We start from the raw sequence: 461,373 nt of genomic DNA on the forward strand, positions 1-461,373 counted from the left end.
AACGCGCAGAAGTCGTTAAAGCCATCGGGGAAATCAAGGAGAAGCAAGGCGTGCCTAAATTCGATCCGGTGCGTGAAAGAAAAATGCTCGACGAACTAACCGCCCTCAACCCTGGTCCTTTCAGAGATGCTTCGATTAAGCATATTTTCAAGGAAATATTCAAAGCTTCTCTAGATTTACAAGAGGATGATCACAAGCGCCAATTGCTTGTCAGCCGCAAGAAGCAGCCAGAGAATACGGTTATCGATGTGAAAGGAAATCTGATCGGTAGCACAGCTCAAGTGATGATTGCTGGTCCTTGCTCTGTAGAATCTTACGAACAATTAAGAACAGTTGCTGCTGCATTAAAAGAAGCTGGCATCAAAGTAATGCGAGGCGGCGCATTCAAACCAAGAACCTCGCCATATGACTTCCAAGGCTTAGGCGTTGAAGGCCTGAAGATGCTGAATGAGGTTGCCAATGAGTTCGGTCTGGCGACGATCAGCGAAATTGTTCATCCTGCACACATCGAGCTCGCTGAACAATACATCGACGTAATTCAGATCGGTGCCCGCAACATGCAGAACTTTGAACTACTGAAGGCAGCTGGTGAAGCTAAAATCCCGGTTCTGCTCAGAGAGGTATCGCGGCTACGTTGGAAGAGTTCGTACATGCAGCCGAATATATCGTCGTTAAAGGTAACACCCAGGTAATGCTGATCGAACGTGGTATCCGGACTTACGAGAAATGGACTCGCAACACTCTGGACATTTCCGCCGTACCGTTACTTAAACAAGAGACTCATCTGCCGGTACTCGTCGATGTGACTCATTCCACGGGACGCAAGGATATCCTTCTCCCATGTGCCAAAGCTGCGCTGGCGGCCGGTGCAGACGGTATCATGGTCGAGGTTCACCCTGATCCACAGACCGCTCTGTCCGATGCCGCACAGCAGCTTGATATTCCGCAATTCCAGCAGCTGTGGGAAGGAATCCGGAAGTCCGGTTTATTCACAGAGTAGGTGACTATTAAATAAGTGTTCAAAAAGTCCGATTTTCAGCACCGAGCAAGTTTAGATGAAACTAGGGCCTGAGGAGCGCAGCGTACGTACGTGAGTACCTAAAGATATTTCCGTAGGAAACATGACTTCGTAAGCATTTGCTTAGGCCCAGTTGAATTCATTCGATGCCGAGCTAACTTTCAGTGTGACTTCGTGTTAGATATAGAATTTATTCGTTATCAGCAGAGCTGATGAAATTCTATATCGCAAGAAAACCTACCTTTGGATCGAGGTCGCTCAACCTTGAATTGGCTTCGATTAGGTTTTCTTATCTCAAAAGCGGACAGGTTTTACGCAGACAGGCTTGGATACTTCAGCCGAATGTCCGGTGAACGTCAGCTTGCCGCTGCTTCGATCGATTCTGAACAGTACCAGATTGTTGGAATCCCGATTTGCGGCAAGCAAATGCTCACCGTCCGGCGTGATGGCAAAATGACGCGGATGTCCTCCCTCGGAAGAGACGAATTCAACCAGCGATAACTTCCCACTCTCCGGATCAATAGCGAATTGAACGATGCTGTCATGACCGCGATTCGAACCATATAAGAAACGACCATCCTCAGAGATCGCCACCTCAGCCGTCGTATTCTCTCCTTGGAAATCGGCTGGTAAGGTCGATAGTGTCTCGAGTTCAGTTAAGCTTCCACTCTCCGTATCAAAGGTAAATGCCGTGAGGGAGGATCCTACCTCATTAATCGAATAGAGCCACTTCCCATTCGGATGAAACGCCATATGACGCGGTCCGCTTGCCGGCTGCATTACAGCTTCACTTAGGTATACCAGCTTGTCTTCCTCTTGATCAAGCTCATACACTTTAATTCGATCAAGTCCCAGATCAGCAACCATTGCGAAGCGGTTATCCGGACTGAATTGAACGGAATGTGGATGTGGGCGATCCTGCCGATCTGGATCCGCTCCATGACCTGTATGCTGCTGTACATCTGACAATCCAGCCAATGTACCATCAGCTGCTATTTTCACCAGACCCACATTACCACCATGATAGCCTGACACAGCTAAATAGCTGCTGCTATGATCGATTTGAATATGGGAGCTAGAAGGCTGGATCGTAAGAGTACGATTTAGCGCTGTCAGCTTACCTTGCTGCGGATCAATCGAGTAGGAGACAGCTTCCCCTATTCTCTCTTCCTTCTCATTCTTCGTCTCCGAAATCGCGTAGAGCTTCTTCCCATGCTTGTCCACACTAACAAAGGTCGGATTCTTCATTCCGGACGCACTGTCCAAACACTTCATCTCTCCACTGGCTAAATTCAGCTCATACATATATATACCAGGTTCAGTTGACTCGGCATATGAACCAACAAATAACAGCAATCTCTCTGTCATTGGATACACTCCTCCTTCAAGCTACATCTTCACATACGTCTTCTTATTTTTTCTCACTTTGGACAAAAAGTCCAGTCTTATTCCAGCTGTTGAAATTTATTAGGTCTTTGATTTCGGAAGAGCAAAAAAATTCCTGTTCAAAAATTCTAAAATATGATATACTGTAAGCGCTTCCACAACATCTTCTGAAGGGGGTTTTAGATGATGACTGTCGGACTAGAGGAAAGGGATGTATATGAGGACCTTGATCCACATGATACGTATTTCTTCAAAATTGGAGGTCATGGTTTAGTTTGTTTTCATGGCAGAAATTACAGTATAAAAAGAGACTCTCTGCTGAACAAACCTCAACAATGATCTCGGATACTTCGTTTTATCGGATTAGTACGAACTGCTATGTCAACCTGTTCAAGATCTCTGAAATCCGGGACAACATGCTGTTATTCCGGGATGAGATCCATGGAATCAAGACCATCACCGTTCCCCGCAGAAATTTGGAACAGATCCGCCGCTTGCTTCCACAAAGCCTCGAAAGAGACGCCCAGATCGATCAGGTCCATCGGGTCGGATAACAGCCCAGTTCCAAGGGATGCAGCAAAGCGCGAACACAAAAAAACAGTCGGCAGGCGTCACAAGGGCGCTTCGGCTGTTTTTTTGTGTTTGCTATTGTACTACTTAGATGAGAACTTATTTTGCGGCAGCCTTCAAATAGATTCTAGCCGTCTCTTCCCAAATCTCACCTGGAGCAAGACTAAACAGACCGATTTCATCAGCAGGAAGATCCATATTCGGTGCATTTACCAGATTGATCTGCGGCTCAGGACAGAAGAACTTTCCGGAAGCCCCATTGTTCCAGATCATCCATTGTTTATAGGAAGCACCCACATCGTATACCAGAGTAACGCCGAGCTTAGTATCGGTAAGTTCCATCCGGTTTCTCCCATTTGCGGAACAGCCATATAGTGATTGTCCATGGACACAAAATAAGGAGATACACCGCTGCTTTTCATCTTCTGCTCGCCTTCCGATAAAGCCTGATATTGGCAGGTTGGCAATTGACGTTCATTCAGCTCCCAGCGCTCTCCAATCGTCAGCTTAACAAAGCAGTCCTCCTCGCTACTGTCCGGCGCAAATGGCGCGTTCACCGCTGTATGGAAAGCAAACAGACAAGGCATCTCTGTCTCACCATCATTCTTCACGAACAATTGCTGTGACAGCCCTTCTCCACTCAAGGAATATCTCAATTTCACCGTAAATTTGAACGGTAGATATTGATACATCATATGATGCTCATCGATTGTTGCTTTGACAATAACGTAACTCTCCTCGGAGTTCTGCCCAGGTCCACGACTTCCCAAGCACTGGTATGTAAATATCCATGCAGATGGTTGCCTGTTGCGGGCTCATTAATCGGTAGTTGGTACATTTCCCCTCTCCAAGGAAACTTGCCGTCCTCATAACGGTTCGGCGGATAGAGAACAGGAATTCCGTGTACTCCCGGGTTACTCTTGAACGCCTCCATTTCCCCTTCCTCCGGCTCGCGCAAGAAACGGTAACCGCTTTCTAAATCTCTAAAAGCAATTAAGTTGCCGCCAATTTCCGGCAATAAAGCTGCTTCATATTTACCATATTTAAGCCATACTGCTAACTCTCCATGAAATTCCCCTGTAAATGCTTTATTATTCGTCATTCCTATGAATCTCCTCTCCCTGATAACTTGTTTGACTGGTAAGGATTATACAGAATCGTTCAATAAAAGTCACCCTCAATGCGCATAAAAGTCTCTAATAATTACATACTTCAAATGACACAATTTCACTCGCTCCAAGTCGCTCTTCTATAAGTACATGTTTAAAAAGTCAGACTTTCAGCACCGAGAAGGTTGGATGAAGCTAGGGACTGAGGAGCGGAGCGTAGGCAAAACCTACGTGAGCACCGGAAGGCCCGGCAGAATTCAAGATTCAATGTCGAATAGGCTCTCAGTGTTACTTCGTGATCAAAGAGGGACTTTTTAAACAACCTCTAAAACAACACATTCGAAAGAAATGGAGTGTTACTCAGTAATGAATAGACCTTCAGCTCTAAAGACACTACTCTATACAACGATTTTTCTTCTGTTAACTGCTTGTATAGCCTGCTCTAGACAGCCCATAGGACCTAAAGTCTCCTCGATACCGGGCAAAGCTGCAAACGAACATCTGATCCAAGCCGATCTGGTCAAGGATACGAACGGACTTAATTGGATACCGCTGCAACAAGTCACCAAAGAGCTTGGCCTACGCATAAAGGAGACGGATGGGAAAATCAAGCTTGGTTACACTGATGCCATGTATGAGTTGACGCCAGGTCATTCTGGGGCCCTCTCTTACGGCAATGTGGTTACCCTAACCGATGCCCCTATACATCAAAACGGCAAGATCTACATCACAGCAAATTCGCTGTCCAAACTGCTTGGAACTAGAGTACAGACTGATGGAAGAGACGGACGTCACGTCAGGATCGGCGCATTGAGTAGCAGCGCTGTCGGCCCTCGTTCAACAGGCGCAGCAGAGCCGCAAAGAATAAATCGTTACAATACTTTTAGCATTGCCGGGAACGGAGATGAGCTCGTCTCCTATGCTAAAAAATTTATGGGTGTTCCTTATGAATTTGGGGCGAAACCTTATGAACAATCGAAAACATTCGATTGTTCCTCTTTCACTCAACATGTATTCCAGAAGTTCGGTACATCGTTGCCAAGGTTGGCCAGACAGCAGGCCCAGCTTGGCTCTTCCGTCACACGCGGTGACCTACAAAAGGGTGACCTTCTCTTCTTCAGTGTACCCGGACGGTTCGATAATGATAAAATCGTTGGACATGTAGGCATATATATCGGCAATGGTCAAATGATTCACACATGGGGGATCCCGGAGTTCAGATCAGTACCATTGATAGTGGTTACTGGAAAGATCATTTGCTATCGATGCGCAGAATTTCCTAGAACAAATTCACATATATATTGAATGCGCCAGGGGTTGGATGAATTAGTGACCCCTGGCTATTTTATTAATATAGAATTTATAAATGATCTGCATTTCCATTCGCGGACAATTCACAGTATAATAATTAATAGAGTTAATCTCATATTTACATAATAACAGTACAAAATCAGAGGAGATAATCATGAGTGATTTGAAGAAAGCCTATGAATTACTGGGTCTCCCCGAAGACGCCTCGCGGGAAGAAGTGGAGCGGGTCTTTGATATCGAGTTAAGAAAATCGCGAGCCAAATCTTCTGAGCACGATTTCGAAGCGAAATTGAAGGCTTATAAGCTGATTACCGGTTCGGATGACCGTCAGAAGATTGAGGAGAAAAGCCGCAAAAGGTATCAAAAATGGGGTAGATTTGCTGGCACTGCTGAGAAGGTTGAAGATTTCTTCCGACTCTACAGAACCCATGTTATCGTTAGTATTATTGCTATCATTGTTCTTACTGTTGCCACCGTCACATTTGTCAATCACCGTCAAGAGCAAAAGCGCTTGGCAGCGCTGCCTCCGATCGATTTATCGATTATGTATCTTGGCGGCTTTATGAGCGATATGGATAATGGCGGAGATACTGCTTTGGAACAAGCAATGATGGAGCAATTCCCAGAATGGAAGCGTCTCAAGCTTACAATGACTTACTTACCTTCGTCCGATCAAGGTATGGGTGGAGCCGATATGGCTTACCAACAAAAAGCGATGGCCCTTCTTGCGACAGAGAAGCCAGATATCTATATTTTGGATCAAGCCTCTTATGACTGGATCGGCGGCAGCGGGGTTCTCGAAAATCTGGACGAATATGCCAACGGCGTTCTAAAACCGTTATTAAATGAAAATAACAAAATTATAGGCCGTAGTGAGGATGATACCGAGGATCACGTCTACGCAATCGATATTACGAATAGTAAGCTTGCCGAACAACTTCCGCTCGCCAAACAGCAGATGATCGTGGGTCTCCGAATTGGTTCAGAAAATCATGATAAAGCGATTCATTTTATCGAGCGCTATCTGCAGGAAGCCTCAACTAAATAATTAACATGCTAAAATCCCGAAGTCACAAAATTATCCGACTTCGGGATTTTTTGTGACTTATGTAAAAAACGATTGATTTATAGATATTATTCAACTAAAATTACAATATAAACGCGCGTTTATAGAAAGTAGGGATTACTAATGCGCAGCGAAGATATTGCTAAACTAGCCGGGGTTTCCCGTAGTACCGTATCTAGAGTAATCAACAACTATTCCAACGTTCCTGAGACAACCAAAGCGAAGGTGCTAAGAGTAATTGAGCAGTATCAATATGAGCCGAACAGCTTCGCCCGTGCGTTGGCCGGTAAGCGCACTGACACGATTGGGCTGTTTGCGATCAGTATGAACGAAAAAGAGAATGCAACCCGTATTTATCAGAATAGTTATTTTGCTCCTATCGTCGATCTGGTTGTAGATACCGCGAACGCACGTGGTTTCTACGTACTCATTCATACGGTGTATTCTCCCGGGACTTTCAGAAGATTAAGCAGGCATTCTTGCAAAAGCGAATTGACGGCGGGATTCTGGTAGGAACCCAGAAGGACATTGAGCTTGTACGTGAGCTGGTGAGTCAAGATGCTCCACTCGTACTTGTCGACTGATGATGTCTCAGAGATTATAACAGAACGGCTGAACAAGAATCACCTGGCGATTATTAACTCGATGGACTATGAGGGGACTGTTGAAGCGATCGAATACCTCATTGGACTAGGACATCAAGAGATTGGAATCCTCAAAGGAAGGATGAGCACTTACTCGGGACGAGAGCGCTATGCAGCGTTTGAAAGCACGCTGCTTAACCATGGGTTGCCGCTCCGGCAAGATTACGTTCTGGAAGGTGAATTTCTGAAAGAGACGGCATACGTTGAAACAGAGAAGCTCATTAAACGAGGAAAATTACCCACCGCTTTGTTCTGTTCTAATGACGACATGGCTATCGCAGCAATGGAAGCGTTCGCAAATCACGGAATACAAGTCCCAAATGACATCTCGATTATCGGCTTCGACGACACGCAGCTCGCTTCTATGCTTAGTCCGAAGCTGACCTCAGTCCGGCTACCTATCGATGATATGGCCAAAAGTGCCGTGGAAAAGGTCATCGGATTCTGTAACAATGAAGAAGCTATCTTCAGTACTGTTAGCTTTCCGACTAGGCTCGTCATCCGAGAGTCCTGTAAGCCTGCCGCTAAATAAAAGGGTAACCCTATGATTAATCCGGCTCCTTCCTCTTCCCTATTCAAGACAATAGGTATTATTCAGTGAAGAGGAAGATATTTTTGTGCATTGTTAACGCGCGTTCACAAATTGAAGGGAGATCATTGCTATGAAATTTGGACATTTCGACGATACCCGCAAAGAATACGTAATCAATACGCCGCAAACCCCTTATCCATGGATTAACTACTTGGGCAATGAGCAGTTTTTTGGACTTATTTCCAATACGGCTGGAGGCTATACGTTCTATCGCGATGCCCGGCTCCGTAGAATTACGCGCTATCGATATAATAATGTTCCCATCGACGTAGGTGGGCGCTATCACTACTTACGCGACCATGACAATGACGACTTCTGGACACCAGGTTGGATGCCGGTCAAGCGAGAGCTTGACTTCTACGAATGCCGCCACGGACTTGGCTATACCTCGATCACGGGCGAACGCGGCGGCATCTCCGTCAATCAACTTGCTTTTGTACCGCTCGGTTATAACGGCGAGGTGCATCGTCTTACCATAAGTAACACAAGTGATACCAGCAAGACCGTATCTCTCTTCTCTTTTGCTGAATTCTGTCTATGGAATGCACAGGATGATATGACGAACTTCCAGCGCAATTTTAGTACGGGTGAAGTTGAAGTGAAGAATTCCGTCATCTATCACAAGACAGAATATCGTGAACGCCGTGACCATTATGCCTTCTACTCGGTTAACCGTAACATCGACGGCTTTGATACGGACCGCGAATCCTTTGTCGGCCTATACAATGGGCTTCATGAGCCACAAGCCGTTATTGCAGGTAAATCGAACAACTCTGTAGCAAGTGGTTGGTCCCCGTTGGCTCTCACCAAGTCAAACTGACGCTGGCAGCAGGTGAAGAACAAAGTATGATCTTCATTCTTGGCTATGTTGAAGTTCCTGAAGAAGAGAAATGGGAATCTCCGAGCGTTATTAACAAGAAGCCTGCAGAAGCCATGATCGCCCAGTTCTCCACCGATACCGCAGTGGACCAAGCGATGAATGATTTGGCTGCATACTGGGATGGACTACTCAGTAAGTATCAAATCAAGAGTAATGACGATAAGCTGAACCGCATGGTCAACATTTGGAACCCCTATCAGTGTATGGTCACATTCAATATGTCAAGGTCCGCTTCTTACTTTGAATCTGGCATCGGCCGTGGCATGGGGTTCCGTGACTCCAACCAGGATTTACTCGGTTTCGTGCATCAAATCCCGGAGAGAGCAAGAGAACGGATTCTTGATATCGCGGCAACCCAGTTCGAAGATGGGAGTGCCTATCATCAATATCAACCACTGACCAAGAAAGGCAATAACGAGATCGGCAGCGGATTTAACGATGACCCACTCTGGCTTATCTCGGGAACATCCGCCTATATTAAGGAGACCGGCGATTTCAGTATTCTTGATGAACAAGTACCGTTCGATTCCAATCCAGATAATACGGCAACACTGTTCGAGCATTTGAAGCGCTCCTTCTATCATGTCGTGAACAATCTTGGACCTCACAAATTGCCACTAATCGGCCGCGCGGACTGGAATGATTGCCTCAACCTGAACTGTTTTTCCAAGGAACCGGGCGAATCCTTCCAGACTACAGCCAATATTGAGGGCCGTATAGCGGAATCCGTCTTTATCGCCGGACTGTTCGTATTCGTTGGCCCTGATTTTGTGGAATTATGTCTCAGCCGAGGACTGAATGAGGAAGCGACTGAGGCCGTCAAGCACATCGATACGATGCGTGCCTTTACGCTGGAGCATGGATTTGAAGGCGATTGGTTCCTACGTGCCTATGATCATTACGGCGACAAAATTGGTAGCAAAGATAATGAGGAAGGGCAAATCTTCATCGAGCCGCAAGGCATGTGCGTCATGGCTAGAATTGGTGTTGAAGGTGGCCAAGCGGAGAAGGCTCTTCGTTCCGTGGAAGAGCGACTCGACACGAAATACGGGATCGTATTGCAGCAACCTCCTTATTCCAAGTACTACATCAATCTCGGAGAAATCTCGAGCTACCCTCCAGGGTATAAGGAGAACGCCGGTATTTTCTGTCACAACAATCCGTGGATTATGATCGCAGAGACCGTGCTAGGCCATGGGGATCGGGCGTTTGATGTCTATTCGAAGATCGCTCCTGCATACCTTGAAGACATTAGTGACATTCATCGGACTGAGCCTTATGTCTATTCGCAAATGATCGCAGGCAAAGACGCCGTCCGTCACGGGAAGCGAAGAACTCCTGGTTAACTGGTACGGCTGCCTGGAACTATGTGGCGATTACGCAAGCCATTCTCGGAATTCAGGCCGACTTCACTGGCTTGAAGATCGATCCTTGCATCCCTGCCGCCTGGGACACCTTCAAAATCACTCGCGCATTCCGTGGTGACACTTATGAGATCGAAATTCTCAACCCTGAGCATGTATCCAAAGGTTTGAAGAGCATTTCTATAGACGGTCAGTCCATTGAAGGAAATGTCATCCCTCCTGCTGGAGATGGGGCTGTTCATAAAGTAACTGTCGTGATGGGTAGCCTGGCCGAATAACTGATTTTACAGCCATGAATGAGAGAAACCTGCATTTCTGCAGGCTTCTCTCGTTTAAACTTCATTTTTTCAAGTTTATACTTCTGTCTTATCCTGTGTACTCTCCAATAACCGAGCAACCTTTCTCATGATTCTAGATACCCTCATTTGACTGACGTCTTCAATGTCGGCGGTCTGTGTCTGGTTAAAGCCTTGCAGTCTTCGTTCGAGAACGTTTAATTCCTTCTCGCTAAGTTTCCGTTTCACTGATTCAATCACAGCGTCAACGTAAATCTTGTCAATCACACCATCCTCTATCCCTTCTCCACTGTCGATGACATCCAGGAGAGTGATCACTTGGGACTGCTGAACATCGGTGCCGACAGGTTCATCGAGATACTTTACCCCCTTACCTACTTGTAAGGCTTTGGTAATCTTTTCTTCATCCTCGTCAAGCATGATGGCTATGTCCGGGATGGACGGCAGATACCCCACCTCGTATTCGAGTCGGTTGATTTTGTTAATCAATTCATTCGCCGTTCGGGTCGGACGGATGATACTAGCGCTGTCTCTGAGGAAGCATCTTATCTCTCTTACAATGGCAGTTACAGCGAACGAGCTGAATTTCACGCCCCGCCCTGTATCGAAAGCCTTGACCGCCTTAATGAATCCCATCCTGCCTAGCTGAAGAATATCGTCCTTCTCAACACAGTGATTCTTGACAATCACCTCTGGCTTCCCGATATACTTATGTACCGAGTGCCAAATCAGATTCTCGTTGGCCAACAGACATTCTCCAAGGAACCTTTCGTCTGTTTTACATCGCTCTATATTTACTATTACATCCATGGAGTAGTAGTCCTTGGATACAGCTAAATTTGCACTAATATGCTCAGGAAAATTGTCCATCTGCATCCTCCTTGGCGTATTTTGGGTATAAAAATAGCAGGAGTCCGTTGATTACAACAACCCCCGCCACCTGCTTTGAAGGTTTTACTTCTTGCCCTGGATGCGGTCTTTCAGCGGCTTAGTCATCTTAGCAACCACGGTCTTGGTAGCCCGGATAACCATATCCTCACCAGTCTGTGGGTTCTTCGCGTTCTTCTCCTTACGCTTGCGATTGAAGAAGTTGAAGAAGTTAGCCAGTTTGACATCTTTACCAGCTCCAAGCTTATCGATTACCATATCCAGTATGATGTCAATACGCCGTTCCGCTTCCACTTTCGTAATTTCCTCCTTATCAGCCAGCTCAGCTACAAGGTCTTTCTTGTATATAACTTCGTTTGGACTTGCCATGGGGTAAAATCCTCCTCAGAGTGTTGAATAGAATGAAGCCTTTTAACCGTAGGTTATGGCAATATCGTGAAAGCCTAACGGTCTTGTCTAGCTTCCTCAAGCATCCGAGCCATCTTGTCATAGTGCTTTTTCACACTGTTGTAATACCAGGAGCGGGCCTTCCCTTTATCCACGTTGCCCTCGCCTTGATTGTAGGCAATAGTTGCGGTCCGAAGATTGCCATCATACCTGTCTAGCAAATAGCTCAGGTACTTGATGGAAGTCTTGATGTTTGTCTTAGGATCGCTTAATTGACTACGGCTAACACCGAAGTCCTTCGCCGTGCTCGGAAGTATTTGAAGCAGTCCAACTGCACCTGAAGATGATTCTACCGTGTTTTGGAATCGACTCTCCTGCCACATCATAGCCATGATCCAGAGTGTATCTATTTCAACATCTTTGGTAGAGGTGTCAACCCACCCGATGTACTGTAGTATCTTCTTTCTACTAATACGTCTCTCATTATGATCCTCAATGTACTTCTCCATCACGTCAGCAATCAGGTCGTGAGTTATTGAAGGAATTATGTCCGAATCAACAACCTTTTTCTTCCCCTCTTCCGCGTGTTTCACCACCAACTGCCCATCTTTTACTGTCTCAACTAAGCTCGACTGAACCTTGCAAGGAAACAATTCCGCTTGCTTGAATTGATAATCCGACTCGATGACCGTTGTACTTGCCACAGGCTCATTCTCTGTTCCCTTAGGGAGCGTAAGACCTCCGCACACCACTACGGATGCAATTGCCGCCGTAGATACGACTGCGATTCTTTTACGAGCGTCCAAGGTATGCTATCACCTCCTGTGGTTTTATTGTTATATCCCCAACCAGGGGTACTGACACCCATATACTGCGCTTCGATATGTGTTTCGAAGTGTTATGAATCTCGTTAGGGAGTTGCACTACCTAACCCTGCCACTTCGTAGAGTTCCTTCATATATAAGGGAAGGAATACAGCTTGGCAGAGCTTATCACCGTCACGGATGATCGTGGACTCGTTGCTATCGTTCTTGAACTCAGCTGACCACTCATCCTCATCTTTGTGGAACATGGAGTCAATCACACCGACACCATTAGTCAGCTTCACTTTCCATTTGCGATGTGTAGAGTAGCATTGAAACAATAGTCCCACAGCTTCAATCGGAATCTCCGTGGCAACATTCAATGGAATAACTGCCACAGCCCCAGGTTCGAGGTGCACAGGTTCACTTAGTCGTGCAAACAAGTCGTATCCTGCATGATGTGGATTCCCCTTATTGAAACCTTGGCGGCTAGTATCCATACGCATGTAAGGAATGAAACCATGAACCTGTGTCGTTGCCTTTCCTTGCTTACCACAATTCTCACAGCCCATCTTTTTCACCTACCTGATATGCCATCAAGACTACATACACGACCTGCTTGTTCAAGTCATCCCAGTGGCTTGACATCTCCATACTGATGACAAACGAATCAGGGTTTGAGTCCCGCCAATAACCCATCTTCTCATCCAACTCACCTATAGAGGTGGTGGTAAATGTCTTCGTAACGATTTCACAAGCATATCTCTTTAAGTTCATTACTTGTCACCGTCAAGGAGTTCAAGCTCCGGAGCTTCAGGGAGTATCATCTCAGAAGTGTCCTCAGATTCCTTGTGCTCCTCAACCAAGGCTAAGAATTCTTCCTCTGTTACTTCATTGATCTCAAGATCATTCACTGTGGTGAGAATGTAGCCCATTCCATCGGTCAGATGAACGTTGAAGTACGTCTGAGGGGTTTCTAAGAAAGAACCGTCTTCATAGTTGAAGCCAATAACCGCTTTCTCGAAGCCCGCTACCTTACCTGCGAACCATACATTGACCATAGTGGTCGCACCCGTAGGTGTGCTCACCTCATGCATGTTCGTGGGAGTGTGAACAAACTTACCGATTAAGCTTGTTACAATCTCCTCTGTTAGGGCTTGTTCTTTTGCTTTGATTACATGTGGCATCTAGTCATTCCTCCAGATTTGTTTTAGAGCGCTGGCTCTCTCAATTTCTCTATACGACTTGGTTTAGCCTGAGTTAAGAGTACCTGCTCAAATATTTCAGGAAGTCGAGAAACCTTAGACCGTTCGGGACGATGATTGATCTAATTGCGCTTTATAAATGCAGAAAAGCACCCTGAGGGTGCTTTTTTTTAGATGAAGTTTCTTCACTAGCTCTGCTTCGAGAGCTTGTAGCTAGCCATCAAGTGCTCAACCACGAAGTCAAGCTCCGGGAATCTCTGGGATACCATCTCCTCTAGTAACGGTGATAACGCTCGTAACCCTACTGCTATTATTGGTGTTCTATTAATATATGCAGTATGGAGAATGACCACCTCATCTATGGATAGGTTATCATCAGTAGCATTGAAGACTACGACATCTGATTGTGCAATGGCTTGCTCTACCATCAGCATGTACTCTCGATTACTCATTCCAGTAGCTGTAGCAGGGTCATGGTGTGCCCAAGCAATAGAATGGTAAGTCGATAGGGCTTCCAGGGAGAATCCCATAATAACGGCACTAATCATTGGTAACTACCGCCCTTATATTCCTTACCGCAGAATTCACAGACTTAAACATTCACACGCTCCATTCTCTCTATGACCTGTTGTTTGATCGAGCTTTCGACTGCTTCGATGATTTTGCCGCTATTCTCCGAAACAATCTTCTGCGTGACACAGAGGTATATTTTTTGTTTTGCCTTGCTCATCCTGTATTTGAGACAGTATCCCAATGACAATGCGATAGCATTCGCTATCCCCGCCACTACGATACCGTATGCTATTGACTCCATATAACTACCCCCTGATTGTGTTTTGAACGAGTTCTTAGATCAGGTTGTAGAGCTTACTACTGTTCGCCTGAACATCCTGTTCTATGGCTTCCTTTACCTTTACGATACTGTTCCTGTTATCCTCACCGTTTACATCGGCTCAGGAATGGATGACATTTCTTATGCGGCATTGGTTATCGAGATTATAAAACACCAGGAGGATGAGGAAGGTGAGTGTTTATGGCAGTTTCTTCTTAGAAACGGGCTTAGCCCCCGGATGTTGAGAACTCCGTGCGATATTCACGAGCCTTCTCTTTACGCGCTTCATAGACTCTTGCAGGTGGTGAAATTTCCTGAAGCTCTACCAACTTGCGGAACTGACGTGTAATGGTTTCAGCTGGTGTCGCATTGCGTATATCCGACATATCTTTCACGCTATCGTATAGAACCCAATAAGTTGTTACAAGCTCATTGTAATTCTCCTTCACTTCAGGGAAGGTTCTTAACATTTCCACGATGTTCTTTCGAATGTTGAAAGACTGACTCACTTTCGGCCGCTCTTTCATTTCTCATTCCTCCTCGTTGTTCTTTAATCGCCTTACACTTTCTCTATACGATTGAAGATTCTAGCTGTTAAGAGAGCCTACGATACAGAGTTTTGAATCTTAACTCCTGTCTTTTTCACTCATACTCCACTTCTGAGTCGGTACATGTCATATCCTCTTCATCCAAGAACATCGAAAGATCATCCTCTGACATTTTTTGACCCCACTTCTTGCCTACCTCGATGTCGGACCTCAATCCACAATCAAGAGATAGTGCATTACACATGATATCTGCAATTCTCCTTAGATTATCCATACCAATGTTCTCAGGCACATCGAAGATGATCTCGTCATGTACCCACATCACAATCTTCGCATCCAGTTCCTCAAGAAGAGGTTGGAGCTTGATCGAAGCAATCTTAACCATATCTGCCGAAGAGCCTTGGATGACCGCATTAATTCCCATCCGATGACCGCGACCAATGAGCCATTTTTGTCCTGACTGCATCTCCTTGTAGACTCTCCGCTTACGTCCAAGCATTGTCTCGGAAAAATGAACTTCGTTTATCATCTTGCGTTGCTTAGCCATCCACTTCAGAACGCCAGGGTATGCATCGAAGTAACCCTTGATATACTCAATTGCTTCTGCCTCGGTGATCTCCAAGGTTTCTGCCAAGCCTTTCTCTGACATTCCATAGATGATTCCGAAATTGACAACCTTCGCATCTTTACGATACTTCTCGTACCTAATGCCAAGCTCGGTATCTTTGCGTATAGAGTCAGGGTTTTTAGTTCTGATTTTCCCCTCATTAAATAGTTTGTGAATATATTCAGCATCAGAAAGCCTTTCCTCTACGAGGTTACCGTCTGGATCGAGGAATAAGTCCTTTGAACCACGGCAGTACTCGAAATCTTCGTAGGTGACCTGATTGTCCTTTCGATCCCATATCCCTACAGCAGTCATACTGTGAACATCCAATCCATCTCGATAAATCTTCAACAAGGTTTCGTCTTGCGATACATGGGCAAGTACCCGAAGTTCTTGTTGCGAGAAGTCGATTGAAGCAAGTAATCGTCCTTCATCAGATATAAAGGCGTTCCTAATAAGGCCTCCCACCTTCGATGGAATCTGCTGAAGATTCGGAGCGTTACAACTCATGCGTCCCGTTTTGGTCCCTACAGGATTGAATGAAGTATGCACCCGACCATTAGCAAGACTCTTAGGGAGCTTGTCAGCAAACGCTGTGGTTAGCTTTACTTTCTCGCGGAACTCAAGCAGGAGCCCTACAACCTTGTGGGCCTTCTTCAGTTTCTTGAGCGTTTTCTTATCAGTACTCATAGGCTTGTCCCTGTTAATCTTAGGAAGCCCCAATTTGATGTATAAGGCTTCCGAAAGCTGTACAGAGGAATTAAGATTGATCTCTCCTGTGTAAGCCCATATCTTCTGTCTCAGAAGTTCTAGCTCGTTGTGCAAATCCTTGGCTATTTTCTCGACTAGATACTCGCAGTCAAGAAGCACCCCTGCTTGCTCCGCCTTCCATACAATGTCGAGGAACGGCATCTCTATTTTAAAGAAAAGATTGAACAGCTTCTTGAGGTTCCCACGATTCAACGCCCGCCCCTGGAACTCAGCCATCCGATAGGTTAGTTCTGTATCCTTAATGGCGTAATATCCCGCTAAGCATCCCGTTTGAGTGTAAGGGTCGAGCTTGATAGGGATATTGTCGAATGTGATTTTACTGAATAATGTGGAGAACTTATCTGCATCAACTTTCAGGTAGTACGATGCCATATCCTTGAGGGATTTAGACTGATTCTCATCAAGAATCGCTTGCCCGATCATGGTGTCGAACCACGGCATAAGTCGAATCTGCATCCAATTCCATAGAACGTGCATATCGAATTTCGCATTATGAAGTAGGAACTTAATTCTTCTATCCTCGAAGATCGGACGAAGCATATCAGCTACAAATTCCCGCGGCAAACAAGTTTCTTCGGTGTGTTTTAACGGGAGGTAATAACCTCGGTGAGGTGCATAAACACTAATGCCTACGATCTCATCAACGAAAGGATTGACTCCCATAGTCTCTGTATCTACCGCGATAACACTTTGGAAACGTAACCACCTACACATGTCGCCCAGTTCATCAGCTGTCCAAACTATGTGATAGTAGTCAGGTAAGACTGTGTTATTAGCCAAATCTATAATCTGCTGTTCTTTCTTGGTAATCTTCTTAGCGACTGATTTCTCCGTCAAGTCCGCTCTTGTCCGAGTCCTCTTTTGCTCAGTCTGGGCTTCTCGGATCTCAAAAAGGTCTGTAACCTCAATGGCTCCTGTCTCCTCGAGAGCTTTAGTCTTGAGGCGTGTTCTCTTACGCTTAGGGTCTTCCAACACTTCAAGACTCACTTAACGTCACCTCCTGCTTGCTCTATACGAGGTGGTTTAACTAAAGTTAAGGAGAAAACAAAAAAAGCACTCCACTAGGGAGTACTTCTATGCCAATTAGAACGGGAAGTCATCAGTGTTCTTGGAACTACCGCTTTGATTGCCGCTATTAGCTGCGTCACCGCTAGGAGCGTCAGTCACCTTATCCATACCGCTCATCAGATTCATGATACTATTACGAGTCAACGTTTGATACTCAATCAGAGCTTCGATATCCAGACGTTCAACCTTCTCAGTGAACGCCTGAGGGGCACGAGCGAAAAACTGGTATGCAGTATTCATTTTTTCACCTCGACGAGCTATCTTGAAGTCGCGCTTCGTCAGATCACCGTACTCCTCAATCAGACCGAGTAACTGAATACCCATGGTCTTAGATGCTTTGAGGATTTTTACCTTCTTGTCCGTGTAATCAAAAACTTCCAGATAAGACTTGAACGAAGGTTTCAAGCCACTACCTTGTAACGGATCTTCCGATTTAAGAAGTGCTGTAATGGTGTGCCATTGACTATTGATTTCCATAGTGTACTCCCATACAGAAATGATCTCCTCAGCTGGAGTCAAGATACGAACGACAGCCGACTCGTTAGGCTTAATCTTTAGCATAGTAATAGAGTTTTTCGCCGCATCACGAATTGCTCCGAGACCTTTTTGAAATGCCATATTTATTCACCTTATCCTTTTCGATTTGTAGTGGTGGGCTGTTGCCCCTCACTTTCTTTATACGAGTTGATAAGGGGAGAGTTAAGTGAGAGAATCAGTATTATATAACACGAGAATTCCTAAAAAATACAATGTCGAGAGACTACCCTCTCGGAGCTACAATTTTATATAAGATGAGCTTCATATTTCTCACGGATTCCCTTCCACAGTTGAGATACACGAGCTTTTGAAACTCCCAGGATATCTGCGATCTCCACAAATTCGTATCCTGTAGAGCGAAGTTTAAAGATTTTCTTCTCGCGGTCGTTCAGCTCCATGTTCTCCATGATATCGGTTACAAACTCAAAATTCTCGTAAGCATAACCTTCATGACCTAGAGCAATACCTACTCCGTTTCCAGTCTCGTCATCAATATCAAGGTCAGTAGATATAACCTGGATAGCGTTGACTACATTCAAGTTCTTTTCTGTCATGCACTTGCGGTACATATCCTTAATCTTGTTGTCTATCAGGTGATCTACAAACGTGGACATCCTAGCTTTCGTAACATCGTACTGATCAAGAGATCTGTACAATTTAATCAAGACCTCCTGGGTTACGTCCTCTTTTTCCATTCCCGCAAAAGTTTTACCCCTTAACTTTTGACGGCACTTCTCTTCAGCCTTACTCAGAAAGGCATCCACATCACCAATAGCGAACAGTTCATCAAAACCCATAGACATTGTAGTAGACATTTATAATTTCCCCCGAATTATTTTAGTTTTTAGTAGTTTTGATTTCTTCAATGTCTAGGATCCCTGCAATGCGTATCATCGACTCATACTCATGGTAAGGAATGACCTTAATGGAACCTAGCATATTGAGCTTTAGTAGATCGTTTGAGTCTTTGTACTTCTGTTCTTCAATGTCAGTTATACCGTATTGCTGATTGGGGTAAAGTACCACGTTTACCCTTATTGCCGAGTGTGTGGAGATTAGCTCGTAAGCCTTTATCGAACACTCAACCCCCGCCTTATCATTATCGAAGAACAGATTAACAGTCTTTATACCCGCCCGCATCAGCTCTCGAATCTGATCTATGAACAATATCCGTCCAAGTATCGCACCGGCAGGTAACCGTCCTTCGTAACAAGCCATTGTGTCAGTTTCAGATTCATTCAGATATATTTCGGTTATGTGGTTTGGAGCTTGTAGGATATAATATAGACCGTACACAATATCCTTTTTATCGATCCCCTTCTCATTTAAGAAGCCTTTATGTGAGACAAAACGCTTTTTGATGAATCTGACCAGTCCGTTACTTGTACGAACAGGAAAAGTAATTGCCTGGGTTGCTTCATCGTATCCTACTTCATATTTTCTAATGGTGTGCTCAGAGAACCCACGTCCATATATGTATGAGTGCCGTTTCTTAGTGTATCTAAGGACTACTTCCTCAGATAATGAACGAACACGGTCTTTCTTATTCCCACCGTCTAAGATGCTTTCTATATCTATCGGTTTTCTCTCACTTGAGGAGACCACAAGGTAATTCTTGATAATGAACTGCATCCCAAGTAATTCATTAGTAAGTCCAACTGCTATCTTCACCAGGTCTACAAGACTCCCTCCCGCTCCACAACCAAAACAATTCCAACGGTAAGGGTAATTTCTTTCGATTCCGCACGAGGGGTTGTTCTCTTCATGTGAAGGGCAGCAGAACATGATGTTCGCTCCTTTGTTCGTGACCTTAGAAAACGCAGTGATATTGTATCGTGAAATATCTCGTTCAAGCCAGTAAGCTCTAAGATCATCTAGGACTTCTTCAATCTCTAGCTGATAGGAAGATAGTAAAGAGTTTTCCAAATGTTGTTCTCCTTCACTATGCTCTATAAATAGAATACCAATAACGAACGTATGTTCGCAATATTTAGTTATCACCTCTATGCAAATAATTTCAGTCTAAATCGTTAAGACTGCTCTCATTTGCTCTATACGACTAGGAAAAAGCAAAGTTAAGGGCTTATTAAAAAATAATTAAAGCATTATCTATTTGGTTAACGGTAACCGTATTTCTTGACGGGTTTACATACAGTTGAGAAACAAAAAAGACCAACACAGAACTCCCCTGGGTATAAGCCCAGGATGGTAGTAATGTGTCGGTCTTGGTCAGACTTTTCACTTTCATCCCAATTACCGATATGGTCTTCAGTTTCCCAACAGAACGGCTTCTTCAAGATAGGAATTCTATTAGATCGCCGCTATGGAAAAGTATATAGGAAAGATGTGGGATATGTCAATGCCTTTAGTACCATCTACCAATTTTTTCTATAGTTCGTAAGTCATATCTTTGATTATAGAATAGTATGAATGCGCTTCGTAGATAGTTTCGGTGCATTATTGCAAGTGAATCTTCTCGGTTTTTAGCAGTATTTCAATATCCTTGTTCAGCTTGAAAATAGTAACTTGCTCTGAGAAGTCTGAACTGAAAAAGGTAGTTACTATTTCTTCAATCTTTAAACCCATATTCATATTTGCGAACACTGGATTGAAATCCTCAATCATTGCATCACTTAGTTTCTGCTTATATTCATCAAATACGGTACTCAGGTGAGCTTTCATATGTTCAAGCATGAAGAATTCAGAGGTCGAAAACTTTGCAATATACTTGAGAATAACAAAATTGTTCATCACGGAGACCCTAGTATCAACCGGTCCCTTCTCAGTGAAATCTTTCCTAAGTCTCGACGCAATCTTTGCTAACTCTCTCTCAAAATCCTTGCTGTCAATATCCCCCCCTCCCTTCATTAAACCACCTTCCCGACAAGTTTCAATCTAATCTATTTAATCAGAACTGCCACATTGTGGCAAGTTGTAATAAGAAGCATTAAATATCTACTGTACTTTATTTATAATAAAAAGGAGAAAAATACCTTCTAGAATTTGTTTTGCTTCTGAGGGCAAACTTTAAGGATTTGATGAGATTTCTTACCGTTCAACTCCAGCCATGAAGCACATTTACTCTCAAGATACCATTTGCAGTCGCGGCAGATATGTTGAACTACGTTTTGACATCTCATCGGTACGACATCCTGATTCTTAGCGGGGACTTTCCCCTCGCTAAGAATTAGGATTTTGTGACACTTACCGAAATAGTCACACCCGTTACAAGCTACATTAATTTTGTTATCCATTAGGAGCCTCGGTCTTGAGGACACTAAAGGCTACGAGCTTCAGAAGAACTTCTGCATCGTACTCTTGCTCGATAAGATCAAATGCTTCCTCCGTTGCCCCACAATGTCCTTATCAGACACGAATTCAGTCGTTACGATTTCATCCTTCGTCAGGGCGTATGTCAGTCTGTACCGCATTGATACCCTCCTCTTGTGCTGTAAGCTCAACACCTCGAACTTCTGCTAGATCAATAATGTGAGATACGGAATTAACGTCTTCCAACGCGACCGCTTTCCCTTCGTTCTTATGCTTAACAAATAACCTGCTGTACTCTTGTCTAACCTCATCAGCAGTAAGAGGGATTTCACGGACTACCTTGTTTGAGTCCTTCTCCTTTTGCTGAAGTCTCGGGTTTGTTTCGACCCAAGTTACGGTCTTCTTTTTGCCATTTCCCTTAAAGTAGAAATGAGCCGTTAGCTGTACATCCATGGTCTTACCTCCTCAGTTATTAATTGGCCCCCTAACTCCTCTATACGATGAGGCGAGCTAAGAGTTAAGGACTAGAACACCATTTCTTCTTGGGACGTTTCTTCCCAGATGCCTGTATCAAGATCAGCACGCATGAAGACATCCTCCCCTTCTTACCGCCCCGATTCTTCTTCAGCGACAGCTTGAATATATCGTCAATCTTGCGAAGGGTGATAACTCTAGTTGCCTTCTGTGCAGGGTTATCCGATTCTTGAATTTGGTGAAGCTCAGGGACAGCGTTTGGGTCTTTCTTCTGATCTTTTGCAGAATCACGACCTGCTTGAGCCAACATGATTGTAGGCGTCCTGGTGCTAAGGTTCACATCACGAATACTATTCGTCACGTTGATGATGCGGCGTCGTATATCCCGCTCTCCCGTCCCGTCTGAAAGGTCATACAATTGGTCGATTACAATCAAGCCAGGACGCTCAGATTCAATGATTGCTTTAATATCCATTGCCGTGAATGGTTTACCACGGTTGGAATCCTGCGACAGAATGATCATTCGTTGGTCTTTGCTCATCAGCTCAGTGGTGTACTCCCGGTACAACTCGATGTCTGACAAACGCCCCTCGTTCAGAGCACGGTTACTGAAGTGCGCTCTAAAGGTATCCATCCGATAGGCGACCTCAAGCTCTGGCATCTCCGTGCTGAGGTAAATAATAGGGTCATTGATGTTCGCCTTCACAAAAGACTGCCATGCAGCATAAGCGAAAAACTCGCCTACCCACGACTTACCCTCGTTCGTTCGACCTGCAAGAAGAACCAAATCATCATTTTTCCAACCACCAGTAAGGTCGTTCAAACTCTTGATACCTGTGGTTATTCCCGATAAGCCAATTTGACCATGCTTCTCCATGTACTTCTTGTAGCGATCCTCCGCATGTTTCGTCCACTCATACTGCCCGACCTTCCCTGTAAACTTCTTCAATAGAACATCGATATCGTTTCGCATCTTCCACATGGCTTCGAGCGTCTTCCCCTCATTCGTCATATTTGCGGTCTCAATAAGTGCAGGACGGTAATCCATGTATGCTCGCTGTTCACGCAAGACGTTCACACAGTACTCAACTGGGTCTAAGTCCTTCAGAACTCGAAAGTCCTCGAACTCCACAGCCACCGTTTCCAGGGTAGGCAAGTACCCATTCATATCGTTTTGGAAGCCATCAATCCACAGGACTACATCCTGAAGTGCTATGAAGTAGCTGCTGTCAATTCCATGCTTTCGCATCAGGTAGGGTCTTTACTATTCAACCAGTGATTAATGTATGAAAGTTCCTCAAGCACGTTTGATAACCCCCTTAACTGTTACCTTACGTCGGTCTCTTCCTTCGACCTGAACGCCAACACATTCTGACATCAATCGAGATACAGTTCGCTTCCCGATCACTTCCTCGTCTGATAACGTTTGTGAATCGAAGTTGGATGTAAAGATCGTAGCCCGTCCTTCATTGAATCGCTCGTTCACAATTAGGTACATTTGCTCTACCGTAAACTTGGAAGTCGTGCCTGCACCAACATCATCTAATAGAAGAAAGGGAACTTCTTTAATGATGGAAACCTGCTTTTGAACGGCTTCGTCATCCCTGCGGTAGCGCAGATCGTCCATTAGTTCGGAGTAGCTTACGAACAGTGCAAGTGGGTTCTCAAAGTCGAATTTACCAGTCATGCAAGTCTTGTAGATGTAATGATTCAGAAGCATGGCGGCATTGTACGTTTTTCCCGTTCCTGCACCGCTATTCCAAAAGAAGAAGTTGGTTCCGTTTTCTTCCACTTCCTCCACGATATTCTCAACGTACCCGCTAAGCCCTTTATAGATGTAGCGATTGTCATCATCGACCTCGTAATTGTAAAAGTTAGCTTTCAGATACTTCCTTGGAATCTCTGACAGCTTTAGTGCTTTATTTAAACGAAACTTTGGATTGCACCACTCGGGAAATGCAGGTGTATCCGTTTCTCCCGAGTAACGCTTGCAGAACGGTGTAGCAAAACATTTCTCACAATCCTTATATGGGGCATTCATCAAATCTCTCCTTAGCTGAATATGTCATATTCATCTCCACCGCTCTCGGGCTGTGGCTTATCATCCTTCTTATTCATGTACCATGGAAGGCTACCCGTTCGAGAGAACTCATCCAGTACAGCCTGAGTATTTGCAGAGCCGAACAATCTGACAGTCTTAGGAGCGAACTGGTTGATGCTGAAGAACTGGTCTACGGCTTCCTTCAGGGAGATGTTGTCATCTCTAGATACCCTCATCTTGTGCATTGTTTTCTGATCTTCTGCCGTCCAGGAATAAGTATTGTGATACTTCTCCCAGTATTGTTGTATAAAGTAGGTACGGAAGTGATTGGTATTCCAATCCTCTACAGAAGATTCAGAAGGATCCCTGCTTCCCCCTTCTCCCTAGCTTTAACGGTTTGTATAGGATCTCCTACCTTTTCTGCGTCTTCCTCACGGATAATAGGCGACTTACGGCGACCTGTTCGCTTTTTCTGGGGAATGCCTTGTTGCCTCGTCCCTTCGCCAGACTTGGAAGTCTCACCCTGCCATTGTAAGAACCACTGACGAATTAACTCCTTATAAGTAGTTGGGTCAGGAACGTTTAACACTTTCGAGTGAACATCCGATTCCTTGTACTCAATCAAAGCGATAACGAACATTTCTCGGTCATCTATACTGAACAATTCCTTGCGAATCTCGTGGACGATCTCAGAGTGAACGAGGGAGGAAATTGTGTGAAGCTCCTCAAGAATATACATCAGAGGTCTTCCTGGGTTACGGATAGTCTTAATGAAGCCCTTCTGACGTAACTCCTCAACGTACTTGGTCACTGAGTGTTTAGACCACCCGAGTTCAGCTCTCAGAAGGGCTTGGCTCGGGAAGCACTCCTTGCTTCCGTTGTAGGCATACTGGTTCAGGTTATGGTAGAGAGCCTTGGCATCACTCGTTAGGAAGTAACATCTATCTACCTTGCTGTGAACTTGCGTGAAACCAAAGTTAACTCCAAACTGAGTAAGGAACTCCTTCTCAGATGAAGCGAACCGTATTGATAATCTCTCTTCCATGCTTAATTCACACCTCCTACTTGCTCTATACGACCTGGGTAGGCGGCTGTTAAATGGATTCTAAAATATACAACCAGACGGGCAAGAAGTGCACCCGTAGTGCGGTCATTTGACATCCGTTAGACAAAAACAAGGACAGCATTAAGCTGTCCCTTAGTATTTTTTGATGGCTATACGGTTACCTCGGGAGTCATAAATATATCTGTAGCTAGTCTGTATTGGGGTCGCTCCCATCGTAGAGACCACCTTGCGTTCAAGCACCCCCGCCGCATCGTATTGATAAACCACGTCTACCAAGGTCGGGAGCATGATGAAATCCGTACCGTCAAAGAGGTAAATCTCTCCAAGAGAAGTTACCAGGAATGATTCTCCTTGGGAATACCCATTAGCATTATCAGGCATCGTAAGAAGTGGCTCCCTTATGTTCTGCTCTACATAATTGTCGGTGACCACCTGTCTTACTACCCTTCCTGCATCATCAAAAGCGAGGTAAGTGACCACATCCTTATACTCAACCAAATCGCTTATTGCATCCCATGGGTCGACTACATTCAGCTTAGCTCGTTCCGATACAGTCATGCTCACGTTAGTCATACCATCCGTAATCATGTCAGCACTGTGGTTATCAGGGTGAATGTACTTATTGGCTTCAGCTTCGATTGCCTTGAGCTTATCCCTTTCCCCAACAGTCATAGCTACCTTACTGTTACCGTCCATTAGCATGTCAGCACTATGGGTATCAGGGTGTGTATAGACCACCGTCTTGGTACCATTGATTGTTAATGCCCCATTATCTACATGGTTAGCGACACGATCTCCACTCACCTTTACGTAATTCCCGCCACTGTATGTGTAGGTCGTTGGGCTGTTCTGATTACTGGTGTCCTGCCTAACAAGGTATAACCGCCCCACCTCTCCATTGGATGGAAGCTCTGTCTTAAGGCGAACAGACACCACGTTCCCAATGGATACAGCGTCCAACCTACTGTCCAAGGAAGGGTAATTGTCCCTCGCTAGCTTAATCTCCCGCTCGACTTTCGCCGCCTTGCTAAAAGAAACTATATCCAATGTAACACCTCCTACCGTGTTGTCAGACCTGTGACCTCAATCAGGAAGTCAGCAACGTCAGCTCCTAAGTTCTTTACCGACAGATGGAGAGTGGAGGTTCCGTCAACATCCTCGTAAGGAAGGTCGATCATATCATAAATCCCCTCAAGGAAGTTACCAGTGGAGTATTGTGCGTTATTAAAATACAGAACCTCAGGCGTAGCTCCCGCACTGTTCAATATTTTCAGTTCGACATTGGTCTCCCTGGAAGGAGTTACTCTCAAAGTTTTAATCAATAACCTTGGATGCTCCATGGGAATGGCAATCATTGCCTTAGACCCGCCACCTACGTGCTCCACCTTCCAACTACACGATACTGGTAAGAACACTTTCCTCATCTCCTCTATCAATTTCCATGTCCTGTTCATGTGTCCTCCCTCCTTCTAGGAAGATGCGTATCAGGATACTTACGCGGTCTCAAGTGAGTAGTAGTGGAACCACCACTACCGTTATCGGTCCAATCTCCCCACGTCTTTCCAATCAGGTCACCTTGATGCTCCAGAACAAATACTTTGATGACAGAGGTGTTGCCCGCAAAGTTCTCCTTAATCCTTAATCCCCTAAGACCATCTCGGATGAGTCCTGTACCGCTAACACTTCCGACCCATTTATGTTTTAGCACTGTATTAAGCTCAAAGGGTTGTCCGATCTTTGTTCGTATACCATACTGGTATTTGTCGGACACCCAACCGATTAAGTTATTATGGCTGTCCATGACTCGCCACGTTCCCCAGCGGTAAATATCCACTAAATCAGCGTAAGTTGTGAGAGAACCTAACTCGTAAGGAGTCATCTCCCTACCATCTATAGAGATAGGTATAGTATCAACATCATACCCGATACTGTAGATAGTCACTCTCTTGCTCTTAGTGGAAAGGGAACCGTTGGCGGCGGTTCCCTTTATACTTCCGTTATATACTGCCATTGACGCTCACCGCCTTAGTTCATCAGTACAGCAATAGTAGATCCTGTTAGAAAACTTTTACCGCCAATGGAAAGGGAGTATACTTTATAAGTTTTCGTACCTACCTTGATCTCATCTCCGTGTGATACACCCGCCGAAGGGACAGCATAGATATCGATTAGCTCCCCTCGTGCCCCCTCAACGCCGTTACACATAATCAATGGAGCAAGGTGATATAGAGATCCCCAACCGGGGTTTACTGGAAGCATAGCGGAGAAGGCATCGTAGATGTTATTAACCGTCAGCTTGTCCTTATCCCGCAAGGTTCTAATTCCGTTGTCACCGTTATAGCTAAGGCCAATCCCGAGGGAGGATGAATCATTTTCTGTAGCATATCTGTTCAGGATACCGAAGTAACCAAGGTTGGAGATACCTGTGACAGAGTTTACGTCGCCTTGCAAGTAGATAATTATTCGGTTCGGCTGAACAGTTACTTGATAGTCGATCAAGAGGTTAGAGTCAACAGAAGCACTGTGGCAGAGAAAGTCTTTCTTAATCTCCGCTTTTCCTACCGGAATGCTTCCATTATTCAACATAACCTCCTCTGCAACACCCGCAACCAGTTTATTACCTGTTGCATCTTTGGTATTCCCAACTTCAAGACGGAAGAACAGTTTATCTGTCCCTGTTGTACCTACAGACTTCAATACAATCACACTTGCAGTCTCGTAATAAATCGACCAAGGGGAGCCTACAATTGCCTTGAACCCCTGTACTATGTTTGCATAAAGCTCATTCATTTTTACCTTACCTGAGAATGTTGCCATGTCTCAAGAACACCTCCTAGATTTGAAATAGTACTGCTCTCTGCCCGCCGCCAAGCAATCGAGCACCATGGAAGAATTTCGGACGGGAGTACATAACACCACCATTGGAGTGGTTGTAGTAACGACCAGTATCTGAGTTCGGGTAGTCTTGATCTACAACATGGAAAACGTAGAATTTCCCGTCAGTTCCTAAGTCTAGGATAGACCCGTCTGGGTGCTGAATCCCGTTTTTAAACACGATAGACCGCATCCCCTTGAATTCACCGCGAACACCTTCTTGAGGGTGATATATCATGAACGGTGTAACATAGTATCTAGATCCAATCCCTGGTGATGGCAATGACTCAGTACTGAAATTGTACAAAGCATACTCTGATCCATTTCGGGATGTTCTCACGAAACCTCTAGGGGTATCGTACTGATCTGCGTTGTTATTATCGTTAACAGCAAACGGCATGTGTGGGAAAATGCCGTAGAACTTATTTGCAATAGCAGGGTCTTCAGTTTCAAGTGCCTGACATTTCCCCAAGAAAATGCGAACAGGATATCCTACCGTGGTGTTGTTCATGACTTCCCCGTGGATAAATATGATGTCTTCGTTGGTGATGACAGTCCATTTATAGTTGATATTGTATTGGCTGGAATAGCACATGAACGGAGTCTCCGTTTGAAACTTGTCCATCCCACTAGGAGGATTAACCCAAAGATCAGGAACAGCAGTGTCTCCACTATTTTCCATCCCCACCGTACACTAACTCCCTTGGAATGAGCATAGATGCATAAAGTAAACTGCATATTTACGTCCTTCCTGTTAGTTAGGATGGCATTACCCCAATTTGCATACGTTGTAGCTGTCGTGTACAGTGTGTTCCAATATGGATCATTGTCGTTCTTCAAGGCATCCACCAGGTTCTGTGCCAACACACTAAGATTGCTCGTAAACTCATATCTACGAATCATGGCCATACTTTACACCTCCTTCTCGATCTCAAACAGAAGAACCCTCTGTCCGCCGCCTAACAAAAGCGCCGAATCGAAGAAGTAAGGTTGCCCTTGATAGTACGTCCCGTGGGTGCCGTACCATGCTTGGCTTGATGATGGATGTGCTTGATCGAAGGTGTGAAATACATAATACCTCTCGTCACCAAGGTCAAGAATTGAACCATCAGGATATTTACTTGCGTCTTTTAAAACAGCCGTTCTGACTCCGAAGAATTCACCACGTACGCCTTCTGTTCCGTGCCATACGTAGAACGGAGATACGAAGAACCTACCACCAACCCCAGGAGACTGAACCTGAGAGCTTGTTGTGAAGTGATACAATGCGTTTGGAGTTCCATTGCGGAGGACCTAACGTATCCGCGCCCTGTGCGATAACGTAACTCATCATCGGTATCAATGAGTCCTGGTGGATAATGACCAAATATACCAACAAAATCATTCGCCACGATTGGATCTTCTTCCTCAAATGGTTTAAGTCTTCCTAGGTACAGCCTTACAGGATATGCTCTATCAGTAAGTGTTTGCGGCTCTCCGTAGATGAAGATATACTCTTCTGTCGTAAACAGCGTCCATTTATAATACGGGTTAACTTGTTTATTACCCATATTGTATTCCAATGATTGCGGTACCGTATGAACAGGAATCTCAGAAACATCTCCAACATTAGTGTATAAGTCAGGAACTACGGTTGCACCGTTATTCCTTAGACCAGTCCTTAGTACATAGTTTAGGTACCAAGGGCCGTATGACGAGTTGTACCACCATCTAGAAATGTTCAAACAAATAGTGAAGAACATGCTAGGATCTTTAACATTTTTGGCTGTTATTGTCCCTTGGTTCCCTCCTGTTGAACTGGGATAATTCCAGCACTTAGGAATTGCATATTCGTTGTTGTTGTAGTAATTCCACTCCCAGTGAATATCCCCGTATAAATCCTGTGTTACAGTGGCAAAAAGTTCACTCAGAAAATTAGAAATATTAGAATAAAACTCATATCTCCGTAAAGCCCCTAATAGTTGGTTCTCAGCCATATTCTCTTCCCCCTTTAGGCTCCGAATCTAATACGTATATCACGGATTATGCTGTCCTTGAACAAGGTAAGAAGAACCGCCTTAATATTGTCGTTCCGTTCTTGAACAAGGCGTTCATTCTCGCACTGTTTATTAACCAACTCTTCCTCCGTTTCCTCACCTGTCAATTCCAATTCATTAACCTTAGGCACTGCTTTTAGAGGGGCTAGAAATTTTTGCCCCACGGTATCAAATAAGATATTGCTCTCTAGCGCGAATACTAAGCAATCATACTCCTCATCGGTAAAAGGCTCTTGGTTGTACCCCGAGAACTTGTCCATGATCGAGTGAATAGAGAATTTAACATCTTGAACGGTTTTCACCATTTAGATCACGACCTTTCTGATTTTTACTCCTTTGATGTTTCCTGAAGCATCATACTCAAAGGTCTTCTTTACTCCTCGCCCGTCATATACAAGAGTCTCTGTCTCCACAGTTCCGTCTGTATTGTAAGTGAATGAAGTCTTCTTCAATAGCTGAGGTGTTATAACAGACGAAAATACTTCTTCAGACTCAATATCCCCGTTAGAGAAGTAATTGTACACGATGTCGAGATCTGACCCAGCTCCCTCAAGGAACGTTAGCCTTCTCCTAATGTCCGTATCATCGTAAGTATCCCGCCTTGCAAGACATAGTACATGGCCCCATTATTGATCTCGCGCAACAATCTACCTGTAGCGTCCCTTTGGTACTCAATGCTTTTGCTTTGACCATTGCTTTCTATAATCTCCTGACGTTCCACATTTCCTGTAGCATCATAGAAATACTCCACGGTACGATTGATACCGCCTGTAATAGTCTCCGTACGGACCTTCCCATCAGGATAGTATGTGTAGTCGGAAATTGAAGTTGTATTAATGATTGAACCTCTACCGATCACGGTTACCCGCGCTTCCTTTGGCACATCGAATGTGAAACGAATTACGGTGTCGTTGTACTCGATATAATCGTCTCCCACATCCATGCGGATGCCATCTAGGAATACTTCAGCGGAGTTAGATCCAATTACATACTTAGGGATGGTGAAGTCCCTCTGCGGTTTCAGCCTGACATCAGTTGGTGACGTGAAATGAAATACCGACTGGTGTTCCATCGTTCCTCGGCTCTCCGCAAGCTCCAAACGGCTCTGCATGTTATCGAGCCTGTCCTGTAGAGCATCGTACACGACCCCATTCTTATCCTTACGTGATGACTTAATTTCCGCTTCAACTGCTGACAAAGTTTTCCCAAGGTCATCTATTACAGCCTCATGGTCAGTGATCGCAGTTGTATGATCCTCAACCTCTGTTTCTAAGTCGGTCACCCTCTGCTCAAGATCGCCAAGGTCATTCTCTAAAGAGCCTTTGGTCAGGAAATACCTGAGATCCAAGGGTGTCAGCGAAGTCGTAGGAGACAGCCCAATATCAATGCCACCGATAATAATGGCATCCTTCGGTTCCTTCGGATCCACGCTGTACGAATAAGAGCCATCTTCGTGAAGGAAGATGTAGTAAGACGTGTTCGGAGCAATATTCGGGACATCGAATGACTGAGTGAACTTGTCAACAATGACCTTGTTGATGCTTGCCCGTCCTGCCTGAATCGTGACCTTGACACTATTGGAAGTACTTTGATACAAGGGATTAGTAACACTGAGATCAGTAATCGGTTGCTTGGCTACTTCTTCGATATAACCCTCAAGGGTGTGGAATCGGTCTGCTATAGACTTCTCTGCTCCCCGTGCATCCTTAATCTCAGTCTCAGCTAGGCTGAGCCGCTTTTCGTGATCATCTTGATTGTGGCGAACATTGGTCATGTCCTTAGCAATGTCGGTAATATCCCTCTCCGCTAACTCTACATGGTTCTTGTTAGTTTCAACCTGAGTCTCAAGATCGGAAATCCTCTGCTCATGATCATCAACAGAAGCTTTGTTTTCATTCGACGTTGTCTCGATTCTATCAATACGTTCACCAAGACTGAGCTCAGACCCTCGGGCAACTTCTAACTCTGCAAGAGCGTGGTCGATCTCCTCATGCGTTCTGTTTCCGATGTCCGATAACTCTTTATGGCTCTTAGGTGAATCCGTATGGGACTGGTTAATCCTTACTGACATCTGACCACCTCCAATCTTGTCCCTAATTTATCTATACGAAATGGCTTGGATTATTTTAAGTCACAGGTAAGTGGAGTACATCTTCAGCGAGAATTTAACTTGTGAAGTGTATCTATCTTCTGATTCCTCCCGCGCCATCCTTAGCCAGAACTTATATGATTGTCCAGGTTCGATCTTAAACGCTGTGATCGAGTAACTATACACACCTGGAACACCGCCTACATCGGGGGCGAGCTGAACTTTGTCCGTACCTGCGGTCAAAGCAAAGGTTACATTTTTGAAGTCCCCCATCATCATAGGGTTCTTAGCAAACATCTGAACCTCTTGAATGGCTGCACCGCCCGCTGTCAAATAGCCCAAGAATCTATCAGTGTTCGGCATTAAGAGTACATCGAAATAGCTACCTGTATCGGGATTAGACTCTTTGTAGTAAAGATCTGGAGTGACCTCGAAGTACAGGTGGTCTCCTTTGTAAACCTTCATAGTATCCATTGCTTGGTATCTGTTTCCGTCAGTAAGACCTACCCCAAAGTTTCCAAGGAACGGGTATGGGTACTTATCTAAGTTAAAAGAGACCAATGTCTCCTGATTCTTACAAACTCGCGACTCAATAACCATACCGTTACTATCGATTAGATCAACAATCGTCCCCTTGGTAAGGTTATCAACGGTCACATTTGTTCCTTTATTGATTCGGATGTACTCCACAACCATCGGGTGATCTCCGTCACCTCTCAGGTACAGTCCGATCTTAGGTGTCCCGCTAAGCTCTACAGAGCCAATCAAATTCCAGACGGCTCCATCATCAGACCAGTAGGCTGAATAGTAGTTGTAATCCCTCACAAGACGTATCCATGGATACGTCTTCAGCAAAGGTGTAGGAAGTGAAGTATCCAAGAACTCCTCGATCTCCATGTAGTTGTGCTCATCAATAAAAACGACGATTCCACCGTAGCAACCCTCTGTATCAGGGTTATAACTGTTCTTTACGTCCATGACAAAAGCCTTTTCAGCTGTCAGTGGTTTTAAGAACATATAAAGCGTAGGGGCACCATGTTTAAGAACAAGATTACCCCCACTTACTTCATATCGGGTGGAGTCGTCAGGGAGCACTTCCCATTTAGGATCAAGGCTAGGGTTGTTGAAGTCGTCTTCGTAAATCCTCCCTGACTCCTTTAGCCTTGTAACTCCCATACAGACACCCCTTTCTTTATGTGAATAGCCATATGCGCTTACCGATCACGCACATTTTAGGACGAGATTTCCAAATCTCAAGAAGACACTTGATAAGGGCTTCGATGCACTGGTCTCCCCCACCGCCTTCGCAATAAGGGGTAACGTACACGTCATCACATATCCAGTTTGTCAGCTCCATCCAGTCAAGTTGTGCATACTCCCAACTACGCTCACCTACTTCTTGATAAGTAGTGAATACCCACTTGAACTCGTGTTTTCCTTTGGGAACAGGGGAAGCAAAGGTGTAAAAACCCCCTGGTTGGGTGAAAGTCTTGATGAGAACACCATCAATGTAAAAATCGAGCTGAGCATCGTAGGGTTTCGGTATGAACCTGTACCACTCGTAAGCCTTGAAATCGTGTACTCGGAAGATCGTATAATACTCCTTCCCAGTCCAACTGCTAACGGTTCCCTTTTGATCTGTCGTAATGATTACCTTGTACTTAGTATAGGGCGTAGGGAGTAATTGACTAACACCAAAGGCACGGTAGTCATCCCCATAGTACGTCTGGTCAAACACCTTCTGCCCATCCTCTCTAAGTACCTGGACTCGCATGTTGCTACTATCGCATCCACCCATCCAAATAGGCTTGTTATCCCACACTTCAAAGCGAGTTACCTCAGCCCACGACTCAGGCAACGGCTCCTCATCGTGCATATCCATGGAACCTCCCCAAATCATTGCCCCATCCCCAGGGCACCCCTGATCGAACCTAACGACAACCTTATAATCTCGCTTCTCATTGGAATCGTTCTTGACGGGAATCTTTACAAGCTCATCATCGGCCTCTGTTACATACCACCTGTCGATTTGTCTGCCTTCTTCGTATACTTCAATGACAATCCTAGTTCCAGGACAGGGGTCTAGGCGGTTCTCGTACAACCTGATAACGTCAAGCCATGCGTAACTGTTTCCATCATCCAAGTAAATATCAGGCGGCGGGTCTGTCCACCATCCACCAGGAGGGTGTGGGGAATCTCCTTTGCGGTACACATTCCCATTCGCATCAGTACAGTAAGCATCCCAATATTCTTGAAACTTACCGCCACTAAGTGTAAAGCCTCCTGTATCCAGGCCTGAGCTTCTGTCGGTTGCCCCTACACCCTTCCCAAGAGTGTACGAAACGCTATACGCATGTCCTGGGGTTATATACTGATTCAGATCTATCCAATACTCCCCAACGGAACCTTGTACGCCAAAGTATTGTTGCGAGTACACGATCTGACCCGTCGTAATGTCAGTAAGACGAACCCAAACATAGGTCTCGTTATCCTTACTAGGTTTATCAAGGAGTGTGTGAGGTTCATTTACAGAGTTGGGGTCACTGATTTTAATGGATAAGTCCTTAATGGCAATGTACCAAGGGAGTTTAGTTGTGACGTCAATATCACTATCAGGGTAAGTGTCGGTGATTCCGATGCAAACCCAGTACCATCCTGGGTCGAGTGACCTTTTTGTTGACCATAGTTCAGCAGTCGCCCAATCATTATTAGTCAATAAACGGTAGTCCTTCTTGTAGTTAGTCCCCCTGTTTTCCTTGATGTTGTCCAGAATGATTGGATCTTCCCAACCCTTTTTCACACTGACTAACCACACTCGCAATCTTGCACCTTGATATTTATTCCTCAGGTAGCTCATGTACTTGAAGCTCATCTCGAATTTCCCTGAGGTATACACCTTGTCAAAAATCTTACGCGTGTATTTTGCCTCAAGTTCCTTCGCTGGGACTACTTCATCGTCCTTGTCCTTATTATTAAGTGGCGATAAGTTGGTTACTGGGAGACCGTAGTAGTAGGTTTGGAATGTTTGGGTCGAGTAATAGTCCCTCATCATACTCGATGTGTCTACTCTACGAAGGTTATCCACCTTGGGGTTCTTAACAGGGTAAACTTTTAAACGCTCAAGGTAGTTTATCTCGCCAAAGTAAGGGGCATAAAAGTCCCGTGTAATTACCCCGCCGTCAGCTTCAACCCCGTGAGAAACGACAGTGCCGCCATCATAATATTGCTTCCCGCCGTTGATGTCCCATCTCCAAGCGGAGGTTCTGTCGGAGCCAGTCTCGTATTTGGGCTGACCGTAGTCCAGTTTATGAACTTCATCACCCTTCAGATAGCACTGCTCTCCCCATGGGTCATCTCCTGAGCCCCCAGTACCACCACCCGTTCCATTACCACTGCCACCACTTCCACTACCATCTCCTGGGATGTACCGCGTACCATCCCTATAAACCCAACGGAACTCATGACTACCAGGGGGAAGTGGGTACATGCGATCTGTACCTTTTGTGCCGTTTTCCTCATTCCCTGTCCATACGGTTACTCCATCCACCTGAAGCTCTAAAAACTCACCAGGGTCAAACTTTCCACCGTACTGCCAACAGATGTATCCAGGGTTTCTCATTGTAGGAGCAGAGAAATTGGCAACAAAAGTATCTCCATGACCTTTCGCCAACATCACCCCGTCCCCATGACCTGAGCCTTGTCCCGACTCAATTATGTCTATCCACTGCCATTTGGGGCTGAAATTGAGTTCGGGAGCATAAGTTCCTTCGGTGTTGAATAATTCCTCGAATACCATGATGTCGCGGGTTGCGCCTGTTACAGGATCATATCTATCATCCATAGCAGGAAAGATTCTCATATGCTCTGTGATGGTTACACTGGAGTTTGGATTAAGCGACATCTTGTAGGTAATTTCATCCCCGTTTTTGGTGGTCATCGCCCCGCCATCCGTAACATCCCAGTCTCTGGTGATATCTACTGTGCTTCCCATAGGAGACTCGACGGTGAAGGTGCGCCCTGAAGTGGAATGACCATAAGTGAATGGTCGATGGAAGTCATAGGTAAACGGAACCTCTGTCTTCTTGTCCCTGACAGCAAAGCTAATAGTGTTGTAGCCCGCCTTCAGAGGGATTTTAATATCGCTTCCGCTTCTGTCGTCTTTGCTGTAGTGGTACATCTCACCATTCACCATCACCTCAAAGGACTCAGTTGGTCTCAGCTCATGCTCAAAACTAAAAATGAACCAACCATCATCGGGCAGATAAAGAGAGGTAGAAGCTGAACTTAGGCCTTGTTTCGGTTCATTCAAGCTAAGCCAGTCCCCATGATTTTCCCACGAAGGGTTTCCCGACATTGACCATCTGTACTTATCGACCCCTACACCGAAGTTGTAAGGCTCATAGTGATCGATTACTCGTGGCGGGCACATAACTTCTAGCGTTCCAGTGAGGTCAACCTTGCAATCTTTACCCACAACAATGTCATAGGTAATTTGAGCGTTGTCTTCCTTGGTTTTAGATTTCTCCCCATCAAGAACCCATGAGGAATCATGGTGGGATTCAGCATAGCTGCCGTGGATACCAAAGCCAGTTTGTGTCTTGCTCACGAACTGGTCGTCAAAAAATATACCGTAGTCAACATTATCGGTAGGCTGACCGTCAATGCCCGTCTTGTAGGCGAACGAAATCTGACCTTCACACTCGTTCTCCAATTCCATAACCATGGTCTTGGAGCGATAGCTGTTGTCAATTTCTATCCCCTTAAAATGTGCTTCAACAGCGCTCTCGGTTGATCTGACAACCCAATTGGTCAAGGAGAATACTTCCTCACCGTCAAGATCATAGTCCAATGGTGCAGGCGGCTTACGAGTATCCACAATTTCAACTACTTCGATATCCTTAATGTAAATACCGTTCTGTCCCCATTCCTCAGGACGCATCTTTCTGATGAGCCAGTCAAACTTATACATCTGACCAGGCTGTATGGTAAATGCTGCTTCCTGCCACCCCGTATTCTCGCACCACTCCCCACCGACTTGCTGACCATTGATGTAGAACAGCATACCGTTACCGCGCTTTGCACTTGCAAGGTACTTGAACCTGATCTGGCCGTAACGTTTCACCCGCCAGTTGAAGGTGACCTTGGAAGAGTTGCCGATCTGAAGCAATCCCAGATCCAGCTTCAAGATCATCTCTGCCCAGACTGCTCGTTCTTCCCTACGGAGTGAACGGTAATCCACTCCTGATCTTCCGTGGATGAAACATAGCGGAAGAAGTCAGGGAACTTATGGGAGAAAGGAACGTCCTTCTTCATCGAGAATAACGGAATCTCGTACACCCTAGCATCGAAATGGTTGAAGTAGTTCCCACTGAAGTGGTGATAGTAAGGAGCAGGGCATGTAGGTAGAGACACCCCATGATGACTCCCTCCTGGCTCCTGAGCATTCTCAAGAATCTTATGGATACAGTCTTTAATCATCTGCAACACACGCTGATACTGAGTCTTGTCTGGCGACTGTTGTTGCAGTACCCACCACTCAATCCTACGGTACATATTCCACAGTGCTTCGCGGCACCTTACGCTTGCGTACCAAGATTTATCCCTAAGGTATTGCTCGATGATTTGGTCGATGGTGTTTTCCAATGCATCAAGCTGAACTGTCTGCCACCTTCCGATCTGCCCGTATCCAGCGTCACCAAGGATTGGATTGTTCTCCTCTCCGTGGCGTTCTGTATCTCCCCTTGGGGCGTTAGGACTTTGTGGCAGGTGATCGGGATGGTTAAGGTTTCCTGCGTCATAGTCTTCAGCAATCTGTGCTCTCATGTTCGCAAACAGAACACCCTTCTGCGACTTGGTAAATAAACCAAATGTATGACCCATTAAAATCACCTCTCAATCTCTCTATACGAAAAACGGAGCACCAAGTTAATCGGTGCCCGTCAAATCATATTGTAGTTTTGAATCAGTGTAGATTTGGATTCTACCGTCCATGACCGACACTAATAACTTATACCACTTGTCCTTCTCCCACTTGAACGGTTGCATAGGTGAGCCGATAGCTGTCGGCACCCCCGCCTGAACCTTGAATAACTGCATTGGCCTTCTCATGCCAAGGCTGTTATCAGCGTCTCCTCCATGAACCATGAACATCCAGTAGTTGTTCTCGTCGTAGTACTTGAAGACAATTCCTGCTCCATCCCCGTCAACGTCGGAATCCACTTTAAAGTCGATTGAGAACTTGTAGTTCTCAGCAAGGAAGTTATTTCGATACCAGCCACCAATTGCAGGGATGTCACTCTTAGAATAGAACTTACCTAGCAGTCTATCACGCTCCCATTCGCCGCTACCAAACTTAATCCAGTTATCCGACTGGGACAGCTCCAACGCGTCCATATTTTTGGAATAAGGGAAATATACGTTGAATGGATCACTAGGGTCGTAGTCCTCAGGAACTCCGAAGCCACCCTCCCAGTCTTCAGGATTCATGCCTTGCTCTAACAGGTTATCAGTGTAATCATAGATAATACCTTGACCCATTGTGTCCAACATTGGCAGATACCCTTCAGTAGGCTGATCGCGGAAGGCGAGATGTTTGTCTGTGCTGAGGAAGCTGTCTCGCGGCTCTGACTTAGCTGAATGGTAGATTTCCATGAGATGTGCCGTTTGCTCAGGCATGAAGGCAAATAACTGCTCCAAGTACTCTGCCCGAACTTCAGGACGCTCCGCAAAGATGAACCCAGTAATGACCTGGGAGCAACGTTCTTCGAAGGTAGCCACCATCGATTCTGGGTCTTCGATCTCAGACAGCCTGGCGTTGGCAGTTCCCACTGGATGCGAACTCTCCACGAAGGAATCCCTCTCTTCCTTGTGTGCCAAGGTAAAGTCATTCTCTGTGTACCCATCTCTAATCTTAAGATGAGCTAGGGAGTATTCGTCACTTGCTAACCCTGCATCCATCAGCTTTTTGCCCATGGTCTCGCCTTCAGATACCACAAACCCACTATCTAGAGTCTTGGTTCCACTTCCCCTTTGGTCATGATAATAGCTGAGACGTTGAATCGATACCGCGAAAATGTCATCACCGAAGTTGCCATACCTCTCCTGGACAACACTTTCTACACTCTCGTGAAGATGGGCTTCCCGATCTGTAACCTTAGCAAGGAAGGATTCCGCATCAAGATCAGCATGTCTTACCTTGACTACATTGGATTCACCTTCGTGCATATGACCTTCTCTGACTTCTTTACCACCTGCTAGATTATCCTCGATGTACCCTACTGCTCCTCCTCGAGAAGCTAGCAAGCTCTTAATCAAGTCACCCTTTTTGAACTTTATTCCGACAAGCTCACTCTCAAGAAGCGAGTCCCGAAGCCCTTTGCCCCCAAGTAGCAAGTCCTCATCTAGAGCACCGTTTCTTAACTTCAGTACATCATTGATAGCCTCATGTAGATAACCATCCCTAACACCCTTTTCTGCGAATAGATTGTCTTGGATGTATGAATCACGCACTCCCTTGAATGCGAGTATATTACTGTGAAGGGAGGAATCCTTTGCTTCCTTATGGACAAATAGGTTCTCGTGAACGAATGAATCCTTGAAATTCTTGAAACCTACAAGGTTTTCTTCGAAGTGCCCGTACTGTGGCTTATCTGCGAGAAGGTTCTCCTCAAGATTGCCGTATTGCGGTTTATCGGCTGCTAGCACATCCTCGATAGTGCCGTACTTCAGTTTTGTACCATCCTCGATCTCGATTGGGATATCCCCATATTTCAGGCTCGTTCCACCTACGATCTCGATCGGAACGTCACCATACTTAACGGGTGTGCCGCCTACAATTTCCACAGGAATATCCGCATATTTCACCGACGTTCCACCAATAGGTAGCATAGGGTCAAGATAACCATACTGTGGCTTATCTGCCACGAGTTGTTCCTCAAGTTCTCCCAACTTTTCTTTACCACTGTTGATAGTCTCATGCAGGTGTGAATCCTTGAAGTTCTTCAAAGCAAAAAGGTTTTCATAAAGGAGAGAATCCTTCACTTCCTTATAGCCAACAAGATCTTCACTTGTCTCCGAACCCTTCGCACTTTTGGTTGAGAGAATAGTCTCATCTCCGAAGTCAAAGGAATCCTTCTCTCGTTTAAGCGCATAGACCGTTTCTTCACCAAAGCTCATCGTGCCCTTAAGTAGGTTCCTACCTAACAGGCCATCTTCGATCTCTGACAGCTTGGCGCCCTTAACCCCTTCTCTGAACTGCTCGGTTACAAAAGCATCTTTAGTACTCTTCGCCCCGATTCCCCAGTCGTCATCAAGATGGCTCAATCGTAGTTTCACTACGTTATTCTCCACCTCATGGATTTGGGCATCTCTAGACACCTTCATGGCTAGGCTTTCTTCGATTGTTACAGATACGTGACGTGACTTATCCGCCACAATCTCCACATGAATCTCTGACTCCCAAATGCTTTTCTCTGCGGACAGATCGTCATTTAGAGATGATATCCGTGCTTCCGTTACAGCAAATACCGGCGTAACGCCAATAACCAAACCTAATCGACTATCCACCACTGCTTCTAGGGAATCATCACCGAGATAGGATCGCTGAGCATCACGGTTACCAATGGTATGCACATCATCGTTAATGTATAGCTGTCTCATATTGAGTGACCCGAGAGTGTACTCATCATTGGTAATACTATCTCGCGTCCACGCTGTACCTATTGAGTATTCTTCGCTAAGAAATGTCTGTCTGAGCTGAAGCGTTGCAAGGGAGTATCTGATGTCGATAGCCCCTGCTCGTGGCTTCAACCCACCGATGGAGTATTCTTCATTAATGAACAACTCTCTATTCTTTGCAGAGCCAATGGAGTACTCCTTACCGATATGACCCTCCCTAAACTTGTTCGTGCCCATTGAGTACTCATCACTTGTGTACCCTTCCCGTAGCTTCGACGTCCCTATTGAATACTCATCATTCAAGTACATCTCTCGAGCGTTAGGACTACCCCAAATTTGTTCTTCATTAACGTAACCAGATAGATCATGAGGTGCCCCACCCAATGCGAACTCTGTGTGAAGTAACCCGCCGATTTCACTTCTCATACCTAAAGAGTACTCATCTGATGTAAAACCACCGCGATCATACTTACCACCCATAGCGTATTCTTCCGAGGTATGCCCATCGCGTTCCTGCTTGCCGCCCATGGTGTATTCATCCGAAGTATGCCCACCGCGTTCCCCTTTGGCTCCCATGTACTCAGGGTCATCAGGGAACAGACCTCGATCTGTAGGTAGATGCCCCATGTAATCATCTATTTGAATGATTGCTGGTCGAGATTGGTAATCTGCCCCGTAGATAACCTCCTCGATCTCGCCATACTGGTTTTCCTTGATCTTAGTGCCTTCGAAGTAGGCTTCATCCAGAGTTGACCCGCTTTCTTGCTTCTTGGCCGTACTGATCTCCTCATCAATAACGCTGTCCATCGCTATCTTAGAAGCCAGTGAATAATCAATATCCGCGACTCCTTTACGGGCTTCTTTCACCCCTTCCAGGTTCAGGGTAAGGATACCTGACTTGGTACCGTCCTTGAAACCCAGAATACCACTCGCTATAAGGGCATCAATGCGCTCCTTGACCCCGATAAGGAAATCCTCGTTAAGGAAGCCAGGTGCTTCAGGGTTGTACACAGCTTCAATCATCATATCCAAGATTACGGCAGGATTATCTTGAAGCAACTCGCCAACAATAATCTCCTCATCAAGATATCCAGGGTACTCCTTATTTCCGAGCCAGCCGCCGCCAGCCAAGTCGTCCAATAACTTATCCCGGTAAACCATAGGTCTTCCAAGATCTCTAATCGCTCGAAGAATGGTATCTATATGCATATTCTTTGTTGCTTTACGGAACTCAAGCGGCTTGTTAGTTAAATGTAGGAGCTTCTGCGTATCATTCTTACTAAAAGTGTTAGTGGTTTGCAGGTTCGTCGATCTTTCGATCTTCTTCTCTGCTAGATACTCCTCAGGCAACCAAAGGTCGTGCTCGATAATCCTTTCTGCGGAAGACAGCTCATCGGTATGCAGATTATATGAATCTGTTCTGTCGAATCCTTTTTCAACCTCAGGGATAAGCAAACTCTTGGCTTCCGTACCACCTTCGTAGAATCTCTCCTCGATGTAGGCTTCCACCTTATCATCACGTTGCCCGAGCGCGTATTTGTTGATTACGTCTAGGGCCTCCTTGAAGATACGCTTACCTACAGGTCTCTGTCGCTCTACATACCCGGCGAATTTGTTCACCCTTCTCGATTCCTGCAAATCCCTGAACACATACCCGTACTCAGTGCTGTCACGGTACGCCTGCTCCGCTTCCCTGTCTACAATGGCTCGAACCACCGCAATACGGTGGGCTACAGGTCTGCTCTGTTCAACATACATGTTATCGACAAAAATACGCTGTGCCCGGGTCAATGTATCGGTTATGTGCATCTGCTCGACATTATCACGAACTGCCCAGGGGAAAGTACTCTCTAAGTGAACGAGGGCTTCGATGTCCCTATGAGCTACAATGATTCCCGACTCAGTAACCGTTGGATGCTTGTCGATTATCCTGTGAGCCTGGATAGGGTGCCAAAGAATATCGCTGGGGCGATATCGGACGCGGCTTCCTTCCACAAGTTCATCTTGTATGTGGATTTTCCCCTTCCCGATCTCACGAACGGCCCGTATCTCAGTGTGCAGGAGTGTAGGATATTGCCTATCTTTCAGCTTAGCTAGGACATTTTCATGGGTGCTCAGCTCGTTGTCGAATGTCGCGGCGAGCTTGTGCAAGCTCCGAGATAAACATTTGCTCCTCAAAATCTCTTGAGGCTTCCACGATCTTACCTGTGGTAGAGCCGCTAAATGTCTTTTCTCTGACAGCCTTACCGAAAGTCCTCAGCAATACCAACCTTGCGGCATTATCTATCCGTGTTCCTACAGGTCGAGTATGATCAATGTAAAGGTGTTTAATCTCCTTATGACGACGAATATAGGCAGTAGACATGTCAGAAACAATACCCATACCGTGATTGTCGATTACCCTAACCCCTTGAATGATCGCATTCTCTACAGTAGCTTGTCTCTCCACGTCACGAATACCAAGAAGGTCTTGATACAACAACTCAAGATCTCTCCGCGTAACCTTCTCTGCCTGGATGGTCTTACTAAGCTCAGTATCCCTCAGATAATTAAGGACAGCTTCCAGTAGCGGCTCTGTCTCCGTAGAGCGACCTACGATTTTCTCAACTGCCGCATACACACTCGCCAAGTCCAGATCAGGTTGGTCATCCCTCACCGAGTTCACAAGCTGTTTAACCACAAGACCGTACTCGCTTACTTTATCAGCACTATCAGCATAGTCTGCGATCATACCGAAATCATTCACTCTGAAGCTGATTTTGCTTGGGTCGATCTTTCCAAGGTTCTGTATAAATCGTCGGGTGAGTCCAAGGTTACGGACGATCTTCAGCTCCTTGTCATTATCAACCCGCCATCCTTCAGTCATCTCATCATCCAGGGATGCGTCCTTAAGAAAGTTTGGTCTATGAGCTACTGGGTGTTCGTCTGACTCAAGGGCTTCGATCAGTGCGGTGCGCTCAGCTTCAAAGGAGATTTCCATGTACTGCCCTTTTCCGTCCTTTAAGGAATCCCCAGTATTTTGCTCATGCATCATCCCGTTCTTTGATTGCTTACCATCACCCCATACGATGAATCCTTCTTCCGCTTCCATGTCTTTACGGATGGCTTCGACAAGATCATGATTCATGCCGTGGGAAATAGAACGGGCTACGTAGAAATCAAGCATCAGGACACTTGGGTAGCGGCTATATGGCATGTAAATAAACCGGTACTCCTTGGACCTACTGCCTGTGGTTCCAACGGTGAACAGGTAACCGTACTGAGTGGTTGTATAGTCTATTACAGTAAAATCGTACTGGTTTACAGCTTGATTCACGTCACCGCCCCCTTTATATTAAAAAAGGGAACTCCTGAGTGGAGTCTCAGAAAGTTCCCTCTCACTGAATCTATACGACTCAGCTATCATGTAGTTTACTTAAATCGGGTAACGGACTTCCTTCAAGATAGCTACGCCCATCCGTTGATTTGCAGACAGATTCATGAAGTTTTGCTCCGTGTCCGTATCGAAGTAGCGGTATACCTCTTGGTTCCAAGGCTTGCCCTCCACGTCAATGATAAGCTCATCCAAGTGGAGAATGTTGTGCTTAGTAACTGCGATACAGTTGTCGAACTGTCCACGGTAGCCCTCGTAAGGGTGAACAACATAGATCGGAGACAAATGGTATTTGGAAGTCCACTTAGACGCTTGGAAACCTTGAGGTTCCAGTTCCAAACCAGTGTCGCCAAGATCAGGGTCATTGTAAGCCTTACCCTTAGGTGGAGCTTGAGTGATGAACGATGGGTAGTGACGTTGAAACTCAATACCCGACTTCGTTTTTAGCATTTGCAGGGTGTTATTACCTGCGGAAGTGTACTGACCGAAGTAGTATGTCTTATCAGAGGCGATCTTCGAGATGTCAGGTTCCTCAATTACCGCGCCCGCTGTGAGCATTACGTTTCCGTCCACATCGTTCAGGTTGTACTTGAACGGCTTCAGGGCACCAACGTACAGGAAGGACTTCTTGTAATCCAAGAAGTTTACCGCAGGGTCAGCTACAAGAACGACAGCCAATCGGTTATTCATGACGTTGATGTACATATACACAGGTTTCTCTTTGTTGCGGTCCGTTGGCGTGTAGTCTTCCAATGCCCACTGGTACAATACTGGGTGCCCGACCAACCTAAATGTAGGTTTCGTGGTCACTGGGAGTGTAGTAGGCTCCGAACCTTCCAACTCCTCAAGCAACTGAACTGTCAATGTACTGTGCTCCTCATATCCAGGGCTTGGGGCTACGACACGAGGTACAAGAGCGTGATTGATAAATTGTACGTAGAACTTCTTCGTGATAGGTGTCGCTTGAGTACCGATGGTAATCACACCACGAAGGATGAGCTCTTGGACGCGATCACTAGCGTCCTTCTCCTCGTAGAATACTTCCCACAAGTTTTGCTCTTGCACCTCTCCCGCCGTTGTCTCGAACGGGTAAGTATCAAACTCAGTAACCTCGTCACGGAGTTTAGTCAGTAAGTCCTGGGAAGTGGTGATGGTCTCAACATATTTGAAGTTTGCCATTGAGTTGTAACCTCCTTATTTAATCTCTTTCAAGAACGCGATTGTGATAACGTCAGGTGATGGCGAATGTTTGAACAAGTTCAACGGGCTCTTGATGCTGAAGAACTTGTACACTTCAGTCCATGTTCCCAACGAAGGATTTGCTGTGTCCTTCAGAATCTCCGTATCAACGACAAGCTCATCTCGGTTTACAAGGTTATGGTCGTGGATTGCGACAACCCCGTCCATGTAACCACGATAACCTTCAGCTTGGTGAACGAGATAAATTGGACTCGCGTGGTACTTTCCCGTCCATAGGGATTTTTGGAATCCGTCCGCGTCAACAATTAGTTTAGACAGACTTGGAGGAAGTGTACCTACAGATGGATAGTTCGGAAGATGTGTAATGAATGCAGGGTAATATCGTTGGAACAATACGTTACTGCGAGTCCTCAGCATCGACAGTGAATCCATGCCGTTAGAGGTGTACTCACCGTACTTCGCGTACACGTCAGGGTTAAGATCGGTTAAGACGTCGTTCTTCGTATATCCTGTCATATCCGTTCTCAGATCGCCCATTCCCACCGTCACCCCGAAGTTACCCGCATGATCGTACTCGTTGAAAGGTACAATTTTTCCGATGTAACCAAAGCTACGGTAATATCCGTGGATATTAGGAGAAGGGTCTCCTTCAAGTACGATAATTACCCGATCATTATTGACCGACAATGTGAAGGCAACTAAGTAATCAGGTCTACGCTTCTTGTTAGGCAACCATGGGGTTGTTGAATCCCTTCCATGGAAGAAGTGTGCCGCAGGGCTAACAATCTCGGTCTTCCCGTCGAAATCGAGTTGCCACTTAATTACTGGCGGGATGAATGGCTGAACTACATTCGGGTCATTCCATGTCAAGTACATGTAGTGAGCCTTTAACTGGTCGATAACGGTAGGTGCTATACCGATCTTGATTGTATTAGGATCACAGATTCCCTCGTAGGTTATCTTCTGTTCCCCTTGCGCCATCGTGCCCTCAAAACCTTCACCGTGATAAACGTTAATATAGTTCCAGTCATCCTGTGGTTGCTCAAGCATTACGAAGTAATCTCGAACAGGGATTCCTGTTGGTACTGTAGGAGTTGCTTTTAGGGTAGCACGAGCAGGTACATAGTTAAGCGGGTCTGCTTTGTACAGAAGCTCAGAGAACTTGTACAGCTGTTTATTCGGCTCATAAGAGTTGGATGTGATTGTACTCCAAGTTGGATTACCGAGTATGTTCTCACTGATATACCGCGTATAGTTATAGTAAAACTTCCCCCTACTATCGAACGGATAGCATAAGCCCAGTCTGAAGGCATCTCTGTAACAAGCTCGAATTGATTCCATTCGTTGGATGGCTCTGTGGAACCATCTAGTTTAGAGATTACCTGCCTTACCAAGTAAGCTCTGTAACCGTCAGGAGTAGTAGCATCTTCGACTACCGTAATCAGGGAGCCTGGAACGTCTACGAAGATAGTCTCATTTGTCTGTGCGTTCGTGTAAGAGAACTGCTTAATTTGAATCTTTCTGCCTGTCCTATAGTTACCTTTGTTCTTTCCAATGTCTGCTCTTACGGGATCAGGAGCCCCTTCGATCACAGCATCCCAGTAATATTGATGAACCTCCCACAAATAACCATCGTCGTCCATGGCTAAGTCAGTGGTAACTAGCTTTGTACCTGTCCAGTCAGGCAACTGGAATACTTCGTACTTCTTACCGTCAATGTGCTTGTGCATACCGACTACGTTAGGCGTGAGCGACTTGTTGTACGTTACCCACTTAAAGCCATCGGACTCGTACACCTTCTCCCACCTATTCGCGTCAATCCCACTCTCAATCTTTGGGATGTCTGCACTAACGATCTCGTCAGCTAGAGTGTAGATTAGCTTTTGAGCTTCGGTCTCACCGTCAATAAAAGCGGCGACATTAGTTAGTGGTTTTTGCAGTGCCATAGGTATCCCTCCTTATCTCAAGAATTTGATGTTGTACCAAGCTGTCTTCGCTTGACCACTCGCGTTCACGAAATCGAACTTCACAACCGTTCCCGCAGGTACGGGGTATACAATACCGAAGCTGTTACCCATCGATACCGATTCGGGAAGTTCTTTAGTGAAGATCGTTTGACACACTTTCTCTTTTCCTATGGTAAGTTCCCAGTAGTCGCCTACACAGTACTGACTTGCCGCGAAAGCAATAGACAGAAACTCTGTATCGTAAGGAAGTGTGAACGTGTCCGATTTAGTGGTCTGAGCGGCAGGGATGTCCAACATCTGACCCCTAATAAAAGGGATGGTCTTCTTACTAAAGTGTGGGTATGGCAGCTCGCGCACTTTGTCGATAACGCCGCCCGCGATATATGCGATATTGAATGCCATCCGTCCACCCCCCCTAATCTCTATATACGATTTACGCTTGTTCCAGTTAAGCGCCCTTCATCATCATAGTTTAGACCGATATGATAAGTGACTACCGTCTCGCCACCTGGATTGAAAGCTCGTTGTGTGACTTGTGTCAAACGAAAGTGCTTATAATAAGAATAATCAGGATGTGTGAACCCAACTCCCGCAGGAAATCCTGTTCCGTCCTCCGACCCAAAGTGCATCCAAATCGAAATCTTCCACGCAGACTCGTATAGCAAATCAGCACCCGTTACTCGTTCTGCATCCATCGGATGTTCCCTAAAAAGGGTGACAGAAGGCTCCCCTTCAAGAGGGTCACCCTCCATGTTATTGATACTTACGTACTTACGAACTTCGCGGTGGATAAGGTCCAGGACTGGGAAGACTATATTTTCATTTACAATACCCGCCATTAAACCATGACTCCTTTCTGCGCCCACATAAGGTCGATTACTTGAATCATACCTGCGTCTACAGAGAAACTTGTTCGGATACTCTTAATAGTATAGATAGAACGGGTGGTAGTGGTCTTATCTGTAACAAGTACGTTATCCAGTACCTCTAAGGCAGGGTTAGCAGGGATGGATACCTGAAGCGTTCGACATAGACGCTTCATATCGAAGAACGCTTTCTCCGCTATTTCTTTTTTAGCTTCGATAGTCTTCGCCCATTTAACGGGGAGCACAGTGGTCCTGATCTCACCCTTCAGTTCCATTAGAATCTCCTTGTCAACGAAGTTACCTTGGTTACCGCCTTCGTCTTTCACGACAACGTGACTTCTACCACGAGACCAGTCAAGCGATTTATTAATCGAGATGAGATTGTCATTCTCGGTGAACTCTGCAACGATAGGCTTGTTGTAATTTAACCGTTCAAGCCTGTAGGTTCCGTACCTGTCGCAATAGCTTCGGTAAGGGATCTCACTGATGACTTCACCGATGGCTTCAGATACCTTAGCGGTATACTGCTCAAACGTCCTTCCGTACTCCTCGGTGAACGGATTTTCCAACCGTTAGGGGTTAGTACCGTTTCTGCTTCCTTAACCTCGAACTCCCCTTCTTTACCCGGGATAGGGCGGATAACACGCCCTGTCTTCTGATTGACCTCAAAGATGTAGGTCTCATCTACCACATAGTCTGGGTAAGCTAGGTCTTCGCTTGTTGCCCGCCATCCGACAAGCCCCCATGTTTGATGAGGTCAATGACGACAGACGATTTTACCCAGGCAGGTTTCTCCATTTCCATCGGCTGAGCTGCGGCTGGTGCTGACGCTTGGGTGGAGGATGTACGAGCCCAGTCATTCGGTGAGGAGAGCATCTCCTGATAATACTTCCATACTCTATCAACCCAGTTATCACGGTCACCACTCCAAACCATCGGAGCAATGTCACCGCCATCGTGGAAGTACAGAACGTCCGCCTTGGAGGATACCTTCTTCCCTTTTGATGCCAGCGCCTTCGACATTCGCTCCGCTCCGCGCATCATCTGTGCCTGGATTCCTTTGTATTTAGGGTCACAGTAACCTGCACTGTAACAACCGTAACCAAGAATGAAGCTCCCGTTCTCAACTGTGCCCATACCCTTTGTTCCAAGGACTGTCTCGTGTTTACAGATCGCAAGCAGGAATTTATGGTCAGGGATTCCATATGCCTGTGACTGGGTCTGTGCCGCCATAATGATCTGAGTCAGCCTATCCCCACCAGCTGGAGGAACTGGGTCAGGAACATTGTCCACATGAGTTACCTCAGGATACGCCTTCTTCTCAGAGATAACCTTTTCGATCAGCCGCTTGTACATATCCCTAGCAGAGATGTCCAGAGTTGAACCTTCTCCAGTCATATCCACTTTGTCAATCAGACCAGTAAACACTCTCATAAGATGCTGTCCGTACCCCATATAGATTCGGATAGGCGTGTTCTCGCTAAGAACTCCCACATGGAATCCGTTAACAAAATACGACCATGGTGACGTAAGTCCAACAAGTTCAGGGAAGTAAGCGGGATTGTACTCAGGCGAGAAGAAGCCGCGTGGGTTGGAGATTGTGATCCGCGCTTCCATAGCTTCGCTCTCATACTGGTTATCAACTTCAACACTGATGATGTTAGGTAGAACCTGAGTGTCCATGTAAACAAATGAGCCGACTTGTAAGGTATCTACCTTGGTGGGCGAGTTATTTAGAAACTCACCGTACTCGAACTGTTGCAAGTATCCCTTAGTCGGGTCGAGCCCCTCCTCCGATTTATCATCTAGAGGAGGGGAGGGAAGAAGCTCCTGAATACGGATGTAATCGATTGCCATCGTTTTGGCTTCCGTATACCCGTACCCGTATTCTTTTCTCTTACCTCCGTAGATCACACGAATCTTAATCTGCTTGGAGTTTGCAGGAATGTGTAGATTCTTTAACTCGACTAGTTCCGTTCCTTTGAAGTTCTTCACGTTAGCGAAAGCCTTATCGTCGATGATTACTTGGAAGGCATCCCCTTCATCGGAGCTGGTGAAGTTCGTCCCGAAACCAATATTTAGAACGCCTTCAGTAGGCATACTCAACTTGGTCAGATCAATATCAAAATCTACCTTGGCAGATGAAGGTGCAGCGAAAGTATACAGGATCTTACCTCCTGAGTCGTATAATGTCCAACCACTATCAACGGACACGTAATCAGCGAAATTAAGTCCTCTTGAATAAACGTCTTTCTCATACCAATTGCGTTTATCAAAATTCTCGCTAAGTTTGATCTCACCTAAATACCCACTAACGCTTCCACCATCAATCACATTACCTGTCGTGACAGTATCGCCATACATCTTTCTGAGACCCATGAGGTAAGCTTTAGGATTAACCGCTTTCCCTCCATCCCCTATTCGAGAGTCTTGGTTCACACCTTCCCAGATCTCAAAGTGCAAGTGACGACCTTTACCTGCTGCTCGTGCAGCTTCATCAACCAGTTTGCCATTGGAGTATACTTCACCTGTATTCCCTAACTTACCAATCATCTGGCCCTGTGTTACAATGTCATCCAGTGAGCAGTTAATCTCGCTAAGGTGAAAGTATTTGGTCATGATACCACCAGCATGTTTGAGGTTCACTGTAAACCCGCCACCCTTTGTACGGTCACGGGTGATGTTTACTACCTTACCTTCCCATGCCGCTAAGATTGGCGTACCTATGTCCTCCCATAGGTCAATACCTTTGTGGGGCCGTTTCCCTCCATCACGGGGTGCACCAAATTCATCCGTGATTGTGATGGTATCAATCGTTTTTCCTTGTACAGGGAAACAGATGTCCTGGCTATTAGCAGTTGTGGACCCATCAAACACACCATCAGTTGACTCAGCAATCCATACACTTGCCGACTTGGTCACTACTTTTCCATCGTTGATTACATACCTAAACTCCTCAGTCCTACCTGGGATGAAGGCTAGTCTATCCACCTCTACTCTAACTCTCGGTAGAGCTTTCTCTCCTAGCTTCAGACGTTGAGAGATAACTCTCCGTACATCTTCTGAAATTGGAATCATACTTGCCCCCCCTTACTTGAATCTCTCAAGGCACCACTTACGGAATCTATTAAGGAAAGTTACTGCTTCCGCTCTTGTCATTGCTGTGTCCCCCATGAACCAAGTTTCAGTTTCCTGCGTTCCTCCTACAGGCCTCCCCATGTTGGTTACAACGGCAGCTCCATTTAGAGTCTTCTTAATGTCAATCCCTGCGATCAGATGGTCTCCGTTAGCAAATGTTTCGTCTTCCATCTCAGCTACGGACTGCTTCCACCAAATATTAGCCCCATACTCAACCTTCAAGTCCTTACTTTGGTAGTAATACGCAGACGGTCGCCCAATGTCTACGAATCTCTCACTCTCGCCTTTAGTGTACTCCATGTACACCTCATTCCCCTCAGACAATGGGGAGTTGAACACAATAGTGTGGTTGTCGATCTCCTTGTAATCTTTATCCACTTTCTGTATGGAACCGTTCAATTTCACGATCAGCTTCTTCGCCCCCGCCGGGTAGTTACCGTTGATACGAATAACCCTCTGACCTTGGAAGGCGAGAACTACATGTTTGATACCTGTGGTAGGAGCATCCCTGTCAGTGAACCGCGAATAGAATACCTTCCTGAGCTTGTTAATGAGGTGAAAGGCCTCTCCTCGTGTAATGATCGCTTTAGGGAAAAAGCGGTTATTATACGTAGGATTACTTGTAGTGGCCTTAATACTCTCACTCATCTTCTTGTACGCACCGTTCTCCACAATCCAATAGTTAAACTTGCAGGTAACACCATTCAAGTTGAATGGTAGAAACAACGAACCACCTGGACTTACACAATAGACATCCGTTCGGTACCCGATTGCTTTAGTTGCAATATCTGTTACCGCCCCTACATCCCCCTGTGTATCAGCCCATACCTCTTTCGGAATACCTAATCTGCGAAGGGGTTGGCCTCCCGCGTATAGGTACTCCTGATGAGCACGACTATAAGGGTCATAGAAGTACTTATCGTTCTTAGGGATTACCGTTCTGGGCAGATCTCCTAACCAAGACATAGGTGGTCTCTTCCAATCAGAATCTAGCAAAGGAACTCCATTGCTACAAAATGAAACTATCTGACCTCCCTTGCACCCAACATATAACTCCACGTCCGTCTTACCTGAAGCATTTACCGTTGCAGTCTTATATATTGTTTGAACCCCGTCAATAAAAACGTACAGTGGGTTACCATCTGCAGGCTCGATTTTGACAGGTAGATTGAAAGTTTTCTGATTGGTGGTCGCCTTGATCTCATGGTAGATATAAGGCTTACCACTCTCGAACTGGTTGTAGTTAATACCTGCAACAAATGCTTCACCATCTTCAAGGTACATACTTGTGGCTTCCATAACATCGTTATAAAACCAGTCTCCTTCATTCACATCAACCCATTTCCGCATTGAAAGCACCTCCTTACTTTAGAATAGACAGAAAAAAGAGTAGGTCGCCCTACTCCCTGATGATTCTCTCTAGTAGCCTCTTGGTCCTCATAAGAAACGTAACGAATTCTGCTCTCGTAATGAAGTCCTCGGGTCTAAAATAAATGATTGGTGTACCATCAAGCTCCGAAACTACGACAAGCCCCAAATTTGTCATTTCCATAACAGCAGGTTTAGCCCAGTGGTCTTTACCATCAGTGGTCTGCAAATCCTGATATTCCATGACGCCCTTGTTGTCGTAACCGTCCTTTTTAATTAGGGTCATCGTCAGCTCTACCTTGTAACCCTTCTGATCTATGGTAGCGTCACCTTGATGATAGAACACTGAGTCAGCCTTGATTGACTCAACTACCCCGAAGTAGATATTACCCTTCTCGTCATAGAACTTGTGTGTCCACCCCACAAACATAAGGTAATCGTGGTAAGACTGCTTATCCTTGAACAGTACGTTAAGGATCGCTCTATAGGATGAAACGCCCATCTGATGGAAGTGAGATGGTGCATTAATGATCCTAATTTCCTTGACCTGAGGTTGAGGAGATGGAGAGGAGTAAGGTTCGATAATACGAGCCTTTAATTCCATGAACTCCATCCCTGTGTCAACGAACAGCTTTCGCTTATACTTATCGTTGACTAATCCGAATGGGTCGCGCTGGGACATTTAACCATACCTCCTTAGTTTGGATTGTAGCTACTCCCCATGTTCGCCTTTACGTCACTGGCGAACTGGGTCACTAGGTTAGAGTTGTTCTTCTTGAGGGTGCTCTCAAGTGCAGAAGTCATCTTCTCAACGTCCTTGGTATCACCTGTCATGTTGTCGATGTTCACATGGACAGTAACGTTGCCGGCACCGACCATAACACTCTTGTGGGTGTTATTCTGGGTCATATAGTCAAAGTAGTCCATTACCTTGAGACCGTTAGGAACGTTGAAGGTGGACTGTTGTCTGTCCATCTTTTTGTTCATCTCGGCGACGTTCTTAGATTGTTCCATGCCAATGGTTTGCATTTTTTTCCAAATTGTCATCCACTCATCAGAGCCTTGCACGAAGCCCCCTGTATTGAGCAAATCGGTCCATTTAGCATAGTATCCTGCGAGCTTGGAGTTCATGTCCGAGAGCCTGGTCTGATTAAGAGCCACAATCTCAGGAGCATCCTCCGTACCTCCATTCTTCGCTAAGAGATTGTACATCTTCGTGTCGTAATCTATCTGTGTGAGATCAAGATCATCTGACATCTGACGTTCTAGTTCGCTAATCTTACTATTTTTAACCCGATCGAGATCAACTTCAGCCTGAGATTGTAATTGTTTTAGATTATCAAGCTGTGCGCCCACCTCGTCCTTCTCTGGACCATCTGCCAACATATCGTAAGTATTTTGTAGATTCTTAATGGCTTCATTGAAGAACTTGATATTATTCCGCAGATATTGCTCCATAAGGTCCCGCATCTGCTTGGAATCCTCGCGAACTCCACTGATGAGAAGCCGTGCATGATTAACTTGGTAGTCAGTCTCATTCTTGCTCTGTTTCTTATTGAGGTCACTGCTGTATTTCTGCAGTAGTTCGCCTAGGCTTTCGTAGTCTATGGTTTGGTTCGTACCATCGGTTGCGGGATCAAGCAATCCATCCTTGTTTGTATCAAGTGGATGATACTTATCTTTCTCCTTCTGCTTCTCTACAGCTTCTCTATCGCTTTCATTCTTGGCAGCCTTAGCTTCTTGCTCGTAATTGTACTTCTTAGCAAGTTGTTCAGCTACTTGTTCCTTGCTGGCACCCGAGAATGTGGATTTGAATCCTTCCCAATAGTCTCCAAACTTATTGTTGGTCGCACTATTCCCGAACAACGAGCTAATACCTCCAGTGAAGACCGCATCCCAACCAAGACTAATCCCCTTCCAGACCTTTCCAACCCCTGAAGAACCCGTGAAGTCAACGAATTTTTTCGCCAACTCTTCCTTGTTCTCTGCTCGAGCTCCTTTTTCTCAGCATCTGTCATGCCCATAGCCGCAAGAGGGTCAATTAAGCCAGTAGCAATATCTCCCAACATAAGAGCCTGACCCAAGTAAGGAACGCTTTTGAGTGGACTTAGCCATTTACCAAACTTAGAAATTGACTTCAAACCTTTAGTTAAACCTCCGAGTATTCCCTTACCTGCTCTAGCTACCACCCCTGCTTCTCTTGTCCCTGCGACACCAGCTCTCGCCGCACGCTCAACATTGACAGCCCGCTCAGTTATAATCTTGCCCTCCATGTCACGAAGGATTTTTCCGTTAGCCCCACGCATAGGAGTATTCTTGCTGAATAGTGCACCCAGGCTTCGGGTTTGGAACACGTCTTTAACCTTACCGAAGACGCCGCGCTTACTGCGGCCACCGACTAAATCCTTGGCAAGAAGACCCATCATAGCTACGTCCGCAAGACCAGCACCACTTTGGTTGCGGCTTCCTGCACTCGCAACACCACCACCAGGAATACCAAGTGTACCTGTCAGATGGGCGCGTTCAAGCTCCTTCATCTTCGCTACGTATGTCGTTGCGCTTATAGTACCGCTCCTGAAAGAGTTGTTGAGCCTGTCGACTTCTCGCTTCAGGCGGGATACTTTGCCGTCCGACAGCCCTGCTTCTCTACCGATCTTCTTAATTTCAACATCGTAACGAGAAGCATCTAGAGTGCCCGATTTAAACTCATGATTCAAGAAAGTCATATTTTTCTTAAGTTGCGTCGAGTCGATTCCCATATCATCCATAGCTAATGTTAGAGCCTTAGCACGGTTCTGAAGCTTCAACATTGCTCGACCGTTATCATTAAGTTCTGCATTCAAGGATTCAAGACTGCGTCTCGTCTTTCCATCCTGTGCATCCAATAATTTAAGCTCTTTACGAAGCCGTTCAGTTTCCTTGCCCTTAGCTCTGATGATAGTCGCCGCACGGTCTGACTCCACAGAATGGAATGAAGCAGCCGTAGTGTCACCTCTACTTATTGCCTTCTGATATAAAGAAGAATGTTCTTCACGTCTAGCTTGTAGTCCGCGAATTTCACTTTCCTTCTGAACGATCCTGTTGCTCACTTCAGAACGGCGGTAGCTACGGGCATTAGCATTGTTTTGGTGCCTAGTGATCTCTTCTTCGATTCCTATACGTCTAAGGTTCTCCATACGCGCATTATCGTTCAGCGCTTGACCATACCTCTCGATTTTCTTCGTATGTCTTTTCTTATCTGCATTGTCCACCGCATTACTAAGCTTGCCCCATGCGACCTTAACGCCTACGCCTGTCATGATACGTGCGATCAGACCCATGGCATCAGCGATACCTCCTGCATGGTCCCCAATAATACGAAGGAACGCGGTCAGGTAGGTTGCGAGGTGGGAGAACTCTCCCTTCAGTTCGTCCCAAGCTTCGAAGGTAGCGACCTGCCAAGCCGTCTTAAGTTGGTTCTGTTTGAATTCCCAAGTGTCCATCTCACCTGCACGAAAGTACTCTGAGGTAGCTTCATCAGCACCTTTGACCTGAGATACATATGAATCCAGGGCTTCCTTGAGGCTCAGCTTACCATCTTTGTCCTTGTCAGCCCCATCCTTATCTCCTAGTTTCATCACTTTCTCCATTGAAAATTGAAGCTCAGCGGTGAGTGCAGATACGTCAGACGTACTACTCATTTTCCATTGCGGGAATAGTTGTTGCCACATCTTAAGACGGGACGCATCATTCAATTGGGTACTTGTCTCAAGAATGTTGGCGAAGATTTCCGAGAAGTCTTTTAGAGAGCCATCCTTGTTGTTCGGGTTAAGATTACCGAACAACTGAGGATTCATTTCTGCCATCGAAGCAAGTTGTTCCTGCCCCTTTTTGGTGTACCCTTTGTCGAGAATGGATTTCCAGAATACACCTTCCCCTGCACCCGAACGGGCCGCCGCTTGAGTAAATAAAGATGAGTAAGCAATGGAGTTTGCCAGAGCATCCTCTTTAGTCATGTTACCCATAGCGTTACGGAACACCGGACCTACCTTTTTCTGACTTGCTATCGAGCTCTCGAGACTGCTCCCAGAGGCGTTTGAAGCCATAATCATCATATTATTGACTTTTTGGAGGGCGTAACCATTAATGCCCCACTGTGTTGATATACCCTCAAAACCAGTTGCCGCCTTCTCTACATCGACTTTTCCTATAGAGCGAGCTTTGGCGACTTCTCTAGCGAAGGCGGTTGCTTCGTAAGGGTTACTATACCCGCGGGAAGCAATATGATAGGCAAGACCTACATCCTCCTGGTTGATACCATTGAGAAGAGCAATCGTCTGAAGGTCCTTGATAGCACCCGTTTTCAAGTACTCTTTAACCTCTTTTGTCGCAGTATCCACCTCAGTAGCTTTCTGCTCAGGAGTCAATTTGCCGCCATATTTTTCTTCCAGTTGACTCATTATACCTTTGACCAGATCTTCCCCTAGGCGGCTCATATTGGTAGTTATTTTAGGGGAGGCAGTTCCCTGTCCCTCTGTTTCAAGATACTTGACCTCAAAATTCTGTCTCGCTTTTGCCATTTGATAGTCAAATGCTTCTGCAGAGCGAAATGACTCGTTTATCAGTGGGGCCGCATAATCTGAAACCCCCGATGTAAGCTTACTCAGAGTATCGACTACAAAAGTATCGAGCCAACCTTGAGTATTTACACGGTTCCGATTGTCTTGTACTGGATTACTCGTGTAGTTTCCAGAGATGTCAACAGGCTTTCCAATGGTGGATCCAATGGAACTGGAAGCTTTTAGAGTATTTTGAGTGAGTACCTGCAATGCTACATTGTACTTGAACAGTTCACCCGTAGCCTCGTCAATGGAACCCGTAAGGGTACTGAGGTTATGCTCAGCATTCTTCACCTCAACCTTCCAGGTGTTTGTGGGGCTGTTTATGTTGAACCGCTCACTGAATACCGCCTGGTTACCATTCGGAATCGAAGACCCTGCGATCTTCTCACCACGCTTACGTCTGATTTCTACTTGATTCTTCAACTCGCGGTTAATTGCCATAAGCTCAGATTTGAAGGCACGAGCATCGGCAATATCTCGAGAGTCGATAGCACGATCAACAAGTTCAGCTAGGCGACTTAACTGTCCTTCGTCTACGAGGTTGTCTATCCGAAGCGTCTCTAGATCTCTCTTAAGAGCATTCTTCGATACTTTAAGAGACTTCTCACGGCGCTGGTCAGCGTTAAGCTGTCTGCTATTCCGAACAAGATCGACATATTGCTCCTTTGCGCTTTTAAACTGTATTGGATCAGCGTATGAAGCGTTAATGCGATCTCCAAGTTGAGCTATCTTATCGACTGGCAACAGACTTCCTGCCCTCAGACGGTTCATCTTCTCCCTCAGCTTGTCTATTTCAATCACGCTGACGTCACCCGTAGAGTCTGATACTCCACCGTACGTAAATGGCTGTTCAGATACAACGACTGAATCGTTAACAGGAGGTCTATAACCAATACTAGGTATGAATTGAGCCAGGTTCTTGATCTCGTTAAGGGCCCCTTTGTAGAAGGCTCTCAGGTCACTGGTCAGAACTTTAATCATTTGTGACTGAGCATCGTCCATCATCTCACTCACACGTCTCACTAATACGTGAGCGTCTGTCAGGTCAGGTCTAATATCAACCTTACCAAGGGCTTCGGAGTAAGAACTATTCACAGAAGTCGTATTCTTAACTACAACATTTTGGAACTTGTTAAAGACGGCACGGACACCATCCTCCATAATCTGACCTGTAGCCTTCTCCGACAATAACCCTTCATTTTCTACTTTATGAACAGCATCCGAGAGGGTGTCGAACGATTGACCAAGTTCGCCCACCTTACCCGCGAACTCGCCCGTCTTCTCAACGGACTTACCAAAGTCCTTTAAAATCTCGGTTGTTAGAGAGTGCTTTTGTCCTTGAGTTTCAGCCATTACAATCACCGTCCTCATAAATAAATCCCGTTCCACCTTAGTTTAGGCAAAACGGGACAGAACTCACTTATCCTCCAAGGGCTTGTGCTAAGAGACCAATGTCATCCTCAGAGATTTCGGTATAATCTTCGTCATTAAAGGTTCTATTACGTCTGAGCGTACCATCGACACCTTCTGTCTCTCCCCCGCCGCCACCGAACATGCGCAGAGGTGCTGTCATAAGCTCAACCTCGAACTGGACGTACCTATCGGCTGACTTACACAGCTCCGCAACCTGAGGGAGCGTGTACTCCCAAATCTCCCACTTATTCAGTCCACAGTGCTTATGGAGGGTAAAGAAGATTTCTCCCCAGTGAAGTGACTCCTGAGTCTCAGTATCACGGATTTCGGTTCCCTCCATCGGCTCCCCCTCGGTGCGTTCTACTTTTTTAGACCATTCAAACCAATAAGGCTGTCTATGACCTTACGTGCCGTATCTAAGTCGAGGTATTCATCAAGGTAGTCACGATTAACGTTGTATTCCCCTTCCACGCCTTTCGTAACAATGTGAGGGTAGTTCTTGAACGCCATGCCTAAAATGTCGAACAAATCTTGCTGACGTTTCAAATCATTCTCCTCGTCGTCAGTAGGGATGAAGTTCAGGATGATCGCGTCGACGTTTACTGTCTTCAGGAGCTTCATAAGTCTACGGGCATCCTTTAGGTTACACGGAGGGATTCTATATTTACGCCCGTCGCGGAGAGAAATAATCTCGTCATCCTCGAAGAAGGCTCTCTCAGCAGCCTCTGCTTCCGCTTGGCTATAACTCCTGTTATCCGGGTCGTTCTTGAATCTTTCAGCGGCTTCAGCGTTCAGCTTCTCAGCTAATTCGCGTTCTGCTTTTTCCTTTTCTGTCTCCATAATGTAATCCTCCCCTGAGTTTTATTTCTCCCCTAAAAAAATGAAAAACCTGGCAAGGCAAGGGTCTGTGCAGGGGAGGACACAGATTCCGTTCATTACCTTGCCAGGGATATGAGGTTACGGTTTAGATCCTAGAGGTTGCGCTGAAGCGTTTGATGCTTCCCAGCTTACCGTCAGCCCGTTCAGGATCGAGGATTTGTAGGGTGATCTGAGATGCGGACGCGGAAGCACGTTGAGCGTTGATGCTGAACGTACCTTTAGCTCGGCACATGTACAACTCGGTTTCAACACCTGCAAACGTACCGTCTTTTTGCTGGAATGTACCGTGGTGTACCACGGAGATAGGGAACGGTACTTCATCGACAAGAAGGTCAACCATGTCAACGACTTCTTCACGTTTGTAGTTCATTACAATGTCTTTACCCTCGTGTACAACGTTTAGGACAATCACACCGTTGGTATTATCGAAGTAGAACTCATCAGGTCGAATCGTCGCAGGGACAGCGGAACCAGGAAGCTTTTTCAACAGCTTGTTAGCATCCTTCAGCCGAACAGCGAGTTCTCCATCTTTTTCAAAGATTGTGCTAGCGAACTTAGGTGCCACCTCAGCAAAGCCATTGTTGTGCGTGCCCGCAGAAGCCGACTCCAGTTCATTTAGCACCCACACGAAAGAGTCAACCTGTTCTTGAACCGTTGAACCCATCATCAACTGAATAGCATCCAGGTCGAATTTTGCATCCGTAGCGGATACCTCAATGGATTTGGATTTAACAAGTACATCGATTGCGAACAGACCGTCGCCACCGAAGATGTCCTCAAGTTCCACGTTGAGGTCGATTTTTAGATCTTGAAGTGTACCGAGAGTAATTACCTCTACAGCACCCAATGGGTCAGTTGGAAGGCGTTTAGCCATAAATGTACCTACGCCCTTGATAATCATTTTCTTAGCCATTGACTCGTTCACTCCTTTAAGTGAGTAATAGTTACCCCGCATGAGTCATCGAGAACTCGATGACTACTGTGAAGTTAATAAATGTTTGTGGCAAGGTATAGGGAGCCACCATAGGGACATTATCTTCAACCAAACTCTTAGACTTAGAACGCTTCTGAACGCCCAGCCTTAGTAAGGTTGCCGGGATTAGCCCCTTCTCCTTAGTAGTTTAGAACGCCAAGCTCATTCACTAACACCTAACTGATACAGTTGTATTAATCAATAACGTACAGCGGCCGATCAACACCTCTGAATCCTGGAATAATTGATTCAAAAAAGAGCCTACCAAACGCGGAAGACTCCTTAAAGAAAGACCCGAGTAGTGCGAGGGACAATTAACTTGGTTATTCTTAGAATGGGTATTATTCTCTTTATATTATTTCATCCTGTATTACAGGACATGAAATCCTATTTTTCAGGATTTGAAATCCTGATTTGCAGGACACCAAATCCTGTTTTTCAGGATTTTAGCCTATTAAAGGAAATGAGTGATCTCACCAAAGAGATAGACATACCCCCTCTACATAAGAGGGGCTGGTCTATTGGGCAGGTCGTCTATGATTCGAGCAATCTGCTCAGCTCGTTGTTTAATTTCGAATTCCTCGGCAGTGATGACATGGATGTGGGCACAGTATCTTCCATGTTCGTAAATGCGCTCAGGAGTGATTAACACTACGTCTGCTATTGCCTCCATTTTATGCTTGTCCTTCTCAAACCGCTCAGGATCGGTGAGGGAATCGAACACTACTAGATTCGGGTATGCAGTCTCCACCGAGCTTGCCATTCGGCTATCATTCACCCAATATACGACACGATCTTGCATGAGTGATCGGACATTCGTCCCTGCCCGCGCCACCACGAAATTATGGAGCTCGGGGTATGGGTACTCTAGCTCCTCAACCTGATAGTACTCATCACAACAATTGATATACACCACGTTGTACCCGATCTCAGCAAGCTCCTTTAAGAGCCGCTGTGGTCGTCGTCCAAATAGCTCACCGTTGAAATCGAGAGCGGGCAAATACACAATGGTCGTTTTCACCTTCGGGGAGTAACTGTCGAAGTTAAATTCCTCAAAATCCACCTCGAAAGGCTCTTCTGAATAAGTCTGCGGTTCAACCGCGTTGCTACCGAAAAGTCGTTTGAGAAGTTTTCTCATTGACCAGACCACCTCCCATCACCTTGTTTATCATTTTGATAGCATCCAGGGCACGTCTGTCCCAGGAGTTTTCACGGGCTACCGCTGTACGAGCTATAATCTTGGCAGGGCTATTCTCCTTCAATGCCTTATCGATCATTTGCCTACAGTTACGTCTATCTATGAAGTAGGTAACGTCACTGTACTTGTTTACAATCTCCTCCATCCGAGTTGTAAGAACAGGCTTGCCCGCCGATAAATACTCGTAGTATTTGATCGGGTCGCAGCCACGAATCATCTCGGTGAGCTTGAATGGAACCATGCATACATCGAACTGAGCAAGGTATGCAGGAAGGACCTTGTAATCCTTATGTGGCAGACATGTTATGTTCGGGTGGTTGATTTGCTTCTTGTACAGGGAGTTGTTTCCGATCAATACCACGCGGTGACCTAAGTTCGCAATGTCTGTGATAAGCCAGTAGTCAACCCATGATGCCATAGCTCCGTGGAATCCAACCACCTTCTGCCCATCCTCCACATGAGGGAAGTCAGGCGGTTTCGGGAGAGCCATCTGTGCTTTCTTGAAATGCTCGTAGTCGGCACCATTCGGGCACAGGAAGATCGGCTTTCCATCATTCTTATGTTCTTCATACATCACTCTTGCCGTGGTTGCTACAAGATTGGCGCGAGCAAAACACTTCGGAATGTAGTTCTTCCAAATGGCGAACTCATCGGCAGAGTTATCCAGGTAATCAAATACTACAAAGTCGAATTTTCGCCCATCTCTGTAGTTGTACTGCCCTGGGCTGGAGAACCACAGAACCTTCTTCCCTTTGACGAGGTGATCGTAGCTTACGCCCTTTCGCACAAGAAACAGATCATCATTCAATTTCTCAATTGGATGGTATTGCTTCTTGTACGTTTCTTCATTTAAGAAGATCGCTCGAACGCCTGGAATCTTGGAAAAGGAAGTCATTAACTGCTGAGGTCGTTGAAACAGCAGGTTCCAGTCTAAGGCAGGCGGGTACACGATTGTCATTTCAACGCTCTCAAACACTCCGTTTTCCTCCTTTTTTTATTATGTAGCCACTTTAGCAACCAGCTCAGCCCCTTCCGTATATGCATGAATTGGACGGAGCCGCGTATCTACAAACAGCTTGAACCCCAATCTGCGGGCATGTTCGCAGAAAGGCTCGTCTTCCCCAATAGGATGAAGAGCATATCGGACACCTGCTTCAACAACCTCCCTCTTTATAAGGTAAACCGCCCCTGTAAGATCTACAGGAATCAGTCCCTCCTTGAACTCTAGAATATGCCGTCCGCTAATCATGGCATTATGGGCTTTGATCTTCGGATGGTTCCGAATAAGCATGGAACAAACGTCTACTTCGTTATTAATCAGCTTTTGGAGACTGCCATCAGAGATTATTATGTCTGTATCGATTGAGAACAGATAGTCACAGTCCGACTTCAAGAACTCATGAAGCAGAATGTTCCTGAGCAAAGCTAGATTTTGATATGAGTAAGAACCGCGAAGATGACCGTACTTTTTACCCAAGTTATGGGTGATATACGGGATTCCTTGGTCAATGAGTACTTGCTCCGTCTCATCCTCACTGTCGTTCAAGATGTAACAGAACTGCTTATCCACGTCTTGAGCTTTCAATGCTTCTAGGTGCCGCCCGAGTACCCAATCTCTATTCCTTACTGGGGCACCGATAAAAACCTTAGCCATAGATAATTCTCCTCCCCTTTCCTCTTTATATAGTTTAGACCGATAGGCATTAGACATTTGCCGCGTCTGTCAAAAAATAGACCGGTTCAGTGAGCATATTATTAGGAAGGGATGAGAAATCCTCTCTTTTCCTATTCTATTAAATAAAGGAGATGATTCATCGTGTACGACTGTACTGATTGCATGATTATGAAAAATAGTGACGTGGTAATGACAGTCACGGGTGAGGTGATTAAGGATAAATGCTAGGAACATGGGACTTAATTAAAGACTGGCACCGAATGGCGGTAAATGGTGAAGCTCATGCATCCATCCGATTCGGGGATGCGTCTAATACCATCCTTGCCCATGAAACCGTCCTAACTATGGATTTCATCAAATCTCATTACGGTTGGATAAGCGACCCGACCTATTGTGGTATCACACTTCCGAATGCCAATGCACGGGAGATTATTGTACACTGTTTACGCCAAGCTGATTACGTCGGATACCTGACACAAACAGACCACTGGTACTTCAAGCCTCTGTTCGATATGTGCTTGCAGTACTATAAGGTGGAACCTAAAGAGACTTTCTACGCGTTTGAGAACAATTATATTGCTCGGTTCAAACCGTTCTATGACACCTTCAGAACATTACCTATTTTGCTCTGTGGCTCCAAGTCCGTCCAATATAAGGAAGTTCTCGAACGCCGCTACAAGTTCACAGGGATCGTCGGAACCATAGACTGTCCAAACTGGTCAGGGATTAACAAGGCAACGAAGGACATGGAAGCAATCTATAAAGCAACCCCATGGCGGCTTGCCCTCGTATGTGCAGGTGCCCCTGGTAAAGTACTGGCGATCAAGGCGAAGGACCTAGGAACCGTGGGTGTGGACTTCGGTTCAGGTGCAGATGTAGCTATTCAAGCCGATAAAGATGGCTCGTTCGCTTGGGATTACAAAGGCTTCCCTGATTATTGGGCTGGAAGACCAAAAAAATAACCTGTTCTGACCCTGGTCAAGCCCCTATTTTGTAGACATTGAAAAAGCCCTTAGGCCACGAGCTGGCGTCGGTACTGTACTGGCGTCAGCTTGTTTAGTTTTCTTTGTGGTCGATTATGGTTATAAAACTGGATATATGTCTCAATTCTCCTTTGTACCTCATCCAAAGTTCGGATATCATAGGGATAGAGTCCTTCCGTCTTTAGATGTGAGAAGAAGCTCTCCATCGAGGCATTGTCATAACAATTGCCTCTGCGAGACATGCTGATTTGGGCGCCAACCTGTGGCAGCATGTCGTGGTAAGCATAGGACGTGTACTGGAACCCTTGGTCGCTGTGAACGATCAATCCAGACACGTCCTTAGTCTTTTCAAAGGCATTTCTGAATGTCTGTAAGACCAGCTCGTTATCATTTCGCAAACTCATATGGTAGGCTACAATTTCGTTATTAAACAAGTCTTTGATTGCCGAAAGGTAAACCCAGGTGTCCAAAACTCGGAATTGGGTCACATCTGTTACCCATTTTTGATTGGGCTCATCCGCCTTGAAATTACGACTCAAGAGGTTATCTGCAAAGCGTCCACCAACAGAGGAGGAATAGTTATAACGCCGCTTACGACGTATTTTAGCTTGTAATTCCAAGGCTTGCATAAGACGCAATACTTTCTTGTGATTCCACCACACCTGATGGTCTTGGAGCAGAAATAATTGGATCTGCCGGTATCCGTACTTGCCTTCATATCGATCATATACGGCTTGGATCAAGGCTTTGCAAGACTCATCCCGATCTGTTTCTCCTCGCTTCAGATAGGCATAATATCCACTTCTTGAGACTTTCAATAACTTACATAGTGCATAAACATTTGATCCATCGGCTAATTCTTTGATTATAGAAAACTTCTCTTTCGTACCTCCCGCATCCAGATTTTCAAACACTTTTTTAGCATAAGATTCTCCCGTTCTAATTGTTGAACATACCGATTCTGATCCACATATTCTTTGCGTCTTCCTCGTTGATCCAGCAGACCAAACTCCCCTTGCTCACGGTATTTCCTCATCCACCTTTTCACTCTGTCTTTATCTTGAATTTCAAGATGCTCGGTTATCTGTCGATAGGTCCATTTCTCCTCAACATGTAATCGAATCGCTTCTATTTTGGTTTCTTCAGAATATGATTTAAACTTTTTCCCTTTGTTTGACACAAAAATACACCCCCTAGAATTCATCGGTTTACCCAGGGGGTTTTTCCAATGTCTATTCTAAAGGGTGCACGTCACCCCTTTTGGGGTCTTTTTTAGAAATACCTCATTACGATGCAATAATAGTAAGAATTATTGATAAATTCCCCCACTTGTCTTATTATTGTTAGATAAACAAACTCCTTACTATCACTCAATTATCTCCCCCCAAGACAGGTCTTAGATGAATCATTTAACTCAGTTGGAGGTCGTTATTATATGACGTATTCAAAATCCCAAAAAGAAGCTGTGGCTAATCACCTCCGCAACAAATTTATATCGGGAGAAACGGAAGGGCATGAAATAGTCGTAGCTCTCATCAGTATGGTTAAAGCTGAAAGGTTATTATTAGAAGACGTAGCCCCCATATTATTGAAGGTATATTTTGAAAATCCTCAAGGTGTTCTCGTAGCTCTCGAAAAAGCCCACTCTTTAATAGATGATGAGATGGTCGACTCAATCATAAGGGAAGTTAATGAAGATAAAAATTAATATGATTCCTTATATTCGAAATAACGATATCTAAGATACCCTATTATGTTGGTGCTTCGCGTTATTTTTCACCTCGCCCTGGTTAATCTAGTAGTATGCCTAATCGGTAGGCATGAGGAGCGGGAAATACGAAGGGGGCGAAATATATGGAGAAATTAAACAAGGCTGTCCTTTTTTTGGCGATAATTGATACCATGCTTGAAGTTTTGCAAGGTGATGAAGTTGACCAGACAGAGCTTGTGGATTCACTTGCAATGGTAGGATTAGACCCAATTGAAATCATGTATGATACCCATACAATCCTTGCATTTCAGAAAGTTTGTAAAGAGTTCGCTGAGCTTGATATTACTGAAGATGAACTGTCGGCGCTTTCTCAAGAATAGAGCTATATGTACCGGCATTGAAAATGATCTGGAGAAAGCTAGGGATAGGAATAGTTTCCTCCCCATTTTCTCAGTCCATATACATAAAGTTTATTACCAAGTAAAAAAACGTGCTATGAATGTTAGACAAAACCTCAAGTCCATTGGGACTTGAGGTTTTCTTTTTGAGTACGCCTGGGGTATCTGCTAGATCTTAACTGCTCTTATCCAGCCTCGTATAGAGAATGTGTAGAAAGAAGAGCAAATGAACGCACACGCAAAACAAAGGTGTCATTTCAAGCTACCCACTATTGATTGAGCGAGGAGTTGTTAGCAACCATGGCTAAGACAACCATGAGCATTTTGTACAAAGGTACTACGTACCAAGCTGAGGATATTTACCGTAGTTCTCACACAGTCGTCGATTATGAGATCATATCCTTCATGAAGATCAAGGACGAGGACTTCGTTGTTCTCAAGATCAGCAATCATGAGAAGCCATCCATGCACCCTATGGAAGATTTCCAGCTACTGATTGACCTACACCATCTTATCAAGGTAAATCGCCCGCGCTATGCCTTGGGAGACTGCTTCGAGCACCCAATGTCTAGCCGAAAGATACGCGTCCTTGGAGTATCCCCTGATAAATGCAGTGTCGATCATCATTTCACCTACTTCGTAGAGATCATCAAGGGGAACGACAAGCCGTTCTACAACGCGATGAGCGAATCCTTCCTCGACAAGTGCACAAGGAATGACAAGTCATAGTTAGATATTGTCCAAAGTTCTCGGTAAGTATCCGAAGAAAGGGTGAGTCAAGATGATTAAATTGAACGGCACCACCCTCAACTTCAAGGTCTTCCCTAACGGGGAAACCTTGGTTGACGGGTACAAATTTTGGAGCTACTGGCTTCTAGGAACTATGAAGCGGAAATCATCTTTAAGTACGAGAATGACAGCGATTTAATAAAGCTTCTGTTCGTAAAATCATTTTTGGACAGCCATTTCTGCAAAGAATGCCTTCTAACGATAGTGTACATGCCGTACAGCCGTATGGATAGGGTCCAGGATGCATCAGTCTTTGCATTGAAGTACGTTTCCAAGATGATTAACGACATGCACTTTGACTATGTGAAAGTGATTGAGCCTCACTCGGATGTCACAATGGCATTGCTTGATCGTAGTATTGCCAACTCCCCTACCACCTTCTTGCTCCATGAAGTAATGATGGAATTGGACTTCGACATTGAGAATGATTATCTGTTCTTCCCAGATCAAGGTACTCAGAAGCGCTTTGGAAAACACTTCTGAAGTTCAGGCAACTGACAAGCTTCAATAAGCGCAACTCCGATATAGGCGATATGGACAAACCCCAACTAGTAGGATCTGTTGATTGTAAGGGATTTAAGGTGATCATTGTTGATGATTTATGCTCATATGGTGACAACTTCATTGATAATGCTAGCATCCTCCGTGAGGTTGGTGCGGCTGAGGTATATCTTCTAGTGATTCACACTGAGGATTCCATTTTCAAGGGCAACATATTTACCTCCAATGTAATCGACAAGGTATACACCACCAACACGCTGCTCTCTGAGGTTCCTGAGGTATGGGAGAGTAGAATCCATCTAACGGAGTTAATTTAATGAATAAACTACCTAATTAGAGTGCTTATGCGTTTAAAACAAAAGAGGAGAGGTGGCGTAATGGTGCCCCTCTCCTCTTTTGTTTACCTTAGGATTGCTTATTACGTCTGCGCTCATCAATAAGTACCTTCAGTAAGATTAGCTCACCGTAGGTGAGCTTCTTCTTACGTACCTTCTCTACCCAAGACCACTCTGAGATGATCTTGTCATTGTAGGCATCCCCAATGTATTTGTCAAGTTCCTCCCAAGCCCAGGTACCGTACTCCAGTACTTTGTTCACTTCGTCTTCCTCCTCTATAGGTTTTGGAGGGTTCAACTTGTCGTTTACCGCCTTCTTGAACCTCTCAAACTCGCTAGGGTTCTTAACCCACGGCAGTGGGCAATCCTTCCAGCCTACTATGCCTTTGTGAGTCCAAATACTGTTAGGGAACCCTTCCTTCTTAATCAGATATACAACGAGGTCTACAACATTGTTAAACGTGCCCTCGTGGATGCTGCCATCCTTCTCAATGCACATCTCAATCCCTACCGTGCAGTTATTAGGGTAAGAGCTGAGTTGTGTTAATGCTTCCTTCGTATAAGTCGTGCTACCTACGTGGTAAGCCAACTCACTTATAGGGATGCTGTTGTAGATCGAAGTACGGTCCACGGAGAAGTGTGCACCTGCATAGCGATGATTCACATTGTCATTAGGATTCTGCGCCGCAAGCCCTGCAAAGTACTTACTGATGTTCTTGGCAGGTGCTCCTGGTGAAGCGGTGTAATGCATGACAATTCCCTTTTAGCCTTCAGTTTTGCTCCTGTCCGACTAAATTGATTGATCGGCAGAAAGTCTTTTGTGATCGGTAGCATGCTACCCCTCCTTACTTTTAGTCCTTGTCCTCATCCCCGCGAAGTTTTACGAGAGCAGAAGTGATGAACTTAGGAACTGGGAGACCCATCTTACCCATGTTCTCAAAGATACTGATTCCCTCGGTACCAATAATGAACATCAACATTGCGTTCCTCATGAAGTCGTTCGTATTCCCTGAAACAACGTCAAGCTGATGGGCAACAATAACGAAAACTAGGGTTAAGGATTTACGAACCAACCCCCACCACCCAACCCTGCTTGAAAGTTCCTTCTTATACCACGCGGCCAGTACTCCCGTGATGTAGTCCAATCCTACGAAAATGGTCACAGCAATAAACAAGTGATCGATCCCTCCGACCAAGTACACCACCGAGGACACCAACCACCCAAACAGAGCTGTCAGTGCTGTGTCTTTATGTAGCAATACGATCCCTCCCTCCAACAACCTTATTTCTATGTTTTAGGTTAGACGAATCGAGGGGGAACCTCTGAGAAGCAAAAAAAAAAGGCCAGGATTAAACGGATCCCTCTACAGTGCTAAAATCTTTTCCCATCAAATTTTAAATTCCTATTGAAGAGTAATAGTCCTTCTGCTATAATCTGAAATGAAATTTCATTATATAATATATTTTTGACATAATATTTCAGAGTGGAATTTACTTACACAACAATGATTCTCACATATTATCTTCTCTCTTAGTTCAGATTGAACATCTATCACTATAGCAAGGGGGTGATCTCAAGCTTACAGTGCTCGGTTTCAGTCATCTGATCATTCGAAGGAGAGAGTTAATTGATCAATTATTCACGAATGAAAAGTAAGTTAGCCACGGTCATCGTTCTTTTGCTGCTACTGAGTATGTGCACAAATATTTTTGTAAGCGCTTCACAAAATGAGTCGAAATATGCTGCAAGATCGCTAGCCCCCTAGTCTTAACTGAAAGCACACCTTCCGCCCTTGATGAAACCAATCCTACCGATCACAATGGATCAGGTTCCATTCCCCCGGAGTCCGACGTAGATAGTCCTGATCCAGAGACACAAGCACCGGAGTCCCCTCCCCTACTCACGGAAACTAAAGACTCCGAGGATGAGGATGAGAACACACTAGAACAACCACAAACCCTACTAGCCGAAGTGACCAACCTGGAAATCCATTCTCACCAACTCATGATGGAATCTGGAGCCATCCAGCAGTTTGCTGTAAGTTTGTATGATGAAAATGGTCAAGAAGTAACTGTAACTGAAGGATTAGAGTGGACAGCCGATCCGGGCATCGGCCAGATTAACAAGAACGGTTTATTTACGGCGAATAGAATCATAGGTGAAGTCAAATACGGTTACGTAACGGCAAGCTATGGCGAACTGTCTGCAGAAGCCCTCGTCTTGGTTGGGAAGGTCTCTGTCGTTATTGAAGAATTCGAGTCCATGAATCGTAACGGAATTCCTTTACTGTCAACGGGTGTGATTAATAGTAACCCCTCCAAAGTCGAATTATCCAGTCGCCCCGATCCAGTTGTACATGGTGAGCATGCAGCGAAGTTTACATACGACATGTCAGGCACCACGGGACTTCCGCCGCCTACGTCAATCTGCATAATCTGGCTACAGGAGAACTATATCGACCTTTGGAAGGATCTCCGACCAAGCTGGGTGTCTGGGTATATGGGGATCAGAGTGCCCATTGGTTCCGGGCAAGAATTCGTAATGAATCCAATGCATTAGTAGCAACGATTGATTTTACAATGACTTCTAATTTTACTTGGTCGGGTTGGAAATATGTAACCGCAACACTGCCGACGGATCTGACTGGCCCGCTCAAAATCAGTGATCTGTACCTTGTAGAGACGAAAAATGAGAACAAGAATGCAGGGGTACTGTATTTTGACCGACTCAGTGCTTTCTATTCAAATACAGATATCCTCGGCATTGATCTGGAAGGTCTGACTCCGATGAGAGTAAACGAATCAAAGCAGGCCCAGGTCTATGTCACGAGAAATAACGCTACTGCCCCGGAACTAGTTCATAGTGGCGTAACCTTCCTGAGCAGTCATCCGGAAGTAGCCTCTGTTGATAGTAATGGAACTGTTCAGGCCCACCGTGCTGGTCAGACGACGATCATTGCAATGTATAGCACTGGGCAACCTGCTCTATTCGAGCTTACTGTTACGGATGATGAATCTCCGCTAGAATCGATCGAAATATTCGGACCTAAAGTCATCGAGCAAGGACGGACCGATCACGTCAAAGTCTTTGCCAGATATGCCAATTATCCGAACTCGATCGAAGTGACTAATGAGGTGAAGTTCAACAGTTCAGATTCCTCCATTGCCAGCATTGAAGATGGTGGAGAAGTTACAGGACATAACACAGGTACGGTAACAATTACAGCAGATTATAACGATCAACAAGCGCATTATTCCTTAGAGATCAATGAGCCTAAACCCGTGCTCGACAAGATCGTATTGTCCGATCTGCAAGCTATGAAAATTGATGAGCAGCAGCAGGCCAAGGTAACAGCAAAGTTCAACGTACTTGATCAATATCGTGAAGACTTAGACCAAGAGGTAACCACTGGTTCGAGTTATACAAGCAGCAAACCAGGAGTTGCAGTTATTAATGCCCAAGGAGTAGTCACGGCGAAAAGTATAGGAGCGACGATGATTACAGCAACCTATCAAGGAAAATCACATAGTTATGTTCTCGTAGTGAATGGAGAGGCTATGATACCTAAACGGGAACTTAGAGCAGCCTGGATTGCCACCGTGGAAAATATCGACTGGCCAGCCAAAGGAACCTTCAATGCCGAGCAGCAACAAGCCGATTTCATCGCCATTCTCGATGAATTGAAGGCAGATGGGATGAACGCGATTGTCATGCAGGTTAAGCCGACGGCTGACGCTTTCTATCCTTCGAAATTAGCCCCATGGTCCAAATGGCTTACTGGAGAGCAAGGCAAAGATCCAGGTTACGATCCTCTAGCCTTCATGATTGAAGAGGCACATAAGCGAAATCTGGAATTCCATGCTTGGTTTAATCCTTACCGCGCGAGTATGGAACCGGATATTAACAGCTTGATTCCGGAGCACCCGCTGCGTCAACATCCAGACTGGCTGCTCACTTATGGCGGCAGGCTGATTATGGACCCAGGCATTCCTGAGACCCAGCAATATATTATCGACAGCATTATGGAGGTCGTACACAATTATGATATCGACGCTGTACATTTCGACGACTACTTCTACCCTTATCCGGTTGCAGGTGTGAATTTCCCGGATGATACCTCCTATAGCAAATATGGAAACGGGATGAACCGAGAGGATTGGCGCAGGAACAACGTTAATACCTTAATTCAAAATCTGTCTAAAGCCATCAAAGCCGAGAAACCTTATGTTCAATTTGGCATTAGCCCATTTGGTATCTGGAAGAACCTCTCTTCCGATCCGGCCGGTTCGGATACAAGGGGTACCGAGAGTTACAGCGCGATCTATGCGGATACCCGCAAATGGGTGCAGGAAGAATGGATTGACTATATAGCCCCGCAGATTTACTGGTATTTCAATTACGGTCCGGCTGCTTACGAGAATCTGATTGATTGGTGGGCTAAGCAAGTGGATGGCAAGAACGTGCACTTGTACATCGGTCAGGGCGCTTACCGGATCGGATCTGATGATCCGAACTGGCTTGATCCCGATCAGATGCCAAACCAGATTCAGTTCAACCGGAATTTTGACAATGTTAAAGGCAGCATCTTCTTCTCAACCCAGAGTCTTCGCGACAATCCATTAGGCTTCAATGACAGACTGCAACAAGATCTATATGCCCATCCTGCTCTCATACCTGAAATGAACTGGCTTGGGCAGAAACCAGCTGCACCCACTGAAATGTCCGGGGCTGCCGCCGCATCAGGAATTCATCTCGACTGGCAGGAAACACAGGATGAAGTTGCTTATTATGTGGTCTACCGGAGTGTTGGAGATCAGGCTCCAGACACCAGCAATCCGGCAAATATTTATGATCAAGTAAGAAGGGCCTCTGGCAATCATCAACAATTCATCGATCATGACGTAGAGCTAGGCAAAACCTACACCTATACCATTACAGCGCTAAATCGGGCACATCAGGAAAGCGATTCTAGTCAGCATGTTACTGTCGATGCAAAGAAACTGGAACCGATCCAATCCATCGAATTTCAGAAAATACCAACTCTCTACACAGGCAATACCCATCAAATATCAATTAAAGCGAATTATAAGGGTAGTACAGAACAGTTAACGATCAATGATGAAATGGCATTCTCAAGCAGTAATACGAGAATAGCCACGATTGATAATCGTGGATTAGTCAAAGCCATTGCCGCGGGCAAAACAACCCTTACCGTAAAATATCAGTCATTAACTGCTTTATATGAGCTGACGGTTTTAAGCAGTACTACGGGAGGCGGAAACAATCCTGGCGAAGGCTCAGGTGGCAGTTCTGGAGGTTCAGGCAGCACTCCGTCAACTCCACCATCCAAGAACCCACCTACAAATCCGCCAGGTGAGGATACGAACAATAATCAAGATCCAGGCGGTGACAGCTCCCAAGAACCATCTAACGTAACATTGTCCGATATTTCCGGTCATTGGGCGGAGGAATCCATTCTTCAGGCTGTTCAGCAAAAATGGATTAACGGTTATGAGGATGGGACGTTCAGACCGAATCAACCCGTGAACCGCGAACAATTCGCTGTAATGCTTAGCCGGGCACTGAAGCTGGAGGGCACCGAAACGTCCGTTTCATTTGCAGATGCAGACAAAATATCTTCCTGGGCAAGGCCATACATCGCCAAAGTGTTGGAATCTAACATTATCAATGGCTATCAGGATCACACCTTTAGACCAGGTCAACAGATCAACCGGGCAGAAATGGCCGCTATGATCGTAAGGGCATTAGGTATTGAGCCGGATTCGAACGCAGAGCTGCCATTCACTGACGCGAAGTCGATTCCTGCATGGGCCCGTCCGTATGTGGCCGCCGCCTATCAAGCTGGTATCATTCAAGGCAGAGGCAATCAAGCATTAGCTCCAAATGAAAGTGCTACCCGAGCGGAAGCGTTAATTATGATCTTGAGAATGCTGCAATATATGAAGTAACGCTAAAGCTCCTGGAAATAACCCAAAAGTCCCCTGGCTGTTCTAATGACAACCAGGGGACTTTTTTATCTCGTATTTATGCTTTTGCCGGGTTCGCAGTAATCTCCTCAGCACCTTTCCCACCACGATCGATCTTTACTTTTCGGATGAAGAAGGATAGGACAAAGGCAACGGCCGTAATTCCAGTTGCAATGACAAAGGCATAGTCGATACCGTTAATCGTCGCTTCCTTCGTGATATGCGCTAACTGCTGAGCATTGGCTGGGTCCTTCGGATTAATGCCCGCAGCGATAATTTGGGCCGTCACCTGGCTCTTGGTCCGCGTTGTCATTACCGACACGAGCAGTGCTGTGCCGAGCGCCCCGGCAATCGTCCGTAAGGTATTAGACATCGCCGTGCCATGTGCGTTAAGTTTGGCAGGAAGCTGATTCAGACCTGCTGTCTGTATCGGCATCATTAGGAGTGACATCCCAAACATCCGCACAGTATACGTTACCAGAAGATGATCATAGCTAGTGCTGTCCGTCAAATGACTGAATTCCCAAGTCGCTACGATCGTGATCCCGAGACCAACAACCGCCAGCAACCTGGCCCCAATCTTGTCAAAAATCATACCCGTGATCGGCGACATGATCCCCATCAATAGTGCTCCCGGCATTAACAGTAGTCCCGCATGTAGTGGAGTAAAGCCGCGAATGCTCTGCAAATAAATCGGTAGTAAGATCATGGCCGCATATAAAGCCATCGTAACAACTACATTGATAACCGTCGTCAAAGCGAACATGTCGTATTTAAACACTCTAAATTCGAGCATAGGATGTTCACTTCTCAACTGACGTATCAGGAATAGCACCAAAGCAATGACACCTACACCCAGAGTGACCATAACTATACTAGAGCCCCAACCTTTGCTGCCCGCTTCACTGAAGCCATACAATACGCCGCCAAAGCCAATCGTTGATAGAACAACTGACAGCTTATCCAATTTAGGCCGCGCGACCTCCGTCACATTCTTCATAAATATAATACCCAATATAATGGACAATAGCGCGAAAGGCAAAATGATCCAGAACAAGGTATGCCAGGATTGGTGCTGAATCACCCATCCGGACAGTGTCGGACCAAAGGCCGGAGCGAAGTTCATCGCAATCCCCATCGTCCCCATCGCCTGTCCACGCTTCTCAATTGGAAAAATCGTCAGGAACACGACGACCATCATTGGCATTAAAATACCGGCACCCGCAGCCTGAATGAGACGTCCCACCAATACCATGGCAAAACTAGAGCCGATTCCGCACACTAGTGTCCCCAGCGCAAATAAACTCATGGCCGAAATAAATAAGGCACGTGTCGTAAACCGCTCCATGAAATAGGCGCTCACCGGGATCAACACCCCGTTAACCAACATGAAGCCAGTGGTAAGCCATTGAATCGTAGTCGTCGACACATTGAGGTCGAGCATCATTTGTGGCAGAGCCACATTCATCAAGGTTTGATTCAAAATAGCGACAAAAGCCCCAATCATCAAGGCCATAACGATCGGCCATCTTTTAAATGGCAGTTCTGATGTCTTTTCTTTATTGCTCATCGATAGCCCCTTCTCTTATTTTGTCGAAAATTTTAATTATTCATCAATCTGTGTCTAAGATCTGCTTTAATTTATTTTTCACCTATATCTATAATGCCTGAAACAGCCCAAGTATATTTCAGTCCTATAATGATCCATTCATCTCAAAGATTGGAAGAAAACATCAAATTCCTTGTATCCCCTTTCATAACTCGATGATATAATTGTGGTAGGATTATCCTAATTTACAAGGAGGTCAACATCCCTATGTCATGGTTCAACAGACTACCCCTTAATCAGAAGATTACAGCAGCATGTTATCTTGTGGCCGCACTTTTTGCCGTTCCGACACTTATCGCCTTTATACTGGTCGGCAAAACTGTAGTCGGAATCTGTGTAATCGCTGTCTTAGCGGGACTTACCTATCCATTTACTCGCTATCTACAGACAGCACTTACTAGTTCCTTTGACGACATTTCGAATGCTTCGGCAAAAATCGCCAAAGGAGATTTCACCAGTCGAATTATGGAATCAGGGGAATGGTGAACCTAAATCGTTCCTTTAACAGTATGGTGGACAAGCTGCGCAAGATACTCCAGGAAACCTCGGATATCACTCGCAAGGTTATGGACTCCAGTAGGTCCATCTCAGACCGCAACGAGGAACTGGTTGAGGTTATGACCCAGGTCGCTCAATCGTCCAATGAACTCGCCCTCGGTGCGAACGAAATCTCGGATGACGTAGGAAGAATGAAGGACTCTATCGGTGAAATTGAGACTAAGGTGAGCAATTACGCGGAATCGACTCACGTCATGAACAACCGTTCTTCTGACATGCTGAAGCTTGTAGAGAAAGGCCGTGATTCCGTCGCCATGCAGGCCGATGGGATGAAGAAGAACATCAATGCCACCGAGAAGGTTGCTGAGTCCATTGATGCACTGGCCATCAATGCAAAGGGAATAACTAAAATTACTGCAACAATCTCTGAGATCGCAGAACAGACCAACCTGCTCTCACTCAATGCCTCTATCGAAGCAGCTAGAGCCGGTGAACATGGTGCAGGCTTTGCTGTAGTTGCCCAAGAAGTACGCAAACTGGCGGAAGAATCAACAACTTCTACGAAGGAAGTATTCAACCTCGTTAGAAGCATTGAACAAGACGTTCAGCGCGCGAGCCAGAACATCAAGATCAACGAGGAAGTCGTACATCAACAGAGCGAGATGATCCGTGAAGCAGAGCAGATCTTCCAACAGATCGTGCAAAGTGTTCAGTACATTACTGAACAGATCGCTGGATTTACGCAGGAGAGCGAATCGATGTTGGAAAGTGCCCACAATATCTCGGCCTCTATCCAGAACATCTCGGCTATTACTCAGCAATCCGCTGCAGGGACGGAACAAGTATCAGCCTCGATGAACGAACAGATCAATTCCGTTCAGGCGCTCGCAAAGGATATTGAGGAAATGAAAAATTCAGTATTCCAGTTACAAAAGACAATACATATCTTCAAATTTTAATAGAGGTTGTTTTAAAAAGTCCTGACTTTTTAAACTCGCACTAATAGTAAATGTGTATGAATTACTTCTAAAGAAAGGGCCACATTCTCGTGAGAATGTGGCCCTTTCTAAATTAATTCTTATTCGTCTAACAACAACGTAAATGAATGACCATACTTGTAAAATCCCCTTGTAGCGATACCGGCAATCCAGCCGACATCAATCGGTCGCCTCCGTATACCTCTTGACTTCCTTCCAAGCAATAATCCCGTTCAGGATCAAGCCCTTCTAGCTTGATGAAACGAATCGGACCGTTAGGCTCTGCTAATACTTGATAATAGAACAGCAGCGCTTCAGATTGATCTTCACTTACGAATATCCATGCAGTTTCATGGCCTTCGAAGGGGCTTCGCAGCCTGAACATATCACCCTGCTGAACAAGGGGGCGAATACGCTTATAGGTCGCAATCTGCGCCTTGGCGATCTCCTTATCTTCATCCGTAAACTTGCTTAGATCCAGCTCATACCCAAAGTTCCCAGACATGGCTACATCCCCGCGGAAAGCAAGTGATGTGATCCGCCCGACCTGGTGGTTAGGTACAGCCGAGACATGAGCTCCCATCGTGGATACCGGGTATACGATGCTAGTTCCATATTGGATCTTCAGCCGTTCAACGGCATCTGTATCATCGCTAGTCCAGGTCTGTGGCATATAATAGAGCATCCCAGGATCGAAACGTCCCCGCCGCCTGAACAGCTCTCGAACAATACATGCGGGAACTGACTCGTGATTCGCTCTAGTAAGGCATAAAGTCCCAACATATATCGATGGGCGGTCTCTGATTGCCGCTCCGGTAAGAGAGCAGCAGAGCCGATCTCGGTCATATTTCGGTTCATATCCCATTTTACGTAGGAGATCGGTACGCTCGATAATAAGTCGCTGAGCCTTTCATACAGATATTCCTGCACATCCTTCCTGGACATGTCAAGGATAAGCTGCTGTCTTGCCTCGGTACGGCGACGGCCGGGAACATGTAGACACCATTCCGGATGCGCTCGATATAGCTCACTATCGGGCGATACCATCTCAGGCTCGAACCATAAGCCGAATTGCATACCGTTGGCCTTAACGCGTGATGCTAATTCGTCAAGGCCTTGTGGAAGCTTACAGAGATCAGCATACCAATCCCCTAGAGAACTATTATCTGCATCGCGGTGTCCGAACCAGCCATCGTCCAGCACGAATAGCTCAATACCAAGCTCAGCACCCGCCTTGGCAATTTCCTCGATTTTATCAGCGTTAAAATTAAAATAAGTAGCCTCCCAATTATTTACAAGAACAGGCCGCTGTGCATCACGATGCTGTCCTCTACATAGACGAGTGCGGTACAGTTTGTGATATATCCGCGACATTCCGCCTATCCCTTCAGCAGAATAGACCATAATCGCCTCCGGAGTCTGGAAGCTCTCACCTTGCTGCAACCTCCAACCAAAATCAAATGGTTGAATCCCCATGGAGAATCGTGTAGTTCCATACTGGTCAACCTCCGCCTGGGCCAAGAAGCTCCCACTGTAGACAAGACTGAACCCGTATACCTCGCCTTGACGTTCATTCGCATCAGATCGAAGCAAGGCAAAGAAAGGATTCATATTATGTGAGCTTGCCCCTCTACGGCTGCCGATCGCCGTAATTCCCTGAGCAAGCCGCTTCCTCTCGACATGGCGCTCTCGCGCCCAGGAACCATGCAAATACAAGCTATCGAACCCAAAATCCGGGAAATCAAGCGAGATACTCATCGCCTGTTCCAGATCCATCACTCCTTGACCCTGGTTGACAAGCTTAACAGATCTCGCGATCGCATCGATATTCGCAAATACGCTATAGTTTAGAATGACGACAAGACCAGAATAACCATCATAAAGCTCAAGTTCTAGTGTCTCCGCTTCATCTGGCTGCTCCACATAGACGGCGGGCAGTCCGTCCAAGGCCGGCTTACCAGGAATAATCCGGTGTGATCTGTACTGCAACTCTGTAATACGCGTACCATCGGACAAAGTAACCTGATAAGCAGGATAACGGAAATCTCCTGTACCGTATTGAGGGTATTCTTGGGGAGAGCATCCAACGACAACGATGGATCTCCCGGTAGGCTTGGGCTGAAGGACGCCCGTCCCGTATGTACTAGCATTCCGTCCAGATTGCTGTCCTGGCGCAGCCTTTTTCCATAATAGACATGTGCCGCATATCCTTGTACCAATTGAATCAAATAACTCGAATTGACCGTCTGTAAATGAAAGATTCCCTTAGCTTCATCAAAAAAAACAGGCATGTCTTCTCCTCCTAAGTCTTGTTCATTAATACTGTGCGCGCTCCCTTTATTCTACTATGTGTCCGTACAGCCGTAACGATAATTAAGTGATTTGCTATATGGACTTTTGTGTTATTTTACAAAAATAAAGACAGAACCTGGAAAGTTCCGTCTTGGATTTGCAACTTATATGTATATTCAAAAGCTCAATTTGCACTACTCTTCTTCTTGATTACTTGGAGCGGCTCTACTTTGGCTATATCTATGATCTTACTGCTCTTATAAACCGTATAACGATTCTTACCCAACCGCTTAGCCCGATACATTGCAACATCCGCTTCCTTCTGCATACGGCGCTGATCTGCCCGCTGTCCATCAGCCATACTGATACCAATACTACCTGTAATCGCGATATCCTGTCCTTCGATATAGTAAGGTCTACATATTTTACCTAATATCAACCCCGCGAGAATTTCGACTGTATCCGGCTCACAATTCTTAAGAATTATCATGAATTCATCGCCACCGACGCGATAGGCTTGTTGATGCTTATTCGTTACCCTTTTCAAATCTTTGCCGACTGCACGAAGTAGCATGTCCCCCATATGATGGCCGAAAGTATCATTAACTTCTTTGAAATAATCGAGATCAAGGCTCATCACCGCAAGATTACCCTTGCCATTATATTTCTTCCAGAACCGATCTAACCCATTTCGATTATATAACCCGGTTACCGTATCACGATATGCAAGACGCCTCAATCTGGAGCGTTCGCTAAAGGTAACATGTAAGACGAGGCCTATTAGGACTAATACAGTAACATTAACGACGTACGCCCAGCTTGGAATACCAGCAAATATTGTACTCATGTTCATCACCAACCAAATCTATTTTCCAATAAGAACATTTCATTTTGAACAGGAAAACTATTCTTTATAATATACAGGTTTGATAGAATCAACTCAAGCTCTAGATCCTGTGTAGTTATAATAGCATGGTCAATACTCAAAAAGACATAAGACGTCAGTAGGATTAACGTTAATCAATAGAGTACACAATTACCCTCTACAATTTCTCTACGAATAAAAAAAAACGCTTGTTCAGTACCTTGGAATCCTTCTGAGACCGCCTGATCTCGATCAAAGTACCGAAAAAGCGTCCGCTCCGTCCGAGAGTAACTATATATCCGAAAATCTCTCAATTTTATAATTCCTTATTACTCTTATCTCTACTACCAAGCTCTTCACAGACGACTGTCAACTGCTTGCACACTTCTTCAATTTGCTGATTCGTCACCTCATCAAGGTTATCAAGAATCTCATCCGCTCTTCTGAGCGCATCATCAAGGCTCGCTGAATTTTGAGAGTTGTGCTCTATATTAGACATATTCCTCTCCCTATACTCAGCCAAACTGCAAGCTAATGGCGGAGATTTTTTTAATGAATAGAAATCATAGAATTTACGGTTATCTACGGCTCTAACAAGCCAAATAAAAAAATCTTGCCGCTCGTCATCAATCCAAGCTCCGCCCGGCAGGCATTTCTCCCTGGTATACGTAACTTTCATTCTTTGTCGCCGGTCATAGATGAAATGCACGGTGTTGTTAATTGCGTCGGACTCCAAGGTAAATCGAAACGGCCTTTCACATAAAAAGTAAATATCCATATTGTGAAAAAAAGCGGTCCTTTCCCTGTAGCAATGACTCCAAACAGATTACCTTGACAATTGATATAGAATCCTCTGTAGTAATGCATGGTGGTCCTGCTCATGCTTTTGTACAACTTAATCTCTGTCAGAGAGTCTAGATCAAGGCCTAGAGTCTCATCTCTGAAATGTCTGATGATATTCATACGCGGTGGACTCTCCTCCTCAATAAGCAGATATTCGAACTCGCGAGCTCCACTGTCAGAAGTATATAATCTACGACTATACAATTTCTGAACAGTAGCTGGATACAAAAAACAGCAAGGTCACCTTTGATCATAGGAACCTCGCTGTCGTCCAAGCAGTCTGACCCGCCCAGTGCTTCACTATTTGATTGTAACTCTTCCCTGCCAGTCCCTATACCATTCCATTATGTATTTGCTCGGCGCTTCACCAAGTTCTTCCTCCAGCACTGTCTCCAGCATTTGATATTGCCGATGCACCATTGCTGGCTGCTGTACGGAATAGATAACCATCAACTGATAATAAGCTCTCTCCTCTAAAGAGTCCTGAGAGATAATATTCAGGTAGCTGGCTGCTGCCCGATCCAGGATGCCGTTATGATAATACCAATCCGAAATATCATAGCTAAGTTTAAGCCACGCACTCTTATAGCGCTGACGTTCACTTTCTGCCCACCAATAATCGTACTCCTGCAAATAATCTCCAGTATACATCTTGATCAACTCTTGATAAATATCTATCGAATTTGCAGACAACGGAGGAAGTATACTTAATCGACGATCCCATTCACATATGTCCAGAACGATTTGATTCAAATGAAGTACATAACCATCGGTTGTATTCGCAATTTGAAAACAATCTTTATACGGCTCAAGCGCTTTACGTATATGATATACCGTAGTATACAACTGGGAATAAATCTTCTCTGGGTCATGATCCTGCCACAGAAGATCAATCAGCACCGATTTACGGACCAGTTGTTCACGATGCTGTAATAAATAAAGAAATAATTCCTGCGCCTTTGAGGTGCGCCATTGCAGTAGCGACGTATTGCCAGGTGTACCTATGCTAACTTGACGAAACACATTCAGATGAATATCACCGGTAAGCAGCTCATTTACTTCCGATTTGAGATTCAGCCGAAGCCTGATTCTGTCCAGTGTCTTGACCAGTCGCTCTGTTTGGACCGGCTTCACAATATAATCAAGCGCATTCAAATCAAAGGCTTGTACTGCATAATCATTATATGCGGTAACAAATATAATATTTAATCCTGGTCTCTTCTCAAGCAACTGATCAGCCAGTCTAATCCCGTCGAGCTCCGGAAGACTAATATCGAGAAATATGGCATCAACCTCCCGATGTAAAATCTCATCGCGAGCAATTAATGGATCCGTATATTTACCGACGATTTCAACATTACCAACTTTAGATAATTGCCGCTCCAGGAAGTCCAGAGCCAGCTTTTCATCATCCACGAGGATCATTCTCATGAGTAAGTTCGTGCTCCTTACTGGTTGAATTAACGATATTCTAACGAAAGTATAACATAAGTGAGTAGAGCGAAAATATCTACATAGATGAATACTCTCATATTAACGCTAAATGTGTCTGAAAGTTGCACAAAAAACAAAAAACGCCCTAATGGGCGCTTTTTGCAGCAATGATTTCACTTCATGATATCAATTTAGCCTGAACGATAAGCCGATGGGTTGATTTGTTCAGCGGTGTACATGTAATTAGAGTTAATATGCTCTCCTTCCCAGTACTGCTGAGCACAGATACATCGGTAGGCTCGACAACCAAGATATTGTAAACCTCGTATTGGTACGCCTTATCTTCCGTATGAATCGTGATCTTATCTCCTATTTTTAGTTCATCCAAGCGATTAAATAGCCGACCCGTTGTTCTGGCCCGATGAGCTGCGATCGCTGTATTTCCAGGTGAGCCGAGCGAAGCCGTCTCTGATAAATGCACGGCCGAGGACCGCATATTCTCCTTCGTTGCTCCTTCCAGAATGGGCAGCTTCACATCAATCGCTGCAATCTCTATCATTCCGAGCAATCCTTCCTCGTTAGGAAAAGAAAGCAGACTTGCTGCGGCCCCATCGTCCTCCGGAGCCGCTCCTTCCTGTAAATAGTCTGATAAGCGTTCATAGCTGGATGTCAGCTGGGGATTGATCTGAACTTCTTGACGCTCAGCAGCTTGCAACAGCCGCTCCTGTTCACGGTCCGCAAACCACTCCGTAACCCTCGGGGCTACGATTATCAACACACCAAGCAGGATAAACAACCACCATAGCTTACGCATTCTCTTCTACTCCTCTGTCTTATCTGGTGGTAGAAACATAACCTTCTCTATTATAACCTTTTTCATATCATGGACCTATCATGGTCCTATATCTCTATGTTCTGAGAAGCTGCCTAAGCCCCTCTTCGTGCCAAACTGCTCATACGGCATCAACCTTATGATACAAAGGACAGCTATACAAATTCTCAACATAGATAATTTACTTGTTATCTTCGTCTTCACTAGGTTTGGAAATTTGCGTAACAGATGCATCCTTTTCGGTGCTTGACGATTGTTGACTTTCCGGCAAAGACTCATCTGCTTCAGGGTGAAGTGCTTCCTTCTTATCAGAAACTAGAGTCGTTCGGCGAGGGTTATACCTCGCTCTAGTTCTTATCGCTCTTTGTACCAGCCACACCATAACCAGAATAATCCCGCCGATCACAAATACAGGAATCGCTCCTGCAAGAACAACAACCAACCATTCGAACATTGCCGAGATCACTCGAATGCTGCCGTTTAACGATTTTCCCGCTCTTTCCAGTAATGGGGACTTCTCATGGCTAGAGTTCTGCAAAGTTTCTACATCCGGCTGATACAAACGGATTTCAACCGTTGAAAAAGATACATTACTGTCGATATAACGCATCCGCCCTTTGATCTGTTCAATCTCAGTTTGAATCCGCTCAAGCTCATTAACATACTCTACAAGCTGGCTAGTCTTCGTTGCCTCATCTATGAACTTGAGATACCTCGCTTCCATCGCTTGTTTTACCTTGAGCCGAGCTTCCAAATCCACATATTCTTCGGATACATCCTGACCTTGGATGCTGCGCTGCAACGATTGATGCTCAAGCTTATCGATTTGATCCAGGAAGGAGGAGAAACCAGCGGAAGGAACCTTAATCGTAAATGTTCCCCCCTCCTCTTCAAGAGAGCGATTTTCCGAAAAATCAACGATATAACCGCCAGCCAAAGTAACTTGATTTCGGATTTGCGATTGTGCCTTGCTATAATCATCCACCTGCATCACGACGTTCGCCTTGTAAATCAGTTTCTTATTCATGCCCATCAAAACATCCGCAGCTTGAAACCCAGACCCTGCTGAAGTAGAAGAACCTTCCGGAATGGATTCCAGACCGCCGCCAGAGTCCTGTTTAGGTGATTCCATAGCAATATCACTCGTGCTGGTTGTCTCAACCAATGAAGCTTTATTATCTGCACTACTTCCAGCTGAATCGCTTCGTGAATGGCTGGCGCTCCCACAGCCGCTTAATAGCAACATCGAAAGCAGAATCAGTACTACCGCTTTACCTATCCCCCATTTACGCATACTTAGCCCCCAATACTCTTTTGAATGGTCCGATCCAGTTAATTCTATATGTGTACTTCATCGAGACCATACCTTATCAACCCTCACGAAGGGATTATATGGAATGTTGCGCAGATATTTCTTTTGCTGTCAAAAAAGCCCCAATCCAAATAGGACCGGGGCTTAGCAGTTCACTTACATATTTTTTAACTTATAGAATTCACCTTTCATATCTAGCAATTGCTCATAGGTGCCTGATTCGACAATCTTGCCTTTCTTGAGCACAATAATCCGATCGGCGTTCTTGACCGTAGATAGGCGGTGAGCAACGATAAACGTTGTTCTTCCTTGCATCAGCTGCTCCATCGCATTTTGAACATGCCGTTCAGATGCATTATCAAGCGCCGAGGTAGCCTCATCGAGAATAATGATCTTTGGATCACGGACCAGCGCCCGGGCAATAGCAATCCTCTGTCTTTGCCCTCCCGATAGTCTGCCGCCATGTTCCCCAACCTTCGTATCCAGACCTTCCGGCAGACTGTCGATTACATCCTGTAAATTAGCCATCCATACGGCCCGCTGTAATTTCTCTTCGGAAATATGAGGTAGTCCGTAGGTGATGTTCTCCCGAATCGATCCTGAGAATAAGATATTGTTCTGCAGTACGATCGCCAGTGATTGACGATAGCGCGACATGCTGAGCTCGCTCATTGGCATTCCATCAATCAAAATGCTGCCAGATTGCGGTTTGTAGAAGCCGATAATCAAGTTCAGGATGGTAGATTTACCTGAACCTGATTCGCCGACAAAGGCGATCGTCTCCCCAGGCTTCACATCCAGGCTAAAATCATCCAACACATGCCGATCCGAATCCTTATAGCTAAAGCTGACACCTTTGAACTGGTAGCTGCCACTGAATTTCTCAGGTTTAACCTTCCCTTTGTACTCCTCCGTCTCATCAGACAACAGAACCTCGGTTACGGAATGGAGTGACTCGAAGCCCTTAACAAGGTTAGGGTACACATTGAGGATCGATGTCACGGAACCGATCATCATAGCGAAGAAGCTCTGATACATGACGATATCGCCGATCTCCATATAGCCTCGGTAGGAGAGATAAGCAGTAAAGAACAAGCAGCTTACCTGGAACAACTGGAAGATAACCCAGCTGGAGGAGCCAAAATAGGCTTCCAATACGTCTAGTCAATGTCCGCGATCACGGATATTTTCCAGTGCAGCATCCACCTTGCGGATTTCCACTTCTTCCAGACCGTGGGCCCGTGTTACCGGAATCATCTCAACGGTCTCAGATACTTTCCCCGACATTTCCTCGATGTTCTTGCGGACTTCGCGATTACGTTGGGACATTTTGGTGTTGAAGAAGCGTACCAGGAAGATCCCCGTCGGCCCCATAAGTAGGAAGAATAAAGCAACCATCCAACTGTTGTATAGCGTGAGCACGACGACAATCGCCAGGTTAATTGTGGCGGGAATGATCGTCATGAGCATTTGCCGGGACAGGAAATCGACCGCTTCAACGTCTCGTAACACCTTAGACTGCAGTTTCCCTGCGTTCATATCCCCGTGATAGCTTAACGAGAGTTGTTGCATCTTGCGAACGAGCGTACTGCGCAACCCTGCCTCCACATGACGAACCGCTTTACTTACATAACTGACATGAAGCGTATGTGTTGGGATATTCTGCGCGATGACGATGACGATCAGGATCATGTTGATCCAGAACTCATTCATCGAGTGGCGTTCAGGATAACTTACAATGTTAATGATGTTCGCTGTAACGATAGACAGCACCCAGGTTGGTGAATTTTTAATCGTAAAGAATAATGCCGATAAGGCTACTTTCCCCATATGATTACGATATAGACGCGCAAGTAAACTAAACGGTTTGATTTTAGTTCCTTGTTCATTCTCGAACACCTTCGAATAATCCAGAGAAATCTCTGGTCTTGCCATAGGATTCACCTGCTTTTTAGATTATGATAGTTATTGATGGACTCGGATCATTTGAGCCAGGAAGAACATCAGTGACTAGTATAGAACTACTACTACCTGATCTCTATAACATGATCGGTCGCTTTTACAAAGATTGTTTAACCAAATCGGACATCAAGGAGTGAATCTAACATGACCCCTGGTTACCCGGAAGTATACTTCCCCATTACCGTTCGGAAGCCTGCTTATTCTCGCCTCATACGAGAACTGTAAATAATGGCTGGATCTGCGGACGGCATGTTCACCATACAATGCTTGAAATCCTGCTCGTAGTTGAAGGTACTCTGACTACGATTCTCGGCTGTACCGAATTCAACCAGCATGTCGGGGATATCATCATCGTCTCTCCTATGATGGTGCATGATTTCCAGGTACGACTGACAGAGCGGGTATCCTTCTTCACTATGCATATTCATATCGAGGATACAGAAATTCTTCATCTCATCGGATCTAACAATCATGGCTTCTATCCATCAGGCCATCCATTGAACCAACAGATAAAGGCTTCTGTTCAACACATCATTGACACTCTGTTCCAACAGAGCCGGGCCAAGATGTCCCTGATGCGCGAGGTTTATACCATTCTGGACGAGATGGAGCAATATTTCTCAACGCAGCACGAGAAGAGCCCATTGTCCTTCGATGCTGAATTGTCTAATCAGGTTGCGAGGGAAATTCAGACTCTCGTTCTGAGGAATAGCGAGGAAGCTGTAACAGGGTTAATGGCAGATAAGGATGCGAATAGTGACTGGCTTGAAGAGATATCGCGCAAGCTTGGGGTGAGTAGGCGACATTGCCACCGATTGTTCAGGCAAGCCTTTGGAATTCCTCCACGCGAATATTTGATGGTACTAAAGCAGCAGGAAGCGATGCAGATGCTTGTGACTAGTAGCGATTCAATCGAACGTATTGCCCACAGAATCGGATACGAGAATGTACAGAGCTTCAGCCGGCAGTTCACTGCCTGGGCGGGCTGTACCCCTAGTACATTTCGTAAGAATAATCTGAACGAGCGCCATCATCTGATCCCAATCAACTTACAAGAGCAGGTGCATTGAATGAGTACAAACGATTCTAGACCTAATATTCCTGAAATTGACCCTTTGCGCTGTCCGTTATGCGGGCAGCCTAATCATTGTGCCTACGCTGCGGGACAATCACATACAACCTGCTGGTGCAATAACTTATCCGTTCCCAAGCCACTGCTTGAGCAGATTCCCGATCAGTTCCGCCGCAAAGCCTGTGTCTGTGAGAATTGCGTCAGGACATATATTGCGAATCACGGTGTGCTTTAATATGTATTTAGCTTTTGATGGGATTATATAAACTTAATAAAAAATAAAACAGCCTGCAAAATGCAGGCTGTTTATTTACTTACTTCTTATCGTATTATCCTAATTCTCTTCGGCTAATACACTCATAATAATGACATCATGGTAGCTGCCATTTTTGAATATTTTCTGCCGCAATCTACCTTCTTCTTTAAAGCCACAGCTACGGTAACAACGATAGGCCCTCTCGTTATAATCGTATACCTGAAGCTCAAGCCGGTTAAATTCAAGGACTGGAAAACAAATTGCTTGAGCAAATGGATCGCTTCACGTCCAATCCCTTGCCCAAGCAGGTCTTTACGGCCAATAACGATACCGAGTGTGGCTGAGCGATTCTGCCAATCGATTCTGATCAGATCAATCTGCCCGATATAGTCCAACGTATTTTTATCAGCAATAATAAATCCCCGCATGCCATTAGCTTTACCTTCGATCATCATGTTCAGAAATGATTCAGTGTCATATTCCGACTGCGGGAAAGTAAAAACCGTACTCAGCGTCCCTGTGATTTCTGGATCGTTCACCCATTTGCGAATGCTGGGCAGATCCTCCTTCCGATACTCTCTTAATACAATTTGATCTCCAATAAGATGTGGCATAATAACTTCCCCCTCTTCTATCTGACTATCTATATAAACCATCCAATCGAATCTCTCCAACATGATCAATAATTAGATCCGCTTGCGACAAGTCCTGTTCTCCGGAGTTGGGATTCGTAAAGCCTATGCATTTCATCCCTGCCGCTTTGGCCGCCGCTACTCCATGTTTCGCATCTTCCAGAACTACACAGCATTCGGGAGAGACTCTCAATTGCTTAGCTGCCTCCAAATAGACATCTGGAGCTGGCTTGCCTTGAGGAACCTCTTCGCCGCTTACGATACTACCGAACTCACTCAGCAGTTCAAACCGGGACAGAACAGCCTCGATAAACACTCTTGGTGAGGATGAGGCAAGTCCAATCGATATTCCTCGCCGTTTGAGCTCAGCGATGAATGGCCTGATGCCATCCATCGGCTCTATCTCCATATTCCGAATCGCCTGAATTTTCTGTGTTAACTGATAATCGATCAATTCATCTACGGTCTGACCAATTCCGTATTCCCGCTTAATATCCGCCCACATTTCTGGATTGGTCATGCCAACATACTTTTCAAATTGTTCCTTTGTAAGGGGATGTCCAAAATACTCCATCGTCTCGATATCTACTGCAAAATGGAGCGGCTCACTATCAATAATGACGCCGTCCATATCAAATATAAATGCTTGCTTAGACATTGCTCTCCCTCCAATATTCTCTATCAAATCACCTTTACTATCCAAACTATGAGATAAGCCGCCGGAACAATAAATAACTGCGCCAACAATGTGCCAAGAAACCTCGATAACATCAGCATAACATATATTTTGCCAAGCTGATGCTTAGAGCCTTTACCATGGATCGCCCGGTCAGTAATCAGACCAAGCTGCGGATCGATGAATATGGTCAGAATGATCGTCGCCACCCCGTTGATGATACCTGAAGCCTGCGAGGCAGTCGTGCTAAATGCTGGTGAGAGATGAGCCGCATAGAGCGATGATAATACCCCAACTGTATAAATTCCTGTAACGATGGTATTGAGCAGAATGAAGCGCTTCGGAATGCCCAGAATTCGAAAGCTGCGAAGATTGAACCGAGGCTTCTTCAAATATCGCCGTGAATTTTTAATCTGCCCGATCGTTACACTCGCTATTAATTTGGGTAGTGACCCCACAACCTCGAACTTGGCGATAATTCGCTCAAATACGCCCACAAATGTAGGAAATAGAAATAGAGCAATCAGCGTACCTACTGAAGCCGCAAAGAGAATAATCCGAAAACACCACAGTACATCAAATGAAGGATTCACCCTTGCATAATCGATGAATTTGGCAGTAAGCGGCGCTTGAAGCATATTTGCTGTTCTCGATACAAGTACAACCATACCAGGTCAGGGAAAGGGCAACCGCGATTTTGTTCAGCTTCACCCCAGCATAGCGAATCGAATAGGACAACGTCTCCGACGTATGAATAATCATCGTCAACACAAATACAATCGTTAAGTTAATCGCCATGTCGCTTAACCGCCACAATCACAAGATGTTCTGTTGCATCACGATATTGAGCAGCATCACATGTCTCGCTAGCCGCTTGCAACAGATTATCGTAAACCGTTCGATTCTCTTGATATAACCTCGTGACTTCTGTTCTCATCCCAGCCAAAAAGCCTTCAGCTCCGGCATAAGTAACGATCTCGAACCCTCCACGCATAACCTCAGATCTAGCATCCACCGGCGTTGAAAAATAACACTCCGTGAATCCGCGGTTTTCATCCACTTCAATCTCATGCAATAAATCATAGATTTGCTCAATATCCTTATATGACTCACTGAATTCACTGACTCCTGCCTTCAGTACTCCCCAAGCATTAATATATGAAAAAATAGCTACTCCACCCGGCTTCAGAATTCTATAAGTCTCTTGAATGATAGAATGGCGGTCTTCTGAATTGTGGACATGATACAGTGGGCCCAATACAAGCGCGGCATCGTAAATGGATGCTTTCAGTACATGAAGATTTCTGGCGTCCTCGCAAATATAATCCTCCGCTTGCAGACCCTCTTCCTGAATCCTGCTCTTTGCCAGTTCAAGTTCTTTCCCAGAGAGTTCAAACAATGTAGCTTGATAGCCTTGCTTCAGTAGTTCAATCGAATACCTACCTGGGCCAGAACCTATATCGCAAATATGTCCGGATGCTGGCAAATATCGTTTGATTATCTTCAATGTACTTATGAACTCTATTCTGCTGTAGGGGTCATCAAGTCTAAACCACTCCTGCAGTGCGTGTTCATCATAATAATCTCTAACAATCTCGCTCACCAGTCTCAGCCCCTCTAACCTACTATTTTTATTCCACATCCATAGTTGTGAACGAACTAGTATATGTAATCCCTGATGGGAAATATAACCATTATCATAGTTTGATTAGAGAAAAAAGGCAATGCTCAATCAACGTTTATTTCCGATTAATTATTTCCTAAAAGAACGGCTCCGTCCTCGATTCGAGGCGGAGCCGTAATAGTTCTGTTAGAATAAGTGGTTCAAAAAGATCGATTTTCAGCACCGAGAAGGTTGGATGAAGCTAGGGCCTGCGGACTTTTTGAACTACCTCTATAGAGGATTCAATACATGGAAAAATACGTTTGGTGACGCCATTCGGTAATAATAGCTGCACCAGCCGACTCCCATATGGTCGAAGCGATTGTTAAAGCTGTAAATGAGGCGTTCTTGTTCCAGTTCCTCTATCCGCTCAAGACGGCCCTCAACAAAATCGAGTAACCTTTCAGAAGCAGTATCCAGTCGGTTGACCACGCCACCATAGCGAATATCGATCACTTCCCAGCCGAACGGCTTGAAGACACGCATCCATTGGCTTCGATGAGCACGGCGCAGCTCTTGTACGGAAGCGGAGATCGCTGGTAGTACCTGAACCGCGATATGTCTCAGCGTCTCTGTATCCCCTGCATCATACGCATGCTTGAGCTGAACGCCGACCTCGCTCTTCTGCTTCAGGACACCGCTTAATTTCTCTGGTACCTCAAAGATATAATCAAGCTCCGCCATAGGATCACGGACATCACGAATCGCCTGTTCCAAGGCAGCATAGTGCTCGTTAAGCTCCAGTCCTTCGATTTGTTTATCAAACAAGCCAAGTAGTACATCCTGATACAGCAAAAATTTCGATGGGTTGCTCTGTCTCGTGTTATTCGGCTCGGAGCCTGGAACCTCGTCCAGATCCTTGAACTTGAGGAAAGCTTCCGCCTCGATTCCCGTGCAGAATTTTACTCTTTCCGTTACTTGTTCCCACGCCAAATCCCCTTCTGTATATGCGTGCTCTGCATATAACTGCAGACCGAGCAATGCAGCGACTGGGTTACTCTCATTCCCGTCATCACCCCACATTGTGGCGTAAATGTCACGAATACCTTCGCGCTTACATACCTTCAGCGCAGAATCTGTAGCGCGCAGGGATAAGCCGTAATTGACCCGAACGTATTAAACACCCAGACAGCTCCCGCAAATGCCAAGTTACATCCAAGCGGACGATGCTTAGCAATTTGTTTCTCGTAATCCTCCATCTCCGTGTGATAGTAGTCCCAGTACACCATCTCCACATTTTTCGGAATCCGCCGAGCCATTTCTTCCGGAATACCCGTTTCCGAGTTGTAATAATCCCGGCCATCCTCAGAAGCCAACTTCAGGAACATATCACTCCACATCATCGGCTCTAGACCCAGACGGGATGTTACTTTCAAGATTTTCTCCAAATGACCGATCATGATGTCGAACCGCGATTGGTAACCATTCCGGTCCAAATATTTACCGCGTCCAAGTTCCTCGGCTTCATCCATACCGATATGGACTCGCTTGCTTCTAAAAGGCGCACTGACACTCTCAAGCATATTCTCTACTAATCGGTCTACCTTCTCATCGCCAACCAGTAAAGCACCTTTAGTATCTTTGTAAGCAGCTACAGACTCCCACTTCAAGAACTCTTCCAAATGCGCTAACGTCTGAATGCTTGGAAAAGCCTCGATTCCGAACTGATCTGCATAATCATCAATCTCTTTCAATTCTGCCGCATTATAACGACCGCGCATATATCCGAAGTATGGCTCACCAGAAATCTCGTAAGTATCCTCCATATACAACATCACGGTATTCAAGCCCATTAAAGCCATCTTACGTAAAAAATATTTGAAGCTATCCAGGGTAAGCACACCATTACGTGATAGATCGAACATTGGGCCGATCGTGCCAAATTGTTGATTCTCCTTTATATGAAAAGGTCTTCCTGTCTGCCCCTGTTGAATCAATAAACCGAGACCGCGGAAGAATTGATGCTTCTGTCCATAACGTATATATGCATTACCTTCTTCCAATCCGACTTCAAGCACGTTCTCAGATGACGAAGGACCCACTTGGACTTTGCCCCCATCATCAGACAATGTAAATGAGAGCTCCTGAGATAATGCCTTAATCCCCGGCATCAGGTCAGCAATATCCCCTTCAAAATGAAGTTTCACGAATAATTCCTCCCGCTCTAGTATTGATAACGTTCAATTGCATTGCTCTTGCCCTATTCATTATATGTGAATTCAGTTCTAATTCTCAAGATTAATCCCGAATCGCTGCCACTTGACTGTCAGGCTAGCTGGAATGAGCATTTTATTCCTCTTCAGTCATTGCAAATCTAACCGAAGACGGATCATATCACGGCATGGCAGTCCGTCTTCTATGATCTCTTCCTCATAATTTCTGACGAAGAAATCCTGGTCCACCCCCGTAATTCGAAATCCACATCTCTGGTATAATCTCAGCTGAATTAGGCTTGAGTTGCCTGTGCCTATTTCCACAGAGCGAGCACCCAGCCTCCTAGCTTCTTCAATGGCCTGCAGCACCAGCTTCTTACCGAACCCACGTCCATGATATTGCTCTGCAACGGCAATATTCACAATTTCGATGGTTCTCGGATGCGTAGGAATCAGAACAAACTCACCAATAAGCTCACCATCGATATAAGCGAGATAACAATTTCCCCTTGCTAAATAATCATCTATCAACGCTTTGGAAGGGTCAGCGAGCAGAAGCAGCTCATATGGAGTTTCTTGCCCAGCTTGCAAATCCAGCAGTTTATATCCGATTTCCATCTCAATATCCCCTATTCTATAATATCCTGACATCAGAAAAATTCTATGATTCATAGAAAATTAACTTTCAAAAAGTAAGTAAATAACATATACTTATATTACACAGTGAAATGAAGTAACAATATTTCATTCATCATTATTTTACATAAGGAGTGCTATACATGGGTGATTTTGTTTCAATTATTGAGAACCGACGCTCGGCAAATAAATTTATTAAAGGGGTTCAATTGCCAGTCGAAGAATTAGAAGAAATATTCAAGTTGGTGAAATTAGCACCCTCCGCGTTCAATCTGCAGCACGCTCATTATGTTGTTGTTAATGACCGGGACATGATTGAAAAATTGTACGGTGCTGCCAACAAGCAATACAAAGTACTTACTGCTTCCGCCGTTATCCTTGTCCTAGGTAATTTGGAAGCTTACAAGGATGTAGCACGAATCAATGAAGGCTTCTTGAATTTAGGTGTATTTAGTAAGCAGGAATACGACACGGAGGTTGAGTCCGTAACTGGCTTCTATGAGGGCGGTGGGCAGCAATTTATGCGCGATGAGGCGATTCGGAATTCCAGCCTGTCTGCACAGTTATTTATGTATATTGCAAAGGATAGAGGTTGGGATACTTGTCCGATGATTGGTTTTGATCCTAATGCAGTACAAGAACTTCTGAACATTCCTGACAATTATATTCCTACGATGATGATTACGATTGGCAAAGCAGATCCTTCCAGCCAACGTCCACGTGGTTACCGTAAGCCGGTAGGAGAATTTGTAAGCTACAACGAATTTGGCAAACAGTAATTATCGAAGAAAACGGTGTAAGACGGTCAATTGCCGCCTTGCACCGTTTTTTATCCTGGCATGGCTTCAAGTGTAGCTACTCTAAGCCTTTAAGATTTGCTTGATTATTCCCTTCCCGTTCTCTGCCTCAACTTCAGCATAGGCCCCGTTAATCAGCGTAACCTGCGGCGGAACGTGGCCGAAGTCCATATCATAGATAATCGGTAGCTCTAATTCATCTGCCAACTCTTGATAAAGATCCTCTACTGTATAATTATCGATTGGTCGGTTAGCGCTGCTTCGACCGAACATAATTCCGGAGCAGTTGTCGAACCAACCAGCTAACTTCATATGCACCAATGATCTGCGTACATCGGCAGTGTTCAGCTCGCAATTCTCCAAATACCAGAGTATTGGTTCGTTGTGGATATACGATTCCTGAAAATGACGAATGTCTCCGAACGGAGTACCGATAAGATGCCTGATCACATCGATACAGCCGCCAAGCAACCTTCCTTCCAGCCTTACCTTCTGTCCGGATACCGTCTTCCAGCACGTTGGTTCGGTCAAGTGATAGACACAAGGCGAAACAACATCATGCTGCCATTCCTTCTGGTAGTATGGTGAAGAATGCTGCAGGACCTCTTCTCCTACCTTCGTCTTCAGCACAATCTCCCACATCGCTGTTGTCTCATCGGAGTAATCCCCCCGAAAATCAACAATATTCGTCCCATGCGCAGTAGCGATGCCGGTCTTCAAAGTAACCGCCAACAACAGAACACTGATGTCCGAATAGCCCAGGATCCACTTGCTCTGAATCCGCTCGAAATCTATAAGTTCTAGTATTTCGATTAACAGCTCTCCGCCCCAAGGTGGAATAATCAAATCAATTTGCTCATCGCCCATCATCTTGTTGAACTCATCAGCACGTACTCGGGCTGGAGCCGATTTCGCTTTATTCTGCGTCCAAGCCGTATCACCGCAGATCACAGCGTATCCTTTTGCCTCCATCCGATTGCTGGCTTGTTTAAGCAAATCATGTAATTCGGCAGGTACTCCTGATGAAGGGGCCGTTACTCCGATCGTAGCACCCGAATTCAAAGACGGATATTTAATCATACACATTCACCTCATGACTATAACTTCACTTCGATTTATCCATCCATTCTAAATCAATTCATTATCATAGAACAATATAATTATGAATTTATTTCTACTTACCTTCCGCCCCTCGGCGTTCTGCCTGTCAGCTTACGGTACGATTTGAAGAAGCTCGAATAACCGGTGAAGCCTGACATGAAGCAAGCCTGAGTAGCGGTGAATCCTTGCCTCATTAGTTCGTCTGCCTTCAGAATTCTCTTGTGAGTGATATATTGATTGATCGTATACCCCGTCGTTTCTTTAAATATATGACATAAATAATATTTTGTAATAAAAAACTGTTCGGCCAAAAGGTCCAGTGTAAGGGATTCATCAAGGTTATTATTAATATATTCAAGCACCGCTGCGACCTTCGGCTCTCCCCTCTTGCTGCTGCTTGGTGAGTGATTCTGGGCCAAATCATTGATCATGGAGGCAATTTGCACAATGATACATTTAGCAACAATCTCATGCTCAGCGCTGCCCTGATTGAGCGCCCGCTGCAGCTTATTAAACAACTCTAGCAACCCACTCTCCTTCACCGTCTTGGCGCTGAGTTGGTTATCTTGACCTAGCCTGCGGTATTTAATCGTCCAGAACAGGTCGACTCCGCTAGACATGAACGGAGCCATAAAGTTTCCGTCAAGCGTCAACACCGCCCGTTCATAGGGCTGATCCTCTGCTATATTAACGACATGAAGCTCGTTGGAATTCATCATCAAGATCGAATAAGGCTCCAGCTCATATTTACTGCCTTCGATGGTGAAGTTGCCTGAACCGCTGATGAACATAAAAATCTCATAGCCCTTCTCATAATGTGGCTTATAATGTAGCGGATTCGGATGCTCGTCCCGGACATGATGATACCAAAAAGAATGATCCTCCGCAGTGTAATGAAGATTTACCGCCCCGTGCTCTGCCATAACATTCACCTCCATCTCAACATACAGCAAGATTGGCATAGTTTCAAACAATTTTAGCGAGGAACTATGACAATATTAATGTTACATTCAAGAAGATAACAATTTAAAAGAGGTGATCTGCCAATGCCAGCATCTGGATTTACTATTACAGGTTTTGCAGACGAGATTGACGAGAATTTTGTGACACAGTTGAAAGGGCTTAGCAGTCTAGATATTCGATTTATAGAAATTCGAGGGGTAGATGGTAAGAACATTTCCAACCTGACCCCGCCAGAGATCCGTGAGGTTCAGAACAGACTGGAGGCTTACGGGATCCGTGTATCTTCTATCGGCTCTCCTATTGGAAAAATTACGCTTCAAGATGACTTTAACGCCCATTTGGATATTACCAAGCGCATTTTTGAAACCGCTCACACCTTGAACAGTCCGTTTGTACGTATATTCAGCTTCTACATCCCGCAAGGTGGCGATGCAGCCCTTTACCGGAACGAGGTTATCGAACGTATGGGCGCAATTGTAGAAGCCGCCGAAGGCAGCGGATTAACGATCCTGCATGAGAACGAAAAAGAAATCTATGGGGATATTCCGGAACGCTGTCTCGATCTGCTTAATACGTTTGGCTCCCCTCATTTTGCCTGCGCCTATGATCCGGCCAACTTTGTTCAATGCGGTAGTGAAGCATATCCAGCAGCCTATGAGCTACTGAAACCTTACATCAAATATGTGCATATCAAGGATGCCCTGGCAGAAGATGGGCGAAATGTCCCCGCTGGCATGGGGGCCGGACGAATTGAAGAAGCGCTGCAGGATTTGAAGACGAGCGAGTATAACGGCTTCCTGTCTCTGGAGCCTCATCTGGGCAGCTTTACCGGTCTGCATGAACTGGAGAATACATCGTTGCCTGATACGTTAGAAGCCAGTGGATTACACAGCTTTAGGCTAGCCCATTCGTCTCTACTACAAATTTTAAATCGTATTTAAAGATGCAGAAAATCAGTCTTTGAGCATGTACTTAATAAGGAGGTTATCTCAGAATGGAATGCGTTCGCTTAGGAATTATCGGGATCGGCAATATGGGCACAGCTCATAGCTTGCACATTCATGCGGATCATAAAGTGCCAGGAATGGTACTAAGTGCGGTCTGCGATATTAGCGAGGAGCGGCGGGCTTGGGCCAAGGAGCATTTGCTCGGTGTGGCGGTGTTCGAGCAGGCTGTCGATATGTATCGGAGCGGTCTGATTGATGCAGTGCTGATTGCCGTTCCTCACTACGATCATCCCGCGCTCGCTGCCCTTGCGTTTGCCAACGGTCTACATGTGCTTGTCGAGAAACCGGCTGGAGTATATACAAAGCAGGTGCTGGAGATGAATGCCGCAGCGGAGGAATCGGGCAAAGTATTTGGCATTATGTATAATCAGCGCACAAATCCCGTTTACCAGAAGGTAAGAGACCTGGTGCAAAGCGGCGAACTAGGCGCACTCAAACGCGTCGTCTGGATCATCACGAATTGGTACCGACCGCAGGCTTATCATGACTCGGGCTCCTGGCGTTCGACTTGGAAGGGAGAAGGCGGAGGCACACTGATAAACCAGAACCCACATAATCTTGATCTGCTGCAATGGATGCTAGGCATGCCGAGTCGTATCCGTTCCTTCTGTAGCTTCGGAAAATTTTACGATATCGAAGTTGAGGATGATGTGACCGCCTATCTGGAATATCCAAACGGAGCAAGCGGAGTGTATATCACTTCTACCGGAGAAGCCCCTGGGACGAACAGACTGGAGATCTCGGGTGATATGGGCCGGATCGTCGTGGAGAACAACCGGATCAGCTTCGACCGTAACCGCGTCTCGGAACGAGAGCATAACCGCATTAACACCGAACCGTTTAAAACACCTGAGTGCTGGCACGTGGAAATTCCGGTCACTGCAGATGGTGGTGAACAGCATATCGGAATTCTAAAGAACTTCACTAATGCCATATTACATGGGGAGAAGCTGCTTGCTCCTGGCGAAGAAGGTATTCACGGCTTGTTAATCTCGAATGCGATTCATTACTCCACCTGGACCGATAACTGGGCCGTACTGGACAATTTTGATCACGATCATTTCTATGAATTACTACAAGAGAGAATTAATAATTCTACCGTACAGAAGAATGTTAACCAGAAGGTTAGCGATGTTAGAGGTTCACATTAAGAGGAGGCCTTATCCATGTCCAAGATATTAGGCGCACAGCTGTTTACGATCCGAAATTTCGTCGCTACCCCTGAGGAACTTGATCAAGCCCTAGGCAGGATCAGTGCAATGGGCTACCGGACAGTTCAAGTGTCCGCCATGTGGCATCTGTCTGTTGAGGAGATCGCAGCGATTGCCGCCAGTCACGGGCTGCAGATTGTCATCACGCATACTCCGTATGAACGCTTTATCAATGATCTGGATGGTGTGATCCGCGATCATCACAAGCTCGGCTGCGGCTTGGCTGGATTAGGCGGTCTGCCCAAGGAATACCAGAGCAAGGATGGATATTATGCCTTCGCCAAGAAATTCTCGGCGATCGCCGATGAATTGGCGCAGAACGGACTGAAATTTAGTTACCACAACCATCATTTTGAATTTCAGAAATACGACGGGCAGCTCGGCTTGGACATTCTGATGGAACAGACGAATCCTGAAAATTTCCTGTTTACGTTGGATACGTACTGGGTACAGGTAGGCGGCGGTAATCCAAGCAACTGGATCCGCAAGCTGAAGAACCGAATCGAGGCGATTCATCTGAAAGATCTGGCGATAATTGATTCGCAGCAGATTATGGCAGAAGTGATGGACGGAAACCTAGACTGGCCAGATATTCTGCAAGTCTGTGAGGAAGCCGGCGTAAAATGGTATCTGATTGAGCGCGATGACGGCCCGACCGATGCCTTCGAGAGCTTGAAGATCAGCTACGAACATCTGAGAAAGCTGGGGTATGAATAAGATGAGCCAGATGAATGTTGTAATTATCGGCTGTGGAGCCATAGGCCCGATCCATGCAGAAGCGGTGACCAATTCAGACGCGGCACATCTGTATGGCGTATGCGATATCCTTCCTGAACGTGCTGAAGCGCTGGCTCAGCGTTATGGCTGCCAGGCTTTCACTAGCTTCGCACAGGTGCTGGCCGATGAGGACGTGCATAGTATCCACATCTGCACTCCGCATTACTTGCACGCCGAAATGGCTGTGCAAGCTGCCGCGGCTGGCAAGCAGATCGTGCTGAGAAGCCGATCGCGATGAATGTCCTGGAAGCCCGCGCCGTAAGTAGCGCGGTCCGCATTGCTGGAGTGAGCTGCTGCGCGATTTTACAGAATCGCTTAAATCCTTGCATCGAAGCGGCTAAAAGTCTAATTGATGAAGGATCGTATGGCAAGCTGTTAGGAATTAAAGCCTTTCTAACCTGGAAGCGTACGGCAGAATATTACGGCTCAGCCGACTGGCGCGGCAAATGGGCCACCGAAGGAGGAGGGCTGCTAATTAATCAGGCCGTGCATATGCTTGACTTACTGTATTATCTCGGCGGAGAGGTTAAAGCCGTGAAGGGCCACATCGACACAAGGGTTCTTCAGGAGGTTATAGAAGTCGAGGATACGGCAGAAGCGACTTTCTATTATAAGGATGGCAAGCACGGATGGTTTTACGCGACAAACGGCTATTCCGAGGACAGTCCGTTCTTTATCGAGATGCATTTAGAACAGGGTGTGCTGCGTTATATTGATAATAAGCTCATCCTTAAGTGCAATGGTAAGGAACAAATTCTAGCGGATGACATGCAAAGCAGTAAGTCTTCCATCGGTAAAGCCTATTGGGGTAGCGGCCACGCCCGGCTGATCGACCAGTTCTATCAGACTCTGGCCGGCCATCCAGGCAGCTATTCCACCTTGCAAGACGCTGCCAATTCCATGGGCATTCTCGATGCCATATATGCTTCATCCAGAAATGATCGTAGAGAAATGATAGAGTTGTTCTAAAAACCAGTGTGAATATAGGCAGCCGGGTGAAATGTTCTTCCGATCGCTGTTGTTCGTGGATTTCTCTGATTAATAAAATTCAAGAATGGTAGAAATCCACTTACAAAGGCGAACGCTCCGCTTCTCCAGAATCATTTCACCTAGGTTCAATATTCTAAAGTGCTTCTCCTTTAGAATATTGGACCCTTTTGCCTACTGCCAGCTTCTTTTCTTTAGTTCAACTAATATAGATCAAATTCCGATTTCCCGCATCTTGGCGGTAACCTTCTCGACTCTATCATCCATATCAGTACCTTCATACTTTGGAAGCCTCAGCTCACTGGCGATTTTGCCATCACGCATAAACATGATGCGCTCGGTACGCGCCGCAACCTTAGCGTCGTGAGTGACCAGCATTACTGCTGTGCCGTCCGCGTTGATCTCAGCCAAGAGGTCCATAATCTCCTGTGCGGATTTTGAGTTGAGCGCCCCTGTAGGCTCGTCGCCGAAGATGATCCTCGGACGGTTCATCAGGGCACGGCAAATGCCCGCACGCTGGAGTTGACCACCCGAGACCTGTGTAATATCGCGATTTTCTAGCCCTGAAATACCTACCCTAGTCATAAGCGTTCGCGCCTTCTCCGCAGTTTCTGCCGTGTTTTTTCGATTGCCGCGCATGGATGGGAGAATAATGTTATCGAGAATATTCAGATTTTTCAGCATCGTTGGCTGCTGGAAGACAAAGCCCATCGTTGTTCTGCGCAGATCCGAGAGTTCATTCTCTGAGGCTGCTGATAAATCCTTGTTGTCAAACATGACCTTTCCGCTATCAATGCCGTCTGTTCCACTCAGTGCGTACATCAACGTTGATTTCCCTGAACCTGAAGGACCCATCACCGCAACGAACTCACCCTCGTTAATCTCCACGGATACACCGTCAAGAACATGGTGCTTCTCTTCACCCACACCGAAAGATTTCACGATATGATCACCGATTATTATCTTCTTCATCTACCTACTCCTTAATATTCTCGGAAATTTGTATTCGTCCCGTACCCGCTGTTCCGATCATCGTAGCGATCAATACCGTGCCGATCATCAGCAGTGGACTAAATAGATACGCCGACAGCGGATTAATTATAAAATGAAATGTTGCCGCGCCAAAGGAAGAGATCACTGCGCCCGCAAGCATCCCCCAAGCGTATTGGCGAGAAGCGTGCCAAGAATCATTCCGACAATCAGCACGAACCCAGACCTTGAGAGATACTGTGTTCTAATATCTGAGTTCGTGTATCCGAACACTTTCATCACTGCAATGGAGTATCTGTCTTTGGACACAAGCATTTTCATAAACAACAGAGTAACCAGAACCATAATAATCAAAGCAACGAAAATCGAAGCATGGGAAGCCTTCTTGACAGAGCTTACAGTCGATCCGAAGGTCTGAGCCACAAATTCATCAATATCTGAGACCTTGGCATAACTAAACTTGTCTGTATATTTCGACGTTGTTTCGCTAATAAGAGATGGGTCGAATAGCTCCGCACAGATGACGTACCACATCACCTCTGTAGAACCGTCATTGAAACTAGCCTTAGCCGTCTTACCGCCGTTCGTGATATCAGAATAAATTCCACTTATGTTAAAACTCTTCTCTTGTCCTTCGATGACCAGCGTAATCGAATCGCCAACCTTCTTACCCAATTCATCAGCGTTCAAAGCAGAGAGCGCGATTTCACTTTCGGTTGCGGGAGCTCTTCCCTGGGAATATTGTATTGGGAAGTTCGTATGGTCACCGAGCTCGACTTTTATATTTTCCTCAGATCCGTCTTCCATCTTTACTTTGAAGGTCTTGGTTGCTAGCACGGCATACTTTGAAATGGTACTGTCGCTGCGAAGCGAGTCTATAATTTCAGCAGTTCTCTCAGACATATGGTCCGTCTGCTGAACGTCGATACGCATATCGTAGTTTCCAATCCCCATATATTTAATGAAGCTCTTGGAGGAAATCGTGTTGTACAGGTTCTGTGGAACTATCATAATAAATATGGAAATAACCAACACGACAAGCATAGTCGTATATAGTTTTTTCCGGGCAAGAACGTCTTTGATCCCGAGAAAAATATTCGTGTTCAGCAGCCTGTTCTCGCTTAGGCGGAAATTCTTAGCACCAGGCGTCTTTTCCTGGGAAGTCCCCAGGCGGATAGCTTCTGCTGCCGAGATCTTCCGGAAGCGTCTCAGGACTCCATTTACATAAGCGATAACAGCAAGGAACACTAGCAACACACCGAGGATTCCTAGAGCGGCGGCAGCTGAAGAACTTCCGCTTTCCCCCATATATAGCCTAATGTTCTCAAGCAGCATGCCTTTGAAGATAAAGGACAGAGCATAGCCGATGATGCTACCTACCGCTGCTAGTGCTGCATATTTCCCGAGATAGATCTTCTTAATATCCGTAATACGCAGTCCTATGGCCTTCATCACGCCGATTTCACGGTAATCATCTTCAATCTTTGCAAGCAGCGTAAAGCGGATACACATCAATGCGATCGTCACGACCAGTATGCTAACCAGAAGGATAACCCCTATCATCATCCCGTCTGAGAGGGCGTTAATCATTTTAAAAAGCGAGTATGTAATCGTCGGTCCGTTCGCTTCCAACCCTGCGGAGGCATATGCTGTTTCGAATTCACCGAGCCTCGACAAATCCTTTAATCTGAACTCTATCAAATACTCTACACTGCCCTGATCTCTTAGCTGCTCAAAGTCATGCTTACTAATTAGAAATCTCTTGGAAGACGCCAACATGGAATTCATCTGTGAATCCCGAAGAAAACCTGCAATCCGAAATTCCTTCCCACCGATAACGGCCTGGTCGCCTATATGGATCATATCGTCCTTCATGTAACTGACTGGAACATAGAGTTCTCCATCGGATACATCGATGACCTTGCTGTCCAGATCGAGCAGATAATCAAATTTCACACTCTGTACGCTTAATCCATTGTCTTGAACACTACCGGTAAGCGACTGATCTCCGAACCGAAATTGCGAACCATCTAAATTCAGGAATTCAAGCGCTTGATAATCTTCAACATTGTCATTCTGCTTCGCAAATGCCTCCAGTCGTGAAGCATCGATCTCCCCGGAATGCATCTGCATAAAGTGCGGAGTCCTGGCTTGTGTCATCATCGAATCCAGCGCTCCTGACAGATTGACGATCAGAATCGCCGCAAGTGATACAAGCATAGCTGCTGCAATAATAAATATCGTGGTCGTCAGTGTGACGAGCTTGCTCTTCGCAATGTCATTGCGGATTATTCTTGAATACATATGTCCCCCTTGTGTTCTAGCTTTCTAACTGACTTCAAGTTGTACAGAACAATGGAAAGCAGACTTAACACGATCCCGGAAACAATAATGAGGAAGCCTGTTCCTCTGCCACTGCCTGTGCCGATAATCCTCCCCACACTACCGGCAAGCACTCCCCCTTCTACTAATAAAGGAGTGAACAGGTAGTCCGCTATCAGCCCGGCAAGTCCATAAGCAGCTACATAACCAAACTGAGTAATAACACCGATCAGTGCCCACGCCCGTCCTTGCTTAGAATTATCAATATTAGTACGGACAAGATAATCCAGACTTACATTGGCAAAAGGAATCATGGCAAAAAAGAGAAAACCAGCGACACATATCAAGACAATATTTTCACGCAATCCAAACATGGCCATAAATATGCCTACTAGGAACATGGAGAACGATAGTATTTTTACATAATCTTTCTTGATCGGAAGAAATCCAATAACCACACTCGTTACGAGCATGCCCGAAGCTACAATGGTCTCGACCGTTCCTATTACGGAGCTCTTGGAGAATGCCAGAAGCATCGGGATCGAAAGGGTCTCAATGATTCCAAGCAGAAAGGTCAGCAATGATGTCATGAAGATAAGGACAAGCACCCCTCTATTCCCAGATATGGCGCTCCAACCGTCCTTGAAGTCCCGAATGAACGAATTGGCCCGCTCATAGGTCTTGGAAGCCAGACCGCTACGCACTACGAGTGTTGTCGTAACCGTCACAAAAAAAGTGCAAATATCGATGATCAAGAGCAGCTTGATATCCGAAATCACGAGCAAATATCCAGCAATGATCGGTGAGATCAAAAATTTGGACGTGCCCGCGATCTGGACAAGACCACTTGCCTTGGTGTACTGCTCCTTCGTTAGCAAATCAGTAACCGTAGCCTTGTAAGCCGGATCAAGCAGCGATGAGAATACCGAGCTGATCGTCACCCCTACGCAAATCTGCCAGAGCTGTGCTTCACCGCGAAGCATGCAAATCAAGATGAATACAAGGCCTATGGCTGAAAGGCTATCGCCTAAGATCATAAGAAGTCTGCGGTCATAACGATCTGCGAGTACTCCAGCAAAGGCACTTAGAAGAAGCGAGGGCATGAAAGCTAGCAGGGTGACAAGACCCATTGCAGATGCTTTCCCGGTCATCTGGAACACATAAATCCCCAGCCCGAATGAAGTAAGTCCGTTACCGATTGCAGATATAAACTGTCCTGACCATAAAATAAGAAATCTTCCAAAAAGCTTGTTCGAATTATCCATCACTGCCTCCATATTAGCCGCCAAACATCTGCATCACATGTATAAGACTTCCACTCTCAGCGCCTAGCAGCTTCTCAATGTTGTATACTAGCGCCTGCGCCCGCTGAGCGAGCTCCTCGTTCGTCATCGGAACCATATCATCATCAAAAATCGTATTGGCATAAATCATAACCATCTCCATGCACTCATACGGAAACGGTGTGTTAAACAGTCCCTGCGCGATACCTTCGCGGATAATATCCGCCAGAATCGGCGTAACTCCGTTAATCAGCACCTTTTGTATTTTCTGATGCATCAGCGCGTTTTGCGGCTTGTGGATATGCTCCATAATCTCCTGATTGCTTCCGTCGTTCATATTCAGTGCCATGACCACACGGATAATACGTTCAACGACGGGAATGCTCTTGTCCGCGGCAATTTCTTGTGCCGCCCCTATTAGACGAACGCTATATCGCTCAATCAGCGCATCCATAATATCTTCCTTTGATTTGAAATGATAATATAGCGTCCCCGCGCAATCCCGACCTTCTCGAGAATATCGTTCGTACTCGTGCCATCAAAGCCTTTCTGTGTAAACAGCTCTTCCGCCGCATCAAGAATTTCATTCCTGCGTTCTTCAGCATCTTTAACAACTCTCATATTGCACCTCCCTGTTTGAATCAATTTATCGACCGACTGTCTGTCGGTAATATAGTAACATAGATTATGAGTGATGGAAAGAGATATACTTCTCTATGAAAAAAAGAGCACGATCTGGAATCACTCCCTTTTCGCGCTCTCTTTTTCATTATTATTTCACGAACTATAGTAGCTATCAATAATCGTGTCTCTCAACCTCTCTGCATCCCTAATATCTGATACAGCTCCTCAAGCGTACGAATTTCATAGGTTGGAACAATATCCGTATCATTCTCTTGCCCCGTAGGATTGAACCAGCATGTATCCAAACCTGCCAGTTGCCCGCCCTTGATATCGGAGCTTAATGAATCCCCGATAATTAATGCCTGCTGCGGATCAAAATTTGAAATGCGTGCGAACACGTAATCAAAGAATTCTTTCATGGGCTTCTGATAACCCGTATCCTCCGATACGAAAATATTCGTAAACATCGGATGTAGACCTGAATCATGGAGCCGGCGATCCTGTGTCTTAGATACACCATTCGTCACGATATGCAGGTCATACCCGCCCTTCAGAGCCGTAATCACTTCCAGAGCACCATCGATAAGCTGATGTCCCTGTTCTAGATAGCTGCGGTATTGCTGTTCCAGCAGAACTCCATCTACTTCATGCCCATACTCCTTCAATAGCAGAGAAAATCGAGTATTTACGACTTCATCGCGATCGATTTGTCCCTCTTCAAATGCCCTCCATAGTCCCTGATTCACTTGTTTATAATGCGCTTCGATTTCATCCGTTAGCTTCATCTGTTGTTCTTCGAATAATAAGCGCAAAGCCAGCCTTTCAGCTTCCTTAAAGTCTAATAATGTATCATCTACGTCAAATAATAATGTCTTATAATTCTTCATCACTTATCCTCTCCAATCCCAATCTGTCTACATATGTCTTTATATACCCTCTTAAGCTGCTGGCTGGTTTGGTACCGACTTACGCGCATCGCTGCGCTTGCCGCCTGTCTTAAATACGATAATGCCGCCAACAATGACCAATACCCCGACAGCCTGTTTTCCCGTAAAAGGGACCTTATCTAGGCCAAGCAGTCCCAGTGAGTCGAACAAGAGAGCAAATCCGATCTGGGACGCCATCGCGATGGAGATCGCATACGTCGGACCAAGACGCTTCACTCCCTGCACCAACGAAAGAACCACGCCTACCCCAATAATGCCACTGAACCAGTACCACGTCTTCATATTAGACAAATCGAACAGTTGCTTGCCTTCAACTGCTAGGCCAATGGTGAATGAAGCGAAGAATCCCATGGCAAGCACGATTGCCGTAGTCGTCCACGTTCCCACGCCCGCATCCACTTTGTTATTGAATACATTTTGAATACCCACAAGCGAGCCAGCAATGAGTGCCAATACCAAGCCTGTAATCATAAGCGTCTCCTCTCACATTTCATATATATTATGACCTGCCAATGAACGCAATCGCTCCCGATCCTTTACATAAATGAATCCGCGACTGCGTTCAACCAAGTCCTCTTCGCAAAATTTATGAATAACCCGGTTTAGATGTCTGTAGCTAGTACCGAGATAGTTCGCCACGTCCCGCAAGCTGACTGTACTGAGCTGACCGTTAAATCGTGGATCCGATTCGTCATACGAGATGGATAAGAGATAACTCGCCAAGCGTGCCTCCACCGGATACATCAGATTAAAGCTTAATGAGTCGGATTTCGTGCAAAACTTCGTCGTAATGATCCTGAGCAGAAAACGAAGCAATTCCGGGTCACTTGTTCCATAATGATGCAGCCAGCGAGTATGGACAGCAATCAAATGAACGGACGATACAGCCTCGACCGAATTCATAAAGTCGATCCCTTGTACATACTCAATGTCCCCGATCACCTCTAGCGCCGTTTTGAACGATATGATCAACGCCTTGCCTTCCGCAGAGGTATTATGAACCTTCACTTTCCCTTTCACAAGTACGTACAAGTACTCCGCAGGATCCCCCTGCGAACAGATGAGTTCACCCTGCTCATAGCTGTAAAGGACCAAATGCGGCATGATGTTCGCATTGAATGTCGATGCAATCTCATGTATCTCCAAATAGTGAGCCAGTTGTTCACGATCCTTAATTTCTTTCATAGCACGCCTTCACCTCTGCTGCGGAAATTACATCTTCATTATAATCACTCCGGCGATCATCATCCCGATACCGATGAACTGAGCTAGCTTCATCTTCTGCTTCGCTACACCGAACCATCCCCTGCTGTCGATCACAAAGGTTACACCTAGCTGAGCTATCAACACAATGGCTATCGTCAAGGTAATGCCGATGTGATGAATTGCCGTAACATTACTCGAAATGATGATCGCTGCCAGGGCACCCCCGGTAAGATACAACGGCTTCACTTTCCCTACTTTCCTCCACTGCCCGTCACGGACGATAAGCAGAAGGAGAACAGCCAGCACAAATCCAGTGAACTGGGTAATCGTCGCCGCTTGCCAAGTGCCAATATCTTGACTGATTCGGGAGTTCGCTACACCTTGCAGCGTAATAAACGCCCCGCCTAACAATGCAAATAAGATTCCTAACATCTTTCCGCTCCCCTACTACTTGATCGATTTCACTATGCTACTATTTAAAATCAAATCGAAGCATCCGGGGAAGGACATATGTCCCAAGTGTATCAAAAAAGGAAAGCATAGCGACATCCCACTTATTAATGTGTGTTCGAAAAGGCAGGTTTTCAGCACCAAAGCTTATGCTTCCGATGTGCGTTTTTTCAAAACGCTTCAGTTGGATAAAGCTAGGGACTTTTTGAACAACCTCTATTATTGTGCTTGTCCCGAGAAAATCGGCAATAGAACTTCATCGACCAATTGGATCTGATACTCCCTCGTTACAGCTCCACCACGCATGATGTTTTCAACCCGCAGAAAATCAAAGGGCAAGCTCATTTGCATAGTTGTGAATTCATGATGTATCTCCCCTCGTTCTTTGGCAAAACCCTCGATCCTCTTCATGACTTGCATATTGCTGTTACGTGCACTCACTGACCATTCTTTGACACTATCATTCTTCTGACTTAGCACCAACAACGTTGCACTAAGAACCTCTGAACTTATGGTTTCAAAAAATTGCTGATAAATCTCTACAACACTCAATAAATCTAGACGTAAGCTTCCTTTATTTTGGATCAGATCAATCATATCTCCTCCAAGAGCCTGTGTAGATTTATAGTGTACCACTGCATGCAACAGATCAACTTGCGTCTCATAACGGCGATAAATGACTGTACGACTAGTTTCTGCCTGTTTTGCTACATTTTGAAACGTCATATTTTCATAACCTGATTCATGAATAATATCGTATGCTGCCTCGAGAATGGCAACCTCTAGCTCTTCGCCACGTCTTCGCTCATTTACCATGGTATATCCTCCCGCTTCATTACTACTCATTATTTTATCACATTTTAAGATACATGTTGTACTTTATTTGATTTAGGTGTATACTCCTGAAACAAGATACAATTTGCATCTTATTTTGAAGGAGTGGGTTAAAATTATATGATAAATAAAGCAGAAGGAAAGCTACCAAAAGAATTGGTCCATATGGCGTTTATTCTTGTGCTTGGTGCCATTGCACCCATGCTCGATACTACTATGGTCAATATTGCCGTAAATCAATTTGCTTATGACTTTCATACCTCGCTGAATACCATACAATGGGTAATCACCGGTTATGTCTTAGCAACCGCCATTGCCGTTCCCTTTTCTGGATGGCTCATCAACAGGTTTGATGGAAAACATATTTATTTGGCAGCTGAATTGCTATTTTTAATAAGCTCTGTCCTTTCAGGTGCCTCCTGGAGTATCGGAAGTCTAATTGCGTTCCGTTTGATTCAAGGTTTTAGCGCTGGACTTATCATCCCGTTATTAACCACATTATTAGTTAAAGCAGCCGGACAAGAAAACATGGGGAAACTGATGTCTATTGTTGGATTACCTATTATTCTTGGACCTATACTAGGGCCTGTAATAGGTGGGGGATTGTAGAATACTTCTCATGGCGCTGGATTTTCTTCGTAAATATTCCGTTTGGAATTATTGCACTATATTTTATTTATAAGAAGCTACCAAGCTTTCCGCTGCCAATAAACAAGCCAAGCTTGATTGGTTTGGTATCATCATGTTAGGCACTCTTTCAGTCAGTTATATTTATGGAATTACACAAGCAGCATCAGGATCGGGATTCGGTAATGCGAGAACCATTACGTTTATTACTATAGGTGTAATTTTGACGGTAGTATATGTGATTTACGCATTCTCCAAACCGAAGAAAGTCGTAGTTCCTTTAAACCTGTTTAAATACAAAAGCTTCTCTGCATCCATTGTCGCCTTAGTGTTAGCCGGAATTGGAACGAATGGAGCCATGCTGCTATTACCTCTATTCTTTCAAAACATTAGAAATGATTCAGTAGTTCTTACCAGGTCTCTCCCTCATACCACAGGGACTGGGCATGCTAGTCGCGAGGCCCTTAATTGGTAAAATGACAGATAGAATTGGAGCCAAGATCGTAGTGATGATCGCGATCGTCATTACTTTTATGGGAACACTACCTTTCCTATGGTTCTCACAAACAACGAGCTATTGGTTCATGGCCATTATTCTATTTATTCGCGGAATTGGTGTAGGAGGCGTCACGATTCCAATCATGACAGATTCTTATACGGGTCTTTCTAAGGATCAAATACCACAAGCCAGTATTGCAACGCGTATTATTCAGAATATTGGCGGGGCCTTTGGTTCAGCCTTATTAGCAACCATCGTTGCCAATCAAATGAGTAATATGGAACCAAGTCTTGCTCATCTAACATCCGCTTATCATGCTGCCTTTTTGGTTGCCAGTGCCTTGACGTTGGTTATGTTCATACCTTCCCTATTTTTAACAAATAAAGTGACAAGAAAGGCGAAAATGGTCACAATGAACAAGTCGTCTTAGATACACGAATGGGCGGTTTCCTGAAATGGAAATCGCCCTGTCACTTAACGGTCCGCAGTTCAACTTTAAGACTGCCTTCCCACTTTTTATCCCTTCATACCCCCTTGCATGCTGAACCCTTTAGACATAAATCGCTGTGAGAGGATATACAACACAATCGACGGTATCGCGTAAAGCACAGAAAAGGAAGCTAATCGTCCGTAATCTACCATGCCGTATTGGCCAAAAAACTGATACAGCTTCAAGGATGCCGGGAAATTCTCTGGAGTTTGCAGCAAAATGTATGGAACGAAGAAATTGCCCCAGCTACCTGAGAACGTAAAGATGGCTACTGTGCAAATCCCTGGCACCATCAGTGGTGCGATGATCTTTCGTATACTAGTGAACACGGATGCACCGTCTACCCATGCCGCCTCCTCTAAATCTTCAGGAACGGAATCCATGAAATTTTTAGTCATCCAGATTCCGTAAGGCATAGCAGAAGCTACATAAAACAGTACCACCCCAAAAACACTGTCATACAGTTTGAGGCTCAGAAACAGCTGGTACACCGGTACCATCACAGCCGTAATAGGCAGCGAAGTCATAAAGAGGATGGTGAGCATAAATGGCTTCTTAAACTTCAGCTGATAACGAGATAACGGATAAGCCGCCAATAGCGCTAACACAACCACGATACCGGCTTGACCCAAAGACATTAACAGACCAATGGCAAAAGAACGTTGATTCTCAGGACTGGTGAGCACATCAACATAATTCATCATCGTTAACTGCTTGGGCATTTTTAGGGATTGCATCGCATTGAGATCAACGGATGCCACCAGCACCCACAAAAGTGGTAGCAGAAAACAAATCCCTATGAACGATAAAATAGCATACGGAAGGATGCGATATATAAGCTTACGCTGTATCGTATTCATGCGAAGTCCCCTTTACTCTTTTAACGAACGGATATAGAACAGACTAAGCACGATCCCCAGGAGCAGTAGAAGGAGTGAAATCGCCGTGCCATAACCAAGCTGATAGTTCACAAAAGCCTGGTTGTACATAAAAATCGGCAATGTCGTCGTTTTGGTCCCGGGCCGCCTCCAGTCATAGCATAAATGAGTCCAAACACGCCCAGCGTCTGCAGCGTAACAAGCATCATATTAGTAGTGATCGTCTGCTTGATATAAGGAATTGTAATTCGAAATAATATTTGTAGTTTCGATGCGCCGTCTACGACCCCAGCCTCTTCGATCTCGCTTGGCACATTATCAAGCGCTGCCTGAAAGACAATCATGGAAAAAGCAGTTCCATGCCAGATGTTCCCAAGAATAATAGCTAACATTGGAACAGTAAAAAGCCAGGTGACCTGAGGAATAGCAAAAAAGGATAAAATCATATTCAATGTCCCTTCATCCCCAAAAAAGCTATATAAACAAAGGGCGCACACAATTTCAGGTGTAACCCACCCAGCTAACACGACCGTACCCAGGATGCGACGAAACGTCTTATTCTTGTGCTTCATGAGCAACGCGATTAGAAAACCAAGCACCTGCTGACCAATCACCGCAGAGCCGGTCAAGAAAACCAACGTATTCCAAATACTGATCCTGACCGTCGGGTCATGAAACATTCGGGTATAGTTAGCAAGTCCAACAAATTTTAGCTCTTTGGCCGCCTCCCCGGTTAAAGCCAGGTTCGTAAAAGAATAAAAGAACGTCAGTAGGATCGGGTAGATAAAAAACAGTAGCATTATCGCAACGGCTGGCAGTAGGAAATAAAGCCATGTCCAATTTTTTCTTCGTAACGTCCGGGATGAGATCGAGACTACGCTCATGAATGTTTCCCCTTTCTCGGATGAATGAGACACTACATGCCTGCACTTCGCAGATCACGCTTAGGTGCAGGCATGCAGATCTATTTATTTTTCTATGGTATGATCCTGACCGACAATTCGGGTGACGTCTTGCGCATACTTTTGAGCGGCATCTGCTGCGGAAGTACCCGAAGCAACCGATTCTACCATCGTTTGAATTTGCGTTGATACTTCTGGATATTTATCCTGAGCTGGTCTAAATTCTGCATTTTTCAAATAATCCGTTGCGATTTCGTTAAATGGCATATCCGTATATTCAGGATCCTTACCAACATCGGCCCGCACCGTTATATTACCGGACGCTATAACTAACTTTTGTGTGTTCTCCTTATTTAGTGCAAATTGGATAAAGTCCCAAGCTTCATCCTTGTGCTGTGCGTTGGCTGGAATGGACAGTGCCCAACCTCCTGCGAGTGTAATCGAACCTGGAGCTTGCCCTTTGTTCGTAGGCATCGGAGCAAATCCGAGCACATCTTTGTATTCCGGCCACGGAGCAGCCCCACTATCCAAATAGTTTCCTGTAATCCAGGACCCATCCAGCAATATGCCCAGCTTGCCTTTTGGCATGTATTCTCGGGTTGCTGTATTGCCGGCCTGCCCGTTCAATACTTTGGAGAGCGGTGGCCCCAGCTTTTCCTTAACAATCGTCTCAACAAAAGTTAACGCATCGGTGATTCCCGCACTTTTTACAATCCATTTACCGCTTGCGTCATCATATAGTCGTTCCCCTGTTCCATACAGCAGCATTTCGTAGGTCTGCATCGAGGTTGCTTCCCCCGTAGCTTTACCCATGTTCATCCAGAAAGGCACAACATCGCTGCCTGCTTTTTCTTTAATGACTCTGGCGGCAGAAAGAACCTCATCCCATGATTTTGGATTCCAATCTTCAGGAAGTCCCACTGCCTTGAATATATCCTTGTTGTACCAAAGTCCCCTTGAATCCGTATTGTATGGGACGCCATATATTTTTCCATCGCTAGCGGTAACGCCCTTCTTCATCGCTTCGATAAACGAACCGTTACTCCAATCCCCCCAGCCTTTCAATCGCTCATCGAGTGGTTCGAGGAAACCAGCACTAGCATCCGAGTTCAGCATGAACGTATCTTCGGTGACGATATCCGGTGCAGTGTCCTTCGATTTGAGGGCTAAAGCGATTTTGGCAAAATAATCTCCTTCCGATGCCTGAATCGGTGTAGGCTTGATCTCTACATCCTGATTCGGATACCTTGAAGCCACATCTTTAATCCATTTGTACAAGACTCCTTTTTCGCCAATACCGTCGTCACGATAGGTAATCGTAATCGTCTTCTTGGCTGCCGCCGTTGTACCTTTGTCGTTACCTTCCTTAGCCGGAGTCTCTACCTTCCCCTTGTCATTTGACGTTGTACCTGAACCTGGACTCGAGCTTGAACTAGAACAACCAACCGCCATGACCAAAAGAAGCGCCAGCGATAAAAGTCCCCATTTACGATTTGCTTTCTTCATCAGTACCCCTCCTCCATTTAGAAAGCGTTTCCATAAAAGCTTATTCGCTTCTTCCACAAATATTCAGACAAACTGTTTGTGATTCTTTTCCCGATCGGCACTAACGGATTGTATCAAAGACCCCTCCTGACCTTTTCAGATGTTGCTGTTGTATTCTTGCGCTAAGAACATACGTACATGTAATAATCACAAATTCCATCATATGAGCAAAAGAAAAGCACCCATTAAGGTGCTTCAGCCTGTTGGTCAAGCCCCTATTTTGTAGACATTGAAAAAGCCCTTAGGCCACGAGCTGGCGTCGGTACTGTACTGGCGTCAGCTTGTTTAGTTTTCTTTGTGGTCGATTATGGTTATAAAACTGGATATATGTCTCAATTCTCCTTTGTACCTCATCCAAAGTTCGGATATCATAGGGATAGAGTCCTTCCGTCTTTAGATGTGAGAAGAAGCTCTCCATCGAGGCATTGTCATAACAATTGCCTCTGCGAGACATGCTGATTTGGGCGCCAACCTGTGGCAGCATGTCGTGGTAAGCACAGGACGTGTACTGGAACCCTTGGTCGCTGTGAACGATCAATCCAGACACGTCCTTAGTCTTTTCAAAGGCATTTCTGAATGTCTGTAAGACCAGCTCGTTATCATTTCGCAAACTCATATGGTAGGCTACAATTTCGTTATTAAACAAGTCTTTGATTGCCGAAAGGTAAACCCAGGTGTCCAAAACTCGGAATTGGGTCACATCTGTTACCCATTTTTGATTGGGCTCATCCGCCTTGAAATTACGACTCAAGAGGTTATCTGCAAAGCGTCCACCAACAGAGGAGGAATAGTTATAACGCCGCTTACGACGTATTTTAGCTTGTAATTCCAAGGCTTGCATAAGACGCAATACTTTCTTGTGATTCCACCACACCTGATGGTCTTGGAGCAGAAATAATTGGATCTGCCGGTATCCGTACTTGCCTTCATATCGATCATATACGGCTTGGATCAAGGCTTTGCAAGACTCATCCCGATCTGTTTCTCCTCGCTTCAGATAGGCATAATATCCACTTCTTGAGACTTTCAATAACTTACATAGTGCATAAACATTTGATCCATCGGCTAATTCTTTGATTATAGAAAACTTCTCTTTCGTACCTCCCGCATCCAGATTTTCAAACACTTTTTTAGCATAAGATTCTCCCGTTCTAATTGTTGAACATACCGATTCTGATCCACATATTCTTTGCGTCTTCCTCGTTGATCCAGCAGACCAAACTCCCCTTGCTCACGGTATTTCCTCATCCACCTTTTCACTCTGTCTTTATCTTGAATTTCAAGATGCTCGGTTATCTGTCGATAGGTCCATTTCTCCTCAACATGTAATCGAATCGCTTCTATTTTGGTTTCTTCAGAATATGATTTAAACTTTTTCCCTTTGTTTGACACAAAAATACACCCCCTAGAATTCATCGGTTTACCCAGGGGGTTTTTCCAATGTCTATTCTAAAGGGTGCACGTCACTGTAGAAAAAGCTCATGCGAAGTCTTTCAATCTTTAACGAAACTACAGAACGCTATTTCCCCAATAAGAGCATCAAAATAAATCTAACGAAACTACGGAGCGTTATTCAGGAGAAATCGAGGCTTCTAGTCACGAAATTGCTTCAATAACGTGTCTCAGTTTCGTTACAATTTCTAGCAGCTCATTTTGACCTGAATAGCGATTCCCAGTTTCGTTAGAAAACAAAAACCACTACCGGCATGACACCAAAACGCTTTCGGGATAAAAAGACCACTTGGTCTGATATGCTCCCATCAATAGTGGATAGGGAACACTTCAGGCTAAGTGGTCTTATGCTCATTCTGCAGACTGATATCCTCGATGCGGTTAGACTTCCAGGCTGTCAGCCGGTGATACCTTTTTGTGGGGACGGTTGACTAAGATAATGCCTGAGACGATCAAGCCTAGCGCAATCAACACAATGAGATGCAATTCTTCACTTAAAATCAATGCGGACAAAATGACGCCGAAAACGGGAACTAAAAACAAGTACATAGAAATGCTGCCCACCTTGTTGTATTTCATGACATTATTCCAAAGCACGAAGCCTACCGCAGATAGCAGCGCCAAATACAGCAGAATCAGCGCCGATTTCCATGTAAACTCAAATGGCAGCGGTCCTACAAACGCCATGCCCACAGCTAGCAGCGCGCCTCCACCAATCAGCATTTGCCAGCTTGTCATGTACAACACATCTTGTTCTTTAGCTTCGTTCTTGAATAGCACATTGCCGAATGCACCGAAGAACATCGCAATGAGAAGACAGATTTCCCCAACGCCGATATGAAGAGACAATTGCCCTTTGGTCATGTTAACGATAATTACACCGGAGAAACCAAGCATGGTACCGATCCATTTCCTCGCATTCAAGCGATCGTTATTATACATATAATGGGCCAACAGGATTTGAAAAAAAGAAGTTGTCCCTGCAATAATCGAACCTTGGATTCCTGTACTTGCACTCAAGCCATAATAAAAAAGACGTACTGAAGAAGCGTCTGAAATAGACCGATTTTACCAAGCTTCAACAGCGTTCCCCGTTGATATCCGGCTTTTTTGCCGATCATGACCATGAACAATAAGATTAGAAGCGCGGCTAGAACGAACCGATATCCAGCGAATAATAGCTGTTCCGACCAGTCTTCTTTCCCAATCGCCAACATCCCGTAGCTAAGCTTGATAAACGGAAAAGCACTCCCCCACAGCAATGTAGCCAAAGTCGCAGCAAACATGATGCCAATAGGATGTTTAAAAAATTTCTCTGTTGTCATACCTGCAGACACCTCAATGCATGTTAATCTCACTTCAAACTTTAATTAAAGTATAAAAATTATAACAGAATTATAACAGTATAGAGCAATGTTACTTTTTCTCATAGATATGCGCAATAATTCCTCAAATAAGATCTAACAACGATTCCCGGGCAAGATTAGCGAAAAGTAGGAATTGTACCGAATGTGCAGAATGAATAATATATTAAGTCGCAAATATATTGACAGGTACTTCTATATGGTTAAATTTTCTTATTAGTTTGGCTATGTTAAACTTTGTTGTTGATATTTGATAATTACGAACAAGCGTTCTATAATAAGGGCAATATAACTGTTCGGAGATGATTTGCCCATGGATTTAAAGGAACTGAAGAAGCTTGCTGATACGTTGGACGATAATGGTAAGCGAGAACTTATCTACTTTTTGCAGTCCCGAACCAAGGGAGTGGCACTTCCAGTTCGAGCGATTGATGAAATTCAAGAGCAAAAGCATAAAGATGGACTTGTTTGCCCGCATTGCAAAAACCATTCTGTTGTTCGATTTGGAAAGTACGCTGTAAGAACACGCACTGGTGAGGTTAAACGTCAACGTTACCGTTGTAAGTCCTGTCGCCAAACATTCAATGACCTTACGAACACCCCTCTGCAACGAACGAGGCGACCTCATATGTGGGTTCGTTTTATCGAATGCATGATTGAGGGCTTTTCTCTGAGAAAATGTGCAGAGCAGTTAAACGATGAATTCACGAATGTCACCTTGTTTTACTGGCGGCATAAGATTCTTTCCGCTCTGAAGCAGATTCCAACCGAAGCATTTCAAGATATTGTTGAAATGGACGAGACCTACTTTCTTTACTCGGAAAAGGATAAGCGGAATATTGCCGAACGCAAGCCACGTAAACGTGGCGGTAAAGCGAAATATCGTGGTATAAGCCACGATCAAGTGTGCGTGCTGGTTGCCCGTGACCGTCAGAAAATGACTTACTCTGGAGTACTTGGGCGTGGACGTATTCGGATTACAAAATTAGACGAAGCGATTGGTGGTCATCTATCTGACTCAAACGTGTTATGCACTGATTCATGGAGGGCATTTAGCTCCTATGCGAATTCAAAAGGCATGACCCATTACCGATTCAAATCCGACGGAAAACAACGTGTGAAAGGCGTGTACCATATCCAAAACGTAAACAGCTACCACAGCCGCTTGAAGAAATGGATGGATCGCTTCAATGGTGTTGCAACAAAGTATTTGCAGAATTACTTGGCGTGGTTTCGTTACTTAGACAGCAAGGAATATGAGAATACCGCATCGAACAAGAAAAATATGTTGGTCAAATCGTGCCTGTTTACTGTGACCGACACGAACACCAAACTTCGGCTTTCTGCTTATTCTTGTTAAGCTAACGGGCAGTTATGCGTAACTTCCAAGGAATGTAAACATCTAAATAACGTAAGGAACGAGGAGGCAGACAATTCATGGGAGGAACGAATGTATGGGATGCGGAGTGGGAGGTTAACGAAGAGCAGGCGCGGACGCTGATCGGCAGACAATTCCCTCAGCTGTCATCGAAGCAAGTGAAGCGATTGGGCTGGGGCTGGGACAATACCGTTTTTCTCATCGGTGACGAGTACGTGTTTCGGTTTCCAAGAAGAACGATTGCAGTTGGCTCGATTCGTATGGAAGGGAAGCTGCTGCCGAAGCTGGAGTCATATATGACCATCCCCTATCCGAAACCGTTGTTTTATGGCGAAGCAAGTGACGAATACCCGGCACCATTTCTTGGCTATGCCTACGTGCTAGGAGATTTCCCAATCGGTTTGACGGAAGAACGCCGGGCTTTATCGGCAGAGACGCTGGCGAAATTTTTGCGGAGATTGCATGAGTTTCCGGTGCAGGCGGCGCTGAAGTGCGGAGTTCAGCAAGATCATCGAAACTTGACGGACATAGCATCGCGCAAAGTGAAATTGGAGGGCTTTCTATCGAAGGTGGTTGAACACTTGTCACCGGAGGAGTCCGGTGTGATCGAAGCGTATATTAGCAGGCTGCAAAAGGACCGTGTCGAGGCGGTGAATGCACTGCTACATGGCGATCTTCATTTCAAAAATATGCTTGTGAATGAGAACGGGATCGTTTCCGGCATCATTGATTGGGGCGATCTGAGCGTAGGCCATCCGGCTTGCGATTTGAGCGTTGCTTATAGCTTTTTACCACCTTACGCTCGCGGCGTGTTTTTCGAAACGTACGGGGGAGCGGACGAGGAAACGAAGCTGTTGGCGCGGCTGATCGCGGTATACATCCCCGTACTGATCTTAATGCAAGCGGTCGATGACGGGAATGAAGCGATTGCGGCAGAGGCGAAATCCAACATCATGCGGGCACTTTCGGATTAGGCTCATTATTTCGTTGCGGCTATGGGGCTATGGCTATCGGCACCATTTTGTCGTTTAAAGGCCGCGATAAGGTACGATCCGCCTTCTCTGATGCCGCTTTATGTTGAGGAACACGAAATTCAACAGAGTAAGTCGTTGCGCTAACGGGACACGATAGCAATAAACCGCCTTTTCAACGAAGGCGGTTTTCTTATGGTCAAATATCAACATTAGAATTTAACATAGCCTAATAAAAAGAAAACCAGGCCTATTTCTGGGCCTGGTCATCTAATGCTCAACATTCTAACTATCGTTCCCCGTATTGGGCATAACTTTCGTTATTATCATGTAAATCGCTATTGTCGCCTTACTTATCAACCGAAAAAGAAATCAAGAACATTCGAACCAGCCGAAGATTTTTTATTGTAAAATTCGGAATACCCGCAATTTGCGCAGTACACGACTACAAATTGATTGTGCTGAATATCGAGCATTTTGGAAAGTCCTGTGCCGGTCATTGCTACTTCTTTCGTCCTTGCGTCTCTGCTACCACATTTAATGCATCCCTTTTCACTCATACATCTATCACTCCCTATTGTTATGTTTCTTTGTACGTTTCCAATGCTTATAAGGTTTCGCAAAAAACAGAATAGTTTATTTTCAATAGACTCCACCAAATCTTATACCGGTTGACTTCATGTTAATTTAACAAAATAGGAAAGGCGCATTCCTAAGGGAATTGCGCCTTATGTAATATTCCAGGATAGAACAGTATTTCTGACCACTTCAAAGTACTCCTATTTATTATCGAAGGAGATTGGTTTTCGCTAGTTCGATGATTTCGTTGCCTTGCCCGTTCAAAACGGCTTTCAGCATCCACATCGTAAATCCGCGTGCCTGCTCGAAGTTGATCTTCGGCGGCATAGCCAGTTCCTGACGATTGACAACGACGTCTAGCACTACCGGACCGCTGTGTTCGAACGCTCTGCGAACGGCGCTTTCCAAGTCATTCGGATCCTCGACCCGGATTCCTTCGATTCCCATGGCTTGAGCCAGTACCGCAAAGTTTGGATTGTCGAGTTCCGTTCCGAATTCTAAAAGCGGCTGCTTTCATTTCCAATTCCACAAATCCAAGCGCACTATTATTAAAGACAACAATCTTGATCGGGAGCTTATGCTGACGAAGGGTCAATAGATCTCCGAGCAGCATGGTGAGGCCCCCGTCCCCGACAGTGATACGACCTGGCGTCCCGGCTGTGCAACCTGCGCTCCAATCGCCTGAGGCATGGCGTTCGCCATTGTCCCATGGTTAAACGAGCCAATAAGCCTCCTTTTACCATTCATGCTCAAGTATCGGGCAGCCCACACCGTTGGTGTCCCAACATCGCAAGTCAAAACGGCATCCTCATCTGCGAGATCGCTGATTACCTTCATGAGGAATTGCGGATGAATAGGCGCTCGGCCGGGATCGGCAAGTTTGTCCAGTTCCTCGCGGACTTTGGCATAATGTGCGACAAAGTGCTGCAGATGATCAGGGGAGTGAGTTTCCTTTAACAGGGGTAACAGCATTTCGACCGTCGTCTTCACGTCTCCGCACACCCCGTATGCGAGTGTCGTTCGCCGGCCTAGTCGGGAGGAATCCAAATCAACCTGAAGAATGGTCGCTTCTTGCGGATAAAATTGCCGGTATGGAAAATCGGTACCCAGCATGAGTAAGACATCGCATTCCATCATGGCGTGGTAGCCGGAAGAATATCCAATGAGACCGGTTAATCCGACGGAATACGGGTTGTCGTATTCCAGATATTCTTTTCCTCGCAGCGCTATGACCATCGGGGACTGCAGCTTCTCGCACAACTTCATGAGCGAAGCATGAGCTCCCGCACAGCCGGCACCGCATAGCAGGGTGATCCTCTTACCTTTGTTTAAGTAGTCGGCAAGGGTCTCCAATTCGTCTGTAGAAGGGCTAACAATCGGTCGGGTGGAATGGATGACACGTTCCGGAACGGGACTTTCGTCATATTCGAAAGCGGCTACATCACCCGGAAGAACTAAGACAGACACTCCCGACTTTGCCGTCGCGGTTTGCATCGCCATCGTAACCGCTCGAGGCATTTGCTTCGGTCCGGTTACGACTTCACAAAAGAAGCTGCATTCCTGAAACAACATGTCCGGACGGGTCTCTTGAAAAAAGCCGCTGCCGATTTCACTGCTCGGAATATGAGCGGCAATCGCAAGTACTGGCACCCGGTTTCGATGGCAATCGTATAATCCATTAATAAGATGCAAATTACCTGGTCCGCTGCTACCCGCACATACGGCGATTCCTCCACTGAGGGCGGCATCCGCACCCGCCGCGAACGCTGCAACCTCTTCGTGGCGGACATGGATCCATTCTATTTCTCCGGAACGACGGATCGCATCGAGCAAGGCATTGAGCGAATCGCCGATAATGCCATAAATTTGCTTTACACCGGAGTTCAGAAGGGATTCCACAATGGAATCCGCTATCGTTCTTCTCAAGGGTATCTCTCCTTTTTGTTTTTATTATATTGCCATAATATGAGCAGCCTATTCTTGATTTCACAACGATCTAAGCCTGAAGCAGAAGAAAGCCCAACAATCCACATCCGGGTTTGTTGGGCTTCAATCTTCGATTAAGTAGTCAAATTTCGGTCATTTCATTCCTAATTATAAAAATACTCCCGATAGCGCAACGAGGCTCCCGATCCATTGCGGCAGCCTCTATTATTAAATAAATCGACAAAGCTTATGACTTAGTCAAAATTCCTTTAACAAACAATGAGACACTGTGCTTGTAGAACTCTTCCTCGGTGACGAGTTGGGACTGATAATGCCCGTGAATCAGCTCGCTCATCTGAAATCCGTAGCACATCGAGAGAAAAGACATGGCGACAAGACGCTCATCCTGTTTGGGTATAACTTTTTTCTTCTGCAAACGTTCAAAATATTCAACCAGCAAGGAGTGCAGCTTCACCGGCGGATCGGCCAGCACTCTGTCCAATTCGGGAAGCATTCCTTTGTCGCGAATGCCAATCAAAATGATGTCCGCATTTTCATGGAAAAACAAACGGTACTGCTGGCTTACATTCAGCAAATCGACTTCCGGATTATCGGTCGCGTCCTCTCTTAACAACTTCTCAAATTGCGGGATATCCGAATGTCTATCAATGATGGCTTCCAATATGCCTTGCTTGCTTCCAAATTGCCGGAAAATCGTAGATTCATTGACTTTAGCTTCCGTTGCAATGGCTTTGGTGCTTACTCCCCGATAGCCCTTCTTTTTGATGAGCCGTGTCGCGGTTTCAATGATTCTATCTGAAGTTTGCATTGTATTTCTCCTTTTGTATATGTTACACCTATTCTACTACAAGTTTTGCATATTCAGCAGGGTCGCGGTTCATCATTTTCATAAACGTTTATTTAAGACAAATCGCTTCTTCTTCCCAGCGGCTTGGTTCCGTAATCTTGACATGATCAGGTACAAATTGCGTGAGCGTGCCTAATTTATCGAATGTAATCTGAATTCGGTCAGAGGGCAACAACCATTGTTCGGTCTCGATTGCGCAGCAATCCGGTATCGTCCCCATTCCTATAATCGTACCCGGGAGCAGCGTGAAAACTTTGAGAACCTCCTCTATCACTTTTGCAGGGTGTGCAAAATACTCGGATGTGCTTCCCTTCCAGTGCAATCTCTCCCCGATGCGTACATCCACATCTATTGCCAGCGGGTTATCGATTTCATCCGGTGTAACTAGAAATGGTCCTATTCCTTTACTGCGATCAAAATCTTTGCAGCGTGTCGGTCCGGTCAGCGCCTGGAAATCCGGCCATTGCACATCGCGGACGGTACTGTCGTTAAAAATAACATAACCCGCGATGCAGTTCCCCTTCCCTGTAACAAAGGCCAGCTCCGGCTCAATATCCAGGTAGGAAGAGTATGAAGGCCAATGAATCGTATCCCCATCGCCAATTAATGCATGATGGTTACACTTGTAATAACTGAAAGTTACTTTATTCGGATCTTTCTTGAATTTTTCAGAGATTTTTCGTTTAAGCTCTTCTCTTTCTGGCCCTGTATATTCTCTTTGCAGCAGATTTACGCCAGCATTTCTTAAATGTCTTGGCGTCAGCCCAAAATCGATAAGCGCAGCCGGATTCGGAACCGGCGGCAGCAGTTTTACCGCTTCAATCGGGCAGATTTCATTTTCATTGAATTGATGTGACTTTTCGACAGCATATTGCATCAATTCCTTAGCGGAATCATAACTTGCTGGCAGATAATGAAGATAGCTATCCATACTTTCAAGACTGTCAAAGAATGTTCCCTGCATTTTCATGATTGCGGCAAAAGACACAACAAATTTCTCGTTAATTACAAGCCCAAAAGAAGGTTCCTGGAATGTCTTCGTTTGAAAGGTTACTAGCTTCATATTAAAGCGCCTCCATCCATGTAGTGTGATGTTGTTCGAATACAATCATATAGCACAGGATAAATGCATGCAAGTACTTGCTTGCATTTCTGTTTTCCATTCTCTATAATACAGACATAGTCAGTATGCCTTACCTCAAAAACATATACGTAAAGGAGAATTTTCATGAAGTATGGACGTATTATCCAAAAACCTCGCGTTAAATTTTTTGAAGTCGCAGATGGCGTCTTTGCCGGTATTTCGCCGTATCGTGGCATCAGTTGGGCTAATGCCGGGTTCATCAACAAGGGTGAAGGGCTGGTGTATGACACGTTCTTCGATTTGTTCCATGCGCGGGAAATGCGGGAGGCTTTTATGGAAGTAAGCAACGGCAGGTCTCCCGCATATGTGGTGAACTCGCATTATAACAGCGACCATGCCTGGGGAAACAAAGTGTTTGAAGATGCTTGCATTATTATGCATAGGGAAGCGTCCAGAGAGCGTCTCACCGAAAATATTGCTTGGATGGACAGCGTCATCAGAAGAGGAAAGGATTCTCCGGAATCGACTTCAGGCGAGCGGTTTTTTGCAGCGGAATTTGAAGGATTCGACCTAGAAGGCGTAGAATGGGTGCTCCCCAATATTGAGATAAAGGACGATATCAACATCCGTCTTGGCGATACAGAAGTTATGATTTACAACGTAGCTCCGGCCCACTCTGACAGTGACTTGCTGCTGTGGATGCCAAAAGAAAAAGTGCTGTTCGCCGGCGATGTCGTGTTTAACGGTTGTACGGCATACAGCGAAGAGGGAACCCTCAATTGGGTCAAAGTGCTTGATCGCATTATTGATGAAATCAAACCCGAAATCGTTGTTCCAGGACATGGCGCCATCTGCGGCCTGGACTTTGTGAAGGAGCAGAGAGACTACCTCCTGAACCTGATCAGTGAGTTCAATAAGCATTACAATGACGAAATTGATGCCTTGTCCCTGACCAAGCAAATTGATATTTCCCGCTTCCTTCATTGGATTCAGCCAGAACGCTTGTATGTTACAGTGGATATTCTATTGAAAAGCAAACGAGGATTACCACCCCTTCCAATTTGGAACGAGGTGCCCGCTAAGCTGGAAGACATGAAAGCTTTTTTAGCCGGAAAATATGGCAATCAGATCAAGCCATGGGACCCTATGAGTGTTTGGCAAGAATAGCAATTTGAAGCTAACCTACGAAAAAACAAAAATCGGCCCTGTCGCAAACATGCGAACAGCGGCCGTCTTTTGGAGTGTTCCACGGAAATAAAAAGGCGGGAGCTAACAAGACAGCATTGTATAAATATACAAGAACTTTTACTTACGAGCCTCATCCTACTCATGGACTGATACTTAATTTTGCGTTTGGTTTTAAAATGAATGAATAGGCTGTTTTTTTAAAACAATTCTATGAGCATTCCGAAATCGAATTCGGAGGAAGCCTAAAAAACGCTACTGACATACTGTTGTCAGTAGCGTTTTTTTACACTCGGAGTAAGTAACCGTAAAGGAGTAGAGATATATGCGAAGTATTTTTGCCAAAATGAAATAAATATTGGATCATTTATTTTAGGAAGGATGGTATCTCGTGAATTTTGCTTCTGTACGCATCATAACCGACGACGTGGATTCTTTAGTCGAGTTCTATGAGAAAGTCTTGGGTGTTTCAGCGGAACGTCCCGCGCCCGTCTTTGCCGAACTCGTTGTGCCATCGTGCACCCTGGCGATAGGCCACTCCCAGACGGTGCAACTGTTCGGCGCTGGTTCCGCAGTGGCCGCCGACAATCACACTATCATCATCGAATTCCGTGTCCACGATGTCGATGCCGAATACGAGCGCTTGAAGCCGTTTGTCAACGAGTGGGTAAAAGAACCAACCACGATGCCGTGGGGGAACCGTGCTGTGCTGTTTCGTGATCCCGACGGCAACCTGGTTAACCTCTTCACTCCGATAACCGAGGAAGCGATTAAACGGTTCAGCGGTAGGAGTTGACGAACAGTAGAAGTGATGAGACGAATTTCGTCGTGTTAGTAATTTCACTCACCGCGTTCATTAGAAAGAGACCATAGCAACGAGCTATGGTCTCTTCATTTTATCTAGTTTCTTCATTTTGTTGAGAAATGGATCTATTTCAACGACCCTCATTGTCTAAATATAGTTTGTTATCATTAAACTATAAAAAAACAATTGTTTTCCTCCTCTTAGTAAACTTTGACATTAATATTGCTCATATGAATTAAATCAAGGATCCGAAAAATGTAAGTCTAAATAAAAGGTGGGAGCTAAGAAGCCCCACCTGAAATAATATTTATTACATTATCCGCACTTACTATATCCACAGTTGCTGCAAGTCTTGCAACCTTCAATATTGATCAACGTTGCCGAGCCGCAGGATGGGCACAGGTCGCGTGATGCAGCTGGTGCATTATACCGTTGGTCACTACCGTGATCATGATCCTGGGTAAGCTCGTCATGGTGATGATCTACCGTTGCAGCAACCGGTGCCGGATCATGGTCCCGCCGAAATCGCTCTGCACATGAGATTCCAGCGCTTTGGCTACGGCGTCAGCGATCGATTCGACGCGATTCGGACCGAAGCCGATCGCTCCGGAGCCACCGATTCCCTTCAGATGCTTGATCAGTAGTTCCACCTTCTCACCATGATCCCCATAACGGAGGAACAGGGAGCAGACACGACCCAACGCTTCCGCCATGGCGAATACGTCAGAACCCGCCTTGCCGACGTTCAAGAAGATTTCACTCGGAATGCCATTCAGATCATTTATCGTAATGTAAGCCATACCGAATGGCGTGTTGATCTTATACGTAGCGCCGCGAAGTACTTGTGGACGCTTCTTATATTGCTTATCTTCAACCGATTTCCGTCCAACATTGATACTATTGCTATTATCATCTGCCGATTCCTTCGTTGATGCTGCCTCGCTAGCTGCAGGTGCCTTAGCATCCTTGTCTTCCTTCTTCTCGGTCTGCAATACTTGAACATCACGGCTACCGTCGCGATAGATCGTTACCCCTTTACAGCCCAGATCAAAAGCAAGTTCATACAGGCGCTCCGTATCTTCAACCGTGAAATCGGACGGACAGTTCGCTGTCTTAGAGATCGAGCTGTCAACCCAGCGCTGAATTGCCGCCTGCACGCGGATATGATCCTCCGCTGACAAGCTCATCGCTGTTACATAATAATCCGGCAATTCTTCACCTGGATGCGCGTCCATCCATTCCTGAGCAATTGGAACGAATTGCTCGTCGAAGCCTCAGCCGGCTTTGACGATAATATTTGAAGGCAAAGTACGGTTCAATACCTGTTGATGTACCCACCATCGTACCCGTACTTCCCGTCGGAGCCTGTGTAATCAGAGTTACGTTACGTACCCCTTGTTCACGAATCGCTTCGCCAACTTCTGGATATACCTCAGTCATCACCTTCATGAAGCCGCTTTGCAGGTACTTATCTGCTTCAAATGCCGGAAAGGCACCCTTCTCCGCCGCAATCTCTGCAGATGCCAGATAAGATTCCTTGGCAATAAACCCGTACAATTTATCGAGGAATTCCAATGATTCCGGACTACCATAACGGATGTGAAGCTTGATCATGAGCTCAGCCAGCCCCATCGTTCCTAATCCTACACGGCGTTCCTTCTTCTGATTCTGCTCATTTTCTTCAAAATGATACGGTGTCTTGGTAATGACATTATCAAGGAAACGCACGGAATAGCGCGTTGTAACCGCTAGATCAGCCCAATTCACATCATGCTTCTCTTCATCATAGAACTTGGACAAATTAATCGCCGACAGGTTACATACGCCCCAGCCAGGCAAACCTTGCTCTCCGCACGGATTCGTACAGATAATCGGATTAAAGTACCAGCTGTTAGACATTTGATTGTAGTATTCCATGAACACGACCCCAGGCTCAGCCGATTTCCAAGCCGACTCGATGATCGTATGCCAGATTTCCCGTGCCTTCACTGTCCGGTAATGTACAACCTTACCTCCGGCAGCTTTCCATTTATCGAGATCGCCATCCCATACTTCTGTGTAATCGTCATCGGTGGTGTCCGGGAAGACCAATTCCCAATCCAAATCTTCTTTGACAGCCTTCATAAATGCGTTACTTACACATACCGACAGGTTCGCGTTAGTGACTTGTCCCATGGTTTGCTTCACCGTTATGAAATCAAGCACATCCGGATGCCAATCGTTGATCATGAGCATCAAAGCGCCGCGACGGCTACCTCCCTGCTCAATCAGCCCCGTTGTATAACTGAACAGTCCGCCCCACGATACCGCACCGCTCGATGAACCGTTAACGCCTTTGACTACAGCACGACGTGGACGGAGCGAGCTCAGATTGATTCCGACGCCACCGCCGCGGGCCATAATCTCTGTCATTTCACTCAAAGTCTCCATAATACCGCCACGGCTATCCTTTGGAGAAGGAATGACATAGCAGTTGAACAACGTCAACTCATCGCTGGCTCCTGCTCCTGCGGCAATCCGACCACCCGGAACAAGCTTCCAATCTTCCAATATACCGCGGAACTTATCCGTCCATTCGGCTTGCTTCTCAGGCGTTTCTTCCACCGAAGCCATCGCATTTGCCAGACGATCCCACATCTCTTCAGGTGTCTTCTCGATATTCAGCGTCAGCTTCTCGACATCCGTCTCCACCAGCGTACCGCTACGTGTCTTGACGGTAACCAACTGGCCGTCGCGAGCGACTACTTCGCCAACTTCCTTAGTCGGAAATTTGGGATCATCCTTGGTCAAGACGAGAACGACGTCTCCAACCTTAGCATGGCTCGGATCAGGATTCTTCCATGCGTACCGATCCAAGAAGATTTTCTCGCTTAGCCCTTCAAGGCGCTGATTTTGCTTCGTTTCCAAAGAAAACACCCTCCCAATTATTAGAACTGTTCTGTACCTCTTAGCCGATTCTTTCCGAATCAATCTGAATCATAAATAATAACGACTGGTATAGTGTTAGCCATTTTCAACAAAAACACAAAAAAAACAAGCTCAATATAGTAATACCGCTTCACGGAGCTACCGCAGACAAAGATTATCCTGTAATCAAGCAGTAATTACGAGATTGAACCCTATAAAAGTGGTTCCATGTTATGAATACGCACACCTAGAAATGTTACAATTATATGTACAAATCTCAATATGTAGTGTGCACAAACTATTATACTACACTACATATGGTTGTCACAATGAACATTATTTTAATTTGGACTATTAAAGCGAATCCTTCCTGCACATACTTCTGATTGCTTCTAATTTCTATCTATTTCGGGCCAAGTTATATCCTTTTTGTTTTTCGTCCATACTACCTACAGCATCTAGACAATGAAATAGTTAGTCAAAAGGGAGGTTACATCATCATGAGCCCTCATCCCCCAAATTCGGACATGAAGCATGTGATATCCGGTGTTCCCATTGAGTTCGACCGGAATTGGTATGAAGATCTTGAAATGAGATTTAAAAAGGGCGGCCCCTGGGATGATTGGAGTTTGTTCAATCTGGCCAGCCAGGCCGAGGCTTCCACGCTCGTTACCAGTTTCGAAGAAATGCTGTGCCTGGGTCACCTGAATCAGTTCGATCCGCTGCCGCATCAGATTGATACGGCACATAAAGTGATGTTCGGTATGCGCGGTAGGGCTATTCTCGCCGATGAGGTTGGCCTCGGCAAGACGATCGAAGCCGGATTGATTCTGAAAGAATATATCATCCGTGGGCTTGTCAAGAAGGCTCTCATTCTCGTTCCAGCCTCATTGGTTCTGCAATGGGTGAGAGAATTAAATCAGAAGTTTGGCATCTCCGCCATAGCTCAGAAGAAGGAGCATTCCTGGCATAACGATATTGTCGTCGCTTCGATGGATACGGCCAAGCGTGACCCCCATAAGAAAATTCTGACTGATTATGAATATGACATGGTTATCGTTGATGAAGCTCATAAATTAAAGAACAAGAAATCAACCAATTACCAGTTTATGTTGCAATTGCGCAAAAAATATTGTCTTCTTCTAACGGCTACGCCAATCCAGAACGATCTGAGCGAGCTGTTCAATCTGATCACCTTGCTAAAGCCGGGTCAGCTTGGAGGACAGCAAGATTTCGCCTCCAACTTTGTCGTCGACAAGCGTATTGCTAAGAACGAGGAAGTTCTTAAGGATGAGTTGTCAAAAATATTAATTCGAAACCGCCGCGGCGAAGGTCAGTTGGATTTCAAGAAGAGGAACGTCCGCAACGTGCATGTCGAGCTCTCCCTGAAGAGAAGAACTTATACAATGGCGTGACTTCCTTCATCAAGAATCAATATCGGGCGGCAGGCGGGGATCTAGGCAGCATGTTCTCTCTAGTTACCCTGCAAAGGGAAGTATGCAGCAGCCGTGATGCTGTCTTTGTGACACTGGTGAATTTGTCCAAGAAGCTGGCTCTTGACTCTCCGCTTCGCGATGATATCTGGGATCTGGTCGGCATTATCAAGACGATCCAGGCGAACAGTAAGGCCGAGAAGACAATGGAGCTGATTCGTGAGATGAACGAGAAGGTTATCGTCTTTACGGAGTATCGGGCGACTCAAGAATATTTATTGAAATATTTCAGTGACCGCAACCTCTCTTGCGTCCCATACCGCGGAGGCATGAACCGTGGCAAAAAAGACTGGATGATGGATCTGTTCCGCGGCAAGGCACAGGTCATGATCGCCACCGAGGCTGGCGGAGAAGGAATCAACCTACAATTTTGCCACAATATGATCAACTTCGATCTGCCTTGGAATCCGATGCGAGTGGAGCAGCGGATCGGACGGGTACATCGGCTCGGCCAGCAAAACGACGTGAACATATACAATTTGTCGACCCAAGGTACCATTGAAGAGCATATCGTGAATCTTCTGCACGAGAAGATCAATCTCTTCGAATCGGTCATCGGCCAGCTTGATGTGATCCTAGAGCGATTCGAGAAAAATGGTTCGCTAGAGAAGAGCATCTACAAAATTTTATTGGAATCCAGTAGCGATGAGGACATTGCCAAAGGTGTGGATTCCCTCGGTAATTCACTAAATACCATCAAATCCGAATTGAACCTTAAAATTTCAGAACAGGGGCAGAACGGAAATTTTGAACAGCTGCTTGGAGGATAATGACATATGACGATGACACAAGCACAAATACAACAGTATGTCATGACATATCTGGATACTACAGAATGCCAGATTCTTGAAAAATCCCCTACCATGTTACCGTTAAGCTCTCGCCACGAGCGGACCGAGATCTGACGAACCGTCCTTATTATTGGGGATTCATCGATCGAACCGGTGTTGAGCCGGAGACGATGAGCTTCTCATTTGTATTTGATTCCGAAGCTTATGAGGCGCTGCAGGAGCGGAGTAATGGAAATAGCAACACGAAGTCTAGCTCAGATCCTCACTCGCCCCAACCCGCTTCGGGGCAGCCTCCCTCTAGCGGAACTGCGGATGACAGCGTACTGGGACGCTACTTCGGACCGATCCGGCCGCTTCCCATCCTTGGACCAGGACGAATCCAGAAAGAAGTGCTCACGTTTGGGAGCTCACGCCTCAAGCAGATCTTCATGGCAGCCAGACAAGGTGGACGATGCGTATACCTATTTGAAGACCCCGGTCAAAGGCAGCGTATGACCCTGTTTCCAGCGGCCTATGAGCCTTGGCTCGGAGTCTGCTTCAAGCTGGAATTTTGCTGTGATATTAAGCGCGAGGAAATGCACTTCTTGGGCGTCTCTCTGTTAAGCGGGCGAATTGACGAGTTCTTCTCAGCCGGTTGGCGAGTATTCAGCTCGTTCCTCGCTTGCCGGAGAATGTCAGCATCGAGCCATCTGATTTATCTATTGCAGAAGGCAAGGATGTCCTCGAGCAAAGACTGAGGGATAAGATATCTACTTATGATATGGACTGGGCCGAAGCGGCAGCGGAAAGGCTGAGAGATGAGCTTGAGCTGATCGATGCCTATTACCAACCATTGCTGAACGACTCCGATGAAGAACGAAAGCAAGAGATCTTAGGACAATATGAGGCAAGGCGCAGTGAAATTCGTTGGCAGTACGAGCCGAGAATTGTCGTATCTGTCGTCAACTACGGCATCTTTCATCTGCGTTCGCCGCGTTGACTTTCCTACGGGCCAGAAATTGACGCTACTCGCTAAAAGGCCGCAAAAATAGAAGCTTCCCGTCCAATACTCGTTTGACACGTTGCAACACTCTTTTTACGGTGCTTTCTGTACAATTGGACAAGCGATATTAATTTAATGACTGGGGTGACTCGTCTGATGCATGTAAATATCCGTAAATCGGTCTCACTGATGTTGAAAATATTGCTATGTACAGGCATTCTGCTCCCGTCCGGATTTGAAGCTCAGGTGCTCATCGCCCGTACAATGGCTGCACCGACTCAAGTCTCCTGTATTCAAGCGGCAGCTCCTGATGGGCTCAAACACTTTGCCGAAGATACGATCCATCGTCTTGCAGCGACGAAGCCATTCGCACATTGGAAGAATGCCAAAACGGTCATTGAGCCGCTGGGACCAGGAACACATAGCTGGCTCGTTACTGTATGCTCCGATGGGCAAGGCAATTCCGCTGTAGAACACTCAACTTCTGCCGGATACCTGATTATTTCCGTAACGGACCAGGGCGAATATAAGCTGATCGAGTATGGGACAGGCGAGGACTCCATTTTCTCACCATCTGCCCTGAAATCAGGTCTAGACCATATCGGCATCAAACTTGATTCCAATCCCGATCTCATAGTCGTCCCTCTCTATGCTGGACCTACTCTAGTAGAGTGGGGATTGGCAGTCGCAACAAGGAAGACCTCACCCATTACCTAAACGCGCTAAGTGGCGAAAATTTACCGGAAACACCGCAGAGCTTTGCCAAACAAGCCGCTAAATACACACCTCCCGGCTCTGCCGCCGGGAGTTATCCTAATACAGACCTGACGCCAGCCGTTAAGGCCGTGCAAACAGCAGTTCAATTTGACCCATATGATAATATTATGTGGATGACTAGCAAGGCTCTGGACATGAGCCCGGAAACATTTGAACAGATTATTACCGCCAAGAAACGTCTCATATATGTCTCCTCCGGCGGAGACCGCACTTATTCCGTACCATTACCTGTATTCGGTTATCAACTCTGGGAACAGTCCAAAGCCGACACTGCTTCGATCTACGTACAGAGTGGAACTGAATCCTCACCGCGCTGGATTTCTCTAGAATCCATGCTTAACGCAGGTAAATTCGTTATTTACTAACTTAACTCCCCCTCCCCTACCGCCATTAAATACGGCAGGGGAGGGGAAAATAAACAAGCTGCCAAACAACTTGGCAGCTTGTTCTATTTATACATATCAAGAAGAGGTATCTCTTCTTATACCTTTTATGCGAAGCCCCTTAAGCCGCCATTCCTTGGTGCGAAGACGATGGAACGGAATTTGACGAAACCAGAGCGAGATTGAGAATGGGATCATTCCGAACCAGGTCTGTGCCCAGCTTGGTTTGCTGTGGGAACGCTCTCGTCTGACCTCCTTCGGCGTCTCAACATAATCAACCACCCGCTCGGTAATGTATCTTACCAATTCATCGCTTTTGGTAGTCATGGCTTCCACCTTCCTTTTCGAATCTTGAATTGAACACCACTATAAGTGTAGTTTGCTCCATAATCCGATGAAATAAACTTGGAACTGTATTCGAGGGAGATGCATGTTTTCGCCCATTTACGCTCAATATAGATGAAGAGGAAGTTCAAAAAAGTCCGCTTTTGATCACAGACTAGAAGAAAAACGGAAACCTTGAAAGGTGAGATCATGAGAAGAAAACTATCTGTTCTGCTCGCCGCGGCTCTCATGCTCTTCAGTTTATGGGGCGACAGCACCCCAGTCTCGGCAGATGTGAATGACCTAAGATACGCTTTTCCCAACCGGTTATATTAATCGATGTCGGACATGGCGGAATTGATGGAGGTACTTCCTATGGAGATATCCTTGAGAAGGACATCAATCTTGATATCAGCCGCAGATTGTATATGCTTCTAAGAAGTCATGGGTATCGCACAATATTGAATCGAACTGGCGATTACGCCCTGAGTGATGAGAATCGCTGGTTGAATAGTCGTTCACGGCATATCCGGGACCTAGCTCAGCGGAAGGAACTTAGTGAGCAAGTACCCGCTTCAATCGTCGTTAGCATGCATGTGAATTGGGGACGTAACAAATCGCGACGCGGGGCTCTGGTACTTCATCAGAACGACGGCCGAAGTGCTCTTCTTGCTTCCGCCATTCAGGATTCACTTGACACTCTATACAATAGCCATCGCTTACCTGAAGTTGGTGAACCCTTCTATTTGCTAAGACATATCGATTCACCTGCAGTCATCGTAGAGACTGGATTTATCAGTAATGCCGAAGACCGCGTCATGCTTACAAGCAAACGCGGTCAACAGAAAATAGCCGAGGCGATTTACGCCGGAATTGTTCACTATTTTACGGTAATGTAACCCCAAGTCCCGGATTTCCGGGACTTCCTTCTGCTTGGGCAACATCCAGCATTCCAATAAAGTGTATACCCTTCTGCTTCATTTCCGGAATTTGACGCTTCAACGCCTCAGCTGTTGCGAGCCCACCAACCCCAACATGACCGATCGTGACGCAGGGGCTCTGCTGTTGAAGTCGTTCCTGCACTTTCCTAAGCTGCCCTGTCACATGACTAACCGAATGGACATCATCGAGAAAAATGTGATTCTGAAGTCGAGGCATCCCCTTCTCATCACATATTTCGCCTACAATCGAATGATAATTCGTCTTGCTATCAACGAAGAATAGGCCATGTTCCTTGCATACATCCAGAATCACCCCCATAATTCGCTTGTCGCCCGTGATCTTCGAGCCCATATGATTATTGATTCCCACAGCATAAGGTACATTCTTAATGGCAGCCTCCACTTTCTCCCTAACCTCAGCATCGGTCATACTCGATAGAATTGCGCCTGGTCCCAGCCACTCTGGCTTCCCCTGTTTCGGCTCCATCGGCAGATGAATAATTACATCATGTCCTTTCTCATGAGCCTTTCGGGCATCCTGTTCACTTGTCCTAAGGAACGGCATGACCGCAACGGTAAGTTTTACCGGCAGACTGAGAATTTCATCCGTTCCTTTCATATTGTTGCCGAAATCATCGATAATGACCGCCAGCCGTTTCTCTTCCGTAACAGTTGTCATGTATTCCACTAAACCCGCTGTGTTCGCGGACGAATCCTCAAACCCACCAACCGCATAGTTCACTGATGAATCACTTACAAACAGCACTACCAGCGAGAGAATCGCTGCACTACCCCATCTTGTCAATTTCATTGTCCTCTGCCTCCAAATGAAGTGATTTTTAAATCAACTCTTGCTTCCAGGCTTTGCGGCGAATCCAATATGTTAGCAGCATGTCGGCCATGAACAATAACAGCAGAATCGGCCCCGTTATCGCCCATAACCCGGTTATTTCTGCATAAATCCCTTCCGTGAATGGATGAATGTACTGTAGAAAAACATACGACAACACTCCCCAGTATAGGGAAAAGCGTAGACAAACATAGCCGTTTAACTGAATGCGGTTGTCGGAATAATCCCACCATCTTCGACCGAATAGCCTGTGCAGCAGTAAGCCGCTTACATATTCAACAAAGGTCGGAATAAGCAAACATGCTATCCATAAGACTGGTTGGCTCCGAACCACATCGGCTAGCATCAGCAAAATTAACGGAGCAAATCCATACATTGGCTTATACGGACCTTTCAAATACCCTTCCTTCCAGAACACTCCTGTTGTGAACAAGCTGTATACATTCTCAAGCAGAAAACCACATAGAGAATATACAAAGAAATAAAACAACCACTCATTAAGTTCCAAATTAACCAGCCTTTCTAGATGTCTTTATCGGAAATGAACAGCGCAAGGTCTATCCTTCCTATTATGACTGTCCAAGGCTCATTTATGCGCACAGCAAAAAGCCCGGCATTCTTTGCCGGGCTGCATGAAATATTGTCGATTCTATAGTTCAGTCCTTGATTTACATTTCAAGAGCCTGTCGCGCTAATGCCAGGCCTCCGCAAAGACCAGCATTACTGCCGAGTCCTGGTGGAACAATGTAATCGTTGATCTCGGAGTCAAGAGCGTGGTGTTGTACATACCCATTAAGAAGCGTGCCTACCTGCTCGCGGATCAATGGGAATAATTGAGGTTGGCTCATTACACCACCACCCAGTATGATCTTCTTCGGTGAGAGAATAAGGATATAGTTCATCAGCGCTTGCGCAATATAATAGCTCTCAAGATCCCAAGCAGGATGATTATCATCCAACTCATTTCCTTTTCTGTTCCACCGTGCTTCGATCGCCGGACCAGCGGCGAGTCCTTCCAGACAATCCTTATGAAAAGGACAGTGACCTTCATACTGATCTTCAGGATGGCGTCTGACTAGAATATGTCCCATCTCGGGATGCACTAATCCATGGATAAGCCTTCCCTCGGCGACAGCTCCTGCTCCGATTCCGGTGCCAACCGTAATATATAGACAGCTATCTAAGCCTCTGGCCGCTCCCCAGGCCGCTTCTCCCAGCGCCGCAGCGTTCACATCCGTATCGAAGCCGATTGGTACATTCAAACTTCGTTTGATATGATCAACCACTCGGTAGCCGCTCCAATTCGGCTTTGGTGTTTTCATAACTGAGCCATATGTATCACTCTGCTTATCGACATCGACCGGGCCGAAGCTGCCGAACCCAATCGCTTGAACTCCTTTGTTCTTGAAGAATTCCACTGCTCTATCCAGCGTCTCCACCGGCGTTGTGGTTGAAAAGGAAATACGTTCAGCAATTTCACCGTTCTCGTTCCCTACACCGCATACAAACTTTGTTCCTCCGCCTTCAATTGATCCGAATAGCATTGTTTCCCCTCGCGTTCCATAAGATTATCAGTTGTTTCATGTTCATGGTTAAAACTCAAAACTTTGGATTATTGTCAAGTAATATACAAAATTTATTGCTCCACACTGGTCCATTGGATCCCAATATTAAATCCACGTCAAAAAGCGATTTCCCCACAGCGCTTCATGATGCCTTCTAATAACATCAGCCGACAGCAAAACAGAGTCCGTTGTTGTATGGAGACCTTTCTTCATAAAGGAGCGGTAGCCAAGCCCATGTGCCATTCTAACAGTCGTATCTACACAGTATTCCGTCTGTGCGCCGCAAAATTCAATTTTATCCGCATTCAGAGACGTTAGAAGTTCTGTTAAATTTGTTTGGTAAAAAGAGTTGGCGTGAGTTTTAGAAACAAAGTGATCCGTTTCTCTAACATCCAATTCATCCATCAAGTCCCATTCCGGCGAGTGCAGTGGGAGCCCTTCATCATGATGCTGTACAAAAATGACGGGTAGTTCATCCTCCCGATAGACGGCTATACGCTCATTTACTCCTTCCAAAACTTCATTCAAACCGAAAAGTGGTTCTTCTTCCGTATGAAGTCCTTTCTGCAAATCAATGACGACAAGCGCTCGAGCCATCCAATCATTCCTCTCTCTATTGCATATCATTTATTTAATCTAAATTATATGTTAAAACTCCGTTTGTTGAAAAGATTCATAGATCGAATGTTCGCATCTAAATCAAAAAGCCAGGCCACTTAACTACTACAGCAATCAAGGGACCTGGCTATTATCATAATTTTAAATACCGACTTACTTGCTCCAGCTGTAACTTACGATTTCGGCTGGTTTGATCTTCTCAGACACTTTAGCATCAACTGGCTCTTCCAGCAGATTGCAGCGCTGAGGATTAAGCCCGGCGATCGACAGACGAAGCGGCTGCTCAGCTCCGGTCATGTTGAAGCCTCTCGTCACGATCTCATCCGAATGCTCTTTACGTTTAAATGCTGTAAGCGCAAAGGCATCTCCTTCAACCTTCATGTATTGATGATCGGCTGCAAATTGTCCGGCATGCTTGGAAGTCTGATAGCTGCTGAACGGAACCTGGAAGTTGATCGCTTCATGGTAAGTTCTTAGCTTATCCGCTTCATCTCCATGGAAGGCTACAGCGAATTTAACCGTGTTCTCGCCAAGGCATTGCGCTTCAGGCGTTGGGAAGTAGCCCCAGTCACCAAGCTCGCCTACGGAGCGAAGCAGAGTCAACGCAATCGTTCCACGCTCCGACAATACTTCATATTCGTTCAGGCCGAAGTTCGCAACAGTAACACCATGTTGGTTATCATGCACATTGACGAACGAGTGCTGATGCTGTGGATTCGTCGGATTCTCCCAAGCCCGGTCTACCTTGTTAGGACGCTGTACCACTTCGTAGATGCTCTCTGCTTCATGGTATTCCGTCTCGATTCCAGTTGGGAACAGTACGCGCAAGCGGTGATCCTTCATTTGGTTGTTATAAGTGGTCTCGAATTGCAACTGCTTGCTGCCCTTTTGCAGCGTAATCTTAGTTGCAATCTTGAAGATAGCCGTCTCCTTGGAGCGCTGAGCTTTACGATCGCGGAACTCGATCACAGCCTTCATTTCCTCTTCTAGAAGTTCATCGGCGGAAACAGGGATTTCCAGCTCCTGCTCAACCAATACTTCACCTGTAAAGGCATTAGCCGATTGGATCGTAACTGTTGCTTTTTTACCCGCAGAGAGAATGGCTTGGTCTCCTACTGGCTGCTTGAAAATATACTCATTGGCGATATCACCAACATCTTCAAATACCATCAAGCCCGTGTATTCCTTGCCTGTCTCTTTGTTCTGAACATCCAGTGATCCATCCTCTTGAATAGTCACCTTCAGGAATTCATTCTCCAATAAATGTCCTTGCTCCTTAACGATGGCTTCGCCAGCTTGCAAATCTGCGGCAGAACCTTCAACTAATGCGAAGGACTCCCATGCCATAGCAGACATTTGCTCCATGAACATGCGTACCTTAACATACCGTCCCATGAAAGGCTGACGGAATTTATCCTTAGGAAGGTCATAGCCGAAAGTAACACCTTCATCGATGATTTCAGCAGCTACTGTCTCGCCTTGAGCATTCACAACCGCGAGTAGCGGCAGCTTCGTCTCTTTCTGTTCATAATAGAGCTGGGAAGGCGTTCCTTGTGAGAATGGCTTTCTCGACCATTCGATCGTCACTTCAGCTACACCCGTCTTCGCAGAACCAGCAGTATTGAAGATAACGAATGGCTTCGAACCGTCAGGGAAAGCGCTGGTGTCGATCTGAGCCATCAATGCCTCAGCCGCCTCATCAGCTACAAATTTACCAACCTCTTTTGCTTTTTTGAAGCGCGTTACCATTTCCTGATGCACTTCATCGACACTGCAGCCACAAATGCTATCATGCGGGTGGTTCTGCATTAGCGTCTTCCATGCATAACGCAAAGTGTCATGCGGATATTGCTCAGCAGTCGTATAAGCCATAGTAGCAAGTGGCTCTGCGATATTTTCCAGTTGACGCTCTACTTCGGTGTTCATCTGCTTCAAGTAGATACGTGCAGAAGACGTATTAGCTAGTGTGTACCAGCCGTCGGTTTCCTGACTAGTCAACTCTCCGGATACCGTGCTTAATTCCTGCGGCAAATCAGCTCTAAGCGCAGCGATGTAATCCTCAAAGTTGCTATGGATGAACTCAATATCCGGATACAGTTCATTTGCTACGCGTATCGCAGCAGACAGATCCTTCTGTACCGGTTGATGGTCACAACCATTCATCATCAACAAATGCTCTGTAGATGCATATTGCGATGCGTCCGCGAGTTTGCGCTCCCAGAACAATTTGGCTTCTTCCTTATCCACCGGGATCTCGTTACCGTTGCTGTACCAGTTAGCGAACAATAGACCGAGAATTTTCGAACCGTCCGGACCTTCCCACCACATCTCGGAATATTGCGAAGCATATTTCTCATCATTAATAACAACATTGTTGAAGCCCGTCGGCTTCACTCCGCGCCCGAAAGCTGCAACATCCAGTCCGGCTTCACGCATCATTTGTGGTGTCTGCCCCATATTTCCAAACGTATCCGGGAAGTAACCAAGCTTGACTGGTGCGCCCCACTTCTTGCTCTCTTCAAATCCGATCAGCATATTGCGCGTATTTGCTTCACTGCTTATCAAGTAATCATCCTGCAAAATGTAGAACGGACCGATCTTAAGGCGTCCCTCACGGATGTACTTCTCAAGTAAAGGTTTCTTCTCCGGGCGAACCTGTACATAGTCGTCGAGAATAATCGTCTGTCCGTCAAGATGGAAGCTCTTGAATTCTGGATCAGTCTCGAATAGTTCCAACAAGTCATCAACGAGTTGGATCAGACGCATATGATGCTGCTCATAAGGCAAATACCATTCGCGGTCCCAGTGGCTGTGAGATAAAATGTATACTTTTTTCATTCTAATCGTCTCCTTAATTGAACTACCTCTTATTTATCTATCCGGATGTCGAAATAATCCATCACTAGTTCACAGAACATCATATTTGCCCAGGAGAACCATTCTCTCGTATATTTCGTCGGATCATTCACGTCAAAGCCTTCATGCATCAGCTTAGTGCCAGCATCACATTCCACCAGCAGGTTGAGAATCCGTTCCTTCTCCGTTTTGTCCTCAGTCGTCATACCCTCCATCGCCAGCGCGATTGGCCATACATAATTCTCCGGAGTATGCGAACTGCCGATTCCCTTCGCATAAGTTCCTTCATAGAAGAAAGGGTTCTCGGCACTTAGCAATGTCTTACGGGTAGCAAGATACAACGGATCATTGCTGTCGCAGTAGCCCAAGTATGGAGCAGACAACAGGTTCGGTACGTTCGAATCATCCATAATGCTATAATTTCCTAGACCATCAACTTCATAAGCGTATACTTTCGCACCGCTCGTATTTGTTACCTTGGCATGTTGCTGCAGCCCTTGTTCGATATCTTCACGCAGCTTCGTGATCCGCTCGATCAAGGAATCGTCCTTAAGGATATCCTGATAAATCTCACGCAAATAATCGAGAACAACGACAGCGAACATATTAGATGGAACAAGATATCCATAGCGGCAAGCATCATCGCTCGGGCGGAAGCCGGACCAGGTCATGCCTGTAGGCGCTACTGGAGAACCTTTACCGTCTCTGACTAGCGTGTCTTCCAATCGGGTTGTATCACGAACGAAGGTGTATGGCGAACGGTTATGATCCTGCTCAGTCTCCCATACTTCCAAGACGTTCTGTACCGCTTGCCTAAATGTATCATTGAACTGAGCTGTACGTCCGGTAGCCTTCCACAACAAATAACTAAGCTGAAGCGGATAACAAAGAGAGTCGATCTCATATTTGCGCTCCCAGATCCATGGAGTCATCTCCGTATGATCGGTCTGATGTCCAGCATCATTTGCTTCTTCATTAAAAGCATTAGCATAAGGGTCCATATTGATATATTGCAGCTGGCGCTCGACAAGACCGGCAATCATCTCCTCAAGATCGGCATCCTGCTTGGCTAAAACAAGATAGGGTCTTACCTGAGCTGTTGAATCCCGCAGCCACATCGCCGGAATATCCCCGGTCAATAGGAAGGTCGTACCATCTGAATGACGCTTGACCGTCGTTAGCAGTGTATTGGCGAAGCAGGCATTAAAATTCTCCGCCCAACGTGCATGCTCTTGGCCACATAGCTCAGTAATATGATTCATAAAGCTCTTGACCGATGTTGGAATCTCATTGTAACCCAATTTGTTAGCCTCCCTAGTCTCTATCAAATCTTAATCCCATATCCCAAAAACGAAAGTTGATATATCAAATAATCTTCAAAACCTATTTTATGATATACCATATCATTTGTCTAGCGTTTACATTCATTATTTTATAGCTGTTATAATTGGTTATACTAGAGAACTATATACGTGATCGGAGTGATCCGTTGTCTTTCTATCCCTACTCTATTGCTGAAAAGCTTGTTCTATCGTATATTCAACATAACAACCACATTTATTGCTCCATAGATAACATTTACAATTGACATATCAAACAGATAAATGATATACCAAATTTAGCGAGGAGAAAAAAATGGAACAGATTCCACTATATCAACATATCGTAAATACGCTAAAAGCAAGAATCAAATCAGGAGAACTTCAGCCTGGGGACCAGCTCCCCACCGAAGCGGAGCTCTCCAGAGAGTTCAAAGTGAGCCGCATTACATCCAAACGAGCCTTAACAGAGCTGGAAAATGATAACTTGATCTACCGGGTACAGGGCAAGGGCAGCTTCGTAAATGCTGACCTGCCTCCTCTCCGTCCTCTACCCAGGATTGGTAAAGAAATTCTGATCATTCTGCCATTCACCCATAACCCGGGACTTGGCGATTATGAGAAAGGGATTAATGAATATTTAGCGACGACCGATTATACGCTGAATATTCAATCCAACACGGTGATCGGACAGCGCAGGCTACTGGAAGCAGCCTTACATAACAACAATTCCGGCCTGATCATCTATCCGGTGAGCAGCAGAGACGATCTCGGCATTCTGTATCAATACTATCTGTCGAAATTCCCGCTGGTCACGATGGACAAGATCATTGACGGTATTCCGTTTCCATGCGTCGTCTCCGATAATTTTGACGGCGGCTATCAAGCCTGTAAGCATCTGATCGAGAACAATCACAAGAAGATCGCCTTTCTCTCCTCCTCGCAGGTCGAGAAGTCTTCGTCCATTCGGGAACGCTATTTTGGTTATTTGCAAGCGCTGTACGACAACAGTCTGATCGATTATAGTGTGAACGATCTAATAGATCGGTATTTAACCCATGAGGATGATAACGGCAAGGAGTACTACAAGAAGTTCATTCAAGCTGTTATGGAGAACGGAATTACGGGGATTGTTGCTGAGAATGACCTGATTGCAATTGAGATTATTCAGATCGCCAAGAATATTGGTCTATCAATACCGGATGATTTCTCGATTGTAGGCTTCGATAATATTCATCTTTCCAGCTTTATTGAACCAAGGCTCACTACGATTTCTCAGGATTTTGCACAAATGGGTTATATGGCTGCGAAGAACCTGATCGGAATGATTGAGGACCCACTACAGCGTCCGCAAGACAATGTAATCATTCCGGTACAGCTGATCAAGCGTCAGACGGTGAAACAGCTATAAAATGCCTACCATTAAAAATTGAAGGAGAGTCTACATGCTGCATTATATTGATACTAGACAAGGCTCCAACAACAAACACTCTTATTCGAATGGGAATACGCTTCCATATACGGCAGTCCCGTTTGGCATGAATCACTTTGCAGTTCAGACGAATGATGAAGGAAGCTGGTTTTTCAACCCGCTTGATCGCGTCTTCCAAGGGTTCCGTCTCACCCACCAACCAAGTCCGTGGATGGGCGATTTCTCTCATTTTCTGATGACGCCTATTGCAGATGATAAGATTAGAGGCACCGTTTTCACCTGCCAGAGCTCTTATCGTCCAGAAGAAGCTGTGTTCAAGCCGAACTACGTAAAAGTGAAGCAGCAACGCTACAATATTACGAGTGAGCTTGTTCCATCCTGCTACGGTGCTGCGCTGCGCATTAAGTATAATTCCCGCCATCAGGCCGGACTCGTACTCAATGTGAAAAATATCAGTGAATGGCATATCGACGCCGCAAATCGTAAGCTCACTGGCTATGTAAGCAATTTTGCCGGTTGTCATGATGATCAATTCCGTATGTACGTAGCGATGAGCTTCAATAAAGAGCTCGATCTTAGCACTTCCGGATACTACGATGAAGAGGGCAAGCTCTATAGCGAGGCTTCGGTCAGCGGTAAAGACCGCCATTTTGTCATCCGCTTCAAGGACTGTGAGACTGATACCCTTCATGTCAAATTGGCGACCTCTTTTATTAGCGACGATCAAGCTACGCTTAACCTGGAGCGAGAACTGAACCTATCTATCGACGAACTGAAAGAACAGGGTGCACAAGCCTGGAATCGTTATTTGGGCAAAATCCAGGTGTCACACACCAATGAAGAGTATCTGCGCACCTTCTACACTTGCCTGTATCGTATGTTCTTGTTCCCGCAGAAATTTTACGAGCTCGATGCCAATATGGAACCAGTCCATTATGATACGACAGCAAGAGCCGTCAAGAAAGGTGTTCTATATACGAACAACGGCTTCTGGGATACTTACAAGACCGTCTATCCACTCTACTCCATCATCGCACCGAAGGAATATGCTGAGATGCTGGAAGGATATCTGAACTCTTATCGTGAAACCGGATTCCTACCGAAATGGTTATCTCCAGATGAGCGCGGACTGATGCCGGGTACCTTAATCGACGCCGTAATCGCAGACGCCGCAGCTAAGGGAATAGGATTGGAATTGATGCCTGAATTGCTGGAAGCAATGCTGAAGGCAGCAACGACTCAGAGCGAGCAGACCTGCTACGGCCGTCAAGGCACACTGGATTATATTAAATATGGCTATGTTCCAAGCAATTATCATGAGAGCGTTAACCATACGCTGGACTATGCTTACAGTGATTATTGCATCAGTCGTGTCGCTGAACTGCTGGGTAAGACAGATATCGCTGACAAGTACCGCGAGAGCGCGCTGAATTACCGCAACATCTTCGATTCCGAACTCGGCTTTATGCGTGCGAAGGATCAGAACGGACAATTCCGTACAGACTTCAACGATACAAGCTGGGGACGGGACTATGCCGAAGGCAGCGCCTGGCAGAACGGCTTCGCCGTATTCCAGGACTTCCAAGGGTTGATTGATGCCTATGGTTCAAAGGAACTGTTCTTCGATAAGATCACTGAATTATGCAATAAAAAGCCAGACTTCGATGTGCTCGGCTACGGCTTCGAAATTCATGAGATGAGTGAAATGGCCGCTATCGATTTCGGACAAGTTGCTATTTCTAATCAGCCAAGCTTCCATATTCCGTATCTGTTCAATTATGTTGGACAGCCAGCCTCCTCGCAGGTAGTGATCAAGCAGATCGTCACCCATCTGTTCAACAGCGGCTTTGATGGATATCCAGGCGATGAGGACAACGGTAGTATGGCTGGCTGGTATGTATTTAGCTCTATGGGCTTCTACCCGGTATCCCCTGGCAGCAACGAATACGTTCTTGGTATCCCGTTATTCGATCAGGTGACCATTGAGCTGCCTAATGGCAAGCAAATGCAAATCCGTACGGACAATAACAACCCGCAGTCCAACTTCGTATCCAACGTCAAGCTGGCTGGACAGGATTATACCAAGTTATTCATTACTTACGAAGACATTATGGAAGGCAAGACGCTCGACTTCCGCCTCGGTCTTGCTCCGAGCTACCGTGACTACAAGCCGGAAGAGCTTCCTTTCTCGATATCGAAATAACGAAAAACAGGGACAGGCTGAGTTATGCATCAGCTTGCCCCTGTTTTTTAAATTAAGACGGTCAGCGATCGCGAACCGCTCAACGAAGCCCCCAACGCTGTCTTTCCCCAAATCTAACGAAACTGGCAATCGCTATTTGAGCCTAAGAGCGTCTTTTTATTTTCTAACGAAACGTGGTATCGCTATTAGCTTCATATCACGTAGATTGGCCTCGTTTTCGTTCAAATAACGATATGGTGTTTCGTTACATTTTGGGCAGCCTTATTTTCGCCTAAATAGCGTGTCCCAGTTTCGTTAGCGGTCAGCACTCTTTCCCCGCCAACGTCTTTCTATATTTCAACGGTGAGAGACCCGTTGCATCCTTGAATAAATGGTGAAAGGTCTTCACACTCCCGAAGCCTGAAGCTTCAGCGACATCCGCCATCGAGCCCTCCTCGGTCAGCAGCAGCCATTTAGCCTTATTCAATCGGTACTCATTCAGAAATGTAATAAAGTTCTTCCCTGTGTTCTTCTTAAACAGCCTGCTGAAATAGAAAGGATCGAAGCCCATATACTCAGCCACTTCCTTCAGCGTGACCGATTCTTGATAATGTTCCTCGACATAGGAGAAGACCCGCTCCAGCTGCTCCAGCGTCTCACGCGACTGGATATTTCCGTTACTGGCGTACTTAGCCATTTCGTTACAAGGAATGTCTCTGAATATTATAGGCAGCATTTCAAATAACCTGGCCTTAATAATATACATGTAACCTTCCCGTCGCGAGACATTCTCCTCATGAATATCCTCCACCAAAGCACGCATACGCTCCATCACATGCTCGGGCCATTTCCAGCTCGAATGCTCCATTTTCATAAAAGAATCACTGATGGATTTCTTGCGCTCTGCATCGGTGGACGAATCATAGAACAGACTTAGATCAAATTGAATGACGATCCTCTCGCCATCCGGCGCAGCTAGGAAGTAATGGACATCCCCTCCAACAATAAATTGAATCTGGCCTTCATGCATTCGGATTGGGATATCGTTAATCCCCAGCTCCAGACTGCCTTTCGTCACATATATGATCTCAATCTCTTTATGCCAGTGTGGATAGCATAACCCTTCCCCAGAGTTAACAAAACTTCTGAAGGAAAAATCCTTGTCCAATTCCGGAAGTTCCAAATAAATACTCACAGTCATCCCTCGTAGTCATTGGTTGTCTTACACTACTGACTATATTAGACAATATGATTTAGGTTGTAAACCGAGCGCAAAAAGGACGGTACTTGCGTGATTCACGCGAGGCCCGTCCTTCATTTCTTTCAGTACACTTAAAAACTACATTCATTAATTCTTCTTGCTGATCTTCTCCAACGCTTCGGAATGGCCATAGACCGGATAGTCACGCTTCACTGGCTCACACCAGCGCACACCGTTGATGATGACCTTCTGAATGTCTGGATGGTAATACGTCGGATGTGTCTCATGACCCGGCTGAAAGTAGAAAATCTTCCCATTACCGCGACGATAAGTAGAACCGCTTGGGAATACGTTACCTCCCTCGAACCAACCGACAAAGATTAGCTCATCCGGGGCTGGCACATCGAAATGAGCCCCATACATTTCCTCTTGCTCAAGCTCGATATATTCACCTATTCCTTCCGCAATTGGATGGCTCGGATCCATGACCCACAGACGCTCACGCTCATTCGCTTCACGCCATTTCAAGTCGCAGCTTGTACCCATCAGCTTGATGAAGATCTTCGACATATGTGCCGAATGCAATACGACTAGGCCCATCCCGCGGAGTACATGACGGTGCACTCGCTCAACAATTTCATCACTTACTTCGTTGTGGGCAACATGTCCCCACCAGATCAATACATCGGTATCTTTAAGCACTTCCTCAGTCAGACCGTGCTCTGGTTCATCCAGCGTTGCTGTCTTTACTTCCATATCCGCTTCCTTCAAGAAGCTAGCCAATTGCCCATGAATGCCTTCCGGGTATACCTCACGAACTTTAGCGTCCGTCTGTTCATGGCGATATTCATTCCATACCGTTACTCTAGTCATATTCTTACTCCTCCTGCTCATTCAGTCCAGAATGTCTTCTCTATATGCCTGATATGTCTATCATACAAAACGCCCAGTCCGTTTTCTTCCTACCGTTTGTTCTATTATTCCTGAATTTTGTCTTCCAGATTTATGCTGTTCTAGAGGCTAATTCTGATTTCAATATCTCTAGTATGATATGATCACCGCAGCACGCTTAGTTCGGATTCCAACCGATGATATCAAGCAGCAACCAAACTGCCGTTAACCAGACAAAAATTGCAGAGCATTTATTAATAATAACAAGCATCCTTCCCGTTCCATCCAATTGCTTCAATATACGACCTGCAATGGTCAATGCAAGGAACCAGCACCATGAGACCAGGATGCAAGCAGCAGTGAACCATACCTTATCAGCTGCCGTATAACGAAGTGCACTCGTTCCAATCACGCCGACAGTATCAAGAATGGCATGGGGATTTAATAAAGAGACCGAAAGGGCAAAGACAATTTGTTCTTTGATAGACAGTTCTCTGCGATCTTGTCCAAGTCCTGTCCTAGGCTTCGTTCTCCACATGGAATATCCCATATAGATTAGAAAAACAGCCCCTCCGCACATCATAACGATCCGAAGCCATTCCACCTCCCCAACAATAACCGACAGACCAAGGACGGCAAGCAATATGAGTAAGGTATCGCTGATTGACGCGGTGATCGTAGCTGGCAGTGCCCTCCGGAACTTAGGTTGCTCTGCACCTTGAGTAAATACGAAAAGGTTCTGGACGCCAAGTGGCAGAATAAGACCGAAGGCAAGTACCATTCCATGTATGAAAGCCTGCAATTTTGATTTCCTCCACCCTTTTTCTTTCTATTATAAATATGGTATACATAATAGGAACGACCAATTGGATGGTAATTAAACCAACCAATTTAAAGGATGGAGTTGCAACCTATGGAATGGCAACCAAATCGATTCTCACATTTGACCATACAACAGCAAATCATAGATTGGATCAAGCAACGCATTCAGAGCGGTGAATGGCCGATCCATACGAAGCTCCCAACGCAAAGAAAACTGGCCGAAGCTATGGGAGTTAACCGTAGTACAATCGTCATTGCCATTGAAGAACTCGTGGCCGATGGCATATTGTCAACGAGGGTCGGCGATGGAACCTATGTATCGAACAATAGCTGGAATGTGCTTATCAAGAGCAATCACCTTGACTGGGAGAGACATATTTCCTCCAGCATTTATGAACCGAATTTTCAGACAATTCAGCTTATTAATGAATATGAGCAACAGGAGGATATCATCCGCCTAGGAACTGGTGAGTTATCTCCGGAGCTGCTGCCTACGGCTGCTCTACAGCGCTCATTGCAGAACGTACAGATTGCCGCACGGGACATCGGCTACTCCGAACCGAAGGGCAGCAAACAGCTTCGGCATATGCTAAGTCAATATGCCATGAAGAGGGGAATTCATGCCTCACCTGATAGCATCATGATTGTATCTGGCGCTCTACAAGCTCTACAGCTGATTTCACTGGGTTTGCTCGAACCTGGCTCGACTATTTTCCAGGAGGCTCCCTCTTATTTAAACTCGGTTCGCCCCTTCCAATCTGCCGGAATGAGAATCATCTCTCTGGAGAGAGGTAATCGCGATAACAATCTGCTCGATCAAATCACAGCCATGAAGGGCAAGAAGCAGTCTCTGTTCTATACCGTCCCGACATTACACAATCCGACCGGTTCCACGATGAGCCTGGATGAGCGCCAGGAGCTACTGCAAATCTGTGCTTCTCAGCAGATCCCTATTATCGAAGATGATGTGTATCACGAGCTGGCGTTCGATGAGATCCCTCCGTCGCTTAAATCTCTAGATTCCTCTGGCCAAGTGCTCTATATCGGCAGCATGTCCAAGACTTTAAGTCCAGGCCTACGGATCGGCTGGGTTATCGGCCCTGAGCCAGTCATCGACAGGCTGGCCGACATTAAAATGCAGACGGATTACGGGTCAAGTGCATTCTCACAGCAAATTGTGAGGTATTGGCTTGAATCGGGGCTTTATGATGAGCATATCGTTAAACTACGAGCACAGCTTAAGCGGCGAGCCGATTTCGTTGAGGAAATTTTGCGGAGTCGGTTTAATAGCATAGCGACTTGGAATAAGCCGACAGGCGGATTCTACATTTGGCTTCGTCTCCGCGAACCACTCGTGAACAAAGCCCTGTTTCTCAAGCTCATGAAGCAAAATGTACTTATCAATCCGGGGTATATATACGACGCCAAAGATTTTTACCATATCCGGCTCTCTTATGCATACGCTAGCTTCGAGCAGTTGGAGACAGGTTTGAATATTTTATATGAGGCCATTGTGGAAGGAACTTAGTCATTTAGGCGGATCACTTTGCATGCTTTGGGTAATGTCCCTTCTTGAATCCATCTCTCTACTAGATCGTTGAAGAAGTCGGGCATAACCAAGGGAACACCGTGGCCCATTTCTGGGATAATAACACCAGTGCAGTTTGAGTTCGCTTTGACAAGATCCTTTGCGGACTTTTTCATCATCGCTTTTTCTTTGGCGCCAACTGTAACTAAGAGTTTACCACGCGCTTCTCTAAACCCTGCGGGTATTTGAAAAGACATGTTCTCCTCTAACACTCTAACAAGAGTATCGAGCTTCATCTGGCAGCTTTCCTCATAATATCTCTGAAAGTTGGCTTCCTCTATATATAACGTCTTGGCTTGCAGCTTAGAGAAGCGTCTATTTCTGATTAATGGATACGACAATCTAACCGTAGGTCGAATGAATTTGCGCATAAGTTCACTTGGTCTGACAAGAGCGCTATTGATGATGGCAGCCGTAACTAAATTCGGTCTCTGGCTTAATATTTGAATAATGACCTGCGCCCCTAAAGAAAAACCATTCAGAATGACTTTACATCCTGCAGGCTTTCCTGCTGCCTTATCCTCAATAAGCTCAATTAATCCTTGCGCACTGTCCTGTATAGAAAATGGAGTAACCTCATCGCTTCCACCATGTCCAGGCAAGTCTGGAACGATACTATGATAATGGGAGAAGTATGGAATCTGGTTATCCCACATCCAGCCGCTCACTCCGCCGCCATGCAAAAACAACAGCAGGGGAGCATTTTGATCACCGTATTCTTTATATTGCAACGCCAATCACCTCACCTACTTATTTGGATTTTGAAGCGCTATTAAGCCCCAAGATTATACCGATTAGTGTGAAGTGCAGCGCGACCTAATATCATTTGCCAGCTGTTCAGGATCTTCACTCTCTAATACGACTTTATCGAAACTAACCCCTTTGAGGCTGAGAATAACGACTTTTTTGGCATCATGATAGGATAGGAAATAGTTCTCCAAAATGGCTGCCACTTCCCATCCTGAAATACTCACTACTAATTCACGATCACCCAACATCATTTGAACACCCACCTATAGTCTCCTCCTCTTTACACTGGTCCGGAATTCTGTGGAATGAACATGCCAGCGAAAATGCGCGTCTTCCGCTCAGCTGATGGTTGATTATCCAACACTTTCTCCAGACATTGATTAATGGATTGAAAAAGCTCCACAAATTCACCATCGCTCACATGAATCGGTGTTGACCAATAGCCGAACCCTTCTTCTTTGTACTTATCAGGTGGCGTATTCGACAGATATGTGGTAGCGAGCTGCAGTAAATTACTATGAAATACTGAGAAATAACGGATGTGATCCTCAATGGAGGTCGTTTCAATCTCATGTTCAGGAATCTTCAGGTTGTCTTCTCTGGCCAAGAATAGACGTTCTTCCGTCCCTTTGACTTTTTTCGTATCAGCCACTTCGATGAGCTCCGCTTTAAGCAAAAGATTGACATGTCGGTATAAAGTAGCTTGAGGAACGTCACCAAGCGCCTCGGTAAGCTGGGCAATCGTTAATGGAGTACCTAACAGCAAATGTTGTAAAATACGCATACGCACGGGATGAAGTAGTAGATCAGCCTTTTTAGTCATTGTATTGCCCCTCATTATTAATCATTATCATTTTATAAAATGATAATGACATTGTATTTCCGAATCGTAAATAGGCCGGTTTTAGTTCAGTAGAAATTTATGTAATAATGGTTTTAAGTTATTGGCAATGAGGTGAGAGAATTGGTCAGACGGATATAGGTAGCCTCCTAAATAAATTGATCTGTTCATTGTTTTAGGAGGCTATCTTAATTTATAGGAGTTGTATGTATATGAGACAAAATAAATACGATGATGTTAATTTCTTTTCTGCTTATGGTAAAATGCTGCGTTCCGTGGAGGGACTTGAAGGTGCGGGTGAATGGCATGTGTTTAAAGAAATGCTACCTAAATTGCAAAATAAGAGTATTCTTGATTTAGGTTGCGGATTCGGCTGGCATTGCCGTTATGCTCGTGAACAACAAGCAAGCTCTGTAATCGGAGTAGATATATCTGAGAAAATGCTGCAAAAAGCTCGCGAAATGACGGATGACCCCGAGATTTCTTACATGAACATGCCCATTGAGGATATAAACTTCTCTGCTTCGCAATTTGATGTTGTCATAAGCTCTTTGGCTTTTCACTATATTCAGTTTTTTGAAGAGATCTGCAACAAAGTTTATGATTGTCTCAAACCGGGAGGTTCCTTTGTGTTTTCAGTAGAGCATCCCATCTTCACTTCCCGGAACGAGCAAGATTGGTATTACGATGACCAGGGCAATCGTCTTCATTGGGCCGTGGATCATTATCAATCCGAAGGTCTGCGGAACACTACATTTCTTAATGAAGCTGTTATCAAATATCATAGGACGATTTCGACCTATATCAATGACTTGATTCATGCCGGATTTATTATGCGGGAAGTCAAAGAACCTATTCCTTCCGAAGAAATGTTAAGGAATATTCCCGATATGAAAGATGAACTCCGAAGACCCATGTTTCTAATAATTTCAGCTGAGAAATAGGCAGTGTATACACAAAGGGAAGCCCAAGTCGGGGCTTCCCTTCTAGATTTCAGACCCGTTTCTATCGACTAAGCTTACTGCCCACGCTGCTTACGGTTCTCTTATAACCTAGCGCAATTTAAGTCTAGTTACTCCGGATGAATGCTTGCGCTGCCATTCCCTGCTGACCGAGACACCTGTATCTATAGCAAAGTCAATCAGCATGATCCATGCCGCAGCGATAAGAAACCATCCTGGTAAAGAAGTGAGGAGCAGTAGGATGGCTGGATGGATCAACTCTGCCAGCACAAATGCTAAGGCTCCCCAGAGCAGGGAGAATTCTACACAGACATAACCGCCGATGTTCATTTTCTGGCCCTGATAATCCCACCATTTTCGATGAAAAATTTTGTCCAGTACCCAACCCGTAGCATATTCCAGACATGTAACCAGTAGAGCGGACATCAAGAAAATAACCAGTCCGCGCGCCAACGGATCGTCCAACCTTGCTCCTGCCTGTTCAGAAACAGTAGTGATCAAGAGCGCTCCAAAGCCATAAATGGGGCAAAAGGGTCCACATAAAAAGCCCCGATTAACAAAACGTCGCTCTCGGATGCTAGCATAGGATGTCTCCAGAAGCCAGCCGGCGAAAGCGTAAATCGCAAACAGTACCATTTTTTGCGCAAATACGCTGCTCATGAGTTTCACTCCCCCAATCGACATGAATGTAAGAACTACAAAAGACCAAAAAACTCTGTGCCAGGAGCCTAGCACACCCTTGACTGCTCAGATTTAATACATTGCTGGAGTTCCTCGAGGCATTGCTCTGCTGCTACCTCCCCCGCCTTGATACACTCAGCTGATTTAGTAAAATCAAAGGATGCGTAATAACCTACCTCGGGACGGATCACATAGTCCGCTCTTTTAAGACTGACATGCCTTCGCCCTGCGGCCATCAAACCGTAAGAACGGTATACCACCTCCATCATATTTCGTGGCGGTTTCTTCTCATGCTCTCTGGCTACGTCCACAGCAATAATAAAGTCATCTCCCCCGTCCAACGCTTCCTCCACGGGTAGATTGTTAAGGACACCGCCATCAACAAGCATCTTATCGCCATCCATTAGCGGGGCAAACACACCGGGAAATGCAGTCGTCGCCCTCAGGGCGGTTCCCAAGTCACCATGATCCAGAACCACCTGCTGTCCGCACATGAGATCCACAGCAATCGCTTTGAATTCAATTGGGAACTGCTCAATGAGCAACCCCTGTTTACTATGCTTTTCCAGCAGACCGTTAATCGTCTGTTGAACCGCGTTGCCCCCCAACAGACCGCGATGTCGAATGCCCATATCGATCAGACGGTACTTCGGAGTGTTCAGAATCACTTCCTGAATAGCCTCTGCCGGCACCCCAGCCGCATACAAGCCGCCGATAGCACCCCCCATGCTTGTACCTACAATACGATCAACCTTGATCCCATTCCTCTCAAAAGCTTTTAATACACCGATATGCGCCAAGCCCCGTACAGCTCCTCCACCTAATACCAACGCGGTTTTCATTGTGACACACTCCACTATCTGATCTTTTCAAAATATATATAGAGGTCTCTTCGCAAAAAACACAAAAGACCAAAAAACTATCCAAAAGCTAAAGCCTTTAAGCTAAAGCTTCTTGCAACAAATCGGACAGCATTCGCTGTTCATGATTGGACAGTCCGTCCAATGTATCGATAAACTTGGAGATAAGCTCCGTAAGTTCATTTCCCAGTTCATCGTTAATCGTCTGAATGATCGTTCCGAGGACCGTACCCACAAACAGCAATATCCCGCTCTTACTATGAAGTCTCTTGCTGACTAGCAATGAGATAAGATGCTCTGTCTTGCTCCCCAGCTTCTTGATATATACTAATAGCAGGCCGAGAATGTAACCGCAGAACTCTAGATTAGACGCTTTGGATGATATTTCGTTCATGACTTTACGGATAACCTCATTCACATTGGTGTCCTTGACACTTCCTAGTAGCTTCCTGATATGCGCTATCGTATGTTCCCAATCGACCGCATTATAGCTATCCTTCCGGTTTAGCTTAAATAAATCAGTAGCCTGGTCCGTAGGAGAAAACACAACTTGCGATCTGCCGGTTTCCTTGGCATTGACTTCATAACTGCGGCTCACAAATCCTTGCTTCTCCATCTCCTTCATCATGTCATAAGCAGTCCATTTGCTTACACCCAAGGAAAGAGCCAGTGTCTCATAGTGAATCGGCAGGCTTGTACGTTGATATAATTCAACTAATTTATCCAGAAATTGCAGTCGTCTTTTCGTAAGCGACATGGAGTTCACCTCAGTGGTATGACCTTTATTAATCAACAATAACATTTGTTTTTGGGTCTTTTGTGTATATGGTAGCACGACAATATTTAATCGTCAACCTGGACACTTATTATATAAAATGCCTCCGCTTAACCATACGGATGATTTCGACGTTGCTAGAGCAACAAATGTCATGATAGTATATCAACCAATGGATTGGATTGTTATTCAATGCCACAATTCAGATTCTAGAACAATCCATAATACCATCCAGAACACTGGAGGTGAATGAATGCTGAAAGTAAATCGTGATGATAAACGTCCCATCTGGCAGCAGCTTCTGGATCAAGCGATTCACAAAATTGAAACTGGAAAATGGTCACCAGGTGAATTACTGCTCCCATCCCGCGAACTCGCTCAATTGATTGGCGTTTCCCGCTCAACCATACAGATTGTATATGAGGAGTTATTTAGCCGCGGATATACCGTAACCTCTCGACGAGGTGGAACAAGAGTTAGCGAATGGATATATACGACTCGTCCTTCAGAAAATGCTGCTACACAAGGGTCCCTCCCTCCTGAACTACCTCTGTTAAACATCGGAGTCGACCACTTGCACCAATGGTTTGGTAACAAAGATCATCGAAAAACAGAGATTGATTTCACTCCTCATGAGCCTTATTTAGACGAACATTTTCAAAGAAATTGGAGAAAGTCCTTTTTACATGCCTCTACGGAAACAAGCTTGGACAGTTGGGCATATGGCAACGCCTATGGCTACCTGCCGTTGCGAGAGCAGATTCAACGTTACCTGTCGCTTGAACGAGGAGTTCATGTAGATATCGATCAAATTATTTTAACTTCTGGCGCACAGCATAGCATTGATTTAATCGCCCAAGCCCTGTTATATGAAGGAGATATTGTTTCGGTTGAGGATCCTGGCTTCCCTGCTGCTTGGATGGTGATGAAATATCGGCGCATGCAAGTCGCATCCGTTCCGGTCGACGAACACGGACTTTGCGTAGATCGCATTCACCCTAAGTCCAAACTTGTATATGTTACACCATCGCATCAGTGTGCGGCTGGAGTTATTATGTCGGAGCCTCGCAGGCAACAATTGTTACATATGACTGCTGAGCAGCGTTGCTGGATTATTGAGGATGATTACGACAGTGAATTCCGGTATCGTGGTGACCCAATTCCAACCTTGTTCAGTCAGCGGCCTCAGAACACGTTGTATATGATGAGTTTTTCCAAAATGATCGCTCCTGGTATCCGGATATCAGCAATCGTTGGTCCCAAAGAAGCCATTCGTCAGATTGCCCAAGTCCATGAGCTAACCAATCGCCATCTACCGATTATGGAACAATTAACACTTACTCATTTTATCGAACATGGTCATTTTATGCGTCATATGAGACGAGTTCGCAACGTATATCGGCGTAGACACGAAGCTATGACGAAAGTCATTAACACATCAGGTCTTAGTGCACATTTTACTCTAAGTGGCGCAGAAACGGGGCTTCATATGCTACTTGAGGCTGATAAATCGTTTGGAGAAGAAGCAGTGACGAGGTTAGCGCTCGACCAGGGAATCCGTGTATACCCACTGAGTACATATTGTTTGGAAAGTGATCGAAAAGGATGGGTACTGGGTTTTGCTAAGGTAGATGAGGGACTTATTGAGCAAGGAATACTCCGCCTTGCTAAAATGATCTTTTAGAGGTAGTTCAAAAATGATAGTTCAAAATAATGCTGCCGAATCTGTAACGACAGCATTATTTTTTAAGCGATGATTTCGGACTTACACGGTTTTACCCGCTCTGAACATTTTTTCAATTTCCAGCGGATTTTCTTTCGCAGTGATATGATGTGGATTTATTCGATACACCTGAACCGGACCACCAAATACGGCTGACCGGTACCTGTCTACGTGTTGCTGAGGTAATGGACGATTATAGTAACCCGGCACATACTTATGAATCATTTCTTGCAGCATATGTGTAGCTTCATCCAGATCCATGACAGGTTCTGCCTTGCCAAAAATCATGACACTCATATACGCTGTGTCCGTCTTGGCTGGCACCGGATCAGTAATCGTTCCATATTCTTCACAAACCGTAAAACAGACCTCTGGATTAGCATCCATCACCTGATTCCTTCTCCGCCAGGTCGCTCCATGGAAGTAAAGCTTGCCATCTGTCCAGACAAAATTAAGCGGAACTACATAAGGCAGATGACCATCAGCCATTCCAAGATGTCCAACTCGAGCCTGCAATAGAAATGTCTCAATCTTGCCCTTGTCCAACACTTCCCTTGTCTTGTAACGAACTCTATCCATACTATCACCCCTATAATATTGAATTAATATTGGCTAGTGTATCAACTATTGGAGTGATTAGAAATATCCAAAACTATTAATTTAGAGCAATCCAAATTCAACCTTACAGAATAAATAAAGCTCCTGAACCTTGATCCCGTTTCTAACGAAACTGGATATCGCTATTTGCACCAAAAAGAGCTGTTGAGAATTTTAACGAAACTGGGGATCGTTATTCTGCTACTTTCATGGCTTTTTGATCGAATTGATCTCAAATAGCGTTATGGTGTTTCGTTAGAATTTATTTATCACTGTCTTTGCCAAAATAACGATATGGAGTTTCGTTAGAGCCCTAGACCCAAGTGATCACTTCAACCTGCTGCTTACACTACTCAAGAAAAACTTCAGCGTGTTCTCTCTTTGCGGCAAGAGGGCATTCACCTTCTGTTCGGAATGTGCAAGTAGATCAGAGAGCTGCAGCTCCAACAAAGGCAGCACCAGGTCTACACCTATTTTTCCGGTAATATCGTCCATGCTCTCCTGGCTCGGGAACAATTCTGTATCATGGTATTTGACTAGCATACCAACCTTACGCCGAATCGTATCGTCGAAGTCAAGACGCTGAAGAATGAAATCTCCCAGAATGACGCTGATCTCTTCATGCCCCTTGAAACTGTCCACTCCATCCCGTGTAACCTTGGTATACGGCTTACCGATATCATGGAACAATGCCGCTAGCTTCAGAGCGAGATCCTTCCTCACTCCATCCACAACCTCGTAAGTATGAAGAAGTACGGGCAGACGATGCGCCTGGCATATGCTGCTCACAATCTTTGCAGACGATGAGTTCTGGAATGATCGACAGCAACTCTTCCTCCGCCAAGGCGATGTTCTCTTTCGTCAGCAGAATGGTCTCTAACCGTTCTCTTAAGCTACTTTCCAATCTCTCCAACCCCTTTTTCATGCTATAAAAAATCTATAGTTGTCTATTGTTTTCTCTGTACAATGTCCTGCTTCGTATCATTCACGATCAACTGAAAAACATCTGGACGGCTATAATGTCCAACTGGATCGAAGTCAAATCGACTCCGTACGATCTCGGAGAGATCCAGTGTCGCCACTAGAATCCCCTCCTGGTCATAAAGCGGCTCCATGATGTATTCACCTAACGGGCCCACAATCGCGCTTCCCCCTACTGAGAACCTCGGGATCCTGCTCTATATCCGGATAGTAGGCTAGGTCTGCGGGATAGGATTCCTTGGTTGCAAACTGATTGCAGGAGAGGACAAAGCAACGGCCTTCGCAGGCAATATGGCGAATCGTCGACTGCCATGAATCCCGCGCATCTGCCGTCGGGGCTACATAGATATCGATCCCCTGCGCATACATCGCTGTTCGGGCTAGTGGCATATAGTTTTCCCAGCAGATCAGTCCGCCCACCCTGCCAAAGGGAGTGTCAATCACGGTCAACGTGCTGCCGTCGCCTTGCCCCCATAGCAGCCGTTCGGAGCAGGAGGAACCAGCTTGCGGTGCTTGCCCAGCAGTTCCCCGTCAGGACCGATATAGATCATCGTATTAAACAAAGTACCTGTGCTGAAATCCTGATCGCGCTCCACGACACCGATGACAAGATGAACCCCTAACTCCTTGGCCAAATCGCCAATCTGCTTCGTCTCATCTCCCGGGACATCGATGGCGCTGGTCCAATAGCGCTCCCAATCTTTCCGTCCGTCAGCGGTGCGGCTTCCGACACGTGCTCCGAAGCTCAGACCGCGCGGGTATCCCGGCAGGAATACTTCAGGGAAGACGATCAACTCTGCTCCCTGCCCAGCCGCTTCCTTCGTCATCGAGGCGATCTTGTCCATAGCGGACTGCTTATCGAACAAGATCGGAGCGGCTTGTATGACCGCTACTTTCACATGCCGATTTCTCACTTTATCATCCCTCTCTGTTATCCATTCCGACAATGAGCGGAAGAACCGGACCCTGAACACCTATCATAAGAGAGAGTGGATCAAAATAAACCATCCAATAGAGCATAAATTGTAACCATCCACTTTTTGTTTGTGTAGCCATCCATTCATTCATTGCTGCTTGATTAGGTTAAATATCGCATGAAAGCAATAGAGCAGCTGTTCTCCCTTTACAGGAGAACAACTGCTCTATCGTTATTAACCAAGAAAGTATGGATTTCATAATACTATACCAATTTCGTTTGACAGCCGCCTTTAGCTTCAATCACTGCACCGTCGACTTCAAGCCATATCGAAGAATAGGAAGGATTATAGACAAAATCCAGAGAAGCCGAAAATCGAAGGTGCTGATATCCCTTCAAATAATCGACAATTTCTATATTTGAGGCATACCAAATGTCTTCACGCTGGCCAACTGATTTGCAAAAGTTCTCTATCAACTCCCAGTTATTATCCTGATCAAACTCATAGCTATGTCCCCAAACATACATCAGATTGAGATGATGCCTTCTATTCAATTGCTTAAATGTCTCCGCCAGCTCCAGCAGATTCCTATTATGGTGGCAAGTCGGGTTCCACTCCATGAAATCGTCCGGCATGCGAAAGTCGCCATGACTCTCGACTGTTCTGGCATATTCGATGCCAAGATACGGGAGCATATCTTTGATTTGTTGGTTAAATGAACCGTTAGGATAAGAGAATCCTCTTATAGGATAACCCGTGATGCTTTCCAAAGCCTTCCTATCGCCCATGATCTCTTCAACGATTTGCTCCCTGACACATCTTGTCATGGTTGGATGCGTAACCGAATGGGCTGAAATCTCATGACCTAGATAAACCTCCCCGATCTCTTCCAACGCTATCCGATCATTCTGTCCAGCCAGGCCCGAATTAAGGTGGAAAGTCCCTTTAATCCCATACTCGTTAAACACGCTAACCAAGCGTTTATCGGCCGTTCTGCCATCATCATAACTCATAGTTAGAACTTTATTCTTCCCTCCAGGGAACGTCAGCAGAACATTTGCCATACTAATAACCTCCTATATCCGTAAGTACAAGCGAGAGAAAAATAAGAGTCAATCCCTGCCCATATAGCGTCGGGATACACGGAATTTCATCATAATCCGAAACGTTTGGCATAACTGGTGTTCCTCCGGATACACCTTGTACTGTCCCATCAGGTTCGATTTGCGCCATAACACATTCTAATGTTTGATTGACTGCTTCCCGGTATGTAGCATCCAACCACCCCATTCTAATTCCAGCCAACCACCCCGCCGCGATCCCCGCGCTCCCTGACGTTTCCTCATAGAATTCGGGCTGATCCAATACGGTACTCCACATGCCACTTGCTCCTTGATATTGTCGCAGTCCCGCCGCAAGCTGCCGGTATCGCTCGACGATTTCCTCGGCAATCGGAATCAGGGAACCGATCTCCTCGGCAATCCAGGGACACGCCAGCACAACCCATGCATTGGCACGAGTCCAGCGAGCTGAGGACATATGATGCCCTTCTGCACAATTCCAGCCATGGAACAATACACCCGTTTGAGTATCCTGGAGCAATCGTAAATGAATAAGCAATTGGAACTCCGCTTCTTTGGCATACTTACTGTCTCCGGTTAACTTCGCAAGTCTAGCCAAAAAGAGTACGGCCATAAACAGTGTATCCGCCCATACTTGTTCAGAAAAATGGGCATTCTCCGTAACTGTATGCTCAAAAGCGCCTTCTCGCGTGCGTGGTGCTTCTGTCAGCATCCAATCACCGATTTTGATTGCTGTTTCCAAGTACCATCGGTCCCCGCTAACCCGATACAACTCCGGGAAGATCGCATATGGCGCCATAGAATTAATTACGTTCACTTGATCACTCAAATGTTTATTGTCTTCACTCCATTGACGCAAATATTCGATTGCTTCTTGTTTACCAACCAGCTTGGCATAAGCCAGGATTGAGATTACTCCAACTCCCGGTACCCAATCCCAGCTTCCCATGTTCATTCCCCAGTCATTCACAGTCCGATCGATCATTCGATGATAGACACGTTCCGCCAATTCCGTTAGTTCATCATTCCCCTTCATACGCCCACTCCCTAGATTTCCAAATATGACAACATCCTAAGTAATTCCCTTTCAAGATGTGCTATCTTTAATGTACGGATCCGAGTTTGCGAGACTTGGCTTCTTGTTCAGATTTTATGGGGATTTTTCCAAATACTCCTGAAAACTTTGAAATGAACCATGTTAAAATATCATTACTACCCACCATTCCCTTTGGAACAGGAGAACTAATAAAATGGGTTCAGACTACATCTCTCCCGGCTATCAGTTCGATGACATTACGAATCGGTTTCTAGATGATTTCCCCGTCCATTGTCATTTCCGTAACGGTATGATCGGTCAAAGCAAGCTGCATGCTCATCGGGGGTACGAGCTCTATTATTGTTTAGAAGGCCATGGAAAATTACTGGTCGCCGATCGTGTATATTCCTTGTATCCTGGCACCTTTGCCATCATAAAGCCGTACGTCCTGCACTTACCGTCCGTCATCGGAACAAAACCTCTTCACCGTGTCGTGCTATCGATCGACGAACATTATATGCAGATCTCATTCAACAACTTGCCGGAATCAGCAATTGCGTACACACCCTGCTTACTGAGCCGCGCCCCTTCTGGCACTTGTCTGCGGTGAAGATGGATACGATCCGAGAGCTGCTGCTGCGGCTTTCTAAGGAGCTCGCCGACAAGCCCGTTTTTTACGAGGCGGCAATACACCATCTGCTTACCGAAATGTTCGTTATACTAGCGAGGGAGCGGCATTGTCCCCCAAACATCGACAAATCAGAGAACACTGCGTTTGATTTAGCGGAGCGTATATTACAATATTTAACTGTACATTATGCCGACTCGATTGAGGTCAGCCGCTTACATGAACGGTTCAATGTCTCCCGCTCACATATGTACGATCATTTTAAACAAGCAACCGGCCATTCCTTGAACCGCTATTTAACGCTTTATCGGATCAATCAGGCTAAACGGCTGCTCATGGATACTCCACTCTCCGTGACCGAAATCGCCTCCAACGTTGGTTTTGGTGATCTCTCACATTTCTTTCATACGTTCAAAGCGGAAACAGGCCTGACGCCAAGCACGTTCCGCAAACAGGCCGGACACGAAGTACAACCCTATCGATTGTCATAGAAGCCCTTCGCAAACCTATTAAAATCGCCTATCACAACGGCATTAGGGTCAATAAAAAAGCCGATCCGCAGCGAAACACCTTATCGCTGCGGATCGGCTCCGTCTCATTTTTACCAATCGCTTCCCCTGAGAGGCAATGTCAAGCTCATCTGCTCATGATTCCATTCACCACTAATCGAGATCTGATCTTTCGACTTCTGAATCGTCGGCGATAATGCCTGCCCTTCGCTATTCAGCAGCATTGTAAACAGAAAAGCTGCTTGGCGAATTTGGCGGAAATCGATCGTTTTTCGCTCCCCGGAATAGATCACCCAATCAACTCCAAGCACACCGTCCACTTCGTTTATTTCCCATCGCCAGGAGGCATCCTCAGCCTGCCGATCGTCAAAGGCCGCAAACCAGTTGTGCAGCGTGATCGTTATTCCGCTGGCTCCGCCGATACGAATGACCGCTTCCTTCCCTTCAGCTTGACTTTCCATCCGCTCTAGACAGCCGCTAATCTCTAAACGAAGCCGGAAGTCTGTCGCTTCAATCATCCCATCAATTTTATCCAGATTCGGGTGTGTATCTCCGCCATTCGTAATAAAATGCACGCCATACAGCACATGCTCTTCACGCTGTGCACTATTGAAAATTGCTGAACAATAGTCATAACCGTCATGCAAGCAGCGTAAATGCATGTAGGTTGGCTGACCGCCGTTATCCAAATAAGCAAGCAAGGTCCGTGTCTGATTCCACATAATCTCCTTATTAAAGGTGCCGAGAGTATAATTTGGCGTCATATAGGTCGTCGCCCATTTTTCTGACTGATCATGTTCATTGATTGCGAAGCATTTTTGTAGCTCACGTTCCTCAGCAACAAGCATCCGCGCTGCTGTAGCTTCTGGGCAATGTATGCCGCTCTTGTACCATTCCTCATCGTACGGAAAGTCCACCCATTCAAAAAATTGCAAGGTTCCTCCTGTAGCATATTGCAGGAAGGCTTTATGGTTATTGTTTAACAGAGTGTTATAACAGCGGCTATGCGGCCCCGACCACTGGCCTGTCGCAGCATGATAATAGTCCGCCACCGAACTCCAAGCCATATCGAGCAGTTCTCCGCTCAGTTGCTTGGCTCGTTCAAGCTTTGTTTCTGTATGCAGCTTGGATAATTCCAGAATAGCAACCGTTGTATAAGTCGGGCTGTTATATTCCTGAAAGGCCTGTCGCACCTGCGTGAATTGATGCAGCTTCTCCAGACGATTCAGACCATACGTCTCATAACGCTTCTCGCCGAACACCTCACCAGCGACTAAGGTGACAAAGGCGCCCATAATGGCAATATTGGTATAGCCAGGCCCTACATCCCGCTTAATAATCGCATCGCACGCGTTATAGATCGCTTGCTTTACCTCCGCGTACAGCTGCACAGGGAATTTCTCGCCATGACGCGATAATGCCAGCACAAGCTGTTTGCCGCAAAAATCCGCCCAGTTCCAATCCGGCGGTGACATTTGCTCAAGCGGCTCCTCGTAGAACCACGACCAGATCCCGAATGTATTGCGGCTACGATCTGTATCCTGCAAGGAGACAACTTTGGCAAAAATGTCAAAGGCGCGCGCTTCATAGCGCTCCTCTTCTGTGTCAAGCAAACCAAGCGCATAGATGAGTGAATGAAGCGTAGAGTGAATGACATCGGCTTTTTTTATGGTCGTATGATAGCCTGGACTGCTAAATGGCGAGGTGAGCATCTGAATCTCGGGATTATATGCCGACTCTTTAGATTCAATCTTCCGCCGCAGCATTTCCAGTTCCTCTAGTTGCTGAAATTGTTTATTCACGGTATTCCTCTCCTTGTTTCCCGCAGCCTCATCATCTGATGCGGCTGCGGTGCTTTTCTAATCGTTTATTTAGCTGATTGCTCAATCAATCTTACAGCTACAACCGCTGCTTCCGCCCGGGTAACGATGCCGGCTGGCTTGAACAGCCCAGCTCCCGTACCTTCCATCAACCCACTAGCTGCTACTTGCGCTACATACGATTGCGCCCACAAAGGTATTTGCTCCGCATCGCGGAACTGGTTTAGCTCCCCGCTTCCAGCAGCCATGCCAGTTGCTGCACGTGCCAGCACTGCAGCCAGCTCTACGCGAGTAATGCCTTCCTGCGGACGGAAGCTGCCATCGCTATAGCCCGTAATCCAGCCAGCTTGCACCGCTGCTGCTACTGAATCCGTCGCCCAATTCCCGATGTGCGACTGATCCATGAACGGTAGTCTCTGATTTGCACTTGCCGGTTGCAGCGCCCGCACCAGCATCGCTACTAATTCCTGACGGCTCACAGTCTGGTCTGGACGGAAGGTATTATCGCTATAGCCTGTTACGATACCCGCTTGCACCGCTTTTTCAATCCAGGACTCACCCCAGTGACCTGCGATATCTTTCAACTCACTCTTCTGTACCGGCTCCGGCTTATCCGAGGTGCGATTCAGCGCAAATACGGCATAAATGCCCAGTTGCTTGATCTCGGCGGTTATGCTGCCACCTTCTGCTTTGCTGCCGATTTCAATCCACTTCTTCTGCTGCTCATCATAGCGTTGAAGGGACGCATATTGATCGTCTTTGACCTGCTTCGCATCGAATGCCAGACGCAATGAGGCAGATTTTTTCAGTTCTCCCGCCGGCTCTCTTCGCAATTGGAACATCGGACTTAGCAGTTGCAGTTGTGGACCGTCTAGCTTCTCAAGCTCTTCAATTATTATCCGGCTACCGGTATCCGTAGCTCCGGCTGGAATCGTCAGCGTAATCTGCTGGCCGAGACTAACCTCCCCAGCCGCCCCGCCTGGCAGATATAACTGACCGGTATTCGATCGATAAACATCAGGCTTGATCACACCCGTATATACAGGAGGATCAACCGGCGGTTCTACCGGCGCCGTTTCAATTGCAATCGTCACCGTTGCCGTGTTCGAATAGCCGTAACCGTCATGAACCCGGAACGTGAACGCATCTTTTCCCGACGCCGAGGCATTCGGCCTATAGACGAATTCTCCCTTGACGGCATCGGTCAGTTCTACCACGCCCTGCTTGCTCTGCCCGACAATTTCATAAGTCAATGTGGTTCCTTCGGCATGATCGGCTTCCAGCTTTCCTTGCAACCCCGAGCCAATTTTTACGGTATAGGATCCGTCGAAGGCAACCGGAGCAGACTCCGTATGCACCCATTGCATTGTACGAAATAAACTTGCGCGCTTCTCAAGACCGATCCCTGATCCCCATTCCATCCATCCACGTCTTCCGTTACCGTTGTTGTCATTGACAAGCAAAGAGAAGCTCATCACTTCATTACGCAGTGGAAGCACCGGTGTCAGCTCAGACCACGGCAATGCCATTTGATACACAGTGATCTTCTTACTTTCATCTCGCTTCACCACAAGCTTGCCATTCGTAATAGGACCTTTATCGATTCCCGGCGGAGCTGCAAATCGATACATTTGTGGACCTTCTGGCGTATCCGACAGGCCAATTTCATACCAGCTGCTGCTTTCCCCAGGTACTCCGGATGTGATAGCAAATTGAATGCTGTCATTGTTCCAAATTTGGACTCCAACAGCCTTTGCAGAGTGAATCTCATCCTTAATTTGTGCTGTCAGATAGAGATGATCTTGGTCATAATTCAGCCATATATCTCCACGAACATCGATCTTGCCGCTAAAACCTGATAGTAGAACTTCCTTGCCTTTTGACAAATCGATTGTTGGAGCTGAAGCCTCTAGCTCTGGCTCAATTTCTCCACTAATGTTTACAGTACGCTGCAGAATGGGGTTAAAGCCAAAATTCCCTTCGTATCGATACACATCCAAATCGTTAAATTTCACTTGTACAGAAGCCTTGTAATTTTCTCCAAATCCAAATGTAGGTAGTGAAATACGAAATGACTCTGATGCCATTGGAGGAATACTGATATTCCATGCCTGCCGTCCGGACTGATTACCTACACTCCACTCCACTTCTTTTGCTTGTAGTGCATGCAGCTTACTAAAGTTTGTCACCTCAATATATAATGCTTGATCATATTGGCCTTCCGCACCTTCTACTTGTTCTACAACCGGACGCACCTTTACTTCCTTGGCTTTATCAACCTTAAGTTCATATCCGAGTTTACCAACCTTCTGCTCTCCCACCATTAAATAAACCGGAATATACCGATAGCCTTCGCGAGTGTCCTCTATAGAAATTGACTTTTCAATAGATTGACCTGGTTCGATCGTAACCAAATGCGCTTTCCCTTCTACATTCATTGTGAAGGAAAGTTTGGATTTGCTCGTGTTTGTCATAGACACTGTAAATTGACCTGCATCCCCTACTACAGTAGATTGACCATTAATAGTAATGGTAGGTTCCACGGTGATTTGGCCGACATCACCTTTTACATAGTACGGCTCGCCAGAAAGGGACAATATAACTTTTCCGTTAAGCGGCGCGTACAGCTCCGAATTACCCATCATATCGGTAATTTCGATTGGCGTATCTGTGGCAATATTGATGATCGTATCCTCCATCGCCCATATAACACGCAACGGCCTTTGATCCTTAACAAACCGATAACTGCGAATTGGATCCTGAACGGCCTCCACTTCTTCAAACTGCGCATTTGTCAGTTCTCTAGTCATTACTGCGTAGCTCACATAAGCAGGCTTGGCTGTATATGCCCCAATCGAGCTTTTTTCATTTCGGATCATCCCAAAATTATCTTCATTTAAATCCGCTTGAATGCCATCGTCCATCAGGTCATACCAAATCATCTTTTCCACACCGCTGCCTAATGCGATGACATGCCCTTGCAGCAGATAGTCCGCTTGCAGCTTCTCATTAATGCCGCGGGATCCGACAAAGGTTGGCCAGCCGAACTCCGTCAGCCAAATCGGCACCAGGTTTCCGTTATTGTACTTTTTGATTAACGTTTTCAGGCCATCCAGTTTCCCAGCCAGCTCTTCGGGCGCATTAGGATATTCATATTCCTGCACAGCAATGGCGTCAAGATAATCCATCCCGCCGAGCTTGAGCACTTCCTCAATCCAATCCAGCTGGATGCCGGCGGATACAATACCGACAATCGGCAGATCCGGATGCTCTTCTTTTACAACCTCATAGGTTTTTTTCAATAACTTAAAATAATAGTCGGGCTGTGAGTTTGCCGGGCTGTTGCCACGCTTGCCAAATCCGCCGTTAAACTCGTTGTACACATTCATGGCGATAATCTGGTCTTTGTACTGATTCACATATGCTTTGGCATAATTCGCCATGCCTAGTCGCCCTTCATCTGTATAAGGGGTTCCGTTATTGTCGTAAAATGGGTTATTATAAGCAGCAACGTACAGCATCGGAATGCCTTCCTGCTTCAATCTAGCCATATAATTCTCCAGATCAGGAAAATAGGTATAGACTCCTTTTTCTTTCTCGATGTAGGCCCATTCAATTCCATCACGAACAAAGGTGGCTCCCGCATATTTTACAAGCTTCACAAGATCCGCATTCCAGCCGTATGCAATGCGATGCAAATGCGTATTGATTCCAAAAGGTGAATTACCATTTGTCGGAGCTGTGAAAGGTTCAAGAACAGAATATGATGTCTTCAAAGGAATCGGCGAGCTACCGCTCTTTTCAGCCTGTGCTTCAAGGGTAAAATAGCCTAAACCGCTAGCTGTAACTGTGATGGCAGCCTGCCCGTTAACGGTTTGTGCCGTGCCCTCAGCAACCTTCGTGCCATTAAGATCGAAGGCTTTCCAGCTCACATTCGGCCTGACTGTTTCAACGATGAACTGAATAGGTTCATTATTCAAAAAAACATTGCCAAGCACGGTCTGCTTGAACTTCGTATCTGGCAAGGTAACGGTTAGAATAGGTCCATCCTGGCTCCATTCTCCTGCCGCATTCCCTGCTTCTACTTTAAAGGTATAACGTTCACCAATTACAAGACCTTCAACTGCATAACTCGTCGCTTGACCACTAATTGTGTCAATCAACGTACCATTTTGATAGATGCGATATTGGGTCACACCTGCCGGGTCTGCAGCAGCCCCCCATTGTAAACCTACAGCTTCCTCTTCCATGCTTTGCAAATGCAGCGTGCTGCCGGCCGGCCAGCTTGGTGCCGTCTCATTCGCCCGCGAGCCGCTAATCGATAGATAAGGCTGGTTTTCTGCATTTTCCCTGCTATTGATGCTGACCACGAGCCCAACATCTACTAATTGCAGCAAACCAAAGCTAACCTTTTCTTTTCCTTTCCTGATTTGATCCTTCACATAGGATGTAACGTCAACCTGATGCCATTTCCAGGTCATATTCATTGGAACCTTGCTAAGATAATGGACTACCTCTGGTTTTGTAGCCCAAGTCATCTCCGTTTCCTTCCAGGAGTGATCCTCCAATCCGAATACAACCGTATCGATGGCACTACCTCCTCCATCCGCAACTGCTCCATAGAAGTTCAGTGTTGCCGTGCCAATTTCTTCTGTAAGCGCTTCCGTATCGAATTTAATAAAAGATTGGCGGGTCACGTTCGGATCTGCCTTCATATTTTTAACGAGCAATTTGTCACTCGTTCCATAATTCATCTGACTTGCGCCGCCTGCATTAACATAGGTGTCCTCAATTGCAGGAAGCTTAACGAGATCTGGCATGGTTACGACTGCTTCCGGACCGTCCTGTGACCAATTGTTAGACGGATCTCCCGCTTCCACCTTGAAGAAATAATTTTGCTTCGATGCCAATCCCTTTACATGATAATCCCTTTGTGTTGCAGGTACAGTTGCTATCAACATATCATCCTGATAAATCCGATAGGATACAACCATTTGATTGTCTACGGCACATGTCCACTGAAGATCAACAGCATCCTCTGCAGACTGAATAGCTTTTAGCTCGCTGCCACTCGGCCAGCTAGGGGGTATAGAATCCTCAGGAGCCTTATATTTCACTTCCACATAGGGCTGTTGAATCGTGTTCTCCTTGCTGTTTAGAATGACTGCTAAACCTTGCCCTCCTGGCATGTCAGGCTGGACAAAGGCAATACTCATCATCTTATCCGCCGTCAGTTGTTCAATGACTTGTTCAGTTATATCAATCTCGTAGCTCTTTACTGTCTTATCCAACGTAATGGAGGACATAGCTTGGGATTCATAAGATGGTTTCGTGTTCCAGGTGATCGTCTTTTCGGACCAATTATTATCCATCACCTTGTGAAGCTGAATATTGGCTTGATTCCCTTCCCCAACAGCACCATACACAACTAGTGTTACAGACTCCACTTCTGCAGAGAAGCCTGAAAAATCGAATTTCATATAACTTTCTCGAGTTAATTCCGGGCTGCCTTTCTTAATAACCAACGCCTTATCCTCACCAAAATTGATATTAGCAAAAGCATTTGAGCTTCGCACATATGCATCATCTAGTGGTAACAACTGGATTGAGTGAGGACTAACTTCTCCTGCTTGATCTAGAGCATCTTCATTCGCATGGATTGATGAGATATTTATCTGAAACAAAGTGGTGCAAATCATTGTCAGAATGAGAAACTGAGCTAATACTGTTACTGATCTTCTTCCTCTCATGTTCCATCCTCCCAAAAAATATTGGTGAAGCAACGCTGATCAAGTATCCTCTGATTGAGCTCGATTTCTATATTCTGTTGGTGTTAGCCCGGTAATCTTTTTGAAAATCCGCACAAAGCTGTTCACATTGGTGTAACCGACCTGCTCGGCAATGTCACGAATTTTCTCCTCCGATTCCGCAAGCAATTCTTTTGCTTTATTCATTCGTATTTCCATTAGGAAATCGATAAAATTACACTCCTTTTGTTCCTTAAACAGCTTGCTCAAATGCGAGACGCTAATGCGGAACTCACTTGCCAGCAGGTTCAAAGACAAATCGCTGCGCATGTAATACGTTTGAATATAGAGCAGCACTTGGTCGATCACATCATTTTTTTCCCGATTGCTGCGCTTCTCCTTGATCCGTTCAATAAAAATATCAAGTGCATTTACTGTATATTGCTCCAAATGCTCTAGCCGCTCGTATTGGTTCAGCAGTTCAATTCGATATTGTTCGGGGAATATCTCCTCTGTATCGACTCCGATTTCTACAGCGACGGTTGAAGCCTTCATTAAAAACTGAACAATAAGCTGCACAATCATTTCTGGCGGAACGTTATGCTCGGCAAAGGCTTCAAACCATCTGTGCACCTGCTGCCGCAGTTTATCGGCATCCAGCACTTTAATAGAAGCGATCATTCCGTCCGTCATCGCCAGCAGTCGGTGAAATTGCGGTGATTGACCGCTTGTGATATCCTCCTGCGTAATGATCGTATTGCCGCCTATAACAAGCTTATAGCGCAGCGCCTCCAGCGATTGTTTATAGGAATAGCGGATCGCCCCTACTTGATCAACAACATCGCCTATTCCAATTGTAATGGTGCGATTAAAGTATTCCTGCACAAAGCTTTTCATCAAATCCGCTACGGCGACAGCCCGCATCAGATAGCGCTCCTTGTCCTCATCACTAGCATCAAAGCTCATAATGACCGCGCATTTGCCCGTATCCATTTCGGCGGCGATCCCCCGATTTTCCGCATTCATCAGCTCTTCAGCTACGTTGCAAAGCGCGTAAGCGTAGAGCTGCAGATCTCTCGGCGAGGCAATCTCCTGCTTATTGTCAAAATCGACACTCATGACGACAAAACGGTCCGGATGCAGCCGAATGCCGATCCATTCCATATAATGCTCAACAGACTGCAGACTGCTGCGCTGATTGGACAATAGCTCTGACAGCAGGCGCCATTTCAGCAGTGGCTTACTTTCATTAACCTGCATATGCAATTGCTCTCGATCCTGCAAAATATGCTCCACCGTCGATTCGAAGTATTGGAACTCGTCAGTATATTTCTGCTTGGGATGTACTGTCAGCCGTTTACTCATTGTACGGATAACACGGTTGACCGGCTTATATGTCCAGCGTCCGATCATCGCTGCGCTTCCTGTCGCCACTACAAACAGCACAAGCGCCAGCACAATCAGCCCGTTGCGGATAACTGTCAGCGGACGGGTCAATTGATCCTCAGGAACAATTCTTACAATCTTCCAATCTGTATATGCTTCATGTACGTAAAAAACGGAAGAATTGACTTGTTCCACTTCAGACCGAAAATATCCGTCCTCCTGTCCGTTCAAGATGCGGTTAATATAAGGAAACTCGCTAATATCCTTGCCCAGTTTGGTCTTGTCAGCGTGAAGAATGACGACTCCTTCGCTGTCGATGACAAAGGTTTGCCCTTCTTCCATCCCGTCAGTATTGCGAATCAAATTGTAAAGTACATCCTCCTTCAAATTAACCGCGATCGCTCCTTTACGCGAACCGGGCGTATGAAGTAATGGATAAGTACGGACAAGTGTTACCACATTGCGGTAAATCGGATAATTGGAATGGGTCATTTTTACTTTGTGTGTCGGCATCCAGCTTGAGAAGCCTTCAAATTCGACAAACTGATTGATCCAGTTAAAGTCCTGCAGCATATCCTGCTCCGTCAGTATGTTACCGCTTACAAGTCGCTGTTTGCTATAAGAGTAAAAATCTATCGAAAAAATCTGTTCCGTGCTGTTTAGTACGTTATTAATTAAGTTGGAAACACGGAATGAATTGTTCCGGCTCTCCTGCTCATCCAGCTCATGATCAAAAAAGCGATTCACTTCCTCATTTTTCAACAATTGAATCGCAGACTTATCCAGGTTCGATAATGTTAGCTCCAGCTTGCTATCGAGCTGCCGCAGCAATTCCATATTCGTATCTGCCAGCTGCTGCTTCAACTGATCATTGAACACTAAGTACGTAATGAAAATAGAAGAGAAGACAAGGAGAAACAGAATCATCGATAAAATCGCAGCCGCCTTAACCAAACGCCGGTTTTGAAATAGATTCATACCCAGTCCCCCTCTTGTCTTCTCTCTGATCGTTCAACTTCAATTATTGAAAGCTTGCCTTGTTATCCTCATACCATTGTTGAGCAATTTCTGTAGCTTTGTCGCCGCCCAGACGACTCCATTCCTTGCGAATTTCCTCAAGCGCCCATTGGCCTGTATACTTGTCGCCCTGTGTAACAGCCGTCGCTCTTGTCTCACGAATAAAGGTATCGAGTGTAGCACGAATTTCGTTAATTTCGTTAAATGTCGGTTGATATGGCGTGTCGCGACGGAATTCATTTTTCAATGCCAATCTCACCGATTCTACCGAAAGTGCAGCCATGCGTTGTGACATCTCATCATCTGCAGCTTGAATTAGCAAATCTTCCGGCTTCATATTATCCTTTCGCACAACTGCGTATTCGCCTGCGTACAGCACTTCCTTGTTGAATTTATCAATATCTGTCCGCTTTGCCACACCATCAACCAGTTGATAATGCACGCCCTCTTCCCCATTCACAAGCGTAAACCATCCTTTTTCCAACATCCAATCCAAGTATTCAATTGCCGCTTTCGGATTTTTCATGTCCTTATTAAACACGACATATATTAACGGCGAGGATTCTTGATAAGCGCCATAGTGACCGTACTGAGTCGAGACCGTCTCCATCGGCTCTGGCTTGGCAGTCGGTACGTTAGCGATTAGGTCCTTCATCAGAATATCGATATTACCGCCACCCCATTGCCCCATTAAAATACCGGCTTTTCCTGTCGTCCACAGCTGGTTGGCACGCTGATTGTTATTGTCTGTCATATATTCTTTATCGACAAGCCCTTGCTCATAGAGCTCCTTCTCCAATTGAACAACATCTGCAAAACGGTCAAGGACACCGCCATAGGTCATTTTTCCGTCTTCCAAATACCATTGTGAATTCATCGCGCCATATAGAGCGGAATAGATATCAAATGTGGTATAGCCGACAATTGGCGTACTGCCCGCGTAATGCTCTTTGAAGGCTTTGGCTACATTGACCAGTTCCTCCATCGTTTTTGGTCTTTCCAACTTCAGTTCATCAAGCCAGTCCTGTCTGATCCATATCCCATGATTTGCAATATTGGTGACTGGCCGCTTCGTTGTTATCGCATAAATTTCGCCATTAAACGTAATTTGTGCTTTCAATTCAGGATTTTCTTCTAAGTATTTCTTATATGAAGTGCTGTATTTGTCAATATAGTCGCCGATGGGTTGAATAACACCTTGTGTTACCAACTTGCCGATATAACTACGATCATAGTCCCATACAAGATCAGGTGCTTGATTGGATGCAAACAAAATGTTCAGCTTATCTTGTGCTTGATTACGGGCTACAGGTACGATCGTGAGATCGATGCCTGATTGCTCGCGGATCCATTTTACCCAACGATTATCTTCATACGTGCCTTCATCGCTAGATACACTACCACGATCAAACATCGAGATACTTAATTTCTTGGGCAATCCATCGTATGGATCAGTCGCCCCACCTTTATTGGCTTCACTCTCTTTTACCGGGGTATTACCGCTGGCCTCTTCCTTTCCAGTGCTGCCGCTATTACTGGAACAAGCCGTTGCCAGCAAAGCGATGACCATGCACATGATAAAGAACATCTGCCCCCTGTGTTTCATGACTTTAGCCATAATCTACCTCCTAGAGTACAATTTATTATATCAAACTGCTCCTACGATACACAGTTGATATCATGTTTTTGCTTAGCCTTTTATTGAACCAAGCAATACGCCCTTAATAAAATGCTTTTGCAAAAATGGATAAACACAAAGGATCGGAACTATTGCAAACACAACCGCTGCTGCGCGAATCCCTTCTGGTGTAATGCTGGTTCTAGTTACTCCTTCTCCACTCCGCATAAGCTCAGGACTGATCAGATCGATCATTTGATAGAGTTTGACCATTAAAGATAATTTGTCAGTACTGCGAATATAGATCAGAACATTCATATAGGAATTCCACCAGCCTACGGCATAGAACAGCGTCAATGCGGCAATAACCGGCTTCGAAAGCGGCATAATAATTTTCCACAGAATCGTCGCATCACTAGCGCCATCAATGGCAGCAGACTCTTCCAACTCCTCTGGTAAGCCTTCGAAAAAGGATTTCATAACGAACATGTTGTAGGCGCTTATAAGTGCCGGCAGCCATAATGACCAGTACGTGTTGACCAAACCAAGGCTGTTTACTAGCAAGAAGTTCGGTATCATCCCTCCGCTGAACATCATGGTGAATAAGATCGCCATCAGCATAATCCCTCTGCCTTTAAGTCTTGACTTGGACAGCGGATAGGCCGCCATCGTCGTCAACAGCATATTTAGGAACGTCCCAACTACCGTAATGATGACCGTATTTTTCATCGCGACGATCAGCTGTCCGTCCTTAAGCAAGGATTTGTATGCGGTTACATTAAATTCAATTGGCCACATAAACACTTCTGCCGCATTGATTGCCCTACTGCTGCTTAGCGATACGGCAATGATATTAATAAAAGGAAACACAGTTACATAGGCAATTAAAGCCAGCAATATATAGTTGAACCAACGGAAAAATACTGAGGATGCCTTTGAGCTGCGTATTTTCAAATCCTACTCACTCCTTTTCTGCGACGAGCGGCTACCATAGGCCTCGTTCCCCCATTGATTTAATAATTTTATTGACCGATATAATCAATATAAGTGCGATCAATGACTGGAATAGCCCAAGCGCTGTTGTATAGCTGTACTGCAAATTAACGAGACCCCGCGTGTACACATACGTACTAATAACTTCCGCTACGCCCGTCACAGCCGGGTTGCGCAGTGCATATACCTGTTCGAATCCGACATCCATCATGCGACCTACCTGCAAAATAAGCAGAATTGCAATCGTGGAGCGAATGCCTGGCAGGGTGACATGCCATATTTGCCTGAGCTTGTTTGCACCGTCCATTTTCGCCGCTTCATACAACGTCGGATCGATCGAGGCCATTGCCGCCAAATAGAGGATCGTTCCGAACCCGGCCTCCTTCCAAATACCGGATACGATAAAGCTGACCGGCCACCAGAACTTATCGGCCATAAAGTAAATCGGCTCCATGCCGAAGGCTTGCAGCACATAGTTCACAATGCCTGTGGAAGGTGATAAAAGAGCAATAATGATGCTTCCTAGTACAACCCATGAAATAAAATGGGGAATGTACAGTAGATTTTGCAGTGTCCGCTTATACCACTCTACTCTGACCTCGTTAAGCATGAGAGCCAATATAATAGGAGCCGGAAAGGCGAATATAAGATGGTACAGATTAAGCAGGAGCGTATTCTTCAATACAACGTAAAACTCCTTGCTTGAGAACAGCTTTTCAAATTGATCCAAGCCGACCCAAGGACTGCCCCAAATGCCATCAGCGAGACGATAATTTTTGAAAGCAATAATTTCCCCGCCCATCGGCGCATATTTGAAAAGCAATAAATAAATGGCCACCGGCACTAGCAATAAATAGAGAAAACGGTTTTGCGATAGATGCTTCTTCGTTTTGATCCTCCCCTTTCGTATGTTTGTCGTTGTTCGTTCAACCTTTCTTTTTCAACCTAACACGCCCTACCTTGGCTCGAAAATCTCCAGTTTTTATGATGCTATTCCTTATCGCCAAATGCGCTATATTCATTTTTTGTGATGCCACTCCTTTTCAATTCTCCCCCGTGTTTCCGAGCTTTTTGGAGCACAAAAAGAAGCACAGTTGCCTCCATCAGAGGAGGCAACTGTGCTTGTAAAAATCAACACTAACTTCTACTAGACCAACTAAAATGAAGATTGCCGGTCAGCGATGAGCGAAAAAAATGTTATAGTAAGTCATAGATTCACAAACTGAAGGTGATAAAAGCATGTGGAAACCAGACCGTCAGAATAAAAAACCGCTCTATGAACAAATTGCCGATCATCTGGAGAAGAGAATCGCGTATGGTGAGTTCCCTCCAGGTAGCCAGCTCCCGTCCGAACGGAGGCTAGCCGAGCAGCTCGGCGTTAATCGCAGCACCGTGATCCTTGCGTTCGCCGAACTAAGATCGATGGGGATCATTGAGAGCCTTACTGGGAGCGGAACACGTGTAAGCCGCACCAAATGGGGCGCCACACCCAAGCATACACCGAATTGGAATCGGTATGCCGAAGGCGGGAGCTTCCTCCCCAATTTGCCTTTTTTACGCAAAATCAGGGATGCGCTTAGTCAGCACCCATCCCTGATCGATTTCGCGAGCGGTGAATTGGCTGCGGATTTATCTCCGCTTGATGAAATCGCCACCTTGATGCGGGAGCATGATTACACCTCTTATTTGGGCTATGATAACCCGCAGGGATATATACCGCTTAGACAAGCCCTGGTCGATTACTTGCAGAAGTACCGGGGAATTCAGGCGACAGAATCGTCGATCATGATCACCTCGGGCTCTCAGCAGTCCTTATACCTGATCACTCAATGCCTGCTGTCCCCGGGGACGCTGTAGCGATTGAGGATCCGTCCTACTGTTACTCGCTACCGATGTTCCAATCGGCTGGACTCCGTCTGTTCAGGCTTCCGGTCGACCAGCATGGCGTCCATCCTGAAGATATCCGCGAGTTATATAAGAAGCATCGGATCAAAATGGTATTCCTGAATCCAAACTTTCAGAATCCGACAGGCGCGGTTATCAGTAACGAACGCCGCGAGCAATTGTTCTCTGTCGCCAGTGAACTCGGGCTTCCGATCGTTGAGGATGATCCATTTAGCCTGACTGCATTTGAAGGAACTGTACCCGCACCGCTTAAATCGATGGATTCGAACGGTAACATTATCTACATCGGCTCTTTCTCCAAAATCGCTGCCTCCGGTCTGCGAATCGGCTGGATGGTAGCTCCACATTCGATCGTGCAGAGATTGGCTGATGCGAGACAACAGATGGACTTTGGCTTGAGTGTAATCCCACAGCAGGTAGCCGCTCAATTTATTAAATCGGACTATTTCCAGCCCCATTTGGATCGTCTGCAAATCCAGCTCCAATTCAAACGGGACTTGCTCATCGAGTCCCTGCGGCGGGAACTAGGCGATCAGATCTCATTCATTCCTCCGCGAGGCGGTCTGCATTTATGGTGCATGTTAACTCCAATGATACCAGACAGCAAGTTGCTGGATGAAGCGATCCGAAGAGGAGTCGTCTTCGTGCCCGGAAGCGTCTACGGTTCGGATTCCGGCTTTGTCCGTTTCACTTATGCCAGAGCGAAGACCGAGGAGATCAAGAGTGGTATCACCAAATTCGCTGAGGCGCTGCGTAGCTTGACCGACTGAGCCCTTACCTTATTCCTCCATCATCCAGGGTAACGGATTGTTAAATCGGCTCCAATCCTGTTTCATTTCTTCTTCGGTCAGCAGGCAGCGAGCCAGTCTATTCTCAACATCCTCTCGGTTCATGTCAATACCGATGAAGACGAGCTCGGTCATTCGATCACCCCAGGTGGAGTCCCAGCGCTCCTGGGCTTCGGGCTCGCTCTCCAAAACTTCTCGTTGCTGGTCTTCTGGCAGCGATGCCAGCCAATATCCCGCAGGACCAAACTGAATTGAGGTTCCTGCTTGGCTTAATGATGCCGCATAATCACCACGCGCTGCGATCCATACCAGTCCTTTGGCCCGCACGACCTCCTCAGGCCAATGGTTGAAGAAATCACTGAGACGCTGCGGATGAAATGGAATCCTGCTACGGTACACAAATGACCCTATCCCGTACTCCTCAGTTTCCGGAGTATGCTCTTGTTTGGTAAGCTCCGAGATCCATCCCGAAGACATGCTTGTCTTCTCAAAATCGAACAACCCTGTATTCAAAATTTCCTTCAGGTCGACAACACCGTTCACGATGCGAATGATTCTAGCCGATGGCTGAAGCTTTCGTAACACCGCCTCCAGCTTGACTAACTCTTCTTCCTCGACCAGATCGCACTTATTCAGCAGTAGAACGTCACAGGTCTCAATCTGGTCAATTAGAAGATCTACAATATCTCTATAATCAGCTTCCGTAGCCGCCTGATCCCGATCAAGCAAACTCTCCCCGAGGCAAAATCATGCCAGAAACGATTGGCATCTACGACAGTAACCATCGTATCCAACCGGGATAGGGAGGTTAAATCGATATCCAGATCTGGATTGGCATAAGTAAAGGTCTGTGCAACGGGTATTGGCTCGCTGATTCCTGATGATTCAATCAGAATATAATCGAACCGCCCTTCAGCAGCCAGCTTCTCTATCTCGCGTAGCAGATCGTCACGTAATGTACAGCAGATGCAGCCGTTAGACATCTCCACCAGCTTCTCTTCTGTTCTCGATAATGTATTCCCCGATTTCACCAGATTGGCATCCACGTTGACTTCACTCATGTCATTCACAATAACCGCAACCTTTAACCCGTCCTTATTGTGAAGGACATGATTCAGCAGCGTCGTTTTCCCGGCTCCCAGATATCCGCTCAGTACCGTCACCGGAATCCTCTTCTTTGCCTCTTGTTCAATTAACATACATAACCTCCTCTAGTAAATTAACGAGTTTCTCTATGCAGCGTATATCTTCTCAGCCGTGGGCAATATTTGTGCAATTCCATACGTTCGGGATGCGTCTTCTTATTCTTGGTAGTCGTATAGTTACGGTCTCCTGTCTCAGTACATGCCAAAGTAATGACAACTCTCATATTAAGCACCTCTCCTTAATCGTAATGTTTACGATTAAGAATTTTACAGGCTATCACATCGCTTGTCAATCCGTCCATTTTATTTAGATGACTCGAACACAAAAAAAACAGGGTGTTACTCACTTGAGCAAGTGAGTAACACCCTGTTTCTATATGAAGGTTCATACCTATAGAATAAACCTAGAAATTGAAGTCTTCGTCCGTGAGCGGCTCAACGTTCAGAGCACGCACATAGCCGTTGCCTTTTTGGAGAAAAAGTCATGCTGCTTCGTCTCCGTACGGATACCGTTGAGTACAATCGGATTGATCTCTTCGTCCTCAAATGGCGGCTCCAGACCTAGATTCATAAACGCTTTGTTGGCATTGTAGCGCAAGAACGTCTTGACCTCGTTCACCAAGCCGATTTTCGTATAAATGAGCTCTGTGTACTGCTCTTCGTTAGCATGCAGGAATTGCAGCAGCTCCTGCAGTGTCTCAGATACATCCTTCTGTTCCTCTTCGTCCAGCTTCGCGAAAACTTCCTGCGCCAGGACACCGACATACACGCCATGGATACTCTCGTCGCGCAGAATGAGGTCGATGATCTCGCCGCTACAGGTCATCTTACCCTGTCCCGCCAGATAGAGCGGATAGAAAAATCCGCTGTAGAACAAATAACTCTCCAGGAGAACAGACGCCGCCATGGCCAAGTACAGCTCACGCGGAGAATTAATGCTCGTGTAGTACTCACGGATTCTCGCTGCCTTCGTCTGCAGCATCGGGTTCTGCTCCACCCAACGGAAAATCTCATCGATTTCCTCATTAGAAGCCAGCGTAGTGAAAATGCTACTGTACGACTTAGCGTGGATTTGTTCCATCATACCCATAAAGCCAAGCACCGCTTTGCGCTGCAGCCCTTCCACATGCTCCATAATCTGCGGCATGCCGACGCCACCCTGTACGGTATCGAGTAGTGTCAGTCCGCCAAGTACCTTCATATATGCATCTTTCTCATCTTCGTTCAACGTCATCCAGGACATCTTGTCATCGGACAACGGGATTTCATCATCGGTCCAGAACTGCATAATATTCTGATTCCAGAACATCATCGTAAAATCATCATCCGGACGGTTCCAGTTAACTGCTTGTAATGCGCACATCGCTGTTTCTCATCCTTTCTTCTTCTGTTACACCGAGCAGGTCAGGCATTCTTCCACAGACAGCTTCTTCGTCCGCGTATAATACAACGATTTCAGCCCTTTATGTGCAGCGTACAAATAATAGCGCGCTAGCTGACGGGTAGTCACATTACTATTCACATGCAGAACCGTCGAGATCCCTTGATCAATATGCGGTGCAATTTCCGCGATCAGATCGATAACCTTGAACTGATCCATTTGATAAGCCGATTTATAGAAGAACATATTTTCCGCGCTCAAGTACGGCATCGGGTAATAAGTCGTCGAATTCGCATAAGTACGGGTCTCGATTTGTTCCACGACAGGCATCACACTGGATGTCGCATTTTGAATATACGAAATGCTTGCAGTCGGCGCGATGGCCAAACGGTACGCATGATATAGCCCGTTCTTCATCACTAATTGTTGCAACTCAGCCCAATCCTCTGGAGAAGGGATGTACATACCTTCGAATAATCCAGCCACCTTATCGGTGCTTGGACGATAATCCGTATTCACATAACGGTCAAAATACTCACCCGTTGCATACTCGGACTGCTCGAAACCAGCGAAGACTTCGCCTGTCTGTACAGCGATCTCCATACTTTTTTCTAGCGAATAATAATTCATCATTGCAAAGAAAGTGCGGGCAAAATCTCTCGCCACTTCGCTTTCATATGCGATTTTATTTTTGGCCAGGAATCCATGCAAATTCATGACCCCAAGACCAACGGAATGCATTTCCCGGTTCGCCTTGGCAACGCCTGGAGCATTCGCTATGTTCGTCATGTCACTAACAGCCGTCAACGCAACCATGCCTTCATGTACGGATTCGCGGACCATCTTCCGCTCCATCACGTTCACGATATTAAGAGATGCCAGGTTACAGCTGATATCGCGGCGAATGTGATCCTGTTGCCCGTAATTATTGATCTCCAATGTCTCCTGAAGTTGGAAAATTTCCGTACATAGGTTGGACATTTTGACCTGCCCGATATTTTTCAGCGCGTGCTGATTGTTCGCGTTACTCTTATTCATAATATATGGATAGCCGGATTCCAGCTGAACCATGGCGATCTTCGTCAGCATATCCCGGGCGCTCATCAGTTTCTTCTTCTTCACCCGATCATCTGCCAGCAGCTTGTCGTACATCACATCCAGGTCCATATCATCCAGATGTGTTCCGTAAGCTTTGTATACACTATATGGTCCGAATACATGAATCGGCTCGTTCGCTTTAGCCAGTTCGTAGAAGCGATTCGGCACGATCAGACCGATCGATAAAGTTTTCAGACGAATCCGCTCATCGGCGTTGATCTTCTTACTGTCCAGAAACTCCATAACGTCCCAGCCGAAAATGTTGTAATATCCCGCACCCGAGCCTTTACGCTGACCCATTTGGTCGGCATAGGAGAAGGCGTCCTCCATCAGCTTAAGTACCGGCATAATTCCCTTGGCCGCACCTTCTACGCCTTTGATCGCTTCGCCCCGTCCGCGCAGCTTAGATAGATTGACCGCAACACCACCGCCGATCTTGGATAGCTGCATGCACGTATTCAATACATAGTTAATTGAATTCAACGAATCATCCATTTCCAGCAGGAAGCAGGAGACCATCTCACCTCGACGGCTCTTTCCGGCATTCAGAAAGGTCGGAGTGGCCGGCTGCAGCCGCTGCTCCATCATCGATCGCGCCAGCATGCTGGCCGTATCTGCATTCCCACGACCAAGATGGAGTGCCACGATGGCCACCCGGTCGGGATAATGCTCCAAATATTTAGACTTATCGTTCGTCTTCAAGGCATAGTCTGTGTAAAATTTCGAAGCTGCCATATAAGATGGGAATTCAAATTGATAACTATGGGTAATGTCAAATACTTGCTCTACCTCTTCATCTGTATACCGCTCATACACATTTTCATAGTAATCATTTTCGATCATATACTTCACTTTATCGGCCGTAGTGGGGAAAGTCATCGTTCTGCCCGCTACTTCCTTCATAAACTCAGCAACAGCTTCCCGGTCCTTCTCTAACTGAAAGAACCCGTTCGCGTCACGCTGCATCAATAGATTATTTAACTCAATATGCCGCAACCCGGCTCACCTCCTGCTTGAATGTTTCTGCATCCTTCTTCGTCCCTGAGAGCTCAAATTTGGCTACAATCGGTACTTGGTAACGCTCGGAGATCAAATCCGCACTCTTCGCAAATCTCTCTCCCCAATTACGATTACCGCTAGCCGCCACCCCAAGCATCCGTCCATGGTTATGTTCCAGAAATGAAGACACTCTCGGCGGTACCTGACCGAACCCGGTCGTATATGTAATCAGCACAAACGGCTCTTCCAGTTGCATGCCCTCGGCGATTTGCACAGCGGGCAAGTCAAGCTTCTGAATGAACCGTTTAACATTCCCAGTCTTGGAATCATACACAATTAACATTGATACTCCCTCACTTTTCCACTTACAATCTATCTCTTACCTGTATTTCTAATATAAAGGTTAAAAACCTATAAACAAACAACATCTTGTTGTGCTAAATCAATTTACCACCTATATATAGTATTGTCAATCCATACAAACGTCCCAAATCGCTTGGAAAATGTAATAGATTCTGAGGAAAAGCGCTTTAATCCGGCCTGTAGGCAGCCCCTCGTCATATCGCTTTTTTAAATAAATAATTTTGAAGAATGTAGAAGATCAAGCTTGCCGACTTATACTTGATTAAACAGCTTGACAAACATTATGTTTAGAAACTAAACTATACACATGAAAAAAAATCCAACCCAACTAACCGAGCAAGAACAGCAAGGTAGCCGTAATCTTGGCAGACTCATTATGCAGCTGCGCCGTCTTGAGCGTCAGCCTCATACGTTTGGCTCAGCCGGACCACTGACGCCAAGTGAAATCCATACTATTACCGCAATCGGCCACGAAGGCAATGTGCTTATGAGTGAACTTGCCAGTCGTCTGGGCATCACAAAGGGGGCGGTCACCCAGCTTATTACCCGGCTAGAGGCCAAGGAGCTCGTCGTCCGTTCACCGCATCCACACGATGCCAGAGGGATCGTCCTTTCCCTTACAGCTTTGGGACAAGAAGCTAATGAAGCCCACGATAGGGTGCACCTGGATTTTTACAACCAGCTTCGTACTCAAGTAAGCACACAGGAAATAGAGATATTCGAAAAATGCATCGACAAGCTCAACAATTATTTGCAGCAGAACCATTAATTTTTTTTGCCTATTTAGTTTAGTTACTAAACTAAATGACCGAACAATAAACAAGATTCTATACAAGCAGGAGGAACTGATGAATCGTTTTCTTATGATGACAGCAATATGTCTAGGTGCTTTTGTGTCCCATTTTACAGCCGGTGTCATTAATGTATCGCTGCCGCAATTTGTCGACCTGTTTCATAGTGATCTGGCCGTTGTTCAATGGATTACCACCGGTTATTTACTCGTAATCGCCTCCCTCCTCCCTTTGATGGGCAAGCTGGGGGATCGCTATAGCCATCGATCGATTCATAATACCGGGTATGTTGTTTTCGCGCTCAGCTCCATTTTGATTGCCTTCTCGCCTAATATCGCGATTATGCTGATCTTGCGGGCAGTGCAGGCAGTTGGAGCATCGATGTTCCAGGCGACGAATATTGCGATCATAGCCATTTATTTGCCAAAAGAACAACGGGGACGTGCCCTAGGCATCGTCAGCACAGCCGTTGCATTAGGCGCTATGAGCGGGCCAGTCGCCGGCGGATTTATTGCTGAATGGCTGGAGTGGCAGTGGCTTTTCCTGGTCCATGTTCCGGTATCCTTAATTGCTACTCTGCTAGCTTTTCACTATATTCCCTTCCGCAAGAAGGATAGTTTGGCAGGACGGGAATCCGTAACCGGAAAAGTCCCGCTTGACCGCTTTGGTGCAATCCTGTTCATTATTTCGATTGCTGCCATTATTTACGCCATTTCAGCCGCCCAGCTTGTTGGGTTCATCATCGCCCTTACAGGTTTTACTGCTTTTGTGTTGTGGGAGCTACGCCAATCGTCACCGTTCCTGCCGATCAGACTGTTTCGCACTCTCTCGCTCTCTGGCGGATTGTTAATTAGCATGATGTCATTCATGATGGCAAACACCGTTCTCGTTGCCCTGCCCTTTTATTTAACGGGCAAAGCCGGATTTTCACCTTCAATTTCCGGTTATATCATGGCCATCTATCCTATTTTGCTTGGGATTGCTGGTCCCGTTGCCGGAGGATGGTCTGATCGTTATGGGTCCAGTCGGCTAATGCTGCTCGGCATCCTTGGCATGGGTCTCTCTCTTATCGTGCTGGCCCTTGTTCCTGACCAGACGCAGGCCAACGTCCTTATGCTGCTTGGCTCGCTGAGCTTGCTCGGAATCGGGATGGGATTATTGTCCGCGCCAAATAACAGCTTCATCATGCACTATGCCCCCAAAGAACATACAGGTTCAATCGGAGGCATGATCGCTTTGACACGAAATTTAGGGATGGTGATAGGGGCTGCGCTGGGCCTTGGAGCGATGAAAAATGCAACGGCGAGCTCCATTGATCAAGAGCATGTTTCTCTGCTTGCAGCGCTGCGACCCGTGCTCGGAGGTTATATTCTGATTACAGTATGCTTACTGGTCATCCTGGGGTTGAATCTGCTTCAAGTAGCGCGCCGCCAACAGGCAGTCGACCGTCAACTCTAAGCCCACGCTTAGAGCTGACTAGTCTGTGACATATCACCTTTACGCTAATACGCTAAATTCTCGATTGCCTGAAGAACTGAACTATGATTGTGCTCGACCACATCGAATTGGCTGCCTACTTAAGTTTAAAAATTTCGACAATACAAAAAAGCCCATGAATTTTCCTAAAGACAAATTCATGGGCTACTTCATTGAATAATTGGTGGATCGAGTAGACTCGATCCATCTGAGTGCTACTCATCATAAGACCCGGTTTAGAAATCGAAGTTGTCTGGGTCAGGACCCACTCGGCGATCTTCATTAAGACCGTCGATCCGATCCATATCTTCAGGGACAGCTCAAAATCAAACAGCGATGCATTCTCAACGATCCGCTGCTCCTTCGTTGATTTAGGAATCGTTATAACACCATGCTGTAGATCCCAACGAAGAATGACCTGTGCGATGGATTTACCGTATTTATCCGCAATTTCTTTCAGCAAAGGATGGCCCAGCAACCCTCCCTGCATCAAAGGAGACCATGCCTCCAACTGAATGTTGTGTTTCATCGTGAAGTCACGCAGTTCCTTCTGGTTCAACAGTGGATGGAATTCCACCTGATCGACCACAGGGATAATTTCCGCATCTTTCATTAAATCTTCAAGGTGATGAACTTGGAAGTTACTGACGCCGATAGCTTTGACACGGCCATCTTTATACAGCTTCTCCAACGCTCTCCAAGCATCTTTATACTTACCTGCTACTGGCCAGTGGATTAAATAAAGATCCAGATAGTCAAGGTCCAGCTTCTTAAGGCTTGTCTCATAGGCAGCGAGTGTTGACTCATAACCGAGGTCAGCGTTCCACACTTTCGAAGTAACAAAGAGATCTTCCCTTTTCAATCCGGTCTCTGCAAGTGCCTCACGAATCCCCTGACCCACACTAGTCTCATTGGCATATACCGCAGCGGTGTCGATACTCCGGTAGCCATGATTAACAGCAGCTTTCACCGCTTCGACGAGCTCGGCTCCTTCCTCCACTTTAAATACGCCCAGGCCCATCCAAGGCATCTCGATACCGTTATTCAATTTGGTTCTACTTTGTACATTTTGAGTTATTATAAAGACCTCCTAATTTTATATATAATAAATTTAATAGCGAAACCACATCATTCATTCGAATACATCTTATCTGTTCGGTTATCATAACCGAATGTTATCGATGCTATTTGAATTGAATCCGATAGCCAGAATGGGTGATAGGTGAATGGGAATCTAACGAAACACCATCACGCTATTTGGGTAAAAACCCGCCACTTAGCCCCTTATTTCCCACAATAGCGATACCCAGTTTCATTAGAATTTTAATTTGCCCTTTTTGGCGTAAATAGCGATCACCAGTTTCGTTAAAATTTTGGTTCGCCTTTTGACATAAATAACGAACCCAGTTTCATTTAGTTACAATGTAACGATCTGAATAATAAGCAAAATTGTTGTTTTGAACTTAACTTGGCGAGTCTACTTGAGCTGCGGACGCCAAGTCCTTTCGCTCCAAAGATCGGCTCCACAAGGTCAGCAACACGGCAGCCGCAACCATGATCGATCCAATCCAGGCGGTATGAATCAGACCAAGATGCTCAGTGACAAGCCCTCCCAGGTACGCACCAAGCGCTATGCCTGCATTGAAGGCGGCGATGTTGACCGACGAAGCGACGTCAACAGCTTTGGGGGCAAAACGTTCCGCTAACATTACGACATAAACCTGCAATCCTGGCACGTTCATGAAAGCTAGAAGTCCCATGAAGAAGATCGTGATTAACCGGCCACCTTAAATGGTGCCGTGAATGTGAGAAGAAGCAAAATGACCGCCTGAATCAAGAACATATACAGCAAAGCAGTTAATGGCTTGCGGTTGGCCGCTTTGCCTCCGATCACATTGCCGATGGCAATGGCGATGCCATAGAGCAGTAGAATCAAGGCTACAGTAGATTCTTTAAAACCAGTAACGTCATGTAGCAGCGGCGACAGGTAGGTAAAGACCACGAAGGTTCCTCCATACCCGAGCGCAGTAATGAGAAAGGCAAGCAGTAACCTGCCATTGGTAACAATCTTCACTTGGTCTCGGACAGGTGTCCGGACGCCTTTACGAAGATTGCTTGGGACCAGAATCAAATTGGCAATCAAAGCAAAAATACCGACGATCACGATAGTTATAAACGCGGCCCTCCAGCCAAGCTGTTGGCCGATAAATGTCCCCAGCGGTACACCAGTGACGGTCGCTACCGTGAGACCGGAGAACATAATAGATATGGCACTTGCCCTGCTATCCTCAGCAACCAAATCGGCTGCAATCGTAGACCCGATGGACATAAACACGCCATGGGACAAAGCAGATATGATGCGTGCTGTCAGCAGCATGCCGATCCCGGTGGATACTGCCGCCAGGCTGTTGCCAATAATAAATACTAGCATAATGCCGATCAGCAGAATCTTGCGCGGTACCCCGACGTGATAGAAGTCAGGATCGGTGCCCAAAAGTGACACCCAATGCATATAACGTAACGGTTAATCCTGCGAGGGTCACCGAAATGTGCAGGTCATTAGCGATCAGGGGTAGAAGCCCCACACTGATAAATTCAGTGGTACCAATCGCAAACGCGCTGATCGCTAAAGCTAACAAGGCAAAGGTTGCGCGTTTTTTATCTAAAGACATGATTTATTTCCACTCCTATATTTTTCTATAGATTTATTAAACTAGCGATTAAGCTGCAGAATAGTAATCCTGGCCGGTAAGTGTTATTATGTACCCATCGAAGTATTTTGAATAGTACGTACTTTTTAGTACTATAGGCACCAAAAAGTGCCCATGGATTTGAGGAGGCATCATTATGGAAAAAAAGAAATACAACATATCGGTTGAAGCTACGCTAGAGGTGATCGGAGGCAAATGGAAGTGTGTGATCCTTTGTCATTTAACCCATGGCAAGAAGCGGACAAGCGATTTACGGAGGCTAATGCCGTCCATTACCCAAAAGATGCTTACACAGCAACTCAGAGAGCTGGAGGAGGATGGCATTGTAAACCGATTAATATATCATCAGGTCCCGCCCAAAGTGGAATATGAGCTGACTGAGTACGGCTGGAGCCTGAAACCGATTCTTGACTCTCTCTGTATGTGGGGAGAGACTCATATTATTAAAGAATACGGTGATAAGTTTGCCGTATTGGAAGATAACATTCTCAACAACAAAGACATTGGCCTCGCGACCGAGGTGGATCGATCTTCGAATGAAAAGGAACCTTACTTGTCCTAAAAATAAAGAAGGGAATGCAATAGATAGCATTCCTAAATAATGCAAAAAAGCCCTTGAGATGTCTCAAAGACATGTTCAAGGGCTTGTTCATTATTTAAATGGTGCGGTCGAGAGGACTCGAACCTCCACGGGGGTTTGCCCACACGAATCAATCAAAATCACAACACATAACCGAACCCTAAAATCGTGAATCGCTTATCCTCATGCCCCACTTCCATTTCGATCTCCACCGTATGCTTATTCGCGTCCTGTTCATTGTACAAGACTACAGCATTACAGTGCGTCCAATTCGCGATATGCGGATCCCCCTGCCTTACCAGCTTCCCGTCTACCCATATATTTGCCGTACCGAATCCAGGGTCCCCAGAGTCTTTGAAGACCAGGATCAGACGTTTGCTCCGAATCGTCATCTTGAAGCGGTCAAGGCCTGATTCGGTAGTGTGCATCCAGTTATTGGGGAATTGTGGTGTTCCATAAGTATGATCGTCCATGTTGGCTGTGTGCAGATCATTATCTGTCTCCCGGAAACCTCCCGCATCGATCTGAGCGATGCCTTCGCTATTCAGGCGATCCAGCAGTTGAATTCCTTTATAATCATTCCCGATAATCGGCCACTTGTCCGTCGAAATATCCTCCTCATCAGAGATGGCCTGGTCGGTATCTGCGAAGAGCCAGGCTAAGCAATCTGCCATCACCCAATGTCCCGTATTAGTAGGATGATAAATATCGTAGAAAAATTGCTTTTTAGAGATCACCTTGCCCTGATCTGCAGTCCAACGGAACTGCTCTACTACGGCATCCTTCACACTGACCATCGGCAAATCATAATGTCGTCCGACAGGAGCCAGCCGATCCTGAAGATTCCAGTCATTCATAAACACGCTGAACAGCAAAATTACCGCAGGCTGGTTATTAGCGTTAAGCGCCTTGAGTACCAGGCTCTCATAACAATTCCCCTCCGTCTCGTCGTTCGCGTCGTTAACTGCAAACTCCACAATAACAATATCCGGCTGAACGGTTCCTTCCTTCAATACATCCCGATCATAGCGGACAATACCCAGCTCCGACGGCGTGCCTCCCAGCCCGGCCTTGATCAGTTGGATCGAACTGCCATCCTGTGATGCGAACATTTGCTTAAAGAGCTCATAAGAACGATAAGCGTAACAATGGCTATGAATCGGAACTGCACCTGCGCCCTGGGTAATCGAGCCGCCAATGTAAGCGATCGTGACAGGCTCGCCTCTTTCGCCTTCTCAATGGCCGCTTTCAATCTTTTGTTATTGCCCGGTGACATGAGAGATTTCTTAATCATCTCCCGATAGGCCTGCGACTCGAACTCGACCGGTGAATCATTCACAAGCTCTGGAACCTGATAACCATCATTTAAATAGAAAACAACAGTAGTCGTCGCCATAGCACCCACTCGATCGAATTCAAATACGAATTTGGCGAGAACATCATCATCCAGAGATGACTCGTAATCGTCTAAGATCAGGAGCGTTTCTGAGCCATCAGCAGGGCATGACATGCTCATTCGAGATCCTGAGTTGTTAGACCCACGATGCTCAAGCGTAAAATGAACCTGGGTAACCTCTTCTTCATGTGCTTGAACGGAGATTCCAATACTGTGGACCAGTCGGCGAAACCCGCTAGAGCTCTTCAGAAGCTCAAGAATGTCTTCATCTGATACATTGCCCGCCATGCGAGCTTTATCCACAAGCCGACCTTCCAGGTAGATCTCTTGAGAGAACGTCCCATTCGGACGAAGGGTTGCTTCGATCATAGATTCATGCAATATGTATAATTCACTGCGCTTGGCTACCGGATCTCGCGGCGCCATCGGACCTTCCGATCCATTGTTTATGACATCTGACGAAGGGTTGGTCATGGATCATCATCCTCTCCTAATAGTAGATTAAGAAGAGTATAGCGCTTACATAATAATGCAGCAACCTGTTATGTCATGCTTTTCCTTACTTCATTAATTGGTTAAGATAAGGGGCTTATCAAACACAAGATCATATGAATATATTTTTTGCTGCGTATCCATCTCAATATCGAATTCCCCATTTTGGTTCACATCACTATAAAACGTAATTTGTCCAAAGTTATTTGTTGGAGGTTTTATTGATATTTTCGTCTTAAATTCACCATTCTTTTGAAGAACTATTTTTCCGTCTGCTAAAAATCCATGTCCATCCTCGACCAGATAAAAGAAATAATCTTGCTTCAATCCATCTATCTTACCGGAGATTTCAAATTCCAATTGTGAAATATCTGCAGGCTGTTCATCGATAGTCGTATTTAGAACAATTTTTGTGATATAGAAAATACCTCCGGTGTTCTCGGATGACTCTAACTGTGAAACCAAGAATGACACAAAGAAATAGGAGTAAATGATGAACGAGTCTATCCCCCACGATTCTCCCCCCTTCACTATTAAACACTTTTATCCTTCTTTATGTTTCACCTCCGATGAAATAAAAAGGTTCATGCTCGACCAGAAGCCGCGCTACTCATATTTATTCAAAATTTGAAATTCACTTTGGTCGAAGGTTTCCTCTAAATATGTTTCCCCCATTCGCACATCGACTTTAAAAATGGAGCCATCAACATGCCAAGTTTTGTAACCGAATATTCCACTTTAGGCGGGACTTGATTGTATATTTTTCGGCTTACGATTCCGTCTTGTTCAAGTTCTCTTAACTGCTGAATCAGCATTTTTTGTGTAATGCCCTGGATCATCCGCTTTAATTCGCTTGTTCGCAAGGACTTCTGGGTTAGATGATACACAATAAGCGGCTTCCATTTGCCTCCAATGATACTCATTGCAACTTCCAGCGTACAGTAGTATGTTCTCACTCCTTAACTCCTCCTTTGTTCGTACAATAATTACTTTTTGGTGACTATATCACTAAAAAGTACGTACTTCATTATTTAACATTTTTGATTCATAATGACAAATACAAGTTCATGGATGCAGTACGGTCAGGACAAAATTACAAATCAAGAAGGATGGAGATGTGGATGGAATATACAACCGAAATGACTGGAGTGTCTTTAAGCACTCGGCAAAAGCTGCTCGTTTTCTCTTTTGTTTTGCTGACATTCGTTACAGGAACAAGTGAATTCGTTATTGTTGGATTATTATCCCAAATTGCATCTAGTTTGGAAGTCACCATTTCATCTGCAGGGGCGCTGGTATCCGGGTTTGCCTTTGCAGTGGCCGTCGGCACGCCGATTATAGCCGTTCTGGTTAGCCGCTATCCTGCTTATCCGCTTATGTTAGGTTGCATGTTAATTTTTATTGCGGGCAATATTGCCAGCGCCCTTTCTTCCACTTATCTTTGGCTGCTAGGGGCAAGAGTTGTTACTGCAGTTGTATGCGGGTTAATGCAGACAATTGCCATGACCGTTGCGAGCGAGGCAATACCCATTTCGAAAAGAGGCGCGGTCATTTCGCTTGTGTTCGCAGGGTTTACGATTGCTAGTGTATTAGGTGTACCGCTGGGAACCTGGATCGGACAATCAGGCGGTTGGAACATGGCGTTCTGGTTTACAGCCGGTTTAGGTGTTATTTCCTTAGTGATGCTCTCGCTTACCGTTCCGAAAAACCTGAAGGGGCCACCAAGCTCATTAAAAAGCCAAGTCGGTTTACTGACTCATGCCCGAATGATCATGGCTTTCTTCATCCCGGCACTGAGCATTGCCGCCACTTATACCGTGTACACTTACATCATGCCAATATTGGAAAATGAGCTACTTATTCCAGCCAGATATACAAGTCCTATTTTGCTGCTATATGGTGTTGCCTCGATCATTAGCACATTGTTAGCCGGAAAAATAGCTGCTCACGATGGTTTAAGGAAATTACGGTTTATTTTTGTTATGCAAGCTATCATTCTTGCTTCTCTTTATTTTACGGTACATTCTACCGTGCTCGGCTTGATAAATATCTTCTTGACAGGTCTTGCTATTTACTTGTTCAATGTTAGCTTTCAAATGTACCTGATCGATTTAGCTGAGGAATACTCTCCTTCCGCTAAAGTGTTCGCCGCTTCTTTGTTTCCGGTGTCCGTCAATTTAGGCATTGCTGCAGGAGCGGCAATGGGCGGACTGATAGCAACCAATATCGGTCTATCCTACACCGGGTGGATGGGAGCTCTATTGGCATTGACGGCAGCCTTGCTTACTTTTATAAGCGTTCATAAGAGAATAACTACATCCCGATAGGCTGCAAAGAGTGCTCTTAAAACCGCATAAATTATCTCTTTTCATGAAATATTAGGGGTAAACTGCGTAAGACATCAAGCCCATACGAAGGATGATGAATGAATTGAAAAATCAACGGAACCGATCTATGTTTCAACATTTATCCTACGATCAAGGTGAGCCTTTATTTTCTCAGCTAGAGCAAGCTTTTCAGAACGCCGCTGATTATCAATCCGTAGGTGTAGGATATGTAGGCAAGGAGCAAATCTATCTTTGCTACCTTACCTCCTTAGTCGGGTCCGACCACATGATATTCCAATTAGAAGTACCAGAAGATGCGACCAATACAAATCTGGATAGTTATATTGGTACAAAATATACGGTTGGGAGCTATAAGGAATGTGAAAGAGCGATTTGTACTGGAAAGACGATCCTCTGCACTCATAATTCCTCCAACTGCATTATTCTGGATACGGAGAATCCTCAGCAGCGGGGATTGCAGCAGCCACAGACCGAAAACGTCATCCAGGGGCCGATGTATTCCTTTAACGAACACTATTCAACGAACATCGCGCTGGTTCGTCAGCGCATGCAAACGCCCCGCCTGAAAATTTGGGAAACGACCATCGGCGAGATAACGCATACCACAGTAGGGATGATGTACCTAGAGGGAGTCACCGATCCGGGACTTATTCAATATACACGCGATAAAATCAGCAGTATTCAAACGGATAGTGTACAGGAATCAGGGGAACTGCTGCGCTTACTCAATCCAAAGACCGGTTTATTTCCCGTCGCCGTGACCACTGAGCGCCCAGATCGGGTCTCAGCTTCCTTGTTGAATGGAAAAGTCGTGATTTTCCTGGATGGTACTCCTTTTTCCATTATTGCTCCCGGCTCCTATTTTGATTTCTGGGAATCCGCTGAAGATCAATATCTTACACCTTTTATTGCCGTTTTTATAGAGTACTGCGGTTTATGGCTGTCATGCTAAATCTGTTTCTTCCTGCCCTTTATGTTGCGATTACGTCCGTAAATCTTGACGTAACCGGCTGGAGATCAATCTCGGTGCGTCTGCAAGCCGAGAAGGCGTTCCCTACCCAGTATGGATGGAATCACTACTTATGTTGTTTTTATTAGATTGTATCGTCGAGGCGGGCATCCGCCTACCGCGCTCAATTAGCGCCACGGTCACTATGGTTGGGGGCGTCGTGCTTGGACAAGCCATTATCCAAGCCAACATTGTTAGCAACCTGCTAGTGATTGTGGCGGCTACCACGGCATTGACCAATTTCATCGTTGTGGATTATCAAATGGGATTGGTACAGCGCATATTGAAATACTTCTTTTTAGCTGGAGCAAGCCTACTCGGTATACTAGGGATTGTGTTTGCCTTCTCAATCATGGTCATCTGCCTGTCGCGAATCAAATCCTTTGGCATCTCATATTTGAGTCCACTCGGGCCAGATGCAAGAGCACGATCAGGCAGTCTTGGATTACTTGGACACTCCCATCATTTTTCACTTACAAATTGGCTCAACTTTGGGAAGAAGGAATAAACGATGAAGCCACCTACTTTATCAACGACCCAATTCTTTGGATTGCAGATTATGATATTGGGGGCAATTTCCTTTTATTTTTATCCGTATCTCGTGATTAATGCCACTAGCCATGGCTTTTGGATCCCCATCGTGATATGGATGCTGCTAGCCCTGGTCGGAGCTTGGCTCTTCAGCCGAATGATGGCACTGCATCAGGGAAAGGATGCCTTCACGATCGTGAAGAAGGAGCTTGGCTGGCTGGGAATCGTGATATTTGTGCTGCCCCTCATCTGGTTTATGTGGCGATCCATGGTCATTATGATCAGCGCACACACCGAAATCATCGCCATGACGATCCTGCATACAACGCCTGGGTGGGTGCTTAACGGAATCATCTGGATTGCCGTATTTTTGGCATCTGGCGGATTTGGATCGATCGTACGGACGGCTTCGATTTTTTTGATAATCAGCTTTCCGATTACCATTATTTTGTTTTTCTTGGCGATGAGCGACACTCATCTATACTTGGGCAAGCCCTGGCTTCACAGTACGGGGAATTTCTCACAAATCCCCGCTTTTATGCTTCATCCTGTATTTGGACCGGTTATTTGTATTTTGCAGTTTGCGGGCAATTCACCCAAAAGGCTGGCGTGCTGTGGAAATCGTATACTGCAGCGGCCATTTGCTTCATACCGCTAATCCTGGGCTCGGTGTACCTGCCCGTATTGACCTTCGGCGCTGAGATGTCGCGAAATTTAACCTTACCGTACATATCCAAAATGGATTCGATATACCATTTCTGGCTCATTGTCGAAAATTTAACTGCCGTGTTTATTTCATCCTCAATGCTGTACCTGATATTAGCACTAGCGATCATAGTGAACATCATCGTCACAGCTGTGAAGGTTATCTTCCCCAGCTGGAACGATAAACTACTGTATCTGCTGACTGGAGCGGTAACATACGCTTCCACGCTTCTAGTTCCATCCTGGGATTGGATTGAAAAGGCTCTTATCGTGAATTCTCCGTTCCGGTTATATCTCATGTTCTTATTTCCACTGGTCGTAATTATGAAATCGATGATTTCAGAAAGGATGAAATCCCGTCCATGAGCTTCAAATCTCGTCCTCTGTTCCTTCTTGGTCTCCTGCTTCTGCTAGTGCTCCCGCTCTCAGGCTGCTGGGATGTGAGAGATATTGACAATCGGCTGCTTGTCACCACACTTGGGATTGAGGAAGCCCCAAATAATCAAGTGAAGATTTGGGCTAGATTTCCGCTTCCGAGTGTCAAGGGGACTAGTGGGGGGGAACGGATAAGGATTATATAACCGTCAATCAAGTTGGGGAAACCGTAGTAGATGGGATTGATGGCATCCGCCTCAAGCTGACTAAATTTATTGATCTATCACAGATCAGAACAATCTTCTTGGATCAGAATCTAGCAAAAAAAGGATTCCTCCCTTATTTGGAATTCGCCATGCGGGATCGGACGCTCCCCTTGGACGCTCTCGTTACACTGGTGTCCGGCGATATGGAAGCGGTGTTGAATCAGCCTTATCCGACGGGCGAGTTGTCCGGCATTTACTCTAAGCTTTTTTTCGAAAGCTACGCAGGAGGAACAGCACAAAAAAATAAAATGACATTATGGGAGGTCTTCAGCCGTTATTTCAATCCATTAGAAGAAAACATCATTCCCGTATTGAGCAATGATCCGGTCACGTTATTTAGGCTTCAAGGCAACGCCTATTTTCAAGGAGATAAAATGGTGGGGATGCTCAGTCCGGAGGAAACCTTGATTACCAGTATCGTTACAAATAAGATGTTTCCGTTTGAGATCGAAACGGCGCAAAAAATGGACGTTAGAATCATGAATTCTAAATCTTCTATTCATGTTAAAATGATCAACAACAAGCCGTTTATCCGTATACGCGCCAAAACCACCATGACGTTGATGGATTCCGCACGCGGCATACACATAGATCCTTCCGAACTGGAGGCCTCTATTAACAAGTTGATTGAAGAACGGGCCAATAAAGTGTTCAAACGGACTCAAAAGGATCAAGCCGATATATTTCGTCTGGGCAATTATTTCAGAAGCATTCTACCCGAGTCTTCGTATAATCATTGGCCCGAGCTCTATCAGCAAGCTTCCATTGACTTCAAGCTCGAGTCCAAGCTAAAGAACACCGGACTGCAGATCATGAAGAATCCAACGGATTAAGGCTTCATGAGACAACGCAAAAGATTGAACAAGCAGGAATAGGCGTGCTATTGTCTCTTGCTCAATCATATCGAAACGAAGGACGAACATCGCTCTTTCCTTTACTTATAATACGGTTCATCGTGACACCCTAACGGCGAAATCAAAAAGGCACCCATTTAGGGGTGCCTCGAAATGTCTAGTACCTTTCCAGTTCGTAAAACATGAGAACCGTCCGTTTGCTGGAGATGGCCTCCGGCGCTCTGCGCTTGCCATAATACTATTCGAACCTTTTCAGCGCTTCGAATAAGCGCCTTAGGTTATCCAACAAGTCGCTTTTTGCCTCCGGAGTCCAATCAGCCAAAGCCTCGCGCATATTGCGCTCACGGGCGAGGTTAATCGTCGTTCTCACTTCCTCCCCGTACGTCGTCAATTCAGACACGCGAATCCGGGAATCGGAACTTGAAGGATTCGTATGAACCAATCCGGCGGTCTCCAGTTTATCGATTTGCCGGCTAACGCTCGAATAGTTTTTTCCCATCATATCGGCCAAATCACCAACACTAGTCGGCTGGAGATGCCCGATGCCTACGAAGACGCGAAAGGTTGCCGCCTCCATATTTACGCCGGCATTTGCAATCATTTTCTTATCCCGGTCCGGTCGATTCATAATAGAAACTAAATCAATAAGCGCTTTAAAAATTTCATATTCCATAATCTATCTAATGCACCTTAACAACTGGCCGAGGCGCCAGCGGGGCATTCCAAGCCTCCTCGATATTTTCTAAAGTATACTCTTTTATACCGATTTTTAACTTCCCTTCGGCGGCCATGTCAAAAACACCTTTAACGGCCGATAGCATATCCGCTTTAGAAATACTCTTATCTCCGCTACCTACGAGTTCGATTGTTGACGAACGTAAAATAGACGAAGGTAAATAAATATTTTCTTGGCCGGATGAGGTTCCAATGCTTACAAAGCGGGTGGTACGGTCCGTACGTGCCCTAGCAAGAGCTGACATGATAGCAAGAGCGCTATCGCCCCAAAGGTAATCCAAAACGACATCGACACCTTCAGCAATAACCGGTATTAAGGCATCTTCAAACCTATTTTGTCCGTTGTCCACGATCATGTCAAATGCAATAGCCTTATCAGCTTCAAGTGCTTGCAGTTTCGACTCATTGCGTCCCGTGACAATGATTTTCTTGGCCCCCAGTCCCTTAGCGATCTGAACTGCTAAACTACCGGATGCACCAGTAGCGCCATTAATCAATACGGTTTGGCCGGGCATCAAGCCAGCTCGAAAAACCAGTGCCGCCCATGACGACATAGCTGGGTTGGCAATAGCGGCAGCCGTGAGATCATCAACGCCATCCGGTAAGCGGATAACCAGCTTCTCGTTGACCGTCGTTTGCTCAGCCAAACTGCCATGAGGTGTAGTTGGCAGTGCAAAGTAAACACGAGTTCCATCCTTCAAAGTTCCAACGCCGTCAATACCGGCCACGATTGGAAAATGAGCTTCCGATGAGTAGTGCATCCCCATTGAACGAAATTTGCTAACACGACTCAAAGCTGTTGCCGAAACAGTAATGATAACTTCACCATCTGTCGCTACAGGAGAATCAAAATAACCCATTACGGGAATGGCTCCCTTTGCCTTTACGATTGCTGCCCTCATAGATCGTATACCCTCTTCCATTTAAATTATGTGCATATTGCACATAATTTATTATATCGCATTTATGTGCAAAATGCACATTTTATTTCAAACTGGCTGCCGAACCGTTCCAACAACCCCCATTGAGGTTCCGGATTTAATGTATGATCAAGGAAAACCATTCTTTAAGCCTGAATAAGGAAGGGTGCCTATGCGTTCTAAGAGGAAGCCTGAATATCCTTGCAAATAAAAAAGGCTCTGATCTGCATAAAAAAGCAGAACAGAAACCTATTGATGATGGGTATGATGCGGTCGAGAGGACTCGAACCTCCACGGTATTGCTACCACTGGCACCTGAAGCCAGCGCGTCTGCCAATTCCGCCACGACCGCATAATTTCGTTGATGCAATGTTTTGCAGCAACGAAATATAATATACCATGAATTCATAACTGAGTCAACCAAAAATTTCTACTTTTTAAGTGTCTTTGAGATTCAAGAGCACGGTATCGTTGAGCGCAACTTGTAGAATAACCAACGTAATAAACATAAGCAGGTGCCCCTAAGTCTCTCCAGACTTTTGGGGACACCTCCCTCTTCGTTTCAGTGATTTTTTCAGAAAAAATCGCTTGGCACCTTCAAGAGCTCGCTTACTGTTCGACCACCGTCCTATGGGCGATTCGAATCACTGCTTCGCTGACGGCACTGCTCACTCTCTTGTCGAAGGCGTCCGGAACAATGTAATTTTCATTCCGTTCCTCATCCTTTACCAGTTCCGCAATACCTTTCGCCGCAGCAAGCTTCATCTCATCCGTAATATTCCGAACCCTTGCGTCCAAAGCGCCTCTGAAGATGCCCGGGAATACCAGGAGGTTATTGATCTGATTGGGGTAATCAGATCTACCTGTTGCTACTATTCTTGCTCCGCCTTGATAAGCATCCTCCGGCATAATTTCTGGTACCGGGTTGGCAAGAGCAAAGATGATGCAGTCTGAATTCATCGTTTGCACCATCTTCTTCGTCAACACTCCTTCAACCGACACCCCGATGAATACATCCTTGCCTTTAATAATATCTCCAAGAGTTCCTGTCTCGAAGTCTCTATTCGTAACTTTCGCGATTTTTTGCTGGGCCTCGTTCATTCAGCCGGCGCTCTCCGAAATTGCACCGTTAATATCGCATAGCACAATATGCCTCGCTCCCGCCGCAAGCATTAATTTCGCTACAGCAATACCCGATGCGCCCGCGCCGTTGATCACGATGCGTATACTGTCCAAAGATTTATCAACAATCTTCATGGCATTGTACAGACCTGCAAGCACTGCAACGGCTGTTCCGTGCTGGTCGTCATGGTATACGGGAATACTCAGAGTTTCCTTCAGTTTATCCTCGATGTAGAAGCATTCAGGCGCTTTAATATCCTCCAGATGAATACCTCCGAAGCCGGGTGCGATAACTTGAATGGTTCTTACAATTTCATCTGGATCAAGGCTGTCGATACAGATCGGGAACGCGTTCACGTTGCCAAACTCCTTAAGCAATAGCGCCTTGCCTTCTATTACAGGTAATCCTCCTACGGGGCCGATGTTACCAAGCCCCAACACGGCAGTCCCATTCGTTACGATGGCGACGGTGTTGCCTTTGATCGTGTACTCATAGGCCTTTTCCTTGTCTTTGGCAATTTCTTTGCAAGGTTCCGCTACTCCCGGCGTATATGCCAACTCCAGATCGTGTTTGTTATTAAGCGGCATTTTAGTTGCAATTTCGAGCTTACCGTGTCCCACCCTATGTGCCTGTAATGCCTCTTCCTTTATGCTCATTTGTTCCAACCCCCGGCATAAATTGATAGATCTGTTCGGCTCTTATCATTCCTTGTTTGATCTAACGGATAACATGAAGACCGACCCGCCTCTGGTATCTGATAGCGCTTACAAACTTATCCCCTCCACTTCGTTGACTTTAGGTTGCCAACGACCCAGTTTACCAGAACATCTACCGTATACCGGCGTTATGATTGTATTTCTCCAGTGGACATTCATATAATAGCACACGCCGACCTCCATGGGAATTGATATTGGCGGAATAGTGAACTCCCGTGGGAGCAGGCATTGATAAACTTGACTCTTAGTCCACCATGTTCCTATTATACGGACAACACTGTTCAAGATATGCCTTCCGCCAGGGATCTATAACCCATGTTTTTCTTCGCTATGCAAAAAGCTCGTAAATCCCCTAGATGGAAATTTACGAGCTTATTCATTCTTAAGCACGGTGCCGTGCTTGAGATAAATCCTAACTGTAAAGTCAATCTTGCTTAAACACTATTTTTCTGATCGTCTCCACCGACAAACCGTATTCATCCGCAAGGTGTTCGATAGACGTTTTCCCAAATATTTCTGTCTAATTTCCGTGTTACGCTCTTGAAAATAACTTCTCGCTCCGGTTACCTCTCCCCATTTCTTTCGCTCCCTATCTTTAGGAAAGTACAAGGTTTCTCCGGCGGCATACTTCTGTACTTCTTTTAATAAACTCTCAGGAAGAACGTCAGAGGCGTTTTTGTATTTCATTCAAGCCCCTCCCGTGGGTTACCCATTCACCTTCAAAAAATCCTCTACAGTTCTATAATCATCAAGATCAATGTCGCTTTCTTTAATCGCCTGCCTGAATTTAAGTTCAACATATTCAGCCCGTTTACGGAATCCCACAAGGTCGCTTGCCTTGAATGAACTGAGGATATCTATGTCAATGATTTCGAATTTTGCACCCCAATCATCAACTTCGTTTTGCAACATACAAGACCAAATGTAGGCATTGATGGGATCGTTCTTATCACACCAGTGATACACTCTACGCCATGTGTAGCTCAGTTCCTGATACCACGCAGCGAGTTCTGAAAAGTCAGGAACGCCCTTTCTACTAACGTTATTTCCTTGTTCATCGAGAAAATTTTTAGTAACTTTGATTATTTCATAGCAGAGGCGCTTTTGTGTATCTGGTGACTCTTCCATAATAATTTCCTGATATAGCTTGATGAAATTGTCAGGTACTTTCTTCATACCAGATAACTCCTGTAGTTGGCTCGTTTGTCCGTGTACAAAATAGCGACAGTTTACGAAAGCTACTGCGATAGCTAGTAGATCGCAAATGTGTCCAGCATTTTCGCGTACTTTATACAGCCTTTCTTCGAACAGGGTATCCTGATAAATCTCCTTCACGGTATCAAACCATTTTTTGCGCGTTCATACATGTACTGGGGATTTTGCAGATTAGCCCGAAGGCGTGCCTGAAGGCTAACAAATCTTTGCCTATCTTCTTCACTTCTCGCCCAAAGGATAATGGCGTCGGCTAAGCAAGTCGTGTTGTACTCCTTGATATCAGCCATGCGCTCAATACGTTCCCATGACATTGGATATAAATCATAACCGATGCCATCGATGATAAATGTTCTCGCCAGCCCGTTCGCTCTGTTTGTCGCAGGAATATAGAAGCTGAACGTTGTAGCTTCCATATCCTGTTCGAGTTTTAAGGTCTTATGCTCAAGCAGGAGACACACATCATCATGGTATTCAGACTCGACTTTTTTAACCGCCCATTCAGCTAACCGGGTATCGTTCTTATTCATAAAGGAACCACCTTTTTGTTTTGTCAAGCGCTTGCATATTGAGAATAACATTCGCATCAAGCATCAGCAATGCCATCTATTTTTAGAACTATTCTATACCAAATAAAATTCAGATTTTACTTTATTCATGTGTTCCAGAAGACTCCGCCACAAATAAAGCTCGCAAATCCCCTTGGAAGGAGACTTATCAATTTATTGGCACCAACAACCTCTTCCCGTCTCTGAATGCCACAAGCTCTTTGTAACCCAAACGTTCAGCATCCGCTCTGGCTTGATCCAACAGCATCCCGATATCATCTGGAAAATGCGCGTCCGAGGACAAAGTAAGTGGAACCTTATACTCAGCAAGCACAGAAAGAAATAACGGACTCGGGCAGCTCTCTTCTATCGGGTATCGATATGCAAGTCCTGTATTAATCTCGGTAATGACCCCGCTCTGCACCATTTCCTTCGCCAGCATTCGGTAATAAGGAAGCAGTTCCTTCTCGTCAGCCGGCCTGAATCCGAATACCTTAAGGTTGTCGGGATGGGCGATAATATGAAACAGCCCCGACACGCAGGCCTGCCTCAATAGCTCGTAATAGTGCTTATAGGTTTGAATCGGGTCTCTACCCTCAAATTCATTTTTCGTCTCAGGATTGTCAAACCCCCATCCATCCAAAAAATGAACGGACCCAATAACGTAATCCCACTCGGACCCTGCGAGAATTTCCCTCAGTTCCCGTTCTCCACCCGGAAAAAAATCAGCTTCGATTCCCAGGGCAAGATCCGGTCTTGAAGCCTTTGCCTCCGTTACGAAGCGAACGAAATCGGAAATCGACGCCACGCATACCTGATCCAGCCATGCTTGCTGCATTCTCCCGACAGGGCTATCGTCCAGCAGCATATGTCTCTCATAATATGGCCGACATTCCCGGAAACGGTATAAATGATCTACCACGCCGAACTGTCCGATCCCTCTTTTACGCCCCGTATTCAAAAAGCGATCCAGCCATCCCTCATTATAGCAACCCTGTTGCATTCTGTGTGACAGGAGCTTTGCCATTTCCTCCCCATATTGCAGCGTATGATGACCTAATGATGCATCCTGTTCAGGCTCCGTAGAGGCAAGCGCCTGCAGAGTGCGAGATAACCAGCGCAGCGAATAGGGGCCCTCCTCCAGATGAAAATGCATGTCTACCTTCACTATACGTATCCCCCTTAATTTAATCCCATGCCAGCATGGCTTCCGAAGTGTTAATCCCTAAATAATGGCACATTAACGGTGCCAAATACAGCTGTGATATTGCCCATGTCTGATCCGGCATTAAGGAAGGCGAAGGCAACTCTCCGAACACATAGAGCGGAACATTCCGTTCTTCAGGCTCGGTTCCTCCATGATGACCCATCGCATTCATCCCATGATCGGACGTGACAACCACTTGATACCCCTGTGATCTCCACAGAGGAACCAAGGTGGCCAGTATTCCGTCTGTAACACGTACAGAACCGGCATATTCCTTGCTTTCACCCCCGTGCTTATGGCCCATGTCGTCGATATTCATAGAATGAATATATAAAAAATGTGGATCGTACGTCGATCTTAAATGTTCAGCATCTATAAACAGGTGGCTGTCAGGATAGTGATCCTCGAAATAGAACATACCATGCTGGATCGGCCTGCTGTCATCATGCTGATGGCGGTCTACGACAGGGTTAAACGGAGCGCTGTTATAAAGCTCGCTTACCCAATGATACGCAGCAGCAGCAGTCCTTAATCCGGCTTCGCGCGCGAGATGGAACACGCTCTGTTCGTGGCTTAACCGCGCAATATGGTTTGCCGTAATCCCGTTTCTCGCCACATGCGTGCCGGTTAGCAGTACTTCGTACAGCGGACGCGAGAGACTCGGTAACTGGGATTGCACCCGGTAACAGTTCACCTCACCCTGCTCAACAAGATGCTCCATATATCCCAAATACTTGCGGGCGGCATCGTATCTTAATCCATCCAATACAACTACGATAAGTTTGGCTTCTCCTTGCAACATCCTTAATCCCCTCTTTTCTTGGCTTCAATCCAGCGGATACGGCAGCTTCTAAGCCCTTGCAACCATTCCTTAGGCGGGGCAATATCACTAACGACGGTATGAACCCTGTTCATCGGCACAATTTCAATGAATCCTTCTTTATCCAGCTTGGAGCCATCGGCCAATACGATGGTCTGGGAAGCTGCATCTATCATCCTGCGCGACATCCCAGTCTCGTTCGGATCATAGTCGCTGATGCCCCGTTCCAAGGACATGCCTCCAACAGAAATAAATGCCTTATCCACACGGAATTGGGAGAGAACTTGCTCACCAAGCGACCCGGACATGGATTGCTGCTCCGGATTCAATTCGCCTCCGACCACATAAATCTTCCCTGAGAACCTCCCGCTGTTCAAGGATTCCATTAAATGATAAGCAACGGCAAGCGAGTTGGTCAGAATCGTCAAACGCTCACGTCCTTGTATAGCCTTAGCCAGCTCAAGCGTTGTCGTCCCTACATCTACCGCAATGGTATCACCGGATTCAATAAGTTCCGCAGCCATGCGCCCGATCCGCCCCTTCTCTTCCGCATTCACCATTTGGCGCTGCAAATAGGGAGGCTCGAAGCTAGTCATTTTCGTCAGAACCGCTCCCCGTATACCCGCTTGACAAGGCCTTCCTTCTCCAGCAGTACAAGGTCACGTCGAACCGTCTCCTCTGAAACAGTAAAATAGGTCGACAACTCAGGAACCTTTACCTGACCCTGCTGCTTCAATTGCTCGATAATCACTCTCTTACGTTGTTCAGATGAAATGGACAAATATTTTATGCTCCTTCCTTCTCTAGCTGCAACAGTTGAGCATGATCCAGGGCAAGATTCACGGGACTCTGCTCTCGAATTCTCAAGGATCGGCCATCATTGAGTGCGTCTACTATTAACCTTACTCCGGCGGCATCAATGGCATAACGGATAATATTACCGAGAATGGACACCGAATGGATAGTACCCTCCACGATTTGCTTACCTTCACGCGATGCCTCGCTTAATAAGTCCGAACTCACCAATAGCAACGCTTCCGGTCGAATGGCGAAGCTATCTGCGTCACCATTCACCTTTCCGAATAATCGCATTACCTCGGGACGAGTCAACACGTTATAGCTTCCCATAAACTGCGCGACAAACTCTGTGCGTGGAATCGCATACAGCTCTTCCGGAGTCCCCTGCTGAACGATGCTTCCCTTATTCATCAGGCATACCCGATCAGATAAAGTTAACGCCTCCTCTTGGTCATGGGTCACAAAGATCGTCGTTATATTAAATTTCTTCTGAATTTCACGGATCTCCGAGCGCAGGTTTTTTCGAATTCTCGCATCCAAAGCACTAAGTGGCTCATCCAACAGAAGAACCTTAGGCTGAACTGCAAGTGAACGTGCAAGGGCGACGCGCTGCTGTTGACCTCCCGATAACTGTTGAGGATATGCATTCCGTTTTTCTCCAAGATCAATAAGCTCCAGCAATTCAGCGGATCTCTTACGTCTTGCTTCCTTGGAAGCTCCTCTCATTTTCATCCCATACTCTATATTTTCGCTGACCGACAAATTCGGAAACAGGGCATAGGATTGGAATACCATGCCGATCTCGCGGCTCCGGGGCGGCAGGTTCACGATGTCCTTGCTATCGAGTAAAATATGTCCGCCATCCAGGTCCGTCAGGCCGGCAATACAGCGCAGCAGCGTACTTTTTCCGCAACCGGATGGACCAAGCAGCGTAACGAGTTCTCCCTCACGAATATCCAAATTCACATCATTAAGCACCGTGGTATCCCCGAATTGCTTGCGGATACCTTCAAGTTTCAAATATGGTTTCATCCTGATATCCCCTTATTCACTTTTTTGCCCAGCTTCATTAGGATCATAGACAGCACTAGAATAATCAGAAAGTAGGAAATCGCAATGGCGCTAGCCAAATGTCCGCTTTCGTTGACCCTTTGATACAAATAAACCTGGATGGTCTGAATATGCCCACCAACTAATATGTTCGTTAGAACGAATTCACCAAACAATACAGAGAAGGATAACAAGGTAGACGTAATAATCCCTGGCCAAATATTTGGCACAATTACGGTTACGAAAGCTTTCCATCGACTGGCCCCTAACATTTCAGCCGAATTAACCAGTTCAACCGCAGATACAGTTAACAGACTGTTGCGAATCCCTTGGTACATGTAAGGCAATATAATAATGAAATACGCGCCGATCAAAATATACGCTGTACCTGAAATAGGAATTGGTCCCGAGGAATAGGCCCGAATCAGCCCTACTGCTGCAACGACACCGGGTACAGCATAAGGAAGGACAACGATTCCTTTCATGAACTTTTCCAGTTTAGGTAGATAAACAGTAATAATAAACACTGCTGGCAGCATAACGGCGAGGCTCAGCGCTACACTAATGATGCATAGATATAGAGATGTCCATAGGGCTTCTATAAACCTAACGTCCCGAAACATCTCTTTGAACCAGGCCAGCGTCCAGCTCTCCGGGAGGATCGTTGCCTGCCACTCCTTCGCGAATGCATAAATCAACGTGGCAAGCAAAGGAAGAAGCAAATAAACCATCAAGAGAAGCATTAGTGAACGGTGGCCCCAGCCCGCCTTCTTTCTATGGGTCTCCATTACAGTTCCTCCTTCACCGCCGAGGACTTCAGCTTGGGAAATATCCGTAGGCTCCTTGTATTCTTAGAGGTAAAGCCGGTTTGGAGCATCTTTGAACGCTGTGTCATTTTATGATTCAGATATACTGCTAGTAGCGTCGAGAAAGCCAGTATAACTGCGAGTGCATTGCCTAGCTGTGGCTCATTGACCACATCCCCCGCGACCAATGATCCTATCCGAACTGCAAGTAAATTGTAATTCCCTCCAACCAAGGCATAGGCTGTTGCATATGCCCCCATCCCGTTAGCGAACAGAATTCCCAACGTACCGAAAACAGCAGGCGTCAAAATAGGTAGTCCAATCGTTCTCCAAAACTGCCATTTGCTTGCACCTAACAGGGAAGCCGCCTCCTTCCATTGCTCCCGAATCCCGTAAAAGGAAGGATACAATAGCAATAAAGCAAGAGGTATCTGAAAGTACACATAGACCAGAACAAGTCCTGTCCAGCTATATAAATTGAAATCGGCGAACACGCTCCAGCCCCACTGCTTAAAGAGCAACGTAAACACCCCATTGCTGCCAAGCAGAATAATATAAGCGAACGCAAGCGGAACACCAGCAAAATTCAATGTCATATTAGACAGCATCAACAACCGATCCCGTATCTTTGGCGAGAAACGCGTAATCGAATAAGCACAAATCAGTCCGACTGCAATACCAATCACACTTGAGAAAATGGAAATCAGCAAACTATTCTTAATGGCTTTCAAATAAAAATCGCTATGGATAATCCTCGAATAATAATCAAACGTAAGACCCGAACCTTTCCCTTGAATAATACTTCCTGTCACCATCGACAGGATTGGAGCTAACTGAAACAGGACGATCATCACTACAAAAGGAACTAACCCTAGTAAAAACCATCGATTCCTACTCTTCACGCCCTCACTCTCCTTCTTGTAAAGGGGCGCCGTCCGTCTAATGACGAAGACGCTCCACCCTTAGGCTTACTCATTAATTCATATGAACAAGTACACGTTCTTGCCAGAGCTGCGGAAGAGTCTTCGCGGTTTCTTCCCATACTTTGTAATCGTTAACCGGCTTCACGTTGGCATAGGCTTCTGCAGGCAGTAGCTTGGCGGCTACCTCTTCAGGAAGCTGTACGCTGTCACGGATCGGTCTCGCATAACCTTTAGCCAGGTTAATCTGGCCTTCGTCGCTTAAAATATATTCACGGGCAAGCTTGGCGGCATTCGGATGTGGAGCATATTTGTTGATAATCGTTGAATAACCACTTACAACGCTGCCCTCTTTAGGAATAGCTACGCTGAATTTATCCGCACCCAATTGATCCTTATAGTTGAGAGCGTTAAAGTCCCATAACAACGTAACTTGAACCTCGCCCTTCTCTATGTTAGCCAGTGAAGCTTCTGCATTGGACAGACGCCCTTTCTTCGCAAGCTCTTCAAAGTAAGCTATTCCCGGCTCAATGTTCGATTCGTCGCCACCATAAGCTATTGCTGCCGCTAATACAGCCATTTGCGCTTGCGCTGCTTTCGTTACATCGCCAACAATGATTTTATAGTCGCCGTTCTTGAGATCCTCCCAGCTTTGCGGTGCCGATTGAACAAGCTGTGTATTCGTAAAGATTGAGATAGAGCCCTGGTAGCCGACCAGCCAGTGGCCATCGCTATCCTTAGCCCAGTCCGGAATTTCATCCCAATAGGAGGTTTTATAGGGCTGAGTGACCCCCTTATCAACCGCTACCGATCCGAAGGCAATACCTACGTCACCGATGTCGGCAGTAGGCTTGTCCTTCTCCGCCTCAAATTTGGCGATTTCCTCCGCACTCGACATATCTGTATCTGTGTGTGTAAGAGAATATTTGCTCTTAAGATCCTCCCATGTACCCTTCCAGTTCGCCCAAGAGTCTGGCATACCAACGCTTACGACAGAGCCGTCTTCCTTCGCCTTAGCTTCCAGGTCAGTTACTGAAATTTCTTCCGTTGCAGGAGTAGCGCTCGCATTTCCACTTGTAGTTGCTTCTTTGCTGTCTGAACTTCCACAAGCTGCCAGCATCAAAACAAATAAGCTTAGAACAAGACCCATTGCTAATTCTTTCCTTAACCAAAGTTTCATGTTTTTATCGCACTCCCTGTGAATTAGTGTGGGTTCATGATATATTCTCGTTGTTTTCAACCCTCTTAAAGTATAGAAAGTGACTATTTGCGCGGGATTAACTGAAAGGTTCAAATTTATTAATTGCCGGTAAAAGTAGCTGGTTTTGTATTGGTAGCATAAAAGGAGTGTTAAAAGAGGGGCATTAGGTGTTAAAACCACAACATTAAACTAGTCATTTAAGTCAAGTTTGTTGATTAACCACTGAATGGTATAAAAAGAGCCGCCAACCCGGTAATGTTTGTACCTCTACAAACTCAACCGAAAGGTGACGACTCCACTGCCAACATATACGCGCATCTGAACTATAGGCCAAGATTTCATCGTCCCAAGTGATAAGCAAGCCTTAATTTATTGAACATATAAAAAAGGTTTCCAAGCTGTCCGAGTGGACAGATCAGAAACCTGTTATGGTTGATATGATGCGGTCGAGAGGACTCGAACCTCCACGGGGGGTTAGCCCACACGGACCTGAACCGTGCGCGTCTGCCAATTCCGCCACGACCGCGTATTATTATGTCTCGCAGATCATCTTGTGTGTTCCGCAGCGACAAGATATATAATATCACGCCTAAAATATGGAGTCAACAATTTTTTATTGTTTTATGTTTGATCTGCCAAACCCATCTGCTTCGTATTCGTCAAGTATTTATTCGTTATATTATAATAGCTTTTCTCCGTGAAAGACAGTTTTGCACGAACGATCTCTTGAACGCCGGAAAGTCTTCATATCAAGAGACAATCGATCCCCATCTCACTCTAACGGTTGCTATCGAGGTTAAATCGTTGTTTTTGTTATGTTTAAACCTTTAACGGTTACTACGGTTCAACCCCCTAAGTTTGGACACTTTCCACATCATGCTTAGGAAATCACATCATAATGCAATATTCTTTGGGTTAATCAGGCCTGTGGTCACTAAACGCAAATATTCCTTGGGCGACCAATCGTAAAGACTACCGTGGATGCGTTCTGTATTGTAGTAACGAATAAACCGGTCGACCTCTACAAAAGCCTCTTCGTAGGTTTCAAAGCAATTCCGCTGGTAACATTCTTGCTCTACAATACTGTGGTAAGACTCAATAAAAGCATTCTTGTTTGGCGTTTGGTTGGGGATCCTTTCGTGCTCTACGCCTACTTGCTCACAAAAGGCATGGAACGCTTTGCTAATGAATTGCGGCCCATTATCCGTTCGAATCACTAGCTTGTGCTCTTGTTCATGGATTCTACGCTTAAACAGCGCTTTCTGGACTGTACGTAAAATGTCTCCTGTGCTACAAACCTTTCCGCGGTGATGAGCGACAATGCTCCGGTCAAACACGTCAATGATACTGGCCAGGTAAAAATGTCGGCGCTTGCCGGCTACGTAACCATACTTAATGTCCATTTGCCACAGCTGGTTTGGTCCATTCACAATACGGTTATTAGCAAGTTTTCTGGGTACGGGATTCCTCAACTCTCGTTGTGGATGGAGAATCCCCATTTCTTTACAGAGGCGGTAGGTCTTCTTTTTGTTAATAATTAGCCTGTATTTTCGCCGTAACAACGTCGTTAGTTTCCGGTAGCCGAAGGCGGCGTTAGGGCCTTGAATCAAACGTCTGAGGCTCTCCTTAATGCGAGCATCTCCTACTTTCTTTCCATCTTTGTCATAGGAGAAGCCTGGTATAGGTCGACCGCTGCTAATAGGCTGCTGGCGCTCAGGATGCTTTAACCGATAGTAATAACTTGAACGCGGAACTCTACATAGAAGGAGAACCTTTTGAACAGGATACCCTTGCTGAATCCAGTGGATAGCTACTTCCAATCGGGATACTTTTTTTTACCAAGTCCCGCAGAATGCTGTTCTCAAGCTCTTTTTCTCCTAGTAGTTTCATAGCACCGTCGTATTTCTTCTGCAGTTCCTTGTAATTAGCTGCATCCTGTTTCATTTTTTCCGCATCGTTTTGCTTCTTTGTCATAAGATCACCCACCTCATCCTGATACTGGCGAACCCATTGGCTTAACGTTCTAGGAGACATTCCATACTTCCGGGCTACCATCTCCGTTCGATACCCGGAAAGCACCTCTACCACAAGCTCCTTCTTCGTCTCATTGGGGCACCTAAATCGTCTTTTCATGGACTAACTCCTCACTTATTTTAGTGTATCTGAGGTGGATTAGAGTGTCCAATCGGATTAGGGGGCTAAATAGACTACAGAGGTTATTTCGGGATTTCACCGAAAATACTACTGATATTTCTTGAATAACGTGTATGACAACCGTTAGACATATAAAACAATCGTTTTGTTATGATTAGCCGTTATGGCAACCGTTACAATCTAAATTGCGTCATCATTCAGCCGCTGAATTCAAGATTTGATGACGAGTTACTTCTTGATTCACTTCGTGTTAGATATAGAATTTATACGTTATCAGCAGAGCTGATGAAATTCTATATCGCAAGAAAACCTACCGCTGAATTCGCGGTCGCTCATCCGTTAATTAGCCTCGATTGGTTTTCTTATCAAAAGCGGACTGTTGAACAACCTCTAATTGCAACTGCATGTAAATCCCATTGTTATTTCTCATCACCTTGGATATAATAAGAACATAAGTTCGCATTTGAGGAGAAGGTGTTCATATGGCCGTGCCCGGTATACTTGAAGAAGAGCTTGCCTTAATCAAGAGCGCTCTGCTATTAAAGTTCGTGCGCCATGTATTCCAGCGGGACGCAAGGATTCTTGAGCAGAGCGGAGTATTGAAAAGTCCTGAAATCTATGTAGAGATGATCCAGGGCGGAGAACAACGAGCCGCACTAGTATTATCCGAGATACAGACTGAATTCCGCAAACGTAAGATTAAACTGTATCAGATCCGGCAGGACGAGAACGGAATCTGGGCCGATTATACCTGCCGCGGATATCGCGGTGAGATGAGGATCCTATGGTCCGGATTGCGCCATGAGATCAACTCCCGCATGCGGGCCTATCTCGGAGGAGATGCTCTCAAGAGAAACCGCCTGCAACCGAATAGACGCGCTGCCTCTGACTCCTGATTTCACTGCCGTACTCAACACAAATACAACTATCCCAGGATACGGGCCGCTCTAGACACTCATCCAGGATAGTTGTATTATCATCAGCGATCTAGTCGCAGTCATTCAATATAGATTGCCCAATATCCCATCTATTCGTCGAACGAAGGCCGGGGCTCCTTAGCTGATTGAATCAAATAATTGCGATCCAGCTTGACCACATTCCGGTTCGGCCTGCGGACAAGCACATGTGTGTCATCCCAAGCTACAATAATTCCCCTGACATCGTTCTCCCGAATCCCATCTCTCACCACGCGTACCTTCTCCCCGGACAACCGATACTCATTCAACTGCTCATCTGTAATCATCTTATCTATTCACTCCCCTCTTCACTCCAATATACCCCATATAAGCCGAATAAATTATATTTCAGATGAAAGCCATTCGAGTGAACGTTTTGTCCAACTATGAAATACTTCAAAAAAAGACCCCGCATCAGCTTGCGGAGTCCTCTATCCTTATTAACGTTGTGCATGTTCCTTACTGCCATCAAACCAGAAGTCAAGCACTTTCGCGGACATTACTCTTTGCTCCAGATACCCCACCTGCTGCGAGCTGAATTCCTCTTTCCATGGCATGTCAAGTTCTTCGCACAATTCAACAATCGTTAGCAGCTTCGACCATGCCACATAGCGTTTATACCAGAAGAACTGCGGATGCTCAAGCATGTAGGGATAAAGGTCATCAAATTCTGTATGCTTACAATCGAGAGCCCGTTCAAAAGCAACCTTGGCTTCGGATAATTTCGTAATGAAAAACTCTGTAGGAACTACCGAATCTTTTCCCATCTTATAAGCCTCCTCTCCCTAGTAATCCTCATTATAACGAAAAAACAGAAAGCTGGAAAGGAGTCAAGAAGAAATTGGATTAGCTATATTTCATCAGCGAAAATGACCTGACCATTCTCCAGAGACTTGATCTTGGCCAACGTCTCCAGACGGATTCCCTGTTCGCGAAGCGACTGTGCTCCGGATTGGAAGCATTTCTCTACAACGATTCCCGCACCAACAAGCTTCGCACCGGAACGTTCAATAATTTTGATCAAACCCTTAGCCGCGTCGCCATTTGCAATAATATCATCTATGAACAATATCCGATCCTGCTCTGAAATCAGATCTCGGGATATCAAAATATCGGACACGATACCCTTTGTGAAGGAAGGAACCCGTTCCTGAAGCATATCCGCTTCCTCCAGCAGTGTCTTCTTGCGGCGTGCAAATACAAGCGGCACACCCAATGCATACGCCGTTGCGAAAGCGATCGAAATGCCTGAGGATTCCACCGTCACGACGCGGGTTACTCCTTCATCGCGAAAACGCTCAGCGAATTCCCGGCCAAGCTCCATCATAAGCTCCGGGTCAACCTGATGGTTCAGCAGCTTGTCCAGCTTCAGCACTTCCTCCGAGACGATCACGCCATCCTCGATGATCCTTTGTCTTAATTTATCCATCCTATTCTTCCTCCCGAGTTATAGTGTGTGTTCAAAAAGGCCAGTTTTCAGCACCGACCTCTTATAGCAATTAATTTCATTTTTCAGTTTGAGTCATGTCCTCTTGAAAAACAACATACCTTGTACTATATATAGCACACCCAGCAGGAGGAAGGCCATGAAAAATGCCGTCAAAATTTTGCAGATTGCATTCACCTATATTGGTACCGTTGTCGGCGCCGGGTTTGCAACCGGGCAAGAGATACTGCAGTTTTTTACCCGTTACGGCAAATTGGGGATTTTAACGATTCTGTTAGCGACGGTTCTGTTTATATGGCTTGGCACGAAGATGATGCTGCTGGCCAGCAAAATCAAAGCCGTATCCTACGAGGACCTCAATCGCAAGCTGTTCGGCGAGAAATTCGGACAAGCTCTTAGCCTATTCACGCTCATCGTCCTACTCGGAGTCAATAGTGTTATGCTAGCTGGTGCCGGATCCGTATTTAACGAGCATCTGGGCCTCAACTATCAGATTGGCCTCTGGATCACGCTGATCAGCACCTATTTGCTGCTGGGTAGAGGAATTGACGGAATTATGAAGCTCAATTCCATCGTCGTTCCGATGATGATCATTCTTTCTCTGGCTATTATTATCAATACAGCAGGCTCTCCGGGCGCAACCCGATTCTTAACTCTAGATACTGACACCGACATATTCTCCGCTTGGGCTTCTCCACTCATGTACACCGCCTTCAATCTATCAATGGCCCAAGCCGTGCTCGTCCCGATCGGCAGCCATACGAGCGACCGCCGAACCATCATATGGGCGGTGTTCTTGGTGGCTCCGGCGTCGGCTTTATGCTTATGGCAGGCCATTTTGCTTTATCCGCGAATATGCCGGGAATTGCCCAGTTTGAAATCCCGATGGGCAGCATTGCCCAGCAGTTGGGGAGCATCATCCAGCTCATCTATATCCTGCTGATCTTCATGGAGATCTTCAGCACCTTCGTATCCGATATATACGGTGTCACCCTGCAGCTCAGACAACGAATTAATGTGTCTCCGCGGGTGCTCTCCGTCACAATTCTATGTCTGTGCTATGTCACCAGCCAATTCGGCTTTAGTACATTGCTATCCATCCTATATCCAATGTTCGGAATATTCAGCTTGCTGTGGGCGGTGATGCTGGCAACCTACAATTCCAAGCGCAAATCAATCCGAAAATGAACCTGAATGTATATACAGTTAGACACGGTCTTCCCCACTATACTAAAAATCCACCTTGCCCATATAGGGCACAGGTGGATGAGTTTGACTAACTTCTTCTTACTACCGAAATTCTGTTATTGATACTCCAAATATAACTTCTTCAATTCATATACAACCCGATTCATCGAATAATGCTGCTTGGCATGATCTAGCCGGTACGGGCCAATTCATAACGGAAGGCCGGGTCGATGATTACATGTTCTAATGCATCAGCTAACGCCGAGGCATCCTCTACCGGCACCAGAAGACCATTCGAGCCGTTCTCAATCTGCTCAGAGATGCCTCCGACATCGGTTCCCACCAACGCCAGACTGCAAAGCGCTGCTTCAGCGAATACCGAGCCGAATGCTTCCGCACGAGACGGCAATACGAATACGTCAAAGAAAGGCACAAATTCTTCAGGATGCAGAGTATATCCATAGAAGATTGTCTCATTATATATGCCTAGTTCCTTGGCCAAATCCTCAAGCTCCTTACGAATCGGACCGTCACCGATAATATGCAGGACATAGTTCAATCCCCGATCCTTAAGCTCCTTACATGCCCGGAGGAGAATATCCAGTCCCTTAGCCGGGACAAGCCGGCACACAGTAACAAGCTGAGTCACCTCATTCTCATGAGGTACAGGCTTGAAACGCCGCTCATCAAATCCATTCGGAATGACACCGATCTGTTCCGGATGATCCACATAGTCCGCTAGATAGCTCTTGAAGGATTGAGATACGGTAAACAACCGATCTGTACGCGATTCAAGTTCTCCATACAAAGAGGTCAAGAATCGCTGTTCAGGGCCATCCGGATTGATACGTCCGTTCAGCAGCAGTTCCCGCTCATAACTCGAATGTATACTTTGTAGAACTGGCGTCCCCGGAAAGACTTCCTTCATCGCCAGCCCGGCAATCGGATGATGCGCATGAATCAAATTATAAGGCTTATTCAAGCGCAGCTTCGTCCACCATATATAGTCCTGATAGGTTTGTATATATTTTTGCACGATCGGGCTGTCCTCATATTCATGCCAATCAAATGTATGGAACTGGACAGGCTCATGCCCTTTATTTCTGATTCGTTTAGGTAATGAAAATAATTCCATCTCCCAATGGGGAGAATTAAAACGTTCCTGTAAATAAGGTATCATCGATGACACGCCCCCAGGCTGCTCTGGAGGAAAAAACAATGCTTGTAGCAGTTTCATTAGGGTTCTCCTTTTCTCTCTAGCGCATAACCTTATTATGCCATAGGTAGAGCGGAACATCCATTCCCCTTTTTTTATCTAAAACATCAATATCCGGCAATACTCACCACTAAAAGGCTTTTGAACAGATCCATTCGGTGTGGTAAACTGCGAAAGGAATAATATTTGATCGAAAAGGAGTAACAAATATGTCAGACCGATCCCTGCCTGCAGATTACAAGGAACAGGTCATTCACATACTGGGACAAGAAGAGGCCAACGCCTTTCTAGACAGTTATGAACAGCCCCGAACTTATGGACTACGTATAAATCAACTAAAATTGAAATCTGATGAAGCCATAAATGTTATGATTCAAGCCTTCAAGCTAAGCCCCGTACCTTGGTGCAGCACAGGCTATTATTATGAGGAAGATACCCGTCCCGGCAAACATCCCTACCATATGGCAGGACTTTACTACATTCAAGAGCCATCCGCCATGTCTGCCGTAGAACTGCTTGATCCACAGCCGGGAGAGACCATACTGGACCTCGCAGCAGCTCCAGGTGGCAAAACGACGCAAATTGCGGCAAAAATGAACGGGCAGGGCCTGTTGATTAGCAATGAAATCCACCCACAGCGGGCCAAAATATTAGCCGAGAACGTGGAGCGAATGGGCATTCGTGGAGCGATCGTCACCCAGGCCACACCGCCCGAGCTATCGGTGCGATTCCCCCTAGCCTTTGACCGGATTATGCTCGACGCTCCTTGTTCCGGTGAAGGCATGTTCCGAAAAGACCCATCTGCGATCGATGAGTGGTCGCCAGCTTCAGTAGCACTCTGTGCAAGTCGGCAGTGGGACATCCTTCGGGATGCCATCGCCATGCTGAAGCCAGGCGGTGTACTCGCTTACTCCACCTGCACCTTCAATCGATCAGAAAATGAAGAAATGATCGCGCGGGTGCTGAACGAATATCCTTATATGCGCCTTAAAGTCGAAAAAGAGTCTGGCCTCATCTGCAGCAAGGCGAAGGGCATTATGTCGCTGTGCTGGAGCGGGACAAACAGACTGAAGAGCAAACTGGTCTTAATAGTAATAAGGAGACAAGAACCAATAAGAAACGAGGAAAATCGTCACGATCCGGACGTGAAACCAGTAAAGATCTTCTAAACGCCTGGGAAGCCTTCAACAGTTGGGCCAAGCTTGATTTACCAGGCTTCCAAGCAGACGGAGGAATACCTGTCTTATTCGGAGAAGCGCTATATCTTCTACCTCGCAGCGAGGAGCTAACCGTAACTATGGAGCAGTTATCCGGGATTAAGGTTCCCGTGCCAGTCTCCACCTCGGAGACTACCGCAAAGGTCGCTTCGTACCGGCGCACGCATTGGCGATGTCTTCCGGTCTAGATAGCGCAGCTCGAATATGGACTTTGGAGGCTGATTCACTCGAGCTTGCCGCTTACCTACGTGGAGAAACCTTAAATACAGCGGCAGAGCTACGCGGCTGGGTCATCGTGGCTGTCAAATGCGCAACCGATAGCTATCCGCTTGGATGGGGCAAAGCAAGCGATGGTCAGCTGAAGAATCATCTACCCAAAGGCCTCCGTCTTATGCATTAGTTTATCGCTAAAATGGCATCGTCAAGACGATCAGCATTCCCAATGGCAAACCCCTGTTTTAGGTTAATCGTGATAAGAGTCCATACCATCTTAACTCGATAACATAAAATACCGTATCCCGTGATGAACGGGAACAAGTAAAGGCCAAGGGAGGAATCACGATGGGCGAAGTGTATGGCGGTGGTTTGTGGACTTCGACAGGTGTCATTCTTGTACTGTTCATCCTACTCGTTATCATCACACGTGCATTTTTCATCTAATGCGATAACTAAGACAAAGAGCGGAGAACCTTACGGTTCACCGCTCTTTCTTTAATCAGTACGAATTCTACAGGCAGTACTTCTGCAATGCGAGCTTAACGCCTTCCTCATTATTGGAAGCTGTCATAACATCAGCCACATCCTTGACTTCCTGTGGCGAATTATCCATGGCGATACCCAAACCAGCATACTCCAACATGGTCAGGTCATTATAATAATTGCCGATGGCTAGTACATTTTCCGCCGGTATTCCGCGCATCTCCGCTAAATGCTTCAGCGCCGCGCCCTTAGAGGATTCCTTATGCATCAGATCAATGAAATAATCTCCACTGCGCAGTACGTTGAATTCATGTGTCCAAGTACTCCAATCCTCCATAATCTTGTCCATAACCGGAGTAAGACCGGAGAGAGTCATCTTCACAAAAGGATCATCCGCAGGACGCTCCATTAAATCCTTCGGCTCGATCAAAAATTTACGGTACATATCCAGCGCTTCCTGATCAAGCCCTGCTGCTCCTTTTACATATAATTCAAAGGTTGTATTTAGATCATAGTGAATCTGGTTCTGCTCACAATATTTGATGTAGGGATCCAATCCCTCGCTACGCAGCTCGAAATGGTGAATAACTTTACTATCCTTGACGCTGACTGTAGCTGCGCCATTATGTGTAATCGCGTATCCATCCAAACCCATCTGCTCCATATAAGGAATGCAGCTCATTGGAGCACGTCCGGTACAAAGCACTAGCTCCGTCCCTTGCGCAGCAATCTGCTTGATCACTTCAATGGTTCCCGGCGTCAGAACGTGATCATCCGTCAGAAGTGTCCCATCCACATCCAGAGCTATCAATTTATATTTCATCTCTCTCCACTCCCTTTTTTTATATGTAGTTCAAAAAGTCGGTACTCTTTGAACACTTTTTGAACTCTAATCTCATCTATTTCTTAAGATTCGTCAACGCCTCCAGCTCGGCTTCCGTTAATTCACGGAATGAGCCTAACGGGAGAGAAGCATCCAGAGTCAGTGATCCCATCGACAACCTTTTTAAATAGGTCACTTTGGAACCGACTGACTCGAACATTCGTTTTACCTGATGGAACTTCCCCTCAGAGATCGTCAGAGAGATTTGCGATTTCACTGTACCATCGTCGTATTCTCCATATTCCAATATCTCGAGCTGTGCTGGCATCGTTACATAACCATCATCCAGCTCCACTCCTACCTGAAACTGGGCGATCTCCGCTTCACCTATACGTCCGATACAATCGGCCAAATAAATCTTTGGCACATGCTTGCGCGGAGATAGTAGATCATGAGCCAGTCCACCGTCATTCGTCAGTAGCAGAAGGCCTTCCGTATCTTTATCCAATCTTCCAACCGGAAAAGGTGCAAATACTTTATACTCATCCGGCAGCAGGTCGATGACTGTCCGATCCCTTAAATCCTCAGTGGCGGAAATGACGCCCTGCGGTTTGTGCAGCATCAAATATATAAATTTGCGATATACGACACGCTCTCCGTCGACCTCAATTATATCAAGCTCAGGATCAGCCTGCACGCCGCTATCCTTTACGATTGAACCGTTCAATGTAATCCGGCCCTGTTTCACTATTTTCTTCAAATCCGAGCGTGATCCATACCCTAGATTGCCGAGAATTTTATCAATTCTCTGCGTCTTCTTGCCTGTTCCCATAACGTTTACGTCCACCTCCATCCGGCAGGATATTCATTCTTGAGAATTCCGTCGATCCACTTGCCCCAACCTAATGGGAAGCCCTCGGCTATGACTAATACGAACCCCTTCGGGCCTGATTCTTCTCTATAACTAAGGCGGGACTGCGGAATTTCCAGTGTCTCGCCCTTCAAATATCTTACGGCTTCCCCGTCCTGGACCGACAGGTCCAATACCCGAGAAGCTTCACCAGATTTAAGCGCGGTTGCTAGCTGATGTGCAGGCGTGAAGCGCCCATTCTTGACCGAACCGATATACCAGCCCGATCGAACCGTCCTCAGTCCGTTCAGCCTCTCTTTGGGCAACGGAGAAATGTATAGATTTGTCCCGTATAGCATGACCTCACCGGTAGGCTGCAGTCGAAGCTGCTCATCTCTGAAATGCTCCCATCCCGCCAGCAGTTCACTATCATTCGTCGCTGGCTTACTCGGTGTACGAGCCCCTTTGGCGCGACCTTGTGGCCGTATTTTCCCTTTCTTCATAAAAACGGCATGATCCGCAGAATGTGAATCATGACTGTTAGGCACATGCTGAGCCAAATCCAGTGATGGATCGACTGGCCCCTGATGTTGGAGTATAGCCAAAAAATGGCCTTCCCCATCGACCTGATGCGGCCATAATCGTCCGCAATAGCCTGTCTTGGCAGCCGCCTCCGCTGTGAACCCTTGACTTGTGGTCAAGTCTGCCAAACCTTCCGCCTGAACGAGCCAATCGGCTCGTCCAGGCGCAAAGCCCCCATCTCCGGGCAACGGTATAACTTCATAATCTTTATACTCCTGAAGGAATCCTGCGATAATCGCTTCATTCTCCTCCGGCGAGAAGGTGCAGGTTGAATATACGATCCTCCCGCCAGGCGATAGCATTCTGGCAGCGGTATGCAGAATATCATGCTGCATATTCGTATATTGCTCAAGCGAACGCTTCTCCCACTGTCTGGCCATTTCTTCATCCTTACGGAACATTCCTTCGCCAGAGCAAGGCGCATCAATCAGAATGCGGTTGAAAAACTGTGGAAATCGATCCGCAATCCGCTCAGGCGTCTCATTCAAGACGATTGCGTTACGGACACCGTTTAACTCAATATTTTTGGCCAACGCCTTGGTCCGTTCTGCGCTAATATCATTCGTTATCAGAAGACCTTGACCACTCAGCTTGCCAGCAATCTGCGTCGATTTGCCTCCAGGAGCTGCGCATAGATCAAGTACACGATCCCCGGATGAACATCCAGCACCTCAACCGGGGCCATCGCGCTCGGTTCTTGTATATAATATAATCCCGCATGATAATATGGATGCTTGCCTGGTTTCAGACTTTCTTCCACATAGAAACCTGTCTTACACCACGGAATAGGCTTAAGTTCGAACGGAGATATTGCGCGGAAAGATTCTACATCGATTTTAAGCGTATTTATGCGAATACCGGCATAACGCAGCTTCTCATAAGAAGCTAGAAATTCTTCATATTCATCCCCAAGTAGTTGCTGCATTTTTGTCGTAAAAGCGACTGGTAATTGTAACCCCATGCTATACCTTCCATCTATATAGACTTGTGAAATCAAAAAGCAAAACTATTGTACCACAAGCCCTTTGCTTTTCGCGAAAGGAAGTTATAAGCATGAATTACATTCATTTATGTAAAAAACCGCTCTCGCTATTGCAAGAGCGGCTAATCTCTTCATTATAAACCAGATCTATTCATCTGAATCAGGCTTGATCAGGCTTGATCAGCCTTGCTGCCGTTGTTCATGCTTGGATCCCCGCATTGGACGCTGCCTCTGCGGAATATTGGGAGAAATATGAGCAGAAGCCTGCTCCACAGCCTCCCGCAGTTCAGGATCTATGATATCAATCGTCAGATCATAATAGGTGAACGGACTGTGCTCGTAAGCTTCCAGCTTGGCCGCATACAGTGCAGCTTCACTGCGCAGCTTTCCCAGATCAATACCCAGGCAATCCATCGGATAAGACTTGAGACGCTCCTCCGCGGAATGCAGCATTTTTCTAGCTCCAATCACGTTCCCGTAGCGAAAGTGGAATAATCCCACAGCAACCTGAAGCAAGCCTTTATAGAGCGGATCGCTCCCCTGCGCCAGCCACAATTCCTCCATCACTTCATGACACTCGAAATAATCCCTATCACGATTAAAATAGACCAAGAACGCCAAGTACAACGGCTCATTCTTCATTCGCAGATTCCTCGGTTTTCGTCTTGCAACGATGGATCATCGCCTTCACTTCGTCGAGCAACACCTTCATTCCTTCCATATCCCGCGCTTCCCATAGCTCATTAAAGCGCTCTTGAGCCGCAATCGCTTCCGACACCAAATGGAAGAAGTACAAGCGATGAATCGCCGTGAGTACGGAGGAGACGATATTAGCATCATCCTCGAAACTTTTCTGAGCGTCGAGAATCTCTTGACGGATACTGGACATCTCATTATCCAGGATAACCGCCGCCTCAGCCGTCTTTTTCAGCCGGACACGCATCTCTTCGGGCAGCATCTGACGATACTTGTAATTCAATGAATGTTCAATCGTGGCCCAGAAATTCATGGCCAAAGTTCTGATCTGAATTTCGGCCAGCACATTCTTCTGTCCAAGCGAAGTCTGCACCGGATATTCCACGATCATATGGAAGCTACGGTAGCCGCTCTCTTTATAATTTGTAATATAGTCTTTCTCGTAAAGAACCGTCAGGTCTTTACGCTTCCTGATATATTCCGCCACCCGACGGATGTCCTCTACGAACTGGCACATAATCCGGATACCGGCGATATCTTCAATCCCCGTCTCCAGATTGTCCATCGGCACGTTCAGTCGCTTCGCTTTATCGAGAATACTGGAAATCTTCTTAACCCGGCCCGTAACGAATTCAATCGGAGCATACTCTTCGATTTTCTTCAGTTCGGACCGCATTGTCTTGAACTTAACCTTCAACTCTTCAACAGCTTGTTCATATGGAAGCAAAAATGTTCCCCAATCTCTACTATCCATTGTTGTGCCTCCTATCTTCAGTAGCCCTTTAACGGTGATCAGCACCTACCGCTTCGGATATATGGGAGAATCCATCTCTCCGCAGTAGTTCTCTCAAGCCTCGATGCAGCTTGCGGTTGATCTCAGGGCCTTCATAAATCAGCGCCGTATAAATCTCTACCAGGCTCGCGCCTGCGCGAATCTTCTCATAAGCATCTTCCGCAGTAAATATCCCACCCGATCCGATGATCGGCAATTTACCCCGGTTTGGAGGTAAGCACGGGACACCACTTCCGTTGATCTGGCCCGCAGCGGCTTACCGCTTAAGCCCCGGTCTCCTTCGCATTGCCATGCGCCAGGCCGTCTCGGGATATCGTCGTATTGGTTGCAATTAGACCCGATACACCACTATTTTGGATCGTATCGATCATGAATTCCAATTCCTCATCGCTGACATCAGGAGCGATCTTCACCAGAACTGATTTTCTAGTTCCATAACGCTTCGCCTGTACGTCCATCTCATCTGTCACGGCCTTCAATAAGGAAGCTAGTTCGCTCCCATGCTGCAGATTACGCAAGTTTGGCGTATTTGGTGAACTAATATTGACGACAAAGAAGTCCGCCTGCGGATACAATATCGAGATACATTTCTCATAATCCGTGTGTGCTTCTTCATTCGGCGTCAACTTGTTCTTACCGATATTGACTGCCACCGGGATCCGCCGTAATTTGAGCGCGGCAAGTCTCCCGCCATATCCTCTGCACCACGATTATTAAACCCCATACGATTAATCAATGCTTCGTCCGGAGGAAGCCTGAACAATCTCGGCTGTTCATTGCCGGGCTGCCCTTTTGGGGTTACTGTCCCCACTTCCATAAAGCCAAATCCAATCGAGGAAAACCCTTCTACCGCTTCGGCATTCTTATCAAGTCCGGCAGCCAGTCCTATAGGCGAGGGAAAATGAACCCCAAATAAATCAGTAGCAAGCTCCGGAACTTCTGGTACACCGTACATTCCGCGAACAACGGGAATCATTCCTGGTACTTTCGCTGCTTTATGTAAACTACCGATCACCAGATGATGCGCTGCCTCTGGGTCCAGCTTGAAAAATAATGGTTTTCCTAAATTACGGTACAACACGTTTTTGCTTCACTCCGATCATTCGCCCTAGCGCTAACTTTATCTCCTTATCCAGTTTAGCCGTTTCTGCGAGAAAAGAAAAGGTAAGAGTTCCAAGTGAGGGGGACAATAAGCCTGTGGAATTTTAGAGAAAATGCCTATAATTGCGTAACCAATTATAGACTTTTTGAACAACCTCTATAAAATATAGAGTGTATACTCTTTTAAGATGAAAAGAGAGGGGAATTATCAATGTCCAATAAACGCAAACCGCCTACACTGCAGCAGAAAAAGGACGAAGTAAACAAGAAGGCACTCATCTGGGCAGGTTCGGTAACCGGGGTGCTCATCTTGTTCGTAATCATCGTCCTAGTACTAACCAAGCTTTAAAATACCAGTTCAAAAAGTTCGGTTTTATCACTTCTTATCAAAAGCGAACTTTTTGAACAGCCTTATAGCAACCAATGATAAGTACGATGGGGATTCGTCTGGTCTTGACCGCGTTTCAGAACGAATCGCTCCTTAGGCACGCTCTCAAGCTGTGGAAGAATCCCCTTGCCGATCTGCACTTTGGCTCCACGCGGAATCATATCAAACAGTTCCTCAACATCCTTCTTCAACATTCGGATACAGCCATGCGATTCATCCTTGCCTATGCTATCCGGATCATTTGTCCCATGTATCGCATAATTCGTATCCGACAATTGCATGCCACGGCTGCCGAACTCTCCGTTATCCTTGCCGTTCGGATTGATGACCTTGTCGGAGACTTTGTAAGTTCCTTCCGGGGTCTTATTACCGCCAAGTCCGACTTTATAGCTTCTTAATATAATGTTCCCACTTGCCACCGCCAATAGATGTGTATCCTTATCTATGACGATACGTAGCGGTTCCTTGAAGAACAGGGCTTCGCCCTCTTGGCCTCCACTGGTCAGACGATCCCCGCCTCCCGCTGGTTGTTCTGCATCATCATTCTTCTGTGATTTACTGCCAGCCTCCTGTTGAATCACCAGTACGCGCTTAAATTCATGTCTCATCAATGGATTGCTTCCAGCCAGCCAATTATCTGGAAACGATTGAGCTAATTGATCCAGACTCTCCGGCCAGGTACCCTTCTGCTCCTTATAAGTACGAACCGCTGTAGAGAACCGCCAGCGTCTCCTGCCTTTCGATCCATGCCTTGCCTTCCTTCTGTAGCTTGGTCGCATCCGGCGGAGTACACTGACAAGCCTTCGGATCATATGATTGCACCTTCATAACGCCATCTTGCGGGCTTTTGTCCAGTTCATATACAACCGGCATATTCTTGGTCCAGATAAGCCATTTTGCCTTCTGCTTCATTCCGAGTACAACTACCTTTGAAGCCGGCGTCTCCAGCTTATCGCCATACAGATCCTCTAGCGACTTATACGGATTATCGGCATTACTCTGGTAAGCGCTCGCTGTGAACTCCGTCCCCATGCTCTCACCTAGACCGCCAGCGCCCAGCTCTCTCTCGCCCTCTGGCCACATTGCTTCACTTCCCGAATTCGGATCTTGAACAGCAAGTCCCAGATCATATGCGATCAAATCTGAATCATCCTGAGTAGGGAGATCCACAGCAAATTGTCCCGGTGCATAGGCAGACGATAAATTAAGCAGCAGCAAGAACACGAGCACAATGCCAACTTTACGAAATAATCCCTTGCGCTTCTCTTTCTGTCTCGCTTCCTCAAGCAGCTTATCCTGATATTCCTTCCATAGATCCGCTGGAACCTTGGTTGCCTCGAAGGCTTCATAGACGCTACCCGCCTGTATATAGCAATATTGGGCCTTTCCTTCCTGCCCAGAGCTCTCATATTCCTTACCCAGTAAATACCAGGCCATTTTATTATCTGGGTGATTCTTCACATAAGTCTTCAGGTGAGCCGTATTATTCATGGCTATCCTCCGATATATTAGAGGTTGTTCAAACAGACCACTTTTGATCACGATGCAACTAAGGAAGTAATCTCGGCATTGAATCTTGAATTCAGCCGGGTCCTTCGGTGCTGAAAACCGGTCTTTTTGAATTCTACTTTAATTTTCTACTATATATATCGGCATAAGCTTTGATTTTCCTCTATGTATCGAAAGAAAACAGTCTATCGTCCTATTTTTACTGAAGACAGAACTAGATCTATGGGTATACTTACAGGCACCTTTTCTACTAATAAAATAAGCCCAAAAATGCAAACAAGAACCTCCCCTTCCATCAGGAAAGAGAGGTTCTCACTATGAATAGGGATGACTTTGCTCAATCCATCTACTGATTTATGAGCAGATAACCCCTGTCTTATGATGCTATTAATAGCCGTTGTCTACCGCTAATTAACCTTCCATATTAAACGGTGCATCCGCTACTTTGATGGAGTCCGTAGGGCATCCATCACAAGCGTCTTGAAGGTCATCATGCAGGTCTTCCGGAATTTCAGTTACACCACGATTGCCATCACCTTCGTAGATAACTTCGGCCAAGCCTTCATCATCATAATCATAAATATCTGGTGCCGTCGCGCCGCAAGCGCCGCAAGCGATGCAAGTATCCTTCTCAACCCAAGTAAATTTCGCCATTTTTTCTGCCTCCTGAATAAACGGTACATGTCCGGTACTTTGTTATTACCATGACCAATATAATATAAATACCAATCAATTTCAATTCATTTTCCGCATTATTCCATTCGAATACGTGGATCATTTATCATCATTTGCCTCATCATTTGTCAGAAGAAAATCAGTCTGTAGCGAAGTACCGCGAACTTTGTGATTGCGAATCAGCGCCGAAGGATCATCTGACAGCATTCCCGCCGTCAGCACAGCACCCTCGCCAAACTTATCGCGCAGCATATCCATCGTCTTCGTCAGCGATTCCTTCTTCGGCTCCTGTTCATAATCAAACAGATCTAGCTGCAGTGCCGCTTCTTCCTTGGGTAGCAAATTCTGCAAAGTTATACCGAGTAGTCTAACCGGCTTCTCTGCGCTCCAATGCTGTTTATACAGCTTACAGGCTTCCGCATATACTTCCTCCGCCCTCTCCGTCACGGTATCAAGGCTATGCGATCTTGTGATTGTCTTCATATCTGGCGTACGAATCGTAATTTGCACGGTCTGGGCCATCAATTGCTGCCTGCGCAAGCGCCGCGTCACCTGATCTGCCAAATTCAGCAGTACGCGCTGGACATCTTCCATCTCGCTAATATCTCTTGGCAAAGTCGTCGTATGTCCGATTGATTTATTCTTCTCCCGTTCGTCGATAACCGGTGAATCATCATGACCGTTAGCCGCCTGCTTCATCCAGTGTCCGACAACACCGAACCGATCTATTAACAGCCGCTCTTCCGCCGCGGCCAGCTGTCCGATCGTATAGATGCGAATTTTCTTCAGCTTCTCTGCCGTCCGCTTACCAATGCCGAACATCTCATCACACGGCTTATCCCATAGAAGAGACGGCACATCTCGTATCCGCAGTACCGTAATGCCATTCGGCTTCTTCATGTCCGAGGCCATTTTGGCCAACAGCTTGTTAGGTGCAATCCCGATCGAGCAGGGAAGGCCAAGCTCACTGGCAATACGCGATTGGATCGTCTGCGCAATGTCCATTGGCGTACCAAATTGCTTCGAACCAGTAATGTCCAGATAGCATTCATCGATAGATACGGCTTGCAATAGTGGAGTATAGCTATAAGCGATATTCATGAAAGCTCTGGAGTATTTGCGATACAAATGAAAGTTCGGTTGAATCACGATGAGCTCCGGGCACTTCTTCATCCCCTGACTGACCGTCATCCCGGTAGATACACCTCTCCTGCGGGCCGCATAGGAGCAAGTAACGATGACGCCTTTGCGCAGCTCCACACTGCCAGCCACAGCGGTCGGGCGATCTCGGTATTTCTCCGGCTCCTCCGCCTCATGAACCGAACAGTAAAAAGCGTTCATATCGACATGCAGAACAACTCGCCCTCTGGCAGGATAGTATTTATCGACATTATCCAAGCGTTTCCCCTCATTTATATACTAGTAAATTCAGCATACCCTTTTCAGTAAAAAACGGTCAACATAGCGATGAACTTTTAACGAAAATTATATTACATTTAAAATATCAGAATGATATAATTAGAAAATATACCTAAATCGGTACTTCATTCTGAGGACATCCAAAGGGGGATACTTCCATTATGTCAAAAGCTTTAACTATCTTCGACACTACTTTGCGAGACGGTACTCAAGGAGAAGGCATTAGCTTATCCGCAGAGGACAAATTGAAGATTGCCAAGAAGCTGGATCAGTTAGGTGTCCATTACATTGAAGGCGGCATCCCCGGCAGCAATAGTAAGGATATCGAATTTTTCGATCGGGTTAAGGAATTGCATCTGAACGCGAAGATTACTGCATTCGGCAGTACTCGCCGCAAGAATAGCTTGGCTGAGCATGATGCCAATCTGCAGCGGCTCATCGACTCAGGTGCACAAGCGGCATCGCTTGTCGGCAAATCATGGGACTTCCACGTGCATACGGCACTGCAGACTACTCTGGAAGAGAATCTGGCGATGATCTATGATTCTATTGCCTACTTGAAGCAGCACGGGCTAGAGGTCATGTTCGATGCCGAGCACTTCTTCGACGGCTATAAGAATAATCCTGAGTATGCCTTAGCAGTCATGCGCAAAGCCGAAGAAGCCGGCGCAGACTGGCTTGTCATGTGCGATACGAATGGTGGAACCATGCCTCACGAGGTTTCTGATATCGTTACCGTGCTTGGAGGACAGATCGCTGGAACTGCAAGGCTTGGCATTCATACACATAACGACTGCGAACTGGCAGTGGCTAACTCACTCAGCGCAGTTCGCGCCGGTGCTGAAATGATTCAAGGCACCATGAACGGCTATGGCGAGCGTTGTGGCAATGCCAACCTTTGCTCCATAATCCCGAACCTGCAGCTAAAGCTTGGATATCACGTCCTCGAAGAGAAGCAGATAGAGCAGCTAACGAATACGGCCCGCTACGTAAGCGAGATTGCTAATGTCCATATGCCGGTTAACCAGCCTTATGTAGGTACAGCGGCATTTGCACATAAAGGTGGCATCCATGTATCCGCGATCCTACGTGATTCCCGCACCTACGAGCACATCGTGCCTGAGACGGTGGGTAATCACCAACGGGTACTTGTCTCCGAACTGGCCGGACAGAGTAATATTTTGTCCAAAGCTCAGAAGATGGGAATCGAATTCGATCCGGAAAAAGAAAGCACCAAGGAAGTCATTTCGCGGATCAAGGACCTAGAGCATCAAGGCTATCAGTTCGAAGGTGCCGACGCTTCACTGGAACTTATGCTGCGGGAGGCCAATGGTGAGTTGAAGAAGCTATTCACTTTTGAGTCCTTCAAAATGCTAGTCGAAAAATCGGCCGGAAAACCGGTTGTATCGGAGGCATTCGTCAAGCTGAACATCGACGGCAACTCTATGTATACCGCCGCGGAAGGTAATGGTCCAGTGAATGCGCTGGATAACGCGCTACGTAAAGCGCTGATCAGCTACTATCCAGGCCTGAAAGACATTCATTTGTCCGACTATAAGGTCCGTGTCCTCGACGATAAAGAGGCGACCGCCTCGAAGGTTCGCGTCTTGATTGAGTCCTCCAACATGGAGAACTCCTGGAGCACCGTCGGTGTCTCCGGCAACGTCATCGAAGCAAGCTGGGAAGCGCTAGTTGATAGCTTCCAGTATGCTCTGCTGGGCCAAGACAAACGTGAAGACTACGAGGAGATCCAGTCTGTCGAGAGAGGCCTTGTGAATCACTAGGGAACTCAGTACGAACGAATGAGCGATAATCAAATGATCAAATGAACGCTGAAAAACCTGCATTTCTGCAGGTTTTTCTCTGTTAAAAGCTTTGCTACGAATTCGTTAATTTCTTCATTTTGGCTTCTAAATCCTTTGCGGAAAGAGATCCCACGATAACCTCTTGGATCACTCCATCTTTCCCGATCAACACATTCGTCGGAAAGGCTACTCCGTTAAATTTACGGTAAACCTCTTCTTTCTTATCCAGCAGCACCGGGAAGGTATAACCGTAGTCCTGGACAAACTTCTTAACGTTATCAAGCTGATCATATAATGTGACATTCACGGCGTATACATCTATTGAATCACTGTATTTCTTCGCCAAGGCAACTAGATCCGACGCTTCCTCTTTACAAGGATCACACCATGAGGCCCAAAAGTTCAACAGCAGAGCCTTGTCACGTTTACCACCTACTGTATAGACCTGACCATCCAGATCCTCCAAGGAAAATGAAGGTGAAGGTGTCCCGGGCTTAGGCGCTTGCGCAGCCAGCAACTCAGTTAGTGATTGACTTGACTCAGCAGCTGCTTCCTTCTGTTCACCCTTTCCCCATAAAGCCAGTGTGCCTTGACCCAAATTGGAGTACAATACTGCTCCTAATAAGATGATCAATCCTATCAATATCCATTTATGCCTTCTCATGTAATCCATTCCCTTTATAAGGTTGTTCAAATAGTTTTATCTAATCTTATTAGATATTGTACCCTGATTCGGAGAATTGTTACAGCTTGATAAGCGAAAAATAAGCAGGATGCAAAATCAATCAAGTATGGCTGCCTTATAACCAACATCCGCCGGATTAAGTTCTTTGCTAATTTCCTTCGTCCCATCGGCACCTAAGTGATCTGGTTCATCATTCTGCTGCAGATGCATCTCTTCCTGCTCGAACATCGGTACAGATAGCTGGTTGAGAACATTCAACTGTTCCGGATACCCGTAAGTACCGTGTTCACTTATATCCAGGCCCATGATCTCTTCTTCCTCCGTTACGCGAAGCCCCATCAGCAGCTTCATCCCACCGAGCACAAGCAAAGACAGAACAAGTACAAATATAAACGTACCGATCACACCAAGTAGTTGCACACCCAATTGACTCAAGCCACCGCCATAGAATAGGCCAGCAGTTCCTACCCCGGTCGTCTTTGCCAGCTCAGGTGTCGCAAACAATCCGGTAGATATGGCGCCCAGACCCCAGCGATTCCATGAACCGAAAAGGCACAGATCGGATCATCAAGACCGATATGTTCGAACCATCTAGCCGTAAAGAAAGTTATAACTCCCGCAACAGCTCCTATGAGGAGGGCAGCCCAAGCTTCCACAAAAGCGCAGGAGCCAGTAATCGCTACAAGTGCGGCCAACACACCATTCAACATGCTCGGAATATCCGCTTTGCCTAATATAGCCCAGGAAATGAGTAATGCAGCTACAGCTCCTGCAGCCGCAGCGAGATTTGTCGTCATTAGTACGAAGCCAAAAAATCCATTCTCAAGCGGTGTTAACGCACTGCCGGGGTTGAAGCCGAACCATCCGATCCAGAGGATAATCACGCCAAGTACCGTCAGCACTTGGTTATGCCCTGGAATGCTGTTCGGCTTACCAGCCTTATTGTACTTGCCATGGCGCGGCTTCAATAGAATGAGTGCTGCTAAGGCCGCCGTTGCTCCCGTAAGATGAACGACCATTAACCGGCATAATCCTGCATTCCCAGTCGTCCCAACCAGCCACCACCCCATACCCAATGGGCTACAATCGGGTAGATTACAACTGTGAATATGGTGCCGAACACCATATATACGCTCAGCTTCGCTCTCTCCGCCATTCCTCCGCAAGCAATCGCCAACGATACTGCTGCAAAAGCCATCTGAAACAGGAACATTAAATTCAGCGGAACTCCAATCTCGGAGAAAACGCTAAATGATCCGATATCTCCCTCACCGCCGAACGGAAAACCGGATCGTTCCGAGGAAGCCATTGCCATCTCCAAACGCGAAGCCAAATCCGAGTACCCACCAGGCGATCACAGCGATACCTAACGTCAACACCGTTTTACCCGCTACGTGTCCGGCATTCTTCATTCTTAACGAGCCAGCCTCAAGCAGTGCAAATCCCGCTTGCATGAAAAAGACGAGCATCGCCGCGACAAATACGAAGACCGAGTTCAAGCCGACCTGTAATACTTCTCCACGAACTTCCCCCTCTGCCGCATACGCGGAAATCGGGAACGCCATGACGGCGATAATTCCCGATAGACTATAAATCCATTTCCTGCTCATAAATAACCAGCTCCCCAAATGTCATATTCCCTAACACATTGTTAATGATTAAGCTGATTATATGATCTAAAATATGCATAAAACAATGCCGATTTGGTCAGTCTTTATATACTTTTAGGAATACTTAACATTCCTTGTTATTTATATGTACATTATAATCAGAGATCTACTAACATTTCTAAAGTGTAACGTTTGACTGTATAGTTGCATATCGAGTATCATATATCCTATATATAGAGATCACATACTGATATTACTTGGAGAGAGGGTGAATCTATTGGGGATATGAAGTTGTATCGTATTGGGGAACTAGCCAAAGCTGCGGATGTCAGCGAGCGGACAATAGATTATTACACCAAACTGGGCCTGATCTTGCCGGAGAAACGTACCCAGAAAAATTATCGTTTGTACAGTTCTGAAACCTTAAAGAGACTCGAACGTATTAATCAGATGAAGCAGGAAAAGTATACGTTAGAGGAAATTCGCGAGAAGCTAGATCAATGGAGCACGGTCAGCGGAGAAGAACAAGTTAACGAGAAGCTGAGCTCCCTGGAGATACGTATGCAGCAGCTTGAACGGGAGGTCAAGGAGCTTGAGCCGTTGATTTCTAATCTCAAACCAGGCCAAGCCCGGCGGGCATATACTAACCTGATGCCACAAAGTCTTGCTTGTATCGAAGCAATTCAGATTCTAATGAATCACAATCCTTTTAACTAGAACTCGCCGAATCCTTCCTTTGACGCACACTATTTATTCTACAGACTATGGAGGAATGATAAATGTACTCTAACATCATGCTAATTCCTATTCTACTCGCTTTCGGGCTCTCGCTTTGGGCCCAGTTCAGGGTAAAAGGAACGTTTAATAAATATACGCAGGTACCAAACATGTATGGTTTAACAGGACATGATGCCGCAAGACGTATGCTTGACGCGAACGGACTGTATGATATTCCAATCGAACCGGTCCGCGGGCGCTAACTGACCACTATGATCCGATTCATAAGGTTGTACGCCTATCCGAGCCGGTATACTACGAAAGCTCGATCTCAGCTGTATCGGTTGCCTGCCATGAAGTAGGCCATGCTATTCAGCATAAAGAATCTTATCCGATGCTTGTACTACGCCATCGCATGTTCCCATTTGTGAACTTCGCTTCCGGAGTAGCACCGTTCCTGCTTCTGGCAGGTATCATCTTCGGGGCATTCAATTTGATCGGACTTGGTATCATCTTCTTCTCGGCAGCTGTACTGTTCCAGCTGGTTACATTACCCGTTGAGTTCAACGCCAGCAACCGAGCGCGCAAGATAATGGTGGCCCAAGGCCTCGTCACTCACGAAGAAGAACGCGGAGTAGCCAACGTATTGAACGCCGCTGCATTAACTTATGTCGCAGCCGCCCTCATTTCTGTGCTTGAATTACTTCGCTATATTTTGATTTTCACTAGCAATCGCGACTAAAGCCATTAGAAGGATGACAACATCCTTTAGTAGCTGTTCTTCATACCAACAACAAAAAGCACCTCCTACTTCAGGGGTGCTTTTTGTTGATTATATTACTTCTTATAGTTTCTGATGAATTATTGACTCGGCGGAGTATCAATTTGAAGTCCAAAGTACTCGAGCAAGAACGCTCTAAATGATTTCGCAACTAGAGGCAACTTCTCATCTGACCGAGAAATGAGGCCAATCGTCCTTGTCACCTTCGGCTGGGAAATACGTACTCGGCTTGGCTGGAGTTGAAAACTCTGATACAAAGCCATCTCTGGCAGCAGGCTTACTCCCATTCCTGCGGCAACAAGACCGCGAATCGTATCCGTCTCTTCTCCCTCGAACGCGACCTTCGGTGTAAAGCCCGCTTCCAGACAAGCATGCCATACGATAGGACGTAGAGAGTAACCGTTTCCAAATAATATAAAATGATCATCCTTCAGCTGGCTTAGAGTAATACTCTGTTCCCCAGCCAGAGGATGTCCAGGTGGCAGGATCGCCACTAATTCCTCGGTCAATACAATATTACCAACGACCTGATCATGATTCTCCGGAAATGGAGAGATAAAGGCTAGATCAACATCTCCAGAGACCACATCGCGGATTAATGTAGGATAAGTCCCCTGTTTGAAGCGGAATTTAACATTGGGATACAATTTACGAAATTCCGAGACGATGCTAGGTATAAAATGAATTCCAAGACTGTTCGGGAATCCAAGACGGATCTCACCCAGCTCCGGATCGAGAAGCTCATGAACTTCAGTGACCGCCCGCTCTAAATCCTTCAAAATCGTCTCTACCCTGCTGCAGAACAATTGTCCCACTGCCGTGAGATGCAAATTCCTCCCCTTCTGCATGAACAAGTTTACACCTAGTTCCTGCTCCAGCTGGTGAATTTGTCTACTTACTGCCGACTGCGCCACATGCAGCTCCTCTGCCGCTTGTGTGACATGCTCTTTTTTCGCCACTTTTACAAAATACTGCAGTTGTCTTAATTCCACAGAATCTGATCGCTCCATTTCACATCTGTTCAATATCCTTTGAAATCAGGACCATTGGCGTACCGAACTATAGTTCAATGGATGTCAGAGCAAAATGTTAACGCTTAATCTGTTAACAAAGTCACCTATAGATCAGTACTTCTTTAATTTACCATGTACTTTCTATTGGTTCAATGATTCTTTATGAATCTACTCAGAATTGCATATAGAACAAAGCCGCCAAGCAATCCGCCGAAATGGGCAATCCAGTTGATCTGCGGAACGATAAATGAATAGACGACCCCGATCATAAGCAGACTGTACAGTGTCTTACGAGAGTTCTCATCGATTAGGTTACGCTGCAGTAGAGCGATGAACAAGAAAGCCCCGTAGACGCCATACACAGCCCCAGAAGCTCCGACAGCTATATGATAGTCCATCGAACGGTGATATACGACCAAGCTAATGATATTTCCGATCACTCCACTGAAAATAAACAGTACGAAATACTTAATATGCCCCATCAATCGTTCCAGAGGCGGCGCGAAGACCAAAATAGCAAAGCAATTCGATACCAAATGCATTAATCCCGAATGAAGAAACATCGCCGCAAACAATCTCCACAACTCCGTATCAAACGGCGGAACATTGGTTACTGCGCCGAGCCTAAGCAGAGTGTACCCATTTGTCGATCCGCCATAGAACAGCTCGACGACAAACATTACGATATTAGCGACCAGAAGCAGACTTGTAACTGGATAATACCGTAGATAACTTCTCCAATCTTCGTATCGTATAAAGATCATATCGTTTCCTCCTTGTACTCCACTCTTTATTTTTATAAGTTGGACAATCTCTTTTTAAAACGATTATAATTAAAATTAGAAACTTTATCTAACTAATAGGAGGAGAAGACAAATGACGCAAGAACGCACTAACGCTGCTACATTTAAAGGCAACCCCATTACCTTGATTGGACCTGAACTTAAGGTCGGGACAAGGCTCCCGATTTCCGGTTAAACAAAAACCTGCTTGAAGAAGTAACCCTCGCCGACTATGACGGCAAAATCAAACTGATCAGTGTCGTACCCTCCCTGGATACAGGCGTATGTGACGCCCAAACAAGACGCTTCAATCAAGAAGCCGCTGAGCTTGGAGAAGATGTTATCATTCTGACGGTCAGCGCTGACCTTCCATTCGCACAAGCTCGCTGGTGTGGAGCTGCCGGAGTAGATCGCGTGGTTACACTATCCGACTACAAAGATAATTCTTTCGGTAAAGCATACGGCGTCCTGATCAAGGAATTCGCGCTTGACCATCGTGCTGTCTTCGTTCTCGACAAGGACAACACCATCCGCTATGTTCAAGTACTTAACGAAATGGGCGAGCATCCGAACTATGAAGAGCCAATCGCAGCTGTGAAAAGCCTGCTTGGTTAGTTCTCAGGATCCATATATGAAATGACAAGAAAAGCGAGTAAGGAGGAAACTCCCTGCTCGCTTTTTTTTGCCCGATCTAGATTAAGCTAATACTTTGTAGGCAGCCAGCTTCTTATCCAAGATGGCGAACAAATGAAGGATATTACGGTAATTGGCCCCAGATCCCCCATCGAACCCCGAGTCGCAGAATATACATCGACAGCGGTACGGAGAGGACCCGTAGACACGATAGATACAGTTATATCCATAACCCGTCCGAATTTGGTCCGCTTCTCTAACGTAATCTCACCTACGTTAGGAACTTCATGCAATACTTTATATCCGGGAATCTTCTTTAGAGTTGAAATTATTTCTTCCCAGGCCTGTTCCTTGGATAATTGATAATATCTCGTCTTTAATTCAGGTGTCTTCGCACGATCACTTGTACCGTCATAGCTGCGAAAAATACCGACTAATGTTCTTTTTAGCGACAACCTGCTCTTCCTCCTTCATATAGCGGCAAGAAATAGTAAGTATAATTTATATTATAGTGTAACATTGATTGGAGAACAAACAAAGTCGATTCAGGTAAGATGGCAAATAAAAAAGGCACCTCGAGGACTCTTTTTCACAAAAAATCCTTCAAAGTGCCGCATCCATTATGCAAGACCCGCCTATGCCGTCCGATTATCGTGTCTCGAACCTGCCTTAGCAGGTGGGTGACCGCAACGACGCTTTTGAAGTCCCCTAATCCATTGGATAGGGCCTTTCAGCTGCGGCGTAATGTAAGTCTCCCGAGACTTTGTCATTGGTTCAAAACAACAATTAACCGAAACGTACATCGCAGGACATATTCACATTATAGAACTTCTTAAATCAATTGTAAACATGACAATTTTCGCAGATAGCCCTTACGGCTCGTCCGAGAGAACAAGATTAATTCTTCTCTTGGTCCTCTCCTTCAGGCAGTTCAGCAACCTCGTCATCACCGGATTGCTTGTCCTCTTCATCCAACTTACGGAGTCTCTCTACCTTCTCCTGCACCTTCGTGTAGGCGATATTGAAGTTGAAATAAGCCATCCATGCAATCAGTGTAGCGAAGCCAAAAGGAATGAGCCAAGAGAACTTCAAGGTAATAATTCCAATCACCACTGCAGTAAGGAATGTAGACAGTGTGCGGAAAGGTCTGAGAACCGTAAGCAAAATAGCATTTTTAATTAACATACTAGTCTTCATGTGAAAGTGAGCAACTAATGAGAAGAAATTAAACAAAGATAACAAGATGAAAAATAAAAGTACAAGCATAACGATGCCAAGAATCTGCATGTTCTCAAATTGCTTCATGTACACTTCATAATCGACATACATGATAACGATCAGGAGAGTATAGAAGATACCTCCCAGCATACTTTGTTTATAATTATCCTTGTAACTTTTAAAGTATAGCTTAGTAATACCAAGATCAGCCTCACCCATTACCCATTTCCGAGTCACCGAGAACAAAGCTGAAGTCGCAGGAAAAAGTGTAAACGGTGCCAAAATCGCCATAACCCAGTAAGTCATAACTTCAGGTTGCGCAGCCGGATCGGCACTGTAGATAAGCTTAAGGAACACGACAATCATAAATGGGGAAGAACATAGCATCCAATATAAATTGCTGCCAGCGATTCGCATAATCCATTCCGTGATTTTGTATAATCCACCCATCATTCCTTTGGTTTCCAAAAAAAATCTCCCTCCATCAGTAACAGAATCTGTCTATAGTTATAACTATACATGATTCATGGCCGACTATCCAGCGCCTATTTTGTACATACATAGGTAAGAGTCTAGACTGGTTCATTCACCCAGCATAAGATATACCGTACTTCAAAGTTCAACAAAAACATTTTTTGAAAATTTATAAGGAGGTTATTCCATGTCTGGTGTTGTTGGTGGTTTTGGTAGTTGTGGTAGCTGTGGCAGTTGTGGTGGTGGATGGACATTTACAGGTACAATCTTAGTATTGTTCATTCTCCTGGTTATTGTTAGCCGGACCTTTATGTATTAATAAAAACAGCAAAAAGAAGACGAAGATGTCCTTCGTCTTCTTTTGCTATTCCATTACTTATCGGAGAAGCTGCCGCCATTCTTTGGTCTGCGCTCGCCGTTATTGTAATTGGAACGCGGTTTGCGGTCGGATGAGCCTCCGCGATAAGAATCACGTCCGCCTTCCTTATTGTAGCCGCCTTTGTAGCCACCGCGATTTCCACCCTCACGATTTCCGCCTTCGCGACTGTCGCGACGGTTGCCACTACGGTTTCCGTAACCGGAAGGTTTACGCCCATTGGAGCGGATGTCCGGGTTGCGACGTTTCACACGAATCGGCTCTTCCGGAGTCAATTCAACGGAAGCTTTTTCATTCTTCTCGCCGGTAATCAGCTTGAAGGCAGCTGCAAGTAAATTGACAGAGTCGTATTGCTCCAGCAATTGGATAGCAATGCCTTTATATTCTCTAAGCTCTCCCTCTTCAACGATCTCCAGGATTCGCTCAGCTGTAATCCGCTGTTTGCCTTCAATCGCTTCAGCAAGCGTAGGCAATGGCTTACGGGTGATCTTATGACGGGTAATCCGTTCGATAAAATGCAGATGATCGATCTCCCGTGGTGTTACGAAGGACCAAGCTGTACCTTCCTTACCTGCACGGCCAGTCCGGCCAATACGGTGTACATAGCTCTCTGGATCCTGCGGCAAGTCAAAGTTCACGACATGTGTTACGCCAGATACATCGAGTCCACGGGCAGCCACGTCGGTAGCAACGAGGACGTCGATGCTTCCGTCACGGAATTTGCGCATGACATTATCACGTTGATTCTGCGACAGATCACCATGTAGGCCATCAGCAGAGTAACCCCGTTTTTGTAATGCTTCAGACAACTCGTCTACACGACGCTTTGTCCGTCCGAATACGATAGCAAGCTCAGGGGATTCCATATCTAGCAAGCGGGAAAGGGCATCAAATTTCTGACGTTCATTGACCTCAATATAGGCTTGATCAATAAGTGGAGCACTGACCTGTTTAGGAATAACAGATACATGCTCAGGATTTTTCAAAAATCTTTGTGCCAGTTTTTGGATATTCCCAGGCATAGTCGCGGAAAATAACATGGTCTAACGTTCTTCGGGGACAAGCTTCAGGATCGATTGGATATCCTCCATGAAGCCCATATCAAGCATTTCATCAGCTTCATCAAGAACTACGGTCTGTACATCATCAAGCTTAATCGTCTTACGATTGATATGATCCAACAGACGTCCTGGAGTACCGATAATGATCTGTGGCTTCTTCTTCAACGCACGGATCTGCCGTACAATATCCTGACCACCATAAATCGCTAAGGAACGGGTTCCCTTGAAACGAGCAAGCTTGCCGATTTCTTCTGCAACCTGAATGGCCAATTCACGGGTCGGTGTCATAATGAGAGACACGATATGCTCTTCATCTTTGGAGATTTTATTGATAAGCGGCAAACCAAAGGCTGCGGTTTTTCCTGTTCCTGTTTGCGCTTGTCCGATCATATCTCGTCCAGACATCGCAATCGGAATCGATTTGGCTTGAATCGGGGTTGCTTCCTCAAATCCAAGCTCCGTTATAGCTTGTAATACTTTAGGCTCTAGGCCAAATTCTGAAAATGTGTTCAAATTGTCCTCATACTCCTTCTATACAGTGGACATTCCACCTTCTTAACTGTATTCTTAAGTAGCGTTTAATCTGTTTATAGACTGTCCAGTCAGCCCAAAAAATTTACATAAGCTCTGGATCTAAATAAGCATCTGACGACAAATCAACCTAATTCTACTGGCCATTTCACTGAAATATATGGACCATCAAAGTGGAAGAGATCCCTACTCAAGAATATCTCAAACATTATAGCACAAATCATTTCATAAATACCAGCAGAATGCAGGTGGGTATACTACTTATTATTTTAAGGAGGATTTTTAGTGTTTAAGGAAATTAGGAACTATGTCATCATCTTGATCGGGGCGGCATTTATTGCCTCAGGCTTCAATTTGTTCCTCGTTCCCCAACATCTTTTGAGTGGAGGAGTATCCGGATTGGCTATGCTGACAGGGTACTTCACTCCATTTAGTATAAATACGATGTATCTAGCCTACAATGTCCCGTTGTTAATCATTGGACTATTTCTACTTGGAAGACGTTTCATCGGTCTGAGCATTCTGTCCGTTGTCGGGGTCACGATCATGATGGCTTTCATTCCGGAGAGAGCTCTAGCCTCTGATACACTTCTTGCGGCGGTCTTCGGCGGTGTGCTCGTCGGTTTCGGGGCAGGTATTTCCTTTAGAGTCGGCGGGTCATCCGGCGGCTTCGATATTCTCGGCTCGGTAATTACGCGCTACCGGGATTTCCCTGTTGGAAGCATCATTGTTGTTTTGAACGGGGTTGTAATCTTAGCCATGGGTTATTTGAATGGTGACTGGAATTCAGCCCTTGCCTCGATGGTATCCATTTATTTGACCGGCAAAGTAGTAGATATGATTCATGTTAGCCATAATAAAGTTACTCTGTTCATCGTGACTGACAAGACCGAAGAGCTCTTGGAGCAACTTCTGGCTCGTCCGCGAGGGGTGACGAAGATCAAGACCGAAGGTGCTTTTTCCCATAAAGAAAAAGATATGCTTATGACCGTTACGACTATGTATGAGTTAACTGAATTAAAAGAAATCATTAAACAAACTGATCCTGCCGCCTTCGTCAATATCGTGGAAACTACAGGTATTATGGGCTCGTTCCGCAGACGATAAACAGACACTGGTCTACTTAAGGTGCCGTTCCAATTTTGCTGCATTATGCTATAATAATGTCATACGGTTCCTTAGATAATCTAATACATTTTCTTCCGCCTTCGCTTTACCTGATTTCACAAGCTCGTGCTTTTCCGTTTTTGAATGATTCGAACCAGAATGATTCTAGGGGAAAGGGTGATTGAAGTGGAAATGGAAACGGTAAAACTGGCACAGATCGTTAGAAAATGGTTTCCGGATATGCTGCCTTTCTTAGATCAAAAGGAGCTTAACTCTATGATCATCCTCCGTGATGGTCTGACCATTTTGGAACCGGAAGATGCGATGGAGATTATCCAGCACAGCATCTGTGAGCATCAAAACTCGGCATTTCTTCATTAAAAATGTGCGCGTTCAAAGAGCCAAGCTTGTTTGAACAACCTCTAAATGTAGCTGCATCACCAAGCCGTTTCTTTTGCTTGATAGCAGAAGAAACGGTTTTTGCGCTTTTCAGCGACATTAAATCATAGCAAAGCCATCATTAATAACCCACTTAGTCCTTGCTACCATGAAATGGAGTCCTGAGAATGAAGGAAACTTATACTTTCAAGCAAAAATACATGCAGTTCCTGCATATTCTTATCCCGATTCTAGTCACACAAATTACAATGTCATTAATGACTTTCTTCGATACCATTATGTCCGGACATGCCAGCCCGGCCGATCTGGCAGGAACCGCCATTGGCGCAAGTCTCTGGGTTCCAATCCAAACTGGATTGAGCGGTGTATTAATGGGGATCACCCCTATCGTATCCCAGCTTATCGGGGGAGGTAAGCAAGACAAGGTCGGTTATAATGTCATGCAGGCCTTATGGCTTGCCGCTGCGGTCGGAATCATAGTACTCATAGCCGGGGGATTCCTAATTTCCCCTATATTGAATAGAATGGGATTAGAGCCCAAAGTGCATCATGTTGCATTTTATTATCTCGTATCGATATCAACAGGTATCCTGCCCTTATTCGGATACATCGTCATCCGTTCTTTTATCGATGCCTTGGGACAAACCCGGGTATCCATGGTCATTTCCTTGATCTCCCTGCCCTTGAATATCGGTGCTGGATATTTGCTGATTTTCGGACGACTTGGTTTCCCAAGACTTGGTGGGATCGGTTCGGGCATTGCCTCTGCCTTTACATATTGGTGCATCTTCCTAATTGCACTCTGGATCGCACATAAGGCGGAGCCGTTCGCTTCGTACCGTATATTCGGCAAGTTTCACCGCATCTCACTAGACAAGTGGAAGGAACTGATGAAGATCGGTGTACCAATCGGTTTCTCGATGTTCTTCGAGACAGCAGTATTCGCTGCGGTCACGTTATTGATGAGCCAGTTCGATACACTGACGATCGCCGCCCATCAGGCGGCCAACAATTTTGCTTCAACCTTGTATATGCTTCCTCTAAGCATCTGTCTAGCACTTACCATCCTGGTTGGCTTCGAGACAGGAGCAGCTCGGCTCAAGGATGCCAAGCAATATGCTATCATCGGAATCAGCACGGCCATCGGTTTATCGCTTGTTACCGCTGCTCTGCTGATGCTGTTCCGTAATGGAGTTGCAGGACTCTATTCCAGCGACAAGGCCGTTATTACACTAATCACACATTTTTTGGTCTATGCTGTTTTCTTCCAGATTTCCGATGCGATCGCTGCACCTACTCAAGGTGCATTGCGTGGCTATAAGGACGTGAACCCGGCATTCTGGATCAGTCTGCTTGCCTTTTGGATCATCGGCCTTCCTTTTGGAATTGTACTAGCCAAATATACAAATCTCGGCCCGTACGGCTACTGGATCGGGCTCATCTCCGGACTTGCTGTCGCTGGCGTGCTGCTGCTTCATCGCCTCTATGTCGTACAACGAAGAATTGCACAACGAATGATTCAGGAAGATCAATAATAAACTCATGAAGGAGTGTTATTTATGCTGAACCCAGGCGACCAAGCCCCAATCTTCCAGGCAGACAGCACACAAGGTGATATCAACCTTGCAGATTTACTTGGACAGAAACCGATTGTTCTCATTTTCTATCCGATGGACGAAACTCCGGGATGTACGAAGCAGCTCTGTGCTGTGCGCGATGCCGAGTCTGAATATGCTGAGAGAGGGCCATCGTGCTTGGCGTGAATTCCGCCTCTAAGGACAGTCACGAGAAATTTGCTGCCAAACAGGGCTATCGCTTCCCGCTCGTTGTTGACGAAGACGGAATGATTCGCCGTCTCTATGGAGTTGGCAAATCGCTCGGCTTCCTGACTCAGCAGCGGACCGTATTCATCATCGACCTTGAGGGCAGGATCGCCTTCGCTGAGAAGGGCCTGCCCTCCACGGAGGATATTCTGGCCGCTATCGATAAGTTGCACTAATAACGATTATGTTTCGTTAGAAGTGGAAATAAGAAAACACGAGATTCCTTATAAGGAATCTCGTGTTTTTAATGGAGTGCTATAGAAGCCTCTATAATAGTTGAAATAAATCAGAAACTTATTGAGACAAACGGGAAGCCAATTCGTACATTTTCATATCAAACGGCTTCTTGGTAGCTACAACTGTCTCGATATCTGTTAATACCATCTCTCCGCCGATCATGCCGCAAGCCTTGTTCGACTCACCAGCGATCAAGCTACGTACAGCGAAATCACCAAGTCTGCTCGCCAGGTTACGGTCGAACGGAGTAGGGCATCCGCCGCGCTGGATATGTCCAAGTACCGTTGCACGTGGCTCCAACGAAGGTTGACGTTTCTTAATCGCTTCAACCACTTCTTCGCCTTTACCCACACCTTCAGCAACGATAACGATACTATGTCTCTTACCCTTATCAAAGTTCTGTCTCATACGGTCAGCTACTTCATCCAGATCAAACGGTACTTCCGGAACTAGGATCGTCTCCGCTCCGGAAGCCAGACCGGAATAGAGAGCGATGTCACCGGAATGACGGCCCATAACCTCAACTACAGAAGCACGTTCATGGGAAGACATCGTGTCACGCAGTTTATTGACAGCATCTACAACAATCCCTACCGCAGTATCGAAACCGATCGTATAGTCAGTGAATGAAATGTCATTATCGATCGTACCTGGCAACCCCATCGTCTTGATTCCCAGCTTGCTCAGCTTCTCAGCACCTTGATAGGAGCCGTCGCCACCGATAACAACCAGACCGTCGATTCCGCGGTCACGCAAAATTTGCGCACCTTTTTGTTGACCTTCAGGCGTTCTGAATTCCAGACAACGTGCGGATTGAAGAATGGTTCCCCGCGTTGAATAATGTCGCCTACGCTGCGAATATCCATGGAGAAGATATCGTCATTCAAGAGACCTTGATATCCTCTTTGAACTCCGAATACTTCCAAGCCATAAAACAATCCACTACGTACAACGGCACGTACTGCCGCGTTCATGCCCTGGGAATCTCCACCACTGGTAAGGACTGCGATTTTTTTAACTGCTGACATGATGATTTCCTCCTAATAGTTAATAAAGCTTTAATGTAGAAATTATAAAGGTAGTTCAAAAAGTCCGATTTTGATCACGAAGTGAATCAAGAAGTAACTCGGCTTCGAATCTTGAATTCAGGCCGGGTCTAAGCAGATGCTTACGAAGTCATGTTTCCCACGGAAACATCTCAGGTGCTTACGTACAAACTACGTACGCTCCGCTCCTCAGACCCTAGCTTCATCCAACCTTCTCGGTGCTGAAAACCGTTCTTTTTGAACACTCAATTACAGGCGTTTGCGGATCCACTTACTGTTGGCGAAGAAGAATAGCCTCATCAATGGGCTCCTTTTCATCAAACGCTTTGAAACATCATAAATTTCCTGCTGCTGGCTTACCTTAGGGTCTGATAAATACAGTGCCAGCAATCCCTCGATAATCATTCTGTGAAATGACGATGCAGGAAGCTTCTTAATGTCATGGCGGGCGCCTTCTACAATATAGGCAATCCGCTCAAGCATCAGTTCCTTACTATCGTAGTAACTGCAGAAATTCAGATCCCCGCCAATCTCATCTTCTTCCTGATCAATCAAATAATCAAGCATAATATGTAGACCACAGACATGCGGGAAATAAGCATCGCGAATCGTCTCGGCGCTGCCTTGATCTAAATCTTCGTTACTTGCTGCTAGAAAAAGCATAAATACCCCTAATGTCGATCCAGTGGCTGCAGCGAATTCATTCCACTGTAAATGGGGGGTACGTTCTTTGTGTTGATCCCACCACTGGATAAGGGCATCCTCACGAAGACTCGGTTTGATATGCTTATAAACCTGAAGATCAGTATACAACCCAACAAGATCCTGGATATATGGCTTAGCCATATTATAGCCCGGTAATAAAGCGATATTATTCCGGCAAGTCTGGACAAGCTGGTGCAAATAACCTCCATCATCCTTCTCTTCACGCAAGGCATAATAATCTTCAAGCTCTGCCTGCGGATTCACTGCGTCCAGCATGCTTTGATGCAATAAACGAAAATCATCAGCATTCATTGAAGTACTTCGATCACATAAATTATCTAAATAATCGCTGATCGTTTGAAAAGCAACAATCAATGGAATTAAAATATGTCGTTTCGGCAAATTCGCCGCTGCATATACTGCCCCACCCTGACAATGGAACTCCTTTGTCTGAATGCTGGCCAGCGCCTGCTTTCTCAGCTCTGGATCAGGAATCTCCCCTGCGACCTTCCTCCAACCTTCTAATTCCTTACGCACATCCGGAAGTATGAACTTATACACCCGGCTCATCAGCCTTAATGGCTCGCGCGGGAACTGGTTACGGTCCTGCTCAAGTTCAATCAATGGCCTGCCTCCACAACGTTGATAGATCTAACACGGTCCATATGCATACTGAAAACCATACTAATTATAATATGTTCCATCTTATTGTACAAATAAACTAAATCACATACTTAAACTTTTATATAAATTTCGTGCTATACCAAGAAATTAGCAATCACAGACTCGATTCGTATATTCATATGTGTTCAAAAGCCACTACCATACAATGTCACGTAGTTCACTGTGAGCTTGGCGTGGTCTGTTGCTAGTTTTTTTTATTCTAGCTATGATGAACAAAACAGCCCCGTATTTGCTTCGAATCGTAGGTTAAAATGGATACTGTAGAAAACCCATTTCAGAGCTACAAAGCAAAAGGAGGCTGTCATTAATGCAGTTTACCACAAAATACGTCGGTTTAGATGTATCAAAAGAAAAAATTTCCGTTGCCATTGCAGATGAGGGACGAGAATTGCCACGTTACTACGGAACTATAGCGCATACCCCTGCCGCTCTTCGGAAACTTATCAAGGAATTAGGTCCTGCAAATTCCTTAGCATTCTGTTACGAAGCTGGTCCGACTGGATACGAAACACACCGCTGGATCGAATCTATGGGAGCAAGTTGTACCGTGATTGCCCCTTCCCTTATGCCCAAACGGCCTGGCGACCATGTAAAAACGGACCGCCGGGATGCGGAGCAACTCGCTCGTCTTTTCCGAGCAGGTGAGTTGACCGCGGTTCATATACCATCGCGAGATGACGAAGCATTGCGGGATTTAGTTCGTTCCCGTGAAGCAGCCAAGGAAGATGCGCACCGCGCTCGTCAACGGATCCTTAAGTTTCTCCTGCGCCATCAAGTTCATCCACCGGATACCATCAAACGTCGTTGGACAAAGAAATATCGCGCTTGGCTGGCTTCATTGTCATTCGAACATGAAGCGATGCAGGTCGTGTTTACCGAAATGATTCATGCGCTCGAGGAAGTTGAACAACGCATGGGCCGTTTAGAAGATGCGCTTCTTAGGCAAGCCACAACGGGGGCAAAGGCGGTTGTGATTCAGACCCTTCAATCCTTGCGCGGTGTTGCGCGTCTTACGGCGATTACCATTGCTGCGGAGATTGGCACGTTCGCGCGGTTTCGCTCGCCTGCTCAGCTCATGGCCTACTTAGGTCTAGTTCCTCGTGAGCATTCGTCAGGTCAAAGTACACGACGAGGTTCTATGACCAAGGCCGGTAACAGCCATTTGCGTCGAACGTTAGTGGAGTCAGCATGGAGCTACCGTCATCGACCTACTGTAAAAGGTGAACTAGCGAACCGCCTAGAAGGATTGCCTCCAGACGTACAACTTTTGTCTTGGAAGGCACAAGAAAGATTGCATACGAAATATCGACATCTTGTTTTTGGAAAAAGCAAACCTAAAAACGTAGCTATTGGTGCCGTGGCCAGAGAATTAGTCGGGTTTATTTGGGCGGTTGCTCGGATTGCAGAACAACCTCAAAATTCTTATTTGTAAAAAGGGGAAAGGGTATAACCCGGTTCTCTCCACAGAAGTCGTTCATGAGAAAAGAAAAACGGGTATAAGTAACTGCTTTAAACCTATGAAGGATTAACCACCGGAGCATTAGACCCGGGGGCAAACGAAGGTTTAGGAGAGAATTTGCGAGTTTCGTTTGCACTAGGTGACAAACTGAACGTGCGTTTCTAGCTGGCAATCGCTCTCCTTGACGAAGGCATTGAATGTGGTAACCAACCCACGGATAGCAGCGTGCCGACCGTCGCTCGCTTATTTGCTCCCGCGCCTAGTGCTTCGATGGAAATACGATGGTTGACAAAAATGTTCATAGCAACGAAACTACAGATCGTTATTTCCACAAAATAAGCGATAAAATATTTTTAACGAAACACCGTATCGTTATTTCGGGATAATTTCGACTTTCAGCCTTTAATCGGCTCCAATAGCGATACCCAGTTTCGTTAGAATTGGGAACGGCCCTTATTAGCACAAATAGCGATACCTAGTTTCGTTAGAGGTTTTGAACCTTCTCTTAAACTAAAAAATCGGAGGAACCCGACTATAACTAGTCAAGCTCCTCCGCAAATAAACGGAGTTAATACAAAATAACAATTACATTGGAAAAGAGATTTCGGCCAGAGCGGCCACTTGTTGCTACATGGCTTCAGCATGTCTGAAGCCCGAACTCAAATCAATGGCCTTGCTTGGCAGGTAATGAATGCTGCGGATATAGCGGATTGTACGACTCTGCGCCCGCATAATGACCGAATGCGTCTCTGCCTGATCATTGCCGATAAATCGCACCCCGCTCAGAAATTCACGGTACTAACACCGGTTGCCGCGAAGATTACATCCCCAGTACCAACCATGTCCTCCATGTGCAGGACCCGCAACGGATCATCCAGCCCCATCATATGACAGCGCTGCAGCTCGAACGGCCCTTGCGGCAAGAGCCGGCCCTGCATTTCCCCGCCTAGACATTTGAGCGCCGCAGCGGCTAGCACTCCTTCGGGCGCACCTCCAGAGCCCATGTACAGGTCCACTTCATTGTCAGGCAGTGCGGTTGCTATCGCTCCAGCAATATCGCCATGATCGAGCAGCTTCACGCGTACGCCAGCTTGACGCAGACTGTTGATCAATCCTTGATGACGCTCACGGTCGAGCACCATAATTTTAAGCTCGGATAACGCCTTACCCGTAATCTGACTGGCCTTCTGCAAGGTAACATCTACTGGATCTTCAAGACTTAGCTTGCCAGCTAACTGCGGACCACAAGCCAGCTTCTCCATATAAATGTCGGGAGCATGCAGCAGGCTTCCTCTATCCGCAATTGCGATAACAGATTGTGCATTCTCCAGCCCGCGGGCGACAACCTCGGTGCCCTCAGCGGATCAACCGCCACATCTACGGAAGGCCCCTGCTTATTCCCGACTCTCTCACCGATATAGAGCATCGGTGCATCATCCATCTCACCTTCACCGATGACGACTGTCCCATCAATCGATACGGAATCGAACATGGAACGAATAGCTGTGGTAGCAGCCTGATCAGCAGCGTTCTTATCGCCTCGACCGATGAAGCATGCAGAAGATAGAGCCCCCATTTCAGTTACACGTACGATCTCCAAAGCTAATTCCCGTTCCATTTGATTTCCCCCCAGTTAATAACGATCTAATATGATTCCTTCAGTTAATTTCTATCAGTGGTTGTTTAAACACACTATTAATCTTCCAGCGAATCGGGGATATACCCATAATAATTCCCGCCGTCTCTTCAATCGCTTTGTTCGTAATATCAATGACCGGGCAGCCAAGCTTGGCGTACAATGCCATCGCATACTCTGTCTCCTCGCGAATCCGCTCAAGACTAGCATATTGAGAACCCTCAGGCAGCCCTAGCATCCTGAGACGCTCGGAACGAATCTTCAACATATATTCCGGCTTCATAGTTAATCCAATTACCCTGTTGGGCAGCAAACTAAGCAGCTCCTGCGGCGGCCCAACTTCCGGGACAACCGCATAATTAACTACCTTTTACCCCGATGAGCCAGAAAAATACTGAGTGGCGTCTTCGAAGTCCGTGACATTCCAAGCAACACGATATCCGCTTTCAGCATCGCTCCAAGATCACGTCCATCATCGCAGGCGACCGTAAACTCGATCGCCTCCATCCTACGAAAATACTTATCATCAAGCTGATGCAACAGACCCGGCCGCTCCTGCGGAGAATCATCAAAAGTATCGATGAAGGCCTGCATCATCGGCCCCATAATATCGACAATTCTTAGATCCAGCCGGACAGCTTCTTCCCGGATCATCTCTCTCAGCTCGGGTTGAACGAGAGTATAAGCGACGAATCCGTTAAGCGGGGCCGTCTCCTCCATCAGCTTCCGCAGTTCATCCTCGCTTCTTACATTGCCATAACGGCGAATAGTTACGCGCTGATTCTGGAACTGATGTATTACAGCTTGCACGACGGCATCCGCCGTATCCCCGATCGAATCAGAGACAATCGTAACATAATGCGAAGCTTGCTCCATTCTCCTTCTTCCCGGTTTCACCCATTATCCATTGGCTTCTACTTCTAATATAAATTTAATGATCGAGGCTCTGGTCAATCTCCCTACTAAGTCAGGTCCTGTACCTTCCTGCCCCTGCTCACTTTGAACGATAACAGGTAAGCTATCCACTTCATAGAACATCATCTTATGTGCCGCATCGAGCACCGAGTCTTCAGGGGACACAGTGACTACCTTGGACTGTCTGGTCATGACCATACTTACAGGCATTGATGCCGCAGCAGGATTTCCTAACGTTACCTTAAGAAAGTCCTTGCGTGACGCAACTCCAGCTAGCTTGCCATCAGCATCACAGATCATAAGAGTACCTACATCCTGCAAGAACAGAGTCACAACAGCATCTTGAATTGTCGTAGCCTCACGGATAATAATCGGATTACTCTGGATATCCTTGACCTTGGTCTCCTTCAGTAAATACCCTCCTGATAACCGGGCCACAGCCTTCTTACCGGGGAAATACCCTACCTTCGGTTTCGCATCGATATATTCAAGCATGACTAGAATGGAAAGATCACTTCGAATCGTCGGCCTGCTCAAATTCAGACTTTCCGCTATTAGTTCACCGGTGATCGGAGCCCTTTTCTTCACGATATCGATTATTTCTAATTGACGAGATGTCAGTTCAATCACAGGTTCCCTCCATTTCCGAATGCTAACTTTACTTAATATGACACCCTTATTGAAGTATATATATCCTATATAGTAGCTAATCGGATATGTATTTCTAAGAGATGAGTATATAATACACAATATTAATCGAATAATCAATAAATAGTATGTCATATATAAAATATAGGCTTCTAAATTAACAACTTTAGATCAGGTTGAAAAATTACCCGAAAACAAAAAACCACATGAACTTATCCATGTGGTTTCATACAATGTACCTGCCAGTCGATTAATTGCAGGCTGATATAATTATAGACCCTGTATCTGTTCTATAGTCGGCATACCGGCCTGAGCCCCGAAGCGCGTCACAGAGATCGAAGCCGCCTTTACCGCAAAGACAAGTGCTTCATAGAGAGGCATCCCGCTGGCCAGTGAATACCCCAGCGCGGCATTCAGGCAATCTCCGGCCCCCGTTGTATCTACAACCTCGATCTTAGGAGCCGGAACCGTCCTCAACCTTCCGCTCTCCATATAAGAAGCTCCTCTACTGCCACGGGTCAAAATGACCTTGTTGTCGAATCGCTGTTCCCACTCCGCTAGAAGAGAAGACCAGTCCTCATCCGTGAAATCTTCACTCGCCATAGAGCTACCTTTACAGCTTAATTCCAAAAATTCCGTCTCATTAGGCGTTATATAATCGCATAACTCAAGTAGTTCCGCCGTCAGTTGTCGGGCTGGTGCCGGGTTCAGAATCGTACGAACGCCGGAAGACTTCGCTAATGACAACGCGCGATGTACGGATTCAGTCGGAATTTCAAGCTGAACAAGCAGAAGGTCCGCAGTGCGGATCACTTCTTCTTGTCGTTCCACCATTTCCGGCTCCATGAATCCATTCGCTCCGCTGACGATCACAATACAATTATCTTCCCCCGTACGCAGAATCGTTGCGGTTCCGGTTGAAGTCCCCTCTATACGATCAATGGCCTCCGTATTCACTCCGTACTTATCCAGCACCTTCAGAATATCGTCCCCAAAAGGATCTTCGCCCACGGCGCCAACCATATGTGCACTTGCTCCTAGCCTTGCGCAGCCTACCGCTTGGTTCGCCCCTTTGCCACCAGGGATATAATGAATCGAGCTTCCTTCTACCGTCTCACCGATCCGCGGAAGCCTTACTGTAGACACGACCAGATCCATATTCAGGCTGCCTACCACCGCAATTCGCGGATTTTCTGTTTCTTTCATTATCCTTACTCCTTTGATGTTGTTCTCTATATAACGCTATAACCACTCTTATCCGGCAGTATATGCAGCAATTTTGCGGAACAAATCACGGAACACCTCATCACGACGAATATAGTGAACACAGCGGATAAAATGACGGTGCACATTCATGCTCCAACGCATGTCCTCCGACAAATGCGGACTATGTACGATTCCACTCCAGCACCATTCCGGATTGTTGATCCAGGCAATCACCGCAATATCCCAAATCACTCGGGAATAAGCAAAATGATCATCAGTACAGCGTTCATAAGTCTCGTACAGATAATCCCCCAGCTCCCCCTGACCCTTAACATAATCCCGTAGCTCCGAGAGGGAGGTCTGCAGATGAGTAGCTACTCCCAGGCATGGAACAAGCACGAGCGGTACGCCGCAATCCAGAACAAGCCGAGATGCATGCAAATCCTGCTGCAGATTGAATTCACGGGTATCCGGCCAATGTAGCGCGTTCCCGCCAAGCCAGACGACTACGATACGCTCGGCAATCCGCGGTTCCATAGCAAGTGCGGAAGCCACATTTGTGATCGCTCCAATCGCAACCACGTATAGCGGGTCGTTCGGGTCGCTAGCCATCGCACGCGCTATAAGATCATGAGCCGCCTCGCTGTCTACAGGAACATCTAGGCCAGACATATAGGAAGTTGAGCCCCGAAATACCGGTATGTCCTCCCGGCGCATAATGCGCAGGATTTTGAGCAGCTCCTGATAGCTCTTCTCCATCCCATCCGCCTGCCCAGTTGACAATTCATTGAAGAAAGGCGCAGCATAGAATGCTTCTACCTCCATCTTATCTCCCGAGGCAAGCGCATAAGCTACCGCGAATTGGTCATCGATTTCATTATAAGTGTCCGTATCCAGCACCATACGGATTTTACGTCCAGGATGGGCGAGACGCCGAACCATTTCATCTTCTGGTATTACAGGAAAAGTGATCATCCTCTTCAATCCTCCAATTCTGATTCTTTAACCCATTCACTAACATCTACAAAGATCCTTAGTATGCAATTTCATCATACCATGGCAACTCCTTATGCATAGAAGCTCTTCGGCAGAATAAATCCGCCTTATCGAGCACAAACCTGTTCATCAGGCAAAGGGCCAGCGCGCCCGCATAGGCAGCCGCATGCTCATGAGGCAAGAGCCATATTGCCGCCGGAGACTCCGTCTTTTCAACAGCACTGTTCTCAGTCCGAAGCAAGGCAATATCCGCCCATTCACAACAATCGCAGGTCATTTCCTGCATTGAATGCTGAACAAAGACAACCCGTGTTCCCCGCTCCTTAGCATAGCTTACCGCTTTATGCAGCAATGCTTCAGGAACCTGGTCATGCACAAAAAGGATATCGCCCTCGCTAAGGCGGTGATATAGCGATTGCAATCGTCTGATCGTCAGCCCGCCTTGTTCCCAGGCCTCCTGTATGAACACATGATTGTCCTTCAAGCGACGCCGAACAACCTCACCCGCCAGTCCTATGAAGTTCGCATCCGCCTTCATGCGGGCAGCAGCAATCGCTATATCAGCATCATCCAAAATGTAAATTCTCGACATTAATCAGCCCTCCCTGTTCTGCCTGGGACTAGCTGTATCTCCGTGTAGTGAAGGCGGTATGTCCACAAGAAGTTCTGATCTTTCAATTCCGAGACGGTGACGATGATCGGCAGGCAATCCCCATGGCAGTGCCAACCATAGGCATCCTTGATCAATCCAGCATTATGGTTTCTATAAAATCCGGTATCGCGCTCGTCCACGTTATAGATCGTCGCCCAGCCGCCCTCGTTCCGTTCGAAGTCCTGTCTCGAAATGACGGAGACTCCTGTGTAAGGCGCTATAAAATCCGGCATACGTGTATGATCGAAGGGAGTTCCTTCACGGGTCATGTAGTAGAGATCATGCTTGCGGTCCCACACGATCGAAGGGTTGAATACTGGAGCCGTCTTCTCTTTTACAGTCCGGTTCAAGATCCCTCCGGTATGCATCAGCACCGCCTCTCCGATGAGAGGAACATCCGCTTCCGACAAATCCATATCCCGCCAGAATGTTCGGCTCTTTCGAGTTTGCCTGACATAATCATGAACCGTCTGGGTATAGATCATTCTTACCTTGCCTTTCCCATCAAGGGATAGTAAGGAGGCTTGCCCTGCCCCCAATTGAAGATCTCATCTGAGCCTATGATCGGATTCCGATCATACTTGACATAAGGACCCTCGATATTCTTGGCAAAGGCGATGCCGATCTGATTATGATAGCAGTAGTGGATATCACAGCCCAAATAGACCATCACCCAAGAGTAAGTTTCTCCTTGATAACTATACTCTCCCTTGATCACATCCGGATCACACACATGAATACAGTCCCAGCCCAAACGTGACGGCTCCAGTACGCGGAACTTATCGGAGAAAATCCATTGTCCGTCTTGCAGCTTGCCTTTTCTGCCATAGATATCGTCAATTACTAGTCCCGGCCAGGTATTGGCGCAATAGAACACAACCATCGTATCCTCATCAACCCGGACCGGCGATGGGCAATAATTATAAATTCCATCGTCATCTGGGAACAGTTCCTTGGTCATTTCAGCAGATTGCACTTGGTTACCGTTAGTCACTTGACGTCGCCTCCCTCATCCTCTAGTTCGCCACGAAAATGATTCATTATGAAATTACCCTTTCAATGAACCGACCATAAAACCTGTAACGAAATATCGCTGCAAGAACGGATAAACTGCGAGAATCGGGACGGTGCTGATCATAATGGCTGCCATGCGGACCGTCTGTATACTGATCTGACGCTGTACCTGTGGGGAACGTATTGGCTGTTCGAGACCACGTCCGCTTCGCGAATCATTTTCATCAGTAGTAATTGCAGCGGCATGAGTTCCTTCTTGGTCGTAAAGATCATAGCGTCGAAGAAAGAGTTCCAGTGACCTACCGCGTTCCAGAGCGCAATTGTGGCCAGAACCGGCAGGGAGAGAGGAATGAACAATTTGAGAAAGATCAGAAAATCTCCTGCCCGTCCACAGTCGCCGATTCATGAATCTCTTCCGGGATTTCACGAAAGAAAGAATTGAAGATAATCATATTAAACACAGAGAACAATGTCGGAACGATATACACCCAAAATGAATTGATCAGATGTAGGTTCTTCAGTACCAGGAAATATGGGATCAGTCCACCCCCAAAAAACAAGGTGAACAGGTGAATCCAGTAATAGGGATTACGCCCGATCAAGTTGCGCCGTGACATTGCATAAGACACCATAGCCGTAAAGAGGACGCTAGTGACCGTGCCTATTACCGTACGCATTACGCTTACTGCCAGCCCCGTGTAAAGCCGCTCATCCTTAAGAACAACACTGTAATTAGCCAGACTGAATTCTCTCGTAAAAAGGAATACCCCGCCGCGCATATAATCATTGCCATCATTAAACGACCCGATCAGTACAAAGTAGATAGGATATAGTGTAATCAGGCAGAAAAGGGCCAAGAAGGTATAATTGACAATGTTGAACCAATCCAGTTTTTTTGTAACCATTCTGCAAAACGCTCCTTTTCTCTAGAATATGCCTCTTCCCGCCACCTTCTTGCTGACCAGATGCCCGGAGACGAGCAAGATCAGCGCCACAACGGACTTGAACAAGCCGACAGCTGTCGTGTAGGCATAGCGCATTTGCGTGATCCCTATTTTATAGACGAACGTATCGATGACTTCGCTGCGCTCCAAATTAAGCGGAGACTGGAAGATCCAAATCTGATCGAAGGAAGAGTTCAACAGATTGCTGACGGAGAGCAGGAAAAAGACGATGATCGTTCCCATAATGGATGGGATCGTAATATGCCAGATGCGCCGGAATCTTCCTGCTCCGTCCATCGTTGCCGCTTCGTACAGTGTTGGATCAATCGAGGTGATCGCCGCTAGGTAAATAATCGAGCCCCAGCCGAGTCCCTTGATCAGGGAGGTGATAATTATCAGCGGCCAGAATGCCGTCGGCTCACTCAATAGAGATACCGGCTCGCTGATGATTCCAAGCTTCATGAGCAAAGGAACCATTACGCCAGATTCTACCGATAGCATATTGATCACGATCCCACCGAATACAATCCACGAGATAAAGTGTGGGAAATACGTGATCGATTGAACAAACTTCTTGAACCTTTTATGCGAAACTTCGCTAATCAGTATTGCAAACAGGATCGGTGCTGGAAAGTTGATCAGCAGCTGAAGAACATTTAGCCCGACCGTATTGAATAGAACATCTCTGAACTGATAATCATCTATAAATTCTTTAAAGAACTGCAAGCCCACCCAAGAGGAATCCATAATGCTCTTCATCAGATTGACGGAATAATCCGCATCCTTGAAGGCAATCACGACACCAAACATGGGGGCGTAATTAAATATCAGAACAAATACAATGCCGCATAACGCCATCACCTGTATTTGCCATTGGTGAAGCATTCTGTGGATCAAGCCGTGGTGCACGCCGCTCATATCCGCCGGTTGCTGCATGCCATTCTCCTCCTCTGTCGCTTGCGGATGGGTCCACTGCCGCAGTTCAGAAACCTTACTGCGGCATGAGAACCATTCAGTATTACTTTAAATAAAGAGGCCAAGACCGCTCGATCCCCAGTGCTTTTTTTCCGTTCTGGAACAATTCGTTATTGTACTCATCTAGCTGCTTACGACCCATCTCATTCATCTTCTTCAAGGTCTCTTCATAGATACTTCGCGCTTTATCCTCAGATTCCGCCATGATGATGCGCGGCAATTCTCTCCCCCAATACAGGGAAAGTCGATTGCCGGTTTCCAGCATTTTATCGCGTTCAGGGTGATCGGGATTCGGCTTTCCGGTATAAGCGCTAGTATCATAGCTGTACTCGATCAACGGTTTCTTGATATCTTCGAGATAAATATCAACCGGTTTCTCCGGTTTCGGGAACAAATCCTTGACAGAATACCAATCCATCAATAGATTAAACCCCATTCCCCATTTCTTCTCAGAATTATCCCCTTTAGCTAAAGCATCCTCATATTCCTTGGTCCAGGAGATCGTTCCATCGGCATTGTACGTGTACGTCTCCCCTTCCCAACCGAAATGGACCATATGCTGCCCTTCTTTACTGCTGAGAAAAGCAAGCAGCTTGGCGATCCGTTCATGAGCCTTTGAATCCTTGCCCACCATCGTAGCCAACCAACCAAAACCGCGAATATCCGTCAGTACAGGCGCATCTCCTTGATAATTGCGCAGTGCGAAGGCCTCATACTTGGCATTTTCATCATTGTTGTATAGCGTCCGGTAAGAATCCGTGAAATCCTGAGGAGCTGTCAAGTTAGCGAACACGCGCCCGCTGGCTATCTTCTCATTGATCTGATCGCGCTTATCCGTAAAATTATCTTTGGATATCAGCCCTCTACGGTAAGCATCGTTAAGGAATTTAAGCATTTCCCAATACTGTGGAGTGTAAGTACGGTTAACATAATTCCCAGCCTCGTCCTCATAAGGGATAGCAAAATACTCTGTTAGCCAGTTCACCGAGCTATTCCCGTTCGATGTAAATTCATAGAGCTGCAAAGGTATAATAGATTTGCCGTCATAGGTCTTCACTTCATTCTTGACACGTTCCAGTACATTTAGCAATTTGCCGGCACTAGAAATGTCCGGGTTGCCCAGTTGATCATAGATATCGCTGCGCAGCGTAAATCCGCTATTGGGCTCAAGCTTCTCACCCGGCTCCATCGCAAACCGGGAATACGCGAAGTTAGGAAGAATATATGTTTTTCCATCCGATTCGCTATACCAATTGAATATATCTTCATAAGGTTTGAAATCTGGCGTATATTTCTCGATTAATTCATTCATGGAAATGAGGTATCCGCCCTTGGCCAAGGTTGTCTTGTAATCCTGCCAAGCCTCGACCGTGATCAGATCAGGAATTTCCCCTGTTGCGATCATGGCCGACATTTGCTCTGAGCCGTCACCGGCTGGAGTAATGAAGTTGATATTCAATCCGAAGTGATCGCGAATATACTGCGAGAACTTATCCTTGCCGTAATCCCCAGGATACTTCCACCATGACAAATTGACGTACCAGTCCACATTCATAATATCGTTCTGATCGTACAGCTTCTCACCATTTGCTGCGGCGCTATCATTACCGGCGCCGTTATTGTTTCCTTTACCAGATGAAGCTGCGTTATGGTCGCCGCCATTTCCCGAACAAGCGGACAAGATCAGGGTGAGTGCTAACGAAAGAGCCAGCAGCCCGGCAGTCCATTTTCTCCTTGATATCATGTTTTAGCCCCCTATTTCATTCATGTTGTATCGGCTAGGCCTATGCCTTGATTACATTCTATAAGCGGCTCGCAAACTCTGGCTACTGCAATATCATTACCCTTCATCCTGTCTTTCGTTTACCTTCAGCCCGTCGCGGTACTCCTGCGGAGTCATCGCCATTGTTTTTTAAAGAATCTGTAGAAATAATGCTCCGATAAAAATCCAACCTCACGTGAAACATCGCTGATCCGGTAATTAGGCTTAGTCAACAGTTCCTTGGCCCGGGCCAGTCTCATTTCATTAATCGTCTCCGATAACGGTTTCCCCGCCTTTTGCTTATATAGTCTTGATAAATAGGAAGGATTGTGTCCGATCGCTATCGCCAGCGTCTTTAATGACATATCTCCCCCTAGATTATTGCTTAAATAAGCGTGGATACTCTGCACAACGCGGTTCTCTTCCAGTTCCTCTGCCGGAACATACTGATCGAATACAGTCTTTCCCCATTCCATCAGGCGTGAAGCGAGCTCTTCCCAATCCTGTCTCACCCATTCGTTCAGTTCCTCCCGCAGAGAAATCGCATACTCTCGTGCGGATTCCGACGACAATTTCTCTGAGTATCCTATCAGCAGCGAATAAATCGATGTAGCAATTTGAAGTCCCGCAACAGAATGTCCGCCCTGAACGGCATTCGCTCCCGTCTGCAGTAGACTTTCCAGCACCCGGAAGAATTCTTCTCGATCGCGATGCTCCAGACAATAATCCAAATGCTCGTAATGCTTGAAAATATCCGGTTGAAGAGGATAACACCATGCTTCCACCGCTTCACCGTTCTCTCCTTCTTCAAGCAGAAGTTGTTGCTTCTTGACTGCAGAATGCAAACGGCGATTTATCCTCTCGGCACAATCCCCTATTTCCTTCCACTCCACCGGCGCATGGCTGATGACCAATGATAAGGGCAATTGAAGCAAATCACGACATGAGGATTGAATGCATTCGAACGTGCCGTAAGTGAAATGCGCCGTCATTTGCAGCGTTCCAGAACGCTGCAGCTTCTCCATCCATGGCTCTGCCTTGGACTGAATCAGCCAGACGATCTTACTTCGTTCATAAATGAAGGAGAAATGCACGGTGGACAGGGACAGGTATTCATCCGCGATATTTTGCACCGCATATAGAAGCAATGACCGATCGTAGTAGCTGAGCTGTTCATTCCAGTCATCAACCTTGCCGATGACGACGAATAACGGCTTGTCATACTGCAGCGGAATGTCAAGCTCCTTGAACTGCTGCTGCAGGTCAGGAGAAGATCGTCTTCCCCCATGAGCAGGCCTTCAAAAAATTCCCGCTGTAAAGCCGCCATCGCTTTTTTCACTTGGGTACGGGCTTCCGTCAGCGCTTTCTTCTCTTCCTTCTCACTACGAATCTTCTCGATGGCCCCATCCACCGCTGCAATGATTACATCATCATCCTCCGTCTTAAGAATATAATTGACCGACCCTTGTCTGATCGCTTCCTGAGCGTAATTGAAATTATCGTAACCCGACAGGAATATCACCTTGCAGTAAGGCCAACGGGAGGCAATGATTCGCTGCAACTCCAACCCATTGATGCCAGGCATGCGAATATCGGTAATGACAATATCGTAGGAGGTCGTCATCAGGGCATTCATAGCTTCGGCTGCCGAATAAGCGCCTTGTGTCTCCAGATCCGGACGATTCTCGGCATTAAACAGTTCCACAAGCCCATCAACCACGTATTCCTCGTTATCCACAATTAGTAATCTATACATGCTGTCTATTCCTCCTTCTGATTTTCAAGCCATGAGGGCAAGCGCACGATCACATGAAGACCGCCCAGATGGCTTCGCCTTACCGATAACCCGTACTCCGATCCGAATTTCAACTGGATCCGCCGGTGAATATTCAGAATACCCGTCGTCTCCCCCTCCGTAGCTCTCCCTTGGAGACCCGACACCAATTTGTCCAACATGGCATCTGTGAGAGATTCTCCATTGTCCTCAACATGAAGACATAAGCTATCCTTCTGAAGCTCCCAGTAGATCTCCAGAATCCCTTTGTGCGGGTGATCCTCAAGGCCGTATTCGAACGCATTTTCCACTATCGGCTGAAGAATCAGTCTCGGTACCAGCGTGGACTCTGCCCCTACAGAAATCTTTTCCATCTGTACGGACAGCTTGCTTCCGAAGCGGATGCTCTGAATTCCGATATAAGCCTCAATATGAGCCATCTCCTCTTTAAGCTGAACCTCGTCTTCCTTATTGCGAGTAATGAAACGGAAGAATTGACCGAGATACTTGGTCAGCCGTTTGGCATTCTCCATATCTTCCAACTTGATAATACGGTTCAACAAAAAGAAGATGTTATATAGGAAGTGCGGATTAATCTGAGCCTGAAGCTGCTTTAGCTCGGCTCGGTTAAGCCGCATTTCATGCTCATAAGCTTCATTGATCAATTCTTCCAATCGGCTCGACATGCGGTTGAACTGCTGGTACAGATAATGGAATTCATCCTTTCGATCATAAGACAGTAGCGTGTTAAAGCTGCCTTTCTCCAGCTTCCGGAATGCTCCGGTCAGCCTGAGCATTGGCTTGTGGACCAGATTGTACAGCCAGACCGAGAAGATCAATACGACCAATAGTGAAGTACCGGCCAGGAGGATATACAAGCGGGTATACCAACGGATTGGACCTAGAAAGCTGCTCTCTGGAACGTAAGCGACCAGTGTCGCCCCCAATAAAGAAGAAGATTCATAAGCGTAAACATAACTCTGATTATCTATAATAAACCGACCGATGCCGCTCCCGCTTTCAGCTTTGTCGTCAAGGTGAAGAAGCCTGAGAACATGATCGAAAGTCATCTTCTCCTGCGGTAAGGCGCCTACAAGCCACTTCCCCTCATGATCTACGATCAGTGCCTCTCCACCATTATAAGAAGCTACTTCTTTCAGTGATTTCTCCATATTGCTCCGGGACAGCAGGATATTCATCCACAGCTTCGCTGGCTCTCCCTGCTTCATCGCCTTCGGATAACGCTCCATAACGACCAACTGCTCCTTATTGGTCTGTATGGGACTCGTCTGAACATATTGATTCAACAAAGCTTCGCTCTCTTCTTCGGCAGCCCCCGAATCACCCGGTCATTCCAGATCATTACATCCAGCTCTGGAATTAGCAGAGATATCGATTCAACAAACAAGCTGGAATCCTTGAACTGCTGAAGTCTGCGCTCAATTCCCTGAATCGCAGCAACATCGTCACTATCCGAATAAATCATATGGAACAGCCTGAGACTCTGCACTTCATTGTCCAGAATATACTGCTGCTTCATACGGAATATCCGATCCATCTCCAACTCAAACGTACTGAGATAGAAATGGGCGTTAGACTGCAAAGAGCGAGTAATCTCTTCCGAAATCGTTCTCTCTCCGGATCGATTGATTAACGTGCTAACGATCAAAATTGGAATAATCGCAATCAAAAAAACAACTAGCAGTTTTTGAAACAAACTGAAGCCTGCTACAGATAATTTCCTGAAAGGGAGCCATTTCATCATGTAAGAACCTTCTTTCCATTCCGTCAAAATGCTAGATTACATAAAAATTCTTCACAGCGCCCCCTTCTCCCTCTGTCCTCTGTTTACCTAATGCTCAGGTAAATAGTCAACAAAAGACAGTAAAAATTGAATAGTAGAACCAGATTCGGTCCCGTGACTACAATAAAGATGTGTTTCCCCATACTCTACCATTCTGAAAATTCTAGGAGGTTGTTATTGTGATGAAACGAATGAAGATTGCCGCCACGATCCTACTGACATTTATCCTGCTACTGATCTCGTTCGGAACCGTCAACGCTGCCGTAATCTGGGACCCTGGCTCCATGAAGGAGGTATACAATCCTCAGGGTGAACGTTATTCTTATGCTCCCTCTGTCATCCGTGACGGGGATACCGCGCATATATGGACCTGCCATAACGACAAGGACGGTGTCATCAAGGACCATATCTATTACACCCGGATCGTGAACGATACTGTAGCAGAATCCCGATCTGTGCTACAGGCTGGCCCCCAAGGCTCCTGGGACAGCTTCCATGTCTGCGATCCTTCGGTGATTGCTGGTGAATTTCATAGCGATGGCGAGATATACCATTACGCTATGTTCTATCTGGGCAATGATCTGGATGCTAGTCTGCATAATCAGATCGGTGTTGCCTTTGCCAAGGAGCTCTCCGGGGAGTGGGTCAAGCATCCAAAGCCGCTTCTGACTTACCCGAATGACGGATATTGGGGTATCGGGCAGCCCTCGGCCACCAGTATAGACGGTAAAGGAAGGCTACTGCTCTTCTTCACCCAAGGCGACTCTGTCTCCACGGGAGGATATCGGGTTGAGATGGACCTGTTGAAAATGGAGCAGCCCGTTATCGGAGATAAGCTTCCGCTGACGAACGACGGACTTATCAACAATCTGGGAGAATCTGATTTTCTGAACAATTTTGATATCGCTTACAATTCTGCCAATGACCGCTTTATTGCTGTGAGGGAGTTGCACCCTTACCCTAGTGACCAGCCCAACTGGATCAGCAGCAGCCAGCAGATCATCAGCATCGAAGGCAGTTCAATATGGGGCGGCGGCGGGCAATGGAAGATTGAAGGAACAGTAAGTCCCGCTCTTACCAGCTTTGACCGGAATCATAATGCTGGTCTACTGCGCACAGCCCACGGGACACTTCCGGACGGCGAAGTGATAGATCTGTATTTCACGGGTAGCGACAATTCTGCCAACAGCCCCGGATCGCCGCTGTATACCTATAATATCTGGCGGATACGGGGCCAGTTAACAGAGGGAAGCATGATCCTGGAGAAGAATTTAACTGATTTCAATGGCAAGCTGTTCTCGGTTCATTCCATGACCAACAATCTGCATACGAATACGATTGAAATCCAGGGCATGATCAAGAATCATAAGCTGAACGACCAACAGCCGTTATGGGTCGGCTATCGCATTTATGATTCCCGCGGGTATTTACTAGAAGCGGGTACAGCTTACAGGGATATCATTAATAAGGAAAGACAATTCTCGGTTCCCATCATCAAGCCAGAAGGCATCGGATCATCTGCAGTTCGTCTGGAGATTCAACTGCTCTCCGCGAAGGGCAAGCTGCTGGAAGCCAAGGCGAGTACAGTCAATTTTGGCTTCAATCCCTGACTTTAACCAGGATGGATTATACGAGTTAACCTGAGATAATGAAAGTGAAGCCATCCCGAATTCATTCAGGATAGCTTCACTTTTTTATATCTCCTTCAATCCTCTATTTTTATACTCGAAGATTCCTTAACGACCAGCTCTGCATTCAGCGTAAAAAGTCTCTGATCTGCCAACCTGTTGTCATTGACCTGATCGATTAACTTCTCGGCTAACACCGAGCCCATCATATATAGAGGCTGCTCCATCGAGCTGATTCTCGGCACAACGTAGTTCGTTAACCGAATGTTGTCCACACCTACAACCGCCAGCTGTTCAGGAATCGAGATACCCAGTTCGGCACAGGCTTTGTATACACCAAGTGCCATCTCATCATTTGCGGCAAATACAGCGGTAAAGTCTTGGTGCTGACTCCACAGCCGTTTGAATGCCTCATATCCGCCATCCTCCGAGAAGTCTCCGTTCTCTACCAAACATTCTTCAAATGGAATTTCTGCCTCTTCGAGAGCTTGCACAAATCCTTCCAACCGTTTGATACTGTCGGTAGCATCCGAATATCCACTTAGAAATGCGATCCTACAATGTCCTTGTTCAGTCAGATGAAAGATCACATCTCTAGCTAATACGATGTTATCTGTAAAGGAGCAAGGAATCAGCGGATGCTCTACCTCCCGCCCGATCACAGCAAGATGGTAGCCATCATCTGCATAAGAGCCAAGTTCCTCATCTGTGAGACTAGGGGTGACCATAATGAGTGCGTCTACCGTATGATTGATCAGAAATGACAGGAACTCCAGCTCTTTAGCCCTCTGATTCTGCGCATCACAGATCAGCACTCTATAATGGAGAGAATTCGCCATGTTCTCGATGCCTTTAATAATCTCTGCATAGTAAGAAACAAGCACATCCGAGACTACAACTGCTAGTGTCATCGTCTTGCGACTACGCAGTTGTTTGCCCATATTATTGGGGATATACTCCATCTCGCGGATGACCTGCATAACCCGCTGTTCTGTCTTGGCATTCACCAGCTTACTCCCGTTCAATACGCGTGACACAGTGGCCGGCGATACATTAGCCTGCTTCGCTACATCGATAATCTTAATATTCTTCATTGCCTCCGGTTACCACGCTTTCATCGAAAAATACCAAATGTGTTCAACACTAAACTTTTACGCCCAATCTATAATTCCGCCGCGTTATTCTCTATAGTAACAGGGTAACATAAGTTCGAAGAGTTTATCGATAGTTTTCATTACAATAGTCGTGAGACAAGCTGGTGTGCCCTGAATTGGCCATCAGGTAACAAAAAGAGGCTGGCGGACCGCCAGCATGCCTGTAATCAGGATATATCCGCAAAATACGGATCATGCCGTCAATCCTCAGCCTTCTTATGTTATAAGACTAGTATCGAAGTCCGCGATACATCGCATCTAGCAATAAATGCGTGTTATCACAGCTATATTCCCAGAACATTACCCCAGCGAGTCCGTTCTCCTTTACATACTCACATTTATGTCGAATCGACTGCTCATCCTCATAGGATATAAAGCTGGAACCGTTATAAATATACGGCGACCTCGCTTCCTCATCCCAATAGCGGGTGTACCCATTCTTGTTGATGTAATCCTTGACCAATCTCGTATAATCAGGACCGTACCCGCCAGTCGTGCCGGCCATTTGATGTAGACCGTGGTTACGATCCGGTACCTGATTCCACATGCGGGAGTAAAAAGCTGCACCGATCACGATCTTCTCTCTAGGTACGCCAGCACGTTGGAACAGATTCACCGAGGCATCTGTACTGATACGGAATAAATCCCCTGTCGACGTATATAAATTCGCATGATGCCCGGTCAGCACCTGGAAACCGCCGCGCATATCGTAGGTCATTAACTGTATGAAATCAAGGTATTGCTGCACCTGATCCATCTCGGTGCCGTCCACATAATACTGATCAGCCCCAGCTGCGATAGTCAGCAAATAATGGCGACCATCCTGTATTCCTTTGGCATCAATGGCTTCTCGCATTGTCTTAAGAAGTAATGTAAAGTTTGACTTATCTTCCGGACTAGAGGCAATATCTGCTTCACCGTAGCAAGGGTACTCCCAATCCAGATCAATCCCGTCCAACGGATACTCTGTTAAGATACGTACCGCCGATTCAGCCATCTGTAATCTCCCCGCCTCGGTCGCGGCCGCTTCCGAAAATCCGCCAGCACTCCATCCACCAACAGATAACAAAATGTTTAAATGAGGATAATTGCTTTTGATCTCTCGCAGCACACCTAGATTGCGCAAATGGGCGATGGAAATCCGATGATCAATAACCTGGCCGAAGGCCACGTTGAGGTGAGTCAGCTTCGCCAGATCTTGCTTCGTGATGTTGGGGAGGTGGGCATCGACGGCATAACCCGCGACAATATAACTGTGATTCGTCATCTACTCTTCACTCCATTCTTGAACTATTACCATACAGCCGTTAACACTTGAAGTGTTTCCTTGCCGGTACCAATCTTGTACCCCGATGCCGTGTAGCGGATCTGGTCCGCACCATCCAGCACAAACAGATGCGGAAAGCCAGCTTCATATGCCGGTGATTGTGAGACGATATCCGGTAATGCAGCATAGGAAGCATCGCGGAGAAATAGAGTCGCCTGCGGCAACTGCGGATAGTCCGCAGGATCAAAAGATTTAGTCCACTCGGAATCGCCTATGATCAATACAATTGGCGCACCAAGATTCGCGAATGCTGCGGTCAATTCACCAATTTCACGGAACAGATGCTTGGTCGGTTCTCGCTCCGGCTCGATCCAAGCAACAAGCGCTCCGCGGTCGCCGATCAACTCACCAAGCTTGTAGCTTGCACCATCTATCGTCATGAACATTGCTTGCCGATCCAGCGTTCCGAGCACCGGAATTTCATGCTCCACGTGTCGGAATGTTAACACGACATCCGTTTCCTCTCCGGTACGAACCAGGAAATAAGTGAAGCGCACCTGAACCGTTCCATCCTTCAGACGAACGCCCGTGGTCATCCGGTATGAGCCCGGTTCTACTTCAAACAGCTTATCGTACACATCCTTCTGTCCCTCAGAGAAAAGTAGTGTCTTATACATCCCATGCTCTAATCTCGCAAATGTGAAATTCTCGAAGTAGGAAGCATCCGGGGCATCAGTAGAAGCGTGCACATCCTTAAACAGTCTGATCTTGCCCAGGACTTGGCTGCTTCTTCGTGTGGAACCGATGCATTCAGAACAGCATCTATCCAGACACCATCTGCCATATATTGCGGCTTCTGCTCACTTGGATGCAATCGAGACGGAACACCTAAGCTGCGGCAGACCGCAACGAATAAGATATCCAGCGAGACAGGGTCACCAGCCATAAGCTTAAAGGTGCCTATGGGGTTGCCTTGCCCTTCAGGTTCGGCAAGTCTTCGCGACGACTGTAACTTTCGTCAAGCCGACGGGCCAGCACACCTGGATCAGCATTGAACTCCCCTTTTTCGTTGGCGAATACATCCTGGAAGAAGTTCTTATACGGCACGATCATTTCATGCTGCACGCGCGGACATAGTACATACTGGATAAATACGTCCTCTGCAAGATCGCCTCGCACGTTTAAGGAACCATATAAATGATCGCCTAATGTATCCCGGAACGTATCCACCAGATCCTTCTCATTTAGACTCTCAAGCAAGCGCAAGGGCCATTCCCCATGCTCTCTTGATTGCTCGCGCAGGAAATCAGCGATCTCATGACTGTTGCCGCGCGCCTTCCGAAGAACATCCCACACTCGATCTGCAGGGAGTCCTACTTCGGCAGCAAGCTCCGACGCATCCGATTCGGTCAGGAACGTCTCCTCAAATGATGTGCGGATCTTCGTTCCTGCTTCCAGACGGCGGTTATGGTGCTGGATTCGTTCCTCGCTCAATGCTTCTACCGTCTCGCCTTCCCGCTCAGGCGGCGGCACCATATCTAGATCTAACGTTCCATCTTGCTGCTCCGTCTGGTCCAGGACGATATCAAAGCGGTCACTGTCCAAAACCGTAACCTTCCGCTCGCCCCATACACCATTCTTAACGGCACGAATCAATAGATCTCCGAGTCCCGTCTTAAAAACGACTTCTCCCTGTTCATTCGTCGGAATCGTAGCAATCGGGTAAAATTCAGCTGTATTATATAGCTCAAAGTGCACCTGAGCTTCACTGACAGGTCGTCCTTCGCCATCTATAACAAAGACAGTAATCGTACGTGTCGGAGCATAATTTTCAAGCAGATTAATTTCGGTGAACCATTCATCGGCCAGTGTAATATCCTCTGGCCCCGGATAATCGGCATAAATTCGTGTATTGATCAGCATTGCCCTTCGTGCAGGTGGACTGAACCAACCTTGATTCAGACGGGCCTCAGGCTCACAGGCCCCGATATAATACCAGGTACCGTCGGCCCAAGCCTCTACCCAGGCATGATTGCTGTCGCAATGTGCCCAGCGCGGCGTGTATACCTGGCGAGCCGGAATGCCGATACTGCGGAGAGCGGCGACAGCAAGCGTCGATTCCTCGCCGCAGCGTCCGCGTGCATTCCGGATCAGCGACAGCGGTGCAATTGTGCGCAAATCGCTGCCGATATAGGTCGCCTTCTCATGACACCAGTAATTCGTCTCCAGGATGGCATCGGCCATGGACAGCGACTTCGTGCGCTCAGCTAACTCCTGATGCAGAATACCGCGGGAATCCTCAATATTCTCCGTATTCACCCGATAAGGTAATACAAAATGCAGGAATAAATGGTCAGGAACCCGGCTTCCCCAAGGCATATTCCTGCGGATTTCCAGCGACTGCCGCACATAGCTCAGAAATAAGTCGCTAGTATAATCCGCCATATCATTCACAGGCATATAAGCATACAAGTATTTAAGCGCCCACGTCTCTTCTTCCGTCAAGTCCTGTTCGAATACATCGAACAGCTCATGCTCCTTAGCACGGGCCATCTCCCGCTTTACGCTTAACTTGCGCTCAATGAGTTCCATCGTCTTACGATCCAGTGATAATACTGAAGTCTGATTCGTCATCTCTCCGTTACTCCTTCCACAGTTTTCCGTCTTCGCGGATACAGTATATGCCCTTACCATCTGTTGACCGAGCCGTGATCTGGAACAGGCTTCGCGTCGTTTCAATCGTCGGTGCGATACTCCATTCGTCCCCGCCGAGCAGTGCAGGAAGCTCCTTCGCAAATTCACCATGTTGATCGAAATAATTGCGCTGGCGATAATAGAGCTTGCGCAGCTCCCACTTGATACGCTCATCCTGCGGCAACACGAAACTTTCCGTGCTACTAGCATCAGCGAATACGACATACCCCCACAGCTCAGGATAATGCATATTGATAATGCCCATCGGAGACCATACCCAGTTATCCTCTGGGAACGGCTTGCCGGTGTCCGGATTAATCACCTTGCTGTACTCGCCGTCCTTTACTTCAGTCCGCCACTCCACACGGGAAAAATTGACACGCCAGAACTCGCCTGCTACCGGCGAACGCGTCTCCGGTGCGCATTCCTTGAGGATTTTCCACGGAATCGCTACCTCCACGCTCCACTTCCGATTATCAGCCTCTGGGCGATTAAGCTCTCCATCGATGTGAACCGCCGTCTTCAGTCCACTAATATCCCAGCCGTTCACCGGCGGTCCCCCATCGCGGTAAGGCTTGACGAGAAGCAGATCCCATACCGTATTCAAGGCATTGATCTCGAATTCATAATACTGATGCGTATCACCATCCGGATCAATGAATATTTCAAAGTCATTATCGTAAAAGATGACCGAATCACGTTCTGTCAGCGTTGCCCAAATTTGATCTTCGATCAGCTCCGCTCCAAAATAGAAATATTCATCGTCCCATAGCATTTTGACGCGAGTCTGCTTGGCTGGTCTCGGACGAAGTTCACCTTCGATATCTACAAAATCCTCTGTCCATTCCGCCTTCCGCCAGAAAGGCTTGTCGAGCCTTCCATCCAAGGCGAGCGGTCCCTCAGCCCGCTGACATATATAGTGCTTAGGAGCATATTCGATCCTTGGCTCCGGTACTCCACTAAGATCCATGTTGTCCCCTCCCTCAGTTATGTGTCACAACAGCACCAGAACCTCCGTACATCTCGATTTCATCGTCAAATTCGAGCTTGAGCACCGTTACCTGTTCATGAGTATCTTCAGGCGTCAGATGAATCCAGGTCGTTCCCGGAATGTTGAACCAAGGTACACCGCCATGAATGTCGTAAGTTAGCTCTTTGCCAGAATGCAACACTGTAATTTTCTTGATCGGATTGCACAGTCCTTTCAGACACACATTCTCCTTCGGATCATCGTACACATACAGATACAGTGTCTTCTTATCCTTGGACAGCGTGCTTCCTCCCAGGTAATACCGTGTCATAATGCCTTCTTCTGTGCCGTAAATCGCTTCTTCATGCGTATGAATCCATTCACCAAGGCCGAGTAAAATATCTACCTGTCTCTGGTCGATCGTCCCATCTTCTCGCGGACCGATGTCCAGCAGCATATTCCCGCCCATCGAGATACAATCGCAGAACATACGAATGATTTGATGCAACGTTTTATAGTTATCGTCAGTTGGTACATATCCCCAGGAACTGTTGATCGTGGTACAGAACTCCCACGGGCCTTCCGGTCTCGTGATAGGTAGTCCCTGCTCAGGCGTCTTATAATCACCATGGCCTTGAAGCCGTGAATTAATGATCAAATCGGGATTAAAGGATTTCAGATAATGCTTGAACTCGGGTAGGTTCCACTGTTGGGCGCTGCGTTCCCAGTCTCCGTCGAACCAGAGCAGATCCACCTTTCCATAATTCGTTAATATCTCTTTAAGCTGATGATTGTTAAACTCCAGGAACTCCTGCCATTTCTCTTCATCCTGCACCCCATCCAGCGGACTGGAGAATCGATTAACCTTGCTCAGATCGTCCGGAACTTTGCCACCTTCATACACACTCGGATAATCCGGATGCGACCAGTCGATCAGCGAATAGTACATTCCGACCCGCAGCCCCTTCTTATGCATCGCCTCCGCATACTCCTTGATCAAGTCACGACCCGCTGGCGTGCGCTTCACCACATTCAGATCGCTATACTGCGTATTAAACAGTGCTACCCCATCATGGTGCTTCGTCGTCAATACCGCATATTTAGCCCCGGACTTCGCAATCAGATCCACCCATTCTTCGGCGTTGAAGCGAGACGCGGTGAACCCATCCAATTGCTTCATATACTCTTCATACGACATTCTGCCGTTATAGAAAGACCATGACTCCGACACTCCATCCACCGCGTAAATACCGTAATGAATAAAAATGCCCAGTTTAGCATCCTCAAACCATTGCTGCATTCAGATCAACACCTTTCCAATTCATTGCATTATCAGATTTATGAACATCCATCAGCGACTATTAGTACGTGTTCAAAGAGGCCAGTTTTCAGCTCAACCTCTATTATTGAATTCGGAAAACATGGGCGATCGGGGCTTTACCCTCTGTCTCCGCATCCGGAAGACGAACCACAACACCTTGCTCTGTTTGGTGGAACTCAAGCTTGCTATAGCCACCAACCAAGTCGATTCGGTTCACTTCTCTATGCAGCGGCAGTACGATCTCCTGTGGTACACTCGCATCTTCATCCTTGTACAGATAGAAGGCGAACACTTTATCATCCTTTTGCGTAAACTGAAGGTTCCCCATTGAATAAGGCTCGCAGATGCGCGTTCCATAAATCGCTTCACCGTACACCTTCAGCCAAGCCCCTAAGCCTTGAATGCGGGAGATCGCCGTTCGCGATATTCTGCCGTCTGGCTGAGGCCCTACGTTTAAAGCCAGATTGCCGCCCTTGGCCACGATTTCAACCAACAGATGGATCAATTCTCTTACCGACTTATAGTGATCTTCATAACGGAATGAAAACGCCGATCCCATCGTGATACAACTTTCCCAAGGCACATGCAGCGCCCTCTCCGGCAAGGTCTGCTCCGGTGTGATCAGGTTCTCATAAGGACCACCCACCGTACGGTCTGCTGACAATAGCCATGGCTGAATTTGCCGCGCTTTCTCAACAGCTTCGCCCAAGCGGATATTCTGATCGCGATAATCGTTCACCCATCCGGCATCGAGCCATAATACGTCAATTCGTCCGTAGTTCGTCATCAGCTCCATAATCTGCTCATGCGTGAACTGGACAAACTGTTCCCACAGCCAGGGATATTCCTTCGGATCGTAGGTTGGACCACGTGATGTTGTCATTCCCGGACGCATACCAGGCGCCCAGTAGTACGGCGTATGCCAATCCGCTTTAGAAAAATAAGCGGAGATGCCAAGCCCTCTGGCACGGAAGGCATTAAACAGTTGCTTCGTAATATCAGCATATTTATGCGTACGGAACGGACAATCTGGCCCAGTAATGCGATAATCGGTCGTCCGCGTATCCCACATACAGAATCCGTCATGATGCTTGGTTGTAAAATTCAAATATTTGAACCCGTTGTCAGCCGCAAGATTCGCCCATTGTTCAGGCTGAAAGCGTAGCGGATTAAACGTCTTGTTCAAGGCGAAATACTCCCGCTTGAGCTCTTCCGCATCTATATCCCAGTCGATCTCATTGCGCGACCATTCTTCATCCACATCGCTCAGCGCCCAGGATTCAACCAGGCCAAGCTGGGAATAAGGTCCCCAATGCATCATTAGTCCGAGCTTCTGGTCCTTGAACCATTCCAGACGCTCCAGCAGCAGCGAATCTTCGGGCTTGACCCAATGCTCCTCACTGCTGTAATTGTGAACTCCTTGTTCTACAACGGATTCGCTATCATCCACAGGCAATGTAATATTACTCATCGTATCCCTCCGAGTTGAGGTTTTTTTCCCCTTGATATCTATGTCCAAACCATAAATCTACTGCTATCATTAGTAATAGACTTATAGAGGTTGTTCAAAAAGTCCGCTTTTGATCACGAAGAAACACTGAAAGCACATTCGACATCGAATCTTGAATTCAGCCGGGCCTTCCGGTGCTCACGTACACACTATGTACGCTCCGCTCCTCAGCCCCTAGCTTCATCCAACCTTCTCGGTGCTGAAAATCGACCTTTTTGAACACGAACTTATAGAGGGGGCAGAAGATTTGAAACTTAACTATTTTAAATCCAAATTATTCCTGAAGTACATCTGGTCATATCTATTCATACTGCTGATTCCCTTAATATTCATGACTGTATTAATTTATAAAAACGCTGTCACAAACCTTCGTACAGAGATCGAACAATCTCGGCTTGCCCAATTAACTCAGGCTAAAGTTGTGATTGACGGTCGTATGAAGGAACTGGGTGAGATTGCAACCCGGATCTCCTATGACAACAGACTAACGAACTATGAAGTACATAACTCAGTCACGAACCGTGAGTCCATTCAGGCGTTGGATCAATACAAGGCAACTAGCGCTATTATGGACGAGATCTACCTGTATTTTCATGGGGACGATAAAATCTACTCCAGCAAGGGCTTGAACGATTTCGATGTATTCACGAATAATCTGCAATTTAAGACTTGGAACAAGGTCGCCCTGTTCCGTGATCTCAACCACGTCACATATCCAACGATCCGCCCGACGGATACGGTCAGCAACTCTAACGGAGTGCAGAAATCAATGCTGGCCTACTTAATACCTATTACACCGAACAGTTCAAATCCGTATGCCACCGTCATGTATCTCATCAACGAATCCGAGCTATCGAATCTGGTAGATTCGATTCTGGGTAGCTACGAAGGCCAGACGTACATTCTCGATAATGAAGGCCACGTGCTACTCAACAATCGCCAAGGCAATGTGCTATCAAGCGAAGAGACACAATCCATGTTAGGCGACATCAAACCTGGTATTGAAGAACGTGTTATCAGCGGTGTCGATCACTCGATCGTATCTGTCAAATCACAGTCCAATGGTTGGACCTATGTGACGATCATGCCTAACTCACAATTTTTCAGCAGTGTCGTTCATATTCGCAGCTTCATGCTGCTACTCTTCATCATCGTTGTCATCGTCGGGGTTGCGATTGCTCTCCTGCTGGCCAGAATGCAGTATCAGCCGATCTCGAAGCTCGCCCATTTCGCAGCAGGCAAGTCCGACTCAGATCAAGGGAATCGAACTGCCGGCAATGAGCTTGAACGCATTCGCACTGCCTTACAGGAATACAGTTCCAAGGTTGATCTGCAAGAGCCATTCGCTCGTCATCATTTTTTGACGATGCTGCTCAAATTTGGACATGCCCAGAGTCTTACGCCAGAACTGCATGAAGCGTTCAATCTTGAATTCAACCGTTCTCATTATTTTGTGATGGTCATCGGCTGGGATGAAGATGAGCACAGCGACATTCAAGAATATCAGGAAATGATCACCCTACTGACACAGATTGAATTCCCGGAACTGTCCACCCATGGATACGGTGTTGAACTAACTCGGGTGGGCCAGCTTGGTCTGATCATTAACTTTGATCTAGAAGACGAGTCCGCTCAATTCGCTCATATCCTGTTGATTACGGAAGCGGTACGTGCCAATCTGCTTGAAGGTTTCGATATTGTACCGACGATCGGAGTAGGGTCAGCATATACAAGCTTTGATCAGCTGAATCAATCTTATATTGAAGCTTGTTCGGCCTTTGAACTGCGATCGACCGATCGCGGGTCTGTTAATTATTTTGACAAGTTGTCTACGCTGCCTGAGCATACGTACTGGCTTCCTAGTAATCTGCTCATGAAATTGTCACAAAGTCTGAAGCAGGGCAGCTATGATGTCGCGCGCAAATTATTCATTCCGCCTTCGTCAGCCTGCAATCTTCCGGACTCTCGGCTCTATATATTCGCTGTATCTGCTTCGATCTGCTCAATACCATTCTGAAGACTGTAGATGAGCTGGGCAGTTCCCACCTTCTCGTCCAAGAGATCACTACAAATCTGTTGCATAGCAACTCTATGGATGAACTGGAGAACAGCTTACTAGAACTCGCTTCCGATGCCTGTAAGCAGGTCGAGCAGAACGAACATCAGGAAGAGCAATCGATTATTGATCGCATCATCATCTATATTGATGAACACTATATGAATCATACGCTGAGCCTAGATACTGTCGCCTTCGAGTTCGGTATCTCACCGTCCCATGCTAGCCGTACCTTCAAGGAGAAGCTAGGTATCAACTTCGTCCAATATGTATGGCAGAAAAGGATGGAGGAAGTACAGAGTCAGCTCAAGTCGACCAACGATTCTATCAAGAACATTATTACAAACGTCGGATATATGGATGCGCCAAACTTCATCCGAAAGTTTAAAAAGAGACAGGCTACACGCCAGGTCAGTATCGCAAACAGTTCTCATCCTGCGATAATTCAGACGCATCAGATAGCGACTTGGATAGCTAATAATGATGAAAGCCAACATCCGGTCTCGCAACCGGGAGCTGTTGGCTTCATTTTTTTTACAAAGTCAGACTCTATGGAGCCTCTTCTTTATTTCTTAGAGTTGTCGTAAGCAGCTTGGTACAATTCAATATAACGATCTACACCCATCTTCTTAAGTTGATCTGTGTACTTGTTCCAGTTGGACAATGGTTCTTGTCCCGTTACGAACTTAGCTTCCATCTGTTTTACATAGGTATCCAGATCAGATAGCAAAGCGGAAGCTTCAGTCTGCTCATCATTGGTCAGATACACGTTAGGAAATGGACTTCTTCCAATCGGTACAAGCTTCTCTTGATTTTCCTTATCGATCCATTCGTCGAAGTCACTTCTAAGGCCTTTACTCAATTCACTGGAAGCGACTCCAGGAGTCAAAATGCCGTAGTTCGGTGTAATCGTACCGCGATAATCTTCACGATCCTTACCTCCTGGAACTGGCAACCATTCTTTCTCATGAGCGTCTTTATTCGTATATTTCCACAATAGGTTCTCAGGTCCTTGCCCGAACAAGGTTGCTCCATCATAGCTATAGAGATAGTCGATCCAACGCATCGTTGCTTCCGGATTCGGATCCTTGCTTGTAATCGCAAAGGTACCATTACTAGAGATACCTGGATGTTTGCCATATACCGGCGTGCCTGCAATGTCACTGCTTACCGGTGTCATCAATGGATTGTCTTCACTAGGCTCTTCGCCAAGCGTAAAGTATGGATAGTAGTCGCTGAACAATGCAATCTGGTTGTTCTTACCTTTTGCTTTCTTCTGGTCATTGGTTTGCGAGAAGGTCTCATGATCTAGCAGATCCTCATTCCAGAGTTTATTCAGGAAGGTTAAATACTCTTTATAAGCTTCATCTGCTGGTGAATAGTGCACTTTGCCATCGTTATCGACATAGATCGTCTCACTATACATCCCCCAGAACCCAAGGAAATACATCCGCAAATCATCCAGTTTCACCGAAGACAGCGGGATTTCATCTTTCTTGCCGTTACCGTTCGGGTCCTCTTCTTTTACCCGTTTCAAGTAAGTATAGAGTTCATCGGTTGTCTTAGGTTCAGTCATGTTGAGCGCTTTCAAGAATTTTCCGTTATACCACATCGGTCCACGATACCATACAGCGGCAAGGTCAATAAATGGAAGTGCATACATATGTCCGTCCGGTGTCGTGAACGATTGACGAATCTCAGGATGTTCATCAAAAATCTTTTTAAGGTTAGGTGCATAGCCTTCATCGATATATTTCTCCAGAGGAATTAATACACCTTGCGATCCATACGTCACCTGTTCTGCTGGCTTCAAATCAGCTGCAAAAAATACATCTGGCAAATCTCCACTAGCGAATACTAGGTTCTTCTTCGTTGCGAAGCTATCGATTGGGGTCAATTGATATGTGAATTTGATCCCGGTAAGCTTCTCCATCTCCTTCATAACAGGCATGTCATTCCAGTCTGCAAGACCGGCATCCTGCGACATCATCGAGAGGGTAAGAGGTTTATCTACTATCGGGAAGCCTTCCTTCTTCACATCTGAGTTGGCACTGTTGGCTGCTGAACTCTGATTCGAACTGCTATTTGATCCGCAAGCGGATACCAGACTCGCTGATAGAGCAAGGCAAAGAGCGATTGATGATAGCTTATAAATTTTTTTCATTAGCTAAACTCCCCTTTTTTGATAGTTAATGTTATTAACCTTTTACAGAACCAATCATAACACCCTGTACGAAATAACGCTGTAAAAATGGATAGATCACGATAACTGGGATCGTAGCTACAATAATGACCGCATATTTGACCAAAGCCGCAATTTCCGCCTTGCTATTCATAGCTGCAGCCGTTGAAGTATCAATCGCTCCACCGCCTTGTGCAGACATCTCTTGAAGCACTAGAATCTGTCTTAAGACGAGTTGAAGTGGGTATTTCCCAGCATCATTCAAGTAAATCATGGCCGAGAAATAGTTGTTCCAGTGACCAACTCCATAGAACAGAGCCATGACTGCGATAATTGGCATAGAGAGCGGCAGAATAATTTTGATGAACAGCCTCATGTTCGTACATCCGTCCACTTGGGCCGCATCCTGCAGTTCTGGTGGAATGGAACCTTGGAAGAATGTGCGTGATACGATAATATTCCAGATCGACGCTGCAGATGGGATCACAATTGCCCACATCGTATTGATCATGCCAAGCGACTTAATAAGCAAATAGGAAGGTACCAGTCCGCCACTGAAGAACATCGTAACCATGAACATACCCATGAAGAAGTTGCGACCTACAAAGTCCTTACGGCTCAACGCATAAGCTGCAGGCAGTGTAACGACCAGGTTGATTGTTGTACCGATAACCGTGTATAAAATTGTGTTTCCATAACCGACCCAAATACTTGTATTCTCAAATACCCGTTTGTAACCGTCTAACGTAATTCCTTTGGGCCACAACCACATCTCCCCGGAAGCAACATATTTCGGATCACTGATGGAGGCACTGAGCATATAGAGCAATGGATAGAACACAACGATAAAAGCAAGGATTACAAACAAGTAAGTAAAGGCTAGAAAAATTTTGTCCCTTCTCGTCTCTTTAACACCTATTAGCATTCGTGTCCCTCCTTCCTACCACAAACTATTATCGCTCGCCCGCCGTACAATCTGATTTACAGTAACCAGCAGTATGCAGTTAATGACCGAGTTGAACAAGCCGATCGCTGTTGAGAAACTGTACTGTGCATCGACGAGACCGGAGCGGTACACGAAAGTGGAAATGACGTCCGATGAAGTCATATTCAACGGATTTTGCAGCAACAGGATTTTTTCAAATCCAACACCAAGTAAGCTGCCTATATTCAAGATCAGTAAGATAGTCATCGTAGGAATAATGGTAGGCAAATTGATGTTGCGAATACGTTGGAATCGTGATGCCCCATCGATAATTGCTGCCTCATGAAGCCCAGGGTCGACACCAGACAGAGCTGCCAAATAAATGATCGTTCCCCAGCCTGCGCTCTGCCATACTCCTGACAAGACATATACCGTCTTGAACCATCTCGGATCTGTTAAGAAAGCAGGTGCTTGCAAACCCATTCCTTCAATCAGATGAATAATAATCCCTGTAGAAGGGGATAGGAATGAAATGATCATCCCGGCCATAACCACGACTGAAATAAAGTGAGGTGCATACGTCACCGTCTGGGCCAGCTTTTTGAAGGTACCGTTCCTGATTTCATTGAAGGCCAGAGCTAGGATAATCGGAATTGGAAATCCTACGGCCAGTTCATACAAACTGATGCTCAGTGTGTTCCATAGCAAATCCCAAAAATAATAAGAATGGAAGAATCGTTCAAAATGATCGAATCCAACCCATGGACTCCCCGTAATACCTTTAGTCGGGATAAAGTTCTTGAACGCAATCTGAATACCGTACATCGGCCCGTATGAAAAAATAAGAAAGTATAAAAATGCTGGCGCAATGAAGATGTACAATTCCCAGTTTTGTATGATTCTCTTCCACAGGTCCTTACCCGCGCTTTTGGGTTTTAACATGACCTCACCTGAGATAGTAGCTCTGGTGTCGTGCATAGGATCACCCCTTTCAGTTAGATTTCTTAGATGTTCATGTTTCAAATGCTTATATTGCTATTTGCGAATCCTGCAGGATTGCTAGCGCTTACATTCCTAACGATAACGATGATGTTTAGAATCGTAAATATGTGGTTTATGAGCCTCCAGATTCCGCGCCGCACAAGCGATTAGCCATTTTGACAATAATCTGTGACAGTGCGTAATGTGTTTTTTTTGCCTAAAAAGATAGCGTTTTCATTGCTATATCAAATTTGACCAATTCATTGACACAACCATGATAATAATATCTCCCCCTCCCTTTCCGGCGGGTTATGATATACTAGCGTTGATTGTTATTAGTATTTTACTTGTTTGATCAAGCCGACTTATACCACCACCGAAACGAGGTCGTCATCTCTCTATGGAACCGTCTTCATTATCCCGGCCAAATTTATCATCGATGCGAGCCTTTTCCTTTACCATATACGGTACGATGGTGCTGGTAAGCACTTATTTCCCGCTCTTCTACGCCAAACTTGGATTTACAAACGGCCAAATCGGAGTTTTGTACGCGCTCGGACCGATGATTTCTCTGATTGCTAACCTGCTATGGAGTATAGCTAGTGATAAATTTAGAACGATCAAAAAGATCATGTGCATCCTATTAATTGGTCAAATCATCATGTCATACATACTTTCCATTTCAACCACTTTTTCCGTGATCATGCTGATGATTACGATATTCTATTTCTTCTTCTATCCCGTCTTCCCGCTGTCGGATACGATTGCAATTAACGCTGCCAAGCAGCATGGTAAGAGCTTTATTACGGTTCGTATCTTCGGCTCTATCGGCTATGCCTTCTTTGCTCTCGCCATCGGGTACGTACTATCGGTGATCGGTGCATCCAAGACGATGTGGGTAACTATGGCTATAGCGGGAATCGCACTGCTTATCACGATGTTCATCCAGGACCAGAGTAGTCCAGTAGCTAAAATGGACATGTCTGGCATCTGGTCTATCCTGCGCCAGAAGGAACTGCTGTGGTTCTTCGGCTGCGTCTTCTGTCTCGCTATCGCAGTGCGCATGAACGATGCTTTTCTAACGATTACGCTCAAAGATCTGGGGGCTGGAGAAAATGTTATCGGATGGGCTCAACTGGCCTCATCCTGTTCTGAAATTCCGATTTTCTTGATTCTCAGTATTTATGGTGAAAGATTTAAGGAATTACCGCTGCTCATTATTGCTAGTCTTGTATTTGCAACTCGATTTCTGCTCGTCAGTCTAACAGATTCAGCCTATGCAATAATCGCCATCCAAACGATGCATAGCTTTTCTTTCGGTATTTTCTATGTCACATCGATTCGAATGCTCACAAGAATGATCCCCGATCAATTCCGGGCGACGGGGATGGCCTTGTTCACCATTGCATGGTCAAGTGCTTCGGGCCTGCTCAGTGGCACCTTCGGCGGCATTGTATTCGAACAGTTCGGCCGTCAGCGTTACTATCTCATTGCCATGACGTTCGCTCTCATTGCTTGTGTCGGATTTGCGACCCGCTATTTTCATCGAGATCAGGCAATACGCGCTAGAAAATCTGCAAGGTCCTCGAAGAAAGCCTAATCCTATTACTTAAATGAAAAAGCAGCCTGTTTTCCATATGGAGAACAGACTGCTTTTTATCGTTATTAGATCTCGTTTCATGACATGTAATTATCTCCGTCCGGCTTTTCGGTGGAATGACCAGGTGGACCAAATGAGTGAGGCGACTAGAATAAACACGCACCAGCCGAGCGCCCACCAGATATGATCATGAACCGGATCTCCCATGAGTAGCGCACGGATAGTTTCAATAACCGGTGTTATAGGTTGGTTGTTTGCTACACCCTGCAACCAGACTGGCATCGTACTCGTTGGAACAAAAGCACTCGACAAATATGGAACGAACATCAGTATAAATCCATATCCACTCGCAGCGGAAGGCGATTTGGCAACTAGACCTATCGCAGCGTATAACCAAGTGAACGTCAAGATGAACAAAGTAATCATGCCTACCGCCCGAACCAAGCCCCCACACTTGCGGTAGGTCTGAAACCGACAAGAAGAGCAATACCAAACACGATCACTGTCGCCAGCAAATTACGGGCTATACTTGCGACCACATGGCCTGTAATCACGTGGATACTGCGAATCGGCATCGTCTGGAACCGATCAATGATCCCATTGGTCATATCGGTTGTTACATCCACTGCTATACTGGATGAACCAAAGCCTGCACATAACAAAATAATTCCCGGTACAACATAATTCACGTAATCCCCTCCGGGGTCAATAGCTCCGCCGAAAATATAAGTAAAACACAGCATAAGCATAATAGGCAGCATAATGGCCATGATCAAGACTTCGGCATTACGCAGGCTGTGCAGCAGGCTGCGGCTGATAAATACGCCGCTTGTCACCATCTGAGATGGCTTTTTGATTGTTGAAACGTTCTGAATCATAAAGAAGTCTCCTTTTCTGTCTCGGTTAATGCCAGGAATACATCATCCAGACTTGGTCTGCGGATGCTGATCCGTGTCCCTTCCTCGACCGTGTGTACCAGGCCATCCAAAATCTCCTTCAAATCAGCGATGCTCCCACCCGTCGGAATTTCCCAAATGACATCGTCATGAGTATTACGGATCTCAACTACTTCCCCCCGATTCGAGATTTCATCTCTGCTGGGGTTCCATGGGCTACAATACTGCCACCTGCGATGACGGCAATGGTGTCAGCCAATTGATCAGCTTCCTCCAAATATTGCGTCGTCAGGAAGACGGTGACTCCGTTTGCGGACAAATCGAGGATGATATCCCATAATGCGCGCCTACTCCGTGTATCCAGACCCGTCGTCGGCTCATCCAGAAATAAAATCGGCCGTCTGACAACCAGACTGAGCGCCAAATCCAGCCGCCGCCGCATCCCTCCCGAGAAAGTCTTTACCCGCTTGCGTGCTACTTCCGTCAGGTCAAAATATTCTAGTAGTTCACTAGCCCGTACCCTTGCTTCCGTTCGTGAGAGACCAGAGAGTCTACCCATCATCCTCAGGTTTTCCTCGCTCGACAAGGACTCATCCACTGCAGCGAACTGACCCGTCAAACCGATCGATTGCTTCACCTCTTCCTTGCCGTGAACCACATCATATCCCGCTACCTTGGCCGATCCTCCATCAGGGGCTACCAACGTCGAGAGAATGTTGATTAATGTAGTCTTACCAGCGCCGTTTGGCCCTAGCAGTGCAACAATTTTCCCCTCTGGAACATTCAAGTTGATGCCATTAAGGACTGTTTGCTCACCAAATTTTTTCTGAAGACCGTTAATTTCAATAGCGAAAGAGCTCATCCGTACTCCTCCTAATAGTTAAATATTTATTTGTACATGATATAAACAGTTTATTGCATACACAGTTTATTGCATACACAGTATATTGCATATACAATTAGAGTGCAACATAAAAATCAAATTATTTTTATTAATTTTTTGCCTTCAGATAAAATGAATGTGGAAGAGATCAGACAAGCTACTAATCGAACCAATAATTGATAAGTCACGAGGGGATTGTGAAGCAATGGATAAAGATAAATTGGGCAGCCTGCCTCTGGGCGTAGCCCTTAGCTGGGGGTTAGTTGAGCCGCCAAAGCGGGGACCCAAAAGAGAAATGAGCATCGAAAAGATCGTCAAAGCCGCGATTACCATTGCGGATGAGGAAGGTCTCTCCGCTGTGTCTATGAACCGCATCGCCACAACTCTTGGGTTTACAACCATGTCACTGTACCGCTATGTTCCAGGCAAAGACGACTTACTATTACTGATGATGGATGCAGCTTGCGATATTAACATCCCGAGATAGACGAACAGGATATAGATTGGCGTAAAAAATGCGCCTTTTTGTCCGGGCAAATATCAAGGTGATACGCGAACATCCTTGGTATACCGATATTCCAATCTCCGGAGTCCCGATGACACCAAGAAATATGGAAATCGCAGACATCGGACTACGAAGCACCAGAGATCTGCCGCTTAACGATTATGAGAAACTGTCGATCGTACTCCTCTTAAGCAGTTATGCGCGGTCTTGTGGAATTATTATGAATGATTTGGAACGTACCCTTAAGGCTGGAAAAAGTCCAGGCTCCTTCACCGGGTTTGACTACAGCGATGCGCTGAAAAAGCTGGTAACTCCCGATCGTTTTCCGGATTTATATCCGCTTATAATCTCCGGGGTATACACCACGAAGTGGAGGAAACCAATCCTATCGGAGACGACTTCGAATTCGGACTGGAGCGGATTCTGGACGGAATCGAACACTATATTTCGCAAAAATAGGTTATGAATCGGAAATGACTCACTAGTTTCCTATATTTCCGGCCTTGCTTCATGATCAGATAATAAAACCCTCAGCTCTGTTAAATTGAGCTGAGGGTTTTATTTTTCTGCACCTTACCTATATACAAATGACCTTTTATAGTTATTTATGATCTCTCCAAAATTGATAGCTGCCCTTTATAAACTTACCCAAACACCCATACGCTTTCAGCGTAATTAATCGATCAACAGTCAACGAACCGCGCCATTCCTGCTCTCCTGCCGAACTGACTGCCGGGAAGGTAATGTTCCACCCTCCGTCAGCTTGCTGGCCATCCATTAACCAATCAAGGTGCCGCTCGATATCCTCTGACTGAAGGAGCCGACTAGCATAACAGTCTGGCGTTTTCGCGTAATCTAGAACCTTGTGGACGTATCCCTCAGCGTGGACGTTCTTCTCAATACCGTTCGGTCCGGTCAGCCATTCATCCAGAATCCCCATAAGTTTAGCAGCCCGTTCCGTCTCTCCTGGTACCGTCTCCAGGAAGGAGATCCACTGCATCGCATCATGATAATCACCGGGACCTACAGGGGATTCTTCTAGACAGCGCCATATAAAGTCTACATGCCCCTGGAACCAACGTTCAGCTTGAAACTCAGCGCGCTCGGATTGTCCAAGTAAGAGGCCGATAATACTCCCCGTCGGATTTAAGGACGGAACTCCATCCTGCTCTGTTGTCCACCAGGGAGCATGCGGGTAATCATTCACAGCAGTAGTAGCCCGAGGTAACCCGCCTCCAGGGAGGCTTATTCCCTCTAAATAGGACAGGATATCGTCTAGCATAACACTATCAAATCCGCCGACTTCCTTGATGATTAACAGGGCTGTCTCCGTGGTTACAGGTTGACTATGCGGACAGCGCATATCCGGTTCAAGAGCGTTCCCAAAGCCACCATCCTCGTTCTGATAAGCTTGCAGTGCTCGTAACACATCCGCCCTGGAGCCATTCTCGAAATGGTAGGCGAACCGCATCCGATCTAGCAATCTGGCGTTCCTATAGATAAAATCCTTACTGCGTTCCAATACATGCCTACTTTCATTCTTCATCCTACAATCCCCCTCTATTACTTCGTAACTTTCACTAGTTATTTCTCGAATACTTCCGCACCAGCTGCTCTGCCTTCACACGGATCTCTTCCTGCAGTCGTACAGGCTCTAGCACTTCAGCATCAAGCCCGATATAATAGAAAAAATCTACCGCCCAATTCCATTCCGATCCTGGGCAATCAAAGGCAACCTCCCACTCCTCATCTCCCGTTTGCCTGACTAGATGCCCCATATGGGGATCTTGCTCTGCCATCAGCGCCCCGCGATAGGTGAGTTTCGCATAAATATGTACTGACGGCTCATGTACTGTCGCTTCCTTTGGGAAATTCAGCGAACCAAACTCTCGTTCTAACCCAGATTCCGGCATACTGGAAGCCTCCACTTCTGCGAAGCGGTCGACCCGGAAGGTACGCACCTCACCATGCTGAGAAGAGTAAGCTTCACAGTACCAGAACCCGTGGGCTGCATACACTCGTAGCGGACGGATATTCAGTTGGCGACTGTGATTCTGCGAACGGTACAACGTTAATAGCCAATCCCCTTTCGTCGCATACCTCATCAAATCGCTTAAATACGGAGTTTTATAACGACGATCGGGCACCTCCATTTCTATATGTCCCAGTAAAGGAGTAATTTGACCTAAAGTTTGCTCCGGGAGCACAGAACGGATCTTGTCTCTTACTGTCCATCTGGCTTGTTGAAAAGGACTGTCACTATACTTCGTCATCCCGTCTAGTGAGAGCAGAAGCACAAGTGCTTCCTCCGTATCCAATTGCAACGGGGGTAGTCTGTAGCCCTCCATCAAGCGGTATCCGCCGCCAGGACCACTCACCGCATAGATCGGAACGCCTATCTCAGACAGAGCCTGTACATCACGCAGAATTGTCCGCTTTGAAACCTCAAGCTTATCGGCAAGCGATTGCGCCGTTTCCGTCTGATACTGGAGCGCCAGTACAATGGCCATCATTCGATCCATCCGTTTCATCGTTGATCCTGTCCTCCGTTCCAACACAAATATATCAGACTATTGGTGACAACAGTTTGTCGCCAATTTTCAAGGTACTGTATGTATTAAAAAACACTTATCTGACGCATTATCCTATACCAATCTAAAGAATATTCTGCGCCGATATTGAAGACATTCGACTTTCCCCTAATAATTCAATCCGCTTAGCTATTTTCCTGCTTCCTTGAGCAATCTGTCATTCTCTAACGAAACGTGGTATCGCTATTCGCTCCAAAAAGCGCTGCTGGAAATTTTAACGAAACTGGGTATCGTTATTTGAGTTAAAAAACGACCAAAAACCTATTTTTAGAACATATAACGACCTGTAGTTTCGTTACAGACGAAATGCCCGTAATTTTGAGTCAATAACGATCTGTAGTTTCGTTAGAGCAAATGAAATGATAAAGACACAGCACCGCAATGGGGTACAGCTCACTGCTGCAAAAAAGCCGGGTTAAATGAAAAAATCCTCATCAGGCCCCAAACGCAAAAAAACACAGCCCTAATTAGAGCTGTGTCTTTCATTATCGCGCTTGGAACCAAACTTTATAAGTGATCCGTTATTCGGAATAAATCTTATAATTTGATTACGTTAGCAGCTTGAGGACCACGGTTGCCCTCAGTAATTTCGAACTCAACAGCTTGGCCTTCGTCCAAAGTCTTGAATCCGTCGCCTTGGATTGCGGAGAAATGTACGAATACGTCTTCGCCGCCTTCTACTGAAATAAAGCCATAGCCTTTCTCTGCGTTAAACCATTTAACTGTACCTTTCAAATGAACAACCTCCTAAAAATAATCGTCATCATTGACGAATAACCATATTATACTCTATGCCTATGAACAATGCAACGTGTCATTTTTGCTAAAAAAATCTCTACTCCGATTCGCCCAGAGCCTTTTTTATTTGCTTTCCTTCATATACTGCGTTATCATTTTCATTAAAATATTCCAATTCAAGATGATTAAAATCAGAAGATATTCATCGCACAATTGAGGTACAGATCGGAGAGTTATAATGATTAAAAAACACCAAATATACAAACACGACAAATGGAATATGATGACAGTGGAGGTGCAAGGCAAATATATCATTCTGCGTGAAATCTCGGACCAATGGGGCGAGGAAACACATACCTTTCTCAGCCGTCCTGCCCTTATGAAATGGGCCAATGACCGATTCCCGAAGGTAGACTTTGTCGACCGTGAAGAGGAATGGAACGAGATTATGGCCGCCTTTAAGCTCGTTTAAGAGGCCTGTCCCTAATAGCTTTACTTGGATGCAATCGCAGCCCCTAACTGGTGGCTGCGATTCTAAAAATGTAGAAAGCGAGTATTTTCATGGATAGCTCCAGTTACCTTATCTTCATTATTTGCGCATTCTGTCTTGGGCTTGTACTGATCCTTAGCAAAAATTCCGTCCCGCCCAAACTGAAACGCGGACTTGCCACCACCGCTATAGTCATGATTGTGGCAGCCTTTGCTTTAATTGTTTACAGCTTTTGGAACTTAGGTTGATTCAGAAATTCCGGAAGATCACTGCCAGCAAATATAACTCATCAAGTGAGGATATACTAATTCCTATATTTTAATAGTGTATGTTCAAAAAGTACGATTTTCAGCACCGAGAAGGTTGGATAAAGCTAGGGCGTGAGGAGCGGAGCGTACGTAGTTGGTACGTGAGCACCGGAAGGCCCGGCTGAATTCAAGATTCAATGTCGACTACTCTTCCTGAATCACATCGTGATCAAAAGTGAACTTTTTGAACTACCTCTAATAGGAGGGTATATCCGCTTGAACCAACAATCCGTACTTCCTCTCCTGCTATCTAGCTGTCTGCTGTTCTCCGGAATATTTGCTGACATCACCTTTGATCAACCAGCTTCTGCAACTTCATTTCACCCAAAACAGAGGAGGATACCAATGAGCACAGTACCAAAACGATCCGCCGTTGAGCAAGACCACACTTGGGAGCTTAAAGACCTGTTCACAAGCCAACAGGCATGGGACGCATCCTACAATGAATTAAAGGATTTGAAAAAGAAACCATCAGAATACGAGGGCAAGTTGGACACTCCACAAATCATCAAAGAAGTGTTCGTGCTCGAGGATGACATCTCACTCAAACTTGAGCGTCTGTACGTATATGCTCATCTTCATCATGATGAAGATACAACCAACCCTACATATCAGGCACTGCTTCAAAAAGCCAAGAAACTGAGCGTTGAGGTAAGCGAGGCATTATCCTTCATCACTCCTGAAATTCTGTCTCTTCCAGAGACTGAACTCGATGCGCTGATCGATAACCCTGTGCTGGCCGATTATAAATTCACCCTGCAGGAGATAAAACGTGAGAAAGCACATGTCCTCAGTAAGGCTGAAGAAGCGTTGCTCGCTCAAGTAGGCAATTTATCTCAGGCACCACAGAGCATCTTTGGCATGATCAACAACGCCGATATGAAATTCCCGAACATTGAGGATGAGAACGGCAAGGAAGTCCCGCTTACCCATGGCAGTTATATTCAATATCTGGAGAATCCGAACCGGGATGTCCGCCGCCGTGCCTTCAAGGCCGTCTATGAAACTTATGCCAAGCAAAAGAACACGATCGCCGCTACCCTTAGTGCGAATGTGAACAAGAACATGTTCTATTCCCGTGTCCGCAAATATCCTTCTGTCCTGGAAATGTATTTGCAAGGGGATAACATTCCTCAAGAGGTCTATACCAATCTTATCGATACCATTCATGAGAGCCTGCCGCTTCTGCACCGCTATATGAATTTGCGCAAGAAGCTGCTGGGCGTAGACGAACTGCATATGTACGATCTGTTCGCTCCATTAGTTGAGGAATATAAATGGGATATCACTTATGATGAAGCCAAGCAGACCGTGCTTGAAGGATTGAAACCACTGGGTGAGGAATATCTTCAAGTGCTTCGCAAAAGCTTCGAGGACCGCTGGATCGATGTGTACGAGAACGAGGGTAAGCGGACCGGTGCATACAGTTGGGGCGCTTACGGTACGCATCCGTACGTACTGCTCAACCATAAGGACAATCTGAATAGCATGTTCACTCTGGCGCATGAGATGGGCCATGCACTACACTCCTATTTCTCGGATGAAGCTCTGAAATATCGGGATGCGCAGTATACCATCTTCCTGGCCGAAGTTGCATCGACGACAAACGAAGCACTGCTAATGGACTATCTGCTTAAGAAGTCTACTGATCCGAAACAGAAGCTTTATCTACTAACCTATTATGCTGATCAGTTCCGTACGACGATCTTCCGTCAGACGATGTTCGCCGAATTCGAGAAGATTGTACATGAGCGTGCTGAGGCCGGTGAATCACTGACACCGCAAGAGCTGTCGTCCATCTACTATGATCTCAATGTGAAGTACCATGGCAACGAAATGAATGTCGATCAAGACATTGAGATGGAATGGGCACGGATTCCGCATTTCTACACCAGCTTCTATGTGTACAAATATGCGACCGGGTTCTCCGCGGCTACCAGCTTCTCCAAGAAGATCCTTGAGGAAGGTAAGCCGGCAGTAGATAGCTATCTCGGATTTCTGAAGAGCGGAGGCAGCGACTTCTCCATTAACATTCTGAGCAAAGCCGGAGTGGATATGTCGTCTCCGGAGCCGATCCGCGAAGCGATGAGCGTGTTCGAGGATGTCATCAAACAAATGGAAGAGCTGACGAAATAATCGCCAGATAGTCCCTTTACATTCAGCGTCATTAAAAAATCCCTTGCCCCTTGTGGGAGAGGGATTTATACTGTCTATAAGAAGAAGGAGGTGTTACCTCATGAAAATCCAATGGTCTCTTATCCTTGCTCTGATCTTTGCGCTAATTACCGCGGTCTTTGCCGTAATTAACGTGGATACAGTCGATGTGAACTTACTGTTCGGGACGGTCAGCCTGCCAAAGATTCTGCTCATCCTTGGATGTACGCTGCTCGGCGGCATTATTGTCGGTTCTTTCGGTATTTTCCGCGGTTACCGTCTACAGAAGCAAGTCAAAACATTGAATGCCAAGCTTGTACATATTCAAGAAGCTACTGGCTATGTTTTTCCGGAAGCGAAGCCAGAAGAGCAGCAGCCTACTGAAGAACAGCCTTCGACAAATAGCTAATCGGAGCCTTTTCTTAAATTTTTGATTGAGCAATACGAAGAACAAGCGAGCAATACTGTTTCAAAGTGCAGTACCTGATCTAACAATGGAGGATTATAACGATGAACATAGAACCCAATGAAGCTTATATTCTAGATCTTTTAAAAAGATTGCTAGATACACCAAGCCCAACCGGCTATACGCACGAAGCCATCGAACTTGTTCGCGCAGAAGCCGAAGCGCTGGGCATCCCTTTCTCCTTGAACGAGAAAGGCGGCGCCCTGCTCACTTTGAAGGGCAGCGACTCATCCCGTAGAATCGCGATTAGCGCTCATATCGACACGCTCGGAGCGATGGTTCGTTCCATCACTTCGAGCGGAACGCTGAAGCTAACCTCAGTGGGCGGCTTTATGATGAACAGTATCGAGAACGAATACTGTGTGATCCATACTCGTGACGGCAAGAAATATACCGGAACAATTCTATCCCAGCATCCATCCGTACACGTCTACGATGATGCTCGTAGCTACAAGCGCGAGGAAGCGAATATGGAAGTTCGCATCGATGAAATGGTGGAGAACAAAGAGGATGTCCTGAAGCTCGGCATTTCCGTAGGCGACTTTATCTCCTTCGACTCCCGGGCTGTTATTACACCGAGTGGGTATGTAAAATCCCGTCACCTTGATGACAAAGCCAGTGTTGCCGCCCTGTTCGGACTGATCGAATCGAGTAAGCGCGAAGGCTGGACACCGAAGCATGACCTTGTATTCCTCTTCTCCAATTATGAGGAGGTCGGTCATGGAGCAGCCTCACTGCCGGAAGGCATCAACGAGATGATCGCCGTTGATATGGGCGCGATGGGTGATGACCTCAGCTGCAAAGAAACTGATGTATCGATCTGCGCCAAGGACTCCAGCGGCCCTTATGATTATGATATGACCTGGCAAGCTGATCGAGTTAGCCAAGCAGCTTGAAATTCCGTTCGCGGTTGATATTTATCCGTATTACGGCTCAGACGCCTCCGCCGCTCTGCGCGCTGGCAACAACATCCGCGCCGCACTGATCGGCCCGGGTGTTCACGCTTCACATGCGATGGAACGGACGCATACACAAGCGGTGATTAATACAGCTAAGCTCCTTGCCGCATATGTCAAGCAGTAATGGAACACTATCCTTCCAAATGACTGCAAGGGATTAGTAGCTAATACAGGAGAAAGGCGTCTCTTACTTAGGCGCCTTTCTTTCTGCTTCTATCTGATCAACAATTACCGTTCATAATAATTAGTAACTATACATAGAAAAGCAAGCTTTTTATACCTACTAAAACTATAGCAAAAGGAGATCTATAATTGAAAAAAACAGCTAGTTTATTGTTAATTCTTACGATTTTTATCCTTAATAATTTTTTTCCACCACAAAGTATTAAAGCCGCAACCCCTTATTCAATAAGCAATGTTCATTCCAATTATTTGGGCGCATCCTTATTAGATAGTGACGGCTCCATATGGAATTGGGATTCAGAGGAGCTTACGAGAGTACCTGAATTACGTGATATTATTCAAGTAAAGTATGGCTACGGATTAAAAAAAGATGGTACTGTATGGGAAACGAGTCCTCATACCTACCAAATCGTTGGCCTAGAAAATATTATATCTATTGGTAGTAGCATTGCATTAAAAAGTGACGGAACTGTATGGCGATTTTCAAATGATACTTACCCAGAGAAAATAGACGGTCTAAGCGATATCGTACAAATCTCAGGAGGATATGCACTTAAAAGTGATGGTACTGTATGGGACATATACCATGTTACTACAGAGCAATCGATAACTGTACCAGAACAGATTCAAGGGTTTGAAAATATTTCCATGATTTCTGGTGATAACAGTATGGTTGTAGCGCTTAAAAAAGATGGAACCGTTCAAGTGTTAGGAAAAAATTATCGAGGCGAATTGGGTCGTGATCCTGCTGATTTTATAGATTCTGATACTAAATATGAAGAAGCCTACGAACCTGTTAATATCCCTACTCTTTCTAACGTAAAGGCAGTCTACGTGGCTTCACCTAATGTAGGGTATGCACTCTTTGCACTTAAAGAAGACGGATCGCTTTGGTCTTGGGGAAGTCATTATAATGGAGCATTAGGAATTGGGGATATCGGGTCAAGCTATACATACATCCCTACTAAAATAACCGGGATACCTAAAGTAAAACAATTCGATACCATCGGCACGACAAGTTATATTATTGGAGAAGACGGAAGTTTATGGACATGGGACTTAACTCCAGCGGATTAATGGGTAATATAAAATCTATACCCCGGATTCAAAAACCTATGCGTCTATCTATTAAATTAGATTCTAAAAAGAAATTTGCATCTTATACAAAACGTGTACTTATTGATGGAGTAGAGCCTCAATTGAACACTCCTGTAGCAACATTAGATGAAAATAACCGGCTACTTGTTCCCTTTAGCGTTGCAAAAAGTGCTGCTGCAAAGTTAAACAAGACTCCTGAGATTACAAGTGCTTCCCTACAAGGAAGTATGATAAATAAAAATGGAGTTCAATATGTTCTTCTTGATTCATTAAAAGAGATGTTAGGATTATCCATCGAGAATGATCGTTATGGGATGACTATTAATTTGATCACTTCACCTAATCCTGATTCAAAAGTCGACTCAACTAACAGACTAATTCGTACAACTAACTTACCTAAAAATTCAGGTTCTTTCCCATATATATTACAAAACGTACCTAATAGTATGTATGAAATGACCTTTCCAACATCAAAAAATAAAAACAAAAAAAATTCTGCTCAATTATGGAAAAATGACGATTCTCTCTCCGTGTTTGTTACTGATGAAGATGTAAATGAATGGGCTCGAACTGTTAGCACATATTATGATTTAATGCTAAATGTTGATTACAGAACTATCAACTATCAATGGGCAGATGAAGTATTCCCTCTCCTAAGTGGTAATTATAATGAGACTTACATGAAAGGCCAAATTAGAAGTTATGTCGATTGGGTAAAGAAAAATAAAATTGTTATGAGAGGATATGCCAAGCCTGAGCCATCTATAATATATAATCCTGGAGGAAACAACTTATATTACATTAGAACTACATTTTCATATGAAATTCTGCAAGCAAATTCATCTAAATATATTACACCATCGCCGAGTGCAAAAATAATTACAAAACCTAAAAAGGGGATTGTTGGTAAATACGAATTGTACTATGATGTTCCTTTAACTTATCCTTTGTGGTTTAGTCTTAATAACGATAGGAAATCCATTCGTGCAGGTAATACAGAGTTAATGAATATCTATTATCATTCCCAGTTATTCGAAACCCCATGGGAAGAAGTTGCAGGCTAATTCCCACTTTAGCAATGAATTACGCTTTAACCGAAAAAACCACCGGATCAAGGATTCTAATCCTATTCCGGTGGTTTTCCTTATCATTTTCTTGCCAAATTCACTTAACCCATTTGTCTCGTTGAACTCTTTACACTACTTTATTGATTGCGCTGGCTCTCAATCTTCTCAGCAAGCTCGTTCAAGTAGGTCCAGCGCTCGATCAAATGCTCCAACTCTGCTTCGGCAGTCTGTTGCTCCTGCATCAGCTCTTGAAGCCTTACTGCATCACTGGCCGATTGCTCCATCTCCGTACTAATCGCGGTCAATCGCGCTTCTGTCGCTTCGATCTTCCCGTCGATCGCTTCATACTCGCGCTGTTCATTAAAGCTGAACTTCAGCCGCTCCGTACGTGCAGCCCGGCCAGAAGTGCCAGCAGCCTCATCCTGAGCAGCAACTCCACTAGAGCTGCCGTTTCCGTTTGCATTTCCCCCGTTACTGTTGGTTCTCTTAGCTAATCCAATGCGTTCTGAATCTGCATCCTGAGTGCCGCCAATGTCGCCGCGCTGTATTCGCTCCTGATAGTCGCTATAATCACCAACGTGAACAGCTACCTTCCCACCGCCTTCAAAGGCCATAATTTTATCCACGGTGCGGTCGAGGAAGTATCGATCATGGGATACCGTGAATACAGCGCCCGGGAATTCATCCAAATAAGCTTCCAACACAGTCAAAGTCTGAATATCCAAATCATTTGTCGGTTCGTCCAGCAGCAATACGTTCGGAGCGCTCATCAACACGCGCAGCAGATACAAGCGTCTTCTCTCCCCGCCGGATAGCTTCTCGATGGGTGTCCACTGCATTGCGCCTGTGAATAGGAAGCGCTCCAGCATTTGACTGGCGCTAATTCGTGAACCGTCTGCCGTTGTTACAAGCTCGGCTTCGTCCTTAATATAATCTAGGACGCGCATCTTTCCATCCATCTCTTGATGCTCTTGCGTATAATAGCCAAGCTTAACCGTTGTACCAAGCTCAATCTCGCCTGCATCAGGCTGAATTCGCCCCGCAATCATGTTGAGCAGCGTCGATTTACCACTTCCGTTCAGACCGATAATTCCGACGCGATCTCCAGGCACCGCCGTATAATTCAAGCCGGAAATTAACTCACGCTCCCCGAATGATTTGCTCAAATCGCTGATCTCCAGGATCTTCGCCCCAACCGTGTGGAAGCGACCGAAATATCCACTGAATCGCTCTTATAATCAGTCCCTTGCGACTGCAGCTTCTCAAAGCGCTCGATTCGTGCCCTCTGCTTCGTGGAACGTGCTTTGGCACCGCGCCGAATCCAGGCCAGCTCTGTTCGCAGCAGATTTTGCCGCTTCTGCTCCGATGCTGCCTCCCGCTCTTCCCGTTCGCTCTTCAGCTCTAGGAACCGGCTATAATTCGCTTCATACCGGAACAGACGTCCATGATCCAGCTCCAACATAACATTGCAGACTCGATCGAGAAAATAACGATCATGAGTAATCAGCAAAAGAGCGCCACGACGCTTCTGCAGAAATGATTCCAGCCATCCGACCGTATCATTATCGAGATGGTTCGTGGGCTCATCCATGATCAAGAGCTCTGATGGAATGATCAGTGCAGAAGCCAAGGCCACCCGTTTTCGCTGGCCACCTGACAGGCTGCCGACCTTCTGACTGAAATCGGTGATTCCAAGCTTGGATAGAACCGTCTTGGCCTCATTCTCCAAATTCCAAGCTGAGGTCCGATCCATCTCCTGCGTTAATCGAGTTACTCGTTCAGCAAGCGCTTGGTCACCTGGAAGCATCTCCAACAGATCCATCGCTTCCATATATTCTGACACGACCTGCAGCTGTGGATCTTCCCCTGAAATACCGCTCTAAGAACAGTAAGTTCAGCGTCAAATTCCGGATTCTGGGCCAAATAGGAGACACGAATGTCTCTATTTATAGCAACCTTGCCCTCATCGGCCTGATCGAGTCCAGCAATAACACGCAGGAATGTCGATTTCCCCGTCCCATTTACCCCGATCACACCGATTTTATTATTCTCATCCATCCCGAAGGAAGCGTCCTGGAACAGGACCTTCTCGCCATAGGTTTTGGTCAAATGCTCAACTGTCATGATATTCATTGTCATTTCCCTACTTTTCTGTTCGATTAATACGATATCAATGAAAGGTGATGTTCATGCTAGGCTAAAATAACTCCCAGCCCCCAGGCAATGAAACCGGCTGCCGCGGAGCTGATTATATTAACCGCATCATTGCTCATCCAGCTCCAGCCGCGCTCCGGCAAAGTAGCCTGGCCGCAATGCTCACCAACCTCAACGACCTTACCACATTGTTTGCAGCGGTACATCTTCTGCACCGTTGCACCTAGCAGTGAATCCGCCATCGCTCCAGCAAATCCAGACACCGCGCCGATAATAATCCATTTCCATAGCGTAATCGAGATGAAGTCCTGCGCCGCGTTGGTCCATCCCAACAGCAGCCAAGCAGCTCCGCCAATAATTCCAGCGCCAATCAGTGCTGCCATGCTGCCAAGCGATGATATTCCTCCAGAAGTTCCTGGTGGAACAACTCTCCAGTTCAACACGGAACGAGGCGGTCTTTTGCTCAGCCCACCCCATTCTGTAGCCCAAGTATCCGCAGTAACAGCTGCCATAGATCCTATGAAGAAAAATGCCCAAGCCGGATTCGGCCACAGTGCATTCAATATGCAAGCAACCATCCCAAGTCCACCATTTGCGAACACCTGTCCAGCGTCACGCCTGCCGCTCTTGGCATAGGATCTCTCCAGCTCTGCCTTGCGGTCACCGCGAAGCTTGGAAAATATTGATGAGGTCACAAAGAACAGGATCAGAATCCCGAACCAAAATAAATTGCCGGCGGCGTAATACACCGTACCCATAATGACAGCAGCAACAGCTCCCGACAAAGACAATGACCTCTTCCAATAGGCCGCTCCAGCGATAAAAAGGGCGCATAACGCCCCGATAATCCAATCTATCATTATGACTGCCCCGAGGCCGCTGGACCGCTGACAATGTCACAGCTTCCAAGCACCTGGGTACCATAGGAGATCTCCAGTCGCTCCCCCTTGTATACAGGGCCTACTCCCTCCGGAGTGCCTGTGAAAATATGATCTCCTTCGCCCAGTCCATAGCGCTCAGCTATAAAATCGATAATCTGCTGCAGTGGAAAGATCATGTTGGCAATATTACCGCGTTGGACGATCTCGCCGTTCTTGCGCAGAATAAAGTCCTGCTTCGCAGTCTCTTCCGCTCCCGGAAATGCAATGTATGGGGTCATAGGGGCAGAGTTGCGGAATGCCTTAGCTGCCGTCCACGGATGGCCCTTGGCCTTCAGCCCGTTCTGGACATCACGCAGTGTGAAGTCAATCCCAAATGCCATTACGTCTACGAGCTCATCAACTGACATCCCCGGCTTATAATCGCGGGCAACACGCAGAACGAGTTCAGTCTCATAATGAACTTCGCCTTGTACTGCAGGTAACTCAAGCTTAGAATCGGCCATCGGTACAACCGCATGGGACGGTTTCATGAATATCATCGGTTCCTTCGGTACCTCATTGCCTAATTCCTCGGCATGCAGCCGATAGTTACGTCCGACGCAATATACGTTAGCTATTGTTCTATTCACTATTTATATCTCCTTTATTTAAGAGGTAGTTCAAAAAGTTCGCTTTTGATCACGAAGTAAATCAGGAAGTGATGTCAGCATCGAATCTTGAATTCAGCCGGGACTTCCGGTGCTCACGTACCAACTACGTACGCTCCGCTCCTCACTCCCTAGCTTCAACCAACCTTCTCGGTGTTCTTTTTGAACTTTCATTTGTTGAGTAGTTCAATCTATGTAAGTTATATTTACGGCATAAATGCAAAAACAACGGACACTTGCGGCCTGTACCCTGAGAAAATGGTTGTCAGCCCCTTTTCGTACCCGTTGTCAAAATTCGCACGAATATCCACAGCGGAATTCAGCGTACCTATGACGATTGTGACATAGAAACCTACCTTTTTGCAAGTATCTGCGACTCAGTCAACGCTCGGCTTACAGATATAGAAAACCTCTAACGAGGCCTTTTGCCGTTCTAACGGAAATCACAGACACTATTATGATTACTACGACGGATTTGGAATTTTAACATCAGTCCCTCTGTTTACTTATAAATTATATACCCATAAAAAATACCGATCTATTATAGATCGGCGGATAATTGCAGTAAGCACTATAATTTTTCACTCATCAAGACTTTTTCCTCACTTCTCCGGAAGCATCAATCTTAATCCCCGGCGACAAAGCCTCTATTTCCTTCAGCATCTTAGCTCCATCCTTCTCATTCATCGGAACCGGCTGGCCGATTTCCGTGAAATAAGGTGTCAGCTTCAATTGGCAATCCGCGTTCTTGCTGCATTTTACAGAGAAAACCGCAGTCTCCCATGTCTTGGGATCATTCGATTTCGTAAAGATAAAATTCCCCGTGCTGTATGCAATCCATTTACCCTTGTATTGTTCAATTCCTTGCATTACATGGGGATGTCCGCCGATAACCAGGTCAGCGCCAGCATCGATGAAGGCATGGGATAGATTCGTCTGATGCTCTTCCAGCTTGGTTACCCTCTCCTTGCCCCAATGGGTTACGACCAGCACCAGATCTGCCTTCTTACGGGCCTCCTGAATGGCTTTAACTGCGAGAGTGGAGTCATACACTGCTGCCACCCCGGCATTATTCTTGCCAGCCATCCAGCTATTCTGCGGGATTACCCGACTGAAGCCAAACAGCGCGATCTTAATCCCCTTACGTTCGAAGTAGACTGGCGCATAGGCCTCATCGCGATTACTGCCCGCGCCGACATATTGGATCTTATTGTCCTTCAAATGCTGAATTGTATCCAGCAGTCCTTCCACCCCTTGGTCAAGAGTATGGTTGTTTGCTAGATTAACCGCATCAACACCGGCTTTGGCCAACTCGCTGAGCGCCTTTGGAGATGACTTGAACACGAAAGTCTTGTCTTCAGCCGCAGTCCCCCATATGTAACCGGCGTCTCCAGGTTGAGCACGGTAAGGTCGTCACCTTGGAACAGCTCCTTAACATATTGGTAAGGAAAATCATAGCCCTGCTTCTCTAGGACTTTCGCCACGTTTCCCGAGAAGATCGTATCGCCGCCGAAATGAATCAATACCTGGTCTCCAGAGGCTGTCTCTTCCGGGGTCGGATTCACTTCTGTTGCAGGACTGGAACCCTGCTCTGAATCATCCAGTAATCCATCGGTCGATGAATTCGCTTGCCCAGGCGTATTCGAATCCGAATCCGTCTGAGCAGAATCGTCCTCGCTCGCATTTGGCGGCTGATTCTCATGCTGGGAAACATCCGGCATCTCATACAATCCATGGTTTGTCTGCTCTTGCTGTTGATTATTCTTGTTATCCCCCTGGACCGTACGATAATCAAGATAGTAATAAGTCCCTAGCACAATAATAATAAAGATCAGCAAGCCGTTCAGGGCCAGCCAAAAACCGGCTTAGGCGGCGATCCTGCTCCTGTTTTCTTTTTTGATTCTTTTCAGATCTTGGTGGATACATCCATGAGACTCCTTCTTTAAAACATGATTTGATCATGACATGATTGATTTTATTATATCAGGGTAGCACAAATAAATAGAACCCTCCGCCTATTTTACAGGGAAGGGTTCACAATTGTCACGTCGATGGAAGTACTTAAGCAGTATATCTTAGAATCTATTCCCAATCTGCGATTTGCATCAAAACGCATTCAGCCAGCGTCTCCATATAGAGCGGATCGGTTCCTAAGGATTCGATGCGCTCGAGCCGCATATCCAACTCCTTGGCAATCGTCTTCGCTTCAATATCAAGGTCATATAACACTTCCAGATGATCGGATACGAACCCTACCGGAGCGACCAGAACATCTTCTACCTGTTCCTGACTTAAGCTACGGAGCGTATCAAGTATGTCCGGCCCAAGCCAAGGATCTGCTGTCCGGCCGGCGCTCTGCCATGTGAACTGCCAGTTATTCACCCCGGCTTCAGCTGCCACTGCTCCAGCAGTCTCCATCAGCTGATCCTGATACGGATCCCCCATCTGCAGGATACGTTCAGGTAGACTGTGCGCGCTGAATAACACCCTTACCTGATCCCGATTCGCACCGCCCTCTTTGAACTGGTCCAGCTTGGTGCATACCCGGTCCGCAAACGCCTTGATCAGCTTCGGATGCAGATGATAGCTATGTACGAAGCTCATCTCTATGCCCAGTTCAGACGCCTTCTCCTGTGCACGCTTAATATAGCCACCTATGCTCATCACCGAATAATGGGGAGCAAGTACAATTCCGACTGCCTTCTTGATGCCGTCACGAGCCATTTGCTCCACGCCATCCTCGATGAATGGGCGGGCATGCTTCAGCCCCTGATAACAGACAAATTGCTTATCCGTGCCCGGGTTCAGTCTTTCCAGCGTCTCTTGAAGGGCAGTTACCTGTTTATCTGTGTTCGCACGCAGCGGAAATACTCCTCCGACAATCGCCTCATACCGTTCCGTCAATTCCTGAAGCTGTTCCGGAGTGGGAGGATGCCCGCGCCGTATATGTGTATAATAAGCCTCTACTTGATCCATGCTTTCGGGTGTGCCATAGGACATCACCAATACGCCAATTTTTGTGTTCACGCTCTTGTTCACCTCATCCGTTGAATTGATACAGCCAATATTTATTCTTACCGAGCAATTGCCTGGTGTGAGTATTCATGTACATATTCCGTCAATTCCCGCAGCTTATCCAGCGATGCCTCTGGAAATAGCCCATGTCCTAGATTGAACACGAACCCTGGCTGCTGAATGCCCTGGTCAATAATATCCTTGGCATGCTGCTTGATGACAGGCATAGGCGCGGTTAGAACATACGGGTCCAAGTTGCCTTGCACAGCAAAGCTTCCTCCAGTTCTACGTCTTCCCTCTTCGATCGATACGCGCCAATCAAGACCGATCACATCTGTCTTAAGCTCCGTTAAAGCCGGCAGCAATTCCCCTGAACTTACGCCCGGAAAATATATCTTCGGTACATCAAGATCGGACAGCTCTGCAAAAATGCGAGTGATCGTAGGCAGTACATATCGTTCAAAATCATGTCTAGCCAGCGCGCCAACCCAGCTATCAAACAGTTGGAACGCTTTGCCACCATTTTTAATATGGGCTCTCAAATAGGCGATGACCATATCTCCGAGCTTATACATCAGCTTGTCCCATAGCTCGGGCTCGCCATACATCATACTTTTTGTACGTATGTAGCTCTTGGACGGACGCCCCTCGATCAAGTAGCTGGCTATCGTAAATGGAGCTCCAGCAAAAGTAATAAGCGGAACCTCTAGCTCGCGGTCAAGAATACGTATCGTCTCTAATATATGGGATAGATCACGCTCGACATTGATCGGGTCAGACGGTCGATATCCGCCTCCGATCGAATCGGATTGTCGATCACCGGGCCAATATTCTTGACGATATCGAAGTCGATACCGATAGAAGCAACCGGATTCATAATGTCCGAGTATAAAATAGCCGCATCCACGCCAAGCTTGCGTACTGGCATCATCGTTATCTCTGCGGCAAGCTCCGGTTGACGGCAAATTTCGAGCAAGCTGTATTTCTCCTTGATCTTGCGATATTCAGGGTCATACCTGCCTGCTTGCCGCATGTACCAGACGGGTACCGCGTCAATCTCCTGTCGCCGACAAGCGCGAATAAACCGATCATTATATGCCAACCAACTTCTCCTCCTATTATCAAAATCCTATATTATACATTATGACTTCTTTACCTGGATGTAACAACTCTCACATGCGGGAAACTCATGACAATCGTATGACAACTGCTCCGATGATTTTGGGTCATTGTGGTATACTAGAAAAATCAGTCTTTTTTGAACTTTCATTATATACAACCAGAATAAGTCAGAAAGGAAGTGAAGCACACGTGAAAACTTGGAAAGTAAACCTCATTGTGCTTTGGGTTGGATCATTCCTCGTCAATGCTGGAATGACCATGATCACTCCGTTTCTGTCTCTCTACCTGTCCAGAGATTTGAATGTTCACGGAGAGCATGCGATCGGCTTATGGGCCGGAGCATCTTTGCAGCCAACTTTGCAACCTCCTTCATCTTCCAGCCGTTATGGGGCAAGCTGGCCGATAAATATGGAAGGAAGGTCATGCTACTTCGCTCCGGTTTTGGTATGTCCATCGTGATTGCACTCATGGGTTTCGCTACACAGCCATGGCATCTGCTGGCACTACGGCTGCTCAACGGTACCATCTCCGGCTTCAACCCGGCCGCTGTATCGCTCATATCCGGTACAGCTCCGAAAGAAAAAATGGGCTTCGCAATGGGAACGATCCAGTCCGGCACCGTCGCGGGTACGATCCTCGGCCCGCTGATCGGCGGACTTTGGCCGATTGGGTAGGATTCCGACCTATTTTCTATATTACCGGCAGTCTGTTATTCCTTGCCTCTTTGGCCTGCCTGCTGTTCGTTCGCGAGAACTTCAATAGAGAAGAAGCTGCCAAGGTACCGCAGATCTCCGTGCTTGCAGGTCTACGCGAATTAACGAAGACTCAGCAACTAACAGCTCTATTCGCCGTGACATTTCTGCTACAATTCGCCATGATCAGCCCGATGACCCTGCTGCCGCTATATGTAGAGAGACTGCATGGAACCGCCGTGGATGCCTCGTTCTGGGCAGGTTTCGTCAGCGCGGTTACAGGGATGTCCAATATGATCACCTCGCCAATACTTGGCCGGGTCAGCGATAAGATCGGAGCACATCGTATATTGACATTCTGCCTGATCGGAGCAGCAGCGATGCTGATACCACAAGCATTTGTGCAGAGCGTCTGGCAGCTAATCATTGTCCGTTTCCTGATGGGCATCTTTATGGGAGGACTTCTGCCGAGCGTAAATGCATTGATTCGGTACTATACCCCTGACGGAATGGAGAGCCGGGCCTTCGGCTTTAACAGCAGCACACTGGCCCTAGGCAATATGTTCGGAGCCTTAATCGGAGGTACGTTAGCAGGCTTCATCGGCATTGAAGGATTATTCATTATGTCCGGTATTTTACTGCTGTTAAATACGATCTGGGTGAGAACCAAGCTATATTCCAAGCCAAAAGCACACGCATAGAATATGCTTACTTCACCAGCGCCAGGGCTAGGCCATCATAGGCCGGCAACATCGTGCTGAGTAAGCGCTCATCCGTTGCGATCATTTCATTGAATTTCCGCATGGCCATCACCGCAGGTCCGTTCTTGTCGGAATTCAGCGTTCTGCCTCTGAGCAGGGTGTTGTCTCCGGCAATGAGCGCTCCCGGTGCCGCCAGTGATATCGCATATTCCAGATAAGCCGGGTAATTTCCTTTATCCGCATCGATCAGGAAGAAATCGAACTTCTCTCCGCGCTGCTTCAGAACCTCTAGACTATCCAGAGCAGGTCCAACCATATATTCCGCCATTTGACCATATCCGGCCATTTCCATATTACTTCCGGCCAGCTTGGCATTGTCCTCGCTAATCTCCAGTGAAACGAGAATGTCCATCTGCTCCCAGTCCCCTAGCTAGACATATTCCGCTGTAACCACCAAGGGCACCGATCTCAAGCGCACGCTTCGCATCACCCAATCTCACTAGTAAGGTTAGTAGTCTTCCGTAGCCTGGAGCAATCGAGACATCCTGTATACCGTGCTCCTCAATCGAACGCGTTACTCTGCTTAACACCTCATCTTCCGCATACAATTCATCGCCATACTGTTCAGGCGTTATCATATATCCGCACTCCCCTTTCAAACACTCTAGATTAAATTGCCGTCATCAGACAACAATAGTTTGTAACTTGATAGACATTGTCCTATACTGAATTGTATGGTTTTTGCACATTTCCTACAAGAAATAGTTCAGGAATTACAAGCTATATACGGAGTTGATTAACGAGAATGTCGAGACAATTGGAACTAATCGCGACTGCACCGATGGGTCTAGAAGCCGTCGTGGCACGCGAATTAAAAGACTTAGGCTACACCGATACGAAGGTAGAGAACGGACGTGTCACCTTTACAGGAGACCTTATCGATATATGCCGCTGCAACCTGTGGCTGCGTACCTCGGATCGTGTACTCATCAAGATGGGAGAATTCACAGCCCGTACTTTTGACGAATTGTTCGAAGGCACTAAGGCTTTGCCTTGGCAAGACTGGATTCCCGTGCACGGAGAATTTCCGGTTGAAGGAAGGTCCCATAAGTCGCAACTCAGCAGTGTACCTGCTAGCCAAGGCATCGTCAAGAAAGCGATTGTCGAGAAGTTGAAAGAATCCTACCACACGGAATGGTTCCAGGAGAATGGACCACGCTATGTGATCGAGGTCATTCTTCTGAATGATGTCGCCCTGCTGACACTAGACACAACGGGACCTGCGCTGCATAAACGCGGTTACCGCAAACTGATTACAGAAGCTCCCCTCAAGGAGACGATGGCGGCAGCTCTTATTCTGCTCAGCCGCTGGAATCAGAATCCGGCCCGCCCCTTCTATGATCCTTGCTGCGGATCGGGAACGTTGCCGATTGAAGCTGCGATGATCGGCTGGAATATCGCTCCTGGACTTCGACGCTCGTTCAATTCAGAGAATTGGCAGGCTATTCCAAAGGAATTGTGGCAGGACGCTCGGGATGAAGCGATCGACTCGGTACGTGATGACATTCCGCTGAATATCGGGGGCAGTGATATTGATCCGAAGGCAATTGAAGTAGCTCAAGCAGCGGCCAAGAGTGCCGGACTTGCTAAAGAGCTCACTTTCCAGACGCTTCCCGCTGCGAGAATCCAACTTCAAGGCGACTATGGATGTATGATCACGAACCCTCCTTACGGTGAACGTATTGGTGAGGAGAAGGAGATTCGCCGCTTGATTTCCCAATTCGGGCGAATTTCAGTGGAATATCCGACATGGTCCTTCTTCGCTATTACCCCGACCAAGCAATTCGAGCATGACTTTGGCCGCAAAGCGGATAAGCGCCGCAAGCTGTTCAACGGTCGAATCGAGTGTCAATACCTGCAATTCCTCGGTCCCCTTCCACCCAGACATTAATCTGGGGGAAGGGTTTTCCTTGTTAAGATATGTACCGGATGACGGTGTTACCGCCGTTTATTCGATTTAGAAAGGAGGCTGGCATTTCATGCTGAGTCAATCACGGGACCGGGGTCTGCTAGCCTTATTCACACGTTTGTATCGTGCCCGTTTTTTTGCATATATCGTCTTTTTATTTCTGATCTTCTATAAACTAGTTATTCTTCATAACAACCTGCACGCCAGATATATCGATATGAACCTGCTGGACGATGTGATCGCCATCGGTTCAATTATGCTGATCTCGTTCTGGGTGTTCTGGCTGCCGTGGCGCGGACGCTTAGCCACCCTCTGGATCCTTGATCTTGTCCTCACCTTCCTCATCTTTGCCGATCTGGTCTATTATCGTTATTTCGGTGATTTCATTACGATCCCTGTGCTACTGCAGGCTGGTCAAGTCGGTGAGCTCGGGGATAGTATCCGCTCACTGATCCACGTGTCGGATCTTTGGCTATTTGCCGATCTGCTGTTAGGGCTGATCATCGGACTATTTCTTGGTGTACGCCGATGGCGACTTCGGAATACGCAGCGCAGTCATTTCGGCTCCCTCTATCCACAGACCTATTCGTATTCTGATAGAGAATCTTGGAGACTTGTGGCGATTCGGCGCTTTGCCAGCGGGCTGATGATCTTCATCATTGGCTTCGCAATGACACTCGGTCCGATCAGGCATTATACCAAGACATGGGCCGCTGGTTTATTCGAGGGAGGCTGGTGGAATATTTCCCTCTATAATGTTACCGGTCTGCTAGGGTTCCATTATTATGATGTCTACCGTTATACCAAAGAGCATCTTGGCGGGAAGCCTGAGCTTAGCGCCGAAGAGAAGCAGGAAATACAGCAATGGTTCGAACAGGCCAAATCCAGACGGGTTGTTCAGAATGACACCTTTGGTGCTTATCGCGGCAGCAATATTATCGTCGTTCAGGCCGAAGCCTTTATGAATTTTATGATCGGCAAAGAAATCGGAGGTCAGGAGATTACCCCGAATTTCAACCGCCTTATGAAGGAGAGTTTATATTACTCCAATTACTATCATCAGACCGGACAAGGTAGAACCTCGGACGCCGATTTCTCATCACAGAGCTCTCTTCATCCATTGCCTACCGGTTCCGTCTTTGTCCGCTTTCCAGACCATGAATATGATTTGCTACCGAGCATTCTGAAGGATAACGGCTACGAGACCGGAGCCTTCCACGCTTACGAGAGCAGCTTCTGGAATCGTCTGAATATGTATAAAGCGATGAATTACGACCATTTCTACAGCAAGCCGGATTACAAAATAGATGAGGCCATCGGCTGGTCGCTCGGCGACAAGTCCTTCTTCCGCCAATCGCTGGAGATGATGTCCAAGGAACAGCAGCCCTTCTATTCGTTCCTGATTACTTTATCGAGCCATCATCCTTACACGCTTCCTGCCAGCGTGCAAGAGCTGAATACAGGTGATTTCAAAGGAACTATATTTGGGGACTATCTGCAATCTGTCCATTACGTGGATGCGGCGCTAGGCGAACTGATAGAAGGAATGAAACAGCAAGGGATTTGGAATAATACGATTCTCGTCTTCTACGGTGATCATGACAACTCAATCCAAGACAAGGAGCCTTATGAGCAACTTCTCGGTGAATCCTTATCCAGTCTTGATATGAGCCAAATCATGAACCAGGTTCCCCTACTGATCCATCTGCCTGATGGACAGCATGCCGGGATTTACGACGAGCCTGCGGGTCAGCTTGATATGGCCCCGTCATTACTGCACTTACTTGGGATCTCGACCGAAAATGACTATATGATGGGTAACAATTTATTCTCCAATCAGGAACGATTTGTCGTGCTTCGATCAGGCGCTTTCACAGACGGTAAGCTATATTACATTCCGTCGCCGGATAGCCGGTTCGATAATGGCTCCTGCTATGATCTTACGACACGCAAGCTTACCGATGTAGAGAAGTGCAGGATCCCTTATGAAGAAGCGAATAAGCGCCTATCCATATCTGACCGTGTGATTACGGAGGATTTAATCAAATTGCTGAGAACAGAGGAATAATATAAGTCTAAAAAAGCGGCGGCTTTGAGATTGCTCAAACCCGCCGCTAGCTATTTTACTCATTAATCTTCAAGGATTCAGTCATGTCGATTCGCTTGGTCTTGCGCCTTAGGGTGAAATTGCAGACGACGGTAACTAACAAAGTGATGGCTACAGGCCACAGAATGGAGTCAGCCGTTACATAAACCGGGAATACCATATTGTCTAAAGTAAAGGCCTTCAGGATATGAATATACAGCATTACCCCCACAGGGATTCCTACAAGGATGGAGAACAGTGTAATGATGATATTCTCTTTGAATATTAAGCTATTCATTCGTCTTTGCTGACACCCTAATACCTTTAACGTTGCTAACTCACGGAATCGTTCCTGGATATTGATGACCGATATGTTATAAATAGCTGCTGCAGACAGAACTACCGCACAAACAATAATAACAATGATCATCACGAATAGATTTTGCAGGCCATCTTCCGTCGCTGCTCTGATATCACTCCTGGTCTTAACTTCTTTAACCGAATCCATTGTATTAAAAGTATTGTATAGGTCCTGAACAGACACTCCCTCATGCATGCGGTAAAGTACTGTATTGGCACCAAGATCTATCCCATGATCACGGAGTAAAGTAAATGTTCCATAAATATCCTGATTCAAATACTGTACTGAAATGCCGCCGATTTTCACATCAAAGGTCGCGCCTCGATATTCCGGTGCGATCAGCTTGATCTTAAGCGTATCACCAATATCCAGATTATGCGTCTGGGCATAGCGCTTTGAAATAATTACGGATGTATCATCTAATCTGAGCAGATTGCCTTGTTCATCGTAATTATGGATACAATTGTCGCCGCTGCTTAAAGCGATCAGATTCAAATTACGCTTATCAGAGAGATTAGTCACGACCACCTCTGTTTGCATCATTTTACTGGCAGCCTGAACCCCTTCAGAACTTGGTAGTGTTCCCTGCTCGATCGGCTCCTTAAACATCACCCGTAGGTCATAGTTGTAGACCTCGCTAAATTGCTTCTCAATAAGCTCCGCCCTTGATCCCTTGTAACCAAAGGCCAATATTAGAAAGGACACGCAACAAATAATACCTGCCGCACTGTAGATTGTCCTCTGTTTATTGAAGAAGATATTACGGACAATCAATTTATTACTGTAATCCATCCTGTTCCAAAGGGCAGGTATTCTCTCAATAAGCGAGCGCTTGACTGATTTGGGAGGCTTCGCTCTCATAGCCTGAGCCGCATTCTCTCTTAATATTTTTCTTACCGAAATATAACAAGCTAGAGCCGCAAATAAAACAGATAAAATTAGCGCCTGCAGAATGAATAAATAATGAATTTGAATCACAAAGCCGGGCAGGGAAATTATCGCCATGACTTGTTCCATGAAAATTTTCGGGAAAATATATGACCCGCTCAGTGAACCAATTACTCCGCCCGTTAACCCTACTATTACAGCAAAGCCTAGATAGTGAGTCGTAATTTTACGGCGACTTGCTCCCATTGCCTTCATTACACCAATTTGTGTCCGCTGCGCATCTACGATTCTGCTCATCGTAAGATAAGTAATCATAGCCGCCACTACAAAGAAGACAACCGGCAAGATTTTGGAAAACTCCTTCTGCTGAGCGATCTCATCAGTAAACTGCTTGTAGCTTAAATTCGCCTCGCGATACAGAGTATACAGATAACTGCTGCCATTTTTCTCTGAGATGGCCTCCACTCTCTTCTCAACAAGGTCAAGCGGTACTATTTCATCAACATCCAATAATACCTCATTATATTTTGTAATCCCAAATAAATTCTTACTCGTCATCTCCGAAACATAGGCAATTCCGTATTCCTGATGATTCGGTGGAAAATCCGATGTATCCCGTGACTTGATCGTATATTCTGCATTTTCGATTAAACCAGAAACAGTTAATGGATAATACTCGTTCTTAATGATAAGAGTCACCGTATCCCCTGTATGTATCCCATGCTCGCGAGCGTAATCCCAATCTACGGCAACACTACCATATTCTTCAGGAATCTCTCCCTCCAGAAGAGTGAGTTTGTTAATTTGTCTAGTCAGGGAATGGACCTTGAGAGTAGTTTTTAGATTGTTAATTTCCTGATTGACGTTCAACACGGTGCGGCCTTCCGCTGTCCGAACACCATCTATGTATTCGAGCTCGTTAATATCTTCTTGGGAAACTTCAGAATAGTATAGCCAAAGGTCTGCCAAGTTACTTCTGGTAAAGTAGTCATCCGCATAATCCTCAAGATTTCTGGCAAAGTTAGAGAATCCGGTATAGAAAAAGGTGCCTATAAGGATCACGATCGTGATGGCGATAAATTGTCCCTTAAACTGTCGTATATCACGAAACAGCTTGTTTCTTAAATTCCCCATCACCATTCAATCCCTTCTACGGACTGCGGTTCTTCATTCCGGATCATATATTCAACTCTGCCGCTCTTCATTTTGATGACTCTGTCAGCGACCGGTGCTATCAAGGAATTATGTGTGATCAGCACAATCATCTTGTTCTGTTCGCGATTAATTTTCTGCAATAGCTTTAATATGGATTTCCCCGTTTCATAATCCAGCGCCCCCGTCGGTTCGTCACATAGCAGAAGTTGAGGATTTTTGGCAATCGCACGAGCAATCGCTACTCGCTGCTGTTCTCCTCCAGAAAGTTGGGATGGAAAATGACTTAGCCTGTCATCCAGTCCCACCATAGATAGAACTTCCTTCGCACTATGCGGCTTATCAGTAAATTCGGCAGCAAAGTCTACATTCTCCTCAGCCGTCAGATTAGGAATAAGATTATAGAATTGAAATACAAATCCTACCGCTTTGCCTCTATATTCGGTAAGTTCTCTTTCGTTCATCGTCGTAATATTTCGACCATTCACCATGATCTCGCCTGAGGTTGCTGTATCCATACCGCCTAGAAGGTTCAAGATCGTGCTTTTCCGGCTCCGCTGGCCCCAAGAATAATAACAAGTTCACCCTCCATTATTTCAAAGCTTACTTCCTGAAGAGCATTTACTTCTACTTCTCCAATCTGATAAGTCTTGCAAATATGATCAAATTTGATCATGATCTTTCCTCCTTGTCTGAAGGAAATCAGCTATCGTATCTACGAGTATTTCTAGACTCTGCTCCCGGCTGGCCTCCCCATAATTAGATTTACAGGACGCTACATATTGTAATGCATCCATTAGATATGACAGAACGCCAAAAGCCATCATATCATCTTCTGCTATCCCGAATATTTGCGCGGTTCTCTTAAAGTTATCCTGTGGCTTCTGATCCTTCCATTCCTGTGCCTTGTCAGGCAATTTACGCATAAGGAATTCAAGATCATCTGGCTGAACAAACAGAGCGATGCTGTCTGGAGCAAGGTATATTTCCTTCAAGGCCCTTACTACATTGTCACGAAAATTACCGTCATCATACTGAATAGTCAGAATAGTATCCAACATTTTTTTCTCAGCTTTTTTTACAATCTCGTACAGAAATTCTTCCTTGGACGGATAGAAGCTGTAGAAGGAGCCTTTGGCAATCGAAGCTGCCTTAGTGATGTCGTCTACTGTGACTCGTTTTAAGCCTTTTTCACGAATCAGAAGGATGCCTTTCTGCAGTAGAGCTTCCTGAATCAACCGCTTTTCTTCCTTACTAACCATTTTCGGCATGTACATCACCTCTTTATTTTGACTACATTAAGTATTTATAGTCATTATAAATATATATACTCCTCGCTATTCTTTCTGTCAAGGCTCGAGATCAAGCGGATAGATACAAGCTGACGATACTTATTAGGAAATCATGCAACGCAAAAAAGACGTTCAATATATTGAACGTCTTTTAGAATAAATTGATAATAGCTGCTCTTAATTTTTCGGCTTCTTCACGAAAGGCGCCGCCTTCTCCAGCACTTCATCTTCCGTCGGACCGCTAACATAACGACCGTTAATGTAGACGAATGCCCTTTGCCACATGGCCCACAATAAGACTTACATCCGATCTTGATATCGGCATCTGGCGCCATTTTCTGCAGCTTCGGCACTAGCGTCTTCATACGGATATGATTGCATTTATCGCAAATGCGAATGTCATTCGCCATCTTAGTGATCTCCGTGATTACCTTTGGACGGATTCGTAATCACGAAACCTTCTTCAGGTAAGTACAAATAATCGATCTTCACACCATCGAGCAACGGCTCATTCGCATCAACGAGAACATCGATTTCCTTGTCGGTCGATACCAATGTCAATTTGTCATCAGGCTTGACCAAATCAAGGCCGTAATGAGCATGGTCACCATGAGCATGGGTAATCAATACCTTCAAGACTAAGTCTTTGTTCTCTTCCTTGTCCATTTCTTTCTTTATCACTTTGGCCGCATTGCGGGTAATTTTGACTTTCATGAAACGACATCTCCTGTTCAGCAAATATGTTATATATCTATACTGCCAATATTCCTATTGTAAAGAAACCCTGGCGGAGATGCAAGAGTCCCACATATATATTCTGTAGATTGAGATCCTTATCTGTATGTGAATTTGCCGTTAAATCGATGGATATTTACGCTCTGCTCGCTTTACGAACCAGTTCATTAACAGCATCGTGACCGCCATATCATCAATCGGAATGAACGGCAGGAAATCGGGCAGCACCCAATAGAGCAAAGCCGGAACAATGAGTAAAAGCTTGTCCAGCAATGGAATCTGCGGAGATTGAAGCAACTTGGGTACCCGCTTGAAAATATGCGACCAATAACGCAGTGACCACAATTTCGACCATTTCATCGCGAGCCCTCCTTAGAAGTAGAATACCCTGTTTCCTCTCTTCTACACTAGTTTATTTCCTAGGCAGAGACAAATACAATTCTGTCCAGCTGCAATCCGGGGATCAGACTACCCCGGATGAACTCCAGTAACAATGGTGCTAAGTCTGTATAGATCGAATCGAATTGCTGCGGTGGCAGTGGATTTTTACCCTCACCTGCCTCTACGGTAAATCCTGGACGGTGGAATTTCAGTATGAACCAGTCCTTATAGCCTGCATCACTTCCGCTCAGCTTTACTGCACGATAACCACTCACTTCTGCCATTCTATCTGCCAGCTCCTCCGCCTCAGGCGGTTCCTGATCCCGGTAGTTCCAGTATATTTCCCGGCCTTGTGTATGAAGAGAGAACACGGCTGAAGTCCACCGTTTCCGTCAACTCCGCCAGCGCCTTGGCTTCTGGCTCGCTAAGTGGACAGGAGCCACTGTAATCCTGAGATGCAGGGCCACTAACCTCGCGCCGTTCACACTCGATCTCCCAGAAGGCCGGAAACTGGTCATTCAGATCAATCCGCGTATATTTGCCTTCCAAGTGGTAAAGTTATCCTGTCCGCCATTCCACTCAAGTAAGCAACTTCTCAAGTCATCCCCGGCAATCACAGCTCCGTCCTGGGCTAGATCGACTCCATCCGGATTAACCATTGGCACAATCCAGAGAGTTACTTGCTGCAGCAAATGAGTGATGGTCTCCAACCGTTGCGAACTGCTACATTCCAATAGGTCCTCCATAAAACGCAGCAAGAGTGGAGCTGTAATCCATTCATTCGCATGCACAGCCCCGTTCATATGCAGCTGTTCTGGACCATTTCCGATCATAAAACAGTCAATTGACCGCCCAAGAACACTCCGGCCGATACTACGACAACTTAGATGTGGATATTTCCTCATCAGTTTAGTGCTTTGAGTAAGAAAGTCAGCATAACGATAACCACCGCACACCTCAACAACGGGGTTCTCACCCGATCTGCAAATTGCGATAACTGCATGTTCTCTCCTCCTTTTCAAGCAAAAATTCCGTTTGTTAACCATGCCAGTAGCTGATCGCCGCCAGCACCAGAAGATGAAGCGGGTAATAAGATCGCCATAACCAACGCGGCATTCTAATCAACTCTATCCTGCGCCACAGTACTGGACCTAGCACTATTAACAGTGTTGGTAAAATACTAGCCATTTGCACAACCCATCCATATGCCAGTAAATAAATCACGTTAAGCAGTAAATGCATGAACAGCAGCTGATATTTCTGCGCATATCTGAATATAAGCACAAGAAGCAGTCCATATGCCCCGTAATCAAACGGGATAACCTCCACCAGCAGACTACAGCCAGCGATCAACAAGATCGACAGTATACCTGGTCTAAATTGGTCAAGCAAACGCATCAGCAGGGCAGCCACCAGGAGCGTAGCCACAACATTTAATCCGCTCCGGCCTAGGGCCATCTGATAGGGAAGCTGAGACAGAACCGTAATGATCGTAAGCCGCAGCATATATTTACCGAAGCTACTTGTATGACGGAAGCCTTGAACCAAAGCATAGGCATAGATCGGGAAGGCGATACGGCCGATAATACGCCATATTAATTCTCCGGGAAAGAACGCTGCTCCGATATGATCCAGCAGCATCGTAATGATCGCGATCCATTGCATAGGCTCTCTCCTCAAAATTTAATGGTTCCTTTTTAATATTATTTTGTTACACTTAAACTACTTAAAATATGTAAGTTGACCTATTTTGAATACGCATTCAAAGAGAAAAACCTCTAATAGTTCGTGTTTAAAAAGTCTGACTTTCAGCACCGAGGAGGTTGGATAAAGCTAGGGACTGAGGAGCGGAGCGTACGTAGTTGGTACGTGAGCACCGGAAGGCCCGGCTGAATTCAAGATTCGATGCCGAATAGCTTCATGATTTACTACGTGATCAAAGGTGGACTTTTTAAACAACCTCTAATAGAATGACCAACGTATGGAGGAGCTAACATGTACTTATTTATTGTGAATCAACGTTCAGGCAATGGGGGTGGAAGACGGGTCTGGAGTGAAATTAGGCAGATCCTTGATGATAAAGGAGTAACTTATGAATATCAATTTACCGAGAGTGCTGAGGGAGCCCATGATTATCTCAAGGAACGGTTAGCCGCTCCAGTAGATTGGAAAGCGGTTGGAGTCGTAGGCGGGGACGGGACGATCCACAGTCTCTTACCCGCGCTGCGCGCTACTGGGATCCCCCTGGCTGTCTTCCCGGCTGGCTCCGGCAATGATACCGCTCGGGGATTCGGAATCCCCAAGAAGATACCGGCGGCTGTAGATACGATGTTGCAGGGATTACCAAGAATTACTGATCTTATCTCAACGAAGGGTCGTAGTACGCTAACCGCCCTGGCCGTCGGCTTCGATGCCGAGGTAGCGGACAATGTCAATAAGAGTCGTTATAAGAAGATATGCAACTCACTGGGGGTTGGTAGGTTAGCCTATGTGATTGGCGTATTTCATACCTTACTCACCTTTCGCCCAGCCGAGCTTACCGTAGAATGTGACGGAGTTATTCATAAATATTCTTCGGCCTGGTTGACCGCAGTCAATAATGTGATTAGCTATGGTGGAGGGCTAACGATCTGCCCTGAAGCAAAACCAGATGACGGCTTGTTAGACATTTGCATCGTTCATGATTGCTCCAAGCTTAAACTGCTTTTCTTGTTTCCTACCTTGCTGTTCGGTAAGCATACACGGCTTCCTTTTGTGACGATGATGCGTGGTAAACAAATCTCAGTCCATAGCTCACTTTCACGGCTTGCGCTAGGTGATGGAGAGCAAATCGCTTCTACACCTCTCTCCGTCTCGGCGGATCCGGGTGCTTTAATGGTAATGTGCCCGCTCCCTAAATAGTATGGAGCAAAAAACCTTTGGATGGTTATACCCACCCAAAGGTTTTTTCTAGTTAAGAAGGATTCGCTACCTGCCATACAATCGGTGTTAACTCTATTTGTTCTCCTAACCATTGCAAGGCTATTTTACGGAATATTTCCGGGTCTCCGCTGCAGAAAAACTGGTGAATCGGAATTTCATTTCCTCGCGCCAGACAATTTTTCTGATACAGAATTGTGCTGATCTCCCGCGCCGTCTCATCGGCGGAGCTGATCAGCTTAACGTTCGGCCCCATGACCTGCCTAATCTCCTTCTTGAGGAATGGGTAATGGGTACAACCGAGGATAAGACAATCAAGTGAATAGAATCTGATCTCCGTAAGTGATTCCTGGACAAGCTCCAGAGCCTCCGGAGTCTCATATCGCCCTTGCTCGACCAAAGGCGCTAATGTTGGACACGCCTTACTTACGATTTCCACTCCTGGATTTAATTCCTTGAGAGCCGTTATATAGGCTCCACTTCGAATCGTACCTAAGGTGCCAATAACTCCAATCTGCCCTGTCTTGGTGGCGCTGATCGCCGCACGGGCTCCTGGATGTATTACACCGATTACAGGAACATTCACCTTTCCTTTGATATATTCCAGAGCCGCCGCAGTGGCAGTATTACAGGCGATAACAATCATTTTAGGATCAAATTGACTCAGAAAATCAACGATCTGCTCTGTAAAGGAGCATACCTCTTCAGGTGTACGTGGACCATAAGGAGCACGCGCGGTATCTCCAAAATAAATAATCTTTTCTCTAGGAAGCTGTCTCATGACTTCCTTGACGACGGTAAGTCCTCCGACGCCCGAGTCTAATATTGCGATGGCTTGCTGCACGAAAATACCGCTTCCTTTATTTATTAGTTTTATTTCTCTACTCGTTACTTTATGACTGCCTTATTTAAAGCGTACCTAAATATTAGCGTAATTTCAAGGACGGAACAAGGATGCAAATAACCGCATTAACGCACATTTCTATCTCTTTAAAACAGTTTCCCCTTCGATTAACACGGGTTGATAATACACATGGTCTGGATTATTTTTCTTCCCTTGTAACTTGTTAATAATCCAATCAGCTGCATCACGTCCCATTTGTTCCTGAGGGTGTGTCAATGTAGTTAGTTTGATATTTGCGTTCTTTGCGATATAGGAATTATCTTGACCGATAATCGAATATTCCTCTGGAATCGAGATACCCAGCTGTTTACAAACATTGAGGACTTCCATTCCGACCTCGTCGTTGTAGCAAACAATAGCTGTGAGTACATCTCTATTTTTACTTAAGTAGTCTTGCAAGTTCGTGGAAAGCGCCTGTTTCGTCTCCGTATCAAATGAAAAAACTTGCTCCGGATAAAAGCGCAACTTGGCTTCACCAAGCGCCTTGATATACCCCTTCATACGGTACTTCCCCTGTAAATCATCCATTTTAGCAATCAGTCCAATTTGGCTATGCCCTTTGGAGATCAATTCTTTTGTAGCCAAATAACTGGACTGAACATCATCGAGACAGAGGAAAGGCACCTCAAGTTCTTCATAATAAGCGTTGATCATAATGAATGGAATATCTTGCTCCTTAAATGACAAATAGTACGCGATATTGGGGTTGTAAAGATTACTTTTCGTAGGTTCAATAATTAATCCATCTACGCCATAGGACAGCATCATTTCCAGCGCCTTTTTTTCTTGTTCAACATCGTTATTGGTACTGACCAGTAGTAGTGAATAATTATCCTCATTTAATCTGCTTTCGATCCCCCGGATTATAGAAGGAAATATGTAGTCGGAGATATAGGTAGTGATTACGCCGATGGTCTTCTTATGGGCACTCCCGCCGGATTTTGAACGATATTGATTGCTAACGTAAGTACCTGACCCTTTCTCGCTTCGTAGAAACCCTTCGTTGGATAGCTCTAGAATCGCTTTTCGAACCGTCTGTCTACTCACCTCATACATGGACTGCATAGCAGACTCCGTAGGAATTTGTTCTCCCACACTGTAATCTCCTGATAGGATTTTGCTTTTTATATCATCAATGATTACTTGATATTTTGGTCTCATATAACTCCTTCTCCCTAATAAGCTCGCTGAACAATTCATATAATCTACTGTATTTGTAAGTACAAATTATAACATGATCTATGAAATAAATAAAAAAGTAAGCTATATTTGTATTTACATATTCATTATATTATTGACAAATGTACGTACAGAAAACATACTATAATTGTAAATTGGTAAGGATGTTTTGTAATTTTTAAAAAAGTGCTGTCAAAGAGGTGAGCCATTTGATTTCAAATCGGTTGAGCAGCATCACCCAAGCGATTGCTAAAGGAGAGACTTCGCTTGGTATTGAATTCGGATCCACTCGTATTAAAGCAGTACTGATTGATCATAGCTTTCAGACGATCGCTTCAGGAAGTTACGAATGGGAAAATCAGTTGCAGGATGGCTTTTGGACGTATAGCTTAGAGGATATTATCACAGGTCTGCAAAAGGCATACGCTGATATGCAGCAAGAAGTTGAACACAAATACGGAGTCCCCCTCCAAACCATCGGTTCGATCGGTTTTTCGGCAATGATGCATGGGTATATGGCTTTCGATGACAAGAATGAATTACTCGTTCCCTTCCGTACTTGGCGTAATACAACAACAGGTACGGCAGCCAAACAATTGACTGAACGATTCCAATTCAATATTCCTGAACGTTGGAGCATTGCTCATCTATATCAAGCGATATTAAACGAAGAAGAACATCTACCTCGGATCCGGTTTGTAACGACATTAGCAGGATATATTCATTGGCTCTTAACCGGAAGCAAAGCACTGGGTATTGGAGATGCGTCGGGAATGTTCCCGATTGATGAATCTACAGGCGATTATCATGAATCCATGATCAGGCAGTTTGATGAACTTGTTGCTTGCAAGGGATACCCGTGGAAGATCATAGATCTACTTCCTAAGGTATATACTGCCGGCGAACAGGCGGGTGTCTTATCCGCAGCAGGAGCGAAAATAATTGATATTTCAAATCAGTTACAAGCAGGTATTCCGCTTTGTCCTCCGGAAGGAGATGCCGGAACAGGGATGGTTGCTACGAATAGCGTACGGAAGCGCACCGGAAATGTCTCCGTAGGAACATCTGTTTTTGCAATGATTGTACTTGAGAATGGGCTGTCAAAAGTGTATCCGGAAATCGATATAGTCACTACCCCAAATGGAAATCCAGTTGGCATGGTTCATGCTAATAACTGTTCCAGTGATATTAACGCTTGGCTCGGATTATTCCGCGAGTTCTCTGATGCCATGGGACAAAAGGTAGAAACCGGCCAATTGTACAACGTGATGCTGAATAAAGCACTGGAAGCAGACCCGGATGGCGGCGGGTTGCTCAGCTACGGTTATTTCTCGGGCGAGCATATTACAGGATTGGAGCATGGTCGTCCATTATTTGTCCGCTCGCCTGAGAGCAAATTCAATTTGGCTAATTTTATGCGAACTCATTTGTTCACTTCTTTTGGAGCTTTAAAAATCGGTATGGATATTTTAACAAAGGAAGAGCATGTCGCCATTGACCGCATTTTAGGTCACGGAGGTTTATTTAAGACCCCGGTTGTCGGCCAAAAAATGATGGCAGCCTCTATGAATGTTCCTGTATCTGTCTTGTCTACAGCTGGAGAAGGCGGACCTTGGGGTATGGCTATTCTTGCCTCTTACATGATGAACAAAGCTCATGAAGAGAGCTTAGAAGAATTTCTCGACTACAAGGTATTCAAAAATGTTGAGGGACAAGAAATTCATCCTGATTCAATCGACGTAAAAGGATTCGAAACCTTTATGGACAGATACAAAAAAGGTCTGGTCATTGAACAGACCGCTGTCGACAATTTGGCGTGAAAATGGAGGGAGCGACGTGTTAGAACAACTTAAAGAAGAAGTTTATCAGGCCAATCTTGAATTGCCAAAACAAGGACTTATCAAATATACGTGGGGGAATGTAAGCGGTATCGATCGTTCGCGTGGTTTGTTCGTCATTAAACCGAGCGGTATAAGTTATGAGACGATGAAAGCTAGCGATATGGTAGTTGTTGATTTGGATGGCCATGTGATTGAAGGAGATTTAAATCCTTCATCCGACACACCTACCCACGCTGTACTATATAAGCATTACCCGGAAATCGGAGCGATCGTGCACACCCATTCCACATGGGCAACGATTTGGGCCCAGGCAGGACTCGATATTCCTGTAATGGGAACGACACACGCTGATACGTTTTATGGTACCATCCCCTGTGCCCGTTTTCTAACACAAGAGGAAGTTCAACGTGGTTACGAGGCAGAGACAGGTCGTGTCATCATCGAAACTTTCGAACAACGAGGTATAGATATTTTGGCAGTTCCCGGCATTTTACTTAAGGGGCATGGGCCGTTCACTTGGGGTAAAGATGCAAAATCGGCGGTGATGAACAGCGTGGTGCTGGAAGAAGTTTCAAAAATGAACTTATTTGCCAGAGAGCTGAACCATTATGCTGAGGAATTGCCGAAACGTATTCTAGATAAACATTATTTACGCAAACATGGCCAAAACGCTTACTACGGACAGAAGTAATATATCCCTAAAAGTGCGTGTTCAAAAGGCGGTTTTCAGCACCGAGAAGGTTGAATGAAGCTAGGGACTGAGGAGCGGAGCGTACGTAGTGGGTACGTGAGCACCGGAAGGCCCGGCTGAATTCAAGATTCGATGTCGAATAAGCTCTCAGTGTTGCTTCGTGATCAAAAGCGGACTTTTTGAACTACCTCTAAAAAAGATTAGAAAAGAGGATGAATATGTCAACAGTCGCAGCAAAACAGTTTTGGTTTGTCGTAGGATCGCAGCATCTATATGGAGAAGAAGCTTTATCTGAAGTAAAATCTCATGCTCAAACCATGACAGATGCGTTGAATAATAGCGGAGTGTTACCCTACCCCCTTGTATTACAGGATCTAGCTGTCAGTGCAGATAAAATTACAAGCATCATGAAAGAAGTCAACTATCGTGACGATGTTGCCGGTGTCATCACTTGGATGCATACGTTCTCGCCTGCTAAAATGTGGATTCGCGGTACCAAGCTCTTGCAAAAGCCTATGCTTCATTTAGCAACGCAATATAATGAAAGCATCCCTTGGGCAACGATCGATATGGACTTCATGAATCTAAACCAGGCCGCTCATGGTGATCGTGAATATGGTTTTATCAATGCACGATTGAAGAAGCAGAACAAAATTGTAGTCGGGTATTGGGAACGCCCTGAAGTACAGAAGCAAATTGCAGATTGGATGGACGTAGCGGTAGCCTACAACGAAAGCTTTAACATTAAAGTCGCTCGCTTTGGTGACAACATGCGCCACGTTGGCGTGACCGAAGGGGATAAAGTAGAAGCACAAATTCAATTTGGATGGACCGTTGACTACTACGGTATTGGTGACCTAGTTCAATACGTAAATGATGTTAAAGCAGAAGAAGTTGATGCTTTGTTTGCTGAATATGCAGAGCTTTATGAATTTGATTACGGCACATATAGTAAAGAAGCCTGGGAGGCTAGCGTAAAAGTACAAGCAAGTTATGAAATTGGCATCAAACGCTTCCTAAATCAAGGTGGCTACAATGCCTTCACAACGAATTTCGAAGATTTGCATGGTATGAAGCAGCTTCCTGGACTTGCAGTCCAACGCTTGATGGCGGAGGGGTATGGCTTTGCTGGTGAAGGCGATTGGAAGACTGCAGCGCTCGATCGCTTGCTTAAAGTGATGAGTCATAATAAGTCCACTGGCTTTATGGAAGATTACACTTATGAATTAACGGCGGGTCAAGAATCTATTCTCCAATCACATATGCTTGAAGTAGATCCTACTCTGGCGAGCAACCGGCCAAAAATTATCGTCTCTCCATTAGGTATTGGTGATCGCGAAGATCCAGCGCGTCTGGTGTTTGACGGTAAAAGTGGAGACGGTGTAGTTGTATCCATGGCTGATTTTGGTACTCATTATAAACTATTGATTAACGAAGTTACTGCATTTAAACCGTCAATTCCAGCTCCAAAACTTCCAGTGGCCCGTGTGCTTTGGAACGTTAAGCCAAACTTCCAAGATGGGGTTAAAGCCTGGATTGAGAACGGTGGAGGACATCATACCGTCGTATCCCTTCATTTAACGACAGACCAAATTGTTACTTATGCGAGACTTGTTGATTTAGAATACGTAGTGATTAAGTAAACGGATTAATTACAACGAATAATACAAACTGTATAGAACAAATAAAGAAGAAGACTTCTAACCCGAAATTGGGGTACAGAGGTCTTCTTCTGAGTATAGATATGTCATCGCTCTTCACTTTCAAATCGGCTTACTTAACCAGATCTTAACTGAATTAAGCTTCCTCGATTTCTTCCTTCTCTTCTAGAGCGACCTCACCGTCAGCTTCTTGGGAAGTAGGTTCTACAATCTCTTCAGTAGCTGCCGCTTGTTCTGTATCCTCGGCAACGCCGATTACAGCTGTCTCTAGCAGCAGTGGGTCTTCATTATCAGCTACGGATGACACACGTACTTCAACGATCCCATCAGATTTACTTCCACGCCATTCTTGAAAATCTTCAATCAAATCACCCGTTGTTCTCTTTACCTTGTCAATAATCTGTGCACCTTGCTCAGATACTTTGCCTGCTACCTCTGACGTCTTCTCGCCAACCTGGCGCGCGCCGTCTGCAATATCTTTACGCAGTTCCCGTCCCGCCTTTGGAGCGAACAACAGCGCTGTAACTGAACCTACGACCGTACCGATAGCAGCGCCCCATATCCAGCCTTTGTTTCCTTTACTCATGTTCCATCTCTCCTTATCGCACACCCACACTAACAGCTGTTCAGATCACCGTCCTCCTATGGAAAAACAGCTTCCTTTCAACTATCAGGGCGAATGCCTATATAATTAATGTTATTATAAGCAGATGCAACTTGGCCCGTCACAATTTACCGCCTATTTTTTTACCAGCTTGTCAGGAGTGAATTGCCTCTTGATCCAGGTAACCGCGAACTTTATTTGCAAATGAATTCAATGTCTCATGAAGCTGCTGAACCAGTTCATGCCCGCCAGATCTGTCCCAATCGAAATATTCCTGTACAAGAGGTCTGCGCAGACGTACCAGCTTCGTAAGTGTATCCCCAAGCTCCTTGTCAACGACCTGCTCGTCCATCATAATATCAACGATATCCTCATAGCTGCTCGCATCTCTCATAATGAAGCCGTCGATCAAATAACTGCCAACATCCGTTACGACCTCGATAGCCAGATGAAGCGCCCTCTCCTCCGCATATCGTGCCAGCAAGTGCTCTCCCGGATTGGTATTAGCTAGAGTAAACACTTGTAAAATCTCAGGAATAACATCCAATCTCCGTTCGATTTGCTCCCGGTTCACATAATACATGCGCTAACCTCCATGACTTATCGATTTGTTAGAATTCAAAATCTACAGCTACTTGGCTCTCCCGTACTTCATTCATATGCTCGATGACTTTCTTATGCTCTGGATGAACCTGATAGCCTTGCAAATCTTCCAGCGACTCAAACGTAGCGATCAGAGCAATATCATAGGAACGGGGCGACTTGACAACGTCAACTCCGACTTCCAGCGACCGCAGCTGCTCTACCTTGCCTTCCAGTCCGCGCAACACTCCTTCCGTCACCTGAATGCTCTCCGGTGAAGAGTCCTTCAATTTAAACAAAACAATGTGCTTGATCATCTAAAAACTCTCCTTTGCAAACTACCTTCTTCACAAAATATAACATAACCCCCAGCTACATGAAAGGCACCTTGTCACATCGAGACGAAAAAGACCTTCAGAATCTGCCTGTCATTCTGAAGGTCTTCTATCATTAAAGTCTTTTCTATGACTATCTATTATAGTGCGAGTTTAAAAAGTCAGACTTTCAGCACCGAGAAGGTTGGATGAAGCTAGGGACTGAGGAGCGGAGCGTACGTAGTTGGTACGTGAGCACCGGAAGGCCCGGCTGAATTCAAGATTCGAATGTCGAATAAGCTCTCAGTGTTACTTCGTGATCAAAGGGGGACTTTTTAAACAACCTCTTATATCATCTTAGAAGAAATTCGGTAGATACCTGCGATGCGCCTCGAGCATCTCTTCGAGCAGCACCTTGGCCACGGAGACAGATGGCACTAGCGGATGATGAGCCAGCGCCTGCAAAGCTAGTCCGCGATCCCCACTTACTGCTGCATCAATCGCAAGGCTCTCGTAGGTCTTCACCGCATGCAGCAGTCCTTTAACATGTTCAGGAATATGCTGCGGTACAAGCGGAATTGGCCCCTCCGAGGTTACGACACAGTTCACTTCAATGCTGGCGTCAGCTGGCAAGAAATCAAAAATCCCATTATTCGCCACGTTCAAAGTCTGAATATCATTGCGCCCAGTATAGAGTGATCTCATGAGATGCACCGCAGCCTCCGAGTAGAATGCCCCGCCTCTCTGCTCCAGTTGCTTCGGCTTCTCTTCCAATTCCTCGTTAGCATACAACTCAAACAGCTCTTTCTCTACACGGCTAACAACATCCGCCCGAGTTCCGTTCTTCTCCAGAGATTCCTTCATCTCATCGAACATTTCAGTCATCATGTAATAATACTTGAGATAGTAGGTTGGCACTGCACCCAAGGATTGCAGGAACTCCTGATCCCAACCAAGTGTCGGTACATTCTTGGCTGAGTACTCGCCTTTGCCTGCCAACAATTCCGGCAGCTGTTCCTTGCCATTCACTATTGCCGAGGTCACCCAGTGCAGATGATTAATGCCTACGAATTCGGGTAACACATTGCTCTCGTCCACTTGAAAAGCTTCCGCTAGGAACTTCTTAAAATTGATCGGTGAATTACATAATCCTACGGAGCGTACCCGCGAATATTTCGTAACGGCCTCCGTAATCATACCTGCCGGGTTCGTAAAATTGAGCATCCATGCGTTCGGTGCCAACTCTTCAATATCACGGCAAATATCGAGAATGACCGGAACTGTTCGTAGCGCCTTAAACATCCCTCCAGGACCGGTCGTCTCCTGACCGATCACACCGTGGGAAATCGGAATATGCTCATCAAGCTTCCTCGCTTCAAGCAGACCTACGCGGATCTGTGTTGAGACGAAATCGGCATCCTTAATCGCTTCCGCCGGTCCAGTGTCAAATGTACTTCAATCGGCAGGCCTGATTTCTTAACCATGCGTTTAGCCAAATTGCCAACGATCTCTAATTTATGTTTGCCTTCCTCTATATCGACTAGCCATAGCTCGGCAACGGGCATTTCCTCGTAACTCTTCAGCAATCCCTCGACCAATTCAGGCGTATATGACGAACCTCCGCCAATGACAGCCACCTTAATTCCATGCTTTGTCTTCATCACTGTAACACTCCTTTCAAATCGGAAAAAGAAACCTGACTTAAATTATGTTTCACCTGCGGGCTAATCTCCTGCCCGTCCCGATCCATAGCACTGAGCACAGCGCCAGCTACCGGGTCCATTGTAATCCGCGTGATCGTCGCTCTTGGTGCGGTAAGATTTATTCGCTGCTTGATCGCATCACGCATAATGTCCGTGCGCACTTTAGAGAGGATGCTCCCTCCTAGCACAACATTAAATTCCTCCTGCTCCATCCCTAGCCTATCGATCAGAGCAGCCGCCGCATTGCCCAGTTCCATACCCTGTTCAACGAGGATTGAAGTCGCTACTTCGTCTCCCTGCTCCGCCGCTTCGAAGATAAGCTTGGCAAGCTCTAATGGAGGAGAATACTCTCCATCTAGGACCGCATCCAGCATTTGTGGGACATTAGCATATCCGCTCGCCTGCAGTATTAGATCAGTTAGCAGCGTCCTTTTGCCGCGGCGGTCCCAGGCACGAACAGCTGAGCGAAAAGCAAAATTTGCTAGATCGCGTCCGGAGCCTTGTCCGTCTCCATACAGGAATCCAAACCCGCCATATTGCAACTCTTCTCCGGTGCGATTCCTGGCCGCTGCATTAAAGCCTGTGCCGCTAATAATAACTGCCCCGTAGGGATGCTCACTCCCGGCACGCATGGCAATCATCGTATCGCATGCGATTGAGTAGTTGGGAAAATTCAATTCAGCGATCATCGGACGAAGAATTCGATAATCTGCCTCCCGATCCGCTCCCGCCAATCCAAAAAAAGCATGAGTAATGTCGTGAACAGATAATCCTGCTTCACGCAGCGCCTGGTTGCATGCAGATGCGATGTTAATGCCCGCATTCAGGGGATCGGTCTGATGATTCCCATTCCCGCTTGCTCCTCTGCCAAGGGTCTCCCCCATCGCATTGACGAGCAGGCAATGCGTCTTGCTGCCCCGGCGTCAACGCCCAAGTAGTAGTTCATCTGGCATCTCTCCTTCTACTTAAGCATACTAAAAAGGACTATCGCATTTCTTCTGCAATAGTCCTCATTTCTAATACAATCTTACTAAAACGTTGAGTTCTCCCTATAAGTACTCATTCGACTTCCTCTCCATGAAGTCGCCGCTTCAACACCGATGGCGTAGTTCCGGTCTGTCCCAGGAACAGCCGATTGAAGTTAGAGAGATTGCGGAAGCCGCTAGCTTCAGCAACTTCGAGAATGCTGAGATCATCCTGCTCAAGCAACTCCACGGCATGATCAATCCGTAATTGAACCAGGTATTTCAGAGGCGACGTACCGACGATCTGGCAAAATAATGCACTGAACCGCGATGGGCTTAAATGTGCTTCATCCGCTAATTCCTTCAACGTCCAAGGATAAGCGAGCTTCGCTTCCATGACCTGAACAACATGACGGATCTGCTCCAGATGCTTCACGATCGCTCGAGTCTGTTCTCCATGTCCTATATGAATGGAACGATTTATTTCCGTCAGAAAGAGAAGCAGCCAGCCACGAATAGCCGAAGCATAAGAGCGCCCCTCCCCTTGGTATTCCTGATACATTCTCATCACATATTGTCCAAGCTGTTCCGCAGCAGCATGTTCATGAGATATATGATTAGAGAGAGGACTGCCCATCTGGCGGAAAGGAAGAAGTATATCATGATCGTATTTGTACTCCGAACCGAGAAATGTGGGCTCGAACATGACGATCACCATCTCCAGATCGGTTCCTTCGTAAGCCCGGTGTAAATCATGAGAATCCATCAGGAATAGATCGCCCTGTACAAAAGGATAATCCTGCCCATTAATGACATATGTTCCACTGCCCTTTGTGATCCAGTTTATTTCCAGAGCACGGTGCCAATGCAAACGTTGAAATGATGGAGAGACCCCTAGTGAAGTCGACACAGATATCGGTAGACGTGCAGGCAAGACAATCTCATCCGGTTTAATAGAGAGCGAGGATGTCAGTTTCATCGAATTCGTCTCCTTTTGAACGCGTTAATAGATTTAGTATGTATTCTTCCGGTCAACATATCTCTTTACTTGATTGAATCATATCTATCTACCAAGCACAATAATACCTGAGGATATTCAGCAATTATTTGCTATTCATATACATTTGTTCGAACTCTATCAAACTATGAACATATGATATTTTGTCTCCCGTAAGGAGATATTTCTGAAAATAAGGAGGTGAATATACAATGAGGATTCTACGCTTATTGTTCAATTTACCAGACCGAAAACGTGTTCAGATATTGGAAGCCTCTCTATCTCTTCTGAGCGTTAGAATCGATCACCTGGAACAGGCCCTGGCGTTCGCAACATTTCCGAATCAGGACACAAGAAACCGATTGAACGATGTGATCGGACAGTATTTAACGATCCGTCTTCATGACTTCACTGTACAAGGTACCTTGATTGCCGTCGCCGACGACTCCCTAGAGATCGAAGACGACCAGCAGCAGCGCATCATCGTTCCGACCGCCAAAATCATAAGCATGATGTACGAGAACGGGGGATAATGATTACTCGGGTAAAAACAAACAACAGGACAAGAGCGCTACGTGCTCCTGTCCTGCTTGTTTATTTCCATATGCTTATTCTTCTACTTGGCCTAGTTCTTCAAACTTTGCAGCGGTGCTGGAATTGCCCCCGCGCTTGATGAACTTGAACGGCGAGAAGGTGTTCACTTTCATCACTGGGCAGGTTCCGAACAGTCCGCCGAATTCCAGCTCTTCTCCCTCTTCTTACCGATCGCGGGGATTACCCGTACTGCCGTCGTCTTCGAGTTAACCATCCCGATCGCCGCCTCGTCGGCAATCAGCGCAGCAATGACTTCACTTGGAGTATCGCCAGGTATAACGATCATATCCAATCCTACCGAACATACCGCAGTCATCGCCTCCAGCTTCTCCAGACCGAGCGCCCCCTCGCGTACCGCCGAGATCATCCCCGCATCCTCGGATACCGGGATGAATGCGCCCGACAATCCGCCGACCCGCGAAGAAGCCATGACGCCGCCTTTCTTCACAGCATCGTTCAGCAGCGCTAGTGCCGCAGTGGTTCCATAAGCACCGCAGGATTCAAGGCCGATTTCCTCAAGAATATGAGCTACCGAATCACCAATCGCCGGAGTCGGAGCCAAGGAGAGATCCACGATACCAAAAGGAACGCCGAGTCGTTCACTTGCTACCGTGCCTACAAGCTGTCCCATTCGCGTTATTTTGAACGCGGTCTTCTTAATAATCTCAGCAATTTGTGTCAAATCGTAATCATCAGGTGCACTAGCTATAGCAGCTCGTACAACACCTGGGCCAGACACACCAACGTTGAGTACTACGTCGCCCTCACCCACACCGTGAAATGCACCAGCCATAAATGGATTGTCATCGACCGCGTTGCAGAACACAACCAGCTTGGCAGCCCCGAAACAGTCCTGATCCGCAGTCAATTCCGCGCATTGCCGGACAATATCGCCCATTAGAGCCACGGCATCCATATTAATCCCCGCTTTGGTCGAACCGACATTCACGGACGAGCACACATGCTCAGTCTCTTTCAATGCCCGTGGAATAGATTCGATTAGAGCCCGGTCGCCTGCCGCAAAACCCTTCTGCACCAAGGCCGAATATCCCCCTATAAAGTTGACACCGACTGCCTTCGCCGCATAATCGAGCGTCTTCGCATAGAGCACCGGGTCGCCGCCGCTCGCCGCTACTAACACAGAAATAGGCGTTACCGAGATGCGCTTATTAATAATCGGAATCCCGTATTCCTTCTCAATATCCTCGCCTATCTTGACGAGATCGCGAGCCACCCGCGTTATTTTTGCAAATACCTTGTCACAGCTCTTCTCAATATCCGGGTCGGCACAATCCAGCAGGGAAATACCCATCGTAATCGTGCGGATATCCAGATGCTGATCCTGGATCATATGAATCGTTTCTAGTACTTCTTTCGAATTTATCATCAGGTACATTCCCTTCAGCCTTGATTAGAATATTGCTAAGTTCCAATGTCGAATTACTTCATGAACCACTTCGTGCAAGATTATCAGTGGAACTGATGGAATTCTATATCGCAAGAAAACCTTCCTCTGGATCGCGATTGCTCATCCTTGAATGACTTCGATCGGTTTTCGGTTTTATTATCAAAAGCGGACTTTTTGAACTTCCACTAAATGCGGTGCATTGAGTTGAATAAATCCTCATGCATCACCTGGATAACAAGCCCGTTCTGCTCGCCTTCCGTCCGCATAATATCGACCAGTTCATGGAGCTCACAAGTAATATGATCAATGTCCACCATCATAATCATAGCGAACATATCTTGAAGCACAGTCTGGCTCACTTCAATCACATTCGCATTGTATTTGGCGCACAACGTACTCACACGCGCAAGAATTCCTACCGTATCTTTTCCAGTTACCGTTATTACAGCTCTCATCGTCTTCTATCCTTTCAATAGTAAATTATTATCTATTGTATATTTAATCACTAATGTCTTACAACATGGGGTAGTTACGATATTAAGTTTTTTACATTCCGCTCAAAAATATTTCAAATGGGCAACAGTCACATAAAGTATTCCATTACCTCGGAGAAGCTTAGTTATCAACAAATTGGGACGCAATCAAAACCTTGTCCCAGTCTATTTAATATGATACATTATAGTCAAATTTTTTATGGTGTGAAGCACATACCGCTTTGATACGATGCCCGAATAATCGTATCAAAGCGGTTTTTTACGTTTTGTACCAAGGAGAAGGAGGGTGAGGAATGAAGTTGTCTTTTGATGAGGTATATGAGAATTGGTTAGCCACAATGATCATTGAAGAGAACAATCCAAGGAGGCGTGAATTGCTAAAAAAGGGCTTAAGTCACGGGACAGTTACATTTTTGCGTAAAGTATGGTTCCCTGTGATTGGTAATCTCAATGATTTGTATCCGGAATATGAAGTGCGCGATTTAGATAACAAGTATCGATATCTGGATATAGCCTATATGCCAGGTGGTGCAAAAGGGTGTATAGAGATCCAAGATTATAGTAGTCATGCTCGAGACATTGAGACTAATCGCTTTAAGGATTTATGTATGAAGCAGGCCTTACTGACGCTAGACGACTGGTTGTTCCTCCCGATTGCCTACTTATCTATTCGTGATGACCCAAGCGTTTGTAAGAAATTAGTTCTTTCCTTTGTAGGGAAGTTATTGTCAATCAAAATGAGTGTTGAACTTACTTGGGCCGAAGCTGAGACACTGAGATTTGCCCGCCGACTCATGCGTCCATTTGAACCTCGAGAATTAGCCTCACATCTTCTGCTCTCGGAAAACCGCATCAGAGTCATACTCCGTTCTCTCGTGGCTAAGAACCTGATAATCGTCACCAGTGGAAAGCAGCGTTACCGTACATATCGGCTGAATGATGACACAATCTAGATTGTAACGGTTGCCACAACGGTTAATCATTACAATATGATAGTTTTATAAATCTAACGGTTGCCATACACGTTATTTAAGAAATAATAGTAGAATTTTCGGTAAAATCCCGAAATAGCCTCTGTAGCAACCGTTAAAAGTTTGAACAACGTAAAAACAACGATTTAACCTCTATAGTAACCGTTAGAGTGAAATGGGGATCTTGCTAAGCGCCATTAACAGCGAAACACTATGCCAAGCAAATCAAAAAGCACGGGGAATCCCGGTGCTACAAGGTTGTTGTCTGGTGGATGGAGCCAAGGGCGATCGAACCCCTGAGCGTATCGCTGCCAGCGATGCGCTCTACCGCCATGGCTAGTTTCACTGCCCCTTAATGGTTAATAACTACACCAAGCAAATTTCCTGCGACGAGTATGATTGCAATACCAAAATATAAACCCATCTTCAGTTTTATTTCCCGTTCTCCCTCTGCTGATGGTTTCTGAATTGCCTGCAATTTGTTTATTTCATCGTATTTTCTTTACGGCGTTACCAGCAGCCTCCATGATCACCTCTCCCATGGTGGGATGAGGATGTATCGTCATCGCCAAATCCTGTACGGTTGCTCCCATCTCGATCGCAAGCGCAAGTTCTGAGATGAGGGTTGATGCCTCTGCCCCAACGATTTGCGCGCCCATGACGATGCCTGACGCCGGATCGGCAATCACTTTGACAAACCCTTCCGTCGCTTTCAGGGCCAACGCTCTGCCGTTTATCTTAAATAAAGATTTCCCGACGACTACCGGAAGCGCTTTTGCCTTGCACTCTGTTTCGGTTAACCCGACACTCGCCAGCTCCGGCTCTGAAAAAACGACAAGTGGAATCGCTTTGTAATCAACGGCAGAAGGCTCCCCCGCAATGGCTTCCGCCGCGACCTTGGCTTCATAAGTAGCCTTATGGGCAAGCGCCGGTCCGTTTGTAATATCGCCAATTGCGAAAATATGCGGAATCGCCGTTCTGCATTGCTCGTCTGTTTCTATCAATCCTCTGTTCGTTGTCGGTAATCCAATGCGATCCAGCCCTAAGCTTCCGTCCGTATTCGGTTTTCTTCCAACGGTCACTAACGCATACTCCGCTTGAACAAGATACTGTTCATCATTTTTTACATAATGTAAGGTTAACCCATCCGCATCCTGTTCAGCATTAACGACTTTTGCCCCTGTGATGATGGTTATACCGTCTGCGTTCAACTGCCTAATTACAGGGGCTGTAAGCTCCGACTCAAACCCGGGCAGCACTTGCTCTCCTCCCTCGAGAATCGTCACCTTGGTGCCGAATTTGGCAAACATCTGTCCCAGCTCTACGCCAATATATCCGCCGCCGATAACGACCAGACTGATAGGAAGTTTAGAAAGTGACAATGCTTCTGTGGAAGAAAGAATACGTTCGCCGAATGGCAAAGCCTGTAACTCTATCGGACGAGAACCCGTTGCCAAAATTGCGGATTTAAAAGAAACCAATTGCTCCGTTTCCGATCCTTTAATCGCAACTGTATGCTGGTCAATCAAGCTTGCCTCACCTTCAAGAATCGTTACTCCAGCACTTTTTAACAGGTACTGCACTCCACCGGCCTGCTTGTTTACGACCGCTTGTTTGAACGCCTGAGCCTCATCAAAGGAAGCCGAGGCGACCGTATGATTCCATTGCCTATGCACATTATAGCGGTGCGCTTCCGCTATCAACGATTTAGAAGGAATACAACCTACATTCGTGCACACTCCGCCAATCTGCTCGCGTTCAACAACGATCGTCTCCATTCCAAACTGCGCTGATCGCACCGCCGCCGCATACCCCCCTGGACCTGAGCCAATGACCAAAGTGTCTATCCGTTTAAGCTGACTCATCTCCCATGCACCTCCTCAGTAAAATATGATGTACGTAATATATTATTACCATCATATTTTAAGGCAGTCAACAGTGCCATTGAAATTGACGCATTTAATTATGATGACTATAATATTTTTAGATATCAGTTTATATGTGAAGAGGTGACTGCAATGCCATATCCTGAAGGCCATAAGATCAAGGTTCGGGACATATCATCGAAAGTGCTGCCAAGGCGTTTCGTACGAATGGAATACGTGACATCAGCGTTCCGTTCATTATGAAAGGAGCCGGACTGACGCATGGCGGATTCTATTCACACTTTGACAATAAAGAACAACTTGTTTCGGAAACCTGCCACTATGCCATAAGCGATACGATATCACTTTTGCAGCAAGCGGCCGTGAAGGAGGAGGGAAAACCTACGATCGATGCGGTTATCGATTTTTATTTAAGCCCGTATCATCGTGATCAAACGGAGATGGGGTGCATTCTCCCCGCCATTTCCAGCGAAATATCCCGATCATCCGAAGAGGTACGTCAAATCTTCACTCGCGAGCTGCAACGAATGATTGATTTTATTTCCGATCTGGCGGAAATCAATAAATCCACTGGGAGTGCCGTGCTTAGCATGATGGTTGGAACGCTTGTACTAGCGCGATCAGTTAATGATTACAAGTTTAGCGATAGCCTCCTGGAAGCAGGTAAACAACAGGCTAAAGGGTTGATAAAGTCCAATCAATAAAAGTTGCTGTAACACCAAAAGAAAAAACCACGCCTAATACGGCGTGGTTCAATCTCTCTATTTTGGAGGATCCGTTTTCTAATCCCCACAAAGTGAAGCGATGCTCTTACGCTTATTCCATCTAGTATCTCCTCGTCACCAAATAAACGGAATTAATTTCTTAGTATCCTTTTTATACGCTGTAAATTGTTCTCCATATTTATTTTGTAAATATTTATCAGAATTCGGAATATAACTTGTCATAAATAATAAAAACAAGCCGACAGGAATAAGTAAACTATACAAATTATTTGATATTAAGGCCAAGCCTAATACCCAAAGACAGTCTCCAAAATAATTAATATGAATTGCGTATTTAAATAACCCGCCTGTATACAACTTTCCTTTGTTTAAAGGATTATCTTTAAATGGTTTTCTTAGTAATTCTGAAGCTGTATTTAAAGTACTTCCTACAAGGAAGAACATCCAGCCTGCAGTAAATAGAATCATATTACTATCTTGATTATTCATTACAGTTAAAATAGGAAATCCTAAAAAATATATTGCAAAAGCGGTACTGTTGCCTATCGCTTCCTTCCACCCGATACCTCTCGGTAGCCAAATGAACATCATCGCAGTCAGCCTTAAGGATGTAATGATTAATGCTACAAACAGTCCTATAGATATATAGTTTTTTTCATGAAAAATAAAAAGTAAATAATAGGAAACGATCAAATATACGATCTGTGCAATCAAAATGAAGATTTTTTCTTTTGTTGTTTGTCCGTTTATGCCATACATATTATTTTCTTCCTCTCTTATTTAAGACTTTGATACCATCACATGTTGTTGTTGCTTGTTTTCCCATAATAATCAATGATAAAGAATGAAAGTTATGTACTTTATGTACTGTTTTACTACATGATTATTATAACTATCTAAAATCGAGATTTCAATAGATTTGTACTACATTTATTGATTTACTCTAAAACCTGAGCTACACTACAAGTGAGGTGGAGAAAATGAACGGATTTGAACGACGGAAACAGAACAAAATTGAGCAGATCTACAGCTCCTCATTTGAATTGTTCTCTAAATATGGTTTTCAGAAGATAAGCGTGAATGAGATCGCTCAAAATGCGATGGTTTCTCCCGCTACCATTTATAACTACTTTGGAACAAAAGAACAGCTCTATATCGACATGCTTATGAATTGGATGGACAAACAGTTGGAGCAGTATGAGAAGATTCTGGATTCAACATGTTCCTTTCCTGAAAAGACGCAGGAAATCATGCTACTGGAAGTTAAAAATCTACAGATTTTATCGAATAATTTTCAGAAATCCCCATTCTCTGAGGTGAGTGGGTTGATGCAAAGGCTGGATAGCTATACTAAACAGAAAGTCATGCAATTTTTTATGAAGTTTGTCGCGATTGGAAAGCAAGAGGGTTACATTCATAGAGATCAAACAGAAGAAATAATTATGCTGTACTTCACGATGTTCAAAAATGAACTGGGTCGGTATTGGGAAGCTTCGAATCAAGAACGCGTAACGAGGATAATCGATCAATTGATAGAGTTGTTTTTCTATGGGTTGGTCGGAGATAAGCAAAAGTAGAGCAGAACCGAACGGTTTCAATACAATTTGATTCTGCTCTATACGCGTATTAGGAGATTTTGAATTTATTATACTCTTTCCTATGATAGTTTTCACCACTACCAATACGCTGCAAACTTCACTGTTGACATGTCGATTAGTTATTTTATATACTAAACAAGCACGGTTATCCGTGGGGAATTAGCTCAGCTGGGAGAGCGCTTCGCTGGCAGCGAAGAGGTCAGGGGTTCGAGCCCCCTATTCTCCATTATGAAAAGCCCAACATTACGTTGGGCTTTTTCTTGTATCTAGATACTGCTGAGTGTATTCAACGATAATCTTCGAAATCTGAACTATTTTTTGGTACAATGAAACTTATTTATTATCAATTTTAGATATAAACCGTGATCAAGGAGGTTATAAGTGTGAATTTGACTCCCCTGCAACAAAATGTATTACTCACACTAACTACTGAGTGGCAGACTCCAATACAGATTGCTGCCCAGCTATCAAATGCTAGTGAGGATACATCTTCTGTAAATCAGCCCCTTAAAGATTTAGTACAAAAAGGGTTGGTTCAGGTTAATCCAATTATTATGGGCATGTATCGCTTAACTCCAGATGGCACATCTATTAAGTCCGGTCTACTTGGGGGGTAACTACTCCCTTGGAAATCGCATATAAAATCACTTCACCGCGGATATGAATTCTCCATATCCGCGGTGATTCTCTTTACCAACTAATTATTCCCCACTCCCTACTTCAGCAACGAACTCTTCTGTCGTTCTCAGCTTGCCGATTCTCGGGAAAATATATTTGCAGCTCGATTGATGTTCTTCCTCTGACGCAGCGGCCATCGCATCGGTAATAAAGATCTGATTATACCCGTGTTGATATGCTTCCCTTGCCGTTCCTTCGACACCAATGTTAGTCGATACACCGCACAGAACAATTGTATCTATCCCCCTACGGCGAAGCTGTAGATCCAGGTCCGTTCCAAAGAAAGCTCCCCATTGCCGCTTGGTGACAATATAGTCTTGCCCGGTCACTCTAAATTCAGGAGCAAGCTCTGCCCAATCAGCCGGAATCGATGACATGGCACGAGGTGGCTGGTCGGTCGTTGGCTTAAGGGAATCGCGTCCATCATGCATTGCCACCTTCACAAATGCGATGAAGCCATCCTTTTGGCGGAACAGCTCGACTAATCTTGCCGCTTGATCAACGACCTCTTGGGTACCACCGAACATCTTTGTAATCCCTTTTTGCAAATCGATGATAACCAATGCCGTCTTGCTAAAATCAATGTTTAACGTACTCATACGATCTCTCCTTGTTTATTGGATTTTCTCTTCTTTTGAATTTGGAACAATAGACGGACTAACGGCGGTATGGCGAACATAATGAAGAAGGTTCTGAATAATTGATACCCGGCGACGATCGGCAAATCTGCACCAATCTCATGAGCGATAATCCCCATCTGATCCATTCCTCCCGGGGCCAAGCTCAGAAGAGCCGTTGCCCCTGAGACGGATTGAACATAGACGAGCAGTAAGCTGAGGCCCCAGGCACCAACTACTAGCAAGAGCCCACAGCCAATAGCGATGGATAATGTTCTTACCTTATGCTCCATGCGATCCGGTTTCAGCATCAGACCGACATTCACGCCAATTACTAGCTGTGCTGCGCCAATGATCCATCCGGGTAGAGGCATTCCAGTCAAGCCGAGCAACTGCAAGGCGGCTGTAGCAATGACAGGACCTAGCAATAGAGGAGTTGGCAGGTGAATTCTCTTCCCTAGGAATGCGCCCGCAATACAGACTACAGCGAACAGAAGCATAACAAGTGGACCCCCGCTGCTATGTGCCGCTGTCGCTATCGTAGAAGAATTAGCATTGATCGTATCTGTATGTCCATGATCGAAAAAAGGACTGAATACGAGTAGTGGAATAATGACGATGATCATAATAAGACGAATCACTTGCGTTATCATAACCGCAAGAAGATTAATTCCTTCCGTCTCCTCCGCCAGTGAGATCACTTGTGTGAGTCCCCCGGTATGCTTCCAAGCAGCGCGGAATTGTAATCGATACCTGATAATTTGGAATTAATGAAGGCAATACCTGCGCATAACAGCAGCAAGAGGACGGTCATGAGCAGCATATAAGGAACCTGATGGGACATTTGTCTTAATGCGGTCATCGTCATGGATAGACCAATTGTGTAACCGACGATGATCATACCTACACTTCTGAATTGCTGTGGCCATTCATAGCTCTCCTTGATGAGATTAGATCCGGCTAACACAGCTAACATAGGACCTAACAGCCAAGGGACCGGGAGATGCAGCAGCTTGAACAGAATACCTCCGATTAGCGCTGTAACTAGTGCTACTATAATACGGGCATATCGATTTCGCCCGAGAAGCTTCTTCAAACTCTCACCTCCATATCCAAAGATTGTTCTTTCTATATCAAAAGCATCCAGAGTCCGGTAAAAGAAGAGATTCTATTATATGTGCATTTTTTTGCACAGTTTATCCAAAAAAATTAGTCTAAGAAATCTCCTACCGTATACGTTCCCAGCACCTGGTTTACTTGTGTATTTATATCTGTCATTATTTTTGAGAACGATTCATGCATTTTCTGTCCGAAAAGATGGTTCCCAGTTGTATCCAGCATCCGATCCCACTGCGGCTCCTTCTCATGGAGCGATTTGTATATCTCTGCTAGTGTAATTTGCTCAGGATTACGTGTTAATTGATAGCCCCCGGAACGCCCCTGCCTTGCTTCTACAATACCTTGCTCAGCCAATTGAGCTAATATTTTGCGGAGTACGGTCGGTTCGCATTGAATTTGTTCGGCGATCTCTGTGCTAGAGCATTGTTCTGAATTGTTCGCGGCGAGTACGATCAACGCTTGCAATCCGAAGCCAAACCGTTTTAACTGTGCCATTGTTTCCTCCTGTCTTATGTCTTCTTAATGTGCATATTCTAGCACAGTTTGAAATGCAGAACAATCCCGTCTTTCTATCTGACTTCGTCCTACACCGGAATAAGACCGGGACATTATTGGATATCGCCACAGCACCAATAATGTTCCGAGATTACTCGCTAGCCCGGCGAAGCGCCGCCGGCTTGAAATTGACCAACAAGATACTGATCACGATCATACCTAACCCCGCAACCAGGTTCCATGTCACGCTCTCGCCAAGGAAAATAACACTGCACACAATAGATATAACCGGAATCAGGAACGTGAACGCACCAACCTTTCCAGCTTCGCCAGAGCCGATCAAACTAAAGTATACAAGCCAGCCTAGAGCTATAACAAAGACAGAGATAAAGAGCAGATCGCTAATAAAAGCTACGTTCCAAGTAATATCATTCCATCTCTCCAGATAACTGCCCGTTCCGAGTAGCAATAATCCTCCTATAGTCAGTTGTGAAGCGAGCATCCAGAACATATCCACCCGTTCTGTCGCCTTCTTCATATACACCGTTCCAAAGGCCCAACTTAATGCACTGCCTAATGCAAGCAATATACCGGTTATCGATAGATGCCCAGCGAGTCCGCCGGCACTAATCTCGAACACCCCGAGGAAGCCCAGGAATAGCCCGACCATCTTCAAGCCATACATGGACTCGCCCAGCCATAACCACGAGAAGATGCCAAGCAGTACAGGCTGCAGAAATACGATGGCAGAGAACAATCCAGCCGGCAAATATTGAAGTCCAATCGTCTGCAGTCCATAATACAGTACGATATTCAGTAGTGAGGAGAACAAATACATGGGCCAGTTCCGGCGCAGATTCAGCTTCTTATAGCTTGGTAGAGCAACCACTATAAGGAGAACACCTCCTATCAATGTCCGCAAACCCGCGAATAGCACTGGTGGTGCATACTCAAGTGCAACCTTAGACAAAGGCCAGTTAACTCCCCACACGACTACAAGGAAAATTAAATATAATGCCGCGCGTGAACGCGATAATGACGACATGAAGAACCCCCCTAGATGATAAATTAACCTTTTAGCGAACCCATCGTAAATTCAACTTAAACATCATACAACGGATCTTGAACAATTGAAATATTCAATTTTAGAGTATCATTATACCGCCAACCGCGAAAAGAACCACCTTCCTTATGACTTCAAAGGAAGATGGTTCTTTCCAACTGGACTCTACGAATCTATATAACTAGGATTTCAGCGACCAGAGTGCAGGAACATTGCTAGGCTCCCAGCCTACCAGTGAGGTATGCGCTTGGCGGCATTCATAAACTGAGCCATTATAGCTTACCAAGTCTCCAATCTTGTAGGAGACACCAGCAGCCCACGGCTGAGCAGAAGACGCTGCTGCTGTAGTAGCTTGAACCGAATTGCTAGCCGCGGATACATTACCGGCAGCATCTACTGCATACACCGTGAACGTATAAGATGTATTCGCACTCAGACCAGTCACCGTGTAATCAGTCGTCGAACCAGAAACCGTGGCGACTAGATCAGTCCCTTTGTATATTCGATAACCTGTTACACCCACATTGTCTGTGGACGGGCTCCACATCAGATTCACACTGGATGCAGTAGGTGTCCCCATAACGTGTAAATTTCCTGGAGCAGTAGGCGGCTGATTATCGGGCGCAGCCTGTCCAGTCTTCACAGTAACACTGCTTGCGCTCGACTGATTGCCTGCGGCATCAACCGCCTTCACGTTAAACGTATAAGATGTATCTGGGGTTAGCCCTGTCACTGTATAGCTCAAAGTTGAACCGGAGACCGAGCCCACCAGTGTATTTCCGTTATACACACTATAGCCAGTTACGCCAACATTATCGGTGGATGCCCCCCATGAGAGTGTTACTGTATTGGCGGTAACGTTGCTAGCTGTAAGAGATACTGGAGCGGTAGGCGGTTGGTTGTCGCCAGGATTCGTGCCGCCAAAATTAACGTCGATCACGTTATAGAACGCATTAGGTGTATCAGCGATCTCCCAAACAGCGAGGATCACATGATACCCTGTACGCTGTGGTACATTACAAGTATCAGAATAGCTAAATGGAGGCTGCTTGCCGTTATAATTCACCGTGCAGAATGGAGTCAGATCGAATGAATCGCGTGTCAGTGCAGCATTCGGATTCCAATTCTCCTTTGTGATATAATATTTCCAACTGGTTGTAGCATGAGCTGCAGTTAGTGTCCAATGGAAGGTGTTCGTTCCGGAAGACATATTCACTTTTGTCCAGCGTGTAGCTGATTGCTGGTCCAGTTCAGGGAAGGCGCCATTCGCACTGGCGATCTTCCCATCGGCTGGGCCGGCTGCCGGAAAGCCTTTGGGAGCCTCAAGACTTTGTGGCTCATATTGGATCGCTCCACAATTCGTATTTTGCCCAGTCTTACATAGATACCCACGGCTCGCCGGACCGTCAATATAACCATGAGCAGAAGCTTTGTCAGCAATCAGAAATACGACGATCATCGTGAGCAACATTACCCCGAAAGTTGTAAGCGCCTTCATAGTCATGGAACGAGATAAACAGATTGAACTCATTCTAATACCTCCTTTTAAAATTGAATGAATCATGAACCACTATGACTTCTGACTAGCATGCTAAAAAACCGATCCCCCCTTTTGCGCAGATTAAATACATGTCTGCATACCTGATGTTCACCCTCAATCTCTTCCACAGACACAAAAATCTATATAAACCCGAAATACGGATTTATATAATACACCGTGCTCTACCAAAATCATAAATCGTGAGATAGTTGGAATAAAAAACGTGAATAAACCGAAGAAAAGACACTTAACGAATAAAAATGAGGAAAATTAGAAGACAGTAACGGGTATTAAATGAGAATCTTTTAAATTTAAAAGATAAGTTTATTATATCTGATTTCAGGCAAATTGTGTTATTTTTTTGAAAAATAATATATTTGAACTATATTTATCCATAGGCAATAAAATAACTAGCTCTGTCGGAATAGGTTGAAAGATAGGGTTTTCAATCGAACCCCCTATTAAAAACCTCATACATATATCGGACCATAAGCTATTATAATCACTTAGGTTGGTTAGTTATACTAACGACACCAAATCTATCTATTTAGGAGCCGGTAAGTATGAAATATAAATTTCTTGAATTAGAAAATCCGAATCATTATGATCTCGAAGCCCTTGAGGTTGGGGTAACGTCCAACTGCAATTTCAAGTGCAGCTATTGCTGCGCATATAGCCGGGATGACAATCAAAGCGTTAGTGCCAAGGAAGTTATCTCCATTTTACAGGACGTCCCTACGATCCGCAGAGTGCGTCTTTCCGGTGGCGAAGTGACTCTAAAATATCAGGATTGTCTGGACATTGTCAGCTATTGTTCGGCGCATGGGATCGAGACCCAACTCAACACCAATGCCAGCCTGCTTAACGCCACACGTATCCAGCAATTAGAGGATGCCGGAGTAACGACGATTCATATCTCCTTCAACTTCACATCGGCTGAGGAGTTCTCCCGTTATTACAAACTGCACCCGAGCGTATATACGAAAATAAGAGAAAATATCGCTCTCTGCGCGCAAGCTTCCTTTGATACTGTGCTAGAGACATTGCTGTTTGAAGAGACGACCCACCACCTGACAGAGATTGCGGACCATGTATACGCACTTGGTGTACGTACGCATGAGATTCAAAACAGTATCAGCATGGGTCATAGCGGCTGGTCAGCGATTGCCGCCCGCGAAGATCTGAAGAAGGCCGTACAGGAGCTTATTTCCCACCGCAGAGAGGACAGCACGATTTACTTCACCTGCATGGACCGCTTCGCCCAAGAACTTGGCTTCGAGGATCAGCATGGAGTATACTTCTCTAATTGCATCGAAGGGAAGAAACAGCTGCATTTGCATGGCAACGGCGATCTACTAATTTCGGAGTTATGTTATCCGGTGATCATCGGCAATATTTATCAAGGTACTGTGCTTAAGGATATATATAAGAATATGCCTGACAAACTTGCCGACTTCTTAGAAAGACAGCCTTGCCCAGCACTAGAAGCCATCTTCCCTTCACACAGCTAACCATCTTTCGGTAATCAAAACCCTAAAAAGCAGGCCCTGAATCACAGGGCCTGCTTTACCAGCTTCTAGAGTATTATTAGAAACAAAATGTTTTAGTAATAATGACGAGCAGAATAAACAAAACCAGAATGGCACCTGTTGATCCCCACAAGCCTACACCGCCGATGCCGCCGACTTCTCCACACCCTGACATATCTATACCTCCTTTTTAAGTATAGAACATCTTATGAAAAGGCAGGATCAAACGAAAGGGCTACTATAGTATTAAATGTACATTTTATCGCTTTGTGGGCTTACTCATCATCTGATTGTTAACTGCCTATTCAAACGTTGCTCCTTCTGCATACCATGTAGTAAAACATTTGAAGCAGGTGATAGGCTTGCCAAGAAGGAGGCAAACACAACTTCTTAACCAGATCGGAATGCAGAACATTATTAACGAAGAAGAGGTCTCATCTGATGATTTGGCGATAATCGGGGCTGGGTTTGAAACCTTGGCAAGTCTTTTCGCTCTTCTAGCACTGCTGAAGGCCAAAGAAGAAGGGCCAAATTCGCCCAAGAAAAAATAAGTTCAAGCAAAAGGCGCCGGACAATATGTACATTGTTCAAAAAGATCGATCGAACTTTCTGAACAACCACAATATGTCTGACGCTTTTTAGCTATGTCATACGGATTACTGCATTGGTTTGTTGTCAGGCTTCTTCAGCCACCATTTGCGCCAGCGTACGATCAGAATCGCTAATACAAATACTCCTAAACCAGCGAAAAAGTAACCTAGATAACGCTCCACTAATACGAATATTTTCTGCCACTGTTCTCCAAATATATTGCCAAGGCTAATAAAAACAAGAACCCAAATCAACGCTCCAGGGTAGGCAAACAAAGCAAAGGTGCGGAAAGGAATTCGAATAATGCCTACAAAATAACCAAAAAATTGTCTGACCCCAGGGACGAAAAAACTGATGAACAGCATTTTATTCCCGTATTTCTCGTAGATCCTTTTCGTTCTCTCCAGATGGGTAGGCTTGATCAATATCCATTTTCCAAATCGTTCAATAATCGGTGCTCCAATCTGATAACCGAGTATATAGGTCACTGTAATTCCGATTATAGAACCCGCATAGGCCATTAATATGGCTGGCAGCAACTCCAATACCCCTTTGTAGACTAAATACCCCGTATAAGTCAGAGTCGTCTGACCCGGCGGTAGTGGCAATGCTATAAAATCAATAGGCAAGCCGAGCAATAGCACGAAATATCCGTAATGCTCAAACATTCGTTCTATCCATTCCAATACATTCATGGGAATTCAATCTCCTGCTCGTTCAATAGAGTTAGACCTTAGTATGAACTTAAATACAACTATTCTAAACAGTCCCAGGTCGTAATTATATACTGGACCATAGTCCAATGCATAGGCACCTCCCCAGTCTTTCCTACATATGATGAGCCAGTAGGAAATAAGAAAAAGTGGAGGTTATTAGCTATGGCAGTAGAGCAAAACCAAGTGATTTATCAGGCTCATCCCAGTACCATTCAATCCGTCAAGGACTTTAGAGACCAGATGCATCGCGTCGGCCAACAATATGTCAATCGCAACGTCCAAGTGCAAACCATCGACGGCTTAACGTATGAAGGCCGACTAACCCATCTTGATGGCGGACTATTATTCCTCAGTCTTCCCAGTCCTCCAGGATACGGACAATGGGATGGACATGATCAATGGCATGATCACGGCCTTGGTCATCATGATGGACATCACGACGGACATTATGATGGTCACCCATGGAACTGGGATGGACACGGATCTCATTCTGGATACCCGCAGCAACGCGGGCTCTTTGGATCCAGTGTTATCCTTCCATTAGTCTTGTACGAATTGTTGGTCATATCTCTGCTCTAGCATTTGGAGCCTAATCTCTATTGTACTCTAAGCATTAGATTCAAAAAAGAGGCGCTACCATGCAAAAGAACCTTCACTCCCCCAATCTAAGGGAATGAAGGTTCTTACTTACTAGTGCGTGTTTTTCAAACTACCTCTATGGGTTAGCCGAATCTACCAGATATATAATCATCTGTCCGCTGGTCCGAGGGGTTCGTAAATATCATACTTGTCTCATCAAACTCGACGAGTTCTCCCATTAGGAAGAATGCGGTCTTATCTGATACACGAGCAGCCTGCTGCATATTATGGGTAACGATAATGATGCAGTATTCCTTCTTCAGCTCAGCAATCAGCTCTTCGATCTTCGCCGAAGATACCGGATCTAGCGCAGATGATGGCTCATCCATCAATATGATACTCGGGCTAACAGCAATCGATCTGGCAATACACAGACGCTGCTGCTGACCTCCCGATAAGGATAAAGCGGATTGATGAAGACGATCTTTGGTCTCTTCCCAGAGCGCTGCCTTGGTCAATGATTCCTCCACAATCTGATCCAGCTTCTTACGGTCGCGGATACCATGATAACGTGGTCCAAAAGCGATATTCTCATAGATCGATTTATGGAACGGATTCGGACGCTGCCAGACCATCCCGATCCTCTGCCGCAACAGTACAACGTCGGTCTTCGGATCATTGATATTCTCATTGCCGATCCAGATTTCGCCGGTGATACGCGACCCTTCGATCAGATCATTCATCCGGTTCAAACTGCGCAGGAAAGTTGACTTCCCGCAGCCAGATGGGCCGATTAAAGCCGTAACCTGCTTGGAAGCAAAATCGAGTGAGATATGCTTAACCGCATGTTTCTCTCCATAGAATACATTTAAATCTTTAGTAGACAATTCTATATTATGCATGAAAGCCCTCCTATTTCGCAGCCGTAAATTTCTTCAGCATGAGACGACCAACCCAGCGTGCCAGCAGGTTGAATATTAGTACTGTCAAGATCAACACAGCGGAAGCGCCGGCAGCAATCTGCGGAGCATCCGGGGCAAGTCCCTCCGAATTGATCTTCCAGATGTGGACAGCTAGCGTCTCTGCTGGACGGAAAGGATTCAGCGGCGAAGTTGGACTAAGCGGGTTCCAATTGGTGAAATCCAGTCTTGGACTACTCATTCCCGCCGTGAATAGCAATGCAGCAGCTTCACCGAATACTCGGCCGGCAGCAAGAATTGTCCCGGTGAGTATCACTGGCATCGAAATCGGCATCATAATGGATTTGATCGTCTTCCATTTGGAGATACCGAGCGCTAGGCTGGCTTCTTTCTGTGCTGCAGGTACACCTGACAAGCCTTGCTCCGTAATCCGTACCATCAGCGGCAAATTGAACACGGTTAAGGCAAGCGCACCTGAGAATAGAGAGAATCCAAGTCCAAAGGTATTTACAATGACAAGTAAGCCGAACAAACCGACCACGATGGATGGAAAAGAAGAAAGCACTTCGACAATCAATCGGATCGTATCTGTAATTTTTCCAGGCTTGGCATATTCGCTCATATAAATTCCTGCGCCAAGACCCAACGGAATTGTAATGATCATGGTCAACACAAGTAGGAACAAGGAATTAAACAACTGAGGTCCGATACCCCACCCTCCTTGATCGTCTGCGGCGCAGAGGTCAAGAAGTGGAAGCTGACATGTCCGAGTCCTCTTATGAGAATGAAGCCGAGCAGACCTGCCATGACAAGGACGATAATCCCAGCCAGAGTGACGATTACGGCGGTAGCTATTTTATCTTTTGTTTTTGCACTCATCGCTGTGCTCTCCTTTCAAGCCGGCGGACAATAAAGACGAAGACGAAGGTCATCAGCATCAAAATAAATGCCAAAGTCCAAAGTACATTATTCTGCATCGAGCCCATTACTGTATTACCCATGCTAAGGGTGATGACACTTGTTAATGTTGAAGTCGATTCAAATAGTGAATGAGGGATATGCGGCGCGTTACCGATAACCATCTGAACGGCCAAGGCTTCCCCGAAAGCACGGGCCATCCCAAGCACAATCCCCGTCATCAGCGCAGGCATCGTTGTCGGAATGACGGTACGCGACAGCGTCTGCCACCTCGTCGCACCAAGCGCATAAGAGCCCTCTTCAGTCCGGCCGGAAGAGAAGCGAGCGCATCAGTCGCAATCGACGTAATGGTAGGCAGAATCATAATCGACAGTACCGTCGCTCCCGCAGCAATACCTAGTCCCTGACCTGGGAAAATAGTGCGATAGAACGGCACGATGACACTAAGGCCGACAAAGCCATATACCACCGAAGGAATTCCGGCTAACAATTCAATCACCGGCTGCAAATATTTCCGTCCGATGCCTGGCATAATTTCAACCATAAATAATGCCGCACTGATGCCGAGCGGAGCGGCAATGACCGCAGCTAGCAAGGAAGTACTGAATGAGCCTATGATAAACGGCAAAGCACCGAAAAGAGGAGGCTCCCCATCCGGTTTCCAAGTCGTTCCGAATATATCGCTGACCTTAATTCCATTCTGAAAAAACGCACTCAATCCTTTTGTCGCTACAAAATATATCATTGAGAAAATAATTACAACGAGCAAGACGATACAAAAGGAAGTTAATATTTTTCCGGTCCATTCTTCGATAACATGCTGTTTCACTTTTTGTTTTCTACCGGACTGAGCCATAAACCTCTCCCTTTACAATAGCACTTAAAGAGGCAGGATATCCGCCCCCTTAAGCACTTATATTAATTTTGCCGAATTATTATTTGGTGATGTTTCCTTCGATGTCGCGTTGTACTTGCATTTTACTTGCTGGGATGTATCCAAGCTCGACTACATCTTTGTTTTGCACATCATCAGAGGTAATGTAGTCCAGGAAAGCCTTCACGACTTCATTTGGCTCACCCTTTGTATACATGTGCTCGTATGCCCATACCGGATAAGTACCGTTTGCAACATTATCTTCAGTCGGATCTACGCCTTCATACTTCACGGCTTTGATGGAATCGTCAAGATAGGAGAGTGCAAGGTAGCCGATAGCTCCTGGTGTTTCTTTAACCAACTTCTTAACAGTACCTGACGAATCCTCTTGAATCGCGCCAGCCAAATCCTCAGTCTTTGTGCCTAATGCATATTTCTCGAATGTTGCACGTGTACCGGAGCTGGATGGACGATTAATGATTTGGATCTTTTGATCTGCACCGCCAAGGTCCTTCCAGTTTGTGATTTCACCTTTGAAGATTTTAACCAATTGATCCTTAGTCAGATTATCTACCGTAATTTCCGGGTTAATTACCGTTGCCATACCTACTACTGCAACTTGATGGTCAACCAACTCTGATGCCGGAGCTGCTTCTAACTTCTCAGCGGCGAATACGTCGGAGTTACCAATATCCGCTTGTCCTCCAGATACTTGCGTTAACCCTGTTCCACTGCCTCCGCCTTGTACTTGAATCGATACCTTCGGATTCAGATCCATGAAGCCTTGGCTAGCTTGTTCAACAAGTGGCTGCAATGCCGATGATCCTACTGCAAGGATTGAACCGGAGAGCTCTTTACCGCTGTTCGCGGACGAGTTACCCGAGGAATTCGCTGTTTTATTATTTGAACTGCTTTGACCACAAGCAGCCAGCGTTAAAGTTAAAATAATCGTTAAGACCAACAACATACTCTTTTTCATGATTTGTGTTTCCCCCTTGTTTGTTTGTATATCATGATTATAGAAGTCAATTATCAAAGCCGTGTTTTCGTTTTGTAAACGGAGTGTAAAAAATTATCTTCAAACCTCCTATACATTAAAAAAATAATGCTGCTCATAGACTTCATTATCTGTATTACTTCATTCTTTAACTCCTAGATATTAATCCTATTTTAAAAATAGATTAATTTATGAATAACGGACATGAAGTACATGCCACTTTGATCACACAGCTCAATTGAGCAATGTTGTGTTAGAGGTGGCTTTTTTATTTTCCAAGAAATGAGGAGAAGAAGATGAGCTTATTCGAAGTGGTCTATGAAGAGTGGTTACAGCAGCAAATTCATGATGAGAAAAGCCCGCGAAGGAGAGAATTACTACAAAACGGGCTGGGACATGGAACTGTTGAGTTCTTGCGTTCGATCTGGTTCCCCGTGATCGCAATCTGGATTACCTATATCCTGAATATAAAGTACGTGACTTCAATAACGGATACCGGTATTTAGATCTAGCTTGCTTACTTGTCTATCCGTGACGATACCTGTGTTTGCAAGCAATTGGTGCTCTCTTTCGTAGGCAAGTTTCTTTCCATTGACTCGTCAACTTCTGCGGCCGTTCTCGACTAATGAGCCAGTTACCCCCTACTGAGCTTGATGTCGGCGAGTTGATTAGCAGCATGACTATGCCAATTTTATTTTAGGGAGAACAGTTCTTAGCATTACAAAAAAGAGTGCTGCCAAAACCCAAGGGCAACACTCTTTTCATACTTACACGTATCCAACAATGGTCAGCTCATTTTGCAACTCACGGGCATACTTGTCCTGTGTCGCAATCTCTTCAAACTGCCCAATGTTATATGTTTCGTACGCCGCTTACTCCTCGCTCGCAGGCTTGGAGAGCAGGCTGTTTAACTCTTTCATGAACATGTTAATGTCCTTGAACTGACGATATACCGAGGCGAAGCGGACATAAGCAACCTCATCAACCGGATACAGTTGTTCCATAACCAGCTCACCGATTTCACGGCTCTCCACTTCTGCGTTAGCAGAATGGCGCATCTGGCGTTCTACCGCTGATACGATAGACTCTAATTGCTCGACGGATACCGGCCTTTCTCACAGGCCCGCATCAGTCCACGTAGCAACTTCTCACGATTGAATTCCTCGCGGCTACCATCTTTTTTAATGACGATGAGTGGCATTTCCTCCACCATCTCAAATGTAGTAAAACGTCGGCTGCATTTCTCACATTCACGACGGCGGCGTATCGAGCGATTCTCGTTCAGCCGGTCTCGAATCAAGCACCTTCGTCCCCATATAGTCACAATACGGACATCTCACGCAAAAATGTCTCCCTTCTGCTAACTGATATTCCTGAAAATAAGAATACCAATAAATAACTAAAAAAATCAGTAATGAAGTTTCAAATACCGGAGCATAATACTGTTACCAACCGCAAGGAGGTGAACAACAATGGCGCAAAATTCTTCTAACAACCTGGTAGTAAAACAAGCTACTGGAGCGCTCGAGCAAATGAAATACGAAGTTGCTCAAGAGCTTGGCATTAATTTCCCACAAGATGGATACGCTGGTAACCTGACTTCTTACGAAAACGGTTCGATCGGTGGTTACATTACTAAACGCTTGGTAACAATCGCCGAACAACAATTGGCAGGCCAATTCAAATAACCAAACAACCAGGAAAGCATTGAAAGGCTCCTCTAGCCTTTTAGTGCTTTCCTTCTATTGTAACCGAGGCATTCCTTAAAAATCACCATATATCTCGGAATATTGTTTATAGTAATGAGTTACCCTCTGTACATAATGCCTAGTCTCTCCGAACGGGATATCCTTAACCGTCTCTAAATGCCCATCCCATCTTCCACTCTTGATCCAGTTCTTAACATTAGTCGGTCCGGCATTATAGGCAGCAATCATGGCGATCGAATTGCCGTCAAATTGTTCGGATAATGATCTTAGATACCATGTCCCGATTTGAATATTCGCATCAATCTCATTCTTCACTTTATCGAGTGGTACCTTGTCATACTTTGCTTTCATGATAACCCACTCCGCTGTATCTGGCATAATTTGCATAATTCCAAGGGCGCCCTTCTTCGATTCAGCACCCGGCTTAAAATTGGTCTCTACACGAATAATCGCAGCTACGACCAGTGGATCCACACCATTCTCCTGAGCATGATGCTTAATCTCTTCTTTATAATAGATTGGATAGAAGATCGTAAGCCACGCGGAATTAAAAAATAGAATAGCGACAAATCCAAGAAACAGCAAAAGCAGCACTCTTTTCTTCTGCAGTAATCTCATACGGAAACCTTTTCCCGCCAGAATTTCTCGATTTGACGCTTCGTCTCACCCATACCAAAACGGTTGTCTATCAAAATATCTGCCTTACTTTTCTTCAATTCAATGTCCATCTGCGCTGCCAGCCTCAAACTTGCCTGTTCGAAGGTAAGATTGTCACGCTCCATCAATCGTTCTAGCTGAATTTCTTTTGGAACATATACGACCATAATCTGCTCATAGAGCCCTTCCTGTCCAGACTCATATAACAGAGGAATATCACAAACGACCAAACGATGGGGATCAGCCTCTTCCAATGCTTTCACTCTCCCCGCCATCTCGCTACGGATTGCCGGATGTGTTAAGTCATTGAGCACTTTACGCTGCCCCGGATCCGAGAACACAATGGCCCCAAGCTTCTTTCGATTCAAAGTACCGTCCGAATTCAGAATATCCTGTCCAAAATGCTCTGCGACTCTTGCCAGAACCGGATGACCAGGCTCCATAATTTCTCTGGCGATGACATCGGCATCGATCAAAGCTGCTCCCATTGACACGAGCATGCGGGCAACCGTGCTTTTTCCGGTTGCAATCCCGCCGGTTAATCCGATATTCATCTTTCCACCCCACCGTCGACTTTAGGATTCGAAGAAGCTGTATGACGTTTAGATTTGACTTTATTTACGCTTGTCCGTTTCAAAGGCTGACATATCGTGCAGAAATGCGTTCCGCGGCCACCAACAACCGTCTTCTCAACGGGATGACCACAGACAACACAAGGTTCATCCTTCCGTCCATAAATGCGTAACGATTGCTGGAACATTCCCATCTCCCCTTGTCCGTTCACATAGGACTTGATCGAGGAACCTCCTGCATCAACCGCTTCATTCAGCGTCTCCAAGATCATGGCGTGGAGCTTACGGAGCTGCTCATCGCTCAGCTCACAAGCAGGAGTCTCAGGATGTATCCCGGCACGGAACAACGCCTCATCAACATAAATATTGCCTAGCCCGACCACATATTCCTGGTTCAAGAGCGCTACCTTAATTTTGGTCGTTCGTTTAGCTATAACAGAGCGGAAAGTCTCATACGTAAATGAATCATCCAGCGGCTCAAGTCCAAGCTTCGATAAAGGCTTGTGATTGAACTCATCTCCAGCTGCGAATAAATGCATCGTCCCGAACTGGCGCACATCCTTATATCTGAGCTCCGTTCCATCTGTAAAATGAAAAATAACATGCGTATGTTTTTCAATCGGATCACTGCTCTGATACAGCCCATAGCGACCTTCCATTCTCAAATGAGAAACAAGGACGACTCCATCCATAATAAAACGCAGAAATTTACCTCTGCGGCCCATCTCTAGAATGCGATGCCCAGCAAGATCCAACTCAAACTGCTTAATATCATCGGGCTGCTGAATAATCCGTGGCAACGATACCGTAACGGACTGGATCGTCTTGCCCACAACAAGCTCCGATAATGTTCTTCTAACCGTCTCTACCTCTGGTAATTCCGGCATATTTTATTTCACCTCATCTATTTCAACAGGTTTCCTGGTTACTTTGCTTCATACCAATTCACGCCACTACTAACCTCAGCCTTAAGTGGTACAGACAATTCAAGCGCCCGTTCCATTGTCTCAGGAACAAGCCTTGTCATTAACTCCATCTCCTCAGGCGGAACTTCAAATACTAATTCATCGTGTACCTGAAGCAACATGCGGCTCTTTAACTTGTGTTCCCGCAGCGCATCGTCCATCAAAATCATAGCTAATTTAATAATATCTGCAGCCGTTCCTTGGATTGGCGTATTCATTGCTGTACGCTCCGCGAACGAACGTAGATTGAAATTGGAAGCATTGATCTCTGGCAAATAACGCCGACGCTCGAGCATGGTTTTGACGTAACCGTCGCGCTTCGCTTCCTTTACGATCTCGTCCATATAAGTACGAACTCCCTGGAAGGCATCAAAATACTGATCTATAAATCTTGCCGCTTCCTTACGAGTAATATTCAAGTTCTGGGACAAACCATAATCGCTAATCCCATATACGATTCCGAAATTAACTGCTTTGGCTGAACGGCGCATATTGCTATCTACTTGATCGGCGGCAACACCAAATACATCCATCGCGGTCTTCGTGTGAATATCCATATCATGAAGGAATGCCTCCTGCAAGCCCTTATCTCCTGAAATATGTGCAAGGACGCGCAGCTCGATCTGCGAATAGTCGGCAGACAGCATGAACCAACCTTCTTCCGAAGGAACAAACGCTTTGCGAATCTTCCGTCCTTCCTCCAGACGAATCGGAATGTTCTGCAAATTCGGGAACTGACTGCTTAATCGACCAGTTGCAGCGATCGTCTGCCGATAATAGGTATGCACCTTACCCGTTCTCGGGTGAATTTCCTTAAGCAGTCCTTCAATATAAGTGGACTGAAGCTTGGCAAGCTGACGATATTCCAAAATATACTGCACGATATCGTGATAAGGGCCAGTTTCTCTAGCACCTCTGCATCCGTAGAATATCCGGTCTTCGTCTTCTTGATCACTGGAAGTTGAAGCTTATCGAACAGAACTTCTCCCAGTTGCTTAGGCGAGTTCAAATTGAACTCCAGTCCAGCTCTTTCATAGATTTTGGCGATAAGCGTGCTAATCTGCGCCTCGAACTCCGCTCCTAAATCGATAAGGGTATTGCGATTTACGGCTACGCCCTGCTTCTCCATATCTGCCAGGATCCGTGATAAAGGCATCTCCAGATCATAGAACAATCGGTTCATCTCAACTTGTTCAAGCTCCTGCTTCTGCAATGGCATAATTTGCAGCAAAGCTTCACTCTTACGGGCTAAATGCTGACTGAGCTGTGTCTGGTCAGGAACCTTAAATTTAGCTCCTTTACCATAGACCTCTTCGTCTGTAGCAACGGCTCCAATTCCATATTTCGCAGCTAGGCCACTTACGGTCTGGTCATTATTCGTTGGGTCCAGCAAATAAGCGGCAAGTTGAATATCATACTCGGCCCCACCAAAGGCAACACCCTGCCAATACAAGGTGAGATCAGCTTTATGCAAATCATAGCCCTGCTTAGGAATGCTCGTATCACCAAGCCATTTAATAACAGGCATCATATATTCATCTTGTAATGTTTCCGGATCTAGGTAAAAATGATGATCCTCAGTTGACAGGATAACTCCCATCAAAATCGCATGATGCGGGTTCTCTCCATAGGATTCCACTATCATATTCTGTACCTTCGGCAGTGCTTCAACAAGCTGAGGTATCGTCTCATCATTAATGATCGTAACCTGCACTTCCTTCAGATTCTGGCCTTCGCTTCCGGCATCTTCATCATTACCATGAGCGAAGGATAGTCGCTCTAGCAGCGATTTGAACTCCAGCTTGCGCAGCATTTGTGCCGCCGGTTCTTCCAACACTCCGCTGAAGGCCATATCATCCCAGGAACGCTCGACAGGAACCTCGCGGAATATCGTCGCCAGTCGCTTACTCATCCGGGCATCTTCCGCATGGCTTACCAGATTTTCTTTCATTTTACCCTTCAATTCATCCGTACGAGCCAATACTTCCTCGACGGATCCAAACTGATGGAGCAGCTTCAGTGCAGTCTTCTCACCAATTCCCGGAACGCCTGGTATATTATCGGATGCGTCACCCATAAGGCCTTTCAAGTCGATAATCTGCTCCGGACGCAGTCCGTATTTCTCTTCTATTTCCTGAGTTCCATAAGGCTCTACTTCTGTGATTCCTTTGCGAGTGAGCGCTACCTTCACCCGATCCGAGACAAGCTGGAGCATGTCCTTATCTCCAGTGACGACTAGTACATTATGCCCAGCTTCCTCGGCTTGCTTACTGATCGTGCCGATAATATCGTCGGCCTCATAACCAGACAACTCGAACCAACTAATGCCGAAGCTCTCCAAAAGCTCGCGCATAATCGGAAATTGCTCAGACAATTCTGGCGGAGTCTTCTCACGGCCACCTTTATATTCCTGATAGCCCTCATGGCGGAACGTCTCCTTGCCCGCATCAAAGGCCACCAGAATGTGACTAGGCTGCTCCTCCTGGAGCAGACGTACCAGCATATTCGTGAACCCGTAAACCGCATTCGTATGCACACCACTAGAGCTGGTCAGTGGCGGCATCGCAAAGAAAGCACGATATATAATACTATTCCCATCAATAAGAATCAACTTTTCCATGTGACACCTCGTTCTTATAATGCGTGTTCAAAAAGTCCGGTTTTCAGCACCGAGAAGGTTGGATGAAGCTAGGGACTGAGGAGCGGAGCGTACGTAGTTGGTACGTGAGCACCGGAAGGCCCGGTTGAATTCAAGATTCGAAGCCGAATTACTTCTTGATTCACTTCGTGTTAGATATAGAATTTATTCGTTATCAGCGCAGCTGATGAAATTCTATATCGCAAGAAAACCTACCTTTGGATCGCGGTCGCTCATCCTTGAATGACTTCGATCGGTTTTCTTATAAAAGCGGACTTTTTGAACAACCTCTTATAGATACTACCTCCTTATATTCTAACACATGGCAACCTTATAATAAAAAAGAAACGCCGGGAATTATCCGACGCTTCAACATAAAACGGTATGCAGTTAATGGTTAAGATCAGGACGATGACCTGTTACTAAAAATACAGCACTCTCCCCGATATTCGTAGCATGATCGGCAATTCGCTCGATATAGCGGCCAACAAGGGTCAAGGACATAGCCTGATGCAGTGTTTCAGGATTATCGATAATAATTTTGTACAATTCAGTAATCGTCTGACTGTACAAATGATCGACCTCATCATCATCTTTAGCCATTTTATAAGCCAGGTCCGTATTCTCATCAAGATAGGATTTCAACGATTCTTGGATCATCACTACAACAAGCTCGGCAAGCCTAGGAATGTCCACAAGTGGCTTGATCAATGTCTGGCCCTCAAGACGCACCGTCACCTTGGCAATATCAATCGCCAAATCTCCCATCCGTTCCAGATCACTGGAGATTCGGAAGGCAACTAGAATTCTACGCAAATCTTTAGCTACAGGCTGCTGTGTAACGATAAGACGCGAGCCGATCTCCATTACCTGTTCCTCCATCTGGTTCAGCTCACGGTCGCGATCAATAATTTCCTTGGCCCGCTTAGAATCCAGATTCTTCAAGGCAGTAACGGCCTCGACCAATGCATGCTCCACATGTGCTCCCATTTTCTGCAGCAATTCACGGAGCTCATTCAAATTCTGATCAAACTCTCGTCTTTGTATCATTCATAATCCTCCTAATGTTAACCGAAGCGGCCGGAAATATAATCCTCTGTACGGGAATCCTGCGGTGTCGAGAACAATTTGCTCGTCTCATCGGCTTCAATAATTTCTCCATTTAGAAAAAACACAGTCTTATCCGACACTCTGGCCGCTTGATGCATATTGTGTGTGACCATAACAATCGTGTATTTATCTTTCAGCTGTTGAACGAGCTCCTCAATCTTAAGTGTAGAGATTGGGTCCAGTGCTGCAGTAGCTTCATCCATTAACAGAATGTCAGGATGGACGGCAATCGCCCTAGCGATGCACAAACGCTGCTGCTGTCCACCGGACAGGCTCAAGGCCGATTTCTTCAGGAAGTCCTTCACCTCTTCCCACAGAACCGACTGGCGCAAGCTCTGCTCCACAATTTCATCAAGTTCGGCCTTATTCGTAATTCCGTGGAGACGGGGCCCATAGGCTACATTATCATAAATCGATTTAGGAAAAGGATTTGGCTGCTGAAATACCATACCTACCTGCTTCCTAAGTGTCTCGACTTCAACGTCCTCACCGTAAATATCTTTGCCGCTGATGCGCACAGCTCCTTCAACACGGGTTCCGGGAATCATATCATTCATCCGGTTCAATGTCCGAAGCAACGTCGATTTTCCACAGCCAGATGGTCCAATGAAGGCAGTGATTGCCTTCTCCGGTATATCGAGTGACATATTCTTGAGAGCTTGAAATTGATTATAGAATAAATTTAATTGTTCGATTTGTATAGCCGTTGCCGTTGATATTGCTGTTGTCGTTGCCATCTCATCCACCTTCTTTAAGAGGTTGTTCAAAAAGTCCGCTTGTTGATAAGAAAACCAATCAAGGTCAATTCATATATGAGCGAAAACCTTCACATTGCCTTTATTGTATCTTACTTATGTAAAAGAGAATGGGCGGAATTGTAAACGCAATGTAAAAACTGCAGCAAGACTTTTCATATGTGCAATCAGACGTGGAACTATAATCGACTAACCATATATTTATTAGACGTTCTCTAACGAAACGTGGTAACGCTATTAGGACTAAAACCGGTTTCTGAAATTTTTAACGAAACTGGGCATCTCTATTTAAGTAATTTATGTACAAAAAGCCAAATTTACTCCGAAATAACGATATGGTGTTTCGTTAGATTTCATTTACCGCTGCTTCCGAGGAAATAGCGATCTGTAGTTTCGTTAGAGCTTATGTCGAGTTCGCTCTCATTTTTACTTCGTGATCAAAAGTGGACTTTTAAATTTCCTCACATAAGTGTGGTTAGATTGTGGAGCACATCACCTGTGATCCTAGTCGCCTCAGTCGAGGAATCCGACATCTCTCTGCCTCGGTCCTTCGCGAGGTCGGCCGAATCCGCTAGATCACGGAAGGTCTCATCCGCCTTACCCACCCGATCATTACTTGCACTCATCTCATAGTTAGTTGATGTTACAGCCGATGCTGTCTCCTCAATCAATGAGTGGATGATATCCAGTCCATGCCCAATATCCTCGGAGAATTGCTTGGTCGATTGAGCCAGTTGACGCATCTCATTTGCAACCACAGAGAAGCCTTTACCATATTCACCAGCGCGTGCTGATTCAATTGAAGCATTAATGGCAAGTATTTTGCTGCGTTCCGCAAGCTCCCTGATCGAAGCTGTAAATGAGGAGATTTCATCCGTCTGTTCAAGCAACTGGCTTACTAGTCCTTGCTGCTGCTTCATCATCTCCAGTACATGAGAGAAAGAAGACTTCAATTCTTCGAGCTCGGAACGGCCCGTCTTCGCAAGTTGGCTCATCTTCTGCGACTCGTTCAAGCTTAACTGAGAGATGGAGGATACTTGTTGAACCGAGCTTGCAATTTCCAGTACATGACTCTGGCTTTCCCGGATTACACTGCTGCGAAGCTGATCGGTCATACGTTCTAATTCTCGTGAGATTAACATCAGATCCTGTGTCGTTAAGACCCCGTACAATTTACTCTGCTTCGTTACGATCAAGCAGTCATAGAATTCAGCATCCTGACGTTCAAGTGCAGCATCCAGAAGCGTGCGCGCAGGAGTGGATATCTCGCAAATCAATGGCTCCTTCTCCGCGAACATCATCGCAGGACGATCATAGAACAAATCTGCTGCAAATCTGGTAGCTAGATGCTTATAAAATTTATCGCGCATAATCAATCCAGTGGGTACGTTACTATCATCACAAGGGACGACACACGGGACTCCCGGATTATTTTGAAATATATGCAGAACTTGTTGGCATGATGTACTTTCAGATATAGCTGGAATACTCCTTGTGTACGAAGCGATCTCGACCTGACTCTCTTCAACCGTCACCATCTCAAGCTGGCCGTCTCTCGAATCCTGCGAATCAGCAGGCTTGATATCCAGTGTTTGCGGCTCCATCACCAACGTATAGCTACTCATGCTCAACCACTCCCCAATGGTATGTATTTACATGTTTCTTTACATTTTAATACTCTTAAGTTCGCAGAATGTTAGTGATCCTTAAGAACTATGTAAAATCTAGAACTAGGTTGGAAGGCTCAAAAAAGAGCTTCATGGATACGATGGCCATGCGAGCCCCTCCCTCTGATTCTCCTCTGGATTATAACTCCCCTGCAAGTATAACGTTCGTAAAATAAAGAGGTGCCCCATGGAATGATTACCCATGCAGAGCACCTTTCTTCTTATTTACAACCAGCTTATAACCAACACCCCGAATCGAGTCGATATGCACAGATTCCGGATCAAGCTCTAGCTTCTTCCTTAGTGAGCTGACATGGACGTCCACCGTACGCTGTCCACCGATATAATCGAAGCCCCATACCGAGTTCATCAGATCATCCCTGGTAAGCACAACTCCTGGCTTACGAGCCAGATAGAGTAAAACCTCAAATTCCTTCGGCCTTAGCGTAATCGCTTCACCATTCAGTACAACTTCGTATTTGTCCGGGAAGATCGCCAGCGGACCGAGCGAGATCTTCGTTTCGTTCTGCTCCTGCTGTGGCTCTTTCTCTTCTATTCCCGTTACTCTTCTTAGTACCGCCGCTACCCTGGCAAGCAGTTCAGCCACGCCGAATGGCTTGGTAATGTAGTCATCGGCGCCAGACTTCAAGCCTTGTACTACCTCTTCTTCCGCATTTTTCGCGGTGAGGATAATAATCGGCGTCTTCACACCCATCTGCCTCAGATTGGCGAGTACCTCAAATCCATTCATCCCCGGCAACATCAGATCGAGTAAGATCAGATCAAATTCACCCTGCGCTGCAGTATCAAAGCCAAGTTGTCCATTTTCCGCAACCGTAACCTGATAGCCCTCATTAGTCAGATTGTAGGAGAGCAGCCTCGATAGCGTCGGTTCATCTTCAATTACCAACAGTCTTTGAGTCATATTAACCCCCATATTTCAAAAATTCCTGCCCAAGTCGAATCATGAAATTACTATACAAACTTAACAACATGCGTCTGCATTTACTGAGCAAGCCAGGAGGACTGACTTCATACAATTCCATTCCTCCTGACAAGCTCAGCATAGCACCACAATGTTAACGCAGTGTAAAATAACGATAAAAATTAACGACAGACTCGATTTATGCTAAATTTTGTGTAATCGGCAGTTCGATGATAAAGGATGTTCCCTCGCCAACCCGGCTCTCCACCGTAATGGTTCCATGATGGAGATCGACCAGATGCTTGACAATCGATAGCCCAAGCCCCGTGCCACCTGAACTGCGTGACCTTGCCTTATCCACGCGATAGAATCGTTCGAAGATACGTGGTAAATCCTTCTTCGGAATTCCGATCCCCGTATCGCTCACGGATATCCTCACCCGCTCCTCTTCATGATCCTCGTCTGAGTCGGCAATCTCTGCCTCAACCTTAACTCTGCCACCTTCCAGTGTATAGCTGATCGCATTCGACAACAGATTCATGAATATCTGCCGTAGCCGATCCTCATCTCCTTCAAGGAATAGATGCTCCGGAACATTGTTGCTCATCACAATCGATTTGCGTGCAGCTGTTGGAAGCAGTACTTCGTAAATGCTGTTAATCAAATCCTTGAGCTGAATCGGTGAATAATCAAGCGGAATAAGCTTGGACTCAATCTTCGACAGCTCCAGAATATCCCCGATCAGACGATTCAGTCGATCTCCTTCATCATAAATAATCTGCAGGAAGGATCGCTCTGTCTCCTTATCCTCCACTCCACCGCCCAGTAGTGTCTCGGCAAAACCTTTTACCGCGGCGATAGGTGTCTTCAATTCGTGCGAGACGTTAGCGACAAATTGGCTCCGCATCATCTCCAGCCTCCGAATCTCCGTTACATCCTGTAGCAGGAAGAGCATCCCCGATAGTTGCCATCATCCTCGAACATCGGTACCCGCTCCAAAAGCAGCGTGCGGTGTTCAGGATCATATACATTCCGTTCTTCCTTAAGATACTCCTTCGTATCCATACCTTCGACCATAAACTGTTGGAAATCATGATTCCGTTTCAGCTCCAGATATGATTTGCCGAGGAATTTTTCTTGGTTCACATGCAGGAAGCGCTCTGCTTCCCTGTTCATAAGAGCGACCCGTCCATCCGCTTCGACCATTAGAATACCGCCGACCATATTCGTGAGAACGCTCTGCAGCAAATCTTCGTTATCACGGATCACTTTCATTTGCTCTTGCAGACTGCCAGCCATTCGATTAATCGCTAGCCCCAGCTGCCCAATCTCATCCCGCCGTGACAATTGGACACGAGCATCATAATCCAGTCGTGAGATTCGGTTAGCCACCTGAGTAATATGCTCTAATGGTTTGGTCAATCCTTTTGATATCCGATAGCTGACCAGAGCCGCGGCTAAGAATAACAACATCAGACCACCCACCATCATGAGCCAGCCTTTATTCAGATCCCTTTCCACCGTGCTCAGACTCATCGACAGTCGGATATAACCATCGAAGCTTCCATCTTCGGAGGTGACATGTTTGGCGATATACAACATATTCTCACCAATCGATGCGCTGTAGCGGATCGAACTGCCGATTTCTCCTTTGGCGGCCGAGACAATCTCCTTGCGACTCAGATGATTATCCATTTTGGAGGGGGACACTTCTGAATCTCCAATAACCGTCCCATCTAAAGAGATAAAGGTAACCCTGGAATCAATCAATTTCTCGAGCTTCTTAGACTGCTCCGAGTAAAATTTCTCCGACTGATCAGAGTTAATGGGCTTGAACTGGAACGTGCTCTGAAGCAGGTCAATTTCCCGGGACATATTTTCTTCCAACGCCCGGATATGTGAGTTTTTAAATACCTGGGCCATCGTCAATCCTGCTGCCAGCATTGATATACCGATTAGGCCCATTAACATAATTGTTAATCGTGATCGAAATGTCTTCATCTATTTAAATACGACTTCTTTAAAAGAAGCCAGCTTCTCCTTCGATGCTTGTTCTACGCCTGCATGCAGGCTATCACCATGCGAATCCATTGTCACGATCGCGGCAAATCCTTCAACTTCCAAATGCCACATGGCTTCTGGGATACCAAACTCAAGGAAGTCAACACCGTTTACCTTTTTGAAGCATTCTGCATAGTATTGTGCCGCTCCACCAATAGCATTCAAATATACGCTTCCATGCTCTTGTAGTGCCGCAAGCGTCCTTGGCCCCATTCCGCCTTTACCGATTACCGCACGAATCCCAAACTTCTTAATAATCTCCGCTTGGTAAGGCTCCTCCCGAATGCTCGTCGTCGGTCCGGCCGCTTTCACATGCCAGCCTTCTTCATCCTTTAGCATCACAGGACCGCAGTGATAGATAACTGATCCGTTAAGATCCACCGGCGCATCATGATCGAGTAAATATTTGTGCAGAGCATCCCGACCAGTATGCATCTCACCCTGGATAATGACAACATCGCCAACACGTAAGCTACGGATTTGCTCCTCGGTAATCGGAGTTTGTAGCACGATCTCACGAGCCTGAGAATCCGCGGTCTGGTCAGTTACATGAGCAATGGCTTGTTGTGCAGACTGATCTACCGTTTGTTCTTCTGTTGCACCTTGCTGGTCCTGCTTCACATCGTCCTTCGCTTCCTCATTGCCCCGCTCATAGATCCATTTGGCGATTCCACCTGTAGCCGGATCAATCTCCACACCTTGACGGCGGAAGGCCCAACAATTATAGGCTACCGAGACAAAGAAGCTTGCCGGCAAGCGATTAGCCGCGCCGATCTTACAGCCCAGTAGTGTAACCTCCCCGCCGAATCCCATTGTGCCGATTCCCAGTTCATTTGATTTATCCAAAATGTAATCCTCCAACTGTTGTAGATCGGAATTTGGATTCACATCATCTACAACTCGGAACAATTGCTGCTTGGCCAGTTCGTAACCTGTCGTTCTGTCCCCACCGATGCCAACGCCAATGAAGCCGGCACTACATCCTTGTCCCTGTGCCTGATACACAGCGTGCAGAATGCATTTGCGAATTCCATCCAAATCCCTGCCAGCACGACCAAGTCCTTCTAGTTCTGTCGGCAAAGAGTATTGAATGTTCTTATTCTCACAGCCGCCACCTTTGAGAATCAACCTCATATCTATATAGTCATGCTCCCATTGTTCAAAATGAACGACTGGCGTTCCCGGACCGAGATTATCACCACTATTCTTCCCTGTTAGCGAATCAACGGAATTCGGACGCAGCTTGCCCTCCGCAGTTGCTCTTTGCAGCACAGCCTGGATACTCTTCTTGATCTCAAGCTGGTTAACGCCAACCGGTGTATGAATAATGAAGGTAGGCATTCCTGTATCCTGACAGATCGGAGACACTTGTTCTTCGGCCATAGTTATGTTCTTCGAGATCGTCGACAGTGCCAAACCAGCCCGTGTCGCCTGATTTTCCCGCGCTTTCCCCAATTAATCGCCCGCCGTACATCACCAGGTAAGTTCGTCGAAGTTTCAACAATTAATTCATAAATACTCTCTTGAATTTGCTGCATAGACCATGATCTCCTCTCGATTGTCCGAAATGACACAAAAGCATAAAAATCAATGCATGCTGCCGATAGCTTTAACCTGTTCAATAGTTTTATAATAACATAGTACCAGGTTTCAGGTTACAAAATTATACAGACTTTCCCCGAAAAAGAGAGGTTTATCACTGATGAATTATCATTTTTCTGCTTATATGTATCGCCTGCGCTCAATCAAGCGGTGGAGCCTGATGCGAAGTACCACGGAGGAAAATGTAGCTGAGCACTCCTTCCATGTCGCTCTGCTGGCACATCTGTTATGCGAGATAGGCAACAAGCTGTTCCAGGGTCAGCTTAATGCTGAACGTGCAGCGACGCTGGCACTATTTCATGATGCAACAGAGGTGTTCACTGGTGACATTCCAACCCCGGTCAAGCATCATAATCCGAAGCTGTTAGGTAACTTTAGAGAGATGGAGAGCATTGCAGGGGAACGCCTGCTTTCGATGGTTCCACCGGAGCTACGTTCTAGCTATCAGACCATGCTGTTCCCGAACGGGAAAGATACGAGCCCCTCTGATGTTACGCTATTGAAATATGTCAAAGCGGCCGACAGCCTTGATGCCTATTTAAAATGCTCCTGGGAGCTCTCCTGCGGCAACCGTGAATTCGCAGTGGCGAAAGAGCAGCTCTATGATAAGCTTACGAAGTTGAACCTACCAGAAATCGGCTACTTCCTGGAGCATTTTGCCCCTGGGTTCGAGATGACGCTTGATGAATTGTCCGAGCATCCGAAGTAAAACTAAAAGAATAAAGTATTCTTAAGACGACATAAAGCCCTCCTAACGCAGCTTCTATGATGAAGCAGCATTAGGAGGGCTTTTGACTTTAGTGAGATCTGCACCGAGTTCTACTAGCCGTTGATGATCTCCCCGCCATTAATATGGAGAACTTGTCCGCTCATATAGGAGGAATCGTCGCAGGCTAGATAGACATATGCTGGGCGAGTTCCTCCGGCTGGCCGGGCCGCTGCATCGGCGTGTCCCCACCGAACTTGGACACTTGCTGCGCATCGAAGGTTGAAGGAATAAGCGGCGTCCAGATCGGCCCTGGAGCCACGGCGTTAACGCGTATGCCTTTATTGCCTACGATATTCATGGATAACGCGCGGGTGAAGCTAACAATCGCTCCCTTCGAAGCCGAATAGTCGATCAACATTGGGTTGCCCCGGTAAGCGGTAATCGAGGTCGTATTAATAATTGTACTTCCCTTCTTCATATGCGGCAGTGCAGCCTGGGTCAAATAGAACATACCGAATACGTTGGTTCGGAACGTCTTCTCGAGCTGTTCCGAAGTGATCGCCGAAATGTCCTGCTGCGGGTGCTGTTCTGCAGCATTGTTAACCAGAATGTCTAAACCGCCGAACTGTGCAACTGTCTTCTGAACGGCCTGCTTGGCAAAGGCTTCGTTGCCGATATCTCCAGGGATCAGGAGGCATTTCCTGCCCTCCTGTTCAACCTCTCGCTTCGTCTTCTCTGCATCCACGTGTTCGCTTAAATAGAGGACAGCTATATCCGCGCCTTCCTTGGCATAAGCCACAGCCACTGCTCTCCCAATGCCACTGTCCCCCCCGGTAATCAAAGCTACTTTATTCATTAGCTTACCAGCCGCCTTATAAGGTCCCTCATAGTCCGGGAGCGGGTTCATTTCCTGCTCGAGTCCTGGTTGCTGATTCTGATGCTGCGGGGGCATCGTCGGTTTGCTTTGTCCGCTATTTGCCATTCTACATGTCGCTTCCTTCCTGCCAGATTTATGTCCATCTATATTAAGATGGGCCTGGGCAAAGAAGGTTATGCGGGACCACGCATGACAAAATCAAAAACTCCCGACCAACATCCGATAGATGAGGATCAGGAGCTCTAAAGTTCAAAATAATGCTTCTAAATGATATGTCTGAATACCATAAAGAAAGTGATTAGCAGGACGAGTAGCGCTACGATATAGCTCAAAGTAGTCAGCTTGCTGCTCTCGGCGGATATACTGCGATTCGCACGAATCCCTCCGATGGCTAGGCGCAGCGGTTTACCCATTATACCGCCAACAGCCCCAATGCCGAGGAACAAGACTACTATAATAACCATCCAAGGTATAGAGTACTCTCCCTTACTCATCAAATAGCCACCGGTCAACAATTGAATGACCAGACCGATCTGTGCGAAGGTGTTCAGCGATTTTACGGCGCTCATCGTTCCTTCCTGCGCTGCAGCAGACAATTTATTTACTTTCGCCATTACAAAAGGAAGTACAAGGTAGAACCCTAGCGCTAGAGTTCCAATAATATGCAAAAACAGCATAATTTTATACATCGACAACTTGATCATCCTTCCATAGTAGATTAAATTCATTACAATCTATTATACCTATCATTGGCAGTAAATAAAAGGAGACTCCTGTTAAAGGAGACTCCTTCATCTCGAAGACTTGAAGACTACTAACCAGATTAATGGGCGTTCTTCAGGCCCCCTATTAGATGTTGTTCAAAAAGTCAGCTTTTGATCACGAAGTAGCACGGGGAGCTTAATCGACATCGAATCTTGAATTCAGTCGGGCCTTCCGGTGCTGAAAACCGTCTTTTCGAACACTTATTGTTAAACTACATATTATTAATTACGTGATCGGCGAATTCCGAGCACTTCACTTCTGTTGCGCCTTCCATCAGACGGGCAAAATCATAAGTTACCGTCTTGTTGTTGATCGAAGTCTCCAGACCGTTATAGATCAGGTCAGCCGCTTCCTGCCAGCCCAAGTGCTCAAGTAGCATAACGCCAGACAAAATGACCGAGCCCGGATTTACCACGTCAAGATCCGCATATTTTGGAGCCGTTCCGTGCGTAGCTTCAAAGATCGCGTGTCCTGTTACGTAGTTGATATTCGCTCCTGGAGCAATACCAATCCCGCCTACTTGCGCTGCCAGAGCATCGGACAAGTAGTCGCCGTTCAAGTTCAGCGTTGCGATCACATCAAAATCTGTCGGACGAGTCAACACCTGCTGCAAGGCAATATCAGCGATCGCGTCCTTAATGATGATCTTGCCTGATGCTTGCGCATCTTGTTGTGCCTTGTTGGCTGCATCGGTACCGGATTGCTCCTTGATGCGGTCGTATTCAGCCCATGTGAACACTTTATCGCCAAACTCGGCTTCAGCCACTTCATAGCCCCAATTTTTAAAGGCGCCTTCTGTGAACTTCATAATGTTACCTTTATGAACGAGAGTTACACTCTTGCGATCATGCTTGATAGCATATTCAACTGCTGCGCGAACCAAACGCTTCGAGCCTTCCTCAGAGACAGGCTTGATGCCGATTCCAGAGGTTTCTGGGAAGCGGATCTTGTTAACGCCCATTTCATTTTGCAGGAAGCTGAGCACCTTCTTCACTTCTTCAGAACCTTCCTTGTACTCGATACCTGCATAGATATCCTCTGTATTCTCACGGAAAATGACCATATCTACTAACTCTGGACGCTTCACAGGAGAAGGTACACCGTCAAAATAACGTACAGGACGCAGACATACATACAGGTCAAGCTCTTGACGTAGCGCTACGTTCAAGGAACGGATGCCCCCGCCGATCGGCGTTGTAAGCGGTCCTTTGATCGCTACAATATATTCACGGATGGCATTCAGCGTATCAGCAGGCAGCCACTCTCCGTATGTATTGAAAGCCTTCTCCCCGGCGAAAACTTCGTACCAAGCGATTTTCTTCTCGCCGTTGTACGCTTTCTCCACTGCAGCATCCAATACACGCTTGGACGCTTTCCAAATATCACGGCCCGTTCCATCCCCCTCAATGAATGGAATAACCGGGTAGTTAGGAACTTGCAATTTGCCATTATCAATAACGATTTTTTCTCCTTCTGTTGGAAGGTCAAACTTAGTAAGTTGCAGCATGTTTATATGTTCCTCCTCGTATATATTATATGAACAGGCTAGTATATTCACCTGGTTCTCATTCTAACATAACTGGCGGGAATAATTCCCGCCAGACCACTATCTTAGATCGATTGGTATATATTTCTGATTAATAAGACCTGTGTATTCGGCACGTGGACGAATAATCCGGTTATCGTCGAGCTGCTCGAGAATATGCGCAGACCAACCGGACAAGCGGCTAATCGCGAAGATCGGAGTAAATAAGTCGGATGGAATTCCAAGCAAAGTATAAACCGAAGCAGAATAGAAATCGACATTCGGTTTCAGGCCTTTCTGACCCGTTACCAATTCTTCAATTCTTAATGACATCTCGAATAAGGTTGAATCTCCCTTAAGTACGCCGAGCTGACGGGACATTTTCTGCAAATGTTTAGCACGCGGATCTCCGTTCTTATACACACGGTGTCCGAAGCCCATAATCTTCTCTCTGTTAGCGATCTTATTCAGAATATAAGGCTCTACATTATCAAGGCTACCAATCTCGGACAGCATTTTCATAACCGCCTCATTCGCACCGCCATGAAGTGGCCCCTTCAAAGTTCCGATCGCGGCTGTAACGCCCGAATAAATATCCGAGAGTGTCGCAACGGTTACGCGAGCTGAGAAAGTAGATGCATTCAACTCATGATCGGCATGCAGCACCAGCGCCTGGTCCAGAGCCTTTACTGCCACAATATCCGGTTCTTCTCCGGTCATCATATATAAGAAATTGTGGGCAATCGATACATTCTTAAGTGGAGCGAGCGGCTCCTTACCTTCGCGAATCCGGGCATACGCTGCAATTATCGTAGGAATTTGCGCCTGTAATTTAATCGCCTTGATCTGATTACTTTCTCTGGAGTTGTCATTTACATCCTCATCATATAGAGCTAGTGCCGATACAGCTGTACGCAGAACGGCCATCGTATTGGCATCGGACGGAAATAACTTCAATTGAGCCAGCAACAGCTCAGGAATAACTGCGAAATCGCTTAGCTGCTGCTGCAGGAAAGCAAGCTGGGTCTGAGTTGGTAGCTTTCCATACCAGAGTAAATAAGCAGTCTCTTCGAAACTTGCCCGTTCCGCCAGTTCATCGATATTAATTCCTCGATAAGCCAGCACGCCATCATGTATGGAACTGATTGAGGAAGTCGCAGCAACGATACCCTCAAGTCCTTTGGTAGCTGTCATGTACATCTCTCCTTCAAATACGAAATTGGTAAATAAACCATTGAAAACATTTTCAATTTTGAAGTTTAAAATTTTCGTAATATAGCATCATGGATGAAATATTAGGGAGGATCTGGCACTAAACTCTTTTAAATAATCATACTGGATTTCTAAGAGCATGGGAACTGCTTGAGTCGTCAAAGACACATCAAATTATTTTTTCAGATATATAAAGAAATTTTTGTGATCTCTTCCGAAATGCAACGACAAAAATCACATCATCCAATAATCATTGTTTCTGTAATACTAATTTTGGAAGGGAAATAGAAATAGAATAAGACCTGTCCAGTCCAAGGGGGATGTAAGAATGGATTACGTTGTTATGAAACGAATACTGCGTGGAGCCTGGGTATGTCTAGCGGTGCTAATGATCTGTCTCTCATTCTACTGGGTTCTACCACTCATCTACCCCTTTCTCATCGCATGGATTATCGCCTATGCCATGAATCCATTCGTACGTTGGATGCAGGAGACGTTGAAGCTGCCCCGTTGGGCTTCTGTCACATTAGCCATTCTTATCTATTTCTCGGCCGGGGCCATCGTCATAACCGCAGCTGTTACCCGCATGGTCAAGGAAATGATTCATCTAGCCGATTCCGCTAACGAACATATCGGAGAGTGGCGCGATCAATTTATAACCTGGGGTAGTAATGAGGAATTGCAGAGGCTTTTTAATGAAATAAACTCTTTTATCGTAAGGAATCCAGGCTACAGCGGCACCTTCACCAAAAATATTGATAACGCCGCACTGACTGTTAGCAATGCGATTTCTAGGATCATTACAAGCTTCCTAAACGGAGTCATCAATGTCATTACCTCACTACCCAGCCTGGGGCTTATTCTATTAATCATCCTGCTCTCGGCCTTCTTTATCAGCAATGGTTGGGATAAAAACAAGCGCATGATCCTCGGAATTATGCCCAAGGGGTGGTTCAGAATGGGGGGTAATACGGAGTAATCTGCAAATGGCGCTATTCGGATACCTGCGAGCCCAATTCATTATGATCTCGATTACCGCCTTCGTCGTATGTATCGGACTCCTCATCCTTCGTGTTGATTCTCCAGTTACTTATGCGATTCTGATCGGGTTGGTCGATTTGCTTCCGTACTTAGGTGTTGGCACGATCCTCATTCCTTGGCTCGTTTACGCCTTCATGACCGGCAACTTCGCCCTAGGCATCGGCCTTTCTATTTTATATGGAGTTGTTCTTGTGTCCAGACAACTAATCGAGCCCAAGGTGCTGGCTACCAGCGTCGGGCTCGATCCATTACCTACTATGATCTCTTTGTTCGTCGGCTTGCAGCTATTCGGTGTACTTGGACTTATTATCGGCCCAGTCTCCCTCGTCGTCATTAATGCCGTTATTAAAGCCGGTGTCTTCCATGAGCTGAGGGACTATATCATGAACGGAAAAGCGCAATAATTCCGAGTGGCTTCTCCCTTTATAGCTACATCTCTTCCGGTGCTTGTAGTCCGATCAGACCAAAACCATTTTTAAGTGTGATTTGTACGCATTTGACCAAGGCAAGACGAGCTGCTCTTAACTTCTCATCTTCTACAAGAATAGGGCAATCATGATAGAAGCGGTTGAAGGCCTGAGCCACATCAATCAAATAGCGAGTAACCATCGACGGCTCCAGCTTGGCCGCGGCCTGCTCGGTCCGTTCCGGGAACAAGGCCAATTCTTTCAATAGAGCGATCTCCGTAGGATGCTGTAGCTTGGAGGGATCGAACTGTTCTGCAAGTACCAAGGCATCAACCAGTGCCGTACCAGAAAGCTGGTCACTGGCAGCTTTGCGCAGCACACTGCAGGTTCTCGCATAACAATACTGTGCATATGGTCCTGTCTCACCTTCGAAGCTAAGCGCATCATCCCAAGAGAAGACGATATCCTTAATCCGGTTCGCGCTCAGGTCATTGAAGATAACTGCTCCGACTCCGACCTGACGAGCCACCTCATCCTTATTTTTCAGCTGCGGATTTTTTACTTCGATAATTTCCTTGACCTTCTTAATCGTCTGCTCCAGCACTTCCTCCAGCTTTACAACATTACCTTTACGGGTCGATAAGCTCATACCCTCCAGAGTCACCCGGCCAAAGGGAACATGGATCATCTCATCTTCTGCCCAGTCATAGCCCATCAGCCCTATAACCTTGAATAACTGTGCAAAATGTAGATTCTGTGCATAATCCGTGACATACAGCGCCTTGTCGAATGAATAAGTCTGCTTGCGGTATAACGCCGCCGTCACATCGCGGGTATGGTAAAGGGTGCTACCATCCTTTTTCAGCATCAAAGCCGGAGCCATGTTGTATTGATCCAGACGAACGAGCCAGGCCCCTTCATCCTCCTCCAGAAGCTGCTTATCTTTCAGTTCCTGAATGACTGGCTCCATTTTATCGTTGTAGAAGCTCTCCCCGTAAAATAGTCGAATTCCACACCGAGCAAATCATATATTTTCTGGAATTCAGCCAAGCTAATATCGACAAAATGCTGCCAAAGAGCCAACACTTCTTCATCACCTTGCTCCATCTTCAGGAAGCAGGCTCTCGCCTCATCCTCCAGCCCGGGATCTTGCTCAGCTTCCTTATGGAATTTCACATAGAGAGACAACAGCTCATCAATTGCCCCTTTCTCTAGTCGCTCTTCATCTCCCCATAACCGATAAGCAACAATCAATTTACCAAACTGGGTACCCCAATCGCCGAGGTGGTTAACCCCGATGCACTGGTAGCCTAAAAACGAATGGATCCGATAGAGCGCATTCCCAATGACTGTTGAACGTAAATGGCCGACGTGGAAGGGCTTGGCGATATTAGGCGAGGAGAAATCGATCACGATTGTCTTCCCGGTACCGATGTCTTTAGAACCGTAGCGATCTCCTGCATTAAGAATCGTAAGTACGACATTCCCAGCTAGGTAGCTCTGCTTCAGGAATATATTCAAATATCCGGACACGGCATCGATTCGGTCGATCAATTTATCTCCCGCACTCTGCGACTCTAGTGCTTCTTTCAGTTCAGCGGCAATCTGCATCGGGGACTTCCGTAGCTTCTTACTCAGTTTGAAGCAGGGTAGAGATAGATCCCCTTGCGATTTCTCCTTCGGATATTCTAGCATCGCTAAAATTTCCTGTGCTGGTGTATCATTCAACACTTCTGAGATCCATTGTGCAATCTTTGATTTTGTCATCTCCATTTACTTCAGCTCCTTATCACTATTCACTATTTCCAGAATGACAAATAAAAAAGCCCCTCATCTCTATTAAGAGACGAGAGACTTACGTTCCCGCGGTACCACTCTAAGTGCTGGACCTTCTGGTCCAACCTGCTCAAGACTGATTAACGTTCAGCTGCCGGGTCTTCCTACCCACCTTAGCTTCAGAAGACCATCTCCCGGGTGCGCTTCACCTAGCGCTCTCTGCACCGGCTTGCACCATCCCGGCTCGCTATTTGCAGATTAACGATAAGCTACTCTCCCGATCATAAATTTTATTTATAGAGGTAGTTCAAAAACTCCGCCTTTGATCACGAAGTAGCACTGAGAGCATATTCGACATCGAATCTTGAATTCACTCAGGCCTTCCGGTGCTCACGTACCAACTACGTACGCTGCGCTCCTCACGCCCTAGCTTCATCCAACCTTCTCGGTGCTGAAAGCCTGACTTTTTGAACATACAATTTAGATTATTGTATACATGAAACTATCAATAGTCAACGACGATAAAAGGTGATCGAACCATCTTTCATCTTCTTCTCTATCCATTTCAAGAGTAGCTTCCGGTAGATCAGACGAGTAAGTGGGAACACCATTGTAAATCCAATAATATCCGTAACGAAGCCAGGTATCAGCAACAGAATCCCGCCAAAGAACACACACATACCATCCAGCATCGTGCGTCCAGGAATCTGCCCACCGTTCATTTGCGATTTCGCTTCCGCCATCACCTTGCTACCTTCGAATTGCATCATCAAGCCGCCAATAATCGAAGTCGCAACGGTCAGGAAGATCGTCTTGCCTACGCCCAGCCTTCCTCCAACCTCAACATATCCCCAAAACTCAACTATAGGAAATAAAACAATCAAAACGGCAATCCATTTACGCATAAATAACTCCTTTTCACTAGCAAGTTTCTTCAGCAAGAAATTCCTATGAATCATATTTTACCGTTTTGAGACTCCAGAATCAAAATTGTTCAGTTTTCACTCGCCTTTTCAAACGCGGAATACCATTCCGGGAACACTTTCTTGAACTGTACAGGCTTAAAGTCCTCACGTCTAACTACATAATGAACCGATGTACCTACGACACATAACGTACCCTCACCATTCCATACTTCATAAGCATATTCGGTCTTGACTCCCCCGTTCTGCTTAATCCAGGTGCGAAGCTGCACCTCTTCCCGTACCGAACTCCCCGCTTATACTCTACTTTCATTTCCTAACCGGTGAAATATAACCGGACATTTCCATCTCATAATAGCTTAAGCCAAGGTCCTGAATTAATTTCATTCGGCCGGCCTCGAACCACTCCAAATAATGCGAGTGATATATAATTCCCATCATATCATATTCAAAATACTTAGGCGTGATGCCAAGCTCGCTTATATACATGCTCCTTAATTCCTCCTCATGCACTTAAATATCTCGATCTCTATTGAAAAAAAAGCAATGGCACACCGTCACCGGTTGTCCCATTGCTTCTTATCCCTACGCACTATACCAGTGCATCTTTTGAATTATTTACGAACTTGGCCAACCTTGATCAGGTTCGTTGAACCGGAGCTTCCAAGTGGAATTCCAGCAGTAATAACTACGAGATCTCCTTCGGCAACGACGCCGGACTCAAGTCCGCCCTTCATAGCATTGTCGAACATTTCATCCGTAGATGTAGCTACATGGCCTTTAACTGGAATTACGCCCCAGTTCAGAGCCAAACGACGCAATGTTTGATCTTGAGTCGTAACTGCAACGATCGGTGCTTGCGGGCGATACTTCGATACCATACGTGCTGTATAACCCGTTTCTGTAGAAGTGATGATTGCCTTAGCGTTCAATTCAAGAGCAGAAGTCGTTACAGCTTGGCTGATTGCTTCTGTAACTGTAGTCTCTTGAGCGATTCTTTGCTTCACAAGAATTCCATGATAGTCAAGTGCAGATTCAGCCTTCTCAGCAATGCGGGACATGGTCTGAACAGATTCAACTGGATATTTACCAGCAGCTGTCTCACCGGAAAGCATGATTGCATCTGTACCGTCAAGAATCGCATTCGCTACGTCACTTGCTTCCGCACGAGTAGGTCTTGGGTTACGCTGCATGGAATCAAGCATTTGTGTTGCTGTAATAACCGGCTTACCTACGCGGTTACATTTCTCGATCATCAATTTTTGCACGAGTGGTACATCTTCAGCAGGAATCTCTACGCCAAGGTCACCACGTGCTACCATCAAGCCGTCGGACACTTCAAGGATTTCATCCAGGTTGTCCACACCTTGTTGGTTCTCGATCTTCGAAATAATTTGGATATGTGTTGCATTCATGCTTTCAAGCAGTTTACGAATTTCAAGTACGTCATTAGCTTTACGAACGAAGGAAGCCGCAATGAAATCGATGCCTTGTTCTACCCCAAACTTGATATCGTTAGCATCTTTCTCTGTAATCCCTGGCAAAGAGATGTTCACGCCTGGAACGTTAACACCCTTCTTGCTCTTGATCGTACCGCCGTTTACGATGCGGCATTTGATTTCCGTACCTTGAACTTCTTCAACGGTCAATCCGATCAGACCATCGTCGATCAGAATAGTTGAACCCACTTTCACATCTCCAGGAAGCTCTTTGTAAGTAATGGAGATACGGTTCTTGTCACCGAGGATTTCTTCAGTGGTCAAAGTGATGAACTCGTCTTGAACAAGTTCAATCGGCTCTTCTAACAATTTACCGGTGCGAATTTCAGGACCTTTGGTGTCCAACAGTATGGCGATCGTTTTCCCCAACTCTTTGCTCGCTTGGCGAATCGTTTTGATTCGGTTGCCATGCTCCTCAAAATCACCATGCGAGAAGTTAAGGCGAGCAACGTTCATTCCGGCCATGATTAATTTCTTGGTGTTTTCTAACGATTCACTGGAAGGACCGATAGTACATACGATTTTTGTTTTGCGCATTTTGGGTTTCCTCCGTTTTTAGGTTCTCTCTATATTTTTTTTAATACTTCTTTTCCAACAACTAAATTTACTATAGTTTAATCGATTTGTATAGGGAATTTGTCATATCGATAATATAAAAGCCTATACATTTCCTGAGCCGGAAGATTCTATGACAACTTGTTCTTTCACATCAGCATTTTTTTCTTCCGATTCTTGATGATCCTCTAGAGCAAGTTCAGCAGTCGCTGCTTCATCGGAATTGGAATATCCGATCTCAACGTTTGCCTTTTCGGTAAATTTGCCGATCTTACGGAACTTCCTGTAGCGATCCTCCAGCAGCTCGTCCGAATTCATAATGGACAATTCTTGCAAATGAATGAGCAATTCCTGCTTGATCGCTGCTGCCGTCGTCTCATAATCACGATGAGCACCACCACGAGGTTCAGGGACGATGCCTTCGATGACTTCCATCTCGAGCAGATCCTTAGCAGTAATCCTCATCGCTTCGGCCGCCATATCTGCTTTAGAGGCGTCTTTCCATAGAATCGAAGCCGCTCCATTCGGTGAGATCGCAGAATATATAGCGTTCTCCAGCATGAGGACACGGTTGCCGACACCTAGTGCTAATGCACCACCGCTACCACCTTCACCAATCACGACGCAGATCAGAGGTACGCGAAGCGCAGCCATCTCCATCAAATTACGGGCGATCGCCTCGGATTGTCCTCTCTCCTCCGCCGTGCTTCCTGGATAAGCGCCTTTGGTATCGATAAAGGTAATGACAGGTCTGCCGAACTTCTCCGCTTGATGCATAAGTCTCAGTGCCTTACGGAATCCTTCCGGATGCGGGCTGCCGAAGAATCGGGCGATATTGTCCTTCGTATCCTTACCGCGCTGCTGACCGACGACCGTAACCGCGGTTCCGTCTAGCTTAGCCAGACCGCCCACGATAGCCAGATCGTCCCCAATAGACGGTCCCCATGCAGCTCGATGAAATCTTCAAAGATCAGGTTAATCAAATCGAGTGAGGTCGGACGCTGATGATGTCTAGCTAGATGCATCTTCTGCGATGGCGTTATGTAGCTGTATATTTCTTCCTCCAGCTGTTTGTAACGTTCCTCCAGTCGTGCAACTTCTTCGCTGAAATCGATTCCCTTCTCCTGGCCAAACTGCTTCAGCTCATTAATTTTCTCGCGCAGTTTCACAAGAGGTGTCTCAAAAGGCAATTCTCCAGCCATTTATGCTCCTCCCTTCACGCTGTGCAAGTCGATCAATTTAGTCAGCATCGCCTTAAGCTCTTTGCGATGAATCACAAGATCCAACTGACCATGCTGCAAATTAAATTCTGCAGTTTGGAAATCATCCGGCAGCTTCTGACGAATCGTCTGCTCAATGACAATTCTGCCGGCGAAGCCGAAGACTGCTCCTGGCTCAGCGATGATAATATCGCCAAGCATAGCAAAGCTGGCCGATACGCCCCCTGTAGTCGGGTCCGTAATGACCGAAATATAGAATCCGCCCTGCTCATTATGGCGGGCTAAGGCTGCACTCGTCTTCGCCATCTGCATCAGACTAAGGATACTCTCTTGCATACGGGCCCCGCCCAATGTCGAGAAGATAATAATTGGTAGACGTTTGGCTGTAGCCGCTTCAATGGCTCGTGTTATTTTCTCACCAACAGCTGAGCCCATGCTTCCAGTAAAGAAATCAAAACTCATGACAGCAGTAACTACTGGAAATCCGCCAATCGTTCCTTCACCGGTAACGACCGCTTCACGCAGTCCCGATTTCATAGCCTGCTGCTCAAGCTTAGTCGCATATCCCGGGAACTCAAGCGGGTCTTCAGATACCAGATCCTGATCATACTCGATGAAGCTACCTTCATCCAACGTAATACGGATCCGTTCCATCGCATTGAGGCGCATATGATAGCCGCAAGAAGGACAAACCTTAAGGTTCTTTTCAAGCTCCTTGCTGTATTGTATGCTGCCGCAGCGGCTGCACTTATTCATCAGACCTTCTGGGATTTCGCGCTTCGGCCGTTCCGCCGGCGTAGATTCGCGTCGCTCCCCAAACGTTCTGAAGGAATGGTCGCGTATTTTCTTTTTTTCTGAAATAAGTCTTTAAACACAACTACACCTCTTCAGCCGTTAATTTATTATTAGTAAGTGTTCAAATAGGCAGGTTTTCAGCACCGAGAAAATTGGTTGAAGCTAGGGCATGAGAAGCAGCGTACGTTATGGGTACGTGAGCATCTGAGATGTTTCAGGAAGAAACATAACTCCGTAACATCCGCTTAGGCCCGTCTGAATTCAAGGTTCGATGCCGTATACACTTTCAGTGCTACTTTGCAAGTCAAAAGCGGACTTTTTGAACTTCCTTTATTACACCCGAAAACAAGGACATAACATGAACTGTTGTCTCCTTGTCATTTATGGATGCAATATAGAATTCAACACTTCTTGAACTTCTTCCAGTTCCCCTGAAGGAACCAATATTTCAAACTGCTGTTTTGATAAATTAACTGGACGTGTTTGGACTAGAAAGCCTTCATCTGTGAGTTTTGACTTGATCATTTCCGCAATCTTAGCGGTAGGAGCAATATACATTACGGTCCACATGCCCTACTCAAAGCCCCCTAACCTCTCAACTTAAGCCCGTATAATAGAGTAATGATAACATAATGTTCAAAAGTCCCGCAACAGAGCAAGGGAGTTAAAAACGTGCCGGAGCCCGCATAAACTCCGGCATATTTCGACTTAACAGACCAAAAAAAATCAATCCTTGGAGTAGTTTGTTGCCTTTTGGCTTTTATGGGCGATGCGCGCCGAAGCAGCGGCTGCAAGTCCTGCGACAAGATCATCTAAATAGACATGAATATGATCTCCCTGATTGTTCAGATTACCGATCAAATCAGGCTTAACCTTGTCCAGATAGCCGAAGCTCGTTAGCCCGATCATCCCAAATACACTAGTAATGCCCAGTGCCATGGTCTCATCCACACCATACAGCGGTTCATCCGCTTCCATAATTGATTGCAAAGGCTCCGGAAGCAGTTTCCGCTCCGCCAATTCATCAAGCGCGATACCCGTAAAAAGCGTATACTGAACCTCGCGTTTTTGCAATACCGCCTTCACGCTATCATAGCATTGTTCTACCGTCAAATCATCATGATAAGGCAATTGAAGCTTATAGACAATCTTAGCGATCTCCTCAAGCTTTACTCCCCGTTTCAACAACTGCGCCTCCGCCAATTCAAATGACATCGTTACCCCTCCTAGGATATTCGTGTTGATCCTATTCTCAATACACTTATTAGTAATCCACATTTGCTTCACCAGATTGCGAACTTCAAATGTTCAACCTCACATATTCACAGGTATTCTCTTTATGCCGAGAAATTTTTGCAGTCTCCTAGTTACCTGTTCGACTTATATCTGATCGGTAACATATGCACTTTTCCGCTTTATATCATCCAATCATTCATGTACCTATGTTCATTTTTTCGCTGTACACGCGTGTTTATCGCCCATCTGAGAACTGGATACTTAAACGATTACCTCCCCTTGATCCTATTCCTGTCCTCTCGTGTTCCTAAGTGTATGCAAGAGTCACATAAAATGTTCATAAAAAAACCTCTCACAACTCAAGGATGAGCGACCACGATTCGCGCAGCTATATTAGTTGAACTAAAACAAAGGACGAGGGCGAAATGATTCTAAAGAAGCTAATAGCTTACTGTAGGAAAATCGCATAGGAAGTAAATCCGCGACGGGTAGTGATCGTAATAACATTTCACCCGGCAGTCTACATTCACATAATCACTAGTACAACTTATACAGATCACTTATAGCAGTCATATAACAGCGGATTATTAACAGGGTTGTCCTCATCACCATTGGATAAATCCCCCAATATTTAATATAATAATGAGCAAGTGACGAAAAACGTCCCGATCCATATTGTTATGGAACCGGGGCGTTTTTTCTATTTATAAAGGAGGCTAGGTAGCAATGGATTTTGAAACTCCTCATTCGGATTTGTTCAAGCTCATATACTTCAAAGAACAGGCGAACGAAGAGGACGTTTGGAACGAGGGCATAGGGAGGCTGAAATCCTGTTTTGCCGCAATGTTTGGTGGCCGCTACAGGGAAACTTTAACGATCTACACCCCGAGTTTGAAGTGCTTGACTGGAGAGGAATCTCCTACTTTTGTGACTTCGCCTGGCTACCGGGGCATGTAAAGCTGATTATTGAAATAAGGCTCAAAAAGTCCAATTTTCAGCACCGAGAAGGTTGGATGAAGCTAGGGACTGAGGAGCGGAGCGTACGTAGTAGGTACGTGAGCACCGGAAGGCCCGGCTGAATTCAAGATTCGATGCCGAGCAACTTCCTGTTTCGCTTCGTGATCAAAAGTTGACTTTTTGACTACCTCTTTAAAGAAATAAAAGGTTATGGCCCACATGTACGAGACATGGACAGACAGAAATATTGCAACGAACTGAATCGGGAAACATTCTTGTCTGCAATGGGATATCAGGTGATCTCCTTTGCTTATGATGATGTTGCTCAGCGTCCTGAGCTATGTATGACATTATTGCGTATGGTAATTAGTCGATATCATCCCGCAGCCACCACGAACGATCTGGAGGGTATCACCGAACGGGAAATCATCCGACTGGCCATCACCCTCGCACGATCCTTGCGGCCAGTAGATGTAGTGAAGCAGCTCGATATAAACCATCGAACTGCTGTTCGGATGCTTCAGGCCCTTAGCACCAAAGGTTACTTCACCCCCATTGCCGGCAAGGAAGGCAGACATATTGTTCGTTATGAGTTGAATCCGGGGAAGATTCAGCGATTGTTGTAGATTGATCTAAATTTCCACCCAATATCATCATTAATTTACATCAATCGAACATCTACCTGCGTACATCCACCCTTATATGTGAGATTGATGGGTATTTTCGGTGCCATTTTAGGCCTACTAAAGCAAGTTTGTGAATTTAGCCGTTCGAAGCGAGACAAAAACTGCAAAAATGCAGTTTTTTCCTCCTTGGCAGAAGAAATATATAGAAATTCCTGCATATATGCCTTTTTTTTCGGGAAAATGAGGAATTTAGCGAATTTACGAGAAAAAGCCTGCATTTTTGCAGGCTTTTCTTCGAAATCGAGAGTTCTTAGAGAAAAACTGCACTTTTGCAGTTTTTTTCTAATTTATAACCGATTAGCGGGTTGATTCACTGTTATCGGGGTAATGTGTGAAGTTTATCTGATCTTCACAGTATCCTGCCCTAGCATTTGCTCCATCTCTCGGAGCAAATCTGGCGTTGGTTTGATGCTGTAGCGATCTGAAAGCGCGAGCAGCTTGCCGGTGCTCTCGTAGAACAGCACCGTGGCCAGTGGGCCAGAATGCAGCTGAAGCAGCTGCTTCAGCTGCACGAGCAGGCCGGCGTTCTCCGCCGCCGCCGTGATCTTGATGAAGACGCGCTGTTCAGCCGTCTTCCGCTCTCGCCCCGCCGTGCGCGGTTGCTCCGCGCCGGGGCGTCCCGGGCCGCCTGGCGCCCGGCGGCCTTCCGCCTGCGGCGGCTTGCCCCTCGGTGGCACGGCCACGAGGGTGCTTCGGCTCCGCCGCAGTGGCAGCGTCCGCAGGGCTGCCTGCACGGGAAGCGCCGGATGCCATTGCATCCGACGTTTCCGGTTTGCCGTCGGCACCGGCTTCCACGCCGCCGGTGCCTCCCGCCTTCGCCGCAGCGCCAGCCGGGGTCGGCTGCGGCTCACTAGCGCTGCCGCCGCGCACCGCCGCTGCGGCTGCACCGCTCGGGCGTGCCCTGACGGGTGCATCGGCTGCGCCCTCCGTTGCTGCACCGCCTGGGCGCGCATTGCCAGAAGCGCCCGTTGTGCCCACCGCAGCGCTCGCGCCTGCGGCCCCGCCGCTCCCAGCGCGGCTGCCGCCAGCCCCCGCTGGGGCCGTGCTGCGCCGGCGGCCAAGTCCGCGCCGCAGCGCGGTGAGGCTCTGCGCGCTCAGCGGCGCCACCTCATCGGCCAGCAGCTTGAAGCCTTCGTCCTGCTGCTGGACCGTCGCGCGCAGCGCAAGCAGCGCGCCCTTGGTTACGTGTGGCTCACAGCGGCGCCACACGTTCGGAAACAAGACCACCTCGCAACGCTCAATCTGGTCCTCCAGCTCCATGAAGGCCATCGGCTTGCCCTGCTTGGTCATAATCGTCTTGAGCGATACAACCATCCCCGCTACGACCGTCTCGCTCTCATCCACTGCCTCAGCCAAATCCATCAGTCGATCGATTCCATCTTCGTTCAGCAGTTCATCAAAATCATCCAACGGATGACCGGATAAGTACAATCCCAGCAGCTCACGCTCTAGTTCAAGCTGCTGTCCGATCGTGAATTTAGGGATCTCAGGATATTCGATATACCAATTCGGCGTTTCGATGAAATCAAACAGTTGAATCTGCAGATCATCTCGTTCCTTACGCCACTTCGTCGCTGCTTCCACCGTCTCATCCAGCATCGCTAGTAATTGAGCGCGATGCCCAGGCAAAGAATCGAACGCGCCTCCCTGAATCAATGACTCAATAACACGCTTGTTGCAGACACGTAAATCGACGCGTCGACAGAAATCCAATAGACTGTCAAAAGGCCGTTCCTGTCGCTCCTTCAGAATACTCTCCATCGCTTGCGTACCTACATTCTTGATCGCAGCCAGTCCGAAGCGTATTACCCCATAATGAGCACCGAGATCACTTTGGGCATCCAAGGATACTTCAGCAGCTATACCCGAACCACCATCATTTAGAGTACCGATCGAATCTGAAGATCCATCCCAACCTGTAGATATAGATACACGAGAAGATTCCACCGAAATAGGAAAATCCACATTAGAACTGGAATCAGAACCTGAATCTATTGCAGAATCTGTATTGGAACTAATGGTGCTCAGGTCTCTTACAACTCCGAACCTGCCCGTACCGTTCACTCTAGGCGTGAACAATATCCCGCTCTCATTCACATCCGGCGGCAATACGATAATACCCATCCGGCGGCACTCGACGATATATTCAGCTACCTTGCGGTGGCTGCCCATGACAGCCGTCAGCATCGAAGCCATGAAATGCACTGGATAATGCGCCTTCAAATAAGCTGTCTGAAAAGCGAGCACCCCATACGCTGCGGCATGCGCCCGCGGGAAACCATAATCCGCGAAGCGAACAATCATATCGTAGACCGCATTCGCGTCCGCTTCCATATAGCCCTGTGCTTTGCTCCCGGCCACAAAATGACCGCGCTGCTCATCCAACACCTCACGTTTCTTCTTCGACACGGCCCGGCGCAGCAAGTCCGCTTCACCAAGCGAGAATCCAGCCATCCTTGAAGCAATCTGCATGATCTGCTCTTGGTAGACGATAATGCCATACGTATCCTTCAGAATTGGTTCCAGATCCGGATGCGGGTAATGAACCTCACTCAAACCGTGCTTTGAAGTAATATAATTCGGAATAAACTCCATCGGACCAGGACGATACAGGGCCAGAACAGAGATTACATCCTCAAACTGCGAAGGCTTTAAATCACGTAGCACGCGGCGCATACCCGCCGACTCAAGCTGGAATACCCCAGTCGTCTCACCACGGCCTAGCATCTCATAAGTCTTGTGATCATCATCGGGAATGATACGAAAATCCGGCGCATCTCCGCTCTCCTCCGTGATCCACTCCATGCAGCGTTCGATGATCGACAGCGTACGCAAACCGAGAAAGTCCATTTTCAGCAAACCGATCGCTTCGAGATTCTCCATTGAATATTGTGTCAGCGCCGTACCTTCGCTGCCCGTCTGCAGTGGAACCGCATCTGTCAGCGGATCGCGTGAGATAACTACGCCAGCCGCATGAGTCGAAGCATGCCGCGGCATCCCCTCTACCTTCATCGCCATATCGAGAAGTCCATGAATACGCGGCTGTGAGTCATATAGCCCCTTCAAATCCGGGCTCTCCTTCATCGCACGCTCAATCGTCATCCCCAGGTTGCCGGGAATAAGCTTAGCTACCTTATCGACCTCACCGAATGGAACACCCAGCGCCCTTCCTACATCACGCACAGCCGCCCTCGCAGCCATTGTACCGAAGGTAATAATCTGAGCAACATGCTCAGAACCATATTTATCCGCTACATAAGCAATGACTTCATCCCGGCGCAAATCGCTGAAGTCAATATCGATATCCGGCATCGTCACCCGCTCCGGATTGAGAAAACGTTCAAACAACAGCTTATATTTCATCGGATCTACATTCGTAATATGAAGCACATAAGCGACGATACTACCTGCTGAGGATCCCCGACCTGGACCGGTTGCGATACCATGGTGATGGGCATAGGCGATGAAATCCCATACAATTAGAAAATAATCTGAGAAGCCCATTTTCGCGATAACTTCCAGCTCATACTTGAGCCGCTTCTGCAGAGAAGTCTGGGCCTCCTGTGTCTGCCACTCCGGCAAACCACCATATCGCTCAGCTAGACCTTGTTGACAGAGAGATTCCAGATAAGATGCAGAGTCCATTCCTTCAGGAATCGGACGGTAAGCCGGGAGAATATGCTTGCCGAATTCCAATTCTAGCTCACATTTCTCAGCGATTACCTCTGTATTCCGAATCGCTTCCGGCACATGCGGGAACAGAGTGGCCATCTGAGCCGCTTCTTTCAGATAGAGCTGGTTCGTATTCATTTTCAGACGATCCTCGTCCTCTACGCTCTTGCCGGTGCCAATACAAATCAGTACATCCTGAACCTCGGCATCACCCTGCTCCAAGTAGTGAACGTCATTAGTTGCTACAAGAGCGATCCCCGTCTCTTCAGCAAGCTGAATAAGCTGTGGATTGACCTTCTTCTGCTCCGGAATACTGTGATCCTGTAGCTCTAGATAGAAGTCCTCACCAAACGCCGCCTTATAGCGCAAAGCGGCCCGCTTTGCTTCCTCATAGCGACCATGAAGCAGATGCTGCGGCACTTCTCCGCCAAGACAAGCACTCAGGCAGACGAGCCCTTCAGCATGACGCGCCAGAACCTCCCAGTCGATCCTCGGTTTGTAATGGAATCCTTCAAGCTGTGCGATCGAACACAGTCGCATCAGGTTCTGATACCCCTGCATATTCTTCGCAAGTAGAATCAGATGATGGATCGGCTGGTCCTTGCGGCTTCCCCGCTCCTTGCGCGACCCAGCCGTGAAGTACATCTCACATCCGATAATCGGCTTAATTCCATTTGCCTTGCACAATTTATAAAAAGGAACCGCACCGTACATCACTCCGTGATCGGTCAGCGCCAGTGCCTTCATGCCGAAGCCAGCGGCTCTCTTTACCAGATCTTCAAGCCGGGCGGCACCGTCCAGCAAGCTATATTCGCTGTGTACATGCAAGTGAACAAAGCTGTCCATGCGTTCCCTTCCTTTCCAAACAAATCACTATTAGTAAATCCTCATTTAACCCTATCTATAAAACTGTTTCTTTAATAAAAGATTTTATCATACATCTATATGCTACGCCCATAGAATGAGAGTAACGAAGGACAAGGGGTATTTCACACGGTACAGAAGATTAAGACCCGGACGAGCCATCTAGCGAAAGGGGAACTGACTAAAAATGAGTACTTTTCTTACAAAGGCAGTCATCGACTTCTTTGTTGCATTCGGAATCGTGCTAGGAGGAGCTCTAATAGGAGGGATCGGAGCGGTTATGGCCTTTCAACCGCCGACTCAGAGTATGCTCGAGATTGCCGGCCGCATCAAGATCTGGGCGCTGGCTGCCGCGGTAGGCGGAACGATCGACCCGATGCGGGTGATCGAGAGCAATTTCTTTGACGGTAACATCTCACCGGCTATTAAGCAGATTCTATATTTGATGTTCGCATTTCTCGGGGCTCATATAGGAGCGGAAATCGTGCGCTGGATGTGCGGGGGCGGCAGGGGATGAAGAAGGGCAAATGGCCTAGTCTCCAGGGCTTCAAGCGCTTTATGCAGTTTGTCGGCGTGTTCCTGCTGGGCATAGTTATTGGCAGCATCGCTTACAATATGGTGTTTCAGGCAAGCTTTAATCAGCTGTGGATTGAGAATAAAGACCTTCAAATCAAACTCTATCAGGTGGAGGAAGACAATAAGACACTCCGAAAATACAAAAATCGTTCCACTGTCGTCAAAGAGATTAAGGTAACGATAGAAGAACGCGACCCACCTTTAGATTCCCTCGCTGTCAAAGAAGTCGTGCAGACGCTGCAGGACGAGCTTGAGGTGCTGCGCGGCAGGAACATCTTTGACATCGATTCCGACGCCAAAATGGCCCGTACCCTGCTTAATAAGAAAATATATTCGGTCCGCGATAAGGACTATAGCATTCAAATCAAGACGATGCTCGTCAGTGAAGGCGTATTGCAGATTTGGGTCGATATGCGACCATATGTGCGAAGTTAATTTTTCGTGTTACAATGATATAAATCATACTTGATATCACATTATTTGGTAATATTTTAATGCGAAAAGGAGCTGTCCTACTACTATGGTCGATGGCATTCTGTATGTGGTGTATGCTGGCTTGTTGCTATCCAGTTTATGCTCGATTATCTTCAGCCTGAAGGCGCGCCGATCTATTGACCCCCATAAGCGCGGCATCACACAGGCCAAGAGCAATATCAGTATGGGCTTTATGCTGCTGTTCCTGGCGATGATTCAAATGTTCATGTTCACCGGTTCGACTATTCGTGTGGTCGTAGGTGCCATCTTTATGGTGCTGGGGGCGTTTAATATTTTTGCAGGCTTCCGCAACTATGGAATCTTCTCAAGACAAAGAGCGGATTAAAAAATGCTAGAATCTTGGGTCTATGCATGGTCGATCGATTGCAAAGACAGCATCCCCTTGGCGACAATATTGTCCTGATATTTCATCAAAATCTCCAATTTACATGCCCTGCGGCTCATCTCCAATATGACCGGAGTAATAACGACCGGATTCTCAATTTGGACAGGCCGGATGAAATAGGTCGATAAATTATCTACGACATAATCAGCCCCGCTAACATCTTTGGCGAAGGTCAAGGCAGCTTGCGTCATTAACGAGCTAAGCACGCCGTGAGAGATTGTACCTAAATGGGTTGCCATCTGCGGCGTGATCATACCATGAAAGAACAGCTTACCATCCTGATCACGCTCTTCGGCGAACCCGTTCCACATCAAATGCTCAAAGGTCTCACCCATCTGTGGCTGATTTTGAGCGTCCCTCATTGCTTGCAGCACCTCTCTACGTGTTACCGAAGAGACCAACTTACGATTGCGATCTACTACAGGTAGAAAATCAATCCCTTCCCACACCATAATCTGTGCGGCTGAGGCTAGCGATGTCTGCATACCTACAGTGATAGGATGACGGATCAAGCACTTCTCAATGCTCTGGTCGCCGCTGAGCTCCTCGACGTCTTTGCGGCTAACAATGCCGAAAACCCGGTTCCATTCATCGACAACAGGAAAATGCTGCGCCCCGTCTCTATCGACAGCTGGTCAAAATCAGAGATCGTACTCGTCAGCTTCAGCATATTGACCCGCGGTTTCCTTGCGACAATATCCTCAACGAGTATAATCTTCTTCTTGATCAGACGATCGAATAGGGCACGATTGATCATAGATGCTACCGTAAACGTATCATGGCGTGATGAAATAATCGGCAGTTGTAAGGAGTCCGCCAAATTCTTCACTTCACGACTTGTCCCAAATCCGCCGGTAATGAGCACGCCAGAACCCTGCTGTAGCGCCAAAGAATGGGTATTCTCGCGGTTACCGACAATCAGCAGACTACCCGCATCAATATAGCGTGCCATCGCGTCGATTTTCATAGCTCCGATCACATACTTGTTCAGGGTTTTACCTAACCCCTCGGCCCCGCCAAGAACATGGCCTTCTACGATTTCCACGACATCTTCAAAGCTCAATTGATCGGACAGATTCCTCGGCTTCTTCTCGACGCGAACCGTACCGATCCTCTCTTTCGTAATGACGATACCTAGATTTTCCGCTTCTTTCAGTGCCCGGTAAGCTGTACCCTCGCTCACATTCATCGTCTTAGCCAATTTACGCACGGATATCTTTGTACCAATCTTTAGTCCTTCAATATATTGAAGCAGCTGCTCGTGCTTTGTAATCCCCTCTTCATGCACCTCCAACTGTTATACCCCCAATCCGAATCTGTACTATTCTGTATCTATTATACACTTTATTTTATATTGTAAAAGCATAATTACTTCTCTTTCCGTGCTAGGGTTATTCAGACAAAAAGCCCCTCCCATAATAAGTATGGAAAGGGCCGTTGTATGTTATTCAATTTCTGTACGGTATACGAAAATACGGCACACGCCTTTCATTTCACGTCGACAGCACTCTCACGAATGATCAGCTTTGTCGGAATCGTGATCTTCATACAAATCTCCCTTGCGCTATTCAAGCGATCCTGCATCAGGGTTACGGCTACCTCACCCATAAACTCCGTATTTAGACGAATCGTGGTCAGGGGAGGAACCATGAACTGCGCGGCCGAGATATCATTGAACCCGATAATGCTAATATCCTCCGGAATTCGATATCCGAGTTCGGAACAAGCCTTGTAGAGACCAACTGCGATTGTATCGTTCGCCACGAATACAGCGGTCGGCTTCTCCTTAAGCTCCAGTAGCTGCTTCAGCAACAAGTAGCCATCCTTCGGATTATAGCCACCAATCTTAATATACTCCTCATGATAGAGGCCCTTATTCTTTAAGTAATTCTCGAACACTTCCTGCCGCAGATCATAATAATGATTGCCCGATTTGTCCGTATCCACACCGCCAATGAAGCCAATCTTCGTATGTCCAAGCTCCAGCAAGTAGTCAAGCGCCTTGCGCGTCGCCTTATGAAAATCGATCACGACCGAATCAAAGAGATCCGGATCAGGGGAAGAATCAATAAAGACTACAGGCTTCTGGAAGCCTGATATGCGCTCGAATGTCTTCTTTGACAAAGAAGCCAAGACAAATAATCCCATCGATCGTTCTCAACCGTTCAGGCTGGTCACCGCTGCGAATGCGATATATTTTATGTCCTTCCTGCTCTAGCTTCTTCTCCAGTGCCACACGAATCGAGAGATAATAAGTATCGTCCAATTCTTCTTCCAGAGAATAAGAATAATAGAGTCCAATCTTGAATCTCCGCTTACGCTTCTTACGACTCGGTGCCTGATAGGAGAGTTGCTCAGCGGCCTCGAAGACCCGCTGTCTTGTCTCATCGGTCACATTCAATGTCTCATCGTAATTCAGTACCCGCGACACTGTCGCAATCGACACATTGGCTATATCCGCAATATCTTTAATCGTCGCCATTATACCGCCTACTCATCTTATTTTGTATAAAAGCCAGCTTCGTCTCTGCTGTAATCACCGCTGCCAAAATCAATATACTACCGATAATCATACGTATCGTAAGCTGTTCATGCAAGATCAACACCGAGAACAGAGTTCCGAACAGCGCCTCTGTCGATAATATGATCGCCGCTTTTGTCTCGGTTGTATATTTCTGCGCGACGGTCTGTACCAGAAAGGCTATCGTCGTACTGAATATACCTAAATAGGAAGCTGCCAGCAAACCTCTACCATCAAGATCGAAATGAATCGTTTCCCCACGAAACAAGATGACCAGTATAGATAATAAGAATGCGATAAACATCTGCACGATCGTTAGCCCGATTGGCGAGTGCTTCTTAACAAATTCCGCCGTAAAGAAAATATGGAAGGCGAAGCAAATCGCACACAGCAGAGTTAGAGCATCTCCGGTATTAAAAGCTCCATTTAATTCAATAGAAAGAACGCCAACACCAACAATTGCCAGAAACGCACCGATCAAGCCGTATTTATCCAAGCCTCTACGGAAAATGAGATAGCCGATAAACGGAACAATCACTACATTAACTGCTGTCAGAAATGCATTTTTAGAAGGTGTCGTATATTGCAGTCCCACCGTTTGTAGCAGAAAGGCCAGGAATAGAAATACTCCCAGCACCGTACCTGCTATAAACACCGGCGCGTTAGCGCCCGCAAATGCTTCATAAAGATCAGAGTCATTAGACAGAAGGCAATCAGGAAGCGAATCGCCATCACTTGATAGGGTGATAGAAAATCGAGTGAAATTGCACTCGCAATAAATCCCGTTCCCCAAATCACCGCCACAAGCAGAAGGCCGAGTTCACCTGCATATTTTCTCATTCCTTACCACTCACCGCCACCCGCGAACCGTTCCGCTAACAGCAGAAATACACTCAATGTCCAAGTAAAGGCAGGATCAACCAGGCCTTTGCCGCTGAATGGATCAAAGTTCTCCGCCATTCCGCCGACAAGTGTCAGTTCCATAAATTTATTCGCCAATGATGCTGCAAGTTCATTATATCCATTATTTTGAAGTGCATCAATGAACAAATAGGTGACTGGTGCCCAGATCGGACCTAGCCAATAGCCATTGTCCTTATATAACTGACTGTCTTTACTCTCTGTACACAGTCCATAAGGGGCTTCGAATTTTTCAATTAACACCTGCACCAGCCTATCCGTCAGATCCGGCGGTAATCTGTAGCCAATCACAAGCGGCATTAATAGAATCAAGCTGTCCTGCTGTGCAATAATCCGGTGTTCCGGTGCATATCTGGCTACAAAAGTGCCTTCCATATACAGGCGCTCCATGAGCATACGGTATAATTCATCGGCCGTCTCGTTCCACTTCTTCGCCTCGCCAATGAGCCCTAGCTCAACCGCCATATCACTTAGGATATCGATCTGGCGAATCAGATGAGCGGCTAAGTCTGGCGCCTCTACCGGAATTCCATCATGGAAAATCGAAGCATTATCCCAACCGGAATCATTACCATGATTGTACACCGGCAGATGCTTAACATCGCTGCGACGGTGTTCCAACCAATAATTCGTCGCCCGCTTCAAGCTATCATATACGCGAGCCACAATCGCTGGATCATTGAACAATACATTACGTTGTCTCATCTGAGCAAATGCCCAGGCATGGATCGGCGGCTTGCAACAATTGAAAGAAATGAACTTATCATTGATGAAATCCGCATAGATACCACTGCGATCCTGATGAGCCATGAATATCTCGAGTTGAGCTAGCGCTAGTTCAGGTCGCTGACTGCTTAACATCAGCGCATTGAAGCAGTTATCCCAGCTCCAGATGTTGAACATCCAGTTCTTGGACATATACATTGCGTAATCCTTTAGCTGACCCTCAGGATGTACGACACAAGACCAAGTGATATACGATGCCAATTGACGTGATGGCTCGAATCGCTCCGGTACGGCCGTCATTTGTTTTAGCCACTGTTCATAATGTTGTCTGACGCGCTCGTATGCCGCAGAATAATCATCATACTCCCGTCGCGACCAGACGGTCTTATAGCTTTCGATGGCGAAGCTAGAATCTCCGCCATCTGGATTGAAAGTTATAGCTATACGTTCATTGCCAACCGTACTCCATGGAGCGTCAACATCCACTTCTCCGCTCAGTACGGTGAACATCAGTTTGATCTCCTTGGTGTACAAATGGTATTCCCATTGCCCTGCCCCATAAGGCATAAGGCTATCATAACGCGACTTGAGTGCCGTTAGTTGGAGTGATACTCCATTCATTATGCCGCGAATGACATCTTCATCACTGATACACAACTCTGCCCATTGCTGCGGTTGATCACGATGGACGAGGCGAAGCCTCGTTTCCGTCACATCGAGATCATAATCGATCGGCACGCCACTCTGCATGAGTCGTAGCTCAAATATGTTACTTGGCGCCTCGTCTCCACCATGCAAGTCCCGCAGCATCAGATGACCGGTCTTCCGATCCAGTGATAAGGCAAAGTATGAGCCGTAGCGACTAAATGGAATATCCGCAATGTTCATATTCATTGCCTCACCCCTTTTCGGCGTAGAGCCGCTTGCTTGCACTAATTTCAGTTCCAGGAGCAACCACGGACCATTCTACATCGATTTCAAATGGCTGGAGACCAAGCTTGTACGGAGGAAGCTGTTCCTCGCCGCAGCTATTGCTTCCAAGTCCGCTCTGCATGTTATCGATATGAACGACATGATAGGATGCCTTCTCCAATTCATGACGATGCTTCGCCCGTTCGAGCGCTTCTGTCGTGTAATCATGCACAGTGAGTTCGCAGCTATGCCGCGATTTGAACAAGAGCGATGCCTCCTGATCGGACATACTGAACCATTTGACATCGGTACGGTTACCGTTCTCCTGCGGATACACATATGGGGTATGAAGTTCTTCAACAGCAGCGTTAAATACCCCCATTATCGATGCTTGCTTGCTATCAACATAGTTCTCTCCAAAACCTCTGCCATACCAGGTCACTTGCCCCAGCTCTTGGCGGACATGCATCTCGATACCTAGCCGTGGCAGCATGGACGGAACTTCCTTGCAGAGAATAACAGGTTCTCCCGACAGATGAAGCCGAATCGTTCCATCCGCAAAGACGATATATCGATAAGTTGAATCGAAGCCAAAGGCCTGGTTCAGAGCGCTGAAGTAAGTAGTAATATTAACTTCCGCATAGCTTCCATTGTCTTTTACATCGAAATCTACCAATTGCTCGCTGCTCAGATGAAGGAAATACTTCTTCTTCCAATCATCAACTTTGTACATATCGTTATCGATCGGCGCCCGCCACATCGTCAATCTCGGACCACGTTCAATCCATGCATCGCCCTGTCTGCAGTAGCTGTGCAAATAACCGTATACATGGTCAAATACTACTTCGAATTGATCATTGGATATCGTCGTATACACGGCATCCCGAACAATGCTTAGCTCTCCGGATACTTGGCGCACTGTCAATTCTGTGCGTACATACGGAAGCTTGAACTGCGCATCGGCTATGACGTGCCCCTGTTCGGCATAAATCGTTCCGTCCTTCAATTTATATTGCAAATTCATATAGTAATCTGTGTTCGGAAGCACCTCATCGATGGAAAAGTCGATCCGATGCTCTCGTTTCTCACCAGGTAGAATAGTATTCAGCGGTGATGTTCCCTGACTAAGTACCTGATCGTCATGTACAATTTGCCATTCGAGCTGCAAATGAGAGAGATCGATAAATTGATACGTATTCTCTATATCAATCATGCCTTGCTTGAGATCTAAAGCCGTCGTCTTCACCGGTTCGATTACTTTTTTATATTCCAGCAATGCTGGCGAAGGTATCTGATCTGGGTAAATCAAGCCATCGATGCAGAAATTACCGTTCGTAGGCTCATCCCCGAAGTCTCCGCCGTAAGCATAATAAGCATTTCCATCTGTATCGACCTGCTGAACGCCATGATCACACCATTCCCAGATAAAGCCGCCCTGAAGCCGTTTGTACTGTCTGAATACATCCTGATACTCCTGCAAGCCGCCCGGTCCGTTGCCCATGGCATGTCCGTATTCGCACATCATATGCGGCTTCTTGCCTTCATCATCGCGGCCGATCTCCTTCAGCCTCTCGAGCCTTGTATACATCGTGGAATAGACATCGGTGACAATCGCTTTGCGATCTCCTTCATAGTGAACTAACCTCGTCGGATCTAGTCGTTTGCAGGCCTGAGTCATGCTTAGGAAGTTGCTGCCGAAGCTCGACTCATTGCCCAAGGACCACATAATAATTGAAGCGTGGTTACGGTCTCGCATCACCATCCGCTCAGCGCGTTCCACATAGGATTGCTCCCATTCCTTATTATCGGACAGCCAATCGTAGCGATCGATCAGTTCGAAGCCGTGGCATTCCAGATCGGCTTCATCGATGACATACAGCCCGTATTGATCACAGAGGTCATAGAATACTTCGTTGTTCGGATAATGGGCTGTACGAACTGCATTAATATTGTGTCGCTTCATGAGAAGGATGTCCTGTAACATACGTTCCTTACTGATAGTGCGTCCATGTTCAGGGTCATGGTCATGGCGGTTGACACCATTCAGCATGATCACTTTGCCATTCACTCGAATATTGCCATCCTTCACTTCAACACAGCGGAAGCCGATACGCAGAGGGATGACCTCAATAGCCTGGTCTCCTTCATACAGCGTCACGATCAGCGAATAAAGATTCGGGGTTTCCGCTGTCCATTGCTTTGGTGCAGAGATTAGCTTAGTCAACGTAATATCATTGGTCGCTCCAGCAGAAATCGCCACTACTTGCTCCATCTGAGCTACGAGTTCTCTTTGATCATCAAGCACTTCACAGGCGATACGGACACTCTTTTCTAGTGCGAAGCAACTATCCAACTTGATCTGTACCTTCAATTCACTATCTTGGTACAATTCATCAAATGCGGTCACCACATAAATATCCTCGATCGCCGTCTCCGGCATCTGATACAGTTCAACACTACGGAAGATACCGCTCAACCACCACATATCCTGATCTTCCAGATAAGTCCCGTCCGACCATTGATAGACACGTACAGTGATCTGATTGTCACCCGCTGCGACATACGAGGTAATATCGAACTCCGATGGTAGACGGCTCACCTTGCTGTAACCCGCATGTTCTCCGTTAATCCACAGATCAAAGGCGCTATCCACACCATTAAATTTCAATATGATACGCTGCCCTGGTACCAGTTCTTCCAGATGGAATCTGCGCCGATAAATGCCTGTCGGATTCTCGGTTGGCACATATGGAGGATTGATCGGGAACTGATAATACAGATCGGTATAGCTCATCTTCCCGTACCCTTTCATCTGCCAACAGGATGGAACCTCGATATGGTCCCACTTGCTAGAATCATGGTCGATATGATAGAAGCCTGACGGAGACAATTCTGGTGCCTCCAGATAGAGGAACTCCCAATCTCCGTCCAGACTTTGATAGTCAATACTCCCCTCTTTCTTCATCTCTAGCGCTTGCTCCTTCGAGCGGTAGCGCCAGAAACTTGCGCTCGCGCTTTTACGATTGATGTGAGATAGATGAATATCCTCCCAGCGTTTATGTGCTCTTCTCATACCAGCTTCCTCCCCAATACCATTGTTGTATAACGCTTGAAGCTTTTATTTAATCGCTCCGCTAATCCCTTCAACTATATATTTCTGTGCAAAGAAGAAGGCGATCACCGGCGGAATAATCATTAATATCGTAATCGACATAATCGGAAGAATTTGTAATTCATGGACTCCTTTAAATGCAGCCAACCCTAATGCCAATGTATACTTCGAGCGATCCTGCAAGAAAATGAGTGGTCCGAGATAGTCGTTCCATACGCCGAGCATATTTAAAACTGCAATTAACGTTAGTGGCGCCTTCATAATCGGTACGAATATTCTCGAGTACGTCTGGAAGTCACTCGCCCCATCAATTTTGGCCGCATGCTCCAGCTCCTTTGGCACGCCCATCAGAAATTGCCGCAGTAGGAACACATAATACGCCGATCCGAAAAAGGCAGGTATAATCAGCGGCTTCAGCGTATTGATCCAGCCAAACATATTGAACTGCATGTAGAGAGGAATCATCGTAACGTCCCATGGGATCATCATTGTCGCTAGCAGTAAGATGAACAATGCATTCTTGAACTTGAACTCATATCTGGAAAATCCATAAGCGATCATCGAACAAGAAATAATCTGTCCAATGGTCGTTAGCACCGTAATCGTAACCGAATTCAGCAAATATTTACCGAATGGCTGGGCATTCCAAGCATGAACAAAGTTGGAGAATTTCCATTCAGTCGGGAAAAATACGACAGGATACTGATAAACTTCCGTTTCCGTCTTCAACGCGGTTAGCACAATCCAAATAAAAGGAAACAGAAAATAGATCGAAAACAACACTAGAAGAGCATAGATAATCGTCTTATACCATGCTGATGTCTTCATTTGCCCTTTCCTCCCCGCGCAGGCTTATTACTCTTCACTTCATTCTCATAAAACACCCAAACAGAGGAAGATCTGAAGATCAATGCCGTTAACAATAAGATGATAATGAACATAAACCAAGCGTTCGCACTCGCATAACCGAGCTTATGATGCTTGAACGCATTATTGTACACGAACAACCCGTAGAAATAGGTCGATTTAAGAGGTCCGCCATTGGTCAGAAGCAGGACCAGTGTTAATTGCTGCAATGCTGATATCGTTGACGTAATCAAGTTAAAGAATAGAGTCGGTGTAATCAGTGGCAAGGTAATACTCCAGAACTGCCGAAACGGCCCCGCACCGTCAATCGCTGCCGATTCATATAGATCAGGAGAAATGCCTTTAATATTCGTATAGAAGATTAACATCATCGTGCCAACACCCCAGGCGCTGGCAATGACGATAGAGATAATTGCACTATTCGGATCGACTAACCATTTGGGCCCTTCAATGCCGAGCAGGGACAAAGCGTAGTTCAAAATTCCGTATTTAGTGTTGAAAATCCAGCCCCAAATGATAGATACTGCAACCCCAGACACGACAGCAGGCAAATAGAAGATAGTACGGAATATCTTAACTCCCTTCACATGCTGCGTGATGAGTAATGCTAATATCAGTGAGATACCCAGGCTTAATGGGACATAGAAGATTGCAAACTTCAATGTAATCCACAATGATTTATAGAACTGAGGATCATCCGTGAACATCTTGGAATAGTTGTCAAAACCGATAAACTTCGGCTTAGAGGTGACAGGCCAATTGAAGAAGCTCATAATTAATGAAAACACTAGTGGTCCAACTGTAAAAAGCAATATGCCGACGATCCAGGGCGAAATAAATAAGTAAGGAGTCCATTTTGCTAATTTGCGGGCTCGTTTATAGCTTTTGGCTGCTTGTTCCATAGCTAACCTCCGACTTTCCTCTTAGTCTGATAGCATATCCCTGAGCGGGCGATTATGTCAGGAAAGGAGGGAGACGACAGCCTCATCGTCCCCTCATTCCCGCTTTATAGGTAGTTCAAAAAGTCCGTTTTTGATCACACACTTCAAGATTTCATTCAATCTAATGAACGAGGTAATCTATAAGTTTACTGTGCTGCGTCATCCAACACGGCCTTAGGATCCATTAAAGTGCTTGGATTGAAGATTGATTCAAACGCCAGTTCCAGACGTTCGGAAATCTCGCTCCAGTTGTCCACCTTGAACGAAGACGGCGTATAACTTTCGCTCAACTCCAGCATGTGATAGAACACTTTTTTCATATCATCATTCTTCAAATTCTCGCTATCTACCACGCTCTTCAGTACTGGCAGTTCATAGTCAATACGCGCCTTGTTCGCTTCTTCGCTCGTCCAGAATTTAATGAACTCCCAAGCCGCATCTTTCTTCTTGGATTCTTTCGACATCGATATACCTGAAGAAGACACTATACTGACAGCGCTTCCATTCTTGAACTTAGGCAACTCGACAATTCCGAAATTGATCCCTGCTTCCTTCAAGCCTCCGATCGACCAGGCTCCATTCGTAAACATGGCTACCTTCCCCGACTTCATCTCTGTGGATCCCGAGCCTTCGGTAGTAATTGCGTACCCTTCCTTGAGCATATTCTGGTACATCGTAAGTACTTCGATCGATTTTGGACTATTCAGATTCCCTTCAAGGTTGCCTTGATCATCGGTATAGGAAGCACCATTCCCCCATAGGAACATCTCAAAATCATAAGGGTCAGGCTTACCTGAGAAAGCAAATCCACTAACGCTATCCGCTTTATTGGTCAATTTCTTAGCATCTGCCTGCAGGTCTTCCCATGACCATCCGTCCTGCGGATATGGAATGCCCGCGGCATCAAATAAATCCTTATTATAGTAAACGACGTGTGTAGTATAGCCTACCGGCAGGCCCAAGATTTTATCATCTGCCGAGTTGTAATTCCACAGCGTATCATAGAAATTATCCTTAAATCCGCTGCCTTCCTTCTCGATATAAGGGTCCAAAGGCTCCAACGCATCCTTATAAGTCGGATAGTTCCACATGTACATCACATCCGGAGCATCCTTCGCTCCCATACCGGCCGTGATTTTCGTGTCATAATCGCTACCGTAGGCCTCCAAGTTCACTTGAATATCTGGGTGCTTCTCATTAAACTTATCGATCAGTTCTTGCTGCAATGTCAAGTTATCCTCAGAATCCCAAGTCGCAAACCGAATCGTCTGTTTACCACCCTGATCCGCCTTATTTCCTGTTCCTCCTCCACAAGCCGTTAAAGCCATACTCACCATCAACATAACGATAAATAATGATTTCCCTTTCACTTTCAGCATAAAGGCCCCCCCTAAATTTGTGTTACAAATCATAAGCACTACGCTGAGTCCAGATCATACTACACATTAATCGCTATTATACGTTGGCTGTTTGGCACCCCCTGAAATACTCAAATATGAAAGCGCATACTTATTCTTTTAAAAAAATAACTGAATATCGCTTTATGCTACGGCTTCGACATTTCTTAGCCAAGCGGAGCGTTTCTGTTTACTCATTATATTTTTAATTTTAGTAAAAAGTCAACAATTTTTATCAGTAAAAATAATCGTAAATCATCCTTATTCTGCTAATATATCCACAATTAATGTATAAAGAGCTGTTATTTCGTTCTTTACAGCCATTTCGTACACGTTAGTCATTAGTAAAAACAATGTATTTTTACTAGTAAAAATGACTCAAGTTAATAGAATTCTCGCTAAGTTGTCGAATCACTTCAAACAATGCCGATTTCGATAAATAAAAAACGCGAATCTTCAAGTTCATATCGAACTAGAAGATTCACGCTTGCGGTCAAAAAATATAAACTTACATGCTATGATTCTGCCGTTCCTCTACGCCCCATTTGTTCTGCCACTCGCTCAGCTTGGCGCGGCGGGCGGCATCCAAGGTCCGCTGCTTCTCTTCATTCACACCCAGTAGGAAATGCAAATGCGCGCCGATAACTAGCAGGGCGAAAGCCGCCCAGACAATCCCGAACCAGGATACGAGATCCCTGCCCGGCTGGAATTTAATCAGGGGAATGGCATATACCAGCATAGCCAAGGCTAGAATCAAATACACGGCATGCTTCCATTTACTCTTCTTCTTGACAACTTTCATCTTAGCTACAACTCCTTCATTTCTTGGAATAGACAATGTCCATAGGCTCGTACATGGAATCTATATATATCTACTCTATGAAGGAGATTTAAACATTATGAGAGGTTGTTCAAATTATGAGAGATTTATTTTATCGTTCTAGCCTTCAATCGATGGGCCGTATAGGTCCTGCAGGCTGTCTGTAATGATCTTGTTCACATCCTGGATGATAACGCTCAGACGGCGCTCCGCATCGAACAGTCGACGGATGTTCAAATTAAGACTAAGGCTTTCAAATTGCTTCTCCATCTGCCCCATCTCTTCCTGAGATGGCATATCTCCTGTCATCATCCGTTGCTGCATCTCATTCTGTTGTGTGCGGAACTCATCCAGCATCCGCTTGCTGTCTTGGTCCAAATCGATCAGCTTCATCGCCGATTTGATATCCGTAACCTCTTGACTTTCTCTCAACGATTTTGCTAATTCATTCGCTTTATCATAAATATTCATTTCTATTTCCTCCTGAAATTTTGTAAGAAAGACTCCAAACAATAATGATAACCGATTCATAGAGTACCTGCCACTGTTAGTGCAGATTTTTGAGGATCAGTCACCACTTAGGCATAATGAGGTAACCAGGTAACCTATCTAGCGGAACCAAAGCAAGAATATAGACTGAACTAACCCGATCATTCCCCGAGGACTACACCTAACCAAGTAATCGCACGGAATTCTTTACCGGAGACACTAAGAATGACTTCCTCCAACAATTCGATCGGGAACTTCTGTACCTGTTCGTGTACCATCTTAGGCAATTGAATGGCCGTCATCACTACTGGTATGCCACGGACTATTCCTCTTAACATACGATCTGTAAAGCCAGGAATCGCATTCTCCAATTGTGGTTTCCATGAAGTAAGCAAGGACGATAACTTCACTTCTTCGGCCCTACTTACCCATTTACCCACTGGCAACCTCTGAAGCTGCAGGACAATCCAATCCTTCCCTTCTTCATCCGCCAACATCTTCAGCAATTCACTAACAGGCTTCTCGGCATATTCCTCCAGTTTGCCCTTAATTGCTTCAGCTACTTTGGCTTTCGTCTCGTCTCCCCTTAGAGCACGGACTAGAGCAGGTGTCAGCTTGCGAACGATCTTATCTTCATCCATGAAGATCGCTGCCATTGTACCCAGGAATCCCCCCGCTTGATCGGCCATGCCAGCCGCCATCTTCGACAGCATCCGCTGACCTCCGGCAGAGAGCAGTTCCTCCTCGACCGTCTGCAGCAAGGCATCCGCAGCCAGCTCGCTCCAGCGCTCGCGGTTCTCCTCTGTCCAGCCAGGAATAACCTCCTTAAGCGCTTTGTCACCGAGACCATATTGATCCCATACCAAATCGACCCCACGCTCAAGAACCGTGTTGGCCGTATCGGTCAGCTTCAGCTTGATCGCTTCCCACTTCTCCTCATCCCATACAGTCAAAGCTGCTTCCTTCAGTGTGAGTGGACTTTGCATCCATTTATAGAGAAGTGCCTTCAGATACTCCTCTACCTTCTGCTTGAAGGAGGGGCGGAGTACCATATCCTGTAGCCCTTCCGTAGTTACCAGATAATCGGCGACGACATTCCCGAGAGACTGCGCGATATCTTCCCGACGCTTAGGTATTAACCCCGGGGTAAATGGAACGCGAAATCGACCGATCATGATCTTCTTCTCGGATGGAACAGCATCTTAATAGCAAAATGGTTCGTGATGCCACCGACGAAAGCAGCGACAGCCACACTGACAAGAATATAAACCCAAGGATTCATCTATATACCTACCTTCCCCCTGGCCCCTCATGTTCCTTCCGCAAGATCCTAGAATATAGGCTAATGAAATCAAACATGGGTCAATCACCAAGGATTCTATGTCCTCATATGATGCATTACATGCACTTACGCAGATACCCTTATTAGCATCCAGGATATCAAGCTTAAGCTTGGAAGGAGACTTACGCTTCATGCCCTCCAAAAAAATAAAGATTCAAATTATGAGCCCGAATCTGCTGGATAATGATTATCTCGTCCTAGGCGAACAGCTGATAAAACAATGGAAAATCCCAACCCATTATCCTGTACAGCTTGCATTCGGCTCATTTAGGCACACCGTCAAAGTCATTCCCTTGGCCAGGTTCGATGGCGTTAGAATCAGCCAGGAACTGGCCGGGAAAATGGTGTTCTGCCCCGTTCTTCGTTACGGCTCAGCTACCGTCCGCACTCCACTACTCTCCAGTTTGGTCCACTCGTCGGAGTGTTAATCAGCAGAGATTATGTAGGAGCTTCGGATAGACCCTTCGGTCCTATTACGATGTTCTGCAGAGAACTCGTGAAGGCTTGCCAGCGTCAGGGAGTGTATGTTTATTTCTTCACACCAGATCATATCGGAACGAGTCCTGAATCTTTGTCAGGCTGGGTCTTCGGCGAAACATGGAGACAAATCATCGTGCCTGCTGCAGATGTATTCTACAATCGTCTGACAACCCGCAAATTAGAGAATAAACCTAGCGTACAGCATTTTATGAAAGAAGTAAAATCCCGCTACGGAAGCCATTTCTTCAATGAAAAGTTCCTTGACAAGACCGAAGTCTTTGACGCGTTGGGGCGAGATGTATCCGTGTCGCGCTACTTACCTGATTCCCATTCGTTCCGCGGTTATTCCACGCTGAAGATGATGTGCAGCAAACATCCGATCGTATTCCTGAAGCCGATCAAAGGTAGTCTCGGCAAAGGCATCATACGTATCTCCAGGCTGGAAGGCGGGGCGTTTCAATCAATGACCGCATTAGTCGGAGGGACAAAAAGACAGGTCTATCCTTCGCTCACCAAGCTGTATTCCACATTAGCTTCCAAGATGAAGACAACACGCTACCAGATCCAGCAGGGACTTATCCTGATCGAAAGCGATCGACGTCCTGTGGATTTCCGCGCCTTGGTGCAGAAGAACCGGAGTGGAGCTTGGAACATCACTTCGATCGTAGCCCGAACAGCTGGCAGCCAGCATTTTGTCTCTAATCTGGCTCGCGGGGGATCGCTCAGTACAGTTAAAGACGCAGTCTCTCGAAGCTTGCTTCCTGTCGGAGTCAAATCTCGGGTCAGCGCCCAGCTGCGAAAAGCGGCACTCGACATTGCCAAAGGCATCGACACACAAATCCCGGCCCACTTCGGAGAGCTCGGCATTGATCTGGCCGTGGATCATCATGGACGAATATGGCTACTTGAGGTGAATTCTAAGCCATCCAAAAATGATAACACACCTATGGGTGGAGGAAAATCCGCCCCTCCGTAAAGCAAGTGATCGAATATGCCCGTTATTTGTCCGGATTTTAAGGAGGAGAGAAGTTTGGCTAAGCTGTCAAAAGGAGCAGTTGGCATTCTGGTAGCGAGAAGTGAAGGAACAGTTCCCTTTGCTGAGACGGCTTTCTGCCGCAATTTATGCATCATGGGAGAGAAACAAGGCCTCGAGGTATATGTATTCAGCCCTGTCTCCGTCAATCCGAATAACGGACTTGTAGCAGGCTATTTCTATGAGGATGGACGTTGGGGAAGGAAATGGTTCTCGCCACCGGATATCGTATATGACAGATATTTCTCCCATGACCGCAAGCAATTGTACCAGAAGCAACAGACACTCTCCTTGCTCAAGAAAAGCCATCCTTTCATCTTTTTAACCCGGAGTCTGTCGGGAAAATGGGCCGTGTACCAGACGCTAGGCAAATTCCCGCAGTTCACCTCTTATTTACCGGAAACCACAAAATATCAAGGTTCTCCCGCATTGACCGAATGGCTGCACACCCATCAGGGAGAGGCATTCCTAAAACCACAGATGGGCACGCAGGGCAGACGGACCTTGCATGTCAAGATGTCGTCCATCGGAAATGAACTCCATGTCACCGGGCGAGCCGGAAATAACAATATCATCAACCGTCGTTTTCTAAGTCTGAATCATGGCCTTGAATGGATCGATAGATTCATTGGACGCCGCCCCTTCCTGCTCCAGCCTTATCTTGAACTTAGCAATACAGACGGCGAGCCATTCGACATCCGGGTACTGATGCAGAAGAACGAAACTGGCCACTGGCAGCAGACCGGAATGGCAGCACGGGTCGGTCGCAAACAGTCCGTCACCTCGAATCTGCACGGCGGAGGATCGGCCCATAAGGCGCTTCCCTTCCTGATCAGAGAATACGGGAGCGACACTGGAAGTAAGATCGCCATGTTAATTCAAGAGCTCGCCGCAGAGATCCCGATGGCCCTAGAAATCCACTTTGGCCGTCTGGCAGAGTTGGGGATCGACTTCGGCGTTGATCGGGAAGGAAATATATGGATTCTGGAGGTCAACTCCAAACCGGGTCGTACTTCATTTGTGCAAATCGGCGATATGAGAAGTGCTAGAAAATCGATTCAAAATCCAATGGGGTACGCCCGCTATTTATTGCATGGCAAATCCTGAATGTGGCTCGGAAATACCGTTAGACCCCTATAATCTGACTTTTTGAACCACGTATTTTTAGGAGGAAAAAATTCATGAGTTTGACTTTTGGCAACGTCCATTTCACGCAGCAGCCTCAACGGGTCGTCTACGTGTCCGGCTCCTTAATGAAAAACCTGAAACTGTCGGGGAAAAAGTCGGTCCACCTCAGATTCGGTGGAGAACGCATTCCTGCCACCGTCAAGTCTATCAACAAAACTGGAAAACACTTATACCTGGCCTCCGGAATCCGTAAAGGAATTAAAGTTCCGAATACAGGCGGGGTGTTCATGCGCGCTCAGGAAGGCGAGGTCCAGATCGGTCCGCTCATCGGGGTACTGTCCGACGGTCCGACCTCATCAATGGTCCATCCCTTCGGGTCTAGAACTGGCTTCATCAAGCAATTGCTGACGATCGGCGGCAAGCAGTCCTATATCTTCGCCTTCACACCGAGAGATATCAATTGGAACAACGAGACAATCAACGGATTCTTCCTTGGTGAGAACGGACGCTTCTCGCGCAAGAGAGTACCTTTGCCCAATGTCGTCTACAATCGGTTGCCAAGCCGCCGCGCTGAGACGACCCATTCCATCAATCAACTGCGCGAAAGATTTATCCGCCGTAGAATCCCATTCTTTAATTGGAGTTTCTTCAATAAATCCGACATTTATCGCTTGCTGGAGAAAGATACGGCGGCTAATCGGTTCGTCCCAGAATCGATCAATAGCCCTTCACCGGAGCAGATCAAAGATCTGCTTGACCGTCATGCGCTCATCTACTATAAACCGAGCAGCGGCAGTCTTGGCAACGGTATCTACCGCCTATCACATGTGGCGAAGAACGGATATTACGCTAGATACCGTAAGAACGGGCGTAACGCCCTGCTGCGCTTCAATTCCTTCGGCAGCCTAATGCGTACGCTGCAGGCAAGACACGGGCGCACCTTGCGCGGTTATGTCGCCCAGCAGGGAATCCGGCTGATCGAGATCGACGGCTGCCCAATCGACTTCAGATTCCATATGCATAAGAATGGCCGTAACCAATGGGCCGTCGTTGGCATTGGTGCCAAGAAGGCAGGTAAGGGCAGCGTTACGACGCATCTGAAGAACGGCGGATCGCTATTGACCCCGGAGCAGGCCCTCGGAAGAACCTTCGGCACTAGAGCGGATGATGTACTTAGAAATGCAAAGACAGTTGCGATTAATCTTGCCGAAGCGATTGAAACCCACCACCAGCATCTGCTTGGAGAGATCGGATTCGATATCGGGATCGATAAAGATGAGCGGGTCTGGATGTTCGAGGCGAATGCCAAGCCGGGACGATCGATATTCAAGCATCCATCTCTCCGCGCAGAAGGCAGAGCCTCCATTGAGCATATTTTGGAACATTGCTTATATCTGAGCAAATTCCGGAGGAGGGATGGCTAATGAGTCATCTTTTAGCTGACCAGAAGCCTGTCGTAGCCATACTCACGGTACATGACAAAGAAAAACAATTCAGAGGAAACCGCGCCAACTTCCGCGATCTTGTGAAGATCGGCAGGGAGCTTGATTTCCCCGTCTATATCATCACGACAAGGGATTTGAAATTGTCAGCCAAAAAGGTGCATGGCTATTCTTATAGTCCAGAGGAAAAAGGCTGGAAGAAACTGTGGTTCCCCCTGCCCCATGTCATATATAACCGGATTCCGCTACGTGAAGATGAGATTAAGCCGCAAGTAAAGCGAATTATTGACCAATGCGTAAAGCATCAATCCATTCAATTGTTCAACCCGTACTTTTTCAATAAATGGCGCCTATTCGACTGGCTGAAGAAGAACCGCTCTACGCATAATCTCGTTCCTGATACGAAGAGAATGCGCTCTTCACAGACATTGTACAGCATGCTAAAGCAGCATAGAACCTTATATTTGAAGCCTGAGAGCGGTAAGGCCGGTAAAGGGATTATGCTACTGAAATATAATTCCGACAGCCCAAAGCCCTATCAATTAACGATCCAGGGCAGAAGAAGAAGATGTCATCTATGCCACCGATAATATGGCTAACATGTGGCGGAAAATTAGAGCAGAGACGATCCGTGTACCATACATTATCCAGCAAGGCATCCCTCTTGCTTCCTATATGGACCGCCATTTTGATCTGAGATTACTTGTGCAGAAGACCGGAAAAGGCATATGGAGCGTAACCGGGGTCGGCGCCCGCCTGGCTGGACCTCACCGGATTACTACTCATGTCCCACAAGGTGGAAGCGTAGAGGATCCAGAGAAAATGCTGACTCCGACTTTCGGCTCCGACATGACTACTTTCTTGATCAACCGGCTTAAATCGAGCGCCCTACTCATCGCCAAGCAGGTAGAGCGAGGCTGTGGCCATACACTGGGAGAGATGTCCATGGATCTTGGAATTGATACAGAAGGCAAGATCTGGTTCTTCGAGGCCAATGCCAAACCGATGAAATTTGATGAACCGCAAATTCGTAAAAAGTCATTAGAACGAGTCTTCCAATTTAGTAATTATCTAGCACATCAGGACAAATAACGTCTGTAAGGAGGGATGGACCAAGATGAACTGGTTAACTCTGAAGCCTAACAATGAGATGGACTGGAAAAGAAAGCAAAGCGATATTCTGGCATTTATATGCAGGTATGGCGGCAAACGAATGTACAGAAATGTCTACCAAGAGCTGCTGAAGCTCAGCTACCGAGATCTGAGCAAGTCCGGCACATCTTTACAACTGGTCACCGTCCAGGCAGAAGACGGCCCGAGAATTGCCGCCTTCTCCGGGGCAACAGGATATGGTCAGGACATCTGTATCGTCGTGGTCCATCCTCTGTACCGCAGGATCGGTCTTGGCACGGCCCTACTCAAACAGCAGCTTGCCGCCCTCGGCTCGCTGACCTGCCGGATTGCGCTGGATGATCTCGGGGCCCTTCAGATGGGGTTCCGAGCCGGACTCTGCGCAAGGGGCATGATTAAAATCCATGGTGGCAAACGCGGGTTACTCCTACAGGACCCATTGCAAGATCCTTTGCTTGGCCCATCAGAGTCCACCGGAAAGCAGGAATCTGCCGCCAACCTCGCTCAAAGAAGGTGAAAATGCAAGTGGCACAACCCGTACTTGGAATTTTAACTTTATATCTAAACAATAAAAAACATCTGGAAGAACGGCACATCTACCAAAGAATGATCACCGAAGGACAGAAGCTCGGATTAGATGTGTTCGTGTTTACCCCTATGGATGTTGACTATAAGAGGAATAAGATTCACGCTCTAATCTATGATCCAGGGCAGCGGAAATGGTCACGTAAATGGCGGAGCTTCCCGCATATGATCTTCGATCGCTGCCGGATTCAGCATAGTGTACGCTTCGAGCAATTAAAGAGATTCCGCGCCCGCTACAGAAATATGACTTTCTTGAATCGTCCGCTCCGGGATAAATGGACCGTATATCAAACCTTGCTGGGCAAGTCACGATTCCGCCCATATCTGCCGGAGACAACATTGTTCCACAATACCGCCAACGTCTCTGCGATGCTCAAAAAATATCCGACCGTGTACATCAAGCCGATCAATGGTACCGGTGGACGGGGCATATTGAGGGTAGAAAAGATAGGCAAGGATACCTTCTACATTCAAGGAAGAAAACTGAATCGCAAGATCATCCCTGCCCAAAAGCTCCATAAATCGCGACTCATACCTTATCTGATCGGATGGAAGAGCGGTAAACGCTTTGTTGCCCAACGAGGGATTCAAATCGAACTGCCCAGCGGTAGAGTTCATGACTACCGCATGCTGGTGCAAAAGAATGGTCAGGGAGTATGGCAAGTAACTGGCTGCGCTGGGCGCATCGGTCCTCCCCGTAGTATCACCTCCAATCTGCATGGAGGAGGCCAGGCGGTGCCGATGAATACGCTGCTGCGACAGATCGCCCCTATTGAAGAGAATCTCCAGGAAATCCGCCAGACTGCTGAGAAAATGAGCGTCGAGGTAGCGGCGTATCTGGAAGAGTCATATGGTGCGCTCTGTGAACTAGCCCTTGATCTAGCCATCGATAGGAATGGTAAAATTTTTATTCTTGAGGTCAATCCCAAGCCTGCTCGTGAAGTGTTCATTCAGTCCGGAGACCCAGAGGCGTATCACTACTCCATTGTCAGACCATTGGAATACGCGCTATGGGTATATAAACATAAAGTCGCTCCTTCTTAAAGGAGCGACTTCTTCATTTTCATATTATTCTGCGATTGCTTGATGATACAGCTTCAGCAGCTCGGTAAAATCCGCAATCAATCGATCCGCTCCGGCCAGCTCCTGCTCGTCCCCAAAACCGGCATAGTCACAGCCAATGACCACTTGACCATTCTTCTTACCAGCCTCCACATCAGAAGACCGATCCCCTACCATCCAAGCATTATGTATATGATGATTGTCCAACAGAAGTTTCACCAGATCCACCTTGGATGCTGTCTCATATTCGCCGGCACTATACAGAGCTTCAAATAACGGGAAGATTTGATGAGCTCTGGCTACTCCTTTTACATAGTGCTCCAGTCCGTTACTGGCCACGAACAACTTTACCCCTTGCTTATTTAGCTCCGTTAGCGTCTCCAGTACACCTGGATACAGCTTCGAATGATGCTTTTGCAAATCCTCCAGCTGCAGTTCGAGAAGCAATTCATTCGCCCGCTGACGGGCAGCCTCGCTAGCATCGGGAATTACCTTCTTCCAGATATCATCAAGTAACATACCGAGGCAGCCGAGAATCACTTGCTCCGGCGGTGTCTCACCCATATATAGCTTCTCTTCCCTCAACTTATCGAACATGCGATGATATGCAGGGATTAACAACGTCTCCGTCATAAACAGCGTCCCATCCATATCGAAGATCATCGCTTCCGGCTTCGTTAGTCTATTCTCTGTTTGCTCCATATCCACATTCCTCTCTATCTCTTCGTTCATAGCCTCATCATAAGTTAATGAATCTAAGAAGTAAACTACGGTAGTTTATACTCTCCACATGAAAAACACACATTTATATTATAGACTACCGGGAGAAATTAACAGCCACTGGGGATGACCTCCTATGATTCATCGAACCTTCAAGCAAGGCGACCTCGTGCTGATCGCCGTTGTACTGTCCATCGCCCTACTCATCATCGGTGCGAGATGGATCATGGGCAGCTCTGAAGCATCTGTTAAGCCATCGGGACATTACTATGCCACGATTAAAGTGGACAATAAAATCTACAAAACGGTAGAACTTACTTCGGAGACGCAGTACGTCGAAGTGAAGACTTCGCGTGGATATGACCGGCTAAGATCCATGACTATGGAATCGAGGTTATCGAATCCGATTGCCCGCAGAAGATCTGCTTCACTTTTGGACATATTACGAAACCGGGAGATGTGATTATTTGTCTCCCCCTACGGATGATTATCGAAGTAGAGGGACATGCTCCCGAATCAGAGACGGGGATCGATGCAGAGGTCTATTAATCCATGAACTGTCAGGGGATCAGCAAACCAAGCAAATTATCGTCTGTTAGAACGGTTCCGGTTCACAAAGAAATAAACTCCTCCGATCAGACCAGCAACCGCCATCATGAGTAGGCAGTATTTCCCCATCGACTTGACGATCTCGGGAATCGAAGTATAGCAGGATATGTTGGCGGAGATTATCAAGCAAACTAATCCCATGGCGATAATCACTGTAACGATAAGCCATTCTGCCCGCTTCATATCGATCCCCCCTGTTCCTCCAGCTTGAACCTAATCTCGAAAGTCGTGCCTTCGCCAAGCTTGCTACTTACGAATATTTCTCCGCCCTGTAACTCGATCAACTTCTTGGCGATGGATAATCCAAGACCAGTTCCACCGTGCTGACGGGAGCGGGATTTCTCGACCCTGTAAAAGCGTTCGAATACATATGGCAGTTCATCTTCAGAAATACCTATCCCGGTATCTTTAACCGCCACGAATACATAGCTTTCCGTTTGTCCCAGAGTAATGCTGATTTCGCCTTGCTCCGTATAGCGAACACTATTCTCCAACAAGTTGAGGATCACCTGCTCCATGCGAAGTCCGTCGCCATGAACCCAAGCGGTACTGCGATTCAGGGAAGCGCGGAGTATAAGCCCCTTATCGCTCGCTTTCAATTGCACCTTCTGTACAGCATTGTCGATCACTTCAGCCAGATCAATCCACTCCAGTGACAGGCTGACCTTGCCTTCCTCCATCTTCGACAATTCAAATAAATCGTCAACGAGATGCTGAAGCCGCTTCGCCTCCTGATGTAGCACATCTAGATATTGATCACGCTCTTCCTCCGTGCTGTACAGTCGATCCTTTATAACCTTGGAATACCCCTCCAGATAAGTAATTGGAGTACGCAGTTCATGCGAAATATTAGCGAAGAACTCCTGTCTCGTATCCCTATAATTCTGCAGTTCTTCAGCCAAATTATTAATGGCTGCTGCCAGGAGCCAATCTCATCATCGCGTGAGATGTCCAGTCTCGTCTCCAATTCCCCGACAGCGATCTTACGCGTTGCCAGTTGCATCTGGAGTAGCGGCCTGGACAGCAATTGAGCGACAATCCAGGTCATACCGAGTGCAAGCAATAGGGCACCGATACCCGACAAGACAAGCAGCTTGCGCATCGCTACGATGGAGTTGTCCATATGCTTGGACGATGAAAGAACGTAAAGCGCCGATTTGATTTGCTTCTCTCCCGCCCGTTCATCGACAATCGGTTTCGCGGTGACAAAGTAGCGATTGCCGCTCGAAGCCTCATACTTCAAGCGAACCGTCCGGCCAGAAAAGATGGATTTGACGTCCGTTTGTTGTATAAATGAAGCCTCCGCAAGTTCTTCCTCTCCGGAATGAGCCTGAACCTTCCCGTCTTTATTAACGTAGAAGATGCTAACATTGGAAAAATCGGCGAATTTAAGCAACATTTGCTCTGTCGGTGCATCCGGAGTCTCCGCCATCATGGCAAAATGCGTGGCCAATTCATCCACTTCCGTGCTCATTTCACTATTGTAGAAGTTCGAGAACATCCGGTCGATCGTAACTCCAAGAATGCCTAAAACGACGATAAAAACAGCGATAATAACGAAACCGAGCTTCATTCCTACTTTATTTTTTATCATGATCCGACCCGGCTGCATTGAATTTATAGCCAACCCCCACACCGTCTGAATCGGATTATAGCTTAATCCAGCCTTTTGCAGCTTCTCGCGGATATTCTTGACATGGGTATCTACCGAGCGGTAATCTCCATCATAATCATACCCCCAGATCATATTGACTAGATCCTCCCGGCTATAAACCCGGTGCTGATTCCCTGCTAGAGCAACAATCAGGTCGAACTCCTTGGGAGTAAAGTCCACCGATTGGTCGTGGATATAAATCTCCCTGGCATCGGGCATGATCCTGATGTCAGGATAATCAAGCGTCTGCTCCTGCACCACCGTAGACTGAGTAATAACAGAGCGTCGAATCAACGAGAAGACTCTGGCAATCAACTCCTCAGGCTCAAATGGCTTAGTCAAATAATCATCAGCGCCAATCCCCAGACCATAGACCTTATCCTTCGTCTCGGAACGGGCCGTTAGCATAAGAACAGCTACATTGGTCTTTGCACGGATCGCCTTTAATACCTGCCAACCATCCATATCCGGCATCATGACGTCCAGCAGCACAAGATCAAATTCATGCTTATCAATCATCATGAGGGCCTCCATGCCGTCCGATGCTTCTTTTACCTCGAATCCTTCCTTAATTAAATAAATCCGCAGCAGGTTACGCATATTCCATTCGTCATCGACGACTAATATCTGCAATTTTGACATCCTGTTCACCATCCCTTATTGCCTCGCAGCAAACAGCCGCTATTTACGATTCTGCTCCTAATGCTCCTATCAATGTGTGTTCAAAAAGCCGGACTTTTTGAACTACCTCTATTATATAGTATGGCGCTGCTTGCATATAATTAGATGGCTTCAGAATCTCTTCATTTTATAAACCTTACTACCTCGTGTTCCGGGACAAATTAGCAATCTCCTTACGAAGTTGTTCGTTCTGTTCCCGCAGCTCAGTTAGCTGCTGCTGCACTTCCAAATCTGTGCTCGAATACACAGCTTGCCCACGTCCATGGCCACTTCCATGCGAGTGCGAACCCTTCATACCAAACATCATGAAGATCATCATTAAGGGACAAATCAATACAAATAACCAAGACCAATCCATACGAACTAACCCCCCTTCTTCAATTGAATACCCTAATTGTATAGATGAGTTTTGTAGAAATCTTGATGAAGTTACAGCGTATTTATGTGATTTCTCATTTTTATGTAAATGAAGAAGGAGCTCCCTGAGGTCATTCATACTTGCAACCTCCAGGCAACTCCTTCAGATCTTAGTATTCAGATTTCATCATACCACCATTTTGCATCATACCACCGGACCGCAATGTATTGCTTGAACGCATCATTCCTTGTCCATCTTGCCCCTGATTACCGTGACAGCTCTGATACATATCCTCCAATTGCCGATCCGATAGATCAGGATGTACCTCCCTCATATGAGGAAGCATGTCCTGGAAAGATGACCATACGCCCTGTCCATTTCCAGCAGCATACGCCGCCGTTCCAATCCCAAGTGTTAACACAACGACACCCAAGCCGATAACAAATTTTGCCTTCATCGTAATCTCCTCCTCAAGAGAAAATTGTAGACCCTAATTATGTGGAATTTGTGAGGATCGAAAAGCGACTATAGTTCTTCAAATTTCCGTAACAATCTAACCAAATCTTTCCTGTTAAATAAGTACCCAAAATGTGTTAAAATTTTGAATTCCTATCGTAATCTGATTGTCATTAAAGTCATTTCGCTACGTTTTATAATGGATATACATCAATTGTGAAAGCATAAGAAAGGATGAATTAAAAGTGGTGCAATGCGGATTTAAATCTACAAATTCAAATCAAACAATGAGGTTAATTAATAAGTTGGATCCCTTAGAACTTCCGTTAATAACCAGGAAAATCCGGATGAATCGGTGTGGGGATCTTATCTATGTCTAATCCATTAGCGAACAAGAAAAGTCAATATATAGCTGGGCTGGATGGTCTCCGCGCCCTTGCCATTATCGCAGTTATCGCCTATCATTTGGACATTTCCCGAATCTCGGGAGGATTCCTTGGCGTTGATATATTCTTCGTATTATCAGGATATCTAGTAACCAATCTGCTCATCGAACGACGCCAGCTCAGAGACAGACTTGATTTATCTGGCTTCTGGGTACGTCGCTTCCGCAGGTTGTTCCCGGCTTTAATCACCATGCTAATGATTCTAGTAGCTTGGGTTACACTGTTCGACCGCAGCTTACTGCAATCACTGCGCGGTGATGTTGGATCGGCGATGATCTACGCTAACAACTGGCGGCTCATCTTCCACCAAGTCTCCTATTTCGAGCAATACAGCACACCGGCTCCACTAATCCATCTCTGGTCATTATCGGTTGAAGGGCAGTTCTACATATTATGGCCGCTATTATTATCATTGGGCTTACGATTTACACCCAAAAGAAGTCAAATGGTTCTTATTACATTGACATTAGCTATAGCTTCGATGCTGACTATGATTCTGTTGTACCAACCTGGCAGCGACCCAAGCAGAGTATATTATGGAACCGACACGCGGGTATTCGCTCTATTGATCGGAGCAACATTGGCACTGATGATGCCTAGTCATGGTATAATAATGAACCCTTCCCGGAGAACCCGAAAATCCTTCGAATGGATCGGTTGGCTCGGTTTAGCTTCTATAGTAACCTTACTGCTGCAAGCCAATGAATTTGATGATTTTCTCTATCGTGGCGGATTTATGCTAGCGGCGATTTCTACGGCAATGGTAATTATGGCGCTTATCCATCCGTTTACGTGGATCAGCAAAGTATTCAGCCTCAAACCCTTACGCTGGATTGGTATGCGCTCCTACGGCATTTATCTATGGCATTATCCGATTATCGTACTATCCAGACCTTCAGTGAATACTGGCGCTTACAACTGGAAGCTGGCCTTGATTCAGGTGGCAGCTAGCGTCATTCTTGCTTCGTTGTCGTATAAATATATTGAAGAACCGATCCGGCGCGGACAATTGTCCACCGTGATCAAACAGTTAAGAAAATTTCAGTGGAAGCCGCGGCAGCTATCCGTCAAACAGTGGACTATCAGCTCATTATCCGCAGTTATTATTATTTTGTTCGTATCCGGCATGATCCTGCATGTACCGGCCACAGCTTCTACGGCGAAGGAGGTAGTCTCCGTACCCGCTCTAGCACAACCCGATCATAAGCAGGAACCGGATCGACCTGTTCCCCCTGTGAAGCCGAATGATACTAACTCTGAGGCATCTGTTCGATCGGATGGAAAACAGTCATCTGATGGGGATGGAAGCACTGGGGAAGGTGATCATGCGGTTGCAGGTACAGCCCCAAGTAGCGATGGGCAATCTTCCGAACATAAACAGGAAGAAGACAAGACGACGAAGCAAAATCCGCCGGAGACGGGGGCATCCGTTGCACCTCCGATCGATGAAGCGAAAGAATATGAGAAGGATTCTCCAGCTTCAAAACCGGTAAAGTCCTCCAAAACCAATTGGAGAAATGTCAACTCCATCGGAGACTCCGTTATGCTTGATGGCCAGCCCTATCTGGAAGATCTGCTGCCCGGTATCAAAGTTGATGCTGAGATCGGACGGCAGATGGTCAGCGGCTCCAAGCTACTGACCCAGCTTCAGAAACGAAATAAATTGGGCGATACTGTCATTATTGGCCTGGGTACCAACGGTGTGTTCAACAAGAAGCAGTTGGAGAGTTGCCTCGGATCATTGGAGAACGTCAAACATATTATTCTGATCAATACACGTGTTCCCCGTAAATGGGAGAGCCAAGTGAATAAGATTCTGAATGATATTTCCGGCAACACGCCCGGTATTACACTCATCGACTGGTACGGTGCCAGCGAGAATCATGATGAGTACTTTGCCAAGGACGGTGTCCACCTTACCAAAGACGGTTCCCAAGCCTACGCAAATCTCATTGCAAATACATTGAAATCGATAGTTAAGTAATCACAAAAGACAAACAGGCAGTCAAAACGTAAATGTTTTGACTGCCTGTTTTTTATCTCTACAATATTAAACTTATCTCATTATCAATCTTAGGAAACTCAGAAATTAGAATCTCTACGCTCTTCACTTGAATCACTATACCGGAGGTATCCAATAAATAGTATTGATCGAAGCTGCCCCACACTTTGCTTGTACTTTGTGATCAGGCTTCCAAGGAAGCGATAAAGTAGCGGGAATAGCTTGTTACACAGTTAAACTGCTCACAACGCTGATGACTTTACAATGGAATATAGCGAGCGACTATCGTCGTTCATCCTACCTCATCTGATAATAATGCCGTCCGTATATTTCTCCAGGAGGAAGAACGCCCGCTCTTAAGGAGCGATCCTATATGATTGCATCTTTGCTAATACGGACAGTACCTATGCAATATACTGGTCAATTTCGGTTCTTGCTTGCCTGTTCCTCTTCAGAAGGCTAAGCATCCTTAGGGAGCGGAATGAAGACCTGCCGCTCGAAGGGATGGTCATTAGGTGTATGAAGAGAAATGTAGCGCTGCCCGTCCAAGGCTGTAAATATCATACCATGACCTCCGTTCTCCGCAAATAAAGGCCTCTCCTGCTGTCTCCATGGGCCGATTATTTCTCCGCTTGCGGAGATGGCTTTGCCCATCGCATAACCTTTCTCTCCCTGACTGGACCAGAGCATGTTCAATTCACCCTGTGCCCCAGAATATAGGAAGGGACCGTCGGTCACGTAGTCCTTACCGTCATGCATGGCACGCGACCAAGCAGCTTCCGAGGCCCTGAACAGCAGTACAGGTTCGTCTGCACGAGCCGTAAGGTCCGGTAACAGAGGAGCTGCCCAGACCTGACCATCTCCTACTTCTAGCCATTCCCGGCAGAAGATTACCCATGGCTGTCCCTGGCCATCTATGTGCAGAGTCCCGTCCAGACATTCCCAGTCAGCCGGTGTAATCGGACCTGGCCCGTACGGCAAGAACGGGCCGAGAGGAGAGTCCGAACGAAGAATTTGAGTGGCACGGCAGGCATGCTCCGCCTTAAAGCTCGCCAGCATATAGTAGGCCCCTTTATATTCATGAACTTCGGGAGCCCAGTAATGCTGATCCGACCAGAAGTCCACATTCGGACGAAAAACCGCCACGGGCCCTTCCCAATGAATCAGGTCTTCGGTAATATAGGCGTCAAAGCCGACAGGCTGTCCCGTCCAGGCTGTTTCTCCTATCGTGCCGTACATAACATAGCGTCGATTAGGCGAATCCGTTAAAATGAACGGATCTCGGATATGAATATCCTGCAGTAATTTCATCGTCTCTTCAATTCCTTTCTAAATTACTGGTTGATCACCGGTTTCCACTGGCCGCCGTTCCAGATCAGCAGCGCCTGTAGATCTGTATCATAATACATGGAAGTCCATGGAATCAGCCGTTCAACCGGTCGTTCCTTTGTATTGCCCCAAGACGGTACAACCCCTAGCTTCGTGAAGATGATCCGCTGATCCGGATCAACCGGCAAAGCACGATAGACGGCTTGATCATCCTGGAAGGTATACCAGACATAATTGTCCAATTGAACTGTATATTTGCCAACCGCAGTTTGCGGCCTGTCAAAGAATACAAATCCTGAGGCATCACTCTGGTTAAGCCCTCCCGCCTTCGCCCCATGCAGATCCGCATTCGGATCATTCAATCCCTTGACATGAAGAGTGCCGACCCGCAGAAATGCCGCCGTCGCCGCCGTCTCCGGCTTGAATGAATTTCCGATATCATAGGTACTGTCACCAAGCTGAATCAGGCTGACACGCTGCTGCTCGATCGGTGAATAGTAAACCGACAAGCTCTCGATCGAGCCCGTGCTTCCGTCTAGCGTAATATATCCGCTATTTGGGTTGCGCAGGGTCACTCCTTCAATATGAATTGTCGAAGCTGCCAAACCGTAGACCCCTTCCAGCAAAATCGCTGTATTAACCTTGGTATGCTCCACATTCAGCTGTGTAATCGAAACCTCGCTCTCCTCCCCGGTAAGTGCAAACGGTACGTCAACATGCGGTCGGGAAGACTTCAGATAAATATTGTTAAAAACATTGCCTGTACGAATATCCGAGCTGAAGTCGATGCCGCGATAGGAGAAGTTTTCTATTTCCAGAGTATCATAGGTCACTGAGAAGGATTCCGCGCCGTTCGGGGAATAGATTGCCGTACCGACATCCGAGATACGCACATTGCGGATCGTCGATCCGCGCTGTAAAGACCACTGGGCCGATGTATAAATACCAACCCTTTCCCCCGCTGCTTCCCTATCCGTGATCAGATCCGCTTGGAAGGACAAGCCGAGATCTGCCACCACGGAGGTGCGCCCAGCCTTTAGGACCGGGGCCTTGACACCGGGGTTGGAAGCAACAATCTGCGTCACGAACATGCCCGCTCCAACCAGGTTCTGATTTTGAATTTGCAGAGTATCCTGGACATGATATACCCCGGCCGGAACAAAGACGCTCTTGCCTGTCGCTATAGCTTGCTGAAATGCGACTGTATCATCCAGTCCATCGCCCGGGACCGCACCATAGTCGGTCACATTGACATAGCCGATGCTTATGCTGTCCTCGGCTGGAATCACAGCTTTTCCCTTCGTTACCGAAATATCATCGACAACGATGCTACCTCCTTTTCGGATACCCCATTTTAGGATTCCGTCCACGGATTCTCCGGTTACAAAGGTCATTCTTGCCACTTTATCATTACCACGCGTCGCAACTTCAGCGCTGTCAGCACTGGTCCATAGCATTGTTCCGGAACCATTGAAATTTATGGCTGCCGTCTTGCCCCCCATCTGTGCCAGCACATAGAAATATCCGTCCTCAGGCGCTTCCTCCACGACCTCATACTTGAACATAACGGTGTAAACTGAATTAGCGGCAAGCCGAAGTTTATCCGGATTTGTGAGCAGATATTCATGCCATTCCTGTTGTGGGGACGCCGAGCCGCTGACAGAGTATCCACCCGCAATCGCATTTGCGGTGACCAGTTCGCCACTCCCAGCAGCCAGAAATGCGGTATCGGCAAGCTGTCCGCTTTCGAATCCCTCCAGCACCACCTTCTCCTGGGCCGGAACCTCAGGAGGGAGTGTTCCTCTTGGATCGAGATATCGTCGACGATAATCGTACCGCCCCCTTGGATCCCCCAGACCATCTTATACAGACCATCACCGGATGCCTTGAAGTCGGCCTGCGCCAGCATATATCCGTCCTTCTCCGAGAGTCGGGTCTGCTCTGCCGTAAGATTAGTACGGTAAGGAATTGTTCCGTCGCCTTTAAAATTAAAGCCTGTAGTGACCTCCCCGTTCACTCCCGGCTGCTTCATGTAAAAGTAGAAAAATTCACCTGCTGGCTTCATCACTTTATACTTGAATGAAATAACATAATCAGTACCCGGAGTCAGAGAAACCTGGCGATCAAGCTTCATAAATTCCGCCCAGGCTGCGCCAGCTTCACTATGACCTTTAACAGACCTATTCCCTGCTATAGCCTCAGATGCCGACTCGATAATCGTTCCATATGGCTCCGGCAAACTATAAAGAGCAGGAAGTCCTTCCCCTTCAAACCCCTCAACATAAATAGAGGCTGCCGCGTGAACGGGACTAGCTGGGCCAATCGGCAGCAGCGCAAATGCAAGTATAATGGCTAACGATATTAGAATGCTTGGTTTTCTTGTTCTCACTTTCGACCACCTGTTCCCTCCATCGAATCATTCAGCCAGTCTCTGCTCCATTCTCTCTATCATGCTCTTTTGATTCCATTAACCCAATTAACCTTTTACACTTCCAATGACAATGCCTTTCACGAAATACCGCTGCAAAAGCGGATAGATCGACACGATTGGCAGCGTTGCTATTAATATTTGTGCCGACTTAATCGTACGGTCCGATACAGAAGCAAGTTCCGAGCGGCTTAAATGCTGCAAGTAAGTCATATCCCGCTGCATGATCACGGTTTGCAAATAGCTCTGCAGCGGATAATGCTCCGGTCGATTCATAAGGATTAATCCATCAAACCAGCTGTTCCAGTGCCAGACAACAGCGAACAATGTCACCGTGGCCATTGCCGGCAGCGAAACGGGGACAACTAATCCCCATAGAACCCTCCAATGGCTGGCACCGTCGACAAACGCCGCCTCCTCCATTTCCTTGGGAAGCTGCCTGAAGAAGTTAAGCAGCAGCACGATGCTGAAGACGGGTACCGCACCAGGCAGAATCAGAGCCCAGACCGTGTCCAACAGCCCCAGCTCCTTGATCACCATATACCAGGGAATTAGCCCCCGGAGAACAGCATGGTGAAGAAAAAAATCCAGGAATACAGCGTTCTGGAGCGGAAGGTGCTTGACTCCTTGGAGAGCGGGTAAGCCACCAGGATCGTTATCAACAGATTCAGCGAAGTGCCTAGCACAACCCGTTCAACAGTCACTACCATAGAGAGCCAAATCTCTTTGCGTGTAAATACGAATTCATAAGAGCTCAGTGTAAAGTCTACAGGCCAGAATTTTACAAGTCCAGCCGTGACCGCTGAACTGGAGCTAAATGATACCGCCGCGATATGTATCAGCGGAGTGATACAGAGAAGCGCCAGCAAGATCAGAAAGCCTGCATTGCAGACCTGAAATATCCGGCTGCCGAGCGATTGTTTGTACATTTCAATTTTCGCCTCCTTCTAAAAAATCCGGTAATCGGCAATTTTATATGCCGCATAATACGCTACGGAGATGAATAGAAACGACACAACAGATTTGAACAGCCCGACGGCGGTCGCGACCCCGTACTGTGCTTGCTGCAGCCCTATCCGATAAACTAGGGTATCGATAATATCCCCGCTTTGGTACACCTGGGTGCTGTACAGATTGACAATTTGGTCAAAGCCCGCATTGAGAATGTTGCCCATGCTCAGCACCATCATCAGTACAATGATCATCCGCATCCCAGGCAGAGTAATATGCCATATCTGCTTCCAGCGGTTGGCTCCATCAATGATCGCCGCTTCATACTGCTGCGGATCGATACCCGTCAAGGCGGCCAAATATACAATGGTCGAGAATCCAAATTCCTTCCAAACATCCGATATCACCATTGTGTAAGGAAACCACTTATTATTGCCAAGGAAGAAAATCGGCTCGATTCCGAACCACCCTAAAAGCTGGTTAACGAGGCCGGAGGAAGGAGAAAGGATATCGATCAACACACCACCCAGAATAATCCAGGATAAAAAGTGCGGCAAATATATCAAAGTTTGAATCCCCTTCTTCAAGCCAGCGCACCGAAGCTCATTCAGCAGAAGGGCGACTGCGATTGGTACAATCAGCCCTGCTATCATTTTCATTCCAGCGATGAAGATGGTGTTCCACAACACATTGAAAATACCTGGCATTTCCAGCATATAGCGAAAATTATCCCAACCGACCCATTGTTGATCTCCAAAAAAACCCTTGGCCGGGATAAACTTCTGAAAAGCGATGTATAGCCCGGCCATCGGAACATATGAGAACAGAACAAGTAGTATCAATCCCGGTAAAATCATGAGATGCAGTGGAAGATTTCGCCGTAATGCAATGCTTCGCTTCATCATTTATTGCCCGCCTTATGAATCTCGTTGACTTCCTTCGTAATTTGCTCTCCTCCGAGCTTATTCCAGTCCTCAACATACTTATCGAACGCATCGACCTTCAGATCGCCGAGAATGATCCGCATGAATGTCTCATTCATCAGCCTTGTCAGCGTAGCGCTCTTATCGGTCATCGTCGGTGTCGGTGCGCTGACAAATTCATTCATCTGGAACAAGTCTTGATCCTTGTACTGCTTCATCACACGGTACACCCCTTCGACCGGGTCACTTCCCGCATACCAGGACCATAAGCCTTGGTTGCCGCTCTTATACTCTATGACTTTGTCCAAGATGACTTTAGCTTCACCCTTCAGTTGATCCACCGATCCGGAGGAAGTAGCCTCGCTAATGGCCAGATAGGCATCGAGGTTCTTGTTTGGCGGCTCCGGCGTTACCGGCGAAAGCTTCCACGTTCCTTCAGCATCGCCTGGCAAATAATAAGTGTCGAACTCCGCCGTCTCTCCCCAGTTCTTCTCAATATACAGATTGAACATTTTGATCAATGCTTCTGGATGCGCCGCATCTTTTCGTACCGCCCAATATTGGGTCGTTCCCAGACTGATCTCCGATTTGGCCGGCTGGCTGTCGATGGATAATAGTGGATAGGCCTTCCAAACTGCATTCGGATCATTGTCATGATTAGACTGGAACGGCCAGGCGCTTAACCATTGTTGTCCAAAAGCGACGCCTGCCTTGCCAGCAGATGCGGTTTCCGCTGTCTTACCCCAATCCTTAACACCGAATTCCTTATCAAGCTGTCCTTTTTGGTACATCTTTTGCAGCTCAGCCAAGGCGGTCTTGACCTCCGGACGTGTGCTGCCATGAATGATTTGTCCGTTCTCATCCTTCACCCAGACGGTCGGATAGGCGTGGTAGGCGTTAAAGAATCCTTCCAGCCCGGCAAATCCGCCGAACAAATCCTTTTGTACAAGCAAGCCGACCGTGTCATTCTGCCCATTACCGTCAGGGTCCTGTGTCGTGAAGGCCTCGATAATGTCAAGTAGATCATCCATCGATTTCGGCTCAGACAGTCCCAGCTTGTTCAACCAATCGGTACGGATCCAGACGAATTGAGCCATATCAATAGATGAGCGGACATTGGGCAGCCCCATGAGCTTGCCGTCAATCGTAGCTACTTTAAACGGAGCCTCTCCGTCCTGTGCCAACACTTCCTTCGTCAATGGTGCCGCATATTTTTCGTATAGTTCACCAAGATCCATAATTAAATCGGCTTCCTGCAATTGCTTCAGTTCAATCGCATCGACCTGAATAAACTCAGGCACATCCCCAGTAGCGAGGGAAACATTCATCTTCTGTTTGAACTGATCCGGACCTTTGGCAATCCAGTTATATTTGAATTTAATTCCAAGCTGATCCTCATACAGCTTCGTCCAGCGGTTATCCTCGAAGGACTCCCCTTGCAGCTTCGCCAGCACTCCTTCCAACGTATCATCAGTTACGCCGACGAGAGATACTGTTATAGCCGGGTCATACTTGGCAGTCTGTATGTCTGCCGAATTTCCTGCATCTGACCGTACTTGGCCAGACATATTATTTGGTTCTCCTTCATCATTACTGCTACTATTTCCGCAAGCGCTTACAAGCAGCATTGAACTGATTAATAACACTGAAGTCATTATTTTCCCAAATCGTTTCATAAGATCACTCCACTTCGATGTATATTGGGCCCATGACCACATGTTAGCACCCACTGCCTAGTTTATGTAACGCTAAAGTCTTTACATTGTTGACTTCTCATGACCTCTCAACAACAGATATAAGTCTTATACACTTAAGAATTTCGTCCTCACGAATTTCAAATCCTATTCTTTGTCCTGTCCTTGTCCAAGTAAAAGCAGTTCCCGGTATTCCTGCGGCGTCCGATTCGTCATTTTGCGGAAGAAGCGAGAGAAATAGGCCGGTGATTCGATGCCTACCGCTGCGGCAATCTCGCTGATTTTACAGTTCTCTCCCAGCATGGCAATGGCGCGTTCCAATCTTAACTGAGCAAGATAATCTGTAATGCTCATGCCTGTCGTTTCCTTGAACAAGCGTGACAGATAAGAAGGATTGAAGTATACCTTGTCCGCCAGTTCAATTAGAGATACCCCTGTATGAAGATGGGACTGCATATATTCCTTTACATAACGAATGATATTTGACTCTTCCCGATCATGCCATTCCCCAAGCAGGCGGAACATTTCTTTAGCAGTGCTGCTTAAAAAATGGAATACTTCTTCCCAGCTCGCGAATAGTTCCGGCTTCGTCAACCGTTCGGTGAGCAGCGAATCTTCAATCATGGAGCAGACCTGCCAACGATTAATGTAAGCAAGCAGAGGCGTCGAAATGCCGAAGAACACCTCTAGGCAAACTCCATCCTGCGGTAGAAAGGGATGGTCGTGTATGACAAGCTGCAGTTCCTGCAGCACTTCAATAAATGCCTCAGTCTGGCCCTTGTCTAAATGGATGCGTAGCAGCTCGATCTTACTGCGGTCAACCTTCAAGGCGGAGGGCGACAATTGCTCCCGCTTCTGGCCTCCTTCAGTTAGCAGCAGCCTCTGCCTATAGATCATCGCATGCGTCAGCCGCTGCCCCAGCTCCGCCTGCTTGGATGCAATGTTCTCCCAATCGACCGGGCAGTCGCCTACGATCATAGACAGCGATATGTCCAGCCTGGTGTAGAAATCTCCCTGAATTCGTTCCAGGCTCTCCTGTAAATATTTACGGGGTTCAAGTCCACCATCAGCTGGCAGCCTGTCGCCCTGCAAAAGCCAGATTATACCGTCCAGCGTATTGATAGCAACATAGCAATTCCAGCGGGCCGAGATTACCTCACCTGTCATTTGCTCGAGCACTGAAATCAATTGAGGTTTGATGGAGACGCTACTGCTGAATGCACCGTCAAACCGGGTAATGAAAAGCCATACGGGACTGACAGGCTCAAGAGAAATATCGAGCTCGGCGAAATTCTCCCGGCGCTGCTGCTCTTCACTAGGCTCCCCTCGCAGCAGGGCCAGTAGGTAATCCATTCTCAGCACAGCTGCGGCCGATTCCAGCTTATTCTCAGCCTGCTGCAACAGGTACTGCCGATGCAATGACTCCTCTATTCCATTAACCACCCGGCGGACGGTCTCCAGAATCACATCGTCATCCTCCGTCTTCAGAATGTAGCCAGCTGCCTCTTCCTTGACAGCATGGTAGGCATACTCGAAATCGGTATATCCGGTCAAGAAAATGACTTTACACGCCGGCCATAGCCTGCGGATCCGGGTATGAAGCTCCAGCCCGTTCATACCCGGCATAGCGATATCGGAGATGACGATGTCCATCCGACTGCGATGAAGCCAATTCAGTGCTTCCGTTACTGTATTTGCCTTGTATATATCAAGCTCGATTTCGGCCAGTTCGCCAAGCAGCTCATAGATCCATTCCACCACATGAAGCTCGTCGTCAACGATCAAGATTCGATACATCCGTTGCCACCTCCTTGGCTAAACGAATTTGTACACTTAGACCGCCATCACTGCCGAGGGCAACGGTAATGCCGCTGCCCGGGCCAAATTTGATGTTCAATCTGCGATGTATGTTAATCAGCCCCGTAATTTCATAATCATCGTGCGACACGTCCCCCAATCGCTGGTTCAGCTGCTGAAGACGCTGATCGTCCATGCCTTCTCCATTATCGGAAATCTCGATGATCCAATAGGCTTCGTTTTCTCCAAATGTCATAGAAATAAATCCGCCCCTCTCCTTTTGCTTCAGACCATGCTCAATGGCGTTCTCCAGCAGCGGCTGAAGAATCAGCCGTGGAACATACAACAGCTTGAGAGCTTCCGGCGGCTCCCCCATTTCGATCGAGAGTCTGCTGCCAAGCCTCATTTCCTGAATTTCCGCATAATTGCGGGTATGCTCTACCTCGCGGATAAGCAGAATTTCATCGGAAGTGTTGCGGGTAATATATTGAAAGAATTGACCGAGCTTCTTGGAAAATGTTATTGCATTTTCATCCTCCAGCTTGATCATCCGGTGCAGCATGAAGAAGCTGTTATAGAGAAAGTGAGGATTAATCTGGGCTTGGAGCTGCTTTAGCTCAGCACGCTGCACCAATATTTTTTGCCGATATACCTGATCGATTAATGAGTTCAACTGCTCTACCGTTGTATTGAAATATTCATACAAATAGGTAAAATCATCTTTCTTCTTCCGATAAATTCTTACCTTGAAGTCTCCTTCCTGCAGCTTGCGGAACGACCGAATCAAAGTTACAAGTGGACGATGCATAAACCGATACATGAATATGGAGAAGGTGACGGCAAACAGCATCGTGACTAGAGAGAAAAACCAGAACCAACTCCGATAAGTGCGAACCAGTCCGAAGAATAATTCACTGTCTAAATAACGAATCAATTCCATACCAAGTTCAGTCGATCCCTTATAAATAACAAATCGTTGATTCCCTCCATCATCGACAAAGGCTCGTCCAGCTAGATCCGGCGGAATCCAGTCCGGAATACCCTGCTGCGGGTCTGATGCAGCGATCACATCATGATTTCTTATGCTCCTCAGAACGACTTGTTCTCCTTGTTCATAACGGGTCAGGTAAGATAATCCCTCCCCAAGACGCTCTATCGAAATCGACAGCTCCAGAATAAACAACGGTTCACGCTGTGTTGAATTGGGAAAGGAAGCCCTTAGCTGCAATTGATCCCCATCCGTTCCGGAGAGGACGTAAAGCGGACTTTGCTCTCGAGTTCATCAAGTTCCTCTGCCTCAAGTTGGTCATATCCGCTCACTCCGGAGACTTTCATGTTTTTTTGCGGTAAATAGGCAACTACATCGGATATCAGCTCGTTACTGCTCTTGACCGCATTCAGCCTTTGCTGCAGCCGGGTAATCGCTCTTTGCCGCTCATACGTCGTCATGACCGGCGAAATTGTAGCTAAATAGTTGAGGTTATCATCGTTCAAGCTATCCAGCATCAGAGCTCTCATCTGATCCACGTCAGATGATAACCGCTCCAAATGATATGTCATTTGGGAATCTACCGATTGGTAGACCTGCTCTTCCACCGCATCGATGCCCCAATTGTAAATGAGCAAGCCTATCACATATATAGGAAGCAATACCGAAATAAACAGGAGTAAAAAACGCAGGTAAGTGGAGTTAGTCCAGGGGATAGAAAATTTCTTCATAACTTATGATGACTCCCTTCAGCAGCTGTATTGTATGCGATTTCAAAATGTTATTATAACATCCTGCCGCTTGTACCGGTGTAGTCCGATCTTGATATCCTTGACTTTATATTGGAGTTTGTCATCTGATAAAACATAAAAATCAGTCCCGGCTGCCAAATCCGAGAGAACATCCCTGACCTAGCGGGCTGTATTCGTATTATTCGTATTCCTTTATTGCGATTGTAAATGCTCTAGCAAAGCTAAGTCATTTCAGTCCATGTCGTACTAATATAACCAATCTTCATCCCGTCTGGAAGATTACGGACGGCAAGGTAGAAGCACGTAATCAATTGGGCCGATGGATAAATTGAACGGAACAAATGTCCATACGGTTAAAAAAGAAATCACAGATGCAGCAAAAAATAAAAAGAAGCCCGCTGGTCTTAAATAAAACAGAGGCGATCTCCTTGTGAGATCGCCTCTGTCTTATTATGACATTGAGATACTATTCACTTTCAAGAATCTCATTTGTCTGTCGTCTCCAAATCATATGGTCGTTTCCTTCACCCCAATAATTCTCAAACCAATAATCGGGTTCTCCCAATTTTTTTATCCAATACTTCTGAGCATGGCTGTACCCGCTATCCAGGCAAAACTCTACTATCCCCTTATTCCTTAAAGAGATAAGCAAATGAGTAAAGAGTAGACTTCCAATACCTCGCTGTTGATATTTAGGATGTACGAAAACCGTGCCTATCTCAACCATATTTTTTAATGAGTCTTGAGTGAGCTCATGAATCAAGCTGCTAGAAGGTCCGTATTCAATAGTTCCAATAATTTGTTCATTCATCACTGCAAGTAAAAAATATCTGTCTACTCCTAGGCTTTCGTAATCCAACTTAAGATATCTTTCTTTAGTCATAATTTCCTGTTCAATATCCTCAACTAAATCAGCCAAATTCTCTTTTGCAAAAGTATCCGTAATCACTGAGCGGAAGAAATGGTGTAACTCCTGATAATCTTCAAGATTTGGTCTTCTTATCTCTACTTGCTGCACAAACAGTCCTCCACTCTTCAGTTAACGCTCCAATTCCGTCCATGTCGTTCTAATGTAACCGATCTTCATTCCCACTTGCTCCATATTTCGATGGCTTTGTGTCAGATAACCGGCTTGACTGACCACGGTATTACACCCGTTCTTGGCGGCCTCGTAGATTCTTCTACGAATGAGAGCTTGATGGCAGCCTCTGTTCCTATACGCTGGGAGCGTCCCGGCAAAAGTCAATGAGGCAACGGTGTGGTTCATGTACATAACCCCAACCGCCGCTGGATTTCTATCAATCATAGCCATAAAGAATCTCCAACCTGGTCTGCCGTGTAGCACTTGGTTGTTCTCAGCGACATACGGAATGCCGTCATCCGGAAGTCCAGTGCTCCGGCAATGGATTAAGGCATACATCATGAACTCTTCCTTGGAAATTCCCTTGATATCAATGCCGGTATCACGCCAATCAGGTGGCAACTGCTCCATGGAATAGTACATCGACATGTGGAAGCCAGATTGATAGAACCCTCGTTCAGCCAGTTTCCTCAACATTTCCGAATTCACCCTTGAGGGGACAATTTCAAACTGCGGCTTACGCTCTCTCGACTTATAAAAGTCCAGAATCGCATCTATGGAATCGATATCGTCCGAACTCAATCCTTTTACCGTGTTGAATGTGGGCCAGGGCATCGTTCTGCTGTAGAAAGCCACTGCGTTACCAAATGACTTCATATCTACCCCTTCCGGATTTCCTGGTCTCTCCTTGATCGCCCACATTCTATCTACCATATAATCAATCTCTGATCGCTCTATCAAAATACCTTGATTTTCTGTTAAAGGCTGAGTTCTATTCATGGATACCTCACCTCTTGAATTATATTTAAAGTAGTTAGAATTTAATTCAATGATACTCATCCTTTAATAGCCCATAATACACGAGGTCTTCATACTTGCCCCATTTTATTGCATGCTGCCTTAAGGTCCCTTCGTATTTCATTCCTAGTTTACTCATCACTTTCCCCGATGCCGGGTTCTTGCCAAGATGCCTTGCGAAGATACGATTTATCTTCAATTCTTCGAAGGCATATTGTACCATCCCTTTTGCCGCTTCAGTGCAGTATCCGTTATTCTTATACTTTTTTCCAATCCAATAGGCAAGTTCTCCATGATTAAACTTCTTATTTAATCCTATACTTATTGCACCGATTAAATATTTATCTTCTTTATGCTCAATAGCTAATTCAAGCGATCGATTTTCTTTAAAATTAATGCCATGTGTCCTTATCCAAGCTTCAGCCATACCTTCCTCATAAGGATGAGGGATATACAAAGTCATTTCAGCAATATATTTATCGCCTGCTAATTCTTGAACAATTTCAGCGTCATCTAGACTAAAAGGCCGTAATATTGTTCTTTCTAATTCAATGGTCGGTAAAGTTCTAATTATGATCCCCTCCCAGATTATTGAACCCTACTCTCACGTCCCTGCATATACAAGAAGATCCGGCTTAAGATTTCTATATCTTGGGCCGGATCCTGTGTGTTTCATTTATTTAACTATTCGATAAACTTAGATGCTCTTCCTTCTTTTCTATAATATCGGTGAAGCAGCACTCCCTTATCGCTTAGCTCACTTTTCTGTGTGCTGCCCAATTGACGCTCTTCTCATTGACATACCCAAACAATCCCCCTACAATCATCGCTGCAACGCTGCCGCCAAAATTTAAGCCGGTCGCAAAATAAGTGTTCGCTCCAATAAATGCACCCGGAATGAACCCAAGCCATTTAAAACGAGATTGCATGCTCATGCCACATGCGCCAATCGCTACCGAGAGCCCAAGCCCTATGGTTTCACCTAAAAATACGGCAAAGAAATTTGACATCTGTACCATAAGAAATCCCCAGATCACACCCGTGAAGTTAGTAATCAACGCAGACTTTAAACCTTTTGTACCACCGCCTGCAGCAAAAAACGATGACCAGCCCAGAAATCCAGCAAATGTAACTAAACCAATATTCAGACTAAGCATCGCCCAAATGCCTGACAAGATGCCTGTCACAATTCCAATGATAATCCATGATGACATGCGATATCCTCCAACAAATGCAGCTATAATTCATAATCAATCATTCACCTTACGGCATTAGCGTTCGCAAATCGCACCCCAACTATACGAAAACAGTCCCAAAGTCATCCATGCTCATGACCTTGGGACAAATCACTTCTATCAAATAGTCCGCATATGATAAGTGATAATTAACTACTACACTTGTTATGTGTCGAGAGGGTGTGTATTTCTTGCCAATAAAAAACGGTAAAGAGTATATCGAGCGGATCGATCATCAGAAAATTAACCTGTGGTATAATGGCCAACGTGTCACCGGTCTGTTATCCGAACACCCTGCATTTCGTGGACTGATACACACCCAAGCGGATCTATACGATATGCAGTGTGATGAACAATATGCTCATCTGATGACTTATAAATCTCCACTCACCGGCGATCCGGTTGGCTTATCTTTTCTGCCTCCTATGAATAAAGAGGACTTGCTGCGACGTGGACAGATGATCGATCTGTGGTCAAAGAGACATCACGGGTTTCTCGGCCGCTCACCTGATTATATGAATACTGTCCTTATGTCGTTATATACAGCTGCCGCGATTCTTGAAGAGGATAACCCTAAGTACGCAAATAATTTAAGAAGCTATTATGATTATTGTCGTGACAATGACATCACCTTATCTCATGCTTTTGTCCAGCCATTTGCAAGCAAATGGTCAGCGGAAGCCGATTCTGTTGAAACAACAATTGCTTGCAAGGTAGTTGAAATAACTAACGCCGGTCTGATAGTTAGCGGTGCATTTGTGATGGCTACCCAAGGCGCAACATGTGAAGAAATTCTAGTCCTCCCTACACCTAATGTAACGTTCTCAGAGGATATAAATCCAACAGCCATTGCATTCGCCGTACCGAATGATCTTGACGGGATGACATTTATTTGCCGTGATAGTTATGCCCACAACTCCTCCTTCGATTACCCGCTCAGCTCCCGATTTGATGAGATGGATACCATGGTCATTTTCGACAAGGTGCTTATTCCGCACAACCGTGTGTTCTACTATGGAAATGAGGATATGGCCAATCGTTTATTTACAGAAGGCAACTTTCTTGCCTATGCAGGGCACCAAGTCGTCTCCAGATATATAGCTAAAATGGAATTTTTCCTAGGTCTTATCCAAAGCCTGGCGGAAGAACAAAATGCCTCAGTGGAAATGTCCACAATCGATCAAATATCCCGAATCATGATGTTTCTTGAGAATCTCAAAGCTTTAAGACTAGCTTCTGAGACAGAGGGAGCTACAAATCATATGGGGTACTTTACGCCGGCGACCAGTCCTCTTCTCGCTGCTTGTCTGCAATTCCCTGACTTCCATAGAGAGATCACAAATATGATTCAAATGATGAGCTCCAGCAGCTTAATTATGAGTCCGTCGGGAGCTAATTTTGAATCAGATATTAAGCCTTATATGGAGAACTACTTAAAAGGAATATTCACGACTGCTGAAGAACGAGTCGCTTTGTTCAGGCTAGCATGGGAGCTAGGAGCTGGGGCTTTTGGGGGAGACAGAACCAGTATGAACTCTTCTTCCTAGGCAGTCGAAAAATTATCTCCTCCCGGTTATACAACTGCTTCCCTAATCCAGATGACTACAAGAGCATAGTTGCTGATTTTTTACAAAGTAATAAGGCCTGACTCTAAATGAGTTAGGCCTTTAAATTGGTGAATCCTATAATTGCGTGTTTAAAAAGTCAGACTTTCAGCACCGAGAAGGTTGGATGAAGCTAGGGACTGAGGAGCGGAGCGTACGTAGTTGGTACGTGAGCACCGGAAGGCCCGGCTGAATTCAAGATTCGATGTCGAATAAGCACTCAGTGTTACTTCGTGATCAAAGGGGGGCTTTTTAAACAACCTCTATAAGTGCTTCCACCATATCCCCGCACATTCTGGAACCGTGGACCAATGATTGTCTTTAATTTCCTTCGTTAACTCCTTACCAAAGAAGAATTCAGTGCTTTGTCTCGCTTCCTCAACATCTCTAAAATGATAATCCATCCGGATCCATTTATGCTGGAATCCAAAATCCTCTTCAAGTGCTCTATAATACTCCGTTAGAAACTCAGGTGGGTTAGGTGTTTCCGTTCCCGTCCCCATTGTCTCAAAAATGATAATCGTTCCCCCTTCCTCAACACCCGATAAAGCTCTGAAATAATCTGCTGTAGATTATCTTCCCAATGATTATTCTCAGAACCTGTTAAATAACAGATACTCCAGCCTGATACCGCCAAATCAATTGATCTATCGGCAATCGGGAGTTCTCGATGATCAGCTACAATCGTGGTCCAATTACGATTAATACCTTGCTGCATTAATTTATGTTCTAAAAGTTCCAGCATTGCTGAGGAAATATCCGTGCATATCAGTGATTTTGCTTCCTCAGCAATAACGCTTGATAATCTGCCTGAGCCTGCACCTAAATCAAGGATATCCAAGTTTTGAAAAGGCCTGATTTCCTTAATATTTTCGGCTAAATCAGGTTGTCTACTAATCATAAATTCATATGTATCTGTCTGATTGCGATAGATTTCCTCATGCGTGGCCATGATAATATCACTCTTTTCAATGTGCTTCTATACTAATTCCTTTAGTCTTAATAATATATTTGTGATATGTCCATTTACAATCGCAGAAATAAACAATCCTTCGTTAAACCTATCCCCGCGAATGTAACTCGTCATTAATTTCCTAAGCGTTTCTAAATCGGCATTCCGGATCTGTTCTTGGATATTATAGTTTATATTTGTATAGACTTCATTGTCATGAAGCCACTTCTTCCAATCGTACACCAATAGAAATCCAGTATCATTTAGCAATTTACGAAACCTGCGGACATCTTCACTCTCCAGGTAATATCCATTCACCTCGGTAAAGAAAGTACTGCTGGAATCCTGGAAAAATTCAAGATAGCTAAGCAACTTTTTGATCTCTTGGTCTGTAATCATTTCTTTTGTCATGAGCGATTCCTCTTTACATATTGATTGATCTTGGCTACTTGGGAATATACCTTTGAGGTGATCCTAAGTGATTCTAAAAATAATAACTATCGTATTATGGATATTGCACCTTAATGTCCAATTCACGGATCCTACGTTCATTCAAGTCTTTGATGTGAAGCAGGAGAAGGTGATTAGACAAATTAAATTAACCGATGAGCTGGAGAAATCAATTCTAGCCTGTCTGGATACTTCACCAAAAATATATGGTGGCTTCTCAGTAGACCCTCGTTCTGGCCAAATTCTACATATTAAATATAAACATCCCGTGAAATTATCTTCTCCGGTCTATACCAACTTAGTTAAAGAAGTTTATCTCTTCCTTGAGGATGGAAAACCGCCTAGGGCCTTAATTTTCTTCAATTCTGTGAGTAAAAATATCGTGGTTGTGTTAAACGGTAAAAATAAGCAATGTCTATTGCAGAATCATTTAAAATAACACATGTAGCTACCTAATTAAAAATTCACTGAAACTAACAATTTGTTCTGTTATTTTAGGATAAATTCCAATCAATACAAAAGTACCAATAAATAAAGTTACGGCGATATTGGGATATCTGATCTTCAAGTAACGTACTGATTGTATGAAGCACAACAATAACAGGGGAAGCGTAATGAAGGCTGATATATGCCAACTAAGCTTCCCGCTCGTGCTCCAACTTCCAATTCCAACGAACTCCAGCATGCTATCCATAAATGAGTATTCATACAAGTGGTTGCTGCCAAGTATTACGACAACAAAGCAAGCAGCGAGCCATATCAATCCAGCAGTTATATTGTTCTTTTGACTGAACATAGAAGATCCTCCTCCTCTCTGATCATCATTGGTCTTCACTTCATTATTCATGAGTTTTTGTTATATACAACTTCTGTTCCGGCAATAAAGTCATGTATCGCTCTTCGATCTTCCCTTAACCCCACCATGAATGCACTGATAATCAGACCAATACCAAGCGTCAGAGCATACACAATCCCCCAATAACATTACGTAACAACATGGTTCCAAGTCCGGGTGGAGAATTATCATAGACTTTTCTTATTTTGATTCCACATAGGCGCTTTCCAATCGTATATCCTCCCAAAATATAGGCACTAGCAGCGAGTACAAGAAGTTCAATGTACTTCTTACATTATCATCGCCTGTATCACCTATAAAATTATAAGAAATAATTGCAGCAAGAAGTCCAATGATGATTGAGTCTATTATCGCGGCTCCGAGTCTAATCCAAAAGCCTGCTGTCTCCATAACCCTTCTCCTTCCTTAATTGCCAAATTCATTATTATTCTAAGAATATGTAACAGCTCCTTATTTGTTTCTGGATTTTAAAACATGGGTCATTTCCGCCTTTATTCCATACTCATTCTCATTCTGTAGACCAATTCATTAGCTTCCTTCAGGGTAAACTCCTGTTTAATGGTAAACTCGCCTGTCGTAAGCACAGCAGAAACGATAGGTGAAGTTATTAAGTCTTCATCACAATAGATTGATAGTTCTTTGCCTAATAATTTCCGAGTGATTTCTTCGAATTTTTTTGCTTCTTTAAATCGTCCAGTAATCAGAACTTGTTCATCTTCTGAAAAAGCCACTGATATCATGTCAAGATCGGCTCCAGTAGCTAATACGTTCCTATCCTTATCTTCGAAGGTTACCTTTGTTTTTTCTTGCTCTACTTTTTTTTCAGGTAAATCTATAATATTGCATCCAGCTATGACGCAAATACTTAGAAATAGAGAGAAAATAACTGTTATTCTGAATTTCATCCTTTATCCCCTTTCTATAGTTAAATACAATCACTTCAACCAATGTTTAATAAACAACCCAACCATTGATAGCTGTTATCTAGGCTGGGTTGTATGTTATGTGAGCTTGAATCATTTTCATATTCATATCTCCAAAGTTTCATTACATATTCTAACTGGGTTTTCGAGTTCTTCCTGACTTACTTAATGTTCTTTATTTTACTACTCTAGAATACTGTTCGGTTATCTCCCAATTTTTGTATTGTATCAGTCGAGCGATATTTACAACTGTTGAAAGAAGCACAACAAATCCAACAATAAAGAATATTACTCCATTCGAACTTTCTAATAAAAATATCTTCTGATAGTAGATCTCTTGATTTTATTAATAAAATGATTATAACAATCCTCACAAATTACAGTTTTTCTCTTCCCCACTAAGAGCAAACAATTTACACAATAATCTTTATTGCAAAATGGACAACTCTTTTCATGTTCTTTATCAACATGCTTAAAACATGCTTTCATCATTTACTCCCCTCTCGTATGAGGGCCTGACCTCCTCGAGCCACTTATTTGATGCTATTACTCATTTGGATCCTCTCACTCCATATTGATGCCTTCATCGAGTGTATGAGGTAGAGTCGAGTATATTAATCGTGTTCTGAGAGTCAAAATTAAGTGAATATCTTATTGTCTTTCCTTCGGAAATATAATTTACATCTATTTTTTCTATATGATCTGTGTGTGCAATAATCTTATGTATCTTGTGTGGGTAGTTGTAAAATCCAATAATCCCCATTATTAAAATTGCTATTACAAACAATATCAATAATTTTCGTTTTATCAATTAGGTTCTCCCACCTTAAACACATCACGTCACTTACTTCTTCCTTGTCATCAAAAACGCTTTATCTGCTTTTTCAAATCCTAATTTAGGATAGTAATCAACAGCTGTTGGTGCGGCAAGTAGTATTAATGAACATTCATCTCCAATTTTTGTATGGACACGTTGTACTAATTCTTTTCCAATTCCGTGATTTTGATATCTTTGGTCCACCGCCAGATCAGATAAGTAACAGGAATACGAATAGTCAGTTATAGCTCTGGCTACCCCAACCATCTTATCATCATCCCAGGCGGTAATTATAATATCTGTATTATCGATCATTCTCTGGATTCTCTCCACCTCTTCATAAGGTCTTATAATCCCGGAGTTCCTGAAAACTTCTGCAACATCGCGTGCATTTTGTTCTTTTTTATCTGAGAAAATGATCATATTATTGCTCCTTCAGTGTAAAAAATTATTATTATTATAATCTCTTCTCGTAACTTTCCTCCAACCCTTTCCTGATTACGTCTTCTGTAAATTCAATTGAATTCACATGATCCTTTAAAATAGCTGAAACCGACGGCAAAGCGTCGTTATCCGCCCATGACTGGGTATCCCATACCTTAGATCGTTTAAAGGCTTTAGCGCAATGAATGAAGCATTCCTCGACTTCTACTCCAATCCCTAATAGGGGCTGTTTATCTCTAGATTTCATCTGTTCTAGAATGTCTTGATCCTTGATTACAAAAGCTTTCCCATTGATCCTAAGCGTCTCTTCTAGTCCGGGGATAATAAATATCATACCGATCCTTGGATTTAACAAAATATTTCTTAATGAATCATTTCTACGATTACCTGGTCTCTCTGGGATCACTAAGTACTTCTCATCTAAGACAAGAACCGATCCAGGAACATCTCCTCGTGGAGACACATCACAAAGCCCTTGATCATCCGCAGTGGATATAAATAATAATGGGGACATGGAGATAAAATTTCGACAATGAGCATCTAAGTATTGTATGGCTTTCTTCTTGACGATTTCACTCGGATAACCCAAGAGATCTCTAATCTCTGCTTCTGAAGACACGATTTCTTTAAAAGGCATCTGCATACGAGCACCTCTATTCTTCTTTTTACAGCATCTGTTATGAATCCCTTAATTCGGAGCTATTTTATCTCACCAGTACTTGAATTTCTTTACCCTCAATAAAATAATGCAAATAAAATACACCAGGCATACAATCCTATAAGTCGAATACACTCCATCACCATAGCTCATAAATATACCGTACGGAATACTCCATATGAACGAAATTAACATAACTAGAATTCTTGATTGAAATAGGCCGATTGAAAATAAACACGCAGGAAGCACAAACATCACGAACGAAGTGGTTGGATCAGCTTTATTCATCCCTTCAAAGTATGGATCTTCCCAAACTAAAAGAATCCAAAGTATGATTGACACCAAACTTGCTAAATAACCAAGTAACTTAATATGTCGTACTTTGAAAATATGAATCCCCACCCTTAACCTCTTCTGTTTCTTAATTCCTCAACGATAGGTCGTACAGGAGGACTGATCTTCTCAGGCAGCTCATCTATTCGAAAGAACCTGATGTCCTTTCCTTCATCATTCAGTTTTTCTTCACCCTTATAGGAGTCACTCGTGTAAACTATATCTACGTTGTACACTTCATCTCCATTTGGATATTTATAGTACAGTTCTTCACCAGAAAAGACACCAAATAAATTTAAGCTATCTACAATGAGTCCAGTTTCTTCAAATACTTCTCTTGCAGCTGTCTCCTCAACCTTCTCACCTAGTTCAACTGCCCCTCCTGGAAAACACCAGCTGTCATTATCCGTCCTATGAAGCATCAAAACTTCTCCATCCGGATTATTAATAATAACGCTCGAACCGCACATGATGATGGGACGAGTCCCTACTAACTTTCTCATTTCTCTAATGTATTCTTTCATATGGTTACCTCATACGTTCATTGTCCGTCTTTTCATTAAACCTCAATTGGATTAAATAGAAATGGAGCTCCATTTAAATAGTTTCTTAATATGGCCTGAGCATAGGGTTGCTCTTCTTTCAAACCCTCGGTTTCTCTTGGATGGGGGCATGATGACAATAATTATCGATCATAACCATTACCGCAAAATTTTCTAATGCTGGTAGCCAATCCTCTTCCAACTTCCTAATGCTCTGATACCCCTTAATGACTAACTCTCTTTGCACAGGATAAAGCCCTAAAATCGTATGTGCTACATCATAAAGAAAATACCCAAAACCACATCTTCCAAAATCAATTGGGTGGGGATCGCCATTATGAAATATAATGTTGCCTTGGTGCAGATCTCCATGAATCAGCCCGTAATTATTTCCATTATTTTGTAATGTATTAAGCCAGCATAAAACCTTCTCGATTGCAGATCGATACAGTTTATATTCTGCATCCGTCAGAAAACGATGATAGTGTTCAGCTAACCTTGTCGTTGCTTGTATAAAGCTTTGCTCCCCCATTCAGGACGTTCAAAACCTGAAGGTAATTCGAAATTTTGCGCTACAGAATGTAACTTTGCCAAAAGTATTCCTTCTTTAATGATTTCGTCCTCGGTAAGTCCACCGCTCTTATGTTCACCCTCTACCCAACGCATCAATGATACATGAGCATTGTGACCAGTTCCCTGATCAATCGTAACGCTTCTTGAGCCATTACGGTCTAGAACCCCTATTGGAACAGGAGTATCCAGTCTATCGTTCAGAGCTTCTAACCAAGCGAGTTCAGAATCTATCGCTTCTTTTTTCATTTCAGAATGAATGCGGAGAAGAAATGTTCCATCGTTACTTGTCTCTATTACGAAAGTAGCTGTGTCAGATAGTTGGTTAAACCGTATTTGAGTCCAATCTAGATCATAATTTTGAAATGCCGACAGAGCCAGCCTCTTTGTCTGTACAATTGTCTCTTGAATCGATTCATCAGAATCTAATTGAAATATTTTGTCCATGTCATTTCCTTTCAGAGTGTCTCAAAATCTTTAAAATTACATCGCCAATCCGTTACAAACGCCGGATAATATCCAGCACGATATGCCACTCGTTGTGAGGCGATATTGCTTGAGATTACATCATAGAGTGGCACGCAGCCACGATTTAATAGTTCATAGGTTAAGCTGTTTACTATATAAATAAGCTGCCAGCCCTGAATTACGGTACTCAGGAAGAACATCTACACCCATTTGCCAAATCTTCGCACACACATTCCCTGCACCGGCCATGGCAACCATTTTATCGTTGTGCTTAGCAAGTACACCGAGCACAGTCTGGTAAGGATGATTCATTTCAGAAATGATAGCGTTGTCAAACCCTTCAATTCCTAATAATTTAGCAATCTCATCCTTCTCTACCACTTCATATGAAAAATCGGCTGGAGGTAACATTCGCTTCATTTTTTGAAAATCAGGGAGAAAATGCAGATATAGTCCTCTAATAAACGGTAAGGAGAAGATCGTATCTCTATCTTTTCCTTGCATATGCGCTTTAGCAATCGCCAGTCGTTCTGGTGTCGCCGATACTACAATGGATTTCCCCATAGACAATATCTCAAAATAGCGCTCTTTTCTCGGGTATGGTCTACGTCCCGGATTCTCCTTAGCGTCCACAAAAACAATACTGTCTTGTTCAGCATTTAAATCCTCGACTGTGCAGTTCAGATCAATTGCAAGCTGGGTCTGCACGATATGTACCATTTCTTCTTGGGTTATCATTTCCGCGTCTCCTTATCTAATAAGAATCTAAAGAGAATTCTCAATAGACTTACTCGATAATATCTTCAATTGTCTTCTCATACATAACTTCATCAGTTAATGAATAATTCGCTTTTCGATAAGTTTTTTGAGCTGTTATATTGTCATGGCCGGTTAATATCTTAATTTCCTTAACGCTGATTTGGAGCAAACTTTCTTCTAACAAGTTAATTATTTTCGATCCCCAGCCTTTTCCTCGCTCTTCTTCAACAACATATAGTTCCGTTATTTCTCCATGGGGTTCCGGGTAACAAAAAGAATTGTAGTATTGAGCACAGCCAAAGCCTACCGCTCGATCGTTACAAATAGCTAGTGCAATGATCTCATTGGTGTTCAGAAGACTTTGCTTCACTTCTACAAGGGATCGTTCTACACCATTAAATTTGTAATTTAATTCAATTAACGAAGAACAGTCATCAAAAGTTGCTAGCCTTATAGTATTATTGGTCAATGGATGCGTCCCACCTTATCTAACTTATTTCCATTTAGTATCAGTTTGGCGAAATTGATAAATAAGTAAAGAAACCAAAGCGATAATAAGTAATATTGTAACTGGCGCCCTACTTCCAGAATAATTCAGATTATTCTTAATCCAAATTACAATAAAGAAGATGGAATACATCATTACAGTAATAAGGACACCATTCATATATTCGCCATCCTTGTGTTGAAAGCTAGCAATTAATGAAAAAATTAATGCGATGGAAAAAATGATATAAAGCAGCAATTCGATCTCTCCTTCCAAAACAATAAGTACTCTAGGGTTATATAATTCACTCCCCCAACCCTAGATCACTCTAATCTTAAGCTGAAGCGTTGTTACTATATCAATTAATACGTATCGTCGATTCTTATGTATCCATTTATTCGTTCTCGTTCCCTTTGAAAAACTCCTGATTTATTATAAAAGTTTCCTTCTGCCGTTATGATTTTATCCTGCTCTATTCTTAACACAACTCCAATATGATCATTGGGGCCATTTCCTAAAATGTTATCGAATATTACAAGATCCCCTTGATCTGGGATGAATGACGAATCGCTAACATGGTGATAGAACCCATGTAATTGTCCCCATTCTAACCAGGCTTCTACCCAGGCAAAATTACGTGAGACTGGCTCAGGGTATCGCACAGGTAATCTCACACCTGCCTCTGTGCAACAATGGTATACAAATGCAGCACACCAGTCGAAACCAATATTTGCGTTATCTCTTGGAAAATATCTAAGGATCGGCACCAAATCCGGACCATATTTATGTTCATTTCCTATCAAAGGTTTAGAAGCTAATTCCTCGGCGATTTGCGCCAGAAGCTCTCTTCTGTTCATAGTTTAACAATTCTCCTTCCAAGTTCATGACCGAGCAACACGATAGGTATGATGAGGAGCCCTATTGGAATGCTAATTAGGATTTCTCTCCACGTAACCAAATTTTCCATGGTCAATGTTATAAATAAATATACTGAATAAGGCAGAACGAGAAGTATGGCACTAACCACTCCGGGTGTATACATTTTTAAATATAATGATTGTTCCAACATGCGTAAATACGTGAAGGAAAAACAAAGTGTTGAAGGATAGGAATATAAAGAACTTACCTCGCTCTGCGGCAATAAAAACAAACGGAATAAAAACAATAAACTCTAATAAAACGGCAAGGGCAAATTGACCGCTAGTAATATTAAACATCTTATCTAACCGTTTGCTAATTCTTATAGGAACCTGGCCGATCACTTGATTTCTATTTTTCTTAATAAAAGATTCAACAAATATGATTTCTTCTAGATCATGTAGCAAAAATACAACAATAAATAACCATACAAGTGTTTGTATTGTCATCTTCATCACCTTTCAATGAACAATAGAAAATACTCTTTCAGATCTGGGTCGCTGTAGCCAATGTCATCTTTGCAAGAGGTTAGGTAGTATTCCGTTCCGTTGCGCTCTCCCCGAGGTCCGCTGCGTTTACCAATCTGCGCACAAGTTGTTTTCTTTACTCCTTTATCCTGTCCCCGAATCCGTCCCAAGAGTTATCATAAGTATATAGAATCTCTTCTCCATTAAACTCAAGATCCACAAATATGGGATCGCCCTCGTCAGTGTAACGAGCTAACGCAACACTGCTGCTAGTCTTATTCAAATAATCCTCATAGAACTTCTCTAATTTATCCATATTAGCTAACCCAGGAGGCCCTACAACAACATAACCCTGTCTTTGAGCCTTTTCAAAGGACAATTTAGAGTGTAACGAATCTATCGGTTTATTATTAGGGCAGAATTGCAAGACACCAGCAATAGCAATACAGATAAAGTAACAAGCACATATATTTTCTTCATTCTTATTCCCCCCAATGAAATCCACACACAAAACGACCCAGCCTTAGATAGCTCTTATCTTAGGCTGGGTCGTTTGTTGTTTGAGCGTCTTCCATAATTATACATGATTATTCATCCATGTTGAGAGCCTCTTTAATTTGTGGGATCGACAATCCGTTTGATTTCAGTTCTTTAATCATTAGAATAAGAGCTACGGTATCTTCCCTTTTATATCTTCGTGTCAAATTTTCTTCCGCCTGTTCGAAAGGCAGCATGCCCTCTTCAGTGTAGAATTTCAACGTACTATAACGAGAATCCGTAAGCCGCACTAATTCACCTATAGATACGAACTCAGAGGTCAATATAGTCTCCATGGAACGTTGTCTGGACATGATACCTGACTCCTTTAGAATAAGGGTTTTGGGCGTAAACGCACACCATGAATTGGCACTCTCCCATAAGTAGCATACGGAATCGCTTCGTATATAATATTATCTACTTTAATTGTCGGAGTCTGCCCATCCTGTAACACCGTAACAGTATGGCCCTTAGCCTCTAAACGGTCCCTTACATCGTGTAACCTTTTTGTCGAATTAGAAAACATCTCCTCTGTGTCGATGAAAACAGACTGTGAGCGTTCAAGGATTGGAAAAAGAAAATTCATACCGATGCCCACCTGTGTCTTTACTACTCCTTTTTTCATGCGAAGGAATTTTTTTATTGCTAATTCGATTCCACTATGGATTTCGATTGTATATAATACTTTGGCTAGTGGAGCATTTTGATATAATTTATACATTTCAGCACTTATTTTATCCAATTCACTCCGCGAGAAAAAATCATGCATACATCCGCTTTCACGAAGCAGCCAAATTAAACAGATTATCTCATCTGTTACCAAGCCATCCTCCAGAAACTCTGCCCAATACTCTCTGTAATTCTTAAAAATCCTTGAATCTGGCTACGATATTCCTTGATATTAACGCCTGCGGAATCAAAATACAAATCACACCCTAAAATATGGGGGATTTCTTCGAGTAAGTTCGCTTCTTTTAGAGAATCCGAAATTGCGTGTTCAAGCTTTTTCAATATTTTGTCAGATAGGTTAGAAGCCTTTTTAAGCCACCAGTTCAGATCGCCCATTATTTCAGCATTTTTATGGGCTAAGGATTTTAATATAATTTCCCGATAGAGCGTGGTATGAGACTGCTCAAGCACATCTTTTTCAGAACTAATTTATTATTAGCTTGTGTAAAACCACTGTCTAAGTAGACCTCTAAAATAACCGCCGCTGCTATGCAACGAAGAGCCACCTTCTTCGCAGTTGTCATCTCAAGACTTCTCTGCCCATTTAAAGCTATCATTGAAAAACTTTGTACCAATTTTAGATCTGTCATCGAAATCCTCCTCCAATCATCATTTTCTAAAAGCAGTTTGATGTTTATTTTGTATGAGGAATCAGTTGAAATTTACTTACTACTTACTACTTACTACTTATCGCTTACTACTTACTACTTACTACTTATCGCTTACTACTTACTATATAAGTTATTCTTTTTACTTTGTCAAGCGTTAAACACAAATAATTCCATATAACAATTTTAGTCAATACAATAAAAATAGGCTGCCTCTAAAGGCAGCCCATTGCCTATTGCAGAATAGGCAGTAGCTTTTCTTGTGAATCGGTGTAATTCTTCCCTCCATATACTATTTATGTATATTAACTTCGTTTTAAAAACATGAAACCCTTTATCTATGCAGTTTTCACGTTTATTCTGCAGACAAAATATCAGTCATCCAGATCCATCGATAATCTCCTTGAGCAATAGCGAGTTTAATTTCGCGACGATACGACATTCCAGATATTGTTCTTGAAGCTTTTCCAGAAGATTTCGATTATCAAATCCTAAAGCCAGCACTTGATAGCCTTTGGAACTCGGCTGGTTTTGCGTCATGTAATCTATACAATCACAATGGGGACTGGACTGCTAACTAATGAGAAAAGCCCACCAACCAATTAAGGTTAGTGGGCTTTTCTTTCATATTTCATGGCGGGATTGACATATTGGTGTGTAACCCCAACTATTGGGAAGTTGAGCTGATATTAGAGTGATTAATTAAAAAACAAAGGCTCTAGTAATGATAACAAGCAAAATGAACAGAACCAAAATAGCTGCAGTTGAAGTCCATAATCCACCGCCACAGCTATAACCTACACCTACACCGCCTACACCTTCTACACCGCCTAGACCTTCACATCCCATGTGCTTACCTCCTTGTATTTTGAGTACACACCATCCTATTCAATTTTTGGTAAACAAATTGGACATTTTACCTATGAAAAAGTCTATTTTTTAGATACTTGTACTACAAGTTATATCCCTGACCTCCAGGCTGACCCACAGCGCATAGTTGCGCCGTTTCTTCTCTTGTTATTGGCGCTCCTGGACGCTATCCATGAAAGTAAAGCTTAGCCACATCCGTAAAATCAATTCAAAAAAGGCTGCCTTAAAGGCAGCCTTACATCGATTAATGTGTTATTTACTGACCGAGAGAATGAACTTCTCCAATGGCCCTGTATTTGTAATACGGTGATTACATCCTTGATTCTCCAGACAAACATAATGTCCCATGAACGAAAGATTATCCGGTGAAGAGTTAGCAGGCTTCGTCTTAACCGAGAAAAATGCAAGCTCCTGATGCCTATTACAGAACAGGCAGTAGCCTTTCTTGTGAATCGGAGTAATTCTTCCCTCGATACCGATAAACCTTCCTTCGAACGGATATACAATGTATAACTTGTTCGTGGCAATATCTACCCAGCTCAGATATGTTAAATATCGAAAGTCGGTAGCGTTCAGATCGGGTAATTTCAACTTCTTATTCTTAGGGAATAGCTTCTGAATCTGCTTCAGCGTAATCTGCGGAAAAGGCTCCAGGTAAGGTTCCAATGAGCTAAGGTATCTCTGGAAGTCACTAGCCGAGTCTAAGGTAGATATTTGTTCCAGCATCTGCTTCTGAGCATCTGTCAGTAAAGGAAATGCTTCAACAATGTTCGTGACAGCACTGTACCTTACGGTTTCCAAGACTCTCCGATCCGCGACCGTTTGCAGTGTTTTCTGAAGGAATTCCGCTTGTTTCATTATAACGTTATATTGATGGTTTCTAATAAATGGTGTACTCATAGCTCTTCAGCCCCTTATTTAAATTGAAAAATAATAAGGTGCAAAGCCTGTTATTAGAAACGATAAAGTTAAGTTTGGGCGATCAAATCAAATTCATATCATCGCACCCCACGCAAAGTATCGCCCTGAATCAGGCTTTGCATGAGGCCTTCCTAGCTAACGAGCAATTCAGCATTGCCACTGGAATAACCCCCAATCACAAATTATACGCAAAGTATATCAGTAACTTCCGCTTAGAGCAATTCATACCGGATTAAAAACCGTCTTTTTTTGTTATGAGTTACACTACATTGATCTTTTTGTCATTCTTGCAAATCTAGGCCCTGCTTGAAAGCCTACTTTCTTATAAAGTACTTCTGCATTATTTCCTACAGTGACACATAATTTCACAACCTCTGTATAAGCACTGGCTGACTCTTTGATGTAATTTAACATGAACTCAGCAATCCCTTTGTTCCTATATTTAGGAATTACACACAATTCACCTATCTCAGCAAATCCCAGTGGCATATTTTCGCTAATACCAGCTATACAAAGTCCAACAATGTCTTGGTCCTGCTCATTTACAACATAAATAGAAAGATTTCTATGCCTGTAAACCTGCATAAGGTACGCTAGATCTTCCATGATCTTCTCATCATTAGGAACACCATATAGCTCGAAGTCAACTCCTCCACGGTATCCTTCCTTCATAACATCTTTAACTCTAGTCATATCTAAAGAATCATCTAATAAGTACAAAGACAGTCCACCTGGAAGCTCCGGCTTTTTACCTCCACCCGTCGGGCAACACATGACCTGCCTTGTTACATTCACTTTATAACCAAATGACTGCAGTATATTAACATCATTTTGCAGAACTCCGTTGATATTACATATATCCTGGCAGCATTTCAGTAATCCCCTCCACATCTCTTGTCGATCAGAAAATGGGGAGTAATAAAAGGGAACATTACAGTATCATTTATCTTTACAACTCCTCCAATACGATCATCGTCATACATGATCCAATAACATTGATCAGTAAACTTCGTGTCCTCTATGCGAGTATTCCAGTCATACCACATCTCAATATCGGAGTTAGAGTAGATCACTTGATGGACTGCAAATACATTTGGATCTGCCTGTTCTAATCTATACTGTTTCATGATCTTCACCTCTCAATTCATTTTATATTTGGAAGTGAGTCTTCTTAATCAAATTAGCTCTGCACGATGCCTAATCAAAACACTACCAATTTCGGGATAAAAAACGAAGGGAAAGAACAACTATGGATAAACTATCCCATGTGGAGCTATTGTAATTTTGCAAATCTTGTACCTTCATCTTTACGGTTACCAACTAGATCCTTCTCTTTGATTAATAACGATGAGAACTCACCTCGACTGTCGGCTATGTATTCCAAAGTCATACTGATGTTATCTAAGTAAAATTGATTGGACTCTTTTGGCTTCAAGCGTTGATCTCCGAATATCACCAATTCATGATCCTGTAACTCAATTTGAATCTTCAACCCCATTTCCTCATTTTGAAACACCCCTACAAACTTCTCTAACTCAGATGGTGTAACCGTTGGATCAGGGAAATATGATATATTCAGAAAATTCAACACCCTTTTGTGATATAACGACCAATCCCAATTCGTATTATCAATCTGTAAGGAATCCAATCTATGATTGGCAAATGCTGTATGACCTATTGATGAGTATTCTTGCAAAAAATGAAGATGCAACTCTTTACCGGCCTGGCCGCGATTTATGTAGTAAGGCTCGTGCTTATATTTCTCATACGTATTTTCAAGCCAAGTCTCCCCACCTCTTGCAGCCATCATTCGGTTTATTCCAATAAGGGGATCTTCCTGATAGAGATAGATCAAATTACAATTCACTTTTGTAAGTACACCATATAACTGGTTAATAAATTGAACTATCTCGTTCTGGCTAACATCCATATGGAGTAGATGAATAATTGGACTTTGGAACAAGACAGATTCCATAACGAATATGGAGTCCGAATCCATTTGTTCTTCCAGAAAATGATTCCAATTTTGAAAATATGTATTTCTCCAAGTATCTGGATGGTTAATATCATTTTCTATTAAAATCGGATGTTGAAAAGTGGACTCATGAAATAGCTTGGCCTTTAACCCATTCCTTTCGAGCTGCAAAGCTATAAACCTCGCGGTTGTGGATTTCCCTGAACCGGGTATTCCTTCAACAATGATTAATTTCATTAATGACCTCTCCTGATCTATTAAAATAAAACACCCAGCCTTAGATCGCTCTTATCTTAGGCTGGGTATTCATGGACTAAGCTTTCTCTAATTATATATCACCGAGCATGGCGAATCCTAGTTAATCTCCAAATAATCAATATAGACATCCCATGTCCCGTTATCAGCTGTTACGATAAGCTCAATTTGCTGGTTACCAGTCCCGTTGCTGATATTGTTGAGAGTATAAACCGTAGGAGTGGTCCCGCTAAAGGAGAAGGTCCCTTTCGTCTGACCGCCTATTCTCAGATCAACCTTGGCCGTGTTGGAATTATTAGAAGCGCCGCGGAGTGTAAAATTGTGGGTTCCAGTCGTAAAGTTTTGCGTGTACTTGACTGAATCACCATTGGCATATAGAGCAACTCCATTGAATGGTGAGCTGATGTTCCCGGTGTATTGACCGCTCTTCGTCATGCTCTCAGCTTCCACTCTCGTTGCATTGGTTGGAGGGGTAGTTGAACCGCCGCCGTCAGGTGCGACTGCCCGGCCAGTTGACGTCGAGATCATACCAGAACATAGTCCGCGATTCTTCAGGTTCTGCGCGATCTGTGGAATCGCTTGGAGCGTCGTCTGATACTGGTCATGCATCAAGATCACGTCCCCGTTCTGCATTGTGCCCACAGCAGATACGATTTGAGCGGTAGAGGCACCGTTCCAGTCCTGGGAATCAACATTCCACAGCACTTCAGTTAGACCATTTTGCTGCTCGATCGATTTCAAGGTAGCGTTCGTCTCACCGTACGGTGGACGGAACAACTTCGGAGCGGTTCCGGTAGCTGACTGAATCGCTTGTTGTGTCTTCGTAATTTCCGATGACATCTGTGAGCTGCTCAATGTAGTCATGTGCGGATGTGTATAGGAATGATTGCCAACCCACATACCCGCGGTTACTTGAGCCTGCACCAAAGACGGGTTATTTTGCGCGTTTTGCCCCATGTTGAACATCGTTGCACGTAAACCAGCCTGCTTGAGCGCATTGAGTAGGTTTGTCGTGTTGCTTGGATTAGGTCCATCGTCGAATGTCAGGCCTACGTAACCATTCGGACAGCTGGCATCAGCTGCACTAGCTATAGGCATCATCGGAATGGAGAACATAGTGCTGAAGAGCCCTAAAGTCACTAAAACTTTTACTACCTTGGCTTTGAACATCATAATACCTCCTCCTTTCTTGTAATCGCTTGCAGTTGTTATCTTAACAATTTTTTACTTAAATTCCTAATTAATAAAGTAAAGATTATGCCGTCAAAAGTATATGATTTCCCGCCTACAAAAAACGAATACAAATAGGCTGCCTCTAAGGGCAGCCAGTTTCATGTAACCGATCAATAAATGTCTTTCTTACGATTTCCGTGGAGTCCATTCAATTAAATTAATTGAATTTCCGTCTGGATCAAAAATATCAAAATCGAAATGGTCATTCCAGTCAGAAGACCACTGGTTTAAAGATCCCACAATAATACCTTTACTCTTTAATTCTTCATAAGCTTCTAGAATGTTACTACAAACCAAATTAAAGTTTGGTTGCTTTGATGGTTCGAGTGATTCTCCTACTTCAATCAATGTTAGTAATGTAGATTGATTTGGAAATTTGTAATTTGCTCCTCTACCATCATCCCATTGCTCAACATCACGCAATTGTAAACCAAGCACTTCAGAATAGAAGGGTAATGCCTCGTCCAAATTGCTAACCCGAATAAATATAGTGCCTAGATCTTTTACCTTCATTGTATCTCTCCCTAATAATAAGATATTGAAGATTAGATTCCTCTTTTCTTAGGCCGATCCAATCAATTGCAATGAACATTGGGGATGATAATCAACAACGCTGATAAGCAGATATTACCAGAATCAAGGCGGTAGGTGAAGAGAAAGAACAATTTATGGATAAATTTTTTAAGCTTTCTACATTACTTTACAAATTGCGGCGTACATTGTCAGGTTTCATGGTGAAAAAATAAGCCCGCTATGCTACAATATAAAAATTGTACAAGCTCATAGGACTAGGGAGGATTTTTGAATAAACATGCTGATTATTGGTATTTCCGGCGGCACCGGATCAGGTAAAACAACGGTTGCCCATTCCGTCATTGACCGACTTGGTTCAGACAAAGTCACCTTTATATCCCAAGATAACTACTATAAAGATAATCCCCATCTTAGCTTTGCTGAGCGTGAGAAGATTAACTATGATCATCCTTTCGCTTTTGATAATGAACTCATGATCGAACATATTCATGACCTGGTGGAGGGCAAGACAGCCCATGCCCCTGTTTATGATTTCACGCTTCATGCCCGTTCTAAGACACAAACGCTAGAACTGAAGCCTAACAATATCATTATTCTTGAAGGTCTTCACATCCTATCCGATGAGCATCTTCGTGCCATCCTGGACATTAAAGTATTCGTTGATACAGATCCTGATGTTCGCATACTTCGCCGTGTAGTTCGAGATATTGAGGAGCGCGGACGTTCCATTCGGTCAGTACATGATCAGTATTTAAGTACGGTTAAACCTATGCATGAGGCTTTCATCGAGCCTTCTAAAAATACGCCGACCTCATCATTCCCGAGGGCGGACATAATGAAGTCGGTATCCAATTGCTAACCACATTGACTGAGAAATACTTGCACAGTGGTGAAAATTTTAGTTGTTAAATAGCCTGACTTCAGTTCATACTCCAGTCTTAGTTAGCTCCTAACTTTGGCTGGGGTATTTTGTATTTCACGAGTTCACATGGTACAATTTTGAAGTAAATCGATTTGTTTGATTTATATATTGAATCCATGATGAGGAGTGAAGTTAGTGGCTGTTGATGTTTATTTGTATTTTAACGGTAATTGTCGTGAAGCTGTAGAGTATTATGCACAAGTATTCGAGACAGAGAAACCGAATATTATGGCTTACGGTGATAACCCACCTAACCCTGAATACTCACTTCCTGAAGAAGCAAAGAACTTAGTCATGCACTCACGGCTTAACATCAATGGCAGCAATGTCATGTTCTCAGATGTCTTCCCTGGTTCGCCATTTACTGTAGGGAACAACATCGGTCTTGCTTATATAAGCAATGATATCGATCAGATCAAACAATTATTTAACAAGCTGCAAGACGGCGGCGCGGTAAAAATGGAACTACAAGAGACGTTCTGGAGCAAATGCTATGGTAACCTACGAGACAAATTCGGAATTGAATGGCAGCTTAGTCATGAAAATGAATAACTGCTGATCCGGAAGGTACTCATTAATAAAGGATATAGATCATCTCTTCTCAGAGAAAATCTATATCCTTTTTTGCCTATTAATACTCCAGTTTATATACGACTTCCCCATCGATCACTCGGCCATCTTCCTTAAATCCTAATTTTTCATATAAATGTTTGGCCCACGCATTCTCAGGTTCAAAGCTTATGTATATGACTCGATGATGTATATCCTCCTTAATTCTTTCAAGGAGCATCTCCATTGCAGCCTTCCCATAACCTTTAGACTGATACTTTGTATCTACCATTAATCGATAAATCCAATATTCTTGATCCTCTTCATCTATACAATACATCGTAAATCCTACGAGAACATTGTCATTATAAATTGCCAAGCAAATACACTCTGGAAATGCCTTGGCCTGTGCGAGTGAAAGCACGTTCGTCGCAACAAACTCTTTCTGTTCATCAGCAACACTTAGTTTAATGACGTCAAAGAAATTGTTTCGATCTATTTCTTTAAGTGTGATCATAGATACTCCCCCTTTTCTATGAGATTAATGCATACGTGACTGTTGATATTTGCCTATTCGGGATTACCGATCATTTAAGCCCTTACCATCGAGAATTTGCGGTACACATTTTTCAACTCTGGACTCCCGGGTTTTAGATTGTTTTGGTGCAGAGAAGAACATCAAGTACGCTTTTTGCCGTCCCGGAGTCAATGCCTCGAAGGCCGTTTTTAAGGCAGGATTCTCATCAAGTTTATTTTGAAATTCATCGGCAATGTCATATTCTGTTTCCTTTTTGAATTCGATTTTCAAACCGGATTTTTCCACTTCTATGGCTGCATGAATGTATTCTTTCAAGATCGATTCCATTTCAATGATTTCTTGAACATTCGTGAATCGAATCTGACGTGCCGCCTGTACATTTTCCGTTTGTTGAATCAGAATCCCATGGGGATCCTGCAACAAGGCACCTTTATGGAATAGAAGTGCACAATATTCTTTGAATCCATGGATTATTACAATGTTTTTGTTATCAAACGTGTAACAAGGATGCATCCATTTGAATTCTTCAGTCAACTCACAGTCAAGAACAATATCTCTCAACTTCTCATAGTGTTCCTTCCACTTTTTAGATTTACCTATGAATACATCAACCTTGGGATTCGTTTCATTTCTCATTGTCATGTTAGCTAGCTGCCCCCTAATTTCCTCCTGAAACTTCTTAAATTATTTTACCTTAAGAAATAAGTTTTTTAAATTTGATTTAAATAGTACTGTATTCCAGCCCGATCGATATCTGAGAACTGTAGAGGATGATTCTCCATAAGATCTTGTAACTCACTGGTTGTGATCCATCTAATGTCTGTTGTCTCGTCTCCTGATTCCAATAATTCACCCTTGGCTTTGCATCTAAAATAGTATCCCACAGAATCTACAGGTCCTTTAACAGTTTGATATGCGGCAAAAGGTTTCATACATTCTACTTCAAATGAATGACCAGTAGTAACGGTTCTAAGTTCTTCCCCTTCGATTTCATACACCTCTAACCCAGTCTCTTCTTTGACTTCTCTTCTCAGAGCCTGTACTAATGATTCAAAAGGTTCAATACGCCCTCCGGGAAGTTCAATGCTTACGGGTTCATTTGGCTTCACTCTATTTTGAATGACAATTTCAATATTTCCATCAACATATCTTTCAATGATTGCCCTTGAATTGACATAGAACATGAGTATCAACTCCTCTTCATTCATCTCCTAAAATCTTATCAAAGATATTTGATTATGTATTCCAATAATTATTTCTATCCTTATAATAGTCTTCTTCCGCTTTTGACCTAGAACCAAATGCCAGTATACCTAAGGTTGGTATAATTGAGAACGTAATGACATAAATCAGATTTTCTGCTTTAAAGCCAAAAATCACTCCATAGCCTCCGAAACAGATCAAAAAGGCTATGATGATAGCTATTACTTTTGCTTTCCAAGACATAGTTATCCCCTCTAATCTGATATTGTTAACACCAGTCATCAAAATGTTCTTTAAGAAATTTGACCTCGTTCATGTAATGAGCTAGATGGCCTTCTTCAACAAGCCTTATAAATGCAAGGTCACCGGATGCTGCACGTTCAGATAGTGTAGTACACATAAATTTAATACGGGAAATAACCCATTTCTTCAGATCAATCGGCGCGTCTATCCCGTAGGTATGAAAAAATAATTCAATGCGTCTTCTTCGTACAGGTGCATGATTCACTCTGTTATACTGCACGACGGCTTGGTTCTCTTCACTTGGTGAGAATGATGACAGCGGAATAGAAGTATACAACATGTATGCGATATCCCATATTCGCGGCCCTGGTCCTGCCTTATCAAAATCAATGAGGCCAACAGGTAGATTGTCCTTAAACACAATGTTATACAATGCAGCATCGTTATGGCAGACAACTTCATGTAAAGAAATATCAGGATACTCATTCGTGGAATGTACAGATGGAATAAATCCTGTAGCTGCATCGTGATAACTTCTTAAGAGTTTGGCAAGCTCAGCTAACGTCTCATCTGACCACATATACTTTTCGATGTCAGGATAATCATTCCCTGGTACAACACCTTCAAGGTAGGAGAGATCTCTCGCCCTTCCTCATCTATTCCGATATATCTAGGTGAGTTGGGGTATCCGACCTGTTCTAGGTGCGTTAGCAATTCATGTACATATGGATTAGGTGCAGCAGTACGGCGGACTGTCCCGCCTACTTTTACGACCTTATTAATATTTCCTCCAGTTAGTACTTCCTCATGTTCTGGCAAATTCATTCCCCTTCTCAATTCATCGTTATCTCTCAAAATGTGCTCTTTCTACCTGGCTTGAGCTAAATATATATTCTGGATAATTGTTCGCTATTGGCGGAAGCTTATACTCTGAGAAATAATGTAGTTCCTTCATCTCTTCGTTATCTGGTATCAATTGCCCACCTGTAATCATACATTCAAAAACAATCGTTATATATTCTACTTGATGTCCATTACTATAAATAAAGCGGTGTTCTTCCCCACCATAAACCCCTATGATCCGCCTCGGTTCAACAACAAGCCCTGTCTCTTCTTCCACTTCTCTGGCCATGGCTTGAGCTGGAGTCTCCCCAAGTTCAATCGCACCTGCGATGAGTCCCCAATTCTCCTCATTGTGTTTTCTGCCGAATAGTATCTCCCCACGTTCATTTCTAATAATTCCAGCCACAGCAGGCATAAATATAAGTTGATTGCCTATGTTTTCTCTTAATTTTTGATAGTAGTCTGACATACCCATAAGTAAACACCTCCATGCTCCTTATTTATAATCCTTCTCATTTCCGCGCTTAAAATTCCCTGTCAGTTTAGCCATTACTAATTGAGTTTCCAGATGATTCTTACCTTCTATCGATTTGATAAACTTCTCACTCGCCTTACCAGTGAGTATCGTAACTTGCTTCCCCTTCCAGTAAATAAACACTTTATTATCTTTAGTCTTCTTAAAGGTGAAGACTTCTTCACTAAGTTTATTTCGTTGATCAATGTTATTCATATTTTCATTCCAATCGGATGGATTTAGATATCTAGTTCACCGCTATCATCTGAACGACCGTTCGGTCATCCCCCTTCAGCTTGACTTTACCAGCCAATAGTTGTGAGGATCCATCCCCGTCAAGAAATATGGCCTCAATTAAATTTCCTACGGCAATGTTCCTCTTAATAGCGGTTCGAAACTCCTCTGCATTACATTTGGTAGAAGACACAATCAGGTATACTTTTCCATCATTATCATAGGCCATTCCACTGCGAAGACGCTCATCATCGGGAAAGGGCATTGCTTCTTCTATGGCGGCTAATCTATACCAGTTGCTTTCGTCTCTTAAATTCATACTGATCCCGCCTTGTGCCCAATACTTTGTAGTGTCTGTTATATGAAGATCATCAACGCTTGAAGCTCGTTGCACATCAATCATTCTTGTGACCCGATCATATACCATCGTTCCTCGAGCGTATTTGGCGTTAAACCAACCTGATCCATATTCTTGAGGAGTTCCGTTTGCAGGCATTCCATCCATAGCAGCTATGCTTAACAACTGATTCTCCCAAAAGAATCCGCCATTTATTCCAATAGTTTTCGACCTCACGACATTGTCGTTAATACTCTTTAGCGAAATACTACTCGGATCCGTCTTCAGCACATGTAGAACAACTCCGTTGTTAGCTTTTATTTGAAAGTAATTAACTCCTTTGGGAATACCGTCTTTACTAAAAATCCATCCAAATAGGATCCCACAAATGAGAATGAAAACACATATAATAATTGGATAATAACTTCTTATAGCGGCGAATTTTTCTTTTGCTGTTCCCTTCATCCGTTCGTCCCCTTATGCGTTAATCGCTATGGTATCTATTCCGTAAATACACAAAACGACCCAACCTAGGTAGTTCATCTCGTAGGCAGGGTCGTTTGTTGGCGGAGCTTCTTCCACAATTATATATCTGTCAATTGAGGGGCGATAGTCCTTTCGTGACGTCTTTTCAGCTTAATGGGACAGAGGATAAACCTCCATAAATATAAATCTCCCTCCCTTTAATGCCTTTATAAGGTAACCTCGTTATGTTCTTCGTGCATCTGAACTATTTCGATATGATTAAATCTGTCCTTAAGCTTCTGAGCAAGTGACATAACTCCGAATATCTCCGTAAATGTATGGCTCCCAACAATTAGATTCAATTTGATGAAATTAGCATACTGAATGGTATAAAGTGTTTTTTCTCCAGTAATATAAACATCACAGTTGCTATTTATAGCATCTCTTAATTGATTCGTTCCATTCCCTGCGCCTGTTACCATACCGATTCTTCTAATTTCTTTGTTGTTATTTTTCTGAAAATAGACTTTTTCACCCAATAACTCCGTCATTGTGTCTACAAGATACTCTAATGTCGTTGGCTTATCTAACTCCCCAATCCCAATTGAACTGTACCCTTCAATATGTCGGGATTGTTGAAGAATTTTACCGACTCCAAGAAGTTTAAATAACGAATTGCATGTTCCAAATTCAACATAATCCAGTGGTAAATGAATATAAAAATGGGCGATATGACGCTTCTCCAACAATTCTATGCACTTTTCCTTCATTCCATAAACAAAATCCCATGCATCATGATGTGTAACTAACAAATCTACGCCTATCTCGGCTGCCTGTAATATGACCTCAGGAGTAATATTCGTTGCATAACCTATTTTGTTGTAGTTATTCAACGTAAAATTACTGAATCCGTACTCTTCATCCTCTTTAAATTCTATTAGAAGATGGCCAAATATCTCATGAATATATGATTTGAATTGTTCAGTATTCATTTGGATCCCCCCTTTTTAGATTTGTGAAAAGTCTAAATCAACTATCCCCCACAGATTTCCTACAGGGCATCGTTTTATGCACAAAAGAATAATATTTAACGATAGCAGAATCTAACGTGGACCAACAAACTGTTCAAAGGAGGAAAGTCATAAGATGCTGAGGATGGTTTACATGATGTCCAATCGGGAAGCGATGAATGAAGTAATTGCTTTTTATCGGGATATGAATGGTATGCTTACCTTTATGGGTTCCTACCCGACATATGGAAAAGGCACTGGGACAAGGAAAGTTTCAAATGTCACTGCGAATGACGGTATCGATCCCCTTATATCACAAGGCTCCTTAACTTTGTCCCAGGATTCCCGTTACTTATTTGCAGTTAATGCGGGAAGCAATAGTATTAGTAGTTTCATTGTTACCGACAACGGAGGACTTGTACTCGCCGATGTGAAGCCATCGGAAGGTGTTCAACCAAACAGTGTAGATGTATTCGCTGACCTTCTCTATGTTTCAAATGTAGGTAATGCCGCCAATCCATTTGCATCCAATATCTGTGGATTTCGCATAGGAGATAACGGACGTCTTACTCATATTCCGGGAGCCATCCATCATCTAAGTACCATGAATGCTCAACCAGCGCAAGTATTATTCACTCCAGATGGCAGTAAAATCGTTGTATCAGAGCTTACTACAGACCGTCTCAGCGTATACCATGTTAATGATTACGGAACTGCTACAGGACCAATCATTAACGCTTCTATGGGTACAAGGCCGTTAGGCGCTTATTTCCTATCTTCAGGAATCCTGTTAGTAACAGAGGTAGCTTCTAGCGCATTGTCATCCTATGCAATGAGAGACAACGGAATATTAGATGTTATCAGTGGTTCTGTTCCGAACGGTCAGAAGACAGCATGCTGGATTACAGTTACGAGGGATGAACGTTTTGCATATACCTCTAATACCTTAAGTGGTACAATATCTACCTACCGAATAGATGACAACGGAAAGCTAACGGTTCTCGGTCATACAACCAGTACACCAGTTGGCACACCTACAGGGATACCCATCGATGCAAGAGTCAGCAAAGATGGACGCAATTATTACGTCCTCAATGGTAATCAAGGCACAATCTCCGTATTTAATATCCATGATGATGGTAGTTTAGTCAGTTTGCAAGTAGCTGCCTCGACACACTACCCGTATTTTGGCTCGCAAGGTTTAGCTGTGCTTTGATTAATTCACAAATGACCCAACCTTAGATAGCTTATCTTAGGTGGGTCATTTATTGTTAGTGCTCCTGTTTTCTTTTAAAGTGATTTCTTAAATTTAAGATCCCGCTAATACAAAACAATACTGCGACAAAAATAAAAGCATAACTCATTTTTGAATTACTAAAGTTATTAAGTAGCGATGAAACAATAAAACAAATTGCAGCCAAAAAGTTCAAAACCGCTATTAACATATAATTGGTTTTATTCATTTTACCATCTCCAAATATACCTATATTTTCAACTTTATATCAATCTCTTTTTATATACAAGTACCCAATACTACATTTTAATATCAACAGATAATAAAAAAGGAGTTCAGAATGAACTCCTAGCAAGATTTATTCTTATATTCAATCGGACACACACCAACCCGGTTTTTAAAAAGCCTACTAAAATAATACTGATTCGTGTATCCTACCTTCACCGCTAGCTCGCCAATTTTGATATTATGCATCGAATGATCCAAGATTTCCTTTGCCTTCGAAATACGAAGCTCAGTTAAATACTCAAGAAAAGAAGCTCCTAGCTCTTGTTTCATTTTTTTACTTAAATACGTATGATTCATATAAAATATTGCGGCAACACGGGATACCGTTAATTCTGGATCATGGTAGTGATTATCGATATATTCCGTTACTTTGCTCATGATCACTGTACCCGTTCCTTGATCTATCTTGCTGTTCGATTCTTCCCGACAATCTTCCATCATATTGTCTGTCGGATAGCATTGACGCAAATGTATATCTATCTTCTGTAATACCCGCTTTAAATCGCTTTTAGGAACCGGCTTTAACAAATAGTCATAAGCTTGCAACTGCACAGCTTGCCTCGCATATTCAAACGAATCATATCCGCTAACAATAATAGCAATCACTTGTTCATAACGACTCTTCACAAGCCGCAACAGATCAAGTCCATTCATATCTGGCATATTGATATCCACGAATAATAAATGAGGAGAGGTCCTCTCCATCAAAGCTAGCGTCTCAGCCGCATTTCTCGCTTTGCCGATCACTTCAAAGGGTAATTGACTGTCTTTAATATATTGGGTAAGTCCTTCACGTATCGTCTTCTCATCATCCACAATAATTACTTTCCACATCTTATTCAATCTCCTCTAAAGGTAAAATCAAAGTCATCGTTGTCATACCATGTCTACTATCTACCTGCAGTCCATAAGGTTCACCATAGGTTAATTTCAATCGATGGTTTACGCTGTATAAACCAAAGCCAATGGTTCCATCCTTCCACCTGCTACTAGACAATGCCTGCTGAATGACCTTCATCCTCTCTTCTGAGATTGGTAATCCATTATTCTCGACTACAATATGCATATCCCGGTCCTTCTCATAGGTGCGAATGGAGATTTTGCTTTTCTGATCAATTAATGGCTTAATTCCATGATAAATGGCATTTTCAACAAGAGGTTGCAGTAAGAAGCGAATAACCCTTTTTGAACCCAGATGTTCATCATACAATAACTCATATTCTAATATCTCTTCATACCGCACACATTGGATTTGCAGATAACTTTCAACATGATGGAATTCCTGTTCTAAGGTAATAAATTGATTGCATCCCCCTAAGCCAAGTCGGAAATAAGTACTTAATGACTCGACCAATTCGACGACATCATCCGCTCCATAGGCGTCAGCTTTCCACTGAATTGTATCCAAAGTGTTATATAGAAAGTGAGGTTTGATCTGTTCCTGGATGAGACGCAGCTCCATCTCCTTCTTTTCTTGTTCGTAGTGATAGAGCTTCGCTAACATCTGATTAAAACTTCTCCCTAAATCTCCGATCTCATCTTGATAATTCTCGGTGGCACGAATATTTCGATCTCCTGCCTCGACCTTGCCCATAATTTTCTGCAAAGAGCGGATCGGCTTGACGATCGAGTTACCAAGTAGAATCAATAGTAGGAAGAATACGAATCCGGTCACACCACCGACGAGCAGTGCGGATCGTTGAGTTTTATCGACCCCTTGCAACAATTGTGAATGAGGAACTTGAAATTTCAATTCCCAATGAGGAACCTGCTCTATCGGTGCTATAAAGGTTGCCATCTTATCTGCATTCTGGGCCATCTCGTTATCTTTTCCATGTTGACCCGTCTGCGGAGCATAAAACTCATGATCGAATAATAATTCGCCCTTCCCATCATAGACATTAATATCCTTCGCAATTTCTTGCATCGCTTCAATGGACACTGCTGCGGCAATATAAGCAGCATCATCATAGACTTGCGGATTAATCCGATAAAGAATAACGACAATATCCGCTTGATTCGCATGGGACTGAATTCGATTGCTCACGACATAAGGAGCATCCGATTCACAAAGCCGCACATAATATTCTCGATCGACGATCGAAAAGGGCTTATCGTATGAAGACCAGGATTGACCGTACCGATTCACCACTCGAATGGATTCATATTCTTTATTACGCAGAAGAGCCAGCTTCTCAACTTCTTGTAACAACGCCTCCCGATCCCACTTATGGTCTTCAGCTAATGTTGCTAACATCTCAACCTCCCCAATTCGCTGCTTAAACCAATAGGAAATTTGTTCACTGCGTGCACTGACAATCTGTTGCGTCAAACTTTTATTCAAAGGAATAACCGTTCGTTCTAATTCAAAATGAATAGCGCCTAAGATCGCTAGAAATAAACATAAGAAACAACCACCCGCATACCAAGCAATCTTTTTTGTATCGATTTCATCCCCCATATTAGAACATGTTCTACACCGACACATATAGACTTGTCTCAACAATTGTCCGAAATAGATAAAAAAAGGACGGTTTGTGCAAATACTTTTTATACGATGCTCTATATAATTCTTATTGTACCTTTTTTCACAAGGTAGGTGAAGCGATATTAAAAAATGGGATATTTTTATTGTGGTATCGATTGTTGTCATTGCGTTCATCGGATTCAGCTTCCATTCGCAGCCTCAGTCCAGTAGCGCCGCGAGTAGCAAATTTCTTGAAGTCTATGTCGGGATCAGTTGGAGAAGCGAATTGAAATTCCTGATGACAATTATACGCAAACATTCAGCATCGTTACCGAACGCGGTATGAACACGGTACGCATTAAGGATGGCGCCGTGTCCATGGTTGAAGCAGACTGCCCAGATCATCTCTGTGAGCATAGCACACCCATACATCGATTGAATGATCTCATTGTATGTATGCCCAACCGCGTTATTCTCACGTTGGTAAGTGAATAATTTCACTTAAATACCTAACATTATTCAAGGAGGAACTATGCGTACAAGAACAACCAAATTTTTATCCCTCATTCTCATCCTATGTCTGGCATTGACCATGACTGCCTGCGGCTCCAAAGATAATACGACTGCATCGGAAGATGGAGTTGTGAAGTCTATCGGTGTTGGTAATGGTAAGCATGGAGAGATTAAAGTCGAAGTCTCTTTTGCAGACGGTAAAATCACGAACATTGAAGTATTGGAACAGAAAGAAAACGAAGTGTTATCTGAGCCTGTATACACTAAGCTAAAAGAAAGCGTCATGCAAGCGAACACAGCTGATGTAGATGCTATTAGCGGCTCTACAGTAACTAGTAAGGGTTATTTATCTGCAATTCAAGATGCGATTAGCAAAGCGGGTATTACTCTTGCGGCAGGTTCGGCAGCCAGCGGTAATGCGCAGAAAGAAGATGCTGAGCAAACATTCGACGTCGTTGTAATCGGTGCCGGTGGTGCCGGCTTCAGTGCTGCAATTGAAGCTAAAAAAGCAGGGGCTAACGTCGTAATTCTCGAAAAAATGCCAACCGTTGGCGGCAATACCCTGATCTCTGGTGGCGAAATGAACGCGCCCAACACATGGGTACAGCAAGCCGTAGGTATTACTGATGATTCTGTTGACCTCTTCTATGAGGACACAATGAAGGGCGGCGACAACCTCGGCGATCCTAAAATGGTGCGAATCCTTGCTGAACAAGCTTTAGGTTCTGCAGAATGGCTTCGCGATGAAATCAAAGTGGAGTTTCTTCCTGATCAGCTATTCCAATTCGGCGGTCACTCTCGTAAACGTGCCTTAATTCCAGTAGGTCATACAGGTGCCGAACTTATCACGAAATTCAAAGCAAAAACCGATGAATTGCAAATTCCTATCAAGACGAGTATGAAGGCAGAAAAATTGCTTACTGATGCGAATGGTAAAGTAACTGGCGTAGAAGCAACAAGTGATTCAGGTCAGAAGATCACGTTCCATGCGAACAAAGGTGTAATCATCGCATCTGGAGGATTTGGCTCCAATGTTGAAATGCGTATGAAATACAATCCAACTCTAGATGAAAGCTATATGTCGACTGATTCTCCAGGTACAACAGGAGACGGCATCATCATGGCACAAGAGATTCAAGCAGCCATCACCAATATGGAGAACATCCAAACGTATCCAATTTGTGATCCTGTCACTGGCGTTATTTCCCTTGTAGCGGATTCTCGATTCGATGGTGCTATTCTAGTAAATCAAAGCGGGGAACGTTTCGTAGAAGAACTGGAACGCCGCGATGTCATCTCGAAAGCGATCCTGGCTCAAGAAGGTAAATATGCTTACCAGTTGTGGAATCAAGATCTAGAAGCGATCAGTAAGACGATTGCTGCACATCCGGATGAATATGATCAGCTCATTAAAGAAGGCATGCTCTACAAAGCAGATACCATTGAAGATGCAGCGAAATTCTTCAACATTGATCCAGCTAAATTGCAAGCAACTGTCGATAAAGTAAATAAATTCGCAAAAACAGGCAAAGATTTAGACTTTAATCATCGTGCAGGTCTCGCTTCACTTCAAAATGGACCTTATTATATTCAAAAAGCAGTACCATCGGTACACCATACAATGGGTGGTTTGGTGATTGATACCGATACACATGTAATGAATACAGACGGCAAGGTAATTCCAGGCTTATACGCAGCTGGTGAAGTTACAGGCGTTATTCATGGTTCGAATCGTCTCGGCGGTAACGCCATTGCCGATATCATTACATTCGGCCGAATTGCTGGCCAGCAAATTGCAAAATAATTAAAGCTTAACTTCCAGTTTGTTAAAATAATTGGCTGCTCCGATCGCACAACCTCTACAGGTTCGTTACGATTTGGAAGCAGCCGTTTTTTTACTTAAAACCATCTTTAATCTCATTCATTTGTGCAATATGTCTCTGTTCATGCAAATACAATGATTCTAACCATTCAATTAATAACATTTCTTGAAAAGCTGGGTGTTTAAAATATCTTCTACTCAGCACAGATGGGTCTTCTAACGTATTTAAGAATTCATTAAACTTCACTCTTGAAATGTGTAGTTGTTCAATGATTTCTTCACGTTCTAATATTTCTTCAGTTGGTTTAACAATATCCGGAGCTTCTAACTTCCTACTTCTATCTAGTAGCAATTCTACTGGCTTACTCTCTATTATTGAATCTTCGTTGCTCCTTAACCCTCTCTTGATGGCTAAGACATATAATTCTTCTGTCTTAATTAAATGTTGACATACCTGTCCAATACTCCAGCTATCTGGTTTTCTCCGCGCGTTTAATTGATCTCGGCTTAGATCATTCAGAGTCGTTAGTAACTCCTCTCTCGTCTCTTTCAACTTTTGATTAATGTCTTGAAATTCCATCAGAAACCTCCCTTATTCACTTCATTTCCGGATTCTCTGAATTGAAAAAACTATTTCTCGAGCAACTCATTCATTAAATTCTCAAACAGGGGTTTACTCAGTCCTATGATTACTTTAGCATCCTAAGAACCATTAAATCGTCATCATAATATTGATCCTCGTATTTAAGAGCGTTTCGTTCCTGTCCATAAATTTCAAACCCTAACGACAGATATAATCTTTTTGCATTGTCATTATTAGAAACCACTGTTAAATTGATCTGTTCTATCCCTTCCATTTCTCTTGTTCTTCTAATTAATTCTCCCATGAGTTCTCTTCCTAACCCAGTTCCTCTTTTCTCTGGAACTACGTACATTCCGAAAACATTGCCTTTATGATGTGTTTTCATCCCAGTATCACGCATAAAAGTTACAATTCCATATAAATGACCGTCATCTCCAAATGCACCTAGTACAAATTTATCACTACTAGGTCTTATTCTTTCAGCTACGGTCTCGAGAGAGAATTTCGCTTCGCGGTCATACGTAGAACCAAAGGCACTAGGATCGTTCCTTAGACTATCCAATCTAACTTGTTGATACGCCTGAGCATCTGATTCTCGCAAGATACTGATCCTCAATATATCTCCCTCCAAACTCTCAATGATTTACAAACATTGGTGTATGATTTCTAGCTTTACCTTTTAGGATTCCTCATTTTATTGAATTTTCCTCCTCTGGATTGTTCCTGTTTCATATTGTCCGTATTCCCGAACCTCTTACCCCATAAATTGATAAAAGCTCACCCGGCAAAATTAAGGTTAATTAAAGGTTGCATTGCTAGAATAGAAAAGAACAAGGAGGTATCTGCGTGCGAATACTTATCGTTGAAGATGAAATACATTTGGCTGAGGCCGTGGCACAGGTTCTTAAAAAGAACAATTATACAGTCGATTTAGCTCATGACGGTGAATACGGGCTGGACTGCGCAGTATCGGCGATTTACGACTTCATCATTCTAGATATTATGCTCCCTAAAATAGACGGTATAACGATCCTTAAAGAAATCAGAAAGCATGGTCTCGCTGTTCCTGTCGTTCTACTAACGGCAAAAGGTGAGACAAAGGATACAGTCAACGGGTTAGATAGCGGTGCGGATGATTATATGGCCAAGCCATTTAAATCCGAAGAACTTCTTGCCCGCCTTCGTGCGCTTAGCCGTCGGAAGGGTGAACTGGTGCAGGATGGTACATTGTCTTATGGAGATATCGATATGAATCCTAATTCCCTCGAATTATATTGCGGTAGTAAATCGTACAAGCTCACATTGAAAGAATTCCAGCTACTAGAGTTACTGATCCACATGAAAGGCATGGTCGTATCCAAAAATACCATTATTGAAAAGCTATGGGGATACGATGGTGAAGCCGAAGATAATAATGTTGAGGTATATATTTCGTTCTTACGAAAGAAATTAAGTCATATTAAATCTGAGACATTTATCAGTACGATGCGTGGTGTCGGCTATGTTCTGAAATCACAAGGTGACAAGCATGTTTAAGAGATTACGTAACAAATTTATGATCCTCAATATGACCATCATTACAGTTGTCATGATTTCAGCCTTTGCTGTCATTTACATGGTAACGTACACAAATATACAGAAAGAGAACCAAAACAAACTTACGAATATAACTACGTCCTCCCTTATGATGAATCCACTGAGTAAATCAGCCGAGAACAATAGCACCGGTAGAGTATTTGTCGGGAAAATACCAAACGATTATGCTTCCTCTTTTAATGTATTAGTCGGTGAAGATAACAAATTGCTCAATGTTCATTCTTATTTAGATTTAACAGAGGAAACCTATCAAAAAGCTACCAAGCTCGCCACATCTTCAAAAAAAGATAGTGCCGTGATTTCGATTAATGGCCAGCGTTGGCTCTATAAAATGAATCCTATGAACGCAAATCTTATTATCTATGGAAAGACCAGCGCAACCAAAGCGGCTGTACACAAACAGATTTATTTTATTGATGTAACCGAGTCATACAAAATACTTTCGCAGCTTCTGCTAACATTCGGTGCCATCAGTATCGTGATGCTATTTGTTATTTTCGGTATAAGTCTGTTTTTTGCCCGGCGTGCCATTAAACCTGTGGAAATAGCCTATGAGAAACAAAAGCAATTTATCGCAGATGCTTCTCACGAACTGAAGACACCGATCGCTGTCATTAATGCCAATGCTGAGGCTTTGTATGCCAACAAAACCGAGTCAATTGAGAGCCAGCAGAAATGGCTAAATTATATTACTGCGGAAACTGATCGAATGGGAAAACTCGTTAGTGACCTATTGTATCTGGCTAAAACCGACAGCGAAGCTGTAAACAACGAGCTCATCCCTTTTAATATTAGTCATATTGTCACCGATGTATTGCTTGCAATGGAAGCTGTTGTTTTTGAAAAAGGGATCACCCTCTCTCATGATATTGAGCCAGATCTCATTGCATACGGTGCTAGCGAAAAAATGAAGCAAGTGGTTATCATACTGCTGGACAATGCCGTAAAGTATGTGAACGAAAACGGCAATATTGATGTTGCACTGAGAAAATCCCGAAACCATGTATTCTTTTCTGTGAAAAATACAGGAAGCGGCATTCCTAAGGAAAGTCTACCGAAGCTATTTGATCGCTTTTATCGTATAGACGCTTCAAGGGCTCATGACGGAGGTTATGGTTTAGGACTATCCATTGCTAGAGCAATCATAGAAAATGCAGACGGAAAATTTACGCCACGAGCGTTGAAGGAGAAAGTACAACCTTTGTATTTGAGCTGATCAGAAAAGAATAATGAATCCTGTAAAAGCCTTCGGATCGTACTCCGAGGGCTGTTTTTGTTTTGAATTTACGATTTAAGGTTGGTTAAAGGTTTGTCCCTTTTAATAATCAATATGAAATTCTATGAGGAGGAAATGGATAGTGAAAAAAAATCTTATCAGCATCATTATCTTTATGCTTTCCGGTATTATTCTAGCTTTGGGCATATGTCAGCTCATCCTGTATATTCCGGCACAGCTTGATATGGTGGATAACGCCCTTCTGCAAGGTGCTACGGAGGAGCAAATATCTGATTACTACTGGCATGAGTTAATTCCACAGATCATTACTTATGTCATTACTTTTCTTGGCTTTGCGGCTGTGTTGTTTGCGACAGGTATGCTTTACTTAAAACTTGCTGTTAAACAACCATCCTACAATCGTAATATGGATTGGCCACTTCAATCCAAAGATTCGGCTGACGAAGAGCTGGATGATTTCTTTGATGAATTTGAAGCGATAAACGCGATGCAAGAAAAATAATAAAAGTGCAAAAGGAGTTTATAAGTATGTATATCTTACAAAATGCACTGAAAAATCTGGTGCGGAACAAAGGTAGAAACATGATGATCGGCGCGATTATTTTCGTCATCATCCTAACAACCGTTGTCTCATTAATCATTAACAATACCTCTTCGGCAGTTATTGAGGACTACAAGGAGCGCTTTGCCTCTGAGGTATATATTACTCCCGATATGCAGAAGGTCATGCAAGAGGCCCAAAACAACTCTACAGACGGCAGAGTAATGGTCAAAAAACCAGAGATTCCTTCGGAACAGCTATTGCAGTTCGCTGACTCGGAATATCTCAAAGAAAGTATTGCGACAGGTACAATTTCGGCAAACAACTCAGATATTAAAGCGATTGACCAAGATGACAATGATACATCTTCGTCAGGGACAGGCTCTACATCCATCGTCGGTGAGGGCGGTATGATGAGAAGCATCGGGAATAACGGAAATTATAGGTTGTTAGGAGATAGCTGGGAAGACTTTAACGATGGACTCCGAAGCCTTGAAAGCGGTAGGCTACCAGAAGCAGAAGGTGAAGGCGTGATTAGCGAAGAGCTTCGTGACTCAAACCATATTAATCTCGGCGATGTAATGACTTTTACGGCTAATCTGAGCGTTGATGCACCTTCTGATATGACTTCTGACAATGTACAAGAGGGCGATAAAGTAACTGTAGATGGTATGGAATATACCGCGTCCATCTCCGGAATGGGTACTGTCCGCTTACAACGTGAGGTTGCCTATCCATTAACCATTGTTGGTGTTTATCAGGACATGACCGATGAATATGCAAATGACAATATGCCAAAATCCGCAGCATTTAACAGCCGTAACGAAGTACTGACAACACTCGAAACTTTACTTACCCAGCGCAAGGCTAACGAGACAGGAGTTAATGTCAACGTAACCTATTATCTGAAAAGCCCAGAAATGCTGGAACCATTTGAAGCGGAGGTCAGAGCAAAGGGACTTTCGGATCTATTCAATGTGGATACAGACACAGCTTCTTATGAAAAAGTAGTAAAGCCAGTTGAGGGACTAAAGAGTATTTCTATAACATTTATGGTCGTCGTTATCATTCTCGGTTCGATTATTCTACTATTGCTTGCTTCGATCTCGATCAGAGAGCGTAAATATGAAATCGGTGTTCTTAGAGCGATGGGTATGAAAAAAATGAAGGTTGCACTTGGACTTTGGCTCGAAATTGTTACAATCACCTGTTTTTGTCTTGTAATTGGATTAGGTATAGGAACGGTTGCTGCACAACCTGTTTCCGACATGCTGTTGCAAAATCAAGCTGAAGCGGCTGAGTCAAGTACATCCCAAGGTGCTGGCGGCGGAAATGTCATGATGGGTCCGGGGGTATGCAATTAGGTGGTGCACAGCTTGGAGGAGCACAGTCTAGTGCAAAACCGTTATCCGAAATGAAAATCTCATTAGATACGGTTACAATATTGGAAATTATAGGAATTTCAATTTTACTGGCTTCATTTGCTGGCTTAATTTCCATCAGTAAGATCACAAAGTATGAGCCCATCAAAATACTCATGGAAAGGAATTAGGTGATATCGATGAGTGTACTTACACTAAATAATGTGTCCTACAAATACGAAGGTACGAAGAAGAGTGTTCTCAAGGGAGTAAATGCTACCTTTGAATCCGGAAAGGTTCATACCATCGTCGGTAAGTCTGGATCCGGTAAATCAACTTTGCTGTCATTAATTTCGGGACTCGATATATGCACAGATGGAACCATCATGCATAACGAACAGGACTTGAAGAAGCTTGACCGTGACGATTACAGGGCCAAAGGGATTGGTGTTGTATTTCAAAGCTTCAATCTCCTTACCAATGCCACCGCAATTGAGAACATTGTGCTATCTATGAATATTAATGGGAGCCGTGAAAAGGATAAAAGAGGTTATGCCTATGATCTGCTTGAAAAGGTCGGGATTGATAGAGAAACAGCCGACAGAAAAATACTGAGGCTATCCGGCGGCGAACAACAGCGTGTTGGTATTGCCCGGGCAATTTCGCATAATCCCGATATTATCATCGCCGACGAGCCGACGGGTAATCTTGATAGTGCTACGGAGGAAGCTATCTTAGAAATTTTCACTTCACTCGCCCATCAGGAGGGCAAATGCGTCATCATCGTTACCCATTCCAAAAAGGTAACAACCATAGCTGATGTCATCTATGGGATGAGTGATGGGAAACTAGCAGAGATGAAGCGAAAATAAGCCTCTAGAGGAGGCTGTCTCATAAGTTGATTATCGACTTGGAGACGCCTCTTTTGTGTGCCAAAAAATTGATTTCCATACCCATGTTTTGAACTGATTTCACGGTCACTTTTGACCGTTAGCATTGATCCTCTAATATTCCTCCGCTGTAACGGACAATTATGTCCATTATAAGGGAAATATGTCATGGAAAACCCCATTCATTACTTCTAATGGTCAAAAGTGTCCGTAAAAAGAGCAAATTTGTTTTTCCGTAGCTCTAACGGTCATTTTTGACCGATTGATATTGTCTACCTATTTCTCAACTCTCTCCCGGGAGCTCCCATCCTACTCGCTACTTATTAATTATTATGATAAATTGAATATGGCTTTCTCTTTAATTAAAGGAGGAAAATATCATGCAAACACTTGAAACTGAACGCTTGATTCTTCGAGAATGGCAGGAGAGCGACGCTGACGACTATTTTGAATTATATAACAATAATGATGTTGAAAATGCTGGAGCAAAAATTTGCGAGAGTATTCAAGAAAGTCTTGAATCTATCCGTCTATTCATCAAATGTCAGGAATCCTGGGCTATCGTCTTAAAAGAAAATAACAAGGTAATTGGTTCAATATTTCTAAGCGATATAAACAGACACGACCGCTATAAAGAGATAGAGTATATTATTTCCGGGGACTATCAAAATAAAGGATATGCAACGGAATCGGTTAAGTGTGTGTTAAAACACGCCTTTAATGAACTTGACTTATTGGTTGTGGCCGTTTGCCATTATTCGTCCAATTTAAAATCCAAACGTGTTATCGAAAAATGTGGTTTTACATACGAAGGGACACTACGCAAATACAGCAGAAACTTAACCGATAGTGTACGATATTCTATGATAAAAGAGGAATGGGAAAGCCTAGATTCTTAATATCTATAGCATATTTCTCTAGTCTCTTATCCTTACGTTCATTCCATCTATCATACAAATTATAAAATAAATCTCCAAAATTCATTCCTTCAGGCATATCATCTTCAAACTTTATTTCTTCAATTTCGAAATTGGGTAATGTGCTCATCTCTTCTACTTCTGCGAAGAATACCATTCCATAACTTCCGTTCAATTGGTAAATTCCGAATGGCGTTAATTCAAATCTCACTGCTCCCGTCTCTTCATACAATTCACGACTGGCTGTATATAAAACTGATTCTCCTATTTCTCTGCTCCCTCCTGGGATCTCCCACCCTCCTCGCTTCGTATTATTTATGATGATA

The 461,373-nt window shown here is 45.5% G+C and carries 419 protein-coding genes, 3 tRNA genes, 1 other RNA gene, 63 pseudogenes and 1 other annotated feature (2 of these 487 only partly in view); of the genes and pseudogenes, 130 read left to right on the plus strand and 356 right to left on the minus strand.

The window, feature by feature from the left end:
* A pseudogene (locus tag RE628_RS17465) lies at positions 1 to 1,000 on the plus strand (bifunctional 3-deoxy-7-phosphoheptulonate synthase/chorismate mutase); it begins 73 nt to the left of the window's first position.
* Between the two features lie 312 nt (positions 1,001 to 1,312).
* On the opposite strand, the gene RE628_RS17470 reads toward RE628_RS17465, so the two are convergent.
* Complete coding sequence (locus RE628_RS17470; RefSeq protein WP_309154238.1) at positions 1,313 to 2,386, minus strand: lactonase family protein; 1,074 nt, start codon at positions 2,384 to 2,386, stop codon at positions 1,313 to 1,315.
* Positions 2,387 to 2,739: 353 nt separating this feature from the next.
* Here RE628_RS17470 and RE628_RS17475 point away from each other — a divergent pair, with 353 nt between their 5' ends.
* Positions 2,740 to 2,958: a LytTR family transcriptional regulator DNA-binding domain-containing protein gene (locus RE628_RS17475; RefSeq protein ID WP_309159497.1), complete on the plus strand. Its 219-nt coding sequence runs from the start codon at positions 2,740 to 2,742 to the stop codon at positions 2,956 to 2,958.
* A 115-nt stretch (positions 2,959 to 3,073) separates the two neighbouring features.
* On the opposite strand, the pseudogene RE628_RS17480 reads toward RE628_RS17475, so the two are convergent.
* A pseudogene (locus tag RE628_RS17480) lies at positions 3,074 to 4,076 on the minus strand (aldose 1-epimerase).
* 373 nt (positions 4,077 to 4,449) lie between these two features.
* Here RE628_RS17480 and RE628_RS17485 point away from each other — a divergent pair.
* The 5 genes and pseudogenes from RE628_RS17485 to RE628_RS17505 all read left to right on the plus strand — a co-directional run bounded on the left by RE628_RS17485 (position 4,450) and on the right by RE628_RS17505 (position 10,218).
* A complete protein-coding gene (locus RE628_RS17485; RefSeq protein WP_309154239.1) occupies positions 4,450 to 5,388 on the plus strand; it encodes a C40 family peptidase in 939 nt (312 codons plus the stop codon).
* A 160-nt stretch (positions 5,389 to 5,548) separates the two neighbouring features.
* Positions 5,549 to 6,442: a molecular chaperone DnaJ gene (locus RE628_RS17490; RefSeq protein ID WP_309154240.1), complete on the plus strand. Its 894-nt coding sequence runs from the start codon at positions 5,549 to 5,551 to the stop codon at positions 6,440 to 6,442.
* A gap of 141 nt (positions 6,443 to 6,583) precedes the next feature.
* Positions 6,584 to 6,973, plus strand: coding sequence for a LacI family DNA-binding transcriptional regulator (locus RE628_RS17495; RefSeq protein ID WP_309154241.1), 390 nt, complete (start codon positions 6,584 to 6,586; stop codon positions 6,971 to 6,973).
* A gap of 60 nt (positions 6,974 to 7,033) precedes the next feature.
* Entirely contained in the window at positions 7,034 to 7,636 is a 603-nt protein-coding gene (locus RE628_RS17500; RefSeq protein ID WP_309154242.1) for a LacI family DNA-binding transcriptional regulator, read from the plus strand.
* Positions 7,637 to 7,766: 130 nt separating this feature from the next.
* Positions 7,767 to 10,218, plus strand: a pseudogene (locus RE628_RS17505) (GH36-type glycosyl hydrolase domain-containing protein).
* A gap of 75 nt (positions 10,219 to 10,293) precedes the next feature.
* Here the strand turns inward: RE628_RS17505 and RE628_RS17510 are convergent.
* From RE628_RS17510 to RE628_RS17760, 51 genes are all read right to left on the minus strand, one after another.
* Positions 10,294 to 11,106, minus strand: a complete 813-nt coding sequence (locus RE628_RS17510; protein ID WP_309154243.1) for a sigma-70 family RNA polymerase sigma factor — start codon at positions 11,104 to 11,106, stop codon at positions 10,294 to 10,296.
* 84 nt (positions 11,107 to 11,190) lie between these two features.
* Positions 11,191 to 11,493 (minus strand): HU family DNA-binding protein, encoded by a 303-nt coding sequence (locus tag RE628_RS17515; protein WP_309154244.1) that lies wholly within the window; start codon positions 11,491 to 11,493, stop codon positions 11,191 to 11,193.
* Positions 11,494 to 11,567: 74 nt separating this feature from the next.
* Positions 11,568 to 12,317, minus strand: coding sequence for a lytic transglycosylase domain-containing protein (locus RE628_RS17520; protein WP_309154245.1), 750 nt, complete (start codon positions 12,315 to 12,317; stop codon positions 11,568 to 11,570).
* Between the two features lie 104 nt (positions 12,318 to 12,421).
* Positions 12,422 to 12,886, minus strand: coding sequence for a hypothetical protein (locus tag RE628_RS17525; protein ID WP_309154246.1), 465 nt, complete (start codon positions 12,884 to 12,886; stop codon positions 12,422 to 12,424).
* The gene (locus RE628_RS17530) at positions 12,876 to 13,091 is read right to left on the minus strand and encodes a hypothetical protein (protein ID WP_309154247.1); all 216 of its coding nucleotides are present in this window, start codon (positions 13,089 to 13,091) and stop codon (positions 12,876 to 12,878) included. The genes RE628_RS17525 and RE628_RS17530 overlap by 11 nt, the downstream gene beginning before the upstream one ends.
* Positions 13,091 to 13,501, minus strand: a complete 411-nt coding sequence (locus RE628_RS17535) for a hypothetical protein (RefSeq protein WP_309154249.1) — start codon at positions 13,499 to 13,501, stop codon at positions 13,091 to 13,093. Before RE628_RS17535 ends, RE628_RS17530 begins: the two co-directional genes overlap by 1 nt.
* Before the next feature lie 206 nt (positions 13,502 to 13,707).
* On the minus strand, positions 13,708 to 14,067 hold the full coding sequence (locus RE628_RS17540) for a hypothetical protein (protein ID WP_309154250.1): 360 nt from the start codon (positions 14,065 to 14,067) through the stop codon (positions 13,708 to 13,710).
* 44 nt (positions 14,068 to 14,111) lie between these two features.
* On the minus strand, positions 14,112 to 14,333 hold the full coding sequence (locus tag RE628_RS17545) for a hypothetical protein (protein ID WP_309154251.1): 222 nt from the start codon (positions 14,331 to 14,333) through the stop codon (positions 14,112 to 14,114).
* A gap of 245 nt (positions 14,334 to 14,578) precedes the next feature.
* Positions 14,579 to 14,878: a hypothetical protein gene (locus RE628_RS17550; protein WP_309154252.1), complete on the minus strand. Its 300-nt coding sequence runs from the start codon at positions 14,876 to 14,878 to the stop codon at positions 14,579 to 14,581.
* 115 nt (positions 14,879 to 14,993) lie between these two features.
* Positions 14,994 to 17,264 (minus strand): DNA polymerase, encoded by a 2,271-nt coding sequence (locus RE628_RS17555; RefSeq protein ID WP_309154253.1) that lies wholly within the window; start codon positions 17,262 to 17,264, stop codon positions 14,994 to 14,996.
* Between the two features lie 96 nt (positions 17,265 to 17,360).
* Positions 17,361 to 17,963, minus strand: coding sequence for a hypothetical protein (locus RE628_RS17560; RefSeq protein ID WP_309154255.1), 603 nt, complete (start codon positions 17,961 to 17,963; stop codon positions 17,361 to 17,363).
* A 164-nt stretch (positions 17,964 to 18,127) separates the two neighbouring features.
* Positions 18,128 to 18,697, minus strand: a complete 570-nt coding sequence (locus RE628_RS17565) for a sigma-70 family RNA polymerase sigma factor (protein WP_309154256.1) — start codon at positions 18,695 to 18,697, stop codon at positions 18,128 to 18,130.
* Positions 18,698 to 18,719: 22 nt separating this feature from the next.
* The gene (locus tag RE628_RS17570) at positions 18,720 to 19,808 is read right to left on the minus strand and encodes a CHC2 zinc finger domain-containing protein (RefSeq protein ID WP_309154257.1); all 1,089 of its coding nucleotides are present in this window, start codon (positions 19,806 to 19,808) and stop codon (positions 18,720 to 18,722) included.
* Between the two features lie 531 nt (positions 19,809 to 20,339).
* Positions 20,340 to 20,750 (minus strand): Na-translocating system protein MpsC family protein, encoded by a 411-nt coding sequence (locus RE628_RS17575; protein ID WP_309154258.1) that lies wholly within the window; start codon positions 20,748 to 20,750, stop codon positions 20,340 to 20,342.
* A gap of 425 nt (positions 20,751 to 21,175) precedes the next feature.
* Positions 21,176 to 21,313, minus strand: coding sequence for a hypothetical protein (locus tag RE628_RS17580; protein WP_309154259.1), 138 nt, complete (start codon positions 21,311 to 21,313; stop codon positions 21,176 to 21,178).
* The gene (locus tag RE628_RS17585; protein WP_309154260.1) at positions 21,276 to 21,605 is read right to left on the minus strand and encodes a hypothetical protein; all 330 of its coding nucleotides are present in this window, start codon (positions 21,603 to 21,605) and stop codon (positions 21,276 to 21,278) included. Before RE628_RS17585 ends, RE628_RS17580 begins: the two co-directional genes overlap by 38 nt.
* A gap of 64 nt (positions 21,606 to 21,669) precedes the next feature.
* A complete protein-coding gene (locus RE628_RS17590; protein WP_309154261.1) occupies positions 21,670 to 22,875 on the minus strand; it encodes a DnaB-like helicase C-terminal domain-containing protein in 1,206 nt (401 codons plus the stop codon).
* A gap of 48 nt (positions 22,876 to 22,923) precedes the next feature.
* Positions 22,924 to 23,667 (minus strand): ATP-binding protein, encoded by a 744-nt coding sequence (locus RE628_RS17595; protein WP_309154262.1) that lies wholly within the window; start codon positions 23,665 to 23,667, stop codon positions 22,924 to 22,926.
* Between the two features lie 11 nt (positions 23,668 to 23,678).
* On the minus strand, positions 23,679 to 23,903 hold the full coding sequence (locus RE628_RS17600; RefSeq protein WP_309154263.1) for a hypothetical protein: 225 nt from the start codon (positions 23,901 to 23,903) through the stop codon (positions 23,679 to 23,681).
* A 107-nt stretch (positions 23,904 to 24,010) separates the two neighbouring features.
* On the minus strand, positions 24,011 to 24,712 hold the full coding sequence (locus tag RE628_RS17605) for a helix-turn-helix domain-containing protein (RefSeq protein ID WP_309154264.1): 702 nt from the start codon (positions 24,710 to 24,712) through the stop codon (positions 24,011 to 24,013).
* Between the two features lie 153 nt (positions 24,713 to 24,865).
* Positions 24,866 to 25,780, minus strand: coding sequence for a hypothetical protein (locus tag RE628_RS17610; protein WP_309154265.1), 915 nt, complete (start codon positions 25,778 to 25,780; stop codon positions 24,866 to 24,868).
* Positions 25,781 to 25,791: 11 nt separating this feature from the next.
* Positions 25,792 to 26,187: a hypothetical protein gene (locus RE628_RS17615; protein ID WP_309154266.1), complete on the minus strand. Its 396-nt coding sequence runs from the start codon at positions 26,185 to 26,187 to the stop codon at positions 25,792 to 25,794.
* Positions 26,184 to 26,744 carry a hypothetical protein gene (locus tag RE628_RS17620; RefSeq protein WP_309154267.1) on the minus strand — a complete coding sequence of 187 codons (561 nt, stop codon included), beginning with the start codon at positions 26,742 to 26,744 and terminating at the stop codon, positions 26,184 to 26,186. The genes RE628_RS17615 and RE628_RS17620 overlap by 4 nt, the downstream gene beginning before the upstream one ends.
* 14 nt (positions 26,745 to 26,758) lie before the next feature.
* Positions 26,759 to 27,550, minus strand: a complete 792-nt coding sequence (locus RE628_RS17625) for a hypothetical protein (RefSeq protein ID WP_309154268.1) — start codon at positions 27,548 to 27,550, stop codon at positions 26,759 to 26,761.
* A gap of 16 nt (positions 27,551 to 27,566) precedes the next feature.
* Entirely contained in the window at positions 27,567 to 28,295 is a 729-nt protein-coding gene (locus tag RE628_RS17630; protein WP_309154269.1) for a hypothetical protein, read from the minus strand.
* A gap of 442 nt (positions 28,296 to 28,737) precedes the next feature.
* Positions 28,738 to 29,583 (minus strand): hypothetical protein, encoded by an 846-nt coding sequence (locus RE628_RS17635; RefSeq protein WP_309154270.1) that lies wholly within the window; start codon positions 29,581 to 29,583, stop codon positions 28,738 to 28,740.
* Positions 29,584 to 29,597: 14 nt separating this feature from the next.
* Positions 29,598 to 29,903, minus strand: a complete 306-nt coding sequence (locus RE628_RS17640) for a hypothetical protein (protein WP_309154271.1) — start codon at positions 29,901 to 29,903, stop codon at positions 29,598 to 29,600.
* Between the two features lie 45 nt (positions 29,904 to 29,948).
* A complete protein-coding gene (locus tag RE628_RS17645; RefSeq protein ID WP_309154272.1) occupies positions 29,949 to 30,167 on the minus strand; it encodes a hypothetical protein in 219 nt (72 codons plus the stop codon).
* Between the two features lie 35 nt (positions 30,168 to 30,202).
* Positions 30,203 to 31,714 (minus strand): hypothetical protein, encoded by a 1,512-nt coding sequence (locus RE628_RS17650; protein ID WP_309154273.1) that lies wholly within the window; start codon positions 31,712 to 31,714, stop codon positions 30,203 to 30,205.
* A gap of 60 nt (positions 31,715 to 31,774) precedes the next feature.
* Positions 31,775 to 32,908 carry a hypothetical protein gene (locus RE628_RS17655; RefSeq protein WP_309154274.1) on the minus strand — a complete coding sequence of 378 codons (1,134 nt, stop codon included), beginning with the start codon at positions 32,906 to 32,908 and terminating at the stop codon, positions 31,775 to 31,777.
* 16 nt (positions 32,909 to 32,924) lie between these two features.
* Positions 32,925 to 36,971 (minus strand): hypothetical protein, encoded by a 4,047-nt coding sequence (locus RE628_RS17660; RefSeq protein WP_309154275.1) that lies wholly within the window; start codon positions 36,969 to 36,971, stop codon positions 32,925 to 32,927.
* On the minus strand, positions 36,920 to 37,612 hold the full coding sequence (locus tag RE628_RS17665) for a hypothetical protein (RefSeq protein WP_309154276.1): 693 nt from the start codon (positions 37,610 to 37,612) through the stop codon (positions 36,920 to 36,922). The genes RE628_RS17660 and RE628_RS17665 overlap by 52 nt, the downstream gene beginning before the upstream one ends.
* A gap of 45 nt (positions 37,613 to 37,657) precedes the next feature.
* Positions 37,658 to 42,559, minus strand: coding sequence for a hypothetical protein (locus RE628_RS17670; protein ID WP_309154277.1), 4,902 nt, complete (start codon positions 42,557 to 42,559; stop codon positions 37,658 to 37,660).
* A complete protein-coding gene (locus RE628_RS17675; RefSeq protein WP_309154278.1) occupies positions 42,513 to 43,724 on the minus strand; it encodes a hypothetical protein in 1,212 nt (403 codons plus the stop codon). Before RE628_RS17675 ends, RE628_RS17670 begins: the two co-directional genes overlap by 47 nt.
* Before the next feature lie 99 nt (positions 43,725 to 43,823).
* The gene (locus RE628_RS17680) at positions 43,824 to 44,960 is read right to left on the minus strand and encodes a hypothetical protein (RefSeq protein WP_309154279.1); all 1,137 of its coding nucleotides are present in this window, start codon (positions 44,958 to 44,960) and stop codon (positions 43,824 to 43,826) included.
* Positions 44,961 to 44,975: 15 nt separating this feature from the next.
* Positions 44,976 to 46,031, minus strand: a complete 1,056-nt coding sequence (locus RE628_RS17685) for a hypothetical protein (protein WP_309154281.1) — start codon at positions 46,029 to 46,031, stop codon at positions 44,976 to 44,978.
* Positions 46,032 to 46,081: 50 nt separating this feature from the next.
* Positions 46,082 to 46,927: a hypothetical protein gene (locus RE628_RS17690; protein ID WP_309154282.1), complete on the minus strand. Its 846-nt coding sequence runs from the start codon at positions 46,925 to 46,927 to the stop codon at positions 46,082 to 46,084.
* 12 nt (positions 46,928 to 46,939) lie between these two features.
* On the minus strand, positions 46,940 to 47,350 hold the full coding sequence (locus tag RE628_RS17695) for a DUF8551 domain-containing protein (protein WP_309154283.1): 411 nt from the start codon (positions 47,348 to 47,350) through the stop codon (positions 46,940 to 46,942).
* A 20-nt stretch (positions 47,351 to 47,370) separates the two neighbouring features.
* Positions 47,371 to 47,787, minus strand: a complete 417-nt coding sequence (locus tag RE628_RS17700) for a hypothetical protein (RefSeq protein WP_309154284.1) — start codon at positions 47,785 to 47,787, stop codon at positions 47,371 to 47,373.
* Complete coding sequence (locus RE628_RS17705) at positions 47,787 to 48,383, minus strand: hypothetical protein (RefSeq protein WP_309154286.1); 597 nt, start codon at positions 48,381 to 48,383, stop codon at positions 47,787 to 47,789. Before RE628_RS17705 ends, RE628_RS17700 begins: the two co-directional genes overlap by 1 nt.
* Before the next feature lie 136 nt (positions 48,384 to 48,519).
* A complete protein-coding gene (locus RE628_RS17710; protein ID WP_309154288.1) occupies positions 48,520 to 50,892 on the minus strand; it encodes a M23 family metallopeptidase in 2,373 nt (790 codons plus the stop codon).
* 12 nt (positions 50,893 to 50,904) lie between these two features.
* Positions 50,905 to 52,302 carry a hypothetical protein gene (locus RE628_RS17715; RefSeq protein WP_309154290.1) on the minus strand — a complete coding sequence of 466 codons (1,398 nt, stop codon included), beginning with the start codon at positions 52,300 to 52,302 and terminating at the stop codon, positions 50,905 to 50,907.
* Positions 52,303 to 52,351: 49 nt separating this feature from the next.
* Complete coding sequence (locus RE628_RS17720) at positions 52,352 to 53,002, minus strand: S-layer homology domain-containing protein (RefSeq protein WP_309154291.1); 651 nt, start codon at positions 53,000 to 53,002, stop codon at positions 52,352 to 52,354.
* A 14-nt stretch (positions 53,003 to 53,016) separates the two neighbouring features.
* On the minus strand, positions 53,017 to 54,186 hold the full coding sequence (locus RE628_RS17725) for a hypothetical protein (RefSeq protein ID WP_309154293.1): 1,170 nt from the start codon (positions 54,184 to 54,186) through the stop codon (positions 53,017 to 53,019).
* Entirely contained in the window at positions 54,096 to 58,274 is a 4,179-nt protein-coding gene (locus tag RE628_RS17730) for a phage tail tape measure protein (protein WP_309154295.1), read from the minus strand. Before RE628_RS17730 ends, RE628_RS17725 begins: the two co-directional genes overlap by 91 nt.
* A 67-nt stretch (positions 58,275 to 58,341) precedes the next feature.
* A complete protein-coding gene (locus tag RE628_RS17735; protein WP_309154296.1) occupies positions 58,342 to 58,674 on the minus strand; it encodes a hypothetical protein in 333 nt (110 codons plus the stop codon).
* A gap of 20 nt (positions 58,675 to 58,694) precedes the next feature.
* A complete protein-coding gene (locus tag RE628_RS17740; RefSeq protein ID WP_309154298.1) occupies positions 58,695 to 59,174 on the minus strand; it encodes a hypothetical protein in 480 nt (159 codons plus the stop codon).
* 124 nt (positions 59,175 to 59,298) lie between these two features.
* Positions 59,299 to 60,126 carry a YomU family phage tail tube protein gene (locus RE628_RS17745; RefSeq protein WP_309154299.1) on the minus strand — a complete coding sequence of 276 codons (828 nt, stop codon included), beginning with the start codon at positions 60,124 to 60,126 and terminating at the stop codon, positions 59,299 to 59,301.
* Between the two features lie 559 nt (positions 60,127 to 60,685).
* A complete protein-coding gene (locus tag RE628_RS17750) occupies positions 60,686 to 61,207 on the minus strand; it encodes a hypothetical protein (RefSeq protein ID WP_309154300.1) in 522 nt (173 codons plus the stop codon).
* Positions 61,208 to 61,292: 85 nt separating this feature from the next.
* Positions 61,293 to 62,360, minus strand: a complete 1,068-nt coding sequence (locus tag RE628_RS17755; protein WP_309154301.1) for a glycosyltransferase — start codon at positions 62,358 to 62,360, stop codon at positions 61,293 to 61,295.
* 21 nt (positions 62,361 to 62,381) lie between these two features.
* Positions 62,382 to 63,038, minus strand: a complete 657-nt coding sequence (locus tag RE628_RS17760; protein WP_309154302.1) for a glycosyltransferase family 2 protein — start codon at positions 63,036 to 63,038, stop codon at positions 62,382 to 62,384.
* Positions 63,039 to 63,280: 242 nt separating this feature from the next.
* Between RE628_RS17760 and RE628_RS17765 the strand changes: the two genes are divergently transcribed.
* Complete coding sequence (locus RE628_RS17765; RefSeq protein ID WP_309154303.1) at positions 63,281 to 64,021, plus strand: GT-D fold domain-containing protein; 741 nt, start codon at positions 63,281 to 63,283, stop codon at positions 64,019 to 64,021.
* 50 nt (positions 64,022 to 64,071) lie between these two features.
* Here the strand turns inward: RE628_RS17765 and RE628_RS17770 are convergent, their stop codons facing one another.
* Together RE628_RS17770 and RE628_RS17775 are read right to left on the minus strand one after the other, a co-directional pair.
* A complete protein-coding gene (locus RE628_RS17770) occupies positions 64,072 to 64,956 on the minus strand; it encodes an IS3 family transposase (protein WP_309153810.1) in 885 nt (294 codons plus the stop codon).
* A complete protein-coding gene (locus RE628_RS17775) occupies positions 64,908 to 65,222 on the minus strand; it encodes a helix-turn-helix domain-containing protein (RefSeq protein WP_309153811.1) in 315 nt (104 codons plus the stop codon). The genes RE628_RS17770 and RE628_RS17775 overlap by 49 nt, the downstream gene beginning before the upstream one ends.
* A 255-nt stretch (positions 65,223 to 65,477) precedes the next feature.
* Between RE628_RS17775 and RE628_RS17780 the strand changes: the two genes are divergently transcribed.
* The 5 genes from RE628_RS17780 (at position 65,478) to RE628_RS17800 (ending at position 67,758) form a co-directional block, all read left to right on the plus strand.
* Positions 65,478 to 65,750 carry a hypothetical protein gene (locus RE628_RS17780; RefSeq protein WP_309154305.1) on the plus strand — a complete coding sequence of 91 codons (273 nt, stop codon included), beginning with the start codon at positions 65,478 to 65,480 and terminating at the stop codon, positions 65,748 to 65,750.
* 146 nt (positions 65,751 to 65,896) lie between these two features.
* Positions 65,897 to 66,133 carry a hypothetical protein gene (locus RE628_RS17785; protein ID WP_309154306.1) on the plus strand — a complete coding sequence of 79 codons (237 nt, stop codon included), beginning with the start codon at positions 65,897 to 65,899 and terminating at the stop codon, positions 66,131 to 66,133.
* Between the two features lie 318 nt (positions 66,134 to 66,451).
* Positions 66,452 to 66,880, plus strand: coding sequence for a hypothetical protein (locus tag RE628_RS17790; protein ID WP_309154307.1), 429 nt, complete (start codon positions 66,452 to 66,454; stop codon positions 66,878 to 66,880).
* A gap of 129 nt (positions 66,881 to 67,009) precedes the next feature.
* Positions 67,010 to 67,423 (plus strand): hypothetical protein, encoded by a 414-nt coding sequence (locus RE628_RS17795; RefSeq protein WP_309154308.1) that lies wholly within the window; start codon positions 67,010 to 67,012, stop codon positions 67,421 to 67,423.
* A gap of 98 nt (positions 67,424 to 67,521) precedes the next feature.
* The gene (locus tag RE628_RS17800; RefSeq protein WP_309154309.1) at positions 67,522 to 67,758 is read left to right on the plus strand and encodes a hypothetical protein; all 237 of its coding nucleotides are present in this window, start codon (positions 67,522 to 67,524) and stop codon (positions 67,756 to 67,758) included.
* 88 nt (positions 67,759 to 67,846) lie between these two features.
* On the opposite strand, the gene RE628_RS17805 is transcribed toward RE628_RS17800, so the two are convergent.
* Together RE628_RS17805 and RE628_RS17810 are read right to left on the minus strand one after the other, a co-directional pair.
* On the minus strand, positions 67,847 to 68,527 hold the full coding sequence (locus tag RE628_RS17805) for a peptidoglycan recognition protein family protein (RefSeq protein ID WP_309154310.1): 681 nt from the start codon (positions 68,525 to 68,527) through the stop codon (positions 67,847 to 67,849).
* Positions 68,528 to 68,627: 100 nt separating this feature from the next.
* A complete protein-coding gene (locus RE628_RS17810) occupies positions 68,628 to 69,035 on the minus strand; it encodes a phage holin family protein (RefSeq protein WP_309154312.1) in 408 nt (135 codons plus the stop codon).
* A gap of 746 nt (positions 69,036 to 69,781) precedes the next feature.
* On the opposite strand from RE628_RS17810, the gene RE628_RS17815 reads away from it, so the two are divergent.
* Together RE628_RS17815 and RE628_RS17820 are read left to right on the plus strand one after the other, a co-directional pair.
* Positions 69,782 to 70,336: a hypothetical protein gene (locus RE628_RS17815; RefSeq protein ID WP_309154313.1), complete on the plus strand. Its 555-nt coding sequence runs from the start codon at positions 69,782 to 69,784 to the stop codon at positions 70,334 to 70,336.
* Entirely contained in the window at positions 70,240 to 73,746 is a 3,507-nt protein-coding gene (locus RE628_RS17820; RefSeq protein ID WP_309154314.1) for a family 10 glycosylhydrolase, read from the plus strand. Before RE628_RS17815 ends, RE628_RS17820 begins: the two co-directional genes overlap by 97 nt.
* 76 nt (positions 73,747 to 73,822) lie before the next feature.
* Here the strand turns inward: RE628_RS17820 and RE628_RS17825 are convergent, their stop codons facing one another.
* Positions 73,823 to 75,334, minus strand: coding sequence for a DHA2 family efflux MFS transporter permease subunit (locus RE628_RS17825; RefSeq protein ID WP_309154315.1), 1,512 nt, complete (start codon positions 75,332 to 75,334; stop codon positions 73,823 to 73,825).
* A gap of 246 nt (positions 75,335 to 75,580) precedes the next feature.
* On the opposite strand from RE628_RS17825, the pseudogene RE628_RS17830 reads away from it, so the two are divergent.
* Positions 75,581 to 76,830 (plus strand): annotated as a pseudogene (locus tag RE628_RS17830) (methyl-accepting chemotaxis protein).
* Positions 76,831 to 76,957: 127 nt separating this feature from the next.
* On the opposite strand, the pseudogene RE628_RS17835 reads toward RE628_RS17830, so the two are convergent.
* From RE628_RS17835 to RE628_RS17870, 8 genes and pseudogenes are all read right to left on the minus strand, one after another.
* Positions 76,958 to 79,139, minus strand: a pseudogene (locus tag RE628_RS17835) (alpha-galactosidase).
* 185 nt (positions 79,140 to 79,324) lie between these two features.
* Positions 79,325 to 79,987: a GGDEF domain-containing protein gene (locus tag RE628_RS17840; RefSeq protein ID WP_309154316.1), complete on the minus strand. Its 663-nt coding sequence runs from the start codon at positions 79,985 to 79,987 to the stop codon at positions 79,325 to 79,327.
* 334 nt (positions 79,988 to 80,321) lie between these two features.
* Positions 80,322 to 80,684: a hypothetical protein gene (locus RE628_RS17845; protein WP_309154317.1), complete on the minus strand. Its 363-nt coding sequence runs from the start codon at positions 80,682 to 80,684 to the stop codon at positions 80,322 to 80,324.
* A 464-nt stretch (positions 80,685 to 81,148) separates the two neighbouring features.
* Positions 81,149 to 82,279: a response regulator gene (locus RE628_RS17850; protein ID WP_309154318.1), complete on the minus strand. Its 1,131-nt coding sequence runs from the start codon at positions 82,277 to 82,279 to the stop codon at positions 81,149 to 81,151.
* 181 nt (positions 82,280 to 82,460) lie between these two features.
* A complete protein-coding gene (locus RE628_RS17855) occupies positions 82,461 to 83,096 on the minus strand; it encodes a class D sortase (protein WP_309154319.1) in 636 nt (211 codons plus the stop codon).
* Between the two features lie 199 nt (positions 83,097 to 83,295).
* On the minus strand, positions 83,296 to 84,408 hold the full coding sequence (locus RE628_RS17860) for a DUF4349 domain-containing protein (protein ID WP_309154320.1): 1,113 nt from the start codon (positions 84,406 to 84,408) through the stop codon (positions 83,296 to 83,298).
* 174 nt (positions 84,409 to 84,582) lie between these two features.
* Positions 84,583 to 85,581, minus strand: coding sequence for an ABC transporter ATP-binding protein (locus RE628_RS17865; protein WP_309154321.1), 999 nt, complete (start codon positions 85,579 to 85,581; stop codon positions 84,583 to 84,585).
* Between the two features lie 9 nt (positions 85,582 to 85,590).
* Complete coding sequence (locus RE628_RS17870; RefSeq protein ID WP_309154322.1) at positions 85,591 to 86,361, minus strand: ABC transporter ATP-binding protein; 771 nt, start codon at positions 86,359 to 86,361, stop codon at positions 85,591 to 85,593.
* A 194-nt stretch (positions 86,362 to 86,555) separates the two neighbouring features.
* Between RE628_RS17870 and RE628_RS17875 the strand changes: the two genes are divergently transcribed.
* Entirely contained in the window at positions 86,556 to 87,458 is a 903-nt protein-coding gene (locus tag RE628_RS17875) for a helix-turn-helix domain-containing protein (protein ID WP_309159498.1), read from the plus strand.
* The gene (locus tag RE628_RS17880) at positions 87,459 to 87,695 is read left to right on the plus strand and encodes a cysteine-rich CWC family protein (RefSeq protein ID WP_309154323.1); all 237 of its coding nucleotides are present in this window, start codon (positions 87,459 to 87,461) and stop codon (positions 87,693 to 87,695) included. It begins immediately after the preceding gene.
* A 99-nt stretch (positions 87,696 to 87,794) separates the two neighbouring features.
* On the opposite strand, the pseudogene RE628_RS17885 reads toward RE628_RS17880, so the two are convergent.
* The 6 genes and pseudogenes from RE628_RS17885 to RE628_RS17910 form a co-directional block, all read right to left on the minus strand.
* Positions 87,795 to 88,330: pseudogene (locus RE628_RS17885) on the minus strand (GNAT family N-acetyltransferase).
* Positions 88,331 to 88,355: 25 nt separating this feature from the next.
* A complete protein-coding gene (locus tag RE628_RS17890) occupies positions 88,356 to 89,006 on the minus strand; it encodes an HAD family hydrolase (protein WP_309154325.1) in 651 nt (216 codons plus the stop codon).
* A gap of 23 nt (positions 89,007 to 89,029) precedes the next feature.
* A pseudogene (locus tag RE628_RS17895) lies at positions 89,030 to 89,822 on the minus strand (lipid II flippase Amj family protein).
* Positions 89,812 to 90,627: a class I SAM-dependent methyltransferase gene (locus RE628_RS17900; protein ID WP_309154326.1), complete on the minus strand. Its 816-nt coding sequence runs from the start codon at positions 90,625 to 90,627 to the stop codon at positions 89,812 to 89,814. The pseudogene RE628_RS17895 and the gene RE628_RS17900 overlap by 11 nt, the downstream one beginning before the upstream one ends.
* A 291-nt stretch (positions 90,628 to 90,918) precedes the next feature.
* Positions 90,919 to 92,834: pseudogene (locus RE628_RS17905) on the minus strand (beta-N-acetylhexosaminidase).
* A 156-nt stretch (positions 92,835 to 92,990) separates the two neighbouring features.
* On the minus strand, positions 92,991 to 93,458 hold the full coding sequence (locus RE628_RS17910; RefSeq protein ID WP_309154327.1) for a GNAT family N-acetyltransferase: 468 nt from the start codon (positions 93,456 to 93,458) through the stop codon (positions 92,991 to 92,993).
* 161 nt (positions 93,459 to 93,619) lie between these two features.
* Between RE628_RS17910 and RE628_RS17915 the strand changes: the two genes are divergently transcribed.
* Positions 93,620 to 94,255, plus strand: coding sequence for a nitroreductase family protein (locus tag RE628_RS17915; protein WP_309154328.1), 636 nt, complete (start codon positions 93,620 to 93,622; stop codon positions 94,253 to 94,255).
* An 81-nt stretch (positions 94,256 to 94,336) separates the two neighbouring features.
* Here RE628_RS17915 and RE628_RS17920 read toward each other — a convergent pair whose 3' ends face one another.
* Together RE628_RS17920 and RE628_RS17925 are read right to left on the minus strand one after the other, a co-directional pair.
* Positions 94,337 to 95,353, minus strand: a complete 1,017-nt coding sequence (locus RE628_RS17920; protein ID WP_309154329.1) for a S66 family peptidase — start codon at positions 95,351 to 95,353, stop codon at positions 94,337 to 94,339.
* A gap of 98 nt (positions 95,354 to 95,451) precedes the next feature.
* Positions 95,452 to 96,297, minus strand: coding sequence for a helix-turn-helix domain-containing protein (locus RE628_RS17925; protein ID WP_309154330.1), 846 nt, complete (start codon positions 96,295 to 96,297; stop codon positions 95,452 to 95,454).
* A gap of 123 nt (positions 96,298 to 96,420) precedes the next feature.
* On the opposite strand from RE628_RS17925, the gene RE628_RS17930 reads away from it, so the two are divergent.
* The 5 genes from RE628_RS17930 to RE628_RS17950 are packed head-to-tail and all read left to right on the plus strand — an operon-like array spanning position 96,421 to position 100,301.
* Positions 96,421 to 97,278: a sugar phosphate isomerase/epimerase family protein gene (locus RE628_RS17930; RefSeq protein WP_309154331.1), complete on the plus strand. Its 858-nt coding sequence runs from the start codon at positions 96,421 to 96,423 to the stop codon at positions 97,276 to 97,278.
* Positions 97,279 to 97,331: 53 nt separating this feature from the next.
* Positions 97,332 to 98,495: a Gfo/Idh/MocA family protein gene (locus RE628_RS17935; RefSeq protein ID WP_309154333.1), complete on the plus strand. Its 1,164-nt coding sequence runs from the start codon at positions 97,332 to 97,334 to the stop codon at positions 98,493 to 98,495.
* A gap of 15 nt (positions 98,496 to 98,510) precedes the next feature.
* The gene (locus RE628_RS17940) at positions 98,511 to 99,272 is read left to right on the plus strand and encodes a sugar phosphate isomerase/epimerase family protein (protein WP_309154335.1); all 762 of its coding nucleotides are present in this window, start codon (positions 98,511 to 98,513) and stop codon (positions 99,270 to 99,272) included.
* 1 nt (position 99,273) lies between these two features.
* Positions 99,274 to 99,570 (plus strand): Gfo/Idh/MocA family protein, encoded by a 297-nt coding sequence (locus RE628_RS17945; protein WP_309154337.1) that lies wholly within the window; start codon positions 99,274 to 99,276, stop codon positions 99,568 to 99,570.
* Entirely contained in the window at positions 99,567 to 100,301 is a 735-nt protein-coding gene (locus RE628_RS17950) for a Gfo/Idh/MocA family protein (protein ID WP_309154338.1), read from the plus strand. Before RE628_RS17945 ends, RE628_RS17950 begins: the two co-directional genes overlap by 4 nt.
* A 231-nt stretch (positions 100,302 to 100,532) precedes the next feature.
* Here RE628_RS17950 and RE628_RS17955 read toward each other — a convergent pair whose 3' ends face one another.
* From RE628_RS17955 to RE628_RS17995, 9 genes and pseudogenes are all read right to left on the minus strand, one after another.
* On the minus strand, positions 100,533 to 101,291 hold the full coding sequence (locus tag RE628_RS17955; RefSeq protein WP_309154340.1) for an ABC transporter ATP-binding protein: 759 nt from the start codon (positions 101,289 to 101,291) through the stop codon (positions 100,533 to 100,535).
* Between the two features lie 4 nt (positions 101,292 to 101,295).
* Positions 101,296 to 103,613: pseudogene (locus RE628_RS17960) on the minus strand (ABC transporter permease).
* The gene (locus RE628_RS17965) at positions 103,598 to 104,896 is read right to left on the minus strand and encodes an MFS transporter (protein WP_309154343.1); all 1,299 of its coding nucleotides are present in this window, start codon (positions 104,894 to 104,896) and stop codon (positions 103,598 to 103,600) included. Before RE628_RS17965 ends, RE628_RS17960 begins: the two are co-directional and overlap by 16 nt.
* A gap of 13 nt (positions 104,897 to 104,909) precedes the next feature.
* Positions 104,910 to 105,535 (minus strand): annotated as a pseudogene (locus RE628_RS17970) (TetR/AcrR family transcriptional regulator).
* A gap of 191 nt (positions 105,536 to 105,726) precedes the next feature.
* On the minus strand, positions 105,727 to 106,425 hold the full coding sequence (locus RE628_RS17975; protein WP_309154345.1) for a YjjG family noncanonical pyrimidine nucleotidase: 699 nt from the start codon (positions 106,423 to 106,425) through the stop codon (positions 105,727 to 105,729).
* A 51-nt stretch (positions 106,426 to 106,476) separates the two neighbouring features.
* Positions 106,477 to 106,956, minus strand: coding sequence for a DMT family transporter (locus RE628_RS17980; RefSeq protein ID WP_309154347.1), 480 nt, complete (start codon positions 106,954 to 106,956; stop codon positions 106,477 to 106,479).
* Between the two features lie 12 nt (positions 106,957 to 106,968).
* Positions 106,969 to 107,670: a Crp/Fnr family transcriptional regulator gene (locus RE628_RS17985; protein ID WP_309154350.1), complete on the minus strand. Its 702-nt coding sequence runs from the start codon at positions 107,668 to 107,670 to the stop codon at positions 106,969 to 106,971.
* Positions 107,671 to 107,697: 27 nt separating this feature from the next.
* Positions 107,698 to 108,123: a DMT family transporter gene (locus RE628_RS17990; protein ID WP_309154351.1), complete on the minus strand. Its 426-nt coding sequence runs from the start codon at positions 108,121 to 108,123 to the stop codon at positions 107,698 to 107,700.
* A 237-nt stretch (positions 108,124 to 108,360) separates the two neighbouring features.
* A complete protein-coding gene (locus tag RE628_RS17995) occupies positions 108,361 to 108,957 on the minus strand; it encodes a TetR/AcrR family transcriptional regulator (RefSeq protein ID WP_309154354.1) in 597 nt (198 codons plus the stop codon).
* A 138-nt stretch (positions 108,958 to 109,095) separates the two neighbouring features.
* On the opposite strand from RE628_RS17995, the gene RE628_RS18000 reads away from it, so the two are divergent.
* The 3 genes from RE628_RS18000 (at position 109,096) to RE628_RS18010 (ending at position 110,531) form a co-directional block, all read left to right on the plus strand.
* Positions 109,096 to 109,584 carry an MFS transporter gene (locus RE628_RS18000; protein ID WP_309154357.1) on the plus strand — a complete coding sequence of 163 codons (489 nt, stop codon included), beginning with the start codon at positions 109,096 to 109,098 and terminating at the stop codon, positions 109,582 to 109,584.
* Positions 109,585 to 109,717: 133 nt separating this feature from the next.
* On the plus strand, positions 109,718 to 110,077 hold the full coding sequence (locus RE628_RS18005) for a hypothetical protein (RefSeq protein ID WP_309154358.1): 360 nt from the start codon (positions 109,718 to 109,720) through the stop codon (positions 110,075 to 110,077).
* A gap of 1 nt (position 110,078) precedes the next feature.
* Positions 110,079 to 110,531: an MFS transporter gene (locus tag RE628_RS18010; RefSeq protein WP_309154360.1), complete on the plus strand. Its 453-nt coding sequence runs from the start codon at positions 110,079 to 110,081 to the stop codon at positions 110,529 to 110,531.
* Between the two features lie 86 nt (positions 110,532 to 110,617).
* Here the strand turns inward: RE628_RS18010 and RE628_RS18015 are convergent, their stop codons facing one another.
* From RE628_RS18015 to RE628_RS18040, 6 genes and pseudogenes are all read right to left on the minus strand, one after another.
* Entirely contained in the window at positions 110,618 to 111,451 is an 834-nt protein-coding gene (locus RE628_RS18015) for a carbohydrate ABC transporter permease (protein WP_309154361.1), read from the minus strand.
* Positions 111,452 to 111,463: 12 nt separating this feature from the next.
* Positions 111,464 to 112,353 (minus strand): annotated as a pseudogene (locus RE628_RS18020) (carbohydrate ABC transporter permease).
* 84 nt (positions 112,354 to 112,437) lie between these two features.
* A complete protein-coding gene (locus RE628_RS18025; protein ID WP_309154362.1) occupies positions 112,438 to 113,877 on the minus strand; it encodes an ABC transporter substrate-binding protein in 1,440 nt (479 codons plus the stop codon).
* Between the two features lie 280 nt (positions 113,878 to 114,157).
* Complete coding sequence (locus RE628_RS18030; RefSeq protein WP_309154363.1) at positions 114,158 to 115,042, minus strand: IS3 family transposase; 885 nt, start codon at positions 115,040 to 115,042, stop codon at positions 114,158 to 114,160.
* On the minus strand, positions 114,994 to 115,308 hold the full coding sequence (locus tag RE628_RS18035) for a helix-turn-helix domain-containing protein (protein WP_309153811.1): 315 nt from the start codon (positions 115,306 to 115,308) through the stop codon (positions 114,994 to 114,996). Before RE628_RS18035 ends, RE628_RS18030 begins: the two co-directional genes overlap by 49 nt.
* A gap of 441 nt (positions 115,309 to 115,749) precedes the next feature.
* A pseudogene (locus tag RE628_RS18040) lies at positions 115,750 to 116,693 on the minus strand (DMT family transporter).
* A gap of 352 nt (positions 116,694 to 117,045) precedes the next feature.
* Here RE628_RS18040 and RE628_RS18045 point away from each other — a divergent pair.
* A complete protein-coding gene (locus RE628_RS18045) occupies positions 117,046 to 118,092 on the plus strand; it encodes an IS1595 family transposase (protein ID WP_309154364.1) in 1,047 nt (348 codons plus the stop codon).
* A 77-nt stretch (positions 118,093 to 118,169) separates the two neighbouring features.
* A complete protein-coding gene (locus tag RE628_RS18050; RefSeq protein WP_309154365.1) occupies positions 118,170 to 119,084 on the plus strand; it encodes a phosphotransferase in 915 nt (304 codons plus the stop codon).
* A gap of 353 nt (positions 119,085 to 119,437) precedes the next feature.
* Here the strand turns inward: RE628_RS18050 and RE628_RS18055 are convergent, their stop codons facing one another.
* The 4 genes and pseudogenes from RE628_RS18055 to RE628_RS18070 all read right to left on the minus strand — a co-directional run bounded on the left by RE628_RS18055 (position 119,438) and on the right by RE628_RS18070 (position 123,517).
* Positions 119,438 to 119,641 (minus strand): zinc ribbon domain-containing protein, encoded by a 204-nt coding sequence (locus tag RE628_RS18055; RefSeq protein WP_309154366.1) that lies wholly within the window; start codon positions 119,639 to 119,641, stop codon positions 119,438 to 119,440.
* Positions 119,642 to 119,867: 226 nt separating this feature from the next.
* Positions 119,868 to 121,586, minus strand: a pseudogene (poxB, locus tag RE628_RS18060) (ubiquinone-dependent pyruvate dehydrogenase).
* A 247-nt stretch (positions 121,587 to 121,833) separates the two neighbouring features.
* Positions 121,834 to 122,415 carry a TetR/AcrR family transcriptional regulator gene (locus RE628_RS18065; protein ID WP_309154367.1) on the minus strand — a complete coding sequence of 194 codons (582 nt, stop codon included), beginning with the start codon at positions 122,413 to 122,415 and terminating at the stop codon, positions 121,834 to 121,836.
* 88 nt (positions 122,416 to 122,503) lie between these two features.
* On the minus strand, positions 122,504 to 123,517 hold the full coding sequence (locus tag RE628_RS18070) for a fumarylacetoacetate hydrolase family protein (RefSeq protein WP_309154368.1): 1,014 nt from the start codon (positions 123,515 to 123,517) through the stop codon (positions 122,504 to 122,506).
* A gap of 165 nt (positions 123,518 to 123,682) precedes the next feature.
* On the opposite strand from RE628_RS18070, the gene RE628_RS18075 reads away from it, so the two are divergent.
* Together RE628_RS18075 and RE628_RS18080 are read left to right on the plus strand one after the other, a co-directional pair.
* Entirely contained in the window at positions 123,683 to 124,705 is a 1,023-nt protein-coding gene (locus RE628_RS18075) for an MBL fold metallo-hydrolase (RefSeq protein WP_309154369.1), read from the plus strand.
* Between the two features lie 409 nt (positions 124,706 to 125,114).
* A complete protein-coding gene (locus tag RE628_RS18080; RefSeq protein WP_309154370.1) occupies positions 125,115 to 125,519 on the plus strand; it encodes a VOC family protein in 405 nt (134 codons plus the stop codon).
* A gap of 324 nt (positions 125,520 to 125,843) precedes the next feature.
* On the opposite strand, the pseudogene RE628_RS18085 reads toward RE628_RS18080, so the two are convergent.
* Positions 125,844 to 128,435: pseudogene (locus RE628_RS18085) on the minus strand (adenosylcobalamin-dependent ribonucleoside-diphosphate reductase).
* 500 nt (positions 128,436 to 128,935) lie between these two features.
* Between RE628_RS18085 and RE628_RS18090 the strand changes: the two are divergent.
* The 4 genes and pseudogenes from RE628_RS18090 to RE628_RS18105 all read left to right on the plus strand — a co-directional run bounded on the left by RE628_RS18090 (position 128,936) and on the right by RE628_RS18105 (position 132,843).
* Positions 128,936 to 130,698 (plus strand): annotated as a pseudogene (locus tag RE628_RS18090) (DEAD/DEAH box helicase).
* A 6-nt stretch (positions 130,699 to 130,704) separates the two neighbouring features.
* Positions 130,705 to 131,698, plus strand: a pseudogene (locus RE628_RS18095) (YqhG family protein).
* A gap of 159 nt (positions 131,699 to 131,857) precedes the next feature.
* On the plus strand, positions 131,858 to 132,418 hold the full coding sequence (locus RE628_RS18100) for a hypothetical protein (protein WP_309154371.1): 561 nt from the start codon (positions 131,858 to 131,860) through the stop codon (positions 132,416 to 132,418).
* Positions 132,373 to 132,843, plus strand: a complete 471-nt coding sequence (locus RE628_RS18105; protein ID WP_309154372.1) for a hypothetical protein — start codon at positions 132,373 to 132,375, stop codon at positions 132,841 to 132,843. Before RE628_RS18100 ends, RE628_RS18105 begins: the two co-directional genes overlap by 46 nt.
* Positions 132,844 to 132,939: 96 nt before the next feature.
* On the opposite strand, the gene RE628_RS18110 is transcribed toward RE628_RS18105, so the two are convergent.
* On the minus strand, positions 132,940 to 133,188 hold the full coding sequence (locus tag RE628_RS18110; protein ID WP_309154373.1) for a YqzE family protein: 249 nt from the start codon (positions 133,186 to 133,188) through the stop codon (positions 132,940 to 132,942).
* A 380-nt stretch (positions 133,189 to 133,568) separates the two neighbouring features.
* Here RE628_RS18110 and RE628_RS18115 point away from each other — a divergent pair, with 380 nt between their 5' ends.
* A complete protein-coding gene (locus tag RE628_RS18115) occupies positions 133,569 to 134,084 on the plus strand; it encodes an N-acetylmuramoyl-L-alanine amidase family protein (RefSeq protein WP_309159499.1) in 516 nt (171 codons plus the stop codon).
* Here the strand turns inward: RE628_RS18115 and RE628_RS18120 are convergent.
* From RE628_RS18120 to RE628_RS18145, 6 genes are all read right to left on the minus strand, one after another.
* Positions 134,071 to 134,937 (minus strand): divergent polysaccharide deacetylase family protein, encoded by an 867-nt coding sequence (locus RE628_RS18120; RefSeq protein WP_309154374.1) that lies wholly within the window; start codon positions 134,935 to 134,937, stop codon positions 134,071 to 134,073. The genes RE628_RS18115 and RE628_RS18120 overlap by 14 nt on opposite strands.
* Before the next feature lie 28 nt (positions 134,938 to 134,965).
* On the minus strand, positions 134,966 to 135,484 hold the full coding sequence (locus tag RE628_RS18125) for a putative ABC transporter permease (protein WP_309154376.1): 519 nt from the start codon (positions 135,482 to 135,484) through the stop codon (positions 134,966 to 134,968).
* A 160-nt stretch (positions 135,485 to 135,644) separates the two neighbouring features.
* Positions 135,645 to 136,520, minus strand: a complete 876-nt coding sequence (locus RE628_RS18130; protein ID WP_309154378.1) for an ROK family protein — start codon at positions 136,518 to 136,520, stop codon at positions 135,645 to 135,647.
* Between the two features lie 126 nt (positions 136,521 to 136,646).
* A complete protein-coding gene (locus tag RE628_RS18135) occupies positions 136,647 to 137,138 on the minus strand; it encodes a cysteine hydrolase family protein (protein ID WP_309154380.1) in 492 nt (163 codons plus the stop codon).
* Positions 137,139 to 137,312: 174 nt separating this feature from the next.
* A complete protein-coding gene (locus RE628_RS18140; protein ID WP_309154381.1) occupies positions 137,313 to 139,997 on the minus strand; it encodes an alpha-mannosidase in 2,685 nt (894 codons plus the stop codon).
* A 29-nt stretch (positions 139,998 to 140,026) separates the two neighbouring features.
* The gene (locus RE628_RS18145) at positions 140,027 to 141,316 is read right to left on the minus strand and encodes a glycoside hydrolase family 125 protein (RefSeq protein WP_309154382.1); all 1,290 of its coding nucleotides are present in this window, start codon (positions 141,314 to 141,316) and stop codon (positions 140,027 to 140,029) included.
* A 334-nt stretch (positions 141,317 to 141,650) separates the two neighbouring features.
* On the opposite strand from RE628_RS18145, the gene RE628_RS18150 reads away from it, so the two are divergent.
* Together RE628_RS18150 and RE628_RS18155 are read left to right on the plus strand one after the other, a co-directional pair.
* Positions 141,651 to 142,745 (plus strand): GntR family transcriptional regulator, encoded by a 1,095-nt coding sequence (locus RE628_RS18150; RefSeq protein WP_309154383.1) that lies wholly within the window; start codon positions 141,651 to 141,653, stop codon positions 142,743 to 142,745.
* Positions 142,746 to 142,779: 34 nt separating this feature from the next.
* Positions 142,780 to 144,969 carry a GH92 family glycosyl hydrolase gene (locus RE628_RS18155; RefSeq protein ID WP_309154384.1) on the plus strand — a complete coding sequence of 730 codons (2,190 nt, stop codon included), beginning with the start codon at positions 142,780 to 142,782 and terminating at the stop codon, positions 144,967 to 144,969.
* Positions 144,970 to 145,270: 301 nt separating this feature from the next.
* On the opposite strand, the gene RE628_RS18160 is transcribed toward RE628_RS18155, so the two are convergent.
* The 3 genes from RE628_RS18160 to RE628_RS18170 form a co-directional block, all read right to left on the minus strand.
* Positions 145,271 to 146,143 carry a helix-turn-helix domain-containing protein gene (locus tag RE628_RS18160; RefSeq protein ID WP_309154385.1) on the minus strand — a complete coding sequence of 291 codons (873 nt, stop codon included), beginning with the start codon at positions 146,141 to 146,143 and terminating at the stop codon, positions 145,271 to 145,273.
* A 153-nt stretch (positions 146,144 to 146,296) separates the two neighbouring features.
* Positions 146,297 to 147,022: a ThuA domain-containing protein gene (locus RE628_RS18165; RefSeq protein ID WP_309154386.1), complete on the minus strand. Its 726-nt coding sequence runs from the start codon at positions 147,020 to 147,022 to the stop codon at positions 146,297 to 146,299.
* A gap of 196 nt (positions 147,023 to 147,218) precedes the next feature.
* A complete protein-coding gene (locus RE628_RS18170) occupies positions 147,219 to 147,842 on the minus strand; it encodes a LysE/ArgO family amino acid transporter (RefSeq protein WP_309154387.1) in 624 nt (207 codons plus the stop codon).
* 111 nt (positions 147,843 to 147,953) lie between these two features.
* Between RE628_RS18170 and RE628_RS18175 the strand changes: the two genes are divergently transcribed.
* Complete coding sequence (locus tag RE628_RS18175) at positions 147,954 to 149,390, plus strand: aminotransferase-like domain-containing protein (RefSeq protein ID WP_309154389.1); 1,437 nt, start codon at positions 147,954 to 147,956, stop codon at positions 149,388 to 149,390.
* Here the strand turns inward: RE628_RS18175 and RE628_RS18180 are convergent.
* The 3 genes from RE628_RS18180 to RE628_RS18190 are packed head-to-tail and all read right to left on the minus strand — an operon-like array spanning position 149,387 to position 151,023.
* The gene (locus RE628_RS18180) at positions 149,387 to 150,187 is read right to left on the minus strand and encodes an alpha/beta fold hydrolase (RefSeq protein WP_309154391.1); all 801 of its coding nucleotides are present in this window, start codon (positions 150,185 to 150,187) and stop codon (positions 149,387 to 149,389) included. The genes RE628_RS18175 and RE628_RS18180 overlap by 4 nt on opposite strands.
* 57 nt (positions 150,188 to 150,244) lie before the next feature.
* Complete coding sequence (locus RE628_RS18185; protein ID WP_309154392.1) at positions 150,245 to 150,463, minus strand: hypothetical protein; 219 nt, start codon at positions 150,461 to 150,463, stop codon at positions 150,245 to 150,247.
* A 17-nt stretch (positions 150,464 to 150,480) separates the two neighbouring features.
* Positions 150,481 to 151,023 carry a helix-turn-helix domain-containing protein gene (locus tag RE628_RS18190; protein ID WP_309154393.1) on the minus strand — a complete coding sequence of 181 codons (543 nt, stop codon included), beginning with the start codon at positions 151,021 to 151,023 and terminating at the stop codon, positions 150,481 to 150,483.
* A gap of 230 nt (positions 151,024 to 151,253) precedes the next feature.
* Between RE628_RS18190 and RE628_RS18195 the strand changes: the two genes are divergently transcribed.
* Positions 151,254 to 151,985: a class I SAM-dependent methyltransferase gene (locus RE628_RS18195; protein ID WP_309154394.1), complete on the plus strand. Its 732-nt coding sequence runs from the start codon at positions 151,254 to 151,256 to the stop codon at positions 151,983 to 151,985.
* Positions 151,986 to 152,093: 108 nt separating this feature from the next.
* Here RE628_RS18195 and RE628_RS18200 read toward each other — a convergent pair whose 3' ends face one another.
* The 3 genes from RE628_RS18200 to RE628_RS18210 form a co-directional block, all read right to left on the minus strand.
* Positions 152,094 to 152,663, minus strand: a complete 570-nt coding sequence (locus tag RE628_RS18200) for a putative ABC transporter permease (protein ID WP_309154396.1) — start codon at positions 152,661 to 152,663, stop codon at positions 152,094 to 152,096.
* A 68-nt stretch (positions 152,664 to 152,731) separates the two neighbouring features.
* Positions 152,732 to 153,526, minus strand: coding sequence for a patatin-like phospholipase family protein (locus RE628_RS18205; RefSeq protein WP_309154397.1), 795 nt, complete (start codon positions 153,524 to 153,526; stop codon positions 152,732 to 152,734).
* 97 nt (positions 153,527 to 153,623) lie between these two features.
* Positions 153,624 to 154,301 carry an Lrp/AsnC family transcriptional regulator gene (locus tag RE628_RS18210; protein WP_309154399.1) on the minus strand — a complete coding sequence of 226 codons (678 nt, stop codon included), beginning with the start codon at positions 154,299 to 154,301 and terminating at the stop codon, positions 153,624 to 153,626.
* 271 nt (positions 154,302 to 154,572) lie between these two features.
* On the opposite strand from RE628_RS18210, the gene RE628_RS18215 reads away from it, so the two are divergent.
* On the plus strand, positions 154,573 to 156,003 hold the full coding sequence (locus RE628_RS18215) for a MocR-like pyridoxine biosynthesis transcription factor PdxR (protein ID WP_309154400.1): 1,431 nt from the start codon (positions 154,573 to 154,575) through the stop codon (positions 156,001 to 156,003).
* Positions 156,004 to 156,084: 81 nt separating this feature from the next.
* Here RE628_RS18215 and RE628_RS18220 read toward each other — a convergent pair whose 3' ends face one another.
* The 6 genes and pseudogenes from RE628_RS18220 to RE628_RS18245 form a co-directional block, all read right to left on the minus strand.
* A complete protein-coding gene (locus tag RE628_RS18220) occupies positions 156,085 to 156,621 on the minus strand; it encodes a pyridoxamine 5'-phosphate oxidase family protein (RefSeq protein WP_309154401.1) in 537 nt (178 codons plus the stop codon).
* Positions 156,622 to 156,966: 345 nt separating this feature from the next.
* Positions 156,967 to 157,362, minus strand: a complete 396-nt coding sequence (locus RE628_RS18225; RefSeq protein ID WP_309154402.1) for an HDIG domain-containing metalloprotein — start codon at positions 157,360 to 157,362, stop codon at positions 156,967 to 156,969.
* The gene (locus tag RE628_RS18230; RefSeq protein WP_309154403.1) at positions 157,319 to 157,543 is read right to left on the minus strand and encodes a hypothetical protein; all 225 of its coding nucleotides are present in this window, start codon (positions 157,541 to 157,543) and stop codon (positions 157,319 to 157,321) included. Before RE628_RS18230 ends, RE628_RS18225 begins: the two co-directional genes overlap by 44 nt.
* Positions 157,544 to 157,586: 43 nt before the next feature.
* Positions 157,587 to 158,534, minus strand: a pseudogene (locus RE628_RS18235) (carbon-nitrogen hydrolase family protein).
* Between the two features lie 266 nt (positions 158,535 to 158,800).
* Entirely contained in the window at positions 158,801 to 159,601 is an 801-nt protein-coding gene (locus RE628_RS18240) for a polysaccharide deacetylase family protein (protein WP_309154404.1), read from the minus strand.
* Position 159,602: 1 nt separating this feature from the next.
* On the minus strand, positions 159,603 to 160,655 hold the full coding sequence (locus tag RE628_RS18245) for a glycoside hydrolase family 88/105 protein (protein WP_309154405.1): 1,053 nt from the start codon (positions 160,653 to 160,655) through the stop codon (positions 159,603 to 159,605).
* Between the two features lie 214 nt (positions 160,656 to 160,869).
* Between RE628_RS18245 and RE628_RS18250 the strand changes: the two genes are divergently transcribed.
* Positions 160,870 to 161,265 carry a cupin domain-containing protein gene (locus tag RE628_RS18250; protein WP_309154406.1) on the plus strand — a complete coding sequence of 132 codons (396 nt, stop codon included), beginning with the start codon at positions 160,870 to 160,872 and terminating at the stop codon, positions 161,263 to 161,265.
* On the plus strand, positions 161,262 to 161,774 hold the full coding sequence (locus RE628_RS18255; protein ID WP_309159500.1) for an AraC family transcriptional regulator: 513 nt from the start codon (positions 161,262 to 161,264) through the stop codon (positions 161,772 to 161,774). Before RE628_RS18250 ends, RE628_RS18255 begins: the two co-directional genes overlap by 4 nt.
* Positions 161,775 to 161,884: 110 nt before the next feature.
* On the opposite strand, the gene RE628_RS18260 is transcribed toward RE628_RS18255, so the two are convergent.
* The 6 genes from RE628_RS18260 to RE628_RS18285 all read right to left on the minus strand — a co-directional run bounded on the left by RE628_RS18260 (position 161,885) and on the right by RE628_RS18285 (position 175,196).
* Positions 161,885 to 163,594, minus strand: coding sequence for a DUF8769 domain-containing protein (locus tag RE628_RS18260; RefSeq protein WP_309154407.1), 1,710 nt, complete (start codon positions 163,592 to 163,594; stop codon positions 161,885 to 161,887).
* Between the two features lie 65 nt (positions 163,595 to 163,659).
* Positions 163,660 to 169,362: a CBM96 family carbohydrate-binding protein gene (locus RE628_RS18265; RefSeq protein WP_309154408.1), complete on the minus strand. Its 5,703-nt coding sequence runs from the start codon at positions 169,360 to 169,362 to the stop codon at positions 163,660 to 163,662.
* Positions 169,363 to 169,401: 39 nt separating this feature from the next.
* Positions 169,402 to 171,723, minus strand: a complete 2,322-nt coding sequence (locus tag RE628_RS18270) for a helix-turn-helix domain-containing protein (RefSeq protein WP_309154409.1) — start codon at positions 171,721 to 171,723, stop codon at positions 169,402 to 169,404.
* A 43-nt stretch (positions 171,724 to 171,766) separates the two neighbouring features.
* The gene (locus RE628_RS18275) at positions 171,767 to 173,380 is read right to left on the minus strand and encodes an extracellular solute-binding protein (RefSeq protein WP_309154410.1); all 1,614 of its coding nucleotides are present in this window, start codon (positions 173,378 to 173,380) and stop codon (positions 171,767 to 171,769) included.
* Between the two features lie 72 nt (positions 173,381 to 173,452).
* Positions 173,453 to 174,334, minus strand: a complete 882-nt coding sequence (locus tag RE628_RS18280; RefSeq protein ID WP_309154412.1) for a carbohydrate ABC transporter permease — start codon at positions 174,332 to 174,334, stop codon at positions 173,453 to 173,455.
* A gap of 31 nt (positions 174,335 to 174,365) precedes the next feature.
* Entirely contained in the window at positions 174,366 to 175,196 is an 831-nt protein-coding gene (locus RE628_RS18285; RefSeq protein ID WP_309154414.1) for an ABC transporter permease, read from the minus strand.
* Between the two features lie 416 nt (positions 175,197 to 175,612).
* Here RE628_RS18285 and RE628_RS18290 point away from each other — a divergent pair.
* Positions 175,613 to 177,048: pseudogene (locus RE628_RS18290) on the plus strand (PLP-dependent aminotransferase family protein).
* Between the two features lie 9 nt (positions 177,049 to 177,057).
* Here RE628_RS18290 and RE628_RS18295 read toward each other — a convergent pair.
* The 5 genes and pseudogenes from RE628_RS18295 to nrdI form a co-directional block, all read right to left on the minus strand.
* Positions 177,058 to 178,265, minus strand: a pseudogene (locus RE628_RS18295) (GTP-binding protein).
* 20 nt (positions 178,266 to 178,285) lie between these two features.
* The gene (gene rpmG, locus RE628_RS18300; RefSeq protein ID WP_309154415.1) at positions 178,286 to 178,435 is read right to left on the minus strand and encodes a 50S ribosomal protein L33; all 150 of its coding nucleotides are present in this window, start codon (positions 178,433 to 178,435) and stop codon (positions 178,286 to 178,288) included.
* Between the two features lie 180 nt (positions 178,436 to 178,615).
* Positions 178,616 to 179,574: pseudogene (nrdF, locus tag RE628_RS18305) on the minus strand (class 1b ribonucleoside-diphosphate reductase subunit beta).
* 27 nt (positions 179,575 to 179,601) lie between these two features.
* Positions 179,602 to 181,686 carry a class 1b ribonucleoside-diphosphate reductase subunit alpha gene (gene nrdE / locus RE628_RS18310; RefSeq protein ID WP_309154416.1) on the minus strand — a complete coding sequence of 695 codons (2,085 nt, stop codon included), beginning with the start codon at positions 181,684 to 181,686 and terminating at the stop codon, positions 179,602 to 179,604.
* Positions 181,673 to 182,032, minus strand: coding sequence for a class Ib ribonucleoside-diphosphate reductase assembly flavoprotein NrdI (gene nrdI, locus RE628_RS18315; protein ID WP_309154417.1), 360 nt, complete (start codon positions 182,030 to 182,032; stop codon positions 181,673 to 181,675). Before nrdI ends, nrdE begins: the two co-directional genes overlap by 14 nt.
* A gap of 327 nt (positions 182,033 to 182,359) precedes the next feature.
* On the opposite strand from nrdI, the gene RE628_RS18320 reads away from it, so the two are divergent.
* Both RE628_RS18320 and RE628_RS18325 read left to right on the plus strand, forming a co-directional pair.
* Positions 182,360 to 182,821 (plus strand): MarR family winged helix-turn-helix transcriptional regulator, encoded by a 462-nt coding sequence (locus RE628_RS18320; protein ID WP_309154418.1) that lies wholly within the window; start codon positions 182,360 to 182,362, stop codon positions 182,819 to 182,821.
* A gap of 79 nt (positions 182,822 to 182,900) precedes the next feature.
* Positions 182,901 to 184,301: an MFS transporter gene (locus RE628_RS18325; RefSeq protein WP_375142929.1), complete on the plus strand. Its 1,401-nt coding sequence runs from the start codon at positions 182,901 to 182,903 to the stop codon at positions 184,299 to 184,301.
* Between the two features lie 254 nt (positions 184,302 to 184,555).
* On the opposite strand, the pseudogene RE628_RS18330 reads toward RE628_RS18325, so the two are convergent.
* Positions 184,556 to 185,349: pseudogene (locus RE628_RS18330) on the minus strand (aldo/keto reductase).
* 433 nt (positions 185,350 to 185,782) lie between these two features.
* Positions 185,783 to 186,991: pseudogene (locus RE628_RS18335) on the minus strand (MFS transporter).
* 175 nt (positions 186,992 to 187,166) lie between these two features.
* Between RE628_RS18335 and RE628_RS18340 the strand changes: the two are divergent.
* On the plus strand, positions 187,167 to 187,592 hold the full coding sequence (locus tag RE628_RS18340; RefSeq protein ID WP_309154419.1) for a winged helix-turn-helix transcriptional regulator: 426 nt from the start codon (positions 187,167 to 187,169) through the stop codon (positions 187,590 to 187,592).
* A gap of 158 nt (positions 187,593 to 187,750) precedes the next feature.
* Here RE628_RS18340 and RE628_RS18345 read toward each other — a convergent pair whose 3' ends face one another.
* The 4 genes from RE628_RS18345 to RE628_RS18360 form a co-directional block, all read right to left on the minus strand.
* Positions 187,751 to 188,797 (minus strand): SGNH/GDSL hydrolase family protein, encoded by a 1,047-nt coding sequence (locus RE628_RS18345; protein ID WP_309159502.1) that lies wholly within the window; start codon positions 188,795 to 188,797, stop codon positions 187,751 to 187,753.
* Positions 188,686 to 189,480 carry a hypothetical protein gene (locus RE628_RS18350; RefSeq protein WP_309154421.1) on the minus strand — a complete coding sequence of 265 codons (795 nt, stop codon included), beginning with the start codon at positions 189,478 to 189,480 and terminating at the stop codon, positions 188,686 to 188,688. The genes RE628_RS18345 and RE628_RS18350 overlap by 112 nt, the downstream gene beginning before the upstream one ends.
* Before the next feature lie 93 nt (positions 189,481 to 189,573).
* Complete coding sequence (locus RE628_RS18355; RefSeq protein ID WP_309154422.1) at positions 189,574 to 189,972, minus strand: hypothetical protein; 399 nt, start codon at positions 189,970 to 189,972, stop codon at positions 189,574 to 189,576.
* Positions 189,973 to 190,154: 182 nt separating this feature from the next.
* Positions 190,155 to 190,454 (minus strand): winged helix-turn-helix transcriptional regulator, encoded by a 300-nt coding sequence (locus RE628_RS18360; RefSeq protein ID WP_309154423.1) that lies wholly within the window; start codon positions 190,452 to 190,454, stop codon positions 190,155 to 190,157.
* A 165-nt stretch (positions 190,455 to 190,619) separates the two neighbouring features.
* On the opposite strand from RE628_RS18360, the gene RE628_RS18365 reads away from it, so the two are divergent.
* The 6 genes from RE628_RS18365 to RE628_RS18390 all read left to right on the plus strand — a co-directional run bounded on the left by RE628_RS18365 (position 190,620) and on the right by RE628_RS18390 (position 195,565).
* Positions 190,620 to 191,825, plus strand: a complete 1,206-nt coding sequence (locus RE628_RS18365; RefSeq protein ID WP_309154424.1) for an MFS transporter — start codon at positions 190,620 to 190,622, stop codon at positions 191,823 to 191,825.
* 91 nt (positions 191,826 to 191,916) lie between these two features.
* Positions 191,917 to 192,798 carry a spore germination protein gene (locus RE628_RS18370; RefSeq protein WP_309154425.1) on the plus strand — a complete coding sequence of 294 codons (882 nt, stop codon included), beginning with the start codon at positions 191,917 to 191,919 and terminating at the stop codon, positions 192,796 to 192,798.
* A gap of 64 nt (positions 192,799 to 192,862) precedes the next feature.
* Positions 192,863 to 193,363, plus strand: a complete 501-nt coding sequence (locus RE628_RS18375; RefSeq protein ID WP_309159503.1) for a spore germination protein — start codon at positions 192,863 to 192,865, stop codon at positions 193,361 to 193,363.
* A 3-nt stretch (positions 193,364 to 193,366) separates the two neighbouring features.
* Positions 193,367 to 194,044: a GerAB/ArcD/ProY family transporter gene (locus tag RE628_RS18380; RefSeq protein ID WP_309154426.1), complete on the plus strand. Its 678-nt coding sequence runs from the start codon at positions 193,367 to 193,369 to the stop codon at positions 194,042 to 194,044.
* Positions 193,996 to 194,457, plus strand: coding sequence for a hypothetical protein (locus tag RE628_RS18385; RefSeq protein ID WP_309154427.1), 462 nt, complete (start codon positions 193,996 to 193,998; stop codon positions 194,455 to 194,457). Before RE628_RS18380 ends, RE628_RS18385 begins: the two co-directional genes overlap by 49 nt.
* 313 nt (positions 194,458 to 194,770) lie before the next feature.
* The gene (locus tag RE628_RS18390) at positions 194,771 to 195,565 is read left to right on the plus strand and encodes a Ger(x)C family spore germination C-terminal domain-containing protein (RefSeq protein ID WP_309154428.1); all 795 of its coding nucleotides are present in this window, start codon (positions 194,771 to 194,773) and stop codon (positions 195,563 to 195,565) included.
* 259 nt (positions 195,566 to 195,824) lie between these two features.
* Here the strand turns inward: RE628_RS18390 and RE628_RS18395 are convergent, their stop codons facing one another.
* The 18 genes and pseudogenes from RE628_RS18395 to RE628_RS18480 all read right to left on the minus strand — a co-directional run bounded on the left by RE628_RS18395 (position 195,825) and on the right by RE628_RS18480 (position 209,775).
* Positions 195,825 to 196,259: a MarR family winged helix-turn-helix transcriptional regulator gene (locus RE628_RS18395; protein WP_309154429.1), complete on the minus strand. Its 435-nt coding sequence runs from the start codon at positions 196,257 to 196,259 to the stop codon at positions 195,825 to 195,827.
* Positions 196,260 to 196,266: 7 nt separating this feature from the next.
* On the minus strand, positions 196,267 to 197,223 hold the full coding sequence (locus tag RE628_RS18400) for a quinone oxidoreductase family protein (protein ID WP_309154430.1): 957 nt from the start codon (positions 197,221 to 197,223) through the stop codon (positions 196,267 to 196,269).
* Positions 197,224 to 197,509: 286 nt separating this feature from the next.
* Positions 197,510 to 197,593, minus strand: a tRNA-Leu gene (locus RE628_RS18405).
* 257 nt (positions 197,594 to 197,850) lie between these two features.
* Positions 197,851 to 199,020 (minus strand): annotated as a pseudogene (locus RE628_RS18410) (NADP-dependent malic enzyme).
* A gap of 501 nt (positions 199,021 to 199,521) precedes the next feature.
* On the minus strand, positions 199,522 to 199,767 hold the full coding sequence (locus RE628_RS18415; RefSeq protein ID WP_309154431.1) for a CD3324 family protein: 246 nt from the start codon (positions 199,765 to 199,767) through the stop codon (positions 199,522 to 199,524).
* 18 nt (positions 199,768 to 199,785) lie between these two features.
* Positions 199,786 to 200,256 (minus strand): hypothetical protein, encoded by a 471-nt coding sequence (locus RE628_RS18420; RefSeq protein ID WP_309154432.1) that lies wholly within the window; start codon positions 200,254 to 200,256, stop codon positions 199,786 to 199,788.
* 155 nt (positions 200,257 to 200,411) lie between these two features.
* Positions 200,412 to 200,822: a hypothetical protein gene (locus RE628_RS18425; protein WP_309154433.1), complete on the minus strand. Its 411-nt coding sequence runs from the start codon at positions 200,820 to 200,822 to the stop codon at positions 200,412 to 200,414.
* Between the two features lie 187 nt (positions 200,823 to 201,009).
* Positions 201,010 to 202,008, minus strand: a complete 999-nt coding sequence (locus RE628_RS18430) for a PHP domain-containing protein (RefSeq protein ID WP_309154434.1) — start codon at positions 202,006 to 202,008, stop codon at positions 201,010 to 201,012.
* A 19-nt stretch (positions 202,009 to 202,027) separates the two neighbouring features.
* On the minus strand, positions 202,028 to 202,849 hold the full coding sequence (locus tag RE628_RS18435) for an alkaline phosphatase family protein (protein WP_309154435.1): 822 nt from the start codon (positions 202,847 to 202,849) through the stop codon (positions 202,028 to 202,030).
* Positions 202,850 to 202,851: 2 nt separating this feature from the next.
* On the minus strand, positions 202,852 to 203,463 hold the full coding sequence (locus tag RE628_RS18440) for a DeoR/GlpR family DNA-binding transcription regulator (RefSeq protein ID WP_309154436.1): 612 nt from the start codon (positions 203,461 to 203,463) through the stop codon (positions 202,852 to 202,854).
* A gap of 5 nt (positions 203,464 to 203,468) precedes the next feature.
* Positions 203,469 to 203,648 (minus strand): DeoR family transcriptional regulator, encoded by a 180-nt coding sequence (locus tag RE628_RS18445; RefSeq protein ID WP_309154437.1) that lies wholly within the window; start codon positions 203,646 to 203,648, stop codon positions 203,469 to 203,471.
* A gap of 5 nt (positions 203,649 to 203,653) precedes the next feature.
* Positions 203,654 to 204,697, minus strand: coding sequence for an ABC transporter ATP-binding protein (locus RE628_RS18450; protein WP_309154438.1), 1,044 nt, complete (start codon positions 204,695 to 204,697; stop codon positions 203,654 to 203,656).
* Positions 204,694 to 205,503 carry an ABC transporter permease gene (locus RE628_RS18455; protein ID WP_309154439.1) on the minus strand — a complete coding sequence of 270 codons (810 nt, stop codon included), beginning with the start codon at positions 205,501 to 205,503 and terminating at the stop codon, positions 204,694 to 204,696. The genes RE628_RS18450 and RE628_RS18455 overlap by 4 nt, the downstream gene beginning before the upstream one ends.
* Complete coding sequence (locus tag RE628_RS18460; RefSeq protein ID WP_309154440.1) at positions 205,503 to 206,423, minus strand: ABC transporter permease; 921 nt, start codon at positions 206,421 to 206,423, stop codon at positions 205,503 to 205,505. The genes RE628_RS18455 and RE628_RS18460 overlap by 1 nt, the downstream gene beginning before the upstream one ends.
* Positions 206,424 to 206,496: 73 nt before the next feature.
* On the minus strand, positions 206,497 to 207,621 hold the full coding sequence (locus RE628_RS18465; RefSeq protein ID WP_309154441.1) for an ABC transporter substrate-binding protein: 1,125 nt from the start codon (positions 207,619 to 207,621) through the stop codon (positions 206,497 to 206,499).
* 462 nt (positions 207,622 to 208,083) lie between these two features.
* A tRNA-Leu gene (locus RE628_RS18470) sits at positions 208,084 to 208,168 on the minus strand.
* A gap of 367 nt (positions 208,169 to 208,535) precedes the next feature.
* On the minus strand, positions 208,536 to 209,462 hold the full coding sequence (locus RE628_RS18475) for an IS3 family transposase (protein ID WP_309154442.1): 927 nt from the start codon (positions 209,460 to 209,462) through the stop codon (positions 208,536 to 208,538).
* Complete coding sequence (locus RE628_RS18480) at positions 209,398 to 209,775, minus strand: transposase (RefSeq protein WP_309154443.1); 378 nt, start codon at positions 209,773 to 209,775, stop codon at positions 209,398 to 209,400. The genes RE628_RS18475 and RE628_RS18480 overlap by 65 nt, the downstream gene beginning before the upstream one ends.
* Positions 209,776 to 210,278: 503 nt before the next feature.
* On the opposite strand from RE628_RS18480, the gene RE628_RS18485 reads away from it, so the two are divergent.
* Complete coding sequence (locus RE628_RS18485; RefSeq protein WP_309154444.1) at positions 210,279 to 210,692, plus strand: YhjD family protein; 414 nt, start codon at positions 210,279 to 210,281, stop codon at positions 210,690 to 210,692.
* A gap of 131 nt (positions 210,693 to 210,823) precedes the next feature.
* Here RE628_RS18485 and RE628_RS18490 read toward each other — a convergent pair whose 3' ends face one another.
* The 3 genes from RE628_RS18490 to RE628_RS18500 all read right to left on the minus strand — a co-directional run bounded on the left by RE628_RS18490 (position 210,824) and on the right by RE628_RS18500 (position 212,181).
* Positions 210,824 to 211,039 (minus strand): hypothetical protein, encoded by a 216-nt coding sequence (locus tag RE628_RS18490; protein WP_309154445.1) that lies wholly within the window; start codon positions 211,037 to 211,039, stop codon positions 210,824 to 210,826.
* A 153-nt stretch (positions 211,040 to 211,192) separates the two neighbouring features.
* Positions 211,193 to 211,519 (minus strand): hypothetical protein, encoded by a 327-nt coding sequence (locus tag RE628_RS18495; RefSeq protein ID WP_309154446.1) that lies wholly within the window; start codon positions 211,517 to 211,519, stop codon positions 211,193 to 211,195.
* Positions 211,520 to 211,602: 83 nt separating this feature from the next.
* Complete coding sequence (locus RE628_RS18500; RefSeq protein ID WP_309154447.1) at positions 211,603 to 212,181, minus strand: xanthine phosphoribosyltransferase; 579 nt, start codon at positions 212,179 to 212,181, stop codon at positions 211,603 to 211,605.
* 157 nt (positions 212,182 to 212,338) lie between these two features.
* Here RE628_RS18500 and RE628_RS18505 point away from each other — a divergent pair.
* Positions 212,339 to 213,387, plus strand: a pseudogene (locus RE628_RS18505) (hypothetical protein).
* A 116-nt stretch (positions 213,388 to 213,503) separates the two neighbouring features.
* Here the strand turns inward: RE628_RS18505 and RE628_RS18510 are convergent.
* Positions 213,504 to 214,624, minus strand: a pseudogene (locus tag RE628_RS18510) (glycosyltransferase family 4 protein).
* A 188-nt stretch (positions 214,625 to 214,812) separates the two neighbouring features.
* On the opposite strand from RE628_RS18510, the pseudogene RE628_RS18515 reads away from it, so the two are divergent.
* Both RE628_RS18515 and RE628_RS18520 read left to right on the plus strand, forming a co-directional pair.
* Positions 214,813 to 216,220: pseudogene (locus RE628_RS18515) on the plus strand (RsmB/NOP family class I SAM-dependent RNA methyltransferase).
* Between the two features lie 161 nt (positions 216,221 to 216,381).
* Complete coding sequence (locus RE628_RS18520) at positions 216,382 to 216,480, plus strand: YjcZ family sporulation protein (RefSeq protein ID WP_218653025.1); 99 nt, start codon at positions 216,382 to 216,384, stop codon at positions 216,478 to 216,480.
* A 67-nt stretch (positions 216,481 to 216,547) separates the two neighbouring features.
* Here RE628_RS18520 and RE628_RS18525 read toward each other — a convergent pair whose 3' ends face one another.
* The 7 genes and pseudogenes from RE628_RS18525 to RE628_RS18550 all read right to left on the minus strand — a co-directional run bounded on the left by RE628_RS18525 (position 216,548) and on the right by RE628_RS18550 (position 222,326).
* Positions 216,548 to 217,342 (minus strand): Cof-type HAD-IIB family hydrolase, encoded by a 795-nt coding sequence (locus RE628_RS18525; RefSeq protein ID WP_309154448.1) that lies wholly within the window; start codon positions 217,340 to 217,342, stop codon positions 216,548 to 216,550.
* A gap of 76 nt (positions 217,343 to 217,418) precedes the next feature.
* Positions 217,419 to 218,174 (minus strand): pseudouridine synthase, encoded by a 756-nt coding sequence (locus RE628_RS18530; RefSeq protein ID WP_375143123.1) that lies wholly within the window; start codon positions 218,172 to 218,174, stop codon positions 217,419 to 217,421.
* Positions 218,175 to 218,179: 5 nt separating this feature from the next.
* Positions 218,180 to 219,376: an RsmF rRNA methyltransferase first C-terminal domain-containing protein gene (locus RE628_RS18535; RefSeq protein WP_375143124.1), complete on the minus strand. Its 1,197-nt coding sequence runs from the start codon at positions 219,374 to 219,376 to the stop codon at positions 218,180 to 218,182.
* Positions 219,361 to 219,735, minus strand: coding sequence for a hypothetical protein (locus RE628_RS29700; protein ID WP_375142931.1), 375 nt, complete (start codon positions 219,733 to 219,735; stop codon positions 219,361 to 219,363). Before RE628_RS29700 ends, RE628_RS18535 begins: the two co-directional genes overlap by 16 nt.
* 201 nt (positions 219,736 to 219,936) lie before the next feature.
* Complete coding sequence (locus RE628_RS18540) at positions 219,937 to 220,398, minus strand: DUF309 domain-containing protein (protein WP_309154450.1); 462 nt, start codon at positions 220,396 to 220,398, stop codon at positions 219,937 to 219,939.
* Positions 220,388 to 221,206 carry a GTP diphosphokinase gene (locus RE628_RS18545; RefSeq protein WP_309154451.1) on the minus strand — a complete coding sequence of 273 codons (819 nt, stop codon included), beginning with the start codon at positions 221,204 to 221,206 and terminating at the stop codon, positions 220,388 to 220,390. Before RE628_RS18545 ends, RE628_RS18540 begins: the two co-directional genes overlap by 11 nt.
* 28 nt (positions 221,207 to 221,234) lie before the next feature.
* A pseudogene (locus RE628_RS18550) lies at positions 221,235 to 222,326 on the minus strand (quinone-dependent dihydroorotate dehydrogenase).
* A 231-nt stretch (positions 222,327 to 222,557) separates the two neighbouring features.
* Between RE628_RS18550 and RE628_RS18555 the strand changes: the two are divergent.
* Entirely contained in the window at positions 222,558 to 222,695 is a 138-nt protein-coding gene (locus RE628_RS18555) for a hypothetical protein (protein WP_179015858.1), read from the plus strand.
* Positions 222,696 to 222,757: 62 nt separating this feature from the next.
* Here the strand turns inward: RE628_RS18555 and RE628_RS18560 are convergent, their stop codons facing one another.
* The 4 genes from RE628_RS18560 to RE628_RS18575 form a co-directional block, all read right to left on the minus strand.
* The gene (locus RE628_RS18560; RefSeq protein WP_309154452.1) at positions 222,758 to 223,513 is read right to left on the minus strand and encodes a L,D-transpeptidase; all 756 of its coding nucleotides are present in this window, start codon (positions 223,511 to 223,513) and stop codon (positions 222,758 to 222,760) included.
* The gene (locus RE628_RS18565) at positions 223,428 to 224,225 is read right to left on the minus strand and encodes a hypothetical protein (protein ID WP_309154453.1); all 798 of its coding nucleotides are present in this window, start codon (positions 224,223 to 224,225) and stop codon (positions 223,428 to 223,430) included. Before RE628_RS18565 ends, RE628_RS18560 begins: the two co-directional genes overlap by 86 nt.
* A gap of 429 nt (positions 224,226 to 224,654) precedes the next feature.
* On the minus strand, positions 224,655 to 224,897 hold the full coding sequence (locus tag RE628_RS18570; RefSeq protein ID WP_309154454.1) for a ferredoxin: 243 nt from the start codon (positions 224,895 to 224,897) through the stop codon (positions 224,655 to 224,657).
* A gap of 120 nt (positions 224,898 to 225,017) precedes the next feature.
* Positions 225,018 to 226,316: a DNA polymerase IV gene (locus tag RE628_RS18575; RefSeq protein WP_309154455.1), complete on the minus strand. Its 1,299-nt coding sequence runs from the start codon at positions 226,314 to 226,316 to the stop codon at positions 225,018 to 225,020.
* Positions 226,317 to 226,498: 182 nt separating this feature from the next.
* Between RE628_RS18575 and cimA the strand changes: the two genes are divergently transcribed.
* Complete coding sequence (cimA, locus tag RE628_RS18580) at positions 226,499 to 228,121, plus strand: citramalate synthase (RefSeq protein ID WP_309154456.1); 1,623 nt, start codon at positions 226,499 to 226,501, stop codon at positions 228,119 to 228,121.
* Between the two features lie 94 nt (positions 228,122 to 228,215).
* On the opposite strand, the gene RE628_RS18585 is transcribed toward cimA, so the two are convergent.
* Complete coding sequence (locus RE628_RS18585) at positions 228,216 to 228,806, minus strand: TlpA family protein disulfide reductase (RefSeq protein WP_309154457.1); 591 nt, start codon at positions 228,804 to 228,806, stop codon at positions 228,216 to 228,218.
* A gap of 117 nt (positions 228,807 to 228,923) precedes the next feature.
* A pseudogene (locus RE628_RS18590) lies at positions 228,924 to 230,437 on the minus strand (ammonium transporter).
* Positions 230,438 to 230,722: 285 nt separating this feature from the next.
* On the opposite strand from RE628_RS18590, the gene RE628_RS18595 reads away from it, so the two are divergent.
* A complete protein-coding gene (locus tag RE628_RS18595) occupies positions 230,723 to 231,154 on the plus strand; it encodes a MerR family transcriptional regulator (RefSeq protein ID WP_309154458.1) in 432 nt (143 codons plus the stop codon).
* Positions 231,155 to 231,216: 62 nt separating this feature from the next.
* Positions 231,217 to 231,896, plus strand: a pseudogene (locus RE628_RS18600) (zinc metallopeptidase).
* A 119-nt stretch (positions 231,897 to 232,015) separates the two neighbouring features.
* On the opposite strand, the gene RE628_RS18605 reads toward RE628_RS18600, so the two are convergent.
* A complete protein-coding gene (locus RE628_RS18605; protein ID WP_309154459.1) occupies positions 232,016 to 232,927 on the minus strand; it encodes a glutamate biosynthesis transcriptional regulator GltC in 912 nt (303 codons plus the stop codon).
* A gap of 170 nt (positions 232,928 to 233,097) precedes the next feature.
* Positions 233,098 to 233,712, minus strand: a complete 615-nt coding sequence (locus tag RE628_RS18610; RefSeq protein ID WP_309154460.1) for a rhomboid family intramembrane serine protease — start codon at positions 233,710 to 233,712, stop codon at positions 233,098 to 233,100.
* A gap of 112 nt (positions 233,713 to 233,824) precedes the next feature.
* Between RE628_RS18610 and tpx the strand changes: the two are divergent.
* Positions 233,825 to 234,345 (plus strand): annotated as a pseudogene (tpx, locus tag RE628_RS18615) (thiol peroxidase).
* A gap of 81 nt (positions 234,346 to 234,426) precedes the next feature.
* Here tpx and RE628_RS18620 read toward each other — a convergent pair.
* The 3 genes and pseudogenes from RE628_RS18620 to RE628_RS18630 form a co-directional block, all read right to left on the minus strand.
* Positions 234,427 to 234,818, minus strand: a pseudogene (locus RE628_RS18620) (DUF1499 domain-containing protein).
* Positions 234,819 to 234,987: 169 nt separating this feature from the next.
* Positions 234,988 to 235,177: non-coding RNA, 6S RNA (gene ssrS, locus RE628_RS18625), on the minus strand.
* A gap of 83 nt (positions 235,178 to 235,260) precedes the next feature.
* Entirely contained in the window at positions 235,261 to 236,049 is a 789-nt protein-coding gene (locus RE628_RS18630) for a YesL family protein (protein WP_309154461.1), read from the minus strand.
* Positions 236,050 to 236,242: 193 nt separating this feature from the next.
* Here RE628_RS18630 and RE628_RS18635 point away from each other — a divergent pair, with 193 nt between their 5' ends.
* On the plus strand, positions 236,243 to 236,374 hold the full coding sequence (locus RE628_RS18635) for a YjcZ family sporulation protein (protein WP_309154462.1): 132 nt from the start codon (positions 236,243 to 236,245) through the stop codon (positions 236,372 to 236,374).
* Between the two features lie 53 nt (positions 236,375 to 236,427).
* On the opposite strand, the pseudogene RE628_RS18640 reads toward RE628_RS18635, so the two are convergent.
* Positions 236,428 to 238,005: pseudogene (locus tag RE628_RS18640) on the minus strand (DEAD/DEAH box helicase).
* 303 nt (positions 238,006 to 238,308) lie between these two features.
* Here RE628_RS18640 and RE628_RS18645 point away from each other — a divergent pair.
* From RE628_RS18645 to RE628_RS18660, 4 genes and pseudogenes are all read left to right on the plus strand, one after another.
* Positions 238,309 to 239,130 (plus strand): YitT family protein, encoded by an 822-nt coding sequence (locus RE628_RS18645; RefSeq protein WP_309154463.1) that lies wholly within the window; start codon positions 238,309 to 238,311, stop codon positions 239,128 to 239,130.
* 144 nt (positions 239,131 to 239,274) lie between these two features.
* A complete protein-coding gene (locus RE628_RS18650; protein ID WP_309154464.1) occupies positions 239,275 to 239,511 on the plus strand; it encodes a hypothetical protein in 237 nt (78 codons plus the stop codon).
* Positions 239,512 to 239,696: 185 nt separating this feature from the next.
* A complete protein-coding gene (locus RE628_RS18655) occupies positions 239,697 to 241,064 on the plus strand; it encodes an MATE family efflux transporter (RefSeq protein ID WP_309154465.1) in 1,368 nt (455 codons plus the stop codon).
* A gap of 24 nt (positions 241,065 to 241,088) precedes the next feature.
* Positions 241,089 to 241,528, plus strand: a pseudogene (locus RE628_RS18660) (peroxiredoxin).
* Between the two features lie 118 nt (positions 241,529 to 241,646).
* Here the strand turns inward: RE628_RS18660 and pfkA are convergent.
* Positions 241,647 to 242,617: pseudogene (gene pfkA, locus RE628_RS18665) on the minus strand (6-phosphofructokinase).
* A gap of 267 nt (positions 242,618 to 242,884) precedes the next feature.
* Complete coding sequence (locus tag RE628_RS18670) at positions 242,885 to 243,964, minus strand: tetraprenyl-beta-curcumene synthase family protein (protein ID WP_309154466.1); 1,080 nt, start codon at positions 243,962 to 243,964, stop codon at positions 242,885 to 242,887.
* A 367-nt stretch (positions 243,965 to 244,331) separates the two neighbouring features.
* On the opposite strand from RE628_RS18670, the gene RE628_RS18675 reads away from it, so the two are divergent.
* Positions 244,332 to 245,456, plus strand: coding sequence for an IS110 family RNA-guided transposase (locus tag RE628_RS18675; protein WP_309154467.1), 1,125 nt, complete (start codon positions 244,332 to 244,334; stop codon positions 245,454 to 245,456).
* Between the two features lie 188 nt (positions 245,457 to 245,644).
* On the opposite strand, the gene RE628_RS18680 is transcribed toward RE628_RS18675, so the two are convergent.
* From RE628_RS18680 to RE628_RS18760, 18 genes and pseudogenes are all read right to left on the minus strand, one after another.
* Positions 245,645 to 245,785 (minus strand): hypothetical protein, encoded by a 141-nt coding sequence (locus RE628_RS18680; protein ID WP_309153938.1) that lies wholly within the window; start codon positions 245,783 to 245,785, stop codon positions 245,645 to 245,647.
* 325 nt (positions 245,786 to 246,110) lie between these two features.
* Complete coding sequence (locus RE628_RS29705; RefSeq protein WP_375142932.1) at positions 246,111 to 246,260, minus strand: hypothetical protein; 150 nt, start codon at positions 246,258 to 246,260, stop codon at positions 246,111 to 246,113.
* A gap of 5 nt (positions 246,261 to 246,265) precedes the next feature.
* A pseudogene (gene glpX, locus RE628_RS18685) lies at positions 246,266 to 247,101 on the minus strand (class II fructose-bisphosphatase).
* Between the two features lie 40 nt (positions 247,102 to 247,141).
* Positions 247,142 to 247,995 (minus strand): annotated as a pseudogene (locus RE628_RS18690) (pyruvate, water dikinase regulatory protein).
* Between the two features lie 24 nt (positions 247,996 to 248,019).
* On the minus strand, positions 248,020 to 248,664 hold the full coding sequence (locus RE628_RS18695; RefSeq protein ID WP_309154468.1) for a helix-turn-helix transcriptional regulator: 645 nt from the start codon (positions 248,662 to 248,664) through the stop codon (positions 248,020 to 248,022).
* Between the two features lie 288 nt (positions 248,665 to 248,952).
* On the minus strand, positions 248,953 to 249,888 hold the full coding sequence (gene rbsK, locus RE628_RS18700) for a ribokinase (protein ID WP_309154469.1): 936 nt from the start codon (positions 249,886 to 249,888) through the stop codon (positions 248,953 to 248,955).
* A gap of 48 nt (positions 249,889 to 249,936) precedes the next feature.
* Positions 249,937 to 250,863, minus strand: coding sequence for a nucleoside hydrolase (locus RE628_RS18705; RefSeq protein ID WP_309154470.1), 927 nt, complete (start codon positions 250,861 to 250,863; stop codon positions 249,937 to 249,939).
* Between the two features lie 58 nt (positions 250,864 to 250,921).
* The gene (locus RE628_RS18710) at positions 250,922 to 251,476 is read right to left on the minus strand and encodes a hypothetical protein (RefSeq protein ID WP_309154471.1); all 555 of its coding nucleotides are present in this window, start codon (positions 251,474 to 251,476) and stop codon (positions 250,922 to 250,924) included.
* On the minus strand, positions 251,476 to 252,075 hold the full coding sequence (locus RE628_RS18715) for a hypothetical protein (protein WP_309154472.1): 600 nt from the start codon (positions 252,073 to 252,075) through the stop codon (positions 251,476 to 251,478). The genes RE628_RS18710 and RE628_RS18715 overlap by 1 nt, the downstream gene beginning before the upstream one ends.
* Complete coding sequence (locus tag RE628_RS18720; RefSeq protein ID WP_309154473.1) at positions 252,024 to 252,530, minus strand: glycoside hydrolase family protein; 507 nt, start codon at positions 252,528 to 252,530, stop codon at positions 252,024 to 252,026. Before RE628_RS18720 ends, RE628_RS18715 begins: the two co-directional genes overlap by 52 nt.
* A 54-nt stretch (positions 252,531 to 252,584) precedes the next feature.
* Positions 252,585 to 252,956, minus strand: coding sequence for a hypothetical protein (locus RE628_RS18725; RefSeq protein ID WP_309154474.1), 372 nt, complete (start codon positions 252,954 to 252,956; stop codon positions 252,585 to 252,587).
* Positions 252,919 to 253,455, minus strand: coding sequence for a carbohydrate ABC transporter permease (locus RE628_RS18730; RefSeq protein ID WP_309154475.1), 537 nt, complete (start codon positions 253,453 to 253,455; stop codon positions 252,919 to 252,921). The genes RE628_RS18725 and RE628_RS18730 overlap by 38 nt, the downstream gene beginning before the upstream one ends.
* 21 nt (positions 253,456 to 253,476) lie before the next feature.
* Positions 253,477 to 254,430: an ABC transporter permease gene (locus RE628_RS18735; RefSeq protein ID WP_309154476.1), complete on the minus strand. Its 954-nt coding sequence runs from the start codon at positions 254,428 to 254,430 to the stop codon at positions 253,477 to 253,479.
* 82 nt (positions 254,431 to 254,512) lie between these two features.
* A complete protein-coding gene (locus tag RE628_RS18740; protein ID WP_309154477.1) occupies positions 254,513 to 256,213 on the minus strand; it encodes an extracellular solute-binding protein in 1,701 nt (566 codons plus the stop codon).
* A 152-nt stretch (positions 256,214 to 256,365) separates the two neighbouring features.
* Positions 256,366 to 257,364 carry a helix-turn-helix transcriptional regulator gene (locus RE628_RS18745; RefSeq protein WP_309154478.1) on the minus strand — a complete coding sequence of 333 codons (999 nt, stop codon included), beginning with the start codon at positions 257,362 to 257,364 and terminating at the stop codon, positions 256,366 to 256,368.
* Entirely contained in the window at positions 257,280 to 257,987 is a 708-nt protein-coding gene (locus RE628_RS18750) for a response regulator (protein WP_309154479.1), read from the minus strand. The genes RE628_RS18745 and RE628_RS18750 overlap by 85 nt, the downstream gene beginning before the upstream one ends.
* A 5-nt stretch (positions 257,988 to 257,992) precedes the next feature.
* On the minus strand, positions 257,993 to 259,312 hold the full coding sequence (locus RE628_RS18755) for a sensor histidine kinase (RefSeq protein WP_309154480.1): 1,320 nt from the start codon (positions 259,310 to 259,312) through the stop codon (positions 257,993 to 257,995).
* Positions 259,309 to 259,797: a hypothetical protein gene (locus RE628_RS18760; RefSeq protein WP_309154481.1), complete on the minus strand. Its 489-nt coding sequence runs from the start codon at positions 259,795 to 259,797 to the stop codon at positions 259,309 to 259,311. Before RE628_RS18760 ends, RE628_RS18755 begins: the two co-directional genes overlap by 4 nt.
* 191 nt (positions 259,798 to 259,988) lie before the next feature.
* On the opposite strand from RE628_RS18760, the gene RE628_RS18765 reads away from it, so the two are divergent.
* Complete coding sequence (locus RE628_RS18765) at positions 259,989 to 261,419, plus strand: glycoside hydrolase family protein (RefSeq protein WP_309154482.1); 1,431 nt, start codon at positions 259,989 to 259,991, stop codon at positions 261,417 to 261,419.
* A gap of 95 nt (positions 261,420 to 261,514) precedes the next feature.
* On the opposite strand, the gene RE628_RS18770 is transcribed toward RE628_RS18765, so the two are convergent.
* From RE628_RS18770 to RE628_RS18805, 8 genes are all read right to left on the minus strand, one after another.
* Positions 261,515 to 262,531: a LacI family DNA-binding transcriptional regulator gene (locus RE628_RS18770; protein ID WP_309154483.1), complete on the minus strand. Its 1,017-nt coding sequence runs from the start codon at positions 262,529 to 262,531 to the stop codon at positions 261,515 to 261,517.
* Positions 262,532 to 262,820: 289 nt separating this feature from the next.
* Positions 262,821 to 263,858: a glycoside hydrolase family 18 protein gene (locus RE628_RS18775; protein WP_309154484.1), complete on the minus strand. Its 1,038-nt coding sequence runs from the start codon at positions 263,856 to 263,858 to the stop codon at positions 262,821 to 262,823.
* 26 nt (positions 263,859 to 263,884) lie between these two features.
* On the minus strand, positions 263,885 to 264,535 hold the full coding sequence (locus tag RE628_RS18780; protein ID WP_309154485.1) for an aminoglycoside phosphotransferase/kinase family protein: 651 nt from the start codon (positions 264,533 to 264,535) through the stop codon (positions 263,885 to 263,887).
* A gap of 8 nt (positions 264,536 to 264,543) precedes the next feature.
* A complete protein-coding gene (locus RE628_RS18785) occupies positions 264,544 to 264,804 on the minus strand; it encodes a transglutaminase-like domain-containing protein (RefSeq protein ID WP_309154486.1) in 261 nt (86 codons plus the stop codon).
* 14 nt (positions 264,805 to 264,818) lie between these two features.
* On the minus strand, positions 264,819 to 266,492 hold the full coding sequence (locus RE628_RS18790) for a transglutaminase-like domain-containing protein (RefSeq protein ID WP_309154487.1): 1,674 nt from the start codon (positions 266,490 to 266,492) through the stop codon (positions 264,819 to 264,821).
* A gap of 7 nt (positions 266,493 to 266,499) precedes the next feature.
* Complete coding sequence (locus tag RE628_RS18795) at positions 266,500 to 267,522, minus strand: carbohydrate-binding family 9-like protein (RefSeq protein WP_309154488.1); 1,023 nt, start codon at positions 267,520 to 267,522, stop codon at positions 266,500 to 266,502.
* A 13-nt stretch (positions 267,523 to 267,535) separates the two neighbouring features.
* Positions 267,536 to 268,822, minus strand: a complete 1,287-nt coding sequence (locus tag RE628_RS18800) for an alpha-L-fucosidase (protein WP_309154489.1) — start codon at positions 268,820 to 268,822, stop codon at positions 267,536 to 267,538.
* Between the two features lie 103 nt (positions 268,823 to 268,925).
* Positions 268,926 to 270,314 (minus strand): alpha-L-fucosidase, encoded by a 1,389-nt coding sequence (locus RE628_RS18805; protein ID WP_309154490.1) that lies wholly within the window; start codon positions 270,312 to 270,314, stop codon positions 268,926 to 268,928.
* 370 nt (positions 270,315 to 270,684) lie between these two features.
* On the opposite strand from RE628_RS18805, the gene RE628_RS18810 reads away from it, so the two are divergent.
* Complete coding sequence (locus RE628_RS18810; RefSeq protein WP_309154491.1) at positions 270,685 to 272,370, plus strand: AraC family transcriptional regulator; 1,686 nt, start codon at positions 270,685 to 270,687, stop codon at positions 272,368 to 272,370.
* 74 nt (positions 272,371 to 272,444) lie between these two features.
* Positions 272,445 to 272,996, plus strand: coding sequence for a helix-turn-helix transcriptional regulator (locus RE628_RS18815; RefSeq protein WP_309154492.1), 552 nt, complete (start codon positions 272,445 to 272,447; stop codon positions 272,994 to 272,996).
* On the opposite strand, the gene RE628_RS18820 is transcribed toward RE628_RS18815, so the two are convergent.
* From RE628_RS18820 to RE628_RS18830, 3 genes are read right to left on the minus strand one after another with little or no spacing between them, the layout of a single operon-like run.
* Positions 272,975 to 274,573 carry an extracellular solute-binding protein gene (locus tag RE628_RS18820; RefSeq protein ID WP_309154493.1) on the minus strand — a complete coding sequence of 533 codons (1,599 nt, stop codon included), beginning with the start codon at positions 274,571 to 274,573 and terminating at the stop codon, positions 272,975 to 272,977. The two genes, RE628_RS18815 and RE628_RS18820, sit on opposite strands and share 22 nt — an antisense overlap.
* Before the next feature lie 34 nt (positions 274,574 to 274,607).
* Complete coding sequence (locus RE628_RS18825) at positions 274,608 to 275,516, minus strand: carbohydrate ABC transporter permease (protein ID WP_309154494.1); 909 nt, start codon at positions 275,514 to 275,516, stop codon at positions 274,608 to 274,610.
* A 15-nt stretch (positions 275,517 to 275,531) separates the two neighbouring features.
* Entirely contained in the window at positions 275,532 to 276,458 is a 927-nt protein-coding gene (locus tag RE628_RS18830; protein WP_309154495.1) for an ABC transporter permease, read from the minus strand.
* Positions 276,459 to 276,936: 478 nt separating this feature from the next.
* Between RE628_RS18830 and RE628_RS18835 the strand changes: the two genes are divergently transcribed.
* The gene (locus RE628_RS18835) at positions 276,937 to 278,097 is read left to right on the plus strand and encodes an MFS transporter (protein WP_309159504.1); all 1,161 of its coding nucleotides are present in this window, start codon (positions 276,937 to 276,939) and stop codon (positions 278,095 to 278,097) included.
* Positions 278,098 to 278,187: 90 nt separating this feature from the next.
* On the opposite strand, the gene RE628_RS18840 is transcribed toward RE628_RS18835, so the two are convergent.
* From RE628_RS18840 to RE628_RS18855, 4 genes are all read right to left on the minus strand, one after another.
* A complete protein-coding gene (locus RE628_RS18840; protein WP_309154496.1) occupies positions 278,188 to 278,541 on the minus strand; it encodes an ABC transporter permease in 354 nt (117 codons plus the stop codon).
* The gene (locus RE628_RS18845; RefSeq protein WP_309154497.1) at positions 278,526 to 278,975 is read right to left on the minus strand and encodes an ABC transporter permease; all 450 of its coding nucleotides are present in this window, start codon (positions 278,973 to 278,975) and stop codon (positions 278,526 to 278,528) included. Before RE628_RS18845 ends, RE628_RS18840 begins: the two co-directional genes overlap by 16 nt.
* A complete protein-coding gene (locus RE628_RS18850) occupies positions 278,972 to 279,097 on the minus strand; it encodes a hypothetical protein (protein WP_309154498.1) in 126 nt (41 codons plus the stop codon). The genes RE628_RS18845 and RE628_RS18850 overlap by 4 nt, the downstream gene beginning before the upstream one ends.
* Positions 279,098 to 279,162: 65 nt before the next feature.
* Entirely contained in the window at positions 279,163 to 279,855 is a 693-nt protein-coding gene (locus RE628_RS18855; RefSeq protein ID WP_309154499.1) for an ATP-binding cassette domain-containing protein, read from the minus strand.
* 157 nt (positions 279,856 to 280,012) lie between these two features.
* Between RE628_RS18855 and RE628_RS18860 the strand changes: the two genes are divergently transcribed.
* Entirely contained in the window at positions 280,013 to 280,363 is a 351-nt protein-coding gene (locus tag RE628_RS18860) for a TetR/AcrR family transcriptional regulator (RefSeq protein WP_309154500.1), read from the plus strand.
* A 124-nt stretch (positions 280,364 to 280,487) separates the two neighbouring features.
* Positions 280,488 to 280,847, plus strand: coding sequence for a hypothetical protein (locus tag RE628_RS18865; RefSeq protein ID WP_309154501.1), 360 nt, complete (start codon positions 280,488 to 280,490; stop codon positions 280,845 to 280,847).
* Positions 280,848 to 280,982: 135 nt separating this feature from the next.
* Here the strand turns inward: RE628_RS18865 and RE628_RS18870 are convergent, their stop codons facing one another.
* From RE628_RS18870 to RE628_RS18880, 3 genes are all read right to left on the minus strand, one after another.
* Positions 280,983 to 281,927: a hypothetical protein gene (locus tag RE628_RS18870; protein WP_309154502.1), complete on the minus strand. Its 945-nt coding sequence runs from the start codon at positions 281,925 to 281,927 to the stop codon at positions 280,983 to 280,985.
* Positions 281,928 to 281,961: 34 nt separating this feature from the next.
* Positions 281,962 to 282,912, minus strand: coding sequence for a helix-turn-helix transcriptional regulator (locus RE628_RS18875; protein ID WP_309154503.1), 951 nt, complete (start codon positions 282,910 to 282,912; stop codon positions 281,962 to 281,964).
* Between the two features lie 597 nt (positions 282,913 to 283,509).
* A complete protein-coding gene (locus RE628_RS18880; protein ID WP_127000998.1) occupies positions 283,510 to 283,707 on the minus strand; it encodes a cold shock domain-containing protein in 198 nt (65 codons plus the stop codon).
* Between the two features lie 241 nt (positions 283,708 to 283,948).
* Between RE628_RS18880 and RE628_RS18885 the strand changes: the two genes are divergently transcribed.
* The 6 genes and pseudogenes from RE628_RS18885 (at position 283,949) to RE628_RS18910 (ending at position 290,432) form a co-directional block, all read left to right on the plus strand.
* Positions 283,949 to 284,182, plus strand: a complete 234-nt coding sequence (locus tag RE628_RS18885; protein ID WP_309154504.1) for a hypothetical protein — start codon at positions 283,949 to 283,951, stop codon at positions 284,180 to 284,182.
* Positions 284,183 to 284,853: 671 nt separating this feature from the next.
* Entirely contained in the window at positions 284,854 to 286,644 is a 1,791-nt protein-coding gene (gene pepF / locus RE628_RS18890; RefSeq protein WP_309154505.1) for an oligoendopeptidase F, read from the plus strand.
* Between the two features lie 100 nt (positions 286,645 to 286,744).
* Complete coding sequence (locus tag RE628_RS18895; RefSeq protein WP_309154506.1) at positions 286,745 to 287,071, plus strand: LapA family protein; 327 nt, start codon at positions 286,745 to 286,747, stop codon at positions 287,069 to 287,071.
* A 101-nt stretch (positions 287,072 to 287,172) separates the two neighbouring features.
* Positions 287,173 to 288,211, plus strand: a pseudogene (locus RE628_RS18900) (M42 family metallopeptidase).
* 188 nt (positions 288,212 to 288,399) lie between these two features.
* Entirely contained in the window at positions 288,400 to 289,347 is a 948-nt protein-coding gene (locus RE628_RS18905; RefSeq protein ID WP_309154507.1) for an RCC1 domain-containing protein, read from the plus strand.
* Positions 289,317 to 290,432, plus strand: coding sequence for a hypothetical protein (locus tag RE628_RS18910; protein ID WP_309154508.1), 1,116 nt, complete (start codon positions 289,317 to 289,319; stop codon positions 290,430 to 290,432). The genes RE628_RS18905 and RE628_RS18910 overlap by 31 nt, the downstream gene beginning before the upstream one ends.
* Positions 290,433 to 290,572: 140 nt before the next feature.
* Here RE628_RS18910 and RE628_RS18915 read toward each other — a convergent pair.
* The 6 genes and pseudogenes from RE628_RS18915 to hemE all read right to left on the minus strand — a co-directional run bounded on the left by RE628_RS18915 (position 290,573) and on the right by hemE (position 298,234).
* A pseudogene (locus RE628_RS18915) lies at positions 290,573 to 292,568 on the minus strand (ABC-F family ATP-binding cassette domain-containing protein).
* Between the two features lie 59 nt (positions 292,569 to 292,627).
* On the minus strand, positions 292,628 to 293,446 hold the full coding sequence (locus RE628_RS18920; protein WP_309159505.1) for a DUF92 domain-containing protein: 819 nt from the start codon (positions 293,444 to 293,446) through the stop codon (positions 292,628 to 292,630).
* 2 nt (positions 293,447 to 293,448) lie between these two features.
* A complete protein-coding gene (locus RE628_RS18925; protein WP_309154509.1) occupies positions 293,449 to 294,099 on the minus strand; it encodes a fumarylacetoacetate hydrolase family protein in 651 nt (216 codons plus the stop codon).
* A gap of 606 nt (positions 294,100 to 294,705) precedes the next feature.
* Positions 294,706 to 295,838: pseudogene (locus RE628_RS18930) on the minus strand (CapA family protein).
* Between the two features lie 361 nt (positions 295,839 to 296,199).
* Positions 296,200 to 297,144: a ferrochelatase gene (gene hemH, locus RE628_RS18940; RefSeq protein ID WP_309154512.1), complete on the minus strand. Its 945-nt coding sequence runs from the start codon at positions 297,142 to 297,144 to the stop codon at positions 296,200 to 296,202.
* A gap of 47 nt (positions 297,145 to 297,191) precedes the next feature.
* A pseudogene (hemE, locus tag RE628_RS18945) lies at positions 297,192 to 298,234 on the minus strand (uroporphyrinogen decarboxylase).
* Positions 298,235 to 298,443: 209 nt separating this feature from the next.
* Between hemE and RE628_RS18950 the strand changes: the two are divergent.
* Positions 298,444 to 299,647 (plus strand): annotated as a pseudogene (locus tag RE628_RS18950) (MFS transporter).
* Between the two features lie 7 nt (positions 299,648 to 299,654).
* On the opposite strand, the pseudogene RE628_RS18955 reads toward RE628_RS18950, so the two are convergent.
* A pseudogene (locus tag RE628_RS18955) lies at positions 299,655 to 300,285 on the minus strand (class I SAM-dependent methyltransferase).
* 167 nt (positions 300,286 to 300,452) lie between these two features.
* On the opposite strand from RE628_RS18955, the gene RE628_RS18960 reads away from it, so the two are divergent.
* Entirely contained in the window at positions 300,453 to 301,598 is a 1,146-nt protein-coding gene (locus RE628_RS18960) for a THUMP domain-containing class I SAM-dependent RNA methyltransferase (protein WP_309154513.1), read from the plus strand.
* A gap of 88 nt (positions 301,599 to 301,686) precedes the next feature.
* A complete protein-coding gene (locus tag RE628_RS18965; RefSeq protein WP_309154514.1) occupies positions 301,687 to 303,684 on the plus strand; it encodes an LTA synthase family protein in 1,998 nt (665 codons plus the stop codon).
* Between the two features lie 55 nt (positions 303,685 to 303,739).
* Here the strand turns inward: RE628_RS18965 and RE628_RS18970 are convergent, their stop codons facing one another.
* The 10 genes and pseudogenes from RE628_RS18970 to RE628_RS19015 form a co-directional block, all read right to left on the minus strand.
* Complete coding sequence (locus RE628_RS18970; RefSeq protein ID WP_309154515.1) at positions 303,740 to 306,085, minus strand: ABC transporter permease; 2,346 nt, start codon at positions 306,083 to 306,085, stop codon at positions 303,740 to 303,742.
* Positions 306,085 to 306,779, minus strand: a pseudogene (locus RE628_RS18975) (ABC transporter ATP-binding protein). The gene RE628_RS18970 and the pseudogene RE628_RS18975 overlap by 1 nt, the downstream one beginning before the upstream one ends.
* Positions 306,766 to 307,374 (minus strand): TetR/AcrR family transcriptional regulator, encoded by a 609-nt coding sequence (locus RE628_RS18980; RefSeq protein WP_309154516.1) that lies wholly within the window; start codon positions 307,372 to 307,374, stop codon positions 306,766 to 306,768. The pseudogene RE628_RS18975 and the gene RE628_RS18980 overlap by 14 nt, the downstream one beginning before the upstream one ends.
* A 198-nt stretch (positions 307,375 to 307,572) precedes the next feature.
* Positions 307,573 to 307,805 (minus strand): annotated as a pseudogene (locus RE628_RS18985) (DUF1450 domain-containing protein).
* Between the two features lies 1 nt (position 307,806).
* Complete coding sequence (locus RE628_RS18990) at positions 307,807 to 308,109, minus strand: iron-sulfur cluster assembly accessory protein (protein ID WP_309154517.1); 303 nt, start codon at positions 308,107 to 308,109, stop codon at positions 307,807 to 307,809.
* Between the two features lie 141 nt (positions 308,110 to 308,250).
* Positions 308,251 to 308,490 (minus strand): YkvA family protein, encoded by a 240-nt coding sequence (locus RE628_RS18995; RefSeq protein ID WP_309154518.1) that lies wholly within the window; start codon positions 308,488 to 308,490, stop codon positions 308,251 to 308,253.
* A 59-nt stretch (positions 308,491 to 308,549) separates the two neighbouring features.
* Positions 308,550 to 308,795: a M14 family metallopeptidase gene (locus tag RE628_RS19000; RefSeq protein WP_309154519.1), complete on the minus strand. Its 246-nt coding sequence runs from the start codon at positions 308,793 to 308,795 to the stop codon at positions 308,550 to 308,552.
* Between the two features lie 22 nt (positions 308,796 to 308,817).
* Entirely contained in the window at positions 308,818 to 309,060 is a 243-nt protein-coding gene (locus RE628_RS19005; protein ID WP_309154520.1) for a M14 family zinc carboxypeptidase, read from the minus strand.
* Positions 309,030 to 309,557 carry a M14 family zinc carboxypeptidase gene (locus RE628_RS19010; protein WP_309154521.1) on the minus strand — a complete coding sequence of 176 codons (528 nt, stop codon included), beginning with the start codon at positions 309,555 to 309,557 and terminating at the stop codon, positions 309,030 to 309,032. The genes RE628_RS19005 and RE628_RS19010 overlap by 31 nt, the downstream gene beginning before the upstream one ends.
* Positions 309,550 to 310,176, minus strand: coding sequence for a TraX family protein (locus RE628_RS19015; RefSeq protein WP_309154522.1), 627 nt, complete (start codon positions 310,174 to 310,176; stop codon positions 309,550 to 309,552). Before RE628_RS19015 ends, RE628_RS19010 begins: the two co-directional genes overlap by 8 nt.
* A 330-nt stretch (positions 310,177 to 310,506) precedes the next feature.
* On the opposite strand from RE628_RS19015, the gene RE628_RS19020 reads away from it, so the two are divergent.
* Positions 310,507 to 311,412, plus strand: coding sequence for a diacylglycerol/lipid kinase family protein (locus RE628_RS19020; protein ID WP_309154523.1), 906 nt, complete (start codon positions 310,507 to 310,509; stop codon positions 311,410 to 311,412).
* A 52-nt stretch (positions 311,413 to 311,464) separates the two neighbouring features.
* Here RE628_RS19020 and racE read toward each other — a convergent pair whose 3' ends face one another.
* Together racE and RE628_RS19030 are read right to left on the minus strand one after the other, a co-directional pair.
* Positions 311,465 to 312,274, minus strand: coding sequence for a glutamate racemase (gene racE, locus RE628_RS19025; RefSeq protein ID WP_309154524.1), 810 nt, complete (start codon positions 312,272 to 312,274; stop codon positions 311,465 to 311,467).
* A 138-nt stretch (positions 312,275 to 312,412) separates the two neighbouring features.
* Positions 312,413 to 313,495 carry a GntR family transcriptional regulator gene (locus RE628_RS19030; protein ID WP_309154525.1) on the minus strand — a complete coding sequence of 361 codons (1,083 nt, stop codon included), beginning with the start codon at positions 313,493 to 313,495 and terminating at the stop codon, positions 312,413 to 312,415.
* Positions 313,496 to 313,725: 230 nt separating this feature from the next.
* Here RE628_RS19030 and RE628_RS19035 point away from each other — a divergent pair, with 230 nt between their 5' ends.
* From RE628_RS19035 to araA, 3 genes are all read left to right on the plus strand, one after another.
* Positions 313,726 to 315,333 (plus strand): xylulokinase, encoded by a 1,608-nt coding sequence (locus RE628_RS19035; protein ID WP_375143125.1) that lies wholly within the window; start codon positions 313,726 to 313,728, stop codon positions 315,331 to 315,333.
* Between the two features lie 16 nt (positions 315,334 to 315,349).
* Entirely contained in the window at positions 315,350 to 316,045 is a 696-nt protein-coding gene (locus RE628_RS19040) for an L-ribulose-5-phosphate 4-epimerase (RefSeq protein ID WP_309154527.1), read from the plus strand.
* A gap of 218 nt (positions 316,046 to 316,263) precedes the next feature.
* Entirely contained in the window at positions 316,264 to 317,688 is a 1,425-nt protein-coding gene (araA, locus tag RE628_RS19045; RefSeq protein WP_309154528.1) for an L-arabinose isomerase, read from the plus strand.
* Positions 317,689 to 317,842: 154 nt separating this feature from the next.
* Here the strand turns inward: araA and RE628_RS19050 are convergent, their stop codons facing one another.
* From RE628_RS19050 to RE628_RS19075, 6 genes and pseudogenes are all read right to left on the minus strand, one after another.
* Positions 317,843 to 318,292 (minus strand): YtxH domain-containing protein, encoded by a 450-nt coding sequence (locus RE628_RS19050; RefSeq protein WP_309154529.1) that lies wholly within the window; start codon positions 318,290 to 318,292, stop codon positions 317,843 to 317,845.
* Positions 318,293 to 318,464: 172 nt separating this feature from the next.
* Entirely contained in the window at positions 318,465 to 318,893 is a 429-nt protein-coding gene (locus RE628_RS19055) for a DUF86 domain-containing protein (protein ID WP_309154530.1), read from the minus strand.
* A 28-nt stretch (positions 318,894 to 318,921) separates the two neighbouring features.
* Positions 318,922 to 319,209 carry a Dabb family protein gene (locus tag RE628_RS19060; RefSeq protein WP_309154531.1) on the minus strand — a complete coding sequence of 96 codons (288 nt, stop codon included), beginning with the start codon at positions 319,207 to 319,209 and terminating at the stop codon, positions 318,922 to 318,924.
* A 354-nt stretch (positions 319,210 to 319,563) separates the two neighbouring features.
* Positions 319,564 to 320,867, minus strand: a pseudogene (locus RE628_RS19065) (6-phospho-beta-glucosidase).
* A complete protein-coding gene (locus RE628_RS19070; protein WP_309154532.1) occupies positions 320,867 to 321,793 on the minus strand; it encodes an N-acetylglucosamine kinase in 927 nt (308 codons plus the stop codon). Before RE628_RS19070 ends, RE628_RS19065 begins: the two are co-directional and overlap by 1 nt.
* Positions 321,794 to 321,968: 175 nt before the next feature.
* Positions 321,969 to 322,853 (minus strand): AraC family transcriptional regulator, encoded by an 885-nt coding sequence (locus RE628_RS19075; protein ID WP_309154533.1) that lies wholly within the window; start codon positions 322,851 to 322,853, stop codon positions 321,969 to 321,971.
* Between the two features lie 230 nt (positions 322,854 to 323,083).
* Here RE628_RS19075 and RE628_RS19080 point away from each other — a divergent pair, with 230 nt between their 5' ends.
* Positions 323,084 to 323,404, plus strand: a complete 321-nt coding sequence (locus RE628_RS19080) for a hypothetical protein (RefSeq protein WP_309154534.1) — start codon at positions 323,084 to 323,086, stop codon at positions 323,402 to 323,404.
* 92 nt (positions 323,405 to 323,496) lie between these two features.
* Here the strand turns inward: RE628_RS19080 and RE628_RS19085 are convergent.
* Both RE628_RS19085 and RE628_RS19090 read right to left on the minus strand, forming a co-directional pair.
* Positions 323,497 to 324,849, minus strand: a pseudogene (locus RE628_RS19085) (PFL family protein).
* Between the two features lie 209 nt (positions 324,850 to 325,058).
* Complete coding sequence (locus RE628_RS19090; RefSeq protein WP_309154535.1) at positions 325,059 to 325,328, minus strand: ACT domain-containing protein; 270 nt, start codon at positions 325,326 to 325,328, stop codon at positions 325,059 to 325,061.
* 332 nt (positions 325,329 to 325,660) lie between these two features.
* On the opposite strand from RE628_RS19090, the gene RE628_RS19095 reads away from it, so the two are divergent.
* Positions 325,661 to 326,320, plus strand: coding sequence for a transcriptional regulator (locus RE628_RS19095; RefSeq protein WP_309154536.1), 660 nt, complete (start codon positions 325,661 to 325,663; stop codon positions 326,318 to 326,320).
* A 193-nt stretch (positions 326,321 to 326,513) separates the two neighbouring features.
* A complete protein-coding gene (locus RE628_RS19100; RefSeq protein ID WP_309154537.1) occupies positions 326,514 to 326,678 on the plus strand; it encodes a hypothetical protein in 165 nt (54 codons plus the stop codon).
* Between the two features lie 12 nt (positions 326,679 to 326,690).
* Here RE628_RS19100 and RE628_RS19105 read toward each other — a convergent pair whose 3' ends face one another.
* Together RE628_RS19105 and lpdA are read right to left on the minus strand one after the other, a co-directional pair.
* A complete protein-coding gene (locus RE628_RS19105) occupies positions 326,691 to 326,816 on the minus strand; it encodes a hypothetical protein (protein ID WP_309154538.1) in 126 nt (41 codons plus the stop codon).
* A gap of 10 nt (positions 326,817 to 326,826) precedes the next feature.
* Entirely contained in the window at positions 326,827 to 328,203 is a 1,377-nt protein-coding gene (lpdA, locus tag RE628_RS19110) for a dihydrolipoyl dehydrogenase (protein WP_309154539.1), read from the minus strand.
* A 153-nt stretch (positions 328,204 to 328,356) separates the two neighbouring features.
* Here lpdA and RE628_RS19115 point away from each other — a divergent pair.
* Positions 328,357 to 328,928: pseudogene (locus tag RE628_RS19115) on the plus strand (TetR/AcrR family transcriptional regulator).
* Positions 328,929 to 329,063: 135 nt separating this feature from the next.
* On the opposite strand, the gene RE628_RS19120 reads toward RE628_RS19115, so the two are convergent.
* Entirely contained in the window at positions 329,064 to 329,708 is a 645-nt protein-coding gene (locus RE628_RS19120) for a methyltransferase family protein (protein ID WP_309154540.1), read from the minus strand.
* A 221-nt stretch (positions 329,709 to 329,929) separates the two neighbouring features.
* Between RE628_RS19120 and RE628_RS19125 the strand changes: the two genes are divergently transcribed.
* The 3 genes from RE628_RS19125 to RE628_RS19135 all read left to right on the plus strand — a co-directional run bounded on the left by RE628_RS19125 (position 329,930) and on the right by RE628_RS19135 (position 331,164).
* Positions 329,930 to 330,526, plus strand: coding sequence for a TetR/AcrR family transcriptional regulator (locus RE628_RS19125; protein WP_309154541.1), 597 nt, complete (start codon positions 329,930 to 329,932; stop codon positions 330,524 to 330,526).
* Positions 330,527 to 330,700: 174 nt separating this feature from the next.
* Positions 330,701 to 330,773 (plus strand) — tRNA-Ala (locus tag RE628_RS19130).
* Between the two features lie 157 nt (positions 330,774 to 330,930).
* On the plus strand, positions 330,931 to 331,164 hold the full coding sequence (locus tag RE628_RS19135; protein ID WP_309154542.1) for a helix-turn-helix domain-containing protein: 234 nt from the start codon (positions 330,931 to 330,933) through the stop codon (positions 331,162 to 331,164).
* Positions 331,165 to 331,248: 84 nt separating this feature from the next.
* Here the strand turns inward: RE628_RS19135 and RE628_RS19140 are convergent, their stop codons facing one another.
* The 6 genes from RE628_RS19140 to RE628_RS19165 form a co-directional block, all read right to left on the minus strand.
* A complete protein-coding gene (locus RE628_RS19140; RefSeq protein ID WP_309154543.1) occupies positions 331,249 to 331,824 on the minus strand; it encodes an isochorismatase family protein in 576 nt (191 codons plus the stop codon).
* Complete coding sequence (locus RE628_RS19145) at positions 331,821 to 332,543, minus strand: AbrB family transcriptional regulator (protein WP_309154544.1); 723 nt, start codon at positions 332,541 to 332,543, stop codon at positions 331,821 to 331,823. The genes RE628_RS19140 and RE628_RS19145 overlap by 4 nt, the downstream gene beginning before the upstream one ends.
* A complete protein-coding gene (locus tag RE628_RS19150; RefSeq protein WP_309154545.1) occupies positions 332,540 to 332,938 on the minus strand; it encodes an AbrB family transcriptional regulator in 399 nt (132 codons plus the stop codon). The genes RE628_RS19145 and RE628_RS19150 overlap by 4 nt, the downstream gene beginning before the upstream one ends.
* A gap of 113 nt (positions 332,939 to 333,051) precedes the next feature.
* Positions 333,052 to 333,456, minus strand: coding sequence for an RrF2 family transcriptional regulator (locus RE628_RS19155; RefSeq protein ID WP_309154546.1), 405 nt, complete (start codon positions 333,454 to 333,456; stop codon positions 333,052 to 333,054).
* A 151-nt stretch (positions 333,457 to 333,607) separates the two neighbouring features.
* Positions 333,608 to 334,501, minus strand: coding sequence for a DMT family transporter (locus tag RE628_RS19160; protein ID WP_309154547.1), 894 nt, complete (start codon positions 334,499 to 334,501; stop codon positions 333,608 to 333,610).
* A 199-nt stretch (positions 334,502 to 334,700) separates the two neighbouring features.
* On the minus strand, positions 334,701 to 336,050 hold the full coding sequence (locus RE628_RS19165; RefSeq protein WP_309154548.1) for a lytic polysaccharide monooxygenase: 1,350 nt from the start codon (positions 336,048 to 336,050) through the stop codon (positions 334,701 to 334,703).
* Positions 336,051 to 336,622: 572 nt separating this feature from the next.
* Between RE628_RS19165 and RE628_RS19170 the strand changes: the two genes are divergently transcribed.
* A complete protein-coding gene (locus tag RE628_RS19170; protein ID WP_309154549.1) occupies positions 336,623 to 337,570 on the plus strand; it encodes a radical SAM protein in 948 nt (315 codons plus the stop codon).
* A gap of 76 nt (positions 337,571 to 337,646) precedes the next feature.
* On the opposite strand, the gene RE628_RS19175 is transcribed toward RE628_RS19170, so the two are convergent.
* Positions 337,647 to 337,763, minus strand: a complete 117-nt coding sequence (locus tag RE628_RS19175) for a YjcZ family sporulation protein (protein WP_309154550.1) — start codon at positions 337,761 to 337,763, stop codon at positions 337,647 to 337,649.
* 229 nt (positions 337,764 to 337,992) lie between these two features.
* Here RE628_RS19175 and RE628_RS19180 point away from each other — a divergent pair, with 229 nt between their 5' ends.
* On the plus strand, positions 337,993 to 338,139 hold the full coding sequence (locus RE628_RS19180; RefSeq protein WP_309154551.1) for a hypothetical protein: 147 nt from the start codon (positions 337,993 to 337,995) through the stop codon (positions 338,137 to 338,139).
* A 105-nt stretch (positions 338,140 to 338,244) separates the two neighbouring features.
* On the opposite strand, the gene RE628_RS19185 is transcribed toward RE628_RS19180, so the two are convergent.
* Positions 338,245 to 338,874 (minus strand): DedA family protein, encoded by a 630-nt coding sequence (locus RE628_RS19185; protein WP_309154552.1) that lies wholly within the window; start codon positions 338,872 to 338,874, stop codon positions 338,245 to 338,247.
* Between the two features lie 349 nt (positions 338,875 to 339,223).
* On the opposite strand from RE628_RS19185, the gene RE628_RS19190 reads away from it, so the two are divergent.
* Entirely contained in the window at positions 339,224 to 339,439 is a 216-nt protein-coding gene (locus RE628_RS19190; protein ID WP_309154553.1) for a hypothetical protein, read from the plus strand.
* A 178-nt stretch (positions 339,440 to 339,617) separates the two neighbouring features.
* On the opposite strand, the gene pstB (RE628_RS19195) is transcribed toward RE628_RS19190, so the two are convergent.
* The 4 genes and pseudogenes from pstB (RE628_RS19195) to RE628_RS19210 form a co-directional block, all read right to left on the minus strand.
* Positions 339,618 to 340,376 carry a phosphate ABC transporter ATP-binding protein PstB gene (gene pstB / locus RE628_RS19195; RefSeq protein ID WP_309154554.1) on the minus strand — a complete coding sequence of 253 codons (759 nt, stop codon included), beginning with the start codon at positions 340,374 to 340,376 and terminating at the stop codon, positions 339,618 to 339,620.
* A 10-nt stretch (positions 340,377 to 340,386) separates the two neighbouring features.
* Positions 340,387 to 341,273 (minus strand): annotated as a pseudogene (gene pstA / locus RE628_RS19200) (phosphate ABC transporter permease PstA).
* Positions 341,270 to 342,168 (minus strand): annotated as a pseudogene (gene pstC, locus RE628_RS19205) (phosphate ABC transporter permease subunit PstC). Before pstC ends, pstA begins: the two co-directional pseudogenes overlap by 4 nt.
* Positions 342,169 to 342,247: 79 nt before the next feature.
* Complete coding sequence (locus RE628_RS19210; protein WP_375143126.1) at positions 342,248 to 343,168, minus strand: phosphate ABC transporter substrate-binding protein; 921 nt, start codon at positions 343,166 to 343,168, stop codon at positions 342,248 to 342,250.
* 311 nt (positions 343,169 to 343,479) lie between these two features.
* Here RE628_RS19210 and RE628_RS19215 point away from each other — a divergent pair.
* A pseudogene (locus tag RE628_RS19215) lies at positions 343,480 to 343,779 on the plus strand (transcriptional regulator); the annotation flags it as partial.
* A gap of 276 nt (positions 343,780 to 344,055) precedes the next feature.
* Here the strand turns inward: RE628_RS19215 and nrdR are convergent.
* Positions 344,056 to 344,523: pseudogene (gene nrdR / locus RE628_RS19220) on the minus strand (transcriptional regulator NrdR).
* A 132-nt stretch (positions 344,524 to 344,655) separates the two neighbouring features.
* Here nrdR and RE628_RS19225 point away from each other — a divergent pair.
* Positions 344,656 to 344,871 (plus strand): alpha/beta-type small acid-soluble spore protein, encoded by a 216-nt coding sequence (locus tag RE628_RS19225; RefSeq protein ID WP_068780333.1) that lies wholly within the window; start codon positions 344,656 to 344,658, stop codon positions 344,869 to 344,871.
* Between the two features lie 75 nt (positions 344,872 to 344,946).
* Here the strand turns inward: RE628_RS19225 and RE628_RS19230 are convergent, their stop codons facing one another.
* The 11 genes and pseudogenes from RE628_RS19230 to RE628_RS19275 all read right to left on the minus strand — a co-directional run bounded on the left by RE628_RS19230 (position 344,947) and on the right by RE628_RS19275 (position 357,697).
* Positions 344,947 to 345,510, minus strand: a complete 564-nt coding sequence (locus RE628_RS19230) for a lytic transglycosylase domain-containing protein (protein ID WP_309154556.1) — start codon at positions 345,508 to 345,510, stop codon at positions 344,947 to 344,949.
* Positions 345,507 to 346,103: a dephospho-CoA kinase gene (gene coaE, locus RE628_RS19235; protein ID WP_309154557.1), complete on the minus strand. Its 597-nt coding sequence runs from the start codon at positions 346,101 to 346,103 to the stop codon at positions 345,507 to 345,509. The genes RE628_RS19230 and coaE overlap by 4 nt, the downstream gene beginning before the upstream one ends.
* Positions 346,100 to 347,008 carry a DNA-formamidopyrimidine glycosylase gene (mutM, locus tag RE628_RS19240; RefSeq protein WP_309154558.1) on the minus strand — a complete coding sequence of 303 codons (909 nt, stop codon included), beginning with the start codon at positions 347,006 to 347,008 and terminating at the stop codon, positions 346,100 to 346,102. Before mutM ends, coaE begins: the two co-directional genes overlap by 4 nt.
* A 38-nt stretch (positions 347,009 to 347,046) precedes the next feature.
* Positions 347,047 to 347,919: pseudogene (locus RE628_RS29710) on the minus strand (DNA polymerase); the annotation flags it as partial.
* Positions 347,829 to 349,706: a DNA polymerase gene (locus RE628_RS19245; protein ID WP_375142934.1), complete on the minus strand. Its 1,878-nt coding sequence runs from the start codon at positions 349,704 to 349,706 to the stop codon at positions 347,829 to 347,831. The pseudogene RE628_RS29710 and the gene RE628_RS19245, both read right to left, overlap by 91 nt.
* A 408-nt stretch (positions 349,707 to 350,114) precedes the next feature.
* A complete protein-coding gene (gene phoU, locus RE628_RS19250) occupies positions 350,115 to 350,774 on the minus strand; it encodes a phosphate signaling complex protein PhoU (RefSeq protein ID WP_309154559.1) in 660 nt (219 codons plus the stop codon).
* A 17-nt stretch (positions 350,775 to 350,791) separates the two neighbouring features.
* Positions 350,792 to 351,571, minus strand: a complete 780-nt coding sequence (gene pstB, locus RE628_RS19255; RefSeq protein WP_309154560.1) for a phosphate ABC transporter ATP-binding protein PstB — start codon at positions 351,569 to 351,571, stop codon at positions 350,792 to 350,794.
* 479 nt (positions 351,572 to 352,050) lie between these two features.
* Entirely contained in the window at positions 352,051 to 353,214 is a 1,164-nt protein-coding gene (locus RE628_RS19260; RefSeq protein WP_309154561.1) for a methyl-accepting chemotaxis protein, read from the minus strand.
* 238 nt (positions 353,215 to 353,452) lie between these two features.
* Positions 353,453 to 354,181, minus strand: coding sequence for a response regulator transcription factor (locus tag RE628_RS19265; protein WP_309154562.1), 729 nt, complete (start codon positions 354,179 to 354,181; stop codon positions 353,453 to 353,455).
* A gap of 199 nt (positions 354,182 to 354,380) precedes the next feature.
* A pseudogene (pnpS, locus tag RE628_RS19270) lies at positions 354,381 to 356,182 on the minus strand (two-component system histidine kinase PnpS).
* The gene (locus tag RE628_RS19275; protein ID WP_375142935.1) at positions 356,183 to 357,697 is read right to left on the minus strand and encodes a fumarate hydratase; all 1,515 of its coding nucleotides are present in this window, start codon (positions 357,695 to 357,697) and stop codon (positions 356,183 to 356,185) included.
* A gap of 247 nt (positions 357,698 to 357,944) precedes the next feature.
* On the opposite strand from RE628_RS19275, the gene yfbR reads away from it, so the two are divergent.
* Complete coding sequence (gene yfbR, locus RE628_RS19280) at positions 357,945 to 358,553, plus strand: 5'-deoxynucleotidase (protein ID WP_309154563.1); 609 nt, start codon at positions 357,945 to 357,947, stop codon at positions 358,551 to 358,553.
* 113 nt (positions 358,554 to 358,666) lie between these two features.
* Here yfbR and RE628_RS19285 read toward each other — a convergent pair.
* The 4 genes and pseudogenes from RE628_RS19285 to RE628_RS19300 all read right to left on the minus strand — a co-directional run bounded on the left by RE628_RS19285 (position 358,667) and on the right by RE628_RS19300 (position 362,914).
* Positions 358,667 to 359,535, minus strand: a pseudogene (locus RE628_RS19285) (SDR family oxidoreductase).
* A 158-nt stretch (positions 359,536 to 359,693) separates the two neighbouring features.
* Positions 359,694 to 360,119 carry a hypothetical protein gene (locus tag RE628_RS19290; protein WP_309159506.1) on the minus strand — a complete coding sequence of 142 codons (426 nt, stop codon included), beginning with the start codon at positions 360,117 to 360,119 and terminating at the stop codon, positions 359,694 to 359,696.
* Positions 360,120 to 360,406: 287 nt separating this feature from the next.
* Positions 360,407 to 361,702 (minus strand): NADP-dependent isocitrate dehydrogenase, encoded by a 1,296-nt coding sequence (gene icd / locus RE628_RS19295; RefSeq protein ID WP_309154564.1) that lies wholly within the window; start codon positions 361,700 to 361,702, stop codon positions 360,407 to 360,409.
* Positions 361,703 to 361,801: 99 nt separating this feature from the next.
* Positions 361,802 to 362,914, minus strand: a complete 1,113-nt coding sequence (locus RE628_RS19300) for a citrate/2-methylcitrate synthase (protein ID WP_309154565.1) — start codon at positions 362,912 to 362,914, stop codon at positions 361,802 to 361,804.
* A gap of 346 nt (positions 362,915 to 363,260) precedes the next feature.
* Here RE628_RS19300 and RE628_RS19305 point away from each other — a divergent pair, with 346 nt between their 5' ends.
* Positions 363,261 to 363,911 (plus strand): AI-2E family transporter, encoded by a 651-nt coding sequence (locus tag RE628_RS19305; RefSeq protein WP_309154566.1) that lies wholly within the window; start codon positions 363,261 to 363,263, stop codon positions 363,909 to 363,911.
* A 7-nt stretch (positions 363,912 to 363,918) separates the two neighbouring features.
* A complete protein-coding gene (locus tag RE628_RS19310) occupies positions 363,919 to 364,377 on the plus strand; it encodes an AI-2E family transporter (protein WP_309154567.1) in 459 nt (152 codons plus the stop codon).
* Positions 364,378 to 364,402: 25 nt separating this feature from the next.
* Here the strand turns inward: RE628_RS19310 and argS are convergent.
* The 9 genes and pseudogenes from argS to RE628_RS19355 form a co-directional block, all read right to left on the minus strand.
* Positions 364,403 to 366,153: pseudogene (gene argS, locus RE628_RS19315) on the minus strand (arginine--tRNA ligase).
* A 66-nt stretch (positions 366,154 to 366,219) separates the two neighbouring features.
* Positions 366,220 to 366,450, minus strand: a binding site (T-box leader).
* Positions 366,451 to 366,668: 218 nt separating this feature from the next.
* The gene (locus tag RE628_RS19320) at positions 366,669 to 367,061 is read right to left on the minus strand and encodes an FxsA family protein (RefSeq protein ID WP_309154568.1); all 393 of its coding nucleotides are present in this window, start codon (positions 367,059 to 367,061) and stop codon (positions 366,669 to 366,671) included.
* Between the two features lie 89 nt (positions 367,062 to 367,150).
* The gene (locus RE628_RS19325; protein WP_309154569.1) at positions 367,151 to 367,351 is read right to left on the minus strand and encodes an acyl-CoA thioesterase family protein; all 201 of its coding nucleotides are present in this window, start codon (positions 367,349 to 367,351) and stop codon (positions 367,151 to 367,153) included.
* A gap of 37 nt (positions 367,352 to 367,388) precedes the next feature.
* Entirely contained in the window at positions 367,389 to 367,568 is a 180-nt protein-coding gene (locus RE628_RS19330; protein ID WP_309154570.1) for an acyl-CoA thioesterase, read from the minus strand.
* Between the two features lie 125 nt (positions 367,569 to 367,693).
* On the minus strand, positions 367,694 to 369,115 hold the full coding sequence (pyk, locus tag RE628_RS19335) for a pyruvate kinase (RefSeq protein WP_309154571.1): 1,422 nt from the start codon (positions 369,113 to 369,115) through the stop codon (positions 367,694 to 367,696).
* Between the two features lie 123 nt (positions 369,116 to 369,238).
* Positions 369,239 to 370,335 (minus strand): annotated as a pseudogene (locus RE628_RS19340) (acetyl-CoA carboxylase carboxyltransferase subunit alpha).
* A pseudogene (gene accD / locus RE628_RS19345) lies at positions 370,336 to 371,228 on the minus strand (acetyl-CoA carboxylase, carboxyltransferase subunit beta).
* A 301-nt stretch (positions 371,229 to 371,529) separates the two neighbouring features.
* A complete protein-coding gene (locus tag RE628_RS19350) occupies positions 371,530 to 371,718 on the minus strand; it encodes a glutamate decarboxylase (protein ID WP_309154572.1) in 189 nt (62 codons plus the stop codon).
* Positions 371,719 to 371,874: 156 nt separating this feature from the next.
* On the minus strand, positions 371,875 to 372,363 hold the full coding sequence (locus tag RE628_RS19355) for a phosphatidylglycerophosphatase A family protein (RefSeq protein ID WP_309154573.1): 489 nt from the start codon (positions 372,361 to 372,363) through the stop codon (positions 371,875 to 371,877).
* 747 nt (positions 372,364 to 373,110) lie between these two features.
* Here RE628_RS19355 and RE628_RS19360 point away from each other — a divergent pair.
* The gene (locus tag RE628_RS19360; protein WP_375142936.1) at positions 373,111 to 373,341 is read left to right on the plus strand and encodes a hypothetical protein; all 231 of its coding nucleotides are present in this window, start codon (positions 373,111 to 373,113) and stop codon (positions 373,339 to 373,341) included.
* Between the two features lie 230 nt (positions 373,342 to 373,571).
* Entirely contained in the window at positions 373,572 to 373,967 is a 396-nt protein-coding gene (locus RE628_RS19365) for a hypothetical protein (protein WP_309154574.1), read from the plus strand.
* 398 nt (positions 373,968 to 374,365) lie between these two features.
* On the opposite strand, the gene RE628_RS19370 is transcribed toward RE628_RS19365, so the two are convergent.
* Together RE628_RS19370 and RE628_RS19375 are read right to left on the minus strand one after the other, a co-directional pair.
* The gene (locus RE628_RS19370) at positions 374,366 to 374,539 is read right to left on the minus strand and encodes a hypothetical protein (protein ID WP_309154575.1); all 174 of its coding nucleotides are present in this window, start codon (positions 374,537 to 374,539) and stop codon (positions 374,366 to 374,368) included.
* A 52-nt stretch (positions 374,540 to 374,591) separates the two neighbouring features.
* On the minus strand, positions 374,592 to 378,545 hold the full coding sequence (locus tag RE628_RS19375; RefSeq protein WP_309154576.1) for a DNA polymerase III subunit alpha: 3,954 nt from the start codon (positions 378,543 to 378,545) through the stop codon (positions 374,592 to 374,594).
* A gap of 205 nt (positions 378,546 to 378,750) precedes the next feature.
* Here RE628_RS19375 and RE628_RS19380 point away from each other — a divergent pair, with 205 nt between their 5' ends.
* The 3 genes from RE628_RS19380 to RE628_RS19390 all read left to right on the plus strand — a co-directional run bounded on the left by RE628_RS19380 (position 378,751) and on the right by RE628_RS19390 (position 379,959).
* Positions 378,751 to 379,080: a YtrH family sporulation protein gene (locus RE628_RS19380; RefSeq protein ID WP_068780301.1), complete on the plus strand. Its 330-nt coding sequence runs from the start codon at positions 378,751 to 378,753 to the stop codon at positions 379,078 to 379,080.
* The gene (locus RE628_RS19385; RefSeq protein WP_309154577.1) at positions 379,077 to 379,574 is read left to right on the plus strand and encodes a sporulation membrane protein YtrI; all 498 of its coding nucleotides are present in this window, start codon (positions 379,077 to 379,079) and stop codon (positions 379,572 to 379,574) included. Before RE628_RS19380 ends, RE628_RS19385 begins: the two co-directional genes overlap by 4 nt.
* An 85-nt stretch (positions 379,575 to 379,659) precedes the next feature.
* Positions 379,660 to 379,959: a YtpI family protein gene (locus tag RE628_RS19390; protein ID WP_309154578.1), complete on the plus strand. Its 300-nt coding sequence runs from the start codon at positions 379,660 to 379,662 to the stop codon at positions 379,957 to 379,959.
* Positions 379,960 to 379,979: 20 nt separating this feature from the next.
* Here RE628_RS19390 and RE628_RS19395 read toward each other — a convergent pair.
* The 13 genes and pseudogenes from RE628_RS19395 to RE628_RS19455 form a co-directional block, all read right to left on the minus strand.
* Positions 379,980 to 381,313: pseudogene (locus RE628_RS19395) on the minus strand (DRTGG domain-containing protein).
* Positions 381,314 to 381,507: 194 nt separating this feature from the next.
* Positions 381,508 to 382,143 carry a substrate-binding domain-containing protein gene (locus RE628_RS19400; protein WP_309154579.1) on the minus strand — a complete coding sequence of 212 codons (636 nt, stop codon included), beginning with the start codon at positions 382,141 to 382,143 and terminating at the stop codon, positions 381,508 to 381,510.
* A complete protein-coding gene (locus RE628_RS19405) occupies positions 382,085 to 382,501 on the minus strand; it encodes a LacI family DNA-binding transcriptional regulator (protein ID WP_309154580.1) in 417 nt (138 codons plus the stop codon). The genes RE628_RS19400 and RE628_RS19405 overlap by 59 nt, the downstream gene beginning before the upstream one ends.
* Positions 382,488 to 383,195: a DMT family transporter gene (locus tag RE628_RS19410; protein WP_309154581.1), complete on the minus strand. Its 708-nt coding sequence runs from the start codon at positions 383,193 to 383,195 to the stop codon at positions 382,488 to 382,490. The genes RE628_RS19405 and RE628_RS19410 overlap by 14 nt, the downstream gene beginning before the upstream one ends.
* Positions 383,186 to 383,380 (minus strand): EamA family transporter, encoded by a 195-nt coding sequence (locus tag RE628_RS19415; RefSeq protein WP_309154582.1) that lies wholly within the window; start codon positions 383,378 to 383,380, stop codon positions 383,186 to 383,188. Before RE628_RS19415 ends, RE628_RS19410 begins: the two co-directional genes overlap by 10 nt.
* A 3-nt stretch (positions 383,381 to 383,383) precedes the next feature.
* Positions 383,384 to 385,081: an amylo-alpha-1,6-glucosidase gene (locus tag RE628_RS19420; RefSeq protein WP_309154583.1), complete on the minus strand. Its 1,698-nt coding sequence runs from the start codon at positions 385,079 to 385,081 to the stop codon at positions 383,384 to 383,386.
* A gap of 4 nt (positions 385,082 to 385,085) precedes the next feature.
* Entirely contained in the window at positions 385,086 to 388,172 is a 3,087-nt protein-coding gene (locus tag RE628_RS19425) for a glycoside hydrolase family 2 TIM barrel-domain containing protein (RefSeq protein WP_309154584.1), read from the minus strand.
* 45 nt (positions 388,173 to 388,217) lie between these two features.
* Positions 388,218 to 389,039, minus strand: coding sequence for a carbohydrate ABC transporter permease (locus RE628_RS19430; RefSeq protein WP_309154585.1), 822 nt, complete (start codon positions 389,037 to 389,039; stop codon positions 388,218 to 388,220).
* Positions 389,036 to 389,980 carry a carbohydrate ABC transporter permease gene (locus RE628_RS19435; RefSeq protein ID WP_309154586.1) on the minus strand — a complete coding sequence of 315 codons (945 nt, stop codon included), beginning with the start codon at positions 389,978 to 389,980 and terminating at the stop codon, positions 389,036 to 389,038. Before RE628_RS19435 ends, RE628_RS19430 begins: the two co-directional genes overlap by 4 nt.
* 185 nt (positions 389,981 to 390,165) lie before the next feature.
* A complete protein-coding gene (locus RE628_RS19440) occupies positions 390,166 to 391,398 on the minus strand; it encodes an ABC transporter substrate-binding protein (protein ID WP_309154587.1) in 1,233 nt (410 codons plus the stop codon).
* A gap of 526 nt (positions 391,399 to 391,924) precedes the next feature.
* A complete protein-coding gene (locus RE628_RS19445; RefSeq protein WP_309154588.1) occupies positions 391,925 to 392,218 on the minus strand; it encodes a hypothetical protein in 294 nt (97 codons plus the stop codon).
* A 138-nt stretch (positions 392,219 to 392,356) separates the two neighbouring features.
* Positions 392,357 to 392,707, minus strand: a complete 351-nt coding sequence (locus tag RE628_RS19450) for a YlbF/YmcA family competence regulator (RefSeq protein ID WP_309154589.1) — start codon at positions 392,705 to 392,707, stop codon at positions 392,357 to 392,359.
* Positions 392,708 to 392,886: 179 nt separating this feature from the next.
* Positions 392,887 to 393,900, minus strand: coding sequence for a DUF445 family protein (locus RE628_RS19455; RefSeq protein ID WP_309154590.1), 1,014 nt, complete (start codon positions 393,898 to 393,900; stop codon positions 392,887 to 392,889).
* 298 nt (positions 393,901 to 394,198) lie between these two features.
* On the opposite strand from RE628_RS19455, the pseudogene RE628_RS19460 reads away from it, so the two are divergent.
* The 6 genes and pseudogenes from RE628_RS19460 to RE628_RS19485 all read left to right on the plus strand — a co-directional run bounded on the left by RE628_RS19460 (position 394,199) and on the right by RE628_RS19485 (position 400,910).
* Positions 394,199 to 395,564: pseudogene (locus RE628_RS19460) on the plus strand (YheC/YheD family protein).
* 13 nt (positions 395,565 to 395,577) lie between these two features.
* The gene (locus RE628_RS19465) at positions 395,578 to 396,687 is read left to right on the plus strand and encodes a YheC/YheD family endospore coat-associated protein (protein ID WP_309154591.1); all 1,110 of its coding nucleotides are present in this window, start codon (positions 395,578 to 395,580) and stop codon (positions 396,685 to 396,687) included.
* Between the two features lie 74 nt (positions 396,688 to 396,761).
* Positions 396,762 to 398,132 carry a YheC/YheD family endospore coat-associated protein gene (locus RE628_RS19470; protein WP_309154592.1) on the plus strand — a complete coding sequence of 457 codons (1,371 nt, stop codon included), beginning with the start codon at positions 396,762 to 396,764 and terminating at the stop codon, positions 398,130 to 398,132.
* Positions 398,132 to 399,242, plus strand: a pseudogene (locus RE628_RS19475) (YheC/YheD family protein). The gene RE628_RS19470 and the pseudogene RE628_RS19475 overlap by 1 nt, the downstream one beginning before the upstream one ends.
* A 25-nt stretch (positions 399,243 to 399,267) precedes the next feature.
* Positions 399,268 to 399,798: a GNAT family N-acetyltransferase gene (locus tag RE628_RS19480; RefSeq protein ID WP_309154593.1), complete on the plus strand. Its 531-nt coding sequence runs from the start codon at positions 399,268 to 399,270 to the stop codon at positions 399,796 to 399,798.
* 2 nt (positions 399,799 to 399,800) lie between these two features.
* The gene (locus RE628_RS19485) at positions 399,801 to 400,910 is read left to right on the plus strand and encodes a YheC/YheD family endospore coat-associated protein (protein ID WP_309159507.1); all 1,110 of its coding nucleotides are present in this window, start codon (positions 399,801 to 399,803) and stop codon (positions 400,908 to 400,910) included.
* Between the two features lie 24 nt (positions 400,911 to 400,934).
* Here the strand turns inward: RE628_RS19485 and RE628_RS19490 are convergent, their stop codons facing one another.
* Positions 400,935 to 401,630 carry an HAD family hydrolase gene (locus RE628_RS19490; protein WP_309159508.1) on the minus strand — a complete coding sequence of 232 codons (696 nt, stop codon included), beginning with the start codon at positions 401,628 to 401,630 and terminating at the stop codon, positions 400,935 to 400,937.
* A 154-nt stretch (positions 401,631 to 401,784) separates the two neighbouring features.
* Between RE628_RS19490 and RE628_RS19495 the strand changes: the two genes are divergently transcribed.
* Both RE628_RS19495 and RE628_RS29715 read left to right on the plus strand, forming a co-directional pair.
* Positions 401,785 to 402,111, plus strand: coding sequence for a hypothetical protein (locus RE628_RS19495; protein WP_309154594.1), 327 nt, complete (start codon positions 401,785 to 401,787; stop codon positions 402,109 to 402,111).
* The gene (locus RE628_RS29715) at positions 402,069 to 402,197 is read left to right on the plus strand and encodes a NusG domain II-containing protein (RefSeq protein ID WP_375143127.1); all 129 of its coding nucleotides are present in this window, start codon (positions 402,069 to 402,071) and stop codon (positions 402,195 to 402,197) included. Before RE628_RS19495 ends, RE628_RS29715 begins: the two co-directional genes overlap by 43 nt.
* Positions 402,198 to 402,233: 36 nt before the next feature.
* Here RE628_RS29715 and RE628_RS19500 read toward each other — a convergent pair whose 3' ends face one another.
* From RE628_RS19500 to RE628_RS19520, 5 genes are all read right to left on the minus strand, one after another.
* Positions 402,234 to 402,440, minus strand: a complete 207-nt coding sequence (locus tag RE628_RS19500) for a hypothetical protein (RefSeq protein WP_309154595.1) — start codon at positions 402,438 to 402,440, stop codon at positions 402,234 to 402,236.
* A complete protein-coding gene (locus tag RE628_RS19505; protein ID WP_309154596.1) occupies positions 402,437 to 403,159 on the minus strand; it encodes a sensor histidine kinase in 723 nt (240 codons plus the stop codon). Before RE628_RS19505 ends, RE628_RS19500 begins: the two co-directional genes overlap by 4 nt.
* The gene (locus RE628_RS19510) at positions 403,048 to 404,553 is read right to left on the minus strand and encodes a response regulator (protein ID WP_309154597.1); all 1,506 of its coding nucleotides are present in this window, start codon (positions 404,551 to 404,553) and stop codon (positions 403,048 to 403,050) included. Before RE628_RS19510 ends, RE628_RS19505 begins: the two co-directional genes overlap by 112 nt.
* A 178-nt stretch (positions 404,554 to 404,731) precedes the next feature.
* Complete coding sequence (locus RE628_RS19515; RefSeq protein ID WP_309154598.1) at positions 404,732 to 404,950, minus strand: DUF2933 domain-containing protein; 219 nt, start codon at positions 404,948 to 404,950, stop codon at positions 404,732 to 404,734.
* Positions 404,951 to 405,119: 169 nt separating this feature from the next.
* Positions 405,120 to 405,407 (minus strand): hypothetical protein, encoded by a 288-nt coding sequence (locus RE628_RS19520; protein ID WP_309154599.1) that lies wholly within the window; start codon positions 405,405 to 405,407, stop codon positions 405,120 to 405,122.
* A 371-nt stretch (positions 405,408 to 405,778) separates the two neighbouring features.
* Between RE628_RS19520 and RE628_RS19525 the strand changes: the two genes are divergently transcribed.
* Positions 405,779 to 407,836, plus strand: coding sequence for an acyltransferase family protein (locus RE628_RS19525; RefSeq protein ID WP_309154600.1), 2,058 nt, complete (start codon positions 405,779 to 405,781; stop codon positions 407,834 to 407,836).
* 477 nt (positions 407,837 to 408,313) lie between these two features.
* On the opposite strand, the gene RE628_RS19530 is transcribed toward RE628_RS19525, so the two are convergent.
* From RE628_RS19530 to RE628_RS19590, 13 genes and pseudogenes are all read right to left on the minus strand, one after another.
* Positions 408,314 to 409,165 carry a glycoside hydrolase family 43 protein gene (locus RE628_RS19530; RefSeq protein ID WP_309154601.1) on the minus strand — a complete coding sequence of 284 codons (852 nt, stop codon included), beginning with the start codon at positions 409,163 to 409,165 and terminating at the stop codon, positions 408,314 to 408,316.
* A gap of 23 nt (positions 409,166 to 409,188) precedes the next feature.
* Positions 409,189 to 410,748 (minus strand): glycosyl hydrolase family 28-related protein, encoded by a 1,560-nt coding sequence (locus tag RE628_RS19535; RefSeq protein WP_309154602.1) that lies wholly within the window; start codon positions 410,746 to 410,748, stop codon positions 409,189 to 409,191.
* Positions 410,661 to 411,572 (minus strand): carbohydrate binding domain-containing protein, encoded by a 912-nt coding sequence (locus RE628_RS19540; RefSeq protein ID WP_309154603.1) that lies wholly within the window; start codon positions 411,570 to 411,572, stop codon positions 410,661 to 410,663. The genes RE628_RS19535 and RE628_RS19540 overlap by 88 nt, the downstream gene beginning before the upstream one ends.
* Before the next feature lie 87 nt (positions 411,573 to 411,659).
* Positions 411,660 to 412,540: pseudogene (locus tag RE628_RS19545) on the minus strand (carbohydrate ABC transporter permease).
* An 18-nt stretch (positions 412,541 to 412,558) separates the two neighbouring features.
* On the minus strand, positions 412,559 to 413,467 hold the full coding sequence (locus RE628_RS19550; RefSeq protein ID WP_309154604.1) for an ABC transporter permease: 909 nt from the start codon (positions 413,465 to 413,467) through the stop codon (positions 412,559 to 412,561).
* Positions 413,464 to 415,161: an extracellular solute-binding protein gene (locus RE628_RS19555; protein WP_309154605.1), complete on the minus strand. Its 1,698-nt coding sequence runs from the start codon at positions 415,159 to 415,161 to the stop codon at positions 413,464 to 413,466. The genes RE628_RS19550 and RE628_RS19555 overlap by 4 nt, the downstream gene beginning before the upstream one ends.
* A gap of 165 nt (positions 415,162 to 415,326) precedes the next feature.
* Complete coding sequence (locus tag RE628_RS19560; RefSeq protein ID WP_309154606.1) at positions 415,327 to 416,976, minus strand: response regulator transcription factor; 1,650 nt, start codon at positions 416,974 to 416,976, stop codon at positions 415,327 to 415,329.
* Positions 416,954 to 418,204 carry a sensor histidine kinase gene (locus RE628_RS19565; protein WP_309154607.1) on the minus strand — a complete coding sequence of 417 codons (1,251 nt, stop codon included), beginning with the start codon at positions 418,202 to 418,204 and terminating at the stop codon, positions 416,954 to 416,956. The genes RE628_RS19560 and RE628_RS19565 overlap by 23 nt, the downstream gene beginning before the upstream one ends.
* A complete protein-coding gene (locus RE628_RS19570; protein ID WP_309154608.1) occupies positions 418,195 to 418,695 on the minus strand; it encodes a hypothetical protein in 501 nt (166 codons plus the stop codon). Before RE628_RS19570 ends, RE628_RS19565 begins: the two co-directional genes overlap by 10 nt.
* 487 nt (positions 418,696 to 419,182) lie before the next feature.
* On the minus strand, positions 419,183 to 419,734 hold the full coding sequence (locus RE628_RS19575) for a GNAT family N-acetyltransferase (RefSeq protein ID WP_309154609.1): 552 nt from the start codon (positions 419,732 to 419,734) through the stop codon (positions 419,183 to 419,185).
* Positions 419,735 to 419,755: 21 nt separating this feature from the next.
* The gene (locus RE628_RS19580; RefSeq protein ID WP_309154610.1) at positions 419,756 to 420,577 is read right to left on the minus strand and encodes a GNAT family N-acetyltransferase; all 822 of its coding nucleotides are present in this window, start codon (positions 420,575 to 420,577) and stop codon (positions 419,756 to 419,758) included.
* A gap of 46 nt (positions 420,578 to 420,623) precedes the next feature.
* On the minus strand, positions 420,624 to 421,187 hold the full coding sequence (locus tag RE628_RS19585; RefSeq protein WP_309159509.1) for a GNAT family N-acetyltransferase: 564 nt from the start codon (positions 421,185 to 421,187) through the stop codon (positions 420,624 to 420,626).
* A 160-nt stretch (positions 421,188 to 421,347) separates the two neighbouring features.
* Positions 421,348 to 421,809, minus strand: coding sequence for a DUF1097 domain-containing protein (locus tag RE628_RS19590; protein WP_309154611.1), 462 nt, complete (start codon positions 421,807 to 421,809; stop codon positions 421,348 to 421,350).
* A 212-nt stretch (positions 421,810 to 422,021) separates the two neighbouring features.
* Here RE628_RS19590 and RE628_RS19595 point away from each other — a divergent pair, with 212 nt between their 5' ends.
* On the plus strand, positions 422,022 to 423,377 hold the full coding sequence (locus RE628_RS19595; protein ID WP_309154612.1) for a 4-hydroxyphenylacetate 3-hydroxylase N-terminal domain-containing protein: 1,356 nt from the start codon (positions 422,022 to 422,024) through the stop codon (positions 423,375 to 423,377).
* A gap of 320 nt (positions 423,378 to 423,697) precedes the next feature.
* Here the strand turns inward: RE628_RS19595 and RE628_RS19600 are convergent, their stop codons facing one another.
* The 3 genes from RE628_RS19600 to RE628_RS19610 are packed head-to-tail and all read right to left on the minus strand — an operon-like array spanning position 423,698 to position 424,797.
* Positions 423,698 to 423,937: a methyltransferase type 11 gene (locus RE628_RS19600; protein ID WP_309154613.1), complete on the minus strand. Its 240-nt coding sequence runs from the start codon at positions 423,935 to 423,937 to the stop codon at positions 423,698 to 423,700.
* Positions 423,895 to 424,386: a class I SAM-dependent methyltransferase gene (locus tag RE628_RS19605; RefSeq protein WP_309154614.1), complete on the minus strand. Its 492-nt coding sequence runs from the start codon at positions 424,384 to 424,386 to the stop codon at positions 423,895 to 423,897. Before RE628_RS19605 ends, RE628_RS19600 begins: the two co-directional genes overlap by 43 nt.
* 27 nt (positions 424,387 to 424,413) lie before the next feature.
* Complete coding sequence (locus tag RE628_RS19610) at positions 424,414 to 424,797, minus strand: DUF6508 domain-containing protein (protein ID WP_309154615.1); 384 nt, start codon at positions 424,795 to 424,797, stop codon at positions 424,414 to 424,416.
* 67 nt (positions 424,798 to 424,864) lie between these two features.
* Between RE628_RS19610 and RE628_RS19615 the strand changes: the two genes are divergently transcribed.
* Positions 424,865 to 425,275, plus strand: a complete 411-nt coding sequence (locus RE628_RS19615; RefSeq protein ID WP_309154616.1) for a hypothetical protein — start codon at positions 424,865 to 424,867, stop codon at positions 425,273 to 425,275.
* Between the two features lie 9 nt (positions 425,276 to 425,284).
* Here RE628_RS19615 and RE628_RS19620 read toward each other — a convergent pair whose 3' ends face one another.
* The 25 genes and pseudogenes from RE628_RS19620 to RE628_RS19740 all read right to left on the minus strand — a co-directional run bounded on the left by RE628_RS19620 (position 425,285) and on the right by RE628_RS19740 (position 440,719).
* Positions 425,285 to 425,632 (minus strand): hypothetical protein, encoded by a 348-nt coding sequence (locus RE628_RS19620; protein ID WP_309154617.1) that lies wholly within the window; start codon positions 425,630 to 425,632, stop codon positions 425,285 to 425,287.
* Positions 425,633 to 425,679: 47 nt separating this feature from the next.
* Positions 425,680 to 426,082, minus strand: a pseudogene (locus RE628_RS19625) (RDD family protein).
* Positions 426,083 to 426,183: 101 nt separating this feature from the next.
* On the minus strand, positions 426,184 to 426,597 hold the full coding sequence (locus RE628_RS19630) for a SecDF P1 head subdomain-containing protein (protein WP_309154618.1): 414 nt from the start codon (positions 426,595 to 426,597) through the stop codon (positions 426,184 to 426,186).
* Positions 426,598 to 427,459: 862 nt separating this feature from the next.
* Positions 427,460 to 427,855 (minus strand): GNAT family N-acetyltransferase, encoded by a 396-nt coding sequence (locus tag RE628_RS19635; protein ID WP_309154619.1) that lies wholly within the window; start codon positions 427,853 to 427,855, stop codon positions 427,460 to 427,462.
* 34 nt (positions 427,856 to 427,889) lie between these two features.
* Complete coding sequence (locus RE628_RS19640; RefSeq protein WP_309154620.1) at positions 427,890 to 428,519, minus strand: pyridoxamine 5'-phosphate oxidase family protein; 630 nt, start codon at positions 428,517 to 428,519, stop codon at positions 427,890 to 427,892.
* A gap of 419 nt (positions 428,520 to 428,938) precedes the next feature.
* Complete coding sequence (locus RE628_RS19645) at positions 428,939 to 429,391, minus strand: NUDIX hydrolase (RefSeq protein ID WP_309154621.1); 453 nt, start codon at positions 429,389 to 429,391, stop codon at positions 428,939 to 428,941.
* A gap of 118 nt (positions 429,392 to 429,509) precedes the next feature.
* A complete protein-coding gene (locus RE628_RS19650) occupies positions 429,510 to 429,941 on the minus strand; it encodes a phosphotransferase enzyme family protein (protein ID WP_309154622.1) in 432 nt (143 codons plus the stop codon).
* The gene (locus RE628_RS19655; RefSeq protein WP_309154623.1) at positions 429,902 to 430,426 is read right to left on the minus strand and encodes a phosphotransferase; all 525 of its coding nucleotides are present in this window, start codon (positions 430,424 to 430,426) and stop codon (positions 429,902 to 429,904) included. Before RE628_RS19655 ends, RE628_RS19650 begins: the two co-directional genes overlap by 40 nt.
* A gap of 153 nt (positions 430,427 to 430,579) precedes the next feature.
* Positions 430,580 to 431,185: a GNAT family N-acetyltransferase gene (locus RE628_RS19660; protein ID WP_309154624.1), complete on the minus strand. Its 606-nt coding sequence runs from the start codon at positions 431,183 to 431,185 to the stop codon at positions 430,580 to 430,582.
* Between the two features lie 49 nt (positions 431,186 to 431,234).
* Positions 431,235 to 431,675: a GNAT family N-acetyltransferase gene (locus tag RE628_RS19665; protein WP_309154625.1), complete on the minus strand. Its 441-nt coding sequence runs from the start codon at positions 431,673 to 431,675 to the stop codon at positions 431,235 to 431,237.
* Positions 431,676 to 432,055: 380 nt separating this feature from the next.
* Complete coding sequence (locus RE628_RS19670; protein ID WP_309154626.1) at positions 432,056 to 432,550, minus strand: CHAP domain-containing protein; 495 nt, start codon at positions 432,548 to 432,550, stop codon at positions 432,056 to 432,058.
* A gap of 162 nt (positions 432,551 to 432,712) precedes the next feature.
* Positions 432,713 to 433,060 carry an HXXEE domain-containing protein gene (locus RE628_RS19675; protein WP_309154627.1) on the minus strand — a complete coding sequence of 116 codons (348 nt, stop codon included), beginning with the start codon at positions 433,058 to 433,060 and terminating at the stop codon, positions 432,713 to 432,715.
* A gap of 154 nt (positions 433,061 to 433,214) precedes the next feature.
* Positions 433,215 to 433,583 (minus strand): DUF4362 domain-containing protein, encoded by a 369-nt coding sequence (locus tag RE628_RS19680; protein ID WP_309154628.1) that lies wholly within the window; start codon positions 433,581 to 433,583, stop codon positions 433,215 to 433,217.
* Positions 433,584 to 433,665: 82 nt separating this feature from the next.
* Positions 433,666 to 433,929 (minus strand): helix-turn-helix domain-containing protein, encoded by a 264-nt coding sequence (locus RE628_RS19685; protein WP_309154629.1) that lies wholly within the window; start codon positions 433,927 to 433,929, stop codon positions 433,666 to 433,668.
* Positions 433,930 to 433,943: 14 nt separating this feature from the next.
* The gene (locus RE628_RS19690; RefSeq protein WP_309154630.1) at positions 433,944 to 434,438 is read right to left on the minus strand and encodes a hypothetical protein; all 495 of its coding nucleotides are present in this window, start codon (positions 434,436 to 434,438) and stop codon (positions 433,944 to 433,946) included.
* Positions 434,432 to 434,680 carry a hypothetical protein gene (locus tag RE628_RS19695; protein ID WP_309154631.1) on the minus strand — a complete coding sequence of 83 codons (249 nt, stop codon included), beginning with the start codon at positions 434,678 to 434,680 and terminating at the stop codon, positions 434,432 to 434,434. Before RE628_RS19695 ends, RE628_RS19690 begins: the two co-directional genes overlap by 7 nt.
* Positions 434,681 to 434,709: 29 nt before the next feature.
* Positions 434,710 to 434,934 (minus strand): hypothetical protein, encoded by a 225-nt coding sequence (locus tag RE628_RS19700; protein WP_309154632.1) that lies wholly within the window; start codon positions 434,932 to 434,934, stop codon positions 434,710 to 434,712.
* A gap of 396 nt (positions 434,935 to 435,330) precedes the next feature.
* Positions 435,331 to 435,492 carry a hypothetical protein gene (locus tag RE628_RS19705; RefSeq protein WP_309154633.1) on the minus strand — a complete coding sequence of 54 codons (162 nt, stop codon included), beginning with the start codon at positions 435,490 to 435,492 and terminating at the stop codon, positions 435,331 to 435,333.
* Between the two features lie 162 nt (positions 435,493 to 435,654).
* Positions 435,655 to 435,801: a hypothetical protein gene (locus tag RE628_RS19710; protein WP_309154634.1), complete on the minus strand. Its 147-nt coding sequence runs from the start codon at positions 435,799 to 435,801 to the stop codon at positions 435,655 to 435,657.
* 273 nt (positions 435,802 to 436,074) lie between these two features.
* Positions 436,075 to 436,722 (minus strand): FusB/FusC family EF-G-binding protein, encoded by a 648-nt coding sequence (locus RE628_RS19715; protein WP_309154635.1) that lies wholly within the window; start codon positions 436,720 to 436,722, stop codon positions 436,075 to 436,077.
* 285 nt (positions 436,723 to 437,007) lie between these two features.
* Entirely contained in the window at positions 437,008 to 437,463 is a 456-nt protein-coding gene (locus tag RE628_RS19720) for a GNAT family N-acetyltransferase (RefSeq protein WP_309154636.1), read from the minus strand.
* Between the two features lie 152 nt (positions 437,464 to 437,615).
* Positions 437,616 to 437,870 carry a hypothetical protein gene (locus tag RE628_RS19725; protein WP_309154637.1) on the minus strand — a complete coding sequence of 85 codons (255 nt, stop codon included), beginning with the start codon at positions 437,868 to 437,870 and terminating at the stop codon, positions 437,616 to 437,618.
* A gap of 146 nt (positions 437,871 to 438,016) precedes the next feature.
* Positions 438,017 to 438,955 carry a P-loop NTPase family protein gene (locus RE628_RS19730; protein WP_309154638.1) on the minus strand — a complete coding sequence of 313 codons (939 nt, stop codon included), beginning with the start codon at positions 438,953 to 438,955 and terminating at the stop codon, positions 438,017 to 438,019.
* Between the two features lie 117 nt (positions 438,956 to 439,072).
* Positions 439,073 to 440,143, minus strand: a complete 1,071-nt coding sequence (locus RE628_RS19735) for a polysaccharide deacetylase family protein (protein ID WP_309159510.1) — start codon at positions 440,141 to 440,143, stop codon at positions 439,073 to 439,075.
* 189 nt (positions 440,144 to 440,332) lie between these two features.
* Positions 440,333 to 440,719 carry a VOC family protein gene (locus RE628_RS19740; RefSeq protein ID WP_309154639.1) on the minus strand — a complete coding sequence of 129 codons (387 nt, stop codon included), beginning with the start codon at positions 440,717 to 440,719 and terminating at the stop codon, positions 440,333 to 440,335.
* A gap of 298 nt (positions 440,720 to 441,017) precedes the next feature.
* Between RE628_RS19740 and udk the strand changes: the two are divergent.
* Together udk and RE628_RS19750 are read left to right on the plus strand one after the other, a co-directional pair.
* Positions 441,018 to 441,649, plus strand: a pseudogene (gene udk / locus RE628_RS19745) (uridine kinase).
* A gap of 148 nt (positions 441,650 to 441,797) precedes the next feature.
* Entirely contained in the window at positions 441,798 to 442,214 is a 417-nt protein-coding gene (locus RE628_RS19750; RefSeq protein WP_309154640.1) for a VOC family protein, read from the plus strand.
* Between the two features lie 79 nt (positions 442,215 to 442,293).
* Here RE628_RS19750 and RE628_RS19755 read toward each other — a convergent pair whose 3' ends face one another.
* From RE628_RS19755 to RE628_RS19800, 10 genes are all read right to left on the minus strand, one after another.
* Complete coding sequence (locus tag RE628_RS19755) at positions 442,294 to 442,728, minus strand: GNAT family N-acetyltransferase (RefSeq protein ID WP_309154641.1); 435 nt, start codon at positions 442,726 to 442,728, stop codon at positions 442,294 to 442,296.
* A gap of 63 nt (positions 442,729 to 442,791) precedes the next feature.
* On the minus strand, positions 442,792 to 443,385 hold the full coding sequence (locus RE628_RS19760; RefSeq protein ID WP_375143128.1) for a YdeI/OmpD-associated family protein: 594 nt from the start codon (positions 443,383 to 443,385) through the stop codon (positions 442,792 to 442,794).
* Between the two features lie 74 nt (positions 443,386 to 443,459).
* Complete coding sequence (locus tag RE628_RS19765) at positions 443,460 to 443,957, minus strand: NUDIX hydrolase (RefSeq protein WP_309154643.1); 498 nt, start codon at positions 443,955 to 443,957, stop codon at positions 443,460 to 443,462.
* Between the two features lie 28 nt (positions 443,958 to 443,985).
* Positions 443,986 to 444,195, minus strand: a complete 210-nt coding sequence (locus RE628_RS19770; RefSeq protein ID WP_309154644.1) for a hypothetical protein — start codon at positions 444,193 to 444,195, stop codon at positions 443,986 to 443,988.
* A 25-nt stretch (positions 444,196 to 444,220) separates the two neighbouring features.
* Complete coding sequence (locus RE628_RS19775; RefSeq protein ID WP_309154645.1) at positions 444,221 to 444,775, minus strand: phosphotransferase family protein; 555 nt, start codon at positions 444,773 to 444,775, stop codon at positions 444,221 to 444,223.
* A complete protein-coding gene (locus RE628_RS19780; protein ID WP_309154646.1) occupies positions 444,754 to 445,020 on the minus strand; it encodes a hypothetical protein in 267 nt (88 codons plus the stop codon). The genes RE628_RS19775 and RE628_RS19780 overlap by 22 nt, the downstream gene beginning before the upstream one ends.
* 19 nt (positions 445,021 to 445,039) lie before the next feature.
* Positions 445,040 to 445,513, minus strand: a complete 474-nt coding sequence (locus RE628_RS19785; RefSeq protein WP_309154647.1) for an NUDIX domain-containing protein — start codon at positions 445,511 to 445,513, stop codon at positions 445,040 to 445,042.
* A gap of 21 nt (positions 445,514 to 445,534) precedes the next feature.
* Positions 445,535 to 445,768 (minus strand): hypothetical protein, encoded by a 234-nt coding sequence (locus tag RE628_RS19790; RefSeq protein ID WP_309154648.1) that lies wholly within the window; start codon positions 445,766 to 445,768, stop codon positions 445,535 to 445,537.
* Positions 445,769 to 445,799: 31 nt separating this feature from the next.
* Positions 445,800 to 446,588 carry a phosphodiester glycosidase family protein gene (locus RE628_RS19795; protein ID WP_309154649.1) on the minus strand — a complete coding sequence of 263 codons (789 nt, stop codon included), beginning with the start codon at positions 446,586 to 446,588 and terminating at the stop codon, positions 445,800 to 445,802.
* Between the two features lie 227 nt (positions 446,589 to 446,815).
* Positions 446,816 to 447,580 carry a Nif3-like dinuclear metal center hexameric protein gene (locus RE628_RS19800; protein WP_309154650.1) on the minus strand — a complete coding sequence of 255 codons (765 nt, stop codon included), beginning with the start codon at positions 447,578 to 447,580 and terminating at the stop codon, positions 446,816 to 446,818.
* Positions 447,581 to 447,734: 154 nt separating this feature from the next.
* Between RE628_RS19800 and RE628_RS19805 the strand changes: the two genes are divergently transcribed.
* Complete coding sequence (locus tag RE628_RS19805) at positions 447,735 to 448,814, plus strand: lactonase family protein (protein WP_309154651.1); 1,080 nt, start codon at positions 447,735 to 447,737, stop codon at positions 448,812 to 448,814.
* Between the two features lie 366 nt (positions 448,815 to 449,180).
* Here RE628_RS19805 and RE628_RS19810 read toward each other — a convergent pair whose 3' ends face one another.
* Together RE628_RS19810 and RE628_RS19815 are read right to left on the minus strand one after the other, a co-directional pair.
* Positions 449,181 to 449,954, minus strand: a complete 774-nt coding sequence (locus tag RE628_RS19810) for a response regulator transcription factor (RefSeq protein ID WP_309154652.1) — start codon at positions 449,952 to 449,954, stop codon at positions 449,181 to 449,183.
* Between the two features lies 1 nt (position 449,955).
* Positions 449,956 to 451,377 (minus strand): sensor histidine kinase, encoded by a 1,422-nt coding sequence (locus RE628_RS19815; RefSeq protein ID WP_309154653.1) that lies wholly within the window; start codon positions 451,375 to 451,377, stop codon positions 449,956 to 449,958.
* Between the two features lie 483 nt (positions 451,378 to 451,860).
* Between RE628_RS19815 and RE628_RS19820 the strand changes: the two genes are divergently transcribed.
* Both RE628_RS19820 and RE628_RS19825 read left to right on the plus strand, forming a co-directional pair.
* Positions 451,861 to 452,082: a NusG domain II-containing protein gene (locus tag RE628_RS19820; protein ID WP_309154654.1), complete on the plus strand. Its 222-nt coding sequence runs from the start codon at positions 451,861 to 451,863 to the stop codon at positions 452,080 to 452,082.
* 37 nt (positions 452,083 to 452,119) lie between these two features.
* Positions 452,120 to 453,904 carry a flavocytochrome c gene (locus tag RE628_RS19825; protein ID WP_309154655.1) on the plus strand — a complete coding sequence of 595 codons (1,785 nt, stop codon included), beginning with the start codon at positions 452,120 to 452,122 and terminating at the stop codon, positions 453,902 to 453,904.
* Between the two features lie 91 nt (positions 453,905 to 453,995).
* Here RE628_RS19825 and RE628_RS19830 read toward each other — a convergent pair whose 3' ends face one another.
* On the minus strand, positions 453,996 to 454,502 hold the full coding sequence (locus RE628_RS19830) for a DinB family protein (protein ID WP_309154656.1): 507 nt from the start codon (positions 454,500 to 454,502) through the stop codon (positions 453,996 to 453,998).
* Positions 454,503 to 454,611: 109 nt separating this feature from the next.
* Positions 454,612 to 455,121, minus strand: coding sequence for a GNAT family N-acetyltransferase (locus tag RE628_RS19835; RefSeq protein WP_309154657.1), 510 nt, complete (start codon positions 455,119 to 455,121; stop codon positions 454,612 to 454,614).
* 230 nt (positions 455,122 to 455,351) lie between these two features.
* Here RE628_RS19835 and RE628_RS19840 point away from each other — a divergent pair, with 230 nt between their 5' ends.
* The 7 genes from RE628_RS19840 (at position 455,352) to RE628_RS19870 (ending at position 461,029) form a co-directional block, all read left to right on the plus strand.
* Positions 455,352 to 456,041 (plus strand): response regulator transcription factor, encoded by a 690-nt coding sequence (locus tag RE628_RS19840; protein WP_309154658.1) that lies wholly within the window; start codon positions 455,352 to 455,354, stop codon positions 456,039 to 456,041.
* Positions 456,034 to 457,317 carry a sensor histidine kinase gene (locus RE628_RS19845; RefSeq protein WP_309154659.1) on the plus strand — a complete coding sequence of 428 codons (1,284 nt, stop codon included), beginning with the start codon at positions 456,034 to 456,036 and terminating at the stop codon, positions 457,315 to 457,317. Before RE628_RS19840 ends, RE628_RS19845 begins: the two co-directional genes overlap by 8 nt.
* 142 nt (positions 457,318 to 457,459) lie before the next feature.
* Positions 457,460 to 457,840 carry a hypothetical protein gene (locus RE628_RS19850; RefSeq protein WP_309154660.1) on the plus strand — a complete coding sequence of 127 codons (381 nt, stop codon included), beginning with the start codon at positions 457,460 to 457,462 and terminating at the stop codon, positions 457,838 to 457,840.
* A gap of 26 nt (positions 457,841 to 457,866) precedes the next feature.
* Complete coding sequence (locus RE628_RS19855; RefSeq protein WP_309154661.1) at positions 457,867 to 459,243, plus strand: ABC transporter permease; 1,377 nt, start codon at positions 457,867 to 457,869, stop codon at positions 459,241 to 459,243.
* Positions 459,234 to 459,431 (plus strand): FtsX-like permease family protein, encoded by a 198-nt coding sequence (locus RE628_RS19860; RefSeq protein ID WP_309154662.1) that lies wholly within the window; start codon positions 459,234 to 459,236, stop codon positions 459,429 to 459,431. The genes RE628_RS19855 and RE628_RS19860 overlap by 10 nt, the downstream gene beginning before the upstream one ends.
* Positions 459,432 to 459,440: 9 nt before the next feature.
* Positions 459,441 to 460,112: an ABC transporter ATP-binding protein gene (locus tag RE628_RS19865; RefSeq protein WP_309154663.1), complete on the plus strand. Its 672-nt coding sequence runs from the start codon at positions 459,441 to 459,443 to the stop codon at positions 460,110 to 460,112.
* A gap of 398 nt (positions 460,113 to 460,510) precedes the next feature.
* Positions 460,511 to 461,029, plus strand: a complete 519-nt coding sequence (locus tag RE628_RS19870) for a GNAT family N-acetyltransferase (protein ID WP_309154664.1) — start codon at positions 460,511 to 460,513, stop codon at positions 461,027 to 461,029.
* On the opposite strand, the gene RE628_RS19875 is transcribed toward RE628_RS19870, so the two are convergent.
* Positions 460,992 to 461,373, minus strand: the 3' portion of a protein-coding gene (locus RE628_RS19875) for an NUDIX domain-containing protein (RefSeq protein WP_309154665.1). 83 nt of this gene lie beyond the right edge of the window; only the last 382 of its 465 coding nucleotides appear in the window; its start codon lies off the right edge, out of view; it ends in the stop codon at positions 460,992 to 460,994. The genes RE628_RS19870 and RE628_RS19875 overlap by 38 nt on opposite strands.

Origin of the sequence: Paenibacillus sp. D2_2 (genome assembly GCF_031199965.1) — a bacterium.
GTDB lineage: Bacteria > Bacillota > Bacilli > Paenibacillales > Paenibacillaceae > Fontibacillus.

Coding starts and splice junctions, on each gene's coding strand:
- RE628_RS18540 (WP_309154450.1), bottom strand. CDS start 220,398: ATGAAGAATGAGCCGTTGTACTTGGCGTTCTTGGTCTATTTTAATCGT.
- RE628_RS18990 (WP_309154517.1), bottom strand. CDS start 308,109: ATGAAAGTCAAAATTACCCGCAATGCGGCCAAAGTGATAAAGAAAGAA.
- RE628_RS19770 (WP_309154644.1), bottom strand. CDS start 444,195: ATGTCTTGGAAAGCAAAAGTAATAGCTATCATCATAGCCTTTTTGATC.
- RE628_RS18560 (WP_309154452.1), bottom strand. CDS start 223,513: ATGCGACCAAGCTACAGAAGGAAGGCAAGGCATGGATCGAAAGGCAGG.
- RE628_RS17870 (WP_309154322.1), bottom strand. CDS start 86,361: ATGGCAAGACCAGAGATTTCTCTGGATTATTCGAAGGTGTTCGAGAAT.
- mutM (WP_309154558.1), bottom strand. CDS start 347,008: ATGCCGGAATTACCAGAGGTAGAGACGGTTAGAAGAACATTATCGGAG.
- RE628_RS19845 (WP_309154659.1), top strand. CDS start 456,034: ATGTTTAAGAGATTACGTAACAAATTTATGATCCTCAATATGACCATC.
- RE628_RS19070 (WP_309154532.1), bottom strand. CDS start 321,793: ATGGGGGAGACCCTTGGCAGAGGAGCAAGCGGGAATGGGAATCATCAG.
- RE628_RS18450 (WP_309154438.1), bottom strand. CDS start 204,697: ATGAAACCATATTTGAAACTTGAAGGTATCCGCAAGCAATTCGGGGAT.
- RE628_RS18055 (WP_309154366.1), bottom strand. CDS start 119,641: ATGAGTGAAAAGGGATGCATTAAATGTGGTAGCAGAGACGCAAGGACG.
- RE628_RS19265 (WP_309154562.1), bottom strand. CDS start 354,181: ATGACTCAAAGACTGTTGGTAATTGAAGATGAACCGACGCTATCGAGG.
- RE628_RS17740 (WP_309154298.1), bottom strand. CDS start 59,174: ATGGAGACAGAAAAGGAAAAAGCAGAACGCGAATTAGCTGAGAAGCTG.
- RE628_RS18910 (WP_309154508.1), top strand. CDS start 289,317: ATGGACATGGGACTTAACTCCAGCGGATTAATGGGTAATATAAAATCT.
- RE628_RS19320 (WP_309154568.1), bottom strand. CDS start 367,061: ATGCGTAAATGGATTGCCGTTTTGATTGTTTTATTTCCTATAGTTGAG.
- RE628_RS19350 (WP_309154572.1), bottom strand. CDS start 371,718: ATGTGGACCGTAATGTATATTGCTCCTACCGCTAAGATTGCGGAAATG.
- RE628_RS18635 (WP_309154462.1), top strand. CDS start 236,243: ATGTCTGGTGTTGTTGGTGGTTTTGGTAGTTGTGGTAGCTGTGGCAGT.
- RE628_RS19570 (WP_309154608.1), bottom strand. CDS start 418,695: ATGAAGAAATTTTCTATCCCCTGGACTAACTCCACTTACCTGCGTTTT.
- RE628_RS17560 (WP_309154255.1), bottom strand. CDS start 17,963: ATGGCATTTCAAAAAGGTCTCGGAGCAATTCGTGATGCGGCGAAAAAC.
- RE628_RS18490 (WP_309154445.1), bottom strand. CDS start 211,039: ATGATTACAGATGAGCAGTTGAATGAGTATCGGTTGTCCGGGGAGAAG.
- RE628_RS18075 (WP_309154369.1), top strand. CDS start 123,683: ATGAAGTATGGACGTATTATCCAAAAACCTCGCGTTAAATTTTTTGAA.
- RE628_RS19535 (WP_309154602.1), bottom strand. CDS start 410,748: ATGTTCAAGTATGAGGTCGTGGAGGAAGCGCCTGAGGACGGATATTTC.
- RE628_RS19055 (WP_309154530.1), bottom strand. CDS start 318,893: ATGTATTATGTGAACCGGGAGCAAATCGAACGGAGATTGGATGTTATT.
- RE628_RS18860 (WP_309154500.1), top strand. CDS start 280,013: ATGTGGAAGAGATCAGACAAGCTACTAATCGAACCAATAATTGATAAG.
- RE628_RS18065 (WP_309154367.1), bottom strand. CDS start 122,415: ATGCAAACTTCAGATAGAATCATTGAAACCGCGACACGGCTCATCAAA.
- RE628_RS19385 (WP_309154577.1), top strand. CDS start 379,077: ATGAAGAAGGGCAAATGGCCTAGTCTCCAGGGCTTCAAGCGCTTTATG.
- RE628_RS19800 (WP_309154650.1), bottom strand. CDS start 447,580: ATGAATACTGAACAATTCAAATCATATATTCATGAGATATTTGGCCAT.
- RE628_RS17920 (WP_309154329.1), bottom strand. CDS start 95,353: ATGATTAAATATCCGTCTTTGAATTCGGGTGCTACGATCGGAGTAACG.
- RE628_RS18140 (WP_309154381.1), bottom strand. CDS start 139,997: ATGAAAAAAGTATACATTTTATCTCACAGCCACTGGGACCGCGAATGG.
- RE628_RS17945 (WP_309154337.1), top strand. CDS start 99,274: ATGAGCCAGATGAATGTTGTAATTATCGGCTGTGGAGCCATAGGCCCG.
- RE628_RS18680 (WP_309153938.1), bottom strand. CDS start 245,785: ATGAACATTTTTGTCAACCATCGTATTTCCATCGAAGCACTAGGCGCG.
- RE628_RS17785 (WP_309154306.1), top strand. CDS start 65,897: ATGGAGAAATTAAACAAGGCTGTCCTTTTTTTGGCGATAATTGATACC.
- RE628_RS17650 (WP_309154273.1), bottom strand. CDS start 31,714: ATGTCAGTAAGGATTAACCAGTCCCATACGGATTCACCTAAGAGCCAT.
- RE628_RS19490 (WP_309159508.1), bottom strand. CDS start 401,630: ATGGAGCAAACAGAGAATAGACTAACGAAGCCGGAAGCGATGATCTTC.
- RE628_RS17485 (WP_309154239.1), top strand. CDS start 4,450: ATGAATAGACCTTCAGCTCTAAAGACACTACTCTATACAACGATTTTT.
- RE628_RS17730 (WP_309154295.1), bottom strand. CDS start 58,274: ATGGCTGAAACTCAAGGACAAAAGCACTCTCTAACAACCGAGATTTTA.
- RE628_RS19160 (WP_309154547.1), bottom strand. CDS start 334,501: ATGTCGTCATTATCGCGTTCACGCGCGGCATTATATTTAATTTTCCTT.
- RE628_RS19165 (WP_309154548.1), bottom strand. CDS start 336,050: ATGAGTTCAATCTGTTTATCTCGTTCCATGACTATGAAGGCGCTTACA.
- RE628_RS18370 (WP_309154425.1), top strand. CDS start 191,917: ATGATGAATGAATTGAAAAATCAACGGAACCGATCTATGTTTCAACAT.
- cimA (WP_309154456.1), top strand. CDS start 226,499: ATGTCAAAAGCTTTAACTATCTTCGACACTACTTTGCGAGACGGTACT.
- RE628_RS17880 (WP_309154323.1), top strand. CDS start 87,459: ATGAGTACAAACGATTCTAGACCTAATATTCCTGAAATTGACCCTTTG.
- RE628_RS19860 (WP_309154662.1), top strand. CDS start 459,234: ATGCAATTAGGTGGTGCACAGCTTGGAGGAGCACAGTCTAGTGCAAAA.
- RE628_RS17825 (WP_309154315.1), bottom strand. CDS start 75,334: ATGAGCAATAAAGAAAAGACATCAGAACTGCCATTTAAAAGATGGCCG.
- RE628_RS18440 (WP_309154436.1), bottom strand. CDS start 203,463: ATGACTAGCTTCGAGCCTCCCTATTTGCAGCGCCAAATGGTGAATGCG.
- RE628_RS17595 (WP_309154262.1), bottom strand. CDS start 23,667: ATGAATGCCCCATATAAGGATTGTGAGAAATGTTTTGCTACACCGTTC.
- nrdI (WP_309154417.1), bottom strand. CDS start 182,032: ATGTTAATTGTGTATGATTCCAAGACTGGGAATGTTAAACGGTTCATT.
- RE628_RS18795 (WP_309154488.1), bottom strand. CDS start 267,522: ATGGATCTTAGTGGAGTACCGGAGCCAAGGATCGAATATGCTCCTAAG.
- RE628_RS19605 (WP_309154614.1), bottom strand. CDS start 424,386: ATGGCCACGCATGAGGAAATCTATCGCAATCAGACAGATACATATGAA.
- RE628_RS18240 (WP_309154404.1), bottom strand. CDS start 159,601: ATGGCAAATGTTCTGCTGACGTTCCCTGGAGGGAAGAATAAAGTTCTA.
- pepF (WP_309154505.1), top strand. CDS start 284,854: ATGAGCACAGTACCAAAACGATCCGCCGTTGAGCAAGACCACACTTGG.
- RE628_RS19010 (WP_309154521.1), bottom strand. CDS start 309,557: ATGGTTAACAAACGGAATTTTTGCTTGAAAAGGAGGAGAGAACATGCA.
- RE628_RS18350 (WP_309154421.1), bottom strand. CDS start 189,480: ATGACCAACCCTTCGTCAGATGTCATAAACAATGGATCGGAAGGTCCG.
- RE628_RS19510 (WP_309154597.1), bottom strand. CDS start 404,553: ATGTCAAAATTGCAGATATTAGTCGTCGATGACGAATGGAATATGCGT.
- RE628_RS19760 (WP_375143128.1), bottom strand. CDS start 443,385: ATGAGAAATGAAACGAATCCCAAGGTTGATGTATTCATAGGTAAATCT.
- RE628_RS19650 (WP_309154622.1), bottom strand. CDS start 429,941: ATGGGGGAGCAAAGCTTTATACAAGCAACGACAAGGTTAGCTGAACAC.
- RE628_RS17815 (WP_309154313.1), top strand. CDS start 69,782: ATGATGGAATCTGGAGCCATCCAGCAGTTTGCTGTAAGTTTGTATGAT.
- RE628_RS17735 (WP_309154296.1), bottom strand. CDS start 58,674: ATGGAGGGAACCGAAATCCGTGATACTGAGACTCAGGAGTCACTTCAC.
- RE628_RS18150 (WP_309154383.1), top strand. CDS start 141,651: ATGGAACAGATTCCACTATATCAACATATCGTAAATACGCTAAAAGCA.
- RE628_RS17790 (WP_309154307.1), top strand. CDS start 66,452: ATGGCTAAGACAACCATGAGCATTTTGTACAAAGGTACTACGTACCAA.
- RE628_RS18070 (WP_309154368.1), bottom strand. CDS start 123,517: ATGAAGCTAGTAACCTTTCAAACGAAGACATTCCAGGAACCTTCTTTT.
- RE628_RS19000 (WP_309154519.1), bottom strand. CDS start 308,795: ATGGCAGAAGTGAGTGGTTATCGTGCAGTAAAGCTGAGCGGAAGTGAT.
- RE628_RS19740 (WP_309154639.1), bottom strand. CDS start 440,719: ATGAAGGTAAAAGATCTAGGCACTATATTTATTCGGGTTAGCAATTTG.
- pstB (WP_309154560.1), bottom strand. CDS start 351,571: ATGGCAACGACAACAGCAATATCAACGGCAACGGCTATACAAATCGAA.
- phoU (WP_309154559.1), bottom strand. CDS start 350,774: ATGATACAAAGACGAGAGTTTGATCAGAATTTGAATGAGCTCCGTGAA.
- RE628_RS19140 (WP_309154543.1), bottom strand. CDS start 331,824: ATGAGTACGTTAAACATTGATTTTAGCAAGACGGCATTGGTTATCATC.
- RE628_RS17910 (WP_309154327.1), bottom strand. CDS start 93,458: ATGGAAATCGGATATAAACTGCTGGATTTGCAAGCTGGGCAAGAAACT.
- RE628_RS18425 (WP_309154433.1), bottom strand. CDS start 200,822: ATGAATAAGAACGATACCCGGTTAGCTGAATGGGCGGTTAAAAAAGTC.
- RE628_RS19060 (WP_309154531.1), bottom strand. CDS start 319,209: ATGATCAAGCACATTGTTTTGTTTAAATTGAAGGACTCTTCACCGGAG.
- RE628_RS18740 (WP_309154477.1), bottom strand. CDS start 256,213: ATGATATCAAGGAGAAAATGGACTGCCGGGCTGCTGGCTCTTTCGTTA.
- RE628_RS19495 (WP_309154594.1), top strand. CDS start 401,785: ATGATTCATCGAACCTTCAAGCAAGGCGACCTCGTGCTGATCGCCGTT.
- RE628_RS18650 (WP_309154464.1), top strand. CDS start 239,275: ATGATTCGAACCAGAATGATTCTAGGGGAAAGGGTGATTGAAGTGGAA.
- RE628_RS18010 (WP_309154360.1), top strand. CDS start 110,079: ATGACAGATAGAATTGGAGCCAAGATCGTAGTGATGATCGCGATCGTC.
- RE628_RS18610 (WP_309154460.1), bottom strand. CDS start 233,712: ATGATCTTTATACGATACGAAGATTGGAGAAGTTATCTACGGTATTAT.
- RE628_RS17540 (WP_309154250.1), bottom strand. CDS start 14,067: ATGATTAGTGCCGTTATTATGGGATTCTCCCTGGAAGCCCTATCGACT.
- RE628_RS19080 (WP_309154534.1), top strand. CDS start 323,084: ATGAGGATTCTACGCTTATTGTTCAATTTACCAGACCGAAAACGTGTT.
- RE628_RS18415 (WP_309154431.1), bottom strand. CDS start 199,767: ATGAAATACAAAAACGCCTCTGACGTTCTTCCTGAGAGTTTATTAAAA.
- RE628_RS19655 (WP_309154623.1), bottom strand. CDS start 430,426: ATGGACAAAATATTTCAATTAGATTCTGATGAATCGATTCAAGAGACA.
- RE628_RS19755 (WP_309154641.1), bottom strand. CDS start 442,728: ATGATCACACTTAAAGAAATAGATCGAAACAATTTCTTTGACGTCATT.
- RE628_RS19550 (WP_309154604.1), bottom strand. CDS start 413,467: ATGATGAAGCGAAGCATTGCATTACGGCGAAATCTTCCACTGCATCTC.
- RE628_RS18800 (WP_309154489.1), bottom strand. CDS start 268,822: ATGCAGCAATGGTTTGAGGATGCTAAACTGGGCATTTTTATTCATTAC.
- RE628_RS18870 (WP_309154502.1), bottom strand. CDS start 281,927: ATGAAGAATGAAAGTAGGCATGTATTGGAACGCAGTAAGGATTTTATC.
- RE628_RS19245 (WP_375142934.1), bottom strand. CDS start 349,706: ATGGAAAAGTTGATTCTTATTGATGGGAATAGTATTATATATCGTGCT.
- RE628_RS17980 (WP_309154347.1), bottom strand. CDS start 106,956: ATGATTACAGGCTTGGTATTGGCACTCATTGCTGGCTCGCTTGTGGGT.
- RE628_RS18810 (WP_309154491.1), top strand. CDS start 270,685: ATGACTGTATTAATTTATAAAAACGCTGTCACAAACCTTCGTACAGAG.
- RE628_RS18500 (WP_309154447.1), bottom strand. CDS start 212,181: ATGGATAAATTAAGACAAAGGATCATCGAGGATGGCGTGATCGTCTCG.
- RE628_RS17640 (WP_309154271.1), bottom strand. CDS start 29,903: ATGGACAAGTTCTCGGGGTACAACCAAGAGCCTTTTACCGATGAGGAG.
- RE628_RS17475 (WP_309159497.1), top strand. CDS start 2,740: ATGATCTCGGATACTTCGTTTTATCGGATTAGTACGAACTGCTATGTC.
- RE628_RS18815 (WP_309154492.1), top strand. CDS start 272,445: ATGGATGAACTGGAGAACAGCTTACTAGAACTCGCTTCCGATGCCTGT.
- RE628_RS18775 (WP_309154484.1), bottom strand. CDS start 263,858: ATGACGAATCACAGTTATATTGTCGCGGGTTATGCCGTCGATGCCCAC.
- RE628_RS17490 (WP_309154240.1), top strand. CDS start 5,549: ATGAGTGATTTGAAGAAAGCCTATGAATTACTGGGTCTCCCCGAAGAC.
- RE628_RS17550 (WP_309154252.1), bottom strand. CDS start 14,878: ATGAAAGAGCGGCCGAAAGTGAGTCAGTCTTTCAACATTCGAAAGAAC.
- RE628_RS18420 (WP_309154432.1), bottom strand. CDS start 200,256: ATGAAGAAAGTACCTGACAATTTCATCAAGCTATATCAGGAAATTATT.
- RE628_RS19290 (WP_309159506.1), bottom strand. CDS start 360,119: ATGTATAAAATTATGCTGTTTTTGCATATTATTGGAACTCTAGCGCTA.
- RE628_RS19600 (WP_309154613.1), bottom strand. CDS start 423,937: ATGGGGACGGGAACGGAAACACCTAACCCACCTGAGTTTCTAACGGAG.
- RE628_RS19440 (WP_309154587.1), bottom strand. CDS start 391,398: ATGCTGAAAGTGAAAGGGAAATCATTATTTATCGTTATGTTGATGGTG.
- RE628_RS19430 (WP_309154585.1), bottom strand. CDS start 389,039: ATGAAGACATCAGCATGGTATAAGACGATTATCTATGCTCTTCTAGTG.
- RE628_RS19450 (WP_309154589.1), bottom strand. CDS start 392,707: ATGAATATTTATGATAAAGCGAATGAATTAGCAAAATCGTTGAGAGAA.
- RE628_RS19330 (WP_309154570.1), bottom strand. CDS start 367,568: ATGTATATAAGCGAGCTTGGCATCACGCCTAAGTATTTTGAATATGAT.
- RE628_RS17760 (WP_309154302.1), bottom strand. CDS start 63,038: ATGGCTAAGGTTTTTATCGGTGCCCCAGTAAGGAATAGAGATTGGGTA.
- RE628_RS17850 (WP_309154318.1), bottom strand. CDS start 82,279: ATGAGAATGATCCTCGTGGATGATGAAAAGCTGGCTCTGGACTTCCTG.
- RE628_RS18790 (WP_309154487.1), bottom strand. CDS start 266,492: ATGACGAATCAGACTTCAGTATTATCACTGGATCGTAAGACGATGGAA.
- RE628_RS18705 (WP_309154470.1), bottom strand. CDS start 250,863: ATGATCACTTTTCCTGTAATACCAGAAGATGAAATGGTTCGGCGTCTC.
- RE628_RS19670 (WP_309154626.1), bottom strand. CDS start 432,550: ATGAACAGAAGAGAGCTTCTGGCGCAAATCGCCGAGGAATTAGCTTCT.
- RE628_RS17965 (WP_309154343.1), bottom strand. CDS start 104,896: ATGGATAATTCGAACAAGCTTTTTGGAAGATTTCTTATTTTATGGTCA.
- RE628_RS18215 (WP_309154400.1), top strand. CDS start 154,573: ATGCTGAAAGTAAATCGTGATGATAAACGTCCCATCTGGCAGCAGCTT.
- RE628_RS19645 (WP_309154621.1), bottom strand. CDS start 429,391: ATGAAAGAATACATTAGAGAAATGAGAAAGTTAGTAGGGACTCGTCCC.
- RE628_RS17940 (WP_309154335.1), top strand. CDS start 98,511: ATGTCCAAGATATTAGGCGCACAGCTGTTTACGATCCGAAATTTCGTC.
- RE628_RS18025 (WP_309154362.1), bottom strand. CDS start 113,877: ATGAAGAAAGCAAATCGTAAATGGGGACTTTTATCGCTGGCGCTTCTT.
- RE628_RS19805 (WP_309154651.1), top strand. CDS start 447,735: ATGCTGAGGATGGTTTACATGATGTCCAATCGGGAAGCGATGAATGAA.
- RE628_RS19865 (WP_309154663.1), top strand. CDS start 459,441: ATGAGTGTACTTACACTAAATAATGTGTCCTACAAATACGAAGGTACG.
- RE628_RS17930 (WP_309154331.1), top strand. CDS start 96,421: ATGCCAGCATCTGGATTTACTATTACAGGTTTTGCAGACGAGATTGAC.
- RE628_RS17915 (WP_309154328.1), top strand. CDS start 93,620: ATGGGTGATTTTGTTTCAATTATTGAGAACCGACGCTCGGCAAATAAA.
- RE628_RS18480 (WP_309154443.1), bottom strand. CDS start 209,775: ATGAAAAGACGATTTAGGTGCCCCAATGAGACGAAGAAGGAGCTTGTG.
- RE628_RS19520 (WP_309154599.1), bottom strand. CDS start 405,407: ATGAAGGCAAAATTTGTTATCGGCTTGGGTGTCGTTGTGTTAACACTT.
- RE628_RS19455 (WP_309154590.1), bottom strand. CDS start 393,900: ATGATCGGTCGATTTCGCGTTCCATTTACCCCGGGGTTAATACCTAAG.
- RE628_RS19050 (WP_309154529.1), bottom strand. CDS start 318,292: ATGAGTAAAGGAAACAAAGGCTGGATATGGGGCGCTGCTATCGGTACG.
- RE628_RS17955 (WP_309154340.1), bottom strand. CDS start 101,291: ATGAAGAAGATAATAATCGGTGATCATATCGTGAAATCTTTCGGTGTG.
- RE628_RS18395 (WP_309154429.1), bottom strand. CDS start 196,259: ATGGAATATGAAATTTTTAAAGCGCTTATTGATTTAGTTTCTATTATG.
- RE628_RS17845 (WP_309154317.1), bottom strand. CDS start 80,684: ATGAAAGTTACGTATACCAGGGAGAAATGCCTGCCGGGCGGAGCTTGG.
- RE628_RS19100 (WP_309154537.1), top strand. CDS start 326,514: ATGGGGATCTTGCTAAGCGCCATTAACAGCGAAACACTATGCCAAGCA.
- RE628_RS18210 (WP_309154399.1), bottom strand. CDS start 154,301: ATGTCGCTTACGAAAAGACGACTGCAATTTCTGGATAAATTAGTTGAA.
- RE628_RS18455 (WP_309154439.1), bottom strand. CDS start 205,503: ATGGAGACCCATAGAAAGAAGGCGGGCTGGGGCCACCGTTCACTAATG.
- RE628_RS19415 (WP_309154582.1), bottom strand. CDS start 383,380: ATGAGAAAATATGCAGGTGAACTCGGCCTTCTGCTTGTGGCGGTGATT.
- RE628_RS18835 (WP_309159504.1), top strand. CDS start 276,937: ATGCGAGCCTTTTCCTTTACCATATACGGTACGATGGTGCTGGTAAGC.
- RE628_RS18830 (WP_309154495.1), bottom strand. CDS start 276,458: ATGTTAAAACCCAAAAGCGCGGGTAAGGACCTGTGGAAGAGAATCATA.
- RE628_RS18655 (WP_309154465.1), top strand. CDS start 239,697: ATGAAGGAAACTTATACTTTCAAGCAAAAATACATGCAGTTCCTGCAT.
- RE628_RS19735 (WP_309159510.1), bottom strand. CDS start 440,143: ATGTTCAAAGCCAAGGTAGTAAAAGTTTTAGTGACTTTAGGGCTCTTC.
- RE628_RS17925 (WP_309154330.1), bottom strand. CDS start 96,297: ATGGCAGAGCACGGGGCGGTAAATCTTCATTACACTGCGGAGGATCAT.
- RE628_RS19775 (WP_309154645.1), bottom strand. CDS start 444,775: ATGTGGTCAGATGAGACGTTAGCTGAGCTTGCCAAACTCTTAAGAAGT.
- RE628_RS17765 (WP_309154303.1), top strand. CDS start 63,281: ATGCTAGGAACATGGGACTTAATTAAAGACTGGCACCGAATGGCGGTA.
- RE628_RS19445 (WP_309154588.1), bottom strand. CDS start 392,218: ATGAAAGTTGTCAAGAAGAAGAGTAAATGGAAGCATGCCGTGTATTTG.
- RE628_RS17745 (WP_309154299.1), bottom strand. CDS start 60,126: ATGGCTAAGAAAATGATTATCAAGGGCGTAGGTACATTTATGGCTAAA.
- RE628_RS17995 (WP_309154354.1), bottom strand. CDS start 108,957: ATGGTAAATGAGCGAAGACGTGGCGAAGAGCTAGAGGTTGCCATTCTC.
- RE628_RS17855 (WP_309154319.1), bottom strand. CDS start 83,096: ATGCGTAAGCTATGGTGGTTGTTTATCCTGCTTGGTGTGTTGATAATC.
- RE628_RS17510 (WP_309154243.1), bottom strand. CDS start 11,106: ATGGACAATTTTCCTGAGCATATTAGTGCAAATTTAGCTGTATCCAAG.
- RE628_RS18730 (WP_309154475.1), bottom strand. CDS start 253,455: ATGGTTACAAAAAAACTGGATTGGTTCAACATTGTCAATTATACCTTC.
- RE628_RS19020 (WP_309154523.1), top strand. CDS start 310,507: ATGTACTTATTTATTGTGAATCAACGTTCAGGCAATGGGGGTGGAAGA.
- RE628_RS18380 (WP_309154426.1), top strand. CDS start 193,367: ATGAAGCCACCTACTTTATCAACGACCCAATTCTTTGGATTGCAGATT.
- RE628_RS18565 (WP_309154453.1), bottom strand. CDS start 224,225: ATGAATAATACGGCTCACCTGAAGACTTATGTGAAGAATCACCCAGAT.
- RE628_RS19175 (WP_309154550.1), bottom strand. CDS start 337,763: ATGTCAGGGTGTGGAGAAGTCGGCGGCATCGGCGGTGTAGGCTTGTGG.
- RE628_RS18100 (WP_309154371.1), top strand. CDS start 131,858: ATGCATGTAAATATCCGTAAATCGGTCTCACTGATGTTGAAAATATTG.
- RE628_RS19825 (WP_309154655.1), top strand. CDS start 452,120: ATGCGTACAAGAACAACCAAATTTTTATCCCTCATTCTCATCCTATGT.
- araA (WP_309154528.1), top strand. CDS start 316,264: ATGTCAACAGTCGCAGCAAAACAGTTTTGGTTTGTCGTAGGATCGCAG.
- RE628_RS19810 (WP_309154652.1), bottom strand. CDS start 449,954: ATGTGGAAAGTAATTATTGTGGATGATGAGAAGACGATACGTGAAGGA.
- RE628_RS19500 (WP_309154595.1), bottom strand. CDS start 402,440: ATGAAGCGGGCAGAATGGCTTATCGTTACAGTGATTATCGCCATGGGA.
- lpdA (WP_309154539.1), bottom strand. CDS start 328,203: ATGAGTCAGCTTAAACGGATAGACACTTTGGTCATTGGCTCAGGTCCA.
- RE628_RS18270 (WP_309154409.1), bottom strand. CDS start 171,723: ATGAATCTATTTCAAAACCGGCGTTTGGTTAAGGCGGCTGCGATTTTA.
- RE628_RS19095 (WP_309154536.1), top strand. CDS start 325,661: ATGAAGTTGTCTTTTGATGAGGTATATGAGAATTGGTTAGCCACAATG.
- RE628_RS18570 (WP_309154454.1), bottom strand. CDS start 224,897: ATGGCGAAATTTACTTGGGTTGAGAAGGATACTTGCATCGCTTGCGGC.
- RE628_RS18205 (WP_309154397.1), bottom strand. CDS start 153,526: ATGAAAACCGCGTTGGTATTAGGTGGAGGAGCTGTACGGGGCTTGGCG.
- RE628_RS18245 (WP_309154405.1), bottom strand. CDS start 160,655: ATGAAGGGGAATGATGAACTAACGGAATTGGCGGAACGTGTCTATCAT.
- RE628_RS17515 (WP_309154244.1), bottom strand. CDS start 11,493: ATGGCAAGTCCAAACGAAGTTATATACAAGAAAGACCTTGTAGCTGAG.
- RE628_RS18110 (WP_309154373.1), bottom strand. CDS start 133,188: ATGACTACCAAAAGCGATGAATTGGTAAGATACATTACCGAGCGGGTG.
- RE628_RS17805 (WP_309154310.1), bottom strand. CDS start 68,527: ATGCATTACACCGCTTCACCAGGAGCACCTGCCAAGAACATCAGTAAG.
- RE628_RS29700 (WP_375142931.1), bottom strand. CDS start 219,735: ATGGGGTTACAATTACCAGTCGCTTTTACGACAAAAATGCAGCAACTA.
- RE628_RS19185 (WP_309154552.1), bottom strand. CDS start 338,874: ATGAATGTATTGGAATGGATAGAACGAATGTTTGAGCATTACGGATAT.
- RE628_RS17680 (WP_309154279.1), bottom strand. CDS start 44,960: ATGGCAAACTTCAAATATGTTGAGACCATCACCACTTCCCAGGACTTA.
- RE628_RS19790 (WP_309154648.1), bottom strand. CDS start 445,768: ATGAATAACATTGATCAACGAAATAAACTTAGTGAAGAAGTCTTCACC.
- RE628_RS19155 (WP_309154546.1), bottom strand. CDS start 333,456: ATGGCACAGTTAAAACGGTTTGGCTTCGGATTGCAAGCGTTGATCGTA.
- RE628_RS18275 (WP_309154410.1), bottom strand. CDS start 173,380: ATGGCTAAAGTCATGAAACACAGGGGGCAGATGTTCTTTATCATGTGC.
- RE628_RS17840 (WP_309154316.1), bottom strand. CDS start 79,987: ATGAGTACAATATTTGCTGGTATTCCAAGCTGGGCGTACGTCGTTAAT.
- RE628_RS18200 (WP_309154396.1), bottom strand. CDS start 152,663: ATGAGCAGCGTATTTGCGCAAAAAATGGTACTGTTTGCGATTTACGCT.
- RE628_RS19590 (WP_309154611.1), bottom strand. CDS start 421,809: ATGTCATCATGGATTATCATTGGAATTGTGACAGGCATCTTGTCAGGC.
- RE628_RS17990 (WP_309154351.1), bottom strand. CDS start 108,123: ATGTTAGGAATCTTATTTGCATTGTTAGGCGGGGCGTTTATTACGCTG.
- RE628_RS18585 (WP_309154457.1), bottom strand. CDS start 228,806: ATGAGAAGGCATAAATGGATATTGATAGGATTGATCATCTTATTAGGA.
- RE628_RS17780 (WP_309154305.1), top strand. CDS start 65,478: ATGACGTATTCAAAATCCCAAAAAGAAGCTGTGGCTAATCACCTCCGC.
- RE628_RS18885 (WP_309154504.1), top strand. CDS start 283,949: ATGATTAAAAAACACCAAATATACAAACACGACAAATGGAATATGATG.
- icd (WP_309154564.1), bottom strand. CDS start 361,702: ATGCTGCAACTTACTAAGTTTGACCTTCCAACAGAAGGAGAAAAAATC.
- RE628_RS19030 (WP_309154525.1), bottom strand. CDS start 313,495: ATGAGACCAAAATATCAAGTAATCATTGATGATATAAAAAGCAAAATC.
- RE628_RS18050 (WP_309154365.1), top strand. CDS start 118,170: ATGGGAGGAACGAATGTATGGGATGCGGAGTGGGAGGTTAACGAAGAG.
- RE628_RS18435 (WP_309154435.1), bottom strand. CDS start 202,849: ATGTTGCAAGGAGAAGCCAAACTTATCGTAGTTGTATTGGATGGATTA.
- RE628_RS19225 (WP_068780333.1), top strand. CDS start 344,656: ATGGCGCAAAATTCTTCTAACAACCTGGTAGTAAAACAAGCTACTGGA.
- RE628_RS18825 (WP_309154494.1), bottom strand. CDS start 275,516: ATGCTAATAGGTGTTAAAGAGACGAGAAGGGACAAAATTTTTCTAGCC.
- RE628_RS18855 (WP_309154499.1), bottom strand. CDS start 279,855: ATGAGCTCTTTCGCTATTGAAATTAACGGTCTTCAGAAAAAATTTGGT.
- RE628_RS17975 (WP_309154345.1), bottom strand. CDS start 106,425: ATGAAGAATTATAAGACATTATTATTTGACGTAGATGATACATTATTA.
- RE628_RS19660 (WP_309154624.1), bottom strand. CDS start 431,185: ATGATAACCCAAGAAGAAATGGTACATATCGTGCAGACCCAGCTTGCA.
- RE628_RS18970 (WP_309154515.1), bottom strand. CDS start 306,085: ATGGGGAATTTAAGAAACAAGCTGTTTCGTGATATACGACAGTTTAAG.
- RE628_RS18710 (WP_309154471.1), bottom strand. CDS start 251,476: ATGTCGAGAATTTACATTTTGGATGATGCTGATATAGCGATTGCTGCT.
- RE628_RS17530 (WP_309154247.1), bottom strand. CDS start 13,091: ATGAACTTAAAGAGATATGCTTGTGAAATCGTTACGAAGACATTTACC.
- RE628_RS18495 (WP_309154446.1), bottom strand. CDS start 211,519: ATGGGAAAAGATTCGGTAGTTCCTACAGAGTTTTTCATTACGAAATTA.
- RE628_RS17545 (WP_309154251.1), bottom strand. CDS start 14,333: ATGGAGTCAATAGCATACGGTATCGTAGTGGCGGGGATAGCGAATGCT.
- RE628_RS18545 (WP_309154451.1), bottom strand. CDS start 221,206: ATGGATAGTAGAGATTGGGGAACATTTTTGCTTCCATATGAACAAGCT.
- RE628_RS17620 (WP_309154267.1), bottom strand. CDS start 26,744: ATGGCAGTATATAACGGAAGTATAAAGGGAACCGCCGCCAACGGTTCC.
- RE628_RS18520 (WP_218653025.1), top strand. CDS start 216,382: ATGGGCGAAGTGTATGGCGGTGGTTTGTGGACTTCGACAGGTGTCATT.
- RE628_RS19300 (WP_309154565.1), bottom strand. CDS start 362,914: ATGACAGCTACCAAAGGACTTGAGGGTATCGTTGCTGCGACTTCCTCA.
- RE628_RS18530 (WP_375143123.1), bottom strand. CDS start 218,174: ATGGGAACAGGCAAGAAGACGCAGAGAATTGATAAAATTCTCGGCAAT.
- rpmG (WP_309154415.1), bottom strand. CDS start 178,435: ATGAGAGTTGTCATTACTTTGGCATGTACTGAGACAGGAGACCGTAAC.
- RE628_RS19375 (WP_309154576.1), bottom strand. CDS start 378,545: ATGGACAGCTTTGTTCACTTGCATGTACACAGCGAATATAGCTTGCTG.
- RE628_RS18780 (WP_309154485.1), bottom strand. CDS start 264,535: ATGTATAAGACACTACTTTTCTCTGAGGGACAGAAGGATGTGTACGAT.
- RE628_RS19180 (WP_309154551.1), top strand. CDS start 337,993: ATGCAGAACATTATTAACGAAGAAGAGGTCTCATCTGATGATTTGGCG.
- RE628_RS18195 (WP_309154394.1), top strand. CDS start 151,254: ATGAGACAAAATAAATACGATGATGTTAATTTCTTTTCTGCTTATGGT.
- RE628_RS17950 (WP_309154338.1), top strand. CDS start 99,567: ATGAATGTCCTGGAAGCCCGCGCCGTAAGTAGCGCGGTCCGCATTGCT.
- RE628_RS18155 (WP_309154384.1), top strand. CDS start 142,780: ATGCTGCATTATATTGATACTAGACAAGGCTCCAACAACAAACACTCT.
- RE628_RS17585 (WP_309154260.1), bottom strand. CDS start 21,605: ATGGATGTACAGCTAACGGCTCATTTCTACTTTAAGGGAAATGGCAAA.
- RE628_RS18465 (WP_309154441.1), bottom strand. CDS start 207,621: ATGAAACTTTGGTTAAGGAAAGAATTAGCAATGGGTCTTGTTCTAAGC.
- RE628_RS17685 (WP_309154281.1), bottom strand. CDS start 46,031: ATGCTTGAGCAACCACAGGATGACTGGAACTATATTAACGTTTATCAC.
- RE628_RS18770 (WP_309154483.1), bottom strand. CDS start 262,531: ATGAAGAATATTAAGATTATCGATGTAGCGAAGCAGGCTAATGTATCG.
- RE628_RS18325 (WP_375142929.1), top strand. CDS start 182,901: ATGAATCGTTTTCTTATGATGACAGCAATATGTCTAGGTGCTTTTGTG.
- RE628_RS17935 (WP_309154333.1), top strand. CDS start 97,332: ATGGAATGCGTTCGCTTAGGAATTATCGGGATCGGCAATATGGGCACA.
- RE628_RS19855 (WP_309154661.1), top strand. CDS start 457,867: ATGTATATCTTACAAAATGCACTGAAAAATCTGGTGCGGAACAAAGGT.
- RE628_RS19705 (WP_309154633.1), bottom strand. CDS start 435,492: ATGACGCAAAACCAGCCGAGTTCCAAAGGCTATCAAGTGCTGGCTTTA.
- RE628_RS18320 (WP_309154418.1), top strand. CDS start 182,360: ATGAAAAAAAATCCAACCCAACTAACCGAGCAAGAACAGCAAGGTAGC.
- RE628_RS19485 (WP_309159507.1), top strand. CDS start 399,801: ATGCAAGTGGCACAACCCGTACTTGGAATTTTAACTTTATATCTAAAC.
- RE628_RS17655 (WP_309154274.1), bottom strand. CDS start 32,908: ATGGGAGTTACAAGGCTAAAGGAGTCAGGGAGGATTTACGAAGACGAC.
- RE628_RS17890 (WP_309154325.1), bottom strand. CDS start 89,006: ATGTCTAAGCAAGCATTTATATTTGATATGGACGGCGTCATTATTGAT.
- RE628_RS17600 (WP_309154263.1), bottom strand. CDS start 23,903: ATGAGGGTATCTAGAGATGACAACATCTCCCTGAAGGAAGCCGTAGAC.
- RE628_RS17615 (WP_309154266.1), bottom strand. CDS start 26,187: ATGAACAGGACATGGAAATTGATAGAGGAGATGAGGAAAGTGTTCTTA.
- pyk (WP_309154571.1), bottom strand. CDS start 369,115: ATGCGCAAAACAAAAATCGTATGTACTATCGGTCCTTCCAGTGAATCG.
- RE628_RS19700 (WP_309154632.1), bottom strand. CDS start 434,934: ATGACAGATCTAAAATTGGTACAAAGTTTTTCAATGATAGCTTTAAAT.
- RE628_RS17580 (WP_309154259.1), bottom strand. CDS start 21,313: ATGCGGTACAGACTGACATACGCCCTGACGAAGGATGAAATCGTAACG.
- RE628_RS19695 (WP_309154631.1), bottom strand. CDS start 434,680: ATGGGCGATCTGAACTGGTGGCTTAAAAAGGCTTCTAACCTATCTGAC.
- RE628_RS19580 (WP_309154610.1), bottom strand. CDS start 420,577: ATGAATAGAACTCAGCCTTTAACAGAAAATCAAGGTATTTTGATAGAG.
- RE628_RS19405 (WP_309154580.1), bottom strand. CDS start 382,501: ATGGCGACGATTAAAGATATTGCGGATATAGCCAATGTGTCGATTGCG.
- RE628_RS18995 (WP_309154518.1), bottom strand. CDS start 308,490: ATGAAATGGTCGAAATTGTGGTCACTGCGTTATTGGTCGCATATTTTC.
- RE628_RS17665 (WP_309154276.1), bottom strand. CDS start 37,612: ATGGGTCATACATTTGGTTTATTTACCAAGTCGCAGAAGGGTGTTCTG.
- RE628_RS17535 (WP_309154249.1), bottom strand. CDS start 13,501: ATGCCACATGTAATCAAAGCAAAAGAACAAGCCCTAACAGAGGAGATT.
- RE628_RS18045 (WP_309154364.1), top strand. CDS start 117,046: ATGGATTTAAAGGAACTGAAGAAGCTTGCTGATACGTTGGACGATAAT.
- RE628_RS17720 (WP_309154291.1), bottom strand. CDS start 53,002: ATGTCCCAGCGCGACCCATTCGGATTAGTCAACGATAAGTATAAGCGA.
- RE628_RS17525 (WP_309154246.1), bottom strand. CDS start 12,886: ATGGGCTGTGAGAATTGTGGTAAGCAAGGAAAGGCAACGACACAGGTT.
- RE628_RS17985 (WP_309154350.1), bottom strand. CDS start 107,670: ATGAAAGAAATTAAGGATCGTGAACAACTGGCTCACTATTTGGAGATA.
- RE628_RS19425 (WP_309154584.1), bottom strand. CDS start 388,172: ATGAGAAGAGCACATAAACGCTGGGAGGATATTCATCTATCTCACATC.
- RE628_RS17710 (WP_309154288.1), bottom strand. CDS start 50,892: ATGATTCCAATTTCAGAAGATGTACGGAGAGTTATCTCTCAACGTCTG.
- RE628_RS17860 (WP_309154320.1), bottom strand. CDS start 84,408: ATGCGTAAATGGGGGATAGGTAAAGCGGTAGTACTGATTCTGCTTTCG.
- RE628_RS17495 (WP_309154241.1), top strand. CDS start 6,584: ATGCGCAGCGAAGATATTGCTAAACTAGCCGGGGTTTCCCGTAGTACC.
- RE628_RS19125 (WP_309154541.1), top strand. CDS start 329,930: ATGAACGGATTTGAACGACGGAAACAGAACAAAATTGAGCAGATCTAC.
- RE628_RS19815 (WP_309154653.1), bottom strand. CDS start 451,377: ATGTTAGCAACATTAGCTGAAGACCATAAGTGGGATCGGGAGGCGTTG.
- RE628_RS19795 (WP_309154649.1), bottom strand. CDS start 446,588: ATGAAGGGAACAGCAAAAGAAAAATTCGCCGCTATAAGAAGTTATTAT.
- RE628_RS19780 (WP_309154646.1), bottom strand. CDS start 445,020: ATGAATTTGCCAGAACATGAGGAAGTACTAACTGGAGGAAATATTAAT.
- RE628_RS18555 (WP_179015858.1), top strand. CDS start 222,558: ATGTCCAATAAACGCAAACCGCCTACACTGCAGCAGAAAAAGGACGAA.
- RE628_RS19785 (WP_309154647.1), bottom strand. CDS start 445,513: ATGGGTATGTCAGACTACTATCAAAAATTAAGAGAAAACATAGGCAAT.
- RE628_RS19870 (WP_309154664.1), top strand. CDS start 460,511: ATGCAAACACTTGAAACTGAACGCTTGATTCTTCGAGAATGGCAGGAG.
- RE628_RS18130 (WP_309154378.1), bottom strand. CDS start 136,520: ATGCTATTCGGATCAATTGAAGGCGGAGGAACAAAGTTTGTATGCGGT.
- RE628_RS19515 (WP_309154598.1), bottom strand. CDS start 404,950: ATGGATTGGTCTTGGTTATTTGTATTGATTTGTCCCTTAATGATGATC.
- RE628_RS19560 (WP_309154606.1), bottom strand. CDS start 416,976: ATGTATCGAATCTTGATCGTTGACGACGAGCTTCATGTGGTGGAATGG.
- RE628_RS17635 (WP_309154270.1), bottom strand. CDS start 29,583: ATGGCTGAGAACCAACTATTAGGGGCTTTACGGAGATATGAGTTTTAT.
- RE628_RS19360 (WP_375142936.1), top strand. CDS start 373,111: ATGGATTTTGAAACTCCTCATTCGGATTTGTTCAAGCTCATATACTTC.
- RE628_RS19365 (WP_309154574.1), top strand. CDS start 373,572: ATGGACAGACAGAAATATTGCAACGAACTGAATCGGGAAACATTCTTG.
- RE628_RS17625 (WP_309154268.1), bottom strand. CDS start 27,550: ATGGCAACATTCTCAGGTAAGGTAAAAATGAATGAGCTTTATGCAAAC.
- RE628_RS18400 (WP_309154430.1), bottom strand. CDS start 197,223: ATGAGGGCAGCAATCGTAAAGGCAAAGGGAGCCATTCCCGTAATGGGT.
- RE628_RS18220 (WP_309154401.1), bottom strand. CDS start 156,621: ATGGATAGAGTTCGTTACAAGACAAGGGAAGTGTTGGACAAGGGCAAG.
- rbsK (WP_309154469.1), bottom strand. CDS start 249,888: ATGAAAGAAACAGAAAATCCGCGAATTGCGGTGGTAGGCAGCCTGAAT.
- RE628_RS18365 (WP_309154424.1), top strand. CDS start 190,620: ATGGAATATACAACCGAAATGACTGGAGTGTCTTTAAGCACTCGGCAA.
- RE628_RS18340 (WP_309154419.1), top strand. CDS start 187,167: ATGGAAAAAAAGAAATACAACATATCGGTTGAAGCTACGCTAGAGGTG.
- RE628_RS19710 (WP_309154634.1), bottom strand. CDS start 435,801: ATGGGATGTGAAGGTCTAGGCGGTGTAGAAGGTGTAGGCGGTGTAGGT.
- RE628_RS19530 (WP_309154601.1), bottom strand. CDS start 409,165: ATGAAATTACTGCAGGATATTCATATCCGAGATCCGTTCATTTTAACG.
- RE628_RS18805 (WP_309154490.1), bottom strand. CDS start 270,314: ATGAGTAATATTACATTGCCTGTGGATGATAGCGAATCCGTTGTAGAA.
- RE628_RS19355 (WP_309154573.1), bottom strand. CDS start 372,363: ATGTCATTTGAATTGGCGGAGGCGCAGTTGTTGAAACGGGGAGTAAAG.
- RE628_RS18265 (WP_309154408.1), bottom strand. CDS start 169,362: ATGAGAGGAAGAAGATCAGTAACAGTATTAGCTCAGTTTCTCATTCTG.
- RE628_RS19715 (WP_309154635.1), bottom strand. CDS start 436,722: ATGAGTACACCATTTATTAGAAACCATCAATATAACGTTATAATGAAA.
- RE628_RS19470 (WP_309154592.1), top strand. CDS start 396,762: ATGAGTTTGACTTTTGGCAACGTCCATTTCACGCAGCAGCCTCAACGG.
- RE628_RS19170 (WP_309154549.1), top strand. CDS start 336,623: ATGAAATATAAATTTCTTGAATTAGAAAATCCGAATCATTATGATCTC.
- RE628_RS18845 (WP_309154497.1), bottom strand. CDS start 278,975: ATGATTCAGAACGTTTCAACAATCAAAAAGCCATCTCAGATGGTGACA.
- RE628_RS19120 (WP_309154540.1), bottom strand. CDS start 329,708: ATGTATGGCATAAACGGACAAACAACAAAAGAAAAAATCTTCATTTTG.
- RE628_RS19390 (WP_309154578.1), top strand. CDS start 379,660: ATGGTCGATGGCATTCTGTATGTGGTGTATGCTGGCTTGTTGCTATCC.
- RE628_RS19620 (WP_309154617.1), bottom strand. CDS start 425,632: ATGTTCAGTCAAAAGAACAATATAACTGCTGGATTGATATGGCTCGCT.
- RE628_RS19685 (WP_309154629.1), bottom strand. CDS start 433,929: ATGTCCAGACAACGTTCCATGGAGACTATATTGACCTCTGAGTTCGTA.
- pstB (WP_309154554.1), bottom strand. CDS start 340,376: ATGCATAATATAGAATTGTCTACTAAAGATTTAAATGTATTCTATGGA.
- coaE (WP_309154557.1), bottom strand. CDS start 346,103: ATGAATATCGGATTAACCGGCGGGATTGCAACCGGAAAAAGCACGGTT.
- RE628_RS18675 (WP_309154467.1), top strand. CDS start 244,332: ATGCAGTTTACCACAAAATACGTCGGTTTAGATGTATCAAAAGAAAAA.
- RE628_RS18895 (WP_309154506.1), top strand. CDS start 286,745: ATGAAAATCCAATGGTCTCTTATCCTTGCTCTGATCTTTGCGCTAATT.
- RE628_RS18175 (WP_309154389.1), top strand. CDS start 147,954: ATGGAATGGCAACCAAATCGATTCTCACATTTGACCATACAACAGCAA.
- RE628_RS19555 (WP_309154605.1), bottom strand. CDS start 415,161: ATGAAACGATTTGGGAAAATAATGACTTCAGTGTTATTAATCAGTTCA.
- RE628_RS18135 (WP_309154380.1), bottom strand. CDS start 137,138: ATGGCTCGAGCGCTTGTCGTCATTGATTTGCAGAAAGGACTTCATACG.
- RE628_RS19610 (WP_309154615.1), bottom strand. CDS start 424,797: ATGACAAAAGAAATGATTACAGACCAAGAGATCAAAAAGTTGCTTAGC.
- RE628_RS19230 (WP_309154556.1), bottom strand. CDS start 345,510: ATGAGATTACTGCAGAAGAAAAGAGTGCTGCTTTTGCTGTTTCTTGGA.
- RE628_RS18820 (WP_309154493.1), bottom strand. CDS start 274,573: ATGAAAAAAATTTATAAGCTATCATCAATCGCTCTTTGCCTTGCTCTA.
- RE628_RS18250 (WP_309154406.1), top strand. CDS start 160,870: ATGGGTTCAGACTACATCTCTCCCGGCTATCAGTTCGATGACATTACG.
- RE628_RS19730 (WP_309154638.1), bottom strand. CDS start 438,955: ATGAAATTAATCATTGTTGAAGGAATACCCGGTTCAGGGAAATCCACA.
- RE628_RS18785 (WP_309154486.1), bottom strand. CDS start 264,804: ATGGCTGGTGACCCTGTCTCGCTGGATATCTTATTCGTTGCGGTCTGC.
- RE628_RS19630 (WP_309154618.1), bottom strand. CDS start 426,597: ATGAAATTCAGAATAACAGTTATTTTCTCTCTATTTCTAAGTATTTGC.
- RE628_RS18005 (WP_309154358.1), top strand. CDS start 109,718: ATGTTAGGCACTCTTTCAGTCAGTTATATTTATGGAATTACACAAGCA.
- RE628_RS18595 (WP_309154458.1), top strand. CDS start 230,723: ATGAAGTTGTATCGTATTGGGGAACTAGCCAAAGCTGCGGATGTCAGC.
- RE628_RS18015 (WP_309154361.1), bottom strand. CDS start 111,451: ATGAATACGATACAGCGTAAGCTTATATATCGCATCCTTCCGTATGCT.
- RE628_RS18735 (WP_309154476.1), bottom strand. CDS start 254,430: ATGCAGCAACCGGCGGATATGAGCGGCGTGCACCACGGCTTGATCCAC.
- RE628_RS19090 (WP_309154535.1), bottom strand. CDS start 325,328: ATGAGAGCTGTAATAACGGTAACTGGAAAAGATACGGTAGGAATTCTT.
- RE628_RS18725 (WP_309154474.1), bottom strand. CDS start 252,956: ATGAATCGGCGACTGTGGACGGGCAGGAGATTTTCTGATCTTTCTCAA.
- RE628_RS18485 (WP_309154444.1), top strand. CDS start 210,279: ATGGCCGTGCCCGGTATACTTGAAGAAGAGCTTGCCTTAATCAAGAGC.
- RE628_RS19635 (WP_309154619.1), bottom strand. CDS start 427,855: ATGATCATTTTCTCAGATAAAAAAGAACAAAATGCACGCGATGTTGCA.
- RE628_RS18000 (WP_309154357.1), top strand. CDS start 109,096: ATGATAAATAAAGCAGAAGGAAAGCTACCAAAAGAATTGGTCCATATG.
- RE628_RS18120 (WP_309154374.1), bottom strand. CDS start 134,937: ATGAAATTGACAAGATGGGGTAGTGCAGCGATTCTCTCGCTGGTAGTG.
- RE628_RS17605 (WP_309154264.1), bottom strand. CDS start 24,712: ATGGAAGAGAGATTATCAATACGGTTCGCTTCATCTGAGAAGGAGTTC.
- RE628_RS19310 (WP_309154567.1), top strand. CDS start 363,919: ATGGCGCTATTCGGATACCTGCGAGCCCAATTCATTATGATCTCGATT.
- RE628_RS18525 (WP_309154448.1), bottom strand. CDS start 217,342: ATGAAATATAAATTGATAGCTCTGGATGTGGATGGGACACTTCTGACG.
- RE628_RS19675 (WP_309154627.1), bottom strand. CDS start 433,060: ATGACAATACAAACACTTGTATGGTTATTTATTGTTGTATTTTTGCTA.
- yfbR (WP_309154563.1), top strand. CDS start 357,945: ATGAATTATCATTTTTCTGCTTATATGTATCGCCTGCGCTCAATCAAG.
- RE628_RS19830 (WP_309154656.1), bottom strand. CDS start 454,502: ATGGAATTTCAAGACATTAATCAAAAGTTGAAAGAGACGAGAGAGGAG.
- RE628_RS18965 (WP_309154514.1), top strand. CDS start 301,687: ATGCTGAGTCAATCACGGGACCGGGGTCTGCTAGCCTTATTCACACGT.
- RE628_RS19380 (WP_068780301.1), top strand. CDS start 378,751: ATGAGTACTTTTCTTACAAAGGCAGTCATCGACTTCTTTGTTGCATTC.
- RE628_RS19420 (WP_309154583.1), bottom strand. CDS start 385,081: ATGAATATGAACATTGCGGATATTCCATTTAGTCGCTACGGCTCATAC.
- RE628_RS19640 (WP_309154620.1), bottom strand. CDS start 428,519: ATGCAGATGCCTTTTAAAGAAATCGTGTCTTCAGAAGCAGAGATTAGA.
- RE628_RS19435 (WP_309154586.1), bottom strand. CDS start 389,980: ATGGAACAAGCAGCCAAAAGCTATAAACGAGCCCGCAAATTAGCAAAA.
- RE628_RS18190 (WP_309154393.1), bottom strand. CDS start 151,023: ATGACTAAAAAGGCTGATCTACTACTTCATCCCGTGCGTATGCGTATT.
- RE628_RS18165 (WP_309154386.1), bottom strand. CDS start 147,022: ATGACTAGAGTAACGGTATGGAATGAATATCGCCATGAACAGACGGAC.
- RE628_RS19305 (WP_309154566.1), top strand. CDS start 363,261: ATGGATTACGTTGTTATGAAACGAATACTGCGTGGAGCCTGGGTATGT.
- RE628_RS19525 (WP_309154600.1), top strand. CDS start 405,779: ATGTCTAATCCATTAGCGAACAAGAAAAGTCAATATATAGCTGGGCTG.
- RE628_RS17700 (WP_309154284.1), bottom strand. CDS start 47,787: ATGGCGGGTATTGTAAATGAAAATATAGTCTTCCCAGTCCTGGACCTT.
- RE628_RS18980 (WP_309154516.1), bottom strand. CDS start 307,374: ATGCCGAAAATGGTTAGTAAGGAAGAAAAGCGGTTGATTCAGGAAGCT.
- RE628_RS17575 (WP_309154258.1), bottom strand. CDS start 20,750: ATGAAGGGAGGGGGGGATATTGACAGCAAGGATTTTGAGAGAGAGTTA.
- RE628_RS19725 (WP_309154637.1), bottom strand. CDS start 437,870: ATGAAACAGTATAGATTAGAACAGGCAGATCCAAATGTATTTGCAGTC.
- RE628_RS17565 (WP_309154256.1), bottom strand. CDS start 18,697: ATGTCTACTACAATGTCTATGGGTTTTGATGAACTGTTCGCTATTGGT.
- RE628_RS19765 (WP_309154643.1), bottom strand. CDS start 443,957: ATGAATGAAGAGGAGTTGATACTCATGTTCTATGTCAATTCAAGGGCA.
- RE628_RS17470 (WP_309154238.1), bottom strand. CDS start 2,386: ATGACAGAGAGATTGCTGTTATTTGTTGGTTCATATGCCGAGTCAACT.
- RE628_RS19480 (WP_309154593.1), top strand. CDS start 399,268: ATGAACTGGTTAACTCTGAAGCCTAACAATGAGATGGACTGGAAAAGA.
- RE628_RS18875 (WP_309154503.1), bottom strand. CDS start 282,912: ATGAAACGGATGGATCGAATGATGGCCATTGTACTGGCGCTCCAGTAT.
- RE628_RS17695 (WP_309154283.1), bottom strand. CDS start 47,350: ATGGCATTCAATATCGCATATATCGCGGGCGGCGTTATCGACAAAGTG.
- RE628_RS19015 (WP_309154522.1), bottom strand. CDS start 310,176: ATGCAATGGATCGCGATCATTACGATGCTGCTGGATCATATCGGAGCA.
- RE628_RS18750 (WP_309154479.1), bottom strand. CDS start 257,987: ATGTATAGATTACTAATTGTGGATAACGAGGAATACGTGGTTGATGGG.
- RE628_RS18865 (WP_309154501.1), top strand. CDS start 280,488: ATGGAAATCGCAGACATCGGACTACGAAGCACCAGAGATCTGCCGCTT.
- RE628_RS17715 (WP_309154290.1), bottom strand. CDS start 52,302: ATGCGGAAATGGGTTGATGTGAATGAAGGAGACTGGTTTTATAACGAT.
- RE628_RS17590 (WP_309154261.1), bottom strand. CDS start 22,875: ATGCGAAAGCATGGAATTGACAGCAGCTACTTCATAGCACTTCAGGAT.
- RE628_RS19075 (WP_309154533.1), bottom strand. CDS start 322,853: ATGAAACTGACATCCTCGCTCTCTATTAAACCGGATGAGATTGTCTTG.
- RE628_RS19260 (WP_309154561.1), bottom strand. CDS start 353,214: ATGAGTAGCTATACGTTGGTGATGGAGCCGCAAACACTGGATATCAAG.
- RE628_RS17690 (WP_309154282.1), bottom strand. CDS start 46,927: ATGGCACTGCAAAAACCACTAACTAATGTCGCCGCTTTTATTGACGGT.
- RE628_RS18960 (WP_309154513.1), top strand. CDS start 300,453: ATGTCGAGACAATTGGAACTAATCGCGACTGCACCGATGGGTCTAGAA.